We start from the raw sequence: 457,846 nt of genomic DNA, 5'->3' as shown, positions 1-457,846 counted from the left end.
TGCACTGAAGTTCGACTTCAACAGCCTCAACGCTGCGCCGAACAGCCTGCGAGTGGTCGGCAACCTGCCGTACAACATCTCCACGCCGCTGATTTTCCACCTGCTGAACAACGCCGCGATCATCCGCGACATGCACTTCATGCTGCAGAAGGAAGTGGTCGAGCGTCTGGCCGCAGGTCCCGGTGGCGGTGACTGGGGTCGTCTGTCGATCATGGTTCAGTACCATTGCCGGGTCGAGCATCTGTTCAACGTCGGCCCGGGTGCGTTCAATCCGCCGCCGAAGGTCGATTCGGCGATCGTGCGCCTGGTGCCGCATGCCGTGCTGCCGCACCCGGCCAAGGATCATCGCCTGCTGGAGCGCGTGGTGCGCGAAGCGTTCAACCAGCGACGCAAGACCCTGCGCAACACCCTCAAGCAATTGCTCAGCAGCGCCGAGATCGAAGCCGCCGGTGTCGACGGCAGCCTGCGTCCCGAGCAACTGGATCTGGCCGCCTTCGTGCGTCTGGCCGACAAGCTCGCCGAACAGCCTGCGAAAACGCCCGACGCCGACTGACCGGCCATGTACCGGGCAGGACACCACGCTGGTTTACTGCCCGATACTTGCCTAGACTGAATCCCAATCAGCTACGCCCCGCGCCCCGCTTCGTTTTTAAGGCCTCTTGCATGTCCGATCCTCGTTACCAGGTCGACGTCAGTGTCGTTACCCACTATCTGGCAGACCAATCGCAACCCGAGCACGAGCGTTTTGCCTTCGCCTATACGATCACCGTGCAAAACAATGGCGAACAGCCTGCCCGACTGATGTCACGGCATTGGGTCATCACCGATGGCGACGGGCATGTCGAGGAAGTGCGCGGTGCCGGCGTGGTCGGTCAGCAACCGCTGATCGATGCCGGCAAAAGCCACACCTACAGCAGCGGCACCGTGATGACCACCAAGGTCGGCACCATGCAGGGCAGCTACGAAATGGTCGCCGCCGACGGCAAGCATTTCGACGCGATCATCAAGCCTTTCCGCCTCGCCGTTCCCGGAGCCCTGCACTGATGGCGACGTATGCCGTCGGCGACCTGCAAGGCTGCCTCGAACCGCTCAAATGCCTGCTCAGGCAGGTCGCCTTCGACCCGGCGCTGGATCGTCTGTGGCTGGTCGGCGATCTGGTCAACCGTGGCCCGCAATCACTGGAAACCCTGCGCTTCCTTTATGGGATGCGCGAATCGCTGGTCTGCGTCCTCGGCAATCACGACCTGCACCTGCTGGCCGCCGCGAAGAACATCGAGCGCCTGAAAAAGTCCGACACCCTGCGGGAAATCCTCGAAGCCCCCGACAGCCCCGAGTTGCTGGAATGGCTGCGCCGGCAAAAACTCATGCACTACGACGAGCAGCGCGAAGTCGCCCTGGTGCATGCCGGCATCCCGCCCCAATGGTCGCTGCGCCGGGCCTTGAAGTGCGCTGGCGAAGTCGAGGCCGCGTTGCGTGACGACAATCTGTTTCCGGCCTACCTCGATGGCATGTACGGCAACGATCCGGCGAAATGGGATAACGACCTCAAGGGTGTGACACGCCTGCGGGTCATCACCAACTATTTCACCCGCATGCGCTTCTGCACCGCCGAGGGCAAGCTCGACCTCAAGAGCAAGGAAGGTCTGGATACCGCCCCCGCAGGCTACAAACCCTGGTTCCAGCATCAGGAGCGCAAGACCCGTGGCCTGCGGATCATCTTCGGCCACTGGGCGGCGCTGGAGGGCGATGTCCATGAACCGGGCATCTCGGCCCTCGATACCGGATGCGTCTGGGGCGGCAGCCTGACCCTGATGAACGTCGACAGCTTTGAACGGCTGTCGTGCAAATGCGACGAACACGGCGGTGTGCTGCCGCCAGTCGCGTCACCGATCACCGAACCCTCGCCAGCCAGCGCTCCGCGCTAGACTGCGTTTTCAGCCGAGCCACAGGAACCCGCCATGAGCGAATTCAAACGTATTCCCCCGGAACAGGCCCAGGCCCTGCGCGAGCAAGGTGCCGTGGTGGTTGATATCCGCGACCCGCAAACCTACGCCGCACTGCACATCGCCGGATCGAAGCATGTGGACAACCACTCCATCGCCGACTTCATCCGCAGTGCCGACCTCGACGCACCGCTGGTGGTGGTCTGCTATCACGGCAATTCCAGCCAGAGCGCGGCCGCCTACCTCATCAGCCAAGGCTTCTCGGACGTCTACAGCATGGACGGCGGCTTCGAACTGTGGCGCACGACTTTTCCTTCGGAAACAGCGCAAGGCTCTTCCGAATAATTTTTTTGTAACGTGCAAGCCCCGGCTCCCGTGGGCTCGCGCGGTGGCAGACGAACGGTCTGCCACAACTAATTACGTATCTCGCCTTTACCTCCCGAATTCCCAACTATCCTTAAGCCCAGGCCATCCAAAACAGGGGAGAGCCGGTACACCGGCGCACGGGTCATCGGGAGTGGCTTTCGCGGTTGTCGATCGCGGAAGCGTTCTGGGGGGTAAACAAGAGCTGCCTGAGCAGCTGCTTGCCAGCATCGACTGAGTGATCCGGCGTCGGCTCCACGTATCGAGCGAGGTGACGTCATGAGTATCTTTAGCCACTTCCAACAACGCTTCGAGTCCACACGCCAGGAAGAATTCTCGCTGCAGGAGTACCTGGAACTGTGCAAAAAGGACCGCAGCGCCTACGTTTCCGCCGCCGAGCGTCTATTGATGGCAATTGGCGAACCCGAGCTGCTCGACACGTCGACCAACTCGCGGCTGTCGCGGATCTTCTCCAACAAGGTGATCCGCCGCTATCCGGCCTTTGAAGACTTCCACGGGATGGAAGAATGCATCGACCAGATCGTGTCGTATTTCCGCCATGCCGCTCAGGGCCTGGAAGAGAAGAAACAGATCCTTTACCTCCTCGGTCCCGTGGGTGGCGGTAAATCGTCCCTGGCCGAGAAGCTGAAACAACTGATGGAAAAAGTGCCCTTCTATGCCATCAAGGGTTCTCCGGTGTTCGAATCGCCTCTAGGTCTGTTCAACGCCACCGAAGATGGCGCGATCCTCGAGGAAGACTTCGGCATTCCACGCCGCTACCTGAACACCATCATGTCGCCATGGGCGACCAAGCGCCTGGCCGAATTCGGCGGTGACATCAGCCAGTTCAGGGTGGTCAAGCTGTATCCGTCGATCCTCAACCAGATCGCTGTGGCCAAGACCGAACCGGGTGACGAGAACAACCAGGACATCTCGGCGCTGGTCGGCAAGGTCGATATCCGCAAACTGGAAGAATTCCCGCAGAACGACGCCGACGCCTACAGCTACTCCGGGGCGCTGTGCCGGGCCAACCAGGGCCTGATGGAATTCGTCGAAATGTTCAAGGCACCGATCAAGGTGCTGCACCCGTTGCTGACCGCAACCCAGGAAGGCAACTACAACAGTACCGAAGGCCTGGGCGCGATTCCGTTCACCGGGATCTTGCTGGCGCACTCCAACGAATCGGAGTGGCACACCTTCCGCAACAACAAGAACAACGAAGCCTTCATCGACCGGATCTACATCGTCAAAGTGCCGTACTGCCTGCGGGTCAGCGACGAAGTGAAGATCTACGACAAACTGCTGATCAACAGCTCCCTGGCCAAGGCCCATTGCGCGCCGGACACCCTGAAGATGCTGGCGCAGTTCTCCGTGCTGTCGCGCCTCAAGGAGCCGGAAAACTCCAATATCTATTCGAAGATGCGCGTGTACGACGGTGAAAACCTCAAGGACACCGATCCGAAGGCCAAGTCGATCCAGGAATACCGCGACTCGGCGGGCGTCGACGAAGGCATGAACGGTCTGTCGACCCGCTTCGCGTTCAAGATCCTGTCCAAGGTCTTCAACTTCGACCCGCATGAAATCGCCGCCAACCCGGTACATCTGCTCTATGTGCTGGAACAGCAGATCGAACAGGAACAGTTCCAGGCCGAGACCCGCGAACGCTACCTGCGCTACCTCAAGGAATACCTGGCACCGCGTTATATCGAATTCATCGGCAAGGAGATCCAGACCGCCTACCTCGAGTCTTACAGCGAGTACGGGCAGAACATCTTCGACCGCTACGTGCTGTATGCGGACTTCTGGATTCAGGATCAGGAATACCGCGATCCGGAAACCGGCGAGATCCTCAACCGCGTCGCGCTCAACGAGGAACTGGAAAAAATCGAGAAACCGGCCGGTATCAGCAATCCGAAGGATTTCCGCAACGAAATCGTCAACTTCGTATTGCGTGCCCGTGCCAATAACAACGGCAAGAATCCGACCTGGCTCAGCTACGAAAAACTGCGGGTGGTCATCGAGAAGAAGATGTTCTCGAACACCGAGGACCTGCTGCCAGTCATCAGTTTCAACGCCAAGGCCAGCAAAGAGGACCAACAGAAACACAACGACTTCGTTACGCGAATGGTCGAACGCGGCTACACCGACAAACAGGTACGACTGCTGTCCGAGTGGTATCTGCGGGTCAGAAAATCACAGTAAACCGCGGCCGGTCAGACCGGTTGTCGTCAGCCCGAGGCCTGTGGGCGCTTTTTCTGCTACACAGGCCTCTGGAAGGTGTTCGAAAGGCGGTAGCGAGGTTCAGGCAGCACCCAAAGCGCTTGGGGGAGCGTGTACGTCCCTTGGCATTCGGTTCAATGCTGCATGACCGCTCGCCCCTTTGCAGGACAGCTTCTAAGGAGCAGTCATGAGCTATGTGATCGACCGACGTCTCAATGGCAAGAACAAGAGCACGGTGAACCGTCAGCGCTTCCTGCGGCGTTACCGTGACCATATCAAGAAGGCTGTCGAAGAGGCGGTCAGCCGGCGCTCCATCACCGACATGGAACACGGCGAACAGATCAGCATTCCCGGTCGCGACATCGACGAACCGGTGCTTCACCATGGACGCGGCGGCAAGCAGACCGTGGTTCACCCCGGCAACAAGGAATTCACCGCTGGCGAGCACATCGCCCGCCCGCCGGGAGGCGGTGGTGGCCGTGGCCCGGGCAAGGCCGGCAACTCCGGCGAAGGCATGGATGAGTTCGTCTTCCAGATCACCCAGGAAGAATTCCTCGAGTTCATGTTCGAGGATCTCGAACTGCCCAACCTGGTCAAGCGCAACCTGACCGGCACCGACACCTTCAAGACCGTGCGCGCCGGGATCAGCAACGAGGGCAACCCGTCGCGGATCAACATCATCCGCACCCTGCGTTCGGCCCATGCGCGGCGTATCGCCCTGTCGGGCAGCAGCCGCGCCAAACTGCGCGAAGTCAAAGAGGAACTGGCGCGACTCAAGCGCGAAGAGCCAGACAACTTCGGCGATATTCAGGAACTGGAGGCGGAAATCGAGAAACTCAGTGCGCGCATTCACCGCGTACCGTTCCTCGACACCTTCGACCTCAAATACAACCTGCTGATCAAGCAGCCCAACCCCAGCTCCAAGGCGGTGATGTTCTGTCTGATGGACGTTTCCGGCTCCATGACCCAGGCCACCAAGGACATCGCCAAGCGCTTCTTCATCCTGCTGTACCTGTTTCTCAAGCGGAACTACGACAAGATCGACGTGGTGTTCATCCGCCACCACACCAGCGCCCGGGAAGTGGACGAAGAGGAGTTTTTCTATTCGCGCGAAACCGGCGGGACCATCGTCTCCAGCGCCCTGAAACTGATGCAGGAGATCATGGCTGAGCGTTATCCGAGCAACGAGTGGAACATCTACGCCGCCCAGGCCTCGGACGGCGACAACTGGAACGACGACTCGCCGATCTGCCGCGACATCCTCATCAACCAGATCATGCCGTTTGTGCAGTACTACACTTACGTAGAGATCACCCCACGCGAACATCAGGCCCTGTGGTACGAATACGAACGTATAGCCGAAGCCTTTTCCGACACTTTTGCCCAGCAGCAACTGGTCTCGGCCGGGGATATCTATCCGGTCTTCCGTGAACTCTTCCAGCGCAGGTTAGTGACATGACCGCCAAAGAGCAGAAGCGCCAACCCATTTCCACCGGCTCCGAATGGACGTTCGAGCTGATCCAGGCCTACGACCGCGAAATCGCCCGTATTGCGGCCGGTTACGCCCTGGATACCTACCCCAACCAGATCGAAGTGATCACCGCCGAGCAGATGATGGATGCCTATGCCTCGGTCGGCATGCCGCTGGGTTACCACCACTGGTCCTACGGCAAACACTTCCTCAGCACAGAAAAGTCCTACAGCCGTGGGCAGATGGGCCTCGCCTACGAAATCGTGATCAACTCCGACCCGTGCATCGCCTACCTGATGGAGGAAAACACCATCTGCATGCAGGCGCTGGTGGTGGCTCACGCCTGCTACGGCCATAACAGCTTCTTCAAGGGCAATTACCTGTTCCGCACCTGGACCGATGCCAGTTCGATCATCGATTACCTGGTGTTCGCCAAGCAGTACATCATGCAGTGCGAGGAGCGCCACGGTATCGATGCCGTTGAAGACCTGCTCGACTCCTGCCACGCCCTGATGAACTACGGCGTCGACCGCTACAAGCGCCCCTATCCGATTTCCGCCGAAGAAGAACGGCGGCGGCAGAAGGATCGCGAAGAACATATGCAGAAGCAGATCAACGATCTGTGGCGCACCATTCCAAAAGGCGCGGACAAATACAGCGACAAGGACAACGCCCGGTTCCCGGCCGAGCCGCAGGAAAACATTCTGTATTTCATCGAAAAACACGCGCCACTGCTTGAGCCGTGGCAGCGCGAGATCGTGCGGATCGTGCGCAAGATCGCCCAGTATTTCTACCCACAGCGCCAGACGCAGGTGATGAACGAAGGCTGGGCGACGTTCTGGCACTACACACTGATGAACGATCTGTACGACGAGGGCCTGGTCACCGACGGCTTCATGATGGAATTCCTCACCTCGCACACCAGCGTGGTGTTCCAGCCTGGCTTCGACAGCCCTTATTACAGCGGCATCAACCCGTATGCACTGGGCTTCGCCATGTATCGCGATATCCGGCGCATGTGCGAGGAACCGACCGAGGAGGACCGCCGCTGGTTCCCGGAAATCGCCGGCTCCGACTGGCTGTCGACCCTCAAGTTCGCCATGAGCAGCTTCAAGGACGAGAGTTTCATCCTGCAATACCTGTCACCGAAGGTGATTCGCGACCTGAAACTGTTCAGCATTCTCGATGACGACCAGCGGGACGACCTGCTGGTGCCCGCCATCCACGACGAGGGCGGCTACCGGATCATTCGTGAAACCCTGGCGGCGCAATACAACCTCGGCAACCGCGAACCGAACGTGCAGATCTACAGCATCGACCGTCGCGGCGACCGCTCGCTGACCCTGCGTCACCAGCAGCACGACCGCAAACCGCTGGGAGACTCCACCGACGAGGTACTGAAACATCTGCACCGGTTGTGGGGCTTCGACATTCATCTGGAAACCCTGCAGGGCGACCAGATCATGAAGACTCATCACGTTCCGCCACGCAGCGAACATGCCGAGGGCGATTACGGCCGGCTCGACCTGGCCGTCATTCACCTTTGATCCCGTTCTTGCCTCCGAAAGCCCGGCGCAAAGGTTATCCTGTCGGGCCAACGGAGGTTTTTTATGCAGATTTATAAGGTCGGCGGCGCGGTGCGCGATCGCCTGCTGGGTATCCCCGTCACCGATATCGATCGAGTGGTGGTCGGCGCGACCACCGAGGAAATGCTCGCCCAGGGATTTCGCCCGGTAGGCGCGGACTTCCCGGTGTTTCTTCATCCGAAAACCGGCGAGGAATACGCCCTCGCCCGCACCGAGCGCAAAAGCGGTCGCGGTTATGGCGGTTTCACGTTTCACGCCAGCCCCGAAGTGACCCTTGAAGAAGACCTGATCCGCCGCGACCTGACCATCAATGCCATGGCCGAGGACGACCAGCAGAACCTGACCGACCCTTATCACGGACAGCGCGATCTTGAAGCGCGGATTCTGCGTCACGTTTCCCCCGCGTTCGCCGAAGATCCCCTGCGAGTACTGCGTGTTGCACGCTTCGCCGCCCGCTATGCCGGGCTGGGTTTCAGCGTCGCCGCCGAGACCCTGGAGCTGATGCGCCAGCTCAGCGAGTCCGGTGAACTTGAAGCCTTGACCGCCGAGCGCAGCTGGAAGGAAATCTCCCGCGCACTGATGGAAGACCAGCCACAGGTGTTTATTCAGGTGCTGCGTGATTGTGGCGCGCTGAAAGTGCTGATGCCGGAGGTCGATGCGTTGTTCGGCGTGCCGCAACCGGAAGTCCATCACCCTGAAATCGACAGCGGCATTCATACGCTGAGCGTGCTGGAACAATCGGCTCTGCATAAACAGCCGCTGACCGTGCGCTGGGCCTGCCTGCTGCATGATCTTGGCAAAGGCCTGACCCCGGAAGAGGAGTGGCCCCGGCATATCGCCCATGAGCACAAGGGCCTGAAGCTGATCAAGGCCGTCAACGAGCGCTTCAAGGCGCCGAAGGATTGCCAGGAGCTGGCGCTGCTGGTCGGCCAGTACCACACCCACGGCCATCGTGCGCTTGAACTGAAAGCCTCGACCTTGCTGGAGCTGTTGCAGAGTTTCGATGTTTATCGCCGCCCGCAACGCTTTGAGGAATTCATCATTGCGTGCGAAATGGACGCCCGAGGACGCAAAGGTCTGGAGCAGCGCAGTTATCCACAGGCGGATTACTTGCGTGGCGCGGCCAGTGTGGCGCGGGGCGTGGCTGTTCAGCCATTGCTGGAGAAGGGTTTCAAAGGCCCAGAACTGGGCGAGGCGCTCAAGCGCGAACGGCTCAAGGCGTTGAAGGCCTACAAGGACTCGGCGTCAACCTGAAAAGCTTCGCGGGCCAGCCTGCTCCCACAGGACAAGTGGAAGCGAGCTTGCCCGCAAGGACACTCGTCAGTTCACCGCAGCGCCTCAGGGGTCAGTTGCTGGCCGCGCCACTCGAATCGCACCGGCGCCAGCACCTGATCGATCTGCGCGTCAGCCCACAATGCAGCGAAGCTTTTTCCCACACCCGGATGCACTCGATCCGGCGCAATCAGCGACAACGGCCACAACACAAAGGCGTTTTTCAGGATTTCCGCTCGCGGCAGGATCAATCCGTCGAAATTGCCCACCAGGTCGCCATACAGCAGCACGTCGATGTCCAGCGGCAAGCCCTTGCGATCCGGCGCATAACGGCCGTTATCCGCTTCGATGAATTTCAGGCGGCGATCCAGCTCCATCAAGGGCAGGTCGGTATACGCCGACACCACGAAATTGAAGAACGGACCGCTCTTGATGCCCACCGGCTGGCTTTCGAACACTGCCGAGCAGCGGATATCCACCAGAAACGCGGCCAGGGCATCCAGACCGGCATGCAAATGGGTTTCGCGCTCGATATTGCTACCGAGGCCGAGGTAGACCTGAGTCAGCGACATCCGCGCTCGATCTCCACGCCGACACCGCCCCTGGCGGCCGGAACCGCGCCTGGCTTGGTCAGCTTCAGGCGTACCCAGGTGATCTTGAATTCATTCATCAGCACTTCGACCAGACGCTCGGCGAAGGTCTCGACCAGTTGATACTGGGCCTGCTCGGCAAAGGCCTGGATCCGCGTGGACACGCTGGCGTAGTCGAGCGCCAGGGTCAGATCGTCACCGGCGGCGGCCGGGCGATTGTCCCAGGCGAAGCTCAGATCAAGACGCAGGCACTGTCGGATGCCGCGCTCCCAGTCGTAGGCACCGATCACGGTGTCGACTTCCAGGCCCTCGATAAACACTCTGTCCAAGCACTTTTCTCCGCTGCACGACAAGGGCGCAATGCGCCGTTAGAATCAGGGCGTCCTCGCCCGGAATAGTTAGCATGTTTTGGTTACTGGCGATCCTCGCCTACCTGCTCGGCTCGCTGTCCTTCGCCATTTTGCTCAGCCGCCTGACCGGAAACCCGGATCCGCGAATGAGTGGCTCGGGTAATGCCGGCGCCACCAACATGCTGCGCCTGGCTGGTCGCAAACTGGCGATCCTGACCCTGCTGGGTGATCTGTGCAAAGGCCTGCTGCCGGTACTGATCGCCTCGGCAATGGGCCTTTCGCTGCAGGATCAGGCGTGGATCGGCGTGTGCGCCGTGATCGGTCACCTGTTCCCGCTGTATTTCCGTTTTCGCGGCGGCAAGGGTGTCGCCACCGCCGCCGGCATGCTGCTGGGTCTGTATCCGCCCGCCGCACTGCTGGCGGTCTGCGCCTGGCTGCTGACGTTCTACCTGACCCGCACCAGCTCGCTGGCGGCGCTGATCGCCACGCCGCTGACCCTGCCGTTACTGGCCTGGCAGGAACCGGCGGCGCTGTTACCGATGAGCACCTTGACGCTGCTGATCGTGTGGCGCCACCGGGGCAATCTACGCGACCTGTTTGCCGGGCGCGAACGGCATTTTTAAATACCGCCCATGAGCGCCGCTCATCCCAATGCCGACAGTTGCTCCATCGGCCAGCGCGCCTGCACGCTGATCGCCAGGCTTTCCTGCTGGCCGGCCTGCAAGCGCTGACAACCGGCAAACGCGATCATCGCGCCGTTGTCGGTGCAGAATTCAGGCCGGGCATAAAACACATCGCCTTTCATGTCACCGAGCATTTTTTCCAGTGAAATACGCAACGCCTTGTTGGCGCTGACACCACCGGCGATCACCAGACGCTTCATGCCAGCCTGCTTCAGAGCACGCTTGCACTTGATGGTCAAAGTCTCTACCACGGCCTGCTGGAACGCCAGCGCGATGTCGCAACGGGCTTGTTCACCGTCGTCCCCGGCGCTGACGCATTGCTGCCAGGTGTTGAGGGCGAAGGTTTTCAAGCCGCTGAAGCTGAAATCCAGCCCCGGTCGGTCGCACATCGGACGCGGGAAGGTAAAACGTCCTGCGACACCCTTCTGCGCCAGCTTGGCGATTTCCGGTCCGCCGGGGTAATTCAGGCCCATCATCTTCGCGGTCTTGTCGAACGCTTCGCCAGCCGCGTCGTCAAGCGTCTCGCCGAGCAGGCTGTATTGACCGATACCATCGACCTGAACCAGTTGCGTATGGCCACCCGAGACCAACAAAGCGACGAACGGAAACTGCGGCGGTTTCGGCTCTAGCATCGGCGCCAGCAAGTGGCCTTCCATGTGATGTACGCCGAGTGCGGGAATCCCCCAGGCAAACGCCAGTGCCTGGGCACAGGAAGCCCCCACCAGCAGCGCGCCGACCAGGCCCGGGCCTGCGGTATAGGCGATGGCGTCGATCTCGGTCGGCACACAGTCGGCCTCGGCCAACACCTGACGAATCAAGGGCAGCATGCGCTTGACGTGATCGCGGGAGGCCAGCTCCGGCACCACGCCACCATAGACGCGATGCAAGTCGATCTGGCTGAACAGCGCGTCGGCCAGCAGACCGCGTTCACTGTCGTATAAAGCGACGCCGGTTTCGTCGCAGGACGTTTCTAATCCCAGTACTAGCATGGGTTTGCGCCTTGTTTAGGCTGAATTCGAAGGCGCGCATAATAGTCGCCGCGTGATGCTCCGACCAGCGGTTTTCGATCAGAGGCTTTGCATTCCGAGCGATGAGGGGTTAACATCCGCAACCCTTAAAAACTGACGTCTTCAAGTGCTCTTTTGCCGCGAGGATGTTAACCCCGGTAATGAATGAAGGTAGCTCTGGATGCCAGCCGTCAAAGTTAAAGAGAACGAACCCTTCGACGTAGCTCTGCGTCGTTTCAAGCGCTCCTGCGAAAAAGCCGGTGTACTGGCTGAAGTTCGTAGCCGCGAATTTTACGAGAAGCCAACTTCTGAGCGTAAGCGCAAGGCAGCAGCTGCTGTTAAGCGTCACGCCAAGAAAGTTCAGCGCGAACAGCGCCGCGCCGTTCGTCTGTACTAATACACAGACGTTCGAAGCAAGCTTCTGCCCAAGCCCGGCCTTCCGCCGGGCTTATGGCATTTGCGTAAAACGCTTGATGCTTCACCGTCGAAGCCGCAGATGCGACCGAGACAAACCTGCTTCACCGCGTCAGGCCTGGCTCTTTTGCCAGCGGTGCACGTCTTTTCTGACGAGCCTTTTCAAGGCTGTTGACGAGCACACCCCACTGATTCCTCTTGCGAGATCAGCCCAAGGCACCTGCTTGCGTGCCCGCTTCACAAGCATTCCCAAGGCCCTCGACAGGTCGTAGCGGATTCAGCGCAATATTTTCAAATGGTCGAAGACTGATTGACACTAACGTCACTGGATTTTCGGCAGATACACTTCCCGACAGCGATTACGCAGACAACCCAGGTCGAGCCGCCCTTTGTGCGCGCATCCATCAACGACCCGTGCCCGCCCTTCGCATCGGATTTATAACAGTAGCAACGCAGACCACGAGAACGCCATGGCCGGGTTGATCCCCCAGAGCTTCATTGACGACCTTCTGAACCGCACCGACATCGTCGATGTGGTCAGCTCGCGCGTGCAATTGAAGAAGGCCGGCAAGAACTACACCGCCTGCTGCCCGTTCCACAAAGAGAAAACCCCGTCGTTCAGCGTGAGCCCCGACAAGCAGTTCTATTACTGCTTCGGTTGCGGTGCCGGCGGCAACGCGCTCGGTTTTCTCATGGATCACGACAACCTGGACTTCCCCCAGGCCGTCGAGGATCTGGCCAAAGCGGCCGGCATGGAAGTCCCCCGCGAAGAAAGCGGTCGCTCGCACAAGCCGCGTCAACCGACCGATTCGCCGCTGTACCCGCTGCTCACTGCCGCCGCTGACTTTTACCGCCAGGCACTCAAGAGCCACCCGGCACGCAAAGCTGCCGTGGATTACCTCAAGGGCCGCGGCCTGACCGGCGAAATTGCCCGGGACTTCGGCCTAGGTTTCGCCCCGCCGGGCTGGGACAATCTGTTCAGGCACCTGAGCAGCGACACCCTGCAGCAGAAAGCCATGATCGACGCCGGGTTGCTGATCGAGAACGCCGAAACCGGCAAACGCTATGACCGCTTCCGCGATCGCGTGATGTTCCCGATCCGCGACACCCGTGGGCGCATCATCGCCTTCGGTGGGCGAGTACTCGGGGACGACAAACCCAAGTACCTGAACTCACCGGAAACCCCGGTCTTCCACAAGGGCCAGGAACTCTACGGCCTCTATGAAGCCCGCAAGAACAACCGCAACCTCGACGAAATCATCGTCGTCGAGGGCTACATGGACGTCATCGCTCTGGCCCAACAGGGCTTGCGCAATGCCGTCGCAACACTGGGCACCGCCACCAGCGAAGAACACCTCAAGCGCCTGTTTCGCGTAGTGCCGAACGTATTGTTCTGCTTCGACGGTGACCAGGCCGGCCGCAACGCCGCGTGGCGCGCCCTGGAAGCCACCCTGAGCAGCCTGCAGGACGGGCGCCGGGCACGCTTTCTGTTCCTGCCCGAAGGCGAGGATCCGGACACCTTGATCCGCGCGGAAGGCACCGATGCCTTCCGCGCCCGCATCAATCAGCATGCCCAGCCACTGGCGGATTATTTCTTCCAGCAGTTGACCGAGGAAGCCGACCCACGCTCACTCGAAGGCAAGGCGCACATGGCAACGCTCGCTGCACCGCTGATCGACAAGGTGCCCGGTGCCAACCTGCGCATCCTGATGCGCCAGCGCCTGACCGAAATCACCGGCCTGAGCAGCGAAACCGTCAGCCAACTGGCCCAGAGCGCTCCGCAGGAAGCGCCACCCGCCTATGATCCAGGCATCGATTACGACGCCATGCCGGATTACAGCGACTATCATCAGCCGCAGGCACAGGACATGTATGTGCCGCAGCAGGAGTGGACGCCGAAGAAGCCCGGCACCGGCGGCAAGAAATGGGACAAAAAACCCTGGGACAAGAACGGCAAGCGCGGCGGCGATCGCGACCAGCCACGTGCCCCGCGAGTGCCGGCGGCCGTCGAACCACCCACACTGGCAGCCCTGCGCACCTTGCTGCATCACCCGCAACTGGCGGAAAAAGTCGAGGATGCCGGGCACTTTGCCGACGAAAACCAGACCAACGCACAGCTGTTGGTGGCACTGCTCGAAGCCGTACAGAAGAATCCCAAGCTAAACTCATTTCAGTTGATCGCGCGATGGCACGGAACCGAACAGGGACGCCTGCTCAAGGCACTGGCGGAAAAGGAATGGCTGATCGACGGAGACAACCTTGAACAACAGTTTTTCGACACCATTACTAGCTTGTCAGCCCGCCAACGCGAGCGAAACCTGGAACAACTACTCAGAAAAGCCCGTCAAAGCGAATTGAGTACCGAAGAGAAAAACCAACTGCGCGACCTATTGAGTCGCAATGTTTCCGCATCAAACCCGACCTCAACTGGCGCGTGAGGTCATAGCTCAGGTATAATCCTCGGCTTGTTTTTTGCCCGCCAAGACCTTCAGTGGATAGGGTGTTATGTCCGGAAAAGCGCAACAGCAGTCTCGTATTATTGAGTTGATCAAACTGGGTCGTGAGCAGAAGTATCTGACTTACGCCGAGGTCAACGACCACCTGCCCGAGGATATTTCAGATCCGGAGCAGGTGGAAGACATCATCCGCATGATCAACGACATGGGGATCCCCGTACACGAGAGTGCTCCGGATGCGGACGCCCTTATGCTGGGCGACGCCGATACCGACGAGGCCGCTGCGGAAGAAGCAGCCGCTGCGTTGGCGGCGGTGGAGACCGATATCGGTCGCACCACTGACCCGGTGCGCATGTACATGCGTGAAATGGGTACGGTCGAACTTCTGACTCGTGAAGGCGAAATCGAAATCGCCAAGCGTATCGAAGAGGGCATCCGTGAAGTGATGAGCGCCATCGCGCACTTCCCCGGCACGGTTGACCACATTCTCTCCGAATACGATCGCGTCACCTCCGAAGGTGGTCGCCTGTCCGACGTCCTGAGCGGCTATATCGACCCGGACGATGGCACTACGCCGCCGGCCGCCGAAGTACCGCCACCGGTCGACGAGAAAGCGGCCAAGGCCGATGACGACTCCGAAGACGATGACGGCGAATCTTCCGATGACGAAGAAGAAGCCGAAAGCGGTCCGGATCCGGTAATCGCCGCCCAGCGCTTCGGTGCTGTCGCCGATCAGATGGAAATCACCCGCAAGGCCCTGAAAAAGCACGGTCGCAACAACAAGGCAGCGATTGCCGAACTGTTGGTTCTGGCCGAGCTGTTCATGCCGATCAAACTGGTTCCGAAGCAATTCGAAGGCCTGGTCGAGCGTGTTCGCAGCGCCCTGGATCGCCTGCGTCAGCAAGAGCGCGCGATCATGCAACTGTGCGTACGTGATGCACGCATGCCACGCGCCGATTTCCTGCGTCAGTTCCCGGGCAATGAAGTCGACGAAAGCTGGGCCGACGCTCTGGCCAAAGGCAAGGGCAAGTACGCAGAGGCCATCGGCCGCCTGCTGCCGGACATCGCTCGCTGCCAGCAAAAACTGATCGCACTGGAGACCGAAACCGGTCTGACCATCGCCGAGATCAAGGACATCAACCGTCGCATGTCGATCGGTGAGGCCAAGGCCCGCCGTGCGAAGAAAGAGATGGTTGAGGCGAACCTGCGTCTGGTGATCTCCATCGCCAAGAAGTACACCAACCGTGGCCTGCAATTCCTCGATCTGATCCAGGAAGGCAACATCGGTCTGATGAAAGCGGTGGACAAGTTCGAATACCGTCGCGGCTACAAGTTCTCGACCTATGCCACCTGGTGGATCCGTCAGGCGATCACTCGCTCGATCGCCGACCAGGCCCGCACCATCCGTATTCCGGTGCACATGATCGAGACGATCAACAAGCTCAACCGTATTTCCCGCCAGATGCTGCAGGAAATGGGTCGCGAACCGACCCCGGAAGAGCTGGGTGAGCGCATGGAAATGCCTGAGGACAAGATCCGCAAGGTATTGAAGATCGCCAAAGAGCCGATCTCCATGGAAACCCCGATCGGTGATGACGAAGACTCCCATCTGGGTGACTTCATCGAAGACTCGACCATGCAGTCGCCAATCGATGTCGCCACTGTTGAGAGCCTGAAAGAAGCGACCCGCGAAGTGCTGTCCGGCCTCACTGCCCGTGAAGCCAAGGTTCTGCGCATGCGTTTCGGTATCGACATGAACACCGACCATACGCTCGAAGAAGTCGGCAAGCAGTTTGACGTGACCCGTGAGCGGATCCGTCAGATTGAAGCCAAGGCGCTGCGCAAGCTGCGCCACCCGACGCGAAGCGAGCATCTGCGCTCCTTCCTCGACGAGTAATACCAGAACCCCCGGCCCAGGCCGGGGGTTTTGTTTATGCAGATTAAATACTTCGCAGCCCCCTCCCCACGCATACCCCGTCTACACTCGAAACATTCCCCGAGCCATAACGAGACCGTTATGCCCAGACTGCCGACCGTGCTTTTTTTGCTGTCGCTGATGACCTGGACCGCAACGGCTGGCGCGCTGACTCTTTCCGACGAAGAACGTAGCTGGTTGGCGGCCCACCCGGACTTGCGCCTGGGTGTCGATGCGTCGTGGCCCCCCTTCGAGTTTCGCGACGATCAGGGTCGCTATCAGGGTCTGGCGGCCGATTACATCGACGTGATTCGCCAGCGCCTGGCGATCAAACTCACGCCCATCGAGCCGGTGAACTGGTCGGTGGTGCTGGAACAGGCCAAACAAGGCTCCCTCGATCTGCTGCCCGGCATCATGTCCACCCCCGAACGCCAGACGTATCTGTCGTTCACCCGTCCCTACCTGGACTTCCCGATTGTCATCCTCGCCCACGTCGGCGGGCCACAGCCGCGCAAACTGGAAGACTTGTATGGCCTGAAAATCGCCGTGGTGGAAAACTATGCCCCCCACGAACTGCTGCGCACCCACCATCCCGACCTGAATCTGGTGGCAATGCCCAATGTCAGCTCGGCCTTGCAGGCCCTGGCGACCGACGAAGTCGACGCAGTAGTCGGCGATCTCGCCTCCAGTGTCTGGAGCCTGCGCCAGCTCAAACTCGACGGCCTGTACGTCAGCGGCGAAACGCCGTATCGCTATCAACTGGCGATGGGCGTGCCCCGTGACAACAAAATGCTGGTGGGCATTCTGGACAAGGTCCTGGCGGACATGAGCCCGGAGGAAATCAGTTCCATCCAGGAGCATTGGGTGGGCAATGTCCTCGATCATCGGACATTCTGGTCAGATCTGCTGGTTTACGGCCTGCCCGGCCTGACGCTGCTGGTGATCGTGCTGGCGGTGGTGATTCGCATCAACCGCCGGCTGAGTTCGGAAATCTCCCGGCGTATCGACCTCGAACAGGAGTTGCGCAGTAGCGAGTACCACTATCGCGGACTGGTGGAGAGTCTGTCGGCGATTGCCTGGGAAGCACGGATCAGCGACTTCACCTACAGCTACGTGTCGCCCCATGCTGAAGACCTGCTCGGTTATCCACTGTCCCACTGGCTGATCCCGGGCTTCTGGCGCAACATCATCCATCCGGCGGACCTGACCCGCGCGCAGAGTTTCTGCGATCACGAAGTCCTCGCCGGACGCGACCACAGCCTCGATTACCGCGTGATCACCGCCGATGGCCGCTGCCTGTGGGTGCGCGATATCGTCAGCCTGATCGAACACGGCCACGAGCCGGTGATGCGCGGACTAATGATCGACATCAGCGAAGCCAAGCGCACCGAGGATGCGCTGCGCCAGTCGGAGCAGAAGTTCGCCTCGGTTTTCCAGCAATGCCCGGACATTCTGGTGATAGCACGGCTGTCGGATGGTTGCCTGCTGGAAGTCAACGAAGCCTTCGAGGAACAGATCGGGCTCAAGGCCGAAGATGTGGTCGGCCAGACCGCCACCGAGCTCAATATCTGGGGTATTCCCGGCGTCGGCCCCGGGCTGTTGCAGCGGCTGCAGGCCGGCAGTATCCGCAACCTGGAGATGCCCTTTCGCCGCAATAATGGCCAGGTGTTCACCGGCCTGATTTCCGCCGAGCCATTCGACCTCGACACCACCCCGGCGCTGGTGGTCGTGGTACGTGACATCACCCAGCTCAAGGAAACCCAGCAGCAGTTGCAAACCTCCGAAGAGAAGTTCGCCAAGGCCTTCCACGCCTCGCCGGACGGCTTGCTGCTGTCGCGCCAGAGCGATGGCCTGCTGATGGAAGTCAATGAAGGTTTCAGCCGCATCACCGGGTTCAACAGCGCCATGTCGGTGGATCGCTCGGCGCTGGATCTGGGGATCTGGGTCAATCTCAACGAGCGCAAGCAGATGCTCGACCTGCTGCACCGTGACGGTTTCGTCCGTGATTTCACCTGCCACATCCGCCGCAGCGACGGGCAGATCCGTCTCTGCGAAGTGTCCAGCCGTCCCCTGCCGATCGGCGACGACAACTGCATGTTGACCATCGCCCGGGACATCACCGAGCGACACCTGATGCAGGAAAAGCTGCAACAAGCGGCGACCGTGTTCGAAAGCACCGCCGAGGGCGTGTTGATCACCGACACCCAGCAACACATCAGCGCGGTCAATCGCGCCTTTACCGAAATCACCGGTTACAGCGAAAGCGAAGCCCTCGGCCACACCCCGCGCCTGCTGGCCTCGGGACTGCATGACAGCGCCTTCTATGCGGCGATGTGGCATCAGTTGACCGCCGAAGGTCACTGGCAGGGCGAGATTTCCAACCGGCGCAAGAATGGCGAGTTGTATCCGAGCTGGCTGACGATCAGCGCCGTGCGCAATCGCGACAAGTTCATCACCCACTTTGTTGCCGTGTTCGCCGACATTTCCAGCCTCAAGCACGCTCAGGCCAGACTCGATTACCAGGCCCACCATGACCCGCTCACCGGCCTGCCGAACCGCACGCTGTTCGAAAGCCGCCTGCTCATGGCGCTGAACAACCAACAAGAAAACGGTGGTCAGGGCGCGGTCCTGTTTCTCGATCTGGATCGCTTCAAGCACATCAATGACAGCCTGGGTCACCCGGTTGGCGACCTGCTGCTCAAAGGCATCGCCGTGCGCCTCAAGGAACAGCTGCGTGACATCGATACCGTGGCGCGCCTGGGTGGCGACGAATTCATCATCCTGCTGCCCGGCCTGCAACAGGCCAGCGACGCCGACAACATCGCCACCAAGCTGCTCAATTGCTTCAGCGCACCGTTCCAGGCCGGGGAACATGAGTTCTTCATCAGCGCCAGCATCGGCACCAGCCTGTACCCGCGCGACGGCTGTGATGTGGCAACGCTGGTGAAAAACGCCGACGCGGCGATGTACCGCTCCAAGGCCAAGGGCCGCAACCGCGTCGAAAGCTACACCCGCGACCTGACCGCCCAGGCCAGCGAGCGAATCGCTCTGGAACACGAACTGCGCCGCGCCATCGAGCGCGACGAGTTGTATCTCTACTACCAGCCGAAAATCAGCCTCGATGACCACAGCCTCGTCGGCGCCGAAGCCCTGATCCGCTGGCGTCACCCAACCTTCGGCGATGTGCCGCCGGAGCATTTCATTCCGCTGGCCGAAGAAAACGGCATGATCCTGCAGATCGGTGACTGGGTGCTGGAAACCGCGTGCCGGCAGATGTTCGAGTGGAACCAGATCTACGACTGCCTCGGCCCGCTCTCGGTCAACCTCGCCGGTGCGCAGCTGCGTCAGCCCAACCTGCTGGGACGGATCGAGCAACTGCTCAAGGACAACCTTCTCAACCCGGATTTACTGCAACTGGAAATTACCGAAAACTTCATCATGAGCCAGGCCGAAGAGGCACTGGCGGTACTCCATCAGCTCAAACACCTCGGCGTTCAACTGGCCATCGACGACTTCGGCACCGGTTATTCCTCGCTGAGTTACCTCAAGCGTCTGCCCCTGGACATCCTCAAGATCGACCAGTCTTTCGTTCGCGGCCTGCCCGACGACCCCCACGACGCGGCGATTGTCCGCGCCATCATCGCCCTGGGCCGCAGCATGCAATTCACTGTGATCGCCGAAGGTGTGGAAACCCAGGCCCAACAACAATTCCTCGCCGCCGAAGGCTGCGAACAGATCCAGGGCTACATCGTCAGCCTGCCCTTGCCACCAGAGGAATTCGCCGCGACGTTTCTTCGCATAGCCGTAACCAATTATTCGGATAGCACAGCCGAGAAACCGTCGCTATAATCCGCGACCTACTGAGGGCCTATAGCTCAGTTGGTTAGAGCAGAGGACTCATAATCCTTTGGTCCACGGTTCAAGTCCGTGTGGGCCCACCAAATTGAAAGCCGCGCAAATGCGCGGCTTTCGTGTTTCTGGCCTCCCCTTTTTATCCAGTCGCCCACCCTCAAAATCCGGAAAGTGTCCACGTACACCGGGCCGCTCCGATAATGGTCCACAAGCGTCGCACAGACCGAATCTGTAACATGCACAAGCCACCGTCCCGTGCTCATGGAGTCCCCTTGCCAGAAACTCGCCCCCCCGTGCTTGATGAAATCGATCGCCAATTGATCGCGGCCCTGCAAATCAACGCCCGCGAGAGCGTGGCGATGCTGGCCCGGCAACTCGGGATCGCTCGTACGACCGTGACGTCACGCCTGGCGCGGCTGGAAAAGGCCAAAGTGATCACCGGTTATGGCGTACGCCTTGGCCAGCGGGTAGTCGATGGCGGGTTGCAGGCGTATGTCGGGATCAAGGTTCAACCGCGCTCCGGCAAAGAAGTGTTGCGGCGGCTGAGTGCGATGGCGCAGGTACAGCAGTTGTGTGCCGTGAGTGGCGAATTTGATTACGTGGCGTGGCTGCGTACCGATTCGCCGGAGCAACTGGATCAGTTGCTGGATCAGATCGGCAGTGTGGACGGGGTGGAAAAAACCACGACGTCGATCATTCTGAGCAGCAAGATTGACCGGGGGCATCCGGTTTGAGTTTTTCGGTCGCCTGATCACCTCGTTCGCAGGCTAGTCCGCTTCGACAGTAGTCGATATGCGCATCAACATCGTCACATTGATCATCAATCTGGCAAAACGACGACACTTTGCGTCTTATTAACGTGTTCTCCGCTCCCTAGAATGGCTGGCATCTTTTCCTATACTCAGACGCGCATCCCGCGTCGGGTCGCCAGCAAGGTCAGCCATGAACAAGAACAATCGCCATCCTGCAGACGGTAAAAAGCCGATCACCATTTTCGGCCCGGACTTTCCTTTCGCTTTCGACGACTGGATCGAGCACCCGGCTGGTCTCGGCAGCATTCCAGAGCACAATCACGGCGCCGAAGTGGCGATCGTCGGCGCTGGCATCGCCGGTCTGGTGGCTGCTTATGAACTGATGAAGCTCGGCCTGAAACCGGTGGTCTACGAGGCTTCCAAGCTCGGCGGGCGTCTGCGTTCGCAGGCGTTCAACGGCACCGACGGCATCGTTGCCGAGCTTGGCGGCATGCGCTTCCCGGTGTCGTCCACCGCGTTCTACCACTACGTCGACAAACTCGGCCTGCAGACCAAACCCTTCCCCAACCCGCTGACGCCGGCCTCCGGCAGCACCGTGATCGATCTGGAAGGCAAAACCCATTACGCACAGAAACTGGCGGATCTTCCTGCACTGTTCCAGGAAGTGGCTGACGCCTGGGCGGATGCTCTGGAAGCCGGCTCGCAGTTCTCCGACATTCAACAAGCGATTCGCGACCGCGACGTGCCACGCCTCAAGGAGCTGTGGAACACCCTCGTGCCGCTGTGGGACGACCGCACGTTTTACGACTTCGTCGCCACCTCCAAGGCCTTCGCCAAGCTGTCGTTCCATCACCGCGAAGTGTTTGGTCAGGTGGGTTTCGGCACCGGCGGCTGGGACTCGGACTTCCCCAACTCGATGCTGGAAATCTTCCGCGTGGTGATGACCAACTGCGACGATCATCAGCATCTGGTGGTCGGCGGTGTGGAACAGGTGCCGCAAGGCATCTGGCGTCATGTGCCGGAGCGCTGCGTACACTGGCCTGAAGGCACCAGCCTCAAGTCGCTGCACCACGGCGCCCCGCGTTCCGGCGTGAAAAAAATCGCCCATGCCCCGGATGGCCGTTTCGCGGTCACCGACAACAATGGCGACACCCGCGAGTACGCCGCCGTGCTGACCACTTGCCAGAGCTGGCTGCTGACCACCCAGATCGAATGCGAGGAAACCCTGTTTTCGCAAAAGATGTGGATGGCCCTCGACCGCACCCGCTACATGCAGTCGTCGAAGACTTTCGTGATGGTCGACCGGCCGTTCTGGAAAGACAAAGACCCGGAAACCGGCCGCGACCTGATGAGCATGACCCTCACCGATCGCCTGACCCGTGGCACCTATCTGTTCGACAACGGTGACGACAAGCCCGGCGTGATCTGCCTGTCGTATTCGTGGATGAGTGACGCGTTGAAAATGCTTCCACATCCGGTGGAAAAACGCGTGAAACTGGCACTGGATGCGTTGAAAAAAATCTACCCGAAGGTCGACATCGCTGCGCGGATCATCGGCGATCCGATCACCGTGTCGTGGGAGGCGGATCCGCACTTCCTCGGCGCGTTCAAGGGCGCCCTGCCCGGCCACTATCGCTACAACCAGCGGATGTACGCGCACTTCATGCAGGACGACATGCCGGCCGAGCAGCGCGGGATTTTCATCGCCGGCGACGACGTGTCGTGGACGCCGGCGTGGGTCGAAGGCGCGGTGCAGACCTCGCTCAACGCCGTGTGGGGGATCATGAAACATTTCGGCGGAGCCACACATAAAGAGAACCCTGGCCCGGGTGATGTGTTCAAAGACATCGGCCCTATCGCCCTGCCCGAGTAAGAGGAATCCCCGATGCGTGTAGCCCTTTACCAATGTCCACCGCTGCCTCTGGAACCCGCCGCCAACCTGCAGCGCCTGCATCGACTGGCGATGGAGGCCAAGGGTGCCGACCTGCTGGTGCTGCCGGAAATGTTTCTGAGCGGCTACAACATCGGCAAAGAGGCGGTCAGCACTTTGGCCGAGGTCCACAACGGTGAATGGGCGCAGCAGATCGGCCGGATCGCCAAGGCTGCCGGCCTGGCGATCCTCTACGGTTACCCTGAGCGAACTGCGGACGGCCAGATCTACAACGCGGTGCAGTTGATCGACGCCCAGGGCGAACGCCTGTGCAATTACCGCAAGACGCACCTGTTTGGTGATCTCGACCGCTCGATGTTCAGCCCAGGCGAAGGCGATTTTCCAATCGTCGAGCTCAACGGCTGGAAGCTCGGTTTCCTGATCTGCTACGACCTGGAGTTCCCGGAAAACGCCCGGCGCCTGGCCCTTGCGGGCGCCGAACTGATTCTGGCACCGACGGCGAACATGATTCCTTTTGATTTCGTCGCCGACGTCACCGTCCGCTCCCGAGCCTTCGAAAACCAATGTTACGTGGCTTACGCCAACTACTGCGGTCACGAGGGCGATATCCATTACTGCGGGCAAAGCAGCATCGCCGCCCCGGATGGCAGCCGCATCGCCCAGGCCGGACTGGATGAAGCCCTGATCGTCGGCGAGCTGGATCGCCAGTTGATGGTCGATTCCCGCGCCGCCAACCGCTACCTCCACGACCGTCGCCCGGAACTTTACGACGCGCTGAACAAACGCTAATCCGCTAGCATGGGCACTTCTCTGTTCTGGAAGTGCCCATGTCTGCGCCGACTCACCCCCGCCCTCACACCGAAACCCTGGCCAACGGCTTGCGCGTGACACTGCGTCATGTGCCCGGCCTGAAGCGCAGCGCCGCTGCGTTGCGAGTGGCAGCCGGTAGCCACGATGTCCCGTTGGCGTGGCCGGGGCTGGCGCATTTTCTTGAGCATTTACTGTTTCTCGGCACCGAGCGTTTTCCGGCAGATCAGGGGCTGATGACCTACGTGCAGACCCACGGCGGGCAAGTGAATGCCAGCACCCGTGAGCGCACGACCGATTTCTTCTTTGAACTCCCGCCGACGTCCTTCAGTGCGGGGCTTGAGCGTCTGTCAGACATGCTCGCTTACCCGCGTATGAATCCGGACGATCAACTGCGTGAACGGGAAGTGCTGCACGCCGAATTCATCGCCTGGTCCCAGGATGCCGTGGCTCAGCAGCAATTCGCGTTGTCCGACGGGTTGTCGGCAATCCATCCGCTGCGTGGTTTTCATGCCGGCAACCGCGACAGCCTGCCCGTTTCGCAAGCGGATTTTCAGCAGGCACTGAGGGATTTCCATCAACAGTTCTATCGCACCGGGCAGATGACCTTGAGCCTGGTCGGGCCGCAGAGCCTTGAACAGTTGCGGGCGCTGGCGGAGCAGTTCGCAGCCGTCCTGCCGGCTGGGGATAAAGTGGCGCAGTCGGCCCCACCGTCATTGATGGAGGGCGAAACGACAAGTTATCAACAGGTCGCCGAGCGACGGCTTGACCTGTTGCATGCGTTCGAGGCCTTGCCTGAGTCATCCGCCGAAGCGCTGGCGTTTCTCTGTCATTGGCTGAACAGCGCAAAGCCTGGCGGGTTGCTCGCGCATTTGCGCAAACATGGCTTGGCGGACCGTTTGGAAGCCACGGTGCTGTACCAATTTGCCGGGCAGACGCTGCTGCATCTGGCGTTCACGGCGCCCGCCGAGACACCGGACGCCCTCCGTGAACAACTGCGCGATTGGCTGGGCTTCTTCGCCGCCCAACAGGATTGGCCTGCCCTGCGTGAGGAATATGCAGCCCTGCTTCAGCGCCAGCAGCAGGTCAGCAGCGCGCTGCAACTGGCGCGACTGGACAGCGAACAGCGCGACAGCGGTTTATCCGAATCCGGTGTGGCCGCCCTCAAGCAGATCCTGCAAAAAATCGGCGCTGTGGATAACTTCAGCAGCCATTGGCAGCTGCCCGCCGCCAACCCGTTTTTGCGCGCAGCAGAACCACTCGCCAACGCCGGACTGATTCGCGGACAAACCAGCGCCCACCGAGGGTTGCGCACCTTTGCCCAGGATCGTTCGCGCAGCCGTCGCGAACGCTCGCCGATGCAGTTCAGCCAGGCTTTGCCGGACAACAGCGCTGAGGGGGCGATGTTCCTGCGCTGGCAAATGGAAGCGACGGCCACTGCCGATCTGCAAGCGAGGCTGCAACGCAGTCTGCGGGATGTGACTGACGACGCGCGTCAGGCAGGGGTTGAGTTGTCATTCACGCCAACCGGCAATCAATGGTTGCTGAAGCTGATCGGCCTGCAAGATCCGCTGCCCGTTGTCCTCGAGCATGCGCTGAAAAATCTGACGCAGATTGATGCCGATTCCGCGCTGTCCGAGCAGGAACAGCCGTTGATGCCGATCCGCCAGCTACTCAAAGCCTTGCCCGAGCGATGCCTGCAACCACTGCCGCCATCCGATGACATCGGCCACCTGTGGACAACTTCCCGTTGGGACGGCCTGGCCCTGGGCCTCAACGCGCAGACTCAAGCGGCCATGGGCCTGGCCCTGAGTCGTATTCCCGGTACACCGGACAATCAATTGCCGATCCTGCCTGCACCGGTCGCTGAACATCGCTGGAGTCATGTCGAAACGGACTCCAGCGAACACGCATTGCTGCTGTTTTGCCCAACGGCCACCCGCGAAATCGCTGACGAGGCTGCATGGCGTTTGCTGGCGCACCTTTGCCAGGCACCGTTCTATCAGCGCCTGCGGGTCGAATTGCAGTTGGGGTATGCGGTGTTCAGCGCCCTGCGCCAGATTCAGGGCCGGACGGGATTGTTGTTCGGCGTGCAATCGCCAACGGCCCCCGCCGGGGAATTGCTCGGTCACATTCAGCGTTTCCTCGAAGCCCTGCCAGCGCTGATCGAACAACACGATGACGCCAGCCTCATCGAACAGCGCCAGTTGCTCGCCGGGCAACTGGACGCCAGCGTGCTGTCCAGCAAGGATGCCGCTGAGTGGCTGTGGCAGTCGAAGCTGGCCGGCCATTCGTCGGATTATCTGGCACGACTGACCGCGGCGCTGGGTCAACTGGATCGTCCGGCGCTGCTGACGGCGGCTCAACGTCTGATCCGCGCCGACGGTGGCTGGCTGTGCTTGGCGAACAGTGTCGGGCCGGGTGCGCCCTGGCAAGCGACAAAGTGATCATTACCGGGGCTGCAAGGAGCTTTCTCAAAGATTCATGGGCCAAGCCGTTGAAATTTTGAGTAACATAGCAGCCTAACTATTTGGAACATCCCTGCGCTGCCGTGGACTATAACTATGGACAGCGCTGTCCCACTCACTAGAAGGAGTCACCTTATGTCCTGGACCAAACCCGCCTACACCGACCTGCGTATCGGCTTCGAAGTCACCATGTACTTCGCCAGTCGCTGAGTTCTGCCTCGCAGAGCTTGCAGTGCAACGCCTCGGCTCGCCGGGGCGTTTTATTTTCAGCGTTGAAATGATGGAGCCTTCATGTTCGTCCAGATTCTGGGTTCGGCCGCCGGTGGCGGTTTTCCGCAGTGGAATTGCAACTGCGTCAACTGCGCCGGGTTTCGCGACGGCAGCCTGAATGCCCAGGCCCGTACCCAATCGTCCATCGCGATTTCCGATGACGGCGTGAACTGGGTGCTGTGCAACGCTTCGCCGGACATCCGCGCCCAGCTCCAGAGCTTCGCCCCGATGCAGCCGGGCCGTGCCCTGCGGGACACCGGCATCAGCGCGATCATCCTGATGGACAGCCAGATCGACCACACCACAGGCCTGCTCAGCCTGCGCGAAGGCTGCCCGCATCAAGTCTGGTGTACCGACATGGTTCACGAAGACCTGAGCACCGGTTTTCCGCTGTTCACCATGCTCAAGCACTGGAACGGCGGGCTGGACTGGAACCGCATCGAACTCGACCAGAGCTTTACCGTCGCCGCCTGCCCGAACCTGCGTTTCACCCCGCTGCCACTACGCAGCGCCGCGCCGCCCTACTCGCCGCACCGCTTCGACCCGCATCCGGGCGACAACATCGGCCTGATCGTCGAGGACCTCAACACCGGCGGCAAACTGTTCTACGCCCCAGGTCTGGGCAAGGTCGACGCCCCGTTGCTGGAAATCATGGCGGGCAGCGATTGTCTGTTGGTGGACGGCACGCTGTGGGACGACGATGAAATGCAGCGCCGTGGCGTCGGCACCCGCACCGGGCGCGAGATGGGTCACCTGGCGCAGAACGGCCCCGGCGGCATGCTGGAGGTGCTTGAGCAGTTGCCCGAGCAGCGCAAGGTGCTTATCCACATCAACAACACCAACCCGATTCTCGACGAAGACTCGCCGGAGCGTGCCGAACTGGCGCGACGCAATGTTGAAGTGGCTTATGACGGCATGAGTATCGTGCTCTAGCGGCCGGTCCGCGAAAGCGTCCGACCAGACAACAAAGAATCCAACCGGTTGTTCCCGGAGAACCGCAATGACCGACACCCCGCTGTCCCCCGCCGAATTCGAAGCGGCCCTGCGCGCCAAAGGCGCCTACTACCACATTCATCACCCGTATCACGTGGCGATGTACGAAGGCCGGGCCACCCGCGAACAGATTCAGGGCTGGGTGGCCAACCGCTTCTACTATCAGGTGAACATTCCCCTGAAGGATGCGGCCATCCTGGCCAACTGCCCGGATCGCGAAATCCGTCGCGAGTGGATTCAGCGTCTGCTCGACCACGACGGCGCCCCCGGTGAGGACGGCGGTATCGAAGCGTGGCTGCGCCTGGGCCAGGCGGTTGGCCTCGATCCGGATCAACTACGCTCCCAGGAGCTGGTGCTGCCCGGCGTGCGCTTCGCCGTCGACGCCTACGTCAACTTCGCCCGCCGCGCCAGTTGGCAGGAAGCCGCCAGCAGCTCGCTGACCGAGCTGTTCGCGCCGCAGATCCACCAGTCGCGCCTCGACAGTTGGCCACAGCATTACCCGTGGATCGACCCGGCCGGCTACGAGTATTTCCGCACCCGCCTCGGTCAGGCGCGGCGCGATGTCGAGCATGGTCTGGCGATCACGCTCGAGCACTACAAGACCCGCGAGGGCCAGGAGCGCATGCTGGAAATTCTCCAGTTCAAACTGGACATCCTTTGGAGCATGCTCGATGCCATGAGCATGGCCTACGAACTGAACCGCCCGCCGTATCACAGCGTCACCGGACAACGGGTCTGGCATAAAGGAATCACCCTATGAGTTTCGACCGCAGCAAGACGCCGAACTGGCGCCCCGGCTACCGTTTCCAGTACGAGCCGGCGCAAAAAGGCCATGTGCTGCTGTACCCCGAGGGCATGATCAAGCTCAATGAAAGCGCCGCGCTGATTGGCGGCCTGATTGACGGCCAGCGGGATGTCGCGGCGATCATCGCCGAACTCGACCAGCAGTTCCCCGGCGTGCCCGAACTCGGTGACGACATCGAGCAATTCATGGAGGTTGCCCGTGCAGAGCACTGGATCACCCTTGATTGATCTGCCGCCCAAGCCTGAGGTCGGCCTGCCGCTGTGGCTGCTCGCCGAGTTGACTTACCGCTGCCCGCTGCAATGCCCGTACTGCTCCAATCCGCTGGATTTCGCCGAACAGGGCAAGGAGCTGAGCACCGAACAGTGGAAAAAAGTGTTCCGCGAGGCGCGGGAGATGGGCGCGGCGCAACTGGGCTTTTCCGGTGGCGAGCCGCTGGTGCGCCAGGATCTCGCCGAGCTGATTTTCGAAGCGCGTCAGTTAGGTTTCTATACCAACCTGATCACCTCCGGCATCGGCCTGACCGAGCAGAAAATCAGCGACTTCAAGAAGGCCGGGCTCGATCACATCCAGATCAGTTTCCAGGCGAGCGACGAGCAAGTGAACAACCTGCTCGCCGGCTCGAAAAAAGCCTTCGCGCAAAAACTCGAAATGGCCCGCGCGGTGAAGGCCCATGGCTATCCGATGGTGCTGAACTTCGTCACCCATCGGCACAACATCGACAAGATCGACCGCATCATCGAGCTGTGCATCGCCCTCGAAGCGGACTTCGTGGAGCTCGCCACCTGCCAGTTCTACGGCTGGGCGCAGCTCAACCGCGTCGGACTGCTGCCGACCAAAGAGCAACTGGTGCGCGCCGAGCGGATCACCAATGAATATCGCGCGAAACTGGAAGCCGAAGGGCATCCGTGCAAGCTGATATTCGTCACCCCGGATTACTACGAAGAGCGCCCGAAAGCCTGCATGAACGGCTGGGGCAGCCTGTTTCTGACGGTCACCCCGGACGGCACGGCCCTGCCCTGTCACGGTGCCCGACAGCTGCCGGTACTGTTTCCCAACGTCCGTGACCACAGCATGCAGCACATCTGGTACGACTCGTTCGGCTTCAACCGCTTCCGGGGTTATGACTGGATGCCCGAGCCGTGCCGCTCCTGCGACGAGAAAGAACAGGACTTCGGCGGCTGCCGCTGCCAGGCATTCATGCTCACGGGCGACGCCAGCAATGCCGACCCGGTGTGCAGCAAGTCCGACCATCACGGCGTCATCCTCAAGGCCCGCGAAGAAGCCTTGAGCGCCACCCAGACCATCGAACAACTGGCCTTTCGCAATGAACGAAACTCGCGCCTCATCGCCAAAGGCTGAGCCTTTCAGCGCCACCGCCGCCGTCGCCGCCGGGGTGGATTTCGCCGAACTGCAGCTCGGCGCCAACGGCTTGTTCTGGAATGAATACCGCCCCGCCGATGCCGCGTGCCGTATCTGGCATTGGCGCGACGGTGTGGCGAAATGTCTGACGCCACCGGGTTTCAGCGTACGCAGTCGCGTGTACGAATATGGCGGTGGCGCGTTTTGTCTGACGCCGGACGGGGTGGTTTTCGTCAACGAAACGGATCAGCAGTTGTATCGCCAATCACTGGAAGGCGAGCCCGAGGCGCTGACTTCGGGTGATTGCCGTTTTGGCGATCTGCACTTCACCGAAGGGCAAGTGTTGGCGGTCGAAGAAAACCATGACCAGCATCGTCTGGTGGCAATTGATCTGGCTGACGGCAGGCGCCATCTGCTGGTTGAGGGCGCAGACTTTTATGCCTCGCCGACCCTCAGCCCGGATGGCCAGCATCTGGCGTGGATCGAGTGGAGCCGCCCGCACCAGCCGTGGACGTCCACCCGGTTGATGCTCGCCGAACGTTCGGCCGACGGTTTTTCCGCCCCCCGTTGCGTGGCGGGCGAAGCGCTTGAAGAGTCGATCCAGCAACCGCGATTCGATGCTGACGGCCGCCTCGGTTGCCTGACCGATCGCGCCGGGTTTTGGCAGCCGTGGGTCGAGTCGGCGCAAGGTCTGCAACCCTTGCCTGGCGCCGAAGCCGATCACGCCCCGGCGCCGTGGCAACTGGGCGGCTGCACCTGGTTGCCCGTCGCGGACGGCTACTTGTCGAGCTGGAGCGAAGGCGGTTTTGGTCGCCTGACCCTGAACGGCGAAGACTTCACCGGTGAATACAGCCGCTTCCGGCATCTGGCGCTGGATCAACGGTTCATCTATTGCATCGCCGCTTCGCCGGTCAGCCCTTCGGCGGTGATCGCTATCGATCGTCGCTCGCGGCATTTGCAGGTACTGGCGGGCGGCGTGGCTCCGTTACCGGCCGAGCGGATCAGCCGTCCGCAAACCCTGCGTTATCCCAGCGGTGCGGGCGAAGCCCACGGCTTCTTTTATCCGGCCGGCAATGGCGAAACAAAACCGCCGCTGGTGGTGTTCATCCACGGAGGCCCGACATCGGCGTGCTACCCGATGCTCGACCCGCGTATCCAGTACTGGACGCAACGCGGCTTCGCCGTCGCTGACCTCAATTACCGTGGCAGCAGCGGTTATGGCCGCGACTATCGACAGGCGCTGCACCTGAGCTGGGGCGCGGTGGATGTCGAGGATGCCTGCGCGGTGGTCACTTACCTGGCCGGGCGCGGCCTGATCGACGGTAGCCGCGCCTTCATTCGCGGCGGCAGCGCAGGAGGCTATACGACACTCTGCGCTCTGGCGTTCCATCAGGTATTCCGCGCCGGCGCCAGCCTGTACGGCGTCAGCGACCCGGTGGCGTTGGGCCGGGCGACACACAAGTTCGAGGGTGACTACCTGGACTGGCTGATCGGCGACCCCGAAAAAGACGCCGAACGCTACGCCGCTCGCACTCCGTTGCTGCACGCGAGCCAGATCCGCGTGCCGGTGATTTTCTTTCAGGGCGAACTGGATGCCGTGGTCGTGCCACAGCAGACCCGCGACATGGTCACCGCCCTGGAGAACAACGGCATTCCGGTGGAGGCGCACTACTACCCCGACGAACGCCACGGCTTCCGCCGGGCCGCCAATCAGGCCCATGCGCTGGAGCAGGAATGGCGGTTCTATCGGCGGGTGATGGGGTTGGTGGACTGACGTCCGAGTCCTGTCTTCGAAACCGCGGCGCCTCTTTCGCGAGCAAGCCCGCTCCCACAATGGGCGCTTGCTCGCGACAGTAATCTGTCAGACCCCGGCAGACTCAACGCTTGGCAATGATGTACACCGCATGCACGATCCCGGGAATGTAACCGCACAACGTCAGCAGAATATTCAGCCAGAACGCCCCGCCGAACCCGACCTGCAGAAACACACCCAGCGGCGGCAACAGAATGGCGATGATGATGCGGATAAAGTCCATGGGGCAGCTCCTGATTGGGGGTTGGCTCGACTGAGCCATACAAGCTGATTGACCAGTGCCGTTTGTCAGGGTTCAGTGCATTTGTTTGCCCGTCTCCAACACAAAAAAACGCCCCACGCCAAAAGAATCAGGCGTGGGGCGTGCGTTATACCGCGAGACGGTTCTTGAATTCGGGTAGGAAACTTCGGATCAGACGGCAATCCCTTTGCGGCATTGCAGTTGTGCGGTGCGCACTCGGGAGAAGGCGCGGGCCAGGCGCAGGAGCATTTCGTCGATGTTGGCCTTGCTGACGGTGAGTGCCGGGGTGAAGCGCAGGCAGTCGGCTTGTGGCGCGTTGAGCAGCAGGCGTTCGTGCAACGCGGCATTGACGACGGCGTCGGCGGAATCGTCCGACAGCGTCAATCCCCAGAACAGCCCCTGGCCGCGCAGTTCGCCGTGACCGTAACGATGGGCCAGGCGTGACAGACCTTCGCGCAGGTGCTGGCCGTTTTCCCGCACTTGCTCAAGGAAGGCGCGATCCTGCACGGAGTCGAGCACCACCAGGCCGGCGGCGGTCATCAAGGCATTGCCATGGTGTGTACCACCGAGTTCGCCGGGCACGAAGCAGCAGGCTTTGCCCCGCGCCAGCAGCGCCGCCAGCGGGACGCCACCGCCCAGCCCCTTGCCGAGTACGACGATATCGGCCCGTACGCCGTAGGACTGTTCGGCGAGCAGGTTGCCGCAGCGGCCAATGCCGGTCTGCACTTCATCGAGTATCAGCAGAATCCCCAACTCACGGCACAGATGCTCAACACCTTTGAGGTAACGCTCGGTTGCAGGAATCACCCCGGCGTCGCTCTGGATCGGTTCGAGCATGATTGCCACAGTCTGCGCATCCACGGCGGCATGCAGCGCCGGCAGATCATTGAAGGGCACCAGATCGAAACCCGGCAGCAGCGGCGCGAAGCGATTGTGCAGGTTGGAACTGTCCGACGCCGAGATCGTCGCCAGACTACGGCCGTGACAGCCTTGTCTGGCAACGATGATCCGCGACGCACCGCCGCGATGCAGTTGGCCCCATTTGCGCGCCAGTTTGATCGCCGCTTCGCAGGCTTCGCTGCCGCTGTTGAGCAGATAGGCTTGATCGCTGGCGGTGCTGGCGCACAGGCGCTCGGCCAGACTGAGCATGCCGCGATTGTGCAGATTGAAACCGGGATTGATCAGGGCCTGGGCCTGACTGGCGATCGCCTTGACCAGCGCCGAGGGGCTGTGGCCGAGGCTGTTGGCACCGCCCGCCTGGGAAAAGTCCAGATAGGCGCGGTCATTGCTGTCCCACAGCCAGGAGCCCTGGCCGCGGACGAAAACCTGTTGCGGACGTTCGACACTCGGCATCAGACGCTCAGCACTCAGGCTGTCGCCGCTATCCGCTTCGACGGTTTCAAACGCCAGATCATCGAGGCTCGGCGCAGGACGCCGCAGACTGAACAGATTCATTGAAAAACACCTCGTTCGAGATGTTTTGAACTGCCTATGTAAACGCTTTCGAAACAAACGCTGGTCATCGCCCTTTCCGGCCCTGTAAGCCTCGTGAATGCGGTTAGACTAGGCCTCATCACGGCCTCGGGCCATTTCGATTTATCAGCATTTTCGATAAGCATTACTTATGGATTTCAAACAACTGCGTTATTTCGTCGCGGTCTACGAAGAAGGTCATGTCGGGCGCGCCGCCGAACGCCTGTCGATCTCTCAGCCGGCGCTGTCCCAGCAGATCCGCCAACTCGAGCAAAACCTCGACGTCACCCTGTTCGAACGCAGCAGCAAACGCCTGCTGCCGACCCTCGCCGCTCATACTTTGTACAACCACGCGCTGCCATTGCTCGATGGCATGCAACGGGCGCGGGAAGCCCTGGGCAACTTCAAGGGCCAGGCTCTGCGCACGCTGGCGATCGGGGTGCTGCAAACGGTCCACACCAGCCTGGTGCCGCAGATGCTCGAACGGGTGCGCAAGGCGCAACCGCATCTGGTGGTGCAGATCTACGAGTTGACGGGGCTGGAAATCGAACGGCGCCTGCTCAACGGCTCGCTGGATATCGGCATCAGTTATCTGCCACCGCGCCAACCGGGGCTGCACGGCGTGATGCTGTACGAAGATGAACTGACGCTGGTCATCCCGGCGGATCATCCATTGCGCGAATTCAAGAAAGTCTCGATGAGCCAGGCTGCCGAACTGCCGATGTTGTTGCTGGGCGAGGAGTTTCAGATCCGACAGATCTGGCAGGCGCAACTCGCCAACCTCGGCCGTCGCCCACAAGTACAGGCCGAGCTGAACAATATGGTGGGGATTCTCGACAGCCTGCCGCACACGCGCCTGGCGACGGTGCTGCCCGGTCGCTCGCAAAAGGAGTACGACGATCAGGAATTGCTCTGGAAACCGCTGAGCGAACCCCGGGTGCCGCTGAAAGTCGGGCTGGTATGTCGCGATGTACAACGCCAGCAGGCGTCTCTGGCCCTGCTGCGAACCTTGCTGGAAGAGGTGATGCAGCGTGAGGAAAAACCGCTGAAAGGCGCGCCGCCGCTGGATGCCTTGAGCTGAACACTTTTCTGCAGGCATAAGAAAACCCCGCCGAAGCGGGGTTTTGCAGACTGTTTCCCTGACATCCATTTCACTCCGCCACCCTGGCAGAATCCCTACGTGTCCGTGTTGTTGCTTTGCGCTTCCTGCGCGACGTCCATGGAAAGTAGATTAGCTCTGGATCCAATCTGCGCCTATGGGAGAACAGCAGCACGTCATGTAAGAGATTGCTTACATGACGTTACATTCTCAAAACTGCGCGGCATCCAGCAGGAACAGCGATTCGCTACCGGCCTTGACCGACGCGCTCAGCGAGTGGATTCGTGGCAGCAGACGGGCGAAATAGAACCTCGCGGTGCCGAGTTTGCTCGCGTAGAAATCGTCCTGCGCTTCCTTGCCCAGCGAAGCCTTGGCCATCAGCGCCCACATGTAGGCGTAAGCGGTATAGCCGAACGCTTGCAGGTACTCGACCGACGCCGCGCCGATCTCGTTCGGGTTGGCTTTCGCCCGATCCAGCAGCCATGCGGTCAGCTCGTCGAGGGTGTCGACGGCAGCATTCAGCGGCTGAGTGAACTCGCCCAGATCGGCACTGGCGGTCGCGGTGAAGTGGCGGATCTCGTCGGCGAACAGTTTGTAGAACGCGCCGCCGCTGCCGACGATCTTGCGGCCCACCAGGTCCAGCGCCTGAATGCCATTGGTGCCTTCGTAGATCTGGGTGATGCGTACATCGCGCACCAGTTGTTCCTGGCCCCACTCACGAATGTAGCCGTGGCCGCCGAAAATCTGCTGGCCGTGGACGGTGGTTTCCAGACCGAGGTCGGTCAGGAACGCCTTGGCCACCGGGGTCAGCAGCGCAACCAGGTCCTCGGCACGCTTGCGAGTCGCCGCGTCTTCGCTGAACTTGGCGGTGTCGAGTTGCATCGCCACGTAAGTGGAGAACGCACGGCCACCTTCGTTGGAGGCTTTCATGGTCAGCAACATCCGGCGCACGTCCGGGTGAACGATGATCGGATCGGCGACCTTGTCCTTGTTCTGCGCCCCCGTCGGCGAACGGCTCTGCAGACGGTCGCGGGCGTATTCAACAGCGTTCTGATAGGAGCGCTCGCCGGTCGCCAGCCCCTGGATACCGACGCCCAGACGCTCGTAGTTCATCATGGTGAACATCGCCGCCAGGCCTTTGTTCGGCTCGCCGACCAGATAACCTTCGGCCTCGTCGAAGTTCATCACGCAGGTGGCGGACGCCTGGATACCCATTTTGTGTTCGATCGAACCGCAGTTCGCCGGGTTACGCGCGCCCAGGCTGCCATCGGCATTGACCAGGAACTTCGGCACCAGGAACAGTGAAATGCCTTTCGGCCCCGCCGGTGCGTCCGGCAGTTTTGCCAGGACCAGGTGGATGATGTTTTCGGTCAGGTCGTGTTCGCCGCCGGTGATGAAGATCTTGGTGCCGCTGACCTTGTAGGAGCCGTCGGCCTGAGGTTCGGCCTTGGTGCGAATGATCCCCAGGTCGGTGCCGGCGTGCGGCTCGGTCAGGCACATCGAGCCGGCCCAGATCCCGGCATACATGTTCGGCAGGTACGCGGCTTTCAGCTCTTCGCTGGCGTGGGCATTGATCGACAGGCAGGCACCGGCGGTCAGCATCGGGTACAGACCGAAGGCCAGGCTGGCGGAGTTGACCATTTCCTCGACCTGGGCCGACACCGCCTTGGGCATGCCCATGCCACCGTAGGCCGGATCACCGCCAACGCCGACCCAGCCGCCTTCGGCATAAGTCTGATAGGCCTGTGGGAAACCGGCCGGCGTGGTGACGGCACCTTCGGCCCAGTGGCAACCTTCTTCGTCAGCCGCACGGCTCAGGGGCGCGATGCTTTTGCTGGTGACCTTGCCGGCCTCTTCGAGAATGGCTTCGACGGTTTCGGCATCGACGGTCTCTGCCAGAGCGGGCAACTCGGCCCAGAGTTTGGCGACTTCGAATACTTCGTTGAGGACGAAGCGCATATCGCGCAGCGGCGCTTTGTAGTCAGCCATGGCAAACCTCGCAAGATCTAAACAGGTGATTCGTGAAGGGTGATTTCGTTGAGCCGGAGTGTAACCCAACAACTTTTGCGACACATAGGGTCAACCAGTGACTGTTTTGTTATTTTTGGTCACTAGAAAAAGATCGCAGCCAGCACCGGCGCCTGCGAAGGAATTCATGTTCCTGCAGGCACCCGTACTGGCTGCGATCTTTTACTTTTTCCTAAACCGCGAACAGTTCGGCGGGCAACTTCATCAGGCAATCACTCCCCGCCTCGATCGCAGACCGATGCGCCGCCGTCCTCGGCAGCAGCCGCTTGAAGTAGAACTCGCAAGTCACCAGTTTGCCCCGGCAGAAATCGGCGTCGCCCTCATCCGTTTCCAACTTGGCCTGCGCCACCAGCGCCATGCGCAGCCACAGATAACCAAGAACGATATAGCCGCTGTACATCAGGTAATCCACTGACGCGGCGCCGACCTCATCCGGATTTTTCATCGCCGCCATGCCGACCTTCATGGTCAGCTCGCCCCATTGCTGGTTGAGGCCATCGAGTTGCGTCACGAACGCGCCCAACTGTGGGTGCCCGGCGTTGGCCGCGCAGAACTTGTGGACGATTTTGGTGAAGTTGCGCAGCAGCTTGCCCTGGCTGCCGAGCACTTTGCGCCCGAGCAGGTCCAGCGCCTGAATGCCGTTGGTGCCCTCGTAGATCGGTGCGATCCGGCAATCGCGCACCAGTTGTTCCATGCCCCACTCGCGGATGAAACCATGGCCGCCGAACACCTGCATGCCGTGGTTGGTCACCTCCAGCCCGGTGTCGGTCATGAAGGCCTTGCAGATCGGCGTGAGGAACGCCAACAGGTCTTCGGCCTCCTGACGCGCCTCGGCATCCGCGCTCAGGTGGGCGACATCGAGCATCTGCGCGGTGAAGTACGTCAGCGCGCGGTTGCCTTCGTTGAAGGCTTTCATGGTCAGCAGCATCCGGCGCACGTCCGGGTGGACGATGATCGGGTCAGCCGGTTTGTCCGCAGCCTTGGCGCCGGTCAGGGCGCGCATCTGCAAGCGGTCGTTGGCGTACTTGATAGCGCCCTGGAAACTCGCTTCGCCCAGACACAGCCCCTGCATGCCGGTGCCGAGGCGCGCGTGGTTCATCATGGTGAACATGCAGTTCAGGCCCTTGTTCGGCTCCCCGATCAGGAAGCCAGTGGCGCCATCGAAGTTGAGCACGCAGGTGGCCGACGCCTTGATGCCCATCTTGTGCTCGATCGAGCCGCAGGAAACGCCGTTGCGTTCACCCGCCTCACCTGCTGCATCGGGCAGGAATTTCGGCACGATGAACAGGGAAATGCCCTTGGTCCCGGCCGGCGCGTCCGGCAGTTTCGCCAACACCAAGTGGATGATGTTGTCGCTCATGTCGTGCTCGCCGGCCGAGATGAAAATCTTGCTGCCGGTCACCGCATAGCTGCCATCGGCCCGGGGCACGGCGCGGGTCTTGATGATGCCCAGATCGGTGCCGCAGTGGGCTTCGGTCAGGCACATGGTGCCGGTCCACTGGCCGGCGGTGAGTTTGCTCAGATAGGTGTTTTTCTGTTCTTCGGTGCCATGGGCGTGAATCGCCGACATCGCACCGTGGGTCAGGCCCGGATACATGCCCCAGGACGTGTTGCTGGAGCCGACCATCTCACTGATCACCAGCCCCAGCGAACTCGGCAAGCCCTGGCCGCCGTATGCCGGATCCGCCGCCAGACCGTGCCAGCCGCCCTCGACGTATTGTGCGAAGGCTTGCTTGAAGCCCGCAGGCGTTGTCACCACACCGTTGTCGAAATGGCAGCCCTCTTCGTCACCGCTGCGATTGAGCGGCGCCAGAACGTTCTCACAGAACTTCGCGCCCTCGTCGAGGATCGCGCTGATCATGTCCGGGCTGGCGTCATGGGCGCCAAGGGCGGCGTAGCTGGTGTGGAAGTCGAAGACGTGGTCGATCAGAAAGCGCATGTCGCGCAGGGGGGCTTTGTACTCGGGCATGGTGCTTCTCCGTCAGCAGATGTCTGAAACCTACTGCCGGCCACCACGCCCCCACAATCACTGTCCAGACGCTGAATGCGCCGTCATCACTCAACCCGCAGCGCCGTCCATGCGCACCGCGCCACGCCGGTTCTGCCCGAACGCCATCACACAGTTACGCCCCGCGCCCTTGGCACTGTAGAGCGCCTGGTCAGCCGACTTGAGCACTTCTTCGGGGGTGCGCTGCTCCAGTCGTTCGGCGACGCCGATACTGACCGTGACCGACACGCTTGAAGCACCGGAACCGCCTCGGCGCTGACGCCCCTGCTGATCGTCCTGGGGGCGATTTTCCTGGTTGCGCAGTTGAATGTTGTAGGAGGCAATCGACTCGCGGATCACTTCCAGGTGCGGCATACACTCCTCGAGGGTTTTGCCTGCAAACACCAGGGCGAATTCCTCACCACCGTAGCGATATGCCCTACCGCCGCCGCTGATTTTCGAGAGTTTGCTGGCGACCAGACGCAGCACTTGGTCGCCCACATCGTGGCCGTGGGTGTCGTTGAATTTCTTGAAGTGATCGACGTCACTCATGGCCAGCACATAGTTGCGGCCCAGCCGCTGCATGCGTTCGTTGAGTGCGCGACGCCCCGGCAGGCCGGTGAGTTCGTCGCGGAAGGCCATTTGATAAGCCTCATGTGCCACGGCGGCGGCGATCATCAGCATCACCTGGCTGCACATGATGTTCAGGGTAAACGGCAGGATGAAGGTTTTCGGCAGCATCCAGAACACCCCGAGCAAGCCCACCAGTTGCGCCGCATGCAGCGGACGCGGGTTGCGCCAATATTGCCAGGCCAGCAACACAAACGCCGAGAGGAACACCGGGTAGGACAACTGGATCAGACTCATCCACGCGCCGTGCAGCGCCGGCCAACGGATTTCCGAGAGCCACATCAACAGCGCCTGCGGGTAACTTTGCTCAAGCCCCAGCGCCACGCTGCCGAAGGCCAGCAGCACGGCGAAGCGCGCCACCATGTCCTGAAACAGATGCGTGCGTTCCTGCCACGCGGCGAACAGGCCGAACAATAACGGCAGCAGCAGACAGACCAGATGGAACACCACTGCCGCGTCTTCGCGCACCTTGCCGTTGTCGCGGTAATAGTCGGTCTGGGTATCGAGCAGAAAGTAGGCGATGTACACCGTCAGCATCAGAAACAGTTCGCGCTGACGCCGGTAAACCGCACAGTAGGCACCGCCCAGCAACAGCACCAGAGTCGGCAGTACGTTAAACAGAGAAGTGAAGAACACGTTGAGGTCTTTGACGTACGCAGCCGCCAACCCCGCGAGCAACAACAGCAGTGAAGGTAGGAAATGGCTGAAACGTACAGCAGAAGAACGCGGCAAGGGTAAAGCTCCGACCCGTCATATCAAAGAGATGGCATTGTGCCTGCAATGCGGCCAGTTAAGCACACACAATGTGATCCAGATCACAGGCAGTCTCTTTAACGGCAGAAAACCCGAGTTTCTGAGGCACGAAACAAGGTTTTTTGCCCTCGCGAAGATGAAACTTTCACCCTGGCCACCACAAATAGTGGCCAGGGTCGCTTTTTCCCTCAGAGATCGTTGTAGAACGGCAGCAAAGGCCCCTCTTCCGGACGCCTTCCTTCGGCACCGTAAGGCTTGAGATTGAGCGAAGCATCCATCGCCTGGCGAGTGGTGACTTTCGGACTGGCCGGGCGCTGGGTCACCGCGTTCTCGTCACCGATGTGCCCCTGCGGGATCACCAGCGACGGATGATCGAACGGCGCCCGTTCCCAGGCCACGCGCGGATCGGTCAGGCCGACCTCCATGAATTTCACCAGCGCGTCGATCTCCTCGGGGGTCAGGTTCAGCGCGGTCATGTCCGGATCGAGGTTGGAGGTGTTGTGCTGGTTCACCGCCGGATGTTCGAAGCCGCTGGTGTTGTTGGCGTCCTCGCCGCGCCGGTCGCCGCCACGGTTGTAAAACTCCATGACCTGCTTGAGCGTGGCGCGGCTGCCGTTGTGGAAGTACGGGCCGGTCAGCGCGATGTTGCGCAGGGTCGGGGTCTTGAACGCACCGTCGACCGAATCGCGGAAGTCGACATTCGGCTTGAGTGTCGCGTCGCAGGGAATCGCCGCGCTCAAGGGCGCTTCGAAGGTGCAGACATCGACATCCAGCGGGTCGGGAATATTGCCGCCCTGCAACACTTTGTTGAATTGACGGGTAAACGACCACGGATTGCCCCAGGCATCGTTGCCGCCAAGCGCCAGGTCTTCCGAGGTCGGACGCACGCCAGTGTTGTAGAAGCCGTTGTCGTAGAGGGTGGTCAGGTTGTCCGCCATGACCATCCGCTCAATGCGCTCACGCGGATGCATCAGCAAGCGGCTGGCGGCGTTGGTCAGCTCCGGCCCGCCATGGCAGTTCACGCATTTGCCCTTGTTGAGGAACAGGTCCATGCCCTGCACCTGCTGGGCGTTCATGGCCGTGTGATCGCCTTGCAGATAGGCATCGATCGGCGCCTGATCGGACACCAGCGTGGATTCGTACATCTGAATCGCCAGGCCGAAGAACAACGGGAAGTTGGCTTCCATCTGGGTGTACGGCGCGCCGCCCACCAGGACGTTTTGCGTGGCGTTCCACAGGCGTGGCTGGAAGGCGTTCTTGATCAGCTCGCGGTAAGTCGGACGCCGCGCGCCGGACACCGAAGCGAGCACCGAGTCGGTGGAGGAGATGCGCTGTTGCTTGAGCATCAGTTGATCGAGCATGCGCCGGCCGATGTCAGCGAACGTGCGACCACCGCAGGACATTTCCACCGCGCTGCCGGGCGGGCCTACGGCCTGGGATGCGGCGGAAGCATCGTTGAGCGCCAGCCGGACTTTGGAGGCGACGGTGCTGCGCTCACTGGTCACGTAGATCCCGGCGTCCGGGTCGCGATTGCCGAACGGCGAGAAGCCGTTGAACACGTTGTTGGCCCGTCCGTCCCAGAAGTTGCGCACATTGAACGCCGCGTTTATCACTGACGGCGCATTGCGCCCGGTGCTGCGCCGGACGTTGATGCCGCCCACCTGGAAAATCCCGTCCGGTTGCTGGGTGCACTTGTCGAATCGTGGCTGATTGGGTTTGACGAAGTTAGCGTCGAACACGCCCTGGGAACCGACCACGTCGTCGGTCGAATAGACGATGGGCGAGTTGCGCTCCAGCGGATTGCTCAGCACATGGGTCGGGAAGTCGGTTTTCTTCAGCGTGTAGTTCGGGCCGCCCTTGCCACCGGACAGCGTTGCGTACGTCGCGACATCGCCAGGGATGTCCGATGCCACAAACGGCTTGTTGAAGATCGAAGCGACGTTGGCATTGGTGTGGGCCTGGCCGGGATTGAGCTGGTTGGTGATGCGGTGGTCGACGCCGGCGTGGTAATGGCAGGATGCGCAAGCGGTGGCGCCATCACTGCCGACCTCCATGTCCCAGAACAGCGCCTTGCCCAGCAGGATCGCGGCGGAGCGGTTGAGTACGTAGTCGGTCATCAGATCGACCTTGCGTCCGCCCTCGGTGCCCGACGGATCGGGCGGAACCATGCCGCGCAACGATTGCAGGCTGGGGATCTCCGGCACCGGAGGATCCACTTCGCCGGGAGTGGCGGCCATCGCACTGTGGGCAGATAACGCGATGGGTAACCAGAAGGTCAAACGAACGAGTCGATTGATGTTCATGAGCTTCACCCTGACTGTTGTTGTTAAGTAGCCGGGCGTGATGCTTCTTTGAGCAGGACAGTTTTCGTCAGCGCCGGTTAACGGGCGCGGTGCAATTAATTTGCCATCCCATTTCGAAACATTTGGAATCAATAAATGCGGCATCCCGCAGTAAGACGCGTCCCCGAAGTGCGGGGAACCGTCCCCGATATCGGGGAAAAACGCGCAAAAAAAAACCGCTGCCCCCGAAGGAGCAGCGGTTTTCATGAGACTGCGTTAAGGCTTAGTAGCCCAGCGCGAAGTCTTCTTCCTTGATGTCCATCAGGTTGTTGGCACCCGACAGCATGGTGGCCACGTGAGTACGGGTACGCGGCAGGATGCGCTGGAAGTAGAAGCGCGCGGTTTGCAGCTTGGCGGTGTAGAACGCCGCTTCGCTGGTGCCTTCTGCCAGCTTCTCGGCAGCCAGGCGCGCCATGTCAGCCCAGAAGTAGGCCAGGCAGGCGTAACCGGAGTACATCAGGTAATCCACGGACGCCGCGCCGACTTCTTCGCGATCCTTCATGGCAGCCATACCGACCTTCATGGTCAGCTCGCCCCACTCTTTGTTCAGTGCAGCCAGCGGGCCGACGAACTCTTTGACCGCTTCGTTGCCTTCGTTGCTCTGGCAGAACTTGTGGACGATCTTGGTGAAGCCTTTCAGGGCCTCGCCTTGAGTCATCAGCACTTTACGGCCCAGCAGGTCGAGTGCCTGGATACCGGTGGTGCCTTCGTACAGCATCGAAATGCGGCTGTCGCGAACGTTCTGCTCCATGCCCCACTCGGCGATGAAGCCGTGGCCGCCATAGATCTGCACGCCGTGGTTGGCGGATTCGAAACCGACTTCGGTCATGAAGGCCTTGGCGATCGGCGTCATGAACGCCAGCAGTGCGTCGGCTTTCTTTTTCTCTTCTTCGTCCACGCCGTATTTGACGATGTCGACCTGCTTGGCGGTGAAGTACACCATCGCACGGTTGCCTTCGGCGAATGCCTTCATGGTCAACAGCATGCGGCGTACGTCAGGGTGAACGATGATCGGGTCGGCAGCCTTGTCCGGCGCTTTCGGGCCAGTCAGGGAACGCATTTGCAGACGCTCGCGAGCGTATTTCAGGCCGCCCTGGAAGCCGATTTCAGCGTGGGCCAGACCTTGCAGCGCAGTACCCAGGCGTGCGGTGTTCATGAAGGTGAACATGCAGTTCAGGCCTTTGTTCGCCGGGCCGATCAGGAAACCGGTGGCGCCGTCGAAGTTCATCACGCAGGTGGCGTTGCCGTGGATGCCCATCTTGTGTTCGATCGAACCGCAGGACACGGCGTTGCGAGCGCCAACAGTGCCATCAGCGTTCGGCATGAACTTCGGAACGATGAACAGCGAGATGCCTTTGGTGCCGGCAGGTGCGTCCGGCAGGCGGGCCAGTACGATGTGGACGATGTTGTCGGCCATGTCGTGCTCACCGGCCGAGATGAAGATCTTGGTGCCGGAAACTTTGTAGGAACCGTCGGCCTGAGGTTCGGCCTTGGTGCGCAGCATGCCCAAGTCGGTGCCGCAGTGCGGTTCGGTCAGGCACATGGTGCCGGTCCATTCACCGGAGACCAGTTTGGTCAGATAGGCTTCCTGCTGCTCTGGAGTGCCGTGCTCGGAGATGGTGTTCATCGCGCCGTGCGACAGGCCCGGGTACATGCCCCACGACCAGTTGGACTCGCCAACCATTTCGCTGACAGCCAGACCCAGCGACTCCGGCAGACCCTGGCCGCCGTGCTCGACGTCATGGGCCAGGCTTGGCCAGCCGCCTTCGACGAATTGCTTGTAAGCCTCTTTGAAGCCCGTCGGGGTTTTCACGCCGGACTCGCTCCAGGTGCAGCCTTCGGTGTCACCCACGCGGTTCAGCGGAGCCAGTACCTGTTCACAAAACTTGGCGCCCTCTTCGAGAATGGCGTTAACCATGTCCGGAGTGGCGTCCTCACAACCTGGAAGGCTCTGATAGTGAGCTTCGTAGCCGAGCAGTTCGTCACGAACGAAGCGAATATCACGCAAGGGGGCCTTGTAGTCAGGCATAGCGATAAACCTCTGCTGATGTAACCGGGAATGAACGACCGCGTTGATTTGTTGTGACGGTCAAACAGTTGTTTGAAACATACGTTTACGCCGAAATCTTGTCAAGCGCCGATCTTTTGCCGTTCGTCATCGTACTTTGCGAACGCCGGACACGGTGTCGCGACATGCCTCCGGGCGGATCATGGGGAATGAAAAAAGATTAGTTGAGGAAGAAGGACTTACAACGAAAAACGCCGCGAACAATCGCGGCGTCTGGCAATACGGAGCAACAGAAAATCAGGCGTAGGTGTCGATCAACGTACCCAGCACTTCATCGGACGCCTTGGCGACTTTCACGCCCAGTTCGACCTGGAACTTGCCCTGAGACATCTCGACCACGCTGCTCGCCAGATCCGATTGCTGGCTGCGATCCACGCTGCGCAGGCGATCGACCTGAACCTCGGACGACTGGCTGGTGACCGAACGCTCGATGGTGCTGCTGGCGATCTGGCTGGCTGCCTGATCGACGCGGTTCTGCCCGGTCTGAATGGTGCTCAGGCCCGCGTAAAACGCTGTGTTTCCGGAGATTTCCATGGGAGCTCTCGTCCTTGGGAAGGATCAATGGCTGCCATTGAACCAGAGGCGCCAGAAAAACACCCGTCAAAAACACTAATGGCACAGTGCCTGTTCATAGGCAAAAGCTGTTTCGAAGGCATCAGTCGAGCAGATCCAGTTGCAGATGACCGGCGACAGCTTCGGCACTGATGGACTTGAGTTTCGGCACCCGCCCCAGGCACGGTGCGGGAATCCGCTCGGCCAGCGTCGCAAGGTTTTCCTCCAGCCGCGAAGTCTTCGGATCGATGATGTTCGCCACCCAGCCGGCCAGTTGCAGACCATCACGGGCAATCGCCTCGGCCGTCAGCAGTGCATGACTGATGCAACCCAGCCGCACGCCGACCACCAGAATCACCGGCAGCTTCAACGCAATCGCCAGATCCGACAGATTGTCCTGATCGGCCAACGGCACCCGCCAGCCACCCGCGCCTTCGATCAGGGTGAAATCGGCATTCATCGCCAGAATCTCGCGCATCGGCGCCAGCAGCGATTGCACCGTCAGCGCCACGCCCGCCTCGCGCGCCGCCAGATGCGGGGCGATGGCCGGTTCGAACGCCACGGGATTGACCTGTTGATAAGTCAGCGGCAATGAACACTCGGCCTGCAGCGCCAGCGCATCGGCGTTGCGCAGGCCCTTGGTGGTGACGACGCATCCGGAAGCTACGGGCTTGCCGGCCGCCGTGCTCAGACCGGCCAATCGCGCCGCGTGCAACAGGCCAGCGGCAACCGTGGTTTTGCCGACATCAGTGTCCGTCCCGGTAATGAAATAGGCTGCGCTCATAAGGGCTTCTCCAACACGGCATAGACCACCTGATAAGTCGCCGGCAATCCTGCCGTCTGACGAAACTGCTCGTAAGCCTCGACCAGCCCGAGAATCCGCGCCCGTCCGGTCAACCCACCCGGCCGGCCGGGGTTGAGATTGTGCGCACCCAACGCCTTCAATTCGTGAGTCAGGCTGCGCACATCCGGGTAATGCAGCACATGCGGCAGATTTTCCAGGACAACCGGGCGCAGGCCGCTGTCCGCACACAGTTGCTCGTAACGCGCGAATTCGCGGAAACGGTTGACGTGAACCAGGCCATCAACCTGACGCCAGCTGTCGCGCAATTCATACAACGTCCCTACACAAAGACTAGCAAACGCAAAGACTCCACCCGGTTTCAGCACGCGAAACGCTTCGCTGAGCACCGATTCGAAATCCGCGCACCACTGCACCGCAAGGCTGGAGAAAATCAGGTCGCAGGTCGCCTCCTGCAACGGCAGACGCTCGGCGTCCCCGGCAATGAAGTGCATCGCGCCACCCAACGGCCGCGCGTGATTGAGCATGCCTTCGGCGATATCCAGCGCCAGCCCCTGCCCGCCAGTAAAACGCTCAGCCAGCGCCCGGGTGAAGTACCCGGTGCCGCACCCCAGATCCAGCCAGCGGGTCGGACGAAAATCCGCTGGCAGACGCTGCAGCAATTGCTCGCCGACATCGCGCTGCAACTCGGCGACGCTGTCGTAACTGGCCGCCGCGCGGGAGAAAGAAGCGGCCACCTGGCGCTTGTCAGGCAAGCCGCCGGGCAGCGCGACAAGAGACAAATCAGTCATCACCGCACTCATGTAGAAAAGCCTGGATCGCCCCCGCCACACCATGGGGGTCTTCCAGAAGAAACGCATGGCTGGCCTGTTCGATCAGGCCCACCTCGACATCCGCCAACAACGCGAACACTTCGCCCGCCGCCTCGGCCGGCACCAGGCCATCCAGCCCGGCGAACAGGTGCAACTGCGGCCCACCAAAGCCCTGCAACGCCTCGCGCGTGTCGATCTGTGCAAGCAGCTCAAGCCCGGCCATAAGCGCGGCTGGCGAAGTATTCGGGGCACCGCCGAGCAACAGTCGCGACAAACCGCGTGCGTCTTGCGCGCCCTGGGCACACAGCAGCGAGAAACGTTTGAGGGTGGCACGCGGATCGGCACTGCAGCCGGCCAGAAACGCATCGAAGGTTTCGCCCGGCATCGCACTCGGCCATTGCTCATGAGCGACAAAGGAAGGGTTGCTCGCCAGGGTCAGCAAACCACAGCAGCGCTCGCCGCGACGGGCCGCGAGTTCGCTCGCCAGCAGGCCGCCCAACGACCAGCCAGCGAGCCAGACGTCCTGGGGAATGCGCTCGTCGAGTTCATCGAGCCAATCCTGCAAGTCGCCGGACGCCAGTTCCGGCAACGGCTCGATGTCGACATACAAATGCTCGTCGAGCCCGCGCAGCGCGGCGGCCAACGGTTCCAGCGGCGACACTCCGAGGCCCCAGCCGGGCAACAGAATCAGGCGATCACGCATGGCTTGGCTCCGACGACAGTTGGGCAAAGCAATCGGCCAGTCCATTTAACAATAGCTGTACCTGCGCCTCGCTGTGGGCGGCGGTCAGGGTCACGCGCAAACGGGCACTGCCGGCGGGCACGGTCGGTGGACGGATCGCGGTGACCATCAATCCACGCTCGCGCAGCATCTGCGACAGACGCACGGCGCGCCCGGCATCGCCGATCAGGATCGGCTGGATCGGCGTAAAGCTGTCCATCAGTTGCAGGCCAATCTGTTCGGCACCATGGCGGAACTGGCGAATCAGCACCTGCAAATGCTCGCGTCGCCAGTGCTCGCTGCGCAGCAGTTCGAGGCTTTTCAGGGTCGCACAGGCCAGCGCCGGTGGCTGGCTGGTGGTGTAGATGTACGGGCGGGCGAACTGAACCAGACTTTCGATCAACTCTTCACTGCCCGCGACAAACGCACCTGCCGTGCCGAACGCCTTGCCGAGGGTGCCGACCAGTACCGGCACATCGTCCTGGCTCAGGCCGAAATGCTCGACGATGCCGCCGCCATTAGCACCCAACGGGCCGAAACCGTGGGCGTCGTCGACCATCAGCCACGCGCCTTTGGCCCTGGTTTCACGGGCCAGCGCCGGCAGGTCGGCGAGATTGCCGTCCATGCTGAACACACCGTCGGTGACCACCAGGGTATTGCCGGTAGCCTTCTCCAGGCGTTTCGCGAGACTCTCGGCGTCATTGTGCAGATAGCGGTTGAAACGCGCCCCGGACAACAGTCCCGCATCCAGCAACGACGCGTGATTGAGACGGTCTTCCAGCACCGTGTCGCCCTGCCCGACCAACGCCGTGACCGCGCCGAGGTTCGCCATGTAACCGGTAGTGAACAACAATGCGCGCGGCCGGCCAGTGAGGTCGGCCAAGGCTTCTTCCAGCGCGTGGTGCGGGCCGCTGTGGCCGATCACCAGATGCGACGCACCGCCACCGACGCCCCAGCGCTCGGCACCGGCGCGCCAGGCTTCGATCACTTGCGGGTGATTGGCCAGGCCCAGGTAATCGTTGTTGCAGAACGCGAGCAATGGCTGACCGTCGACCACCACCTGCGGCCCCTGTGGGGACTCGAGCAGCGGGCGCTGACGATAGAGGTTTTCGGCACGACGGGCAGCAAGGCGTGCGGCGAGATCGAAAGACATGCAGGCCTCGACTTTCAAGGGACACGATTCCCTCCGAGGACGGGCGCTTGCGAAGGCGTCGTGTCAGTCGGCATGAGCTTCACTGACAGACCGCCTTCGCGGGCAAGCCCGCTCCCACATGAGGGGTTACATTCCTTCAGGGGAATGCGCGCAAGCGTCAGACGGCGGCGTTGTAGAACTGCTCGCTGCTCTTCTGTTCCACCAGCGCCTGCTCGATCGCGGCCTGATGTACTTCGTCCGAATGCTCTTCGCGGGCTTCAGGCTGGATGCCCAGGCGTGCGAACAGCTGCATGTCCTTGTCGGCCTGCGGGTTGGCAGTGGTCAGCAGTTTTTCGCCGTAGAAAATCGAGTTGGCGCCCGCGAAGAACGCCAGGGCCTGCATCTGCTCGTTCATCGCTTCGCGGCCGGCGGACAGGCGCACGTGGGATTGCGGCATGAGGATTCGCGCCACGGCGAGCATGCGGATGAAGTCGAACGGGTCGACGTCCTCGGCGTTTTCCAGCGGCGTGCCGGCGACTTTCACCAGCATGTTGATCGGCACCGATTCCGGATGCTCCGGCAGGTTGGCCAACTGGATCAGCAGATTGGCGCGGTCGTCGAGGGACTCGCCCATGCCGAGGATGCCGCCGGAGCAGATTTTCATTCCCGCATCACGCACGTACGCCAGCGTTTGCAAGCGCTCGCTGTAGGTGCGGGTGGTGATGATGCTGCCGTAGAACTCCGGCGAAGTATCAAGGTTGTGGTTGTAGTAATCGAGGCCGGCCTTGGCCAGCGCTTCGGTCTGCTCCTGATCGAGACGACCGAGGGTCATGCAGGTTTCCAGGCCCATGGCCTTCACGCCTTCAACCATTTTCAGCACGTAAGGCATGTCTTTGGCCGACGGATGTTTCCATGCCGCGCCCATGCAGAAACGGGTCGAACCGATGGCCTTGGCGCGGGCAGCCTCTTCGAGGACCTTCTGCACTTCCATCAGCTTTTCTTTTTCCAGACCGGTGTTGTAGTGGCCGGACTGCGGACAGTATTTGCAATCTTCCGGGCAGGCACCGGTCTTGATCGACAGCAGCGTGGAAACCTGGACGCGGTTGGCGTCGAAATGCGCGCGGTGCACGGTCTGCGCCTGGAACAGCAAATCGTTGAAAGGCTGTACGAACAGGGCTTTGACTTCGGCCAAAGACCAGTCGTGACGCAGGGTGGCAGAGGTGCTGGCGCTCATGGGCGTTTCCTTGGTTATGCTTGGCTTGCGACTGGGGGAACGGAATACCCATAGGCGCGACACGGATGTTCGGCATATTTAAGGAAGAGCCATGCGCTGTCAACCACAGTACAAAGGTCAGGTTTACATCTGTTTAAAAAACGCACAACACTGCTTGCTCTGCGATGAACCGGCAGACGCCGAAATCCCCCTCTGCACAGCCTGCGAAACCGATCTGCCATGGCTTGGCGAGCAATGTATGACCTGCGCCTTGCCACTGCCAGCGGCGGGCCTGACCTGCGGCGAGTGCCTGCTGGAGCCGCCGGCGTTCGAGCAGGTCGCGGTGCCTTGGCTTTACGGCTTTCCGCTCGACAGTCTGATTACACGTTTTAAACACAATGCCAAATGGCCGTTTGGCCACCTGCTCGCCGACGTTTTCGGCCAATACCTGCAACATCGCTTCGACGAAGACTTGCCCCGTCCGGATGCCTTGCTGCCAGTCCCGCTGGCGAGCAAACGGCTGCGCCAGCGCGGCTTCAACCAGGCGGCGATGCTGGCCCGCTGGCTGGGCAAACGCCTGGATCTGCCTTGCGAAGAAGATCAGCTGCGGCGAGTCCAGGACACCAGCGCCCAGCAGGAACTGAATGCCAGGGCGCGCAAACGCAATCTCAAGAACGCCTTCGCCCTCACGCCCGAAGCAACGGTACGCGGCCGGCATCTGGCGCTGGTCGACGACGTGCTGACGACCGGCGCCACGGCCCATGCCCTGGCGAAACTGCTGCGCGATGCAGGCGCGGCGCGAGTCGATGTGTATTGCCTGGCGCGCACGCCAAAAACGGGCAACACAAGCTGATTGAAAACCCGCACCCCGCCTGGTGGCTGCGTACGGCTTGACTCTCGCCCTGCAAGCCGCCAACTTCACTCCATCGTCACAGCCAAAGCGTCCATCCATGTCCCTGCCCAGCCTGTTGTCCCAGCACATCGTCCGCCGCCCGCAACGCATCGCCTTGCTGCAACACATTGCCGAACAGGGTTCGATCACCCGTGCTGCAAAGAGCGCTGGGCTGAGCTACAAGGCGGCGTGGGATGCCATCGATGAGCTGAACAACCTGGCGCAGAAACCGCTGGTCGAGCGCGCAGTCGGCGGCAAGGGCGGCGGCGGTGCCAGGTTGTCCAGCGAAGGCGAACGCGTGCTGCGTCTGTATCAGAAGCTGCAAGCCTTGCAGGCGCAGGTGCTGGAGGCCGCCGAGGACGCCAGCGATCTGGATCTGCTCGGCCGGCTGATGCTCAGGACCAGCGCGCGCAACCAGTTGCACGGCACCGTCGTGGCGATCGAGGCCCAGGGCCGCAACGATCTGATCCGCCTGGAACTGGCCGAAGGCCTGTGCATCGACGCGCAGATTACCCACGACAGTACCGTGCATCTGGAACTGCAGCCGGGCACGGAAGTGATGGCACTGATCAAGGCCGGCTGGCTTGAGTTGCTGGGCGCCGAGCAGCCTGCAACATCCGGTCACAATCTTCTGAGCGGTACGATCGAGGCGATTCTCGACGCCGAGGATGGCCCCAGCGAAGTGCGCATCGCCCTGCCCAATGGCCAGATACTCTGCGCCCTGGCCGAGCCCCTGCACTTGCGCAGCCATGGGCTGGGCCTCGAGCAACCGGTGCAGGTGCAGTTCTCGCCCTCCAATGTGCTGATCGGCACCCCGCTTTAACCCGGCGACCTGCAACAAAAACTTCATCGCCCCTCATTAAGGTGACTGCCAAAACCAAGCAGGGAGCCTGATGTGAGCCTATTAGAAGAAAACCAATCCACTGACCTGGAAAAAATGGTCGGCCTGAGCCGTCGCGGTTTCATCAGTGCCGGCGCACTGTGCGGCGCGGCGATGTTCCTCGGCGGCAACCTGTTGAGCCGCAGCGTGCTGGCCGCCAGCGTCAGCGCCGGCAACAGCCGCTTGCTGGGTTTCGACAGCATTCCCGCCGCGACCACCGATGTCATCAGCCTGCCCAAGGGCTACAAGTCTTCGGTGCTGATCAGTTGGGGCCAGCCGCTGCACAAGAACGGCCCGGCGTTCGATCCGAGCGGCAACGGCACCGCCGCCGCACAGGAAGTGCAGTTCGGTGACAACAACGACGGCATGAGCCTGTTCGAATTCCCCGGCGAGAAAAACCGCGCGCTGATGGCGATCAACAACGAATACACCAACTATCGCTACCTCTATCCCCACGGCGGCATGCCGCAATCGGCGGAAGACGTGCGCAAGGCCCTGGCCTGCGAAGGCGTGTCGGTGATCGAAGTGCAGCGCAAGAATGGCCAGTGGCAGTTCGTCCAGGGCTCGCGCTACAACCGCCGCATCCACGGCAACTCGCCGCTGCGCATCAGCGGTCCGGCCGCCGGCCATGAGCTGATGAAAACCAGCGCCGACAAGCACGGCAGGAAAGTCCTCGGCACCTTCCAGAACTGCGCCAACGGCAAGACGCCGTGGGGCACCTATCTGACCTGCGAAGAGAACTTCACCGACTGCTTCGGCAGCAGCAACGCCCAGCAGCAATTCGATGCCGCGCAGAAACGCTACGGCGCATCGGTCGCCAGCCGTGAAATCAACTGGCATCCATACGACCCGCGCTTCGACATGGCGAAGAACCCCAACGAACTCAACCGCCACGGCTGGGTGGTGGAAATCGATCCGTTCGACCCGCAATCGACCCCGGTCAAGCGCACCGCCCTGGGTCGCTTCAAGCATGAAAACGCTGCACTGGCCGAGACCGATGACGGACGTGCCGTGGTGTACATGGGCGACGACGAGCGCGGCGAGTTCATCTACAAGTTCGTCAGCCGTGATCGCATCAACCATCGCAACGCCAAGGCCAACCGCGATCTGCTCGATCACGGCACCCTGTACGTGGCGAAGTTCGATGCCGGTGACGGCAACCCCGATCACCCGAAAGGCCAGGGCCAGTGGATCGAACTGAGCCACGGCAAGAACGGCATCGACGCCAGCAGCGGCTTCGCCGATCAGGCCGAAGTGCTGATCCATGCGCGCCTGGCGGCCAGTGTGGTGGGCGCCACGCGCATGGACCGTCCGGAGTGGATCGTGGTCAGCCCGAAAGATGGCCAGGTCTATTGCACCCTGACCAACAACTCCAAGCGCGGCGAAGACGGCCAGCCCGTGGGCGGCCCGAACCCACGCGAGAAAAACGTCTACGGACAGATTCTGCGCTGGCGCACCGACCGAGACGATCACGGGGCGAAAACCTTCGCCTGGGACCTGTTCGTGGTCGCCGGCAACCCAGGCGTACACGCCGGTACGCCAAAGGGCGGCTCGTCCAACATCACCCCGCAGAACATGTTCAACAGCCCTGACGGCCTGGGCTTCGACAAGGCCGGACGCTTGTGGATTCTCACCGACGGCGATTCGAGCAACACCGGTGACTTCGCCGGAATGGGCAATAACCAGATGCTCTGCGCCGATCCGGCGACCGGTGAGATTCGCCGGTTCATGGTCGGGCCGATTGGTTGCGAGGTCACCGGGATCAGCTTCTCCCCGGATCAGAAGACCCTGTTCGTCGGCATTCAGCATCCGGGGGAAAACGGCGGGTCAACCTTCCCCGAGCATCTGCCGAACGGCAAGCCACGGTCGTCGGTGATGGCGATTACCCGTGAGGATGGCGGGATCGTCGGCGCCTGATCCAACGCCTTCGCGGGCGAGCCCGCTCCCACAAGTGTTGTGAACACCACAAACCCTGTGGGAGCGGGCTTGCCCGCGAAAGCGCCAGCACAGACACCATCCGCCTCCTGCGCTACCATGCTGGGCCGGACGCGGCAGCCTGCCGCGCGCAGGAGTCAGCATGGCCCACCCGTTTGAAACCCTCACCCCAGACCTCGTGCTCGATGCCGTCGAAAGCATCGGCTTCCTCAGCGACGCGCGCATCCTGGCGCTCAACAGCTACGAGAACCGCGTCTATCAGGTCGGCATTGAAGGCTCCGAACCGCTGATCGCCAAGTTCTACCGCCCCCAGCGCTGGACCGACGAAGCCATTCTGGAAGAGCACCACTTCACCTTCGAACTGGCCGGGTGCGAGATTCCGGTGGTGGCGCCACTGGTTCACAACGACCAGACCCTGCACGAGCACGCCGGTTTCCGTTTCACCCTGTTTCCCCGTCGCGGTGGCCGGGCGCCGGAGCCGGGCAATCTCGACCAGCTTTATCGCCTCGGCCAATTGCTCGGGCGTCTGCACGCGGTCGGCGCGACCCGGCCGTTCGAACATCGCGAAGCGCTGGGGGTGAAGAACTTCGGACATGATTCGCTGACCACGTTGCTCGAAGGCAATTTCATTCCGAAAAGCCTGCTGCCGGCCTATGAGTCCGTCGCCCGCGATTTGCTCAAGCGCGTGGAAGATGTCTACGCCGCGACGCCGCACCAGAACATCCGCATGCATGGCGACTGCCACCCCGGCAACATGATGTGTCGCGATGAAATGTTCCACATCGTCGACCTCGATGACTGCCGCATGGGGCCGGCGGTGCAGGACATCTGGATGATGCTCGCCGGCGATCGCCAGGATTGCCTGGGGCAGTTGTCGGAGTTGATGGACGGCTACAACGAATTCCACGATTTCGACCCTCGGGAACTGGCGCTGATCGAACCGCTGCGCGCCTTGCGTCTGATGCACTACAGCGCGTGGCTGGCGCGACGCTGGGATGACCCGGCGTTTCCGCACAGCTTTCCGTGGTTCGGCAGCGAGCGCTACTGGGGCGATCAGGTACTGGCCCTGCGCGAGCAACTGGCGGCATTGAGTGAAGAACCGCTGAAACTCTTTTGATCCCCCGAACCCCGGGATGGGGAGCGGGCCTGCCTTCGCGGGTAAGCCTGGCTCCCACAGATGTCTCGTGTTCACACATTCCTGACCCATCAGCTACGACATTCGTCCACAAATCTCCTTACAATCCCTCCTTTGTTAGCTGCCTAAGCAAGGATTCTGCATGCAAGCCGCCAACCCCCGTCACGGGTACATTCTGGGCCTGAGCGCCTACATCATCTGGGGCCTGTTCCCGCTCTACTTCAAAGCCATCGCCGAAGTGCCGGCCGTCGAAATCATCATCCACCGGGTGCTGTGGTCGGCGCTGTTCGGTGCGCTGTTGCTGCTGGTGTGGAAACACCCGGGCTGGTGGAGCGAGCTGCGTCAGAACCCTAAACGCCTGGCGATTCTGGCGCTCAGCGGCACCCTGATCGCGGCCAACTGGCTGACGTACGTCTGGTCGGTGAACAACGGGCGGATGCTCGAAGCGAGCCTGGGTTACTACATCAACCCGCTGGTCAACGTACTGCTGGGCATGCTGATCCTCGGCGAACGCCTGCGACGCATGCAGTGGCTGGCGGTGGCGCTGGCGACCATCGGCGTGGCGCAGCAGGTGTGGCAGGTCGGCAGCCTGCCGTGGGTGTCGCTGGTGCTGGCGCTGACCTTCGGTTTCTACGGTTTGATCCGCAAACAGGCGCCGGTCAAGGCGCTGCCGGGGCTGGTGGTGGAAACCTGGATGCTGGTGCCTATCGCCCTTGCATGGCTGCTGCTCAATCCGGCCGCGACCAGCGCCCAGGCTGCGTTCTGGACCACCTCCGAAGCCTGGTGGCTGGTCGCCGCCGGCCCGGTCACGCTGATCCCGTTGGTGTGCTTCAACGCTGCCGCGCGGCACCTGCCCTACACCACCCTGGGCTTCCTGCAATACCTGGCCCCGACGCTGGTGCTGTTGCAGGCGGTGCTGCTGTTCGATGAACACCTGTCCTCCAGCACCCTGATCGCCTTCATGTTTATCTGGGCCGGTCTGGCGGTGTACAGCGTCGATGCCTGGATGAGCTTGCGTCGGCGCAGCTGATCAAAAAACGCACAAACCTCTACAGGCCACGGTTCGCGTGGTCTGCACACTTCCTTCCCAAGGTTATCCACAGCCTGATCCCCGCCGATTGTGTGCAAGTCACTGAATGTTGGCGGTTTTTTGATCAATTCCGGCAAAGCCATGCCTGACGTGGCCTCGCGGGCTGTCTCTACAGGTTATCCACAGGCGGATGCACGTTAAAACTGAATAACCCGTGCGTCATTCAAACCTCTGTGCGCAGCACCAATTCCACCATCAGGTCGTCGGCCAGGGTTTCCAGACGCGATTGCAGCACATCCAGCGACAGGGTCAGCGGTACAGCCAGGATCGCTTCGGCGTGAAACAGCGGTTCGCTGCTCATCGGCGCCGGGCGCACTTCGGTCACCAGCCGTTCGAGGTTGACGCCCTGCTCGCTGAGCAATCGGGTGATGTCGCGCACAATTCCCGGACGGTCGTTGCCCACCAGTTCCATGGCGATCGGCTTCCAGGTGCAGGCTTGTTCGATGCCGCTTTCGGCAATCAGTACGCGGATGCCATGAACCGACAACCCCTGTAAGGCATCGACCAATTCGTCGTAAGCCTCCGCCGGCACGCCCACCCGGAGAATCCCGGCGAACTGCCCGGCCATTCGCGACATCCGGCTCTCCAGCCAGTTGCCGCCATGTTCGGCAATGCATTGGGCGATGCGCTCAACCTGTCCCGGCTTGTCGGGGGCGAAAGCGGTGAGTACGAGGTGATTCATGGCGCAGCCCTCTTGTCATGACTTTTGTTGTAGAAGGGCAAGTATAGGCAAGGGGCATGATTGTGCGGTGCGGGGCCAAACGCTGCCCGGGCGAACGCGTTCTCAACGGTTATTCGCCAATGATGGCACCGCCGATCCGGATGAATGCACAAATCGTGTACAACTTTTTATATTTAGCTGGAACAATCCAATGGTTTTTTGAGAACATCCCGTTCCGCACCGTGACCGCAATGCGTCATGGGGTCGCAGAACGACGTAATTAGTCTGATTTTCACAACCGCAACTCATCATGTAGTATGCCGCAGCGCGCACTACATAACGTTGGACTGATGTCTGCCAAGGCACGTTCGCAACCCTGAAAGCCCCGTCAGCAAGGCCCCCAAGCCGTTGATTGGTCCCAGCCCAGCCGCCAGCGATGGCATGTACTGGTCGAGGGGTTTGTGGTTTAAATGGCCAGAGGCTTCATTGTCAAAATTGAAGAGCTGATAAAGCGAAATAGCTGAGCAGAGTGAGGCAAGCAATGACTGAACACGTTCAAGTCGGTGGCCTTCAGGTCGCCAAAGTCCTGTTCGACTTCGTGAACAACGAAGCCATTCCCGGAACCGGCCTCACCGCCGACCAATTCTGGGAAGGTGCCGACAAGGTCATTCACGACCTGGCGCCAAAGAACAAAGCCCTACTCGCCAAACGCGATGACTTCCAGGTGCGCATCGATTCCTGGCACCAGGAACGCGCCGGCCAGGCACACGATGCCGTGGCCTACAAAGCCTTCCTGCAAGAGATCGGTTATCTGCTGCCAGAAGCGGCTGATTTCCAGGCAACGACGCAAAACGTCGATGATGAAATCGCCCGTACCGCCGGCCCGCAACTCGTTGTGCCGGTGATGAACGCCCGCTTCGCCCTCAATGCTTCCAACGCCCGTTGGGGTTCGCTGTACGACGCCCTGTACGGCACCGACGCCATCAGCGAAGCCGGCGGCGCGGAAAAAGGCAAAGGCTACAACAAGGTGCGTGGCGACAAGGTCATCGCCTTCGCTCGCGCCTTCCTCGACGAAGCCGCGCCATTGGCAAGCGGCTCCCACGTCGACTCCACGGCCTACAAAATCGTCGACGGCAAGCTGGTGGTGTCGCTGAAGAACGGTAACGAAACCGGCCTGCGCGACAACGCAAAACTCATCGGTTTCCAGGGCGATACCAACGCCCCGATCGCGATCCTGCTGAAAAACAACGGCCTGCATTTCGAAATCCAGATCGACGCCAGCACCCCGGTCGGCCAGACCGATGCCGCCGGCGTCAAAGACATTCTGATGGAAGCCGCGCTGACCACCATCATGGACTGCGAAGACTCCGTGGCCGCCGTCGATGCCGACGACAAAGTGGTGATCTATCGCAACTGGCTCGGCCTGATGAAGGGCGATCTGTCCGAAGAAGTCGCCAAGGGTGGCCAGACTTTCACCCGCACCATGAACCCGGATCGCACCTACACCAAGGTCGACGGCAGCGAACTGACCCTGCACGGTCGCTCGCTGTTGTTCGTGCGTAACGTCGGCCACCTGATGACCATCGACGCCATCCTCGACAAACATGGCAACGAAGTGCCGGAAGGCATCCTCGACGGTCTGGTGACGTGCCTGGCGGCGCTGCACAACCTGAACGGCAACACCTCGCGCAAGAACACCCGCACCGGTTCGATCTACATCGTCAAACCGAAGATGCACGGCCCGGAAGAAGCGGCGTTCACCAACGAATTGTTCGGCCGCATCGAAGACGTGCTGGGCCTTGCGCGCAACACCCTGAAAGTCGGGATCATGGACGAGGAGCGCCGCACCACGGTCAACCTCAAGGCCTGCATCCAGGCAGCCAGCGCGCGCGTGGTGTTCATCAACACCGGTTTCCTCGACCGCACCGGCGACGAAATCCACACCTCCATGGAAGCCGGCCCGATGGTGCGCAAGGCCGACATGAAGGCGGAGAAATGGATCGGCGCCTACGAGAACTGGAACGTCGACATCGGCCTGAGCACCGGCCTGCAAGGTCGCGCGCAGATCGGTAAAGGCATGTGGGCCATGCCGGACCTGATGGCCGCGATGCTCGAGCAGAAAATCGCTCACCCGCTGGCCGGCGCCAACACCGCCTGGGTGCCATCGCCGACCGCCGCCGCGCTGCACGCGCTGCATTACCACAAGGTCGACGTGTTCGCCCGTCAGGCCGAACTGGCCAAGCGTGCCCGCGCTTCGGTGGACGACATCCTGAGCATCCCGCTGGCGGTCAACCCGAGCTGGACGCCAGAGCAGATCCGGAACGAACTGGACAACAACGCCCAGGGCATTCTCGGTTACGTGGTGCGCTGGATCGACCAGGGCGTGGGTTGCTCGAAAGTACCGGACATCAATGACGTCGGCCTGATGGAAGACCGTGCGACGCTGCGCATCTCCAGCCAGCACATCGCCAACTGGCTGCGCCATGGTGTCGTCACCCAGGCGCAAGTGATGGAAAGCCTCAAGCGCATGGCGCCGGTGGTGGATCGTCAGAACGCCAACGACCCGTTGTATCGCCCCCTGGCCCCGAACTTCGACAGCAATATCGCCTTCCAGGCAGCGGTCGAACTGGTGGTCGAAGGCACCAAGCAGCCGAACGGTTATACCGAGCCGGTCCTGCACCGTCGCCGTCGTGAGTTCAAGGCTGCCAACGGCCTGTAATTTGCGCTGATGCCGGATCTGAAAAAGCCCTGATCACTGGATCAGGGCTTTTTTGTGCGTTCGGCTCGGGTTTCGTGGTGTGCCTTCGATCCAGCCCTCTCCCTCGGGAAAGCGCCGGTGAGAGGGGTTTTCAGGGTTCGATGCCGAGTTCGCGCTTGACCAACCCCAGCAACTTCTTCGTATCAATCGGCTTGAGCAGAAAATCCACCACGCTCAAATGCATCGCCGCGATGGCGTCCTTCACCGAGGCGTCCCCGGACACAATAATGATCGGCAATGCGGCGCGCTCAGACTCACGCACCCGCCGAATCAGCTCCAGCCCCCCCACATGGCCCATTCGCAAATCGGTAATCACCAGCCCGATCCGTCGCTTGTTGTCCGTATCGGGCATCAACATCCTTAACGCCTCTTCACCACTGGCGGCCGTCACGCAGTCGATTTCATCCAGCCCCAGAATCTCCGCCAGCAACTCCCGAGCGTCCTTGTCGTCATCGACGATCAATACGCGCTGCGGAGGCAACTCGGGCTCAAACATGATGTCCCGAAGTGCCTCCTGTTCGGCATCGCTCAAAATATCGTGGTCGGACATGGCGTTCTCTACGTTTTCAAAATCAATCCCCTGGCACAGTGGTCAGACATCGTTGGGCAGAGCTTCAATGTGCACTTCGTCGGATTTTTTTCCAAGGGGGCGAACCGAGGAAATTCCGAGTATTTGCGTAGGGCATCTCCGAAAACGCCCGACGGTCGTGAAAATCTAGACTTACGTCCAATGGGCACTCTGCGCGCGGGAGCCGACCATGGCTGCAACGACCCGACAACAACAATTCGAACAAGACTGCGGTAATGGTTATGAGTAAAGCGGACGCCTTCATCCAGGCAGGGAAAACCGCGGTGTTGCAGAACATTCAGGGCACCTTGCAATTCCTCCAGCGTTTCCCGCCCTTCAATCAGATGGAGCATGCCCACCTGGCCTATCTGGTGGAGCAATGCCAACTGCGCTTCTACGGCCAGGGCGAGAGCATCATCAAACCCGCCGACGGGCCGGTCGAACACTTCTACATCGTCAAGCAGGGCCGGGTGGTCGGCGAGCGTCCGCACACGGCCAAGGGCGGCACCGAAACCACTTTCGAGATCACCACCGGCGAATGCTTTCCCCTCGCCGCACTGCTCGGTGAACGGGCGACCCGCACCGAACATCTGGCCGGCGAAGACACCTTCTGCCTGCAATTGAACAAACTGGCGTTCATCAAGTTGTTCGCCCTCTCCGGCACGTTCCGCGACTTTGCCCTGCGCGGGGTCAGCAGCCTGCTCGATCAGGTCAATCAGCAAGTCCAGCAGAAAGCCGTGGAAACCCTCGGCACCCAGTACTCGCTCAATACCCGCCTGGGCGAACTGGCCATGCGTCATCCGGTGACGTGCAGCCCCGCCACCCCGCTGCGCGAAGCGGTGAAGCTGATGCACGAACAGCAGGTCGGCAGCATCGTCGCGGTAGACGAACACAAGGCGCCGCTGGGGATCTTCACCTTGCGCGACCTGCGCCATGTGGTCGCCGAAGGGGTCGGCGATTTCAGCGAGCCCCTCGAACGCCACATGACCCATTCGCCGTTCTACCTGTCACCGGATCACAGCGCCTTCGACGCGGCGATTGCGATGACCGAGCGGCACATCGCCCACGTCTGCCTGGTCAAGGATCAGCGCCTGTGTGGCGTGGTGTCCGAGCGCGATCTGTTCTCGCTGCAACGGGTCGACTTGGTGCATCTGGCGCGGACCATCCGCAGCGCGCAGCGGGTCGAGCAACTGGTGAACCTGCGCGGCGAAATCGGCCAACTGGTGGAACGGATGCTCGCCCACGGTGCGTCCTCGACCCAGATCACCCACATCATCACCCTGCTCAACGACCACACCGTGTGCCGGGTGATCGAGCTGACCCTGGCCGAAAAAGGCGACCCCGGCGTGCCGTTCAGCTGGTTGTGTTTCGGCAGCGAGGGCCGGCGCGAGCAGACCCTGCACACCGATCAGGACAACGGCATTCTGTTCGACGCGCGGGACGCGGCCCATGCGGCGGAGATTCGCGGCAAGCTGCTGCCGATCGCCCAGCAGATCAACCACAGCCTGGCGCTCTGCGGTTTTACCCTGTGCAAGGGCAACATCATGGCCGGCAATCCGCAACTGTGTCTGTCCCGCGCTGAATGGGCCAGGCGTTTTGCCGCGTTCATCCGCGAGGCGACGCCGGAAAACCTGCTGGGCTCGAGCATCTATTTCGACCTGCGCGTGGTCTGGGGCGACGAACAGAGCTGCGAGCAACTGCGGCGCGGGATTCTCGATCAGGTCGGCGACAACCGGCTGTTCCAGCGCATGATGGCCGAGAACGCCTTGCGCAACCGCCCGCCCGTGGGGCGCTTCCGCGAATTCGTGCTGGCGCGCAAGAACGGCGAGAAAGCCACTCTGGACCTCAAGACCCAGGGCCTGACCCCCTTCGTCGACGGCGCGCGCCTGCTGGCCCTGGCCAATGGCATCGACGCCAACAACACCCTGGAACGCTTCCGGCAACTGGTGGACAAAGAAGTCATCGAACGGCTGGATGGCGCGGCCTATGAAGAGGCCTACCACTTCATCCAGCAGACCCGCATGCAGCAGCATCAGATCCAGACCCGGGAAAACCTGCCGTATTCGAACCGGGTCGATCCCGACAGCCTCAATCATCTGGATCGGCGCATCCTGCGCGAATCCCTGCGCCAGGCCCAACGCCTGCAAAGCAGCCTGACCTTGCGGTATCAGCTATGAGCCTGTTCTCGTGGCTGCGCCCGGCCGGCCCGGCGCTGTCGAGTGAGCAGCAACAACGGCTGGCGAACCTGCCGGCCATCCCCGAACTGAGCGAATGCAGCCTGCGCGAACAGCGCTGGGTAGTGCTGGACCTGGAGACAACCGGGCTGAACCTGAACAAGGATCGGGTGCTGTCGATCGGCGCGGTGGTGATCGAGGACGGGGCAATCGATTTCAGCCAGCAGTTCGAACGCACCCTGCAATGCCGTGAGCTGAAACTCAGCCCCAGTGTGTTGCTTCACGGCCTGGGGCCGAGTGCGATTGCCGCCGGCAGTGAACCCGCCGAAGCGTTGCTGGACTTCATGGAGTTTGTCGGCGACAGCCCGGTGCTGGCGTTTCATGCGCCGTTCGATCAACACATGCTCGGCCGCGCCTTGAAGGAACACCTGGGGTACAAGTTGCAGCAGGTGTTCCTTGATGTGGCGGACATCGCGCCGCTGGTCTGCCCGCAGGCGCATATCCGAGAGGCCGGTCTGGATGACTGGATCGACTGGTTCAGGCTCGAAGTCTTCGAGCGCCACAACGCAAGCGCCGATGCACTGGCAACGGCGGAGCTGGCGTTGATTCTGTTCAGCAAGGCGCGGGGCCAGCAGATTCATAGCCCACTGAACCTTCAGCAACGGTTGAGCCAATGGAAGCGGCGGCAGCAGGCGCCTTCGTTCTGATCACTCGCCCGGCTTGAGACCCACCCCAGCCCTCTCCCCCAAGGGGGCGAGGGGGAGCCTATCTTCATACCGCTTAAAACTGCATTCGACTCGGAATTGCAGGTCGGCGTATTTGCAGAATCCCCCGGTCAGTCCCCTCTCCCTCCGGGAGAGGGCTAGGGTGAGGGGCCTTTCCTGAATCACCACCTGACCAGTGGCCAATTGCTAACCATTCCCACCTCTGCCAGAATCGCGAACAATTCTCGTTGGTTAACTCTTCCCAATCGGTGATGTCCGGTGTCGTCAGTCCCAAGCCCCCAGAGTGAGCTCGTCGGTGCGTTGTATCGCGACCATCGCGGTTGGCTGCTGGCCTGGCTGCGGCGCAATGTGGCCTGCCCGCAACGCGCCGAAGACCTGAGCCAGGACACCTTCGTGCGCCTGCTCGGCCGCGACGAGTTGCCCGCTCCCCGCGAGCCCCGGGCCTTTCTGGTGGCCATCGCCAAAGGTCTGCTGTTCGACTATTTCCGTCGCGCGGCGCTGGAGCAGGCCTACCTCACCGAACTGATGCTGATTCCCGAAGGCGAGCAACCGTCGCTGGAAGAGCAGCAACTGATCATCGAAGACCTCAAGGCCATCGACCGGATGCTCGGCCAATTGTCAACCAAGGCCCGCGCCGCGTTCCTCTATAACCGTCTCGACGGTCTCAGCCATGCCGAGATCGCCGAGAAACTTGGCGTATCGGTGCCACGGGTACGGCAATACCTGGCCCAGGGCATTCGCCAGTGCTACATCGCCCTCTACGGCGAGCCGACATGAGTCCGGCCAGCTCCAGACCGGTGCCGGCCCATGTGCTGGACGCGGCGATTGCCTGGCAACTGACCCTGGACTCCAGCAGCCCGCTGGAGCGCGAGGAGTTCGCCAAGTGGCATGCCGCCAGCGAGGAACACGCTCGCGCCTGGCGTCAGCTGGGCATGCTCGACCAGCGCTTCAGCGTCGCCAACGGCCCGGCGCGCACCGCGCTGCTGCAATCGCGCGAGGGCATTCGTCGCCGGGTGCGCAAGATCGGCAGTGGTCTGGCCAGCGTGGTGGCGGTGATCGCATTGGGGTTGTTCGTCAGTGAACGTTATCTGCCGCTGGATTACTGGCTGGCCGACCAGCGCACCGCCACCGGCGAACAGCGCACCGTGCGTCTGGCCGACGGCACCCTGCTCAACCTCAACACCCACAGCGCGGTGGATGTGCGCTTCGATGACAAGCAGCGACTGATCGTGTTGCAGGAAGGCGAAATTCTCGTCGAGACCGGCCACGGCGATGCGCGGCCGTTCATTGTCGAAACCCGCGAAGGCAGCATGCGCGCGCTGGGTACGCGGTTCCTGGTCAAGCGCGAGGAACAGGGCACGCGGCTCAGCGTGTTGCAGTCGGCGGTGGCGGCGCATCCACAAGCCGATCCGCAGGAGCAGATCCTGCGCGAAGGCCAGCAGGTGTTGATCCGCAACACCGGCCTGGAACCGGTGGTCGCGCTCAACCCCGGCGCCGACGCCTGGACCCGTGGAATGCTGGTGGTGGACAACGCGCGACTGGAAGATCTGGTCCATGAACTCGGGCGCTATCGTCGCGGCCACCTTGGCGTGGCGCCGGACGTGGCGGATCTGCGCATCACCGGCAGTTTCCCGCTGCACGATACCGACAAGGCCCTGAGCGCCCTGCTGCCGACCCTGCCGGTGCAGATCGAGCAGCACACGCCGTGGTGGGTCACCGTGGCGAAGGCCGATGCCAAACCCTGAGGCACCCGGCGCCTGATCGACCGCCCTCGCCGGCAAACCCGCTCTCACAGGATTGTGTTGTTTTTTGTGGGAGCGGGCTTGCCCGTGAAAGGGCCGTCTGTCGCACCGCAGACGGCCGGTCGACCTGATAAAAAAAATTTTCATCCCGCCCTATCACTTTTCGATTCTCGTCCGGCACACAGGCAATTGAGAAATATTTCCATTCAGGAGCCGCCGTATGTCCCGTTCGCTAGACACCTTGTTGCGCCCCAGTTTGCTGGCAGTCGCCATTGCCCTTTGCACTCCGCTGGCCAGCAGCCAACTGATCGCCGCTGAGCAGGCGTCCAGCGTGCGCGCCTACAACCTGCCGGCCGCGCCGCTGTCCAGCACCCTGAACCAGATCGCCAGCCAGGGCGGCCTCGCGCTGTCGCTGAATCCGTCGCTGGCGGCGGGCAAGACTTCGGCCCCGGTCAACGGTCAGTACGACGCCGTCGGCGCCCTGCGCGCGGCCCTGCAAGGCACCGGTCTGCAACTGGAGCAAAGCAGCACCGGCACCTACACCCTGGTGGCCGTGCCGGAAGGCGTGGTGGCGCTGCCGGAAACGTCGGTGATCGGCGTGGAAAACACGGAAAGCGCCTGGGGTCCGGTGGAAGGCTACACCGCCACCCGTACCGCCGCCGGCACCAAGACCGACACCGCGCTGGTTGAAGCTCCGCGCTCGATCTCCGTGGCGACCCGCCAGCAAATGGACGACCGCAGCGTGCACAGCCTCGATGACGCCGTGCGCTACATGCCGGGCATCACCGCCAGCAGCTATGGCAGCGACACCCGTATCGACTGGTTGCGCGTGCGCGGGTTCGAACCGACCCAGTTCCTCGATGGCCTGCCGCTGCCACGCGGTATCTACGCCAACCCGAAACCGGAAACCTGGAACCTTGATCGTCTCGCCCTGCTGCGCGGCCCGGCTTCTTCGGTGTACGGCCAGACCCCGCCGGGTGGCCTGCTAGACATGGTCAGCCGTCGTCCAAGCGCCGAAGCCAGCAGCGAAATCCAGTTGCAATACGGCAGCGACAATCACCGTCAGATCAACTTCGCCAGCACCGGCAAGATCGATGACGCCGGCCAGTTCCTCTACGGCATCAGCGGTGTGGTGCGCGACAGCGACACGCAGATCGACCACATCGAAAACAAGCGCTACAACATCGCGCCGAGCCTGACCTGGAATATCGACGACGACACCAGGCTGACCTTGCTCACGCAATTCACCCGCGACGATACCGGGGTCACCAGCCAGTTCTACCCGATCCAGGGCACCAAGATCGACATGCCGTTCGGCAAGATTTCCCACCACAAAAACCTGGGCGATCCTGACTATGACTTCTACGACCGCACCTACTACGCGCTCGGGTATGCCTTCGAGCATCGCCTCAACGACGTCTGGCAGTTCAAGCAGAACCTGCGTTACACCAAGTCGGACCTGTCGTTCCAGACCGTCACCGTCAACAGCTACAACCCGTCGTTCGCCGGTTTCACCGTAGACGACCAGGGCAATGTCGGGCGTGGCACCACCAACGTCGACGAAGACATCAGCCAGTTCGCCGTGGACAACAACTTCCAGGCCGACTTCGCCACCGGCGATATCCGCCACACCCTGTTGCTGGGTCTCGACCATCAGCGCAGCAACGACAATTACACCTCGATCTTCGGCAGCGCACCGGACATCAACGTCAACAACCCGATCTACGGCCAGACCATCGTGCGTCCACCGCGCTCCAGCGCGTTCTACGATTACGACCAGAAAACCTACCAGACCGGTCTCTACGTGCAGGACCAGATGGCCCTCGACCAGTGGCGCCTGACCCTCGGTGGTCGTGAAGACTGGGTACACACCAGCACCAAATTCTTCAACAAGGGCGATGCCACCAACACCCAGCGTGACAAGGCATTCAGCGGTAACGCGGCGATCAGCTACGTGTTCGACTCCGGTTTCGTGCCGTACCTGTCGTATGCCGAATCCTTCCAGCCCACCAGCGGCGCCGATGCCACGGCCACCGACTCGTTCAAGCCGACCGAAGGCAAGCAGTGGGAAATGGGCATCAAGTATCAGCCACCGGGCAGCAAGACCCTGCTCAGCGCAGCGGTGTATGACCTGACCCAGAAGAACGTCTCGGTCAACACCATCGTCAACAACGTGACCATCACCAGCCAGACCGGCGAAGTGAAAGTCAAAGGCCTGGAGCTGGAAGCGGTCTCGGACGTCACCGACAACCTGAAAGTCATCGCCGCCTACACCCTGGCCAAGTCCGAAGTGCAGAAAGGCGTCGACAAGGGCAACCGTCTGCAACTGATGCCGAACCAGCAAGCCTCGCTGTGGACCGATTACACCTGGCACACCGGCGTGCTCGACGGCTTCGGCATCGGCGGTGGCGTGCGCTACACCGGCAACACCTATGGCGACAAGGGCAACACCTGGCTGGGCAAGGCGAATGCCTACACCGTGTTCGACGCGGCGGTGCATTACGACCTCGGCCGTCTGGACAACAGCCTCAAGGGCGCATCGGTGGCACTTAACGCGACCAACCTGTTCGACAAGGACTACATTTCCACCTGCGATGGCTTCTACTGCTACTACGGCGACCAGCGCAGCGTCGTCGCCAGTGCCACTTACAAGTGGTAAGCAACTGAGCTGAAACAGACCCTGTAACCAGGCCGTCCTTCGTGGACGGCTTTGGTGTTTTTGAAGGTCCTGAAATGAAAAGTAAAACAATCCGGCGCTGGTCGTTCATCCACACCTGGACCAGCCTGATCTGCACCGTGTTTTTGCTGCTGCTGGCCCTGACCGGCCTGCCGCTGATTTTCCACCACGAGATCGAGCATCTGCTCGGCGACGCACCCGAGTTGCGCGAGATGCCGGCGGACACGCCGCACCTGAATCTGGCGCAACTGGTGCAAGCGGCGGAAAACCACCGACCGGGCGAGGTCGTGCAGTATTTCGGTTTCGACGATGACGAGCCCGACGCCGTGCTGACGATCATGGCGAAAACCGCCGGCACCGAGCCGAACTCCTCGCACACCTTCATGCTTGATGCGCGGACTGGCGAAGCGCTGGAAACGCCCCAGGCCAACGGAGGCCTGATGCTGTTCATCCTGCGCCTGCACGTCGACATGTTCGCCGGGTTGCCGGGCAAGTTGCTGCTGGCGTTCATGGGTTTGCTGTTCGTGGTCGCGATCATTTCCGGGACGGTGCTGTACCTGCCGTTCATGCGCCGCCTGAAATTCGGCACGGTGCGCCAGGACAAATCCACCCGCCTGCGCTGGCTCGACCTGCACAACCTGATCGGCGTGGTGACTCTGACCTGGGCGCTGGTGGTCGGCGTGACCGGCGTCATCAGTGCCTGCGCCGACCTGCTGATCGCGGCATGGCGCAACGACGCACTCACCACGCTGATCGCGCCGTATCGCGATGCGCCACCGCTGACGCAACTGGCCCCGGCCACTCGCCTGCTGGACATCGCCGCAGACGTTGCACCGGGGATGAAACCGGACTTCATCGCCTTCCCCGGCACGCGTTTTTCCAGCGAGCACCATTATTCGGTGTTCATGAAGGGCGGCACTCACCTGACCTCGCATCTGCTGACCCCGGTGCTGATCGACGCCAGCACCCTGCAAGTCACGGCAGTGGCCGAGCGACCGTGGTACATGGACGCCATGGGCATGTCGCAACCGCTGCACTTCGGCGACTACGGCGGCATGCCGATGAAAATCCTCTGGGCCACCCTCGACGTGCTGACCATCATCGTGCTCGGCAGCGGAGTCTATCTATGGGTGGTGCGGCGCAAAGCGGCGAAGCCGGTGCTGGAAACCACGGAGGCTCGCGCATGAAGCCGCGTCAGTCGAATTTCTGGAAGGTGTTCAGCACGCCGCTGGTGATTGCCCTGCTCAGTGCGGCGGGGCTGTTCGCGGCGTTGCTGGGGGACGGGATCTGGGATGCGTTGAGCTGGGTCGGCCTGGGTGTTCCGGCTTACCTGGCAATCAAGGGCCTGCTGTGGCGAAGCTGAATTCGGCGGTGCCGCTTCTGACCCCACATCAAGCCCTCGCCAGCCGCGCCGGAACTCACTAGGCTAGGCCCACTTGATGACTGCCGAGGAATGCCCATGTCCGCCCCCAGCATGACCCTGTATCACAACTCCCTGTCGCCGTTCGTGCGCAAAGTCATGGTGCTGCTGCACGAGACCGGCCAACAGGATCGTGTCGCCCTGCAGAACTGCGTGTTGACCCCGGTCAGCCCCGACGCCGCGCTGATCGACGACAACCCGTTGAGCAAAGTCCCGGCCCTGCGCCTCGCCGATGGCAACGTCATCCATGACAGCCGGGTGATCCTCGATTACCTCGACCAGCAGCATGTCGGCAATCCGCTGATCCCCCGCGACGGCTCGGCCCGCTGGCGGCGCCTGACCCTGGCCTCGATGGCCGACGGGATCATGGACGCCTCGGTGATCGTGCGTTACGAGCAGGTTCTGCGCGCCCCGGAAAAACACTGGGACGAATGGCTCGATGCGCAACTCGACAAGATCCGCCGCACCCTCGCGCTGCTGGAGCGTGATGCGATCGCCGAGCTGACCTGCCATTTCGATGTGGCGTCGATCAGCGTGGCGTGTGCGCTGGGCTACCTCGACCTGCGCTTCCCGGATCTGGGCTGGCGCGAGGCCAATCCGCAGTTGGCGAACTGGTTCTTCGAGGTCAGCCAGCGGCCTTCGATGATTGCCACGATGCCCAAGGTTTAATTCGCCAGGCCCGGCCCCCTCACCGGCAAGCCCACTCCCACCGTTGATCCAGATTCTTTGTGGGAGCGGACTTGCTCGCGAATGCACCACCTCGGTTCCACTGGCAGGAATCCGATAATCCGCGTCACCAGTTCATCACTCCAGCGCTGATCTTCGCGCAGCCCCAGCGAGCGGCTCATTGCACCGCTCCCAGATCAAACTCCAGCGGCTCCACACGCTTCTGCGCGATCCCGTACCAGTCCAGTTTGCGGGTCAGCACCATGAACACGCCCAGCAGCCCGAACAGCAGCAGCGAACCCATCAGCAACGCGTAGTCTTCGGCGCTGAGCAAGCCGTAAAGCAGTCCGTACAGCGCCGCCAGCCCCGCCGAAAAACTCAAGCCGTGGCGCACACTGTGCAGCACATGGCAGACGTAGAAACCAATCAACAACACACAACCACTGGCCGACAGCAGATACGCCAGGGCAAACCCGATGTGCTCCGACACCGACAACAGCAACAGGTAGAAGAACGCCAGCGCCACACCGACCAGCGCGTATTGCACGGGATGCACCGCCAGGCTTTTCAGCACCTCGAACAGGAAGAAACCGGCAAACGTCAGGACAATGAACAGCAGCGCGTACTTGATTGCCCGGTCGCTCTTCAAATACTGATCCACCGGATCGATGAAGCTCACGCCGAAGCTGCGCCCGTTGAAACCCTCGCAGTCCCCCGTCACGCAACGGTTCATCGCCTCTTGCAGGTTGGTGGAGAAAAACGAGGTCTGCCAATCGGCGTTGAAGCCTGCTTCGGTGACCTCGCGCTTGGCCGGCAGGAAGTTGCCGATAAAACTCGGATGCGGCCAGTTGGCAGCGAGGGTGACGCTGCTGGTCTTGCCCACCGGCAGCACCTGCAACGAACCGGTGCCTTGCAACCGCAGGTCGAAACCGAAGGCCAGCTCCGTGGCTTTGCTGGTGTCCAGCAGCGGCAGCGTGACCCGCACACCCTCGCCGAGCCAGCCCACCTGAGTGCCGGGCACGAAGTCCAGGCGCTGACCGCCCAGTTCGAGTTTCAGTGCGTTTTCGATCCCGCGAATGTCGCTGATGCCGACCGCAAGAAACGGCGCTTCGAACTGGTAGTCGGCGAAATCTTCCTTGATCCCCAACTGCGCCGGCAGCGAGAAATGCCCGTTGATGCGGTTGTCGGCATGAAACAACCGCGCCTCGTAGATGCCCCGGGCACGCAGTTCGGTCTGCACCTGACCATCGAGCTCGAAGCGCTCGGGCAGGAAATACAGACGCCCACGGGTTTCGCTGAGCTCTTCGTAGCGCTTGTTGGTTTTTTCGTTGGTTTTCCAGATATGGATCGTCTTGCGATACGGCACCACCATCACCGGGCCGCTCACCTGCTGGCTGTAGCTGGAGCTACGGGCGATGTCTTCAAGCACGCCGTCGCGCAGTTGCTGACGCTCGTCGATCATGCCATCGATCATCAGCAACGGCACCAGCAACACCAGGATCAGCAGGGCAATCGCCCCGAGTTTTATGGTCAGACTCTTGTTCATGGGACTCTCCCTGTTTCGATGGGCAGAGTCTGGTCGGGCTGTGTGGGGGGAATGTGAGGGCTGTGTGGAAATTGTGTGGAGACTCTCCGAACACAATCAAACCCCGTGGAAGCGGGCTTGCTCGCGAGGGCCACGACTCGCTCTCAAGGCAGGCGCAACTTCACTTCAACCCCGCCCTCGACATTGCTGACCGCCAGCGTGCCGCCATGCAACTTGACCACTTCTTCGACGAAGTTAAGCCCAAGTCCCGTGCTTTTGCGCCCGTTGTCCGGGCGCGGCAACGAGTAGAAGCGCTCGGTCAGCCGGGGCAGGGCGTAATCGGGAATCGGCGCGGTTTCATTGAACAGCCGCAACTCGACCAGCGCCCCTACCCGTTCGGCATTGAAGTGCAGCAGCCCTTGAGCAGGCGTGAAGTCCAGCGCGTTCTCCAGCAGATTGCCCAACGCCTGACGCAGCAGAAACGGCTCGCCAGTCAGTGAGATCTCCGGCGCAATCGTCTGTTCGATCCGCAACTGCCGGCTCTCGATCCGCGCCGTCTGCGCCTGTAGCAGTTCATCGACCAACGCCCCCAGCGGCACCGCGACACGCTCTTCCAGGCCCTGGCGCTGCTCGACCTGCGCCAGGTTCAGCAAGCGCTCGATCAACTGCTGCATGCGCGTGCTTTCGCTGTCGATGTTGCCGACGAAACGCTGCCGCTGAGCCGGCGGCATCTCGCCTTGCAACAGCTCCGCCGCACCGCGAATCGCCGCCAGCGGACTTTTCAGTTCATGGGTCAGCGTGTGCACGTAACGCTCGACGTAGGCCTTGCCCTCGAGCTGGGTGCGCATCTGCTCCACCGCTGTCGCCAGTTGCTCCAGTTCGCCACCGCGATAATGCGGCACCTCCACCCGCCGCCCCTCGCTGACCGCCTGGGCGTAGCCGGTCAGGCGATGCAGCGCCCGGCTCAGCCACCACGACAGCAGCGCGCCGAACAGCAGGCCGAGGCCGATCAGCCCGGCGCCATAAACCAGCAGGCGACGCTCGGTGCGATCGACATAGGGTTGCAGCGAACTGTTGGGCTTCGCCACCGTCACCACGCCGATAATCTGCCCGTTATCGCGGATCGGCGCGCCGACGTGCATGACCGAAGAGGCCGGATCGTTCGGGTCGCTGCGGGTGGAACGGGCACCATATTGGCCGCGCAGGGTCAGGTAGACGTCGTTCCAGCGCGAGTAGTCCTGGCCGACCGCGACACCGCTGGAGTCCAGCACCACGATGCCCTTGGCGTCGGTGACGTAGATGCGATGGTTGACCTGGTTTTTCGGCAGGCCCCAGATTGTCGCCTTCGGCTGGCGTTCGCCGTAGGAACGCAGCAATTCAGGCCAGCGATTCTGGCTGAGGGTGCCGGCCTTGAAGTCGTCGCGCAGGATTTCCGCCATCAGATTGGCGGTATCGACCAAGGTTTCCTCGGTGGACTGACGCACGCCGGGGCGGATTTCTTCCATGACCGTGTTGAGTACGAAATACCCGGTCAGGCCGATGAACAGCACATACACCAGGAAAATCCGCAGCCCCAGGGACATCAGCTGTGCCCCGGACTGTAGCTGTAGCCAAGGCCGCGATGGGTCTGGATCGGCTCGGCCTCGGCGCGCACCAGGCGCAGTTTGGCCCGTACGCTCTTGATGTGGCTGTCGATGCTGCGTTCGTAACCGGCGTCGGCCGCCACGCCCAGCGCGTCGAGCAATTGCTCGCGGCTGAACACCCGCTCCGGTTGTTCGAGCAGGCATTGCAACAGACGGAACTCATGGCGGGTCAGGCTCAGGAGCTGGCCGCGATAGCAGATCTGCACGCGCTCCGGATCGACGCGGAACAACGCCGTCGAGGCTTCGATCGGCGGGCGCGGTGTCATGCGTTTGAGGATCGCCCGGACCCGCGCCGCCACTTCCCGGGGGCTGAACGGCTTGACCACGTAATCGTCGGCGCCGATCTCCAGGCCCACGACACGGTCGATCTCGGCATCCCGGGCGCTGAGGAACAGCACCGGCACTTCGCTGAAGCGCCGCAGTTGCTTGCAGGTTTCGAAACCGCTGATGTCCGGCAGGCCGATGTCGAGAATGATCAGGTCCGCCGGAGTCTGGCGCTGATGCTCCAGCGCCGCCGCGCCGAGGCTCAGCCAGGTGGTGGTGAACCCCTCGCCCTGCAAGGCAAAAATCAGCGTGTCGGCAATCGCCGCTTCGTCTTCGACAATCAGGATATGGGGCATGGCGTCCGAGCCTGTGGTTGAGTGCGCGAACGGTGCCCCAAGCCTGACGTTACGTCAATCAGACCACTTGCATCAGCAGTCAGGCTTGTCGGCCGTAAAGCGCCGGGCCGGGTTTACCGCCGCGCCGAACTCGCGCAGGGCCTTGGCGCCGATCAGCAGCGGATAGTTGAAGTTGCTGCGGTCGGTCAGGTTGACCTCCACGGTACGCTTGACGTCGCCCAGGCACAGCTCCAGATCGACCACTGGCCGCTTGGTCACCTCGCTCGCATCGCGATCTTCGTCTTCCTCGTCGGAGCGGCTCTTGATCTTGCTGATCCGCGCGATCTTGTGTTCATAGACTTTGTTGCTGGCGTCCTTGGTGCCCAGGCGGAACCGCACCCAGTCCTCGCCATCGCGGGTGAAGGTCTCGATGTCTCTGGCCGAGAGCGAGGCGGTCAGGGCGCCGGTGTCCATCTTGGCCTTGAGCACCTGGCCGCCGATTTCCGGCAGCGCGATGTATTCGTAACGCCCGTACAGGGTCGGCTCGGCGGCCATGACCGGCAGGGCCAGCAGGGAAAGCAATGCAAGGAGGGATTTCACGGAGAGGGCTTCCTTGGAGAATGTGGGCGTCTGACGCGGGATTTTAGACAGTCTGCGGGGCATTGGTTCGCTCTTGAAACGCTTTCTCGGACAAGCCCGCCGCCACAGGTACGGCGCTGTCCTTGTGTGGCGCCAGTGCGCAAAGAGGAGTCAGCTTAAACAGCCAAAGGTGAAACATTTGTAACCCACGGTTTGGCCTGTCGCCCGAAGCTGCTTATCATGGCCCGCCCATCCGCCTTGATAGAGTCGTCTATGCGCCGCCTGCTCACCGGCTGTTTCGTCACCCTGCTGCTGTTGCTCAACACCCTGGTGCTGTTCGGCCCGCTGATGGTGTTCGCCCTGCTCAAGCTGATCCTGCCGGGACGCTTTCGCGATTACGCCTCGGCAGCGGTGATGTGGATCGCCGAGAGCTGGGCGGAAATCGACAAGCTGATCTTCCGCCTGTGCATCCCGACGCAGTGGGACATTCGCGGCGGCGACAACCTGCGGGGCGACACCTCCTATCTGGTGATCAGCAACCATCAGTCGTGGGTCGACATCCCGGCCCTGATCCAGACCCTCAACCGGCGTACGCCGTTCTTCAAGTTCTTCCTCAAAAAGGAACTGATCTGGGTGCCGTTCCTCGGCCTGGCCTGGTGGGCGCTGGATTACCCGTTCATGAAGCGCTACACCAAGGCCTTCCTGGCGAAGAACCCGGAGCTGGCGGGCAAGGATCTGGAAATCACCAAAGCCGCCTGCGAGCTGTTCAAGCGCCAGCCGGTGACGGTGGTCAACTACCTGGAAGGCACGCGCTACACCGCTGCCAAAAGCACTCAGCAGCAATCGCCGTTCGGCCATCTGCTCAAGCCCAAGGCCGGCGGCGTGGCGTTCGTGCTGGCGGCGATGGGTGAACAGCTGGACGCCATTCTCGACGTGACCGTGGTGTATCCACAGCAGAGGATTCCGGGATTCTGGGACTTGATCAGCGGTAACGTGCCGCGCGTGATCATCGATATCCAGACCCGTGAACTGGACCCGGCCCTGTGGCAGGGTGATTACGAAAACGATCCGGCGTTTCGTGAAAAGATCCAGAACTGGGTCAACCAGCTCTGGACCTTGAAAGATCAGCGCATCGCCGAACTGAAGGGCGAACAGCGCTGAATCAACTGCCGGCGCCGGTGCCCCAGATATTGCCCAGGCTGCTCAGCAGCGAGCCGCCGACGCCCTGCTGACCGAGGTATTGCAGGATCACCGGGGCAAACTGGCCGACCATGCCGCTGTCCATGCCCAGCGCGCCGAACGCGTTGTTCAGGTCGTTGGTGTCCTTGACGTTGCCCAGGGCGTTTTCCAGCCCGGCGGATTTACCCGAAGACCCCAGCAACCCGCTCAACGCAGCCAGATTGCCGGCACCGCCCGACAACTTGTCGATCCCCGGCACGTCCTTGGCCAGTTGCGAGTAATCGGTGCTGCTCAACTGATTCTTCGCCAGCCCGAGCATCGCACTGGTGCCACCGACGGCTTGCTGCGGCGTCACGTTCAGCGCACTCAGGGCGCTGAGCAGACCGGCGGTTTCCGAGGTCGGCGCAGCGGCCGCTGCCTTGTCGCCACCCTGCATGCCCGACACCGCGCCAGCCACGTCGCTCAGGCTGAACTGGGCGAATACCGGACTCGCCGCCAGGGTCATGAGCGATGCCAGGGCAAAACCGCGTGAAATCTTCATTCGAACATCCTCTTGTGGCATGAAAACCGCCCGATCGAAGGGCGGTCAAACTGCCGGTTTGACCGGGTTAGCGCCGGCATGTTCCGGTGTCCTCAAAGCATTTTCCATGTGCCCGTGTGGATAAATCGTGAAAGCGGCGGGCTTATTCCCAAACCTGATAACCAGCCTTTGGCTCAATCCGAATCGGTCAAAAAAACTGTCAGATCTGACAGTAGGAAACGCCCGACAACTTGCAGACCATAGCCATTCCTCACTTGAAAGCCCCGTAACGGAGTACACATCATGTTGAACAAACTGGCTGCCTGCTGCCTGACCTCGCTGTTCCTTGCAAGCACCGCCTATGCCGACACTTGCCCGTCTCCCCAGTCCTTTACCCAGGATGCCAGCGGACAAATCATGGCCGGAAAGAGTGTGGTTGAAGTAGACCCAGCGACCACGACGCTGGCCGAAGCGAAGAAGCTCGTGTTCACCGCAGCCCGCATCAAGGATCGAAACAACAATAACGCGAGAGTCATCTGCCAGTACGAAGACGGGAAACCGAAGCCGGATATCGGGGCGATTCTGACCGTGGTCGTCGGCAAGCCAATTACAGCGACCTCCGGCAATTGGAGCGGCGATGACTGCGCAACCAAAGATGGCGATGAGAAAAAGTGCTCATACAGTCATTGAGCGCCGCTTCGACCAATAAAAAAGGGCGACCTCACGGTCGCCCTTTTTTATTGCCGGTGACTTACGCCGCACTGAACAACTTGTGCGGGTCGATCACAAATTTCTTCGGCACACCGGCATCGAACTCGCCGTAGCCTTCCGGCGCCTGGTCGAGGCTGATGACTTGCACGCCCACCACTTCGGCAATGTTGATGCGGTCCCACATGATCGCCTGCATCAGTTGGCGGTTGTACTTCATCACCGGGGTCTGGCCGGTGTGGAAGCTGTGGGATTTGGCCCAGCCCAGGCCGAAGCGGATGCTCAGGCTGCCCATTTTCGCGGCGGCGTCCACGGCACCCGGATCTTCGGTCACGTACAGGCCCGGGATACCGATCTTGCCCGCCACGCGCACCACGCCCATCAGCGAGTTGAGGACGGTGGCCGGCGCTTCGTGTTTCACGCCGTCGTGGCCGTGACCACGGGCTTCGAAGCCTACGCAGTCCACAGCGCAATCGACTTCCGGCTCGCCCAGCAGCGCGGCGATCTGCTCGTGCAGCGGGGTGTCCTTGGACAGGTCGGCGATTTCAAAACCCTGGGCCTTGGCGTGGGCCAGACGGATCGGGTTGACGTCACCGACGATCACCACCGCCGCGCCCAGCAGACGTGCCGAAGCCGCAGCGGCCAGACCGACCGGGCCGGCACCGGCGATGTACACGCTGCTGCCAGGGCCGACACCGGCCGTGACGGCGCCGTGGTAACCGGTCGGCAGAATGTCGGAGAGGCAGGTCAGGTCACGGATCTTTTCCATGGCCTTGTCGCGATCCGGCAGTTTCAGCAGGTTGAAGTCGGCGTACGGCACCAGCACGTACTCGGCCTGACCGCCGGTCCAGTCGCCCATGTCGACGTAACCGTAGGCACCACCGGCACGGGCCGGGTTGACGGTCAGGCAGACGCCGGTGTGTTGCTCCTTGCAGGATCGGCAGCGCCCGCATGCCACGTTGAACGGCACGGACACCAGATCACCGATTTTCAGATTCTCGACGTCGCTGCCCTTCTCGATCACTTCGCCAGTGATTTCATGGCCCAGTACCAGCCCGACCTGGGCGGTGGTGCGACCGCGCACCATGTGCTGGTCGGAGCCGCAGATGTTGGTGGAAACCACACGCAGGATGACACCGTGCTCGATCTTCCTGCCGCGCGGATCCTGCATTTTCGGATAGTCGATTTTCTGTACTTCGACCTTGCCACTGCCGAGATACACCACACCACGATTGCCAGACATGCTTTCACCTCGCTGTTGTTTTTATGGAACCGCGTTGCCCAGGCAGGCAGCGCGTTGAGTGCTCGGGTACAGATGCTGAATATTGTGTTGCCTGTTGCGGCTCTTCGCGGGCAAGCCCGCGAAGGCGATCTAGAGAACGACCGTGCGATTGGCGTTCAAAAACACCCTTCTTTCGATGTGATACCCCACCGCCCGTGCCAGGGTCAGGCCTTCGATATCCCGCCCCTTGGCGATCAGGTCTTCGGGGTAATGGCTGTGATCCACCGCCTCGACGCCCTGGGCGATGATCGGGCCTTCGTCCAGGTCGTTGTTGATGTAGTGCGCGGTGGCGCCGACCAGTTTCACGCCCTTGTTGTAGGCCTGGTGATACGGTTTGGCGCCCTTGAACCCCGGCAGCAGCGAGTGATGGATGTTGATCGCCTTGCCATCGAGCTTGCGACACAACTCCGGCGACAACACCTGCATGTAGCGGGCGAGAATCACCAGTTCGGCACCGGCGTCTTCGATCACCTGCCACACCTGGCGCTCCTGGGCCGGTTTGTCGTTGGGGTCGAGCGGGAAATGGTAGTAGGGAATCTGGTGCCAGTCGGCCAGCGGCTTCAAATCCGGATGGTTGGACACCACTGCCGCCACGTCCATCGACAACTGGCCGATGCGCTGGCGGTAGAGCAAGTCGTTGAGGCAGTGATCTGCCTTGGACACCATGATCACCACTTTCGGCCGGTAGTTCGGCGCAGTCAGCTCGAAGATCATCCCGAACGCCTGACCGCGCTCGGCGAGGCCGGCGCGGAAGGACTGCTCGTCGAAACCGTCGGGCTGACGGAATTCCACACGAATGAAGAAACGCCCCGAGAGCCGGTCATCGAACGAGTGGTGCTCGGTGACGTAGCACCCCTGCTCGAACAGAAAACGCGTCACCGCATCCACGGTGCCGAGGACGCTCGGGCAGTCGGCGGTGAGAATCCATGTATCCGGGGCGCGGCTCATTGTGCGGTGACTCCTGTTCGTTGTGCGGGGTGTCAGGGGGACTTTTTCCCCTCACCCTAGCCCTCTCCCGGAGGGAGAGGGGACTGACCGAGGTGGTCTTGGATCTACACCGACCTGAATCACCGAGTCGAACTCAGGTTCGAAAACAACACAGATCTGCTCCCTTTCCCCTCGCCCCCTTGGGGGAGAGGGCTGGGGTGAGGGGGTGGTTTTTGATCCTTCAGGCCTGGACGCTAAGGCCGTACTCGGCGGACGCATCCTGCAACCACAACCACCAGTAATCCGAGAAGCTGCGACGAATCAGCAGTTCCCAGGTGTCTTCGGCGGTGTGGCGAATCATCAGCTGCGACTTGGCGAACACCGTGCCCACGGCCTTGCCGACCGGGAAGTTGTTCGGGTGGACGTCATAGCTGGTGGACTTCATCAGCACCTGGCGCACGTTCGGGCCGCTCAGTTCAAGCACCTGCTGGCCGCCGCTGACGTTGACGATCGCGATGTGCAGATCGCCCAGCGCCGCGCGCAGTTTCTGCTCGGCCGCGAACTCTTCGCCGCTCGGCACGATCAGCAGCCACTCATCCGGCCCCATCCATTGCAGGCTGGTGTCACCCTTGACGATCACGCTCAGGGCGCCCGGCAGTTCTATGCCCAGGGCCTTGTGGACGCCAGCGGCGAACGCGGCATCGTGGCCGTCGCCACGCAGGGTCAGGTGGCCGAGGAGTTTCTTCTCACGCACGATCACGCCGGCGTTCTTGCGACCCTTGCCGACCAGGCTGGCGAGGTCAGCATGATGCAGCGACGACTCACCCTTGGCCCCGGTGGTCGGGCGTTGTTGGTACACATTGGCTGCGGTCATAAATCACCCTTTCTGAATTCTGTATTGATCGCTCCCACGCCGCGCGTGGGAGCGAACAGTGCTAGATGTTCTGGCGATCGCCTTTAGGATCGAAGAACACCGAAGAAACGATTTCCGCCTCGATCACGCTGCCGTCGGCCAGCGGTGCGAACACCCGCTCGCCCAAACGTTTCAGACCGCCCTTGACCACGCCCATGGCAAACGAATAACCGAGGGAGTTGTGCGCGTAGCTGGAAGTCACGTGGCCGACCATGGTCATCGGGATCGCCTGCTTGGTGTTGAACACCAGTTGCGCGCCTTCCGGCAGCCATACATTCGGATCGATCGGTTTCAGGCCCACCAACTGTTTACGCTGGTCACGCACACAGTCTTCACGGTTCATCCCACGCTGGCCGATCCACGAGAACGGTTTGGTGCGACCGACGCACCAGCCCATGTTCAGGTCGTCCGGGGTCATCGAGCCGTCGGTGTCTTGCCCGACGATGATGAAGCCCTTCTCGGCGCGCAGGACGTGCATGGTTTCGGTGCCATACGGCGTCAGGTTGTACTGCTTGCCGGCCTCGACGATTTTTTCCAGCACACCCATGGCGTAGTCGGCCTGGACGTTGACTTCGTAAGACAGCTCACCGGTGAACGAGATGCGGAACACCCGCGCCGGCACGCCACCGACCAGACCTTCTTTCCAGGTCATGAACGGGAACGCTTCGTTGCTCAGATCGATGTCAGTGACGGCGCTGAGCAGCTTGCGGCTGTTCGGCCCCGACAGGGTCATGGTCGCCCAGTGGTCGGTGACCGAGGTGAAGTAGACCTTCATCTCCGGCCATTCGGTCTGGTGGTACAGCTCCAGCCATTGCAGCACGCGTGCGGCGCCGCCAGTGGTGGTGGTCATGACGAAATGGTTGTCGGCCAGACACGCCGTCACGCCGTCGTCGAAGACCATGCCGTCTTCCTTGCACATCAGGCCGTAGCGGGCCTTGCCCACATCGAGCTTGGTCCAGGCGTTGGTGTACACGCGGTTGAGGAACTCGCGGGCGTCCGGCCCCTGGATGTCGATCTTGCCCAGGGTCGAGGCGTCCAGCAGGCCAACGCTGTCGCGCACGGCCTTGCATTCGCGCTTCACGGCGGCGTGCATGTCTTCACCGTTTTTCGGGAAGTACCACGGACGCTTCCACTGGCCGACGTCTTCGAACTCGGCGCCTTGTTTCAGGTGCCATTGATGCAGCGCGGTGTAACGCACCGGTTCGAAGATGTGCCCGCAATGACGACCGGCCACTGCGCCGAAGGTGATCGGCGTGTAGTTCGGACGGAACATCGTAGTGCCCATCTGCGGAATGGTCACGTTCAGCGAACGGGCGGCGATGGCCAGGCCGTTGACGTTGCCGAGCTTGCCCTGATCGGTGCCGAAGCCCAGCGCGGTGTAGCGTTTGACGTGCTCGACCGACTCGAAACCTTCGCGGGTCGCCAGTTCAATGGCGGCGGCAGTCACATCGTTCTGCAGGTCGACGAATTGCTTCGGCGCCCGTGCGGTGGCTTTCTCGTGCGGCACCTGGAACAGCGCCAGGGTCGGCTCTTCGAGACGGCTCAAGGCTTTCGGCAGCACCGCTTCGACGGTCTGGAAGCCAGCCTCGGAAGCGGCGCGCACGCCCCCTTCAAAACCGTCGGCCAGGGAATCGCCGAGGCTGTAGACGCCGTTGATACCACCCACGCAAACACGCTTCTGCGGTGCTTCGCCCGGTACGAAACCGAGGATGTCTTCACGCCAGATCGGCTTGCCACCCAGGTGCGACGCCAGGTGAACCACCGGGCTGTAGCCGCCGGAGCTGGCGATCAGGTCGCAGTCGAGCCATTCGCCCGGGCTGGTGACCTTGTGACCTTTGACATCAATCGCGGCCACACGGGCAGCGGTGACGTGCTTGCTGCCACGGGCCTCGATCACCGCGCTGCCGGTGAGGATGCGGATGCCCTTGGCGCGCGCTTCTTCCACCAGTGCACCGCGTGGATTGCTGCGGGCGTCGGCGATAGCCACCACTTGCAGGCTGGCGTCGAGCCAGTCCAGCGCCACGCGATAGGCGTGATCGTTGTTGGTCGACAGCACCAGTTTCTTGCCCGGCGCCACGCCGTAACGGCGTACGTAAGTCGACACCGCACCGGCGAGCATGTTGCCCGGCACGTCGTTGTTGCCGTAGACCAGCGGACGCTCATGCGCACCGGTCGCCAGCACCACACGCTTGGCGCGAACCCGGTGGATGCGCTGGCGCACCTGGCCGATCGGCGCACGGTCACCGAGGTGATCGGTGAGGCGTTCGTGAATGGTCAGGAAGTTGTGGTCGTGGTAACCGTTGACCGTGGCGCGCGGCAACAGCAGCACGTCCGGGGTGTTCTTCAATTCGGCAACGACGCTTGCCACCCACTCCACCGCAGGCTTGCCGTCGAGGCTTTCGCGGGAGTCGAGCAGGCTGCCGCCGAACTCTTCCTGCTCATCGGCCAGGATCACCCGGGCGCCGCTGCGTGCAGCCGCCAGGGCAGCGGCCAGACCCGCAGGGCCGGCGCCGACGATCAGCACGTCGCAGTGCTGGTTCATGTAGTCGTAGGTGTCCGGATCGTTCTCGGTCGGCGAACGGCCCAGGCCTGCCGCCTTGCGGATGTACTTCTCGTAAGTCATCCAGAACGATTGCGGATACATGAAGGTTTTGTAGTAGAAACCCGGCGGCATCAGCTTGCCGCCAACCTTGCCGAGAATCCCCATCATGTCGTTGTTGACGCTCGGCCAGCCGTTGGTGCTGGTGGCGACCAGGCCTTGATACAGCGCCTGTTGCGTGGCCCGCACGTTAGGAATCTGGGTGGCTTCGGTGGCGCCGATCTGCAGCACCGCGTTCGGCTCTTCGGCACCGGCGGCGAAGATCCCGCGCGGACGGGAGTACTTGAAGCTGCGACCGATGATGTCGACGCCGTTGGCCAGCAGTGCAGCGGCCAGCGAGTCGCCTTCGAAGCCCTTGTAGCTCTGGCCGTTGAAGGTAAAGCTCAGCACTTTGTTGCGGTCGATCCGTCCACCGTTGGACAGGCGATTGGTCTGGCTCATACCTTCTCTCCCAGCGCCGTCGTGGCTGTTTTCGCCGTGTCAGCCTTGTCGGTGAATTGCGGCTTGGTGCCGATCTTGTAGGTTTCGAGAATCTCGTAGGTCACGGTGTCGCGGGTGACGTTGAAGTACTGGCGGCAACCGGCGACGTGATCCCACAACTCGTGGTGCAGACCGCGCGGGTTGTCGCGGAAGAACATGTAGTCGCCCCACTCCTCATCGGTGCAGCTTGCAGGATCCAGCGGACGCGGGATGTGCGCCTGGCCAGATGCATGGAATTCCTCTTCGGAGCGCAGTTCGCCGCAGTGAGGACAGAAGATATGCAACATGGGGATTTCTCCTGTTAGTGGGCGACAGCCGCAGCGCCGTGTTCGTCGATGAGGGCGCCGTTGTGGAAACGGTCGATGGAAAAAGGTGCGGCCAGCGGGTGCATTTCACCCTTGGCCAGGCTGGCGGCAAACACGTTGCCCGAGCCGGGGGTGGCCTTGAAGCCGCCGGTGCCCCAACCGCAGTTGAAGAACATGTTCGGCACCGGGGTTTTCGAAATGATCGGGCAGGCGTCCGGCGTGGTGTCGACGATGCCGCCCCACTGACGGTTCATGCGTACACGCGACAGCACCGGGAACATTTCGACGATGGCCTGGATGGTGTGCTCGATCACCGGGTACGAACCCCGCTGGCCGTAGCCGTTGTAGCCGTCGATACCGGCGCCGATCACCAGGTCGCCCTTGTCGGACTGGCTGATGTAGCCGTGCACGGCGTTGGACATGATCACGCTGTCGATGATCGGTTTGATCGGCTCGGACACCAGCGCTTGCAGCGGGTGGGATTCGACCGGCAGACGGAAACCGGCAAGTTTCGCCATGTGTCCGGAGTTGCCGGCGGTGACCACACCGACGCGCTTGGCGCCGATGAAGCCCTTGTTGGTTTCAACGCCGATGCACACGCCGTTTTCCTTGCGGAAACCGATCACTTCGGTCTGCTGGATCAAGTCCACGCCGAGGGCGTCGGCGGCACGGGCAAAGCCCCAGGCCACGGCATCGTGACGGGCCACGCCGCCGCGACGCTGGACGGTCGCGCCCATCACCGGGTAGCGGGTGTTCTTGGAGCAATCGAGGTACGGGATTTCGTCCGCGACTTGCTTGGCATTGAGCAGCTCGCCGTCGACGCCGTTGAGGCGGTTGGCGCTGACCCGACGCTCGGAATCACGGATGTCCTGCAGGGTGTGGCACAGGTTGTAGACGCCGCGCTGGGAGAACATCACGTTGTAGTTCAGATCCTGCGACAGACCTTCCCAGAGTTTCATCGCGTGTTCGTACAGGTGCGCCGACTCGTCCCACAGGTAGTTGGAGCGAACGATGGTGGTGTTGCGCGCGGTGTTACCGCCGCCCAGCCAGCCCTTCTCGACCACGGCCACATTGGTGATGCCGTGCTCCTTGGCCAGGTAGTAGGCGGTCGCCAGACCGTGCCCGCCACCGCCGACGATGACCACGTCGTAGACCTTTTTCGGGGTCGGCGTGCGCCACATGCGCTGCCAGTTTTCGTGGTGGCTGAGGGAGTGTTTGAAGAGGCCGAAGCCCGAATAGCGTTGCATAGTCATTTACTCCAGAACGCTCAGCGATAAACCGGGAAGTCTGCGCACAGGGCCGAAACCTGCTGGGCGACGTTGGCCTCGACATCGGCATCGCCGAGGTTGTCGAGGATGTCGCAGATCCAGCCGGCCAGGGTCACGCACTGCGCTACCTTGAAGCCGCGCGTGGTCACCGCCGGGGTGCCGATACGCAGGCCGGAGGTGACGAACGGCGACTGTGGATCGTTCGGCACCGCGTTCTTGTTCACGGTGATGTGGGCACGGCCGAGGGCGGCGTCCGCATCCTTGCCGGTCAGGCCCTGACGGATCAGGCTGACCAGGAACAGGTGGTTGTCGGTGCCGCCGGACACTACATCGTAGCCACGTTTGACAAATACGCTCGCCATCGCCTGAGCGTTGTCGATCACTTGTTGCTGATAGGCCTTGAAGCCAGGCTCCAGCGCTTCCTTGAAGCACACCGCTTTACCGGCGATGACGTGCATCAGCGGGCCGCCCTGGGCGCCGGGGAACACCGCAGCGTTGAGCTTCTTCTCGATTTCTTCGTTGGACTTGGCCAGGATCAGGCCACCACGCGGACCGCGCAGGGTTTTGTGGGTGGTGGTGGTGACCACGTCGGCAAACGGAATCGGGTTCGGGTACAGACCGGCGGCGACCAGACCGGCGACGTGGGCCATGTCGACGAACAGCAGCGCACCAACCTTGTCGGCGATCTGGCGGAAGCGCGGGAAGTCGAGGGTCTTGGAGTAGGCGGAGAAACCGGCCACGATCATTTTCGGCTTGCACTCGACGGCCAGACGCTCGACTTCGTCGTAATCGATCAGCCCGGTGCTGGTGTCGATGCCGTACTGCACGGCGTTGTACAGCTTGCCCGAGGACGACACCTTGGCGCCGTGGGTCAGGTGACCGCCGTGGGCCAGGCTCATGCCGAGAATGGTGTCGCCCGCTTGCAGCAGCGCCAGATAAACAGCGCTGTTGGCGGAAGAGCCGGAGTGCGGCTGGACGTTGGCGTAATCAGCACCGAACAGTTGCTTGGCGCGTTCGATGGCCAGGGCTTCAACCTTGTCGACGTGCTCGCAGCCACCGTAGTAGCGCTTGCCCGGATAGCCTTCGGCGTACTTGTTGGTCAGGCCACTGCCCTGCGCCTGCATCACGCGCTTGCTGGTGTAGTTCTCCGACGCGATCAGCTCGATGTGATCTTCCTGACGTTGCTCCTCGGCGTTCATCGCCGCCAGCAGTGCATCGTCGTAACCCTGGATCTGGTCTTGCTTGCTGAACATCGCGTCTCTCCCAGCGGCATCTGTGCGCCATTCGTCTCGGTAAGGCACCGGCAATTCGGCGGTGCCCTTTTGATGCGATGGTATGACCGGCTTCAAGAGGTCAAATGCCTACGGACGCCACGCAAAGGTGCGTTTACGACATGGCCTGAAAGCGACAGTCTCTTCAGCGTCAGGCAATTGCCTGGCGAAGGGCGAGCAACAGGAGGAAATGCGCCGGATACAGCGCGTACGCCCAGCGACGCATGGGCGGTACTGAAAGCGACCTGGCGTGTCGCAACAGGAACATTCCCAGCCCTGGCGCGACCAGGCATGCACCAAGGCCAAAGATCGCCACGCCGTTGCCGAACTGTGCCGACTCGAGCAGCACCCGCCACTGATTCGCCGCCAGACACACCAGCCCCGGCAGCAGGCTGAAATACCAGGGCCGACCCATCACCAGCAGCAACGCCAGCGGCAGCAGCACGCCGAACAGACCGAACATCAGTCGCTCGGCAAACAGCACTGCCAGCAACAAGGCAACTGCGGCCAGCAGTCGCGAACCCGGCGCCCGGTCCTGCCAGCCCAGCGCCACCAGCAAGCCCAGCGCCAGGGTCGGCATGACGTTCAGGGTGTCAGGCTCGGGAATGTACAAACGGTAGGGTATTTCACTCACGGCGCTGAACAGCAGCAGCCAGCCCGGATACCGCCACCCGGTCTTGCGCGCGCCGCTTCGCGCCAGGTTCGCCGCCATCGCCAGGCAGAACCACGGGAACGCCAGCCGCCCCGGCACATACAGCCAATCGGCGCTGATCCCGACATATCGCAGGTGATCGAGCAGCATGCTCAGCAACGCCAGCCACTTGAGCAGATCCAGCGCGCCGTCGCGTCGGCTCAGGTGCATAATCGGCCAGCGTCCATGTAAAGTTCTGCCAGCGACATCCCGTGTGCTCCCCGGATGATCTTCGGTAAAGTGCGCACCATCATTGACCAACGCAGCGCCACAAGCGCCGCGATCACGGAAGCCGGCCATGACCGACAAGAGCCAACAATTCGCCAGCGACAACTACTCCGGTATCTGCCCCGAAGCCTGGGCTGCCATGGAACAGGCCAACCACGGCCACCAGCGCGCCTACGGCGACGATGAATGGACAGCGCGGGCCTCTGATTATTTCCGCAAATTGTTCGAAACCGACTGCGAAGTGTTCTTCGCCTTCAATGGCACCGCCGCCAACTCGCTGGCGCTGTCGTCGCTGTGCCAGAGTTACCACAGCGTGATCTGCTCGGAAACCGCCCATGTCGAAACCGACGAATGCGGCGCCCCGGAATTCTTCTCCAACGGCTCGAAACTGCTGATCGCCGGCACCGAGAACGGCAAGATCACCCCGGCCTCGATCCGCGAAGTCGCGCTCAAGCGCCAGGACATCCACTACCCGAAACCCCGTGTGGTCACCCTGACCCAGGCCACCGAAGTCGGCAGCGTCTACACCCCGGAAGAAGTTCGTGCCATCAGCGACACCTGCAAGGAACTGGGCCTGAACCTGCACATGGACGGCGCGCGATTCTCCAACGCCTGCGCCTTCCTCGGCTGCTCGCCGGCGGACCTGACCTGGAAGGCCGGCGTCGACGTGCTGTGCTTCGGCGGCACGAAAAACGGCATGGCGGTGGGTGAAGCGATCCTGTTCTTCAACCACAAACTGGCGGAAGACTTCGATTACCGCTGCAAACAGGCCGGGCAACTGGCCTCGAAGATGCGCTTCCTGTCGGCGCCGTGGGTCGGCATCCTGGAAAACGACGCCTGGCTCAAATACGCCCGCCACGCCAACCACTGCGCACAACTGCTGGCGGAGCTGGTCAGCGACATTCCGGGTGTGGAACTGATGTTCCCGGTGCAGGCCAACGGTGTGTTCCTGCAACTCTCGGAACCGGCCATCGCCGCCCTGACGGCACGCGGCTGGCGCTTCTACACCTTCATCGGCAAGGGCGGCGCACGCTTCATGTGCTCCTGGGACACCGAGGAAGAGCGCGTACGCGAACTGGCCCGCGACATCCGCGAAGTCATGTCGGCCTGACGCACCGCACGGATCGTTCCCACTCACAGGGAACGATCCCCCCGCTTCGTTTGCCCTGGTCTACATTGTCTGTCGAGCCTCCGCTCACATAACAATAAGCAGGAGCATCCGCATGTCGCTACAAGGCAAAACCCTGTTCATCACCGGCGCCAGCCGTGGCATCGGCCGTGAGATTGCGCTGCGCGCCGCCAGGGACGGGGCCAATATCGTCATCGCCGCCAAGAGCGCCGAAGCGCATCCCAAGCTGCCCGGCACCATTCATAGCGTCGCCAAGGAAGTCGAGGCGGCCGGCGGCAAAGCGTTGGCGTTGCAAGTGGATGTGCGCGATGAAGACGCGGTACGTCAGGCGCTGGCCCAGGCCAATGAACATTTCGGCGCCATCGATGCGCTGGTGAACAACGCCGGGGCGATCAAGCTCACCGGGGTGGCACACATCGAACTCAAGCGCTTCGACCTGATGCACCAGATCAACACCCGCGCGGTGTTGCTGTGCAGCCAGGCGGCCCTGCCCTACCTGAAAAAGTCCGCCGGGCACATTCTCAACCTGTCGCCGCCACTGAACCTGGCAACCAAATGGTTCGCCCAGTACAGCCCCTACACCGTGACCAAATACGGCATGAGCATGCTGACCCTGGGCATGAGCGAGGAATTCGCCAATTACGGGATCAGCGTCAATTCATTGTGGCCGCAGACCATGATAGCCACGGCGGCCATCGAGTTTCAGCTGGGCAACCGGGAGTCGTTCAGGCATGCACGGACGCCGGCGATCATGGCGGATGCGGCGCAGGTGATTCTGGACAGCAGCGGGCGGGCGATTACCGGGCGGTTGTTGATTGATGAGGAGATTTTGCGGGAGAGCGGCGTGACCGGGTTTGATCATTACCGCTTTGAGCCAGAGAGTGATGCGAAGTTGATGACGGATTTGTTTGTCGATTGATCAGTGTGCCTGTGAGCCCCTCCCCTCACCCTAGCCCTCTCCCAAAGGGAGAGGGAACTGACCCAGGTGTTTATCCGGGGTACGCCGACGTGAAATACCGAGTCGAACTCAGGATCTGAAAAGCTTACAAATCGGCTCCCTCTCCCTGGGGAGAGGGGTAAACCTAGCTCAGGGGCCGCCCCATCGCCGATCAGTATTCGATCCGCACATCCCCTTTAGGCACGCTGCAGCACGACAGAATGTACCCTTCGGCCTCGTCGTCCTCGGTGATCCCGCCGTTGTGATCCATCTCCACCTCACCACCCAGCTTGAGCACCTTGCACGTTCCGCAGATTCCCATGCCGCAGGCTTTCGGGATCATCAGGCCGACCTTGGCCGCCGCCGCATGCACGGTTTCGCCCGGGGCCACGCGGATGCTCTTGTCCGAGGAGGTGAACTCCACCAGATGCAGGTCCGCCGCATCGACTTCCGGTGCTTCCGCCGCCTGCTCGGCCTGCTCCACCGCATCGGCACGGGCCTCCGGTGGCGTGGCGCCGAAGGATTCCTCGTGGTAGCGCTTCATGTCGTAGCCGGCGTTTTCCAGCAGGCGCTTGACCGCGTTCATGTACGGCGTCGGGCCACAGCAGAACACTTCGCGCTCAAGGAAGTCCGGCACCATCAGTTCCAGCATCTTGTGGTTGAGGTAGCCGCGATACCCGGCCCACGGCTCGCCCAGGCCATGCTTTTCACAGATCAGGTGCAGGCTGAAGTTGTCGATCCGCGACGCCATGTGTTCCAGCTCGCGGTGATAAATGATGTCTTTCGGCGAACGGGCGCTGTGGATGAACGTCATGTCGACGTTGCCGTTGGTGTCGTAGAACCAGCGTGCCATCGACATGCACGGCGTAATGCCCACGCCACCGCTCAGGTACAGCACTTTCGGGCTCGGGAAGTCGATGGCGTTGAACAGCCCGACCGGACCGTGCACCGCCAGCTCCTGGCCTTCGTGCAGAGTGTCGTGCAACCAGTTGGAGACCTTGCCTCCCGGCACGCGCTTGATGGTCACCGAAAAGCTGTACGGCACCGACGGCGAGCTGGAAATGGTGTACGAACGCATGATCGGCTGGCCTTCGATTTCCAGCTCCAGGGTCACGAACTGCCCCGGCTTGAAGAAGAACAGGATCGGCTGGTCGGCCATAAAGCAGAAAGTGCGCACATCCCAGGTTTCCTGGATGACTTTGACGCAACGGACAATGTGTCGGCCATTGGCCCAGGTCTGGGTGGTGACCGGATTCAGGAAGTTGTTGGACATGCTGTTCTCCACGGCCGACTGCCGGCCTCATGTCGGCGATTTTGCGTATAGCGCAGACCGTCCGTTTACCTATCCGCGACATTGACATACTTATCGCGACCAGCCGCCAACCACCGGGGGTTGCGCGTCGGGAACAGATTGCACCATGTCGCCCATGGATAAGGTTCCGCCCGGCGCCGGCCCCACACTCGCCCCAACACAAAACGCTTTCCTTACACCTTGCGTAGCAACCCTGATCAGCCACTTTCGCGGCCACGCAGATGGCCTTGAGGAATACATCGATGGACGTCACCGCAAAAATCAGCCTGGGCGATCCGCTGGAACCCGCACGCAAGGCCACCGCACAAATGCTGCAAGAGCGCGAGCGCACCTTCTCGCTGCCGCAACCGTTCTACAGTGACGAGCGGCTGTTCGATATCGACATGCAGGAGATCTTTCAGAAAGAGTGGTTGATCGCCGGCATGACCTGCGAAATCCCGGCCAAGGGCAACTACCTGACCCTGCAGATCGGCAAGAACCCGATCATTGTCATTCGCGGCGCCGAAGGCGTGGTGCATGCGTTCCACAACGTCTGCCGCCACCGTGGCTCGCGTCTGTGTACCAGCGACAAGGGCAAGGTCGCCAAACTGGTCTGCCACTACCACCAGTGGACCTATGAACTGGACGGTCGCCTGCTGTTCGCCGGCACCGAAATGGGCGCCGACTTCGACATGAACCAGTACGGCCTCAAACCGGTGAACGTGAAGACCGCCGGTGGCTACATCTTCATCAGCCTGGCGGAGAACCCACCGGCCATCGATGACTTCCTGTCGACCCTGAACCATTACATGGAACCTTACGACATGGAGAACACCAAGGTGGCGATCACCACCACCTTGATGGAAAAGGCCAACTGGAAACTGGTGCTGGAAAACAACCGCGAGTGCTACCACTGCAACGGTTCGCACCCGGAACTGCTGAAAACCCTGCTGGAATGGGACGACGTCACCGACCCGCGCGCCGACCAGGCGTTCAAGGATCACGTCGCCGCCTCCGCCGCTGCCTGGGACGCCGAGAAAATCCCTTACGCCCACGCCAGCTTCGGCCTGCGTAACCGCATCGTGCGCATGCCGCTGCTCAAGGGCACCGTGTCGATGACCATGGACGGCAAACAGGGCTGCGCCAAACTGATGGGCCGGATCAAGAACCCGGACCTGGGTTCGATGCGCATCCTGCACCTGCCGCACTCGTGGAACCACTGCATGGGCGACCACATCATCGTCTTCACCGTGTGGCCGATCAGCGCTCAGGAAACCATGGTCACCACCAAATGGCTGGTCCACAAGGACGCGGTCGAGGGCGTGGACTACGACGTCGAGCGCATGCGCAAGGTATGGGACGCGACCAACGACCAGGACCGTCGTCTGGCCGAAGAGAACCAGCGCGGCATCAACTCCACCGCTTACCAGCCAGGGCCGTATTCCAAGACTTATGAGTTCGGCGTGGTCAACTTCGTCGACTGGTACAGCGAGCGGATGCTGAACAACCTCGGGGCCGAGCCGGCGCCTTATCTCAAAGGCGTGCCGGTGCAAGGCTAAAAGCAACAGCTTCGCGGGCAAGCCCGCTCCCACAGGGTACGGTGTACACCACCGACCACTGTGGGAGCGGGCTTGCCCGCGTATAGGCCCCTCACATTCACTGCATCATCTGGATGACCAGCGCACGCTGCCATCCTCGCCGATGAACTCCTCGAAAATCTCCTCCCCCACCAGCCTGATTTTCGCGTAGCCGTTCAGCACCCGATCCGGATACGACGGATCCTGCGCATTCTTCGTTTCCGAAAACAGCACCCGCGAATGCCCGTTCAACTGGCTGGTGGTGCCGTAGGGAATGGCACCATGCCCGGCACACCGCGCATGCAACCCGCCCTGCGTCGCGTAGACGATGCCGTTGTGCAGATGCCCCCAGTACCAGTAATCCGGCTCGCGGCCGAGGGCGTCGCACACCGGTTGATACAGCGCGGTCTTGTTGTGCCCGGTGATATCGAAGCCCTGGTGATGGCTGAGCACCATGAGCTTCTTGCGTTTGGGCAGCGCCTTCATCCACTCGATCTGCGGTTTGTTCAGGGTGCCGTCCATGTACAGGTTCATCACGTCCGAGGCGTACGCCGTGTCCAGCCCGACGATCAGCCAGTCGTCATTGACCATCGCGAAATAACTGGTGCCCTGCTGCCCCGGAAACCGGTGCGCCAGTTCCTTGAAGTAACCATGGGCGCCGCTGTACATCTCGTGGTTGGAATTGAGCGTGAACGAGCCGTGGGTGCCCATCGGCCAACCGGCCATGTCGGTGTCTTCCTGGGAATGGGTGCCGGCGTAATACACATCACCCAGGTGGATGGTGAAGTCGGCATTGGCCAGTTGCATCTGGTTGGCCACCGCCACCGCCGGGGCGTGACTGTTGAACGGTCCGGTGCCCCAGTCACCGGCAATCGCCAGGGTCACGTCGCGCGCCATCGTCACCATCGCCGGGTCGGTGCCGAAGGTCGCGTGATGGCGCAGGTTCTCGATCCACTTGAGCAGGGCCTCGCTCCACAAAAGATCCAGCAGCTCCCATTTGCGACAACCGAGCAACGTGCCGTCCTTCAACACCCGGGTCTGCAACTGATCGGTGGACTGCGGCAGCGGCGTGGCATTGCCGATGCGCAGGATCGACAGGCCGTGGGCCAGCTCCCACGGCACGCCCGGTTCGTCGTCCGGCAGATCGCCGTGCTTGAGCACGTACTGCGCCTGATCGTGCCCGCGCTGCAGCAACTTGATGATCGCTTCGAACTCCTTGGGCTCCAGATCGCTGATGAGCTTCATCCAGGCCATTTCCACCCGCGTGAGCAAGCCGTGCAGACGTACTTTGACCTTGTCGTATTCGTGTTTCAGATGACCGACCGCTGACATGGCGTAATCCTCTATCCGTAAGGGCTCACAGGGTTTTCATGAACTCGATCAGGGCGCGTTTATCGACGTCGGAGAGCGTCGTGCCGTACAGGTGACCGCTGTTGTGATTGCCCTCCAGGCGCGTGTCGTACTTGAAGTCGGCGGAGGCTTTGGCCTGGGCGCCGCTGGTGACGAAACCGACGTTGACCGGGTCGTAGATGTCGGAGCCGGTGATGAACACCTGCGGACGTTTTTCCGACGGTTGCAGCAAGTCCCACAGGGTCGGCACCGAACCGTTGTGCAGGTACGGCGCACGCAGCCAGACGCCATCGGTGGGGGTGTTGCTGTAGCTCTGGGTCTTGCGGTAGGCACCGAAGTCGAACGGCGGTTTCTTGAAGGTGTGGAACGCCGCCACCAGCCCGGTGGTGAACGAATCCAGCCGGTGCTGATCGGTGCCTAACTGGTCGATTTGGGTGGTCACCTGACCGGTGTCGCTGCGACCGAAGTCATGGCAACCGGCGCAGTTGGCTTCCCAGATCGGTTTGCCCTGCGCGACTTTCGCCTGATCCAGCGCCCACGGCCAGGCCGGTGCCTTGTGGCCGAGCAGCCAGTTGGTCACGCGATTGAAGCTTGGCGGCAGCACCGACTCCGGCGTCGCGCCCACGGCCATCGCGGCGGCGTAGTTGCGTTCGTGGATCTTGTTGTTATTGCCGTCCCAGTGCAGGTACATCGATTCCCGGGGTTTCTGGTTCCACACTTGCGGCAGGTCGACGGTGCCGATGGTCGAGTCATCCGGGAAGCCGAACACCACCATTTTCGTCGGGTTGAAGGTGTCGGTACGCCCCGGCCCCTGTGGCGGCCGCAGTTTCTGCCAGGCGTAGGCCTGTTTCTGCTTGAGCAGCGCAGTCTTGGCCATCGGCATGATCAGGTAGCGGTTGTAGATGCGTTCGAAGAAGCCCAGCTGAAACTTGGCATTGATCGCCGTCATCAGCGCATCGGTGGTGAATTTCGGATCACTGGCGCAATCGTAGGCGAACCACTGGAAGGCTTGCAGTTGCAGGGTATTGGCCGGGGCGCTCGGCACGTTGGTCGCCACGTCGCTGGCATTGGCCCGGTAGGAACCGGTGTGGCACAGCGCGCAGTTCGGCTCGACGGTCGGGTAACCGATCTGCCGCTTGGCCATGCCGATCGGCAGGTCGTTGCCGTTCTCGAACAGGAAACCGAAGACTTCCCAGCCTCCGGGCTTGGGCATTTTTTCCGGGCACATCTGCGGCAGCACGGAGAACAGGTAATACGGAATCCGCGCCTCGATGCCCAGGCCGATGGCGGCGTATTTGTAGTGATCTTCGTCGGAGGCGTATTGCTGCTCCGGCACCACCCGCAGCATCTGATACCAGGTCTCGTAACCGATGAACCCCAGCACCGCCACCACGACCAATGTGCCGACCTTGAACCCGTGGCTCTGCCAGCGTCGCGCCCAACCGGCCTTCCACTCGCGCCAGCCCTTGCACAGCAACGCCAGCGGCCGGTTTTCCGGGGTGTTGCCCAGGTACAGGAGGATGCCGAGGATCAGGAAAAAGCTCAGGTCACCCATGAGCATCGGCACGAACACCGAACCCTGGATGCTGGTGTTGATCAGGTAGATCCAGAACACCACGGCGATCAGCCGCGTCAGGACGCAGAGCCAGGAATGCACCACGTAGCGCGGCGCGTTGAAACCCGACGGCATGTAGAACACGCTGATGCCCACCAGCAGCATCCCGGCGTTTTCCAGCCACGGATCGGAGAGTTGCGGCGGCAGGCCGACCACCGATGTCAGCAACCCCGGCGCAAACAGCGCCGGGATCGCAAACACCATGTTCATGGCAATGCCGAGCCAGATGAAGCGTTGAAACCAGCGGATATAGCTGTCCATATCATCCATTTCCTTGTGCAGACCACAGAGATGCAGCGCCAGACCTGTCGCTTTCGCGAGCAAGCCCGCTCCCACATTGGAATGCGGTGCTCTTGTGGGAGCGAACTTGCTCGCGAAGCAGTCGACTCGGTCTGAAGTCAGCCGTTGGCCGTTTTCTCCAGGTGTTCAAGGATCAGTGGATACACATCGACCACCGCGTTCTTGCCGAACATGCAATCGATGTGGCCATAGCCCGGCACCACATGCCGGCTGTAGCGCTCCGGCCCGTGTTTTTCACAGACCCGCTGGTAGGTCTTGAGGGTACTTTCCGGCAGGTAGCACTGGTTTTCCGCGCCGCTGATGAAGCAGATCGGCATGGTCAACCGGTCGAAGTGCGGCATGTACACGTCGTTGCCCTTGAAATCCACCAGATGCCCTTTGCGCACGATCAGCGCCAGGTGCTCGAAGGTTTCGATGTTCGACTCGCCGAACAGCTCGTGCAGGTTGTCGTGCAGGGTTTCGTTGAGGGTGTCGTGGCGGTACAGCGAGGCGTACATGAAGGTGATGCGGTGGCACACCGGGTTGGTGCAGTAGCCCTGGGCCTCGATCCGCGCATAGCCATTGAGGGCCTTGTCGTAGAGCCGGTTGAACCAGTTTTCCTTGCTGTCGGCGTAAGCGGTCATCGATTTGATGCCGATGGCGTCGAGCATGCCCGGCAGGTGCAGGCCGGCCTTCAGACCGGTCGCGGTGGCAACCACCGTGTCGGCGGCAATCTGCGAGCAGACCACCGAACGCACCCCTTGCAGCCCCGCCAGCAGCGACATGAAGAACGTCGTCGCGCCGTAGCAATGCACCACGCATTGCACGTCTTTGGCGCCGGTCTGTTGCTGGATCTGCCCGATGGCAGCCTTGAAGTCGTACTGGGCGATCTGATCGCCGTTCCACTCCTTCTTGCTTGCCGGCAGCAGGATGCTCACCCGGAAATCCAGCAGCCATACGTCGTACTCATGCTTGCAGAGGAATTCCAGCAGGTTGGTATGGATGGTGTCGGTGGAAAAGATGTTCGAACCCACGCCCAGGCCATGGACCAGCATCACCGGCCCTTTGCTGCCGGCCTGATAGCGGGTCAGACGCAGTTCGACGCCATCCTCGGTGGGGAAGAAATGCACATTCGGCGGCGGCGCATCCAGCGGCCGTTTCAACCGTGGCGGCGCGTCCGGGTTGAAGTAAATGTCGCCGGCAAACACCCCGCCGTAGCTTTCCCAGAGAATCCCGGCGAAGAACTTGCCGAAACGCGCCAGGCCTTCAATGCGCTCACGCTCGTTGCGCGCGTTGAGCACTTTCATGGTGGTCATCTGCTTGGCGAAATCGGCGGGCAGGATGTGCATCACCCCGGAGCCGATCACCTCGCCGGTCTTGTCCGGCCCGCGATACAGCGTCACGTAGAGGGTGCTGGTGTCGTGCCAGATATTCAGCACGCCGTTGTCTTCCGGCACGGTCTTGAAGGCACTGAAGTAGTAGTCGTTGCCGTCCTCGGCGGTCAGTTTCATGTCGTATTTCATGTGCCGCGTATCGACTTGCTGCTCGTACTGCTCGAACAGGTTGAACACGCCATTGCTGGCGGTCAGCGGCTGCGGCGAGAGCATCGGTGCGTTGACCGTGCCGACAATCGTCGCGGCATGTTCCGGCTCCTTGATCATCCGGTTGAGGTCATTGGCGGTGATGGTCAGGGTGAAGTCGATCGGCGAATTGTCCGCCTCGCCGCGTTTGGCGGCGGCCTCGTAGACCTTCAGATCGTCACTTTGCGCAGCGGTGAAGGCCCGGGAGAAATAGCCCTTCATGGTCTCGGTGAACTGCACGCCGAGGGTCGGCGGCGCCACCGGTTTGCGCGGTGCCGACGGCAGGCTGTAGTCGATGTGCCAGCCCCGGTCGGCGGCCAGCAGGCCCATGTTGCGCTCGCTCACGGCGGAGATGGTCAACAGCGGATTGACTGCCAGCGACGTTGGAATCACTGCGCCGTCGGTCACATACAGACCGGTGTACACCTCGGTGCCGCTGGCTCCGCTGAACACCTGCCCCTTGTGGTTGACCACGCCTTGCGCGGCGTCCTCGCCCATCACGCAACCGCCCAGTGGATGCACCGAGACGATGCTGTGCTTGAGCAGTTTGGTCCAGATCGGGTTTTCCACCCAGACGCCGCCCAGGGCCTTGGTGCTCTGGTACAGCCGCTCGTTGCCGAGTTTGAAGTTCTCCTGCTCGCCGACGCCCGGCCAGTCGATGCGCAACTGATCCTTGCTGTCGAGCAGCATGCGCCCGTTGCCGCTGTCGTGGCTCATGATCAGGTAGGTCTGCATGCCGTGCAGCGCACCGTGATACGGGCCGCGCAGGAAGCTTTCGACTTCACGCTCCTTGTATTTGATCTTGCCGCCGAGGCTGGTGTCGGTGGCCTTGCCGATCAGTTCGGCAAACCCGGCCATTGCCGGCACCATCGGCCGGCCGAGGGCGCCGGGAATCGAGCCTTCTTCGATGACCATGCGGCTGCGCCAGTCGCCTTCGGTGCGCATGTCGATGATCGAGGTGATGCACGGGCCGACCGGACTCAGTTCCTTGGCCGAATGCGCACCAAAACCGATGCCGTTGATGGTCTGTTCGCAGTTGTGGCCGAAGCCGAGGATGTCGCCGTTGCCGCTCATGTTCTCGCCGAGCTGGCCGGACATCGCCAGGCCTTTGTCCCGCGAGCGCAGGAGGATTTCAGTAGAGCCGAGGGTGCCGGCAGACACCACGACGATGTCGGCCTTCACGAACAGGGTCGGCGCCGAGAACTTCTCGCGGCCGCTGTCCAGGTATTGGAAATGCACGATCCAGCCATCGCCACTGCGCTCCAGATGCCGCACCTCGGCCTGGCAGAAAATCTCTGCGCCGTGGTTCCAGGCGTCCGGCAGGTAGTTCATCAGGGTGGTGTTCTTGGCCTTGTTGTTACAGCCCGAGACGCAGTCGCCGCAGTGGTTGCACGGCAGTTGCTCGACGCCGACATGGTTGAGGTTGTTCGGCAGTTTGTCGAAGGTGACATTGATCGGCGGCCTGTAGAAATGCGCGCCTTGCTTGAGGAAATCCGCAGATTTTTTGTTGGCGTCGAGTTTGGGCAGGTTCGGTGCGCTGCTCGGGTAAGGATTGGGCTTGAGCATCTCCCGCGCCCGTTCGTAGCCATCCCTGAGCAGCGTGTCGCGATGCTCGCGCACTTCCAGCGGCCAGCGCGGGTCGTCGAAGACACCGGGTTCCGGCTCCAGCGAAACGTTGGCATTGATCAACGAGGTGCCGCCGAGGCCGCAGCCGACCACCACGTTCTGCTGGGCATTGACGTGCAGGTCGAACAGCCCGGTGCGTGAACCGATATGGCCGTCCGGGTCATGCACCTGCAATTCCTCGGTGGCGGCGATCATGGTGTTGGGGTATTCGCCGGGCTGGATCTCCCGGCCCCGCTCCAGCAGGCACACCCGTCGCCCGGCCCGGGACAACCGCGACGCGGCAATACCACCGCCGTACCCGGAGCCGATGACGATCACGTCGTAGTGTTCTTTGATCTCGCTGATAGGCGTTGATATCCGTGTCATGAGGGGGTTCCTCTCTCAGGCTGATGGGGCAACTCTGCGGTTGCCTGCAATCAATGGGCGAACGAGCACCTGGCCTCCGGTGTGAACCGGCGGCAGCAAACGGTTTGGGCGGAAATCCGGCGCTACAGACGAGCGCGCTGATTGGTGGCGCGACGTAACGTGCGCTTGCGCGGCGAGGGGCGATGGCGGTGCGGGCGGCTATCCATCATGCGTTCTCCCAGAACCTGATGTGGATAAGTGACGGCTGTCCTTGTGCCATTGCAGTGAAGACAGCGCAGGATTCGAAGTCAAGGCACGCTCTTAGAACTGTACGAAATGTGAGCAATCGCCATTTTGACTATGACGGACGGGGCTTGCCGGGTTTGGCGAACAAGTTATCCACACGTCCATCCACCGCTTATGGGGATAAATTGAAAATGACGCCGCTGCATCCCGCAAAAAAACCGATGCCCTGCGCAACCGGGCATCGGTCTTTAGCACTCCTGAATCGTTGGTTCACCAGTTCCACGAGCTAATAATGCTCTGCGCCAGCGAATAAATGCGGTTTATGTCGGAAGAGTCGGGCGGCCGCTTATAGTCGGGGTCAACTTTTATCAATAACTCATCGTATAAACGATCGATCCGTTCTTCGGTTCTTTTCTTATCGCGCTGACGAAGAACATCCAGTTTCGCTTTATTATCTACAAGCGCTCTGTTTTCTTCGAGATTGAATGCGCGACACCACTCACCTTCAATAGGATTAATGAACGGTGGCGGCCCTACTGGCTTATTCATCAGGAGAACCAGCCGGTAATCCAGCTGACCACCGAATTGAAGGTACTGGTAATTTTTTCCCAGACATTTTTCAGCCAATTAAGGATATTTTTTCCTACTTCGACAAAGAAGTCGGTGATCTTGTCCAGAACGGCATTGAACAAACCACCAAACGTTTCCATGAAGCCGACCACCGCATCGCCGCTTTGCGGAAACTTGTCTATTTGCGCAATGGCCTCATCGTACATTTTGTCGATACGCTTATTGGCCGCTTCCTGATCCCGCTTGCGCAGTTCTTCAAGCTTTTTCTTGTAATCCGAAGTGTCCGTCGAACCTGAATTCTCAAAGGCCTCCGTGGCCTTGGTCAGTTCAGTCTCGGACTGATCCGCCTGCCCTTCCCCGGCCTCCCGCGCCTTTGGCTCCAGATACCTCACCGCCGGATCATTGGAACTGTTGGTGCTGACGTAAAGACTGCGCAAATGAATCTGCTGCAAATGCGGGGACGCCATCAGCACACCACGCGCGGAGCCCGCGGAACGATGTTTGGCGTGAGTGCGCATTTCATTCAACAGTTCAACATACGCACCTTTGGACGGTGCGACCGCTGCGGCGGCAACGGACTTTACTTCGGACTTGGCTGCTTTAGACATTTCCATAACTCCTTGTAAATTGGGTGTTACCAGTTCGCCATATAATCGAGCATGCACCAACATCCTGGACAGGCTCGCCATTGCTTCCCGACATTTCACTCATCGGCAGCTGATATAAACTTCCAGATACGCGATATCGCGCCATTCAATCAGCGGCCATCAAGCGGAAAGCGTTTTATGGACAACGTTATTAGTTGATTCGCGTGAAACAATCCATTGCATGACTCCTGCACAGAGGCATGAGAAAAACGTGTTGAACAACCTTGTTCACTTCATCGCGAGGGAGATTAAAGTCGGCAAACAAAGTAATGTCAAACCGCCAGATATACGCAAAGGAACCTGAAGTTATTTGTATTTGCTATATATCCGGATACGCTGCCGCGCGCCGTTCAACAACGGCTGTGCGGGAAGCGCCTGGCGCCAGATATGAGCAAAGAACCCGGTCAGCGGGCGCGCTCCTCAGGCTGAATGTGATCCTGTTCAAGTTATCCACATTTAGATCCGCAGCAATGCTGAACAACCCGATTCTGCGTCCAGGTTTTACTGAGTCAGCCTCAAAAAATCCTCGACTTATCAAGAATCAAGGTTTTCCCCACGGATTGACTATTTTTTGATCTTTCCCCTAAACACCACGTTTTATAAGGGCTGTAGAGGATGGCGAACACCTTATCCACAGAAGCGCCAACAGAGATCGGGGGTAAGTTTCGCGGCGCTGTGGAAAAGCACCGCCGGCTGGGGAAAATCGAGGGCTCTGGGAAGGTTATCGAGCCTCGCAGCGGAATTTGATCGTTTTTTGAACAAACACCTGTAGGCCACGGACTGTATGGGTTACAGCCGATAGCGAACATCTTATCCACAAAAGCGCCAACAGAGATTGGGGGCAACTTGGATCGTCGCTGTGAAGAAAATATGTGGAAAAACCGCGAGTTAGCCTGGTTGTTTTTTGATCGCAGGGCTGGAGGGCTTGATTGGCGCGGGGTCGGGGGATAGGCGAACATGTTATCCACAGAGTCGCCAACAGGGATTGTGGGTAAGGTCCGGATTCGGGCCTGACAACAGACCGCTGCCCTCACCTCAGTCCTCTCCCCGAGGGCTGAGGTGAGGCACTTTGTCAGCGGACGACGCCTTCTTCAATCAGCAACTTGAGAATCGCCTCGGCCCCCGCCTGCGCCGTCACGCCCTTGAGCACCTGACCACCGCCGCCACTGGCCTTGGCCGTCGCCGCTTTCATCCGGTCGGCGCCGCTCTTGGCCTTGATCACCTTCAAGCGCTTCGGCCGTGGCTTGGCCGGTTGCAGACTCGCCACCGCCAGCAATTCATCGTCCACCACTTGCACATCCTGCGCCTGCAACACCCCGCGCCGGGCCGGGCCGTAGGCGCTTTGCCGAGGCTTGGGCGCGGCGTTATCCACAGTCGCCAGAAACGGCAGACGCACCTTCAGCCGGCGACGTTGCCCACGAGGCAACGCTTGCAGCACCAGCGCCGAACCGTCGCCGATCGACTCGACCTGCGCCAGCCCGACCACCAGCGGCCAGCCCAGCCCTTCGGCCAGCAGAAACGGCAACATGCCCGAACCTTCGCCGGTCTCCGCCTGGCTGCCGGTCAGCACCACCTGGGCGCCGGCATCGCGCAAATAAGCGGTCAACGCCGGCAACGCATCGGCGCCGGCCGGTTGCTCCAGCACATGCATCTGTTCCAGGCCCATGCCCAGATAGGCGCGTAGCGCCGGTTCGGCGATATCCCCGGCATGCAGCACTTGCAGGTTATCCCCGGCCAGTTGCAGGCCCAGTTCCACGGCACGCGCATCCTGTTCGGCGCGACGCGGCCGACCGGAGGTCGGGTGAGCGCCGATGGAGACGAGGCTGATGACATTGGTATTCATGACTGTGTCCTTCCCTTAAGCCGCATCGCGCTTGGCTTCATTGCGGTAAGCCGCCACCGCCGCGATCAAGGCTTGCAGAATCTCCGCGCTCTCGCCGATCACCGACAAATCAGCGCGCTTGATCATGTCGCAACCGGCATCGAGGTTGATCGCCACCACCTTGTCGCAGGCGCCGATGCCTTGCAGGTGCTGGATCGCCCCGGAGATGCCCACCGCCACGTACACCCGCGCGGTGACCCAGGTTCCGGACGCACCGACCTGGCGATCGCGAGCCATGAAGCCATCGTCCACTGCCACCCGCGAGGCGCCTTCGGTGGCGCCGAGTGCGGCAGCAGTCTCGTGGAACAGCGCCCAGTCCTTGACCCCATTGCCGCCGGAGAAGATGAACTCCGCCTCAGCCATCGGAATCGCCGCCGGGTCCACCGCCACCGCGCCCAGATCCTCGATCCGCGACAGGCTTCGCGCGACACTTGTGGACAACTCCACCGGCAGCGCTTCGTGGCGGGTTTCGCTGACCGGTTCCGCACATTCCGCCGAGGCCAGGATCAAGCGACCCAACGGCCGGGCCAGGTCTTGCAACCCGGCGCCAGCACGGCCGATGCATTCCTGATCCTTGACCTGCCAGACCCGCGTCGCCGGACGCTCGCCCAGCGCAGCGGCAAAGCGTCGGCCCAACTCACCGCCACCGCTGCGGCTGTCCGGCAGCAGCCAGTGACGCGGATTGAACTGGTTATCCACAGCCCGCAGGCCCTGCACCCGTTGTTCCGGGACATAACCGCTGAATTCATCACCTTCGAGCACCAGCAGACGGTCAACACCCGCCGTGGCGAAAGCGCTTTCCTTGTGCTCGCCGAACACCACCGCCAACACCGCGCCGTCGTTGCCGGCCAGTTGATGGGCAAGACCGAGCAGGTCGCGGTCGTGGCTGCTCAGGCGGCCGCCGACCATGTCCGGCACCACGCTGATGTAGAACGCCGGCGCCGACACCTGATGCAGCGGCAATTGCACTTCCACTGCCGCCGAGCGTTTGACCGCCCCACCCTGCTGGGCGCCGCTGCGGTCGATACGCTTGATGCCGTTGGGGCCGATGAAGCCGATCCCGTGCAGATTCTTGCGGACGATGCCGTTAGGCCCCATCCAGCTGTGTTGCGCCGGTTGCATGGCCGCGTGCAGCGGATGCAGACGGTTACGGGCGATCCATTCGGCGCGTGGGTCGCGGCGGATAATGTCACTCATCAATGCACCTCCGCAGGTTCACGTTTGGTCGCCGAGGCGGACTTCGGCGTTTCGTCTTCAAGCAACGCATCAGCCACCAGTTCGGCGATGTCCTTGATCAGCGGACGCGGCTCGACCACGCCTTCGAGCATCGCCGTGCATTGTGGACAACCCACCGCCACCAGTTCGGCACCGGTCTCGCGGATGTCGTCCATGCGCATGTCGGGGATCCGCTGCTTGCCCGGAATGTCGGTAATCGGCGCCCCGCCACCACCGCCGCAGCAGCGCGAGCGGAAGCCGGAGCGTTGCATTTCCTTGACCTCGATGCCGAGGGCGCGCAGTACCTGACGCGGCGCCTCGTACTCGCCGTTGTAGCGGCCGAGGTAGCACGGATCGTGATAAGTGACGCTGTCGCCTTTGTGCTGCCCGAGGTTCAGCGCGCCGGCCTGAATGATCTCCGCCATGTAGGTGCTGTGGTGTTGCACGAGGTAGTTGCCGTCGAAGGCGCCGTACTCGTTTTTCAGCACATGGAAGCTGTGCGGGTCGCAGGTGACGATGCGGTTGAAGCTGTATTTGGCCAGGGTCTGGATATTGCGCCTGGCGAGCAACTGGAACGTCGCCTCATCGCCGAGCCGGCGAGCCACGTCGCCGCTGTCGCGTTCTTCGAGGCCGAGCACGGCGAAGTCGATTTTTGCCGCTTTCAGCACTTTGACGAAGGCGCGCAGGGTGCGCTGGTTGCGCATGTCGAAGGCGCCGTCGCCGACCCAGAACAGCACGTCGGTGGACTTCTTGTCGCTGAGCAGATTGAGGTTCAGATCCGCCGCCCAGTTCATCCGCCCGCCCGGTGCGAAACCACCAGGGTTGTCGGTAGCGATCAGGTTTTCCAGGACTTCGGCGCCCTTGTTCGGGGTCGCACCCTTTTCCAGCGTCAGATGGCGGCGCATGTCGACGATGGCGTCGACGTGCTCGATCATCATCGGGCATTCCTCGACGCAGGCGCGGCAAGTGGTGCACGACCACAGGGTTTCGGCGTCGACCAGACCGTTGACGATCGGCTGATGCGGATTGCCCGAGTGCTCACCGATTGGCTTGCCGGGATACGGGCTGCCGGCAAATTTGGCATCGCTGCCGCCAGCCAGGCCGACGACCATGTCCTGAATGAGTTTTTTCGGGTTCAGCGGCTGGCCGGCGGCGAACGCCGGGCACGCTGCTTCGCACTTGCCGCACTGCACGCAGGCGTCGAAGCCGAGCAACTGGTTCCAAGTGAAGTCCTTGGGTTTTTCCACCCCCAGCGGCGCAGCCGGATCATTGAGATCCAGCGGTTTCAAACCGGTGGAGCGTCCGCCGCCGAAGCGCTCGGCGCGACGGTGCCAGGCCAGGTGCAGGGCACCGGCGAAGGCGTGTTTCATCGGCCCGCCCCAGGTCATGCCGAAGAACAGCTCCGACACGCCCCACAGCACACCGATCCCGAGAATCACCGCCAGCACCCAGCCGCCGAAGTTCTCCGGCAGGATCCCGGCCACCGGCAGGGTCACCAGGAAGAACGACGCGGAAAACGCCAGCAGGCTTTTCGGCAGGCGCATCCACGGGCCTTTCGACAGCCGCGACGGCGGGTTGCGCCGACGCAGGTAAACGAAGATGGCGCCGAAGAACATCACCGCCGACATCAGCAGCAGCGCATAGCCGAGAATGCGGTTATGCAGGCCGAAACCGTGTACCAGAATCGCCAGCACAATCGACGCCACCGCCCCGCCCGCCGTGGCGACGTGGGTGTTGGCGATGTATTTGTCCCGCGCCACGACATGGTGCAGGTCGACCATGTAGCGCTTGGGCATGGCGAACAGACCGCCGATCAGATCGACCTTCGAGGCCCGGCCCCGACGCCACATGGCCACCCGCCGCAACGCGCCGAGGACACCCAGGCCCAGGGCGGCAAACAACAGGATTGGAAGAAGGGTGTTCAACATAGGTGAAGCTCCCAAAGACCGCAGGGTCTTGCAGGTCGAGATGCCTTGTCCGGTCCCGTGGGAGCGGGCTTGCCCGCGAATGCATGCTGTCAGTCACATCTGCCTTGACTGACCCGCCGCTTTCGCAAACAAGCCCGCGCCCACAGGGTCATGTGCAAGCCTTTAGAAGTCTTTGCACAACCGCAGCGCGTCGTAGATCGCCGCGTGGACGTTACGCTGGGCCACGCAGTCGCCGATGCGGAACAGCAGGTAGCCGTCGCCGCTCTGCTCCAGGCATGGCTGCGGCTTGATCGCGAACAGGGCTTCGACGTCGATCTGGCCCTTGTTGCGCGAACCTTCCTTCATCGCGTAGTAGATCGCTTCGTCCGGGCGCACGCCGTTCTCGATCACCACCTGATCCACCACCCGCTCCTCTTTGGCGCCGGTGTATTCGTTTTCCAGCACCGCCACCAGCTTGTCGCCTTCGCGGTAGACCTTCTCCAGCATCATGTCGCCGGTCATGATCACTTCTTTGGGGTACATGCTGCGGTAGTAGGTCGGGAACGACGTACCGCCGATCGCCACGCCCGGTTTGATGTCGTCGGTGACGATCTCGACCTGGCTGCCCTTGTCGGCAATGAAGTCAGCGGTGGACATGCCGGTGAATTCGCAGATGGTGTCGTAGACCAGCACGTTCTTGCCCGGCGCGACCTTGCCGTCGAGCACGTCCCAACTGCTGACCACCAGCCCTTCGGCGGCGCCCCAGTGTTCGTTCTGCTCGATGAACGGATGACCGCCGACCGCCAGCACCACCACGTCCGGACGCAGGTCCAGAATGGTCGGCGCGTCGGCGGCGGTGCCCAGGCGCAGGTCGACTTTCAGGCGCGCCAGTTCCAGTTGATACCAGCGGGTGATACCGGCGATCTGATCACGCTGCGGCGCTTTCGATGCCGTGGTGATCTGCCCGCCAATGAACTCTTTCTTCTCGAACAGGGTCACGTCGTGGCCCCGCTCGGCAGCCACGCGGGCGGCCTCCATCCCGGCAGGACCGGCACCGACCACCACCACTTTGCGTTTGACCCCGGTGGTTTTCTCGATGATGTGCGGCAGCCCCATGTATTCACGGGAGGTCGCGGCGTTCTGGATGCACAGCACGTCCAGACCCTGGTACTGACGGTCGATGCAGTAGTTGGCGCCGACGCACTGTTTGATCTGGTCGACCTGGCCCATCTTGATCTTGGCGATCAGGTGCGGGTCGGCGATGTGCGCACGGGTCATGCCGACCATGTCGACGTAACCACCTTCAAGAATACGGGTGGCCTGGTTCGGGTCCTTGATGTTCTGCGCGTGCAGCACCGGGACCTTGACCACTTCCTTGATCCCGGCTGCCAGGTGCAGGAACGGCTCCGGCGGATAACTCATGTTCGGGATCACGTTGGCCAGGGTGTTGTGGGTGTCGCAACCCGAACCCACGACGCCGATGAAATCGAGCATGCCGGTGTCGTCGTAATACTTGGCGATCTGCTTCATGTCCTCGTGGGACAGGCCATCAGGGTGGAACTCGTCACCGCAGATGCGCATGCCCACGCAGAAATCGTCACCGACTTCGGCGCGCACGGCTTTCAACACTTCCAGACCGAACTTCATCCGGCCTTCGAAGGTGCCGCCCCATTCGTCGGTCCGCTTGTTGACGCGCGGGCTCCAGAATTGGTCGATCATGTGCTGGTGCACGGCCGACAGTTCAACACCGTCCAGACCGCCGGCCTTGGCACGACGGGCCGCTTGCGCGTAGTTGCCGATCACCCGCCAGATTTCTTCCGGCTCGATGGTCTTGCAGGTGGCACGGTGCACCGGCTCACGCACGCCGGACGGCGACATCAGGGTCGGCCAGTTGAAACCGTCCCAGCGCGAGCGGCGGCCCATGTGGGTAATCTGGATCATGATCTTGGCGCCGTGCTTGTGCATGGCGTCGGCCAGATTCTGGAAATGCGGAATGATGCGGTCGGTGGACAGGTTCACCGAGCTCCACCATTCCTGCGGGCTGTCGATGGCGACCACGGACGAACCGCCGCAAATCGCCAGGCCGATCCCGCCCTTGGCCTTCTCTTCGTAATACTTGACGTACCGGTCGGTGGTCATGCCGCCGTCGGTCGCATAGACCTCGGCGTGCGCGGTGCTGAGCACGCGATTGCGGATGGTCAGTTTGCCGATCTGGATCGGCTGGAACATTGCTTCGAAAGCCATGGCGGGTTCCTCGACTTACAACGGCTTGACGGTGAACAGGCCGTCGTCGTGGCCTTCTTCGGAGCCACCGTAGACCTGCTCGGCCACGGTGCGGATCTTGCTGCCGCGTGCGGCGAGGATCTGATCCATGGCACCGGCAAACCAGCCGGTGAACATGTAGTCGACCTTGCGCCCGACCTTGCCGTAGACGTAGACGAATGCGGAGTGTTCGAGCTTGACGCTGGCGGTGCCTTTGTCGAGGTCGATGTCCTGGATCTTGAACAGGCCCCAGCCGCGTTGCGACAGGCGCTTCATGTAGTGTTCGAACACCGCGACGCCTTCCAGGCCGTGGCATTCGGCTTCCTTTTCACACCAGTGCCAGGCGGACTTGTAGCCGGCCTTGTAGAGGATTTCGGCATAGGCTTCGGCGCCCAGCACTTCCTCGATGCCGATGTGGTTGTTGACGAAAAAATGCCGTGGCACGTACAGCATCGGCAGGGCATCGGACGTCCAGATACCGGTCTCGCTGTCGACTTCGATTGGCAATTGCGGGGCGATCTTGGCCATGGAAACTCAACTCCAGAAAATTTGTTGTGTTGCCCCCGGCGCGGACGGCCGGGGGAAAGGATTCAGAAGTGCGGTGGCTTATTCGCCCCAAACATCTTTCAAGACGTTGACCCAGTTCTCGCCCATGATCTTGCGTACCACGCGCTCGGAATGGCCGCGCTTGAGCAGGGTTTCGGTCAGGTTCGGGAACTCGCCGACGGTGCGGATGCCCAGCGGGTTGATGATCTTGCCGAAACTGGTCAGACGGCGGGCGTAGCCCTTGTCGTGGGTCAGGTATTCGAAGAAGTCCTGACCGTGACCCTGGGTGAAGTCGGTGCCGATGCCGATGGCGTCTTCGCCGACGATGTTCATGGTGTACTCGATGGCTTCGGCGTAATCGTCGATGGTCGAGTCGATGCCCTTGGCGAGGAACGGCGCAAACATGGTCACGCCGACGAAGCCGCCGTGGTCGGCGATGAACTTCAGTTCTTCATCGGACTTGTTGCGCGGGTGCTCCTTGAGTCCCGACGGCAGGCAGTGGGAATAGCAGACCGGTTTTTTCGATTCGAGGATGACTTCCTCGGAGGTCTTGGAACCGACGTGGGACAGGTCGCACATGACCCCGACGCGGTTCATTTCGGCAACGATTTCGCGACCGAAGCCCGACAGGCCGCCGTCACGCTCGTAGCAACCGGTGCCCACCAGGTTCTGGGTGTTGTAGCACATCTGCACGATGCCGACGCCGAGCTGCTTGAACACCTCGACATAGCCGATCTGGTCTTCGAAGGCGTGGGCGTTCTGGAAGCCGAAGAGGATGCCGGTCTTGCCCTGCTCCTTGGCGCGACGGATGTCGGCGGTGGTGCGCACCGGCATCACCAGATCGCTGTTTTCACGGATCAGTTTCTGACTGGCGGCAATGTTGTTGACCGTGGCCTGAAAGCCCTCCCACACCGACACGGTGCAGTTGGCTGCCGTCAGACCGCCCTTGCGCATGTCTTCGAACAGCTCGCGGTTCCATTTGGCAATGATCAGACCGTCGATAACGATGCTGTCGGCGTGTAATTCGGCTGGGCTCATCAGGCGTCCCCTTATTGTCGATTCATGCGCCGAATCGTCTGCCGGCGCTTTGGGGCCAGCATATGCCTCGGTGCAGGGGCAGCCGGGTGCAAAAACGACAGGGGAATTGCCGAAAGCGTCAATCCGCGACAAAGGGTCGCCAACCGTCCCGACCAGCCACCTGTTCAAGCCCGCAAGCTTGAGCCAGAATCCTCCGCATCTTGGAAACACCACTGGATTAGAGCGGCGACAACAATGAAATCGATCTTCCTGGCCCTGGCCCTGATTGCGACCGGCGTACACGCCGCCGAAGAATCCGACAACAACCCGTGCGACGCGGTCGAAAACGACGTCCAGACTCTGGAATGCTCGACCTACAGCCGCACCACCGCCGAAGACCTGCTCAAGGACAACTACAAAAGCCTGGCCGACCGCATGCAGACGGCCTACGGCAAAAACCCGTCGCAACTGAACGACATCACCACCAAACTCAAGACCGCCCAGCAACAATGGCTGAAAACCCGCGACGCCGACTGCGCCGTAGAAGCCTTCCCCGCGACCGAAGGCAGCAAGGCCTTCAAGATCGCGCAGAACGACTGCGTGGCGCGGATGAGTGACGAGCGGTCGGAGTTTCTGGAGTCAATTGGGCAGGAATGACCCCGGCTTCCGTTGAAAGCTGGAGCCATCTCCAGCTTTCAAGCGTTTTGACCTGACCTGTAAATCCTGCCGGAAGCCGCTGCTCTCGCGGTTTCACGCAACATGCCGTCAAATGTTGTTTATTGGACAGATGAAAAATATAAGTAAAGATTCGCGAATCTTATAAAAGACTTATATCCTTTCATGAACAGCATCCACTGGACTCGCAAGGCCGTTAAGCAACTCCTGAAATTGCACTCCACTCATCAGTGCCAGGTTCGTGATGCCATCACGACGCTCGCTGACATGCCCGACGTGGGCAACGTCAAAGCACTCGTGAGCCATGACTACGCTTATCGACTGCGCGTTGGTAACTATCGGGTCATGTTCGACTGGGATGGCGCAATCAAAGTGGTCAGTATTCAAGAGGTAAAAAAACGCGATGAACGCACCTACTGACATCCAAATCATCAACGATGCCGAGGGCAAACCCGCCTTCGTTGTCATTCCCTACGCGCAGTACGCTGCGCAGAAAATGCAACCCGACCTGATCCCGCATGAGGTGGTCAGCCGGATGGTCGACGGCGCGACACCGATCCGCGCCTGGCGCGAACACCTCAACCTGACTCAGGACGAAGTGGCCCGTCGCATGGGTATTTCCCAACCGGCGTTCGCCCAGCAGGAAACCGTCGCCAGGCCACGCAAGGCCACCCGCGAGAAAATTGCAGCGGCATTTGGCATCACCGCCAATCAACTTGAGCTGTAAGCTGCACGCATTCAGCCAATCAAGGGATTCTCATGAACATCTGCGGCATTGAAATCAAAGGCAGCGAAGCGATCATCGCCGTGGCGTCCCTCGACGGTGCGAGCCTGAGCCACGTTGCGCTCAACACCAAGAAGATCGCCCTGGACGATGACGACGAGACGGCCAACGTCAAACTGTTCGCGGCTCAGGTGGCGTCATTCGTGCGCGAGAACTCCATTGATCGGATTGCGATCAAGAAGCGCAGCAAGAAAGGCGAGTTTGCCGGCGGGCCGACCACGTTCAAGATCGAGGGTGTGTTTCAGTTGCTGGACGGGTGCGAGGTGACGCTGGTGTCGCCGCAGACGATCAACGCCCAGATCAAGAAACACAATGTCGAGCTGCCGGGGACGCTGAACAAGTATCAGCATGAGGCTTACAAAGCGGCCTGCTCGGCCTTGCTCAAGAAGTAACGCCATCCAATGTGGGAGCGGGGCTTGCTCCCACATTGACTTTAAGCCTGAGCGGTACGCCGGTCTTCCCGTGGACACCTCGCAAACCGTGCCCGGTAGCTGCGGGTGAAATACGACGGCGATTCAAACCCGCAGGCGATGCTCACCTCCAGAACGCTCATATCGGTCTGGCGCAGCAACTGCCGCGCCTTCTCCAGCCTCAACCGCAGGTAGAAATTGCTCGGTGTGTCATTCAGGTGCAGGCGAAACAAGCGCTCCAGTTGTCGTCGCGTCACCTTGATCGACTCCGCCAGTTCCAGGGTGGTCAGCGGCGGTTCGCTGTGCTGCTCCATTTCACCAATCACATGAACCAGTTTCTTGTTGCTGATGCCGTAACGCGTGGCGACTTCCATGCGCTGGTGGTCCTTGCGCGGGCGGATGCGGCCGAGCACGAATTGTTCGCTGACCTGGATCGCCAGTTGCGGGCCGTGGGCCTGGGCGATCAGGTCGAGCATCAGATCGATGGAGGCGGTGCCGCCGGCCGAGGTGATGCGGCGGCGGTCGATTTCGAACAGCTCCTGAGTGACGCTGAGCTGTGGATAAGATTCCTTGAAGGCGTCGATCGCCTCCCAGTGCAGGGTCAGGCGATGGCCGTCGAGCAGGCCGGCTTCGGCGAGAACGAAGCTGCCGGTGTCGATGGCGCCGAGGGTCACGCCCTCCTTGTCCAGTCGTCGCAGCCAATGTTCCAGCGCCGGGGTGGCGAACTTCAGTGGTTCGAAACCGGCGATCACCAGCAGCGTCGCGCCTTTTTTCAGCGGTTCCAGCGCAGCGTCGGCGTTGACCGACATGCCATTGCTCGCCAGCACCGCGCCGCCATCGGCGCTCAGCACATGCCAGCGGTACAGCTCGCCGCGAAAGCGGTTGGCCACCCGCAGCGGCTCGATCGCCGAGATAAAACCGATCGCCGAGAAACCCGGCAGCAACAGAAAGTAGAAATCCTGGGACATGGCGCGCACTCGGTTGGCGGGTAGCGTGGCTCGTTGATACGCCGTTTGTCGTCACGGTTCAAGAGCACAGGTCGCTGCAGTGCAAGAGCTGGTCGCCGCAGTGCGTTTTCACAGGCTGGCAGCTGCGTAACTTGGCACCACCGGCGCATCAGATGACCGGAACCACAATAACGACCTGCCGAGGAACCCCGACATGAAACGACTGATCAGCAGCTGTGTTCTTGCACTCAGTGGTACCGCCTTGTTGAGCACCAGCGTCATGGCGGCCGAGCCCGCGTCGTGCCAGAACGTGCGCATGGGCGTCGTCAACTGGACGGACGTGATCGCCACCAGTGCCATGGCCCAGGTACTGCTCGACGGCCTCGGCTACAGCACCAAACAGACCAGCGCCTCCCAGCAAATCGTCTTCGCCGGGATCCGCGACCAGCGTCTGGATCTGTTCCTCGGCTACTGGAACCCGCTGATGACCCAGACCATCACCCCGTTCGTCGACGCCAACCAGCTCAAGGTCCTCGAAGCCCCAAGCCTGAAGGACGCCCGCGCCACCCTCGCCGTACCGACCTACCTGGCCGACAAGGGCCTGAAAACCTTCGCCGACATCGCCAAGTTCGAGAAGGAACTGGGCGGCAAGATCTACGGCATCGAGCCGGGGTCCGGCGCCAACACCCAGATCAAGGCAATGATCGCCAAGAACCAGTTCGGCCTCGGCAAGTTCCAGCTGGTCGAGTCCAGCGAAGCCGGCATGCTCGCCGCCGTCGATCGCGCCGTGCGTCGCAAGGAAGCCGTGGTGTTCTTCGGCTGGGCACCGCACCCGATGAACGTCAACGTGCAGATGACTTATCTGACCGGCAGCGACGACGCCCTCGGCCCGAACGAAGGCATGGCCACCGTCTGGACGGTCACCGCGCCGAAATACGCCGATCAGTGCCCGAACGTCAGTCGCCTGCTGAGCAACCTGACGTTCACCGCCGAAGACGAGAGCCGGATGATGCAGCCGCTGCTCGATCACAAGGACGCCTTCGAGTCGGCCAAACAGTGGCTCAAGGATCACCCGCAGGACAAGCAGCGCTGGCTCGAAGGCGTAACGACCTTTGATGGCAAGCCGGCAGCGGAAAACCTCCAGCTCACCAGCAAATAAACCGCAACCAATGAACCACTTCGCAGCCCGCACGGGGCTGCGAACAGACCCATCACGCCTGAAGGAAACCGCCTCATGAACCACGACGTCATCATCACCTGCGCACTCACCGGTGCTGGCGACACGACCGCCAAGAGCCCCCACGTGCCGGTCACGCCAAAGCAGATCGCCGCCGCTGCGGTGGAAGCCGCCAAGGCCGGCGCCACGGTCGTGCATTGCCACGTCCGCGACCCGCAGACCGGCAAGTTCAGTCGGGACGTGGCGCTGTATCGCGAGGTGATGGAGCGCATCCGCGAGGCTGACGTCGACATCATCGTCAACCTCACCGCCGGCATGGGTGGCGACCTGGAAATCGGCCCGGGCGAGCGGCCGATGGAGTTCGGCCCGAACACCGACCTGGTCGGCCCGCTGACCCGGCTGGCCCATGTCGAGGAGCTGCTGCCGGAAATCTGCACCCTCGATTGCGGCACCCTGAACTTCGGCGACGGCGACACCATTTACGTCTCCACCCCGGCGCAGCTGCGGGCCGGCGCCAAGCGCATCACCGAGCTGGGCGTGAAAGCCGAGCTGGAGATTTTCGACACCGGTCACCTGTGGTTCGCCAAGCAGATGATCAAGGAAGGCCTGCTCGACAACCCGCTGTTCCAGTTGTGCCTGGGCATCCCGTGGGGCGCTCCGGCGGACACCACCACCATGAAAGCCATGGTCGACAACCTGCCGGCCGAGGCGGTGTGGGCCGGTTTCGGCATCGGCCGCATGCAAATGCCGATGGCCGCGCAAGCGGTGCTGCTGGGCGGCAACGTGCGGGTCGGGCTGGAAGACAACCTGTGGCTCGACAAGGGCGTGCTGGCGACCAACGGTCAACTGGTCGAACGCGCCAGCGAGATCCTCAGCCGCCTCGGCGCCCGCGTGCTGACCCCGGCCGAGGGCCGCAAGAAAATGGGCCTGACCCAGCGCGGCTGAAATCCTCCTTTCCCCCGGTGGGAGGGCAATTGGCTCCCACCGTTTTTTTGCCTTATTCCAGGAAGTGACCATGAGCTTTATCACCGAAATCAAAACCTTCGCCGCGCTGGGCAGCGGTGTCATCGGCAGCGGCTGGGTCGCGCGCGCCCTCGCCCATGGCCTCGACGTAGTGGCCTGGGACCCCGCGCCGGGTGCCGAGGCGGCGCTGCGCAAACGCGTGGCCAACGCCTGGGGCGCATTAGAGAAAAACGGCCTGGCGCCGGGTGCCTCGCAGGATCGCCTGCGCTTTGTCGCAACGATCGAAGAATGCGTACGCGACGCGGATTTCATCCAGGAAAGCGCACCGGAACGCCTGGAACTGAAACTCGATCTGCACAGCAAAATCAGCGCCGCCGCCAAGCCCGACGCACTGATCGGCTCCAGCACCTCGGGCCTGTTGCCCAGCGAGTTCTACGAGAGTTCGACCCACCCGGAACGCTGCGTGGTCGGCCATCCGTTCAACCCGGTTTACCTGTTGCCGCTGGTGGAAGTGGTCGGCGGCAAGAACACCGCGCCGGAGGCGGTGCAAGCCGCGATGAACGTCTACGAATCCCTCGGCATGCGCCCGCTGCATGTGCGCAAGGAAGTCCCGGGGTTCATCGCCGACCGCCTGCTCGAAGCGCTGTGGCGCGAGGCGCTGCACCTGGTCAACGACGGCGTGGCAACCACCGGTGAAATCGACGATGCGATCCGCTTTGGCGCAGGCCTGCGCTGGTCGTTCATGGGCACGTTCCTGACCTACACCCTGGCCGGTGGCGATGCCGGCATGCGCCACTTCATGTCGCAGTTCGGCCCGGCGTTGCAGTTGCCGTGGACGTATCTGCCGGCGCCGGAACTGACCGACAAGCTGATCGACGACGTGGTGGACGGCACCGGCGAACAGTTGGGTCGCCACAGCATTTCGGCGCTGGAGCGCTATCGTGACGACTGCCTGCTGGCGGTGCTGGAAGCGGTGAAGACCACCAAAGAAAAGCACGGGATGAGTTTCAGCGAGTGATGTGTCTGGCTTGAAAACCGCTGCCCTCACCCTACAGAGGGGACTGATCGTGCTGTTCTTCCGAACGACGCCGACCTCAAGCACCAAGCCGAACACAGGCTTTGAAAAGCCCCCGATCGGCTCCCTTTCCCCCCTGGGGGGAGAGGGCTGGGGTGAGGGGGTAAATCCTGCAGCCACTCAACAACTATCTGGCGGAACCCGACCATGCCCACCCTCACCACCTACCAAACCCGCATCATCCCCGACTGGGTCGACTACAACGGCCACCTGCGCGACGCCTTCTACCTGCTGATCTTCAGTTACGCCACCGACGCGCTGATGGATCGCCTCGGCATGGACAGCAACAACCGCGAAGCCAGCGGCAACTCGCTGTTCACCCTCGAACTGCACCTCAACTACCTGCATGAAGTGAAGCTCGACGCCGAGGTCGAAGTGCGCACGCAGGTCATCGGCCACGACCAGAAACGCCTGCACCTCTACCACAGCCTGCACCTGGCCGGCGGCGACAAGGAACTGGCGGGCAACGAACAGATGCTGCTCCACGTCGACCTCGCCGGGCCGCGTTCGGCGCCGTTCAGCCCCGACACTCTGGAGCGCCTGCAAGCCATCGTCGCCGAGCAGGCCGACCTGCCCGCTCCCGCTTATATCGGCCGGGTCATCGCCCTGCCGCCAGCACGGTAATCTCATCCATCGCAAGGAGCCGCCATGAACACCGCTGCCGCTGTTGCCGATTTCCGTACTTATCCGTTGATCAGCGCGCTGAGCGGCGTGCAGACCCTGGCGGACCGTGTGTTGATCAAATGGGCCGATGGTCGCATCAGCCCGTTCCACCATGTCTGGCTGCGGGACAACTGCCCGTGCCCGCAATGCGTCTACAACGTCACCCGCGAGCAGGTGTTCGAGATCGTCGATGCCGCGCCGGAGCTGCATCCCGATGCGGCGCACATCGACACCGACGGCTGCCTGCGCATCGACTGGCAGGACGGCCATCTCAGCCGCTTCGATGCCGGTTGGCTGCGCGCCCATGCCTACGACGACGAGTCGCGCAATGAACGGTTGGCGGCCAAGCCCAAGGCGTATCTGTGGCGCAGCGATTTGCAGCTGCCGGTGTTCGACTACACGGCACTGATGAACGACAACACCGCCCTGCTGCAATGGCTCCTGGCGGTGCGCGATATCGGCCTGACCCAGGTGCGTGGCGTGCCTGCCGAGCCCGGATCGCTGAAAACCGTCGCCCAGCGCATTTCCTTCATTCGCGAGAGCAATTTCGGTGTGCTGTTCAACGTGCAATCCAAGGCCGACGCCGACAGCAATGCCTACACCGCATTCAACCTGCCGCTGCACACCGACCTGCCGACCCGCGAGCTGCAACCGGGACTGCAATTCCTGCATTGCCTGGTGAATGACGCCGAGGGTGGCGAGAGTATTTTTGTCGACGGTTTTGCGATAGCCGAGGCCTTGCGCCACGAGGACCCGGCGTCGTTCCAGGCGCTGTGCGAAATCCCCGTGGAGTTTCGCAACAAGGATCGCCACAGCGACTATCGCTGCCTGGCGCCGATCATTGCCATGGATGCGCTGGGGCGAGTCACGGAGATCCGCATGGCCAACTTCCTGCGCGGAGCGTTCGAGACATCGGTGGAGCAAATGCCACGGCTGTACCAAGCGTACCGGCGCTTCATCGCGATGACCCGCGAACCACGCTTTCGCCTGATGCAACGGCTCAATCCGGGCGAACTCTGGTGCTTCGACAACCGCCGCACACTGCACGCGCGCAATGCCTTCGACCCCGCCACCGGGGCACGGCACTTCCAGGGCTGCTACATCGACCGGGACGAGTTGTTGTCGCGGATTCTGGTACTGCAACGCTAAGCCCGTGGGAGCGGGCTTGCTCGCAAAGAGGCCCGCCCCCCACCCAGTCCCCTCGATTCACAGGCAAAAAAAGCCCCGATGCAAGCCGTGACAGGATCGGGGCAGAGGGTACTGTTGAGGAGCTGCCAAGCGAGGGTGACCAAACCTTCGTGAAGCGAGCTGGGGTCAGTGTGCCCACTCCCCCACACGGCAAGTTAGCCGAAAACGACATGCTCATAGTCAATGTGGACACTGCGACAAAACACCCTTGCCGCCACTTCCCGTGCCTACCAGAATCGAGCCACGACCTCCGTTGCCAAACAAGGATTCGCCAAATGATGTATGCCGATTTGATCGATCAGGAAGATTTGCTGGGACAGCTCAAGGCATTGGGTTTCGAGGTGCCTTACGGCTCAACCGCCGAGCAGGCCTGCGAATATGCCGTGCGCGGCCTGGATGATGTTCGGGCCAACGACCTGCGCAGAATGGTCAAGGACATGTACACCAGCAGCGCAACCATCCTGCCCGCCGTGCGCGAGGCTTTCGACAAGCAGTTGCTGCCGGCCCTGGCGCAATATCAGCAAAGCCGCAGCGCCTGATAACCCGCCTTCGCGAGCAAGTCCGCTCCCACACTCTTTCAGTTGTGGGAGCGGGCTTGCTCGCGAAGAACGCGCCCCGGTTTCAGAGCCTTACACTGGCAAACGTCGACTCGTTGCGCGCCTGGCTCAACGCCGACATCGGACCCGACAGCGGCGACAGAACGATCGCCTGCGGCAGCGGCATCATCGCCACCTGCTGGGTGGTATTGGAGCCCACGCGCTCGTCACGCGGCGGAATGCCGAAGTACTCGCGGTAGCACTTGGAGAAGTGCGGCGTCGACACGAAACCACAGACCGAAGCCACCTCGATGATCGACATCGGCGTCTGCTTGAGCAGTTGCCGGGCGCGGATCAGGCGCAGCTTGAGGTAGTAGCGCGACGGCGAGCAGTGCAGGTACTTCTGGAACAGCCGCTCCAGCTGTCGACGGGACACGGAGACGTACACCGCCAGTTCGTCGAGGTCGATCGGCTCTTCGAGGTTGGCTTCCATCAGCGCGACGATTTCCTGCAACTTCGGCTGGTTGGTGCCGAGCATGTGCTTGAGCGGCACACGCTGGTGATCCTGCTCGTTGCGGATGCGTTCGTAGACGAACATTTCCGAGATCGCGGCGGACAATTCGCGGCCGTGATCGCGGCTGATCAGGTGCAGCATCATGTCCAGCGGCGCGGTGCCGCCGGAGCTGGTGAAACGGTTACGGTCGAGGGTGAACAGACGCGTGCTCATGGCCACGCGCGGGAAAGCTTCCTGCATGGCCGCCAGACATTCCCAATGGACGCTGCAGTCAAAACCGTCGAGCAGGCCGGCGCAGGCCAGCGCCCAACTGCCGGTGCACACGGCGCCAAGGCGACGGGACTGGCGCGCCTGGCTTTGCAGCCAGGAAACGTGTTCACGGGTAACGGTGCGTTGAATGCCGATCCCGCCGCAGACAATCACGGTATCGAGGGGCGGTGCTTTGTGCATGGAGGCATCGGGCGTGATCTGCAAACCGTCACTGGCCCAGACCTGACCGCCATCGACGGTGAGGGTGCTCCAGCGATACAACTCGCGACCGGACAACTGGTTGGCCATGCGCAGCGGTTCGACTGCGGAAGCCAGGGAAATCAGCGTGAAATTGTCCAGCAGCAGAAAGCCGATGGATTGAGGCGCACGGTTCTGGGGTTGAGCCCCGGAGTTGAACGACGTCATCGCGGTATCTCCTCACACAAAGCAGGTGATGGCCTCAGGCGGAGGCTCTTGTTATTGCCATCGTTCTCTTGCGTGAGACGGGGCTTTGTTATGACAGAGCAATTGCCATGCCTAAAATTGAATACGTGTTCAATAACTCCTGAAAACGACGTCGCGATGCGTCTATACAAGTCGCTGGAAGAAAGCTGTCTCGAAGTGCCATCGATGGCGCTGAAAGCCCTGCCCCGTTGCGTGTGAGCAAATCGGTAGCACTTGTGGGAACTGGCCTGCGCGCAGATGGCGGGGAGTGTCACCGCTGGCACAGGGGACGGACGGTAGCCGCCGTGTAAAAGTCCCTGAAGGTGGGAAGGACTCTTATCTGATTGCGACGCGCTAAAAGGTGGCGCGATTTATCACGGGTGTTCACTTTACGCGCAGTTTTGACCGGGTTGGCGCCTTCGCGAGCAGGCCCGCCCCACATGGACAACACATTCCAATGCGGGAGCGGGCCGGCTAGCGAAGCATTCAACCGGGTCTTGGCGACTCAACACTCAACCGCACTCACCGCCAAGCCGCCGCGCGACGTTTCTTTGTATTTGTCATGCATGTCCGCGCCGGTATCGCGCATGGTGCGGATCACCCGGTCAAGCGAGATGAAGTGCTGGCCATCGCCACGCAAAGCCATCTGCGCCGCGTTGATCGCTTTCACCGCCGCAATCGCGTTGCGCTCGATGCACGGCACCTGGACCAGGCCGCCCACCGGGTCGCAGGTCAGGCCGAGGTTGTGCTCCAGGCCGATTTCCGCCGCGTTGCACAATTGTTCCGGCGTCGCGCCAAGAATCTCCGCCAGCCCCGCCGCCGCCATCGCGCACGCCGAACCGACCTCGCCCTGGCAGCCGACTTCGGCGCCGGAGATCGAGGCGTTTTTCTTGCACAGGATGCCCACCGCCGCCGCCCCGAGGAAATAGTCGACGACGTTGGCGTCAGTCACCGCCTCGCTGAACTTCATAAAGTAGTGCAACACCGCCGGAATGATCCCGGCCGCGCCATTGGTCGGTGCCGTGACCATGCGCCCGCCCGCCGCGTTCTCTTCGTTCACGGCGAGGGCGAACAGGTTGACCCACTCCATGGCGCTGAGGGTCGAGCCGATCACGTTGGGCTTGTTCAACTCCTGCAGGCTGCGGTGCAACTTCGCCGCGCGGCGCCGCACATTCAGGCCGCCGGGCAGAATCCCTTCGTGCTTGAGGCCGTGCTCCACGCAATCCTGCATCGCCCGCCAGAGCTTCATCAGCCCCGCGCGGATTTCTTCCTCGCTGCGCCAGACCTTTTCGTTGGCCATCATCAGTTCGGCGACCCGCAGGTTGTTTTTCCTGCACAGTTCCAGCAGCTCGACCGCGCTGGAAAAGTCGTACGGCAATTCCGTGCGATCCAGATCCACCACGCCGCTGGAGGCTTGCGCCTCGTCCACCACAAAACCGCCGCCGACCGAATAGTAGGTGTCGCGATGCAGTTCACCGTGATCGCTTTCGGCGACCAGGGTCATGGCGTTGGGGTGGAACGGCAGGTTCTCGTCAATCAGGCGCATGTCCCGGGACCAGACAAAAGGCACCGACAGGCGACCATCGAGCATCAATGTGTGGGTTTCGCGCAGGGCCTGGATCCGTGGGCCGATCTGCGACGGGTCGATCGCGTCGGGCCACTCGCCCATCAGCCCCATGATCACCGCGTTGTCGCTGCCGTGACCGACACCGGTGGCCGACAGCGAACCGTACAGTTGCACCTCGACCCGACGCACATGTTCGAGCAAGTGCCGCTCGCGCAGCGACTCGACGAACAGCGCGGCGGCGCGCATCGGGCCGACGGTGTGGGAACTGGACGGGCCGATGCCGATCTTGAACAGGTCGAAAACGCTGATAGCCATTGCTGCAGAGCTCCTGAGGATGCCGGTTCAGGGCGTCGGGCGCCCGCTGGCGGAGCTGCTACGCTCAAGCTGCAACCCGCCGGAATGCCCGCATCATCAGGCTTTTGCCGAGGCGTCCGGCGTCTGACACCGACGCACTCATGCCCACTAACGCCGTAGCGGTTTTCGCCCGTGTTTGCGCCGTTTTTTATGCGGCTCAGATGGCCGAAAAGGGCGGAAAAAATCTGTAAACGACGTCACTGACACTGGATGCGACCATCCCTGTACTGGATACGACGCACCCTGTAGGCGACAGATTTTCACTGGTACATGATCGTTATGACTCGATTGCAGGCGCCGTGGTTGAGCTGTCTCCAGAACGCCATCCAACCGCAACCTATAAGTGCGGTGGTCCAATCGGAACACTGCCAAAAAAAACACCAAGGAGTCCATCCATGAAAGGTTCCCCGTCGTTGTTGTTGGCCGCCATGCTGAGTCTGCCGTTACTGGCTCAAGCCGCAGAACCGGCGCAGTGCAGTACCGTGAACTTCTCCGATGTCGGCTGGACCGACATCACCGCCACCACCGCCACCACCTCCGTCGTACTCCAGGCCCTCGGCTACAAGACCAAGACCACCATGATTTCCGTGCCCGTGACCTACAAGTCCCTGGCCGACGGCAAGAACATGGACGTGTTCCTCGGCAACTGGATGCCGACCATGGAAAACGACATCAAGGCCTACCGCGACGCCGGCACCGTGGAAACCGTGCGCACCAATCTCAAGGGTGCCAAGTACACCCTCGCCGTGCCGCAGGCACTGTATGACAAAGGTCTGCACGACTTCGCCGACATCGCCAAATTCAAGAAAGAACTCGACGGCAAGATCTACGGCATCGAGCCTGGCAACGACGGCAACCGCCTGATCCAGAGCATGATCGACAAGAACGCCTTCGGCCTGAAAGACGCCGGCTTCAAGGTCGTCGAGTCCAGCGAAGCGGGCATGCTCTCGCAGGTCGATCGTGCGCAGAAGCGCGACACCGCCGTGGTCTTCCTCGGCTGGGCGCCGCACCCGATGAACAAGCGCTTCAAGATTCAATACCTGACCGGCGGCGACGACTTCTTCGGCCCGGATTTCGGCGCGGCTACCGTCCTCACCAACACCCGCAAGGGTTACGCCGAGGAATGCAGCAACGTCGGTCAGTTGCTGAAGAACCTGGAGTTCACCGTCGACATGGAAAGTACCCTGATGGGCAACATCCTGGACGACAAGATGAAGCCTGAAGCGGCCGCCAAGGCCTGGCTGCAAAAGAATCCACAAGTGCTCGATACCTGGCTCGCTGGCGTGACCACCATTGACGGTAAACCTGGCCTGGAGGCCGTGAAAGCGAAGCTCCAGTAATCGCTTATGCCGGGCGGCTCCGGCCGCCCGGGCTGTTTATTACCTTGCATGCGGACGTTCACTACCATGCTGATTGATCAGAAAATCCCTTTAGGCCAGTACATCGCGGGCTTCGTTGAATGGTTGACGCAACATGGCGCCAGCACCTTCGACGCAATCGCCGTGACCCTGGAAACGATGATCCACGGCGTGACGTTTGCGCTGACCTGGTTCAACCCGCTGGTGCTGATCGGCCTCATCGCCCTGCTGGCCCACTTCATCCAGCGCAAATGGGGCCTGACCGCGTTCGTGGTCGCCTCCTTCCTGCTGATCCTCAACCTGGGGTACTGGCAGGAAACCATGGAAACCCTCGCCCAGGTCATGTTCGCGACCCTGGTCTGCGTGGTCATCGGCGTGCCGCTGGGCATCGTCGCGGCGCACAAGCCGGTGTTCTACACTTTAATGCGTCCGGTACTCGATCTGATGCAGACCGTACCGACCTTCGTTTACCTCATTCCTACCCTGACCCTCTTCGGGCTGGGTGTGGTGCCGGGCCTGATCTCCACGGTGGTGTTCGCCATCGCCGCGCCGATCCGCCTGACCTACCTGGGCATCCGCGATGTCCCGGAAGAACTGATGGACGCCGGCAAGGCCTTCGGCTGCTCGCGTCGCCAACTGCTTTCACGGATCGAACTGCCCCACGCCATGCCGAGCATCGCGGCCGGCATCACCCAGTGCATCATGCTGTCGCTGTCGATGGTGGTGATCGCGGCACTGGTAGGCGCCGACGGACTCGGCAAACCGGTGGTCAACGCACTGAACACTGCTGATATCGCCCTGGGCTTCGAAGCAGGCCTGGCGATCGTACTGCTGGCGATCATGCTCGACCGTATCTGCAAACAACCCGACGCCAAAGTAGGGGGTGACGCATGAGCATTATTCGCTTCGATAACGTTGACGTTATCTTCGCCAAGGATCCGCGCGAGGCGCTCAAGCTGCTGGATCAGGGCATGACCCGTAACGAGATCCTGAAAAAGACCGGGCAGATTGTCGGCGTTGAAAAAGCCAGCCTGGATATCGAAAAAGGTGAAATCTGCGTACTGATGGGTTTGTCCGGCTCCGGCAAATCCAGCCTGCTGCGCTGCATCAACGGCCTCAACACCGTGAGCCGTGGCAAGCTGTTCGTCGAGCACGAAGGCAAGCAGATCGACATCGCTTCCTGCAGCCCGGCCGAACTGAAAATGATGCGCACCAAGCGCATTGCGATGGTGTTCCAGAAATTCGCCCTGATGCCCTGGCTGACCGTTCGCGAGAACATCAGCTTCGGTCTGGAAATGCAGGGCCGTCCCGAGAAAGAACGCCGCAAACTGGTGGACGACAAGCTTGAACTGGTGGGCCTGACCCAGTGGCGTAACAAGAAACCCAACGAGCTGTCCGGCGGCATGCAGCAGCGCGTCGGCCTGGCTCGCGCACTGGCGATGGACGCCGACATTCTGCTGATGGACGAACCGTTCTCGGCACTCGACCCGCTGATCCGTCAGGGTCTTCAGGACGAGCTGCTGGAGCTGCAACGCAAGCTGAGCAAGACCATCGTGTTCGTCAGCCACGACCTCGATGAAGCCCTGAAACTGGGCAGCCGCATCGCGATCATGAAGGATGGCCGGATCATCCAGTACAGCGTGCCGGAAGAGATCGTGCTGAACCCGGCGGACGACTACGTGCGTACCTTCGTTGCGCACACCAACCCGCTGAACGTGCTGTGCGGCCGCAGCCTGATGCGCACCCTGGACAACTGCAAGCGCATCAACGGTTCGGTGTGCCTGGATCCGGGCGGCGATTCGTGGCTGGACCTGGCCGAAGGCAACACCATCAAGGGCGCGCGGCAGAACGGTTCGGTGCTGAACCTGCAGAACTGGGCACCGGGCCAGGCCGTCGAAGGACTGGAACGCAAACCGACGCTGGTGGATTCGAATATCGGCATGCGCGATGCGTTGCAGATCCGTTATCAGACCGGCAACAAACTGGTGCTGCACGACAACAATCATGTGGTGGGGATTCTTGGCGACAGCGAGTTGTATCACGCGCTGCTGGGCAAGAACCTGGGGTAAGGCGGGATGAAAAAAAGGGATCGCGATGAGCGATCCCTTTTTTATTGGGTCAGGGAAAGTCCCCTCATCGGAACGCCGCCCGCCTAGCCCTCTCCCGGAGGGAGAGGGAACTGATTGGGGCGATGCTGCAGATATACGTCGACCTGATCTTGCTTCACCGAATCCATAATCGACTCGATCTTTCAGGTCGATGCGCAACACCAGACACCTCGATCGGCTCCCTCTCCCCCCCGGAGAGGGATGGGGTGAGGGGGCTTTTGACTTTAGCTATAGACCCGGCCAAGGAGCTGCCGATGGCTTTCGAACTGATCGAGCACATCCCGCGTGATCTGATCCTGCGTGAAGCCCATCAGGTCGTAATCCTGGCTGCCGTTGTGCAGATACACCTCGGCGCGGTAGTAACGCTGGCGCGCTTCATCGGACTGTGCCGATTCGGTCGGAGTCGCCAGATAGCCGTCCAGGCTCACTTCGTAGACGAACGGGTTGCCCTCCTCCATCTCCACCCGCACCCCCATGCAGCGCTTGGACTTGCCCAGCAATGTCTGCACTTGCAGCCCCTGCGCACGCATCTGCGCCGCCGCGTCATCCAGTGCCGGCGTCACATGCTTGTCCATGAAACGCTGAACCACCGACTGGCTCGGTTGCAGATCCAGTTGCGTCAGACGCTCGCTGAAACCACGACGACCGCGTTCCGCCAGTTGCGCCTGCTCCTGTTCGATCTGCACGTCCTGGCGCATCGCCTTGTGCAGGCCGAACATGAAGCACACCAGCACCACCGAGAACGGCAGACCGGCCAGCACGACCATGGTCTGCATGGCTTCGAAGTTACCGGCGAACAACAGACCGATGGTCACCAGGGTGATTACCACCGACCAGAAGATCCGCAGCCAGTGCGGGGCGTCTTCGTCGACGTTGCCGCCCTTGCACGAAAGGTTGGCCATCATCACCGCGCCGGAGTCGGCCGGGGTCAGGAACAGCACGAAACCGACGAAGATCGAAACACCGATCACCACCTTCGACGCCGGGTAATGCTCAAGCAACTGGTAGATCGCCATCGACGGCTGTTCCAGCGCGGTCTTGCCCAGCTCCACCGCGCCCTGGTTCATCACCAGGTCCAGCGCCGAGTTACCGAAGATCGACAGCCACGCCAGGGTGAAGCCCAGCGGAATCAGCAGCACGCCGGCCACCAGTTCACGCACGGTACGACCACGGGAAATCCGCGCGATGAACATGCCTACGAAAGGTGCCCAGGAAATCCACCAGGCCCAGTAGAACAGGGTCCACAGGCCCAGCCAGCGGTCGGACTTGGCGTTGTCGCCTTCATACACGTACAGGTCGAACGTCTTCAGCACCACGCCGTTGAGGTAGTCGCCGATGTTCTGCACGAAGCCGTTGAGCAGGTGCAGGGTCGGGCCGAACAGCAGGACGAAAATCAGCAGGCCGCTGAACAGAATGATGTTCAGGTTGGACAGACGGCGGATGCCGTTTTCCACGCCGGACACGGCAGCGATGGTCGCCACGGTGCTCATCACGATGATCACGATCAGCAGGTTGGTGTTGCTGTGCTCCATGCCGAACAGGTTTTCCAGACCCGACGACACTTGCAGCGAGCCGATCCCCAGGTTGGTCACCAGACCCAGCAGGGTCACGAACATGCCGAAGCCGTCCACCGCGTGACCGGCACCGCCCTTGACCCAACGCTCGCCGACCAGCGGATACAGCGCCGAACGCAGCGCCAGCGGCTGGTTGTGACGGTAAGCGAAGTAAGCCACGGCCAGACCGACCAGAGCATAGATCGCCCAGCCGTGCAGACCCCAGTGCAGGAAAGTCAGTTGCACCGCCTGACGTGCCGCCAGGTTAGTGGCCGACGCGCCTTCCGGCGGGTTGAAGTAGTGGTCCAGCGGCTCGGAAGCGCCGAAGTACAGCAGCGAAATGCCGATACCCGACGAGAACAGCATCCCCGCCCAGGCGCCGTAGCTGAAATCCGGGGTGTCATCCTTGCTGCCCAGTTTGAGCTTGCCGTAGGAAGAAAACGCCAGGCCCACGACGAACACCAGGTAAGCGGCGATCACCACCATGTAGTACCAGCCGAAGCTGCGGGACAACCAGGCCTGGGCCACTCCCAGCATTCTGCCGGCCTCTTGCGGGGCGATGATCAGAATGGCGGTCAACAACAGAATCAGCGCGGTCGAGGTGTAAAACACCCAACCGTTGACCGTCACCTTCTCGGGCGGGGTCTTTATTAGCGAGGCAGAACTCATGGCACAAATGCTCCAGGCAGTGCGAGAGAAGAACACAAGGCAACACGGAACCCGACCAATCGGTTAGTTGGCAGCCGACCGGCGGGTGATATAAAGACACCCCGAAAAAAGCCCGAACCTGCAGAGATGGCGTCGCGAATCGTCGTCGTGGCCGAGGTCGGGACGTTCATCCGAAACCTGGCCGCGAGCGTCTTGCCCTTTCAACACGTCCATCGAACGTCGAACCGCGCCTTGCCCCGCGCAGGTTTCGAGCATTTTCGGATGTCGGTTTATCGCCATCTACAAGTGGGAAAAATCTGTAGGCAGCGACGATTTGTCGCAGATCTTATTCTTTGTTGATTGAACGTTCAATCAAAACAAAATAGACTGGCCCTCAATCCGGTAGCCGTTTTTCGTCTGCCGGAAGGCCTAAGGAGATGTGCAAGATGCCCAAGGTCGGTATGCAACCCATCCGCCGCCAACAACTGATCGAAGCCACTTTGCTGGCCGTCGATCAGGTCGGAATGGGGGACGCCAGCATTGCGCTGATCGCCCGTCTGGCCGGTGTCTCGAATGGCATCATCAGTCACTATTTTCAGGACAAAAATGGCCTGATCGCCGCCACGATGCGGTATCTGATGAGCGTCCTCAGCGAGAACGTCACCGCGCGCCGTCAGGCGCTGGCAGACAACAGCCCCCGGGCTCATCTGCAGGTGATCATCGAAGGCAACTTCGACGCCAGCCAGGTCAATGGCCCGGCAATGAAAACCTGGCTGGCCTTCTGGGCCACCAGCATGCACCAGCCGTCTTTGCACAGGTTGCAGCGGATCAACGATCACCGTCTGTATTCCAACCTGTGCTGCGAGTTCCGCCGTGTGTTGCCGCTCGAAGAGGCGCGCAGCGCCGCCCGCGGACTGGCAGCTTTGATCGATGGCTTGTGGTTGCGCGGCGCGTTGTCGGGAGACGCTTTCGACACGGTGCAGGCGCAACAGATCGCTTACGAATACATGGATTTCCAATTGGCCAAGAAGGTGAGCTAGAGCACACAGAAAACGCTCGGCCCCTGAACCGCCACCGACCGGTGAAGCCATCGCTGCAACGGCCTCACCCTCAGTGGTAAACGCCAACCACTTATGCACTTGCGAGGACTTTATGGCCCGTTTCGAACTGCAAAAACTCTACATCGATGGCGCGTACTCCGACGCTGGCAGCGATGCCACCTTCGAAGCCATCAACCCGGCTAACGGTGAAGTCCTCGCACAAGTGCAGCGTGCGACCAAGGAAGACGTCGAGCGCGCGGTGGTCAGCGCCGAAAAGGGCCAGAAAATCTGGGCATCGATGACCGCCATGGAGCGTTCGCGCATCCTGCGTCGCGCCGTCGACATCCTGCGCGAGCGCAACGATGAGCTGGCCGCCCTGGAAACCCTGGACACCGGCAAGGCCTACTCCGAAACCAAATACGTCGACATCGTCACCGGCGCCGACGTGCTGGAATACTACGCAGGCCTGGTGCCCGCCATCGAAGGCGAGCAGATCCCGCTGCGTGACACCGCATTCGTCTACACCCGTCGCGAGCCGCTGGGCGTGGTGGCCGGTATCGGCGCGTGGAACTACCCGATCCAGATCGCCCTGTGGAAATCCGCACCGGCCCTGGCCGCCGGTAACGCGATGATCTTCAAGCCAAGCGAAGTCACCTCGCTGACCACCCTGAAACTGGCCGAGATTTACACCGAAGCCGGCCTGCCGAACGGCGTGTTCAACGTCCTGACCGGCAGCGGCCGTGAAGTCGGCACCTGGCTGACCGAGCACCCGCGCATCGAGAAAGTCTCGTTCACCGGCGGCACCGACACCGGCAAGAAAGTCATGGCCAGCGCTTCGGCGTCCTCGCTCAAAGACGTGACCATGGAACTGGGCGGCAAGTCGCCGCTGATCATCTGCGATGACGCCGACCTGGATCGCGCCGCCGACACCGCGATGATGGCCAACTTCTACAGCTCCGGTCAGGTCTGCACCAACGGCACCCGCGTGTTCGTGCCGAGCCACCTGAAAGCCGCTTTCGAAGCCAAGATCGTCGAGCGCGTTGCACGCATCCGCATCGGCAACCCGGAAGACGAAAACACCAACTTCGGCCCGCTGGTCAGCTTCGCGCACATGGAAAGCGTGCTGGGCTACATCGCCAAGGGTAAAGAAGAAGGCGCCCGCGTCCTGTGCGGCGGCGAACGTCTGACCGACGGCGAATTCGCCAAGGGCGCGTTCGTGGCGCCGACCGTGTTCACCGACTGCACCGACGACATGACCATCGTGCGTGAAGAAATCTTCGGCCCGGTCATGGCGATCCTGACCTACGAAACCGAAGAAGAAGTGATCCGTCGCGCCAACGACACCGACTTCGGCCTCGCCGCCGGTATCGTCACCCGCGACCTGAACCGCGCCCACCGCGTGATTCATCAACTGGAAGCCGGTATCTGCTGGATCAACGCCTGGGGCGAATCCGACGCGAAAATGCCGGTCGGCGGTTACAAGCAGTCGGGCGTCGGTCGTGAGAACGGCATCAGCTCGCTGACCAACTACACACGCATCAAATCGGTACAGGTCGAACTGGGCGATTACGTCTCGGTGTTCTAAGACCCGCCATCGTGCGCTGCCCGCGAAGCCGCCTTCGCGGGCATGTCTGATCGCCGCTCCCGCTCGGGAAGCGCTGGCTGTCTGACCTGACCAACTTTCAAAGAGGGTGCATTCAATGTCCCAAGAATTCGATTACATCATCGTCGGTGCCGGCTCGGCCGGTAACACCCTGGCGACCCGTCTGACCGAAGACGCAGGCGTCACCGTCCTGCTGCTCGAAGCCGGTGGCCCGGACTACCGCATGGACTTCCGCACGCAAATGCCGGCCGCCCTGGCATTCCCGCTGCAGGGCCGTCGCTACAACTGGGCCTACGAAACCGATGCCGAGCCGCACATGGACGGTCGCCGGATGGAATGCGGTCGCGGCAAGGGCCTGGGTGGTTCCTCGCTGATCAACGGCATGTGCTACATCCGTGGCAACGCGATGGACTACGACGGCTGGGCGAAACTGCCAGGCCTGGAAGACTGGACCTACCTCGACTGCCTGCCGTACTTCCGCAAGGCGGAAACCCGCGACATCGGCCCGAACGACTACCACGGCGGCGAAGGCCCGGTCAGCGTGACCACGCCGAAAGCCGGCAACAACCCGCTGTTCCACGCCATGGTCGAAGCCGGCGTGCAGGCCGGTTACCCGCGTACCGAAGACTTGAACGGCTACCAGCAGGAAGGCTTCGGCCCGATGGACCGCACCGTGACGCCGAAGGGCCGTCGTGCTTCCACCGCCCGGGGTTACCTGGACACCGCCAAAAAGCGTTCGACCCTGACCATCGTCACCCACGCCCTGACCGACAAGGTTCTGTTCGAAGGCAAGCGTGCGGTCGGCGTGCGTTATCTGGTGGGCGCGGCCGAAGAGCGTGTCGAAGTCAAGGCACGCAAGGAAGTCATCGTCTGCTCCGGCGCCATCGCTTCGCCGCAACTGCTGCAACGCTCCGGCGTCGGCCCAGCGAAACTGCTGGAAAGCCTCGATATTCCGGTGGTTCACGACCTGCCGGGCGTCGGCGAAAACCTGCAGGATCACCTTGAGCTGTACCTGCAATACGCCTGCACCCAACCGGTCTCGCTGTACCCGTCGCTGCTCTGGTACAACCAGCCGGCCATCGGTGCCGAATGGCTGTTCAACGGCACCGGCATCGGCGCCAGCAACCAGTTCGAAGCCGGCGGTTTCATCCGCACTCGTGAAGAGTTCGAATGGCCGAACATCCAGTACCACTTCCTGCCGGTGGCGATTAACTACAACGGCAGCAACGGCGTGCAGGAACACGGTTTCCAGGCGCACATGGGTTCCATGCGTTCGCCGAGCCGTGGGCGCATCCAGGTCAAGTCGAAGGATCCGCGCCAGCACCCGAGCATCCTGTTCAACTACATGGCCACCGAGCAGGACTGGCAGGAATTCCGCGACGGCATCCGCCTGACCCGGGAAATCATGCAGCAGCCGGCACTGGACGCTTTCCGTGGCCGCGAAATCAGCCCGGGCATCGAAGTGCAAACCGATGAGCAACTGGACAAGTTCATCCGCGAGCACGCCGAAACCGCGTTCCACCCGTCCTGCTCGTGCAAGATGGGCACCGACAACATGGCCGTGGTCGATGGTCAGGGCCGCGTGCATGGCATGCAGGGTCTGCGGGTGGTCGATGCTTCGATCATGCCGATCATCACCACCGGTAACCTGAACGCGCCGACGATCATGATGGCCGAGAAAATCGCCGACAAGATCCGTGGTCGCCAGCCACTGCCGCGCAGCAAGGCCGCCTACTACGTGGCCGGCGATGCACCGGTCAAAGGCAAGGCGTTGCGTGATGTGAGCGCTGTTGCTCAGTAAGTCGTAACACCGAGGCGCAGCCTTCGCGAGCAAGCCCGCTCCCACATTTGATTCGTGAACGACACGAACCTCTTGGGGGAGCGGGCTTGCTCGTGAACGGGCCAGCGAAATCAGCCACCTCTTCCCGCCCTCAGCAGTAAACCTTCCTACACCGCCTCTTCACTTGATCCTACCCCTACGCAGGCCTACTCTAGTCCTCGCGCAATCGCTCCACCTCTCCCCGCTGTCGCTCTGCCGCCACTCCATTACAAGGAGGTTCTCCCGAATGTTCGATTTTCACCCCCAGCTCAAGCAGCGCTTCGCTGCCTTGCGCACGGGCGCCGAGTTTTTTTCCCTGCGGTATGTGCGCGAGTCCGGGCAGTATCTGTCGGTGCGCAAGAACGTCGCCGAACCTCCAAGCCTGAGCCGCGACGAAGGTGCAATGCTTACGGTGCGGGTCAACGGCGTCGAAGCCTACGCCGCCACCAATGACCTGTCGCAGCAAGGCCTGCAGGCCGCCCTCGAGCGTGCCGAACAGCAGGCCCGGCGGATCAAGCCCCACGCCTTGCTCGACCTGCGCGATCAGCCCGTCTCCAGCGACCGCGCCGATTATTTTTCACCGAACGTCGAACAACCTTTCCCGTCCCTGAGCGAATGCTTCGAGCTGCTCGGCGCGGAGTCCGCCTCGGTGCCCAAGGATGAGCGCTTGGTGAACTGGGAAGTGAGCATCGGCATCACCCACGTCGAGCAGATCTACCTGAGCAGCGCCGGGGCCGAATTGCGCCAGGCCCAGCGCTTTGTCTATCCGGGCCTGGACGTCACCGCCTACGACGGCAATGACAGCCAGACCCGCAGCCTCGGCCGCGAGAACTTCGGCCAGCAGGGCGGCGCCGACGTGATCAGCCGCTGCGGCCTGATTGGCGCCGGCCCGCAAGTCGCCGATCAGGCGCTGCAACTGCTGCTCGCCCCCAACACCCCGCAAGGCCCGCGTGACCTGCTGCTGATGCCCGATCAGATGATGCTGCAGATCCACGAGTCCATCGGCCACCCGCTGGAACTCGACCGGATTCTCGGCGATGAGCGTAACTACGCCGGCACCAGTTTCGTCAAAACCAGCGACTTCGGCAGCCTGCAATACGGCTCGAAACTGCTCAACGTGACCTTCGATCCGGGCATTCCCGAAGAGCTCGCCAGTTATGGCCATGACGACGACGGCAGCGCCGCCAGCAAACAATTCCTGATCCGCGAAGGCCTGCTGCTGCGCCCGCTCGGCGGCGCGCTGTCGCAGTTCCGCGCCGGCCTCGACGGCGTCGCCAACAGTCGCGCCTCGAGCTGGAACCGCGCGCCGATCGACCGCATGGCCAACCTCAACATCGAGCCGGGCGACCAGCCGCTGGAGCAACTGATCCAGGGCATCGAAAACGGCATTCTGATGAGCACCAACCGCTCATGGTCGATCGACGACGCGCGCAACAAATTCCAGTTCGGCTGCGAATGGGGCCAGTTGATCGAAAACGGTGAACTCAAGGGCGTGGTGAAAAATCCCAACTACCGGGGCATCTCCGCGCACTTCTGGAAGAGCCTGCGCGCGGTCGGCAACGCCGGCACCACCCGGGTGCTGGGCACGCCGAACTGCGGTAAGGGCGAACCGAATCAGGTGATCCGCGTCGGCCACGCTTCGCCGGCCTGCGTGTTCAGTCATGTTGATGTATTTGGGGGAGACGCCTGATGGCTAGCGTGAAGAGTCAGAGCGACGCATTCAAGGTTCTGGTCAACTGGCTGCGCGACAGCATCCGCGAGCCGGAACAGTTCACCGTCAGCTATGCCGGCGAGTCTTCGGCATTCGTGCGTTTCAATCACGCCAAGGTGCGTCAGGCCGGGCAAGTGCAGCAGGCCGGCATCAGCCTGAAGCTGATCGACGACGGTCGCCATGCCGACCTGCAAATCACCCTGTCCGGCGAGCCGGAAACCGATCTGCAGCGCCTCGCCGAAGGCCTGCAGCAACTGCGGGAAACCCTGCCGCTGCTGCCGCAGGACCCATATCTGCTGCTCAACCACAGCGGCTGGCAGAGCAAGGATGTGCAGACCCATCCGCTGCCGGACACCGAAGCCGTGGTCGCCGAGATCGCCCAGGCAGCGGAAGGTCTCGATCTGGTCGGCATCTACGCGGCCGGCCCGATCGCCCGGGGTTTCGCCAGTTCTTCGGGGGCGTTCGGCTGGCATCAGGCCAACAGCTTCAATTTCGATTTCAGCCTGTTCCACGAAAACGGCGAAGCGGTTAAGGCCAGCTACGCCGGGCACGACTGGAGCAGCGAGGGTTTCGCCGAGCGCTTCCGTCAGGCGCGCGAACAACTGGCGTTCCTCGGCCGACCGTTGCGCACCTTGCCGCCGGGACAATACCGCGCCTATCTGGCACCGGCTGCGCTGGAAGAAATCATGGGCATGTTGTGCTGGGGCGGATTCTCCGCGCAGTCGATTGCCAGCAAGAGCAGTCCGCTGCAAAAACTCTATGCCGGCGATCAGGCGTTCAGCCCGCTGGTGTCCCTCGATGAGAAAGTCAGCGACTCCCTGAGCCCGACATTTTCCGGCGAAGGTTATCCGCGCAGCGACCTGCAACTGATCATTGAAGGCAAGGCCGGCGAGCAACTGGTCGGCTCGCGCAGCGCCGCCGAGTACGGCCTGACGGCCAACGGCGCCAGCGGCGGTGAAGCGCCGAGCGCGCTGAACATGGCCGCCGGGGAGTTACCGCAGGCGGACATTCTCAAGCAACTGGGCACCGGGCTGTACATCAGCAACCTGTGGTATCTGAACTTCTCGGATCAACCGGCGGCGCGCCTGACCGGCATGACCCGCTTCGCCACGTTCTGGGTCGAGAACGGTGAGATCCAGGCACCGGTCAGCACCATGCGCTTCGACGACAGCGCCTACAGCCTGCTCGGCTCGCAACTGGAAGCCCTGACCGCCGAGCGTGAGTTGCTGCTGTCGGCCAGCACCTACGGCCAGCGCAACACTTCATCGGCGCTGTTACCGGGGGCATTGGTCAGCCGCTTGACCCTGACCCTGTAAACACAAGACCCGGAGGGAGCAGGCTTGCTCACTCCGGGTTCGGTTTTCTGATTACCGCCAGAGGTTCCATGCCCAACCGCCCGCCGCTCGATGCCATCACCGCCCGCTGGTTGCCGTGGGTCGTGGCCATCGCGTTCTTCATGCAATCCCTCGACGGGACCATCCTCAATACCGCCCTGCCGGCCATGGCCCGGGATCTGGCCGAAGACCCGTTGCGCATGCAGGGCGTGATCATCGCCTACATGCTCACCGTGGCCCTGCTGATTCCCGCCTCGGGCTGGATCGCCGACCGCTTCGGCACCAAGAAAATCTTCTTCGGCGCGATCCTGCTGTTCAGCCTCGGCTCACTGCTCTGCGCCTTGTCGAGCACTCTGACCATGCTCATCGGGGCGCGAATCATCCAGGGCCTGGGCGGCGCGCTGATGCTGCCGGTCGGGCGACTGGTGGTGCTGCGCGCCTACCCGCGCTCGGAACTGGTACGGATCATGGGCTTCATCACCATCCCCGGCCTGCTCGGCCCGCTGATCGGCCCGACCATGGGCGGCTGGATGGTGCAATTTCTGACCTGGCACTGGATCTTCCTGATCAACCTGCCGGTGGGTGTCATCGGTTGCTATGCGGTGTGGAAGTTCATTCCCGACCTGCGCGGCACCGAGCGCACGCGCTTCGATAGCCTGGGTTTCCTGCTGTTCGGCGCGGCGATGATCCTGATCACCATCGCCATGGAAGGCCTCGGCGAACTGCACCTGCCGCACCTGCGGGTAATGTTGTTGCTGTTCGGCGGCATGGCGTGCCTGGCGGCGTACTGGCTGCGCGCCGGGCACATCGAAAACCCGTTGTTTTCACCTTCGCTGTTCAAGACCCGCACGTTCGCCGTCGGCATCCTCGGCAATCTGTTCGCCCGCCTGGGCAGCGGCGCCCTGCCGTTCCTCGTGCCGTTGCTGCTGCAAGTGGCGCTGGGCTATTCACCGGCGCAGGCCGGGATGAGCATGTTGCCCCTGGCGGCAGCGGCGATGATCGCCAAGTGGGTGGCGCGACCGCTGATCGAACGCTTGGGCTATCGCATCGTCCTCACCGGCAACACCCTGGCGCTGGGGATCATGCTGGCGAGCATGGGCCTGGTCAGCGAGCAGACACCGTACTGGCTGCTGCTGTGCCTGCTGGCGATTCTCGGGGCGATCAACTCGCTGCAATTCACCGCGATGAACACCGTGACCCTGATCGACCTCGACGACGCCAGCGCCAGCAGCGGCAACAGCCTGCTGTCGGTGGTGGCGCAGTTGTCGCTGAGCCTCGGGGTGGCGTGCGCCGGTGCGTTGCTCGGCGGGTTCACGGCGGAGATCGGCAACGACGGGGTCGAAACCGTCCTCGGCGCCTTCCAGCTGACCTTTGTCACGGTGGGGATCATGGCGATGCTGGCGGCGACGATCTTCTCGCAACTGTCGAAGAATGACGGACGCCGCGTCAGGAGCCCGGAGCAACATATCGAGCACTGACCCACGGGGTCGAACCACACTTCGTCCAGAACTTTCGAGGAAAGTGGCACGGGGCTGCTACACTGCGCGACATTTTGTTTTGCAGGCCAGTCCCGTGACCACCATCGCCACCGCTTTTAATACTTTGCCGCTGTCTGCCGCCATGCTGGCTAACCTCGACTCCCTCGGTTATGCCCAGATGACGCCGATCCAGGCGCAAAGCTTGCCGGTGATCCTCAAGGGGATGGACCTGATCGCCCAGGCCAAGACCGGCAGCGGCAAGACCGCCGCGTTCGGCATCGGTTTGCTGAACCCGATCAACCCGCGCTACTTCGGTTGCCAGGCCCTGGTGATCTGCCCGACCCGTGAGCTGGCCGATCAGGTCGCCAAGGAAATCCGTCGTCTGGCCCGCGCCGAAGACAACATCAAAGTCCTGACCCTGTGCGGCGGCGTGTCGTTCGGTCCGCAGATCGGGTCGCTGGAACACGGCGCGCACATCATCGTCGGCACGCCGGGGCGCATCCAGCAGCACCTGCGCAAGGGTTCGCTGGTTCTCGACGGCCTCAACACGCTGATCCTCGACGAAGCCGACCGCATGCTCGACATGGGTTTCTACGACGCCATCGAAGACATCATCCAGCAGACCCCGGAACGTCGTCAGACCTTGCTGTTCTCTGCCACTTACCCGGTGGGCATCAAGCAACTGGCCTCCAAGTTCATGCGCGATCCGCAGCAAGTGAAGGTCGAGACCTTCCACGACGACACGCAGATCGAGCAGCGTTTCTACGAGATTTCTCCGGAAGAACGCATGGGTGCCGTGACCAAAGTCCTGCACCATTTCCGTCCGGCCTCCTGCGTGGCGTTCTGCTTCACCAAGCAGCAAGTCCAGGAAACCGTCGATCACCTGACCGCCAAGGGCATTTCCGCCGTCGGCCTGCACGGCGATCTGGAACAGCGTGATCGCGATCAGGTGCTGGCGATGTTCGCCAACCGCAGCACCTCGGTACTGGTCGCCACCGACGTCGCCGCCCGTGGTCTGGACATCGATGCACTGGACATGGTGATCAACGTCGAACTGGCCCGGGACTCGGAAATCCACATTCACCGCGTCGGCCGTACCGGTCGTGCGGGCGAGAAAGGCATCGCGATCAGCCTGGTCGCGCCGTCCGAAGCGCACCGCGCGCAAGCGATCGAACAACTGCAAAAAGCGCCGCTGAACTGGGATCAGGTGGAAAACCTCAAGTCCCAGGGCGGCGCCCCCCTGCAGCCACCGATGAGTACGCTGTGCATCGCTGGCGGGCGTAAAGACAAGGTGCGTCCGGGCGACATTCTCGGCGCACTGACCGGCGACGCCGGCATCCCCGGCGCCCAGGTCGGCAAGATTGCGATCTTCGACTTCCAGTCGTACGTGGCGGTTGAACGCACCGTGGTCATGCAGGCCCTGCAGCGTTTGAACAACGGCAAGATCAAGGGGCGCTCGCTGCGCGTCCGTGTTTTGTAACTGATCTGCTGCCCGACAGGGATCACATGTGGGAGCGGGTTTGCTCGCGAAGGCAATCTGCCAGTCGACAGCAATGTCGAATGACGTACCGCCTTCGCGAGCGAGCCCGCTCCCACAATCCGTTTTGTGGCGAGTCACCAAGAGGACACCGTTTTGCGCTCTACCGAAGTCGTGATCATTGGCGCTGGCGCCGCAGGTTTGATGTGCGCACTGACTGCCGCCGGGCGTGGACGTCAGGTGTTGCTGCTCGACCATGCGAACAAGGCCGGCAAGAAAATCCTCATGTCCGGCGGTGGTCGCTGCAATTTCACCAACATCTACACCGAACCGGGCAATTTCCTCTCGCAGAACCCGCACTTCTGCAAATCCGCACTGGCGCGTTATACCCAGTGGGATTTCATCGGCATGGTCGCCAAGCACGGCGTGCCGTATCACGAGAAAAAACTCGGCCAGTTGTTCTGCGATAACAAATCCAGCGACATTCTCGGCATGCTCCTCGACGAGTGCGATCAGGTTGGCGTCAACCTGCACCTGGACACCTCGATCCAGACCATCGAGAAAGTCGAAAACGGATACCTGCTCGATACCACCCTCGGCCAGATCCAGTGCCAGTCGCTGGTGATCGCCACCGGCGGTCTGTCGATCCCGACCCTGGGCGCCACCGGTTTCGGTTATCAGGTCGCCAGACAGTTCGGCCACGAACTGCTGCCGACCCGCGCCGGACTGGTGCCATTCACCATCACCGACCAGCTCAAAGACTTGTGCGCCGAGATGTCCGGAACCTCGGTGGATTGCCTGGTCAGCTGCAACGACCAGAGTTTCCGCGAGAACATTCTGTTCACTCACCGTGGCCTCAGCGGCCCGGCGATTTTGCAGATTTCCTCGTTCTGGGAATCCGGCGACACGGTGGAGATCAACCTGCTGCCGGATCACGACGCGGCGAGCTGGCTGCAACAGCAGCAGGCCGAACGCCCGAACAGCGAACTGAAAACCCTGCTCGGGGAAATCTTCACCAAGAAGATGGCCAACCTGCTGGCGGACAACTGGTTCGTCTCCAAGCCGATGAAGCAGTACACCCACGCCGAACTGGCAGAGATCGCCGACAAGCTCGGCTGCTGGAAAGTCGTCCCCGCCGGCACCGAAGGCTATCGCACCGCCGAAGTCACCCTGGGGGGCGTCGATACCCGGGAAGTGTCGTCCAAGACCATGGAATCGCTGAAAAGCCCGGGGCTGTATTTTGTCGGCGAAGTGCTCGATGTCACCGGGCATCTGGGCGGTTTCAACTTCCAGTGGGCCTGGGCCTCGGGCTACGCGGCGGCGCAGTACGTCTGATTCCTTGGCCGCAGCCGATCACCACTGGCTCGCGAAAGCGGTGTGTCAGCCGACACCCGTGTTGAATGCCCTGCCGCTTTCGCGAGCAAGCCCGCTCCCACAGAAACTTGCTGTCGATCTCAGGATTTGTGGTGAGTGCGAAGCCTCAAGGAACACTTTTTGCTGTCAGATGTGATCGGCGCCATTGCGTCGGCGTCATTACTGGCTCAATTTAGCGGCATCGCCTCGGAAGGCCTTCGCACTTCATGTCCTCGACCTCGTTTCGTCAGTCTTTGCGGCGCCTGTGGGCGCTGGATAAATTCAGCTACAGCGTGCGGGTGTTCATCGCCCTGACCGGCAGCATGGCGCTGTGCTGGTATCAGGATGAAATGGGGCTGCTGATCCCGCTGTTCCTCGGGATCATCGCCAGCGCCCTGGCGGAAACCGACGACAGCTGGCAGGGCCGCCTCAACGCCCTGGCGGTGACGCTGGCATGTTTCAGCGTGGCGGCGCTGTCGGTGGAACTGCTGTTCCCCTATCCCATCGTCTTCGTGATCGCCCTCGCTCTGGCGAGCTTCGGCCTCACCATGCTCGGTGCGCTGGGCGAACGTTACGGGGCGATTGCTTCGGCGACGCTGATTCTCTCGGTCTACACCATGATCGGCGTGGACCAGCGCGGTGGCGCGGTCACCGACTTCTGGCACGAGCCGATGCTGCTGGTCGCCGGTGCCGCGTGGTACGGCTTGCTGTCGGTGTTGTGGCAGGCGATGTTTTCCAACCAGCCGGTGCAACAGAGTCTGGCGCGGCTGTTCCGTGAGCTGGGCTATTACCTGAAGCTGAAAGCCTCGCTGTTCGAGCCGATCCGTCAATTGGATGTCGAAGCCCGGCGCCTGGAACTGGCGCAGCAGAATGGCCGAGTGGTGGCGGCACTGAACAGCGCCAAGGAAATCATCCTGCATCGGGTCGGCAATGGTCGCCCCGGCTCGAAAGTCAGCCGCTACCTGAAGCTGTACTTCCTCGCGCAGGACATCCACGAACGCGCCAGCTCTTCGCACTATCCGTACAACGCCCTGGCCGAAGCGTTTTTCCACAGCGACGTGCTGTTCCGCTGCCAACGCCTGCTGCGCCAGCAAGGCAAGGCCTGCCGCGCGCTGGCCGAATCGATCCAGATGCGCCAGCCGTTCGTCTACGACGCGAGCTTCGCCGAAGCCCTGAGCGACCTGCACGCCTCCCTCGAACACCTGCGCATCCAGAGCAACCCGGCCTGGCGCGGTCTGTTGCGTTCGCTGCGGGCACTGGCGGCCAACCTCGGCACCCTGGATCGTCTGCTCAGCGACGCCAGCAACCCCGACGCCCTGGCGGACGCCACCGACAGCAGCCTGCTCGACCGCTCGCCGCGCAACTTCAAGGATGTGCTGGTGCGCCTGCGCACCCAACTGACGCCGACCTCGCTGCTGTTCCGCCATGCTCTGCGCTTGCCGCTGGCCTTAAGCATCGGCTACGGCATGGTGCACCTGATTCACCCGTCGCAAGGCTACTGGATCATTCTCACCACGTTGTTCGTCTGCCAGCCGAACTACGGCGCGACCCGACGCAAACTCGGTCAGCGGATCTTCGGCACCGCCATCGGCCTGACCATCGCCTGGGCACTGTTCGACCTGTTCCCCAATCCGCTGGTGCAATCGTGCTTCGCCATCGCCGCCGGGGTCGTGTTCTTCACCAACCGCACCACCCGCTACACGGTAGCGACGGCGGCGATCACGATCATGGTGCTGTTCTGCTTCAACCAGGTCGGTGACGGCTACGGGCTGTTCGCCCCGCGCCTGCTCGATACCTTGCTCGGCAGTCTGATTGCGGGCCTGGCGGTGTTCCTGTTCCTGCCGGACTGGCAGGGCCGGCGCCTGAACAAGGTGCTGGCCAATACCCTGGCCTGCAACAGCATTTACCTGCGCCAGATCATGCAGCAATACGCTGCCGGCAAGAGCGACGACCTCGCCTATCGCCTCGCCCGGCGCAACGCGCACAACGCCGACGCGGCACTCTCGACCACGCTCGCCAACATGCTGATGGAGCCGGGGCATTTCCGGAAGGAAGCAGATGTCGGCTTCCGCTTCCTGGTGCTCTCGCACACCTTGCTCAGCTACCTCTCGGGCCTCGGCGCGCACCGGGAAACCCAGTTGCCGGCCGACGTGCGTGAACACCTGATCGACGACGCCGGGGTGAAACTGGCGACGAGCATCGACGAAATCGCCCAGGGCCTGGCGAACAAACAGCCGATTGCGATTCAGAGTGACGAGGAAGAGGCGCTGGCCAACGATCTGGAGCAGATGCCCGACGAAATCGATGAAGGCCAGCGACTGGTGCAGACCCAACTGGCGCTGATCTGCCGGCAGTTGGGGCCACTGCGGACGTTGGCGGCGCACCTGATCAAGGACACCAGCGAAGATTGAGATGGGTGAGTCGGCCCCCGAAAGGGCCGGCAGCAGCAAAGTCGTTTCCGGATCAGCCCTTACATCCCGTGCTGCCTCAACAACTTCTCGTAACTGCCGTCGGCCTTCATTTCCGAAATCGCCTTATCGAACCCCGCCACGATCTGCTCGTGCTGTGGGTTCTTCAGGCTCACCAGAATGTGCAGGCTGTTTTCACTCAACGGCTTGGGCAGAAATTCCACCGCATTGCGCACCTTGGGTGATTCCCGGGCCAGGTAATAGCGGGCGACGAATTCGTCTTCCAGCGTCAGCTTGACCCGATCCGCCGCCAGCATGCGCACGGCCATGGCGAAGTTGTGCACAGGGACTTTCTGCAACGCGGTGTCGGCATCGAACGGCGCCGAGTAGGCGTAGCCACGCACCACCGCGATCGGGTAGGTGTGCAGTTCCTGAAGGTTGTTGTATTCGATGGGCGTGTCTTTGCGTTTGATGAAGCGCACGCGGTTAAGCAGGTACTCGCCGGAGAACTGCCCCAACCGGGTTCGCTCGTCGTTGTACCAGGCATTGACCAGCACGTCGTAGCGGCCCTCGCCGATCCCCAGCAGGGCGCGTGCCCAAGGCACCTGTTCGTAACCGCTGGCATAGCCGGCCCGGGCCAGTGCCGTGCTGACGATGTCCGTGGCGAGGCCACCGTTGACCAGTGTCTCATCGGTAAAGGGTGGCCAGATGTCGAAGACCAGACGCAACTTTTCCGCAGCAGCGCTTTGACTCAGCAACAGCAAACCGATCAAAGCAAAGGCTCGATGCAATCGCGGCATGCTTGAAAATCCTTAGCGGGCGAGCCGCCCGGCGTGTTTTCAGTCAAAACCCCAGGCCCCTTACCGGCGAATCCCAGGCCTTAACAGTAGCTCATTGAAGCCCGTGCACAGCGCTTATCAGCAGATTACACAAAGACGACAGCGGCGCCAGAAAGGAATGATGGCATTTTGGCCTTTGTCACAGATTTCTTTGCCATACAGACTTATTTTCGTCATGCGCTTAGTATCGGACGACGTTGTTCAAGGAATCGGAAGATGACAATCGAGTGGGTCTGCAAACATCACAGCGATCTGGGCAAAGAGCAGCTGTACGCCATTTTGAAACTGCGCTCGGAAGTGTTCGTCGTCGAACAGAGATGCGCCTACCTGGACCCCGACGGCCAGGATCTGGATGGCGACACCTGCCATTTGATGGGTTGGGAGGACGATCAGTTGCTGGCGTACCTGCGCCTGCTGGATCCGCAATCCCAGGGTGGCGACGTGGTGATCGGCCGGGTGCTGACCGCGCCGGCAGGACGGGGCAAGGGGCTGGGCCATGAAATGATGGAGCAGGCGCTGAAGCAGGCCGGGAAGCATTGGCCGCAGGTGCCGATCTATCTGTCGGCGCAGGCGCATTTGCAGGGGTATTACGGGCGATACGGGTTTGTCGTGGCGGGTGAGGAATATCTGGAGGACGACATTCCGCACATTGGCATGCGGCGGTCTTGAGTTGCGGGTCTGACTGAAGAACCGGCCCTCACCCTGGCCCTCTCCCGGAGGGAGAGGGCACCGAACGGGGGGTTGCTCAAGAGCTACGCCGACCTGAACGTGCAGCACCGAATCCAGAAACGACTCGGTCAGTTCCCTCTCCCTCCGGGCGGTCTGACGCTTCGAGAGGGTGGGGTGACGGGTTCTCAGGGATACTCCAGAACCCCTTTGATCTGCCGCAGGTTCCGCTCGATCCACCCCCGGTCAATCGCCCCCCATTCGCGAATCCGGTAGCGCCCGGCATGGTTGCGCGCGCCCTCTTCCTGCTCGAATTCACAAACGATATCCAGATCCGCCAGCGCGGCGATCGTGTCCTGCGCCGTGCGCCGGGGCATGCCGGTGGCTTCGGTCAGCGCCGGCACGCTGGCGGCCAGGCCGCTGTCGATCAGGTAGGCCACGTACAGGCGCCGGTAGAAACTGCTTTTGGTCTTGCTCACGTCCATGCACGCACCCTGTACTGGTTGATCACTGCATCTCGCGCCACGTCAGGTACACCCGCAGATCGAACTCGATCTGGTGATACCCCGGCAGCATGTGCTCACATAATTTATAGAACGCTTTGTTGTGGTCCGACTCTTTGAAGTGCGCCAGTTCATGCACCACGATCATCTTCAAAAAGTCCGGCGCCGCGTCCTTGAACAATGACGCGATACGGATTTCCTTCTTCGCCTTGAGCTTGCCACCCTGTACCCGCGACACCGTGGTGTGCAGGCCGAGGGCGCGGTGGGTCAGGTCGAGGCGGTTGTCGAACAGCACTTTGTCGATGGCCGGGGCGTTGCGCAGGTATTCCTGCTTCAGGTCCAGCGCGTAGCTGTACAACGCCTTGTCGCTCTGCACATCGTGGCGGCCCGGATAGCGTTGAGTCAGATAATCCCCGAGTCGCCCCTCGGCGATCAGTCGGCGCACCTGATCCTGCAATTGCGCGGGATAGGCCTGGAGGTATTTCAACGCGGTCATGGGACGGGCAGCACGGGTCATGGAAAGGCCGCCAGTGTAGCGAATTCAACCGGTCAGCGCGCCCCAGTCGAACGGCTGGGCAAAGCGTCCGGCATCGTCGGCGACCATCGGTCGTGCCACCAGGAACCCCTGCACATACTCGCAGCCATGGGCTTGCAGCCACTGGTACTGCGCGACGGTTTCCACGCCTTCGGCAATCACCAGCAAGCCGTATTCCTTGCACAGGCTGATCACGCTGCGCACCAGCGAGGCGTCCCGGGTCGAGTCCGGCAATCGGGCGATCAAATGCCGATCGAGCTTGAGCGTGTCCAGTTCCAGATCCCGCAGATGCGCCAGCGAGCAATCGCCGGAGCCGAAGTCATCGAGCGCCACCCGTACCCCGAGATTACGCAGCAGCCGCAGCTGCTTGCGGGTTTCGTCGGCATTCAGGGTCAGCGCTTCCTCTGTCACCTCGACTTCCAGTTGACGCGGCTTCAGCCCGTAGCGTTCCAGCACCTGCCGCAACTCGGTGACCAGGTTCGGCATGCCGAACTGGGTGTTGCTCAGGCTCACCCCCAGCACCAGGTCTTCGGCGAACTGCCCTTCCCACGCCTTCCGCTGCCCGGCGCTGCGATGGTAGATCCAGCTGCCGAGCCGACTGATCAGTGTCGCCTCTTCCAGCAACGGCAAAAACAGCCCCGGCGGTACATCGCCGACACTCGGATGCTGCCAGCGCAACAATGCTTCGAAACCACGAACACGGCCGTCGTCGATTGCCACTTGCGGCTGATAGACCAGATTGAAATCGCGGTTCTCGATGGCCGTGCGCACGCTCTCTTCGAGCATCAATCGCGAGCGCGCGCGGCCGTTCATTTCATGATCGTAAAAGCGATATTGCTGACGCCCGGCCCGCTTGGATTCGTACATGGCGATGTCCGAAGCGCGCATCAGACCGTCCAGGTTGTTGCCGCAATCCGGGTAGGTGGCGATGCCGATACTGGCGCCGAGGGCGATGTCGAGGCCCTCGATCTGCTGACACACCGACACCCGCTCGATGAGCTTCTCGGCAATCTTTGCCGCCTGCTCGGGAAACTCCAGGTCCAGCAGCGCGGTGAACTCGTCGCCGCCCATCCGCGCCAGAATGTCGAACGGCCGCAGGCACGCCTTCAACTGCTCGGACACCCAGCGCAACACCCGGTCGCCGGCATCGTGGCCGAGGGAATCGTTGACCCGTTTGAAGCCGTCCAGATCCAGGTACATCAGCACCCAGGTGCTGTCCGTGCGGTCACCGCGCAGCAGCAGGTTTTCTACGGTCTGATAAAAGCCGCGTCGATTGAGCAACCCGGTCAGCGGATCGGTGACCGCCTGAAATTCCAGTTGCTGATGCAGGTGATGCACCACTGACATGTCCAGCACCGTCACCACCATCGCGTGCTGTTCGCTCGGCAACGCGGCGCAAGACAACGCCACCGGCACCTGTTGTCCCGGCGCAGTCCGCAGCAGGGCATCGTGCAGGCGCAGCGTCTCGCCACGTTTGTAACTGGTGTAGAACTCGGAATCGGCCCACAACGGAATGTGCGGTCGTTGCAGGAAATCGAGAAACTCCTGGCCCTCCAGATCCTTGACCGGGGCGTTGAGCAGCCGCGAAATCGCCGGGTTGGCGAAGCGGATCAAACCGTCCTCGGCCAGCACCAGAATGCCCTCGGCGGCGTTATCCAGCACCGACGCATTAAACGCGCGGGCCACTTCCAGATCATGACTCAGACGCTGCAAGGCCCGGCGATTGCGCTGATGTTCCAGCAGCGCCTGCACTTTGGGTTTGAGAATTTGCGGATCGAACGGCTTGAACAGGTAATCCACCGCGCCACTGGCATAACCCTTGATCACGGCATCCTGGGACTGTTCGTTGGCGGTGAGGAAAATGATCGGGGTCAGCCGCGTTCGCTGACTGCCGCGCATCAGCCGCGCGACTTCAAAACCGTCCATGCCCGGCATCTGCACATCCAGCAGCACCAGATCGATTTCGTGTTCCAGCAGCAGGCTCAGCGCTTCGAACCCCGAAGCGGCGGTCATCACCTGCCAATCCTGACGCTGCAACAACGCACGCATGCTGATCAGGTTTTCAGGGTAATCATCAACAATCAAAAGGACTGAGCTGCCTTCACCTGGCTGTGGTTGCGCGCATTCCATGCTGCTTCTCTTATGGGGACGTCAGGCCGGCTTCTCGTGAAAACCGTACAGTTGCTGAGCCTTCACTCTAGTCGGGGTTCTGCAAAAGCTGTAGCTGTCATCAGGCCATCATTTAAACAAAGAGTTAAGAAGCCGACTAACGGTCATCGCTACAGCCCCCGAAAACCGGGAAAGATGGCATTTCGACAGGATGTTGACGCCAATCATCCGCCGGACGGGCGTTAACAAAGACTTCCTCTGCGCTTATAAAGACCGCCCCAAAGGTGCGGGCTAGAGCTTCTGGCACGTGCGTGCAGCAAAAGACCGAGTGGAAGAACCGACATGATCGACCTCGCAACCTGGAACCTCAGCGTTCCCGTTGGCAGCCCGCCGTACACCGTTGAAACCTCCAGACTGGTGAACGGCTTCAAGGATCAATACTTCCATTCCGACACCGGCACGCTGTTTTTCTGGTCCCCGGTCACCGGCTCAAAAACCGAGAACGCCATCTACCCGCGCACCGAACTGCGCGAAACCTACAGCAACGGCACCCTGCGCAACTGGTACTACCCCGACGCCGACAACCTGCTGCGCGCCACCCTCGCCGTCAACAAAGTCCCCAGCTCCGGCAAAATCGTCATCGGCCAGATCCACGCCTACGAAAGCCAGAAACCGATGCTCAAGCTCGAATACCAATACAAAAGCAAAACCGAGACCGGCAACCTGGTGATCAAACTCCGCACCCATCCGGATCAGGACGAAAGCCGCGTGATCACCCTGGCCACCGGGATCAAACTGGATCGCGAGTTCAACTACCTGATCCACCTCAGCCCCGGCGGCGCATTGGGTGTCAGTGCGGCCGGCTATCAGTGGGACTCACAGATCAGCGCGACATGGCGCAACAAGCCGTTGTACTTCAAGGCGGGCGTGTATGTGCAGGACAACACGGGGTACACGAGTGAGGGCGGGCAGGTGACGTTTTCGAAGCTGGATATTGATCATGACAAGTAGCGACCCGTCTTATGCGGGTTTCCTGCACTTTTTGTGCTTCGAACTTACTCAGGACAGTTGATCTCCGAACAGCAGAATCAGTGAGCCCCTTTAGTAACGGGCTTGCGCTTGATCCCTGAAGCAACGGAGTCATGCAGCGTCGAAACCCGCCCTGCATCCCACTCCCGCTGCATCCCGGCTAACAGCTCTGCGTTTACCCGTCCCCGGTTGCTCTCCAGCGTCTGGGTCATGGCCTCTGCGATACGCTCGATGATCAACGCTGGTTTCTCTACCGCACAATGCTTTCGGCCAAACTCCAACAATTGCTGACGATCCGGGTAATTCTTGGTCTTGTTCATTTTGATCGCCAGCGTCCTGTCCACTAGCGAACGACCGGATTTTGGGTTGTAGTTTTCATAGACCGTTGTGGTCGTTACGTCAAAGACCGGTGCCAGTCGCACCGTTTCTGGCGCACCTGGATGGGTGTAGATCACCCCGAAATTTTTCAGGTGGGCATCGCCATTACGCACCATCACCGAAAGGCAAACCGAAGCGAAGTAGCGCTCCAGCTCCTGCAACGGATCACCATGCCGACAAACCTGACGTATGACCGCCGCCAGCGTTTCATAACTTTGGGAGTATTTGTAGTTGTCGTGGGGATCCTTGTTCAATCCAAGAAGAACAGCCATGTCCTCAAACCCGAGCCGCCCGGCATCCGTGAGATCGAAACGCTCCATCACAAACAGCTCGCCATTTTCAGATAGCCAGAATGGCGGTGTATCCAGCCCGGCGACGCGGGCTGCCTCCAGGCATAGAAACTCGTTTTGAGCCAGGTGTGGGTATTCGTCCGCCCCCGACTTGACGATCAAATCGGAACTGAGCAGGGTCTTGCGATTGCCAATGAGTTTGTCCAGATCAGGCACCAATACCTTGGGCTGCACACCCGAGATACCCGACTCGAAGTAAGTGTCTACCAGAAACTCGAAAACACTCTGTGACGCCCCCGCCGAAAGAATTTCCTGCAACCCGACCTGCGCCCGGACGGATACGTGAGTCTCAATCGGATTCTGATAAGTGAGGCGTCCGATCTGGTTGCCACCAATGATCGACAGCAGGCGCATTTCGTCCACCTGCATATGCTTGGCCATGCGCCGCTTGATCTGATCGGCGAGAAATCCTTCCGGCACGTTCATATCGAAAATGGGATGCAGCACATTGCTGACCGAAGGTGTCGGGTCATAAGGCATGACCAGCGAGACTTCCCGCTCTGCCTGCGCCGTGTCATAGGCGAATGCAAACTGCGAACCTTTGGACAACTCACCGCAGAAGCCTTGCGGCGCAATGACATTGAGGAGCTTGATCTTACTCATCGTGCTCCACCAGATCGGCAAGGGATTTGAGATCAATTCGGTTGTCGACGATCTCGAGTGCCATCCCCAACGCAGTCAACACCCGGAAAGACGTGTAGAGGGAAACGTTCTCACCGGCTTCAAGATCAATGATTGTCTTTCGACTGCATTTGGCTCGGTGCGCCAGGATAGCCTGGCTGTAACCCTTGGCCCGCCGCAGCTCTCGGACCCTTTCACCGAACATCAGTGGATTGGCTAGCAGCATGGAATGTCACCCATAACGGACTTTTTTTGAAGTTAATTAAATTATGTCCACTATGGGTGACATTTCAAGGGCCATACGTCCGTGACTTTTGTCGGAAGATTCCCAATCTTCAGCAGAGCACCCAGCTTCGATTCGACATCGATCAGGTGACGCCTCACGACTTTCCCTTCTTAAAACATCAAAACTAAACAACAGCGTTTAAAGGTGACTCTCGTCACTTCCCGAAGCCTACAACGGCTTGCGTCGTTACCTACCGGTGCGCCAGAATCCGCCGGCTTGTGCGCCTGGAGGGCCGTCGGTAACTTGATTCGGGTCACTGATTCGCAGTGATCGGGTTTAGTAGCCCGGTAATTCCACCTACGTACAAGCGTCATTCAGTCAGACACTTTGTCTGCATCTGATGGTGGCTGTGCGCATGGCGCCTTCGGGTGCGCCGGGATTTGGTGGGTTTCGCCCGGTCTACTAACTTGCGTACAGCCGCCTCCCTTTTGTGTAGTAGCGAAATGGTCGTGGCCCTTATGGGAAAACCACCAAATGATCAAACCTACGCCGAATCCGCCGGACACCGACCCCGCCTCCCCCTACGAATCCCCCGACTCAAAGAAATTCCACGACGCCGCCGAGCGCGCTCTGGATCACTACCTCTCTCCAGCCGCACGGATCATGTCGTCCTGCAACGAACCCGAAGCCATGTACCTCGCCAATCCGAAGTACAACACCGAATCCCTGCTCGCCAACGCCAGCGAAAACCTGGGCTCCGTCACCGAGATGCTCAGCAACTTCGCCGCCACCCTCGACCACGCCCACCGCAAGACGGCGCTGGGGATTGCCCAAGTGGTCATGGTTGCGGAACTGGCGGTGAATCAGGCGCTGGACCATGTTGAACTGACGCCGTAGCCAGACTCCTGAATAAAAGAAGCCCGCCATACGGCGGGCTTCTTTTACGGTTCGGAATAACAATCCCCATTTTTTAATCTGCGCAGACTTACACGAATTTATATGTACTCAGAAAACTGACCGCTGTATTCGTCGTGGGTTGAAATGTGATTTGAGGAAGCGGAGAAGGCGGAGTCGGGATCGCTCCACCATATTGAACCACCTCGCAGTCATAGTCGTCGGGTGTAATACCATTTGAAGTCAGAACATCCACACTCAACTCACTGATGGTGTATATGCCTCGTTTTCTTCGCAGCGCCAAAAAAATAGAATAGTCATCGAGTGTTCTGGTAAGAATCAAAACTGGAAAAGGAACAGTCAAACTGATCAGGTAAACCTCCACCACATCACCGACCCTCGTAGAAACAGGCAACAGATAATCAATCTGAAAATGATTCGGCCCAATGGGCTGGGTTATCCTGGGCGCGACACTTCTCATTCGAGGCGGAGGAAAAGGCGTTGGATCAAACGCTGCCACCATCGTTGTTGCCGGACCTGGAAGCGGCGGTAGCGGTGCAACAGGAGTAATGATCATTTTTATGCCTTTTATTCCAATGACGACTCATCCTTTGTCGATTAAGGCTCCTGACTTTAAAACTAACAAGAACTTGCACGACTTCCACCTGTTAGAAATAACAGTCTTTTATATAAATTCGCTATAAAAAACCTAAAACCACAACGCGATTCCTCAACGCCTGCGTTTCACTGTTCAATCGACTATCTTTACTCAACCGACCTGTCGAAAACCCGGAACTGCGAACGGTAGCGAGCCAAATTCAGGCAATAAAAAACCCGCCTTTCGGCGGGTTTTCTGTGCGCAATAAACGCTAAGGCTTAGTTAACCTTGGCGTTCAACTCACCCTTCAGATAACGCTGATACATGCTTTCCAGCGAGATCGGCTTGATCTTCGAAGCATTGCCGGCAGTACCGAACGCTTCATAACGCGCGATGCACACGTCACGCATGGCCTTCACGGTTTCGCCGAAGAATTTGCGTGGGTCGAACTCGCTCGGGTTGGTGGCCATCAGGCGGCGCATGGCACCGGTGGACGCCAGGCGCAGGTCGGTGTCGATGTTGACCTTGCGCACGCCGTGCTTGATGCCTTCGACGATTTCTTCAACCGGCACGCCGTAGGTTTCTTTGATGTCGCCGCCGTACTGGTTGATGATCGCCAGCCACTCTTGTGGCACCGAGGACGAACCGTGCATCACCAGGTGGGTGTTCGGGATGCGCTTGTGGATTTCCTTGATGCGGTCGATGGCCAGCACGTCGCCGGTTGGTGGCTTGGTGAACTTGTAGGCGCCGTGGCTGGTGCCGATGGCGATGGCCAGGGCGTCGACCTGGGTCTTCTTGACGAAGTCGGCGGCCTCTTCCGGGTCGGTCAGCATCTGGCTGTGATCCAGAACGCCTTCGGCGCCGATGCCGTCTTCTTCGCCGGCCATGCCGGTTTCCAGGGAGCCCAGGCAGCCCAGCTCGCCTTCAACCGAAACGCCGCAGGCGTGCGCCATGGCAACGGTCTGTTGGGTGACGCGCACGTTGTATTCGTAGTCGGTCGGGGTCTTGCCGTCTTCACCAAGGGAGCCGTCCATCATCACCGAGCTGAAGCCCAGCTGGATCGAGCGCTGGCAGACGTCAGGGCTGGTGCCGTGATCCTGGTGCATGCACACCGGGATATGCGGGAATTCTTCGATCGCGGCCAGGATCAGGTGACGCAGGAACGGCGCACCTGCGTATTTGCGAGCGCCGGCCGAAGCCTGGACGATCACCGGAGAGTCAGTCTTGTCAGCGGCTTCCATGATGGCGCGCATCTGCTCAAGGTTGTTGACGTTGAAGGCTGGAACGCCGTAGCCGAACTCGGCTGCGTGGTCCAGCATCTGGCGCATGCTGATAAGTGCCATTGTGTGTCTCTCTCCCGGTTGAGGGTCGTTAATCGTGCCAGCCTGCCGGAGCGGCGGCGGCTATTCAAGTGATTGCAGATCGGGGGTCGAGGCCCGGTCTGATGATTCGGTAAAGCAAAATCGATTACTGCGCCTTGCACCCACGGCCGATCAGGTCATTGGTGGCGACCCAGTAGACCAGGCCTTCGTCACCCTTGACGTGAAACGCCAGCATGCCATCGCTGTACAGCGAACCCGAGGCGCCCGGCTCTTCTTTCAGGCGGTAGACCTGATCACCGCCGCCGAGGCGAACATCGACTTCCTTGCGGCCGGCGTCGGTGTAGCGCCACAGCACTTTGGCCTGGCTGTCGCAGGTCCAGGTGGTCCAGTTGTCCACAGGCTCGGACGACTGAAACAGGTTCAACTGCGCGCAACCGCCCAACAATGCCAACGCCGCAATGGCGATCAAGCCTTTCATCCGTGTTCCTCTGCCGACGGCACACGCCGCCGGCCCTGAGTTAAAGAGTCAGACCCGTCAAGGACAACCATGTTCCTTGGCCGGGGTTTGTGTCTCGTACTTGTCCAGCCCTTCCGGCCCCGAACGCTTGTTCAGCACCGGGTTGGTTTCCGCCTGCCAGTCGGCCTGATAGCAGCCTTTATCGGCCTTGCCGGGCGCCGGCTCCGCGTCGGCCTTCGGGTTACTCCCGCAGGCCGCCAGGGTGCCGGTCAGCAGCAACAGCGCTAACGACTTGACCATGTGAACACTCCTTTGCCTGGCCAAACGGGTGGCCTCAGGCCTTGGCCCGGCTTTCCAGAACTTCAACGGCTGGCAGCACCTTGCCTTCGACGAATTCGAGGAACGCGCCGCCACCGGTGGAAATGTAGGAGATCTGCTCGGCCACGCCATATTTATCGATGGCCGCCAGGGTGTCGCCGCCGCCCGCGATGGAGAACGCGGCGCTGTCGGCAATGGCCTGGGCCAGCACTTTGGTGCCGTTGCCGAACTGGTCGAATTCGAACACGCCGACCGGGCCGTTCCACAGGATGGTTTTCGACGATTTCAGCAGTTCGGCGAAGTTGGCTGCGGTCTGTGGGCCGATGTCGAGGATCATGTCGTCGGCAGCGACGTCAGCGATCAGCTTGACGGTGGCCTCGGCGCTCTCGGCGAATTCCTTGGCAACCACCACGTCCACCGGCAGCGGCACGCTGACCTTGGCGGCAATGGCGCGAGCGGTGTCCAGCAGATCCGGCTCGTACAGCGACTTGCCGACCGGGTGACCGGCAGCGGCGAGGAAGGTGTTGGCGATGCCGCCGCCGACGATCAGTTGATCGCAGATCTGGCTCAGGCTGTTCAGCACGTCGAGTTTGGTCGACACCTTGGAACCGGCAACGATGGCAGCCATTGGCTTGGCCGGGGCGCCCAGGGCCTTGCCCAGTGCATCCAGCTCAGCGGCCAGCAACGGGCCGGCAGCCGCAACCTTGGCGAACTTGGCAACGCCATGGGTCGAACCCTCGGCGCGGTGGGCGGTGCCGAAGGCATCCATCACGAACACGTCGCACAGGGCGGCGTATTGCTGGGCCAGTTCGTCGGCGTTCTTTTTCTCGCCTTTGTTGAAGCGCACGTTTTCGAACAGCACGATGTCGCCGGCCTTGACGTCAACGCCGCCCAGGTAATCGGCCACCAGCGGCACTTCACGGCCCAGGGCCTTGCTCAGGTAGTCAGCGACTGGCTTGAGGCTGTTCTCGGCGGAGAACTCGCCTTCGGTCGGACGGCCCAGGTGCGAGCAAACCATCACGGCCGCGCCTTTTTCCAGGGCCAGCTTGATGGTCGGCAGCGAAGCCAGGATACGCGCATCGCTGGTGACAACACCGTCCTTGACTGGGACGTTGAGGTCTTCGCGGATCAATACGCGCTTACCTTGCAGATCGAGGTCGGACATCTTCAACACGGTCATGGGTCGCACTTCCTACGGTTTTTTTGAAGTCGCTGTCTGCAGATAGTGTTCTGCAACATCCAGCATTCGGTTGGCAAAACCCCATTCGTTGTCGAACCAGGCCAGGACGTTCACCAGCCGTGGGCCGGAAACGCGGGTCTGACTGGCATCGACGATGGCCGAATGTGGGTCATGGTTGAAATCACAGCTTGCATGGGGAAGCTCGGTGTAGGCCAACAGGCCTTTGAGCGGGCCGCTGGTGGCGGCTTCACGCAAGATCCGGTTGACCTCGGTGGCGTCGGTGTCGCTCGCGGTCTGCATCGTGATGTCGAGGCAGGACACGTTGACCGTCGGCACACGCACGGCTTTGGCCTGGATTCGCCCGGCAAGTTCCGGCAGCAGGCGCTCGATACCGCGCGCCAGACCAGTGGACACCGGGATCACCGACTGGAACGCCGAACGGGTGCGGCGCAGGTCTTCGTGGTGATAAGCGTCGATCACCGGCTGGTCGTTCATCGCCGAGTGAATCGTGGTGATCGACACATATTCCAGGCCGATCGCCTGATCCAGCAGACGCAACAGCGGCACGCCGCAGTTGGTGGTGCAGGAGGCGTTGGACACCAGCAGTTCGTCACCGCTCAGGCAATCCTGATTGACGCCGTAAACGATGGTGGCGTCGACATCCGCCTCGCTGGCCATCGGCTGCGAGAACAGCACCCGTGGCGCGCCGGCATCGAGGAAACGCTGGCCGTCTTCGCGGGTGTGGTAGGCGCCGGAACATTCGAGCACCAGATCGACGCCCAGGGACGCCCAATCGATGCCTTCGGGGGTGGCGTTGCGCAGCACCTTCACGCAGTCGCCATTAATATGCAGACAATCGCCGTCGACCTTCACTTCGCCGGGAAACCGGCCGTGGGTGGAGTCGAAGCGTGTCAGGTATTCGATGCTGGCCATGTCGGCCAGATCGTTGATCGCGACAATTTCAAACCCGGCCTTCGCTCCTCGTTCAAACAACGCACGCAAGACGCAACGACCGATACGGCCGTAGCCGTTGAGTGCAACTTTGTAGGGACGCGGTTGAGGCATGGGGTTCTCGATTACCGTATGGATCGGTCTGTGCGATGTCGCCTGACCGATCGCCTTCGCGGACAAGCCCGCGAAGGCGTCAGTCCAGACGACACCTTTCTGGATCAGTCTTCCAGCAGTTCTTCAGCCTGACCCAGGATGTTTTCCAGGGTGAAACCGAACTCTTCGAACAATGCCGAAGCCGGCGCCGACTCACCGTAGGTGGTCATGCCGATCACGCGACCTTCCAGGCCCACGTACTTGAACCAGAAGTCGGCGTGGGCCGCTTCGATGGCGATACGCGCACCCACCTGCAACGGCAGGACCGATTGCTTGTAGCTGGCGTCCTGAGCGTCGAACACGCTGGTGCAAGGCATGGAAACCACACGCACCTTGCGGCCCTGCTCGGTCAGTTTGTCGAAGGCCTGAACGGCCAGGCCGACTTCCGAACCGGTAGCGATCAGGATCAGCTCTGGCTCGCCTGCGCAGTCTTTCAGCACGTAGCCACCACGGCTGATGTCGGCGATCTGGCCGGCGTCACGGGTCTGGTGCTGCAGGTTCTGACGCGAGAAGATCAGCGCCGAAGGGCCGTCCTTGCGCTCCAGGGCGTTTTTCCAGGCCACGGCCGATTCCACGGCATCGGCTGGACGCCAGGTGTCGAGGTTCGGCGTGCTGCGCAGGCTGGTCAGTTGCTCGATCGGCTGGTGCGTCGGGCCGTCTTCGCCCAGACCGATGGAGTCGTGGGTGTAGACGTGGATCACGCGCTGCTTCATCAGGGCCGACATGCGCACGGCGTTGCGGGCGTATTCCATGAACATCAGGAAGGTCGCGCCGTAAGGCACCAGGCCACCGTGCAGGGCGACGCCGTTCATGATCGCGGTCATGCCGAATTCGCGCACGCCGTAGTACATGTAGTTGCCGCTGGCGTCTTCGGCGCTGACGCCTTTGCAGCCTTTCCACAGGGTCAGGTTGGAACCGGCCAGGTCAGCCGAACCGCCGAGCATTTCCGGCAGCAGCGGACCGAACGCGTTCAGGGCGTTCTGGCTGGCTTTGCGGCTGGCGATGGTTTCGCCCTTGGCAGCCACGTCGGCGATGTAGGCCGAGGCTTTTTCCGCGAAGTCGGCCGGCAGCTCGCCGCTCAGACGACGGATCAGTTCGTTGGCTTCGGTCGGGAACGCGGCGGAGTAGGCAGCGAAACGCTGATCCCACTCGGCTTCGACGGCGCGGCCGGCTTCCTTGGCATCCCACTCGGCATAGATGTCGGCCGGGATTTCGAACGGGCCGTAAGTCCACTTCAGCGCTTCACGGGTCAGGGCGATTTCCGCGTCACCCAGCGGGGCGCCGTGGCAGTCTTCCTTGCCTTGCTTGTTCGGCGAACCGAAGCCGATGGTGGTCTTGCAGCAGATCAGGGTCGGCAGCGGGCTCTTGCGCGCAGTCTCGATGGCGGTCTTGATCTCTTCCGGATCGTGACCGTCGACGTTGCGGATCACCTGCCAGTTGTACGATTCGAAACGCTTCGGCGTGTCGTCGGTGAACCAGCCCTCGACTTCGCCGTCGATGGAGATGCCGTTGTCATCGTAGAAAGCGATCAGCTTGCCCAGGCCCAGGGTGCCGGCCAGGGAGGCGACTTCGTGGGAAATGCCTTCCATCATGCAGCCATCACCCAGGAACACGTAGGTGTGGTGGTCGACGATGTTGTGGCCAGGACGGTTGAACTGCGCGCCCAGGACTTTTTCCGCCAGGGCGAAGCCTACAGCGTTGGCCAGACCCTGGCCCAGCGGACCGGTGGTGGTCTCGACGCCTGGGGTGTAGCCGAATTCCGGGTGGCCCGGGGTGCGGCTGTGCAGTTGACGGAATTGCTTGAGGTCGTCGATCGACAGGTCGTAACCGGTCAGGTGCAGCAGCGAGTAGATCAACATCGAACCGTGGCCGTTGGACAGCACGAAGCGGTCACGGTCGGCGAACGATGGATTGCTCGGGTTGTGCTTGAGGTAGTCGCGCCAAAGCACTTCGGCGATATCTGCCATACCCATCGGGGCACCGGGATGGCCGCTGTTGGCTTTTTGCACGGCATCCATGCTGAGGGCACGAATGGCGTTGGCACGCTCACGACGGCTAGGCATCGCTGATCTCCTGGGGTTCTGTTAAATCGAAACGGAAAAAAGGCGAGCATTTTCCCTCACCCGGACGCCTCGGGGCAATGACAGATAGTCATCTGAAGGCGTTTTTCCCATGGATAACATCGGTTTCGGCTGGTGAAACCTTTCCGCTGTTCGTTTGTAGAGCTGACCGACTCGTGAGAAGTGCCATCTATCGAGCAATATCAAAACTTTTTGATATTGACCTTGCGGTGATTTCCCGCCGTCACTAGACTGCCTGCCCTATGAACTTACGCGTGCCTTCCATTCGCCATGACGATTGCGACGAGCTGGCGGCCCTGTGCAAGGCCGGCGGCGATCCGCTGCGGCTGAATGTCTTGCGCGCACTGGCCAACGATTCGTTCGGCGTATTGGAGCTGGCACAGATTTTCGGTATCGGTCAGTCCGGCATGAGCCACCACCTCAAGGTGCTGGCCCAGGCCGATCTGGTGGCGACACGCCGTGAAGGCAACGCGATTTTTTATCGCCGCGCCCTGCCCCACACCGAGCTTCTGGGTGGCAAGCTGCACGCGGCACTGTTAGAAGAAGTCGACAATCTGGCGCTGCCGGCGGACGTCGAGGCGCGGATTGCTCAGGTACACAGCCAGCGTGCGGCGGCCAGCCAGGACTTTTTCTCGCGGGTGGCGGAGAAATTCCGCGCCCAGCAGGATTTGATCGCCGGCCTGCCGCAGTACCGCGACAGCGTGCTGGCCCTGCTCGACAAGTTGAACTTCAATGGTGCCGCCACGGCCATCGAAGTCGGCCCCGGTGACGGCGCTTTCCTGCCGGAACTGGCGCGCCGCTTCAGTGCCGTGACCGCGCTGGACAACAGCCCGGCGATGCTCGAACTGGCGCGCCAGGTCTGTGAACGTGAACGGCTGGCTAACGTCAGCCTGCAATTGGCCGATGCATTGAATGGCGTGAGCCTTCAGGCCGATTGCGTGGTGTTGAACATGGTGTTGCACCACTTCGCTGCGCCGGCCGATGCGCTCAGGCACATGGCCGGCCTGCTGCAACCGGGCGGTAGCCTGCTCGTGACAGAGTTATGTAGCCACAACCAGAGTTGGGCCAGGGAGGCCTGCGGTGATCTGTGGTTGGGGTTTGAACAGGACGATCTGGCCCGTTGGGCCACCGCTGCGGGACTCGTTCCCGGGGAAAGCCTCTATGTAGGCTTACGTAATGGTTTCCAGATCCAGGTCCGCCACTTTCAGCGGCCGGCTGGCGACACTCACCATCGGTAAATTCAGGAAAACATCGAGATGAGCGAATACTCCCTCTTCACCTCCGAGTCCGTGTCTGAAGGGCATCCGGACAAAATCGCCGACCAGATTTCCGATGCAGTGCTGGACGCCATCATCGCCCAGGACAAGCACGCACGCGTTGCGGTGGAAACCCTGGTCAAGACTGGCGTGGCCATCGTTGCCGGTGAAGTGACCACCAGCGCCTGGGTCGACCTGGAGCAGATCGTTCGTGACGTAATCTGCGACATCGGCTACACCAGCTCCGACGTCGGTTTCGACGGCGCCACCTGCGGCGTGATGAACATCATCGGCAAGCAGTCCCCTGACATCAATCAGGGCGTCGACCGTGCCAAGCCTGAAGATCAGGGCGCCGGCGACCAAGGCCTGATGTTCGGCTACGCCAGCAACGAAACCGACGTGCTGATGCCAGCACCGATCACCTTCTCGCACCAGCTCGTGCAGCGCCAGGCCGAAGCCCGTAAATCCGGCCTGCTGCCTTGGCTGCGTCCGGACGCCAAGTCGCAAGTGACTTGCCGTTACGAAGGCGGCAAGGTTGTCGGTATCGATGCGGTAGTTCTGTCGACCCAGCACAACCCTGAAGTGTCGTACAACGACCTGCGCGAAGGCGTGATGGAGCTGATCGTCAAGCACGTACTGCCTGCCGAACTGCTGAGCAAGGACACCCAGTTCCACATCAACCCGACCGGCCAGTTCATCATCGGCGGCCCGGTGGGTGACTGCGGTCTGACCGGTCGCAAGATCATCGTCGACAGCTACGGCGGCATGGCCCGTCACGGCGGCGGCGCATTCTCCGGTAAAGATCCATCGAAGGTTGACCGTTCGGCTGCCTACGCTGGCCGTTACGTTGCCAAGAACATCGTTGCTGCCGGCCTGGCCGAGCGCTGCGAGATCCAGGTTTCCTACGCGATCGGTGTGGCCCAGCCTACTTCGATCTCGCTGAACACCTTCGGCACCGGCAAGATCAGCGATGACAAGATCATCAAACTGGTCCGCGAAGTGTTCGACCTGCGTCCATACGCGATCACCACCATGCTCGACCTGCTGCACCCGATGTACCAGGAAACTGCAGCCTACGGCCACTTCGGTCGCGCGCCGCAGACCAAGACTGTTGGCGAAGACACCTTCAGCACCTTCACCTGGGAAAAAACCGACCGCGCCGACGCTCTGCGTTCTGCTGCCGGCCTGTAATTTCACGGGTTGTACAAAAGCCCCGCACGGTTTGCGCCGTGCGGGGCTTTTTATTTCAGGCGCGTTTTGTCGGGCGGTATTGAGGACAGCGCTTCGAAACACCACGAAAAACACCCGCCCGACCCGCCAGAAAATCCTCACCTACCCTTCAAGCGTTCCCCTTGAGCAAGGACGCTCACCATGCTTTCCACGCTGCGCCTGTTGTTTGTTTTGCTGTTGCCAACCTCGCTTGCCCACGCCGCCGATTGCCCCGGCTGGCCACCCGCCCAGGCCCGACAGGAAATCGTCAGCCTGCAAAAACAGATCGACCAGTGGGACGATGCTTACCACCGCGACGGCCAATCGCTGATCGCCGACGAACTCTACGATCAGTCCCGCTCGCGCCTGACCACCTGGCGTCAGTGCTTCAAACTCTCGCTGCCGCCCGAACCGTTGCGCACCGCAGCGGGCCCGGTCGCCCACCCCATCGCCCACACCGGCCTGGAAAAACGCCACACCGCCGCCGACATCAAGGCCTGGCTGCACGAACGCAAGAATGTCTGGGTGCAACCAAAGGTCGATGGCGTGGCGGTCACCCTGATTTATCGCCAGGGTTTGCTGCAACAGGCGATCAGTCGCGGTGACGGCATTCGCGGGCGGGACTGGACGGCAGCGGCGCGCAAGATCGCCGCAATCCCGCAACGACTGACCCAACCGCTGGATCTGCTGGTGCAAGGCGAATTGTATTGGCGCCTGACCGACCACGTTCAAGCTCGCTCCGGCAGCCTCAATGCCCGCGCCACCGTGGCCGGACTGATGGGACGCAAGGACCTGAGTGCCGAGCAGGCGGCAGGCATCGGCCTGTTTGCCTGGGACTGGCCACAAGGGCCGCAGCATTGGCCCGAACGGGTTTCAATGCTGGCGACGCTGGGTTTCGCCACGACCGAGCCTTTCAGTCATGGAATCGAGAGCTTCGCCGACGCCCAGAAGTGGCGCGATCACTGGTATCGCTCGCCGTTGCCGTTCGCCAGCGACGGCGTTGTGCTGCGACAGAACCAGCGCCCGCCGGCCGAACGCTGGCAGGCACGTCCGCCCTACTGGAGCGTCGCCTGGAAGTACCCGTTCGTCCAGGCGCTGGCCGAGGTGCGCAAGGTCAATTTCAGGATCGGCCGCACCGGGCGCATCACGCCGGTGCTGGATCTGGTGCCGGTGATGCTCGATGACCGGCAGATCAAACGGGTCAGCGTTAGCTCATTGAAGCGCTGGCAGGAACTGGACATCCGCCCCGGCGATCAAGTGGCGATCAGCCTGGCCGGACTGACAATTCCGCGCCTTGATGGCGTCGTCCTGCGCAGCGTCGCAAGAATGGAAATGAGTATCCCGAGCGCCGATGATTTTCATGCCTTGAGTTGCTGGCAACCGACGCCAGGCTGCGAAAGTCAGTTCCTCGCCCGCCTGACCTGGCTCAGCGGCAAACAAGGACTGGCCCTGCCCCATCTGGGCCAGGGCACCTGGGAGAAACTTCTCGAAACAGGCCATCTCGACAACCTGCTGGATTGGTTGACCCTCGCCCCGTCAGAGCTTGCTAACATTGACGGCTTCGGCGAACGCAGCAGCGTGCGCCTGATGCACAGTTTTCACAGCGCCCGCCAGCGACCTTTCCAGCAGTGGCTCAAAGCCTTGGGGCTGCCGCCGACCGGACAAGCCCGACTGGTTGACTCATGGCAGGCACTGGCACAACGCAATACCGAACAATGGCAGGCAGAACCCGGCATCGGCCCCGGCCGCGCGGCGCAATTGAGCGCGTTTTTCCGCGACCCGCAAGTGCTGGCCTTGAGTGAAACCCTACGGGCCGCCGGAGTCGACGGTTTCTGAATGCGCTACTCCCGGCACCAATCCCGGTACACCGGGAACCCAACCGTCACCGGCGCGCTCCAACAGCGCAGCGCCCCACCGACCCGAATGCCTTTGCACATGGAGCTTTTATGAAATTTCTTGCACCGCTCGCCATGCTGACTCTCTGCGGCGTGATGGCCGCTCCCGCGATGGCCGACGAAGACGCTCCGGGACTGACCGGTTGCGCTGCCAAGAAGCAGGGCATCATGAATCAGATCGAGCAAGCCAAATCCCGTGGCAATGCCGATCAACAAGCCGGACTGGAAACCGCCCTGCGCGAAGTCACTGAACATTGCACCGACGCGGGCCTGAAGAAAGAACGCGAAAACAAGGTGCTCGACGCCAAGCACGAAGTCAGCAAGCGTCAGGCCGATCTCGACAAGGCAATGAAGAAGGGCGATCCGGAAAAGATCAACAAGCGCAAGGACAAGCTCGCCGAGTCGCGCAAGGAGTTGCAGGATGCGCTGGATGAAATCGACAAGTAAGGCCGTGGTTTTGCAGTGAACCCGAGGACGCCGTCGCGTCCCCACAGATTCACTGCAAGCCGTGGGAGCGGGCTTGCCCGCGAAGGCGTCAGATCAGACACCGCGAATCAATGATCCCGAAACTCTTTATGGCAGGCACTGCAGGCATCTTCGACCTTCTGCACCGCCGGCCCCAGATTGCTGGCCGAGTAAGGTTGAACCTTGCTGGCGATCACCAGTTCACCGGTGGCCGCTTCAAGCGTGCGGGCCATTTCCTGGAAACGGGCCTGACGCAGCCAGACATCGTCCTTGGCGCTGGTGTGATCTTCTTCGCGCACCTGGGGAAAGTGTTTCCACGGTTCATGGGACAACGTATCGAGCTTCACCGCGCCGTCGGCGAATTTCGCCCCGTCGAAGGCAATGCGCCCACGCAGCATGCCGCCCAGGTCTTCGCCGGTCTTGAGCATCTGCTTGAAGATCGCCTTGCGCTGACCCAACGGGGAATTGGGATCGACTCCGCCACAGGCGGACAAGGTCAGACAGGCCAGCAATACAACAGAAATTCTTTTAAGAGTCATGGTGGCTTCGGTCACGGAAAACGGCGGCCAGTATCCTCGCGCCGCCGGAAAACACCAATAGCCCTATTAAAAATAAGGGTTGCATGAGCGCATGGAGCGCTCGCGCAACCGGTACAGGAAACTCTCCATGAACAGCCGTTTCAAGGCCTGGCGTCATCCGCTCTTCGCAACCCTGCCGCTGCTGGCGATTCTCGCCGGCTGCACCGGCGGCGACACGGCCAAACCGAAAACCCACGCCCTGGCCACCTACTCCAGCGCCACCTGGGAAGCGCTGCCGAGCGTGTCCGACAACGATCTGGTGGCCGGTTTCGGTTCATGGCGCAGCGCTTGCACCCGACTCAAGGCTGACCCGGTCTGGGGCGCAACCTGTGCCTCGGCAAGCAACGTGCCGCAAAGCGCCGGCGAGATCCGCGCGTTCCTCAAGCAGAACCTCGACGTCTATGGCCTGCGCGCCGAGAACGACAACCCCAATGGCCTGATCACCGGCTACTACGAACCGGTCTACCCCGGCAGCCTGACGCAGACCGAAACCGCCAACGTGCCGGTGTACGGCGTGCCCGAAGACATGATCATCGTCTCGCTGGACAGCATTTACCCGGAACTCAAGGGCAAGCGTCTGCGCGGGCGTCTCGAAGGTCGCGTGCTCAAGCCTTACGACGACGCGGCAACCATCGAAAGCAAAGGGGTCAAGGCACCGGTGGTGGCGTGGCTGACCGATCCGATGAACCTGCAATTTCTGCAAATCCAGGGTTCGGGGCGGATCCAGACCCGTGACGGACGCCAGCTGCGCATCGCCTACGCCGATCAGAACGGCCACCCCTACCGGCCCATCGGCCGCTGGCTGGTGGAACAGGGCGAACTGAAGAAAGAAGACGTGACCATGGGTGCGATCAGCAACTGGGCCAAGGCCAATCCGTCGCGCATCCCCGAATTGCTGGGCAGTAACCCGAGCTATGTGTTCTTCACGCGCAACCCGGACAGCAACGAAGGCCCGCGCGGTTCGCTGAACGTGCCGCTGACCGCTGGCTACAGCGCGGCGGTGGATCGCAAGGTGATTCCGCTGGGCAGCCTGCTGTGGCTCTCGACCACTCGTCCGGACGGCAGCGCGCTGGTGCGCCCGGTGGCGGCGCAGGACACCGGCGGCGCGATTGCCGGCGAAGTGCGTGCGGACCTGTTCTGGGGCACGGGCGATGCGGCCGGGCAACTGGCCGGGGACATGAAGCAGCAAGGGCAGATCTGGATGCTCTGGCCCAAAGGCGCGGCATTGCCGCAAGTGCCGCAGGTGCCTGACGCGGAAAAGGCCAAGCCTTGAGATAGAGGTCGGCGGTCAGATCGCTTTCGCGGGCAAGCCCGCTCCCAAGGGGATCAAAGGTGGGGTCAAGCGTTGTGTCCACCAATCTCCCTGTGGGAGTGGGCAAGCCCGCGAAGGGGCCGGCACCGACAGCTGAAAATCACACCGACACAATGAAGAAACTGACAATCAGCCCCATCCCGACAAACCACACCAACGACCGCAGGATCGCCCAGTCCGCCAGGTAGCAAATGATGTACAGCAGGCGACTGGTGATGAACAGCACCGCCAGCACGTTCACCGTCACCAGCTCAGCCGTGCCCACCAGATGCGCGACCAGCACCGCCGCGACAAACGCCGGGGTGACTTCGAAGCCGTTGAGCTGCGCGGCATGCGCGCGGCGGGCCAGACCGTTGAGGCTTTCGAGAAAGTCCCGGGGGTCGTGATTGTCACTGAGTCTGTAACCACCCGCGACCTTCGCCACCACCGTACACAGGTAAGGCAAAAAGATCGCGATCAAAACGCACCATAGAGCCACCGTCATAACACAGTCCCTTTTCAGTCATTGGAATGAGGGCGGTCAGAACTTCATCACCAGCATGCCGATCAGTACCAGCCCACAGGCTAAGAGCCGTGGCCGGCCGAAAGGTTCTTTCAGGTAACGCATGCCGAACAGCACCACCAGAATCACACTGATTTCCCGCAACGCCGCCGCTTCGGCAATCGAGCCCAACTGCATCGCCCACAGCACCAGAGCGTAGCTGAACAACACGCAGAACCCGACCGCCAGCCCCAGTTTCCACTGCTCGCGCCAGAACTGCATGAACGCCGGGCGCTTCGCCACCCACGCCAGCAGCGGAAACGGCCAGGCACTGAGCAGCGTGACCCACATCAGGTAATCCAGCGGATGCGACCAGCGCCGCAACGCCTGACCATCGATGTAGGTGTAGCAGCCGATGCACAGCCCGATCAGCGCCACCACCGGCAGCATCGACCACGGCAACCGCGCTCCGCCACCGCCCTGCCAGAGCAGGCAGACCATGCCGAACGGGATCAGCAGGATGCCGAAGATCTGCTGCGGGCTCAGCACCTCTCCGGCGAAAATCAGGGTCAGCGCCAGCACCACTAAAGGCGACAATCCGCGCATCAACGGATAGACCAGCCCGAGGTCGCCAACCCGGTAGGCCTGGATCAGCAGGTAGCGATAGAGCAGCTCGAACGCCGCCGAGGCGAGAATCCACGGCCAGATATCCAGCGGCGGCAGCTTCACGAAGGGCAATGCCACGGCGACGAACAACAGCGCCACGGTGTCCATGCAGGCCACGACCAGCAAGCGTTCGGCGCTGAATTTGATCAGGGTATTCCATGCAGCGTGCAGCAGCGCCGCCACCAACACCAGAACCGTCGCCAGCACCCCAGCACTCCTTATTTGTTCTGCAGTCGAGCCAATTAGTCAGATTATTGATTCGCGATGTGTCAGCAGCTGTTTATACTGCAAACGACCACGCCGCACTCAGTTGCGCACAGACTAATTCCAATAATTCCTGCCTGCCCCGTTCTCGTCCGAGACCGGTCGTCGGCCTGCGTATGCCTGATCACAGCGTCAAGACCAAAACGACAGAGACCTTGCGCATGCCCCTCGCCTTGCTTGCACTGGCCGTTGCCGCCTTCGGTATCGGCACCACTGAATTCGTCATCATGGGCCTGTTGCCCGATGTCGCCCGCGACCTCGCCGTGAGCATTCCCCACGCCGGCCTGCTGATCACTGGCTACGCCCTGGGTGTGGTGTTCGGTGCGCCGATCCTGGCGATCGGCACCGCGAACATGCCACGCAAGGCCACGCTGCTGGGAATGACGCTGATGTTCATCCTCGGCAATGTGCTCTGCGCACTGGCGCCGAACTACGCGACGCTGATGGCCGCACGAGTGGTCACCGCGCTGTGCCACGGGGCGTTTTTCGGGATTGGCTCGGTGGTCGCCGCCGGTCTGGTCGCACCGAACAAACGGGCGCAGGCGATCGCCATGATGTTCACCGGCCTGACCCTGGCCAACGTCCTCGGCGTACCGCTGGGCACCGCACTCGGTCAGTACGCCGGCTGGCGCTCGACGTTCTGGGCAGTGTCGGTGATCGGCGTGATCGCAGCCCTCGCCCAATGGCTGTGGCTGCCCCGGCACATCCCGATGGACAGGGCCAACCTCGCCAGCGAATTCAAGGTGCTGGGCAAGGTCAACGTGTTGCTGGCGCTGGGCATGAGCGTGCTGGCATCCACCAGTCTGTTCAGCGTGTTCACTTACATCGCACCGATCCTGCAAGACATCACCGGCGTCAGCCCCCACGGCGTGACCGTGATGCTGCTGTTGTTCGGGGTCGGCCTGACCGGCGGCAGCATGCTCGGCGGTCGCCTGGCGGACAGCCGCCTGCTGCCGTCGCTGGTCGGCGTGGCGTTGGCGGTGGTGGTGATTCTGGCGGCATTCAGCCAGACCAGCCGCTCGGTGGTTCCGGCGGCGATCACTCTGGTGCTGTGGGGGATCTTCGCCTTCGCGCTGTGCCCGATCCTGCAACTGCTGATCATCGATCAGGCCCACGAAGCGCCGAACCTCGGCTCGACCCTGAACCAAAGCGCCTTCAACCTGGGCAACGCAACCGGAGCGTGGCTCGGCGGGCTGGTGGTCGCCAGCGGCACCGACCTGGCGAACCTGCCATGGACCGGGGCGCTGGTTGGCGTGCTGACCGTGTTGGCGGCGCTGTTCTTTATTTATCTGCAACGTCGGAGCGTGGCTGCGGTCAATGTGTCTGGCTGATTGCGGGGTGCCTGTGAGCGCCGCCCTCACCCACCCCATCAAACCCCACTTTCCATCCCTCATCCAAAGGACCCCGGATGCTTGAGCTTGTCGCCGCTTTCATCTGCCTCACCACCCTCCTCACCTTCGTCAACTTCCGCTTCATCGGCCTGCCCCCGACCATCGGCGTGATGGTCACCGCGCTGATGTTCTCCCTGGCACTGCAAGGCCTGAGCCTGCTGGGTTACCCCGGCCTGGAAGAACGCGTCCAGCAACTGATCGGCCAGATCGACTTCGGTGATCTGCTGATGAACTGGATGCTGTCGTTCCTGCTGTTCGCCGGCGCCCTGCACGTCAATCTGAATGACCTGCGCAGCTATCGCTGGCCCATCGGCCTGTTGGCGACCTTCGGCGTGTTGATCGCCACCGCCGTGATCGGCAGCCTCGCCTACTACATCTTTGCCCTGTTCGGCTGGCACGTGAGTTTCCTCTACTGCCTGCTGTTCGGTGCGCTGATTTCGCCGACCGACCCGATCGCAGTACTGGGTGTGCTGCGTACCGCCAATGCCTCGAAGCCACTGAAAACCACCATCGTCGGCGAATCGCTGTTCAACGATGGCACCGCCGTGGTGGTGTTCACCGTGCTGCTGGGCATCGCGCAGCTGGGTGAGACGCCGACGCTCGGCGCCACGGCCATGCTGTTCGCCCACGAAGCCATTGGCGGCGTGCTGTTCGGCGGGCTGATCGGTTATCTGGTGTACCTGATGATCAAGAGCATCGAGCAGCACCAGATCGAAGTGATGCTGACCCTGGCGCTGGTGATCGGCGGCTCGGCGATGGCCACCGAGCTGCACGTTTCGGCGCCGATCGCGATGGTGGTGGCCGGGCTGATCATCGGCAACCTGGGCCGCAACCTGGCGATGAACGACATGACCCGCAAATACCTCGACGGCTTCTGGGAATTACTCGACGACATGCTCAACGCCCTGCTGTTCGCGCTGATCGGCATGGAGCTGTTGCTGCTGCCGTTCAACTGGCTGCATGTGGCGGCGGCGAGTCTGCTGGCCCTGGCGATCCTGCTCTCGCGCCTGCTCACCGTAGCCCCGGCCATCGTCCTGCTGCGGCGCTGGCGCACGGTGCCGAGCGGCACCATTCGCATCCTCACCTGGGGCGGGTTGCGTGGTGGTGTTTCAGTGGCGCTGGCCCTGGCCCTGCCGCTGGGGCCGGAGCGCGATCTGTTGCTGAGCATCACCTACATCGTGGTGTTGTCGTCGATCCTGTTGCAGGGCCTGACCATTGGCAAACTGGTCAAGCACGCAACGCGCAACGAGCCGGCGACCGTGGCCGAGCCGGCGCATCACTGATCATTTTTTGATCGACTGCGGATCGGGATTTTTCCCGGCCCGATCCGCACCTTCCTTCGGCGCGCCGCTTTCGCTGCGAATCTGCGCATGGCTGATCAGGGCAAAGATAAAACTGCCGCCGATGATGTTCCCCGCCAGCGTCGGCCCGGCAAACACCGCCCAGAAATCACTCCACGGCAGCTCGCCGGCAAACACCAGATACGACACCTCCGCCGAGCCCACGACAATGTGGGTGAAATCGCCGAGGGCCATGAAGTAGGTGATGAGGATGATGATCCACATCTTCGCGCTCTCCATGGACGGAATCATCCAGACCATGGTGGCGATCATCCAGCCGGAAACGATGCCTTTGGCGAACATCTGACTGGCGCTGTGTTCCATGACCTTGCGACCGATTTCGAGGAAGGCGACGTCGGTCTTGCTGTCGAAGATCGGCAACTCCAGCATTACGAACGCCACCAGCAGCGTGCCGCACAGGTTGCCGAACAGCACCACCGTCCACAGCCGCAGCAGTCGGCCGAAATTGCCGAGTGTCGGCTTGGTCATCACCGGCAGCACGGCGGTCAGGGTGTTTTCGGTGAACAGTTGCTGACGGGCGAGGATCACCGCGAGAAAACCGGCGCAATAGCCGAAACTGGCGATCACCTTGAACCCCTCGCCGTCGGGCAGGCGCGAGTTGAGCAGGCCCATGCCCATCAGCGACAGGCCCATGGTCAGCCCCGCCGCCAGCGCCGACCACCATAAGGCGGCGATGCTGCGCTCCAGTTCCTGGTCGCCCTGGGTGCGGATGATTTCATGCAGAACCGCCGCGCGGGGCGGCTGGTTTTTCTCGACTTCGTGCTGTTCCTTGGCGGAGAGGTCGGGGGTCTTGCCGGAGGTCGGAGTGGTCATGGCGTGCGAACCGTGGGGGTGTCATTTAGCTACGACACGCGCGGTTCGCGACTGTTCATTGGCCACGAGAATCTCTGCGCCTGCTGAAATCGCCTTCGCGGACAAGCCCGCGCTCACAGCGGATCAAGCGATCCTTGTGGGAGCAGGCTTGCTCGCGAATGGCGCGCCGCGATTTTACTGGTCGACTTCCTCATCCTTGAACTGATCCTTGACGTACTTGATCTCGGTCCGCCCGTGCGGCGCCGGCAAGCCATCTTCGCCAAGGTTGACGAAAACCATTTTCTCGACGGTCAGGATGCTCTTGCGGGTGATCTTGTTGCGCACTTCGCAAGTCAGGGTGATCGAGGTGCGGCCGAACTCGGTGGCGGTGATGCCCAGTTCGATGATGTCGCCCTGGCGCGAGGCGCTGACGAAGTTGATTTCGGAGATGTACTTGGTCACCACGCGCTGATTGCCCAACTGGACAATGGCGTAGATCGCCGCCTCTTCGTCGATCCAGCGCAGCAGACTGCCGCCGAACAGGGTGCCGTTGGGGTTGAGATCTTCGGGTTTTACCCATTTGCGGGTGTGGAAATTCATGCTCGCTCCTGACGTCTTGCCCAATGATGGTCGCCATCATGTCAGACCCAGCGGTCACGCTCCATGAGCCATCCGCTATGGCCATCATTGGCAATCTTCATCTGGCCGACAGAAACCCTTTGGAAGATCAGTCTAGACGGCTATAATCGCCGGCGTTTCAAAACGGTAACCTTCACTTGCTACCGTTTTCCCGCCACCTGTCCGAGGGGCGCTGCAGCAGGTTCAACCTGTCAGGCTCGGATGGGGCGTTGACTGGCCGAGGCCGGACACTAAACGCACAACGGCGCCCATTCGCATACTTTACGAATGGAGGCTCTTCATGAGCGCTGTAATCACGCCTGCAGATTTTACCGACTACAAAGTCGCCGACATGTCCCTGGCTGCCTGGGGCCGTCGCGAAACCATCATCGCCGAGTCGGAAATGCCAGCCCTGATGGGTCTGCGCCGCAAGTACGCTTCCGAGCAGCCGCTCAAGGGCGCGAAAATCCTCGGTTGCATCCACATGACCATTCAGACTGCCGTGCTGATCGAAACCCTGGTTGCCCTGGGTGCCGAAGTACGCTGGTCGTCCTGCAACATCTTCTCGACTCAGGATCAGGCCGCCGCGTCCATCGCCGCTGCCGGCATCCCGGTTTTCGCCTGGAAAGGCGAGACTGAAGAAGAGTACGAGTGGTGCCTGGAGCAGACCATCCTCAAGGATGGCCAGCCATGGGACGCCAACATGATCCTCGACGACGGCGGCGATCTGACCCAGCTGCTGCACGACAAGTACCCACAGGTTCTGGATCGCGTTCACGGCGTGACCGAAGAGACCACCACCGGCGTTCACCGTCTGCTGGACATGCTGGCCAAGGGCGAGCTGAAGATCCCGGCCATCAACGTCAACGACTCGGTGACCAAGTCCAAGAACGACAACAAGTACGGCTGCCGTCACAGCCTGAACGACGCGATCAAGCGCGGCACCGACCACCTGCTGTCCGGCAAGCAAGCGCTGGTCATCGGCTACGGTGACGTGGGCAAGGGTTCGGCCCAGTCCCTGCGTCAGGAAGGCATGATCGTCAAGGTTTCCGAAGTTGACCCGATCTGCGCCATGCAAGCCTGCATGGACGGTTTCGAACTGGTTTCGCCGTTCATCGACGGTATCAACGACGGCACCGAAGCAAGCATCGACAAAGCGCTGCTGGGCAAGATCGACCTGATCGTGACCACCACCGGTAACGTCAACGTTTGCGACGCAAACATGCTCAAAGCCCTGAAGAAGCGCGCCGTTGTCTGCAACATCGGTCACTTCGACAACGAAATCGACACCGCTTTCATGCGCAAGAACTGGGCATGGGAAGAAGTGAAGCCACAGGTACACAAGATCCACCGTACCGGCCCGGGCGCTTTCGACGCTCAGAACGACGACTACCTGATCCTGCTGGCCGAAGGCCGTCTGGTGAACCTGGGCAACGCCACCGGTCACCCGAGCCGCATCATGGACGGTTCGTTCGCCAACCAGGTTCTGGCACAGATCTTCCTGTTCGGCCAGAAGTACGCCGACCTGTCGCCAGCCCAGAAAGCCGAGCGCCTGACCGTTGAAGTACTGCCGAAGAAACTCGACGAAGAAGTGGCCCTGGAAATGGTTCGCGGCTTCGGCGGCGTGGTCACTCAACTGACCAAGCAGCAGGCTGACTACATCGGCGTGACCGTCGAAGGCCCGTTCAAGCCGCACGCTTACCGCTACTGATCGACGCGGCCGCCCGCTCTCCCTGTGGGGGCGGGCTTGCCCGCGAAAGCGGTGTGTCAGACGACATCGATGCCGGATGTGCTGACGCCTTCGCGGGCAAGCCCGCTCCCACATGGGTTATGCCTGCGCTCCCGGCTTACGAGTTTCCAAGGGTATGACCATGTCCCAAGAACGTCGCTACAGCTTCGAGTTCTTCCCGACCAAGACCGATGCTGGGCAAGAAAAACTGCTCGCCACTGCCCGTCAGTTGGCTACTTACAATCCCGACTTCTTTTCCTGCACCTATGGCGCTGGTGGTTCGACCCGTGATCGCACCCTCAACACCGTGCTGCAGCTGGAAAACGAAGTGAAAATCCCCGCCGCGCCGCACCTGTCGTGCGTCGGCGACAGCAAGGACGACCTGCGCGGCCTGCTGAGCGAATACAAGGCCGCCGGCATCAAGCGCATCGTTGCCCTGCGTGGCGACCTGCCATCCGGCATGGGCATGACCAGCGGTGAGCTGCGTCACGCCAATGAGCTGGTTGAATTCATTCGTGAAGAAACCGGCGGGCATTTCCACATTGAAGTCGCCGCTTACCCGGAAATGCATCCGCAAGCGCGCAACTTCGAAGACGATATCGCCAACTTCGTACGCAAGGCCAAGGCCGGCGCCGACAGCGCGATCACCCAGTACTTCTTCAACGCCGACAGCTATTTCTACTTCGTCGACCGTTTGCAGGCCGCGGGCGTGGACATTCCAGTCGTGCCGGGGATCATGCCGATCACCAACTACAGCAAACTCGCGCGCTTCTCCGATGCCTGCGGTGCGGAAATCCCGCGCTGGATCCGCAAGCAGCTGGAAGCCTACGGCGACGACACCCAAAGCATTCAGCGCTTCGGCGAGCAGGTCGTCACCGACATGTGCGAGCGTCTGTTGCAGGGCGGCGCGCCAGGGCTGCACTTCTATTCCATGAACCAGGCAGAACCCAGCCTGGCGATCTGGAATAACCTGAAGCTGCCGCGTTGAAACAGCCACACGCTGAACGCTGACAGATTCACGCAAGATCAAAAGATCGCCGCCTGCCGCAGGCGGCGATCTTTTGCTTTTAAATCCCCGAATTAGAGCTTGTGCAGGCACTTTCTGGCTCTTTCCGGTTTCTCGTCGTAATCTCAAGCCATGCCTTTGATCACGCAATTATTCGCCGTGCTGGTTTTTGCTTGCCTGAGCTTTGCAGCCCGGGGCGAGAAGTTGCGTATTGTCACCGAGCCGTGGGCACCTTACGTGTATGAGGAGAACGGCAAAAACCTCGGTCTGGACTACGAAACCACCGCCATTGTGTTCAAGCGCCTGGGAATCGAAGTCGAGTGGCAGTTCCTGCCGTGGAAGCGCTGCCTGTCGATGCTCGAAACCGGCCAGGCCGACGGCGCGCTCGACATCTTCCACAGCGACGAACGCGACGCCACCCTGCTCTACCCCAGCGAACCGCTGTCGGACGTGGAGTTCGTGCTGTTCTACGCCAACGAACGTCCCCATCCATTTCGCTCCCTCGATGAGCTCAAGGGCCTGACCATCGGCACCTCGCCGGGTTATCTGTACAGCCCGGACTTCCGCGAATCTCCGCTCTTTACCCGCGAGCCCGCGCCGACCCACGAGGCCAATTTCGGCAAACTGGTGCGCGGACGCATCGACCTGCTGATTACCGACCGCCGGGTCGGCCAGCATTTGCTCGATGAGCTGGACATCCGCGACAAAATCACTGAAAACCCCACGGTCATCAGCCGCCAGAGCCAGTTTCTCGCGGTGCGACGCAATGCAGGAATGGATTTGCTGGTGCAGCGTTTCGGTGCCGAACTCAAGCGTTTCAAGCGTGAACCGGCCTATGCCGAACTGAGCGCCCGCTATGGCGCAGACCCTTCCCTGGGCGTTCCGCCGGGCACCGCCACCGCCAGCGGCAAAACCGTTGAGCAGCAGGAACGCGGCGCACAGTGATTGCTCTGTTATACTCCGGCCTCCCGCCAGGCTCACGCCCGGACGCGCGGAACCGTAACAGGCCTCTCGACCCGCTACAGCGCAGCTTTTCAGCCCGCGCGAGCGCTCCAGACGTGCCTTCGGGACCGTAGCAGGACCGGACGGGATTGCGTCCTCTTAAACGCCATTCGCGCCAGGCAAGACTCCCATTGGGCCAAGCCCTAACTAAAACAGGATTACTCATGTCCTTTGCTTCCCTCGGTCTCTCCGAGGCTTTGGTCCGCGCTATCGAAGACGCGGGCTATACCGAGCCTACTCCGGTGCAACAGCGGGCCATCCCCGCCGTGTTGCAAGGTCGCGACCTGATGGTCGCGGCACAGACAGGTACTGGTAAAACCGGCGGTTTCGCCCTCCCGATCCTGGAGCGGTTGTTCCCCAACGGTCACCCGGACAAATCCCAGCGTCACGGCCCGCGCCAACCCCGCGTACTGGTCCTGACCCCGACCCGCGAACTCGCGGCCCAGGTTCACGACAGCTTCAAGATCTACGCCCGTGACCTGAAATTCGTCAGCGCCTGCATCTTCGGTGGCGTCGGCATGAACCCGCAGGTCCAGGCCATGGCCCGTGGCGTCGATGTGCTGGTGGCGTGCCCCGGCCGTCTGCTCGACCTTGCCGGACAAGGCAGCATCGATCTGTCCCACGTCGAAATCCTCGTGCTCGACGAAGCCGACCGCATGCTCGACATGGGCTTCGTCCATGACGTGAAGAAAGTCCTCGCGCGTCTGCCGGCCAAGCGCCAGAACCTGCTGTTCTCGGCGACGTTCTCCAAAGACATCACCGACCTCGCCGGCAAGCTGCTGCACAACCCGGAACGCATCGAAGTGACGCCGCCGAACACCACGGTCGAGCGCATCGAGCAACGCGTCTTCCGTCTGCCGGCCAGCCACAAGCGTGCGCTGCTGGCGCACCTGATCACCGCTGGCGCGTGGGAACAGGTACTGGTGTTCACCCGTACCAAGCACGGCGCCAACCGTCTGGCCGAATACCTGGACAAACATGGCCTGCCGGCCGTGGCGATCCACGGTAACAAGAGCCAGAACGCGCGGACCAAGGCCCTGGCCGACTTCAAGGCCAACGAAGTGCGCATTCTGGTCGCCACCGACATCGCCGCCCGTGGCCTGGACATCGACCAGTTGCCACACGTGGTCAACTTCGAACTGCCGAACGTCGATGAAGACTACGTACACCGCATCGGTCGTACCGGTCGTGCCGGTCGTTCGGGCGAGGCGATCTCGCTGGTCGCGCCGGACGAAGAAAAACTGCTGAAAAGCATCGAACGCATGACCAAGCAGAAAATCGCCGACGGCGACCTGATGGGCTTCGACGCCAGCACCATCGAAGCCGAGAAACCGGAAGCCCGTGAACGTCCGGACATGCGCAACCCGCGCAATGCCCGTGGCCCGCGCGGCGACGGCCCGAATGGCGGTGGCGGCGGTCGTAAAGACAAAGGCAAGGACAAGGGCAAGGAAAAACCGGCCGGCGAGCGCGGTGAGCGTAGCGAACGGGGTGAACGCGGCGAGCGTCCTGCCCGTCAGCAGAAGCCACGCGAAGGCACCCCGGCCCGCGAGCAGCGCCAGCCAAGTCAGCCGCCACGCGCCGCTGCCGATCGGGCGCCGGATGAATTCCTCGACGACGATATCGATAACTTCGGTAACCGCGTCGACTACGTGCCGAAGCAGGCTCCGGCCGGCGGGCGTGGTCGTCGTCCTGGCGGTGGCCAGGGTCAGGGCGCAGGCTCGGGCGCACCGCGCAACGGTCAGTCGCAAGGTCGCCAGAACGGCCCACGCAGCAATGGCGGCGGCTCGAGCAGCGGCACCGGCACCGGCACACCGCAGGGCAAACGCAACGGTCCGCGCAACGGCGCACCGCGTGACGGCCAGGGTCGTCGCGACGAGTCCTCGCGCAACCGCCGCCCGGCCCGTGACGATCAGCAGCGCGCCGAACCAGCCGTGCAGAACCCGCGCAGCAGCGGGCCGAAGATCATGCACAAGGAATCGAAAGCCGACCGCTTCCCGACGCCAGAGCAACTCGATCAACTGCCAAGCCGTCCGCGCGGCGAAAAACCGGCCTTGCTGACCCGCAATCGCTGAGTTTTTCCCTGCACTGAAAAATGCCCCTGACGGGGCATTTTTTATGGGCGACACCTTCCGCCACGGGAACCCGGCGACGCTGGCGAAATATGTCAGGCAATAAAAAACGCCCCCGGCCACAAGACCGGGGGCGTTTTTGTGTGTCGGGCGAAAATTACTTCGCTTTCACACCTTCGAACGAGATGTACAGGTCGACGTTGTTCGACGCCGGGCCCAGATCCATCATCTTGCCGAAATCCTGGCGATTGACGCTGGTGGTGCCTTCGAAGCCGGCACGGTAGCCGCCCCATGGATCCTTGCCTTCGCCCAGGAACACAGCCTTGACCACGATCGGCTTGGTCACGCCGTGCAGGGTCAGGTCGCCGGTCACGTCGGCAGTGTCTTTGCCGGCGGCGTTCTTGCCGGTGGATTTGACGCTGGTGGAGACGAACTTGGCGTCAGCGAATTTGCCCACGTCCAGGAAGTCTTTGCTGGCGATGTGCTTGTCGCGCTCGGCGTGGTTGGTGAACACGCTGGCGGTGCGCACGTTGAATTCGATCTTGCTGTCTTCAGGCTTGGCGGCGTCGAAGCTGAACTTGCCGTCGATGTCCTTGAAAGTACCGGTGATGTAGCTGTAGCCCAGGTGGCTGATCTTGAAGTCGACAAAGGCGTGCTGGCCTTCCTTGTCAACGGTGTAATCGGCGGCCATTACGTTGGCGGACAGTACGGCGGAGCCGATTGCCAGAGCGGCCAGAGTCTTTTTCAACATGCTTTCTTTTCCTTTGGAGTCGAGGTTGAACATCAGGCTTTGCGGCCGAGCATTCGAGTCAGGGTCGCATCACGATCAATAAAGTGGTGCTTCAATGCTGCCAACGCATGGAGGCCGGAAAAAATTACCAGCGCCCAGGCCAGGTACAGATGAATCACCCCAGCGGTATCTGCCTGATCCGGTAGTCCGGAAATCAATGCAGGGACTTCAAACAGGCCAAACACCGGAATCCCGACACCGTCTGCGGTGGAAATCAGGTAACCGGCAAGCATCACAGCGAACAGACCGAAATACAGAAACGCGTGGCCGAACTTTGCACCGATGCGCGTCATGCGGCTGTAGCTATCCAGCGTCGATGGCGGCGGGCTGACAAAGCGCCACAGCACCCGTAACAGCATCACGCCCAGCAGCACCAGACCGATGCTCTTGTGCAGATCCGGCGCGTCTTTGCGCCAGGTGCTGTAGTAATCCAGCCCTACCATCCACAGGCCGAGCGCGAACAGTCCGAAGACCGCCAGCGCCACACCCCAGTGCATAAAGATGCTGACCCAACCGTAGCGCGAAGAAGAGTTACGTAGCTGCATTGCCCAAATCCTGTGAGAACTGCGAACCAAGACTAGCGAGTTATCTATCGAATTAAAGCGGAAAATTTCGCTTTGAAATATCGAGAAATACGATCAAGAGTCTGTAAGTGGTGAGTTAAGGAAAGATTAAAGGCCAACGCGTGGCGAGAGATTAGTGCGTAGATCGCAGATTTTCTTTGCCTGATCCGCCCTCTTTGCGGGCAAGCCGTATTCCACGGCATACCGTACTCACCGGCATGACTTGGTCAAAAGTGTGAGCAGATTTTCGCGAGATGATCTTGCAGGCAAAAAAAAGCGCGGCCTCAGAGCCGCGCTTTTCTGTTTACCGCAAGGCTTACTGCGCCTTGGTCTCGGTGCTTGCCGCCGATTTTGCCGCTGGCTTCTTGGCTGGCTCGGCCTTTTTCGCCGGGGCCTTGGCCGGAGCTTTTTTCGCGTCGGACTTGGCTGCAGGCTTCTTCGCCGTCGATTTGGCCGGGGCCTTTTTCGCCGGTTCGGCTTTTACCGGAGCGGCTGGCTTCGGCGCTTCCACCGGGGCGGGTGCTGGGGCCGGCGTCGGTGCAGGCGCTGGCGCTGGCGCAACCGGAGCTGGCGCCGGCGCCGGGGCCTTGGCCGGCTCTGGCTTCTTGTCGTCGTCCGAACCACCGAACAGGTTGCTGAAGAAGTTGCCCTTCTTCGCCGCCACCGCACCACCGGCCGCACCTGCTGCCACAGCGGCAGCCGCGGCTGTCGGGCCGACCTTGACCGGCTCGAACGACTTGCCGGCCGCCAGGTCCTCAACCTGACCGGCCGCGCGCTGACCAGTGCGCAGCGCACCTTCCAGGGTGCCCGGATACAGGGTGTCGGTGTGTTCGCCGGCAAACGCTACACGCTGCAACGGACGCTCCCACAGGCGCCAGTATTTGCTGATCTGGCCAGGACCGAACGCCAGGTAGGAACCGCCCGTGGACGGGTCGGTGCTGTAGCGACGGATTTCATAACCGGTGAACGAGCCACGGGCCTGTGGATAGAAGGTGTGCAGACGAATCAGTACCTGATCGGCCATCTGCTTGTCGCCGAAGGCCTGCATCACTCGCGCGTTATCGCCGGACAGGTTGATCACCACGTTGGCGCCGCCCTTGAGCGCCGGTTCGATCCACAACATGCCAAGGCCGGTGTTGCTGAAGATCTCGCCGGACATCCGCGCCTTGCTTTCCCAGACCGGTGTCTTGAACTTCAACATGATCTGGTCGCGCCAGCCGTAGTTGGTGCCCTTGATCGCAGCCAGGTGCTGAGCGTCCAGTGCCGGGATCATCTGAATATTGTTCAGCGCACGCAGCGGCACGGCCAGCACCACGTAATCGGCCTGGTAACCCACGCCGCCGACCTTGACGGTCACGCCGTCCTTGTCCTGGGTGATGGCGGAAACCGGCGAGCTGGTCTTGATGGTCTTGATCTGCTTGACGAAGGCCTGGGCCAGCACCGCGCTGCCGCCGACCAGGCGCGAAGCCCGCAGGTCGCGGTCGGACACGCCACGGTAAACCCGGCTCTGCTGCGCGAAGTACAGCAGCGACAGGCGCGACGGCTCGTCGTAGCGGGTGCGGATCTGCTGGTTGATCAACTGGCGCGCGGTGGCCGGCAGGTTCTGCTTGTCGAGCCAGCTCGACACGTTGATCTGATCCAGCGCGTGCAGGGTGTTGGTGGACGCCGGGTTCTGCGGGTCGTCGATCGAACGCGCCAGGTCGTCGAGGGTTTTCTCGTAGCGTTTCAGCGCCTCGGAGGTGGCCGGCTGCTTGGTCGCCAGATCGGCGGCGGAGAAGTAATCGCCATCGATCAGGTAACCCGGCGTTCGCACGAACTCAGGCGCCGGCGTGGTGCTCAGCTTGAACGTCGAGACGTATTTGTTCAGCACCGGCTGGGTCTTGTCGTTGCCGATCCACTCGCTGGTGGCCATGCCGGAACGACCGCCCAGGCTCGGCTTGGCTTCCAGCAAGGTCACCTGCCAGCCCTTGTTCTGCAGCTCGTAAGCCGCCGTCAGGCCCGACAGGCCGCCGCCGATCACGATCGCGGTTTTATCCTTGGCCAGCGCCGTAACGCTGAACAGCCCCAACACCACCAGCGCACAGGCGCGCAGCCAACCGACAGACATTCAGCGAACTCCGGAAATACACGGGAAAAAAGCAGTTTTGCGGGCCAGTCGACCCAAAGAACCGCGAAGAATACGTCAGCCATCAAAACGCCGCCAGCGACGTCTATCGACCTATGGAAAGTAGCTCAATCGACACAATGGGTTGTCCCCGGCCGACGCATTGCATAGGCTTGCGCGATTGTTTGCCCGCGCCCGACGCGAGCCGCCTCGAGGAGACTGTAAATGGGCCTGAATAATCAGTGGATGCAACGCGATCTCGCGGTTCTGTGGCATCCCTGCACCCAGATGAAAGACCACGAACAGCTGCCGCTGATCCCGATCAAGCGCGGTGAAGGCGTCTGGCTGGAAGACTTCGAAGGCAAGCGCTACCTGGATGCCGTCAGCTCCTGGTGGGTCAACGTGTTCGGCCACGCCAACCCGCGCATCAACCAGCGCATCAAGGATCAGGTCGATCAGCTGGAACATGTGATTCTGGCCGGCTTCAGCCATCAACCGGTGATCGAGTTGTCCGAACGCCTGGTGCAGATGACGCCGGCAGGCCTGAACCGGGTTTTCTACGCCGATAATGGTTCGTCGTGCATCGAAGTCGCGCTGAAAATGAGCTTTCACTACTGGCTCAATCGCGGCCAGCCGAACAAGAAACGCTTCGTCACCCTGACCAACAGCTACCACGGCGAAACCATGGCGGCGATGGCGGTCGGTGACGTGCCGCTGTTCACCGAGACCTACAAAGCGCTGCTGATGGACACCATCAAGGTGCCAAGCCCCGATTGCTACCTGCGCCCGCAGGGCATGAGCTGGGAAGAGCACTCACGCAACATGTTCGCCGCCATGGAACAGACCCTCGCCGAAAACCACGACAGCGTCGCGGCGGTGATTGTCGAGCCGCTGATCCAGGGTGCCGGCGGCATGCGCATGTATCACCCGGTCTACCTCAAGCTGCTGCGCGAGGCCTGCGACCGTTATGGCGTACACCTGATCCACGACGAAATCGCCGTCGGCTTCGGCCGCACCGGGACGATGTTCGCCTGTGAGCAGGCCGGCATCCGTCCGGATTTCCTCTGTCTGTCGAAAGCCCTGACCGGCGGTTACCTGCCGCTGGCGGCGTGCCTGACCACCGATGAGGTCTACAGCGCGTTCTACGACGACTACCCGACCCTGCGCGCGTTCCTCCACTCCCACAGCTACACCGGCAACCCGCTGGCCTGTGCGGCGGCGCTGGCGACGCTGGACATCTTCGAACAGGACAACGTCATCGAGAACAACCAGGCCCTGGCACAACGCATGGCCTCGGCCACGGCGCATCTGGTCGATCACCCGAACGTGTCCGAGGTGCGCCAGACCGGCATGGTGCTGGCGATCGAGATGGTCAAGGACAAGGCCACCCGCGAGGCCTACCCGTGGCAGGAGCGGCGCGGCCTGAAAGTGTTCCAGCATGCGCTGGAGCGTGGCGCGCTGCTGCGTCCGCTGGGCAGCGTGGTGTATTTCCTGCCACCGTACGTGATCACCCCGGAGCAGATCGACTTCCTTGCCGAAGTCGCCAGCGAGGGCATCGACATCGCCACCCGCGACAGCGTCAGCGTGGCGGTGCCGAAAGACTTCCATCCCGGCTTCCGCGATCCGGGTTGAGTCCGTTCGCGGGCAAGCCCGCTCCCACATGGGAATGCTTTTCCTTGTGGGAGCGGGCTTGCCCGCGAATGAGGCCGACACCGATTCAACTGATTCGCTTTTTCACAGAGATCCGAAATGAGACTGTCCCGCTTCTTTATCGACGCCCCCCTGAGCCTCGGCGAACACGAATTGCCGGAGGCCCAGGCGCATTACATCAGCCGCGTGCTGCGCATGGTCGAGGGTGATGCGGTGCAGATGTTCGACGGCTCCGGCCATGAATTTCTTGGCGCATTGGCAGAAGTCGGCAAGAAACGTGTGGTGGTCCGCATCGATGAGCAATTTGCCGGTCAGATCGAATCGCCGTTGCAGATCCACCTCGGCCAGGGCCTGTCCCGGGGCGAGCGGATGGACTGGGCGATCCAGAAAGCCACCGAACTGGGCGTGACTGAAATCACCCCGATCTTCAGCGAACGCTGCGAAGTCCGGCTCAAGGACGAACGCGCCGACAAGCGCCTGCTGCACTGGCGTCAGGTGGCGATCAGCGCTTGCGAGCAATGCGGTCGTTCGCGGGTGCCGGTGATTCATCCGCCGGTGCTGCTGGCCGACTGGCTCAAGCAGACCGAGGCGGATCTGAAACTGGTTTTGCATCCGGTGGCCGAACCGCTGGTCAGCCATGCCAAACCGGCGACCCTGGCGTTTCTGATCGGGCCGGAGGGCGGTTTGTCCGACGCCGAAGTCGAACAGGCCAAGGCCAACGGTTTCCACGCCGCCCGCCTCGGGCCACGAGTGCTACGCACCGAAACCGCGCCGGTGGTGGCGCTGGCGGTGGCCCAGCAGCTTTGGGGGGACTTCTAACCGCCAGAGCTGTGGGAACGGGGATTACAGAACGTAAAACCAGATCGCGACAAAGTGCAGCAGGCTCCCGGCAATCACGAACAGATGCCAGATCCCGTGGGCATGCCGCAGGCGATGGTCGAGGGCGAAGAAGATGATGCCCACGGTGTACAGCACACCACCCGACGCCAGCCAGGCAAACCCCGCCGTCCCCAGCGCGGCGATCAGCGGTTTGACCGCCACCAGCACGATCCAGCCCATCACCGCGTAGATCACGATCGACAGAACCCGCGCTTCAGAGCGCGGCTTGATCTCTTGCAGGATGCCGATCAACGCCAGTCCCCAGACGATCCCGAACAGCGTCCAGCCCCACGGCCCACGCAGCGTCACCAGGCAGAACGGGGTGTAGCTGCCGGCGATCAGCAGGTAGATCGAAAAGTGATCGACCTTCTTCATGATCGCTTTCTTGCGCCCGCGCACGCTGTGGTAAACGGTCGAAGCGCTGTAGAGCACCAGCAAGGTAAAAGCGTAGATCGCCACACTGACGATCTTCCACGCACTGCCGTCGAGGCTGGCGATCACCACCAGCCAGATCCCGCCGACAAACGCCGCCACCGCCCCGACCAGATGCGTCCAGGCGTTGAGTTTTTCCCCGTGATACATGTGTCGCCCACCTCCCATTCATGACCGCAACGCGCAAGGCTCGGGCCTTGAGCGTAAAAGCGCAATGTTTCCGTTCAACATGTGCGCAAAAGGCGGGCACAATCGGCCGATACCAAAAAGAGTCCGCGCCATGCTGATCGACGAAGAATTGACCCTGAAGAAACTCGAGGTGTTCCTCGCGTTCATGCGCACCGGCAACCTCGCCCGCGCCGCCGCAGAATTGCAGACCAGCAACGTCAGCGTGCATCGCGCCATCCACTCACTGGAAAGCGCCCTGCGCTGCCCGCTGTTCAAACACGAGGGTCGCAACCTGACGCCGCTGGAAAGCGCCTACGTGCTCGAAGAACGGGCGCAGAAGCTGATCCAGGACGTGGTCGAAAGCGTGCGCCTGACCCGTGAGGCCGCCGGGTTCTCCGCCGAACGCTTCAAACTCGGTTCGCTGTATTCGCTGACGGTGAAGACCGTGCCGCAGCTGATCATGGGCCTGAAAATCCGCCGCAGCGAACTCAACATCGACCTGATCCTGGGCTCGAACATCGACCTGTTGTACAAGCTGAAGAACATGGAAGTCGACGCGATCCTGGTGTCGCTGGACGACAGCATCAACGACCCCGACTGCGAGCAGATCCCGCTGTTCTCCGACGACATCTTCCTCGCCACCCCGGCGGATTCACGTTTTGCCCAGCGTCGTGAAGTGGATTTGGCTGAGGTGCGCGACGAAACCTTCATCACCCTCACCCAAGGCTTCGCCACCCATCAGGACGGCATTCGGGTGTTCCGCCAGGCGGGGTTCGAGCCGAAGGTGGCGATGCAGGTCAACGACATCTTCACCCTACTGAGCATGGTCAGTTCCGGGGTGGGTTATGCGTTGCTGCCGGGGAGGATTGCGGCGGTGTACGAGAACCGGGTGAAGCTGATTCCGTTGCAGGAGAAGTACCGGTTGCAGCAGCACATCGGGGTGGTTTTTTTGAAGGCCAAGGAGCGCGATCCGAACTTGCTGGCGTTGCTGGCGGAGTGTCGGATGTATGCCAATCGCCAGTCGGCGGTGTGATCAATAGCAGATAAGCCTACCCCCAGCCATCTCCCCCAAGGGGGCGAGGGCTGGGGTGAGGGGCTTTTGATCTTCAGCCCACAATCCCGCGAACAATGAAGAACAACAGCGAAGGCCCAAGCAGACAGCCAAGCCCGGTATGGAACGTGGCCGTCAGCGCGCCGTAAGGCACCAGCCGCCGGTCCGTCGCCGCCAGCCCGGCGGTCACGCCGCTGACCGTGCCGGCCAACCCGCCGAACACCATCGCCGAGCGTGGGTTGTCCAGGCCCATCCAGCGCGCCGCCACCGGCGTGCCGACCATCACCAGAATCGCCTTGATCAACCCGGTGGCAATCGACAGCGCCATCACATCAGAAGTCGCGCCAATCGCCGCGCCCGTCACCGGTCCGACGATGTAGGTCACCGCACCGGCGCCGATGGTGGTCATGCTCACCGCATCGCGATAACCGAAGGCCCAGGCCATGCACGCGCCGACAATGAACGGCAGCACCGTGCCCAGCAGCAAGGCGATCACGCCGATCAGCCCGGCCTTCTTCGCCTCGGTGGCCTGCACTTCAAATGCGGTCGCCACGATCGCAAAATCCCGCAGCATCGCCCCGCCCATCAGGCCGATGCCGGAGAACAACGTCAGATCCGCCAGGCCCTTCTGCCCGCCGGTCATGGTGCCGCCGACCCAGGCCAGCACCAGACCGATGACGATGGCAATCGCCGAGCCGTGAATCCGTCCGAACGTCAGGCGTCTGGAAAGAATCACCGAGACCCACATGATGACGCCGACGAAGGCGAAAGCGGTGATCAGACCGTTGTGTTCCAGACCTTTTTCGATGAGATCCCACATATCAGCGACCTCCTGCCGGGGCGACGGTCGGCGCGGTTTCTACCGGTTCGTCGGGCAACGGTTCACCTTTGTGGGTCCGGCTGATCAGGGCAATGGTGCAGCCGCAGACCAGCACCGAACCGATCGCCGCCAGCACCGCCACCGGCCCGCCGTGCAGCGCGGTGACGACGTTCTGTTGCGCGGCCATCGCCACCACCACCGGGATGTACATGGCGCCCCAGAAGCCGACGCCCATCTCGCAGTCCTTGGTCATGCCGCCGCGCTTTTGCATCCACAACCGCGCGCAGATCAGCAGGATCATGGCAATGCCGACCCCGCCCACGTTGGATTTGACCCCCAGCAGCACGCCAAGCAGGTCACCCATGATCACTCCCGCCAGCGTACAGATCGCCAGCAGCGCCACACCGTAAATAATCATTGTTGTAGTCCTCAAAGTGCATCGTCGAATGTTGTTTTTGTTGTTCGAAGCTTGAGTCGGCGGTCTAGGGTCGGCGGCCATCCTCCTCACGCAACAGCGCTTGCAGGGTGTCGAGCCGGGCACTGTCGAAGGCAGTGACCGTGCCCTGTTCGAACACCCGGCGCGCCAGCCCGGTCAGCACCGCACCGGGCGGCAGTTCGATTTGTAATCGCACGCCGCGCTCGTAGGCGCTTTGCACGGTGCCGCGCCAATCCACCACGCGGCACATGTTGAAGGCGAGGTCATCGCGCAGGGCGTCGACCTTGATCAGCGGACGCGCGCGGCTGCCGCTCAGGTAAGCGATGTTCGGCGACTGCATCGGCACCCTGGCGAACGCTTCGGCAAGGGCCTGCGCGGGTTCATCGAGCAGCGGACAATGGGACGGCACACTCACCGCCAACCGTTTCGCCAACCCCGCGCCGCAACTGCGCGCCAGTTCGGCGACCGCGTGCATGGCCGGGTCGCTGCCAGCGATCACCACCTGGTTATCGGCGTTGATGTTCGCCAGGTAAACCGGTGATTCGCTGCCGTGGACTTGCGCGACCAACGCTTCCACCGTCGCCAGTGGCAGACCGGTGATGGCGGTCATGCCGAAGCCTTGTGGACAAGCCTGCTGCATCAGTTCACCGCGCAGGCTGACCAGATGCAGCGCATCGCCGAATCCCAAAGCCCCGGCCACTACCGCCGCCGGATAGGCGCCGATGGACAGGCCGGCCACGTAATCCACGGTTGCCCCGTCTTGCAACAACTGGCGCGATGCAGCCACACCCGCAATCAGTAAACACAACTGCACGGCGCGGGTGCTGCGCAACGCTTCAGACGAATCCAGCAAACCGACGTCTTCACCGAGCACATCACTGGCCTCGACCAGCGTTTCCCGCGCCAAACGCCGGAGCATGCCCGGCTGCTGCGCGCCCTGACCGGGGAACACCAGCAGGCTGCTCACGCGGCCTGCTCCTGCGGATTCCACGGATCGCTGACCAGGCAGGCCTGCCGGGCATTTTTCAGCAGCACCCGCGAGGAAGCGCCAGCCCACTCACGCAGCGCCACCGCACCGAACGGTGTCTGCAATTGCAGGTCGACCCGGCATTCAGCCTGATCGAAAAACGCCACCAGCTCGCGCGCCTGATTGCGCGCCAGCCATTGTGGCGTGCGCAGGATCAGATCCAGATCGCTGGCCGCGTGCATCGCGGCAAACCCGCTCGCCAGCTCGAACCCGACACTGCCGCTGACACCCCACACCCAACCGCAGTCATCGAGCATCGGCCGCAGTTGCTTGAGGGCACGCAGGACCGGCAGATCACGCGCGCTGTCGACATGACACAGCGCCTCAGGACTGAGCCGGTGCGCAATCGAATCGATCGCCATGAACCCCGCCAGGCGCTGCTCGCGCGATACCCCGCGCAGGCCCACGGCAATCTGCCCATTGATGCTCAACGCCCGGCGCACCACCACCGGTTGCCTGGCGCGCAGCGCGTCGATGGCCCACTGCGGCGCATCCGCCGGCAACTGCGCCGGGGTCATGCCCCAGAGCAGGTCGTGGGCCAGTGGCAGGCTCACCACTGCGCCCTCAGCAATTCGCGCACCCGGCTGGAAGCTGCGCGATTGGTGGCGCCGAGACGATTGCTCAGATCACCGCTGGAGACATCGCCGATGGCTTGCTTCAGGCACTCGGTCACCCGCGCCAGATCCTCCGCCGTCGGTTGCTCGATCTGCTGCACCGACAGGGTTTCCCACAGCAGCCCGAGGCTGGCGTAGCTGTCGATGTCATAGGCCATGGGCGGCACGCTGGACGCCAGGGCTTCGAGTTCCTCGACACTGCGCAAGGTCACTCGTGCCGCCGAAGCCTTGCCCATCGCATGCACCATCACCCCCGGATCGCGCAGGGCAATCAGCCGGTTGGCCTGATAGCCATGGGCGAGAAACGCCCCGGACATCGCCTTGCCCACCAGCAGCGCGATCACCGGATGCCCGGCCAGTCGCGCACGGGCATAGGCATCCGCCGCGCCGGCCAGGGCCTGATGAATGCCGAGGGCTTCTTCGCGACGCCCGTAGGCCTGACTCGGTACATCGACGATGGCGATCAGCGGACGCTTGTGCGTCTGCTCACGGTCGGCGCTGATGGCGTCATCCACGGCCTTCGCCAGTCCCCAGCCTTCCAGCAGCCCCACCTCGCCGTTGCGGGCACGGGGGAAACGGTTGTCCGGATCGGCCACCACCGCCAGCAAACGCCCGAGCGCCACGTCGGCCACCCGCAGCGACGGCGGCAGGCCATCCAGCGCTTTTGCGCCGGCGCTCAAGGCGTTAAACCAGTTCAAGCCCCGCAGGGAATAGCCACTCATGAGCGCTCTCCTTGATACAGATCGCGAACCATCGACGGTTCGATTTGCGGCCCGGTTTCCAGGCCCGCCAGACGTTGCAGGAACCATTCGGCACGCTGGCTGCGCGGTTGCGGCGGCAAGCCTTGTTGCAGCAGTTCGCCGACCTGATCGCGAATCTGCGCCACGTCATCGGCGACGTAACGATCCACCAGGCCACTGGCGAAACGCTGCTCGCCACCGGTCAGGCTCCAGATGAACGGGCGGTCGCGAGAGTCGTATTCCTCGATTCCGGCTTCCTGTTCGATGACCTGCGGGCCGTTGAGGCCGAGGCGTGCTTCCTGGGTCACCAGCAGATAACTGCACAGCCCGGCGGCAATCGACATGCCGCCAAAACACCCGACGCTGCCCGCCACCACGCCGACCACCGGCTGGTATTGCTGCAAGTCGACAATCGCCGCGTGGATGTCGGCAATCGCCGCCAGTCCGAGGTTGGCTTCCTGCAAGCGCACGCCGCCGGTTTCCAGCAGCAGGATCGCGCGGGTCGCAATGCCCTTGCGGTTGTCCTCGGCGGCCAGTTCCAGCGCACCGGCAATCTTCGCCCCGCCGACTTCGCCGAGGCTGCCGCCCTGGAACGCGCCTTCGATGGCGGCGATCACCACCGGCAAACCGTCGAGGCTGCCCTTGGCGATCACCACGCCATCATCGGCCTGGGGCACCACGCCCTGGCGCTCCAGCCACGGCGACATGACCCGTTGAAACGGATCGAGCAATTCGCGAAAGCTGCCGGCATCGAGCAAGGCTTTCGCCCGTTGCCGCGCGCCGAGTTCGACGAAGCTGTGCTTGTTCAGAAGCGCTGCGCTGTCAGTCATGGCCGATCTCCTCGAAGCCCTGTTCCAGACGCAGGCGTACCACGCCGGGGGTCGCGCCGAAGTCGTGGATATCGATGCTCATGGCCGGCGGCGTGGTGCCATCGAACATCCGCGCGAACAGGTGCTGCCAGCGCTGTTCGCTGCCATTGACCGAGGTCTGCACGTTGATGGTCAGGCGCCCGGCCAGACCCGGTTCGATCAGCACTTCCAGGTCGCCCGAGCCGACACAGCCCACCAGCGCCCGACCGCGTGGCGGCTGCCCGGCGGGGAATTCAAAGGATAAGGTTTCCATCAAAACGCTCCCTGAAGGATGCCGTCGCGCTCGATTCGGTCGAGCAGCAGCGTGGCGGCGAGCAAGTCGGCGGCGCCACCGGGCGAGGCATTCAATGCGATGAGTTGTTGATCCAGTTCGTGCAGGCGACGGCGACCACCGAGGCTGGCGCTGCCACCGGCGTCGAGTACCGACCGGGCACCGTGCTGCATGGCGTGCAGGCCTGGTTCACCGGCGCGGTACAGCACGCAGGTGTCAGCCAGTTCGGTCATGATCGCCAGTAACGCGTCGAGCCGGGCGTTCTGTTCGCCATGACCGGCGATGCGGCTGCGTTTGAGTTGCGGCAGGCCGCGTTGCATCACCGAGGGAAAGCCGAGTTGTGCTTCTTCGCGGGCGCCCCGGGCACCGTAGCGTTGCGCGACTTGTGCGCCGTGGCTCATTGGACGCGGCGCATCGCGATCCTCCAGCAACGCCAGGCGGGCGGCGCGCAACGTGACCGCGCCGGCACCGCTGGCCTGTGGCGCCAGCGCGGCGGCGCTGACCAACAGACCCAGCGCCCAGATCGCGCCGCGATGGGTATTCACGCCGTGGGTGGTGGCGAGCATGGCTTGCTCGCCTTCACGACCGATTCGACCGATCGCCTCACGCAGCGGCATACCGACTTCGCCGATCTCAATGGCCGCTTCGGCCATCTCCTTGAACGCCGGCCACAAGGCCAGCGCCGAGGCGTGCATCAGTCCCAGGTGCAGATCGCTGTGGGCACCGTTGCCACGACGGTCGACCAGCGCCGGTTTCGGTGACAGGTCGGCCTCGTCGATCAACGCGTCCACCGCCAGATCCGCCAGACGCTCGGCCAGGCTGAGGCTTCTCGCTTGCAGGTTGAGTGCGTGCATTACCAGCTCCTGAACTTGGCGGGCGGGTTGTAGAGGCCGCCGGACCACTCGACCAGATCGGCCACGCTTTTCGCCGCCAGCAGTTCGCGGGTGGCGTCGGTGCGGCGGATGCCGAGGTCTTCGGGCAAGGCGATCAAGCCTTCGCGGCGCATGCGTTCGGTGTCTTTCGGGTTGTGCCGCAGACCGATGGCGGTGACCCCGGCCACGGCGGCGATCATTGCCTGGCGCTCTTCCAGCGAGCGGGCCTTGTACAGGTAGGCGATGCCTTCTTCGGTGAGCAGGTGGGTGACGTCGTCGCCGTAGATCATGATCGGCGCCAGCGGCATGCCGCTTTTCTTCGCCACCTCCACGGCGTCGAGGGTTTCGACGAAGGTCGGTTTGCCGCCCTCCTGGAACGTCTCGACCATTTGCACCACCAGCTTCTTGCCGCGTTCGAGCATCGGTTGCTGCGAATCGTCGTGGCGCATGTCGAGCCACGCCGGGGTGCCGTGACGACGTCCGCGCGGGTCATGGCCCATGTTCGGCGCACCACCGAAACCGGCAAGACGGCCACGGGTGACCGTCGAGGAATGACCGTCGCCATCGACCTGCAAAGTGGCGCCGATAAACAGATCCACCGCGTATTGCCCGGCCAGTTGGCAGACCATCCGGTTCGAACGCAACGAGCCGTCGCGGCCGGTGAAGAACACGTCGGGGCGCGCGGCAATGTACTTTTCCATGCCCAGTTCGGTGCCGAAGCAATGCACGCTCTCGACCCAACCGCTTTCGATGGCGGGGATCAGGGTCGGGTGCGGGTTGAGCGTCCAGTTGCGACAGATCTTGCCCTTGAGGCCGAGGGATTCGCCATAGGTCGGCAGGATCAGCTCGATGGCGGCGGTGTTGAAACCGATGCCGTGGTTGAGCGACTGCACGTTATGTTTTTCGTAGATGCCCCGGATCGCCATCATCGCCATCAGCACATGCACAGGCTTGATGTGCCGAGGGTCGCGGGTGAACAGCGGTTCGATGTAGAACGGCTTGTCCGCCACCACCACGAAATCCACCCACGATGCCGGGATATCCACCCGTGGCAGTTCGCTGACGTCGTCGACCAACTGGTTGACCTGGACGATGACGATGCCGTCGCTGAATGCCGCCGGTTCGATCAGCGCCGGCGTGTCTTCGGTGCTCGGGCCGGTGTAGATGTTGCCGGCGCGGTCGGCCATGAACCCGGCCGAGAGTACGACGTTGGGGATCAGGTCCACCACCAGTCGGGCGTAGAGTTCGATGTAGGTGTGGATCGCGCCGATTTCCAGCAGGCCGTCTTCGAGCAACTGGCTGATGCGCAGGCTCTGGGTGCCGGCAAAGGAGAAATCGAGCTTGCGGGCGATACCCCGTTCGAACAGGTCGAGGTGCTCGGAGCGGCCGACGCTGGGCATGATCATGTGCAGGTCGTGGAGCTTCTGCGGATCAGCCTTGGCAAGGGCACGGGAGAGGAAATCCGCCTGCTTCTGGTTGTTGCCTTCCAGCACCACGCGGTCGCCGGGCAGGATCAGCGCTTCGAGCGCCGCGACGATCCTGTCGGTTGGCAACACCGCACCGTCGGCCAGACCACGCACCCGGTCGAGGCGACGCTGTTTCTCGTCACGCCGCCGCGTCCAGCGCGAGTCGGGGGAAATTGTTGTTGTCATGCTCACTCCACGGGGTTCGCTGTCGTGGAGCTACCTTAGGAGCGTGGGGTGGGGGCATCAATCAAGCGCGGCGGTGAATCATTACGCTGAGCGTAACGATCAAAAGCGCCCTCACCCTAGCCCTCTCCCGGAGGGAGAGGGGACTGATCGGGGATGTTCGAAAGCTGCAACGACCTGAACGATTTGCTCTGAATCCATAATCAACTCGGTGGCTCAGGTCGATGGATAGCGCAACACCTCGGTCGGCCCCCTCTCCCTCCGGGAGAGGGCTGGGGTGAGGGGAATGGGGGCGACACAAAACTCAAGTGGACTCAAACCAGTCCGGCATCCACCAATAACTTCTCCAGCGCCAACAAATCCGGCACCTTCGCCACCTGCTCCCCCACCTGCACCGCCGCCTGCTCCAGGGCACACAACGGCACATCCACATAACTCAACTGACTGTCGAGCTTGTAGGAACGGGGAATCCCCTGCACCAGCAAGGCAATGAACTTCAGCTCCGGCAACCCACCCAGGGCATTGAGGATGACGATCCGCGCCCGCTCGCCGATGACGATTTTGTTGCCGCACGCCGACTCGAAACTCAGCAATGGAATCTGCCGTTCACGCCAGGTCACGCGGCCCAGATACCACGGCGGCGTATCGAGGTCGAAGGCGCTGGCCTGGTAGTCGATCAGTTCGGCGACGGCGACGTTGGGCAGGATCAGGTTGCGGTCGGACAGCGGCAGCAGCAGCCCGGTGAGCTGACTGCTGCGGGCGTTATGGCGCCGCTCATGCATGTTTCTTGCTCCATTGCGCGATGCTTTCGAGCAGCACCGATTCCTGGTACGGCTTGCCGAGGTAGTCGTTGACGCCGATGGCCATGGCGCGGTCGCGGTGTTTTTGCCCGGTGCGCGAGGTGATCATGATGATCGGCAGGTGTTGCAGGCGCTCGTCGTGGCGCACCTGGGTCGCCACTTCGAAACCGTCCATGCGCGGCATCTCGATGTCCAGCAGCATGACGTCGGGCATGTGCTCTTCGAGCAGCAGCATGGCGTCGACGCCGTCCTTGGCGGTCAGCACGTTCATGCCGTGACGCTCGAGCAGGCGACTGGTGACCTTGCGCACGGTAACCGAATCGTCGACCACCAGCACCAGCAGCGGCTTCTTCTGCTCGCTGCTGACTTCCTGGCCGGCCGGACGTTGCGGCATGCGCACCTGCATCGCGCGGATCGGTGCCAGCAGATCGAGAATCAGCACCACCCGGCCATCGCCCAGAATCGTCGCCCCGGACACGCCCTGCACCGCCGCGAACTGCGGGCCGAGGCTCTTGACCACGATCTCGCGGGTGCCGGCCATGGCATCGACCTGCACCGCGATGTGACGCTCGTTGCATTGCACCAGCAACACCGGCACCGGCAGGCTCTGGCCGATCAACTTGGGGCGCGGCGCGGTCTTCAGCAATTCGCCCAGATAGCACAGCTCGTAACGCTGGCCGCCGTACTCGTAGACCGGTGGATCGAGATGGAAAAACCCTTCCAGTTCATTCGGCAGCACGCGGACGATACCGTCGATGGTGTTCAACGGAATCGCGTACTGATCCTCGCCACTCTGCACCATCAGCGCGCGGTTGACCGACACGGTGAACGGCAGGCGAATGCGAAAATGCACGCCCTGCCCCGGCACCGAATCGATGCTCATGCTGCCGCCGAGCTGGCGCACCTCTTCATGGACCACGTCCATGCCCACGCCGCGCCCGGATATCTGGGTGATTTTTTCGGCGGTGGAAAAGCCCGGCTGGAGGATGAACTGCAACACGTCGCGGTCGCTGATGTCCGCGTCCGGCGCCAGCAAGCCGCGCTTGACCGCCTTGCGCCGCACCGCGTCCAGCGGCACGCCGGCACCGTCATCGCGGATGTCGAAGACGATGTCGCCGCCCTCGCGGGACAGGTCGAGCGTGATCTGCCCCTGCGCCGGTTTGCCCGCCGCCAGCCGCACCTCGGCGGACTCCAGGCCATGGTCGACGGCGTTGCGCAGCATGTGTTCCAGCGGCGCGGCCATGCGTTCGAGGACATTGCGATCCATCTCGCCTTCGGCATTGCCGACGACGAACGCCACGTCCTTGTTCAGCTCTTCGGCCACCTGGCGGACGATGCGCTTGAGGCGCGGCAGCATGCGCTCGAACGGCACCATGCGCGTGCGCATCAGGCCTTCCTGCAACTCGGTGTTGATCCGTCCCTGTTGTTGCAGCAGGTTCTCCGCGTCGTGGGTGCGGCGATCGAGGGTTTCCTTCAGATCGAGCAGGTCGGAAGCCGACTCGAACAGCGCCCGGGACAGTTGCTGCAACTGCGAGTGGCGATCCATTTCCAGCGGATCGAACTCTTCGTAGCCGAGGCGTTCAGCGTCCACTTGCTGACGGCTGAGAATCCGCCCCTGGGTTTCCGTATCGAGACGGCGCAACTGGTCACGCATCCGCTCGATGGTGGTTTCCATCTCGTTCAGGGCGACTTGTGCATCGTTGACCTGTTGCTCGATCCGACCACGGAAAATCGAGGTTTCCCCAGCCAGGTTGACCAGTTCGTCGAGCAGTTCGGCGGAGACCTTGACCATATCCGCGCCCGGCTCGGCGGGTGCGGCGACCGGCTCGCTTTTCAGCGCCACCGGCAGTACCGGCGCCGGGATTTGCGGTGTGGTCGGGTGACTGAAATTCTGGATCGCGCTGATCAGCCGATCCGCTGGCGGACACGGCTGCCCGGCGCGCACCCCATCGAGCATTTGCGCCAGCCGGTCGTGGCTGCGCTGCACCAGCGCAAACAGCTCGGCACTCGGATGCAGCACGCCGCTGGAGAGGCTTTCGTAGAGGTATTCCAACTCATGGGCGAGGTCGCCGATGGGGCCGATTTCCACCATCCGCGCACCGCCCTTGAGGGTGTGCAGGTCGCGCAACAGGGTTTCCACTTCCTGGCGATTGCCCGGCTCGGCTTGCCAGCGCGAGAGCGCCGCGCCGGAGTTTTCGATGATGTCGAAACCTTCTTCGAGGAAGATCTCCAACAGCTCCGGATCGTGCCCGGCACCTTCATGCCCCACGGCTGATTCAGCCGCTGGCGGCGTGCCGGCGGCGCTGTGCCGCAAGCGCTGAATGGCCTCGATCAGATCCTGCGCATCGTCCAGTGGCTGATGGTTGTGCAAGTGTTCGAGGAACAGCGCCAGCCGTTCATGGCTGTGGCGCAACAGTTTTTCCAATGCCGCACTGTGGCTGTAACGACGGTCCGCCAGACCGCCATAAAGCCCCTCCAGCTCATGGGCCAGATCGCCCACCGCATCGACCTCGGCCATCCGCGCGCCACCCTTGAGGGTGTGCATGTCCCGTTGCAGCGACGACAGCGGCGCGGCATTTTCCGGATCGCTCAGCCAGCGCTGCAAGGCCTGGTCGGCGCTGTCGATGATGTCCACCGCTTCTTCGAGGAAGATCTCGACGATTTCGTCATCCGGCGCGAGGTCGCTGGCGCGCTGATGCAATTGGGCGGTGGCGCTGCCCAGCTCATGGATGCTCAGGGTGCGGCTGCCGTCGCTGCGGATCAGGCCCATGGCCGATGGGTCGAGGCTTTCGTCGAGCAGTTCGTGCAAGGCGCGAATGCGTTGTGGCTGCGGCGTGACTTCCTGGCCCGCGGCCAGTTCGTCGAGCATGTTGATCAGCGCTTCGTGGGCCTGCTGCGCCTCGGCGAAGAACCGCTCGCTGACCGCCAGGCTGCTTTCTTCCACCGCGCCATACAGGTCGAGCAAGGCTTCGCACAACACGTCCACCGGCAGCAGGTCCGCCAGGTGCGCGCCCTCGCCGAGGGTGGTCAGTTCATCCAGCAGCGCGCTGAGCTCCTGACGTTCGCCGGGGTGCTGCTGCCAGCGCTGCAAAAGGTTTTCGGCGTCGAGCAGGATGTCCATGCCCTGAGCCAGGAAGTTGTTGATCAATTGCGGATCGCGCTTGATCCGCGAGCCGCGATCCGGCGCGTTGAGCACCGCGTCCAGACGCTCGCCGAGCAAGGCCTCCGTGCGTTTGATCAACGAATGCGCGCCGACGATCGGTGCCAGCGGATCGTGTCGAAACTGGCGCAGGCCGATGCGAAACAGGCCTTCGGCCTCCAGCAGCAGTTCGACTTCGTCCAGATCCAGCGGCAGTTGATGGGCCTTGAACTCCCGGGCCAGTTTGTCCAGCGGCGCCGCCAGTTCGGCAATCGGCAACACGCCGGCCATCGACGCGCTGCCCTTGAGGGTATGCAGCGCCCGCTGCAGCTCGTCGCTGGCCTGCAACGGCACATGCTCGGCGGCTTGATCGAGGAAACGGTTGAGGCTGGCGAGATGGGTTTCGGCCTCGTTGCGGAAGATCTCCAGCAACAACGGGTCGAGCGCCGCGACGTCCGCCACATCTTCGGCGGGCAGCGGCTTGTCGCCCTTGGCAAGCGCATGGGCGCGCGCCGCCAGTTGATCGACATCGTGACGCTGGCGCTGGGCGTTGATGGCGAATTCGGCAATCAGATCGGGCAACAGCAGCACGGTGTCATCGAGCAACTGCTGCACCGCCGAATCGGGCTCGACGCTGCTTTCCAGCACTCGGTTGAGCAGGTTTTCCAGCGCCCACGCCAGCTCGCCAAGGATCAGCGCGCGCACCATGCGACCGCTGCCTTTCAAGGTGTGGAAGGCGCGACGCAGTTCGCTCAGCGCCTCGCGATCGTCGGGCGCGGCGGTCCAGCGCGGCAGGTATTCACGCAGCACCGCAAGCACTTCCTCGGTCTCTTCGAGAAACACTTCACGCAACTCGTCATCCACCGGTTCTTCACCGGCCGGCGGCGGCATCAGGCTGCCCGGCGTGGTCTGCGCCGGCGGGTTGACCGCCGACACCGGACTGGCCAGCACATCGGCCAGCGACTGGGCGACCTGCGGATCATCCAGTGCCTGCAAGTCTTGCATCACCAGCGCCTCGCCGGGGCTGAGCCGGTCATCCAGCAGCGGCACATGCTGCTCGCTGGGGAAGTAGCCGAGGCGCGCCAGGCTCTTTTGCGCCACATCCAGCAGTTGCTCGCTCGGCGCCTGCGGGTCGTCGCTCAGGCGTTCGAGGTAATACTCCAGGCTGCTGATGGCGTCGGCGAGGTGGTCCAGTTGCTGCCAGCCGGGCTCATGCGGATCAAGCAGCAAGTGTTCGCGGATAAAACCGTTGCAGGCTTCGAGCAGGCTCGCCGCGCGACTCAGCGGAATCATCGCCAGTGCGCCACGCACCTGGGTCAACAGCGCCGGCAAGCCTTGCAGTTGCTGCCGGTCCCAATCGGCGTCGATGTAGTCGACGATCATGTCCTTGGCCTGTTGCAGGCCGATGCGCGCTTCCTTGATCACGATCTGATGGATCTGCGTCAGATCGGTGGTCGGCAGGCGACTGTCGTCCTGGCTCTCCGGCTCGACGGTGCCGACCATTCCGGCCAACGTCGCCTCGACGTAGAGCAAGGCCCCGGCGACGTCCATCAGGATCGCGTCATTCGGTTCGCGATGGCCCTGGGCGAGGCTGAGCACCACCGCCAGTTGATCGATGATGACCTTGCGCGGCTGGCCGAAACCGAGCACTGCCAGGGTGTCGGCGATCTGCCGCAACGGCGCCAGCAGACTGTCCAGATCCGAGGCGTGCTGACGGTCGCTGCGCACGAACAGGTCGAGGCGTTCCTTGACCCGCACCAGCTCTTCGCACAACGCCACGAGCACCGAGCGCATCGCATCGCGGTCGGGGCCGGCCAAGCGCGCGCGTTCTTCGTCGACCATCGCGCTGTCGGGCAACGCGTCGTCCAGGGAGTAGCGATCTTTCATGGTCAGCATCTGCCCGGTGGGATGTTCGGCTTTGGCAATATAGAACAGCAGGCTTTTGAGCAGCTCCGGCGGTGGCGGCTGATTGAGGCCGGCCATGCCCTGGTCGAGCAGGCGCTTGAGTTCCTTGTCGGCGTCCTTGAACAAACTGCGCAGCGCCGGGCTGTTGGCGATCCGCCCCTCGCGCATGCCCTCGACCAGCGCCGAGGCGACCTGCCACAACGGGCTCAACGGCGCGTTGCCGCTCAGCGCTTCGAGGCGGGTAAAGAGTTTCGCCAAATAGCCCAGATGGGTCTGATCGTCCTGCTCGCGCAATAGACCGACCAGGGCCATTTGCAGCATCTGGCGCAATTTGCGCAGCACGCCGGGCAGCTCCGCCGGCTCCAGCAGCGCCAGTGCTTCCTGGCTCAGGGGTGGCAGTTGTGGCAGTTGCGGGCTGAACAGGCTGGTTTCCGACAACAGGCTTTCGCCGCGCGCGCTGCGCAAGTCGTTTATCAGCGGCAACACCACCAGCGGCAGATCGCGGCGGGCGCCCTGTACGCGGTCAAGGTAAGTCGGCAATTGGCTGAGGGCCTGCATCAGCAGATGCAGGGCTTCGTCGCGATGACTGACGCGCTCATGTTGCAACGCGTCGACCAGATGCTCCATCTCTTCGGCCAGCAACGCCGCGCCGTAGAACTCGACCATCTGCAAACTGCCGTGCACCTGATGGATGCACGTCAGGCACTCGTCCAGGCCAGCGGAGGCCTGTGGATCGTCCAGCACGATTTCGATCGCCTGATGCGCCTGCTTCAGCGTTTCGGCAATTTCGCCCTTGACCCATTCGAGGGCCACGTAGTCGTGCCGATCACCCATAACCACTCCGCTCAACATTGATCCGCCGCAGACTTCACGCCTTGCTCGCCACAGGTTCGGGCACAGGCGTGGTCGGCAAGGTGAAACCGGACACCGAGCGACGCAACTGGCTGGCCATCTTCGCCAGGTTGCCGATGCTCTCGGCGGTGGCCGTGGAACCGGACGAGGTCTGCGACGTGATCTGCTGGATCACGTTCATCGTCAGGGAAATCTGCCCGGCCGAAGACGTCTGCTGCTGCGCCGCATTGGAGATGCTCTGAATCAGCGCCGCAAGGGTCTTGGACACGCCTTCGATTTCTTCCAGGGCCACTCCCGCATCCTGCGCCAGCCGTGCGCCGCGCACCACTTCGGTGGTGGTCTGCTCCATGGAAATCACCGCTTCGTTGGTGTCGGTCTGGATCGCCCGCACCAGGGTTTCGATCTGCCGGGTCGCGGCGGAAGAACGCTCGGCGAGACGCTGCACTTCGTCGGCGACCACCGCGAAACCACGCCCGGCATCACCGGCCATGGACGCCTGGATCGCCGCGTTGAGGGCGAGGATGTTGGTCTGGTCGGCAATGTCGTCGATCAGGCTGACGATGTCGCCGATTTCCTGAGACGACTCACCCAGGCGCTTGATGCGCTTGGCGGTGTCCTGGATCTGTTCGCGAATGTTGTCCATGCCGTGGATGGTGTTGTGCACCACCTCGTTGCCCTTGTTGGCGATTTCCACCGAGCGCTCGGCCACCGCCGAGGATTCGGCGGCGTTGGCCGACACCTGATCGATGGATTCGGCCATGTCGCTGATCGCCGTCGAGGCTTCGGAAATCTGCTGCGCCTGATGCTCCGAGGCCTGGGCCAGGTGCATCGCGGTGGCCTGGGTTTCCTGAACCGCCGCCGCGACCTGCCCCGCCGTCAGGTTGATGGTCGCCACCAGATCGCGCAGCTGATCGACGGAATAGTTGATCGAATCGGCGATGGTGCCGGTGAAGTCTTCGGTCACCGAGGCGGTCACCGTCAGGTCGCCGTCGGCGAGGTCTTCGATTTCGTCGAGCAGGCGCATGATCGCGTTCTGGTTGCGCTCGTTCTTCTCGGCGGTCTCACGCAACTGACGGTTGGTTTCGCGCACCATGACCATGCCGATCAGAATGATCGAGGCCAGCGCCAGCAGACCCAGCACATAGCCGCCGATGGTATCGGTGCTGCGCCCGCCAGCCAGGTTCTCGAAACGGCTGGCCAGGTGCGAGGCTTCATCGAGCAACGTTTGCGACAGGCTGAAAATATTGGTGGCCGACTCGCGGACCTTGAACAGCTCCGGCGAGGTTTCGAGGATTTCATCCACGGAGCCGGAGACAAACTGGAACAGTTCGGAAATCTCGCTCAGACGTGCCCGGGCGTCGCGGTCTTCGACCTGGCTGACTTTCAGCGCCGGATTGCCTTGCAGCATGCCGTTGAGCACCTGGCCGAAGCGGGTCGCGTCGCGGCCGAACGCGTCGGCGGCCTGTTGCGAGTTCTCGTCACCGGAAAGCACGGTGTTGACCGCGCCGAGAATCCGTTCGGCCAGCAGCGACTGACGCTGGGCCATCGCCACCTGCGCCGCCGGAGCGCCGCGTTGCAGAAGGATCTCCACGACTTTTTCGTATTCGATCTGCAACTGCGGCACGGTTTCGGCCAGGGTCGCGGCGACCTGATGCAGCGACAGCACGGTCTGCTCGCTGGAGAGGATGGCGTCGGTGTTTTTCAGCAGGCGTTCCCAGTCCAGTTGCACGGCGCGCATTTCCGGGCGCACGGTGGCCGGCGCAGGCGGCAGGCCGGTGGCCGGGTCGCCTTTTTTCAGGTAACCCCAGCGCTGGGCGAAATCGTTGCGCGCATCGCTCAGCAGCTTGAACGCGGCAGCCTTGCCGGCGGCGGCTTCGGTGGCGTTCTTGGCGATCCGCTGCGACAGCACTCGCAGCTCACCGGCGTGACCGATGTACTGCTTGTCGTAGTTGGCCTGGGTGTTGAGGTACGCAAAGTTGGCGAACAGCAGCATGATGAACACGATCAGCGCGATAAACAGCACGATGATCTGCGAGCGGCTGCGCGAGCCTTCTGCGGGCTTGCCTGTTTTTGCTTTTATCATCCGCACCTTCCAAGACTTGCCGAAGAACCGTGGGAGCGGGCTTGCTCGCGAATGCGGTGAGGCAGCCAGCATGAGTGTTGAACGGAACACCGCTTTCGCGAGCAAGCCCGCTCCCACATGAGTTCTCTGTTGTTGCGACTATATTGCGACGTTCATGAAGCCCGGCGACTGCGCCAGCGCAAACAGACTGAACACCCGCCAGTCCTGCTCGCGGCGAAAGTGCCCTTTGACGAACTCGGCCTTCGCGCCGAAGCGCTCGCTGATCGGCAGCGGCTCGAAACTGTCCTGCTCGAAATGCTGCAGGCCGAACACCTCGTCGACCATCAGCCCGGCGAACACGTCCTGATGCTCCACCACCAGCACCCGGCGCTGTTTGCGCAACGGCGACAGGTCATGGCCGAAGAAGCCGCACAGGTCCATGATCGGCAACAGCCGTCCGCGCAGGTTGGCCACCCCCTTGACCCAGGACTTGACCCCCGGCAACTGGGTGAAGCGCGGTTCGGGCAGCACTTCACTGACTTCGCCCATCGGTGTGACGTACCAGTGCTCGCCCAGGCGAAAACCGATGCCGCTCCAGCGATCCTGGCGCGCCGCCTGCGACGGCAGGTCCGCCGCCAGCAGGCGGCAGCGCTGGTCGATCTGCCACAACAGTTCGAACGCGGTCAGCGACTCGCTCATGGCGGCGCGATCAACCGGCCAGCACGTTGTTGAGGGTCTTGATCAGGGTTTCTTCGTCGACCGGTTTGGTCAGGTAATCCCTGGCGCCCTGGCGGGTGCCCCAGACCTTGTCGGTTTCCTGATCCTTGGTGGTGATGATGATCACCGGGATGTGGCTGGTTTCGCTGTCCTTGGTCAACTGGCGGGTGGCCTGAAAGCCGTTGAGGCCGGGCATGACAATGTCCATCAGCACCGCGTCGGGTTTTTCCTGGCGGGCCAGGGCCACGCCGTCCGCGCCGTTTTCGGCCTTCAACACCTCATGGCCGTGCTTTTCCAGCATGCCGGTCAGTTTGTACATTTCGGTCGGCGAATCATCGACGATCAGAATACGTGCCATGGTCTTCCCCATTTTTTCTTGTCGACACCCGGCCCGCTGGCCGCGCGTCTCTGTACGTGTCTTACTGCGGCAAAACAGCAGCGAAGCCCGGAACATGGGCCGCAATCGCGTCGAGCAGTTCTTCCTTGCTGAAAGGCTTGGTCAAAAATTGATCAGAACCGACAATCCGCCCCTTGGCCTTGTCGAACAGCCCGTCCCGCGACGACAGCATGATCACCGGCGTGGCCTTGAACGCACTGTTGTTCTTGATTAAAGCGCAGGTCTGATAACCATCCAGACGGGGCATCATGATGTCGACAAAAATGATTCCGGGGTGGTTGTCGGCGATCTTCGCCAGGGCATCGAAACCGTCGATGGCCGTGATGACTTCGCACCCCGCGTTCTTCAACAACGTTTCGGCGGTGCGACGAATCGTTTTCGAGTCGTCGATCACCATGACCTTCAAGGCGCTGGACTGCTGTTCCATAAGAGGGCTCTACCGTCGCCTTTGCGAATCAATTTGTCCGTTTTGCGATGAGTGATGGCTGAAAACCCTTGTTCTTCAAGGGCCAGCGCGCTATGCCAGCCTTTTTAGCACAGTCTCCAGATGCAATCTATCGACGGGTTTTTCCTTGACCGAAAACCCGCCCGGAGCCACTCTGACGCCACTTTTTCAATACCGATCCGGTAGCCAATTTTCGAGGAAACCCCAATGAGCGTTCGCGTCGGGATTGTCATGGACCCTATCGCCAGCATTTCCTATAAAAAGGATAGCTCGCTGGCCATGCTGCTGGCCGCGCAGAAGCGCGGCTGGGAGCTGTTCTATATGGAACAGCAAGACCTGTATCAGGCCGAAGGCCAGGCCCGGGCGCGGATGCGTCCGCTGAAGGTCTTCGCCAACCCGGAAAAATGGTTCGAACTGGAAGCCGAGCAGGACAACCTGTTGAGCGACCTGGACGTGATCCTGATGCGCAAGGACCCGCCGTTCGACATGGAGTTCGTCTACTCCACCTACCTGCTCGAACAGGCCGAAACCGCCGGCGTGCTGGTGGTCAACAAGCCGCAGAGCCTGCGCGACTGCAACGAAAAGCTGTTCGCCACGCTGTTCCCGCAGTGCACGCCGCCGACCATCGTCAGCCGTCGCCCGGACGTGCTGCGCGAATTCGCCGACCATCATGGCGACGTCATCCTCAAGCCGCTGGACGGCATGGGCGGCTCGTCGATCTTCCGCCACACCGCCGGTCACCCGAACCTGTCGGTGATCCTCGAAACCCTGACCCTGCACGGCAAGCAGCAGATCATGATCCAGGGTTACCTGCCGGCCATCGTCGACGGTGACAAACGCATCCTGATGATCGACGGCGAACCGGTGGATTACTGCCTGGCGCGGATCCCGGCCAAGGGCGAAACCCGTGGCAACCTCGCAGCCGGCGGTCGTGGCGAAGCCCGCCCGCTGACCGACAAGGATCGCTGGATCGCCGCCCAGGTCGGCCCGACCTTGCGCGAGAAGGGCCTGCTGTTTGTCGGCCTGGACGTGATCGGCGAGCACCTGACCGAAATCAACGTCACCAGCCCGACCTGCATCCGCGAAATCGACAATGCCTTCGGCACCGATATCGGCGGAATGTTGATGGAGGCGATCGACAAGAAGCTGCAAGCTGCTGGCAAAAAGCCGCGAGTTTGACGTGCGTCACATGCAGCCTGTCGCTTGAAGCGTGAAGCCCAAGGCGCGAAACCAACATTGCGTTATCATGCGCAGCCTTTGAAAAACGCGATGTTGGTTTTCTTGTCATGACTCTCCCGTCCGATCTGCCTGCTGAACTCGCCCATCGCGGCGTGCGCCCGGCCGATCGCCTCGGATTTACCCTTTTTCTCGCGGCGCTGATTCATTTGGCGCTGCTGCTCGGCGTGGGTTTCACCATGGTCGAGCCGAAACAGATCAGCAAAACCCTGGAAATCACCCTCGCCACGTTCAAGAGCGAGAAGAAACCCGCGAAGGCCGACTTCCTCGCCCAGGAAAACCAGGAAGGCAGCGGCACCCTCGACAAGAAGGCGATTCCCAAGACCACCGAGGTCGCGCCGTTCCAGGACAATCAGGTCAAGAAGGTCACTCCGCCGCCGGCCGCCAAGCCGGAAGTGCAGGAAGCCGCGCCCAAGGCAGCGGTGACCACCATCGCGCCGAAGCCGAAAAAGGCCCCGACCAAGAAAGAAGAAACCAAGACCGAGGTCAAACCGACGGTCGACGCGCCGACGTTCGACAGCTCGCAGCTGTCCAGCGACATCGCCAGCCTCGAAGCCGAACTGGCCAACGAACAACAGCTGTATGCCAAGCGCCCGCGCATCCACCGCCTGAGCGCCGCGTCGACCATGCGCGACAAGGGCGCCTGGTATAAAGACGAATGGCGCAAGAAGGTCGAGCGCATCGGCAACCTCAATTACCCCGAAGAAGCCCGGCGCAAGCAGATCTACGGCAACCTGCGGCTGATGGTGTCGATCAACCGCGACGGCTCGCTGTACGAAGTGCTGGTGCTGGAGTCCTCCGGCCAGCCACTGCTGGATCAGGCGGCGCAGCGCATCGTCCGACTGGCGGCACCCTTCGCACCGTTTACCGGTGATCTGTCGGACATCGACCGCCTGGAAATCATCCGCACCTGGAAATTCGCCCGGGGCGACAAGCTTTCCAGCAACTGAGCCGGGTATTTCCAGACATCCCCGGCTTGTCAGTTCGGCCCTTGACCGCCACACTAGCGCACATGAAAAACGTCAGCCCAAGCTACCTCAAGCATCACTTCCTGATCGCCATGCCCCACATGGCCGACCCGAATTTTGCCCACACCTTGACCTACATCGTCGAGCACACGGCCAATGGCGCCATGGGGCTGGTGGTCAACCGACCGCAAGAGCTGAATCTGGCTGACATTCTCGAGCAACTTCGCCCGGACATCGATCCGCCAGCACTGTGCCAGCATGTGCCGATCTTCATTGGCGGCCCGGTGCAGACCGATCGCGGTTTTGTCCTGCATCCGGCGGGCCAGACATTCCAGGCCACCGTCGAGCTGGACGGCGAGCTGGCGCTGTCCACCTCCCAGGACGTGCTGTTTGCCATCGCCGATGGCGTCGGCCCGGCGAAAAGCCTGATTACCCTCGGGTATGCCGGCTGGGAAGCCGGGCAACTGGAAGCCGAACTGGCCGACAACGCCTGGCTGACCTGCCCGTACGACGCCGATATCCTGTTCAACACCAGCAGCGAGCTGCGTCTGGAAGCGGCGGCCAGGCACCTGGGGATCAACCTCAGCCTGCTGACCAGCCAGGCAGGTCACGCCTGATGGCCCTGCGCCTGATCCTCGGCTTCGACTACGGCACCAAACAGATCGGCGTGGCGGTCGGCCAGGTGATTACCGGCCAGGCCCGCGAACTCTGCACCCTGAAAGCGCAGAACGGGGTGCCCGACTGGAATCAGGTCGAGGCCCTTATAAAGGAATGGAAACCCGACGCCGTGGTGGTCGGCCTGCCGCTGAACATGGACGGCACGCCGAGCGAGATGTGCGTCCGCGCGGAAAAATTCGCCCGACGCCTCAACGGCCGCTTCAACCTGCCCTTCTATACCCACGACGAGCGCCTGACGACATTCGAGGCCAAGGGCGAACGGCTGCAGCGCGGCGGACAAAAGGGCAGCTACCGCGACAACCCGGTGGACGCCATCGCCGCCGCCCTGCTATTGCAGGGCTGGCTCGACGAAAACACCGCATTATTCGAATCCTGAAAAGCGCTACGGCGCTTTTCTTTTGGTTACAACCCGAGCCACCAGCTTCAAGCACCGGCTCGACCCCAAGAAGGAGCAACCATGAGCCTGCCCAATCCCGCCGATCTGATCAGCCAGATGGCGACCCGCCTCAAGACGCACCTCGCCCAGCGTGACATCAGCGAACCGCGTTACATCGGCATTCGCACCGGCGGCGTCTGGGTCGCCCAGGCACTGCTCGAGGAACTGGGCAGCGACGCGCCACTCGGCACCCTGGATGTCTCCTTCTATCGCGACGACTTCAGCCAGAACGGCCTGCACCCGCAAGTGCGCCCGTCTGCCCTGCCCTTCGAGATCGAAGGCCAGCATCTGGTGCTGATCGACGACGTCCTGATGAGCGGCCGCACCATCCGCGCCGCCATGAACGAACTGTTCGACTACGGCCGTCCGGCCAGCGTGACCCTGGTCTGCCTGCTGGACCTGGACGCCGCCGAACTGCCGATCCGCCCGAACGTGGTGGGCGCGACCCTGTCGCTGGCCGCCCACGAGCGGGTCAAGCTGTCCGGCCCGGAGCTGAACCTCGAACTGCAAGACCTTGCCCTTTAATCCGCCCTATTGAGAGTCCCCTTCGCGATGACGCCTCTAGATACCAAGCGCCCGCTGCAGCTCAATGATCAGGGCCAGCTGCGCCACTTCCTCTCGCTCGACGGCCTGCGCCGCGAGTTGTTGACGGAAATCCTCGACACCGCCGACTCGTTCCTCGAAGTCGGCGCCCGGGCGGTGAAGAAAGTCCCGTTGCTGCGCGGCAAGACCGTGTGCAACGTGTTCTTCGAGAACTCCACCCGTACCCGTACCACCTTCGAACTGGCGGCCCAGCGGCTGTCGGCGGACGTGATCACCCTGAACGTGTCGACTTCGTCGGCCAGCAAGGGCGAAACCCTGCTCGACACCCTGCGCAACCTGGAAGCCATGGCCGCCGACATGTTCGTCGTGCGCCACGGTGACTCCGGCGCCGCGCACTTCATCGCCGAACATGTCTGCCCGCAAGTGGCGATCATCAACGGCGGTGACGGCCGGCACGCCCACCCGACCCAGGGCATGCTCGACATGCTCACCATCCGTCGGCACAAGGGCAGCTTCGAAAACCTCTCGGTGGCCATCGTCGGCGACATCCTGCACTCGCGGGTCGCGCGCTCGAACATGCTCGCGCTGAAAACCCTCGGCTGCCAGGACATCCGCGTGATCGCGCCGAAAACCCTGCTGCCGATCGGTATCGAGCAATACGGCGTGAAGGTCTACACCGACATGACCGAAGGCCTCAAAGACGTCGACGTGGTGATCATGCTGCGCCTGCAACGCGAACGCATGACCGGCGGCCTGCTGCCGAGCGAAGGCGAGTTCTATCGCCTGTTCGGCCTCACCACCGCGCGCCTGGCCGGGGCCAAGCCCGACTGCATCGTCATGCACCCGGGGCCGATCAACCGTGGCGTGGAAATCGAATCGGCGGTGGCCGACGGCCCGCATTCGGTGATCCTCAACCAGGTGACCTACGGCATCGCGATTCGTATGGCCGTGCTGTCCATGGCCATGAGCGGGCAGACCGCCCAGCGTCAATTCGAGCAGGAGAACGCCCAGTGAAGCTCAGCATTCTCGGCGCCCGCGTCATCGATCCAAGCAGCGGCCTGGATCAAATCACCGATATTCACGTTGAAGCCTGCAAGATCGTCGCCCTCGGCGCCGCGCCCGCCGGTTTCACCGCTGTCGACACCATCGACGCCCAGGGCCTGGTGGCCGCTCCGGGGCTGGTCGATCTGAACGTTGCCCTGCGCGAGCCGGGCTACAGCCGCAAAGGCAGCATCACCAGCGAAACCCGCGCCGCCGCCGCCGGTGGCGTGACCAGCCTGTGCTGCCCGCCGAAGACCAAACCGGTGCTCGACACCTCCGCCGTGGCCGAACTGATCCTCGACCGCGCCCGCGAGGCCGGCAACACCAAGGTGTTCCCGATCGGCGCCCTGAGCAAAGGCCTGGACGGCGAACAACTGGCCGAGCTGGTGGCCTTGCGTGACGCCGGCTGCGTGGCCTTCGGCAACGGCCTGGAGAGTTTCCGCAACACCCGTACCCTGTGCCGGGCGCTGGACTACGCCGCGACCTTCGACCTGACGGTGATCTTCAACTCGCAGGATCACGACCTGGCCGATGGCGGCCTGGCCCATGAAGGCCCGACCGCCAGTTTCCTCGGTCTGCCGGGCATTCCGGAAACCGCCGAAACCGTGGCCCTGGCCCGGGATCTGCTGCTGGTGGAACAGACGGGCGTGCGCGCGCACTTCAGCCAGTTGACCAGCGCTCGCGGTGTCGCGCTGATCGCCCAGGCCCAGGCGCGCGGCCTGAAAGTCACGGCGGATGTGGCGCTGTATCAGCTAATTCTCACCGATGAAGCGCTGATCGATTTCAGCAGCCTCTACCATGTGCAACCGCCACTGCGCACCCGCGCCGACCGCGATGGCCTGCGCGCAGCGGTGAAGTCCGGGGTGGTTTCAGCCATTTCCAGCCATCACCAGCCCCACGAACGCGACGCCAAACTGGCGCCGTTCGGCGCGACCGAGCCGGGCATCAGCAGCGTCGAACTGCTGCTGCCGCTGGCGATGACGCTGGTGGAAGACGGCCTGCTCGACCTGCCAACCCTGCTGGCCCGCCTGAGCGCCGGCCCGGCCGACGCCCTGCGCCTGCCGGCGGGCAAACTGACGGTGGGCGGCGCGGCGGATATCGTGCTGTTCGATCCGAAGGCCTCGACCGTTGCCGGCGAAACCTGGCTGTCGAAGGGCGAGAACTGCCCGTTCCTCGGCCATAGCCTGCCGGGTGTGGTGCGTTACACCCTGGTGGATGGCCGGATCACTCACCAGGCATAAGAAAATGGCGAGGGAGCGTGCTCCCTCGCCATCACTTACTGGAACGCACCGCGATTCTGCGAGTTGCGCAGCGACACCTGATCGTTCAGCGTCCAGAAGTCATACAGCACGCCAATAAAGAACAACCCGCCGGTCAACAGATACAGCAGGCCGCTGATCCACTTGCCCTGATACATCCGGTGTACGCCGAATACCCCGAGGAAGGTCAGCAGAATCCACGCCACGTTGTACTCGATAGGGCCCGCGGTGAAACGCAGGTCTGCTTCCCGGTCCATCGCCGGAATCAGGAACACGTCGATCAGCCAGCCGATCCCCAGCAACCCGAAGGTGAAAAACCAGATCGTGCCGGTCACCGGTTTGCCGTAATAGAAGCGGTGCGACCCGGTGAAACCGAAAATCCACAGCAGATAACCGATCACTTTGCTGTGGGTGTCCTGCTGTGCAACAGGGGTTTGATAGCGGTTCATGAAGACCTCGATTCACACGATAGATAAATATTCTTGAATTCTTTGTGACTTTTTTACAGGTAGCCGACGTACGGCAAATGCTACCTTGTGGTCCGTCAAAGCCTTATAGCGCCTGACTTCTGTCCGACAATTGCGTCCATTTGCCGCTTGTTTGGTTCCGTTGCCACCAGATGGAATCGACCAACGGCCTCGGAAGGGACAAAAAAGCTGTTATAAAGTTGCGCGCTAACACACAAGAGCCCTGCCTAATGCGTCCATTTTTCAAGACATGGCTAACCATTTGCCTATTAATGCCACTGGCCGCCCACGCCACCAATCGTGAGCAACGTCTTCCCAACGTTAACGGTTTCACCCCCAAATCCCATGCTTCTGCTCCATCGAGCAAAAGCAAGCAAGGCAAGACCACCACGCTGAGCAGCAAAAGCCACGGCAAGCTGGTGCCACCGATGGCGACCAAGGAAAGCAGCAACGTCCTGAGCCGCGCGGTAAACGTCCTCGGTACTCCCTATCGTTGGGGCGGCAGCAGCCCGAGTAAAGGCTTCGATTGCAGCGGCCTGGTGAAATACGCGTTCAACGACGCCACGTTCGACCTGCCCCGCACCTCGAACGCCATGGCCAGTGGCCACGGCGAGAAAGTCGAGCGCAAGGATCTGAAACCGGGTGACCTGATTTTCTTCAACATCAAGAGCCGTCGGGTCAATCACGTCGCCATCTACCTGGGCAACGACCGCTTCATCCATGCGCCGCGTCGCGGCAAAGCGGTGAGCATTGATACGCTGAACAAGCCGTATTGGGAACAGCACTACGTGGTTGCCAAGCGGGTGCTGCCGAAAGAGCCGGCCAGCAAGCAGATGCGCGTGGTTCAGCGCTGATTCTTCAGGCAAAACCACAAAAAACGCAGCCCTCGGGCTGCGTTTTTTTTCGCCACTAGAAATTATCCGGTGTCCGCGCCTTCTCCCGCGCATGCTCGCGACTGATCAGGCCCTTGGTCACCAGATCCTTCAGGCACATGTCCAGGGTCTGCATCCCCAGCGACCCACCGGTCTGAATCGCCGAATACATCTGCGCCACCTTGTCCTCGCGAATCAGGTTACGGATCGCCGATGTTCCGAGCATGATTTCGTGCGCCGCCACCCGGCCGCCACCGATTTTCTTGATCAGGGTCTGCGACACCACCGCCAGCAAAGACTCAGACAGCATCGAACGCACCATCGACTTCTCGTCGCCAGGGAACACGTCCACGACCCGGTCGATGGTCTTTGCCGCCGACGTGGTGTGCAGCGTGCCGAACACCAGATGCCCGGTTTCGGCGGCGGTCAGGGCCAGGCGAATGGTTTCCAGGTCGCGCATCTCGCCCACCAGAATGACGTCCGGGTCCTCACGTAGCGCCGAACGCAGAGCCGTGGCGAAACTGCGGGTATCGCGATGGACTTCACGCTGATTGATCAGGCATTTGCGCGACTCGTGGACAAATTCGATCGGGTCTTCGATGGTCAGGATGTGATGATGGCGATGGGTGTTGAGGTAATCGATCATTGCCGCCAGGGTGGTGGACTTGCCGGAGCCGGTCGGCCCGGTCACCAGCACCAGCCCGCGCGGGGCGTCGGTGATCTTGCGGAAGACGTCGCCCATGGCGAGATCCTCCATGGTCAGCACTTTCGACGGGATCGTCCGGAACACCGCACCGGCGCCGCGATTCTGGTTGAACGCGTTGACCCGAAATCGCGCCACACCCGGCACATCGAAGGAAAAATCCGTTTCCAGGTGTTTCTCGAACTCCACGCGCTGGTGATCGTTCATGATGTCGTAGATCAGCTCATGCACCTGCTTGTGATCCAGCGCCGGCAGATTGATCCGCCGCACATCGCCATCCACGCGGATCATCGGCGGCAGTCCGGCCGACAGATGCAGGTCGGAAGCGCCCTGTTTGGCGCTGAAGGCCAGCAGTTCAGTGATATCCATAGCGTCCCTCAATTCCAGTAGAATGCCGCGAACCTTCAGACCGCTGGCGCCAAATCCTGCCTGAAAAGTAGCCGAACGAAGATCAGGCAAGGCAAAAGTCAGCGAAGAAGCGGAGTTGACGTCAGTCAATGAGCATCTGAGGTGACTTTTAACGCCGCATGATCGAGTGCAGGCACTTTTCAGGCAGGATTTGATGTCCACGATAGCAGACAACATCCAACTGGTTAGTTCGCGAATCCGTAACGCCACCCAAGCCGCCGGACGCGATGAAAACAGCGTCCAGCTGCTGGCCGTGAGCAAAACCAAACCGGCCGAAGCCCTGCGCGAAGCGTACGCCGCCGGCCTGCGCGATTTCGGCGAGAACTACCTGCAAGAGGCGTTGGGCAAACAGCTCGAACTGGCCGACCTGCCCTTGATCTGGCACTTCATCGGCCCCATTCAGTCGAACAAGACCCGCTCGATTGCCGAGCATTTCGCCTGGGTACACTCCGTGGATCGTCTGAAAATCGCCCAACGTCTGTCCGAGCAACGCCCCGCGGATCTGCCGCCACTGAACATCTGCATTCAGGTCAACGTCAGCGGCGAGGCCAGCAAGTCCGGCTGCACGCCGCAAGACCTGCCAGCCCTGGCCCAGGCCATCAGCGCCCTGCCGCGCCTGAAGCTGCGCGGGCTGATGGCAATCCCCGAGCCGACCGAAGATCGCGCCGAGCAGGACGCGGCATTCGCCGCCGTTCAGAAGTTGCAGGCCAGCCTCGATCTGCCCCTCGACACACTTTCCATGGGCATGAGCCACGACCTCGAGTCGGCCATCGCCCAGGGCGCCACCTGGGTGCGTATCGGTACGGCCCTGTTCGGTGCCCGCGACTACTCGAACCCTTCCAGATAAGGATCTGACATGAGCAACACACGTATTGCCTTCATCGGCGCCGGCAACATGGCCGCCAGTCTGATCGGCGGCTTGCGCGCCAAGGGTCTGGAAGCCGCGCAGATCCGCGCCAGCGATCCGGGCGAAGAGACCCGTGGCCGGGTCAGTGCCGAACACGGCATCGAAACCTTTGCCGACAACGCCCAGGCCGTCGACGGCGCCGACGTGGTGGTGCTGGCGGTCAAGCCCCAGGCGATGAAAGCGGTCTGCGAGGCGATTCGCCCAAGCCTGAAACCGAATCAACTGGTGGTTTCGATTGCCGCCGGCATCACTTGCGCCAGCATGAACGCCTGGCTCGGCGCCCTGCCGATCGTGCGCTGCATGCCCAATACCCCGGCGCTGCTGCGCCAAGGCGTCAGCGGCTTGTACGCCACCGCACAAGTGACCGCCGAACAACGCCAGCAGGCCGAAGAACTGCTGTCCGCCGTGGGCATCGCCCTGTGGCTGAACGAAGAGCAACAGCTGGATGCGGTCACCGCCGTTTCCGGCTCCGGCCCGGCGTACTTCTTCCTGCTGATCGAAGCAATGACCGCCGCCGGGGTCAAACTCGGCCTGCCGAAAGAAACAGCCGAGCAACTGACCCTGCAAACCGCCCTGGGCGCCGCGCACATGGCCGTTTCCAGTGACGTCGACGCCGCCGAACTGCGCCGTCGCGTGACCTCGCCGGCCGGCACCACCGAAGCGGCCATCAAGTCGTTCCAGGCTGACGGTTTCGAAGCAGTGGTGGAAAAAGCACTCGGCGCCGCCGCGCACCGCTCGGCCGAGATGGCCGAACAACTGGGCAAATAAGGAGCCTTACATGATTGGTTTGAACACCGCAGCGGTCTACGTGCTGCAAACCCTCGGCAGCCTGTACCTGCTGATCGTGCTGCTGCGCTTCGTCCTGCAACTGGTGCGGGCGAACTTCTACAACCCGCTGTGCCAGTTCGTGGTCAAGGCCACCCAACCCCTGCTCAAGCCGCTGCGCCGGGTCATCCCGAGCCTGTTCGGCCTGGACATGTCGTCGCTGGTACTGGCGATTCTCGTGCAACTGGCGCTGATGGCGCTGACCCTGCTGCTGACCTACGGCACCACCGGCAATCCACTGCAACTGTTTATCTGGTCGATCATCGGCGTGACCGCGCTGTTCCTGAAGATCTTCTTCTTCGCCCTGATCATCAGCGTGATCCTGTCCTGGGTCGCGCCGGGCAGCCATAACCCGGGCGCCGAACTGGTGAACCAGATCTGCGAGCCGGCCCTGGCGCCGTTCCGTCGCTTCCTGCCGAGCATGGGCGGCCTGGACCTGTCGCCGATCTTCGCCTTCCTGGCGCTGAAGCTGCTGGACATGCTGGTGATCAACAACCTTGCGGCGATGACGATGATGCCGGAAATCCTGCGCCTGCTGATGTGAGCTGGTTCCGTTGGGACGGTGACGACCTGATCCTCGATTGTCACCTGCAACCGGCAGCCCGCAGCGATGATTTCTGCGGGCTGCACGGCGACCGCCTGAAGATCCGCCTGAGCGCGCCGCCGGTCGAGGGCAAGGCCAATGCGTACCTGATGGGGTTTCTGGCCAAGGCTTTTGGGGTTTCCAAGAGTCAGGTCAGCCTGATCAGCGGTGAGTTGAACCGGCAGAAACGTGTGCGGATCTGCTCGCCGAAGAAGCTGCCGGCGTTGCCGGGGCTGGTTGCGCGCGCTTCCTGAAATCGAGTCGCCCCTGCCCCTCACCCCAACCCTCTCCCGAGGGAGAGGGGGCCGCACTTTGTTGTTTTCGGGACTTGAGTTCACCTCAAAAATGCCAGGTCGGCGCAGCTCGCAAGAACGCCTCGGTCAGTCCCCTCTCCCTCCGGGAGAGGGTTAGGGTGAGGGCTGCTTGCCGCTAACCCCCCCGGTCTTTAGACTTACGCCTCATTTCAACGAGAGCAGGGTCGATGCCAGCTGCCTTTCCCCCCGATTCTGTTGGTCTGGTGACGCCGCAAACGGCGCACTTCAGCGAACCGCTGGCCCTGGCCTGCGGCCGTTCGCTGGCCGCTTATGACCTGATCTACGAAACCTACGGCACGCTGAACGCGCAAGCGAGCAACGCCGTGCTGATCTGTCACGCCCTGTCCGGTCACCACCACGCCGCCGGCTATCACAGCCCCGACGACCGCAAACCCGGTTGGTGGGACAGCTGCATCGGCCCCGGTAAACCGATCGACACCCACAAGTTCTTCGTGGTCAGCCTGAACAACCTCGGCGGCTGCAACGGCTCCACCGGCCCGAGCAGCACCAACCCGGACACCGGCAAGCCGTTCGGCGCCGACTTCCCGGTGCTGACCGTGGAAGACTGGGTACACAGCCAGGCGCGCCTGGCCGATCTGCTCGGCATCGGCCAGTGGGCGGCGGTGATCGGCGGCAGCCTCGGCGGCATGCAGGCGCTGCAATGGACCATCACCTACCCGGATCGCGTGCGTCACTGCCTCGCCATCGCCTCGGCCCCCAAGTTGTCGGCGCAGAACATCGCCTTCAACGAAGTGGCGCGCCAGGCGATCCTCACCGACCCGGAGTTCCATGGCGGCTCGTTCCAGGAACACAGCGTCATTCCCAAGCGCGGCCTGATGCTGGCGCGGATGGTCGGCCACATCACCTACCTGTCCGACGACTCCATGGGCGAGAAATTCGGCCGTGGCCTGAAGAGCGAGAAGCTCAACTACGACTTCCACAGCGTCGAGTTCCAGGTCGAAAGCTACCTGCGCTATCAGGGCGAAGAGTTTTCCGGACGCTTCGACGCCAACACCTATCTGTTGATGACCAAGGCCCTGGACTACTTCGATCCGGCGGCGAACTTCGACGATAACCTGGCGAAAACCTTCGAAGGCGCCAAAGCCAGATTCTGCGTGATGTCGTTCACCACCGACTGGCGTTTCTCCCCGGCCCGCTCGCGGGAACTGGTAGACGCGCTGATGGCCGCGCGCAAGGACGTCAGTTACCTGGAAATCGATGCGCCCCAGGGCCACGACGCCTTCCTGATTCCGATCCCGCGCTACTTGCAGGCGTTCGGCAATTACATGAACCGCATTACGTTGTGAGAAAGCCATGAGAGCTGATCTGGAAATCATCCAGGAATGGATCCCCGCCGGCAGCCGCGTGCTCGACCTCGGCTGCGGTGATGGCGAGTTGCTGACCTGGCTGCGCGACCATAAACAGGTCACCGGCTACGGCCTGGAAAACGACCCGGACAACATCGCCGAGTGCGTCGCCAAGGGCATCAACGTCATCGAGCAGGACCTGGACAAGGGCCTGGGCAACTTTGCCAGCAACAGCTTCGACGTCGTGGTGATGACCCAGGCTCTGCAGGCCGTGCATTATCCGGACAAGATCCTCGACGAAATGCTGCGGGTCGGTCGCCAGTGCATCATCACCTTCCCCAACTTCGGCCACTGGCGCTGCCGCTGGTATCTGGCGAGCAAGGGCCGGATGCCGGTGTCCGAGTTCCTGCCGTACACCTGGTACAACACGCCGAACATTCACTTTTGCACTTTCGAAGACTTTGAAGAGTTGTGTCGCGAACGTGCGGCGAAGGTCATTGATCGGCTTGCCGTGGATCAACAGCACCGGCATGGGTGGGCCAGTAAGCTATGGCCTAATCTATTAGGTGAGATCGGTATCTACCGCGTCAGCAGCCCCGGGCTTGCGGATCACAAAATCGCGGTTTGAACCACGACATTCGAGGAGAACGATCATGGGTCGTCTAGCGCTGTTGCTGTTAACTGCCTGCCTGAGCGTCACCGCCATGGCCGCCGACGTCATCAAGGGCGAGCGCAAGGAAGTCTTCGGTGATGTGACGGTTCACTACAACACCTTCAACTCGACGTATCTGCAACCGGACATCGCCAAGGCTGTGGAGCTGATCCGCAGCAAGAACCAGGGCGTGATCAACGTCTCGGTGCTCAAGGACGGCAAGCCGCTGACTGCCACTGTCACTGGCACGGTCAAAGACCTGACCAGCCAGAGCGTGACCCTGAATTTCCGCCAGGTCACCGAACAGGGCGCGGTGTATTACATCGCCCAGTTCCCGGTGGAACAGCAGGAAACCCGCACCTTTGAGATCAAGGTGCAGACCGGCGACAAGGTCAACACCATCAACTTCAACCAAGACATTTTCCCCGGCGAATGATGAACCTCAAGCAACTCGTACTGGCCAGCCACAACGCCGGCAAACTCAAGGAACTCCAGGCCATGCTCGGCGAATCGGTGCAACTGCGCTCGATTGGCGAGTTCAGCAGCGTGGAGCCGGAAGAAACCGGCCTGTCGTTCGTCGAGAACGCGATCCTCAAGGCGCGTAATGCCGCGCGGATTTCCGGCCTGCCGGCGCTGGCCGACGACTCGGGCCTGGCGGTGGATTTCCTCGGCGGCGCGCCGGGCATCTACTCGGCGCGTTACGCCGACGGCAAGGGCGATGCGGCGAACAACGCCAAACTGCTCGACGCTCTGAAGGACGTGCCCGAAGCCGAGCGCGGCGCGCAATTCGTCTGCGTGCTGGCCCTGGTGCGTCACGCCGACGACCCGTTGCCGATCCTCTGCGAAGGCCTGTGGCACGGACGCATTCTGACCGCCGCCAGCGGCGAACACGGTTTCGGTTATGACCCGCTGTTCTGGGTGCCGGAGCGTAACGTCTCCAGCGCCGAACTGAGCCCGGCGGACAAGAACCAGATCAGCCACCGCGCCCGTGCAATGGATCTGCTGCGCCAGCGTCTGGGCCTGAAATGATCGACAGTTCCCCCGCGTCGTCGCTGATCGTCGGCGGCGCCGCGTCCTCGCCTCGGGCACCGTTGCCGACGCTGCCGCCCCTGGCGCTGTACATCCACATCCCGTGGTGTGTGCGCAAATGCCCGTATTGTGATTTCAACTCGCACACCGCCAGCCCCGAGCTGCCGGAACAGGAATACGTCGACGCGTTGCTGGCCGATCTCGATCAGGACCTGCACGCGGTGTATGGCCGTGAGTTGAGTTCGATCTTCTTTGGTGGCGGCACGCCAAGCCTGTTCAGCGCCGAAGCCCTGGGGCGCTTGCTTGAGGGCGTCGAGCAGCGCATCCCGTTTGCCCACGACATCGAAATCACCCTGGAAGCCAACCCCGGCACCTTCGAGCAAGAGAAGTTCGTCGCCTACCGCAAGCTGGGGATCAATCGTCTGTCGATCGGCATCCAGAGCTTCCAGCAGGAAAAACTCAAGGCCCTCGGCCGCATCCACAACGGCGACGAAGCCGTGCGTGCCGCCGGCATGGCGCGCCAGGCCGGGTTCGATAACTTCAACCTCGACCTGATGCACGGTTTGCCCGACCAGTCGCTGGACGACGCCCTGAGCGATCTGCGCCAGGCCATCGAGCTGAAGCCGACGCACATTTCCTGGTATCAACTGACCCTGGAACCGAACACGGTGTTCTGGAACCAGCCGCCCGTGCTGCCGGAAGACGACACCCTGTGGGACATTCAGGAGGCCGGGCAAGCGCTGCTGGCCGAGCACGGTTACGCGCAGTACGAAGTGTCGGCCTACGCTCAACCCGGCCGGCCGGCACGGCACAACCTGAATTACTGGAGTTTCGGCGACTTCATCGGCATCGGCGCCGGTGCCCACGGCAAGCTCAGTCATCCGGACGGGCGTATCGTGCGCACCTGGAAGACGCGCCTGCCGAAGGACTACCTCAACCCGGCGAAGAATTTCCAGGCCGGCGAGAAAGCCCTGACCAACGACGAGATGCCGTTCGAGTTCCTGATGAACGCCCTGCGCCTGACCGCCGGGGTCGAATCGCGGCTGTATCCGGAGCGCACCGGGATGCCCCTGGAGAGCCTCGAAGAACAGCGCCGCGAAGCCGAACAAAGCGGTCTGTTGCAGGTCGAACCGTCACGTCTGGCGGCCACCGAGCGCGGACAACTGTTCCTCAACGACTTGCTGCAGAATTTTCTGAGCTGACAGCCCCAAGGAAACCCCAATGGATTTGATACTCGACCTGCTCGCCACCGTGTCGCGCTGGAGCCGCAGCAACCTCTCGGAAATCGCCTTGGCACTGGTGGGTTGCCTGCTGGTGCTGTTCGGCGCCGATTTCAAAGGCTGGGTCGAGCAACGCCTGGGCAGCATCGCCGGCGCTTTGCGCGTGCCGCTGATGGCCCTGCTGTGCATGATCGGCAGCGGCGCCGCGCTGATCTACGCCACGCCCTGGGTGGTCAAGGGTTTGAGCCAGTTCAACAACTACAGCCTGGCGCCGGTGTTGCTGGTGGTGCTGGTACTGATTGGCGTGGTCGCCGACCGCCGCTGACTTCAGCGATACCGCAAAAACAACAGTGGGAGCGGGCTTGCCCGCGAAGGCAGTGGATCATTCAACACGGATGTTGTCTGACACACGGCTTTCGCGAGCAAGCCCGCTCCCACAGTGTTTTGGGCGATGCTTAGGACTGCTTTTCGAACTTCAGATCCCACACGCCATGCCCAAGACGTTCGCCACGGCGCTCGAACTTGGTGATCGGGCGTTCGGCCGGACGCGGTACGCACTTGCCGTCTTCGGCGAGGTTGCGATAGCCGGGCGCGACGTTCATCACTTCCAGCATGTACTCGGCATAGGGTTCCCAGTCGGTCGCCATGTGCAGGATGCCGCCGACCTTCAGCTTGCTGCGCACCAGCTCGGCGAACGACGCCTGAACGATACGACGCTTGTGGTGACGGCTCTTGTGCCACGGGTCCGGGAAGAACAGCATCAGGCGATCGAGGCTGTTGTCGGCGATGCAGCGGTTGAGCACTTCGATCGCGTCGCAATCGTAGACCCGCAGGTTGGTCAGACCCTGCGTCAGCACGCCGTTGAGCAGCGCGCCGACACCCGGACGGTGAACTTCGACACCGATGAAGTCCTGATCCGGCGCCGCTGCCGCCATTTCCAGCAGCGAGTGACCCATGCCGAAGCCGATTTCCAGCGAACGCGGCGCCGAACGGCCGAACACCTGATCGTAATCCACCGGCGCATCGGCCAGCGGCAGCACGTACAGCGGCGCGCCCTGGTCGAGGCCGCGTTGCTGGCCTTCGGTCATGCGCCCGGCACGCATCACGAAACTCTTGATGCGGCGGTGTTGGCGCTCTTCGCCTTCGTCCGGCAGGACAGGCGTGTCGTTCGATTCAGTCATCAATGGCTCTTACTTGATCAGACCATCCAGCGGCGAAGAGGCGCTGGCATAGAGTTTTTTCGGCATGCGCCCGGCGAGGTAGGCCAGACGGCCTGCGACGATCGCATGTTTCATGGCTTCGGCCATCATGACCGGCTGCTGGGCGTGGGCGATGGCCGAGTTCATCAGCACCGCATCGCAACCCAGTTCCATGGAGATGGTGGCGTCGGAAGCGGTGCCGACACCGGCATCCACCAGCACCGGGATTTTCGCCTCTTCCAGGATGATCTGCAGGTTGTACGGGTTGCAGATCCCCAGGCCCGAACCGATCAGACCGGCCAGCGGCATCACCGCGATGCAGCCGATTTCCGCCAGTTGCCGGGCAATGATCGGGTCGTCGCTGGTGTAGACCATCACGTCGAAACCTTCCTTGACCAGCACTTCGGCGGCCTTGAGGGTTTCGATCACGTTGGGGAACAGGGTTTTCTGGTCCGCCAGCACTTCCAGCTTCACCAGGTTGTGGCCGTCGAGCAGCTCACGGGCCAGGCGACAGGTACGCACGGCCTCGACCGCGTCGTAGCAGCCGGCGGTGTTCGGCAGGAAGGTGTAGCGATCCGGCGACAGTACGTCGAGCAGGTTCGGCTCGCCTTCGATCTGGCCGAGGTTGGTACGGCGCACGGCGAAGGTGACGATCTCGGCGCCCGAGGCCTCGATGGCCTGACGGGTTTCTTCCATGTCACGGTACTTGCCGGTACCGACCAGCAAACGCGACTGGTAAGTACGACCGGCCAGGACGAAAGGCTTGTCGCTACGAACGATGCTCATGGGGAATCCTCTTGAGGGGTGAGGGTCTTGCACAATGCTGTACCCGTGCGGGCGGGCCGACTAGCCGCCGCCGATGGCGTGAACGACTTCGACGTTGTCGCCGTCGTTGAGCGTGGTGTCGGCATGCTGGCTGCGCGGGACGATATCCAGATTGAGTTCCACCGCCACCCGGCGTCCGGTCAGTTCCAGACGGGTCAGCAGGGCCGCAACGGTTTCGCCGTCGGGCAGTTCAAGGGATTCACCGTTCAACTGAATGCGCATGCGCAACGCCGCCATCATTTTTAGGGGCTGGCATTCTAGCCCGATCGTGACCTAAAGGTCAGCAATAAGCGTCAGGCGGTCAGCGGCAAGCGCCAGGCGGCGAGCCCCAGGCAGAGCCAGCCGATCAGAAACGCCAGGCCACCGAACGGGGTAATGATGCCAAGCTTGCCGATGCCGACGGTGGTGAGCAGATAGAGGCTCCCGGAGAACAGCAGGATGCCGACGGTGAACGAGATACCGGCCCAGGCCACCAGGCGCCCTTGAAGCTGTGTCGCCAGCAACGCCACGCCGAACAGCGCCAGGGCGTGTACCAATTGATAGGTGACGCCGGTGTGGAAAATCGCCAGGTACTCCGGCGTGAGGCGGTTTTTCAGGCCGTGGGCGGCAAAGGCACCGAGGCCGACACCGGTGAAACCGAAAAAAGCGGCCAGCATCAGAAAACCACGCAGCATGTGCAACTCCAGACGCGATCGGCAGGGTCTGTATAATGGCCCGCTCAAACGGTTCGGCCAAGCCATCTCTATGCTGCGTTTATTTTTCCGTCGTCTCACGAAGGCCCTGCTCTGGTTTGCGGGCGGCAGCGTCTTGCTGGTGTTGCTGTTCCGTTTCGTGCCGCCGCCGGGGACGGCGCTGATGGTCGAGCGCAAGATCGAATCCTGGGTCGACGGCGAGCCCATCGACCTGCAACGGACCTGGAAACCCTGGGATGAAATCTCCGATGACCTGAAAGTCGCGGTGATTGCCGGCGAAGACCAGAAATTCCCCGAGCACTGGGGTTTTGACCTGAGCGCGATCAAGGCCGCACTGGCGCACAACGAACTCGGCGGCTCGATTCGCGGTGCCAGCACCCTGAGCCAGCAAGTCTCGAAGAATCTGTTTCTGTGGTCCGGACGCAGCTATCTGCGCAAAGGTCTGGAGGCCTGGTTTACCGGGCTGATTGAGGTGTTCTGGCCCAAGCAGCGGATTCTTGAGGTGTACCTGAACAGCGTCGAGTGGGACGACGGCGTGTTTGGCGCCGAAGCGGCGGCGCGGCACCACTTTGGCGTGAGCGCCCGCTCATTGTCCCGACAGCAGGCCAGTTATCTGGCGGCGGTACTGCCCAACCCCCGGGTCTGGAGCGCGAGCCATCCGACGGCTTATGTTTCACGCCGGGCCGGATGGATTCGCCAGCAGATGAGCCAGCTGGGTGGAGATAGCTATTTGCTGACGCTCAATGATTCGCGCCGCGCACCGTGGGCTCAGTAACTTCGCCCTGCTCCCACAAGGCAAGCGCCAAACAAAAACGCCCCGATCATCGCTGATCGGGGCGTTTTTATTTGTTGCGGTTACCGGTCAGGCGGCAATCGACAACTTGAGCTTGTTCATCGCGCTCTTCTCAAGCTGACGGATCCGCTCGGCCGACACATTGTACTTCTGCGCCAGGTCGTGCAGCGTGGCCTTCTCTTCTGCCAGCCAGCGCTGGTAGAGGATGTCACGGCTGCGGTCGTCCAGCACTTCCAGCGCTTCGTGCAGGTTGTGGTTGGAGTTGTCGCTCCAGTCGGCATCTTCCAGTTGACGGGCCGGGTCGTACCGGTGGTCTTCCAGATAGTTGGCCGGCGACTGGAAGGCGCTGTCGTCGTCCGCTTCTGCGGCCGGGTCGAAGGCCATGTCATGGCCGGTCAGGCGACTTTCCATCTCGCGCACTTCCCGTGGCTCCACACCGAGGCTTTCTGCCACGCGGTGGACTTCCTCGTTGTTCAGCCAGGCCAGACGTTTCTTCTGGCTGCGCAGGTTGAAGAACAGCTTGCGCTGGGCCTTGGTGGTCGCGACTTTCACGATCCGCCAGTTACGCAGGATGAACTCGTGAATCTCGGCCTTGATCCAGTGCACCGCGAAGGACACCAGACGCACGCCCATTTCCGGGTTGAAACGCTTCACGGCCTTCATCAGGCCGACGTTGCCTTCCTGGATCAGGTCAGCCTGAGCCAGACCGTAGCCGGAATAGCTACGGGCGATGTGTACGACAAAACGCAGGTGGGCGAGCACCATCTGCCGAGCCGCCCCCAAATCCTGCTCATAGTAGAGACTCTCGGCCAGTTCACGCTCCTGCTCCGGCGTCAGCAATGGAATGCTGTTGACGGTGTGCACATAGGCTTCCAGGTTTGCGCCTGGAACCAATGCATACGCAGGTTGCAAAGAATTGGACATACGGAAAAACCTCCGACTTACAGACTCATGCTTTTCAGCATTGCGAAAAATTGACCGGAAACTCAAATGAAAGTTTCCTTAAACACCGCAAGGTCAATCACGCGCAAAAAAGATTCTACTTCGGCGCCAGCTCCCTGAGATGGCGTGCGACTGCAATCCATGCACCGATATAACCCAACAGCACCGCGCCAAGCAAGAGCGACAGACCGTCGGCAACTGGCACTCCCGCCAGCGCGAAATCACTGCCGTACAAGCCGGCCAGCCCCACCACCGCATCGTTCAGCCAGTTCAGACCGAACGCCAGAACACCCCAGGACAGGATCCCCGCACCGAAGCCATACAACGCGCCCATATAAAGGAAGGGACGCCGCACATAGCTGTCAGTGCCGCCGACCAGTTTAATCACTTCGATCTCTGTGCGGCGGTTTTCAATATGAAGACGAATGGTATTGCCTATCACCAAAAGTAATGCGGAAACCAGCAGCACCGTCAGACCGAAGACAAAACGGTCACCGAGCTTGAGGATGGCGGCCAGACGCTCGACCCAGACTAGATCAAGTTGTGCCTGTTGTACCTTGGGCAGCTCGGATAGTTTTTGTCTTAATGCTTCCAGAGTCGACTTGTCGACTTCCTTCGGCGTCACCAGCACTACGCCGGGCAGGGGGTTTTCCGGCAGCTCACGCAGGGCCTCGCCGAGACCGGACTGTTGCTGGAACTCTTCCAGCGCCTGGTCGCGACCGACATATTCGGCATCCGCCACACCCGGCATGCCCTTGATCTGCTCGCGCAACGCCTCGCCCTGCTGCGGGCTGGCATCGAGGTCCAGATACAGGGAAATCTGCGCCGCGCGCTGCCACGAACCGCCCAGACGCTCGACGTTGTTCAGCAACAACGACAAGCCCATTGGCAGGCTCAGCGCCACCGCCATCACCATGCAGGTGAAAAAGCTGCCGATCGGCTGCTTGCCGAGGCGACGCAGACTGTCGAGCAGGCTCGCGCGATGGCTTTCGATCCAGGCACGGAACAACGTGGCGAAATCCGGGCCATCGTCATCGTCGTGTTTTTTCTTCTTCGGCGGTTGCGGATCGGCGGCCTTCGGGGCCACCCGCTCGGAAACCTTCGGACTGCGTGTCGCACTCATACACCGGCCTCCCCGTCGCCGATCAATCGGCCGCGTTGCAGGGTCAGCATGCGATGGCGCATCCGCGCAATCAGGGCCAGGTCGTGACTGGCGATCAGCACGCTGGTGCCCAGGCGGTTGATGTCTTCGAACACCCCCATGATCTCGGCCGCCAGACGCGGATCGAGGTTACCGGTCGGTTCGTCCGCCAGCAGCAGGGCCGGCCGGTGAACGATGGCGCGGGCGATGCCGACGCGCTGTTGCTGACCGGTGGACAGGTCACCGGGGTACAGATCGGCCTTGTCCGACAGCGCCACGCGATCCAGCGCCGAATCGACGCGTTTGGCGATTTCCACCTTGGACAACCCGAGAATCTGCAACGGCAAGGCGACGTTGTTGAACACCGTGCGGTCGAACAGCAACTGGTGATTCTGGAACACCACGCCGATCTGCCGGCGCAGGAACGGAATCTGCGCGTTACTGATGGTGCTCAGGTCTTGACCGGCCAGCAGCAGCTTGCCGCTGGTCGGACGCTCCATCGCCAGCAGCAGGCGCAACAGCGTGGACTTGCCGGCGCCGGAGTGGCCGGTGACAAACAGGAACTCACCACGACGGACTCGAAAGCTCAGCTCATGCAAGCCGACGTGACCGTTCGGGTAGCGCTTACCGACCTGTTCGAAACGAATCATGAACGCTCCCGCTCGGCAAACAGTGCCTGGACAAAGGGTTCGGCTTCAAAGGTACGCAGGTCGTCGATGCCTTCACCGACGCCGATGTAGCGGATCGGCAGGCCGAACTGCTTGGCCAGGGCGAAAATCACCCCGCCCTTGGCGGTGCCGTCGAGCTTGGTCAGCGCCAGGCCGGTCAGTTCGACGGTCTGGTTGAATTGCTTGGCCTGATTGATGGCGTTCTGGCCGGTGCCGGCGTCGAGCACCAGCAGCACTTCGTGCGGCGCATCGGCGTCGAGCTTGCCGATCACCCGGCGGACCTTTTTCAGCTCTTCCATCAGGTTGTCTTTGGTGTGCAGACGACCGGCGGTATCGGCGATCAGCACGTCGATGCCACGGGCCTTGGCGGCCTGCACGGCGTCGAAGATCACCGAGGCGGAGTCGGCACCGGTGTGCTGGGCGATCACCGGGATCTTGTTGCGCTCGCCCCAGACCTGCAATTGCTCCACCGCCGCCGCGCGGAAGGTGTCACCGGCGGCGAGCATGACTTTCTTGCCTTCCAGTTGCAGCTTCTTCGCCAGTTTGCCGATGGTGGTGGTCTTGCCGGCGCCGTTGACGCCCACCACCAGGATCACGAAAGGCTTGCTCTGCGAGACAATTTTCAGCGGCTGCTCGACCGGCTTGAGCATCGTGGCCAGTTCGGCTTGCAGGGATTTGTACAGGGCATCCGAGTCGGTCAGTTCCTTGCGCGCGACCTTCTGGGTCAGGCGCTGAATGATCAGCGACGTGGCTTCGACACCGACGTCGGCGGTCAGCAGACGGGTTTCGAGTTCATCGAGCAGATCGTCATCGATGGCTTTCTTGCCGAGGAACAGGCTGGCCATGCCCTCGCCGATGCTGGCGCTGGTCTTGGACAGGCCTTGCTTGAGGCGGGCGAAGAAACCGGCTTTGGCTTCCTCGGTACGCGGCGGTTCTGCGGGCGTTTCGAGCGCAACGACTGGCGCCGCGACAACCGGTGCAGGTGCAGGTGCAGGTGCAGGTGCAGGTGCAGGCTCGGCGATTTCGACAACCGGGGCAACCGCTACGACAGCGGCAGGTTCGGCGATGACGGGCGCAGGTTCAGCAACTGCAGCAACTGCAGCGACTGGAGCAACCGGCGCAATCTCGACGGCTTCGGCAACAAACGCAGCCGGGGCCGGAATCGGCGGGGTCACATGCGGCGCGGCCTCTGCGACCAGCGCCACCGGTTCTTCCGCCACCGGCAAGGTCAGCCAGGGCTCGGCAACCGGGGTCAGCGGCAGTTCGGCGGCATGAGTGTTTTCAGGTTCAGCCTCGGCCACCGGTTGCAGCACCGGTTCGGCAATCGGCAGGACAACCGGCGCCGGCGCTTCTTCTATTACGGGAGCGGACGCCGGGGCGGGCTCAGGAATCGCGGCCGGCTGTTCGACGACGGGCTCCTGCGGTTTTTTGCGCAGCCATCCGAACAGGCCTTTCTTCTCGCCAGCCGCAGCTGGGGTCTTCTTGTCGTCGTTGGAACCAAACATGGAGGACGGCTATCTCACGGTAGCGACGCGCCATCAGGCGCCCCGGCAAATAAATATTCGATGCAGAACAGACTGTGTTTCACCCAGCTTGTTCACGCGCAACATTTTGTCGAGGCACCAGCGGCACCTCAAAGGAATCGTTTCAATGAAGGACAAACCGGCAAATTCGGCGAAAAAGCGAAGTTTAGTCGATAAACCTCAGCTTTCTGCCGCGAACCCATACAGCCTGATCAAGTCTTGAAACCTGATAGGCGTGGTCGCCGGTAAAACGGATCAGTATCCTAGCACCCTCTCGCCCGCCGACGCTAAGACCAAGCGGGCAGCCCAACAGGTTTAAAAACGAATGAATGCTCTAGCCCGCCGCGCTGCCGGCCTGCTGCTCGGCACAGTCTGTCTGCCCCTTTCGGCCCTGGCGGCCGACCCGCAACCGACCCATGAATTCACCCTCGTCAACGGCCTGAAGGTCGTCGTGCGCGAGGACCATCGCGCGCCGGTGGTGGTGTCGCAGGTCTGGTACAAGGTCGGCTCCAGCTACGAAACCCCGGGCCAGACCGGTCTGTCTCACGCCCTCGAACACATGATGTTCAAGGGCAGCGAGAAAGTCGGCCCCGGCGAAGCCTCGCTGATCCTGCGTGATCTCGGCGCCGAAGAAAACGCATTCACCAGCGACGACTTCACCGCCTACTACCAGGTGCTGGCCCGCGATCGCCTGGGCGTGGCCTTCGAACTGGAAGCCGACCGCATGGCCAGCCTGCGCCTGCCGGCCGACGAGTTCGCCAAGGAAATCGAGGTCATCAAGGAAGAACGCCGCCTGCGCACCGACGACAAGCCGATGTCCAAGGCCTACGAGCGCTTCAAGGCGATGGCCTACCCGGCCAGTGGCTACCACACGCCGACCATCGGCTGGATGGCCGACCTCGACCGGATGAAGGTCGAGGAGCTGCGTCACTGGTATCAGTCCTGGTATGTACCGAACAACGCCACGCTGGTGGTGGTCGGCGACGTCACCCCGGACGAAGTGAAGACCCTCGCCCAGCGCTATTTCGGGCCGATCGCCAGACGCGACGTGCCACCGGCGAAAAAGCCGCTGGAACTGGCCGAACCCGGCGAGCGCCAGATCACCCTGCATGTGCAGACGCAACTGCCGAGCCTGATGCTCGGCTTCAACGTCCCGAGTCTCGCCACCGCCGAAGACAAACGCTCGGTCAATGCCCTGCGGCTGATCTCGGCGCTGCTGGACGGCGGCTACAGCGGTCGCATCCCGACCCAACTGGAGCGCGGCGAAGAACTGGTGTCCGGCGGCGCGTCGAGTTACGACGCCTATACGCGCGGCGATAGCCTGTTCACCCTGTCCGCCACCCCGAACACGCAGAAGAAGAAAACCATGGCCCAGGCTGAAGCCGGCCTGTGGAAACTGCTGGAACAGCTGAAAACCACCGCGCCGTCCGCCGAAGAACTGGAACGGGTGCGCGCGCAAGTGATCGCCGGTCTGGTCTTCGAGCGCGACTCGATCACCAGCCAGGCCACCGCCATCGGCCAACTGGAGACGGTAGGCCTGTCGTGGAAGCTGATGGACACCGAACTGGCCGATCTGGAAAGCGTCACCCCGCAGGACATCCAGAACGCCGCCAAGCTGTATTTCACCCGCGAACGTCTCAGCGTCGCCCATGTTCTGCCACAGGAGACGACTCATGAGTGAGCGCAAAACCCCACGTCTGTTGCTGCTCGGCCTGATTGCCGTGGCGGTGATCGGCGCCGCCGCGTTCTACCTGGCGCCAAGCGACAACACCAAGGCCAGTGAAGCGCTGGATAACGCCAAGTCCAGCCAGAAACTGCAATCCCTGGCCGAGCTCGACGGCAAGACACCGAGCAGCCGCAAGCTCGACGTGCAGACCTGGAACACTGCCGAAGGCGCCAAGGTGCTGTTCGTCGAGGCGCGCGAGCTGCCGATGTTCGACATGCGCCTGATCTTTTCCGCCGGCAGCAGCCAGGACGGCAACGCGCCGGGCCTGGCCCTGCTGACCAACGCCATGCTCAACGAAGGCGTGGCCGGCAAAGACGTCAGCGCCATCGCCCAGGGCTTCGAAAGCCTCGGTGCGGACTTCGGCAACGGCGCCTACAAGGACATGGCCATCGCTTCGCTGCGCAGCCTGAGCGCCGCCGAGCAGCGCGAGCCGGCACTGAAACTGTTCTCGGAAGTGGTGGGCAAACCGACCTTCCCCGCCGACTCCTTCGCGCGCATCAAAAACCAGATGCTTGCCGGGTTCGAATACCAGAAACAGAACCCCGGCAAACTCGCCAGCCTCGAGCTGATGAAGCGTCTGTATGGCGAGCACCCGTATGCCCATTCCAGCGATGGCAGCGCGCAAAGCGTGCCGAAGATCACCCTGGCGCAACTGCGTGAGTTCCATGCCAGGGCTTACGCCGCCGGCAACGCGGTGATTGCACTGGTGGGTGATTTGTCCCGCGCCGAAGCCGAGGCGATTGCCAACCAGGTCTCCGCCGCCCTGCCGAAAGGCCCGGCGCTGGTGAAGATCGCCCAGCCGCAGGAGCCGAAGGCCAGCGTCGGCCATATCGAGTTCCCGTCGAAGCAGACCAACCTGATGATCGCGCAACTGGGCATCGACCGTGACGACCCGGACTACGCCGCCCTGTCGATGGGCAACCAGATCCTCGGCGGTGGCGGTTTCGGCACCCGTCTGATGAGCGAAGTGCGCGAGAAGCGTGGCCTGGCCTACGGCGTGTATTCGGCGTTCAGCCCGATGCAGGTGCGCGGGCCGTTCATGATCAACCTGCAGACCCGCGCGGAAATGAGCGAGGGCACCCTGAAACTGGTGCAGGACGTACTCGCCGATTACCTGAAGACCGGCCCGACCCAGAAAGAACTCGACGACGCCAAACGCGAACTGGCCGGCAGCTTCCCGCTGTCCACGGCGAGCAACGCCGACATCGTCGGCCAGCTCGGCGCCATGGGCTTCTACAATCTGCCGCTGAGCTACCTGGATGACTTCATGCGTCAGTCCCAGAGCCTGACCGTCGAGCAGGTCAAGGATGCCCTGAACAAACACTTGAGCACGGACAAACTGGTCATCGTCAGCGCTGGCCCGACCGTGCCGCAAAAGCCGTTACCGGCCCCATCTGATAAACCTGCCGAGCAGCCGCTCGGGGTTCCGGAGCATTAATGGCCAGTCCAAGAAAGCCTGCACCCAAACAACACAACGGCGTGAACCAGCTGCGCATCATCGGCGGCGAATGGCGCAGTCGCAAACTGAGCTTCCCGGACGTCCAGGGCCTGCGCCCGACGCCGGATCGCGTGCGCGAAACCCTGTTCAACTGGCTCGCGCCGTACGTGGCCGGGGCCAAGGTGCTCGATCCGTTCGCCGGCAGCGGGGCGATCTTCCTCGAAGCGCTGTCCCGTGGCGCGGCCATGGGCGTGGCGCTGGATGCCAGTCACGTCGCCGTGTCGAGCCTCAAAGAACACCTCGGCACCCTGCGCTGCACCACCGGCCAGGTGCAGACCGCCGATGCACTGCGTTATCTGGAAACCCAGGAAGCCACCGCGTTCGACCTGGTGTTCCTCGACCCGCCGTTCAACCAGAACCTGCTGCCCGCCGCCTGCACGCTGCTGGAAGAGCGCCAATGGCTGGCCGCTGACGCATGGATCTACACCGAAAGCGAAACCGCGCCATCGACCCTCGGCCTGCCGGGCAACTGGCGTCTGCACCGCGAGCAGAAATCCGGGCAGGTGTTCTACGCACTGTGGCAGCGCGGCGCGTAATCCGTCCCGATGGGCAACAACGGCTGTGTGGTAGATAACTACCGCACATCCGCGTCGGGCAATCGTCACAGTGGCTTGCGAATTTCCGTAACCCACTGAGGACGAATCCCCCATGGATACCTTGTGCAGCAGGATGCTGCTAGTTCTGGCGCTGACCCCGCTGTTGGCGCTGGCGACCCCCACCCCTCCCACCCACGACTTTATGCTGGACAACGGCCTGAAGGTCATCGTGCGCGAAGATCACCGCGCGCCGCTGGTGACCACGCAGCTCTGGTTCAAGGTCGGTTCGAGCGACGAATCCCCCGGCCACACCGGCCTGTCCCATGCCCTGGAACACATGCTTTACAAAGGCAGCAGCAAGCTGTGTTCAGGAGAGGCCGCGGCCATTCTTGAATCACTGGGCGCTGCGGAAAATGCCTTCACCGGCCAGCATGTGACCGCGTATCACCAGACGCTGGCGACGCAGTATCTGGGGGTCGCCTTCGAATTGATGGCCGACCTGATGTCGACCGCGCACCTGCGCACCGAAGAGCTGATCCCCGAAATGGCGGTGATCCGTGAAGAGCGCCGCCTGCGGGTGGACGACGACCCGATGGAAACCGCCCTCGAACGCCTCTCGACCCTGGCCTTCCCCTCCAGCGGCCTGCGCACGCCGGTCATCGGCTGGATGAACGACCTGTACCGCCTGACCGCCAGCGATCTGCGCGACTGGTATCAATCGCGCTACGCCCCCGGCAACGCGGTGCTGGTGATCGTCGGTGACGTGACCCTCGAGCAGGTCAAACCGTTGGCCAGGCGCTGGTTCGGCGCAATCGCCAGTCGACCCTTTCCGGCAATGCAGCCGATGCGCGAGTTGCCCGAGCCGGGCGAACGCCAGGTGACACTTCACCTCCCCGTCCACGCGCCCGAGTTGATCATGGCCTTCAATGTGCCGGGGCAGGTCACCGCTACGGCAAGCCGCACGGTATACGCCCTGCGTCTGATCGAGATGCTGCTGGCGGGTTCGCCCAGCGCGCGCCTGCAAAAGCGTCTGCAATTCCAGGAAGGCCTGTTCAGCAAAGTCGAGGCCGACTACACCCCGCACACCCGAGGCGACAGCCTGCTGACACTCACCGCCCGACTCACTGACTCGAATACCGCCAGCCTGGATGCGGCGCAAACGCGAATCTGGCAAATGCTCGACGAACTGCGCGCCACCGCGCCTGGCGCAGACGAACTGGAGCGCGCCCGAACCCAATTGATCGCGCGGCAGATTTATACCCGGGACTTCATCGAACACACCGCCCATCAACTGGCCTTGCTGGAAAGCAGCGGCCTGCCCTGGCAACTGCTGGACCAGGACATCGAGGAGCTGAAGAAAGTGACACCCGCCGACATTCGTCGGACCGCCGAGACGTATCTGACCCGTGAGCGCCTGAGCACGGCCCATGTTCTGGTGAAGGAGGCCGGCCATGAATAAATGCCTCCATGACCCGCGAATCGCCTTGTTCTCGCTGGTGCTGATTACCTGCCTGAGCGCCGAACCGGCGACGGCCGATCACGCGCTTACCGCGCCAGCCGGATTCCCCGCACCACGCCTGCAATCGCTGCGGGAAGCGCAAGGCATTCGCCCCACGCCACGGCCATTGACCATCAAGGGCTGGAAAACCCGCAGCGGCACCAAGATCCTGTTCATCCGCACCACGCAAGCGCCGATGTTCGATGTCCATGTTAGCTTCGCCGCCGGCAGCACCCGCGACGTCACCTCGCCCAGCCTGGCCGGCGTGACATTCAGCCTGCTCAACGAAGGCGTGGCCGGCAAGGCCGATTACACGGCCATCAGTGAAACCTTCGATGGCGTCGGCGCCAGGTTGGGCATGAAACTGGATCAGGAGCGCGCGAGTTACTCCCTGCGCAGCCTCAGCGACCCTGAGAAAAGCGCACCGGCCCTGCAACTTTTCACCCGGATTCTCGGCCAGCCGTCACTGTCCGCAGACGGTTTGATTCGGGTCAAGAACGAACTGCGTGGCCGCCTGCTGACCACGGCCCGACAACCGGAGATCATTGCCGCCCTGCGCCTCCAGGCGCTTCTGGTTCCCGAAACGCCGTTCGCCCATTCGATCTATGGAACCCAAGCGAGCCTGGATCTGATCACCCGCCAGGCCGTGCAAGACTTCCACCGCCAAGCCTACTCGGCGCGCCATGCGCAAATCACCCTGGTGGGCGACCTGACGCTGGAGCAGGCTCAGGCCATCAGCCGGCAGATTGCCGACGCACTGCCCGACACCCCCGCGAGTCCAGCCCTCGCATCAGCCAAACCGACCGGCACGGTCAAAGAAAGTCATGTCGAGCGCGAACAGGAACAGACGTACCTGCTGCTCGGGCAACCCGCCGTCTCGCGCCAGCATCAGGATTACCCCGCGCTGTATGCGGCGACACTGATGTTCGGCAACGGCAACAACTCGCGCCTGATCAACGAACTGCGGCAAAAACGTGGCCTGGTGTACGGCGCCAAAGCCCGTACGGAAGACTGGGCGCAAAGCGGAATGACCACGATCAGCCTGCACACCAGCCCGCAGTTCACCCGCGAGACGGCGGCGTTAGTGCGGTCGATGTTCAGCGACTATTTACGCGATGGCCCGACCCAGGCAGAACTCGACCACCTCAAGCGACGCCTGGCCAATACCAGTGTCGTGGACAGCGCCAGCAATCAGCAGATTCTCGAACGTCTGGTGCAGATCAATCGCCATGAGCTGCCCCTTGATCTGGATTACTTCATGGAGCAGGTGCAGCGACTGACGCTCAAGCAAATCAAAGCCGCGCTGGACCGGCATTGGTCCGATGAGCAATGGCGAGTGATCAGCGTCGGCCCGACGGTCGAGCAACTGCCGCTGCCACAGCCAGTGGATGCTCCAGTCATCAACCCGTCCGGGCAGACGTGTCGCGCGGATACCGGGTTTGTGGCAAGTTAGGCTTTCCTTGACCGTCGCAGCCGCCACTTCGCGTTGCCGCTGCCTGCATAACCCTTTTCGAGATTGACCGTGCGCGCACCTTTGCCTTCCACCGAATCCGGCTTTCGTTTCACCCCCGCCTTCGGCCTCGGCAATCCTCACCTGCAAACCTTGTGGGGGCCTCTGTGGCGCAAGACCGTGCATCTGGAGCGCGAGCGCGAACGCCTGTGGCTCGACGATGGCGATTTCCTCGATCTCGACTGGCATGGCCCGCACAGCGCCGACGCACCTCTGGTGCTGGTGCTGCACGGGCTGACCGGTTCCTCCAATTCGCCTTATGTCGCCGGCATCCAGGCCGCGCTGGCGGCGCAAGGCTGGGCCAGTGTCGCGTTGAACTGGCGCGGCTGCTCGGGCGAGCCGAACCTGTTGCCACGCAGCTACCACTCCGGCGCCAGCGAAGACCTCGCCGAAACCATCAAGCACCTGCGCGCCAAGCGGCCACTGGCGCCGCTGTATGCGGTCGGCTACTCCCTCGGCGGCAACGTGCTGCTCAAGCATCTGGGGGAAACCGGCAGCACCAGCGGTGTGCTCGGCGCGGTGGCGGTCTCGGTGCCGTTTCGTCTGGATCAGTGCGCCGACCGCATCGGCCAGGGATTTTCCAGGGTCTATCAGGCGCACTTCATGCGCGAGATGCTGGCCTACATCAAGAACAAACAACGTCAGTTCCAGCATGACGGACGCGAGGATGGCCTGGCGGCGCTGGCAGCCCTCGGCTCGCTGGAAAACATGCGCACCTTCTGGGACTTCGATGGCCGGGTGACCGCGCCGCTGAATGGTTTCGTCGATGCCGAGGATTACTATCGCCGCGCCTCGAGCCGTTACTTTCTCGGCGAAATACGCACCCCGACCCTGATCATTCAGGCGGCGGACGATCCGTTTGTGTTCCCCCACAGTCTGCCGCAAGCCAGCGAGCTGTCGACCTCGACCGAGTTCGAATTGCAGGCCCGGGGCGGGCATGTCGGCTTCGTCGACGGCTCGTTCCGCACGCCGGGTTACTACCTGGAGCGGCGCATTCCGCAATGGCTCGCCAGCGCCGGGCGTGGGTGAGTCGATGAACGAACAGGGCGAATCGATCCGTTTCTGGCAGGCCGCGCCGCTGGCCGGGGTCGAGTTATTGACCGCGCGCTACATCGAGCATCGCTTTGCCCCGCATGTCCATGACGGCTACGTGATCGGCATGATCATGGCCGGCGCCCAGCGCTACCGCTATCGCGGCGCCGAACACCTGGCCGGCAGCGGCACGCTGGTGCTGATCAATCCGGACGAAGTGCACAACGGCCACAAAGGCACCGAAGACGGCTGGCTGTACCGGGCGTTTTATCCCGACACCGGGCAAATCGTCGGCCTGTTGGAAGAACTGGACCTGCCCACGGCGCCCATGCCGGCCTTCGGCGCGACGCTGTATCGCGATCCGGATCTGGTCAATGGTTTCTGTCAGTTGCATCGTTTGCTGGAAAGTCCGGCCACCGCGTTACAGCAGCAGACGGTCTGGCGCGAAATGATGATGCTGCTGTTGCAGCGTCACGCGGCGGTGGAGATCGCTGGCCAACCGGGCAAGGAGCATCGGGCGGTGGCCATGGCCAAGGAATTGCTGAATGCGCAACTGGCGGCGCCACCGTCGCTGGAGGAACTGGCGGCGGCGGTGAACCTGTCGCCGTTCCACTTCGCCCGGGTGTTCCGCCGCGCCACCGGCATGCCGCCGCACACCTGGCTGATGCAGCAACGCATCGCCTGCGCTCGCGGGCTGTTGCAGAGCGGTTGCCTGCCGGTGGAAGTCGCCACGCAATTGGGATTTGCCGACCAGAGCCATTTGAGCCGGCAGTTCAAGCAGGTCTACGGCGTGGGGCCGGCGGCGTATCGCAGCGCCCGGCAATTGCCCGAAGCCCGAGAGCGCTGAAAGCTCGTTGCGGGAGGAAGCCAGCTCCCTCCCGCAGAAGAGCAATGGCGAGGATTATTCGCCGGTGGCGATGCCTCGGCCAGGCTCGTTGATCCACTCGCTCCATGACCCGGCATACAACGCCGCCAGCGGATAACCCGCCAGGCACAGGGCGAACAGGTTGTGACAGGCCGTCACCCCGGAGCCGCAATACGCCACCAGGTCCGTCGGCAAACGCCCGTCGAGTTTCGCGGCAAAGCGCTGCTTGAGCTGATCGGCCGTCAGGAAACGACCGTCGCTGCCCAGGTTGTCGGTGAACGCTGCGCATTGCGCGCCGGGGATGTGCCCGGCGATCGGGTCGATCGGTTCCACTTCACCCTTGAAGCGCGGCAAGGCGCGGGCATCGAGCAGGGTCAGGGTTGGCTGGCCGAGACGTTTTTGCAGTTGCTCGGCGCTGAGCAACAGGCGCATGTCCGGCTGACCGTTGAAGTTGCCGCGATGGGCGACCGGCGGGTCCAGGCTCAGTGGCAGGCCCGCCGCGTGCCAGGCCTTGAGCCCGCCATCGAGAATGAACACGCCGTCACGCTTGCCCAGCCACGCCAGCAACCACCAGGCCCGCGCCGCGTAGGCACCGGGACCGTCGTCATACAGCACCACCTCGCTGTCGTCATTGATGCCAAAGGCTTGCAGGCGCTCGATCAGTGCCGCCGGCTCCGGCAGTGGATGACGCCCGGTCACGCCCTTGATCACCGGGCCGCTGAGGTCACGCTCCAGATCCGCGAAGCTCGCCCCGGCGATATGACCCTCGGCGTAGCTGCGCTGACCGTAGTCCGGATCTTCGAGGGCAAAACGGCAATCGAGAATCACCAGCCCCGGTTGTTCCTGGCGGGCATGCAGCGCCTGCGGGCTGATCAGTTGCGCAATCGGCATAACGGACGACTCCTGAGAGGGAAAGGGATTACGGCTTTTCTTCGAGCGCCTGGGCCAGCGGTACGTAGAACTCCTCGAACAATGCGTTGACCGCATCGCGGGCCTCGTCGGTGACGAATCCCGCCTCCAGCACCAGCACCTGATACACGCCACGCTTGATGGCTTGCTCGCTGAGGTGGTTGGAGTTTTCCCGGGTCGTGCACAGAAAGCGCACCCAGGAGGTGAGGATGATCCACGCGTTGAGAGTCAGGGACTCGATCTGCACCCGGTCCATCTTCAGGATCCCGGCCGCGACGAAGCCATCGTAGATCGCCGCGCCCTGGATCACGCAGCGCTGGGAAAAGCGCCGGTAGCGCCCGGCCAGATCCGGATCGCTGTCGAGCAGGTGTTCGAGGTCGCGGTGCAGAAAGCGGTAGCGCCACATCGCCGACAGCAGTTCCTTGAGATAGAAACGCTTGTCCTCGACCGTCGCGGCGCGACCCTGGGGCGGACGCAGGAAGCTGTCGACCAGGCTTTCGTACTCACTGAACAGCACGGCGATGATCGCCTGCTTGTTGGGGAAGTGGTAGTACAGATTGCCCGGAGAAATCTCCATATGGGCGGCGATGTGATTGGTGCTGATGCTGCGCTCGCCCTGCTGATTGAACAGCTCAAGGCTGTTCTGCACGATGCGCTCGCTGGTTTTTATTCGTGGGGCCATGGCTTGAGCTTTAATTCAGAGTGCGTTGACGGGCATCTTACGACCTATCCGGAACGGGATAAAACCATCACGCACAAGGAAGTCATTTGACTTTATAGAGCATAGACTCTAAAAAGTTCCTCACAACAACAAATCCGGAGCCGACGATGACCGCCGATATTGCCTACCTGCAAACGCTGCAACAGCCGCTGGAAGAGCTCAACCGGCTGTTCGAAGCGCAGCGGGCCGCTTACGCCGCCAACCCGATGCCGCCCGCCGCCCAGCGTCAGCAATGGCTCAAGGCCCTGCGCGATGTGCTGAGCAACGAACGGCAGGCCCTGATCGACGCCATCAGCTCCGATTTCAGCCACCGCAGCGCCGATGAAACGCTGCTCGCCGAACTGATGCCGAGCCTGCACGGCATTCACTACGCCAGCCGCCACATCAAGCAATGGATGAAGCCGTCGCGGCGCAAAGTCGGCATCGCCTTTCAGCCGGCGTCGGCAAAAGTGGTGTACCAACCGCTGGGCGTGGTCGGGGTCATCGTGCCGTGGAACTACCCGCTGTTTCTGGCGATCGGCCCGCTGGTGGGCGCGCTCTCGGCGGGCAACCGGGTGATGCTCAAGCTCAGCGAATCGACCCCGGCCACCGGCTTGCTGCTCAAGGAATTGCTCGCACGGATCTTCCCTGAGGACCTGGTCTGCGTGGTGCTTGGCGAAGCGGATATCGGCGTGGCGTTTTCCCGCCTGCGCTTCGATCACCTGCTGTTCACCGGCGCCACCAGCATCGGCAAGCACGTGATGCGCGCCGCAGCGGAAAACCTCACGCCGGTGACTCTGGAGCTGGGCGGCAAATCCCCGGCCATCGTCTCCCGCGACGTGCCGCTGAAGGACGCCGCCGAACGCATCGCCTTCGGCAAAACCCTCAATGCCGGGCAGACCTGCGTCGCCCCCGACTACGTGCTGGTGCCGGAAGACCGGGTCGGCGGTTTCGTCGAAGCCTATCGCCAGGCGGTGCGCGGCTTTTATCCGACACTCGCCGACAACCCGGACTACACCGCGATCATCAACGAACGTCAGCTCGCGCGGCTCAACGATTACCTCAGCGACGCCACCCTCAAGGGCGCGCTGCTGATCCCGCTGTTCGATCAAGGCCAGGGCCGACGCATGCCCCACAGCCTGCTGTTGAATGTCAGCGATGAGATGACGGTGATGCAGGACGAGATCTTCGGCCCGTTGCTGCCGATCGTGCCGTATCAGGACCTGGACCAGGCATTTGCTTACATCAATCAGCGGCCACGTCCTCTGGCTCTTTACTACTTTGGCTACGACAAACGCGAACAGAACCGCGTGCTGCACGAAACCCATTCCGGCGGTGTATGCCTCAACGACACCCTGTTGCACGTCGCCCAGGATGATATGCCGTTTGGCGGCGTCGGCCCTTCGGGCATGGGCCACTACCACGGCCACGAGGGCTTCCTGACGTTCAGCAAGGCCAAAGGCGTACTGGTGAAACAGCGCTTCAACGCGGCCCGGCTGATTTATCCGCCGTACGGAAAATCCATCCAGAAACTGATCCAGAAGCTGTTCATTCGCTAACGTCACCGCCGGGTAATAACAACAATGCACCCAAGCCTGACCGAAACACCCGCCCTGTCGCGTCGGGGCCTGCTGAAATTCAGCCTCGGCGCCACGGCATTCCTTGCCACCGCCGGCGTTGGCGCCAGCCTCAGTGGCTGTTCGTCGAGCGTTCCGGCGAATGGTTTTGCCGCGCTGCGCAACGGTGACCTGCTGTTTCTGCGCGCACTGATTCCGGTGATGCTCGACGGCGCCGTGGCCGTCGAGACGATGCCCGCCGCCATCGACGGCACGCTCAAATCGCTGGATGCCAGCCTCGATCATCTGTCGCCGGAAATGCTCAAGCTCACCCGACAATTGTTCGACGTGCTGGGCCTGGCCGTGACGCGCGGGCCGCTGACGGGGATCTGGGGCAGTTGGGAAAACGCCAGTCCCGAAGCGATGCGCCACTTCCTCGAACGTTGGGAAAACAGCTCGCTGAGTTTGTTGCGCATGGGCCACAGCTCCCTGCAACAAATGGTGATGATGGCCTGGTACACCCGCGCCGAATCCTGGGCGCACTGCGGTTACCCCGGTCCGCCCACTGTCTGAAACCCAATGTGGGAGCGGGCTTGCCCACGCAGGCCGCAGCCGCCGCACCACCGCATCCAGAATAATAAAGAGAACCTGATAGATGCCCGTACCCGACCCGTTCCGCGAAGGCCTCGCCCGTGGCTGGAAAACCTACAACGGCGCGCAACTGACCGATGACCTGACCTTGGAAGCCGATGTCGCGATCATCGGCAGCGGCGCCGGTGGCGGCACCACGGCGGAAATCCTCAGCGCCGCCGGCTACAAAGTGCTGCTGATCGAAGAAGGCCCGCTCAAGACCAGCAGCGATTTCAAACTGCTCGAAGACCAGGCCTACAGCAGCCTTTACCAGGAAGGCATCGGCCGCATGAGCAAGGACGGCGCGATCACCATCCTGCAGGGCCGGGCGGTCGGCGGCACCACGCTGGTCAACTGGACATCGAGTTTCCGCACACCGCAGCCAACCCTCGAACACTGGGCCAAAGAGCACAACGTCAAGGGCCACAGCCCGGCGGAGATGGCGCCGTGGTTCGAAAAAATGGAGCAGCGCCTGGGCATTGCACCGTGGAGGGTGCCGCCCAACGCCAACAATGACGTGATCCGCAAAGGCTGCGAACAGCTCGGCTACAGCTGGCACGTGATTCCGCGCAACGTGCGCGGCTGCTGGAACCTGGGCTATTGCGGCATGGGCTGCCCGACCAATGCCAAGCAATCGATGATGGTCACCACCATTCCGGCCACACTGGAGAAGGGCGGCGAGCTGTTGTACCTGGCCCGCGCGGAAAAACTCACCATCAATGGCGACAAGGTCACCGGCCTGCAATGCGTGGCGATGGACGAACGCTGCGTCGAACCGACCGGCCGCACCATCACGGTCAAGGCCCGGCATTACGTATTGGCGGGTGGCGGCATCAACAGCCCGGCGCTGCTGTTGCGCTCGGACGCACCGGATCCGCACCAGCGGCTCGGCAAACGCACCTTCCTGCATCCGGTGAACATGTCCGCCGGGCGTTTCGACGAGGTCATCAACCCGTTTTACGGGGCGCCGCAGTCGATCTACTCCGACCATTTCCAATGGAAGGACGGCACCACCGGGCCGATGGCGTTCAAACTCGAAGTGCCGCCGCTGCATCCGGCGCTGGCCGCCACGCTGCTCGGCGGTTTTGGTCAGGAGAACGCCCGACACATGGCGGACTTGCCGCGTACCCACGCGATGCTGGCGTTGCTGCGTGACGGTTTTCATCAGGACAGCCAGGGCGGCAGCGTCGAGTTGCGCGGCGATGGCTCGCCGGTGCTCGACTATCAAGTGTCGCCTTATGCCTGGGACGGATTGCGCCGGGCCTTCCACGTCATGGCAGAAATCCAGTTCGCCGGCGGCGCCAAAGCGGTGATGCCGATGCACGCCGACGCACGCTACGTAAACAGCCTGGCCGAGGCGCGCACATTGATCGATGGCCTGAGCCTGGAGTTGTATCGCACGCGGCTGGGCAGCGCCCATGTCATGGGCGGTTGCGCCATGGGCGAAGACCCGAAAAGCGCGGTCACCGACAGCCTTGGCCGGCATCATCAGTTGCGCAACCTGTCGATTCACGATGGCTCGCTGTTCCCCACCAGCATCGGCGCCAACCCGCAGTTGTCGGTGTATGGTCTGACGGCGCAACTGGCGACATCTCTCGGCGAACGGTTGAGAAACCCGTGAAAAAACCGAATATTCCTATCGTCTATAGTGCTTTCTTACCCAACAGGCGACTTGGCCGACCGGGACGGCTGCGATACCATCCGACTCCCCAACGGACTCCCGCCAGGACGACGCGATGAACCGAGTGTTGTACCCAGGTACATTCGACCCTATTACCAAGGGCCATGGCGATCTGGTCGAACGCGCCTCGCGGCTGTTCGACCATGTGATCATCGCCGTCGCCGCCAGCCCCAAGAAAAACCCGCTGTTCCCGCTGGAGCAACGGGTCGAGCTGGCACGCGAAGTCACCAAACACCTGCCGAACGTGGAAGTGGTCGGTTTCTCGACGCTGCTGGCGCATTTCGCCAAAGAGCAGAACGCCAATGTATTCCTGCGTGGCCTGCGCGCGGTGTCGGACTTCGAGTATGAATTCCAGCTGGCCAACATGAACCGCCAACTGGCGCCGGATGTGGAGAGCCTGTTTCTCACGCCGTCCGAGCGTTACTCGTTCATTTCCTCGACCCTGGTGCGGGAAATCGCGGCCCTGGGCGGCGATATCAGCAAGTTCGTCCACCCAGTCGTGGCCGAGGCGCTGACCCAGCGTTTCAAGAAGTAAAGACCGTTCAAACGGCGCCCGCGTGCACTGCGGGCGCCAATGCGGCACAATTGCGCGCATTGATTTATAGCGCCCGGGCCTGCTGCCCCGGCTGGAGTTAGCATGTCCCTGATCATCACCGACGATTGCATCAACTGCGACGTCTGCGAACCCGAGTGCCCGAACGCCGCCATTTCCCAAGGCGAAGAGATCTACGTGATCGACCCGAACCTGTGTACCCAGTGCGTCGGCCACTACGACGAGCCGCAGTGCCAGCAGGTCTGCCCGGTGGATTGCATTCCGCTGGACGAAGCCCATCCGGAGACTGAAGAACAGTTGATGGAGAAGTACCGCAAGATTACCGGCAAGGCCTGAGTCTTCGGCGCCTGTCCGGACGCCTTCGCGGGCAAGCCCGCTGCCACAGGAGTTCTCGGGTGCTCACAAGGTTTGTGTTCACCTCAGGCAGTGTGGGGCGGGCCTGCCCGCGAAGAGGCCATCAGCCACACCCTGCCATTCGGCTCAGCTCACTCGCGCTGCTCAAACCCCTCTCCCGTACACCCCAGGCACCGCACGAACGCGGCCTTCGCCGGTTCGACCACCAACGCCTGCCCCGCATCGCCAATCCCGCCGCCCAGTGCGGTAAACGGCAACGACACGACAAACGCCCCCGCCCCGATCACTGTTGCCACCACCAGCAATGGCCGGGCAATCAGCAGATCGCCAAGCATGGCGTAGGCCGGTGGATTCTGGATGGCGTAGCGCGGATCACCGCTGCCGCCTTCCGTGGCCTGGACGGCCAGGCTGGAACACAGCAGCAGCGTGACAAAGAGGATTTGCAGGGATTTCATGGCACGATCCTTCGGGCTGAACAGTGAGACAACTCACTATAGACCGTAGGACTTTTTCAGCTTTTTGCTCAGGTCTGGCAGCGCGGGCACCACACACTGGCACGCTGCCCGAGTTTGACTTCCCGCAGCCCCGTGCCGCAGACCTTGCAGTGTTCCCCACCACGGCCGTAGACAAACAGCTCCTGCTGGAAATACCCCGGCTGCCCGTCGCCGCCAATGAAGTCGCGCAACGTGGTGCCGCCGCGCTCGATGGCCGCCGCGAGGATGCGTTTGATCTCGATCGCCAGCTTCAGATACCGCGCCCGGGAAATGCCCTTGGCCTCGCGGCGCGGATCGATGCCGGCGGCGAACAGCGCTTCGGTCGCATAAATATTGCCGACGCCCACCACCACCGCGTTGTCCATGATGAACGGTTTGACCGCCATCGACCGTCCACGGGACAGCTGGAACAGCCGCTCGCCGTCGAACAGGTCGGTCAGCGGTTCCGGCCCGAGGCGGATCAGCAATTCGTGATTGAGCGGATCGTTGCTCCACAGCATCGCGCCGAAACGCCGGGGATCGGTGTAGCGCAGGGCCAGGCCGGATTCCAGCTCGATGTCCACATGCTCATGCTTGAGCGCCGGCAGCCCGACCTCCACCAGGCGCAAATTGCCCGACATGCCCAAGTGGCTGATCAGCGTGCCGGCCTCGGCATTGATCAGCAGGTACTTGGCCCGCCGCTCGACCAGCACGATGCGCTGCCCGGACAGGCGCACATCGAGGTCTTCGGGGATCGGCCAGCGCAAACGCCGGTCACGCACGATCACCCGACTGACGCGCTGGCCCTCCAGATGCGGGGCGATACCGCGACGGGTGGTTTCGACTTCCGGCAATTCAGGCATGAGTTTCTCGAATCAATGGGCTTGTTGAATCAGTGTGCGCCGAGTTCGCGGATCGTTTGCTTGAGGGTTTCGAAGTCGTACTCCGAGAGGCCGATGTACTCGAGCACCAGCGGCCCGACCGCCTGCCATTCGAAGTCTTCGGTCTGATTGCCCAGTACCCGGTACGACGCACAGATATGTTCGGCCATCTTGAGGATCGCCAGCAGGTTTTTCATCTGAGTGTTGCGCGAGGTGTCGTCGCTGAAGATCGCCAAGGCATTATGGTGGTTGGCGATGGCCGCGCTGACATGCTCCGGCAGACGCCAGGATTTGGCGGTGTAGTAACCGACCACCGAATGGTTGGTGTTGTACACACGGTTTTCTGTGTCCACCACCCGGCATTCGGCACTGGCACTGCCATAGGCTTCTTCGAGCGTGGTCATGTAGTCAGGGAAACGCTGCAGCATCAGCGGCACGCCGCAGTCGTGGAACAGGCCCAGTGCGTAGGCCTCGTCGCTCGCCTCGGTGCCGACGCGCTTGGCCAGGGTCAGGCAGGTCATCGCGACATCCTGGGCGGTATCCCAGAAGCGGTTGAGGGTGACGATGGTGTCGTCGTTCATCTCGCCCTTGATCGACATCGCATTGATCAAATTGACGATCGAACGGCTGCCCAACAGGTTCACCGCGCGCTTGATCGAGGTGATCTTGTTGCTCAGGCCGTAATACGGCGAATTGACGATTTTCAGCAGCGAGCCGGACAGGCCGGGGTCCTGGGAGATCAGCTTGGCGATCGTCTCCAGATCCGGGTCAGGCATGTACTGCTCCATCTGCAGATCCACCATGATCTGCGGCTGCGCCGGCACGCTGATGCCTTGCAGGGACTGTTGAATCTGTTCGGTGGTCAGCTCTTGGGACATAAGTACACACTCTGGGACAGGCGGCGATTCTAACCCTTAAAAACCGACGGACGACACTTCGAGGGGCAGATCGGGAAGATTTCATTCAAGACCAGCCCATGGATTTCGCCTGATTCACTTGTATCCAATTGTGCACGCGAGCCTGCTCCGGGCGGTGTTCCGACGATGGCGCCGTCAGCGTTTCATCGCTCACCCGGCCCGACGCCAGCCGCAACACGGTATACTCCCGCTCTTTTTTCCGGAGCGACGTCATGTCCCTGCCTAGCTTGCGCCTAAAAGCCAACGCCGACCGTCGCCTGCGCGCCGGTCACCTGTGGGTCTACAGCAACGAAATCGACGTGGCCGCCACGCCGCTGCACGGCTTCCAGGCCGGTGACCAGGCCATCCTCGAAGCCGCCGGTGGCAAGCCGCTGGGCATCGTCGCCATGAGCCCGAACAACCTGATCTGCGCCCGCCTGCTGTCGCGCGACATCAAGCTGTCGCTGGACAAATCGCTGCTGGTACATCGCCTGAACGTCGCCCTGTCGCTGCGCGAGCGCCTGTTCGACAAGCCTTTCTATCGTCTGGTCTACGGCGATTCCGACCTGCTGCCGGGTCTGGTGGTCGACCGTTTCGGCGATATCGTCGTGGTACAGATCGCCTCGGCAACCATGGAAGCGCATAAAGATGACGTGATCGCCGCGCTGACTCAGGTGCTCAAGCCAAGCGGCATTCTGTTCAAGAACGACTCCGCCGCCCGCGATGCCGAAGGCCTGAACCGCTACGTCGAAACCGTGTTCGGCCTGGTGCCGGAATGGGTCGCGCTGGAAGAGAACGGCGTGAAATTCGAAGCCCCGGTGATCCAGGGCCAGAAAACCGGCTGGTTCTACGATCACCGCATGAACCGCGCGCGCCTGGCGCCTTACGTCAACGGCAAACGCGTGCTGGACCTGTACAGCTACATCGGTGGCTGGGGCGTGCAGGCCGGTGCGTTCGGTGCCAGCGAAGTGTTCTGCGTCGACGCGTCGGGCTTCGCCCTCGATGGCGTGGAGCGCAACGCCGCCCTGAACGGTTTCGCCGACAAGATGACCTGCATCGAAGGCGACGTCTTCGAGGCGCTGAAAGAACTCAAGGCTGCCGAAGAGCGCTTCGACGTGATCGTTGCCGACCCGCCGGCGTTCATCAAGCGCAAGAAAGACATGAAGAACGGCGAAGGCGCCTACCGCCGCCTCAACGAGCAAGCCATGCGCCTGCTCACCAAGGACGGCATCCTGGTCAGCGCATCCTGCTCGATGCACCTGCCGGAAGACGACCTGCAGAACATCCTGCTGACCAGCGCCCGCCACCTGGATCGCAACATCCAGTTGCTGGAGCGTGGCGGTCAGGGTCCGGATCATCCGGTCCACCCGGCCATCGCCGAAACCCGCTACATCAAGAGCATCACCTGCCGCCTGCTGCCAAACAGCTGATCGGCGAAAACGGGGAGCCCACGGGCTCCCCGTTTGCCTTGCACGACGGCACAACGCCCGGCTGCGGATTTGCCCTTCATATTTATAACCTTCCTACTCTTGCGCCCTACAAGCGACGAGGATATTTCCCTGTATCTTGCAAACAAGGAAATAAACCCTACAAGTTAGTCTCAAGACACAAGATTGCTCCGACAAAATTACTGGAATATTCCTACTCAATATTTGTTTGCCAACAATCCATTACAAACTATTATTAAGTTGTCACCACGAGGTGGCACTCATCATCAAATCAACAATGAACAAGGAGTTCACTCATGAAAACCATTACTCTCGAATCCAGCAAAATCGCCAACCTGGCTTTTCTGGTTGCCCCTAAAGCGACCCGTTAAGTAAATCAGGACGCAGGGGAGTGCCGGCCCCCCGGCGTCTTTTTGATTTCATCCAGAGCGAACCCGCGAAAATGCACATCAATCCCTACCTGTTCATACTTCCGCGCCCCCCTGGGCAGGTGGTCTGGAACTACAAGGATCATGTTCAACATGAACTTGACCTTGAATATTCCAGTCGACTTGCACAACTTATCAACGAGCCGAATACTTTCGATAAACAAAACACGATAGACACTCAACTATTGAATGCCGGAATAATAAGTACAACATTCATTGAAAGTCCCGCATGGGGCTGGGATGAACTATCAAAGATATTTCATATCGGCACGCAAAACATACCCAGTTCACACACACCACAGAACATCAAGGAATGGTCCAGACAATATCTGGAGCATTGCACGGAAGTACTCGCCACACCCGCGCCGAAAACCGATCGGCCGCAATATCCCGGAAGTTCGCGCATCGCGCTCCCGACACCTGGCGCAGTCGCTCGCGACAGCCTGTCCGCGGCCCTGACCCGACGTAAAACCTGTCGCAGTTTCAGCGATGGCGCAATTTCCCTGAATGACCTCAGCACGTTGCTTTATCTGTCCCTGGGCTACTTGCACGAACGCGAACATGACAGCGACGACGGCGTCGCCCCTGGCCTCGGCGCACGCCGCAGCAGCCCTTCCGGGGGTGGGCTGAATGCCTGCGAAGGTTTTCTGCTGGTGCAGAACGTCGAAGGCCTGGAACCCGGCGTCTACGCCTACTGCCCGGTCGCACACGCCTTGACACAGGTGAGCCCCCTGCCCGATAGCGCCCTGGGCCAACTGCTCGGCGGCCAGCACTTCATCAACAATCTGCCACTGGGCCTGTTCATCACCGCCCGGTTCGACCGGCTCTGGTGGAAATACCTGCATTCACGGGCCTATCGCATGGCCTTCGTGGAGGCCGGCCACCTCTCGCAGACGTTCCAGCTGGTCGCCACCGCCCTGGGCCTGAACACCTGGCTGACCGGGGCCTTCACCGACGAACAGGTCCAGGCTTTGCTGAAACTCGAGGACGCCGAGCAACCGCTGTTCTTCGTCGGCTGCGGCAAAAGCGACGGGCAGGCGATGTGCCAGGAAATGCGCGATCTGTTGCGGGAAACACAGCCATGAGCACCCTCAAGACCTCCGTACATGACACCGCCGGATTCACGCTGGGCGACTGGAACCGCCGCGCCTCGGTGCGCAGCAGCACCCACGACTATCAGTTGCCGGAAGACGTGCAGCAGCAACTGCAAACCCGCCACTGGTTTCCCCCCGCCCTCCTGCCCTATCTGGCCCATCCGGCCATTGAAGCCGCCGGGCGCGACGTGCTGCATCGGCTGACGGCCAATCACCTGGTGCATTTTCTCGACTACACCACCCTCCTCGAACACCGCATCGTCAATCGCGCGGTGGAAGTCATCATCCACGCAGAGCTGCCGGCCGAAGTCCCGCCACCGATGAAGACCGCCGCGCTCCAGCTCTATACCGACGAGGGGTATCACGCGCTGTTCTCCAGTCAGTTGGCGGAACAGATTGCCGCCCTGTACGGAATCGCCGAGCGCCCGCAGATGCCACGGCGCATCACCTGCATGAACGCACTGGTTGCCCGAACGCCGGAAATGGACCGCCCACTGGCGTGGTTTCTCCTCGGCTTCGTCTCGGAAACCATCATCGCCCGGGAACTGCTCGACGTCTGTCGCGACAGCCTGGTGTCCAGTGTGAATGACATGCTGCGCGACCACCTGGCCGACGAGGCCCGTCACAGCCGCTACTTCGCCGAAGTGTTCCATTACCTGTGGCTGACCCTGAGCAGCCGCCAGCAGCTCTTTGCCAGCGCAATGCTGCTGGACATCATCGAGATTTTCTTCGAGGTCGACGAACACTGGTTGCGACAGAGCCTGCGCGGCGCAGGCATCGCCGAACAGGCCGTGACGCAGATTGTCTGCGAGACGGCGGCGACGCCGCTCAGCCGGCAGCGCGCCCGCTCAGGCGCCACCGCGACGCTGGACGCGCTGCGCAAGGCCGGTTTTTTCGAATCCCCCCGTAACCGCGCACTGTTCGCCCAGGCAGGACTGATCGATGGATAGCGCAAACCCCGTGGCAACCACCCGACAGCGGCGCGGAGCCGTCAGCCTGTTGCTGGCGATGGTGTTGCTCGGTGTTTTCCCGCTGGATGTCCTGCTGCCCTCGTTTCCGGAGCTGGCCGAACATTTCCGCAACACGCCGGCGGCCATTGCCCTCTCGGTCAGTCTGTTCGCCGTCGGGATCGCGGTGGCTCAGGTATTGATCGGGCCGCTGTCCGACGTGATCGGGCGCAAAGGCCTGTTGCTCAGCGGCATGGCCGTGTCGATGCTGGGCGCCCTGGGTTGCGTGATCACCAGTGACTACACGCTGTTCCTGATATTCCGCATCGTCCAGGCATTGGGCTGCGGCTGCTTCGTCCTGTCCCAGGCGCTGGTGCAGGACCTGTTCGACGGTGAGGAGCGCGATCGCCTGCGCATCCTGATGGTCACCGCCAGCGGGATTTTCATCTCGGTATCGCCCCTGGCCGGCACCTTCCTGCAAGCCACCCTGGGCTGGCGCGGCAGCTTCTGGGTATTCACCGCGCTGGCGGGCGTGGTGATGTTCAAGGCCTGGCTGTTTCTGGAGAGCAGCCGCCCCGCCGCCAGCGGCACACCCTTCGGCTTCCATGAGGCCTATCGACGGGTGCTGGGGAATTTCGACTTCGTCGGTTACTGGCTGATTTCGGCGTTCGCGTTTGCCTGCCACTTCTCGTTCATCGTCATTTCACCGCTGATCTTCATGGATCGCCTGCAACTGTCGGCCTACGACTTCTCGTTGATCCTGCTGGTATATGGCGCCGCTTATGTGGTCGGCGGCATCGTCGCCACGCTGCTGAGCCAAAGAGTCAGCACCGGCCGGCAAATCGTCGTAGGCCTGAGCCTGATCCTGCTGTCGGGGCTAGTGATGCTGTACCTGGCCGCGAATCATGCACTGGCCCCGGCCACGGTGCTGATCCCGATGCTGATCTGCACCGCCGGCACCACCATTACCCGACCGGCCGCCACATCCCGGGCCATGAGCCTGTTTCCCGAGAATGCCGGAACCTCGGCTTCGGCCGGCAGCACGATCATCTTCATCTGCGGCGGCCTCATCAGCGCCTTGATCAGCCTGAGTCCGGCCAACCTGCAAACCACGCTGGGTTACAGTTTTGTCTCGCTTGCCGGCGTGGCGCTGGCCTTGAACAGCCGGATCAGCCATCGCACCAGAGTGCTTCAAGCCACCGCCACGGTAGAGCCGGAGAGTGACTGATCCTGCCGGTCGTCATTTCGCACGCTTCGTCAGCACTGGAACAACGCTTTGCGCCATTCCCTCCAGACGCCAGCGGTGTAGAATCGCCAGATTCATCGCCATTCATCCCCCGGCGGGTTTATGAGCTCGGGCTGAGGCTAGCGGCGATCCCGCAACGTCATCGGCAACTGACGGACACACGGCCATTTTTCCGCGTGTTCCGGACGTCAATAGAAGCTCACTCCCCTTTAGTACCTGATTAGCCGCCCGGAGTGCTCCATGCCAGATTACCGCTCGAAAACATCCACCCACGGCCGCAACATGGCCGGCGCCCGCGCACTGTGGCGCGCCACCGGGATGAAAGATGACGACTTCAAGAAGCCGATCATCGCGATTGCCAACTCCTTCACCCAGTTCGTACCGGGCCATGTGCACCTGAAGGATCTGGGCCAACTGGTTGCCCGCGAAATCGAACGCGCCGGTGGCGTCGCGAAAGAATTCAACACCATCGCCGTGGATGACGGCATCGCCATGGGCCATGACGGCATGCTGTATTCGCTGCCGAGCCGCGAGATCATCGCCGACTCCGTCGAGTACATGGTCAACGCCCACTGCGCCGACGCCATCGTGTGTATCTCCAACTGCGACAAGATCACCCCGGGCATGCTCATGGCCGCCCTGCGCCTGAACATTCCAGTGATCTTCGTGTCCGGCGGCCCGATGGAAGCCGGCAAGACCAAACTGGCCAGCCACGGTCTCGACCTCGTCGACGCCATGGTGATCGCCGCCGACTCCAGCGCTTCTGACGAGAAGGTTGCCGAGTACGAGCGCAGCGCCTGCCCGACCTGCGGTTCGTGCTCCGGCATGTTCACCGCCAACTCGATGAACTGCCTGACCGAAGCCCTGGGCCTCGCGCTGCCGGGCAACGGTTCGACCCTCGCCACCCACAGCGACCGCGAGCAACTGTTCCTGCAGGCCGGCCGCACCATCGTCGAGCTGTGCAAGCGTTACTACGGCGAGAACGACGAGTCGGTACTGCCGCGCAACATCGCCAACTTCAAGGCGTTCGAGAACGCGATGATGCTCGACATCGCCATGGGCGGTTCGACCAACACCATCCTGCACCTGCTGGCCGCTGCCCAGGAAGCCGAAATCGCTTTCGACCTGCGTGACATCGATCGCCTGTCGCGCCAGGTGCCGCAACTGTGCAAGGTCGCGCCGAACATCCAGAAGTACCACATGGAAGACGTGCACCGCGCCGGTGGCATTTTCAGCATCCTCGGTTCGCTGGCCCGTGGCGGCCTGCTGCACACCGACCTGCCGACCGTACACAGCCGCAGCATGGAAGAAGCCATCGCCAAGTGGGACATCACCCAGACCAGCGATGAAGCCGTGCACCACTTCTTCAAGGCCGGCCCGGCGGGCATTCCGACCCAGACCGCGTTCAGCCAGTCGACCCGTTGGGAAACCCTGGACGACGACCGTGAAAACGGCTGCATCCGCAGTTTCGAACACGCCTACTCGAAAGAGGGTGGCCTGGCCGTGCTGTACGGCAACATCGCCCTCGATGGCTGCGTGGTGAAAACCGCCGGTGTCGACGAGTCGATCCATGTGTTCGAAGGCAACGCGAAGATCTTCGAAAGCCAGGACAGCGCCGTGCGCGGCATCCTCGCCGATGAAGTGAAGGAAGGCGACATCGTCATCATTCGCTACGAAGGCCCGAAAGGCGGCCCGGGCATGCAGGAAATGCTCTACCCGACCTCGTACCTGAAATCCAAAGGCCTGGGCAAAGCCTGTGCCCTGCTCACCGACGGCCGTTTCTCCGGCGGTACTTCCGGTCTGTCCATCGGCCACGCTTCGCCAGAAGCCGCAGCCGGCGGTGCGATTGGTCTGGTGCAGGACGGTGACAAGGTGTTGATCGACATCCCGAACCGCTCGATCAACCTGTTGATCAGCGACGAAGAACTGGCCGCGCGCCGGGTCGAGCAGGACAAGAAAGGCTGGAAACCGGTCGAGAAGCGTCCACGCAAAGTCACCACCGCCCTCAAGGCCTACGCCCTGCTGGCGACCAGCGCCGACAAGGGTGCCGTGCGTAACAAGGCGATGCTCGACGGGCTGTGATGCTTAACCGTTGAACACAAAAATGCCCCGCCAAGTGCGGGGCATTTTTGTGTCTGACCCAAATCCCTCAGACGGAAATCAAAACTGCGGGAGCGGGATTGCTCACGAAAGCGGAGGGTCAGCCAACCTGTCTGCAGACTGGTACGACCCCTTCGCGAGCAAGCCCGCTCCCACAGAATTCAGGGTGCTTACTGAATCTCTTCCGGCTTGACGATCACCCAGTTCTTGTCCGCCGTGACCGGCAACCCTTCCTTGGCCTGGGCCGCCGCGTGCTTGGCCATCATGCCGTTGAGCTGGGTCATGTACTTGTCCTTGCGGTTGACCCACAAGTGGATGCCGCCCTTGGCCACGTCGACATCGTGGAACAGCATGTAGCCGTCGCTGCTCGGGGTGTCGCCGCCCACCAGCACCGGTTTTTTCCACTCGTCGATGTAGGTCAGGATCGCCGCGTGCTTGCCGGCCATCCAGGTGGCCGGCGTCCACAGGTACGGGGTCAGTTCGAGGCCGAGGTTGGCCTTCTCGTCATACTTGCCGGCGGTGATCTGCTTGCGCGCCGTGGTCAGTTCGCCGGTCTCGCGGTTTTTCAGCAGGGTGGTCACGCCGATGACGTTCTGCGGTTTGACGTTGTAGCCATACTTCGGATCGGCCGCGACCATCCGCACCAGCTCTTCGGAAGCGGCAGTCATCACGTAGACCTCGATGCCGTTCTCCATCAGCTTGTTGTACAGCTCTTTTTGCCCGGTGAAGATTTTCGGCGGCTGAACATCGAGGTTCTTCACCACATCGCCTTCGTAATAGGTCGCCGGCACCGGTTTGCCCGAGGCCATCAGCTCATCGACGTAGCCCTTGAGTTCCTTGAGGGTGAAGCCGGAGAACACCTGCGCCACCCACGGGTAGCAGACCATGTCGTCAACTTCGCAGAGGCGGTAGTAGTAACTGAACAGGCTTTCCTTGTGGTCGGCGGTGTCCTTGAACGGCATCAGTTTCAGGGAAGGGTCGAGTTTGTCGCGGGTGATCAGGCCCTTGTTCTCCATGAACGGCAGCAACGACTCTTCAAGATCGTAGCGATAGCTGGTGTTGTCCATGTCGAACACCGCGTAGTTACCTTTGTTGGCGTTGGCCGCGATCATCGCGTCCAGTGCCTTGGCCTGATCCGCCGGCCAGTGTTTCAGGTCGGTGGCAAAAGCCTGGCCGGCCAGGCTCAGGCAGAGTGCGACAGCCAGAAATTTCGGTGCGAACTTCATCGGCATTCCCCTTGTTGAAAGAGACAGGTTCAAAGAGATCGACGCTAACAAATCCGTGTGACAGTTCTCGTCTGTCAGCGACCGCCCACGTCCCTTTCACGCCAGTTGCATCCCCGACAGCGACACGCGCTTATTCCAAAAACGACGGACGCCCTGCGATTTCGGTATTAATTCATTGCAAATCAAACTGTTAGGCTTGCCGGTTCGCAACAGCCCCGGAAGGCTGTTGGCAAAGTCTTTCCTGGAGATCCCATGAATCTGCCGCTGATCCTCAATCTGCTGGTGTTCCTCGCCCTGCTCTTCGGTCTGGCGCAAACCCGCCATACCTCTTGGAGCCTGGCGAAAAAAGTCTTGCTCGCGCTGGTGCTGGGCGTGTTGTTCGGTGTGGTGCTGCACACCATTTACGGCGCCGGCAACCCAGTGCTGAAAGCCTCGATCGGCTGGTTCGATCTGGTCGGCAACGGTTACGTGCAACTGCTGCAAATGATCGTGATCCCGCTGGTGTTCGCCTCGATCCTCAGCGCCGTGGCCCGTCTGCACAATGCCTCGTCGCTGGGCAAGATCAGCTTCCTGACCATCGGCACGCTGCTGTTCACCACGGCCATCGCGGCGCTGATCGGTATCGGCCTGACCAACCTGTTCGGCCTCACCGCCGAAGGCCTGGTGGCCGGCACCCAGGAAATGGCGCGCCTGCAAACCATCCAGACCGATTACGCCGGCAAGGTCGCCGACCTGAATGTGCCGCAACTGCTGTTGTCGTTCATCCCGCAGAACCCGTTCGCCGATCTGGCGCGGGCCAAGCCGACCTCGATCATCAGCGTGGTGATCTTCGCCGCGTTCATGGGCGTTGCCGCGCTGCAACTGCTCAAGGATGACGTCGAGAAAGGTCAGAAAGTGATCAACGCCATCGACACCCTGCAAGCCTGGGTGATGCGCCTGGTACGTCTGGTGATGAAACTGACCCCGTACGGCGTACTGGCGCTGATGACCAAAGTCGTCGCCGGTTCCAACCTGCAAGACATCATCAAGCTCGGCAGTTTTGTGGTGGTGTCGTACCTCGGCCTGGGCCTGATGTTCGTGGTACACGGCGTGCTGGTCTCGGCCGCCGGGATCAATCCGCTGCGTTTCTTCCGCAAGATCTGGCCGGTGCTGACCTTCGCGTTCACCAGCCGCTCCAGCGCCGCGAGCATTCCGCTGAGCATCGAAGCGCAGACCCGTCGCCTGGGGATTCCGCAATCGGTGGCGAGTTTCGCCGCCTCGTTCGGTGCGACCATCGGCCAGAACGGTTGCGCCGGTCTGTACCCGGCCATGCTGGCGGTGATGGTTGCACCGACGGTCGGCATCAACCCGCTGGACCCACTGTGGATCGCGACGCTGGTGGCGATTGTGACCCTGAGTTCGGCCGGTGTGGCGGGCGTGGGTGGCGGTGCGACGTTCGCCGCGCTGATCGTGCTGCCGGCAATGGGCTTGCCGGTATCGCTGGTGGCGTTGCTGATTTCGGTCGAGCCGTTGATCGACATGGGTCGTACGGCGTTGAACGTGAGCGGTTCGATCACCGCCGGGGCGATCACCAGCCAGGTGATGCAGCAGACCGACAAGGCGCTGCTGGAGGCCGATGAGCATGCGGAACTGGCGCAGGCTTAAGTTTTTCAGCGTCTGAGCGGGTCTTTTCGCGAGCAGGCCCGCTCCCACAGGGAAAGGCATTCCAATGTGGGAGCGGGTTTGCTCATGAAGCTGTCAGGCTTTTTCCCATACTTCAAAGTTGTAAGCCGGTTTGTCGCCCTCAGGCGGATTCTCGACGTTGGAAACCAGTTTCCACTGCGCCGGATCAAACTCCGGAAACCACGCATCCCCTTCCGGGCTCAGCGCCACACGGGTCAGATACAGACGATCGGCCTGCGCCAGCCCCTGCGCATACAACTGCGCGCCGCCAATCAGCATCAGCTCATCGACGCCTTGTTCTTTGGCCCAGGCTTCGGCGCGAACCACCGCAGCTTCCAGCGACGAATAGACTTCTGCGCCCTCCAGCACCAGACCGGCCTGACGGCTGACCACGATGTTCAAACGGCCCGGCAGCGGCCGGCCGAGGGAATCCCAGGTCTTGCGGCCCATGATGATCGGCTTGCCGAGGGTCGTCGCCTTGAAGTATTTGAAGTCCCCCGGCAGGTGCCAGGGCATGCTGTTGTCGACGCCGATCACGCGGTTTTCACCGAGGGCTGCGATCAGGCTGAGGGGGAGTGATTTAGTCATGCCGGCGAGGATACCAGAGCCTCGCTTGACCCGATAAGCGCCACAGCGGTTATGCTCACGGCTCGATTAAGCGACGGGAAGCCGCGTGACTGAACTGACTCCACTGCAAAACCTCTGGCTCACCGAAACCATCCGCCTGCGCGAGGAACACGCCGGGCCGCTGGAGGATCTGGAAGCCAATCGCCTGGCCCGCGCGGCCGGTGGTGATCTGCCGGGCCGCATCCAGCGCCGGGCGGTGTGGCTGGCCGAGCGCGACGGCCTCGGCACCGCGTTGCGGCACTGGCTGCAAGGCGCGCGGCTGGCACTGGTGCTGCTGACGATCCTGGCAGTGTTGAGCGGCGCCGGTCTGGCGTTCGCGGCCCTGGGCCAGACACCGGTCAATGTGTTCTGGGCCTTGGGCAGCCTGCTCGGGTTGAATCTGATCCTGCTGATCAGTTGGGCATTCGGACTGCTGTTTGCCGGCGAACACGGCGCGACGCTCGGCCGTTTGTGGCTGTGGCTCAGCGAAAAACTCGCCCGCGATGCCAAGGCCGCGCAACTGGCACCGGCGCTGTTACTCCTGCTGCAAAGACAAAAACTCAACCGCTGGGCGCTCGGCACGCTGGTCAACGGCCTGTGGCTGCTGGCGATGCTCAGCGCCCTCGTGCTGCTGCTGACGCTGATGGCGACCCGGCGCTATGGCTTCGTCTGGGAAACCACGATTCTCAGCGGCGACACCTTTATCAGCATGACCCAGGCCTTAGGCGCCCTGCCGGCGCTGCTCGGTTTCAACGTGCCGACCGAGGCGATGATCCGCGCCAGCGGCGACAGCGCGTTGAACATCGAAAGCGCCCGTCAGGCCTGGGCCACCTGGCTGGTGGGGGTGCTGGTGGTCTACGGCGTGCTGCCGCGCCTGCTGTTGGCGTTATTGTGCTTCTGGCGCTGGAACAGCGGCAAAGCCGCGCTGCGCCTGGACTTGAATCTGCCCGGCTATGCGCAATTGCGCGAACGCCTGATGCCGACCAGCGAACGCTTGGGCATCAACGATGCGGCGCCCGAACAATTGCATCGGGTCGAAAGCGGCGTCAGCGAACTCACCAGCGAGGGCGCGCTGCTGGTCGCCATCGAACTCGACGATCAGCGCCCATGGCCGCCGACCCTGGCGAAAAATGTCAGTGACGCCGGCATCCTCGACAGCCGCGAATCCCGGCACAAACTGCTCGAACAACTGAGCAGCTTCCCGCCGGCGCGCCTGGCAATCGCCTGTGATCCCCGACGCTCGCCGGATCGCGGCAGCCTGGCGCTGATCGCCGAGCTGGCGCGCAATGCCGCCGCCACCCGCGTCTGGCTGCTGCAGGCGCCGCCGGGGCAGGCACTGGATGCCGAACGGCTGGGTGACTGGCATGTGGCGCTGCAGCAACTGGAGCTGCCGTTCGCCGATTGCGCGCCGTTGAACTGGCTGGAGAGCGGTCATGACTGATGCCTGGAAAGCGCCGCTGAAACTGGCGGTGGTCGGCCACACCAACGTCGGCAAGACGTCGCTGCTGCGAACCCTCACTCGCGATGTCGGCTTCGGTGAAGTCTCCCACCGGCCGAGCACCACCCGGCACGTCGAAGGCGCGCGGCTGTCGGTGGATGGCGAGCCGCTGCTCGACCTCTACGACACCCCCGGCCTGGAAGACGCCATCGCCCTGCTGGATTTTCTCGAACGCCTGGAGCGTCCCGGTGAGCGCCTCGATGGCCCGGCGCGGCTGGCGCGGTTTCTCGATGGCAGCGAAGCCCGCCAGCGTTTCGAACAGGAAGCCAAGGTGCTGCGCCAACTGCTCGACTCCGATGCCGGCCTGTATGTGATCGACGCCCGCGAACCGGTGCTCGCCAAGTACCGCGATGAGCTGCAAGTGCTCGCCAGTTGCGGCAAGCCGCTGCTGCCGGTGCTGAACTTTGTCAGCAGCGCCAATCACCGCGAACCGGACTGGCGTGAAGCCCTGGCCCGTCTCGGTCTGCATGCGCTGGTGCGCTTCGACAGCGTCGCCCCGCCGGAGGATGGCGAACGGCGGCTGTACGAAAGCCTCGCGTTGCTGCTGGAAAATGCCCGCCCGCAACTGGAGCGCCTGATCGCCGATCAACTGGCGCAACGCGAGGCCCGCCAGCAAAGCGCAGCGCGGTTGATTGCCGAGCTGCTGATCGATTGCGCGGCGTGCCGACGCAGCGTGGTCAGTGCCGCCGAACAGGAACAGCACGCCATCAGCGAGCTGCGCAAAGCCGTGCGTCAGCGTGAACAGCGTTGCGTCGAAGCGCTGCTCAAGCTCTACGCCTTCCGTCCGCAGGACGCCGCCGCCAGTGACCTGCCGTTGCTCGACGGCCGTTGGGGCGATGACCTGTTCAACCCGGAAACCCTCAAGCAACTCGGCGTGCGGGTCGGCGGTGGCATCGCTGCCGGCGCGGCGGCCGGAGCCGGGGTGGATCTGCTGGTGGGCGGTATCACCCTTGGCGCGGCAGCACTGGCCGGGGCGATTGCCGGAGGGGCGCTGCAAACCGCTCGCAGCTATGGCAATCGCCTGCTCGGCAAACTCAAGGGCCAGCGCGAACTCACCGTCGACGACAATGTGTTGCGCCTGCTCGCTTTGCGACAACGGCAACTGCTGCAAGCGTTGAACGCCCGCGGGCACGCGGCGCTGGACAGCATTCAGCTCGCCACCCCGCAGGACAAGACCTGGCGCGAAGGCAAGCTGCCCGAAGCGCTGAACATCGCCCGGGCGCATCCGCAATGGTCGTCGCTCAACCCGCATCCGAAACTGAGCCAGGCCCAGCGCCAGGAACAGATCGACGGTCTGGTGGACAAGGTGCTCGAAGCCTAAAACCAGCCAAGCTTGAGAAACTGTTTGACCAGTGCAGTCACGCGACTGCGATCCGTGCGGTTGGCGCGGCCATCGTTGTCGACATCGGAACAGAGCACCACCTCGAAGCCGCCATCATTGTCCAGGTCATGGACGGCGGCTTTGTAGGCGATGGTTTCACCTTGATGAAAGTGCAGCCTGACCGACTCCGGTGTGCCATCGCCCCGTGGGTTCAGGGCGAAAATCCGCAGGTGCCGCGCCTGCCCCTCACCTTCGTTGAACCAGGCACATTTGAGGTAGGTCCTGACGAAGCTGCGCAATTGCACCTGCTCGCGCTCGGTGGGTTCGCGCAACCCGCGCTCGCCTTCATGAAATCGCAGTTGAACCGTGTTTCCGCCCCCCGTGCCCCATCGATCCTGAGCAATCACTTGTAGATAACGCATCCGTGCGCTCCTTCGGCAAAAGCCCAGTCTGGCGTTCTACCGGGAGCGCACGCCATGCGCCCTTTCGCGGTTTGCCGTAAGAAGCGTCAGCAGACTTGGCCGGATAGCACGCCGAAGGCCTTGCGCCTGAGCAACTGCAGATCGATCAGCGGCACGGCCGTTTCCTTCGCCAATTCATCCCACTGGCGCATGCGCAGGCTCACCGTACACAACGGATCCTGCTCGAAGGCTTGCGCTTCAGCCGCCGTCATCACCCCGCCCTGATACGCCAGCGTCCGCCGACTGGCTTCACTCAAGCGCTCGTAGTAGCCAGGCTCCTTCAGGGTCAGATAACGCTTGGCCTGTACGTGATACTCCACCAGCCGCGCCATGCGCTCGCTGAATCCGGCCTCGCGCAGATAGTCCGCGCCGAGACGCTCATGACTGACCACGCCATAGCCGCCCATGTTCTCGGCACCCTCGGCGCACAGATGGCCGATGTCGTGGAAAAACGCCGCCAGCACCACTTCATCGTCGAAGCCTTCGGCCATCGCCCGTTCCGCTGCCTGGGACATGTGCTCGATCTGCGACACCGGCTCGCCGATGTAGTCGCTGGCGCCAAAGCGCTCGTACAGCCCGAACACCCGGTCGATGATTTGCTCGTGACTCACCGTCAAATCTCCCCGAGCAATTGCGCGATATTGCGCTCGGCCATGGCCGGACCGACGCTCATGCCGACCCCGGTGTGCATCAGCGCCACACCCAGCCCCGGTGCCGGTTGCAGGAACGAAAACGGCCCCGGCCCACGGGAGCCGTAGACGCCTTGCCAGCGCTCGATCACATCCACTTTGCAATCGAGGGTCTGCTCGGCCAGTTCGATCATCCAGTTGTCCACCTGCTCGGCATTAAACGGCGACGGGTCGCTGCCGTAGTGATGCGAATCGCCAATGATCAGCTCGCCATAGGGCGTCGGGCTGATGAGCAGGTGAATGCCGTGCTCCTGCAAGTGCGGCTCGTCGCGCCGGATCCGCGCCTGCACCGCCGCCGCTTCCGGCAGATCGGCGAACGCGCCGTAGTGAACGCAACTGAGGCCGGTGAGCACCGCGTGTTGCAGATCGAGGTCGATCTGCGGCCGGACGCGGAGCATTTGCAGGCGGCAGACTTGCGGATCGAGCGCGGCAATCGGCTCGGCCAGCAGGGTCTGATAATCATGGCCGGAACAGACGATGATCTGCCCGGCGGTGAACGTGCCGGCGGTGCTGTGCAGGCGCCCCGGTTCGACATCGCGGACCAGGGTCGAGAAGTGAAACTCGACGTTCAGTTCGCGACGCAGGTAATCGATCAGCGCCGGGATCGCTTCCCGGGAATACAGCTGCTGGTCGTCCATCCCGTGCAACGCCGCGCGGTGATGGCTGAACTGACCGCGATACAGATCCCGCAACGCCGCGCCGCGCAGCAGTTCCACGCGATAGCCGTGCTCCACGGCACGCCCTGCGCAGAAGGCTTCGAGCAGGTGTTCTTCGGCATCGTTGCGGGCGAACAGGTACGAGCCGTTGCGCTTGAGTTGCAGGCCGGCGAGCTGCGCCCACTGCCCCCAGATCTCACGGCTGGCCTTGGCCAGTTCGAGCATCGGCCCCGGCGGCTGGCCGGTGACCAGCGCCTGGCCGAAGTTGCGCACCGAGGCGCCGAGCGGCGTGGCGGTACGTTCGAAAACCGTGACCTTGAGACCGCGCCGCGCGGCGGCATAGGCATGGGACAGGCCGAGAATGCCGGCGCCGACGATCAGCAGGTCGTTGTGTTGTGTCATCTGAATGATGTCCTGAATGAAAGCCCGCTCTCACATGGGTCTGGTGTACACCACCCAACCTGTGGGAGCGGGCTTGCCCGCGTAGAGGCCCTGTCAGCCGATAAAGGTCTTACTTGGCCGCGACTTTCTCGGACTTGCCGTCATAGCGCTTACGCCATTCGGTCAGGATCTCGTCGCGATTCTTCGAGGCCCAGGCAAAGTCGTTCTTGATCAGGCGCTGCTCGTAGTCCGCCGGCAATTCGGTCTGCGGCTTGGCGATGCCCGGTTGGGCGAGGACGGCGAAGTTTTCCTTGTACAGGTCCATCGCCTCGGCGCTGGCGGAGAAGTCGGCAAGTTTCTTCGCCGCGTCTTCATGCGGGGTGCCCTTGATCACGGCGGTCGCTTCGATCTCCCAGCCCAGGCCTTCCTTCGGCAGGATGATGTCCAGCGGCGCGCCCTGGCGTTTGAGTTGCACGGCCGGGTATTCGAAGGAGATGCCGATCGGGAACTCGCCCGCCGCCGCCAGCTTGCATGGCTTGGAACCGGAGTGAACGTACTGGCCGATGTTCTGGTGCAGACCGTCCATGTAGGCCCAGCCCTGTTTCTCGCCGAAGGTTTGCAGCCAGGCGCTGACATCGAGGAAACCGGTGCCGGACGACGCCGGGTTGGGCATGACAATCTTGCCCTTGTACTCAGGCTTGGTCAGGTCCTGCCAGCTCACCGGTTTGCTCAGGCCCTGCTTCTCGGCCTCGACGGTGTTGAAGCAAATGGTCGCGGCCCACACGTCCATGCCGACCCAGGCTGGCGGGTTGGCAGCGTCGCGGTAGTTCGCGCCGATCTTGCCCAGGTCCTTCGGCGCGTAGCTTTGCAGCATGCCTTGCTGGTCGAGAATCGCCAGGCTCGACGCCGCCAGGCCCCACACCGCGTCAGCCTGCGGGCGGGCCTTTTCGGCCAGCAACTTGGCGGTGATGATCCCGGTGGAATCGCGCACCCACTTGATCTCGACGTCCGGGTTGGCTTTTTCGAACGCAGCCTTGTAGGCAGTCAGCTGTTCGGCTTCGAGGGCGGTGTACACCGTCAACTCGGTTTTTGCCGCAAAGGCGTTCAGGCTGAAAGTAGCGAGCACCGCAGCGGCCAGGGCCATAGGCTTGAACATGATCGTTTTCCTATCTCGGATTGAGGGGTTGGGTCGAGGGTGAAATCAATGGCCGGGCGCGGTCTGCCGCCAGGCCTGGGAACGGCGCAGCAAGCCACGCGAAGCCCCGGCCAGCAGCAGGGACACGCCCGCCGAGGTGAACAGAATCAGAGTCGACATCGCCGCCGCGCCGCCGACGTTGCCGGCGTCATCCATGTTCAGCACCGCCACCGCCGCGAGGATGGTGTCGGGGCTGTAGAGGAAGATCGCCGCCGAGACAGTGGTCATCGCCGAGACGAACAGGTAGCGCACGATGTCCAGCAACGCCGGCAGGCAGATCGGCACCGTGACGCGCAGGTAATGCCGGTACAGCGGCGCCTTCAGCGACAGCGCGGCGGCTTCGAACTCGGCGTCGAGCTGACGCAGCGCGGTGGTGGCGGTCATCTGCGCGGTGGTCAGGTAGTGGGCGATGGTGCAGACGATCAGCAGGGTCATCGTCCCGTACAGCACATGCAGCGGGTTGCCGGCCAGGTTGAAGAAGAAGACGTAACCCAGGCCGAGCACCAGCCCCGGCACCGCCATCGGTACGAAACTGAGCATGCGCAGGGTCAGATTGAGTCCGCGCTGGGTGCGGGTCTTTTCCATCAGGTAGGCGCCGGTGAAGATCAGCACGCTGCCGATCAGCGCGGTGCCCAGGGCCATCTTCAGGCTGTTGCCGTAGGCCAGCCAGCCGCCGCCGGCGGTTTCGTTGAACTGATAATGGTTGAGCGACAGCGACAGGTTGTACGGCCAGAACTTCACCAGCGACGAGAACACCGCCATGCCGAACACCAGCAGCAGCGCGGCGCTGATCAACAGCACGATCGCCAGGTAACAGCCATCACGGCGCTTCGACGCTGTCGGTTTGAACACTTGGGCGCGGCCACTCATGGAATCGCCATGACGCCGACGCAACCAGGCATCGACGCCGAAACTGAACAGTGCCGGCAGCAACAGCACCATGCCGATCAACGCGCCGCGACCGAACTGTTGCTGGCCGACCACCGCTTTGTAGGCTTCCAGCGCCAGCACCTGATAATCGCCACCGACCACCACCGGCACGCCGAAATCGGTGATGGTGAGGGTGAACACCAGACAGAACGCGGCGAACACCGCCTGCCGCGTCGCCGGCCAGGTGATGCTGCGAAACGCTTTGGCCGGACTGGCGCCCATGCTCGACGCCGCATCGAACAATCGCGCATCCGCCAGGGAAAGGGCTGACAGCAGAATCATCAGGGCGTGTGGGAAGGTGTAGATCACCTCGCCCAGCACAATCCCCCAGAAACCATAGATGTTGTCCGACAGCAGGCCGCGCAACATGCCCTGATTACCGAACAGATACACCAGGGCAATCCCCGGCAGCATCGACGGCGCCATCAATGGCAGCAGCGAAATCCCCCGCCACAGGCCCTTGGCCGGAATCAACGTGCGCTGCAAGCCGTAGGCAAACAGGTAGGCCAGCGGTACGACGATGGCCGCGACGCTGAGGGAAACCTTCAGGCTGTTGCCGAGCAACCAGTGGAAGTTGTCGCTGGTCACCAGATCCTTCGCCGCGAGCCAGCCACCGCCCTGCCCGGCCTCGCTGCTGAAGCCGCGCCAGAAGATCGCCAGCAACGGCAACAGCACCGCGACCCCGAGCAAGACCAGCAGCAGGAGTTTGCCGCCGAGAACGAAGATCCGGTCGCCGAATTCGGCCCCGGACACCCGCCGCGCCTGCTTTTGCGCCAGCGGCAGGGCAAGGTTGCGGTTCATCAGGCGAACACCTGCAGACTGCGCGGTGGCAGGGCGACCATGATCTGTTGGGCGCCGAGGCGCGGCATGGCTTCCGGGGCCAGTTCGGCGAGCAAGGCATGGCCGGGCAGTTGATCGAGTTCGAAACTCATGCGGCAGCGATTGCCGAGGAAAGTGATCTCGCGGACCTTGGCCGGGAACAGGTTTTCCTCATGCACCAGCGGGTTGACGTTGATCGCTTCCGGGCGGCAGAACAACCGGCCCGAAGGGCTTTGCACACTGCCATCGGCCAGGCGCAGGTTCATCCCGCCGACCTGCGCATGGCTGTCGCTGCTGCGCTGGAATGGCAGCCAGTTGCCCTGACCGACGAATTCGGCAACGAACGGTGTGGCCGGGCGGTTGTAGATTTCCTGCGGAGTGGCGTACTGCTCGACCCGGCCGTTGTTCATCACGGCGATGCGGTCGGCCATCAACATGGCTTCGTCCTGATTGTGAGTGACCATCAGGGTGGTGATGCCGAGGTTGCGTTGCAGTTGGCGCAGCTCGGTACACAGATGCTCGCGCACCCGGGCGTCGAGGGCCGACATCGGTTCGTCGAGCAGCAACAGCGAAGGTGCCGGTGCCAGGGCGCGAGCCAGGGCGACCCGCTGCTGTTGGCCGCCGGACAACTGGCCGGGGTACTTTTTCTCACTGCCGCCGAGGCCGACCAGCTCCAGCATCTGACCGACCCGACGGCGCACTTCGTCGCGACCGCTGCCGGCAAGGCCGTAGGCAATGTTCGCTTCCACGGTCAGATTGGGAAACAGTGCGTAGGACTGGAACAGAATCCCGTAATCCCGCGCCTGCGGTGCGAGGTGGGACACGTCGCGCTCGCCCAGGTACAACTCGCCGCTGTCCTGCTTTTCCAGCCCGGCGATGCAGCGCAACAGCGTGGTCTTGCCGCAACCCGACGGGCCGAGCAGGCACACCAGCTCACCGGCCGCGACGTCGAGGGAGACGTTATCCAGCGCGGTGAAGGCGCCGAAGCGCTTCTGCACGTTGCGCACCTTCATTGGCGCGCCGGGGTTGGTCAGGGCAGTTGCGATTGCGGGATTCATGGACAGACCTCATCAAGCAGATGAGGGCCATCCTAGGACTGTAATGCGTCCGTCATATGGCAACGAGGCAAAAACGGCCGATAGTGGTATTCGGGGATTTTGGTTCGGTTTTCATGTCATGTGTGACCTGATCTGACGCCGAGGGCTTCAGGCCGGAGACATTTCCTGCGCCAGCCCAAGAAACGCCGCTGGCAACCGGGCGCTCTTGCGCTCCTTGAGGCAGTACAGGTACTCGGGAATCTGCGGCGCATTCTCCAGGGTCAGCACCCGCAACTGCGGATCGTGGGGCACTTCCTGGCGGGCAATGATGCTGATGCCGATATTGCGCAGCACCGCCTCGCGGATCGACTCGCGGCTGCCGATCTCCAGCAACGGGCCGAAGCTCACGCCGGCGCTCGCCAGCAGCTCTTCGGTCAGGCGCCGAGTGGTCGAACCGGACTCGCGCATCAGCAGGGTATGCCCGGCCAGCGCGCTCAACGCCACATGCTCATGCGTCGCCAGCGGGTGATTGCGATGCACCGCCAGCACCAGCGGATCGCTGCCCAGCACCCGGCGAATCAACCGCGCATCCTCGAGCAACTGCGACGACGCGGCGACATCCACCCGGTAATCCTCCAGCGCTTCGAGCACTTGCTGCGAGTTGCCGATCTCCACCGAAACCTCCACCTGGGGCAGACGCTCGCGAAAGGTCTTCACCAGATCGAGGATGTAATACGGCGCAGTGGCAGCGATGCGCAACGTGCCCTGGACCTGGCCGCTGTTACGCAGGAAGAACTCGATATCGGCCTCCTGCTGCAACAGCGTCTTGACCATCGGCAGCAGTCGCGCGCCCTCCTCGCTGACGCTCAGGCGCCGGCCGCCCCGGTAGAACAGCTCCACCGAATACTGGCTTTCCAGGTTGCGGATCTGGGTGGTCACGGTCGGTTGGCTGAGGCCGAGCTTCTTCGCCGCCAGGGTGATGCTGCCCAGGCGGGCCACCATATAAAACGCCTTCAGCTCGGCACTCAGCACAACCGCCCCTCATATTATTTGCGCAGCAGGCGCAAGCCGTTGAACACCACCAACAGGCTCACGCCCATGTCGGCGAACACCGCCATCCACATGGTGGCGAGACCGGCGAAGGTTATCCCAAGAAAGATAGCCTTGATCACCAATGCCAGCGCGATGTTCTGTTTCAGGATGCTGGCGGTGTTGCGCGACAGACTGATGAAGGCCGGAATCTTGCGCAGATCGTCGTCCATCAGGGCGACATCGGCGGTTTCGATGGCGGTATCGGTGCCGGCGGCGGCCATCGCGAAACCGATCTCCGCTCGCGCCAGCGCCGGTGCGTCGTTGATCCCGTCACCGACCATGCCGACCCGGCGTCCCTGGGCATACAAGTCTTCGATGGCTTGCAGCTTGTCGGTCGGCAGCAAATCGCCCTTGGCCTGATCGATCCCGACCTGCGCCGCGATCGCCTGCGCGGTATGCACGTTGTCGCCCGTGAGCATCAGGGTTTTCACCCCCAGCTCATGCAACTGACGGATCGCTTCGCGGCTGCTGTCCTTGACGGTGTCGGCCACGGCGAACAGCGCCAGCGGACCGGACTTGTCGAGCAGCAGTACCACGGACTTGCCTTGTTTCTCCAGGGCGAACAGCTTTTCTTCCAGCGCCGGGGAACACAGGCCCAGCTCTTCGACCAACCGATGGTTGCCCAAGTGATAGGTCTGACCGTCGATTTCACCTTTTACGCCACGACCGCCCAGCGCTTCGAAGTTATCCACAATCAGTGCCGGAAAGTTTTTATCCACAGCGGCATTGGCGATAGCCAGCGAAACCGGGTGGTCGGAGCGCCCGGCCAGGGCTGCGGCAATCGCTGGCGCGCTGGCGTCGGCGGTCGGGTCGAGTGACAGGTAATCGGTCTGTACCGGTTTGCCGTGGGTGAGGGTGCCGGTCTTGTCCAGCGCTAGATAGTCGAGCTTGAAACCACCCTCCAGGTACACGCCTCCCTTGACCAGAATGCCTTTGCGCGCCGCTGCGGCAAGACCGCTGACGATGGTCACGGGGGTGGAAATCACCAGTGCGCACGGGCAGGCGACCACCAGCAGCACCAAGGCGCGGTAGATCCAGTCGAACCACGCCGCGCCCATGAACAGCGGCGGAATCAGCGCCACACCCAAGGCAAAGATGAACACCACCGGGGTGTAGATTTTCGAGAATTGATCGACGAAGCGCTGGGTCGGTGCCCGCGCGCCTTGCGCCTGTTCCACGGCGTGGATGATCCGCGCCAGGGTCGAGTTGTTCGCCGCTGCCGTTACCGCGTATTCCAGCGAACCGGCTTGGTTGATGGTGCCGGCGAAAACCTTGTCGCCAACGGTTTTCTCCACCGGCAGACTTTCACCGGTGATCGGCGCCTGATCGATGGTCGAACTGCCGCTGACGACTTCACCGTCCAGTGCGATGCGCTCGCCGGGTCTGACCCGCACACGAGCGCCGAGATCGATGCTTTTCACGTCCAGTTCGACCCAGTTGCCGTCAGCCTGCAACACCGTCGCCTGCTCCGGCGTCATCTGCATCAAACCGCTGATGGCGTTGCGTGCGCGATCCAGCGAGCGCGCTTCAATCAGCTCGGCCACGGTGAACAGGAACATCACCATCGCCGCTTCCGGCCACTGGCCGATCAGCACGGCGCCGGTCACGGCGATGCTCATCAGCGCGTTGATGTTGAGGTTGCGGTTCTTCAGGGCGATCCAGCCCTTTTTGTAAGTGCCGAGGCCGCCGCTGAGGATCGAGATCAGCGCGATGATCGCCACCACCCAGGTCGGCGCGGCGCTGGTGAAATGGATGACTTCAGCGGCCAGCGCGCCGACACCGGACACCGCCAGCGGCCACCAGTGTTTTTTCACCGGCGCTGGCGTTGGTGCTTCGACGCCCGCCTCCAGCGGCTCGGCCTGCATGCCCAGGGACTTGATCGCGTCGATGATCGGCGCGGTGTCCGCCAGGTTGTGGGTCACCCCGAGCACGCGGTTGATCAGGTTGAATTCCAGCTGCTGGATGCCGGCCAGTTTGCCGAGTTTGTTCTGGATCAGCGTCTGTTCGGTCGGGCAGTCCATCGCTTCGATGCGGAAACTGCTCAGCCGCGCGTCGGCGCTCGGCGCTGCGCTCAACTGGATCAGCGAAGGCGCGGCGGCTTTCGACGAACAGCAGGCATCGCCGCCGTGGGAATGCTTGTGGACAGGCTGCAATTTGGCGCTGTGATCATGACTGTGATCGTGGCCATGCGGGTGATCGTGCCCGTCGCCGGGCTTGTGGGTGTGCAGGGAGTCGCTCATTGGTCGCGTCCATGAAGGTGCCTGTTGCCAAGTAAAGACCCTGTAGCCACTATAGGGTCAAGCACCCTTTTGGAGATTGCCGTCATGAAGATCGGAGAACTGGCGAAACAGACCGATTGCGCCGTGGAAACCATCCGCTACTACGAACGCGAAAACCTGCTGCCGGAGCCGGCCCGCAGCGACGGCAACTACCGCGTCTACACCCAGGTCCACGCCGAGCGCCTGACCTTCATTCGCAACTGCCGCACCCTCGACATGACCCTGGAGGAAATCCGCGCCCTGCTGACCCTGCGCGACAGCCCGCAGGACCAGTGCGAAAGCGTCAACGCGCTGATCGACGAACATATCCTGCACGTCAAGGCGCGGATCGACGGGCTGCTGGCGCTGCAGACGCAACTGCTCGACCTGCGACAGCGGTGTGGCGAGGGACCGGAAGTGGATCAGTGCGGGATCTTGCAGCGCCTGGAAGTCAGTGGCGGGGTGGTGGCGGCGGAGGTTGAGCATTCGCACGTGGGCCGTAGTCACGGCCATTGAGTTCGCCACGACTTGTCGGGCTAGACCAGCTGAAACTCGAGAGTGCCCCGGTATCCCATGCCGTACTTGGTCACCGAAGACATTCCTGCGCCGAGGAAATAACTGCAGAAGACCTTGACCCATTCCCCACGAAAGTCCTGGTAGACCGAGGGCTGGATGTGAAATTGAAAAGGTTCGCCAGGGGTAACCGCCAACACGCGTTGAAAGTCTCTCCAGTAAAGCGGGTTGGGGCCAGGCTGAGTATCACTGTGCCAGGTAACCTCCATGGCGTTATTGGTCCGCATATTGATGATTCTTGGAATCTGCAGCGCCACACCATCTGGAAACCTATCGATCTCCAACTGGCCATTCACGACACCCGGGATCACTATCGGCCCCGTTTGTTCCAGTGCCGGTGCAACCGTCAGCATCAATGAGGCCGAAGGAATGACGCTCCCGCCTCTGTTGATGACCGCGATGACTTCGACCTTGCTCCCTACAAACCTCAATGCTTCAGCATCTGAAATGGAAAATCGCAGGCGCGTGCTCAGATCGGTAAGCGTTTGAGGCGGTAACTGAAAGCCACCTCCCCCACCCTCGATGGCCTGCCCTTGCACGCGTATTTCATCGCCGATCTCATGATCAACAGCGTTGACTATGACTTCGAAAAAAACCGAGTCCCTGAAGTTAGGCGCGCCATTGAGCACTTCAGCCGCCAACACACTCCCCCAAGGCCAAAATGATCCGAAATGATCAATCACTCCAGAGCTCGCTCGGCAGCCGGCAAGCGGCGCGTAGGGAATCGCGTGGGGGGTCTGAGCCGCATAGCCAATGACCTGCTCCGAGAATCCGTTGGCTGGATCAACTGTATTCACTGACATAGCGGGCTCCGCAAATAAGAAAAGGGTGTTTGACTGACCTCGGCCGAATGGCTCTTGGTCAGTCAAACACCCTTTCATTCACCCGCCACCTGTCAGAGTTGACAGTCTGTTAGATCGTTTCGCAATCAAACAACGCTCGCAGAACCGGCTGGATCAAACCGCCATCGGCGCGGTCATCGGCGCATGGTGCTCGTAGCCTTCCAGCGAGAAATCGCCTGGCTCTACAAGCTCCAGCCATTCCGGCTGGTACACGCCGGTCTTGGCGAATTCCGGTACGCGGTCGGAGATTTTCAGTTTCGGCATGGCGAATGGCTCGCGCTTGAGCTGTTCGTTGAGCATGTCCAGGTGGTTTTCATAGACGTGCGCGTCGCCGATGAAATAGGTGAACCAACGCGGCGTGTAACCGGTCAGGCGGCCGATCAGGCTGAGCAGCGCGGCGCCTTCGGTGAGGTTGAACGGCGTGCCGAGGCCCAGGTCGTTGGAGCGGATGTAGAGGGTCAAAGAGATCTCTCTGGTCTCGACATTCGGGTGGAACTGGTACAGCAGATGGCACGGCGGCAAGGCCATTTCATCGAGCTGGGCGCAGTTCCAGCCGTGGAACAGGATACGGCGGCTGCCCGGATCCTTGATGATCGTGTCGACACACTGGCGGACCTGGTCGATGGCCTTGTACAGCACCACGTAGGCCTGGCCGTCCTCTTCGCCCTGGGCAATCTGCTTGTAGCCGTTGCTCAAGGTTTGCTCGATGGCCGCGGTGTTGCTCAGCGGAATCTGCTTGTACGCCGGCCATTTGCGCCATTGCACGCCATAGATTTCGCCGAGGTCGTCGTCGCCCTGACGGAACGGGTTGGCCAGCCACTGGGCGTTTTCATTGGCGTTCTGATCCCAGACCTTGCAGCCCAGCGCCCGGAATTCAGCGGCGTTGTTCACACCCCGCAGAAAGCCGCACATCTCGCCGATGGCGGATTTGAAAGCCATCTTGCGGGTGGTGATCGCCGGGAAACCTTCCTGCAGATCGAAGCGCAACATGGCGCCCGGAAAACTGATGGTGTTCACGCCGGTACGGTTGGCCTGCTTGGTGCCGTTGGTGATGACGTGCGACACCAGATCGAGATATTGCTTCATGAGTTACCTGTGTCCTTGAGCCCCGGCCAACCGCGCCGGGGTTCGAATATTTAAGCCGTCGGTGCAACCGGTGCCGTCGGGGCACGGCGGTAGGCCAGCCAGATCAGGAACAGCCCGCCGATGATCATCGGTACGCAGAGTACCTGACCCATGGTCAGCCAGTTCCAGGCCAGATAGCCCAGTTGCGCGTCCGGCACGCGGACGAATTCGACGATGAAACGGAAGATGCCATAGAACAGCGCGAACATGCCCGAGACCGCCATGGTCGGACGCGGCTTGCGCGAGAAAATCCAGAGGATCAGGAACAATGCCACACCTTCGAGCGCGAACTGATACAGCTGCGACGGATGACGCGGCAACTGCGCCGGATCGCTGAACGGCGGGAAGACCATGGCCCACGGCACGTCGGTCGCCTTGCCCCACAACTCGGCGTTGATGAAGTTGCCGATGCGCCCGGCGCCCAGGCCGATCGGCACCATCGGCGCCACAAAGTCCATCAGCTGGAAGAACGACTTGTTGTTGCGCTTGCCGAACCACACCGCCGCTAGCATCACGCCGATGAAACCACCGTGGAACGACATGCCGCCCTTCCACACTTCGAAAATCAGCGTCGGGTTGGCCAGGTAGGCGCTCAGATCGTAGAACAGCACGTAACCCAGGCGCCCGCCGACAATCACCCCCATCGACAGCCAGAACACCAGGTCGGAGAGTTTTTCCTTGGTCCAGGTCGGGTCGAAACGGTTGAGCCGGCGCGATGCCAGCAGCCATGCGCCGCCGATGCCGACGAGGTACATCAGGCCGTACCAGTGGATTTTCAGCGGACCGATGGCCAAAGCCACCGGGTCGATCTGCGGGTAAGGCAGCATTGCGACTCCTCGTTAGAGTTGAAAGCGAAATTCCCGGGGGACGCTGCCACCTCAGGATTAAGCCAGGATTGCGGACTGCCCGGAACCAAAGTCAGAGCAGAAAATTCAGGCCGACGCAGAACAGCAAAGCGGCAAACAGCCGTTTCAGCAACTTCGGCGACAACGTGTGGGCCAATCGCGCGCCGAGACGGGCGAAGACCATGCTGGTCAGGGCAATGCCCAACAGCGCCGGCAAATACACAAAACCGAGACTATGGGCCGGCAGCAACGGATCATGCCAGCCCAGAATCATGAAACTTAATGCACTTGCCAAAGCGATCGGCAAGCCGCAGGCCGACGACGTCGCTACCGCCTGCTGCATCGGCACGCTGCGCCAGGTCAGGAACGGTACGGTCAGCGAACCGCCACCGATGCCGAAAATCGCCGAGGCCCAGCCGATCACGCTGCCGGCCACGGTCAGACCGAGTTTTCCCGGCACCGTTCGGCTGGCCTTGGGTTTGAAGTCCAGCGCCAGTTGCACGGCGATCACCAGGGCAAACACGCCAATGATTTTTTGCAGGTTGGGACCGGAAATCGCTTCGGCCGTCAGCGCGCCGAAACCCGCGCCGATCAGGATGCCAACGGTCATCCAGACAAAGATCGGCCAACGCACCGCGCCTCGCCGATGGTGTTCGCGCACGGCGTTGACCGAAGTGAAGATGATCGTCGCCAGCGACGTGCCGACCGCCAGGTGGGTCAGGATCGACGGATCGAAGCCCTGCAAGGTGAAACTGAACACCAGCACCGGGACGATGATAATCCCGCCGCCAACCCCGAACAGCCCGGCCAGCACGCCCGCACAGGCACCCAGCGCCAGATAGAGCAGAAATTCCATGACCGCCTCCCAAGGCGCATCCCCCAAACCGGAGCGGCATGGTAACGGATGCATGGCCTTCGGCTCCACTGGCGATGGATGCGTGGCCGATGTCTGCGTAGAGTGGGCAAAAAACACACAAGGACCACCTTATGTGCCTGATCGTTTTCGCCTGGCGACCGGGGCATGCCCAGCCGCTGATCGTCGCGGCCAACCGTGACGAGTTCTACGCCCGGCCCAGCCTGCCGCTGGCCCAGTGGCCGGAAGCACCGCATGTGCATGCAGGCCGTGATCTGGAGGCGGGCGGCACCTGGCTTGGCCTCGGCGCCAACGGGCGCTTCGCCGCGCTGACCAACATCCGCGATCCCGGGCAACCGGCGTCGCGACGCTCCCGAGGCGAGTTGGTGGCGGGGTTTCTTACCGCAAATCTGTCGATTGACGATTACTTGTCCGACGTTGTCGACCGAGCGCCGGAATATGCCGGGTTCAACCTGTTGCTGGGTAACGCCAACGAGTTGTGGCATTTCAACGCTCGGGCGTCAGAGCCGGTGATGTTGCAGGCGGGGATCTACGGGGTATCCAACGCCGGGCTGGATACCCCGTGGCCGAAACTGCTCAAGGCCAAGGCGGCGCTGAGCGCGGTACTGGATGATCCGCAGCCCGAGCGCTTGCTGGAATTGTTGAGTGATGCGCAGGCGGCGCCGGATGCCGAACTGCCGGATACCGGGGTGGGGCGAACGACCGAGTCGTTGCTGTCGAGCGTGTTCATCGCCAGCCAGAGCTACGGAACGCGGGCGAGTACGGCGCTGATTGTCCAGGCGGACGGGACGCGGCGGATGGTGGAGCGCAGTTTCGGGCCTTACGGGGGGCATCTCGGGGAAGTGGATATTTGCATTTAACCCTCCCCTCACACCCCGCCCTCTCCCGGTGGGAGAGGAAGCCGACCGAGTTGTTTTACGCTATGCGTCGACCTGAAAGACCGAGTCGAACTCAGGTTTGAAAACTACGAAGATCGGCTCCCTTTCCCCCTCTTCCCTCTGGGGAGAGGGTTGGGGTGAGGGGTGACTTTCGAAACCGCTGAAAATCTAGGCAGGCTTGACCGACGCCGGATTGACCATCCGCGCCAACCCGAGGTTCTTCAGCGCCAGTTGCAGCGAGCTGTGGATTACCTGCGGGTTGTCGATACCCATCAATTCCGCCAGCAGATCCTTGGCCTTGCTCAGGTTGATCTGACGCAGCATCCATTTCACCTTCGGCAGGTTGGTGGCGTTCATCGACAGGCTGTCGAAACCCATCGCCATCAACAGCACCGCCGCCGCCGGATCGCCGGCCATTTCTCCGCAGATGCTCACCGGCTTGCCTTCGGCATGGGCGTCGCGCACCACGGTTTGCAGGGCTTGCAGCACCGCCGGGTGCAGGTAGTCATAGAGGTCGGCCACACGCGGGTTGTTGCGATCCACCGCCAGCAGGTACTGGGTCAGGTCGTTGGAGCCGACCGACAGAAAGTCGACCTGCCGCGCCAGTTCTTTGGTCTGGTACACCGCCGCCGGAATCTCGATCATCACCCCGACCGGTGGCATCGGCACGTCGGTGCCTTCGTCGCGCACTTCGCCCCACGCACGGTGGATCAGGTGCAGCGCTTCTTCGAGTTCATGGATGCCGGAAATCATCGGCAGCAGAATCCGCAGGTTGTTCAGGCCTTCGCTGGCCTTGAGCATCGCGCGGGTCTGCACCAGGAAGATTTCCGGGTGATCGAGGGTGACGCGAATCCCGCGCCAGCCGAGGAACGGGTTGTCTTCCTTGATCGGGAAGTACGACAACGCCTTGTCACCGCCGATGTCCAGGGTACGCATGGTCACCGGTTGCGGGTGGAACGCGGCGAGCTGTTCGCGGTAGATCGCCAGTTGTTCCTTCTCGCTCGGGAAACGCTCGTTGATCATGAACGGCACTTCGGTGCGGTACAGACCCACACCTTCGGCACCGCGCTTCTGCGCCCGCGCCACGTCCGCCAGCAGGCCGGTGTTGACCCACAGCGGCATGCGGTGACCATCGAGGGTCACGCAAGGCAGGTCGCGCAGGGAATCGAGGCCCAGCGCCAGTTGTTTCTCTTCTTCGACCACCTCGGCGTACTGCTTGCGCAACACTTCGCTGGGGTTGGTAATCACCTCGCCACGATTACCGTCGACGATCAGCTCGATGCCGTCGACCTTGGCATACGGCAGATCGACCAGGCCCATCACCGTCGGGATGCCCATGGCCCGGGCCAGGATCGCAACGTGGGAGTTGCCCGAGCCGAGGACCGACACCAGACCGACCAGGGTGCCTTCCGGCACCTCGCCGAGCATTCCCGGCGTCAGCTCCTCGCTGACCAGAATGGTTTTTTCCGGATAGACCAGGTTCTGCTTGCGCTCTTCCTGCAGGTAAGCGAGCAGACGCCGGCCCAGATCCTTGACGTCCGATGCCCGCTCACGCAGATACGCATCGTCCATCAGTTCAAAACGGTTGACGTGTTCGGTGACCACTTGGCGCAACGCGCCCTGCGCCCATTGGCCGGTCTTGATCACGTCGGTGATTTCGCTGCCCAGCGAGGCATCGTCGAGCATCATCAGGTAGACATCGAACAGCGCGCGCTCTTCCGGGCGCAACTGGGTCGCCAGCTTGGCGGACAAGGTACGCATGTCGGCGCGCACGCCTTCGATGGCGGTCTTGAACAGCGCCAGTTCGGCGTCGATGTCGATGATGGTCTTGTCCGGCACCACGTCCAGATCCGCCGGCGGCAGCATGACCACCGCCGTACCGACCGCCGCGCCCGGCGAACCCGGCACACCGACGAACTTGGCTTCCTGGATGCCCTTGCCCTGCCGGCCCAGACCACGGATCGAACCGGTGGCCTCGGCGTGGGCAATAACGCCGGCGAGCTGCGCGCTCATGGTCACGAGGAAGGCTTCTTCGCCTTCGTCGAACTGACGGCGTTCTTTCTGCTGGATGACCAGCACGCCGACGACGCGGCGGTGGTGAATGATCGGCGCGCCGAGGAACGAGGCGTAGCGCTCCTCGCCGGTTTCGGCGAAGTAGCGATAGCGCGGGTGATCCGCGGCGTTTTCGAGGTTCAGGGGTTCTTCACGCGTGCCGACCAGGCCGACCAGACCTTCGTTGGGTGCCATGCTGACCTTGCCGATCGAGCGCTTGTTCAAGCCCTCGGTGGCCATCAGCACGAAGCGATTGGTCTCGGGATCAAGCAGATAGACCGAGCAGACCTGGCTGCCCATGGCCTCTTTGACGCGCAACACAATAATCCCCAACGCCGCCTTGAGATCCTTGGCGGAGTTAACTTCCTGGACGATCTTGCGCAGCGTATTGAGCATGGCTCGGGGTCGAACTCCGTCGTCAGTCGCGCGCTAAAAGGCGCGGGGCAAGCTCTTTGAGAGCGCGGCGATACACTTCGCGCTTGAATGTCACCACCTGGCCCAACGGATACCAATAGCTGACCCAGCGCCAGCCATCGAACTCCGGTTTACCGGTCAAATCCATCCGCACCCGCTGCTCGTTGGAGATCAGGCGCAGGAGAAACCATTTCTGTTTCTGGCCGATGCACAGCGGTTGGCTGTGGGTACGCACCAGACGTTGCGGCAAACGATAGCGCAACCAGCCCCGGGTACAGGCGAGAATTTCAACATCTTCGCGTTCCAGGCCCACTTCTTCGTTCAGCTCGCGGTACAAGGCGTCTTCCGGGGTCTCTTCGGGGTTGATTCCCCCCTGCGGAAACTGCCAGGCATCCTGATTGATACGGCGAGCCCATAGCACCTGGCCGGCGTCATTCGTCAGAATGATCCCGACATTAGGGCGGAAACCATCGGGGTCGATCACGGCAACAACCTCGCAAACGCATGTCGCCGCATTGTTCCACAAAGATTGCGAAGGCAGCAACGCGGTTCCTAGCTTATGTGCACTCTTGTGAAAAGACCGTATTCTTGTCGCCTTTTTACAGACTTATCAGCGGGTAACTGCAATGCGCCTGGCTCTATTCGATTTGGACAACACCCTTCTGGGCGGCGACAGCGATCACGCCTGGGGCGACTACCTGTGCGAACGCGGCTTCCTCGACCCGGTCGCCTACAAGGCGCGCAACGACGAGTTCTACCAGGACTACCTGGCCGGCAAACTGGATAACGCCGCGTACCTGAACTTCTGTCTGGAGATCCTGGGTCGCACCGAAATGGCCGTGCTCGAGCAATGGCACAACGATTACATGCGCGACTGCATCGAGCCGATCATGCTGCCCAAGGCGCTTGAACTGCTGAAAAAGCATCGTGATGCCGGCGACAAACTGGTGATCATCACCGCCACCAACCGCTTCGTCACCGCGCCGATCGCCGTGCGCCTGGGTGTCGAGACGCTGATCGCCACCGAATGCGAGATGGTCGACGGGCGCTACACCGGGCGCAGCACCGACGTGCCGTGCTTCCGTGAGGGCAAGGTGACGCGGCTGAATCGCTGGCTGGAAGAAACCGGGTATTCGCTGGACGACAGCTATTTCTACAGCGACTCGATGAATGATCTGCCACTGCTGGAGCAGGTGGCGAACCCGGTGGCGGTGGACCCTGATCCGAACCTGCTGGCCGAGGCCGAAAAACGCGGCTGGCCGGTGATCAGCTTGCGCGGCTGAGATAACCCTCGCGGGCAAGCCCGCTCCCACCGTGGAATGCATTCTCCTGTGGGAGCGCTTGCCCGCGAAGCGGTCGACCCGGTTTCAAGCCTTATACAGGCTTGGCCCCCATCAACCCGGCAATCGCCACAAAGCAGACCAGGCCGAACAGCGCCAGGGTCAGGCTGAACCGACCCACGCCACCCGGCGCCTTGCGCAACCGGTTCAAGCGCACCAGCAACCAGAACCACGCCAGCGCCGCCACGGTGTAAAGCACGCTGGAGGCGAGAATCCACGTCTGCCCCAACGGCCAGCCCACCAGATGCACCATCCACCAGCCGGTGAACGGCATGCTCAGCAGTGCCAGCGCCATCAGCAGCCAGACGAACACCCGTGGCCGTTGCAAGGTGCGGCTGCCCGCCGTGGCATCACCGTTGCGCCTCGCGCGCCAGACCCAGAATCCCAGGCCCAGCGCACCGACCAGCAACACCACGGTTGCCACCACATGCGCCACTTTCAGGGCAGTTAACGTTTCCATCGCGCGTCTTCCTTAGGGCCTGCCCATCAGCGTAGCCGCTCAGCCGAGAAACAGCTGATAGGCCGGGTTGTCGCTTTCGTCCCAGTACGGGTAGCCGATTTCCTCAAGCGCCGCCGGCACCAGATGGCGCTCGTCGTGAGGCACTTGCAGGCCCGCCACGACCCGGCCATCCGCCGCGCCATGGTTGCGGTAATGAAACATCGAGATGTTCCAGCGTCCGCCGAGCTTGTTGAGGAAGTTGAACAGCGCGCCCGGCCGCTCCGGGAACTCGAAGCGCAGCACCACTTCATCGACCACCTGCGCCGCGCGCCCGCCCACCATATGGCGGATGTGCAGCTTGGCCAGTTCGTTGTCGGTCAGGTCGAGCACCGGGAAACCCTGCTCGGTCAGGCTCGCCAACAGCGCGCTGCGCGGGTCGTTGTCCGGGTGAGTCTGTACGCCAACGAAGATGTGCGCTTCGCTGCCGGTGTTGTAGCGGTAGTTGAATTCGGTGATCTGACGCTTGCCGATGGCCTCGCAGAACGCCTTGAAGCTGCCGGCCTGCTCGGGGATGGTCACGGCGATGATCGCCTCGCGGCCCTCGCCCAGCTCGGCGCGTTCGGCGACGTGGCGCAAGCGATCGAAGTTGACGTTGGCCCCGGAGTCGATGGCGACCAAGGTCTGGCCGCTGACGCCGCGCTGCTCGACGTACTTCTTGATCCCGGCCACGCCGAGGGCGCCAGCAGGTTCGGTGATCGAGCGAGTATCGTCGTAGATGTCCTTGATCGCCGCGCAGATTTCATCGGTGCTGACGGTGATCACCTCGTCGACGTAATCCTTACAGATGTCGAAGGTGTGCTGGCCGATCTGCGCCACGGCCACGCCGTCGGCGAAGATGCCCACGGTCGGCAGCACCACGCGCTCGCCCGCCGCCATCGCCGCTTGCAGACAGTTGGAGTCGTCCGGCTCGACGCCGATGACCTTGATGTCCGGGCGCAGGTATTTGACGTAGGCCGCGATGCCGGCGATCAAACCGCCGCCGCCGACCGGAACGAAGATCGCGTCCAGCGGCTGCGGGTGCTGGCGCAGAATCTCCATTGCCACCGTGCCCTGCCCGGCAATGGTGTGCGGATCATCGTAAGGGTGAATGTAGACGTAGCCCTTTTCGTCGACCAGTTTCAGCGAATAAGCCAGCGCCTCGGGGAACGAATCGCCGTGCAGCACCACTTTGCCGCCACGGGAGCGCACGCCTTCGACCTTGATCTCCGGGGTAGTCTTGGGCATCACGATGGTCGCTTTCACGCCCAGCACTTTCGCCGCCAGGGCCAGGCCCTGCGCATGGTTGCCCGCCGACGCGGTGACCACGCCACGGGCGCGCTCTTCGTCGCTCAACTGGGTCAGCTTGTTGTAGGCGCCGCGAATCTTGAACGAGAACACCGGCTGCAAGTCTTCGCGCTTGAGCCAAATATCGTTGCCCAGCCGCTCGGAGAGCTGGCGAGCGTTCTGCAACGGGGTTTCTACGGCAACGTCATAAACGCGCGAGGTGAGGATCTTCTTGACGTACTGTTCGAGCATCGGAAAGCATCACTGAGCGGGTTGGGCAGGGCCAAGGAGTCTAACCCGGCTTTTGTCCGGACGACCACACGATTACAGAGGTTTTAGCGACGCTTGAGGCTATAATGCCGGCCTTTCCGTTCTCACCTTGCCCGCTTCCGGAGCCCGCATGACCCAGGATCAACTCAAACAGGCCGTGGCCCAGGCCGCCGTGGACTTCATCCTGCCGAAACTCGACGACAAGAGCATCGTCGGTGTCGGCACCGGCTCCACCGCCAACTGTTTCATCGACGCCCTGGCCCAGCACAAGGGCGCATTCGACGGCGCGGTCGCCAGTTCCGAAGCCACGGCCGCGCGCCTCAAGGGCCACGGCATTCCGGTTTACGAGCTGAACACCGTGAGCAACCTGGAGTTCTACGTCGACGGCGCCGATGAAAGCGACGACCACCTGAACCTGATCAAGGGCGGCGGCGCGGCCCTGACACGCGAGAAGATCGTGGCGGCCGTGGCCGAAACCTTCATCTGCATCGCCGACGCCAGCAAACTGGTGCCGGTGCTGGGCGCGTTCCCGCTGCCGGTGGAAGTGATCCCGATGGCCCGCAGCCATGTCGCCCGCCAACTGGTCAAACTCGGCGGCGACCCGGTCTACCGCGAAGGCGTGCTGACCGACAACGGCAACATCATCCTCGACGTACACAACCTGCAGATCACCAACCCGGTGGAACTGGAAGCGCAGATCAACGCCATCGTCGGCGTGGTCACCAACGGCCTGTTCGCCGCGCGCCCGGCGGATCTGCTGCTGCTCGGCACCCCTGAAGGCGTGAAGACCCTGACTGCCGAATAAGCGCAACGACCGGTGGGAGCGGGCAAGCCCGCTCCCACCCAGGTTTTAGTGGTGTTGGTCAGTTCTGCACTGGCTTGCGGAAGACGTAGAACAGGTTCGGCTCGCTCACCAGATACAGCGCGCCCTCGTCATCCATCGCAATGCCCTCCGCCTGCGGCACGGTTTTCTTCAGGCCCTGCCGGCCACCGCTCAGGGACATGGTGCTCAACGGGCGCCCGTCCACATCCAGCTCCAGAATCAGCCGTGACTCGTCGGACAGCGCCAGCAGGTGGCCGCTGCGCTCGTCGTATTGCAGGCTCGACAGATCACGCACGAACATCCCGGCGTCGCGCTTGGGATTGTTGATCACATGCACCGCGTAGGACTTTTCCGGATTGAAGTGCGGAAATCCATGCACCTCGTAGATCAGCATCGGGTCACGCTCCTTGGCGACAAACAGACGCTTGCCCACCGAGTCATACGCCAGCCCCTCGAAACCCTTGTTGCCGCTCATGTGTACACCGAGGGTCATTTGCTCGGCATCCGCCGCATCGAGGAAAGTGGTGTCGGCCTCCACATGGATTTTGATCAAGCGTTGCTGGCGCTCGTCGGTGATCACGTAGGTGTCGGCGCTGATGAACTCCACCGCCTCCGGATCACCGAAGCCGATCAGCGCGATCCGGCGCAGGATCTTGCCTTCAAGAGAAAGCTCAATCAGCTCGGCATTCTTGTTGGTCACGGTGAACAGGCTTTTGCGCACCGGATCGTAGGTCAGCGCCGAAACATCATCGTCCAGCCCGTCGATCACATGCGCCTCGATCTCCACCCGATACTGGTCCAGGCCAATGGCCTCGCTGCTCAACGGCTGCCACAGGGTATGCAGATTGAACCAGGCGCGCTCGAACAGGCGCAGGTATTGGCCGATCGCGATCAACACGATCAGGGCAATCACCGAAAGGATGACAAACAAGGGTTTGGGGCGGGTAAATCGGCGCATTCAGGCAGGCTCGGCATCAAAACAGGCGGATGAAATATCACGCCTGTCTGAACTGAAGCTTAATGGCCACTTGCCGCGATCTACAACTGCACAATTGCGTAAGGGTTGCAGGAGCGATCAGCGCTGCTTTTCGAAGCGGTAGAACAGGTTCGGCTCACTGACCATGTACAGCGTGCCGGCTTCATCCATGGTCACGCCTTCGGCACGGGGGATGGTGTTCTTCAGGCCGTTGAAACCGCCGAGCAGGGTCATGAAGCTGACTTGCTCGCCCTTCTCGTCCAGCTCCAGCAACAGGTGGGAATCGGCGGAAAGCACCAGGGTGTGGCCGGTGCGCGGATCGATCGCCAGGGCCGAGAGGTTGCGGATGTCCAGTTCGTCGCTGTCGAGTTTGCGCTTGTCGCCGGTGAGGGTCTGGCTGCCATCGCTTTTCCAGGTGAACAGCGCGGGCGGACGCTCCTCACCCAACAGCAGTTGCTGATTGCGCTTGTCCCAGGCGACCGCCTCAAAGGCCTTGTTCTGGTTTTTCGACGGGCCGAGGTCGTATTTCGGGAAGTCGGCGACGTTCAGTTCACGGGTATTGGCGTCAACCTTGACGATCGTCAGCAGGTGTTCACGCTCATCGACGATCGCCATCAGGCCGTTTTCCATCACCGTCACGCCTTCCGGATTGCTCCAGCCCACCAGCGGCATCTTGCGCAGCACATCGCCCTGCAGGGTCAGTTCGACCAGGAACGGATTCTTGCCCATCACCGAGAACAGGGTTTTGGTCTGCGGGTTATAGGACAGGTCCGAGGCCTCGTCCTTTTCCATGCCCGGCAGCAGCTTGGCGTCGATCACGGCCCGATAATCCGGCAGCCAGACACTTTCGCTGCGCTCGGCGGGGCTTTCGAAGCGCTCCAGCACCCACAGCACGCCACGGTCATCCCAATGCATGACGAACGCCAGGCCATACACAGCAGCGGCCACCAGCAACAGCCAGGAATACCAGCGCATGGCGAAGCGCGAACGACGGGAGGTTTTGAGCTGAGTTTGAGATGACATCAAGGGACGCGTTCCGAAAATTCAGGCTATGGGTAATAGCACAAAGAGGCCGGCTCAGACGCCAGAATTGCGGAAATTATCCAGACAGGATGTGAAAAAAACGGCAAATGGCGGGATTGCCGTGTGTTGCCAACAACCAAATTGGGAGCGAGCAAGCCCGCTCCCACAGTTTGCCGTGCTGCGCTTAGCGCACGCTGCTGGTGAAGCGGCTGGCGCCCGGCAGTTCCAGCACGATGTCATCGCCGACATTCAGCGGACCGACGCCCACCGGCGTGCCGGTGAGGATCACATCGCCGGCCTGCAGCGAGAAGCAGCCGGCCATGTGCTGGATCATCGGCACGATCGGGTTGAGCATCGCGCTGCTGTTGCCGTCCTGGCGCACTTCGCCGTTGATGGTCAGGCGAATGCCAATGTCAGTCAGGTCGGCAAAGGTGCTGGCGGCCACGAACGGTGCAATGACCGCTGCGCCGTCGAAGGACTTGGCGATTTCCCACGGCAAGCCCTTGGACTTGAGCTCGGCCTGTTTGTCGCGAAGGGTCAGGTCCAGCGCCGGGGCGAAACCGGAGATGGCGTCCAGCACTTCTTCGACGCTTGGCCTGGTCGACAGCGGCTTGCCGATCAACACGGCGATTTCCGCCTCGTAATGCACCGAGCCACGCTCGGTCGGAATGCTGAAACCGCCTTCCAGCGGCACCACACAACTGCCGGGCTTGATGAACAGCAGCGGCTCGGTAGGGACCGGGTTGTCCAGTTCCTTCGCGTGTTCGGCGTAATTGCGCCCGATGCACACCACTTTCCCCAGCGGAAAGTGAATTCGCGTGCCGTCGACATACTGGTGCTGATAGCTCATTTACCGACTCCTGCCTTCATTGATTCATCAGGGATTGCAGATCAAACCGCGAAGATTTTGCCCGGGTTCATGATGCCGTTCGGGTCGAACACCGCCTTTACGGCTTTCATGTACTCGATTTCCACCGGCGAGCGGCTGTAGGTCAAGTAATCGCGCTTGGTCATGCCCACGCCATGTTCGGCGGAGATCGAACCGTTGTACTTCTCGACGGTTTCGAACACCCACTTGTTGACGGTGGCGCACTTGGCGAAAAACTCGTCCTTGCTCAGGTTGTCCGGCTTGAGGATGTTCAGGTGCAGGTTGCCGTCGCCGATGTGGCCGAACCAGACAATTTCGAAATCCGGGTAGTGTTTGCCGACGATCGCGTCGATTTCCTGGAGGAACGCCGGGACTTTCGAGATGGTGACCGAAATGTCGTTCTTGTACGGCGTCCAGTGGGAGATGGTTTCGGAGATGTATTCGCGCAGCTTCCACAGGTTCTGCAACTGGGTTTCGCTCTGGCTCATCACGCCGTCCAGCACCCAGCCCTGCTCGACACAATGCTCGAACGTCTCGAGGGCGCTGTTGGCCACCTCTTCGGTGGTCGCTTCGAACTCCAGCAACGCGTAGAACGGGCAATCGGTTTCGAATGGCGCCGGCACGTCACCACGACCCAGCACCTTGGCCAGGGCCTTGTCGGAGAAGAATTCAAACGCGGTCAGGTCGAGCCGGCCCTGGAAGGCGTGCAGCACCGGCATGATCGAGTCGAAATCCTGGGTGCCGAGCACCATCGCCGTAAGGTTTTTCGGCGCGCGGTCCAGGCGCATGGTGGCCTCGACCACAAAACCCAGGGTGCCCTCGGCGCCGATGAACAGCTGGCGCAGGTCATAACCGGTGGCGTTCTTGATCAGGTCCTTGTTCAGCTCCAGCACATCACCCTTGCCGGTGACGACCTTCATGCCCGCGACCCAGTTGCGGGTCATGCCGTAGCGAATGACCTTGATCCCGCCGGCATTGGTGCCGATATTGCCGCCAATCTGACTGGAACCGGCCGAAGCGAAGTCCACCGGATAGTAGAGGTCATGTTCTTCGGCGGCATTCTGCAATTGTTCGGTGACCACGCCCGGCTGACAGACGGCGGTGCGGTCGGTGAGGTTCACGTCGAGAATCTGGTTCATGTAGTCGAACGACACCACCACTTCACCATTGGCCGCCACCGCGGCGGCGGACAACCCGGTGCGCCCGCCGGACGGCACCAGCGCGACCTTGTGCGTGTTGGCCCAGCGCACAATGGCCTGCACCTGCTCGATGCTCTTGGGGAACACGATGGCGCTCGGCGCCGGGGCGAAGTGCTTGGTCCAGTCCTTGCCGTACGCATTCAGGGAGTCGGCATCGGTCAATACTTTGCCAGGCTCAACCAGGGTCTTCAGTTCATCAATCAGGGCAGGACTGGTCATCGACAGAACTCTCGAACAATTCATGGTCATCCTGAAGACGCTTCACGTCGCAGGAATGAGTGTTTAGCGGGGTGGCTATGCTAGCATACCGACCCCGCAGGACAGTGCCCAAGGCCTGATCTGCGGCGACGGCTTTCCTGCCGTGCGGGTCAGCTCCGGGCTGCGCCCTTCCCTGCCATTTTTCTCCGGGATACAGGTTTACGCAGATGAGCAAGACTTCTCTCGATAAGAGCAAGATCAAGTTCCTTCTTCTCGAAGGCGTCCACCAATCGGCTGTCGACGTCCTCAAGGCGGCGGGCTACACCAGCATCGAGTACCTCACAGGTTCCCTGCCGGAAGCCCAGCTCAAGGAAAAGATCGCTGACGCTCACTTCATCGGCATTCGTTCGCGCACCCAACTGACCGAAGAGATCTTCGATCACGCGAAGAAGCTGGTAGCTGTCGGCTGTTTCTGCATCGGCACCAACCAGGTTGACCTGGAAGCGGCCCGCGAGCGCGGCATCGCCGTGTTCAACGCGCCGTACTCCAACACCCGCTCCGTGGCGGAACTGGTACTGGCCGAAGCGATCCTGCTGCTGCGCGGCATCCCCGAGAAAAACGCTTCCTGCCACCGTGGCGGCTGGATCAAGAGCGCGGCGAACTCCTTCGAGATCCGTGGCAAGAAGCTGGGCATCGTCGGCTACGGCTCGATCGGCACCCAACTGTCGGTCCTGGCCGAAGGCCTGGGCATGCAGGTGTTCTTCTACGACACCGTGACCAAGCTGCCGCTGGGCAACGCGACCCAGGTCGGCAACCTGCACGAACTGCTGGGCATGTCCGACATCGTCACCCTGCACGTTCCTGAAACCGCCGCGACCCAGTGGATGATCGGCGAGAAGGAAATCCGCGCCATCAAGAAGGGCGGTATCCTGATCAACGCCGCGCGCGGCACCGTGGTCGAGCTGGATCACCTGGCCGCCGCGATCAAGGACAAGCACCTGATCGGCGCCGCCATCGACGTGTTCCCGGTGGAGCCACGCTCCAACGACGAAGAGTTCGAAAGCCCGCTGCGTGGCCTGGACAACGTCATCCTGACCCCGCACATCGGTGGCTCGACCGCCGAAGCGCAAGCCAACATCGGTCTGGAAGTGGCGGAAAAACTGGTCAAGTACAGCGACAACGGTACATCGGTATCGTCCGTGAACTTCCCCGAAGTGGCCCTGCCAGCTCACCCTGGCAAGCACCGCCTGCTGCACATCCACGAGAACATCCCGGGTGTGATGAGCGAGATCAACAAGGTCTTCGCCGAAAACGGCATCAACATTTCCGGTCAGTTCCTGCAGACCAACGACAAAGTCGGCTACGTCGTGATCGACGTCGACGCCGAATACTCGGAGCTGGCGCAAGAGAAGCTGCAACACGTCAACGGCACCATCCGTAGCCGCGTGCTGTTCTGATCGCGTCCTGAGCTGCAAAAAAAGGGAGCCTTCGGGCTCCCTTTTTCATGCCTGTGGAAAAGTCATTCCACGTTGACGGTGATCTTCTTCGAAACGATCGGCGGATCGAACGCCATGTGGCCGCTGTCACCCAGTTCCAGTTGCAGGGTGTGCTTGCCCGGGGCCAGTTTGATCTCAGCCTGGGTCTGCGCCTTGCCGAAGTGCATGTGGTTGGCGTCGGTCGGGACGACCGAGCCGGCCGGGACGATGTCCTTGGCATCGATCAGCAGGTGATGGTGACCGGTGTTCTTGGTGACATCACCGGCCGGGGCCAGCGCGATGTCCTTGACACCGAACTTGACGGTGAACGTCTGCGAAACGGTCGCCCCGTCCTCGGGAGAAACGATGAACACTTCTGCACCTTTCGGCGCCGGGGTTGCCGCACTCGCCAGCACCGAAACACCCATCAGCACACCAGCCAACGCTGCACGTGACATAAAGCTTTTCATTTTCTTCTCCAGTTTTTCCGTAAAATCCGCACGGTCATGACAACTTCATGACCATTCGTTGTCGAAGGCACTCGACAACCATAGCAAAGCGAGCCTGAACAGCAGGCCGCGACAATGATTTCAAAGGAGTGACCATGCGTTTTCTGCCTGGCCTGATCTGCCTGCTTCCCCTTCTGAGCCCGCTGGCTCATGCCGAACTGATTGATGACGTCAACGACCGTGGCGAGTTGCGCATAGCCCTTGAGGCTAATACACCGCCCTTCAATTTCAAGGAAGGCGACACGCTCACGGGGTTCGAGGTCGAGCTGGGTCAGCTGTTGGCCCAGGAGCTGGATGTGCGCGCCGACTTTATCGTCACCGACGCCAGTGATCTGCTCCAGGGCGTTGAAAGCGGCAAGTACGACGTCGCGCTCAACCACATAGCACTGACACCGGAACTCAAGGATCGTTTCGACTTCAGCGAGCCCTACAGCCACGTCGATGCGCAATGGCTGGCAAAAAAGGATGAGCAGCCACGGCCGCTGGTGCTGGTACAGGCGCTGACCGAAGAAAAACCCAAGGAGGGGCCGCCGGTGGAGCTGGCGATTCCGTTCCAGAAGGGCAATCCGGCGTTTCACGCCAGCCTGGAGAACGCGCTGCAGCGGATCAAGGCGGATGGGCGATTGGAGGCGTTGTCGAAGAAGTGGTTGAAACCTTAGAAGCCCCCTTTCCCTTCGGGAGAGGGCTGGAGTGAGGGCGAAGATTCCGGATCAGTGCAACATTTCCAGAGCCACCGCAGCCTCAGCCAATTCAAGCTCGCTGAAAACCTGCACGCCATGGCGCTTGAGCAACGCGGCGGTAACGCCCTCGCCACTCACCTTCACCCCACTGAACGTCCCGTCATAGGTCAACAGATTCCCGCACGAAGGGCTGTTGGCCTTGAGCACCGCCACCCGAATCCCGTGCTTTTGCACCAGCGCCAGCGCCTGCCGCGCACCGTCCAGAAACTGCGCACTGACATCTTCGCCCTCGGTGGTCATCACCGACGCCAGGCCATCAAGCACTTCCCCGCCCTGCCCGCCGGGAATCTCTGCTGCCGCCCGTGGCGTCGGCAGACCGCCGGCAACCTCCGGACACAGCGGCACTACCCGGCCTTCGCTGATCCACTGTTCCAGCCGATCGAACGGCCCGCTGGCGCCACCGTCGTAACGCACGCGATGGCCCAGCAGGCAGCGGCTGACGAGGATTTTTTCCATCTCAGAATGGCTCGTTGCCACGACGGCGGAACCAGCCGGTCAGCGACAGGCGCTCACGATTGGCCGGCAGGACTTCGTGAGGCACTTCGCCGGAGAGGAACACCACCAGACAACCGCCGGTAGGCTGCACGTCATAGGCCCGATCCTCGTCGAGGTACATGCGCAACTGACCGCCATCCTCCGGCAACCAGCCGTCGTTGAGGTAGATCACCGCCGACACCATGCGCCGGTCATCGTCGCGGAAACGGTCGACGTGCCGCCGATAGAACGCCCCCGGCGGGTACAGGGCGAAATGGCATTCGAAGTCTTCCAGCCCGAGAAACAACCCGCGATTGAGGGCCTCGCGCAAGCCGTCCATCAGGCCCAGGTAGCGGTCACTGGCTGCGGATTCGCCCGGTTCGATCCACTGGATATGGTCACCCCGAATCCCCTCGCGAATCTCCGAGGCCGGCCCGCGCCCGACCGCCGCCGGTGCCAGTTCGCCTTCGGCCGAACGCTTGCGGCACTCGGCCGCCAGCGCGCGGGTCAAATCCGCAGGCAGGAAAATGTTCTGCTGCGACCAGCCGCGCTCGGCCAGGTCGTCGACGATACGTAACAGCAGCGGGTGATCTGAGGATATTTGCATGGCGCGCATAGTATGCCTGCGGCAAGAAATCCGACAGAGCCACGCGGCGGCTTGATACGAATTCTCGACAAGTCCTGGCACCGCACGGAGAATAGTCCGCTGCTGACAGGAGTCCCTATGCGCCGTTTGCTTTTTTCACTGCTGATGTTCTGCGTTTTGCCCGCCTGGGCGGACAACCACGACCAGTTGTACAAGGTCGCCGGTTGGCCAGAACAACGCGCGCATTTCAACGACGCCCTGACCGCCGCTCAGCAGCGCTACCAGAGCAGTCTGCCGCCAGCGGTGTTCCAGGCCCTGGTGAGCAACAGCAACCAGCGCTTCGCCCCACAGGCCATGGACCAGCGCGCCGAAGCGCAACTGCGCAAGAACCTCGCCGACCCGAAACCGGCCCTGTCCTTTTTCCAGACCCCGCTGGGCAAGAAAATCGTCGCCGCCGAATTGCTGGCGACCCGTCGCGATCAGTTGGCGAAAAACGCCAAGGGCCTGCCGAAGATGCCGGCCAGCGACAGTCGCCTGCTGATTATCGGTCACCTCGCCCAGGCCCTGCCCGCCCGCGAAGCCGGCGCCGAGGTCAGCCTGGCGATTGCCGGAGTGGCGGCGGACAGCCTGAGCTCGATGATCCCCGGCCTGCTCGGCGGCGGTCAGGCCCAGGGCATGTTGAATGGGCAACGCCAGCGCCTGATGGATCAGATCGGCGCCGACCTGAACAACACGCTGCTCTACGTCTATCGCGATCTGTCGGATGAAGAGCTGGAAGAGTTCGCAACCTTCGCCGAGTCCACCGAAGGCAAGGCCTACTATCAAGCCGCCTTGGCGGCGATCCGGGCGGGACTGGCGGTGGGGCAAAGCACCTCGAACCTCAGCCGGTAATGGCTTGGGCCGGCCCGCAAAACCCTACACATTCCGCCCTTTGATCCGCTTGGTCAGAAACTCGAAATACTCCCGGCGCATATCCGCCGTCTCATTCGCCAGATGATGCCGCGCGTCCGCCAACAACAGGATTTGCGGTCGGTCGAACTTCCACTTCAACACCTGCAGGTTGTGCTGCCAGTCCACCGTCATGTCCGCCTGCCCCTGAATCACCAAGGGCCGGCGCGAACTTTTTTTCGCGTGTTCCACCCGGATGATCCAGCGACTCAACGCGCCGACCCAGCGCGTCGGCAAACGCTGCGGCTGCAACGGATCGGCCTGCAGGAACGGCAGGAAGTCCGGGTCATTGGAGTTTTCGCTGAAGCGCCGGGCGATGCCCCGGACGAAGGGTCGCAGCAGGTAATAGCTCAACTGCGACCAGCCCCAGGCGCGCGGACGCACCAGCGGCGCGAAGAGGATCAGTTGCCCCTGGGCCGGACTGTTCTCGCCATGGTTGAGCACATGATCGACCACGATCGCCCCGCCCGTGCTTTGCCCGCACAGATGCCACGGTTGTGGCAGGGCAATCGAGCGCGCTTCGGCGAACAACGCCTGCAGGGTGTCCTGGTATTCGGAGAAGTCGCGGATGCTCGCCCGCTCGCCACTCGACAGACCATGCCCCGGCAAGTCACAGGCAATCACCGCAAACCCCTGATCCAGCGCCCACTCGATCACATGCCGATAGAGCCCGGTGTGGTCATAGAAACCATGCAACAGAAACAGCGTCGCCTTGACCGTTTCCGGCCACCAGCAGTGGCTGACCAGCTCATAACCGTCGACCTCGAAACGGCCCATGCCACGCCACATGTCCCGACCGGGAAAGTCGGTCTGGTAAAAGCGCTGATACGCCTTCGCCTCGTCCGACAACGGCTGCCACTCGGCCAAAGGCTTGAGGCTGGCGCGTAAATGATCGGGATCGAAAGTGGCGGACATGGGCATTTCCAGAACGGTGAACAGACTTTATCGGCCTGCGATATTCATCTGTCGCGGCAAGCATGGCAAGCTAGCGCGCTCTCGAGGATCGAAAACCATGCGTCCGCCCTACCGCACCGCGCTGTTCGCCAGCCTGCTCGCCATCGTGTGCGTCGGCGTGCTGTGGGCGGCATACGACTGGTTCCAGGGCCGTTATCTGCGGGCGTTCAGCGAACACACGGCGGTGTTTTCCGGCGATCCGTTGCGCCTGCCCGACGACCTCGCCGGCCCCGGCAACATCCGTCTGGTGCATTTCTGGGACCCGGCCTGTCCGTGCAACGTCGGCAATCAACAGCACCTGAGCGAAATGGTCGAGCAGTTCGGCCCCAAAGGGGTGGAGTTCTTCGCCGTACAGAAACCCGGCAGCCACGGCCAACTCCCCGCCACCCTCGGCACGCTCAAGACCATCGCGATCCTGCCCGGTGCCGAACAAGTCCCCGCCAGCCCCGCTGTGGCAATCTGGGACCGCAGCGGCAAACTCGCGTACTTCGGCCCCTACAGCGAAGGCCTGACCTGCAATTCCAGCAACAGTTTTATCGAACCGATCCTGCATGCATTGAGTGAGGATCGGCCGGTGAATGCCACGCATACGCTGGCGGTGGGTTGCTATTGCCCTTGGCCCGTGGACACGAAGTAAGGCATTCCGGACATTTCGAGGACGGCGATGCGCGGCACACAGGGTCTGTGCTAATTGTTTGCAGCCCGCACGGGCGGCATCCCGCATGTACAAGGAGTCAACATGAAGCGCGTGTTCACCGTTCTGGCCTTGCTCATCGTTGTCCTGCTGGCCGCAGGCGGCTGGTACGTGTACAGCAAGCAACCCACGCGTCAGGGTCAAGTGGAGCTGCGCAATCTGCAAGGTTCGGTGATCGTGCGCTACGACGAGCGCGGGGTGCCGCATATCCGCGCCGAGAATGAGGCCGATCTGTATCGCGCCCTCGGTTATGTGCATGCCCAGGATCGGCTGTTCCAGATGGAAGCCATGCGCCGTCTGGCCCGTGGCGAACTGGCCGAAGTGCTCGGGCCGAAGCTGCTCGACACCGACAAACTGTTCCGCAGCCTGCGCATCCGCGAGCGCGCCGCCAGTTATGTCGCCAGCCTCGACAAGCAGTCGCCCGCGTGGAAGGCCCTGCAAGCCTATCTGGATGGCATCAACCAGTATCAGGACAGTCACCCCGCGCCCGTGGAGTTCGACGTGCTGGGCATCCCCAAGCGACCGTTCACTGCCGAGGACAGCATCAGCGTCGCCGGGTACATGGCCTACAGCTTCGCCGCTGCGTTTCGCACCGAGCCGCTGCTGACCTACGTGCGCGATCAACTGGGTGCCGATTACCTCAACGTCTTCGACCTCGACTGGCAGCCCAAGGGCGTGCTCGCGAAAAAATCGAACAGCTCGACGCTGGCGCTCGCCGCCAGCGACTGGAAAGACCTCACCGCCCTCGCCCGCCTCAGTGAACAGGCGCTGATCGAAAACGGCCTGCCGCAGTTCGAAGGCAGCAACGCCTGGGTGATTGCCGGCAACCGCAGCCAGAGCGGCAAACCGCTGCTGGCCGGTGACCCGCACATCCGCTTCTCGGTGCCGTCGGTATGGTACGAGGCGCAGCTGTCGGCGCCGGGATTCGAGTTGTACGGCCATCATCAGGCGCTGGTGCCGTTCGCGTTCCTTGGCCACAACCTGGATTTCGGCTGGAGCCTGACGATGTTCCAGAACGATGACCTGGACCTGATCGCCGAGAAGGTCAATCCGGACAACCCGAATCAGGTCTGGTATCGCGGCCAGTGGACCGACCTGATCAGCACCCAGCAGCAGATCGCGGTGAAGGGCCAGGCGCCGGTGACCATCACCCTGCGTCAGTCGCCCCACGGGCCGATCGTCAACGCTGCCCTCGGCAGCGCCGCCGGCAAAACGCCGATTGCGATGTGGTGGGCGTTCCTCGAAACGCCGAACCCGATCCTCGACGGCTTCTACCAGCTCAACCGCGCCGACACCCTGGCCAAGGCCCGCGCCGCAGCGGCCAAGGTGCAGGCACCGGGGCTGAACATTGTCTACGCCAACGCCAAGGGTGATATCGCCTGGTGGGCTTCGGCGCTGCTGCCCAAACGCCCGGCCGGGGTGAAGCCGGGTTTCATTCTCGACGGCAGCGGCAATCAGGCGGACAAGGACGGCTACTTCCCGTTCAGCGCCAACCCGCAGGAAGAAAACCCGGCGCGCGGCTATATCGTCTCGGCCAACTTCCAGCCGGTGTCGCCGACCGGCATGGAGATTCCCGGCTACTACAACCTCGCCGACCGTGGTCAGCAGCTCAATCGCCAGCTCTCGGACAAAAGCGTGAAGTGGACCAACGAGGCCAACCAAAAGCTGCAACTGGGCACCACCACCGCGTACGGCCCGCGCCTGCTGGCGCCGCTGCTGCCGGTGCTGCGTGAAGTGGTCGGTAATCCGGCGGAGCAAAAACTGGTCGAACAACTGGCGCAATGGCAAGGCGACTACCCGCTGGATTCGGTCAGCGCAACGCTGTTCAACCAGTTCCTCTACGACCTGGCCGACGCCGCGATGCGCGACGAGCTGGGCAATGATTTCTTCGACACGCTGCTGTCGACCCGAGTGATCGATGCGGCCCTGCCGCGCCTGGCCGCCAACGCTGACTCACCGTGGTGGGACAACCGCAACACGCCGGCCAAAGAGACCCGCGCCGACACCGTGCGCGCCGCGTGGCAGGCGAGCATGGCGCACCTGAAACAGACCCTCGGCGACGACGTCTCCGGCTGGCAGTGGGGCAAGGCGCACACCCTGACCCACGGTCATCCGCTGGGCCAGCAGAAGCCGCTGGATCGCATTTTCAACGTCGGTCCTTTCGCGGCGCCCGGTTCCCATGAAGTGCCGAACAACCTCTCGGCGAAGATCGGCCCGGCGCCGTGGCCGGTGACTTATGGTCCTTCGACCCGACGCCTGATCGACTTCGCCGACCCCGCCCACAGCCTGACCATCAACCCGGTCGGCCAGAGCGGCGTGCCGTTCGACAGCCACTATGACGATCAGGCCGAAGCGTATGTGGACGGGATCTATGTGCAGGCGCATTTCAACGATGAAGAGGTGACGGCGAATACGCGCAGTACCCTGAAATTGCTGCCAAAGCGGACCGAGCCTTGAAAACTCCTCGCCCTCGGGGAGAGAGCCAGGGTGAGGGTCAAACCATCACCGCGAAATTCGTCCGGAACTGCTGCGGCGTCACCCCCAACCGACGGTTGAACACACTGCGCATATGTTGCGCATCACGAAACCCGCACTGATACGCCACGGTCTTCAACGGCGCCGTGGTGCTTTCCAGCATCACCCGTGCCGCGTCCACCCGCGCCCGCTCGACGAACTCCGCCGGAGTGACTTTGGCCTCGCGGGCGAACACCCGGGAGAAATTGCGCGCACTCATGTTGGCGGCTTTCGCCAGGTCGGCAATGGTCAGATCGCCCGTGAGATTGGCCAGCACGTACAACTGCACCATCGCCACTGCCGAGGTGGGTTCGGCATGGGGTGTGAGGAACGGGCTGAATTGCGACTGCCCGCCGGAGCGCTGGGTGAACACCACCAGCCGCTTGGCCACGCTCAGCGCTACTTCGGCGCCGTGATCGCGGGCCAGCAGGTACAGCGACAGATCGATCCCCGCCGTCACCCCCGCCGAGGTGTAGAGCGCGCCATCCTCGACGTACAAGCGATCCGCATCGACCCGGCTCGACGGGCACAACTGCGCCAGCGCATCGGCATCGTTCCAGTGAGTGGTGACCGTGCGCCCGTCCAGCAGCCCGGCGCGGGCGAGCATGAAGGCGCCGTTGCAGATCGACCCAAAGCGTTGCGCCGCCGTGCAGGCATCCCGCAGCCAACGATTGAACGCCTGACCGAAGTCCATGAACGGCAACTGCGGGCCGCCCGCCACCAAGAGCAAGTCATAGGCCTCCAGCGCTGCGCTGAAATGCCGATGGGCGTTCAGCGTCAGGCCGTTGGAGCAAGGCATCGGCCCGTGTTCGACCCCGATCACTTCGAGCCGGTAATGATCCTCTGGCGCGAGGAAGCGATTGGCCTCGGCGAACACATCCAGAGGGCCGCTGACATCCAGCGATTGCACGCCGGGAAACACCACGATCGCGACGGTTCTGTGCATGGCGGTTAAGGTCTCCTGGGCACCTGTGGCGATCAACCCTAGCGAAACACACGGCCAGAAGCCAACTGGCACGATTTGCAGGCTGATTGGCAAGGATCGCAGCCATGGCCCGATTGTCCGGTTCAACCCTCGGGAACAGACTTTCCCCAGCAGCGCCACGACGGCGCTTTCGACGAGGAAAGCCCCCATGAGCACCACCATTGCCGGCATCAAAATCCCCGACAGCGCGCTGGCCCGGGCCACCACCGAGTACATCCGCGACATCGAGTCCGACCTGCTCTACCACCACTCGCGCCGGGTATTCCTGTTTGGTGCGCTGAGCGGTGAACGCCAGCAACTGACCTACGACCCGGAGTTGCTGTACGTCGGCGCGATGTTCCACGACCTCGGTCTGGTCGAAGGTCACCGCAGCGCCGACGAACGTTTCGAAGTGGATGGCGCCAACGCAGCGGCAGCGTTTCTCAAGCCTTATGGTCTGAGCGATGACGACATCGAACAGGTCTGGCTGTCGATTGCCCTGCACACCACGCCGGGGGTGCCGAAGCATTTGCGTCCGACCGTGGCGCTGGTGACGGCGGGCGTCGAGATGGATGTGCTGGGCATGGATTACGCGGCGTTCAGCACCGTGCAGCGCGAAGCGGTGGTGCATGCGCATCCACGGGGCGAGGGATTCAAGGAGTGCATCATCTGCGCGTTCGCCGACGGTTTGCGCCATCGCCCGCAGACGACCTTCGGCAATGTGAAGACCGATGTGCTGAAAGATCAGGAGCCGGGATTCAAGCCGATGAACTTCGTCGAGGTCATCCGCCAATCGCCGTGGGTTTCCTGATCGGGCATAAAAAAACCTCGCGGCCGTAACCGGTCGCGAGGTTTTTTGTAGCGGGAGGCTTAAGCCGCTTCCGGCGTCGGCGCCCGGCGCACGTCCGGTTGCTTCCACGAGTCGGCAGCGCTTTCTTCGATGGCCTGCTGGATCGCCTTGCGGCGTGCTTCTTCGGCGCGACGGCTGAAGAACCAGACCAGGAACGTCACCAGCGACACCGCCAGCAGAATCAGACTCGCCACGGCGTTGATCTCAGGCTTCACGCCCAGGCGCACCGCCGAGAACACTTCCATCGGCAGGGTCGTCGACCCCGGCCCGGAAACGAAACTCGCCAGTACCAGATCATCCAGCGACAGGGCGAACGACATCATGCCGCCTGCCGCCAGCGACGGCGCGATCATCGGAATGGTGATCAGGATGAACACCTTCCACGGCCGCGCACCCAGATCCATCGCCGCTTCTTCGATCGACAGGTCCAGCTCACGCAGGCGCGCCGACACCACCACCGCCACATACGCGGCACAGAACGTGGTGTGGGCGATCCAGATGGTGACGATGCCACGCTCCTGCGGCCAGCCGATCATCTGCGCCATGGCCACGAACAGCAGCAACAGCGACAGACCGGTGATCACTTCCGGCATCACCAGCGGCGCAGTGACCAGGCCACCGAACAGCGTGCGGCCCTTGAAGCGGGTGATGCGGGTCAGCACGAACGCCGCCAGCGTACCCAGCGCCACCGCCGCGACGGCGGTGTAGCAGGCGATCTCCAGCGAACGCACCACCGAGCCCATCAGTTGCGTGTTGTCGAGCAGGCCGACGTACCACTTCACCGACCAGCCGCCCCACACCGTCACCAGTTTCGAGGCGTTGAACGAGTAGATCACCAGGATCAGCATCGGCAGGTAGATGAACAACAGGCCGAGCACCAGCATCAGGCTGGAGAAACGGAAGCGCTTCATTCTTTACCCTCCATTTCCTTGGCCTGACTGCGGTTGAACAGGATGATCGGCACGATCAGGATCGCCAGCATCACCACCGCCAGGGCGGACGCCACCGGCCAGTCACGGTTGTTGAAGAACTCTTGCCAGAGCACTTTACCGATCATCAGGGTTTCCGGGCCGCCGAGCAGTTCCGGAATCACGAACTCGCCCACCACCGGAATGAACACCAGCATGCAGCCGGCGATGATGCCGTTCTTGGACAGCGGAATGGTGATTTTCCAGAAGCTGTTGAAGGTACTCGAACCCAGGTCCGAAGCCGCCTCCAGCAGACTGTGGTCGTGCTTAACGAGGTTGGCGTACAGCGGCAGGATCATGAACGGCAGGTACGAATAGACGACGCCGATGTACACCGCCAGGTTGGTGTTGAGGATCTGCAGCGGCTCATCGATCAAGCCCATGCTCATCAGGAAACCGTTGAGCAGACCGTTGTTGCTGAGGATACCCATCCACGCATAGACGCGGATCAGGATCGCGGTCCAGGTCGGCATCATGATCAGCAGCACCAGCACCGTCTGCACTTCCTTGCGGGCGCTGGCGATGGCGTAGGCCATCGGATAGCCGATCAGCAGGCAGAGGATGGTGCTGAACAACGCCATCTTCAACGAGCCGAGATACGCGGCGATGTAGAGCTCGTCGTCGCCGAGCATCGCGTAGTTGCCCAGGTTCAGCAGCAGTTGCAGCTTCTGCTCGGCGTAGCTGTAGATCTCGGTGTACGGCGGGATGGCCACGTCGGCTTCGGCGAAGCTGATCTTCAGCACGATGAAGAACGGCAACATGAAGAACAGGAACAGCCAGATGAACGGAACCCCGATGACCAGTTGGCGGCCACCGGGAATTATTCGATTGAGGCGGCGTTTGAATTTGCGCATGTTCATGAGCGAAGTACCACGCCGCTGTCGTCTTCCCACCACACGTAGACCTGATCGCCCCAGGTCGGGCGTGCGCCACGGCGTTCGGCGTTGGCCACGAAGGACTGCACCAGTTTGCCGCTCGGCAATTCGACGTAGAACACCGAATGGCCGCCGAGGTAGGCGATGTCATGCACCTTGCCGCTCGACCAGTTGTATTCGCAGGTCGGCATGTCGGCGGTGACCAGCAATTTTTCCGGACGGATCGCGTAGGTCACGGACTTGTCCTGCACCGAAGTGCTGATGCCGTGGCCGACGTAGATCTGCCGGTCGAGGTCCTTGCAGGTGATGGTCGCGTGACCTTCGGCGTCGTCGATCACTTCGCCTTCGAAGATGTTCACGTTGCCGATGAACTCGCAGACCAGGCGGCTGGTCGGGGTTTCGTAGATATCGATCGGGCTGCCGATCTGGGCGATCCAGCCCAGGTGCATGATCGCGATGCGCTCGGCCATGGTCATGGCCTCTTCCTGGTCGTGGGTCACCATCACGCAGGTCACGCCGACGCGTTCGATGATTTCCACCAGCTCAAGCTGCATCTGCGAACGCAGTTTCTTGTCCAGTGCGCCCATCGGCTCGTCGAGCAGCAACAGCTTCGGCCGCTTGGCCAGCGAGCGCGCCAGCGCCACACGCTGACGCTGGCCGCCGGACAGTTGATGCGGCTTGCGCTTGGCGTACTGGCTCATCTGCACCAGCTTGAGCATCTCGGCCACGCGGGCGTCGATCTCGGCCTTGGGAATCTTGTCCTGTTGCAGGCCGAAGGCGATGTTCTGCGCCACGGTCATGTGCGGGAACAAGGCGTAGGACTGGAACATCATGTTGATCGGTCGCTCGTACGGCGGCATGTCGGTGATGTCGACGCCGTCGAGGAAAATGCGCCCCTCCGTGGGCCGTTCGAACCCGGCGAGCATACGCAGCAGGGTGGATTTGCCCGATCCCGAACCGCCGAGCAGGGCGAAGATTTCGCCTTTCTTGATTTCCAGGGACACATCGTCCACGGCAACCGTCTCGTCGAACTTCTTCGTGACCCGGTCGATTTTGACCAGCACCTGCTTAGGTGTCTGGTCGCCCTCGAGGGCTTTCTTATAGGCGCCGGAGGCAACTGCCATTTGCGAAACTCCCAGAAAAAAAGAGTGCAGTTCGCCCTACGCGGACGAACCCAGGATAGTTTGTGCCTTATTTGCCCGACTTGACCTTGGTCCAGCTGCGGGTCATCAAACGCTGAATGTTCGGTGGCAACTCGATCGACACATAGGTCTTGTCGAGTACGGCCTGCGGTGGGTAAACCGCCTCGTCGGTGCGGATGGACTGTTCCATCAGCTTGTCCGACCCAGGGTTAGGGTTGGCGTAACCGACGTAATCACTGACCTGGGCGATCACCTCAGGTTTCAGCAAATAGTTGATGAAGGCGTGGGCTTCCTTGACGTTGGCCGAGTCCTTGGGAATCGCCAGCATGTCGAACCACAGCGCGCCGCCCTCTTTCGGGATCGAGTAGGCGATGTTCACGCCTTTCTTGGCTTCCTCGGCGCGGTGCTTGGCCTGGAACATGTCGCCGGAGAAACCGATCGCCACGCAAATATCACCGTTGGCCAGGTCGCCGATGTATTTGGAGGAGTGGAAGTACGTCACGTAGGGACGCACCGCCAGCAACTTGTCAGTCGCTTTGGCGTAGTCCTTCGGATCGGTGCTGTTGGCGTTCAGGCCCATGTAGTTGAGCACGGTCGGCATCATTTCATCGGCCGAATCGAGGAACGCCACGCCGCAGCTGTGCAGCTTCTTGATGTTCTCCGGTTCGAACAGCACGCTCCAGGAGTCGATCTTGTCGATGCCCAGCACCGCCTTGACCTTGTCGACGTTGTAACCGATGCCGTTGGTGCCCCACAGATACGGCACGGCGTACAGGTTGCCCGGGTCGTTCTGCTCCAGGCGCTTGAGCAGCACCGGATCGAGATTCGAATAGTTGGTCAGCTGCGCCTTGTCCAGTTTCTGGAACGCGCCGGCCTTGATCTGCTTGCCGAGGAAGTGGTTCGACGGCACGACCACGTCGTAGCCGGTGCGCCCGGCCAGCAGCTTGCCTTCCAGGGTTTCGTTGGAGTCGAAGACGTCGTAGACCGGTTTGATGCCGGTCTCTTTCTGGAAATCGGCCAGGGTGGTCTCGCCGATGTAGTCCGACCAGTTATAAATATGCACAGTACCGGCGGCTTGGGCACCGACAGCGAACGTCAGGCCGGCGGCGGCCAGCAGGGCATTGCGCAAAGAAGAAAAAGTAGGCAAGTGGAGGTCCTCTAATTTAGTTGGGCCCAAGTTGCCCCGCGCTGCATGACAGCCATGGCTGCCCGGCAACAAAACCGGCGCGCAACTTACCCTCGAAAAACCGTTCCAGCAAAACTTTCTGTCATTTAATTGTCCCGCTGGCCGCCCTCGCGGTGACGATGGCCAGCGGTTGTTGCTTCAAACCGGCTTATTTACCGGATTTGATCTTGGTCCAGCTGCGAGTCAACTCACGCTGGGTCGCCGCCGGCAGATCGGCGATGGCATACAACTTGGCCTGCACGTCGGCTGGCGGGTAGATGCCTGGATCGCTGGTGATGTCTTTTTCCACCAGTGGCGTTGCAGCGGCGTTACCGTTCGGGAAACGCACGGCGTTGGTGATGCCGGCCATCACTTCAGGCTTCTGCAGGAAGGTCATGAACTTGTAGGCGCCTTCGACGTTCTCGGCATCCTTCGGAATGGCGACCATGTCAAAGAAGCTGCCCGCGCCTTCCTTCGGAATGGCGTAGCTGACTTTCACCTTGTCACCGGCCTCGGCGGCACGGGACTTGGCCTGCTGCACGTCACCCGAGTAGCCGACCGCTACGCAGATGTTGCCGTTGGCCAGGTCCGAGATGTACTTGGAGGAGTGGAAGTAGGTGATCGAAGGACGAATCTTGAGGAACAGTTCCTCGGCTTTCTTGATGTCGTCTTTCTTCTGGCTGTCGGTAGGCAGACCCAGGTAATGCAGGGCGACCGGGAGCATTTCGGTCGGCGAATCGAGGAAGCTCACGCCGCAGCCCTTGAGCTTGGCGATGTTTTCCGGCTTGAGCAGCACGTCCCAGGAATCGATGGTGTCGACGCCCAGCGCAGCCTTGACCTTCTCCGGGTTGTAGCCGATGCCGATCGAGCCCCACATGTACGGGAAGGCGTGCTTGTTGCCCGGGTCGCTGACCGATACGGCCTTGAGCAGGTCCTGGTTGAGGTTTTTCCAGTTAGGCAGCTTGGAGGTGTCCAGCTCCTGGTACACACCAGCCTTGATCTGCTTGGCCAGGAAGTTGTTCGACGGTACGACCACGTCGTAGCCGGACTTGCCTGCCAGCAGTTTGGCTTCCAGGGTTTCGTTGCTGTCGAATACGTCGTAGACGACCCTGATCCCGGACTCCTTCTCGAAGTTCGCGATGGTGTCCGGAGCGATGTAGTCGGACCAGTTGTAGACGTGCAATACCTTGTCGTCCGCGTGAACCGCACCCGCCATCATGCCCGCCACGGACAGGGCGAGAAGAGTCTTGCCAGCAAGTTTTTTACCTAATGCCTTCATGCGTCATGCTCCAAATTTTTCTTTTTTGAACCACTTTGTTCAGCGGCCGAACCCGGACAACTGGAACCGCGGCTAGTCTGGCAAGATCCGAGGCGGTCTTTCAACAAAAGGCCAACCTTTCTGACGGCTCCGAGCGACAGCGCTACAACGCCGTCGCTCAGAGCCTAGCACTTAGCCTTGCAATGCACTGAGGGTCAGATCCAGACACTTGCGTGCCTTTGTAACCAGCTCATCGATCTCCGCCTTGCTGATCACCAGCGGCGGCGCAATGATCATGGTGTCGCCCACGGCGCGCATGATCAGGCCGTTGTCGAAGCAGAACTGACGGCAGATCATGCCGACACCCTTGCCTTCGTAACGCTTGCGCGTGGCCTTGTCCTGCACCAGTTCGATGGCCCCCAGCAGACCGACGCCGCGCACTTCCCCCACCAACGGGTGATCGTTGAGTTCGCGCAGACGCTTCTGCAAATACGGTGCCGTTTCGTTGTGAGCGTGCTCGATAACTTTTTCTTCACGCAGGATGCGGATGTTTTCCAGCCCCACCGCCGCCGCCACCGGATGCCCGGAGTAGGTGAAGCCGTGGTTGAAATCACCGCCCTCGTTGAGCACCGCCACCACTTCGTCACGGACGATCAGGCCACCCATCGGGATGTAGCCGGAGGTCAGGCCCTTGGCGATGGTCATCATGTGCGGCTTGAGGTCGTAGAAATCGCTGCCGAACCACTCGCCGGTACGGCCGAAACCGCAGATCACTTCATCGGCGACGAACAGGATGTCGTACTTGGCGAGGATTTCCTTGATGCGCGGCCAGTAGGTATCGGGCGGAATGATCACGCCGCCGGCGCCCTGGATCGGCTCGGCAATGAACGCACCGACATTGTCGACGCCGACTTCGAGAATCTTCTCTTCCAGCTGGTTGGCCGCCCAGATCCCGAACTCGTCCGGGGTCATGTCGCCGCCCTCGGCGAACCAGTACGGCTGGGCAATGTGGACGATGCCCGGAATCGGCAAGTCGCCCTGCTCGTGCATGTAGGTCATGCCGCCCAGGCTCGCGCCGGCCACGGTGGAGCCGTGGTAGCCGTTCTTGCGGCTGATGATGACTTTCTTGTTCGGCTGGCCCTTGATCGCCCAGTAGTGGCGAACCATGCGCAGCATGGTGTCGTTGCCTTCGGAGCCGGAGCCGGTGAAGAACACATGGTTCATGCCTTGCGGCGCCACGTCGGCGATGGCCTTGGCCAGTTCCAGCGCCGGCGGGTGGGCGGTCTGGAAGAACAGGTTGTAATAAGGCAGCTCGCGCATCTGTTTCGCGGCGGCATCGGCCAGTTCATCGCGACCGTAACCGATCGCCACGCACCACAGGCCGGCCATGCCGTCGAGGATCTTGTTGCCTTCGCTGTCCCAGAGGTACACGCCCTTGGCATTGGTGATGATCCGTGGACCCTTCTCCTTCAGCTGCTTGAAATCGCTGAACGGGGCCAGGTGGTGCTCGCTGCTGAGCGCTTGCCACTCACGGGTTTGCGGGTTGTTGCTGGTCATGCCAATTCTCCTTGTTATCGGTGAAGGCGCGGCGTGTGACGGCCGCGCCGGGCGTATCAGACGGCGAACAGCAGGTATTCGCGCTCCCACGAACTGATGACGCGCTTGAAGTTCTCATGCTCGGCCCGCTTGACCGCGACGTAGCCGGTGATGAAGTTCTTGCCCAGGTACTTCTCGATGGTCGCGCTCTTTTCCATGCGCTCCAGGGCGTCCTCGATGGTCAGCGGCAGGCGCAGGTTGCGTCGCTCATAACCACGGCCAACGACGGGCGCGCTCGGGTTGATGCCTTCGACCATGCCGATGTAGCCGCAGAGCAGGCTCGCGGCGATCGCCAGGTATGGGTTGGCGTCGGCACCCGGCAGGCGGTTTTCCACCCGGCGGTTCTGCGGCCCGGCATCCGGTACGCGCAGGCCCACGGTGCGGTTTTCTTCGCCCCACTCCACGTTCACCGGCGCCGAGGTGTCCGGCAGGAAGCGGCGGAACGAGTTGACGTTCGGGGCAAACAGCGGCAACGCCTCGGGGATCAGTTTCTGCAGGCCACCGATGTGGTGCAGGAACAACTGGCTCATGGTCCCGTCTTCGTTGGAGAAGATGTTCTTGCCGGTCTCGATGTCGATGATGCTCTGGTGCAGGTGCATGGCACTGCCCGGCTCGCCGGTCATCGGCTTGGCCATGAACGTCGCGGCCACGTCATGCTTGAGCGCGGCTTCGCGCATGGTGCGCTTGAACACCAGGATCTGGTCAGCCAGGGACAACGCATCGCCGTGACGGAAGTTGATTTCCATCTGCGCGGTGCCGTCCTCGTGGATCAGCGTGTCGAGATCCAGGTCCTGCAATTCGCACCAGTCGTAGACGTCTTCGAACAGCGGGTCGAATTCGTTGGCCGCTTCGATGGAGAACGACTGACGACCGATTTCCGGACGCCCGGAGCGGCCGATCGGCGGCTGCAGCGGATAGTCGGGGTCGTCGCTGCGCTTGGTCAGGTAGAACTCCATTTCCGGCGCCACGATCGGCTGCCAGCCCTTGTCGGCGTAGAGTTTCAGGACTTTCTTGAGCACGTTGCGCGGCGACAGCTCGATCGGGTTGCCTTGCTTGTCGTAGGTGTCGTGGATCACCTGGGCGGTCGGCTCGATGGCCCACGGCACCAGGTACACCGCGTTCTGGTCGGGACGGCAGACCATGTCGATGTCGGCCGGGTCGAGCAGTTCATAATAGATGTCGTCTTCGACGTAGTCGCCGGTCACGGTCTGCAACAGAACGCTTTCCGGCAGGCGCATGCCTTTCTCGGCGATGAACTTGTTGGTCGGCGAAATCTTGCCCCGGGTGATGCCGGTCAAGTCGCTGATCATGCATTCGACTTCTGTGATCTTGCGGTCTTTCAACCAATCGGTGAGCTGGTCGAGGTTGGTGCTCATAAATGCCTCTGGGCTGAGTCTCCTGACGCGTGTCAGGCAATGTTTGACGCACTGGGCGTCGCGTTAGGGGGGCTTGCTCGCGCGCAGTGCCGGCTTACGCCTGGCACCGCGCATAGACAATGAAGGAGGAGCTTACCTGCCCTTTACGCTGGCGTTGCATTTCCTGTGCAAATCCCGGGCGTGCAGAATCGTGAGCAACGCACTGGACACGACGTCCGGCACGGCACAGGCTGGAGGAATGAAAGCGATCTATATTGGAAGGAGAAACAGTAAAGAGGGTGCCATCTCGTGCGTCCAGAATATCGGACGCTGACGTTTTCCCCGCCATGGACAGGCGTCCACTCGACAGGCCGCGAGTCTTGCGGGCTGTGGTATTGACGGACGTGTCGCCACTGATGTGATGAGCATGCAGGCCGGACTGTTGCGAGCAGTCGGTGACGCCGATTATCGGCAGGCGATACATGAAGCACCCCGGTATTATTGCTGTTATGGGTTTGACCCGAGCTTAGCCTTGTTCATTTTTTTACACAACACCCCCGTAAAAAATACAACACGGCCTGCTCAAGCCTGCGGGTGGCGTAAGTCCCGTGGACAAAAAAATGCCAAAAATTGCCCCATTAATGCCCCCACGGCGCTTTTTTAGGGCAAAAAAGGCCTCGCTTGACTTCGGCAGGCCGTTCGGGTTGACTGAAACCTGAAAAGATCAATGATTGATATTTTTAACAAAAAAGGTGTTGCATCATGTCGGTACCCCCGCGTGCCGTTCAGCTTAACGAAGCGAACGCGTTCCTTAAGGAACATCCTGAGGTTCTGTACGTTGACCTTCTGATTGCGGATATGAATGGTGTGGTGCGCGGCAAGCGCATCGAACGCACCAGCCTCCACAAGGTTTACGAGAAAGGCATCAACCTGCCGGCCTCTCTATTTGCTCTGGATATCAACGGCTCCACGGTGGAAAGCACCGGCCTGGGCCTGGACATCGGCGACGCCGATCGTATCTGCTATCCAATCCCCGATACCCTGTGCAACGAGCCATGGCAGAAGCGCCCGACCGCGCAACTGTTGATGACCATGCACGAACTCGAAGGTGACCCTTTCTTCGCCGATCCGCGCGAAGTGCTCCGTCAAGTTGTTGCAAAGTTTGACGAGCTCGGCCTGACCATCTGTGCCGCGTTCGAACTGGAGTTCTACCTGATCGACCAGGAAAACGTGAACGGCCGTCCGCAGCCGCCACGCTCGCCGATCTCCGGCAAACGCCCGCATTCGACGCAGGTCTACCTGATCGACGACCTCGACGAATACGTCGATTGCCTCCAGGACATCCTGGAAGGTGCCAAAGAGCAAGGCATCCCGGCCGACGCCATCGTCAAGGAAAGTGCCCCGGCGCAGTTCGAAGTGAACCTGCACCACGTCGCCGACCCGATCAAGGCGTGCGACTACGCGGTCCTGCTCAAGCGTCTGATCAAGAACATCGCCTACGACCATGAAATGGACACCACCTTCATGGCCAAGCCTTACCCAGGCCAGGCGGGCAACGGTCTGCACGTCCACATTTCGGTACTCGACAAAGATGGCAAAAACATTTTTGCCAGCGAGGATCCCGAGCAGAACGCCGCGCTGCGTCACGCGATCGGCGGTGTGCTCGAGACCCTGCCGGCGCAGATGGCTTTCCTCTGCCCGAACGTCAACTCCTACCGCCGTTTCGGCGCACAGTTCTACGTGCCGAACTCGCCGAGCTGGGGCCTGGACAACCGCACCGTGGCGCTGCGCGTTCCAACCGGCGCCGCCGACGCGGTACGTCTGGAGCACCGCGTGGCGGGCGCCGATGCCAACCCGTACCTGCTGATGGCTTCGGTGCTGGCGGGTGTGCATCACGGTCTGACCAACAAGATCGAGCCGCCGGCCCCGACCGAAGGCAACTCTTACGAGCAGAACGAGCAAAGCCTGCCGAACAACTTGCGCGATGCCCTGCGCGAGCTGGACGACAGCGAGGTGATGGCCAAGTACATCGATCCGAAATACATCGATATCTTCGTCGCCTGCAAAGAGAGCGAGCTGGAGGAGTTCGAACACTCCATCTCCGACCTCGAGTACAACTGGTATCTGCATACCGTTTAAGTAAGCGGATTGCAGTGATGAAAAACGCCGTTGGCTGAATCAGCCGGCGGCGTTTTTTTTATGGCCGCCTGCGGCGGTTCGCAGGCAAGTCCGGCTCCCACAGGAGCAATCCATTCCAGAGAGCGGCGGCCTGTTCCCGAAGGCCTTCGGGCAGACAACATCGAACCCGCCTCGTACAATGCCCGCTGCCCCGCAGGAGACTTCCATGACGCGCCCCGCCCCCGTCCGTAAACCCCGTGCCCGCAGCCAGGCGCGAATCGATTCGATACTCGACGCCGCGCGCACGCTGCTGGCCGCCGAGGGTGTGGCGAGCCTGTCGATCTACAGCGTCGCCGAGCGCGCGCAGATCCCGCCCTCCTCGGTCTACCATTTCTTCGCCAGCGTCCCGGCGCTGCTCGAAGCGCTGACGGCGGATGTGCATGCCGCGTTCCGTGCCTGCCTGCAGGCGCCGATCGATCATGATGCCCTGCAAGGCTGGCGCGATCTGTCGCGGCTGGTCGAGCAACGCATGCTGGAGATCTACGACGAGGATGCGGCCGCCCGCCAGCTCATTCTGGCCCAGCACGGTCTCACCGAAGTCACCCAGGCTGACCGTCAGCATGACCTCGAACTCGGCGACCTGATGCACAAGCTGTTCGACCATCACTTCGAACTGCCGAAGCTGCCGGACGATGTCGATGTGTTTGCGCTGGCGATGGAGCTGGGCGACCGGGTCTACGCCCGCTCGGTGCAACAGCACGGGCAGATCACCCCGCGCATGGCCGAGGAAGGGATGCGGGTGTTCGATGCTTACATCGGGTTGTATCTGCCGCCGTATCTGCCCAAGCGAGCACTCTAGCGCCGTCGGCAGCCTCTTCGTGGGCAAGCCCGCATCGCCGGTTTCAAGACAGGCATAAAAAACCCCGAAGGGCTCACACCCTTCGGGGTTGTTTTTGTGCCACGCCCTTACAACTTGGCGATCGACACCTCGGTGGATTTCACGAAGGCAATCACTTCACTGCCGACCTCCAGCTCCAGCTCCTTGACCGAGCGTGTGGTGATCACCGAAGTGACGATGCCGGAAGCGGTCTGCACGTCGATTTCCGACAGCACGTCGCCGAGTACGATTTCCTTGATCGAGCCTTTGAACTGGTTGCGCACGTTGATGGCTTTGATAGTCATGGCATTGATTCCTGTCGTTTGTGAACTTGCGTTATTGAGCCCAGCGCAATTGCGCAGGCAGTGGTGAAACGGGTTCCGGCGCCGGCGGCTCGCCGGGCAGGGACAACACACGGTTGAGCACTTCGGTTTCCAGCGCCGCCAGTCGATGCGAACCGCGTACTCGCGGACGCGGCAGCTCCACTTGCAGGTCGAGGCCGACTTCGCCGTCCTCGATCAGAATCACACGGTCGGCAATGGCCACCGCTTCGCTGACGTCATGGGTCACCAGCAGCACGGTGAAGCCGTGTTGCTGCCAGAGACGCTCGATCAGTTGCTGCATCTCGATCCGGGTCAGGGCATCCAGCGCGCCCAGCGGCTCGTCGAGCAGCAACAGACGCGGTTGATGGATCAGCGCCCGGGCCAGGGCCACGCGCTGCTTTTGCCCACCGGACAAGGCGGCCGGCCACTCGTTGGCGCGATCCGCCAGCCCGACCGCTTCCAGCGCCTGCAACGCTTGCGGGCGCCAGTTGCCCTTGAGGCCAAGACCGACGTTGTCGATGATCCGTTTCCACGGCAGCAGCCGTGCTTCCTGGAACATCAGCCGGGTGTCCTCGCGGGCATCGCTGAGGGGTGCAGAGCCGGCCAGCAACTCGCCGCCGGTGGGTTGATCGAGGCCGGCGAGCAAACGCAGCAATGTGCTTTTGCCGCAGCCGCTGCGCCCGACCACCGCGACGAATTGCCCGGCCGGAATATGCAGGTCGATGTCACGCAGCACCTGCCGCGCGCCGAAGGTCTTTTGCAGATTGCGCAGCGCCAGCGGAATCCCGCGCAGCAGGCGTGGAGGTTGTTGTGCGGTCATGCTGCACCTCCCTTCGTCACCTGATACGCCGGATGCCAGCGCAGCCACACACGCTCAAGGCCACGGGCCGCGAGGTCGGCCAGTTTGCCGAGCACCGCGTACAACAGAATCGCCAGCACCACCACGTCAGTCTGCAAGAACTCCCGGGCATTCATCGCCAAGTAACCGATGCCGGAGCTGGCGGAAATGGTTTCCGCGACGATCAGCGTCAGCCACATGAAGCCCAGCGCAAACCGCACGCCGACCAGAATCGAAGGTAGCGCGCCCGGCAGAATCACCTGCCAGAACAGGCCGATACCGGACAGGCCATAACTGCGCGACATCTCCACCAACGCCGGGTCGACGTTGCGGATGCCGTGATAAGTGTTGAGGTAGATCGGGAACAACGTGCCCAGCGCCACCAGAAAAATCTTCGCCGACTCGTCGATGCCGAACCACAGGATCACCAGCGGAATCAGCGCCAGGTGCGGCACATTGCGGATCATCTGCACCGAGCTGTCGAGCAAGCGTTCGCCCCACTTCGACAGACCGGTAATGAAACCCAGCACCAGGCCGATGCTGCCGCCGATGGTGAAGCCCAGCGCGGCGCGCCAGCCGCTGATCGCCAGGTGCGTCCAGATTTCGCCGCTGCGTACCAGGCTGACGCCGGCTTCGATCACCGCCACCGGTGCCGGCAGAATCCGCGTCGACAACCAGCCCGCCGACACCGACAACTGCCACACCGCCAGCAGTAACACCGGCAACGCCCAGGGCGCGAGGCTGTGGATAAATTTCTTCATGGCGGCGCCTCAGCTCTGGGACGCGGCTTTGGGAAGGATATCGTTGGCCACCATCTCGCCGAACGGACTGACGTAACCAGCGCTTTTCGGCAGTTCCGGACGCTCGATGTCGAGGTGCGGGAACAGCAGCTCGGCGACGCGATACGACTCTTCGAGGTGTGGATAACCGGAGAAGATGAAGGTGTCGATGCCCAGATCGGCGTACTCCTTCACCCGTGCCGCCACGGTCGGCCCGTCACCCACCAGCGCCGTACCGGCACCGCCGCGCACCAGGCCGACGCCGGCCCACAGGTTCGGGCTGACTTCGAGATTGTCACGGCTGCCACCGTGCAGCGCCGCCATGCGTTGCTGGCCGACCGAATCAAAGCGCGCCAACGAAGCCTGCGCGCGTTTGATGGTGTCGTCGTCCAGGTGCGAGATCAGTCGATCCGCCGCTTGCCAGGCTTCGGCATTGGTTTCGCGGACGATCACATGCAGGCGAATGCCGAAACGCACGGTACGTCCGAGCTTCGCCGCCTTGGCGCGGACCTGTTCGATTTTCTCGGCCACAGCGGCCGGCGGTTCGCCCCAGGTCAGGACCATCTCGACTTGTTCGGCGGCCAGATCCTGCGCCGCTTCCGAAGAGCCGCCGAAGTACAGCGGCGGACGCGGTTGCTGCAGCGGCGGATAGAGCAGTTTGGCGCCCTTCACACTGATGTGTTCGCCGTCGTAGTCGACGGTCTCGCCTTCCAGCACCCGACGCCAGATCCGGGTGAACTCCACCGAGGCCTGATAGCGCTCTTCATGACTGAGAAACAGACCGTCACCGGCCAGTTCTTCCGGATCGCCACCGGTCACCAGATTGAACAGCGCACGACCGCCGGACAGACGATCCAGGGTCGCCGCCTGCCGCGCCGCGACCGTCGGGGAAATGATCCCGGGGCGCAGGGCGACGAGGAATTTCAGACGCTGGGTCACCGGGATCAGCGACGCCGCCACCAGCCACGAATCCTCGCAGGAGCGCCCGGTGGGAATCAGCACGCCGCCGAAACCCAGTCGGTCCGCCGCTTGCGCGACCTGTTGCAGATAGCCGTGGTCGACGGCGCGGGCGCCTTCGGCGGTGCCAAGGTAATGGCCGTCGCCGTGGGTAGGCAGGAACCAGAAGATATTGAGGCTCATGGAGTGGTCTCCTTGGGGATTCGAATTACTGCGCCTTGGCCACAGCGGCCGGTGGGGTCCAGATCACATCCTTGATGCTCAACGGCTTGGGAATCAGCTTGAGCTGGTAGAAGGTGTCAGCGATTTTCTGTTGCGCGGCGACCACTTCCGGGGTCAGGAACAGCGCGCCGTAGCCCTGGCGTTTCACCGAGGTCAGGGTGATGTCTGCCGGCAGACCGAGCAGCGGCGCCACCTGTTGGGTCACGTCCTGCGGGTTGGCCCTGGACCACTCGCCGACCGCGCGCACTTCTTCCACCAGGGTCTTGATCACCTCAGGGTTTTTCTGCGCGTAAGGTTTGGTCGCCAGGTAGAACTGATGGTTGTCGACGATGCCTTTGCCGTCGCGCAGGGTGTGCGCTTGCAGCTGTTGCTCGGCAGCAGCCTGGTACGGGTCCCAGATCACCCAGGCATCGACGCTGCCACGCTCGAACGCCGCGCGGGCATCGGCCGGTGGCAGGAATACGGTTTGAATATCGGTGTACTTGAGTCCGGCGTCTTCCAGCGCCCGTACCAGCAGGTAGTGAACGTTGGAGCCTTTGTTCAGGGCGACTTTCTTGCCCTTGAGGTCAGCGACGGATTTGATCGGCGAGTCTTTCGGCACCAGGATCGCTTCGCTGTTCGGTGCTGGCGGCTCATAGGCCACGTAGAGCAGATCGGCACCGGCGGCCTGGGCAAACACGGGCGGGGTTTCGCCGGTGACGCCAAAGTCGATCGAGCCGACGTTCAGGCCTTCCAGCAGTTGCGGACCACCGGGGAATTCAGTCCATTGCACGTCCACGCCTTGGGCGGCCAGACGTTTCTCCAAAGTGCCTTTGGCCTTGAGCAGCACCAGGGTGCCGTACTTCTGATAACCGATACGCAGGGTCTCGGCCTGAGCTTGAGTGATGGCGCCGAAGGACACAGCCGCAGCAAACAGAGCGACCAGACCGCGACGCAAAAATACAGTGCGCATAGCGCTCTCCTTTTTGCTGTTGGGTTTTGGCTGCACCTGCTTGCCCGTTGGCGGGCGAGTAAGGCCAGTACTTCAAATTTCGATGAGGCTTAAATGCTCCAGCGAGCACTCAACAAACGTTCGTTCAACAGACCTGGCGCCAGCGGCTTCGGCCGACGGGCCATGGCCCCGACAAACTCTTCCAGCGCCGCATGCAGACGCTGCTCCAGTGCCGGTGCCAACTGCGCCTGGGCACTGCCTTCGCCGTAGGCGATCAGGCTGTCCTCGGCAAAAATCCCTTGCAGCATTTCCTGCGCTTTCAATGCCGCCAGCACCGGTTTGAGGGCGTAATCGACCACCAGCATGTGGGCGATGCTGCCGCCGGTTGCCATCGGCAAGACAATCTTGTGGCTCAACGCACGCTCCGGCAGCAGGTCCAGCACGGTCTTCAGCGCACCGGAAAACGATGCCTTGTACACCGGCGTGGCGATCAGCAGGCCATCGGCGTTTTCGATCTGTTGCAGCAGGTCGAGCACTTTCGGGCTGTCGAAACGGGCGTGGAGCAAATCTTCGGCAGGAAAGTCCCGCACCTGATAACTCACCACTTCCACCCCTTGCTGCTGCAACCAGCGTTGCGAGCGCTCCAGCAACACTCCGGAACGGGAGCGTTGGCTGGGACTGCCACCGAGCGAGACCACCAGCATTCAGACGATTCCTTGCGCGTTACAGGCGATTCGCGGGCTGCGATCTCGCTTCGATGGGAATGACCTTACCAGCTGATTCATATATCCATAAATCATATTTATTTATTTGGTTATTCCTTATGGAGATATACGAATCACTTTCTTCCGGGCAAAAAAACAGGCCGTCGAAACGGCCTGAAATCCCCTGCTTTGTGGATTTGCAACGCTGAATGCTGTGCTGCCCGGACGGACGCCGGGTTACTTGTTCGGCTGCGGCGTCAGGCGCAGGTACGGTTTCACCGCACGGTAACCCTTCGGAAAGCGCTGTCTGATTTCATCTTCATCCTTGAGCGACGGCACGATCACCACCTCTTCACCGTCCTGCCAGTTGGCCGGCGTGGCCACCTTGTAGTTGTCGGTGAGCTGCAGGGAATCGATGACCCGCAGGATTTCGTGGAAGTTGCGCCCGGTGCTCGCCGGGTAAGTGATGGTCAGGCGAATCTTCTTGTTCGGATCAATCACGAACAGCGAACGCACGGTCAGGGTGTCGCTGGCGTTCGGATGGATCAGGTCGTACAGGTCGGAAACCTTGCGATCGGCGTCGGCCAGGATCGGGAAGTTGACGACGGTGTTCTGGGTTTCGTTGATGTCTTCGATCCACTTGTGGTGCGAATCCACCGGGTCGACCGACAGTGCGATGGCTTTCACGCCGCGCCGGGTGAATTCATCCTTGAGCTTGGCGGTGAAGCCCAGCTCGGTGGTGCACACCGGGGTGAAGTCCGCCGGGTGGGAAAACAGCACGCCCCAGCTACCACCCAGCCACTCGTGGAAACGGATCTTGCCGGCGCTGGAATCCTGTTCGAAATCGGGGGCGATATCGCCGAGTCTGAGGCTCATGGTGCTGCTCCTGATGAGTTGTTGGAGACCTCAACTGTAGCTCGGGATTTGAGATTCTGAAAAAGAATAAATAATCAGATATTTATATCAGTAAAGAATATTAAAGATCTGTTCACTGGACGCTTGCCGCCAGCGCGCCGAATATCGCTTGCAAGGTTCGAGAAGGCCTTGAGTTGCTGTAAAGAGGGGAATTTCGGGACAGGTCTACGGGGGTGGGCCTGACCCGAAACGCAAAAGCCCCGTCCGGCGCGATGCCGGACGGGGCTTTTTTTATCAGCGGATCGAGTCGCGCTATTACAGCAGCGGGATCGAGTAGCTGACGATCAGGCGGTTTTCATCCTGGTCACGCTGACCTGGGATGTCGTTGCGCCAGGTAGCGTTTTTCCACATGAAGCCCAGGTTCTTGGCCGGGCCTTCAGGAATCACGTAACCAACGGTGAAGTCGCGTTCCCACTCGGAGTTGCCGTTGCCGTTTTCACGACCGTTGGCACCCACGGTGTCGATGTTGTCGCCACGCAGGTAAACCACACCGGCGGTCAGGCCTGGCAGGCCGACTTTGGCGAAGTCATACGAGTAGCGAGCTTGCCAGGTTTTCTCGCCGGCACGACCGAACTTCTGGATCTGCATGTCGGTGATGGTGTAGTTCGACGAACCGTCGCCCTGGTTCAGCCAAGGGAAGTCGCTGCTGCCGTTGGAAACCTGGTAGCCGCCACCGAAGGTGTGACCGGCAACGGTGTACAGGAACAGGCCGCTGTACAGGTTGTTGTCGACTTTACCGCGACCGCTGGCGGAACCAGTGTAGTTACCGCTGCTGAAGTAAGCAGGGGTATTGCTGTTGGCGCCGTCATCGGAGCTGTTGAAGTAACGGAAGTCGGACTTCAATACGCCCGGGCCGATTGCCCAGTTGTGAACCAGACCCAGGAAGTGCTGCTTGTAGAAGTCTTCCAGGTTGCCGTAGTAGTACTGGGCAGTCAGGTCTTTGGTGATTTTGTAGTCACCACCGGCGTAGATGAACTTGTTGCTGTCGCGACCGCTGATGGTCGGGCTGTTGGCGCCGCCGATCGACAGTTGCTCGTTGTTGCTGGAGTTACGACCTTTCACGGCTTCGATCTGACCACCGACCAGGGTCAGGTCCTTGATGTCGCCGGAAGTGATCTGGCCACCCTGCCAGGTTTGTGGCAGCAGACGACCGTCGTTGGTCACGATAACCGGCAGTTTTGGCTGCAGGGTGCCCAATTTCAGTTCGGTCTGGGAGATCTTGGCCTTGGCGGTCAGGCCCAGGCTGGAGAAGTTATCAACAGCTTCGCCGTTGGACTTGCTCGGGAACACAGTACCGCCGTACGAGGTGGCAGTGGCGCCGTTGGTGCCGCCGCCCGAATCCAGACGCACGCCCAGCAGGCCGATGGCGTCGATACCGAAGCCTACGGTGCCTTGGGTGTAACCGGAGATGAAACGCAGATCGAAGCCTTGGCCCCACTCTTCGTTCTTGCTCTGTACGCCGGAAGCGGTACGAGCAGCGCTGTCGCGGTTGTCGGTGTTGATGTAGAAGTTACGCAGCCCCAAGGTGGCCTTGCTGTCTTCGATGAAACCGGCGGCGCCTGCCTGCTGCGCCAAAACCCCTACGGCCACGGCCAGGGCCAAGGTGGACTTGTTCATGTATCGCTCCTCTCGTTTCTAATTCTTGTGTTCCTGGTCCGGGGTCTGATGCCCCTGGATCCTGAGATGCGCGATTAGCGCCAGACCGTGACTGACAAGTCAATCGTAACCTTGTGCGTCTACGACCAAGGTCTAATCGCAGTTATTTGGTCCCTGCAGGGTAAAGACTTCCAGATAAACCCAAAAAGAATTTATTCATTCTTTTTCATATCATTCAGGAATATGGCCATCTAATGGCCATCTGCACCGGAACACAGCGTATCGGCGCCTAAGCTCATTCCTAAATGGTATTTGTTAGCCTTTTTTTAGATCGATTAGCTTTGGCGTAACCCCAAAACGTCAAACCCTATCGAAAAGGCGACGCCATCATGGCCAAACGCGCACTATCTAGTCAATTTGTTACAGTTTGTGTGTCAGCACTGATTTCTTTTTCGGCCCATGCCGCCACCCTCACTGTCGGCTACCAGACCGGCATCGACCCGAGCAAAGTGCCCCAGGCCGATGGCCTCTACGAGAAGGCCATCGGCGAGAAAATCGACTGGCGTCGTTTCAACAGCGGCCCGGAAGTTGTGACAGCCATCGCCTCTGGCGACGTGCAGATCGGCAACCTCGGTTCCAGTCCCCTGGCTGCCGCCGCTTCGCGCAACCTGCCGATCGTGGCGTTCATCGTTTCCGCACAGATCAATGCCGCCGAAGCCTTGGTGGTGCGCAATGGCAGCGGCATCGACAAACCTCAGGATCTGATCGGCAAGACCATCGCCACCCCCTTCGTTTCCACCTCGCACTACAGCCTGCTCGGCGCCCTGAAGCACTGGGGCCTGGACACCTCGAAAGTCAAAGTAGTGAACCTGCAACCGGCGGAAATCGCGGCGGCATGGAAACGGGGCGACATTGATGGCGCGTTTGTCTGGTCGCCGGCGCTGGGTGAAATCCGCAAGACCGGCAAGACCCTGACCGATGCCGCGCAGGTCGGCCAATGGGGCGCGCCAACCTTCGAAGTCTGGGTGGCGCGCAAGGACTTCGCCGAGAAGCATCCCGACGTAGTAGCCAGGTTCGCCAAGGTCACCCTGGATTCGTTCGCCGATTACGCCAGCCATAAAGACAGCTGGACGGCGGACTCCGTACCGGTACAGAAAATCGCCAAATTGACCGGTGCCAATGCCGCCGACGTTCCGGAATTGCTCGCCGGTTCAGCCTTCCCGGATGCCAAGGCGCAGCAGACCACAGCGCTGCTGGACGGCGGCACGGCGAAGGCAATTGGCGAGACGGCGAAATTTCTGAAGGAACAGGGCAAGGTTGAAACGGTACTGCCGGATTACTCGCCGTATGTCAGCGCGAAGTTCATCACTGAATAAAATCCGCCTCGACGACGATCGTTCCCACGCGACGTGGGAACGATCAGCTCGTAACGTTTTTCAGAGGCTCTTTTCGAAAATCTTCGAATTACGCTGATAGTTGTACAGCGAAGCCCGAGCCGCCGGCAGGCGTTCGACGCTGCTGGGCTCGAAGCCACGCTCGCGGAACCAGTGCGCGGTACGGGTGGTGAGGACGAACAGGGTCTTCAGGCCCTGTGCCCGGGCGCGGGTTTCGATGCGCTCCAGCAACTCGTCGCCACGCCCGCCATGACGGTACTCCGGATTCACCGCCAGGCACGCCAGCTCGCCGGCGTCCGAATCGGCGATCTGATACAGCGCCGCACAGGCAATGATCATCCCCTCACGCTCGACCACGCTGAACTGCTCGATCTCACGCTCCAGCACCTCGCGGGAACGACGCACCAGAATCCCCTGCTCTTCCAGCGGACTGATCAGGTCGAGCAAGCCGCCGACATCCTCGATCGCCGCCTCACGCACCAATTCGAATTGCTCCTGGGCCACCAGCGTGCCGCCACCGTCACGGGTGAACAGCTCGGTCAGCAGCGCGCCGTCTTCGGCGTAACTGACGATATGACTGCGCGCCACGCCGCCACGGCAGGCTTCGGCGGCGGCATCGAGCAATTCCGCCTGATAGTTGCTGCCCAGACGCTGCAAATGCGCCGGCACCTGTTGCGGACGCAGTTCACGCACCAGTTTGCCGTTCTCGTCGATCAGGCCGAGGTCGGCGCCGAACAGCAGCAGTTTGTCGGCACCCAGATCGATGGCGGCGCGGGTGGCGACGTCTTCGCAAGCCAGGTTGAAGATTTCCCCGGTCGGCGAGTAACCCAACGGCGACAGCAGCACGATCGAGCGCTCGTCGAGCAAGCGGTTGATACCCTTGCGGTCGACCCGGCGCACTTCGCCGGTGTGGTGATAGTCGACACCTTCAAGCACGCCGATCGGCCGCGCAGTGACCAGGTTGCCGCTGGCGACCCGCAGACGCGAGCCCTGCATCGGCGACGACGCCATGTCCATGGACAGGCGTGCCTCGATGGCGATACGCAACTGGCCGACCGCATCGATCACACACTCAAGGGTCGCGGCATCGGTGATGCGCATGCCGTGGTGGTAATGCGGGGTCAGGCCGCGAGCGGCGAGGCGCGTTTCAATCTGCGGGCGCGAACCGTGGACCAGCACAAGGCGTACACCGAGGCTGTGCAGCAGCACGATGTCGTGGACGATGTTGCCGAAGTTCGGATGCTCCACGCCGTCGCCGGGCAGCATGACGACGAAGGTGCAATCGCGGTGGGCATTGATGTAGGGAGACGCGTGGCGAAGCCAATTGACGTATTCGGGCATGAACCTGGGCCTGTAATAAATAGCAGCCGGAAAAAGGGGCGGAACGGAAAACGCACAGCAGGCTGATGGTTATCGTCGGAACAGGCTTGGCGACACGCGCGCTCTCCTCATGAATACGGGTTGGATTGGCGGCAATTTACCGCGTTTGGTCCGGTAAGACACAACCTTTGTGGGGCGAGAACTTCAACGGGCCGATATCAGGTTTTGTCCGGAGTCAGGCAGTAATGTTCAATCAGTTGTCGCAATAGATGCACGGTAGGCTGCAAACGTGACATTTCAAGGTACTCGCCCGGTTGATGCGCACAGGCAATGTCGCCGGGACCAAGCACAATGGTTTCGCAGCCCAGGCGCTGAAGGTACGGCGCCTCGGTGCCGAACGCCACGGCTTCGGCGCTGTGACCGGTGAGTTTTTCGGCGATCCGCACCAGCTCCGCGTCTTCGGCCTGTTCGAACGGCGGCACTTCGGGGAACAGTGGCGCGTAGTCAATCTTGACCTTGTGCCGCTCGGCCACCGGATTGAGCTTTTGCAGGATTTCCGCGCGCAAGACTTTCGGGTTCATGCCCGGCAGCGGCCGCAGGTCGAACTCCAGCGAACATTGGCCGCAGATGCGGTTGGGGTTGTCGCCGCCATGGATGCAGCCGAAGTTCATCGTCGGCTGCGGCACGCTGAATTGCGGATTGTTGAATTCACGCTGCCACAACAGGCGCAGGCCACGCAGTTCGCCGATCGCATCATGCATCGCTTCGAGGGCGCTGTGGCCCAGGCGCGGGTCCGAGGAGTGGCCGCTCTGCCCGAGGATGTCGATGCGCTCCATCATGATGCCTTTGTGCATGCGGATCGGCTTGAGCCCGGTCGGCTCGCCGATCACCGCCGCGCGGCCCAGCGGCCGCCCCGCCTCGGCCAGCGCCCGGGCGCCGGACATCGAACTTTCTTCATCACAGGTGGCGAGGATCAGCAGCGGTTGCCTGAACGGCTGGTCGAGCAGCGGTATCACCGCCTCGATGATCAGGGCGAAAAAGCCCTTCATGTCACAACTGCCCAGACCCACCCAGCGACCGTCGACTTCGGTAAGCTTCAGCGGATCGGTCTGCCACAGCGCATCGTCGTAGGGCACCGTGTCGCTGTGCCCGGCCAGCACCAGCCCGCCAGGGCCGCTGCCGAAACTGGCGAGCAGGTTGAATTTGCCGGGGCTGATCTGCTGGATATCGCAGCTGAAGCCCAGATCGCCGAGCCATGCCGCGAGCAAATCGATCACCGGACGGTTGGACTGATCCAGGCTCGGCTGGGTGCAACTGACCGATGGCAAGGCGATCAGTGCAGCGAACTGGTCTTTCATGGACGGCAAAGGCATCGCTGACTCCAACTCCCGGATTGAGGTTCATCATAGAACCATCCGGCGCCGAGAATAAACCGCCGCAAGGCGTAGGAAGGTTCAGTCCTGTACACTGCACGACCTTGGCAGCCACACATTCCCCCGGCTGCGCTCCCGATCCTGGATTTTCCGGCCATGCAGAAAGAAACCGAAATCAAACTCCGCGTCAGCCGCGAAACCCTCGCCGCCCTGCGCGAGCACCCGCTCCTGAAAAAACGCAACAAAAATGGCTGGGAACGCCGTGAGTTGATGAACCAGTACTTCGACACCCCCGAGCGCGACCTGGCCCAGGCCAAAGTCGCCTTGCGCCTGCGCAAGGATGGCGACGAAGTGATTCAGACCCTCAAGACCCGCGGCCAGAGCGTCGCCGGTCTGTCCGAGCGTAACGAGTACGACTGGCACCTGGCCAAAGCCAAGCTCGACGTGAAAAAACTCGACGGCGAATGCTGGCCAGCGTCCCTCGCCGAACTGGACAAGAAAACCCTGAAGCCGATCTTCACCACCGATTTCGTCCGCGAGCGCGCGGAAATCGCCTGGGGTCGCGGCAAGGCCAAAGTGGTCATCGAGGCCGCGCTGGACCTGGGCCATGTGGTCGTCGGCAAGCAGAAAGAAGAAATCTGCGAACTGGAACTGGAATTGCGCGAAGGCGAACCTGCCGCGCTGCTGGAACTGGCCGCCGAACTCGCCGAAACCCTGGCCCTGATGCCGTGCGACATCAGCAAGGCCGAACGCGGCTATCGCCTGTACGACGCCAACAGCTACTCGCTGAGCCTGCCGGCGCCGCAACTGACCAGCGAAACCCAACTGGACGACGCCTTCGCCGCGCTGAGCTGGCATCTGCTCGGCAGCAGCCAGCGTCTGGCCGAACAGTATCGCTTCAACGGCCACTGGCGCCTGTTGCAGGACTGGGTCGAAAGCCTCGCTGAACTGCGTGCCCTGCTCAGCAGCCTCGGCCAGGCCGCGCCGCGTCAATCGACCCACGACCTGCGTGTGGCACTGGATGCCTTGCTCGAAGACTGGCGTCCACTGGTGCAGGCCGGTCTCGAAGATGAAGACGTGCGCAAGGCTGCGCCGGAGCAGTTCCTCGAAGAGCTGGAAGACCCGCGCTGGGGCCTGTTCTCGCTGAACGCCTCGCGCTGGCTGCTGGCCCGTACCTGGACCGCCGACCGCAACACCCGTGGCAATCGCCAGGGCGCCGCGCAGTTGCACAGCTGGCTGCCGCGTCTGTTGGGTGAAGAAGCCAATTCGCTGCAATTGCAGCGTTATCAGCAACAGCCGGAAGACCTGGCTGAGCAACTGCCGCGTATCGAGCGCATTCAGGTCTGGCTGCACCACGCGCGCAACGTGCTGGAGATCCCGGAAATGGATCGCCTGTACGGTGAGTTGAAGCAACTGGCACAACTGGCCAACGAATCGATCACCGACGAAGTGCTCGATGCGCGCAAGCATCAGGCGATCGCGGTTTATCAGAATCGTGCCTGGAAGATGCTGCTGCGCATGTAACAACCTGTCGCGAGGGGATTTATCCCCTCGCCACGACAGTATTCAGCGCACTACCGGCAAACTGGTGGTGGACTTGATCTCCGACAACGCGACGATCGAGTTCACTTCCTGAATCCCCGGCACCAGCGACAGCTTCTCGAAGAAGAACCGCTCATACGCCTCGATGTCCGCTGCCACGATGCGCAGCAGGAAATCCACCGCCCCCATCAGCACGTAGCACTCCAGCACTTCGGGAAAGCCGCGAATCGCCTCGGTGAATTCGGTGAAATTTGAACGGCCGTGGGCGTTGAGTTTGATTTCGGCGAAGATCTGCGTGTTCAGGCCGATTTTCTTGCGATCGAGCAAGGTTACCTGCCCGCGAATGATCCCCTCCTCCTTCATCCGCTGAATCCGCCGCCAGCATGGCGATTGCGACAACCCCACCTGCTCGGCGATCTGTGCGCTGGACAGGGAAGCGTCCTCTTGCAGCAAGGCGAGAATGCGGCGGTCGTAGCTGTCCAGCTCGCTGTGCATAAATAATCCTCAGAAATAGCTTTTATCGAATTGATCTGTTCGATCAACCGCCAAAGTCGCTCATTTTAGATAAGAAATACCCGGCATCGAATGTAAAAATTTCTCCACTGATCCTGGAGCCGCGCCATGCCCCACCTCGAAGCCGTGAACACCCCCTCGCCCCGCGCCGATGTGTGGAACGTCAGCAATGCCCATTGCCGCGCGCAATACCGGATTCTCGCCGAGGCCGAGCCGGATCTGTTGGTGCGAGTGCTGAACCTGTTCGCCTTGCAGTTCCTCACGCCCGAGCAGGTCAGCGTGCAGCGGCTGGACGATCTGCTGTCGGTCGACATGATCATCGACGGCCTGAGCTGGCACCGCGCCCAGGTGATCGGGGAAAAACTTCGTAACCTGATCAGCGTCTGCTCGGTCGATCTGCAAAACGCCGACGCGGCGTGGGTTGCATCGGCGCAAGTGGCTGGCTGACAAATCCCGAAACGGCTTCCGTCGGGTAGTGGCCCAACGGTCTGCGAGGCCACGACTATCCTTTGCGCAATGTCGCTAAAAAGGAGCCCGCATGTCCGTTCAATTCGCCACTCAGGACCGCTGGCTGGATCTCAATGATGTACTGCGTGAACTGGTCGCCCAGGGCTTTATCTGCCAGGACTCGGCGGAGCAGGCGCTGAATGCCCGTCGCCGGCATGCCGGCCACGGGCAGCTGCATCCGCTGGAGTTCATCGCCAGTCAGCAACTGGATGACCTCAGCCGGCCGGGCAAACACCTCGATCTGGAAAGCCTGACCCTGTGGCTGGCGCAACAGGCCGGGCAGCCGTACCTGCGGATCGACCCGCTGAAGATCAACGTCGCCGCCATCACCCCGCTGATGTCCTATGCCTTCGCCCAGCGCCACAGGATTCTGGCGGTGGCCGTCGACCGCGACTCGGTGACCGTTGCCAGCGCCCAGCCCTACGTCAGCGGCTGGGAGGCCGATCTGACCCACGTGCTCAAGCTGCCGATCAAACGGGTGGTGGCCAACCCGGCGGACATCCAGCGTTTCAGTGTCGAGTTCTTCCGCCTCGCCAAATCGGTCAGCGGCGCCAGCAACGCCGACCAGCAGGGCGGCAACCTCGGCAACTTCGAACAGTTGCTCAACCTCGGCGCCAGCGATCAGGAGCCGGACGCCAACGACGCGCACATCGTCAACATTGTCGACTGGCTGTTCCAGTACGCCTTCCAGCAGCGCGCCAGCGATATCCACATCGAACCCCGGCGCGAACAAGGCACGGTGCGCTTTCGCATCGACGGCGTGCTGCACAACGTCTATCAATTCCCGCCGCAAGTGACCATGGCCATCGTCAGTCGCCTGAAAAGCCTCGGCCGGATGAACGTCGCCGAGAAACGCAAACCCCAGGACGGCCGGGTCAAGACCAAGACCCCGGACGGCGGCGAGGTCGAACTGCGGCTGTCGACCCTGCCCACCGCGTTCGGCGAAAAAATGGTCATGCGGATCTTCGACCCGGAAGTGCTGCTCAAGGACTTCGATCAACTGGGCTTCTCCGCCGACGACCTGCGCCGCTGGCAGGACATGACCCGCCAACCCAACGGCATCATCCTGGTCACCGGGCCGACCGGGTCGGGCAAGACCACCACGCTCTACACCACGCTGAAAAAACTGGCGACCCCGGAAATCAACCTTTGCACCATCGAAGACCCGATCGAAATGGTCGAGCCGGCGTTCAACCAGATGCAGGTCCAGCACAACATCGACCTGACCTTCGCCGCCGGGGTACGGGCGCTGATGCGGCAGGACCCGGACATCATCATGATCGGCGAGATCCGCGACCTCGAAACCGCCGAAATGGCGATCCAGGCCGCGCTCACCGGGCACCTGGTGCTGTCGACCCTGCACACCAACGATGCGCCGAGCGCGATCAGCCGTCTGCTGGAGCTCGGCGTGCCGCATTACCTGATCAAGGCCACGGTGCTCGGCGTCATGGCCCAGCGTCTGGTACGCACGTTATGCCCGCACTGCAAGGCGCCACTGACCCTCGCCGAAGAAGACTGGCAAACCCTGACCCGTCCCTGGCAGGCCCCGCTGCCGGGCAACGCCCAACGGGCCATCGGCTGCCTGGAATGCCGCGATACCGGTTATCGCGGACGCGCCGGGGTCTACGAAATCATGCAACTGACCGACAGCCTCAAGGCATTGATCAGCCCCGACACCGAACTCACCGCGATCCGCCGCCAGGCCTTCAAGGAAGGCATGCGCAGCCTGCGCCTGTCCGGCGCGCAAAAAGTGGCGGCGGGGCTGACGACCATTGAGGAAGTGCTGCGGGTGACGCCGCAGAGCGAGCAGAAATAACCGCTACCAGTCGGACGCCTTCAGTTCGGCATCGGGCTTGATCCACAGCACGATGCCATCGGTCATCCGTTGCTGGATCGAATGCTCGACCTCAAGCGTCTCGCCGGTGCGCACGTTTCGCCCGGCGTAGTAACGATCCGAACGGAACACCAGAGTGTGCGGCGTGCTCTGACCGACCCGCATGCCCGCAGGGTATTGCCATTCGCCCAGGGTCATCGGTTGCGTCAACTGCGCCTTCCAGTTCAAGAGCTGGCGCTGGACATTCAACCTGACCTCCACATTCTTCAACGCCAAGCCATTGATGGACATCGCCTCTGCCTGCCCCCAATGACTCAAAACATAGCCGGTGTCCAACCTGTAAACCTGGCTGTCGGCGGGCCAGACAACCCCGGCAACCTGTGTACCGGCCACCAACTCACAACGGTTGAATTGCCAAAGATCCGGTTGCAGTCGAGCCGGCACCTCGAAGTTCATGGTCAAGCGGCTGCCCGCCTTGCACGACCAACCCTGCACAAGCTGATCCCCGGCAAGTTTCATCTCCACCTCGGAACCGCGAAACCGCAGAGTCGTGACGGACAGGCCCGCCACTGTATGTGGCGCAACAAATTCCGCCTCGGTGAGACTGGCGGCGGCATGAGCCGAAAGCCGGCCACGCTCGTCCAGCGGTTCGGGAGTTTCCAGATGCAACGTGGCGCCAGCGGGCAGTGCCAGCCCCTCGACTTGAAAGGCATGAGCGAGTTTCGGATGACGCCGCTGATTATCGTGATAGCTGGTAATGACCTGATACAGGGTCACACCGACAACGCTGATACAGACCAGCGAGAGCACACTTGTCTTGCGCGGATGACGCAGCAACGCGCCACGCCAGCCCGGCACGCAGAACATGATCAAAAGCATCGGCAGGCCAATGAATCCGACCAGCAGTAGTGTCCATCCGACGATGTAGACGAGAGCAATGATGGCCAAGGTTGCATCCATGCGAGAAAAAACATGCCCCATGGTGCCAAACCTGGCGCCGTGTCTCTAGCGTTGGCGTGTCCCTCAGCCTCAAGACCGGGCAGTCACGGAACTCGATTGGGGAAATGACGATCCAACGCCGTAGTTAACCCAGCGGAGTCACCCCATCATGCGTCTCAAACTTGCTGTCGCCACCCTGGCATTGTTGTCCCTGCCCGTCGGTTCGGCCATGGCCGACAGCTTTTGGCGTAACGTCATCTCGTCCGGTGCGACCACCGGTTCGACTTACCTGACCTTCAAGGATCACAAACTGATCGTCGCCGCACAGGACGATGCCGGCAGTTTCGTCGCCAGCGACGGCGGCATCCGTGGCCCGTACCTGGAGGCCGCGATGCAGAAAGTCCGCGCCGACAATCCGGGCCTGCAGGCGACGGACATGGAACTGGCGAACGCGATCCTGGCGAAGAACGCCGTGGCTTCCGAGTAAGCGTTTCCCGCCGTATAAAAAATGCCGCTCAATCGAGCGGCATTTTTTTGCTCGCCTAACGGTAATCGTCCACCGGCACACAGGCGCAAAACAGGTTGCGGTCACCGTAGACGTTGTCCACGCGATTCACCGCCGGCCAATATTTATGCGCCTTGGTGTGCGCATCCGGGGTCACGCCCTGTTCGATGCTGTAGGGCCGTTCCCACACCCCGGTGATGTCCGCCAGGGTATGCGGCGCACGCTTGAGCGGATTGTCTTCGGCCGGCCAGTTACCGTTCTGCACTTCGGTGATTTCCGCACGGATGCTCAGCATCGCGCCGATGAAGCGGTCCAGTTCCGCCTTCGATTCGCTCTCGGTCGGCTCGACCATCAAGGTGCCCGGCACCGGGAATGACATGGTTGGCGCATGGAAGCCGTAATCCATCAGGCGTTTGGCGACATCTTCCTCGCTGATCCCGGTCAGTGCCTTGAGCGGACGCAGATCGAGAATGCATTCGTGAGCCACCCGCTCGTTGCGCCCGGTGTAGAGCACGGGAAAGGCGCCGGACAGATGCTGCGCCAGGTAATTCGCCGCAAGGATCGCCACTTCGCTGGCGTCCGCCAGTTGCGGCCCCATCATGGCGATGTACATCCAGCTGATCGGTAAAATGCTCGCGCTGCCCCAGGGCGCGGCGCTGACGGCACCGTTCTGCGGTTGCGGGCCGTCGATCGGCACCACCGGATGATTGGCGACGAACGGTGCCAGATGCGCCCGCACCCCGATCGGCCCCATCCCCGGCCCGCCTCCGCCGTGGGGAATGCAGAAGGTCTTGTGCAGGTTCATGTGCGACACGTCCGCGCCGATGTCCGCCGGCCGGGCCAGGCCGACCTGAGCATTGAGGTTGGCGCCATCCATGTACACCTGACCGCCGTGCTTGTGGATAACTTCGCAGATTTCGCTGATGCCCTCCTCGTACACCCCATGGGTCGACGGATAGGTCGCCATCAGACAGGACAGCTTGTCGCCCGCGTGCGAAGCCTTGGTCTTCAGATCCTCCAGATCGACGTTGCCGGCCTCGTCGCATTCGACGATCACCACGCGCATCCCGGCCATCTGCGCCGAAGCCGGGTTGGTGCCGTGGGCCGAGGACGGAATCAGGCAGATGTCGCGCCCGCCCTGCTGACGGCTTTCGTGATATCTGCGGATCGCCAGCAACCCGGCATATTCGCCCTGAGCCCCGGAGTTGGGCTGCATGCAGATCGCATCGAAGCCGGTGATCGCGCACAGCCAGCGCTCCAGTTCCTCGATCATCAAGGTGTAACCGACAGCCTGTTCCCTCGGCACGAATGGGTGCAGGTTGGCGAAGGCCGGCCAGGTGATCGGGATCATCTCGCTGGTGGCATTGAGCTTCATGGTGCAGGAGCCGAGCGGGATCATCGACTGGTTGAGCGCCAGATCCTTGTTCTCCAGTTGCTTGAGGTAACGCAGCATCTCGGTTTCGCTGTGATGGGCGTTGAACACCGGATGGCGCAGATACGGCGTGCTCCTTTGCAGATTGGCCGGAATCCCGGAAACCAGCGCCTCGGCATCGAGTTCGTCGACGTTCAGCCCATGATCGGCTCCCAACAGCACATCGAACAGTCGCCCGACAGTGTGTTCGTCGCAGGTTTCATCAAGACTCAGGCCGAGGCGACCGCGCCCGAGAATGCGCAGGTTGATCTGCGCAGCTTTCGCGCTTTCGATGATCGCGGTTTGCGCCCCACCGACCTCCAGGGTGAGGGTGTCGAAGAACTGCCGGTTGATCCGCTGGATGCCATGCCGCTCAAGGCCCGTCGCAAGAATGCAGGTCAGCCGATGCACCCGCTGGGCGATCCGCTTCAGGCCTTCCGGCCCGTGGTAGACCGCGTAGAAACTGGCGATATTCGCCAGCAACACCTGCGCGGTGCAGATGTTCGAATTGGCCTTCTCCCGGCGGATGTGCTGCTCGCGGGTTTGCAGGGCCATGCGCAGCGCCACGTTGCCACGGGCATCTTTCGAGACACCGATGATCCGCCCCGGTATCGCCCGTTTGTATTCCTCGCGACTGGCGAAAAACGCCGCGTGCGGGCCGCCATAACCCATCGGCACGCCAAAGCGCTGGGACGACCCGAATACCACGTCCGCCCCCAACTCGCCCGGCGGGGTCAGCAACAGCAGGCTCAGCAGGTCGCTGGCAACGCAGGCCAGCGCCTGTTGCGCATGCAGGTGATCAATCAGCGGCTTGAGGTCGTGGACCTCGCCATGGGTGTCGGGATATTGCAGGAGCGCGCCGAACACCTGATGGTGCTTCAGCTTGTCCAGCGCATCGACGATCAGCTCGAAGCCAAAGCCTTCGGCGCGGGTCCGTACCACGGAAATGGTCTGCGGATGGCAGTTTTCGTCGACGAAGAACAGATTGCTTTTCGACTTCGCCACGCGCTTGGCCAGAGCCATGGCTTCTGCCGCTGCCGTGGCTTCGTCGAGCAATGAGGCGTTGGCCAGTTCGAGGCCGGTGAGGTCAATGGTCAGTTGCTGGAAGTTGAGCAGCGCTTCGAGCCGGCCCTGGGCGATTTCCGGTTGATAAGGCGTGTAGGCGGTGTACCAGCCGGGATTTTCCAGCACGTTGCGCAAAATCACGGTCGGCGTGAGGGTGCCGTGGTAGCCCATGCCGATCAGGCTGGTCCAGAGCTGGTTCTGCTCGGCATAACCGCGCAACTTCGCCAACGCAGCCTGCTCGTCGAGGGCCGGTGGCAGGTCCAGTTCGCGGTTGAGGCGAATGCCCGGCGGCACCGTCTGCTCGATCAATTCGACCCGGCTGCCCAGCCCGAGGCTGTCGAGCATCGCCTGTTGCTCGGCGGCGTCAGGGCCAAGGTGACGGCGCAGGAAGGCATGGGGATCGCGTAACTGGCTCAGGGACGGCAACTGGGACATGACGGGCTCTCTCTTGGCTGGCGCTCGGCGTCAATGCAACACGGTCAAACCAGCATAGCAGCCGATATCGGCGCGCACGGCTTGGCGCTCGACGCATTCCGGGCCATGCTGTGACGCCTGCCTCGGGCGTCCAACCAGCGGATGATCACGTTTTCATGAGCCAACAGCCCTTTCTGCCGTTTTCCAAACCCGTTATCGATGAAGCCACGATTGCTGCCGTGGGCGATGTGCTGCGCTCCGGCTGGATCACCAGTGGTCCCAAGGTCCAGGCCTTTGAAGCGCAGCTCTCGGCGTATTTCGGCGGGCGTCCGGTGCGCACGTTCAACTCCGGCACCTGCACCATGGAAATCGCCCTGCGCATCGCCGGCATCGGCCCGGGCGACGAGGTGATCACCACGCCGATTTCGTGGGTCGCCACGGCCAACGTGATTCTTGAAGTCGGCGCCACGCCGGTGTTCGCCGACATCGACCCGGTGACCCGCAACATCGACCTGGATCGCCTGGAAGCGGCGATCACTCCCCGCACCCGCGCCGTGATCCCGGTGTACCTCGCCGGGCTGCCGGTGGACATGGATCGGCTGTACGCCATCGCCCGCCGCCACAACCTGCGGATCATCGAAGATGCGGCACAGGCGCTGGGGTCGAGCTGGAACGGCCAGCGCATCGGTGCCACCGGCGACTTCGTGTCCTTCAGTTTCCAGGCCAACAAGAACGTGACCTGCTCCGAGGGCGGTTGTCTGGTGCTGAACACGCCGGAGGAAGCGCGACTGGCGGAGAAGTACCGCTTGCAGGGCGTTACCCGCAGCGGTTTCGATGGCCTGGACGTCGACGTGCTGGGCGGCAAGTTCAACATGACCGACGTCGCGGCGACCATCGGCCTGGGGCAGTTTGCCGACATCGAGCGCCTCACCGCCCATCGCCAGGAGCTGGCCCGTCACTACTTCAAGTGTTTTGGCGACGATTTCGAAGCGATTTACGGCGCACAACTGCCGCCGCCAGACTTCACCCAGAGCAACTGGCATCTGTTTCAACTGGTGCTGCCGGAGCGCGCGGACGGCTTGCCGGCACGGGCGACGTTCATGGAGCAGATGCAGGCCCGGGGCATCGGTATCGGCTATCACTACCCGCCGATTCATTTGCTCAGCCTGTACCGCGAACGCGGTTTCAAGGAAGGCATGTTGCCGGTGGCGGAACGGGTCGGGCGGCTGATTGTGTCGCTGCCGATGTTCACCACCATGAGCAAGGAAGATGTCGAGCGCTCGGTGGCGGCGGTCAAAGCGGTCTTGCGCGACGCCTGACAGCGCCCACAAAAAAGCCCCGACGGATCGGGGCTTTGCGGTCTGACGCGCAGCTTACTCGCCGATTTCAGCCTTGTAGCCGGCCGCGTCGAGCAGCTTGTCCAGCTCGGCCTTGTCGCTTGGCTTGAGTTTGAAGATCCACGACTCATACGGTTCGGAGTTCAGCAACTCAGGCTCGGCGCTCAGGTCCTCGTTGACCGCGATCACTTCGCCGCTGATCGGCGAGTAGATATCGGAAGCGGCCTTGACCGACTCGACCACGCCAGCCTGGTCGCCAGCGCCAAAAACGTTGCCCACTTCAGTCAGCTCGACGAACACCACGTCACCCAGCGCTTCCTGCGCGTGGTCGCTGATGCCCACGGTGACGGTGCCGTCGGCTTCCAGACGTGCCCATTCATGACTTGTGGCATAACGCAGTTCGGCTGGGATATCGCTCATGTTCGGTGTCCTCGAGAAATTGTCAGCGGTCGTACCCGCCGGAATAGGTTAGATCAACGTTTTGCCGTGACGGACGAAGGTCGGTTTGACCACCCGCACCGGGTACCACTTGCCACGGATTTCCACTTCGGCGCGGTCGGCAGTCGCCATCGGTACACGCGCCAGGGCAATCGACTTGCTAAGCGTAGGAGAGAAACTACCACTGGTGATCTCCCCTTCGCCAACATCGGCGATCCGGACCACCTGATGAGCGCGCAAAACCCCGCGTTCCTCAAGCACCAGACCGACCAGTTTGTGCTGCACACCCGCCGCCTGTTCCGCCTCCAGCGCGCTACGCCCGATGAACTGGCGCGAGGCCGGCTCCCAGGCGATGCTCCAGGCCATGTTCGAGGCCAGCGGCGAAACGTCTTGATGAATGTCCTGGCCATAGAGGTTCATGCCGGCTTCGACCCGCAGGGTATCGCGGGCGCCGAGGCCGATGGGGGAAATACCCGCGCCCACCAGATCGTTGTAGAAACCGGGAGCCTGGCTGGCCGGCAGGACAATTTCCAGACCGTCCTCGCCGGTGTAACCGGTGCGGGCAATGAACCAGTCGCCGTCGGCCTGACCTTCGAAGGGTTTGAGGAACTGGATCAGGGCGGCGCGGGACTGAGTCACCAGTTCGGCCACCTTCTGGCGTGCGTGCGGGCCTTGAATGGCGAGCATCGCCAGTTCGGAGCGCTCCTGAATCTGCACCTCGAAACCGCCGCGATGGGCTTCGATCCAGGCCAGATCCTGATCGCGGGTGGAGGCGTTGACCACCAGTCGGTAACCGTCATCGAGACGGTAGACGATCATGTCGTCGACGATGCCGCCGCGCTCGTTGAGCATCGTGCTGTACAACGCACGGCCGGGGCGGTGCAGGCGCTCGACGTCGTTGGCCAGCAAGTGCTGGAGCCAGGCCTTGGCCTGGTTGCCGGTGACATCGATCACGGTCATGTGGGAAACATCGAACACCCCGCAATCGCGGCGCACCTCATGGTGTTCCTCGACCTGCGAGCCGTAATGCAGTGGCATGTCCCAACCGCCAAAATCGACCATCTTCGCGCCGAGGGCGAGATGCAGGTCATACAGAGGCGTACGCTGTCCCATGGGTTTCTCCTTCCGGGCGTGGCGAAGGCGCGGACAGTCGCTGCAGGGATGAAAGCCGTGAAATAGAAGGCTCTCAGCCGATCTCAGCGAACGGGTCTGTCAGACGATCCGCACCGAATGCCGCGCATTGTAGCCGCATGATTCAGGACTGACGACTAAGTGTTTCGGTGCGCTGAGCGACGGATCAGGCCGATGACCGGAAGCAGTCCGACCAGAACCAGCGTCAGCGCCGGCAGCGACGCCCTCGCCCATTCGCCTTCGCTGGTCATTTCAAAGATCCGCACCGCCAGTGTGTCCCAGCCAAACGGGCGCATCAGCAGGGTTGCGGGCATTTCCTTGAGCACATCGACGAACACCAGCAACGCCGCACTGAGCGTGCCGGGCAACAACAACGGCAGATACACTTTGAAAAACAGTCGCGGCCCACTGACACCCAGACTACGTGCCGCTTCAGGCAAAGATGGCCGTATACGCGCCAGACTGCTTTCCAGAGGCCCATAGGCGACCGCAACGAAACGCACCAGATACGCCATCAACAGTGCCGCCAGACTGCCCAGCAGCAGCGGTTTGCCCGCACCGCCCAGCCAGCCCGAGAGCGGGATCACCAGCTGCCGGTCGAGATAACTGAAGGCCAGCATGATCGACACCGCCAGCACCGAACCCGGCAACGCATAACCGAGATTGGCCAGACCGACGCCGGAGTTGATTGTCGGTGTCGGCGCCAGGCGCCGGGCAAATGCCAGCAGCAAGGCAACGCTGACGGTAATCAACGCCGCCATCGCGCCCAGGTACAAGGTGTGCAGGATCAGCCCGGCGTAGCGCTCATCCAGATCGAAACGCCCGCGTTGCCAGAACCACACCACCAGTTGCAGCAGCGGAATCAAAAAGGCGCAGGCGAACACCAGACCACACCAACTCATGGCCGCCAACGCCTTGAGCCCGCGCAGGTGATACAGCGCCTTGACCCGTGGCCGCTCGTTGCTCGCCCGGTTCGCTCCACGCGCCCGGCGCTCGCCGTACAGCACCAGCATCACCACCAGCAGCAACAGGCTCGCCAGTTGCGCCGCGCTCGACAGGCTGAAGAAGCCATACCAGGTCTTGTAGATCGCGGTGGTGAAGGTGTCGAAGTTGAACACCGACACCGCGCCGAAATCCGCCAGGGTTTCCATCAGCGCCAGCGCCACGCCAGCCCCGATGGCCGGACGCGCCATTGGCAGCGCCACCCGCCAGAACGCCTGCCACGGCGACTGGCCGAGAACGCGCGCGGCTTCCATCAGGCCCTTGCCCTGGGCGAGGAACGCGGTGCGCGCCAGCAGGTAAACGTAGGGATAGAACACCAGCACCAGAACCACAATCACCCCGCCGGTGGAACGCACCCGTGGCAGCCTCAAGCCGCTGCCGAACCATTCGCGCAACAGGGTTTGCACCGGGCCGGCGAAGTCCAGCAGGCCGACGAACACGAATGCCAGCACATAGGCCGGAATCGCGAATGGCAGCATCAGCGCCCAATCGAGCCAGCGCCGTCCGGGGAATTCGCAGAGGCTGGTGAGCCACGCGAGGCTCACGCCGAGCAGGGTCACCCCGACTCCGACGCCGAGCACCAGGGTCAGGGTGTTGCCCAGCAGGCGCGGCATCTGGGTTTCCCACAGGTGCGACCAGATCTGCTGATCGATGGTTTGCCAGGACAGCAGCAGAACGCTGAGGGGGAGCAGCACCAATGCGGCGATGGCGAAGACGATGGGATACCAGCGGCGCTGGGCGGGGTGGGCCACTTTTAGAACTCTGGAGGGATGTAGGTGTTCTTGGTTTTTTGTTTCAGGTCAGGATTGTCGCCCTCTCCCGGAGGAAGAGGGGCTGACCGAAGTGTTCTTGCGGACTACGCCGACCTGCTACATCGAGCCGAACTCAAGTCTCGACCCAAATCGGCGCCCTCTCCCCCCGGGAGAGGGCTGGGGTGAGGGCTACGATCTCAAGCGAACACCGCAAGCGAAAAATACTCAGTTCCACCCCGCCCGATCCATCATCCGGATCGCCTCGGCCTGGCGCTTGCCCGCCACTTCCACCGGCAGGGTATCGGCCACGAACTCACCCCACGCCGCCACTTCCGCCGAAGGCTTCACCGCCGGATTGGCCGGGAACTCCTGGTTCACGTCGGCGAAGATTTTCTGCGCCTCAGGCGTGGTCATCCACTCCACCAACGCCTTGGCCGCTTGCGGGTGCGGTGCATGCCTGGTCAGGCCGATACCCGACAGGTTGACGTGGACCCCGCGATCCGCCTGGTTCGGCCAGAACAGTTTGACCGGCAGATCCGGCTTCTGCTGGTGCAGGCGGCCGTAGTAGTAAGTGTTGACGATACCGACGTCGCACTGGCCGGCGTTGATCGCTTCCAGCACCGCGACATCATCGGAGAACACGTCAGTGGACAGGTTATTGACCCAGCCCTTGAGGATCTTCTCGGTTTTCTCGGCGCCGTGGGTTTCGATCATGGTGGCGGTCAGCGACTGGTTGTAGACCTTCTTCGCCGTGCGCAGGCACAGGCGACCTTCCCAGTTCTTGTCGGCCAGTGCTTCGTAGGTGGTCAACTCGCCCGGTTTCACCCGTTCGGTGGAGTAGGCGATGGTCCGCGCGCGCAGGCTCAGGCCGGTCCAGGCGTGAGTGGACGAGCGATATTGCAGGGGAATGTTGGCGTCGATGGTCTTGGAGGTGAACGGCTGCAGAATGCCCATCTGCTCGGCCTGCCAGAGGTTGCCGGCATCGACGGTCAGCAGCAGGTCGGCGGTGGCGTTTTCGCCTTCGGCCTTGATGCGCTGCATCAGCGGCGCTTCCTTGTCGGTGATGAACTTGATCTTCACCCCGGTTTTCGCGGTGTAGGCATCGAACACCGGTTTGATCAGTTCATCGATGCGCGAGGAGTAAACCACCACCTCGTCGGCGGCCTGGGCGACGGTGCTGCCAATCAGGGTCAGGGCCAGTGCGGTCAGAAGACGCTGGGGTGCCAACATGGGAGTGATCTCTCGGTCGGGAAATGTGGCCCAAATGATAAGGACTCACATTTACCAGCTCAATCGAACACTTTTCGAAGGCGTTACCAGATGTTGCATGACCGGAAAAACGCTCAGGCCCTGGCAAGCGCCGGCAGGTCACCGGTCAATCCCAGCGCCTCGCGCACGAACAGCGCCTTGGCCTCGGGCATCTGCTCGACCATCTTCAGCCCGGCATTGCGCAACCAGCGCAGCGGCAGCGGATCGGCCTGGAACAACCGCTCGAAGCCCTCCATCGCCGCCATCAGCGCCAGGTTGTGCGGCATGCGCCGACGTTCGTAGCGGCTCAGCACTTTCACCTCGGCCAGGCGTTCGCCGCGCTCGGCGGCTTGCAGCAGTACTTCGGCCAGCACGGCGGCATCGAGGAAACCGAGGTTCACCCCCTGCCCGGCCAACGGGTGAATGGTGTGCGCGGCATCGCCGATCAACGCCAGGCCTTCGGCCACGTAGCGCTTGGCGTGACGCTGGCGCAGCGGCACGCAGAGTCGCGGATCGGCGCTGACGACGTCGCCCAGGCACCCTTCGAACGCCCGCTCCAGCTCACGGCAGAACGCCGCCTCGTCCAGCGCCATCAGGCGCTCGGCTTCGCCCGGCGTGGTCGACCAGACGATCGAACACCAATCCTGCTGGCCGTCGCGCTCCAGCGGCAGAAACGCCAGCGGCCCGTGATCGGTGAAACGCTGCCACGCCGTCATCCGGTGCGCCTTGCTGCTGCGCACGCTGGTGACGATGGCGTGATGCAGATAATCCCATTCACGGGTGGCCACGCCGGTCAGGCGGCGCACCGCCGAATTGGCGCCGTCCGCCGCGATCACCAGCGGCGCGCGCAGCTTGCGACCGTCGGCGAGGGTCAGCAGCCAGTCATCACCGGAGCGGCGCATCTGCTCCAGTCGCGCATTCGGCAGCAGGCCCATGTCGCAGTCGTGCAGACGTTCGAGCAAGGCGTCCTGCACCACGCGGTTTTCGACGATATGGCCGAGCACGTCGGCATGCACGCTGCTCGCCGAAAAGTGAATCTGGCCGGTGCCGCTGCCGTCCCAGACATGCATGTCGGTGTACGGACTGCTGCGACGTTTGGCGATGCCGTCCCATACACCGAGGCGCTCGAGAATCCGCTGGCTTGCCGCCGACAGGGCACTGACCCGAGGCTCGAACGGTGCCTGGGCATCGAATGGCTTGACGCTCAACGGGCTGCCGTCGAGCAGCAGGACTTCCAGCCCGCTGCCCTGCAACGCCAACGCCAGGGCACTGCCCACCATGCCGGCTCCGACAATCAGCACATCTGCGCGCATTTCCATGCTTTAAGCCTGTCTCGCTTGCGGCTTGAGCCGCACGTAAAGGGTTTTGCCGACGCGCGCCACCAGGTTGCCGGCGCCATCATGAATGTCGACCTGCAACTGCGGCAGGTACTTCTCGCCATTGGCGGTCTGCCGGCGGATCTCGTCGAGCAGGGTGTCGTCGATGTTGAACCGGGCGAACACCGGGCCTTTGCCCGGCGCAATGAAATCGATGTCGGCGGCCTTGTCCCAGACGATGTAGCGCGACCCGAGGTTCTCCATCAGCATCAGCATGTAGAACGGATCGACCATCGAATACAGACTGCCACCAAACTGAGTGCCGACGTAGTTGCGGTTGTACCAGCCCAGCCCCATCGACACGCGGATGTCGCGAAAGTCATCACTGATGTGCCGCACCCGCACACCGGCACCGAAGTATGGCGGGTAGAACGTCATCACCCAGCGCATCAGCTGCGCCTTGCCGAAGGTGCGGATCAACCACTTATACATCCGACCGCGTCCCCAGTCCCATGGCCTGGCGGGCGAACCAGCGTTTGGCCGGTGGTAACAGGTCGAGGCCGAGCAGACCGATATTGCGCCCCAGCGATACCAGCGGCTGGGTGCTGCCAAACAGCCGGGTGACCTGATCGGAGAAACCCACGGTCAGGTTCTGGTCCAGGCGCTGGCGCTCGCGATACGCCTGCAATGTGGCGAAGTCGCCCAAGGGTTTGTCGCTGGCCAGCAACGCCGCCGCCAGCGCATCGGCATCGCGCAGGGACAGGTTGAAGCCCTGCCCGGCAATCGGATGCAGGCTGTGCGCGGCGTTGCCGAGTACCGCCAGATGCGAGCGCACCTGCTCCTCGGCTTCCACCAGCGACAGCGGATACAGATGCCGCGCGCCAACCTGTTTCAGCGTGCCGAGGCGATAACCGAATACCCCCTGCAACTCACTGAGGAAGTCGCGCTCGCTCAGATCCGCCAGCCTCTGCGCGTCCATCCCCAGGCGGGTCCAGACCAGGGCGCAGCGGTTTTCCGGCAACGGCAGCAACGCCATCGGACCTTCATCGGTGAAACGCTCGAAGGCCATGCCGTTGTGCGCTTCGCTCGGGGTGATGTTGGCGATCAGCGCACTCTGGTTGTACGGACGCTTGCGCACGTTGATGCCCAGTTGCTCGCGCAGACCGGAGCGCCCGCCATCGGCGAGCACCGCGAGGTCGCACTCGACCGTGGTTTCATCGTTGAGGATCAGGCGATAGCCGTCGGGCAGCGGCTCCATGCGCGTAACTTCCGCCGGGCAGCGCCAGCTGATCACGTCCTTGTCGATGTGCTGCCACAGGCACTGGCCGAGCCAGGCGTTTTCCACCACGTAGCCGAGGGCCGGCACGCCCTCTTCCATCGCCGACAATCGGGCGGTGGAGAAGCGTCCACGGTCGGACACGTGAATCTGTTTGATCGGCTCGGCGCGGCGGGAGATTTCCTGCCACACGCCGAGGCGCTGATAAATCTGTCGCGAGCCGAAGGACAGCGCCGAAGAGCGCGCGTCGTAGCTCGGTTGCCAGCTGTTGCCGGGGGCGAACGGCTCGATCAGCACGATCTTCCAGCCGCGCGCCTTGGCCCCGGCCTGCAAGGCCAGCGCCAGACTGGCACCGACCAGGCCGCCACCGATGATTGCCAGATTGACCCGACTCATGCCGCGTGTGTCCGTGCCTGCGCCATCAGCGCCTCGATCTCGGCGACGGTTTTCGGCACACCGCCGGTCAGGATTTCACAACCGCTCTTGGTCACTACCACGTCGTCCTCGATGCGCACGCCAATGCCGCGCCATTTCTTCGCTACGTTCTGATTGTCCGGGGCGATGTAGATGCCCGGCTCCACGGTCAGCGCCATGCCGACTTCCAGCACCCGCCATTCGCCGCCGACCCTGTACTCGCCGACATCGTGTACATCCATGCCCAGCCAGTGGCCGGCGCGGTGCATATAAAAAGCCTTGTAGGCTTCGCTGGCGATCAACTCGTCGACGTCGCCCTGCAACAGGCCCAGCTTCACCAGCCCGCCGGTAATCACCCGAACCGTGGCTTCGTGCGCCTGGTTCCAGTGCTTGTTCGGCGCGATCTCGGTGAACGCGGCTTCCTGGGAGGCCAGCACCAATTCGTAGATCGCTTTCTGCTCGGGCGAAAACGTGCCGTTGACCGGCCAGGTGCGGGTGATGTCGCTGGCGTAGCAGTCGATCTCGCAACCGGCATCGATCAGCACCAGGTCGCCGTCCTTGAGCAGCGCGTCATTCTGCTGGTAATGCAGGATGCAGCTGTTGCGCCCGGCGGCAACGATCGAACCGTAGGCCGGCATCTTCGCCCCGCCCTTGCGGAATTCGTAGTCCAGCTCGGCTTCGAGGCTGTACTCGTAGAGCCCGGCGCGACTGGCCTGCATCGCCCGGATATGGGCCTGGGCCGAAATCCGCGCGGCTTCGCGCATCACCTTCACTTCCGCCGCCGATTTATACAGGCGCATGTCGTGCAGCAGATGATCCAGGGCAACGAATTCGTTCGGCGGCTGGGCGCCGAGGTGCGCCTTGGAGCGGATCACGTTGATCCAGTCCATCAGGTGGCGGTCGAATTCCGGGTTGCTGCCCATCGCCGAATACACCCGGTCGCGGCCTTCGATCAGGCCCGGCAGGATGTCGTCGATGTCGGTAATCGGGAAGGCGTCGTCGGCGCCGTACTCACGGATCGCGCCTTCCTGTCCGGCACGCAGGCCATCCCACAGTTCGCGCTCGGCGTTGCGCTCACGGCAGAACAACACGTATTCGCCATGTTCGCGGCCGGGCATCAGGACGATGACGGCCTGCGGCTCGGGGAAACCGCTCAGGTACTGGAAATCACTGTCCTGGCGGTAAACATGCTCGACGTCACGATTGCGGATCGCAACGGCGGCGGCGGGCAGGATGGCGATGCTGTTGGGTTCCATCTGCGCCATCAGGGCCTTGCGGCGACGGCTGTATTCCGCTTTCGGGATATGAATCATGGGCAGATGGCGTTCCCTGGCATCGATCAGTGCAGCGACGGTTTGGCCGGCGCTTCGTCGGTCTTCTTGGTTTCGGTGAACAGCAGCAGCGGCGCGACGCGCAGGTATTCCATGACTTCCATGTAGTCGTTTTCACCGTCGTCGGACTCTTCGAGCGCGTCCTGAACCTGGGAAATGGCCGCCAGATCCTGCAGCACTTCGTTCGCCTCGTCGCTCAGCGCGTAGGAGCGGCGGGTCAGGCCGAAACCGGTGAGGAAGCCCTGGCACCACTGGCCCAGCGCGGCAGCACGCTCGGTGAGCGGCGCATCGTCGGTCGGCAGCAGCAGAACCACGGCCATGTCATCGCCGGTCAGCTCACCCTTGACCATTTCTTGCAGGCCGATCAGGGCGTTGCGTACGTTGTCCGACGGTTCGCCTTCGAGCAGCTCGGCGGCATCAACCAGCCAGCTGTCGTGTTCAAAACCGGCGCCGGCGCAGCTGCGGCCGAGCAACAGGCCGTGCAGTTCGGCAGGCGAGACAGGATGGCCGCTGGAAGTCAGCAGGGTGGCGAAGGCTTGGTATGGAGAATTCTGAATGGGCATGGGCAGCTAGGCGCCAGACGGCGCTATGTCTAGAATGAAGGCCTTGTATCCTACATCGACAGACTCGCCAAGACTATTAAAGGCTGTCCGCCCGCCGGGCGCCTGCCGCCCATCAGACGAATTCAGTGGACACAATGGAAGACACCGACCTGCAAGCGCTGATGGCCAGACTCGAAAAGCTGATTACCCGAGTCGAGCAACTAAAGAGTCAAAACGCACTCTTACAAGCTCAGGAAAAGACCTGGCGCGAGGAACGCGCTCACCTCATTGAAAAAAACGAAATCGCCCGGCGTAAGGTCGAATCGATGATTTCGCGCCTCAAGGCCCTGGAGCAAGACTCATGAGTTCAAGCAATAGCGTTACCGTGCAGATCCTCGATAAAGAATATTCGATCATCTGCCCCCAGGAAGAACGCAGCAATCTGGTCAGCGCCGCCCGTTACCTGGACGGCAAGATGCGCGAGATCCGCAGCAGCGGCAAAGTCATCGGTGCCGACCGCATTGCCGTGATGGCCGCGCTGAACATCACCCATGACTTCTTGCACAAAGCTGACAGCCCGGATATCCAGGCCAGCAGTTCGACCCGCGAACAGGTGCGAGACTTGCTCGATCGTGTCGATCTGGCCCTGGCCGACGACACGGATGTCAGCAAAGGCTGATTCGCCGGGCCGCTTGAGGTATACTCGCCGCACTCCCTGGGGTGCTTGCCAGTTGACGATGTCCCTGAGCCGATTTGCACTACCCTGGGGGTTGCACGTTGGGCTGGTGTGCATGTCCGCCAGACGGAAAGCCTTAAAGCCTACTGCATCCTCCACCTTGAACTCTCGGGTTCAAGGGCTAAGTCGACAGCGGCTCATCCGGGGAGCCTGATTCGAATCCGATGCCGGTGCATGCCGGCATCGGATTTTTTATGCGTACGTTTTCGCACCCATCCTGCCGAAGCCGAACCATGACCGAACCTGCGTTGCTGCCCCGCCCTCAACTGCGCCGCCTGCTGCGCAAGGCCCGCCGTTCGCTGACCCCGAGCGAGCAACGCCAAGCCGCCCAAGGCCTGTACAAACAACTGGCGCAACACCCGCAGTTCCGCCGGGCGAAACACATTTCCCTGTACCTGCCCACCGACGGTGAAATCGACCCGCGCCTGTTGCTGCGCGCCGCCCAGCGTCGGGGCAAGGCCACTTACCTGCCGGTTCTCAGCGCCTGGCCGCGAACCAAAATGGTCTTCCAGCGCATCCGGCCAGGGGAAAAGCTAAAACCCAACCGCTTCCGGATTCTCGAACCGCGAGTCAATCTGGCCCGGCAGCGCAAGATCTGGGCACTGGATCTGGTGTTGTTGCCATTGGTGGGGTTTGACGACGTCGGTGGTCGTCTGGGAATGGGCGGCGGGTTCTACGACCGCAGCCTGGCGTACCTCGCCCGCCGCCAGAACTGGCGCAAGCCGACGCTGTTGGGCCTGGCCCATGAATGTCAGAAGGTCGAACGTCTGGCGCAGGCCAGTTGGGATGTACCGTTGCAAGGCACGGTCACCGACAGGGCATGGTATTTCGCGGGATAGGCTTACGGGACAAGGCGTCACTCGAACGGCGACGCCGGGAGGGCAGTGTTCAGCGCTTGAAGGCTGTCGACTGTTGTACTTGTTGCGCCACTTCAATCGGAGCATCGGCCTTGTTCGCCCACAGGCTTTGCGCATAACCGGTGGTCACGACGCCCAGGCCAAACAAAATAACCAAAGTCCACAGCAAATCCGGTTTGCGTTTCATCGATTGCCCCCCTCAAGGCACATCATCACGATGACAGCAGCGGTTTCCATTCGTAGGCCGTGCAGCAGCGTCAAGCAATAAAGGCCGGCATTTTGCGGCAACGTGACCCAACGCGCAAATGCTGGCGCCAACCGACCGTCGGTTTGTCATAAAATTGCCCGACAACTTGCCCAACCACCCCGCGAGGAGCAAAAACCATGGCCTACTGGCTGATGAAATCCGAGCCCGACGAACTCTCGATCAAAGGCCTGGAAAAGCTCGGCAAGGCGCGCTGGGACGGCGTGCGCAACTATCAGGCGCGCAATTTCCTGCGGGCGATGGCGGTGGGGGACGAATTCTTTTTCTATCACTCCAGTTGCCCGGAGCCAGGAATCGCCGGCATCGGCCGGATCGTCGAAGCGGCGTATCCGGATCCGACGGCACTGGAGCCGGAGAATCATTACTTCGACCCCAAGGCCACGGCGGAGAAAAACGCCTGGAGCGCCATCGATGTCGGCCACGTCGAGACGTTTGCGCGGGTTTTGAAGCTTGATTACCTGAAACAGCAGACCGCACTGGCCGAGATGCCCCTGGTGCAGAAGGGTTCGCGGCTGTCGGTGATGCCGGTGACACCGGAGCAATGGGCAACGGTGATTGCCCTCAAACCCTGAGCCATGGTCTGGGCGAAAGAAGGCTTTCGCGAGCAAGCCCGCTCCCACAACAACCGGTGAGAGCGGGCTTGCTCGCAAATGGGCTCGCCCGGACAGCAGAAGCCTTACTGAATGATCAGGTTGTTGAACAACAGATCCTCGACCACCGGTTTGCCGGTTTCGTCATTCATCACTTGCTGGGTCTGCTTCAAGGCTTCCTGACGCAGTTTTTCCTTGGCTTCGACACTGTTCATGGTCTCGGTGGTCTGCTGGGCGAACAGCGCCACCAGTTGATTGCGAATCAGCGGCTCGTTGGCCTTGACCAGTTTGGTCGCCTCGTCGCCCGTCACGCGCAACGCCACGTCGGCCTTGTAGACCTTGAGTTTCGGTGTGCCGTCCAACCCGTAGTTGCCCACGAACGGCGGGCTCAGAGAGATGTAGTTGACCTTCGGCGCCTCGCCTTCTTTGGCTTCTTCGGCCAGCGCTGCCACAGGCAGAGACAGGGCCAGCAACAACATGATCCACGCTTTCACAATTCGCTCCTTATCCGGTTTGCGGCCTAGCATAACGACCCGCCGCGCAAGCACAAGCTTATGGCTGACTATCAGGCCCGGGCATGCTCGTTGACCGGTCGACCGCCACACCTACACTTATCGGCCATCACTCCCAAAGGAATAGCCCTGATGAAAGCCGTGCTGTGCAAAGCCTTCGGCCCTGCCGAATCGCTGGTGCTGGAAGACGTCGCCAGTCCTGTCGCGAAGAAGAACGAAATCCTGCTGGAGGTTCACGCTGCCGGGGTCAACTTTCCCGACACGCTGATCATCGAGGGCAAATACCAGTTCAAGCCACCCTTCCCGTTTTCCCCGGGTGGTGAAGCGGCCGGCGTGGTCGGCGCGGTGGGCGAAAAGATCAGCCATCTGAAAGTCGGCGACCGGGTCATGGCCCTGACGGGCTGGGGCAGCTTCGCCGAGCAGGTCGCGGTGCCGGGCTACAACGTGCTGCCGATTCCACCATCGATGGATTTCAACACCGCCGCCGCGTTCAGCATGACCTACGGCACGTCGATGCACGCCCTCAAACAACGCGGCAACCTGCAGCCGGGTGAAACCCTGCTGGTATTGGGTGCGTCCGGCGGCGTTGGCCTGGCGGCGGTGGAAATCGGCAAAGCCATGGGCGCCCGGGTGATCGCCGCCGCCAGCAGCGCGGAAAAACTCGCGGTAGCCAAGGCGGCCGGCGCCGACGAACTGATCAACTACAGCGAAACCAGCCTCAAGGACGAAATCAAACGCCTCACCGACGGCCAGGGCGCCGATGTGATCTACGACCCGGTCGGCGGCGACCTGTTCGACCAGGCCATCCGTGCCATCGCCTGGAACGGCCGCCTGCTGGTGGTCGGTTTCGCCAGCGGGCGGATTCCCGAGCTGCCGGTCAACCTCGCCCTGCTCAAGGGGGCGGCGGTCCTCGGCGTATTCTGGGGTTCGTTCGCCCAGCGTCAGCCTCAGGACAACGCGGCGAACTTCCAGCAACTGTTCGGCTGGTTCGCCGAGGGCAAGCTGAAACCGCTGGTGTCGCAGGTGTATCCGCTGAGCAACGCAGCCCAGGCGATCAACGATCTCGGACAGCGCAAGGCTGTGGGCAAGGTGGTGGTGCAGGTGCGCTGAATCGGACGGGCGATCCGGACTCCTGCACAAGGGTCCGGATCGCGCTCCTGCTCCTTTCCACGCAGATATGTAATGTTTCCCACAACGTCCTGCTCTTACATCTGAGCGACATGTTCATAAAGGAACGCTCGACTTCCAACATTTCCGCTGTTTTGCCGATGGGAAGCGGTGCTATTTTCGGTAACGAAACTGTAACATTCGCATCCGCAGTCAAAACAAGAAATCTGGAGCTCTTGAATGTTTGCTTTCTTTCGACCTGCCGCACATCAGGCTCCCCTGCCTGAAGAAAAAATAGACAGCACCTACCGACGCCTGCGCTGGCAGATCTTCGCCGGTATCTTCTTTGGTTATGCGGGTTACTACCTGCTGCGCAAGAACTTCTCCCTGGCCATGCCGTACCTGATCGACGAGGGCTACAGCCGTGGCGACCTGGGTCTGGCGATGTCGGCCATCGCCATCGCCTACGGTCTGTCCAAGTTCCTGATGGGCCTGGTGTCCGACCGTTCCAACCCGCGTTACTTCCTGCCATTCGGTCTGCTGGTATCGGCCGGGGTGATGTTCATTTTCGGTTTCGCGCCATGGGCCACGTCCAGTGTGACCATGATGTTCATCCTGCTGTTCATCAACGGCTGGGCCCAGGGCATGGGCTGGCCGCCGAGCGGTCGCACCATGGTCCACTGGTGGTCGCAGAAAGAACGTGGCGGCGTGGTGTCGGTGTGGAACGTGGCGCATAACGTCGGCGGCGGTCTGATCGGCCCGCTGTTCCTGCTCGGCATGGGCCTGTTCAACGACTGGCACGCGGCGTTCTACGTGCCGGCGGCGGTCGCCCTGGCGGTGGCGGCGTTTGCCTTCATCACCATGCGCGACACCCCACAATCGGTCGGCCTGCCGCCGATCGAGAAGTACAAGGACGACTACCCGGAAGGCTACGACGCCAGCCACGAAGACGAATTCAGCGCCAAGGAAATCTTCGTCAAATACGTGCTGCGCAACAAAATGCTCTGGTACATCGCCTTGGCCAACGTCTTCGTCTACCTGCTGCGCTACGGCGTGCTGGACTGGGCGCCGACCTACCTCAAGGAAGCCAAGCACTTCGACGTCGACAAGACTTCGTGGGCCTATTTCTTCTATGAGTGGGCAGGCATTCCGGGCACGCTGCTGTGCGGCTGGATGTCGGACAAGATCTTCCGTGGCAACCGTGGCCTGACCGGCATGGTGTTCATGGCGCTGGTGACCGTGGCGACCCTGGTCTACTGGCTGAACCCGGCCGGCAACCCGACCGTCGACATGATCGCGCTGTTCTCCATCGGCTTCCTGATCTACGGCCCGGTGATGCTGATCGGCCTGCAGGCGCTGGAACTGGCACCGAAGAAAGCTGCCGGCACTGCGGCGGGTTTCACCGGCCTGTTCGGGTATCTGGGTGGTTCAGTCGCGGCGAGCGCGGCGATGGGTTACACCGTCGACCACTTCGGCTGGGACGGCGGTTTCGTGCTGTTGGTAGGCGCTTGCCTGCTGTCGATGGCCTTCCTGGCCCCGACCCTGATGCACAAGCAAGCTGCCAGTCAGAGCCGCGAAGCGATCGCCTGATCGGCTTTTGATTTACAGCGCTTGAGCCGCGCCTCCAGATTCCGGTCTGGCATGGCGTGGCTGCGCAGGGCGTGGGCGGTCTGCTCGACATAGTCGCGCGTCGTGCCGTAACGCCCGCAAGCGCTTTCGAACACCTGGCTCAGCACATGATCCGGCAAGTTGCCGGCATAGCTGGGCAGGTGCCGCTCCAGGACAAATCCCAAAGCCTGAACCTGGCTGCCATCTTCGAGACGGCAGTTGAGCCAGTGTGGCCGATAGGACGGCACTGGCATTTCGCGCTTCCACAAGGCGTACAGCGCGCTGTCGAGATTGTCTTCCGGCAGGCGGTAGGCGAACCCGCTGCATGAACCGCCACGATCCAGACCGAACACCAGCCCCGGCATTTCCGGCGTACCCCGGTGCTCGTGGGACCACAGGTACAAGCCGCGATGATAGCCATGCACCCGACCGCGCACCCGCTCCACCGCCGTGCATTCCGGGCGCCAGATCAACGATCCGTAGGCGAACAGCCACACCGGCCCGCCCTTGTGGCGCGCCATGGTCGATTGCATGGAAGCGAGAAGTTGTTCGTGGGTCAGCTGCGCCCCGAGATCAAGCCTTGGAGGGTAAGCCAGGTTCAGAAAAGTGTTTTCGATGGCACTCATGGCGAATAGCGTTCAGCTCCCCGCGGGTGAAGAATTACTTAATAGAACGCACCGCTGTAACAATAAGGCACATATCTTTTAAGGCATTTTAAATGCCGTGGCACGCTTCTTAATAATTGCCTGATTGATATATAACCTACCGATATTTATGCAATTACATAAATACCGATCGGCTATATAGAGAGTTATAACGACTCAAGAGCGCGGCTCAAGAGCGCGGCGCGTACGCGAACACATCGGCGCGCATCTGATGCGCATCCATGCCCGCTTCCACCAGCGCATCCAGGGTGCCATAGACCATGGCCGGCGAGCCGCTGGCGTAGACGTGCAGGGGCTTGAGATCGGGGAAATCCTCGCACACCGCTTCGTGCAACATCCCGCAGCGCCCTTCCCAGCCGCACTGATCGCTGACCACTTTGTGCAGGTACAGATTGGGCAACTTCAGCCATTCGTCCCAATGTTCGATCTGGTAGAAATCTTCCGGCCGCCGCACGCCCCAGTACAGATGCACCGGATGTTTGAAGCCGGCTGCACGGCAATGCTCGATCAGACTGTGAATCTGCCCCATGCCGGTGCCGGCCGCGATCAACACCAGCGGCCCGTCCGGCAGTTCCGCAAGATGGGTGTCGCCGAATGGCAGCTCGACCCGCACCAGCGGGTTGCGCTGCAATTGCCGGATCAGGTTCAGCGCACTGGATTCGCGCGCCAGCACATGGATTTCCAGGTCACGCCCGCCGTGCGGCGCCGAGGCCATGGAGAACGCCGATTTCTCACCGCTCTCGCGCTCGATCATCAAGTACTGACCGGCGTGATAACGCGGCGGCTTGCCCGCCGGCGCCCGCAGACGCACGCGCCAGGTATCGCCGCCGACGTCCCGGCATTCGATGACCTGACACGACAGGCTGCGCACCGGCAGTTCTCCCAGCGCGAGCACGCCATCCCACAGCACGATGCAGTCTTCCAGCGGCTCGGCTATGCAAGTGTAGAACTCGCCGTGGTCATGCACCTTGCCGGACTGTTCGACCCGGCCTTCCACCAGCAGCGCCGCACACACATGGCAATTGCCATTGCGGCAGCTTTGCGGGCATTCGTAGCCCAGGCGCCGCGCACCATCGAGAATCCGCTCTCCGGGCCGTATCTCAAGCACCGCTCCGGAGGGCTGCAGGGTTACACGCATCAATCTATTCCTAACTGATTCCAGATGGCATCGATCCGCTGGGTGACGGCGTCGTCCTTGACGATCACGCGGCCCCATTCGCGAGTGGTTTCGCCCGGCCACTTGTGGGTGGCATCCAGGCCCATTTTCGAGCCAAGTCCGGAAACCGGCGAAGCGAAGTCGAGGTAGTCGATCGGCGTGTTGTCGATCATCACCGTGTCGCGCTTGGGGTCCATGCGCGTGGTGATGGCCCAGATCACGTCGTTCCAGTCCCGGGCGTTGATATCGTCGTCGGTGACGATAACGAACTTGGTGTACATGAACTGTCGCAAAAACGACCAGACACCGAGCATCACGCGCTTGGCATGCCCCGGATACGACTTCTTCATCGTCACCACGGCCATGCGGTACGAGCAGCCTTCCGGCGGCAAGTAGAAGTCGGTGATTTCCGGGAACTGCTTCTGCAGGATCGGCACGAACACTTCGTTCAGCGCCACGCCGAGGATCGCCGGCTCATCCGGCGGACGCCCGGTGTAGGTGCTGTGGTAGATCGGTTTGATCCGGTGGGTGATGCGCTCGACGGTGAACACCGGGAAGCTGTCGACTTCGTTGTAGTAACCGGTGTGGTCGCCGTACGGACCTTCGTCGGCCATCTCGCCCGGATGGATCACGCCTTCGAGGATGATTTCGGCGGTGGCCGGCACTTGCAGGTCGTTGCCACGGCACTTCACCAGCTCCGTGCGGCTATCGCGCAGCAGCCCGGCAAAAGCGTATTCGGAGAGGCTGTCCGGCACCGGCGTGACCGCGCCGAGAATGGTTGCCGGATCGGCGCCAAGGGCCACCGACACCGGGAATGGCTGGCCCGGATGCTTTTCGCACCACTCGCGAAAATCCAGTGCGCCACCACGGTGGCTAAGCCAGCGCATGATGACCTTGTTGCGGCCGATCACTTGCTGACGGTAGATGCCGAGGTTCTGGCGATCCTTGTTCGGGCCTTTGGTGACGGTCAGGCCCCAGGTGATCAGCGGGGCAACATCGCCCGGCCAGCAGGTCTGCACCGGCAGCATGGCCAGATCGACGTCATCGCCTTCGATGACCACTTCCTGGCACGGGGCGTCTTTGACCACTTTCGGTGCCATCGCGATGATCTTGCGGAAGATCGGCAGCTTCGACCACGCGTCCTTCAAGCCCTTCGGTGGCTCCGGCTCCTTGAGGAAGGCCAGCAGTTTGCCGATCTCGCGCAGCTCGCTGACCGACTCGGCGCCCATGCCCATGGCGACACGCTCAGGGGTGCCGAACAGGTTGCCGAGCACCGGAATGTCGTAGCCGGTCGGCTTCTCGAACAGCAGTGCCGGGCCTTTGGCCCGTAGCGTGCGGTCGCACACCTCGGTCATTTCCAGCACCGGCGAAACGGGAATCTGGATGCGTTTCAACTCTCCGCGCTGCTCAAGCTGCTGCACGAAATCCCGAAGATCCTTGAATTTCATTGACGATGGCACCCTCAAAATAGGCGTACATCCTACCTGCTATGCCGGCTGCTGGCAGCCCGTCAGCGCTTACTTGGCTGCATTCACCCGACCTTTTTCAAGCTTCACCCCGGCCTGCAGGCCAACAAACAGCGGCTCGAGGATCGGAGCCACGAACCGCGCGCCGACTTCCGAGAGATGGTTGTCATCGGTGTACAGCGAGTAGCCATTGAGTTCGGCGCGGCACAGACCGCTTTCATCGCACAGCCGTGGCGCCGGATCGATCACCCGCACCGCCGGGTCCTGTGCCAGTTGCGCGAACAACTGGCTGATGAAAGCCTGACGCTTGTGATGCTCGGCGACCGCCAGACCGACGTCATCCACCGGACGATCGAGCATCGCCAGCCGCGTGAGGCGATACGGCGGGCTGAAGGCCTGCAGCGGCGCCTCCTTGACCAGCCAGACCCGATGCCCGCCCGCGCGCAATTGCGCGATCCGTGCCCGCAGGCCATCGGCCAGACGCTGCTCGGCGGCGGCGCGCTCGTAATGCCCGTCGGGTTTTCTCAGCGCGTGGCCCAGATCACCCTTGGCGTCGCCATAGAGATACAGACTCCAGCGCGCCACCAGCACCACGTCACTGACGGCTTGCGGCTTGAGCGCCTGTTCGACGCGCTGGTTGAACCGCGCGCAACGGGCATCGTGCTCAAGGCCCTCCAGCGGCAGGCAACCGGGAGAACTGGCCAGAATCACGCTGACCCCATGGGCCTTGGCGCCGTCATCGAATACCGGAATCAGCGCCGTGGCGTGGCTGTCACCCCAGACCAGCGCCCGGGACGGCCGGTTGTCGGCGCCGTAGTGGCAGAACAGTTTGTCGTCGGGGGTCTTGTCGTCGGCCAGGCAGGCCATCAGCTCCGGCCGCCAGTCGCGCCCCTTGGCGTATTGCAGGGCCTGATCGGACAGGCGCCATGGCAGGCCGTCGGTCCAGCGCAGGGTCTGCCCGGCCAGGCCGAGCACCAGCACACCGCATGCACCGGCGAGAAGGATCTGCCGCCGTCCGGCGAACACGCGCCGCTCGCGAAACGGCGTCTCGACGAACTTCCACGACAGGTAACCCAGCACCAGGGTCAGCAGAATCAGCCCTGCGCTGTCGAGCAGGCCGGGTTCATCGACGCTCGCGTAACTGGAAAACACGAACACCGGCCAGTGCCACAAATACCAGGAATAGGAAATCAGACCGAGACCGACCATCAGCCGACTGCTCAAGCACTGCCCCACCCAGGTCTGGCGATGACCGTTGGCCAGAATCAGCGCCACCACGCCCAGTACCGGCAGCAACGCCGCCGCGCCGGGGAACGGCGTGCTCTTGTCATAACCGAACACCGCCAGCAGGATCAGCCCCATGCCGAGCAGGCTCAGCCATTGCGCCGCCATTGGCTTGAGTCGCCAGCCGTGCTTGGGCGCAATCGCCAGCATCGCACCGGCCAGCAGCTCCCAGGCGCGCATCGGCAGCAGGAAGAAGGCCTTTTCCGGATGCTGACCGACCGCCCATACACTCAGGCCGAACGACAGCAGCAACACGCCAAACAGCGCCAGCCGCCAGTGTTTCAAGCGGCTCGACAGCAGGGTCAGCAACAACGGGAAAATGATGTAGAACTGCTCTTCCACCGCCAGCGACCATGTGTGCAGCAGCGGTTTGAGATCCGAGGCGACATCGAAATAGCCGTCCTGGCGCATGAACAGGATGTTCGAGACGAACATCACCTGATAGCGCACCGAACGCCCCAGCTCTTCGTAATCCTTGGGCGCCAGCAGGAACCAGCCCACCGCCAGCACAGCGACGATCATCGCGAACAGCGCCGGCAGAATCCGTCGCGCCCGGCGCGCCCAGAACTCGACGAAACTGAAACGACCAGCCTGGCGCTGGTTCCAGATGATCGAGGTGATCAGATAACCGGAAATCACGAAAAACACGTCCACGCCGACAAACCCGCCGGTAAACCCAGGGACGCCAAAGTGGAACAGCACCACGGCAATCACTGCGACTGCGCGCAAGCCGTCGATATCCCTTCGATAAGCGAGTGTGCTCATAAAACCTTAATGCCAATCAGATGGTTGTTTTTTGTACAGACGCCATACCTCTCGAAGAGGCTCGCGGACGCTGCTTTTTGTTGTGCCAACAAATGACCTTAGACGACTCAAAACCTCCCATCTACCGGACGGAAAACCGGCAAAAAAAATGGCGCCCCACCAGGGGCGCCATTTTTGGACTCAACCGACGCGGTTACTTGCGCTTCATCGACAGGAAGAACTCGTCGTTGGTCTTGGTCGTTTTCAGCTTGTCGACCAGGAACTCGATGGCGGCAACTTCGTCCATCGGGTGCAGCAGCTTGCGCAGGATCCACATGCGCTGCAGTTCGTCGTCGGCGGTCAGCAACTCTTCGCGGCGGGTGCCGGAACGGTTGATGTTGATCGCCGGGAACACGCGCTTCTCGGCGATCTTGCGATCCAGAGGCAGTTCCATGTTGCCGGTACCCTTGAACTCTTCGTAGATCACTTCGTCCATCTTCGAGCCGGTTTCAACCAGCGCGGTGGCGATAATGGTCAGCGAGCCGCCTTCTTCGATGTTGCGCGCGGCGCCGAAGAAACGCTTCGGTTTCTCCAGGGCGTGGGCATCGACACCACCGGTCAGCACCTTGCCGGAGCTCGGGATCACGGTGTTGTAGGCGCGGGCCAGACGGGTGATGGAGTCGAGCAGGATCACCACGTCTTTCTTGTGTTCCACCAGGCGCTTGGCCTTCTCGATCACCATTTCAGCTACCTGTACGTGACGGGTCGGCGGCTCGTCGAAGGTCGAGGCAACCACTTCGCCGCGCACGGTGCGCTGCATTTCGGTCACTTCTTCCGGACGCTCGTCGATCAACAGCACGATCAGGTGAACTTCAGGATTGTTACGCGCGATATTCGCGGCGATGTTTTGCAGCATGATCGTTTTACCGGCCTTCGGCGGTGCGACGATCAGGCCACGCTGGCCCTTGCCGATCGGCGCGCACAGATCGATCACACGACCGGTCAGGTCTTCGGTGGAACCGTTGCCGGCTTCCATCTTCATGCGCACGTTCGGGAACAGCGGGGTCAGGTTCTCGAAGAGAATCTTGTTCTTCGCGTTCTCCGGACGATCGAAGTTGATCGTGTCGACCTTGAGCAGGGCGAAGTACCGCTCGCCTTCCTTCGGAGGGCGGATCTTGCCAACGATGGTGTCACCGGTGCGCAAGTTGAAACGGCGGATCTGGCTCGGCGAGACGTAGATGTCATCAGGGCCGGCGAGATAGGAAGCGTCAGCGGAGCGCAGGAAGCCGAAGCCGTCCTGGAGAATCTCCAGCACGCCATCACCGGAGATTTCCTCGCCGCTTTTAGCGTGCTTTTTCAGCAGGGAGAAAATCACGTCCTGCTTGCGCGAACGGGCCATATTTTCTATGCCCATCTGTTCGGCCAATTCGAGCAGTTCGGTAATCGGCTTTTGCTTGAGTTCAGTCAGATTCATATAGGAATGACGTAATCATTTATGGAGGGGGGGAAATTAAGCTTTTGGCTTAATGAGGCCGCGCCGCGGAGAAGGCGACAGGATCGCGTACTTGTTCGAAAGGAGTGCGTCGGCGACGGCTTGCAGGGGGCAGTGGAGAAACCAGTGCGGGGCCGAATGTACCACCTGGATTTCGGAGCGTCTAGCCCTGAATACGCAAAAAGCCCCGCGATTTGCGGGGCTTTTTTCAGCACACTTTACAGCGACGCTCAGATGTTGGCGTCGAGGAAAGCAGCCAGTTGCGACTTCGACAGAGCGCCGACCTTGGTCGCTTCAACGTTGCCGTTCTTGAACAGCATCAGGGTCGGGATACCACGTACGCCGTGCTTGGCCGGGGTTTCCTGGTTCTCGTCGATGTTCAGCTTGGCAACGGTCAGCTTGCCTTTGTAAGTCTCGGCAATCTCGTCCAGAACCGGAGCGATCATTTTGCAAGGGCCGCACCATTCAGCCCAGTAGTCGACCAGGACAGCGCCTTCGGCCTTGAGTACGTCAGCTTCGAAGCTAGCGTCGCTAACGTGTTTGATCAGATCGCTGCTCATGGAATTCTCCAGGTTGTAAGCAAAAAAACGTGGCCCATCATAGCCGCCCTTCCCCTGTTCAGGAAGCCGCAGATGATTGAGTCTTGCTATGGCGCCCCATGAGTCTGGGTATAGCTCAAGTCACGCGCCGGCGGGGGCGATGAAGGCGATTCCAGTGCGCAGGGCGGCGTTGCGCACGTGTTCCTGCATGGCTTTCTGTGCTGCCGCCGAGGCCCGGCGAGCCAGGGCGCGGAGGATCTTGCGATGTTCCTGCCAGGTTTCCATCGCCCGCTCGGCGCGGATGAACGGTAGTTTCTGGCTTTCCAGAAAGATGTCGGCGCTGGCGGTGAGGATGCTCAACATCGCCTGATTGCCGCTGGCGAGCAGGATCCGCCGGTGGAATTCGAAATCCAGTTTCGCCGCTGCCTCGAAGTCGCCGCCGCGCAACTGCTCGCGCATGGCGGCGACGTTGTCTTCCAGTTCATCCAGATCGTTGGTGCTCAGCGTCAACGCCGCCAACCCGGCCGCGAACCCTTCCAGCGCGTAGCGCAACTGGAAGATTTCCAGCGGCGAGGCCTGGGTCGCAAACGGCCAGGCTGGCGCGCTGTCGCCTGGCGGCAAGTCCACCGGCGACTGCACGAACACACCCTTGCCCGGCTGAATGCTGACCACGCCCAGCGCACTCAGCGATGACAAGGCTTCGCGCAGCGATGCCCGGCTGACCCCCAGTTGCAGCGCCAGATCCCGCTGCGAAGGCAGCGCATCACCCGGACCGAAACCCTGCTCGGTAATCAGTTTGCGGATCGCTTGCAGCGCCACTTCGGGTACGGCGCGGGAGATCGAGTTCATGGTTTTCCAGACGAGCCAGGCCAATGTGCGGCTAGTTGTAAAGCTATTCGCCACGCCCGGCAAGTCGTGCCCCACGGGGGATCGGCAACGGCGGCAGATGCGCTATCGGAGTGCGAAAACCGGATGGACTGTTCAGACCAGTAAGACCGAACAAACCCGCCAAACCCGTGGCCTGCCGCTGAGAAAGGCGCCTGTTGGCATGGCCCATGCTCTGTCCGATCGCAGAAATCACTTCCGCCGATCCGGAGATTTGCCATGACCCAGCGTTACCGCGCCCTCCTCGCCGCCCTGTTTGCCGGCCTGATGCTCAGCCAGGTTCCCGCCCACGCCGACAGCCTGGATGACGTCATCAAGCGCGGCACCCTGAAAGTCGCGGTGCCGCAGGACTTCCCGCCGTTCGGCTCGGTCGGCCCGGACATGCAGCCTCGCGGCCTGGACATCGACACCGCGAAACTGCTGGCCGAGCAACTCAAGGTCAAACTCGAGCTGACCCCGGTCAACAGCACCAACCGCATCCCGTTCCTGACCACCGGCAAGGTCGATCTGGTGATTTCCAGCCTCGGCAAGAATCCGGAACGCGAGAAAGTCATCGACTTCTCCCGCGCCTACGCGCCGTTCTACCTCGCCGTGTTCGGCCCGCCGGACGCGGCGGTCGCCACTCTGGACGATCTGAAAGGCAAGACCATCAGCGTCACCCGTGGCGCCATCGAAGACATCGAACTCACCAAAGTCGCCCCCGAAGGCGTGACCATCAAGCGCTTCGAGGACAACAACTCGACCATCGCCGCCTACCTTGCAGGACAAGTCGACCTGATCGCCAGCGGCAACGTGGTGATGGTGGCAATCAGCGAGAAGAACCCGAAACGCGTTCCGGCGCTGAAAGTGAAGCTCAAGGACTCCCCGGTCTACGTCGGAGTGAACAAGAACGAGCCGGCGCTGCTGGGCAAGGTGAACGACATCCTGACCACAGCCAGGGCTGACGGCGCGCTGGAGAAAAACGCCCGGACCTGGCTGAAAGAACCGCTGCCGGCCGATCTCTGAACGGGCGCACGGGAGGCATCGCATGGCTTATCAGTTTGATTTTTCGCCAGTGCTGGACAACACCGGCCTGCTGCTGCACGGGGCGCTGTTCACCCTGGAGCTGACGGCCATCGGCGCGCTGCTCGGGGTGGGCCTGGGCATCGTCGGGGCACTGGTGCGGGCGTGGAACATCCGCCCGTTCTCGGCGATCTTCGGGGTCTACGTCGAATTGATCCGCAACACGCCGTTTCTGGTGCAGCTGTTTTTCATCTTTTTCGGCTTGCCTTCCCTCGGCGTGCAGATTTCCGAGTGGCAGGCGGCCGTGCTGGCGATGGTGGTCAACCTCGGCGCGTACTCGACCGAAATCATCCGCGCCGGCATCCAGGCGATTCCGCGTGGACAACTGGAAGCCGCAGCGGCGCTGGCGATGAGCCGTTTCGAAGCGTTTCGCCATGTGGTTTTGCTGCCGGCGCTGGGCAAGGTCTGGCCGGCCCTGAGCAGCCAGATCATCATCGTCATGCTCGGCTCGGCGGTGTGTTCGCAGATCGCCACCGAAGAGTTGAGCTTCGCCGCCAACTTCATTCAGTCGCGCAATTTCCGCGCCTTTGAAACCTACGCCCTGACCACCCTCCTTTATTTGTGCATGGCGCTGCTGATCCGCCAGTTGCTGAACTGGTTCGGTCAACGCTTCATCGCCAGGAACAACCAATGAGCGACTTCACCTTCTGGGACATCCTGCGCAACCTGCTGACCGGCCTGCAATGGACGCTGGCGTTGTCGCTGGTGGCGTTCATCGGCGGCGGGCTCGTCGGCTTGCTGATTCTGATCATGCGCATCTCGAAAAATCCCGCGAGCCGCTACCTGGCCCGCACCTGGATCGAACTGTTCCAGGGCACGCCGTTGCTGATGCAACTGTTTCTAGTGTTCTTCGGTGTGGCGCTGGCCGGGGTGGAGATTTCACCGTGGATGGCGGCGGCGATTGCCCTGACGCTGTTCACCAGCGCGTATCTCGCGGAGATCTGGCGCGGTTGCGTCGAGGCGATTCCCAACGGTCAGTGGGAGGCCTCGTCGAGCCTGGCGATGTATCCGCTGGAGCAACTGCGCTACGTGATCCTGCCGCAAGCCCTGCGCATCGCCGTGGCGCCGACCGTGGGCTTCTCGGTGCAAGTGGTCAAAGGCACGGCGGTGACCTCGATCATCGGCTTCACCGAACTGACCAAGACCGGCGGCATGCTCGCCAACGCCACCTTCGAACCGTTCATGGTCTACGGCCTCGTCGCCCTCGGCTATTTCCTGCTCTGCTACCCCTTGTCCCTCAGTGCGCGCTACCTGGAAAGGAGACTGCATGCCCCTGCTTAGAATTTCCGCCCTGCATAAATATTACGGCGACCACCATGTCCTCAAAGGCATCGACCTGAGCGTGGAGGAAGGCCAGGTGGTGGCGATCATCGGCCGCAGCGGCTCGGGCAAATCCACCCTGCTGCGCACCCTCAATGGCCTGGAGTCGATCAACGACGGAGTGATCGAAGTCGACGGCGAATACCTCGACGCGGCCCGCGCCGACCTGCGCAGCCTGCGGCAGAAAGTCGGCATGGTGTTCCAGCAGTTCAACCTGTTCCCGCACCTGACCGTCGGCGAAAACGTGATGCTCGCCCCGCAAGTGGTGCAGAAAGTGCCGAAAACCAAGGCAGCCGAGCTGGCGCGACAGATGCTCGAACGGGTCGGGCTGGGGGAGAAGTTCGACGCCTTCCCGGATCGGCTCTCCGGCGGCCAGCAGCAGCGGGTGGCGATCGCCCGGGCGTTGGCGATGTCGCCCAAGGTGTTGCTGTGCGACGAGATCACTTCGGCGCTCGACCCGGAGCTGGTCAATGAAGTGCTCAGCGTGGTGCGGCAACTGGCGAAGGAAGGCATGACGCTGATCATGGTCACCCACGAAATGCGCTTTGCCCGGGAGGTGGGCGACAAACTGGTGTTCATGCATCACGGCAAAGTGCATGAAGTGGGCGATCCGAAGGTGTTGTTTGCCCGTCCGCAGACAGCGGAGCTGGCGAATTTTATTGGCACGGTGGAGGCGACAGCCTGAGGGGTTTTCGTTGCCTGTGATGGCCTCTTCGCGGGCACGCCCGCTGCCACACGGGCGCTGTGTGCATCAGCGACCGGGCTTGCTCGGGAGTGAGCGCGCAACGGGCGCAGGCTTTCCTGCGCAAGATCAAGGGTTTGAACCGTGCGCGTTGGCGGCGGCGTTTGATCGTGGCACGATGTCGGGGTTATCGACCGAGACCCCCTGACCATGCCGCAATCCCAAGCCAAGAATCTGTCCCTGATCGCCGCAATCGACCTGGGCTCCAACAGCTTCCATATGGTCGTGGCCAAGGCCCAGAACGGCGAAATCCGTATTCTCGAGCGTCTCGGGGAGAAGGTTCAGCTGGCCGCCGGCATCGACGATGAGCGTCATCTCAACGAAGAATCCATGCAACGCGGGCTCGACTGCCTCAAGCGTTTTGCCCAGCTGATCAACGGCATGCCTCTGGGCGCCGTGCGGATCGTCGGCACCAACGCCCTGCGTGAAGCCCGCAACCGCCTGGAGTTCATCCACCGCGCCGAAGAAATCCTCGGCCATCCGGTGGAGGTCATCTCCGGCCGTGAAGAGGCGCGCCTGATCTACCTTGGCGTGTCCCACACCCTCGCCGACACCCCCGGCAAACGCCTGGTCGCCGACATCGGCGGCGGCAGTACCGAATTCATCATCGGCCAGCGCTTCGAGCCGCTGCTGCGCGAAAGCCTGCAAATGGGCTGCGTCAGCTTCACCCAGCGCTACTTCAAGGACGGCAAGATCACCCCGGCCCGCTACGCCCAGGCATATACGGCGGCGCGGCTGGAGATCATGAGCATCGAGCATGCCCTGCACCGCCTGACCTGGGATGAAGCCATCGGCTCCTCGGGCACCATTCGCGCCATCGGCCTGGCGCTGAAGGCCGGCGGCCATGGCAGCGGCGAAGTGAACGCCGAAGGCCTGGCCTGGCTCAAGCGCCGGCTGTTCAAGCTGGGCGATGTCGACAAGATCGATTTCGAAGGCATCAAGCCGGACCGCCGGGCGATTTTCCCGGCGGGCCTGGCGATTCTCGAAGCGATCTTCGACGCCCTCGAACTGCAACGCATGGATCACTGCGAAGGTGCACTGCGCGAAGGCGTGCTCTATGACCTGCTCGGCCGCCATCATCACGAAGACGTGCGCGAACGCACCCTGACCTCGTTGACGGAGCGTTATCACGTCGATCAGGAGCAGGCGATCCGGGTCGAGCGCAAGGCGCTGCATGCCTTCGATCAGGTCGCCGTGGATTGGGAGCTGGATGACGGCATCTGGCGCGAACTGCTGGGCTGGGCGGCGAAAGTGCACGAGGTCGGCCTCGACATCGCGCACTATCACTACCACAAGCACGGCGCCTACCTGATCGAGCACTCCGACCTGGCCGGTTTCTCCCGCGAAGACCAGCAGATGCTCGCATTGCTGGTACGCGGCCACCGCCGCAACATTCCCAAGGACAAATTCGCCGAGTTCGGCGACGACGGCATCAAGCTGATCCGTCTGTGCGTGCTGCTGCGCTTTGCCATTCTGTTCCACCACATCCGGGGCACCCAGGCGATGCCGCAGGTGGCGCTGCATGCCAAGGGCGACAACCTTGATGTGGAGTTTCCAGAGAAGTGGCTGGATGAGAATCAACTGACCCAGGCCGATTTTGCGCTGGAGGCCGAGTGGCTGACGCGGGTGGGGATCATCCTGACGGTTCACTGAGTCGGGCCGGGAATGAAAAAGGCGATCCGTCGGGATCGCCTTTTTTATTGGGTTCGACTTGAGGACGGAGGTGAACTTTCCCCTCACCCCAGCCCTCTCCCGAGGGAGAGGGAGCCGATCTTGGTGCTCTTCAAACCTGAGCTCGACTCAGGTTCTCAGGTCGATGTGGCGTCAGCCCCCTCTCCCACTGGGAGAGGGTTAGGGTGAGGGGCTTTTGGCTTTGAGGCCTTAGCTGCTCACCGGCAGAATCGGACTCCCCAACCGCTCCAGCAACGTCGCCTGCGCGCTACGCGGGTTCTGGTTGCCGGTCGGCGTGTTGCGGATGTAGCGGCCGTCCGATTGCAGGCTCCAGCTGTGGGTGTTGTCGGTCAGGTACAGCTCCAGCTCTTTCTTGACCCGGGTCAGCAGCTTCTTGCCCTCGACCGGGAAGCAAGTCTCGACGCGCTTGTCGAGGTTGCGCTCCATCCAGTCGGCGCTGGAGAGGAACATCTGCTCCTCGCCGCCGTTGAGGAAGTAGAACACGCGGGTGTGTTCGAGGAAGCGGCCGATGATCGAGCGCACATGAATGTTGTGCGACACCCCGGCGATGCCCGGACGCAGGCAGCACATGCCGCGCACCACCAGATCGATGCGCACGCCGGACTGGCTGGCCTTGTACAGCGCGCGGATGATCTTCGGATCGGTCAGCGAGTTGAACTTGGCGATGATGTGCGCCGGTTTGCCGTCGAGGGCAAACTGCGTCTCGCGGGTGATCATGTCGAGCATGCCCTTTTTCAGGGTGAACGGCGCATGCAGCAGCTTCTTCATGCGCAGCGTCTTGCCCATGCCGATCAACTGGCTGAACAGTTTGCCGACGTCTTCGCACAAGGCGTCGTCGGAGGTCAGCAGGCTGTAGTCGGTGTACAGGCGGGCGTTGCCGGCGTGGTAGTTACCGGTGCCGAGGTGCGCGTAACGGACGATTTCGCCCTGCTCGCGACGCAGGATCAGCATCATCTTGGCGTGGGTCTTGAAGCCGACCACGCCGTAGATCACCACCGCGCCCGCCGCTTGCAGGCGGCTGGCCAGTTGCAGGTTGGACTCTTCGTCGAACCGCGCGCGCAGTTCGATGACCGCCGTGACTTCCTTGCCGTTACGCGCGGCATCCACCAGCGCATCGACGATTTCCGAGTTGGCGCCGGAACGGTACAGGGTCTGGCGCACGGCCAGGACATGCGGGTCTTTCGCTGCCTGACGCAGCAGGTCGACCACCGGCGTGAACGACTCGAACGGGTGCAGCAGGAGGATGTCCTGCTTGCTGACCACGCTGAAAATGTTCTCGCTGTTTTGCAGCAGTTTCGGGATCTGCGGGGTGAACGGCGCGTGTTGCAGCTCCGGGTGGCTGTCCAGGCCGGTGATGCTGAACAGGCGGGTCAGGTTGACCGGGCCATTGACCTGATACAGCTCGGTCTCGCTCAGGTTGAACTGCTTGAGCAGGTAATCCGAGAGGTGTTTCGGGCAGGTGTCGGCGACTTCCAGACGCACCGCGTCACCGTAACGACGCGAAAACAGCTCGCCACGCAGGGCGCGGGCCAGGTCTTCGACGTCTTCGGAGTCGAGCGCCAGGTCGGCGTTCCGGGTCAGGCGGAACTGGTAGCAGCCCTTGACCTTCATGCCCTGGAACAGGTCATCGGCGTGGGCGTGGATCATCGACGACAGGAATACATAGTTGGCGCCCGGGCCGCCGACTTCTTCCGGCACCTTGATGATCCGAGGCAACAGACGCGGCGCCGGGATGATCGCCAGACCGGAGTCGCGACCGAAGGCGTCGATGCCCTCGAGCTCGACGATGAAGTTCAGGCTCTTGTTCACCAGCAACGGGAACGGGTGCGTCGGGTCGAGGCCGATCGGGGTGATGATCGGCGCGATCTCGTCGCGGAAATAGCGGCGTACCCAGGTCTTGAGCTTGGTTGTCCAGTAGCGGCGACGGATGAAGCGGATCTGATGCTTTTCCAGTTCCGGCAGCAGGATGTCGTTGAGGATCGCGTACTGGCGGTCGACATGACCGTGTACCAGCTCGCTGATCCGCGCCAGCGCCTGATGCGGTTGCAGGCCATCGGCGCCAGCCTGTTCACGGGCGAAGGTGATCTGCTTCTTCAGGCCGGCGACGCGGATTTCGAAGAATTCGTCGAGGTTGCTGGAGAAGATCAGCAGGAACTTCAACCGCTCCAGCAACGGGTAGGACTCGTCCAGCGCCTGTTCCAGCACGCGGATGTTGAACTGCAGTTGCGACAATTCCCGATGGATATACAGACTGCTGTCATCCAGGCCGGGAATCGCGATCGCCGGGGCGGCCGCCGCAGGCTCCGTGACCGGCGCGGGTGGCGCCGGCTCCAGCTCCGGTGGCGTCTCGGTAATCTGCTCGACCACGGGTTGAGCTTCTTTTACGGCAACTTCAGTGAGTCCTTCGGTATTCATCGAATGTTCCTGGGAGGGCTATTTCTGCTCTCGTAACAATTGAGCGGCACGGACAGCAAAGTAAGTCAGGATGCCATCAGCACCGGCACGTTTAAAGGCGGTAAGGGATTCGAGGATCACGCCTTCGCTCAACCAGCCATTCTGGATCGCCGCCATATGCATGGCGTATTCGCCGCTGACCTGATAGACGAAGGTCGGCACTTTGAAGGCATCTTTGACCCGGAACAGAATGTCCAGGTACGGCATGCCCGGTTTGACCATCACCATGTCCGCGCCTTCAGACAGATCCGCGCCCACTTCGTGCAGCGCTTCATCACTGTTGGCCGGATCCATCTGATAAGAAGCCTTGTTCGCCTTGCCCAGGTTCGCCGCCGACCCCACCGCATCGCGGAACGGGCCGTAATAGGCGCTGGCGTACTTGGCCGAGTAAGCCATGATCCGCACGTTGACGTGACCGGCCAGTTCGAGGGCTTCGCGGATCGCCTGGATCCGTCCGTCCATCATGTCCGACGGTGCCACGACCTGGGCGCCGGCGGCGGCATGGGACAGCGCCTGGCGAACCAGTGCATCGACAGTAATGTCGTTCTGGACGTAGCCGCTCTCGTCGAGGATGCCGTCCTGACCATGGGTGGTGAACGGGTCGAGGGCGACGTCGGTGATCACGCCCAGTTCCGGGAAGCGCTCACGCAGCGCGCGGGTGGCGCGCTGGGCGATGCCTTCGGGGTTCCAGGCTTCAGCGGCGTCGAGGGATTTGAGTTCAGCAGGCGTGACCGGGAACAGCGCCAGCGCCGGAATCCCCAATGCGACCCATTTCGCCGCTTCTTCGAGCAGCAGGTCGATGGTCAGACGCTCCACGCCCGGCATCGAGGCGACGGCTTCGCGGCGGTTTTCACCGTCGAGCACGAACACCGGCAGGATCAGGTCATCGACCGTCAGCACGTTTTCCCGCACCAGCCGACGCGAAAAATCATCACGGCGGTTGCGACGCAGGCGGGTGGCAGGGAACAGACGATTGGCAGGGGTAAAGCTCACGGCAGACTCCTGAGCCCGCGCAAACGGGCGAGCGTGACAGTTATAGACGGCCATTATGACGGTCGTGTGACAGAAATGTCTCAACCTGGCGCACCCCCGTGACACGTAGCCGCATTCCATTGTCCGTGTAGGAAATGTTCACGTCGAGACACATTTCGACACTTTCCTGAATGTGTCCGAAGGGTTAGGCTGCGCGTTCATTTCGCCAGCACCCAGACAATGCTCCAACAATTTCTGCATGACTTCGGCTACTTTGCCCTGTTTCTCGGCACATTCTTCGAAGGCGAAACCATCCTGGTGCTCGCGGGCTTCCTCGCGTTCCGTGGATACATGGACATCAATCTGGTGGTGGTCGTAGCGTTCTTCGGCAGCTACGCCGGCGACCAGCTGTGGTACTTCCTCGGCCGCAAGCACGGGCGCAAGTTGCTGGCGCGTAAACCGCGCTGGCAGATGATGGGCGACCGGGCGCTGGAACACATCCGCAAGCACCCGGACATCTGGGTACTGAGCTTCCGCTTCGTTTATGGCCTGCGCACGGTGATGCCGGTGGCGATCGGCCTCTCGGGCTATCCACCGGGACGCTATCTGTTGCTGAACGGGATCGGCGCGGCAATCTGGGCCGCCGCGCTGGCCGCCGCCGCTTACCACTTCGGCGCGGTGCTCGAAGGCATGCTCGGCAGCATCAAGAAGTACGAGCTGTGGGTACTCGGTGCGCTGCTGGTATTGGGCGTGGGCCTGTGGCTGCGCCGCCGGTTCAAGAATGCCCGGCTGGCGAAGAAGGTCTACGAAGAAGAACAGGCCGCGCAGGTCGCCAAGGCCGAACGGCATAAAGCCGAACTGGCCAAGGCTGCCGATCCTAAGACGCCAGCCGAGTCAGGCGCTGGCGACAGCAATACAGGCCAATCCCGCTGAGCAGGCTGTAACTGAGCAGGCCGACCCACGCCACCGCGCTGGCCGGCCATAGCCCGACCAGCGGCGCCAGCCACACCAGCGGCAGGTTCGACCCCAGCCGCAGCAGCTCCACCTTCAACGCCCACGGGCGATTCTCCAGGGCCACGCCCAGCACGAACAGACCAAGCGCCACCGCCCCCCAGCCGAGCACCAGCGCGGCGGTCGGCAGACTGTGTTCCAGATTCATCAGGTAGCTGCCCAGCGCGATATAGACGCCGAACTGCGCCGCCACATACCACTGCTGGCGGCTGTCCAGCGGCACTTCGAATTTGCGGAACTGAGTCAGGTCCGGCTTGCTCATCGGGTACTTCGCCGCGACATCCGCCGGGCGCCAGCCGGTGCGCATGAACCAGATGCGGATTTTGTCCCACTTGCTTTCGGCCCGGCGCGCGTCGGCCCACAACTGCGCATAGAACTGCAGGTTGGCCCACAGCGGATTCCAGCTCGCCAGCGGCGTGGTCACGCCGAAAATCACCGGCTCGTTGTCGTCCTCTTCCTGGAACGAACCGAACAGCCGATCCCAAATAATGAACACCCCGCCGTAGTTGCGATCCATGTAGAGAGCGTTCTGTGCATGGTGAGCCCGATGATTGGACGGCGTAACGAAGAACCACTCGAACCAGCCGAGCTTGGGAATGTGCCGGGTATGCACCCAGAACTGGTACAGCAGGTTCAGCGCCGCGACGCTGACGAACACCAGCAGCGGCACGCCGAACAGCGCCATCGGCAGGTAGAAGATCCAGCTCAGCAGGAACCCGGTGCTGGTCTGGCGCAGCGCCGTCGACAGGTTGTAATCCTCGCTCTGGTGATGCACCGAATGCGCGGCCCAGAGGATGTTGCGCTCATGGCCCATGCGGTGCAGCCAGTAATAGCAGAAGTCGTAGAAGACGAAGGCAAACACCCAGACCCAGACGCTGTCTGCCGGCAACCTGACCAGTGCCAGGTGCTCCAGGGCGAACGCATAGGTCACCAGCCCCACACCCTTGGTCAAAAGGCCGGTGGTGGTCGACAACACCCCCGTGCTGATGCTGTTCACCGCATCGGCCAGGCGATAGTTGCTCACCCCGCGCCAACGGTCGGCGATCAGCTCTACCGCGATCAATACAAAGAAGAACGGCACCGCATACAGAATGAAGTCCATGACGCGCCCTGATCGGAATCCTGGAGGACAGATCCTAGGTGTAGCCGCGAAATAACCCTATGGCAACGAGTGACAAATTAGTGGACATTTAACGCCATGAATCTGGAGAAAAGCTCATGAGCAAAAAAGTTGCAGTGATCCTGTCCGGCTGTGGCGTGTACGACGGCGCCGAGATCCACGAAAGCGTCATCACCCTGCTGCGCCTCGACCAGCGCGGCGCCCAGGTGCAGTGCTTCGCTCCGAACATCGCGCAATTGCACGTAATCGACCACCTGACCGGCAAGGAAATGCCCGAATCGCGCAACGTGCTGGTGGAGTCGGCGCGCATCGCCCGGGGGGACGTCAAGGACATCCGCGAAGCCGACGTCGAGGACTTCGACGCGCTGATCGTGCCCGGCGGTTTCGGCGCAGCGAAGAACCTCTCGAACTTCGCCATCGAAGGCGCCGGCTGCACCGTCCAGCCTGAAGTCCTGGCGTTGGCCGAAGCGTTTGCCGAAGCCGGCAAACCGGTGGGCCTGCTCTGTATCTCGCCAGCGCTGGCGGCGAAGATCTACGGCCCCGGCGTGACCTGCACCATCGGCAACGACAGCGACACTGCCGCCGCCATGAACAAGATGGGCGCCACCCACGAAGACTGTGCGGTGACCGACATCATCGAAGACAAGGCACGCAAACTGGTCACCACCCCGGCCTACATGCTGGCCAAGAGCATCAGCGAGGCGGCTTCGGGGATCAACAAACTGGTCGACCGGGTGCTTGAACTGACCCACGAAAACGACGCCTGATCTTCAAATAGAGCATTCCCGCACCCGGCGTGGGAACGATCAGCTAAGCATTGCGGGCCAGTCGAGTCAGAATCCGGTCCAGCGCATTGGCAAATGCCTGCTTCTCACGGTCGCCGAACGGCGCCGGGCCGCCACTGACCTGGCCCTGTTCACGCAGATCGGTGAACAGGTTGCGTACCGCCAGCCGTTCGCCCATGTTCTGCGCATCGAACTCCTTGCCCCGGGGATCGAGCGCGGTCACGCCCTTCTTCACCAGACGGTCGGCCAGCGGGACGTCGCTGCAAATCACCAGCTCGCCAGGCACCGCGTGTTCCACCAGGTAATCGTCCGCCGCATCCGGGCCGCTGGGCACCACGATCAGTTTGACGATGGCCAGCGCCGGCTTGCTCTGCGGCTGTCCCGCCACCAGCACCACCTCGAACCGGCGCTTGAGCGCGAACTTCACCACCAGTTCCTTCGCCATCTTCGGGCAGGCATCGGCATCGATCCAGACACGCATCTATTTTTCCTCTTCCAGAAAACGTCGCGGGCAAGCCCGCTCCCACAGATTATCGTTGAACCTGTGGGAACGGGCTTGCCCGCGAATGTGAACGCAGCGAATGCGGTTAAGCCGTCACCCGGCGCTTTTCCGCCACCCAGCTGCGACCGTACAGCACGATGATCGCAACAATCGCCACCGCCTGCGCCGACAGCGAGTAGGCATCGGCATGAATCCCCAGCCATTCGAAGTCGAAGAACGCCACCGGACGGGTGCCGAAGATCCCGGCCTCCTGCAGCGCCTTCACGCCGTGCCCGGCAAACACCACCGACAACGCACAGAGCAACGCCGCGTTGATGCTGAAGAACAGCGCCAGCGGCAGTTTCGCCGAGCCGCGCAGGATCACCCACGCCAGACCGATCAGCAGCACCAGCGCCGTCGCACCACCGGCCAGCACCGCGTTATGCCCGGCAGGACCGGCCTGCAGCCACAGGGTTTCGTAGAACAGGATCACTTCGAACAGCTCGCGGTACACCGAGAAGAACGCCAGGATCGCGAAGCCAAAGCGCCCGCCACCGCCGACCAGGCTCTTCTTGATGTAATCCTGCCAGGCCGCCGCGTGCCGCCGGTCGTGCATCCACACCCCGAGCCACAGCACCATGACGCTGGCGAACAGCGCCGTGGCGCCTTCGAGCAGTTCACGCTGGGAGCCGCTGACATCGATCACATACGCCGCCAGCGCCCAGGTGCCCAGGCCGGCCAACAGCGCCAGGCCCCAGCCGACGTTGACGCTGCGCACCGCCGATTGCTGGCCAGTGTTGCGCAGAAACGCGAGGATCGCCGCCAGCACCAGAATCGCTTCGAGGCCTTCGCGCAGCAGGATCAGCAGACCGGAGATGTAGCTCAGCGACCAGCTCAAGCCATCACTGCCCAACAGGCCTGCGGACTCTTTCAGCTTGGCCTTGGCCGCGTCCAGACGCTCTTCTGCCTGCGCCACCGACAGGCCGTCCTGCAACGACTGCCGGTAGGCCATCAGGGACTTTTCAGTGTCCTTGCGCACGTTGGCGTCGACGTTATCCAGCGAGCTTTCGACCAGTTCGAAGCCTTCCAGATACGCCGCCACCGACAGGTCATAGGCCTGATCACGGTCTCCGGCGCGGTACGCGGCGAGGCTCTTGTCGAGGGTCGCGGCGGTGTAGTCGAGCAACTGCGCCGGGCCACGCTTGACCTGCGGCGGCTGCGCCCGTTGCGCGCGAAAGAGCGCAGCGGCCTGCGGGCCTTCGGCGGCCTGCACTTCGGCCGGAGTCTGGCGGGCCAGGTCGGCGATGTTGTAGGTCTTGTCGGATTTCGGCGTGGCCGGATCGGCGCTGAACTGCGCGATGTAGGTCGCCAGGTCCCAGCGCTGACGATCGTCCAGTTGATCGGCGAAGGCCGGCATGTCGGTGCCTTCGACGCCTTGGCCGAGGGTGTTGTAGATCGCGTACAGGCTCAGGTGATCCAGGCGCGCGGCGTCACGCAGATTGGCTGGCGCCGGACTCATGCCGACACCCGCCGGACCATCGCCGGCGCCGCTGTCGCCGTGGCATACCGAGCAATGCTGGGCGTAGAGCGGTGCGCCACGAGTCGGGTCGGGCGTGATGATCGGGGCCTGGCTGACCTCGTAGGTCACCGCCAGCTTCGCCCCCAGTTGCCGGGCCTGACGGGCGACTTCGGCGCCGTCCTGTCTGGCGCTGATGGCCGCGTACAACGCCGCGACGCCCTGCTCCAGCCCGGCCTTCTCCGGTTTGGCCGGCATGCCGGCAATCAACCCTTGCAGCGCCTGGGTGAACTCCAGTTGCTCGCGGTATTCGGCATCGTCGATAACCTTGCCTGCGGCCACCGTTGGCGGGTAGTCAGCGCTGATGTAATCGAGCAGGTGCAGCGCTTGCGGCGCGCCTTCCACGGTGTCGGCCAGCAGATTGAAGCTGCTCAGGGCAAACAACGGGAACACCAGCCAGGCCAGGAATCGGGACGAGGCAGTCATGAATGAGTCTCAAGAGGAAATGCGAAGTTACATATTGTTCACGTCGAGCACGTTTCGCTCAAGCTTTCTTGGTGCTGCGGAGCACATCGCTATCATCGCCCCCTCTATAATGCGCCACCCTCTCGCTCAAGGATGATCCGGTCGTCATGCGCCACTGCCTGCTCTTCTCCCTGTTGCTCGGCACGATCCTGCAACTGAGTGGTTGCGCCGCCTACCGCAATTACGACCTGGAAATGCAGCAGACCAACGATCAGTTGATGACGGGCAACCTCGACAATGCGTTGTACCTGATCGAGCAGCACAATCCCTGGGAAAGCAAGGATCTGCTGTATTACTTCGAAAAAGGCGCCGTACTCAGCCTCGGCAATGCCCTGCCGGAGAGTCAGATGGCCTGGCGCAGCGCCGATCAGATGATTGTCCAGCGCGAAGAAGTGGTGCCCTCCGCACCGATGAAGTTGCTCAACCGCTTCAACCGGGAAATGGGCATCATGCTGGTCAACAACAAACTGCAGCGCTACGACGGCTACGACTACGAAAAGGTCATGCTGACCACACAGATGGCGCTCAACCAACTGGCAGTGAACGACTATGACGGCGCGCGGGCCGACATCAAGAAGACCCACGAGCGGGAAACGCTGATCGCCAGCCAGCGCGAGCGGCAGTACGAAGCAGTCGAAGAGCAGGCCAAGGCCCAAGGCAGCCGAATTCATTACAAGGATCTGCAAGGTTATCCGGTGACCACCCTGGACGCGCCCTCGGTGATTGAGCTGAAAAACGGCTATCAAAGTGCGTTCAGCCATTATCTGGCGGGGTTTTCCTATGAAGCGCTGGGCGAACGGGCGCTGGCCGCCGCAGGCTATCGACAGGCGATCGAACTGCGCCCCAACATGCCTTTTCTGGAACAACCGCTGCGTGAACTCGACAAACCGCCGGCCAAGGCTGACGAAAGCGATGTGCTGATTGTCGTGCAAAGCGGTCTGGCACCGGCGCGCGTTTCGGTCAAGGTGCCGATCCCGGTGCGACTCAATGATCAGTTGGTGATCGTTGCGCCGATTTCATTCCCGGTGCTGGTGCCCGACACCGTGACACCGCCGTTCGATCACCTCGTGCTGGACGGTCGCAAGCGCCCGTTGACCGCGATCAATAGCGTCGCCGACATGGCCATGCGCACCCTGCGCGACGATATGCCGGCGATCATTTCAGCTGCGATGTTCCGCGCCAACATGGCCGCCATCGGTCAGGCCGACGAAAACCAGCGCAATCCAGCCAAAGCCTCGCTGGTGGTCACCCGAGAAGATCCTTTCGAGGAAGCCGACACCCGCACATGGCGCACACTGCCCGACAGGACGCTGGTCGCGCGGCTGCGCCTGAAAAAGGGCCGGCACACCATCAGCGTACCCAACGCGGTGCGCACCGCAGCGATTACGGTGAACATTGACCATGATCATCAAGTGATCAACCTGAGGGCCTTTGCCGACCTGGCCTTCTACATTGGCAACGCCTATGTACCGCCCGCTGCGTCGGTATCCGCGTCGAAATAACTAATGGCACCTAACTAACCGGTGCAATTAAAAAGCTATTACATAGCCAGCACCGCCCGCTTATAATGCCGCGCCCTCGCTATCGCGAAGCGGCATTAAAGCTCCTCTGCTTATGAGGAATTGGCAGGAGGCCAAGCCACTGCCGATCGGTTCCAGCAGCCCGACCAGCACACGCGGCTGCATCACTCAGGGAAGAAGTACCCCCTATGGCATCCCGCGCTCCCACACTGATCGCGCTCAGCGCCGTCACTCTGCTGTCCGGTTGTTCGGCGTTTCGCAACTACGATTCCGAACTGGCCCAGACCAACCAGCAACTGGCCTCCGGCAACGTCGACGCCGCGCTGACCCTGCTGGAAAAGAACAACACCGGCCCGGACAAGGACCTGCTCTATTACTTCGAGAAAGGTGAGCTGCTGCGCGCCAAGGGCGATCTGTCAGGCAGCCAGAACGCCTGGGGCAGCGCCGACCAGGTGGTCGGTCAGTGGGAAGACGCGGTCAAGCTCGACAGCGCCAAGTACCTGGCCCAGTTCGGCAGTTTCCTGGTCAACGACAAGGTGCGTCGCTACGAAGGCTACGACTACGAAAAAGTCATGCTGACCACGCAGATGGCCCTCAACCTGCTGGCGGTCAACGACTTCGACGGCGCTCGCACCGCGATCAAGAAGACCCACGAGCGCGAAGCGGTGATCGCCGACCTGCGCGACAAGGAATACCTCAAGAGCGAAGAAGAAGCCGAGAAAGAAGGCATCAAGACCCAGTACAAGGACTTGCAGGGCTACCCGGTCGCCAGCCTTGATGCACCGGAAGTGGTCAGTCTGAAAAACAGCTACCAGAGTGCGTTCAGCCATTACCTGGCCGGTTTCGTCTATGAAGCCCTGGGCGAGAAAGACCTGGCCGCGCCGGGCTACCGCAAGGCTGCCGAACTGCGTCCGAACACCCCGCTGCTGGAGCAGGCGCTGGTCAACCTCGACAAGCCGGGCAAGAGCGACGACAGCGACATCCTGATCGTGGTGCAGAGCGGCCTGGCGCCGGCCCGCGACTCGATCCGCGTACCGCTGCCACTGCCGATTTCCAACAACGTGGTCATCACCCCGCTGTCGTTCCCGATCATCAAGCCGGACACCTCCACCGCACCGTTCGCGCAGATCGGTGTCGACGGCCAGCAAGTCGACCTGACTGCGCTCAACAGCACCACCGCCATGTCCCGCCGCGCCCTGCGCGATGACATGCCGGGGATCATCGTGCGCACCACCGTGCGCGCGATCACCAAAGGTGTGGCACAGAAGAAGATCAACGAAACCAACCCGCTGGCGGGCCTCGCGGTCGGTATTTCTTCAGCTGTGCTGGAAGGTGCCGATACCCGTACGTGGCGCACGCTGCCGGACAACACCCAAGTGGTGCGTCTGCGCTTGAAGAAAGGTGAACACCAGGTCAGTCTGCCGAGCGCCGTGGGCGGTTCGGTGGTCAAGGTCACCGTCGACCAGCGTTATCAAGTGATCAGCCTGCGCGCCGTGGGCAACCAGGTATACGCCGCTGGCGTCGCCGCCCACGTGATCCCGAGCGCCGGCCAGACCGCCGTGGCCAGCCTCAAACAACCTTAAGAACGGAGTCTTTGCATGCGCTTCAAACTCATCGCCGTCGCCGCCCTCGCCCTGTTGGCGAGCGGCTGCGCCACCCCGCCACCACCGGAGCCGGGCAGCGCCGCGAGCAAGGTCGTGGTCATGGGCCAGCAGAAACACATTGCTGTCGGCGCCATGCGCGTCGCCCGGGAAAACGGTTTCATGACCGTTAATGTGCAGTTGACCAACACCCTCAACAGCAACAAGACGTTCTACTACCGCTTCGCCTGGCTCGGCCCCGAGGGGTTCCCGGTCGCCGAAGAAGAAGTCTGGAAGAGCCAGATGATGTACGGCGCCCAGACCAGCTTCATCCAGGCCATCGCCCCGACGCCCAAGGCCGTGGATTTCCGCCTGGAACTCAAGACGCCTTAAGCCCGACACCCTATTCCTGTTTTAGAGAGCATTCCCATGTTTGCACGCTTTTCCTGCATCGCTGTCATCGCCCTGCTGGCCTCCGGTTGCGCCAACACTTCGCCGACCCTGGGCAGCAAGAACATCAGCTACGGCGACACCAAGGCCGTTGAAACCGTCACCAACGAATTCGGTTCCACCGACCTGCAAATGATCGCCGAGTCGATGACCCGTTCCCTGGCGCAGTCCGGCATCCTGCAAGGCCGTCCGGTGGTTCAGGTCTACGACGTGAAGAACAAGACCAGCGAATACATCGACACCCGCGAAATCACCACCAGCATCAAGACTCAGCTGATGAAGTCCGGCACCGCCCGCTTCGCCAGCGACAACAACGCGATGCAGAGCCAGGTTGACCAGCTCAAGCTGCAGAACCAGAGCGGCCTGTACAAGAAGAGCACCGTGGCCAAGACCGGCAACATGGTGGCTGCCAAGTACCGCATCGAAGGTTCGATCAGTTCGATCGTCAAGCGCAGCAGCGACTACAAGGACGTCTTCTACAAATTCAGCCTGCAATTGATCGACGTCGAAAGCGGTCTGGCCGAGTGGATGGACGAAAAAGAGATCCGCAAAACCACGGAGCGTTAATCGATGCGTGCATGGATTGGCATGATGGCCCTGGCTTGCGCGTTCGGCGCGCAGGCGGCCCCGAAAGTCGCGGTGACGGATCTGGCGTACCAGGAACGCGTGGAGCAATACATCCACATCGTTTCGGCGCAGAGCAATTACCGCGAGGGTTACTACAGCGCCAGCGGCTCTTCGAGCTACAACGAGCTGGAAGCGCGCACCAGTTACATCGAGCAGACCGAACTGCGCAAATTCACCGGCGACATCAAGGGTGAAATCCTCCGTACCGGCATGTTCCAGCTGGTGCAGGGCACGCCGTACACCGCCTCGTCCAAGGGTGACGTCTACGACGTGATCAAGCGGATCAAGGCCGGTAACTTCAAGGGCGCCGACTACGTGCTGTTCGGCACCGTGTCGGACATCGACTTCACCCAGGACATGAACGAGCTGGCCAATACCGACAGCTATTCGGCGGTGCTGGGCCTGACGTTGGTGGCGGACTTCAGCCTGATCAACACCAAGACCTTCGAAATCACCTCGGCCTTCACGGCGATGGGTGAAGCGCAGGACACCAAACTGGTGAATGGTCGCGACATCAAGATCTCGCTGAACCGCCCACGGGTGGTGCGTGACGTGTCGAAGGCGCTGGGCGAGGACGTGGCCGGGCAACTGAGCATGCAGCTCGGTGGCGGTGGTTACGAGCAGCCGCGCGAACCGCAGCAGCGCAACAATCTGCCGCGTGACACGGCGCCAGTGATTCTTAAATGATTGCTCGGTAATGCCGTGCGGGGCGCTCGGCGTCCCGGCCTGAAACGAAAAAGGCGACCTGAACAGGTCGCCTTTTTTGTGGCGGCGGGTTTAAACGGCCGCTTTGCGCAAGGTCGCCATGAACGCCGCCGCGCCGATGAACAGCCCGGCAAACGTGCGGTTCATGCGCTTCTGCTGAGTCGGTGTACGCAGCAGGCGCAAGACTTTCGAAGCCAGGCCGGTGTAGCCGGCCATGACGATCAGGTCGACCGCAATCATGGTCACGCCGATCACCACGTACTGGATCAACAGCGGCGCATGGGGATTGATGAACTGTGGCAGCACCGCCAGCATGAACACCAGAGCCTTGGGGTTGCTGATGTTCACCAGAAAGCCACGGAACACCAGGGCCAGCGGCTTGCCGATCGGCCTGACCGCCGCATCGTCACTCATGTCCATCGGCAATGCGCGCCATTGCTTGATCGCGAGGTAAACCAGGTAGGCGACACCGAACCATTTGATCGCGTGGAAGGCGGTGGCCGAGGCCGTGAGGATCGCGCCGACACCGGCACCCACGATAGCAATCTGCACAGCCAGACCGATCTGCAGGCCGAGGGCGTTCCAGTAGCCGCGCCAGAAACCGTATTGCAGGCCGCTGGACATCGACGCAATGGCGCCGGCACCCGGAGAAAGACTGATCACCCAGCAGGCGGCAAAAAACGCCAGCCATGTTTGAAGCTCCATCGCACACCTCGACTCGGACTCGTGACAATCCTCAAAGCTAATGCGGTTTTGGCTGGATGACTACCGATTTTTGCAGGATGTTGCAGGGACCCGTGGGAGCGGACGTGCCCGCAAAGGCCTACGCCCGGACACCGCAGGAGCCTACTTCTCGAAACCGCTCGACGGCAGCACATCGCTTCCGCGCCAGCGTCGCACCGAACGCTGGAAGAACAGGCTGTTCGGCACTTGCACCATGGCGCTGCCGGTGCCCAGTTCTTCGGCCTCGATCAGCGTGGTGTAGAGCAGATTGATCGCCACCACCCGGCCTTTGACGCCTGGCTTGTCGGTGGTATCCACCAACTCCACCACATCGCCCAGGCGAAACGGCCCGACGGTGAAGATCAGAATCGCGCAGAGCAGGTTCGACAGTACGCTCCACATGGCGAAAAACGCCACCGCCGCCACCGCGACGAACCCCGACAGCGCGGTCCACAGCACCGTGGCCGACACCCCGAGACGCTCGAGCACGAAGATCAGCGCGCTGCCCATGATCAGCCAACGCAGGATTCCGCGCAGCGGCATCAGCAGTTGCGGCGGAAACGGATAGCGTTCGCCCAGGCGGGTCAGGAACCGCGCAACGAAGCGCTGGGCGAAGTAACCGGCCAGCAGGATCAGCAGAATCTGCACGCCGAACCAGATCGGCTCGACCCACACCGCCGGCAACGGAAGCTTGAACGCTTCCATCACGACATCGCCTCCAGCTCCGCCTGCATGCTTTCCAGGGTTTCCAGAGCCTCCATCCACGCCTCTTCAAGCTCGGCTTCGCGGACTTTCAATTTGGCCTGCTCGGCCAGCAGGTCACGCAGTTCGTTCTTGCGCGCCGGCTCGTAGATGTCGCTATCGCCGAGGCTGGCGTCGACCTTGGCCAGTTTCTCGTGCAGCTTGCCCAACTCGGCTTCCAGCTTGTCGGCTTCGCGTTTGTGCGGCGCCAACTGCTGACGCAGCGCGGCGGCGGCCTGGCGCTGGGCCTTCTTGTCGGTTTTGTCCGGATTCACCGGGGTGCTGCTGACCGGCGCGTTGCGCTGGCGATAGTCGACCAGCCAGCGCGCGTAGTCTTCCAGATCGCCGTCGAACTCTTCGACCTTGCCGTTCGCGACCAGATAGAAGTTGTCGGTGGTGCTCTTGAGCAGGTGCCGGTCGTGGGAAACCACCAGTACCGCGCCACTGAATTCCTGCAACGCCATGGTCAGCGCCAGGCGCATTTCCAGGTCCAGGTGGTTGGTCGGTTCGTCGAGCAACAACAGGTTAGGGCGTTCCCAGGCGATCAGCGCCAGGGCCAGGCGGGCCTTTTCACCACCGGAGAAATTCAGCACCGGCTCGTCGATCCGCGCGCCCCGGAAGTCGAAACCGCCGAGGAAGTCACGCAGGGTCTGCTCACGCTCGGTCGGCGCCAGACGCTGCAAGTGCAGCAACGGGCTGGCCTTGGAGTCCAGCGAGTCGAGTTGATGCTGGGCGAAGTAACCGACCACGGTGTTCTCGCCACGGGTCATGCGCCCGGCCAGCGGTGAAAGCTCGCCGGCAAGGTTCTTGATCAGGGTCGACTTGCCCGCGCCGTTGGGGCCGAGCAGGCCGATCCGCGCACCCGGGGTCAGTTGCAGCTTGACCTTCTCCAGGATGGTTTTCTCGCCGTAGCCCAGACGTGCGTCGGACAGGTCGATCAGCGGGCTGGAAATCTTGGTCGACTCGCGGAACACGAAATCGAACGGCGAATCGACGTGGGCCGCCGACAGCTCTTCCATCCGTTCCAGGGCCTTGATCCGGCTCTGGGCCTGACGGGCCTTGGTGGCCTGGGCCTTGAACCGGGCAATGTAGCTTTCCATGTGCGCACGCTGCGCCTGCTGCTTCTCGTAGGCCTGTTGTTGCTGGGCCAGACGCTCGGCACGGGCACGTTCGAACGCGGTGTAGCCGCCCCGGTACAGGGTCAGTTTGCGCTGGTCGACGTGGGCCACGTGATCGACGACTTCATCGAGGAAGTCCCGGTCGTGGGAAATCAGCAGCAAGGTGCCCGGGTAACTTTTCAGCCACTCTTCGAGCCAGATGATGGCGTCGAGGTCCAGGTGGTTGGTCGGTTCGTCGAGCAGCAGCAGGTCTGACGGACACATCAAAGCCTGCGCAAGGTTCAGACGCATCCGCCAGCCACCGGAGAAATCTCCTACCTGACGATCCATCTGTTCATTGGTGAAACCGAGGCCGGCGAGCAATTTTCGCGCGCGCGCGTCGGCGGTGTAGCCGTCGGCGCTGTCGAGTTCGGCGTGCAAACGCGCCAGTGCGGTGCCGTCGTGGGCTTCTTCGGCGGCAGCAAGATCGCGCTGCACTTCACGCAGGCGCAGATCGCCGTCGAGCACATAGTCGACCGCCAGGCGCTCGAGGGTATCGACCTCCTGACGCATGTGGGCGATCCGCCAGTCGGCCGGCAACAGGCAGTCGCCCGAGTCCGGGTGCAACTCACCGCGCAGCAAGGCGAACAGGCTGGATTTGCCGGCGCCGTTGGCACCGATGAGGCCGGCTTTGTGGCCGGCGTGCAGGGTCAGCTCGGCGTCTTCTAGCAGACGTTGCGGGCCACGCTGTAAAGTCAGGTTCTGAAGTCGGATCATAATGGCGGCGGAGTCTACCAGCTTCGCTCACAACTGGCGCGAGTAGCACGATGTCCTCTGACCTGTGGAGCTTTGCCCTTGCCGTCTACGCCCGTCCGGGTGTGGAGGATGCTTGTCTGCACCTGCAATCGGCCGGGGCCAGCGTGTGCCTGATGCTCTGTGGTTTATGGCTGGAGCAGCGTGACGTGACCTGCGATGAGGCGCGCGTGCAACAGCTTCAGGAAGTGACCGCTCCCTGGGACAGGGAGGTGGTGCAACCGCTGCGTACGTTGCGCATGCAGTGGAAAACGACAGCCGAGGCTGACCCGGTGCTCAAGGGCATGCGCGATCAGATCAAGGGCCTGGAACTGGAGGCGGAGCGCGCTTTGCTGTCGCGACTGGAAGGCACGGCGCAGGGCTGGCCGCGCAACTCTAAGGAGTCAAGTGACTGGCTGGAAGCCTTGGCGGGCACTGCGGCCAACCTGAACCGCGACGCGCTGCGGGTGCTGCGCGTCGCGGCGACCGGCGCTTAGGAAGCGCTGGTCGGGTTGCTGGCGACGCTCGACGCAGGCGCGGCGGATGGCGCGGTGGTCGAGGTAGAGGCGGCTGGTGCGGATGCTGCGCTCGAAGCCGGGGTTGCCGGCGCGGCGGGTTTGGCAGCAGGAGCGGTAGCCGGTTTCGCAGCGGCTGGCTTGGCAGCAGCAGGTCTGGCGGTGGCTGGTTTTTTCGCGGCAGGTTTGGCTGCCGGTTTTGCAGCGGGCTTGGCGGCGGTGGTTGCAGGTTTCGCAGCGGCAGCTGGTTTCGCAGCCGGCTTGGCTGCAGGTTTTGCGGCCGCTTTTACAGCAGGTTTTGCCGCTGGTTTCGCAGCGGGTTTGGCTGCCACCGGTTTGGCGGCTGCCTTGGCTGCAGGTTTGGCAGCAGCCGTTCTAGCGGCTGGTTTTGCGGCAGGCTTGGCTGCCGGTTTTGCAGCAGGCTTCGCGGCAGCGGTTTTCGCCGGAGCGGCTTTTGCAGCGGCGGTTTTCGCTACGGGTTTTGCCGCTGGTTTTGCAGCAGCCGGTTTGGCGGCGGCAGGTTTGGCCGCAGGGGTTTTAGCAGCTGGTTTTGCAGCGCTCGCAGCAGCCGGTTTCGCCGCAGGTTTTGCAGCAGCTTTCACAGGAGCCTTGGCCGCAGCAGGCTTGGCAGCCGGTTTGGCCGCTGCTTTTGCAGCCGGTTTGGCGGCAGGTTTAGCAGCCGCTTTCTTCGCAGGAGCCGCTGCCGGTTTGGCGGCGCGGGCGGACAACGCCTTGCCCACGGCCTCTTGAACACGACCGACACCCTGGGCCAGTTTCAGGCTTTCCTGGGCATCGCGCTTGAGTTGCAGAATGTAGCTGCGGGTATCGGACTGACGATCCTTCAACGCGTCCAGCAAGTCTTCGAGTTCCTTCACGGCACCCTTGGCCTTGGTCTGCGCCTTGGCTTTGCCGGCCGCTGCTGCGTCTTGCAATTTGGTACGGGATTTGTGCAGTTTTTCTTGCGCCTTGCCGCGTTGCTTTTCCAGTTTGGCGAGCAGTTTTTCAGCATCAGCCAAGGCTTGGGAGCAAGCGTTTTCCAAATGTTCGAGCAAGCTGCCCGAGAGCTGTTGGAGTAAGTGCAACGGAGTATTTACAGGCTTCTTGGTGGCCGACATGGTTTACCTCCTGGCTGACGTGAGTGCGGCTCATACTAGACCTCTGCCGTAGCCGCCGCTAGGGCATCTTGACAGTATCGAAAGCCCCGCGTTGCAACGTTGCGAAAATCTTCTTCACATTGGCAAAAGCAGTTCACCGTTGCAGACGTTTGCGCTGGCATAATCTCGCCCATCTCAGGACGGAGAGTGCCCATGTCGCGCTACCTTTTTTTATCCCTCTGCATGGTTTTTTGCGCCGCCCAGGCTGACGAAAAAAACCCGCAGAACGAGGCTCATGATCTGGCCTACAGCCTAGGCGCGAGCCTCGGCGAACGGCTGCGCCAGGAGGTCCCGCAGTTGCAGATCCAGGCGCTGATCGAAGGCTTGCAGCAGGCTTATCAAGGCAAGCCGCTGGCACTGAGCGAGGCGCGGATCGAACAGATCCTGGCCGACCATGAATCGCAGACTGCCGAGCAGGCCGCGATGCCGTCGAGTGATGCGGCGATGGAAAACGAGCGACGTTTTCTGACGGCTGAAAAAGCCAGGCCGGGGGTCAAGGAACTCGCCGACGGCATCCTGCTGACCGAGCTGACACCGGGCAATGGCGCCAAGGCCGGGCCGGACGGAAAAGTGCAGGTGCTGTACATCGGTCGACTGCCGGATGGCACGGTGTTCGATCAGAACACTCAGCCACAATGGTTCAACCTCGACAGCGTGATCGCCGGATGGCGCACCGCGTTGCAGAACATGCCGGTGGGCGCGAAGTGGCGTCTGGTCATTCCATCGGATCAAGCCTATGGCGCCGATGGTGCCGGTGACCTGATCGCGCCGTTCACGCCACTGGTGTTTGAAGTGGAACTCAAGGGCGCCACCAGCTGATCGCCCAAACGAAAAACGGTGCGCCATGGCGCACCGTTTTCAGGTATTGCGGGAGTGGGTTTCAGGCCTGAGCCGGAGCCGCTTCCTTGTGTGCGGTGTGCAGCACTTCGATCAGGCAATCTTCCAGTTCGAAGCGTTCATGAAGCAGGCCACCGAGTTCCTTGAACTTCTCCGCGACGCATTTGCCTTCATCGCAAAGATCGTTGAAGGCGAGCAGTTTTTCGGTGATGACATCGATGCGCGGATAGATCGTCTCGGCGAGTTCCAGACCACGCTTGTCGTTGAACGCCTTGGCTTCGCCGGTCAGCTGTTCGTAGATCTCGAAATGGCCGGCGGACACATAGTCGACCAGGGTGCCGCAGAATTCCTGCAATGGTTTGCGGTTGGTGGCCAGGGCGGCGGGCTCTTCACCCAGATTGTCATAGGCGTCGATCAACTCCTTGCGCTCCTGCAACCAGCGGTCGATCAGCAGATGAACTCCACCCCAGCGTTCCTGAGCATTCTGACAACTTTCGAGCATGGCGATCTCTCTTCCCTTGTGGGTCATGCTGCTCCGTCCCCGCGCCCCCTTTTTGGCTTTTTATGGCTTGGGGCTGTCGAGCAGAACGTCATCGAGCAACATAAATCCAGCGACATGTGCGGGCCAGATTATGCCCGCACGCCTGTCGCTTCAAGGTACGCAGGAGAGAAAGTTCATACAAGTGTTTAATCCCCGATCAGCAGCCGGTGCGACGGTTCGCCGCTGAGCGGTCGCTGCAATGCACTCCAGATAACGCGCAGCAATTGGTAAACGGCAAGAATCGACATGGCGACGAAGAACAGCAGGCTCCACTCCGGAATGCTCAGGTCGAACAGCGTCCACGACAGCTCCGTGCAGTCGATGCGGTTGTCGAGCATCCGCATCAGCGCACAAATCCACGGCAGGCTGCTGAACAGCTCTTCAGTGTGCGGCACGCAATTCACCCATTGCCGCAGCGAGTCGCTCTGCAACAGCACCTGCCGCCAAGCGGCGGTCATGCCGCCAAGGCCGGCGAACAACGCCCACACCCAGTAAAGCGCCATGCCCACACGACGCGGCCCGTGCACGGCCGCCACCGCGCAGCCGACCGTGAGCAAGGCCAGGAACAGCCGTTGCACCAGACAGAGCGTGCACGGCGTCAGACCGACCGCATATTCGAAGTAATAGGAAGCTCCCAGAGCCAGGGCTCCCGCAGTGAAAGCCATGAAAAACAAGGAGCGTGAGCAGGCCAACGACATGGCTTATCCGTAACAGTAAAGACAGGCAGTTACGGTAGAGGAAAGCGCGTAAGCCTTTCAAGGCGGGCCACTGCCGACACTTCACCAGAGGTGTAGGGAAATCCCGACAGCATCGAGAGGAATACGTGTAGTCCGCTGTAGGACTTTGCCTGGGACTCAATCCGGCGGTAACTATTCAGGCATCGAATGACGAAAAAGGGGAGCAGCCTCCCCTGTTTTTCAGGCCTGTGCAACGGCCGGCAACGGCGCCGCCAGCAGACGCTCGTCGAGCAGGCCAAGGCCTTCCTGGAACAACTGGTTGCTGCGTTCGGTATCACCGAGTCGGGCGAGCAATCGCGCCAGTTCCGCACAGGCTTCCGGATTGCGCTGCACGCGCAGGCTGCTTTCCAGATAGTCCCGCGCCTTGCCCCACAAACTGGCTTGCAGGCACAGGCGACCCAGGGTCAGCAGCAGGCTGGGATCGGCTGGATGCTCCTTGAGCCAGCCCTCAGCGGTTTGCAACTGACGCGTCGGATCGCTGCCCCGCACCAGGCCGTACAAGCGCGCCAGGTGGCTGTCGTATTTGCGTTTGAGAGCGCCACGCAACACCTCCTCGGCCTGTACCTGAGCGCCCAACTGACGCAGTTGCTCGGCGTAGGCCAGCACCAGCGGCGCTTCCTGACGCTGGGCGGAAGTGAGCTGCTGCCAGGCACGTTCCAGCGACTGCAGCCCAACAGTGCCGTCGTCTTCGCGATGGGCCGCCAGCGACAGGTTCTCACCCCAGGCACGCCGCTCCAGCTCTGCCAATTCGGCAGGTGGCAAGACTTTGTCCTTGCGCAGCTCCGGCAACAGACGGATCACCGCCGACCAGTCGCCGCGCTGCTGATGCAAACGTTGCAACTGACGCAGGGTCTGAGCGTTGTGCGGATGGCGCTCGTGCATCGCCTGCAACGTCACCAGCGCACCGTCGGTGTCGCCACGATCGGTCTGCAACTGGGCATGGTTCAAGGCAATCGCCAGTTCCGCTTGCGGCTGACGCTCGAGGGCGCGCTCCAGCAGGTGATCGCATTCCTCGTAATTGCCCTGCTCGTTCGCCGCGCGGGCGGCGCCGAGGTAATACAACAGCGGCTGGCGTTCAGCTTCGGCGGCGCGATAGAGGTGACGCTGGGCACTGGCCCAGCGACCTTCGGCCAGATCCAGCTGGCCGTGCTCGATCGCCACCTGCACGCGGCGACTGCGGTTGCGCCGCGACCACGGATTGACCACGCCGCTGGAGGTCATCACCAGCTCGACCAGAGCCTTGATGCCCCAGATCAGCAGCCACAACACCGCGACCGCCGCCAGGGTGGCCCACAGGCTCGATTCGTAGCGAAAGCTCCGATAGGCGATCAGCACGTAACCGGAATGCTCGGCAATCGCCAGGCCCAGCGCCGCGGTCGCGGCGATCACCAGAAACACGATCACATACAGGCGTTTCATGGCGTGGCCTCCTGCGCGGTGCTGGCGGCAGGTTTGGCGAACGGTTTCACCGAGTCTTCAGCGTTGAGGTTGCGGCGCTCCAGATACGCCTGCACGGCGCTCAGGGTTCCGGCCAGATCCGGCGTGTTGACCGTCACCGGTTGCTTGCTCAGTTCGGCCACCTGCTCAAGCATGATCTTGCTCTGCGGGTTGTCCGGATTGAAATTGCCCTTGAGCACATCCCGCGCCTCGGCCAAGGCCTGGGTGTAGACCGGCGCCTGGCCGTTGAGGGCGGCCCATTGCGCCTGCTCGAGCGACAGGCTCAGGGCCAGACGCACCTGGCTCAGGCTCTGCCCGGCCAGCAACGGCCGCACATTCTTGTCGGCGTTGAAGTCGATGCGGATGTAGCGCGAGATCTGATCCCACCACTGCGACCAGCGACTGGCGCCGTCGCCATCGGCCGTCAGGCCCAGCAACGATTCGCCGCGATCCTTGTACTCCGGCGCCAGCTCGGTGAGTTCGATGACCTGGTCGCGCAACGCGCCCAGGCGCAGGAACAGTCCGGTGCGATCCGGCTGCTCGGTGCTGCGCAGGGCCACCAGGGTTTTCGCCACTTGCTCGCGGGCGGCGAAGGAGCCGGGATCATTCTGTTCGCGGAGGATTTCGTCGGCGCCCTGCACCAGCGCCTGGGCACTGCTGACGTCCTGCAAGGCCGACAGACGCAGACTGGCCAGACGCAACAGATGCTCGGCCTCGGCCAGGCGCCAGTCCTTGCGGCTCGCGCCCAGTACGGTTTCCAGACGTTGATTGAGGCGTTGCTGATCGCCCTGAAGCTGGGTGACCAGACGCTGGCGATCGGCGAGTTCGTCGGCACCGGGCAATTGCCCGAGACGCTCGGTCAGGCGTTGCTCGTTGAGCTTGAGGGTCTGCGCCTGATCGTTCAGCGCCTGCACCTGGCTCAACTGCCCCTGAGTATTGGCCTGCAGGTGGCGTACCTGCCAGACACCCCAGCCGCCCACGGCGACACCAGCGGCGCCGAGCAGCAGCGCGACGATGGCCAATCCATTGCCCCGGCGTGGTTGATCGACCGGCGGCCGATTTTCTACCGATGGCTCAACCGGAGCATCGATCACGGATTGAACATCATCTTTAGGCAAGGCTGTTTCGCTCACGTATCCATCCTTTGCATTAGAGAACGGGCACGGGATGCTCCCGTAACGCCGTCAGCAAAGCCGCGGCACTGGCGCCGCGGCAATCCACAACTGTTCCGGCCCCGGCGGCGCTGGCCTGCTCGGCGACCCTCGGGCTTGGAACAAACAACGGCAGTTGCGCGAGCGTCGGCCAGGCATCGCCGGCCAACTGGCGCAAGTGCTCAAAACCCTGTCCACTGCTGACCACCAGCCCGTTCAGGCGTTCCGCTGCGATCCGCCGCAACAGTTCCTGGGGCGGGTAGGCCGGCAGTTCACGGCGATACAATTCCAGATATTCGACACTAGCACCAAGCTCGCGCAGGCGCTCGGCCAGCAACTCGCGTCCACCTTCGCCGCGCAGGATCAATACCTGCGATCCCGACGTGACCACTTCACGCAGGCGCGGCAATTGCAGCAAGGCTTCGCTGTCATCGCCGTCCACCGGGAAATTCGCCTCCAACCCTCGCGCCTCAAGGATCTGCGCGGTCGCCGCGCCAACGCTGAACCACGGCATCGCGGGCAAGGGCATCCCATGGGCGTCGAGCAGCTCCAGCGCAATGCGCGCGGCCGGTTTGCTGACCACGATGACCGCGCTGTAGCGCGCCAGCCCGGTGACTACCCGACGCATTGTGGCAGAGACCGGCAGCGGGGAAATTTCCAGAAGCGGCAGACAGCTGCCGAAAATCCCCTGCCCGGCCAGCACCTCGGCGAGCGCCGCGCAGTCATCTGCGGGGCGCGTCAGCAGCAGGCGCCAGGTGGTCACTCGTGACCTGCCTCGCCGTAGACCGCTTTGAGGATGTCGTCGGCGCCCTGGCCGAGCAGGTCTTCGGCGACTTTCACGCCCAAGGCCTCGGCATCGCCACGTGGCGCCCGGGCTTCGGCACTGAGCAGCCGGCCACCACTGGGCTCACCGACCAGGCCGCGCAGCCACAGTTGCTCGCCTTCGAGCACGGCGTAGCAGGCGATCGGCACCTGGCAACCGCCATTCAGGTGTTTGTTCAGCGCGCGTTCGGCGGTGACGCGGGAGGCGGTATCGGCGTGATGCAGCGGCGCCAGCAAGGCGTGAATTTCAGCATCGGCGCTGCGGCATTCGATGCCGACTGCACCCTGGCCACCGGCCGGCAGGCTGTCGTCGACGCTGATAGCCGAGGTGATGCGATCTTCGAAACCGAGACGGATCAACCCGGCCGCCGCGAGGATGATCGCGTCGTACTCGCCGGCATCGAGCTTGGCCAGGCGAGTGTTGACGTTGCCGCGCAGGAAACGGATTTCCAGATCGGGACGGCGCGTCAGCAACTGGGCCTGGCGGCGCAGGCTGGAGGTGCCGACGATGCTCCCGGCAGGCAACGCATCCAGACTGGAAAAGGTATTGGAAACGAAGGCATCGCGCGGGTCTTCGCGCTCGCAGATGCAGAACAGGCCCAGGCCCAGGGGAAAGTCCATCGGCACGTCTTTCATCGAGTGAACGGCGATGTCGGCTTCGTTCTCCAGGAGCGCGGTTTCCAGCTCCTTGACGAACAGGCCCTTGCCGCCGATTTTCGACAGGGGCGAATCGAGCAGTTTGTCGCCGCGACTGACCATGGGCACCAGCGTCACCAGCAGACCCGGGTGGGCTGCTTCCAGACGCGCCTTGACGTATTCGGCCTGCCAGAGGGCCAATGCACTTTTGCGGGTGGCGATGCGGATTTCGCGAGAGGACATGGATCAATCCGTACTGAATAGATACGGCGGATGATAACAGCTCAGCCAAATCCACTTTGATCTGAATCAGAAACGGCACGGCCTCCCTGGCCTGCATGCCCGGTAAAAAGGAGGGTGATCCACCCGACGCCTGCGGATCAGAGCCCTTGCATCATCTTGCGTACGCCCGCCACATGCCGGCGACTGACAATCAGCGCGTCACCGTTCAGACCTTTGAGAAAGAGCTGGAAATGCCCCAGCGGCGTGCGTTGCAGACGCTCGATGCGGTCGCGGGCGACCAGGGCGTTGCGGTGGATACGCACGAAGCGTTCACCGAACTCGTCTTCCAGCGCCTTGAGCGGCTCGTCGAGCAGCACTTCGCCGCTCTCGTGGCGCAAGGTCACGTATTTGTGGTCGGCAATGAAGTACACCACCTGATCCAGCGGGATCAGTTCGATGCCTTTTCGGGTTCGGGCGCTGATATGACTGCGCGGGCCATTGCCGCTTTCGGCGGCGGGACGGGTCAGGGCCGAGAGTTGCGCCCGGTTCGGCCGCTCAGCCTTTTTCAGGGCGTCATGCAGATGTTCGGTTCGCACGGGTTTCACCACATAGCCCACGGCACCGGCCTTCAGGGCTTCCACGTCATAGTCTTCGGGGCTGGCGCAAAACACCACGGCGGGCGGCGTTTCTCGTTCGCACAAACGGGCAGCGACCTGCAGGCCATCGAGGCCTGGCATGCGGATATCGAGCAGCACGATTTCCGGCTTGAGGCTGTCAATCAGTGCCAACGCCTCTTCGCCATTCGTGGCGCTGGGCTCCAGGACTGTGTAGCCCTCGAGATCGCTCACCATTCGGCTGAGGCGCTCGCGGGCCAGTGGTTCGTCATCAACGATCAGGACATTCATATTGCGCTGGATTCCTGCGTGAGTCTCGCACAAGGATAGCGTAGACAGGTGGAGTGACGTCCGTCACCGCGATCCACGCTAAGACTAGTCCGAGCACCAAAAAGTGCCGTACGTCGGCCGGCAATATTTGCCGATATTCGGTACGCACGGCTCAAGGCCCGCCGTTGCCCGCGTTTTTCACCGGATCTGCCGATGGACAATACGCACACTCCTCTCTTCTGATAGTCGGTGCACGGCGCTTTGCCTGATGCGCATTCGCGCCGACCCTTCTGTCCAACTGTAGACGTTCGTCGGGCCGATATTGCTCAATCGGAAAATATCCTTGTGCAAATCCCCGCCAGACTGCGACGACTATGCAGCAGGGCATGAGAAAAAATCGTATCGACCAGTGTCAGCGACAGGATTGGCAACCCTGTTATCATCCGCGCCAGCGTTTCACGCCTTCCTTTTTCAAGCCGATACGAGCGAATTCATGAGCACTGACAAGACCAATCAGTCCTGGGGCGGCCGCTTCAGTGAACCCGTCGACGCCTTCGTCGCCCGCTTCACCGCCTCCGTCACTTTCGACCAGCGCCTGTATCGCCACGACATCATGGGCTCGATCGCCCACGCCACCATGCTGGCCAAGGTCGGCGTGCTGACGGATGCCGAGCGCGACAGCATCATCGATGGCCTGAAGACCATTCAGGGTGAAATCGAGGCCGGTCAGTTCGACTGGCGTGTCGACCTCGAAGACGTACACATGAACATCGAAGCGCGCCTGACCGACCGCATCGGCATCACCGGCAAGAAACTGCACACCGGGCGCAGCCGCAACGACCAGGTCGCCACCGACATCCGCCTGTGGCTGCGTGACGAAATCGACCTGATCCTGGCCGAGATCACCCGCCTGCAAAAAGGCCTGCTGGAGCAGGCCGAGCGCGAATCGGGCAGCATCATGCCGGGCTTCACCCACTTGCAGACCGCCCAGCCCGTGACCTTCGGTCACCACATGCTGGCCTGGTTCGAAATGCTCAGCCGCGACTACGAGCGTCTGGTCGACTGCCGCAAGCGCGCCAACCGCATGCCGCTGGGCAGCGCCGCGCTGGCCGGCACCACCTACCCGATCGACCGCGAGTACACCGCGCAGTTGCTGGGCTTCGAGGCCGTGGGCGGCAACTCGCTGGACAACGTGTCGGATCGCGACTTCGCCATCGAATTCTGCTCGGCCGCCGCCATCGCGATGATGCACCTGTCGCGCTTCTCCGAAGAGCTGGTGCTGTGGACCAGCGCGCAATTCCAGTTCATCGATCTGCCGGATCGTTTCTGCACCGGCAGCTCGATCATGCCGCAAAAGAAAAACCCCGACGTGCCGGAGCTGGTGCGTGGCAAGACCGGTCGTGTGTTCGGCGCGCTCATGGGCCTGCTGACCCTGATGAAAGGCCAGCCGCTGGCGTACAACAAGGACAACCAGGAAGACAAGGAACCGTTGTTCGACGCCGCCGACACCCTGCGCGACTCGCTGCGGGCCTTTGCCGACATGATCCCGGCGATCAAACCGAAGCACGCGATCATGCGCGAAGCAGCGCTGCGCGGTTTCTCCACCGCCACCGACCTGGCGGACTACCTGGTGCGCCGTGGCCTGCCGTTCCGTGACTGCCACGAAATCGTCGGTCATGCGGTGAAATACGGCGTCGACACCGGCAAGGACCTGGCGGAAATGAGCCTGGACGAACTGCGCCAGTTCAGCGACCAGATCGAACAGGACGTGTTCGCCGTACTGACCCTGGAAGGCTCGGTCAATGCCCGTGACCATATCGGCGGCACTGCGCCGGCGCAGGTCAAGGCAGCCGTGGTGCGTGGCCAGGCGCTGCTGGCGACTCGCTAAAGGCTGAAAGCTTCGCGAGCAAGCCCGCTCCCACACTAGATGTGTTTTGCTTTTGTGGGAGTGGGCTTGTCCGCGAAACCGATCAAAAAATACTGCAAAACCTACTTCTTGGCCGCGATCATCGCCAAAAACGCTGGCATCGCTGCTTCTTTGTCCGCAGCAATCTTCTGCACATTCGGATTTTCTTCCAGACGCTGCAACAGCGCCTTCGCCGCCGGTATCTCGGCCAGAAAATCCACCCCGAACAACTTGTGCCCGACCGCGCAGGCCAGCGGCACGCTGTAGAGAAAGTACGCGTCCGCCACGCTCAGGCTGTCACCCGCCACGTACGGGGCGAATTTGCCGTGCCGCCCCAACGCGGCGAATCCCAACAGCAACTCGGCCCTGGTTTTCTCCTTGATCGCTTCCGGAACCGTCGTACCGAAAAACGCCTCGCCGTAGCAGGCTCGTGCCGGCAGTTCGATGTACAACTCGATTTCCTTGGCCAGCGCCAGCACCTGGGCCCGCTCGAACGGATCGATCGGCAGCAGCGGTTTGCCGGTCTGGCTGCTCTCGATGTATTCGAGGATGACCATCGTTTCGTTGATATAGCCCTGATCCGTACCCAGCACCGGGACCTTGCCCCGCGGGCTGATGGCCTGGGACTCAGGGGTTGGCGTCGGGTAGAACGTGACCTCTTCGAACGGCAGGCCCTTTTCCAGCAGCGCCAGTTTGACCATGTTGTAGTAGTTGCTGACAGCGAATCCGTAGAGCTTGAGCATCATTAGCCTCCAGGCCGTATGGGGTGGGCAGTGCCTGTTTATAGATTGCACGGGGCAATCCTGCCAGCAGCATCACCCCGCTGAATGCGGGTAAACTGGCGCCTTTTCCACAGGAGCCTGCCATGAGCGAGCCAACCGACATCGACAACGACGAAGAAGAGTTCGCCGAGTCGACCCTGATCGAAGCCATCGAAAACCAGATCGAAAGCGAAAATCCGCCAGCGGCCAAGGCGACATTCAACAAGCTGACCCTGGTCGGTTATGAGCGTGAAGACATTCTCAACCTGATGGCCCATGTGCTGGCCTACGAGATCGACGCCATGCTGGACGAAGATCGCGGATTCGATACCGAGTGGTACGAAACAGCACTGCGCGCGCTGCCTGAACTGCCGCCGGAAAAGCAGTAAGCCCGAGATCCCGTGGGAGCAGACAGGTTCGCTCCCACACAATTTGTCACCCATCTTTACGGCCGTGTGCCGACGCCTGACTACACTGGATTGCGCCCCAGGGAGAAAAACCCGGTCGACGGCACTGGACAGGCCGCAACAGCAGGTTCACCTTAGGGGCGCTATCACCCAATTCCTAGAAAGTCTGGAGTCCTTATGTCGTTTAGCCCTGAGCTGGTTGCCGAACTGGAAGTCCTTTCCCTCTTCAACCTGGACAGTTCCCAGGAAGGTTTGAAAATTCATCAGACCGCCGCCCCGAAACATATCGCCGCCGCCAGGCGCCTCTTCGAAAAAAACCTCACCGACCAGGACGACGGTGGTTATCTGACCAGCCTGGGTCGTGACGCCGCACAAAATATCCAGACCGCGCTGACCATTCTCAACGCCAAAGAAACCGCCTGATTCTCATCTCCCTGCCCACGGGAACTCCTCGCCACGGGATTTCCGCGGGCCTGCTTCGGCTGCCTGCCGTCGCCGCGCGCTAAAAATCTGACGTCAAAAAACAAATTCAGCTTAAAAGTCCTACAGCTCTGAGGCTAAACTTCCGTCATCCAAATCCCTGTGCCTCCGAGCCCCGCGAGCCGGTTTGAGCTGACATGATCCGCACCCACGAAATTCGCCCGGACCTGGACGAGGGAGTCGACCGCAAGGTACTCAGCCAGCTACGCGCACGCTTTCTCAAACTCAATGACGGCCGCTTGAGCCGGGCGCTGGAAGGCTTGTCGACGCGCCAGCAAAGTGTGCTGACGCTGCTGCCGCTGTTTTTTCACGTCAATCACCCGCTGCTGCCCGGCTACGTGTCCGGCAGCACGCCGGCCGGGCTGTCGAATTACGAACCGGACGCCGACGCCCTCGCCGAAGCCCAGCGCCTGACCCGTTCGTTTTCCTACAAGCCGCGCCACGGCAGCAATCCGCCGCGACCGATTCACGGACTGTTCCTGATGGGCAGCCTCGGCACCCTGGCCCAGGCTGACCAGAGCGACATGGACGTGTGGGTCTGCCACGCCCCGGACCTGAGCGACAGCGAGCTCGCCGAGCTGCGCAAGAAATGCCAGTTGCTCGAAACCTGGGCCGCCAGCCAGGGCGCCGAGGCGCATTTTTTCCTGATCGATCCGGCGCGCTTCGTCAAAGGTGAACGCGACACCCAGCTCAGCTCCGAAGACTGCGGCACCACCCAGCATTACCTGCTGCTGGACGAGTTCTACCGCACCGCGATCTGGCTCGCCGGGCGCACGCCGATCTGGTGGCTGGTACCGGTCTATGAGGAAAGTGCCTACGACCAGTACACCCATACGCTGATTTCCAAGCGGTTCATCCGCAACGATGAAACCCTCGATCTCGGGCACCTGGCGCATATTCCGCCGGGCGAGTTCATCGGCGCGGGCCTGTGGCAGTTGTTCAAGGGCATCGAGTCGCCCTACAAGTCGGTGCTCAAACTGCTGCTGATCGAAGTCTACGCCAGCGAGCATCCGCAGGTGCAGTGCCTCAGCCTGCGCTACAAGCGGGCGGTGTTCGCCAATCAACTGGATCTGGATGAACTGGATCCGTACATGGTGGTTTACCGACGCATCGAGGAATACCTCACCGCCCGCAAGGAGCCGGAACGCCTGGAGCTGGTGCGGCGGGCGCTGTACCTGAAGGTCAACCGCAAGCTCACCGGCAACTCCCGCACCCAGAGCTGGCAGCGCTCGCTGCTGGAGCGGCTGGCTCAGGAATGGCACTGGGATCAACGGCAACTGGCACTGCTCGACAGCCGCAGCCAGTGGAAAGTCCGCCAGGTCAGCGCCGAACGGCGGGCGCTGGTCAATGAACTGAATTACAGCTATCGCTTCCTGACCCAGTTCGCCCGCACCGAACAGACCGTCAGCCTGATCAACAAACGTGACCTCAATGTCCTCGGACGGCGGCTGTACGCCGCGTTCGAGCGCAAGGCCGACAAGGTCGAGTTCATCAACCCCGGCATCGCCCCCGACCTGGCCGAAGACACCCTGACCCTGGTGCAGTCGCCGAACAAAAAGGAGCCGGGGCAAAGTCAGTGGGGCCTGTACAACGGCAGTCTGACCGCGCTGGAGTGGGAGCATTTCGCGCCGATCAAGCGCAGCCGCCAGTTGCTCGAACTGCTGACCTGGTGCCACCGCAACGGCGTGATCGACAGCAGCACCCGCCTGGCCCTGCACCCCGGCGCCAGCGATTTGAGCGAGTTCGAGTTGTTCAACCTGCTCGGCAGCCTGCAACAGAGCATCACCCTGCCCTTGCCCACGGTTGCCGAAGAACCGTTGCTGCGCGCCAGCGTGCCGAGCGAAGTGCTGATTCTGGTGAACGTCGGCGTCGACCCGCTCAAGCATCACCGCGACCTGAACATCCTGATGACCACCGAGCGCACCGACTCCCTGAGCTACGCCGGGGTCCGCGAAAACCTGGTGCTGACCCTCGATCAGGTCACGCTCAACAGCTGGAACGAAGTGCTGGTCAACCGTTTCGACGGCCCCCACGCGCTGCTCGACTGCCTGCGCGACTACCTCAACAACCTGCCGCGCGGCCCTCGACAGCCAACGCTGCGGGTGCGCTGTTTCTGCCACAACCGGGCGCAATTCATCGCCCGGCGCGTCGAGGAAGTCATCGATACCGCGCAAAACCTGCTGCTCAGCGAACTCAATCACCGCTACCTGATTCAGGTGCAGCAGCATTATCACGTACTGGAACTGGTGCCGGGACAGGTCAACCACGTCGCCCTCGCCACGCTGCCGGCGCTGCTCGATTACCTTGGCGAAGAACAACCGCGCTACAGCCCGCTGCACCTGGACCCGATGGCGCTGGAGGATCACGACCTCGCGCTGATCCTGCCGATGGGGCAGCCCGAATGCATTCAAGTGTTCTACCGGATCAGCGAGCAGCAGGCCGAGCTGTACGTGCTCGATGAATTCAACGCGCTGTGGCAGCAGCACTTGCCGTACCACGACGAACAGAGCCTGTTGGTGCCGTTGCAACGCTTCCTGCAATCGATCCAGTATCGTCGCGAAGCGTTGCTGCCGATGGACGCAGGTCAGTCGGCCAACCTCGAAATTTTGTATTACCAGCTGTTGCCATCAGGCCCGGGACGGGCACGGCGGGTCGAAGCGCGGCCAGCGCCGCAGACCCCGGTCAACAAACCGTTCTACGACGTGCAGGCGATCATCGGCAAAGCCGCGCCGGGGCAAGTGCAAGTCACCCTGTATTGCAATCAGCGGGAATTCAGCGAGCTGGAGCATGGCGACCAACTGTTCAGCGTGGTCGCCCGGGAAATCGTCGAGCAGCGCCGCGAGACCGAACGCTATCGCTGCTACATCACCGACCTGGACCTGTCGGGCCTGCTCGGTGATGGTCAGAGTTCAAGCAATCTGTATCTGCGCTACAAGACGGACCTGGAGCGCGCCCTGAACGAGGCGCTCGAACAGGTCTGAGACGCGGTCAGACCGGGTATTCGCCGCCGTCGGCCGGCTGCGATTCGACTTCCAGCAAGGTCAGTTTCAGGGTCTTGCCGCCCGGTGCCGGCCAGTCGATGTGTTGCCCGACCTTCAAGCCCAGCAGCGCACTGCCGACCGGCGCCAGGATCGAGACTTTGCCTTCGTCGGCATTGGCGTGCCTGGGATAGACCAGCGTCAGGTGATAGTCCTTGCCGCTGCCTTCCTCGCGGCAATGCACGCGGGAGTTCATCGTCACGACATCGGCGGGCACTTCATTGTGGCCGACCAGGGTATCGGCGCGATCCAGTTCGGTTTGCAGCTCATCAACGCCGCGCGTGCCTTCAGGCAATCTGTCGATCAGCTGCTCCAGACGTTGCACGTCCAGACGGGTAAGGGTGATGGAAGGTGCGGTCATGATCCGGGCAGACTCCTTTCTTCTGCACAAAAAAAGCAAAACCCCGCCAAAAAAAGACGGGGTTCTTACCTGGCCTCGATGGGTTGAGGCGTGCTCGGACACTATCACAGCTCAAAAAATATACAAGCGGCCGCCCGGCAGCCCGCAATCGCTAGCGGGCGGCCTCGCGACGCTCCGAGGCTTCGGCGCAGATCACCCGGCGGCGCGCATCGTCCGCCGAGCGCCATTCGCGAATATCCTCGACATGCCGCATACAGCCCAGGCAGACCTTCTGCTCGTCCAGCCGGCACACGCCGGTACACGGCGACGGCACGGCCGGGCTGACATTGCTGTAAAGCGGCTTCGGCGGGCGAACGGGAGCGGCCTGGGTCACGGAATCACAGGCCTTCGAAATCGAATTCGGCGCCGGCCTGCTGCCGGACGATACGTTCGAGCATCTCACCCAGTTGCTCCTCGCTCTTGTCGCACATCCAGCGTTCGCTTTCTTCGTCGTAGTCGAAGTGGAAACCGCCGGACACCGCCGCCAGCCACAGCTGACGCAGCGGTTCCTGGCGACTGAAGATCAGCTGGGTGCCGTTCTCGAACTTGACGGTCAGCACACCGGCGGAGTTCTCCATGTCGATGTCCAGGTCGCTTTCGTCGAAGATGTCTTCCAGTTTTTCCTGGGTTTCATCGACCAGATCGTGGAAACGGGCTTCGGACAAACTCATTGCGGCAACCTCAAAAATGTCTGATCGGGCTCAAGCGCCGCAAGATACGAGCGCTGGCGGCCGAATGCAAAGAATAACGACCAGACACCCGTCCCGATACCCGAAGGATTGATGCGGATCGGGGCAAGCCCCGCCAGACGGGAGTCCCGTCGCATAGGCAAGCTGCCGGGTGGCCGGTATACTCCGGCGCAATTAACGCATTTTCAAGGATTTCGCCATGAAGCGCCTGATCTCTTCCCTTGCTGCGCTCGTCGCGGTTGCCTGTCTCGTTTCGGCCTGCGGTCAGAAAGGCCCGCTGTACCTGCCCGATGAAGATCAGGACCCGGCCGAACAAGCCAAGTCGTCGCAACACCAGCCTGCCTCCAAAGCACACAAGCACGACGTCTACTAAGGGATCGCCATGGACGCTTTTAACTACCGTGGCGGGGAGCTGTTCGCGGAAGGTGTGGCGCTGTCCGCCATCGCCGATCGCTTCGGCACACCGACCTACGTCTACTCCCGCGCGCACATCGAAGCCCAGTACCTGGCCTACGCCGATGCGCTGGCCGGCATGCCGCACCTGGTCTGCTTCGCGGTCAAGGCCAACTCCAACCTCGGCGTTCTGAATGTCCTGGCCCGTCTCGGCGCCGGTTTCGACATCGTCTCCCGTGGTGAACTGGAGCGCGTTCTCGCCGCTGGCGGCAGCGCCGACAAGATCGTGTTCTCCGGCGTCGGCAAGACCCGTGACGACATGCGTCGTGCCCTGGAAGTCGGCGTGCATTGCTTCAACGTCGAATCCACCGACGAGCTGGAGCGCCTGCAAGTGGTGGCCGCCGAGCTGGGCGTTCGCGCGCCGGTCTCGCTGCGCGTCAACCCGGACGTCGATGCCGGCACCCACCCGTACATTTCCACCGGCCTGAAAGAAAACAAGTTCGGCATCGCCATTGCCGACGCCGAAGACGTGTACGTGCGCGCCGCGCATCTGCCGAACCTGGAAGTGGTCGGCGTCGACTGCCACATCGGTTCGCAGCTGACCACCCTGCCGCCGTTCCTCGATGCCCTCGACCGTCTGCTCGACCTGGTCGACCGCCTCGGCGATTGCGGCATCCACCTGCGCCACATCGACCTTGGTGGTGGCCTGGGCGTGCGTTATCGCGATGAAGAGCCGCCATTGGCCGCCGACTACATCAAAGCCGTGCGCGAGCGTCTGGCCGGTCGCGATCTGGCGCTGGTGTTCGAGCCGGGCCGCTTCATCGTCGCCAATGCCGGCGTGCTGTTGACCCAGGTCGAATACCTCAAGCACACCGAACACAAGGATTTCGCCATCGTCGACGCGGCGATGAACGACCTGATCCGCCCGGCGCTGTACCAGGCCTGGATGGACGTCACCGCCGTCAAGCCGCGCGACACCGCCGCACGCAAGTACGACATCGTCGGCCCCATCTGCGAAACCGGTGACTTCCTGGCCAAGGAACGTGAACTGGCCCTGGAAGAAGGCGACCTGCTGGCCGTGCATTCGGCCGGTGCCTACGGTTTCGTGATGAGCTCCAACTACAACACCCGTGGCCGTGCCGCCGAGGTGCTGGTAGACGGTGACCAGGTATTTGAAGTGCGCCGCCGCGAAACCGTGGCCGAGCTGTTTGCCGGCGAAAGCCTGCTGCCGGAGTAACCCCATGCTGCTGCGTTTTACCAAAATGCACGGCCTGGGCAACGACTTCATGGTCCTCGACCTGGTCAGCCAGCACGCGCACATTCAGCCCAAGCACGCCAAGCAATGGGGCGACCGGCACACCGGTATCGGTTTCGACCAGTTGCTGATCGTCGAGGCGCCGAGCAATCCGGACGTGGATTTCCGCTACCGGATCTTCAACTCCGATGGCTCGGAAGTGGAGCAGTGCGGCAACGGTGCCCGCTGCTTCGCCCGCTTCGTGCTCGACAAGCGCCTGACCGCCAAGCGCGTGATCCGCGTCGAGACCAAGGGCGGCATCATCGAACTGGACGTGCGTAACGACGGCCAGATCGGCGTGAACATGGGCGCCCCGCGCCTCGTGCCGGCGGACATTCCGTTCGAAGCACCGGCGCAGGCGACCAGCTATGCGCTGGACGTCGACGGCACGCATGTCGAGCTGGCGGCGGTATCGATGGGCAACCCCCACGCCGTGCTGCGGGTGGAAGACATCAACAACGCACCGGTGCATGAACTGGGGCCGAAGATCGAACACCATCCGCGCTTCCCGGCGCGGGTCAACGTCGGTTTCCTCCAGGTCATCGACCGCAACCGCGCGCAGTTGCGCGTCTGGGAGCGCGGTGCCGGAGAAACCCAGGCCTGCGGCACCGGCGCCTGCGCGGCGGCCGTCGCGGCGATCAGTCAGGGGTGGATGGATTCACCGCTGTTGATCGACCTGCCGGGCGGGCGCCTGTCCATCGAGTGGGCAGGCCCCGGCCAACCGGTCTTGATGACGGGTCCGGCAGTGCGCGTTTATGAAGGACAAGTGCGTCTTTGAGTGAGCAGAAGCCATGACCGATAAGCCTCAGGTACCCGCCCGACAGTCCGACGAATCAGCGTCCGAGAGCCTAGAGGCGGCAGCGGTTGCCGCGTACCTGGAGGCTCATCCGGACTTCTTCGTCGAGCACGAAGAACTGCTGCCGGCAATGCGCATTCCCCACCGACGCGGGGACACCGTGTCGCTGGTCGAACGCCAGATGACCATCCTGCGCGACCGCAATATCGAGATGCGTCACCGCCTCTCGCAATTGATGGACGTCGCCCGGGACAACGACCGCCTGTTCGACAAGACCCGCCGCCTGATCCTCGCGCTGATGGACGCCACCAGCCTCGAAGACGTGGTGATCGCCGTCGAAGACAGCCTGCGCCAGGATTTCCAGGTGCCCTTCGTCAGCCTGATCCTGCTGGGCGACAACCCGGCACCGGTCGGTCGCTGGGTCACCCACGCCGATGCACAAACCGCCATTGGCGGCCTGCTCACCGAAGGCAAGAGTGTCAGCGGCAGCCTGCGCGAACATGAGCTGGACTTCCTGTTCGGCGAAGAACAGCGCAAGCAGATCGGCTCCACCGCCGTGGTTGCGGTCAGCCATCAGGGCATCCACGGGATCCTCGCCATCGCCAGCCGCGACCCGCAGCATTACAAGAGCTCGGTCGGAACCCTGTTCCTCAGCTACATCGCCGAAGTCATGGGCCGCGTGCTGCCACGGGTCAACAGCTCCCTGCGCTCGGTACGCTGAGCATGGAACGGCAACTGGACGCTTACTGCGAACACCTGCGCAGTGAGCGGCAGGTGTCGCCGCATACGTTGTCGGCCTATCGCCGCGACTTGGATAAAGTCGTCGGCTGGTGCATCAAACAGAATATTGGCAGCTGGCAGGCCCTGGATATCCAGCGCCTGCGCAGCCTGGTGGCGCGCCTGCATGCCCAGGGCCAGTCTTCGCGCAGCCTCGCGCGCCTGCTCTCGGCGGTGCGCGGGCTCTATCACTACCTCAATCGCGAAGGCCTCTGCGACCACGATCCGGCCACTGGCCTGGCGCCGCCGAAAGGCGAACGCCGGCTGCCGAAAACCCTCGACACCGACCGCGCCATGCAACTGCTTGAAGGCGCTGTTGAGGACGACTTTCTCGCCCGCCGCGATCAGGCAATCCTCGAGCTGTTCTATTCCTCCGGCCTGCGCCTGTCGGAATTGACCGGGCTCAATCTCGATCAACTCGACCTCGCCGACGGCATGGTCCAGGTGCTCGGCAAGGGCAGCAAGACCCGCCTGCTGCCGGTCGGCACCAAGGCCCGCGAAGCACTGGAGCAATGGTTGCCGCTGCGCGCGCTGACCAACCCGGCGGACGACGCGGTGTTCGTCAGCCAGCAAGGCCGGCGCCTCGGCCCACGGGCCATTCAGGTGCGGGTGAAACTGGCCGGCGAGCGAGAGCTGGGGCAGAACCTGCACCCGCACATGCTGCGGCACTCCTTCGCCAGCCACTTGCTGGAATCCTCGCAGGACCTGCGTGCGGTGCAGGAACTGCTCGGCCACTCGGACATCAAGACCACCCAGATCTACACCCACCTGGACTTCCAGCACCTGGCGGCGGTCTACGACAGCGCCCATCCACGGGCCAAACGCACGAAAGGCGACGATTCATGAGCATCCAGTTGATCACCTTCGACCTCGACGACACCCTCTGGGACACAGCCCCGGTGATCGTCAGCGCCGAAGCCGTTTTGCGTGAATGGCTGGGCGAGCATGCGCCAAACCTGGGCGCGGTGCCGGTGGAACATTTGTGGGCCATCCGCGAACGGGTGCTGAGCAGCGAACCGGGGCTCAAGCACCGCATCAGTGCGCTGCGCCGACGGGTGTTGTTCCATGCGTTGGAGGAAGCGGGATACGCCCACGGCGAGGCGACGGACCTGGCGGACAAGAGTTTTGAAGTGTTCCTGCACGCACGGCATCAGATCGAGGTGTTTCCCGAGGTCGAACCGGTGCTGGAAATCCTCGCCAACCACTACGCCCTCGGCGTGGTCACCAACGGCAATGCCGATGTGCGCCGCCTGGGGCTGGCCGACTATTTCAAGTTTGCCCTGTGCGCCGAAGACATCGGCATCGCCAAACCGGACGCGCGGCTGTTCCACGAGGCCCTGCAGCGTGGCGGTGTGAGTGCCGAAGCGGCGGTGCATATCGGCGATCACCCAGGGGATGACATTGCCGGCGCGCAGCAGGCGGGATTGCGCGCAGTGTGGTTCAACCCGGCGGGCAAGGTCTGGGAGGCCGAGCGCCTGCCGGATGCGGAGATTCGCAGTCTGACCGAGTTGCCGGCCGTGCTCGCCCGCTGGAACGCCACCTCCGCCTGACAAAAATCGCCCCGGACCTTTTGTTTCAGGCATGAAAAAGCCCGCAGCGACGGCGGGCTTTTTCAGCAAGCAAGCGGCACGCCTCAGATAGGGCGGCTACCGTACTTGTTGTCCGGCTTCTTGGGCGGATCGGCGACCACGTTGGCCTCCACTTCCTGCACCTTGCCGCCACGCGAAAGGAAATCTTCCATGGCCTTGGCCAGGGCGTCACGCTCCTTCTGCTTGGCTTCCATGCTCGGCATTTCGTCTACCGATACCGCAGCCTTGGACTTGCCTTTGGCGGCCGGAGCCGGGGCATCGCTGTCGCTATCGCCGCCGTCATCTTCAGCGCCGTCGTCAGCTGCCGCTTCCAGGCCCTCATCACCCTCGTCTTCGTCGCCTACTTCGAGGTCGTCGTTTTCCAGATCATCGTCGCTCATGTTCTACCTCATGACTTGCGAAAAGCAGATTAGTTATAGACCAGCTTTGGCGACTATCGAAAGTCGCCGGAAAAAATCATTCGCCGCTGCTGACCAGCGGTGATGCCCCTTCACCGTGCAAGGTGGCGAGGACTTTACGGGCACCGCCATGATCACGGTGCTCGCCCAGGTAAACGCCTTGCCAGGTTCCCAGTGCCAGACGGCCTGCCGATACCGGCAAACTGATCTGGCAGCCAAGCACGCTGGCCTTGAAGTGCGCCGGGAGGTCGTCCAGGCCTTCGTCGTTATGCTCATAGCCGTCTGCTCCTTGTGGGATCAGACGATTGAAAAATCGTTCGAAGTCGCGACGTACCGCCGGATCGGCGTTCTCGTTGATGGTCAACGACGCCGAGGTGTGCTGCAGCCACAGATGCAACAGACCGACCCGGCATGCCTTGAGTTCAGGCAGGCCGGCGAGTAACTCGTCCGTTACCAGATGAAAGCCCCGGGGCCGTGCCCGCAGGGTTATCAGAGTCTGTTGCCACATACAGTTCTCCGCACGTTCGGGGCGCATTCTAGCGCGCTCAGGGAAAAAACAAAGGCCCTAATATTCCCGCAATCGCGTAAGCCATTGGCCGCAGAAAAACCCTCGTCGTAAACGCGACCAAAGCAGTACGAAAAATCCTTTCAGCCTCTCCCTGAATGACAAATCGCAGGCAAAAAAATGCCCGGCGTACCGGGCAAGTTTTTTCGGTGCGCGTACTTACAGGTTGTAGCCGCGCTCGTTGTGTTGTGCCAGGTCCAGGCCCACCGATTCTTCCTCGTCGGTCACCCGCAGACCCATCACGGCGTCCAGCACCTTGAGGATGATGAAGGTGGCGATCGCGGTGTAGATCACGGTGAAGCCGACACCCTTGATCTGAATCCAGACTTGCGCACCGATGTCGGTGACAGTGCCGAAGCCGCCCAGGGACGGTGCTGCGAACACACCGGTCAGGATCGCGCCGAGGATACCGCCGATACCGTGTACGCCGAAGGCGTCGAGGGAGTCGTCGTAACCCATTTTGCGCTTCAGGGTAGTGGCGCAGAAGAAGCACACCACGCCCGCCGCCAGACCGATCACCAGTGCGCCCATCGGGCCTACCGTGCCGGCAGCCGGAGTGATTGCCACAAGACCCGCCACCACACCCGAGGCGATGCCCAGTGCGCTTGGTTTGCCGTGGGTGATCCACTCGGCGAACATCCAGCCCAGCGCCGCCGCAGCGGTCGCGATCTGGGTCACCAGCATCGCCATGCCGGCGGTGCCGTTGGCCGCAGCAGCGGAACCGGCGTTGAAGCCGAACCAGCCGATCCACAGCATCGCGGCGCCCATCAGGGTGTAACCGAGGTTGTGCGGAGCCATCGGCGTGGTCGGGAAGCCTTTACGCTTGCCCAGCACCAGGCAGGCCACCAGACCGGCGATACCGGCGTTGATGTGCACCACGGTGCCGCCCGCGAAGTCGAGCACGCCCCAGTCCCACAGCAGGCCGCCGTTGCCGGACCAGACCATGTGCGCGATCGGCGCATAGACCACGGTGAACCAGATCCCCATGAAGACCAGCATCGCGGAGAACTTCATCCGCTCGGCGAACGCACCGACGATCAGCGCCGGGGTGATGATCGCGAAGGTCATCTGGAAGGTAATGAAGACTGCCTCGGGGAACAGCGCCGCCGGGCCGGTCAGACTCGCCGGAGTGACGCCGGCGAGGAACGCCTTGCCCATGCCGCCCACGAACGAGTTGAAGTTGACGACGCCCTGCTCCATGCCGGTGGTGTCGAACGCAATGCTGTAGCCATAAATGACCCACAGGACGCTGATCAGACCGGTAATGGCGAAGCACTGCATCATCACGGAAAGAATGTTTTTCGAACGGACCATGCCGCCGTAGAACAGCGCAAGGCCGGGAATGGTCATGAACAGTACGAGGGCTGTGGAGGTGAGCATCCAGGCAGTGTCGCCGGAGTTCAGGACTGGAGCAGCCACTTCGTCTGCCGCCATGGCCAGGCCGGGCATTACGATAGACAACAGGGCTCCAAGCCCTGCGAATTTACGCAGAGTCATTTTGTTTTCTCCTGGGGCGTTGGGTTTGTGGCGGCTTAAATCGCGTCGGTATCGGTTTCGCCGGTACGGATGCGAATCGCTTGTTCCAGATTCACCACGAAGATCTTGCCGTCACCGATCTTGCCGGTGTTGGCAGCCTTGGTTATCGCCTCGATAACCCGGTCCAGATCCTTGTCGTCGATGGCAACGTCGATCTTCACCTTGGGCAGAAAATCGACCACATATTCCGCGCCGCGATACAGCTCGGTGTGACCCTTCTGCCGACCGAAGCCTTTGACTTCAGTAACGGTAATGCCCTGCACGCCGATTTCGGACAGCGACTCGCGCACGTCGTCCAACTTGAACGGCTTGATGATGGCAGTGACTAGCTTCATGAAACTCTCTCCCGAATTGGTGGACTTGCCCCAGGAAAACAAACCCGACTCAAGTCTAAGCGCAGTGCCTGGCTTTGTAACGCTTCGTAGTGACGCCAGCTAACCGCATCCAGACGAAACTCCCCGCCCCGTCTGCCGCACTGCATCGTCACAGCGACTGCATCAGTGCATGGGTCACTTGGGTCTAAGCAGAAACCTTGCCATGTCGGGAAAACCCACTGATTTCAATCCCTTGGCCGTTACGGCTGATATCGTCGGGAAAACCGCGAACCAGATACGCACAACAACGGTGCGACCCTGTGCATTCCCTTGCGCGAAAAGCGTGCATCCGGGCCTGCGCAAATGACTATAGACAGCGCGTGATACACTGCCGGCCATTGTTTCCAGGACATTCCCCATGCTCGCGCCAAAAGACTTCCTCGACGCCCTGAGCGGCACCGCCTCCCGCCTGTTCAGCGGCGACACGCCATTGCCCAAAGCCGAAATCGAAAGCCAGTTCAAGATGCTGCTGCAAAGTGCCTTCAGCAAACTGGATCTGGTGAGCCGTGAAGAATTCGATAGTCAGATGGTGGTGTTGGCCCGTACACGCGCACGGCTTGAGAGCCTTGAGGCGAAAGTGGCTGAACTGGAAGCGAAGCTGAGCCCGCCAGCCGAATAACACCTGGTTTTTTTGTGAATGCGGCCCCCTGTGGGAGCGTGCTTGCCCGCGAATGAAGGTCGGAACGACCTTCCGCTTTACCCGTAGATGCTGTCGGGCGACGCGAGGCTGCGATCCTTTGATCTTCTGCCTCTCAACACTCCAGGCCCTTTCCTACAGACTTCACCCCCGCCGTCCGATTGCGCCGAAAAGTCCTCGTTTCTAAGCTCACCCAATGCCGAATGTTCGGCACTGGGTTTGGCGACCTGGAAATCCTCGACGCAACGTGACCGCATTCGAATGGAGGCTCTTTTCCATTTCGAGTTATGGCAGCTTTGCGTGGGAGACCTTCGGGTCTGCCGGATTTCGAGGTTACCGGTTCGCCAACCCGCGTACAGCTGCCACCCTTACCGTTTGGCGACGGTCAGAGGCAGTCTTCTCAATTGAACCTCGAGAACAGCTCCATGGCAGAAAACTACTTAACACCCAGCGTCTTTACCCGCCACAAACTCCCCGTCCACGCCCTCCTGATCCAGAACCAACCCTGGTTCTGCGCCCGCGACCTCGGCCGATTACTACGCATTCACCTCAACGACCGCCTCCTGCGCAAACTCGACCACGACCAACACCAGACCACCCGCACCCTCATCCATGGCGAAATCGAAAACACCCTGCTCATCAGCGAATCCGGCGTCTACGCCCTCCTCATCTACCACTACTGCCCCGAACACCGAGCCCTGCGCGAATGGCTCACCCACGAAGTCGTTCCCACCTTGCGTGACGCCCAACACCCCACCGCTCGCGAACGCCCACAACTGAGCCTGCTCGACTGGCCGCAAATGTCGTTGAGCTTGCTGCACTGGAATAACCAGCCGTGGATTCGGTTGCAGGATGTGCCGTTGATGGTGGTAGAACGGGAAGATCGAAAGCACCCAGTGACGGAGGGTTGGTGGAAAAAGGCTTCGCGGATGCTTCAATCGCTATAAGCCCGCATGCCTGACCTGAGCCCTGCGCAAATAGTAAGTCGACTGAAGATTCAGCCAGAACTCAGGCGTAGTGTTGAGATGAATGGCAAGTCTGATTGCCAGATCGGCGCAGATCCTGATCTGGCACTTCACAAGCTTTTCAATCTCACTTTCGGGCCATTTCGTGGGCATGGCCAGATCCATGACAGTCATGCCCAACGGCTCCATGAATTCCTTATTCAGAACCTCTCCCGGATGAATCGGGCGCATACCATTGCGGTTCAATTTTCGCCTCCAGAGGCTGCACCAAGCGGCCAAACTGGAGCATCCGACTCCGGGATACAAGACCGTCGAAACCCTTTCGCCGGCCTCCTACGACTATTAGGGCATATCCCTACAAAAACCGGCGCCTGCGCCTGATTACGCGACTTGTCCTCCTAATACTAAGGTGACCAACAAAACATCCACCACCACAAATCGAGGCCTTAATGAAAGACAAAAAGAGAAGGGCAAAGCTGCAGGAGATTGTTGGATATCATGTTGAAGCACTCCGGTTAACTGGACATCTATCCGCCAATCAGCGTCGTTTTATTGAGGTAGCGACCAAGTGCGGTAAAGAACTCGAACCGAATGGTTGGCTGGCAGGGGAAGGAAGTCGAGTGAAAAATCCCCAAGATGAAGTCTAGCGAGGCCCCTATAAAAACTTAGGGGGAAGCGCCTTGGCAACATCCAGTGAAGTTTTACCCCCGCACTGCTCCTTCAACATCCGCTCTCCCAACTATCCTTCAAAAACCCGCAGGAAGCGGCCCCCCGATTCAATTCAAGGAACGACCATGTCCCTCTCCATTGTCCACAGCCGCGCCCAGGTTGGCGTGGATGCCCCCGCCGTCACTGTCGAAGTCCATCTGGCCAATGGTCTGCCCTCGCTGACCATGGTCGGCCTGCCCGAGGCGGCGGTGAAGGAGAGCAAGGATCGGGTGCGCAGCGCGATCATCAATTCCGGGCTGCAGTTTCCCGCGCGGCGGATCACCTTGAATCTGGCGCCGGCGGATCTGCCCAAGGATGGCGGGCGGTTTGATCTGGCGATTGCGCTGGGGATTCTGTCGGCCAGTGTGCAGGTGCCATGTCTGACGCTGGATGAGGTGGAGTGCCTGGGTGAACTGGCGCTCTCCGGGGCGGTGCGGCCAGTGCGCGGGGTGTTGCCGGCGGCGCTGGCCGCGCGCAAGGCCGGGCGAACGCTGGTGGTGCCACGGGCGAATGCCGAGGAGGCCTGTCTGGCGTCGGGATTGAAGGTGATCGCGGTGGATCACCTGCTGCAAGCGGTGGCCCACTTCAACGGGCATACGCCGGTCGAGCCTTATGTCTCGGACGGCTTGATCCATGCCGCCAAACCTTACCCCGATCTCAACGAAGTACAGGGTCAACTGGCGGCCAAACGCGCGCTGCTGATCGCAGCAGCGGGTGCGCATAACCTGCTGTTCAGCGGGCCACCGGGAACGGGCAAGACATTGCTCGCCAGTCGCTTGCCGGGGTTGTTGCCGCCGCTGGCCGAGGGCGAAGCGCTGGAGGTGGCGGCAATTCAATCCGTCGCCAGCGGCGCGCCTCTGACCCATTGGCCGCAGCGGCCCTTCCGGCAACCGCACCACTCGGCATCGGGACCGGCGCTGGTCGGCGGCAGCGCGAAACCGCAACCCGGCGAAATCACCCTCGCCCACCATGGCGTGCTGTTCCTCGATGAGCTTCCGGAGTTTGATCGCAAGGTGCTGGAGGTTCTGCGCGAACCACTGGAGTCCGGGCATATCGTCATTTCCCGGGCCAAGGAGCGGGTGCGCTTTCCGGCAAGATTCCAACTGGTAGCCGCGATGAATCCCTGCCCCTGTGGATATCTTGGTGAGCCGACAGGGCGCTGCTCCTGCACGCCGGACATGGTGCAGCGCTACCGAAACAAACTGTCGGGACCACTGCTCGACCGGATCGATCTGCACCTGACGGTTGCACGGGAAACCACCGCATTGAATCCGACGGTCAAACCGGGAGAAGACAGCGCCAGCGCGGCAGCGCAAGTCGCCGAGGCCAGGGAATGCCAGCAGAAGCGTCAGGGTTGCGCCAACGCATTCCTCGACCTGCCGAAGCTGCGCAAGCATTGCAAGTTATCCACAGCCGATGAAGCCTGGCTGGAGTCAGCATGCGAGCGGCTGACCCTGTCGCTGCGTTCGGCGCATCGCTTGCTCAAGGTCGCCCGAACACTGGCCGATCTTGAACAAGTCGATGCGATCACGCGTGAGCATCTGGCCGAGGCCCTGCAATATCGGCCGGCGACGCAATAAATCGCACGCAAACCTCATTTGCCGGCGTGCTCACGGAGTGAAAATAAACACCCCGCGCACTGATAGCCATTCGCCAATGTGTGATATAACGACGGCGCTCTGCGTTGAGCATCAACATTTTAGTTACGGCTTAAATTTTAAAGTCATCAATGGAAGCGGCACATCATGGACAAGATCTCTTCACCCGGCCGGGTTCAGCATACTTAATACATTCCCGCCTTCATAAACAACCAACCCAATACAGTTGGCCATGAAGACTTTATTAATACTGCGCCCGGACATCATAAATTCTGTACTTACCCGCGCGCTTATTGTTTAAACATTGTTTTGCCACAGCAAACACTGGACGCACGCTCTTATAATGAAAAACGTTTATCTCATCAACAATGTAAAAAGCGGTGGCAAGACGTATCTCGAGTACCTGATCCCGGCACTCAACTCCCTGCGCAACACCTACAACTGCATCGTATTGCAAACAGACCAGACCGGCCTGAGCAGGCAGGAAGCTGAAGAAATACTGGATTACCCGGTCGAGCAGGTGGGCGTGGAGGTATTCTCGAACCTGGCATCTGAAATCGTTATCTCCAACGATGCCTGGGTGGGCCGCCTCCTCGACGATTCCAACTTCGGCATTTTCATTACCCACGGCAACGTCGGGATGCCCACCAAGGACGAGTATTACTACTCCGAACTGACGTCCTATTGGGACGTGGTCATTGCGTCATCCCGATCGGGTTTTGATCTGGTCAAAACCGGCCTGCAGCGCTACAGAGTCGACAGAAAGAAGCTGAAATGCCTGATTGCCGACGGCATCGCATTGCGCTCGGACATGCGCAAGACGACTCCGGTCGCAACCCTGCCCGTCAAGATTCCAGGGTTCTTTGATGTTGCCCCCGCGTCCAACAAAACATCCGGTGACTATGTTGTCGGGCTCCTGCCGACACAATTGGGCATCTGCCCCGGCGGCGCATCCCTGTACGAAAACCTGCAAGTCGTGATCAACGCCGTGAAGTCGCAGGTTGCCCATGCGAAATTCATCCTGCGCCCTTACATGACCGACCTTGCGCATCCGACTCTTAAAGACTTGTGCAGTCAGCTTGCCGCTTACGACTGGATCACCCTCGACAAGCCCGGCACCAGCAGCACCGCGTTCTACCAGCAGTGCGACACGATCATTACCGATGCATCCACCGGCGGTGTTTCGTTCATGCTCAACTCGGGCAAGCTGCCCATCTATTACGTTCCGACCACCGAACAGAACAATCCCACGGTCGATATCTGGCTCCAGCAAATGAACAATTTGCTGCCCATTGCCAAGAACAGCGAAGAACTTAAAGAGTTGGCCCTAGGATTCAGTCTGTTGACCCCTGCAGACAGTTATTTCATCTACAAGAAGTTCTACGAAACGCAGTACAGCAACTTGCCGTTACCGCAGGATGTGTTTCACGACCTGATCGAAAACCAGCATGAATCGATGTATTGCCAGTCAACTATCGACTCCTTTGGCAATATCACCGAGCGGGACTGAAAACAGATAAAGCGTGTTGATCCTGAGCAAGGTTCAACACGCCATGACTCACACTGAACCAAGTCAGACCAATATGAAATGTGACCCCGGCGGACAGGTAATTTGGATCACCGGCCTTTCAGGAGCGGGCAAGTCGACCCTCGCTCGCGAACTCGTTGCCAGACTGCGAAGCCACGGCCAATCGGTCGTGATGCTGGATGGCGACGAATTGCGCGAGGTATTCGGCGCGGCGGCAGCCAGCTCACAAAACCATGGCCGCGAAGGCCGATTGGCACTGGCGATGCAATACGCCCACCTCTGCCGAATGATCGCGGCACAGGGGCAAACGGTGGTTATCGCGACCATTTCGCTGTTTCGTGAAGTCCACGAATGGAACCGCAGCCATCTCCCCGGCTACTTCGAAATTTATTTGAGGGTGCCGGTGGAAGAGTTGCGCCGCCGGGATCCCAAGGGAATCTACCGTCGATTCGATGCGGGCGAACTGCAGAATGTCGCCGGGCTCGACCTGCCCGTCGACGAGCCACAAGCGGCGGATTGCCGGGTTGAATTCGACGCCCACCGCTCCGCACAAGAACTTGCAGAACATTTAGTCAATACACTGATTGAAAGGACTACCGCATGAAAACCGAATGGGATTACACCACCCTGGCCGATGCTTACTTGAAGCGTCCTGACTACGCCGACGCCGCCATCGACGCCATGCTTTCGATCGCAGGCGCCGAGCAGGGCGACAAATTCTGCGACGTCGGCGCCGGTGTCGCGCACCTGACGCTGATGCTGGCCGCGCGTGGCCTGGACGTGATCGCGGTCGAGCCCAACGACGCCATGCGCGCCAACGGCATCAAACGTACCGCCGACCTGGGCAACGTGAATTGGCACGAAGGCACCGGCGAAGTCACCGGGCAAGCCTCGCAAGCGTTCGATATGGTCACGTTCGGCAGTTCCTTCAACGTCTGCGACCGTCAGCAAGCGCTCAAGGAAACCGCGCGCATCCTCAAGCCACGCGGCTGGTTCGCCTGCATGTGGAACCACCGTCACCTGGACGACCCGATCCAGGCGCGGATCGAAGCCATCATCAAGGAGCGCGTAGCAGGTTACGGCTACGGCACCCGTCGTGAAGACCAGACGGCCGTGATCGACGCCAGCGAACTGTTCGGCCCGGTGGTGCATCTGGACGCGCGAGTCATCCATGAGCAGACGATTGCGGAGTGCCTGGAAGCCTGGCGTTCGCACGCGACCCTGGAGCGTCAGGCCGGTGCGAACTTCCATGAAGTGATCGACGCCATCGACGACTACCTGCAAAGCCTCGGCACGCCTTCGATCCAGATCCCGTATTCGACGAACATCTGGGTCGCGCAACTGAGATAACGTCCGATGGCGCTGCATTTCTCAACCAAGGCCGGCACGTTGTCGTCCCTGCAAGGGCGGCTCGCATCGGCCCGGATTGCTCCGCTGCTGGCGTTCACCGTGGCGGACTGGCAAGCGGATCGGCAAGCCTGTGCCGCACGCGTACAGGGGCAACTGCCCGCCGCGCCGTGGATCGTCCGCTCCAGTTGCGGACGCGAGGACAGCACCCAGGCGTCCTTCGCGGGCGCTTTCCTGTCGATTGCGAATGTCGATGAGGCAGGGCTGGAAGCGGCCATTGAACAGGTCATCGCCAGCTATGGCGAGGTGTACCCGGCCGACGAAATCCTGATCCAGCCGATGCTGTGCAACGTGGTTCGCGCAGGCGTTGCCTTCTCCCATGACCCGAACACCTGTGCGCCGTATCGGGTGGTGAACTGGTCAGAAGGCAGCGACACGGCATCGGTCACCGGCGGCATGGGTGGCCGACTCTGGCAGCAGGCGGCCCATAGCAGGGTTCCGGCACCCGCAGCGCTGGAACCCGTGGTTGTCTTGCTCGAAGAACTGCTGAGCTTGTTTGGCGCAGCGCCGGTCGACTGCGAGTTCGCGGTCACCCGCGAAGCCGAAGGCGAAACCTTGTGGCTGTTGCAGGCCCGCCCGCTGATTTTGCCTTTCGGCCCGGAGTCCGACGCAACCCAGCGTGCGCGCCTGGAAAACATCGAGCGCAAGGTGACTCGCGGTATGCGCCCGCACCCATTCCTGATCGGCCAGCGCACGGTCTATGGCGTGATGCCTGACTGGAACCCGGCGGAAATCATCGGCATTCGTCCCAAACCGTTGGCGCTTTCGCTGTATCGGGATCTGGTGACCGACTCTATCTGGGCTTACCAGCGCCACAACTACGGCTACCGCAACCTGCGCAGCTTTCCGCTGATGCCGCACTTTTTCGGATTGCCGTATATCGATGTGCGCCTGTCGTTCAACTCTTTCATTCCGGCGGACCTCGATGAAGGGCTGGCCGGGCGGCTGGTCGATTACTACATCGATCGCTTGCTGGCCGAGCCGACCCTGCACGACAAGGTGGAGTTCGAGATCGTTTTCTCCTGCTACACCCTGGACCTGTCGCAACAACTGGAGCGTTTGGCCAGCGCAGGCTTTTCCGGGCAGGAACTGGAGGCGATCAGCACCAGCCTGCGCAAGCTGACCAACCGGATCGTGCATCCAAAGGACGGGCTGTGGCGCAGCGATGCCAGCAAGCTCGATGTACTCAATGCCCGTCGCGAAGAGCTGCTGACGTCCGGCGCCGATCCCCTGGAACGTATTTACTGGCTGCTGGAAGATGCGAAACGCTACGGCACCCTGCCCTTCGCCGGCCTCGCCCGCGCGGGTTTCGTGGCGGTACAGATGCTCAGATCCCTGGTGAGCGTGGGGGTGTTTTCGCAAGCGGACTACGATGCGTTCATGGCCAGTGTTTCCACGGTCAGCGGCCAGTTGGCACGCGACCGGGCGAGCCTCGACAAGACGGCATTCCTGGCGCGCTACGGGCATTTGCGGCCGGGCACCTACGACATCCTGTCACCTCGTTACGATGAGGCGCCGCAGCTTTACTTCGACTGGGATCAACGCCCTGCCGCGCCGGAACCCCTTCGGCCGTTTTCGCTGACGCTGCCGCAGATGCGCGAGATCGTGAAATTGCTGGAGGCCCATGGCCTGGAGCCGGACCCGGTGGGTTTGCTGGATTTCCTGCAAAACGGCATCGAACTTCGGGAACTGGCCAAGTTTCATTTCACCCGCAACCTCTCCGATGCCCTGGCGTTGATCGCCCAGGTAGGCGCCGAGCACGGCATCGGCCGCGAAGACCTGGCCTACTGCGACATCAGCGCCTTTACCGAGCTGCAGGTGGCGGCGGCGGATCCGAAAGAGGTGCTGTTGCGCAGCATCGAGCAAGGCAAGGCGCGTTACGCCGAGACCCTCAAGGTGTCACTGCCGCCGGTGATTACCCGGCCCGAGGATATCTGGAGCTTCGAGTGGCCGGAGACCGCGCCGAATTTCATCACCCAGAAACGCGTCACCGCACCCGTGGTGCAATGCGATGACCGGGAAAAACTCGCCGGGGCCATTGTCTGCATTCCCAATGCGGACCCAGGCTTCGACTGGCTGTTCGCCTACCCGATCGCCGGGTTGATTACCGCCTGGGGCGGCGCCAACTCGCACATGGCGATCCGTGCGGGTGAACTCGGCCTGCCGGCGGTCATCGGCGCGGGCGAGGTGCTCTACCGACGCTGGTCGACAGCGGACTTCCTGCACCTGGATTGTCCGGGGCGCCGAGTGGAGATGATGGCATGAAGGTGATCGCGGTCAGCCAGCGCGTGGATCTGCACCCGGATCGCGGCGAACGCCGCGATGCACTGGACCAGCGCCTGGTCAGTTTTCTGTTGGCGGCCGGGTTCATGCCGGTGCCGGTGCCCAACGAGCCTCGGCTGCCCCTCGAGCAATGGCTCACGGCGGTAGCGCCACAGGCCCTGGTGCTTTCCGGGGGTAACGACATCGGTCAGTGCCCGGCCCGCGACGTCACCGAAGCCGGGCTGCTGGAGCATGCCTGCGCTCAAGCGTTGCCTGTTCTCGGTATCTGCCGGGGCATGCAGATGCTGGCGCACTGGTCAGGCGGCGGGCTGAAACCGGTAGCCGGCCATGTGCGAACTCGTCATCAACTGTCTGGGCAAATCGAAGCAGAAGTGAACAGCTATCACAGCCTCGCTCTGGATGGCTGCCCTCAGGACTTTGAAGTGCTGGCGCACAGCGAGGACGGGGAAATCGAAGCGATCCGGCATCTGCACCGGCCCTGGCAAGGCTGGATGTGGCACCCCGAGCGCGAGGCCGAATTTGCGGCGCACGACATTCAGCGAATACAGCGGCTGTTCAACGAGCCTCGCTCGAAAAACCATGGGATAGAAGTGAAGTGAAAGCCATTATTCTGGCTGCCGGACGTGGCAGTCGCATGAAAAGCCTCACGGATGAGCGCCCCAAGTGCCTGGTCGAGCTGCGCGGCAAACCGCTGCTGGAGTGGCAACTGGAATCGCTGCGCGCAGCGGGTATCCACGACATCGCGGTGGTAACCGGCTACAAGCGCGAACGGCTGGCGGATCGTGGTCTGAGCGAGTTTCATAACCCGCGCTGGGCAGACACCAACATGGTTTCGTCACTGGCGTGCGCCGAGGCCTGGCTACAGGACCAGCCGTGCATCGTCAGCTATTCGGATATTTTCTACAGCCCGACGGCCGTTCAGTCGCTGATGAACAGCACGGCCACGCTGGCCGTTACCTACGATCCGGATTGGCTGCAATTGTGGACTGACCGTTTCGGCGACCCCTTGCTGGATGCCGAGACATTCCGCCTGACCGACGCCAACACCCTGGCCGAGATCGGCAACAAGCCGCAGTCGGTGGAGGACGTTCAGGGCCAATACATGGGGCTTTTGCGTTTCACGCCCGAGGGCTGGGCGGAAGTCGTTCGGTTGCGTGCGCAACTGACCCCGGCGCAGCGCGACAGCATGCACATGACCAACACCCTGCAACGGGTCATCGATGCCGGGCGAGTGCCGATCGAAGCTGTTGCCTACGCGGGAGCATGGGGCGAGGTCGACTCCAGTGACGACCTCTCCCTCTATCAGTAAGCCACGCCCCCTCAGCGGAAGCGGTCAACCTCGGAGCGCAGATCCGCCGCCAGCTTCTCCAGCTCTTTGGCGGTGACCGCGAGGTTCGACACAACCTCGCGCTGCTCGCTGTTGGCCAGCGCAATGCTTTGCAGGTTGCTGCTGAGCAAGGTCGCGGTGCTGCTCTGCTCCTGAGTCGCGGTGGTGATCGCCGCGAACTGCTGACCCGCCGAACGGCTCTGCTCGTCGATACGCGCCAGCGCCGACGCCACGTTGGCGTTGCGCGACAGGCCTTCCTGCATCAGCACGTTGCCCTGTTCCATGGTGCTGATGGCATTGCCGGTTTCCTGCTGGATGCTGTGGATCATGCCGGAGATTTCGTCGGTCGCCTGACGCGTGCGCGACGCCAGACTACGCACTTCATCCGCCACCACGGCAAAACCACGGCCCTGCTCACCGGCGCGTGCGGCTTCAATCGCGGCGTTGAGCGCCAGCAGGTTGGTCTGCTCGGCGATCGAGGTGATCACGCCGACGATGCCACCGATTTCCTGGGAGCGCTGACCAAGGGTGTTGATCACCGTGGCCGTGCTGTTCAGGGCAGCAGCGATTTGTTCCAGCGACGACGACGCTTCGTCCATCGAGGTGCGGCCGATCTGGGTTTGCTGAGCGTTTTCCTGAGCCAGACGCTCGGTGTTGCCCATGTTGTCGGCGATGTTCAGCGACGTGGCGCTGAACTCTTCGACGGCGCCGGCCATGCTGGTGATTTCACCGGACTGCTGCTCCATGCCTTCGTAAGCGCCACCGGACAGACCGGACAGCGCCTGGGCACGGCGATTGACCTCTTCCGAAGAGCGGCGAATGTGCTCGACCATGGTCGACAGCGCCTGGCTCATCTGGTTGAAGGCGCGGGCCAACTGCCCGATTTCATCGTTGCTCGACACATTCAGACGCACGCTCAGGTCACCGGCGCCCAAGGCTTCGGCCTGACGCACCAGATCGCTCAGCGGGGCCAGTTTGCTGCGCAGCAGCCACACCACCGAACCCACCGCCAGCAACATCGCCAGCAGACTGCCGATCGCCAGTTGCGTGCCGACACTCCAGGTCACCTCGCGGATTTCGGCTTTCGGCATGCTCGCCACCACCGACCACGGCCCGCCTTCGAACGGCACGGCAACGCTGTAGAAGTCTTCGGACTTGTCGCTCCAGAACGAACCCTTGCCCGGCGTCTTCGCCAGACCGCCAATCACCGTCGCGGCCTGATCCAGCACCTGGACACCAGCCGGCGGCACCATCCATTTGTTCTGCTCGTCGAGCAATGCCAGAGAACCGGTCTTGCCGATACGGAAGCGCTGCAAGTTATCGAGCTGCGCTTTCTGTGCATCGGTGTAGTCGAACCCTACGTACAACACCGCGATCACTCGGCCGCTGCCATCGCGCACCGGGGTGTACTGCGACATGTAGAGACGCTCGAACAGCAGCGCCCGGCCGACATAGCTCTGTCCCGCCATCAGCCGTGCATAAGCCGGGTTGGCATGATCGAGCAACGTGCCGATGGCGCGGCTGCCATCCTGCTTGCTGACGTTGGTGCTGACCCGAATGAACTCGTCGCCGCTGCGTACGAAGATCGTCGCCACACCGGCCGTCATCTGCTTGAACTCATCAACTTCCTTGAAGTTGTTGTTCAGCACTTCGCTGCCACGGTGCAGGCCCGGCGTCTGAGTGCCGGCCACGGTCACCGGCTCATCCGGATGCACGCTCAGGCCGCTGCCGAAGCGTTTCTCGAACAGCCCGCTCAGGCGCAGGGTGCTCTCGCGCAGGGTGCCGTGGAAAGTGCTCAACTGGTCGGCGAGCAGACGCGCTTCGCTGGCGAGGTGCTCTTCACGAGTGGCGAGGTTGGCGTTGTCCAGCGAACGCAGGGCGAACACCGTACTGCCGCTGATGACAATCGCCAGAATCACAGCGAGCGCGAGGCCCAGCTGTGAGGCGATGCGGGCGCGAGGTTGAGACATGAACAGCTCCTGGCCGAGCGGCGGACCCTCCTTGATCGCGGCACTTGCTCGGAAATTTTCTAATAGTGGGGGTGAATCGCGGAGACCTGCACGACGGTTCCACTTGCACATAGTCGGCGGTAAAAGCGAATACTTGAGTCGCCAGCAGGGTGATGCGATGGCCGTAATTATGCGGGCTCGAACGTTTCAGCCCAGGCGCGCAACCACTGGCAGCGCCATGGCGCGGACTTCGCCCTGGAGGAAGTCGCTGAGGCGGCGCAAACGTTCACCTCCGGGGCGGGTTTTCGGCCACACCAGGTAATAATTCAGACCGCTGGCGACGGCGGTCGGCCACGGCAGGCTCAATCGTCCCTGCGCCACATCCTCGGCCACCATGAGCAAATCGCCCATCGACACGCCGTAACCGCGCGCCGCCGCGATCATCCCCAGTTCCAGGGTATCGAACACCTGCCCGCCCTTGAGCGACACCTGATCGGACAAGCCCATGTGCTCCAGCCAACTGCGCCAGTCGCGGCGATCCGGGGTCGGGTGCAGCAACTCGGCGGCCGCCAGCCGCGCCACGTCCCAGGGTTGATCGTTGAGCAGATTCGGCGCCCCCACCGGAATCAGCTCTTCGGGGAACAACAGGCTGGCCTCCCAGTCGGGCGGGAAATGGCCGTCGCTGAGCAACACGGCGCAATCGAACGGCTCATCGTTGAAGTCCACCGAGTCCACGTCCATCCAGGCGCTGGTCAGTTGCACCTCGTTGCCCGGTTGCAGGTGACGGAAGCGACTGAGTCGCGCCAGCAGCCAGCGCATGGTCAGGGTCGACGGGGCTTTCATGCGCAGGATGTCATCTTCGGCGCGCAAGGTATTGCAGGCCCGCTCAAGGGCACCGAAGCCCTCGCGGATGCCCGGCAACAGCAGACGCGCCGATTCGGTCAGTTGCAGGTTGCGCCCGCTGCGGTGGAACAGCCGACAGGCGAAATGATCTTCCAGGGTACGAATGTGCCGGCTGACTGCGCTCTGGGTGATCGACAGCTCTTCGGCGGCGCGGGTGAACGAACTGTGCCGCGCCGCCGCTTCGAATGCGCGCAGGGCATACAGGGGAGGAAGGCGGCGGGACATGGGCAAAGCTCCGATGGCGGGGTGCAGCCAACTTAACAGAATCCGCCAAGGATGAGTTTTAATCATGCCACCCATCCTTTTTATCCCTTTGTGCGAAGCCGGATGAACGCCGAGAATCGACGGTCTCTTGTTCCCTCTTTTTTGTGGGTGATGACCATGCAGCAACCTGTGCGTACCGAACTCTGGGCCATCCTGCGGCTGGCGGGGCCGCTGATCGCCTCGCAGTTGGCGCACATGCTGATGGTGCTGACCGACACCCTGATGATGGCGCGCCTGAGCCCCGAAGCGCTGGCGGGCGGCGGTCTGGGCGCGGCAACCTACTCGTTCGTGTCGATTTTCTGCATCGGTGTGATCGCGGCGGTCGGCACACTGGTGGCAATTCGTCACGGTGCCGGCGACATCCTCGGCGCCGCGCGCCTGACCCAGGCCGGCCTGTGGCTGGCCTGGCTGATGGCATTGGTCGCCGGGCTGCTGCTATGGAACCTCAAACCGGTGTTGCTGCTGTTCGGCCAGACCGAAACCAACGTCAACGCCGCCGGACAGTTTCTGATCGCCCTGCCGTTCGCCCTGCCCGGCTATCTGAGCTTCATGGCCCTGCGCGGTTTCACCAGCGCCATCGGCCGGGCGACACCGGTGATGGTCATCAGCCTGGCCGGCACCGTGGCCAACTTCCTGCTCAATTACGCGCTGATCACCGGCCTGTTCGGCCTGCCGAAACTGGGCCTGACCGGCATCGGTCTGGTCACGGCCATTGTCGCCAACTGCATGGCTCTGGCGCTGGCCTGGCACATTCGCCGGCATCCGGCTTACGACGCGTATCCATTGCGCCAGGGGCTGTCCCGGCCAAACCGGCAGTATCTGAAAGAGCTATGGCGCCTTGGTCTGCCGATCGGCGGCACCTACGCGGTGGAAGTCGGGCTGTTCGCCTTCGCGGCGCTGTGCATGGGCACCATGGGCAGCACGCAATTGGCGGCACACCAGATCGCCCTGCAAATCGTCTCGGTGGCGTTCATGGTGCCGGCAGGCCTGTCGTATGCGATCACCATGCGCATCGGTCAACACTACGGCGCCGGACAACTGGGCGACGCACGAATGTCCGGGCGAGTCGGCATCGCGTTCGGCGCGACGGTGATGCTGTGTTTTGCGATGGTGTTCTGGCTGCTGCCGAATCAGTTGATCGGTCTGTTCCTCGATCACCACGACCCGGCGTTTGCCGAGGTCATTCGGCTGGCGGTGAGCCTGTTGGCGGTGGCCGCGTGGTTCGAGCTGTTCGACGGAGTGCAGACGATCGCCATGGGCTGCATCCGTGGACTCAAGGATGCCAAGACCACGTTCCTGGTCGGCCTCGGTTGCTACTGGCTGATCGGCGCGCCGGCGGCATGGCTGATGGCGTTCCATCTGCACTGGGGGCCGACCGGGGTCTGGTGGGGGCTGGCGCTGGGCCTGGCCTGTGCGGCGGTGAGCCTGACACTGGCGTTCGAGTGGAAGATGAAGCGGATGATTCGGCTGGAGCCGCAATCACAGGGCTTCAACATCGCGCAGGCTGAATAAGATGACCGTTGGAAGCGGGCTTGCCCGCTCCCAACGGATTGTTCGTTACAGGGACCGGCTCAGCTCACGATTTCCAGCGCTGGCTGCTGACTGGAGCCAAACGTCAGATACTCCACCAGTTCCGCCAGCGGCAACGGCTTGCTGATCAGATAACCCTGCACCTGATCGCAGCCAAATCCGCGCAGCAGTTCCAGTTGCTCCGGGGTTTCCACCCCTTCGGCGACCACTTCCAGGTGCAGGTTGTGCGCGAGGTTGATCATCGCGTGCACCAGTTTGCGGTTCTCTTCGCGTTGCTCCATGCCGCCGACGAAGCTCTTGTCGATCTTCAGCAGGGTGATCGGCAGGCTGTTGAGGTGGACGAACGACGAGAACCCGGTGCCGAAATCATCCAGCGAGAAGCGCACGCCGAGGCGGCCGAGGGCGTCCATGGTCTGTTTGACCAGATCGCTGCGGCGCATCACGGCGGTTTCGGTGAGTTCGAACTCCAGCCATTGCGCCTCGACGCCGCGCTCGGCGATCAGACGGCTGAGGGTCGGCAGCAACTGGCTGTCCTGGAACTGGCGGAACGACAGGTTGATCGCCATGTGCAGCGCCGGCAGGCCGCGTTCGCGCAACGCCTGCATGTCGCGCAAGGCCCGGGAAATCACCCAGTAGCCCAGCGGCACGATCAACCCGCTCTGCTCCGCCAGCGGCACGAACTCACTGGGCGGCAGCAGGCCACGTTCGGCATGGCGCCAGCGCACCAGGGCTTCGAGGCCGACGATTTGCCCGTCCTCGAGATTCAGCCGGGGCTGGTAATGCAGCTCCAGCTCGTCGCGGCGCAAGGCCCGGCGCAGCTCGCTTTCGAGATCGGCCATGCTCCGCGCGTTGCGGTTGATCCGTTCGTTGAAGATATGAAAGGTGCAGCCCTGAGTGCTCTTGGCCTGCTGCATGGCGATGTGCGCGTGCCACATCAGCGGATCGGCGCCACCCTGGGCGCGGGCATGGGCAATACCGAGGCTGGAGCCGATCAACAGGCTTTCGCCGTCGACCCAGTAAGGCTCGGCCAGCGCTTCGGTGATGCGCTCGGCCATCCACTCGGCCCGTTGCGGGGCGCGGCGGGTGTCGATCAGCAGGGCGAATTCGTCGCTGCCCAGGCGTGCCAACTGGTCGCCGGCCTCCAGCTGGCTTTTCAGCCGCGAGACCACTTGCAGGATCAGCCGGTCACCGGCCTGGTGGCCGAGGGCGTCGTTGGCGTGGCGGAAGTTATCGAGGTCGAGATGACCGAGGGCCAGGCCGCGACCGTCGTTTTCGGCCAGCCGCGCCGTGAGCAAGGTCTGGAAACCCTGACGGTTGGCAATGCCGGTCAGCGGGTCCTGCTCGGCCAGGCGTTGCAGGGTGTTTTCCAGTACCCCGCGCTCCCGCACATGGCGCAGGCAGCGGCGCAGCATGCCGCTGTCGAGTACGTCGCGCACCAGCCAGTCGCTGACGCCATCGGGCGGAGTCGCCGGCTCCTGTTCCAGGAGCAGCACGGTCGGCAGGCTGCAACGGCCGGGCGCCGGTTGCAGGGCCGGAACGGTCAACAGCACCGCGTTGCGGTTGTCTTCGAACAGAGTGCTGACCGATTCCCAGCTCGGCGCGCTGATCAGCACCGCCGCGCTCCCCATGGGAGCCAGACACTCGCGCAACAACGCTGTCCACGCTGGCTCTTCGGCCAGTAGCAGCAAACGCAAGGGTTCGACAGGCGTAGACAAGCTAGCTCCCTAGACTCTGCAATGATGTGGGCGGCGGGCATTATGCCGTTGTGCAGACCAATGACCAAATGACAACAGTTATCAAAACCTGTGATTTTTTGTCATGAAAGAGAACATTAGCCGCAAAATCACCGCGCATCCTGCGTGAAAGTAACAAAACCGGCAAATTTGAATCGCGTGATGCGTCACAAGTCGGAGAGAGCAGCACAAATCGCTGAGCCTGTTAAAATGCCGGCCCATTTCGTCATCGACTCCCGAATTTTCGTATGTCCCGACTCAATCCCCGGCAGCAAGAAGCCGTGAACTACGTCGGCGGCCCTCTATTGGTGCTCGCCGGTGCTGGCTCCGGCAAGACCAGCGTGATCACGCGCAAAATCGCGCACCTGATCCAGAACTGCGGCATCCGCGCCCAGTACATCGTCGCCATGACCTTCACCAACAAGGCCGCGCGCGAGATGAAGGAGCGGGTCGGCACCCTGCTGCGCGCCGGCGAAGGTCGCGGCCTGACGGTCTGCACGTTCCACAACCTGGGCCTGAACATCATCCGCAAGGAACATGAACGGCTGGGCTACAAGCCCGGTTTCTCGATTTTCGACGAAACCGACGTCAAGTCCCTGATGACGGACATCATGCAGAAGGAATACGCGGGCGACGACGGCGTCGACGAGATCAAGAACATGATCGGCGCCTGGAAGAACGACCTGATCCTGCCGGCCGTGGCCCTGGAAAACGCCCGCAATCCCAAGGAGCAGACCGCCGCCATCGTCTACACCCACTACCAGCGCACGCTCAAGGCGTTCAACGCGGTGGACTTCGACGACCTGATCCTGCTGCCGGTGAAACTCTTCGAGGAACACGCCGACATCCTCGAAAAGTGGCAGAACAAGGTGCGTTACCTGCTGGTCGACGAATACCAGGACACCAACGCCAGCCAGTACCTGCTGGTGAAAATGCTCATCGGCAAGCGCAACCAGTTCACCGTGGTGGGCGACGACGACCAGTCGATCTATGCCTGGCGCGGCGCTCGGCCGGAAAACCTGATGCTGCTCAAAGAGGACTACCCGTCCCTGAAAGTGGTGATGCTCGAGCAGAACTATCGCTCCACCAGCCGTATCCTGCGCTGCGCCAACGTGCTGATTTCGAACAACCCCCACGAATTCGAAAAGCAGTTGTGGAGTGAAATGGGCCACGGCGACGAGATCCGCGTGATCCGCTGCCGCAACGAGGACGCCGAAGCCGAGCGCGTGGCCATGGAAATCCTCAGCCTGCACTTGCGCACCGACCGCCCGTACAGCGATTTCGCGATCCTCTATCGCGGCAACTACCAGGCCAAACTGATCGAGCTGAAATTGCAGCACCACCAGGTGCCGTACCGCCTGAGTGGCGGCAACAGTTTCTTCGGGCGCCAGGAAGTGAAGGACCTGATGGCCTACTTCCGCCTGATCGTGAACCCGGACGACGACAACGCCTTCCTGCGGGTGATCAACGTGCCGCGCCGGGAAATCGGCTCCACGACCCTGGAAAAACTCGGCAATTACGCCACCGAACGCAAGATCTCGATGTACGCCGCCACCGACGAAATCGGCCTGGGCGAACATCTGGACAGCCGCTTCACCGATCGCCTGTCGCGTTTCAAGCGCTTCATGGACAAAGTGCGCGAGCAGTGCGCCGGTGAAGACCCGATCTCGGCGTTGCGCAGCATGGTCATGGACATCGACTACGAGAACTGGCTGCGCACCAACAGTTCCAGCGACAAGGCGGCGGACTACCGGATGAGCAACGTCTGGTTCCTGATCGAAGCCTTGAAGAACACTCTGGAAAAGGACGAAGACGGCGAAATGACCGTCGAGGATGCCATCGGCAAACTGGTCCTGCGCGACATGCTGGAACGCCAGCAGGAAGAAGAGGACGGCGCCGAAGGCGTACAGATGATGACCCTGCATGCGTCCAAGGGCCTGGAATTCCCTTACGTGTTCATCATGGGCATGGAAGAGGAAATCCTTCCGCACCGTTCCAGCATCGAAGCCGACACCATCGAAGAAGAACGCCGCCTGGCCTACGTGGGCATCACCCGCGCCCGCCAGACCCTGGCGTTCACCTTCGCCGCCAAGCGCAAGCAGTACGGCGAGATCATCGACTGCGCGCCAAGCCGCTTCCTCGATGAACTGCCCCCGGACGATCTGGCCTGGGAAGGCAACGACGACACACCGACCGAAGTCAAAGCCGTGCGCGGCAACAACGCATTGGCCGATATACGCGCGATGTTAAAGCGCTAGAATTGACCACTTTTTACTAGACCTTCGGCGCACATGGCGCCAGTAGAGGAACGCTTCATGGAAGCACTGCACAAGAAAATCCGCGAAGAAGGCATCGTGCTTTCCGACCAGGTCCTGAAAGTCGACGCCTTTCTGAACCATCAGATCGACCCGGCCCTGATGAAGCTGATCGGCGACGAGTTCGCCACGCTGTTCAAGGACTCGGGCATCACCAAGATCGTCACCATCGAAGCCTCGGGCATCGCTCCGGCGATCATGACCGGCCTGAACCTCGGCGTACCGGTGATCTTCGCCCGCAAGCACCAGTCCCTGACCCTGACCGAAAACCTGCTGTCGGCGACCGTCTACTCGTTCACCAAGCAGACCGAAAGCACCGTGGCCATCTCCCCGCGTCACCTGACCAGCAGCGACCGCGTGCTGATCATCGATGACTTCCTGGCCAACGGCAAAGCGTCCCAGGCGCTGATCTCGATCATCAAACAGGCCGGCGCCACCGTCGCCGGCCTGGGCATCGTGATCGAGAAGTCGTTCCAGGGCGGCCGCGCCGAGCTGGACTCGCAGGGCTACCGCGTCGAATCGCTGGCGCGCGTGAAGTCCCTGAAGGATGGCGTCGTTACTTTCATCGAGTAACTGCAAAACCCGTGGGAGCGGGCTTGCTCCGCTCCCACACCGAACCTGGTTCCGGCCTCAAACCTTCGGCAGATCCATTCTGTACCCTGCCCCCGGTGCGCCCTCATGCATCGCGACCTGAATGTCTGCATACAAGGCATTCGCCTCGCCTGTAGTGATTGATCGCGAACAATCACGCAGCACTACATGTAAAAGCACATTCTCCTGGCCCGGCAGCAACCCAAGACGCTCAATCGCTTGCCCGGGTAAGTCCGAGTATTGCCAACGTCCCTTGATCTGCATCTCTTCGATCCAGTCAGAACACTCCCCGGCCGCCAACAACATCTTTTCGGTCAATACCTCCTCACTCAGACCTGGCGTTACCGCCAATGAAATATCGCGAGCAATCGACGGCAGACGAGAGACCGCTGTCCATGGGTTCAGATCATGCATTTGCGCCTGTACGCGCAGGTTCTGATCGCGCAGCAAGCGAATGTCGGGAATGCCTTTGCGTAACATCGTCAGGCGATCCAGCCCCATCCCGAGCGCCAGACCACCATGGCGCAGCGGGTCAATCTTCAAGCGTTCAAGCAGCGACATCGCAATACGACCGCACTCCAGCACCTCAACCGGCGCAGCATCGTTCAACACATTCACCTCAATCCCACCCTCTGTGTAGTGATGTGGACTCTCGCTGTAGACCCAAGACTTTTCGGGAACCGCTGATTCGAGAATATCGCCAACCAGACGCAACAAGTTTTCATGCGATGCCAGTTCCGGATCACCCAACACCCAGACATCCATCTGATGCGGTTCCGCACAATGCCATCGGTCCCGACTGTCGCGTCTGAACGTAATTCCCGGTGCGGCCAGCAAGACAGTCTGCCCCGGTTGCCGGACCTGGGCGGCCAGTTGAAGCGCCACGGGAATACGGCTGGTGGTCTGCGTCCGCAACAGCGAATACTCATCGACCCAACGTGTATGCGCGCTGCCGAGTGTGATCTCCGCCGGGTCGTAACCGAGCAATCCGTAATTTTCTTCAGAAGACACGATCCTCGGCCCCGTCTGTAACTGCGCCTGGGGCCAGCCCTTCTCGGCAAGTCCTTGAAGAATTTCGTTCATTAGTAATCGGACGGCATGATCGGGGTGATTTTTTTCGGTCAGATCAGTCAGTAGCAAGGCCTGTTGGACAGATGCATCTGTCAGATACTTCTTTGATATATGCACTAAGCGCCCCTCGATTAATGGTTTATATAGCGTTACAAAAATAACAGCCCCATAAATACACCTTAACTACAGAAAACCAGCTGCCACCAGAACAAAATCAAAACAATTAAAGTTTCAGAACCGGACTACAGAAATACCGGCACAAATAACTGAATCAGACACCCCAAAAGTACAGAAAGACAAATTCATTCTTAAAATTTAAAAATATCTATTTTGCCCATGAAAAAACCATGTATTAATTTCCACTCCCGGGATGTCCAGGGATAGAAAACAAAATCAAAAGAGGATGATCAGATGAAAAACAGAAAAGTAGTCAAAGAAAATCTTTCTCGAATCACTTCCGGCCCGGAGAACTTCGGCTGGGCGCCTTTGGCATGGGCTCACACTGAAGAATAACCAACGTTAACGCGCGGCAACAACCTTGCCGCGCACTTTTCAATCTGGAGAGTTAAATGTCACCTTCAAGAATGATATCGACCCTCTTCGGCGATGAAGAGCCATCAATCATTGCTGACTCGGACTCTTTCCTTCAGGAATGTAAGCTCTGGGGCTTCAAAACGGCCAATATCTCGGAACTGATGGAGCTGCCCAAAAGCAGCATTGTTTTTTCATTCAGCAATGCTGCTGCAAAAAGAACTTTTGAGATTGCAAAAAATACCAAAACCAAAAAAAGCATCTTTTGTGCGACCCAAGTGTTCGAGCCGACATTACCCACTGCGCTTTATAGCCTGAGGCTTCTGCTCAACAGCGATTTCGATCGTTCACTTCGCACGCAACGATCTGTACTGAACATGCTGAATTCAAACCACGACTTTTCCTTGTATGGTAACGAGGCAGATGCGACGGTTTCAATTCTTCCCCATGCACAGCCCTATGCACTTCTTTCCGAAGATATCTCTGAAAGTTTTGTTCAGTCCGTTGCGGAATTCTTTGAAGTCCATTACGCACACATGAACGCTCAGGAACCTTGTCCATTTTCTTTCACCGGCACATTAAAAGTGGCAGGAATTTTAACGGTACTCAGGAAACACAATTCAATATTGCCAGAGGGTTTGAGAGCCTCCCTGAAATGGCTGAGCGATCGAATATCCATAGAAGGTGCTTTTTTATCAATAAGTGACAACACAATCACTTCATTAAAATTAAACAACGAGGAGCAAATTAAACTTCTTGATCTCGCAGCAGGCTCTCGCGGACTTAAGCTGACAGAGTTCGCCATTGGGGTGAACGAAGAAATTTCATCGAGCATCGATTACAGGGTCAACTCGCAGATGAATGAAGGAATCAGTGGTGTCCATTTAGCTATCGGTGACGGATCCAGTGGATTCCACATCGACTTTCTTAGCCCCTCCGTCAGTGTCAGTCCAATCCACTAGCTGAATTGGAAGGTCCGCAGAAAACAGAAGCGAAAAATCATGTCGCGGCAGTATTCCGGCAATCCCTGTTTGGGAGCGAGCAAAACCCGCTCCCACAGTTTTATTGCGCGGTAGCCTTCAGGCCCGTGAGCAACAGCCGCTGAAACAGCTCTTCCTTCAATCCGTCCGGGTTGGTGAGTTGCATCCGCTCCAGGTGCTCCGGAAACAATGAAGCCTCTGGCGCGTCCAGCGCCGCCTTGCCCAGTTCCAGAATCTCGGTCAGCTTGAACTTGCTCTTGAGCCAGTTCAGCGCCCGCAGCAGATCGCGTTCCACCTCAGTGAAATCGCAGCCCAGCGGATACTCCGGAAACAGATTCGGATGTCGCGCGGCAATCGCCTGCAAGCGTTGTGGCGTGTTGTCGGCAAAGCGCGGATCGAGGCGGAAATCCTTCGGCAGCTTGCCGACCTTCTGCGCGCGCTCGATCAGCCCCGACTGGAAGCGTGAATCGCTGATGTTGAGCAGCGCCTCGATCACCGCCGCGTCGCACTTGCCGCGCAGATCGGCGATGCCGTACTCGGTGACCACGATGTCGCGCAGATGCCGTGGAATCGTGCAGTGGCCGTAGTCCCAGACGATGTTCGAACTGACTTCACCGCCGGATTCGCGCCAGCTGCGCAGCAGCAGAATCGAGCGTGCGCCCTCCAGCGCATGGCCCTGGGCAACGAAGTTGTACTGCCCGCCAACGCCGCTGAGCACCCGCCCGTCTTCCAGTTGATCGGCCACGCCGGCACCGAGCAGGGTCATGGTGAACACCGTGTTGATGAACCGTGCGTCGAGGCGCTGCAAACGCTTGAGTTCTTCCTGGCCGTACAGCTCGTTGATGTAGCTGATGCGGGTCATGTTGAATTCGAGGCGCTTGCTGTGCGGCAACTCGTTCAGGCGTTCGTAGAAACTGCGCGGCCCGAGAAAGAAGCCGCCATGCACCGAGATCCCGTCAGTTTGTGCCGCTTCATCCAGCGTGCCGGCATTGGCCTGTTGCTGGGTCGGCACGTCCGGGTAGACCTTGCGCCGGAGGATGCCCGCCTCCACCAGCACCAGCAGGCCGTTGACGAACATTTCGCTGCAACCGTACAGGCCCTTGGCGAACGGCCCGACACCGCCTTCGCGCTCGATCAGTTGCGCCCACTGGCTGAGGTTCACCTCGGCAAGCAAATCCTGATAACCCGCGTTATCCGCCTGCCGGGCCAGCAACGCGGCGGTCAGCGCATCCCCCATCGAGCCGATGCCGATCTGCAAAGTGCCACCGTCGCGTACCAGGGTGCTGGCGTGCAGGCCGATGAAATGATCCTGAAACCCCACCGGCATGTTCGGCGTGGAAAACAGGGTGCTGCTGTCCTTGTCGTCGATCAGCAGGTCGAAGGTGTCGATATCGACCTCGGCGTCGCCGGGCATGTACGGCAGATCGGTATGAACCTGACCGACCAGCAGAATGGTCTCCCCGGCCGCCCGGCGTTTGGCGATCATCGGGAACAGGTCGAGGGTGATGTCCGGGTTGCAGCTCAGGCTCAGGCGATCGGGGTGTTCGCTGCTGCTGGCGAGCAACTGCGCCACCAGGTTCAGGCCAGCGGCGTTGATGTCGCGGGCGGCGTGGCTGTAGTTGCTGCTGACGTAATCCTGCTGGGCCGGCGCGCTGTTGAGCAGGCTGCCGGGCTGCATGAAGAACTGCTCGATGCGGATGTTGGACGGCAGGCTGTCGCGGTGCAGATCAGCAAGGAATTCCAGTTCCGGGTAATCGCCAAAAACCCGCTCGACGAAGGGTTCGATGAAGCGCTTCTGCAAACCGTCGCCCAAGGCCGGACGACCGAGGCACAGGGCGGTGTAGATCGTCAGCTGCCGCTCGGGCAATCCGGCAATGCGCCGGTACAACGCGTTGACGAAGGGATTGGGTTTGCCCAGCCCCAGCGGCAGGCCCATATGGATATGCGCCGGTAGCCGCGCCAGTACGTCGTCCACTGCCTGCTCGATCGAACACAACTGCACCATCTGAAGCCTCCCGCCCGTTCCGTGAATAGAGGTACGACCGAGATTGCCGGTTGTTTGCTGCAATGAACAGCCTCAGGCCCGAATCGCGGGCACAAAAAAACCGTCCGAAGACGGTTTTTTTCGTCAGAAGCGCGGCTTATTTCAGGCCGGACATCTTCTCGATCGCGCCTTTGAGCTCGGCATCGGAGCAATCGGCGCAGGTGCCTTTTGGCGGCATGGAGTTGATGCCGGTGATGGCCTTGGCCAGGATGCCGTCGAGGCCGCCCTGGTGATCGGCGCGTTCTTTCCACGCCGCGGTGTCACCGATTTTCGGCGAACCCAGCAGGCCGGTGCCGTGGCAAGCGTTGCAATGTTTGGCAATCACTTCATCAGGCGTCTTGGCGCCACCACCGCCGCCGGCAGACGCGGCCACTTCCATCCCCTTGCACTCTTTGCCCTGAACACACACCTGGCCGACGGGCTCGAGGCGTTTGGCAATGTCGTCATTCGTCGCAGCTTGAGCGCTGACAGCCCAGAGGGCCAGTACGGTTGCTGGTGCAGCCAGCATTTTCATAATTAGGTTCACGCGTTCACCCTCAATGGTGGCTATTCACGCCTGCGGCCACGGTTCGCAGGCGGGCGCAAGTATAGCGGTAAGCCCGCCACACTGAAACAACCCCAAAGTTAAAGGGGTCTTGTTGCGCATCGGTCAAACAGTCTGGACACCTTCGCCGTAGTGGCCTGGCGCCTCTTGGTTTAGAAATTCGCCGGCGTGGCTGCGCTGATTAGTCGCGCAGGCAAGTCGAACGGATTGCGGAAACGATGCGGCTTGGTACTTTCAAAGTAGTAGCTGTCGCCGGCTTCGAGAATAAAAGTTTCAAGACCCACCACCAGTTCCAGCCGCCCTTCCACCAGAATCCCGGTTTCCTCGCCTTCGTGGGTGAGCATTTCCTCGCCGGTGTCAGCGCCCGGCGGGTAGATTTCATTGAGGAACGCGATGGCCCGGCTCGGGTGCGCGCGGCCGACCAGCTTCATGGTCACGGCGCCGTCGGAAATGTCGATCAGCTCGTTGGCCTTGTAGACGATCTGGGTCGGAACTGCCTGCAGGATCTCTTCGGAAAAGAACTCGACCATGGACATGGGAATCCCGCCCAGCACCTTGCGCAGCGAACTGATCGAAGGGCTGACGCTATTCTTTTCGATCATCGAAATGGTGCTGTTGGTGACGCCCGCGCGCTTGGCGAGTTCACGCTGGGAAAGCCCTTTGAGCTTGCGGATCGATTGCAGTCGTTCACCGACGTCCAAGGCGGGAGCCTCCTGATGTTGTAGAAATATTGAGCGTTATCATGGCGACAGCGTTCAGTATTTACAACACTTGGCCCCCGCAGCGGCTTCAGCCCTCGGAATAGAGCCTTGGCACCCGGCGCAGGTTGCAGAAAATCTGGTACGGAATGGTGTCCGCCCACTTCGCCACGTCGCTGGCGAGGATGTTTTTGCCCCACAGCTCGACGGTCGAACCGAGGCCGGCTTCCGGCACGTCGGTGAGGTCGATGCACAGCATGTCCATCGACACCCGGCCCAGCAGGCGGCTGCGTTTGCCGGCCACCAGCACTGGCGTGCCGGTCGGTGCCTGACGCGGATAACCATCGGCGTAACCCATGGCGACCACCCCGATGCGCATCGGTTTGTCGGTGATGAACCGCGCGCCGTAGCCGATCGGCTCACCGGCCGGCAGCTCGCGCACGCTGATGACTTTCGATTCGAGGGTCATCACCGGTTGCAGGCGCTCGGCCACAGCGTTGGCTTCTTCGAACGGCGTGGCACCGTAGAGCATGATCCCCGGGCGCACCCAGTCGCTCGGAATCTGCGGCCAGCCCAGCACGGCCGGCGAGTTGCGCAGGCTGACTTCGGCGGCCAGGCCCTGACGCGCCGCCTCGAACACTGCAACCTGATCGGCGCTGCTCTGCTCGTGCAGTTCGTCGGCGCGGGCGAAGTGGCTCATCAGGACAATCTTCGCCACCTTGCCGCTGGCCAGCAGCCGCTGATAACCCGACGGGTAATCCTTGGGGTGCAGACCCACGCGGTGCATGCCAGAGTCGAGCTTCAGCCAGACCGTGATCGGTTTGCTCAACGCAGCCTGTTCGATTGCCTCGAGCTGCCACAGCGAATGCACGACACACCAGAAATCGTGCTCAACGATCAGCGCCAGCTCATCGGCCTCGAAAAAGCCTTCGAGCAGCAGCACCGGCGCGCGAATGCCAGCGGCGCGCAGCTCCAGGGCTTCTTCGATGCAGGCCACGGCAAAACCGTCGGCCTCGGCCTCCAGCGCCTGGGCGCAACGCACCGCGCCATGGCCGTAGGCATCGGCCTTGATCACCGCCAGTGCCTTGGCACCGGTGACTTCACGGGCGATACGGTAGTTGTGACGCAGGGCTTGAAGATCGATCAGGGCACGGGCAGGACGCATGGCGGCAGACTTCTAGGCGGTCATGGGAATAAAAACCGGCGCTGGCTGACGGCGTGAACCACCAACAGCGCCGGGAGAGGATCTTGTGAAAACCGGTTATGGCAGCGTGGCGACCACGGACATTTCAACCAGGATGTCCGGCTTGGCCATCTTCGCTTCGACGGTAGCGCGGGCCGGGGCAGCGCCTTTGGGCAGCCACTGGTCCCACACCGAGTTCATTCCGGCAAAGTGCGCCTCGATGTCGTTCAGGTAGATGGTCACCGACAGCAGATGGCGCTTGTCGGTGCCGGCCAGATCCAGCAGCCGCTCGATATTGGCGAGCACATCGCGGGTCTGCTGTTCAATCCCGGCATTGAAGTCATCGCCGACCTGCCCGGCCAGATACACCGTGCCATTGTGGCTGACGATCTGACTCATGCGCTCATTGGTGAGCTGGCGCTGGATTGCCATGTTTCGCGGACTCCTGGGCTTTGTAGCCATAACGGGAAATATCGAGGCCTTCGGCACTGATCTGCGGTTTTTTCTTCGCCATCAGGTCAGCCAGCAGACGACCGGAGCCGCATGCCATGGTCCAGCCGAGCGTGCCGTGACCGGTGTTCAGGAACAGGTTCTTGAACGGGGTCGCGCCAACGATCGGGGTGCCGTCCGGGGTGGTCGGACGCAGGCCGGTCCAGAAGCTGGCCTCGGCCAGATTGCCGCCCTGAGGATAAAGGTCGTTGACGATCATCTCCAGGGTTTCGCGCCGACGCGGATTCAGCGACAGGTCAAAACCGGCGATCTCCGCCATGCCGCCGACGCGGATGCGGTTGTCGAAACGGGTGATCGCGACCTTGTAGGTCTCATCGAGAATGGTCGAAGTCGGGGCCATCGCCGGGTTGGTGATCGGCACGGTCAGCGAGTAACCCTTGAGCGGGTACACCGGCGCCTTGATGCCCAACGGCTTGAGCAGTTGCGGCGAGTAGCTGCCGAGCGCCAGCACGTAGCGGTCGGCGGTTTCCAGCTTGCCATCGATCCACACGCCGTTGATGCGGTCACCGGCGTAGTCGAGGCGCTGGATGTTCTGGTCGAAACGGAATTCCACACCCAGATTCGCAGCCATTTCGGCGAGACGAGTAGTGAAGATCTGGCAGTCGCCGGTCTGGTCGTTCGGCAGACGCAGGGCGCCAGCGAGGATATCGGTGACACTGGCCAGCGCCGGTTCAACGCGGGCGATGCCGGCGCGGTCGAGGACTTCGAACGGCACGCCGGATTCCTTCAGGACGGCGATGTCCTTGGCCGCGCCATCGAGCTGGGCCTGGGTGCGGAACAGCTGGGTGGTGCCCAGGCTGCGGCCTTCATAGGCGATGCCGGTTTCGGCGCGCAGTTCGTCGAGGCAGTCACGGCTGTACTCGGACAGACGCACCATGCGCTCCTTGTTCACCGCGTAACGGTTGGCGGTGCAGTTGCGCAGCATCTGCGCCATCCACAGGTATTGGTCGATGTCGGCAGTGGCCTTGATCGCCAGCGGCGCGTGGCGTTGCAGCAGCCACTTGATGGCCTTGAGCGGCACGCCCGGCGCGGCCCACGGCGAGGCATAACCCGGCGATACCTGGCCGGCGTTGGCGAAACTGGTCTCCATGGCGGCGGCCGGCTGCCGGTCGACCACCACCACTTCAAACCCGGCACGGGCCAGATAGTAAGCACTGGCGGTACCGATGACGCCGCTACCCAAGACCATAACGCGCATTTTTGTATCCCTCATCGCGGCGTGCCGCCGACGTGTGTTGTTAGAGCAATGATGCGCGCAGTGTAAGAAAGAATGACCAGTGCTTTTCACTGTATAAGCGCCTATATTTGGCGACAACTCTCGGCAAAAACCCTTTTCACGGAGGCGCATCCCCTATGCGTACCAACACTCAGACCAAACGTGAGCTGGACAAGATCGACCGCAACATCTTGCGGATCCTGCAGGCGGACGGGCGGATTTCCTTCACGGAGCTGGGGGAAAAGGTCGGCCTCTCCACCACGCCCTGCACCGAGCGGGTGCGCCGTCTGGAGCGTGAAGGGATCATCATGGGCTACAACGCCCGGCTGAATCCGCAGCACTTGAAGGGTAGTCTGCTGGTGTTCGTCGAGATCAGCCTCGACTACAAATCCGGCGACACTTTCGAAGAGTTCCGACGCGCAGTGCTGAAGTTGCCTCACGTGCTGGAGTGCCATCTGGTGTCAGGGGATTTCGACTATCTGGTGAAGGCGCGGATTTCCGAGATGGCCTCGTACCGCAAGCTGCTGGGCGATATCCTGCTCAAGCTGCCGCATGTGCGCGAATCCAAGAGCTACATCGTGATGGAAGAGGTGAAAGAGAGCCTGAATCTGCCGATTCCGGACTGACAGGAGATAGCGCCAACAGCGTCCCCTGACTAAACCAGTACCTGCCGATTCTCTGCCATGTACTCGAACACCTGCTTTTCCACCCGAGGATGAATCAGCTCCACCGGCCGCCGCCCATTGGGGCACGGCAAAGTCTGGGTGGTGCCGAACAGCCGGCAGATCAACGGGCGCTCGTCATACACCGTGCAGCCATTCGGCCCCAGATGCACACAGTTGAGTGCCTCCATGGCCGCGTCCTGCTCGGCACGGGTCTTGCGCGGCAGGCGCGCCATTTCTTCCGGCGACGTGGTGACCGGCCCGCAGCAGTCGTGACAGCCCGGCACGCATTCGAACGAGGGAATCTGCTGACGCAGGGTGCGGATTTTCTGGCTGTTGCAGCTCATTGCAGCGATAACCGACGGGGAACAGGTGGCGATTGTGCCGCAAAAGCCGCGATCCAGACACCACGGGCCGACCAATGTTGCCCACCTCCGGCCGTGCGGCTTATGCTCCGTCAAATTTTCTCGACACCCGCATCAGGATGACGCCCATGAATGCCCGCGCCCACGCCTCCGCGAGCCAACCCCACGTTGCCTCTTACTACGCCGCCAGCAGCCTGGCGCAGCCCGATCATCCGGCGCTGCAAGGCGAGCTGACGGCCGACGTGTGCGTGGTCGGGGGCGGTTTTTCCGGGCTGAACACCGCGCTGGAACTGGCCGAGCGCGGCCTCAGCGTGGTGCTGCTGGAGGCGCACAAAATCGGTTGGGGCGCCAGCGGTCGCAATGGCGGGCAACTGATTCGCGGGGTCGGTCATGGCCTCGATCAGTTCGCCAACGTGATCGGCACCGACGGCGTGCGTCAGATGAAACTCATGGGCCTGGAAGCGGTGGAAATCGTCCGACAGCGTGTCGAGCGTTTTCAGATCCCCTGCGACCTGACCTGGGGTTATTGCGACCTCGCCAACAAGCCCCGCGACCTCGAAGGCTTCGCCGAAGACGCCGAGGAACTGCGCAGCCTCGGCTACCGCTACGAAACCCGCCTGCTGCAAGCCAATGAGATGCATACGGTGGTCGGCTCCACGCGCTATGTCGGCGGCTTGATCGACATGGGCTCCGGGCATCTGCATCCACTGAACCTGGCCCTGGGCGAGGCAGCGGCGGCGCAACAGCTTGGGGTCAAACTGTTCGAACAGTCGGCGGTCACCCGCATCGATTACGGCCCGCAAGTCCGCGTCCACACGGCACGAGGTACGGTGCGGGCGAAGACCCTGGTGCTCGGTTGCAACGCCTACCTCAACGGCCTCAACCAGCAGCTCAGTGGCAAAGTGCTGCCCGCCGGCAGCTACATCATCGCCACCGAACCCTTGAGTGAAGAGCAGGCCCACAACCTGCTGCCGCAGAACATGGCGGTCTGCGACCAGCGGGTGGCGCTGGATTACTACCGGCTCTCGGCGGATCGGCGCCTGCTGTTCGGCGGGGCCTGTCATTACTCGGGGCGCGATCCACAGGACATCGCCGCGTACATGCGGCCGAAGATGCTTGAGGTGTTCCCGCAGCTCGCCTCAGCGAAGATCGATTATCAATGGGGCGGGATGATCGGCATCGGCGCCAACCGTCTGCCACAGATCGGTCGCCTCGCCGATCAACCGAATGTGTATTACGCCCAGGCCTACTCGGGTCACGGCGTGAACGCCACACACTTGGCGGGCAAGCTGCTGGCCGAAGCGATCAGCGGCCAGCACAGCGGCGGTTTCGATCTGTTCGCCAAGGTGCCCCATATCACTTTCCCCGGCGGCAAGCATCTGCGCTCGCCGTTGCTGGCGCTGGGAATGTTGTGGCATCGGCTCAAAGAGTGGGTCTGAAGTTCCTGCGTTGATCGTTCCCGCGCAGAGCGTGGGAACGATCAACGCCGGGATTCAGATCCTCCAGAACGGCGTCAACCCTTCTTCCAGCGCCTGCTCACGGGTCAGCCCGATATCCTTGAGCTGCTCCGGCGTCAGATTGCGCAACGCCCTGCGCGTGTGCAGACGATGCCAGAACAGGTCCCAGCGACTGAGGCCGGACCGTGGGTTGCGCATGACTTCATTGCGCGCACTGTCCTGTTGCCCCGCCTCCAGTTCCTGACTGTGTAACGTCAGCCGCACATCGCTCAAGCCGTTCATTTTCAATGCTCCTGTTTACTTGGGTAGCCAGAGATTCCATGATGCGCGGGCGAGCAAAAGCATTACAGATTCAACCAACCTGTATTAACTCCATACAGATTGCTTGACCGAAACTCTGAATTGCCGATTTTTGCCGCATCTGTACCGGTTTGCCGAATCATCCGTACCGAGGCAGTGTCATGACCCTTTATGTGAATCTCGCCGAATTGCTCGGCACCCGCATCGAACAAGGCTTCTATCGTCCCGGTGATCGCCTGCCGTCGGTGCGCGCCTTGAGCGTCGAGCACGGGGTCAGCCTGAGCACGGTGCAACAGGCTTACCGGATGCTGGAAGACAGCGGCCTGGCCACGCCCAAACCCAAATCCGGGTACTTCGTGCCAGTCGGTCGCGAACTGCCGGAACTGCCTGCGGTGGGCCGCCCGGCGCAGCGGCCGGTGGAGATTTCCCAGTGGGATCAGGTGCTGGAGTTGATTCGCGCGGTGCCGCGCAAAGACGTGGTGCAACTGGGGCGCGGCATGCCGGACATCAGTTCGCCGACCATGAAGCCGCTGCTGCGCGGGCTGGCGCGAATCAGTCGCCGTCAGGACATGCCCGGTCTGTATTACGACAACATCCACGGCACCCTCGAACTGCGCGAACAGATCGCCCGGCTGATGCTCGATTCCGGTTGCCAGTTGAGCGCCAGCGATCTGGTGGTCACCACCGGTTGCCATGAAGCGCTGTCCACCAGCATCCATGCGATCTGCGAACCCGGCGACATCGTCGCGGTGGACTCGCCCAGCTTTCACGGCGCCATGCAGACCCTCAAGGGCCTGGGCATGAAGGCGCTGGAAATCCCCACCGACCCGCTCACCGGCATCAGCCTCGAAGCCCTGGAACTGGCGCTCGAGCAATGGCCGATCAAGGTCATTCAGCTCACCCCCAACTGCAACAACCCGCTCGGCTACATCATGCCGGAGGCGCGCAAACGTGCGCTGCTCAACCTGGCACAGCGCTTCGACGTGGCAATCATCGAGGACGATGTGTATGGCGAACTGGCCTACACCTACCCGCGTCCGCGCACGATCAAGTCCTTCGACGAGGACGGCCGCGTGTTGCTATGCAGCTCGTTTTCCAAGACCCTCGCGCCGGGCCTGCGCATTGGCTGGGTGGCGCCGGGCCGGTATCTGGAACGGGTGCTGCACATGAAATACATCAGCACCGGCTCCACCGCACCGCAACCACAGATCGCCATTGCCGAATTTCTCAAGTCCGGCCATTTCGAACCGCATTTGCGGCGGATGCGCACGCAATACCAGCGCAATCGTGATGTGATGATCGACTGGGTGACCCGCTACTTCCCGGCCGGCACCCGCGCCAGCCGTCCCCAGGGCAGCTTCATGCTGTGGGTCGAACTGCCGGAAGGTTTCGATACCCTGAAACTGAATCGTGCGCTGCACGATCAGGGCGTACAGATTGCCGTCGGCAGCATTTTTTCCGCCTCGGGCAAGTACCGCAATTGCCTGCGAATGAACTACGCTGCCAAACCAACGCCGCAGATCGAAGACGCGGTGCGCAAGGTCGGCGCGACAGCGATCAGACTGCTGGCCGACAACGACTGACTTTTCTCGAGCAACCAGCGTCCATATGCCGACACCCGCCGACAATCGGAACGATCCCACGTGAGCTTCAGACAGCCCCTACTCGCTCTGCTGCTACTCGCCTCGTTCCTTGGCGGTTGCGCAACCCTCGACGCACCGCGCGAACCGAGCCAGGCGCTGCCCGCGTCCGGCTCCAGTTTCGGCCGCTCGATCCAGGCCCAGGCGGCGCCGTACAAGGGGCAGTCCGGATTTCGCCTGCTGTCCAACAGCACCGAAGCCTTCACCGCCCGCGCCGAACTGATTCGCAGCGCGCAAAGCAGCCTCGACTTGCAGTACTACATCGTCCACGACGGCATCAGCACCCGCATGCTGGTGGAAGAAGTGCTGAAAGCCGCCGACCGTGGCGTGCGGGTGCGAATCCTGCTGGATGACACCACCAGCGACGGCCTCGACCTGATCATCGCCACACTGGCGGCGCATCCGCAGATCCAGATTCGCCTGTTCAACCCGCTGCACCTGGGACGCAGCACGGGCGTGACCCGCGCCGCCGGGCGCCTGTTCAACCTGTCGCTGCAACATCGGCGCATGCACAACAAACTGTGGCTGGCGGACAACAGCGCGGCCATCGTCGGCGGACGCAATCTGGGTGACGAATACTTCGACGCCGAGCCCAATCTGAATTTCACCGACATCGACATGCTCAGCGTCGGGCCGGTGGCCGAACAGCTCGGGCACAGCTTCGACCAATACTGGAACAGCGCACTGAGCAAACCGATCGACGAATTCCTCTCCAGCAAACCCACCCAGAAGGACTTGCAGAACACCCGCACACGTCTGGAAGAATCCCTGGAGGAAACCCGCAAGCAGAACCACGCGCTGTACCAGCAGTTGATGACCTTCACCACCGAACCGCGCATGGACATCTGGCGCAAGGAGCTGATCTGGGCCTGGAACCAGGCGCTGTGGGATGCACCGAGCAAGGTGCTGGCCAAGGATGAACCCGATCCGCAATTGCTGCTGACCACGCAACTGGCGCCGGAGCTGAACGGTGTCAGTAAAGAGCTGATCATGATTTCGGCCTACTTCGTGCCGGGCCAGCCGGGGTTGGTGTACCTGACCGGACGCGCCGATGCCGGAGTCGCCGTGAGCCTGCTGACCAACTCGCTGGAGGCCACCGACGTACCGGCGGTGCATGGCGGCTATGCGCCGTATCGCAAGGCGTTGCTGGAGCACGGCGTAAAACTGTTCGAACTGCGGCGCCAGCCTGGGGATAACTTCGGCAGCGGCCCGCATGTGTTTTACAGCAAGTCCTTCCGTGGCTCGGATTCCAGCCTGCACAGCAAGGCGATGATCTTCGACCGGCAGAAATCGTTTATCGGCTCATTCAACTTCGACCCGCGCTCGGTGCTGTGGAACACCGAAGTCGGCGTGCTGGTGGACAGCCCGGAACTCGCCGCCCACGTCCGGGAACTGGCCCTGCAGGGTATGGCCCCGGCGCTGAGTTACGAGGCGAAACTGCAAGATGGGCGGATCGTCTGGGAAACCGAGGACAATGGCCAGAAACATATCCTGACCAAGGAACCCGGGAGCTGGTGGCGGCGCTTCAATGCGTGGTTCAGCACCACGGTGGGACTTGAGCGGATGCTCTAGCCGCCTCAGGCAGGTTCGGCGACAGTGCCAAACGCGCCCTGCCGCGACACCAGAATCACCAGCCCGAACGCCCCGATCGCCATCAGCAACGGCAGCGCATGCCCGGTGAGCCACTGGCTCCCCGCACCCGCCATCAACGGCCCGATCAGGCAGCCGACACCCCAAAGTTGCGCGATGTGCGCATTGGCCCGCACCAGCGCATCGTCACGGTAGCGCTCGCCGATCAGAATCAGCGACAGGGTGAACAACCCACCGGCACTGGCGCCGAACAGCACCCACAGCGGCCAGATCAGCAAGGTATCGATCAACAGCGGAATCGCCAGGCTCGACAGCAGCAACGCCAGCGCGCATCCGGTGAACAACGTGCGCCGCGACAGGTAATCGGCCAATGCCCCAATCGGCAGTTGCAGCAGCGCATCACCGACCACCACGGTACTGACCATCGCCAAGGCGATTTCTGCGGTGAAGCCCTGTTGCAGGCAGTACACCGGCAGCAACGTCAGGATCATCGCCTCGAACGCAGCAAACAACGACACCGCCCAGGCAATCGCCGGCAGCTCACGACTGAACCCCCACAAATCGCCGAAGGTCACGCTGCTGGCCTCGCTGCTCGGCGCACCGCTACGCCCCAGCAACAGCAACGGCGAAACCGTCAGCAGGCCGACGCCGACCCAGAAGCCGTAGTCGTGCTCAGTGCCCAGCACACCGAGCAGCAACGGCCCGGACAACTGGCTCAACGCATAACTGCTGCCGTACAGCGCCACCAGGCGCCCGCGCCATTGCTCGACCACCAATTGATTGATCCAGCTCTCGCCGAGGATGAACACGATGGTCAGGATCACCCCGATCATCAACCGCAGCACCAGCCAGATCGGATAGCTCGGCAGCAGCGCCAACAGACCGATGGACAGCGCCCCGGCCCACAGGCACAGGCGCATCAGATTGGCCGTGCCGAGCCGCGCCGCCAGATGACTGGAAATCTTCGCCCCCAGCAACACGCCAATCGCCGGCATCGCGGCCATCACGCCGATAGCGAACGAGCCATAGCCCCAGCTCTCCAGGCGCAACGACACCAGCGGCATGCTGACCCCCAGGGCCAGGCCGACACTCAAGACAGACGCCAACACGGCGAAATACGTCGCCCACCGCATGTTCCACGCTCCTGTGGATATTTATTTGCCACACATAACAAATGTGGGAGCAGGCTTGCCCGCGAATACGCCTGCACCTTCAGCCCATTGGCTGACTGATACACCGCATTCGCGGGCAAACCCGCTCCCACAAGGGATCTCTGGGTTGTGCGGGAGCCTGACCGGGCAGGCTCCCGTCAACGGATTACAGCTTGATCCAGGTCGCCTTCAGTTCGGTGTACTTGTCGAACGCATGCAACGACTTGTCACGACCGTTGCCCGACTGCTTGAAGCCGCCGAACGGTGCGGTCATGTCGCCGCCGTCGTACTGGTTGACCCACACGCTGCCGGCACGCAAGGCCTTGGCAGTCAGGTGCGCTTTGGAGATGTCAGCCGTCCACACCGCTGCCGCCAGACCGTACGGCGTGTCGTTGGCGATGTTGATCGCTTCCTCGGCGGTATCGAAGGTGATGACCGACAACACCGGGCCGAAGATTTCTTCCTGGGCAATTTTCATCGCGTTGCTTACGCCGTCGAAAATCGTCGGCTCGACGTAGGTGCCACCGGTTTCCTGCAGGATGCGCTTGCCACCGGCCACCAGTTTGGCGCCATCGGTGTGACCCGATTCGATGTAGGACAGCACGGTGTTCATCTGCTGGGTGTCCACCAGCGCACCGACGTTGGTGGCCGGATCCAGCGGATTGCCCGGTTTCCAGGCTTTCAGGGCCTCGATCACCAGCGGCAGGAATTTGTCCTTGATCGAACGCTCGACCAGCAGGCGCGAACCGGCGGTGCAGACCTCGCCCTGGTTGAAGGCGATGGCGCTGGCGGCGGATTCGGCGGCCGCTTGCAGATCCGGGGCATCGGCGAACACGATGTTCGGGCTCTTGCCACCGGCCTCCAGCCAGACGCGCTTCATGTTCGACTCGCCGGAATAGATCATCAGTTGCTTGGCGATCTTGGTCGAACCGGTGAACACCAGGGTGTCGACGTCGTTATGCAGGGCCAGCGCCTTGCCAACGGTGTGGCCGTAGCCCGGCAGCACGTTGAGCACGCCTTTCGGAATGCCGGCCTCGACCGCCAGGGCAGCGATACGAATGGCGGTCAGCGGGGATTTTTCCGACGGCTTGAGGATCACCGAGTTACCGGTCGACAGCGCCGGACCCAGCTTCCAGCAGGCCATCATCAGCGGGAAGTTCCACGGCACAATGGCACCGACCACGCCCACAGGTTCACGGGTCACCAGACCCAGTTGATCGTGCGGGGTCGCGGCGACTTCATCGTAGATCTTGTCGATCGCTTCACCGCTCCAGCTCAGCGCTTGCGCCGCACCCGGTACGTCGATGTACAGCGAATCGCTGATCGGCTTGCCCATGTCCAGGGTTTCGAGCAGGGCCAGTTCTTCGGCGTGCTGCTTGAGCAGGCCGGCGAAACGAATCATGGTGGCTTTGCGTTTGGTCGGCGCCAGGCGCGACCAGACGCCGGAATTGAAGGTGGCGCGGGCATTTTCCACGGCGCGCTGGGCGTCGGCGGCATCACAGCTGGCAATCTTGCCCAGCAGACGGCCGTCGACCGGGCTGATGCACTCGAAGGTTTCGCCGGAAACGGCGTTGGTGTACTCGCCATTGAGGTAAGCGCGGCCTTCGATCTTCAGGTCGCTGGCGCGTTGTTCCCAGTCGGCACGAGTCAGGGTGGTCATTCGAGAGTCCTCCTCTTGTTGAATACGAGCGCCGCGCGATCTTCGCCAGCGTCCTCGGGAATTCTGCCCGGCCAGCCTGCTTTTCGGCCCAAGGCACCCGCCACCCTAAACCAGCGGCCGGGTTTGTTTCAATATATTTGACATAAGGTCGCTATACAGCCTTGCGGTGTTCAATTTAATAAACATAGACTTTGGCCCTTTCCAGACAATCGCGCCGCATTCACAGGGGATAACAACAATGAACATCCAGAACGTCGTCGACATCAGCCTGACCACCAGCGAAGCCGAACGCTATCGGCCCGATCCGGCCAAGGTCCTCAAGGGCGATCCGGAACAAGCGGTGTTCAACCAGTACGACAGCCCTTGCGGACAGATGAACGTCGGCGTGTGGGAAGGTGCGATCGGGCAATGGACGGTGAATTACACCGAGCACGAATACTGCGAAATCCTTCAGGGTGTTTCGGTACTGCGCGACAACGACGGCAACGCCAAGACCCTGCGGGTCGGTGACCGCTTCGTGATCCCGGCCGGCTTCCGGGGTACGTGGGAGGTGCTGGAGGCCTGCCGCAAGATCTATGTGATCTTCGAACAGAAAGCCTGAGGATTTGCGGCGCCAGAACGGTCAACCCGAATCCGGGGCAACAAAAAAGGCCCGTATCGTTGAGATACGGGCCTTTTTCGTCAGTCGGGAAAAATCAATTACTTGATTTTGCCTTCCTTGTAGATCACGTGCTTGCGAACAACCGGATCATATTTCTTGATCTCGATTTTGTCCGGGGTAGTACGCTTGTTCTTGTCGGTAGTGTAGAAGTGACCAGTACCGGCGCTCGAGATCAAACGAATCAATTCACGCATGATTAGCTCCCTTAAACCTTGCCATCGCGACGAAGTTCGGCCAGCACGACGCTGATGCCGCGCTTGTCGATGATACGCATGCCTTTGGCGGATACGCGCAGGCGTACGAAACGTTTCTCTTCTTCAACCCAGAAGCGGTGATGCTGCAGGTTCGGCAGGAAACGACGACGGGTTTTGTTGTTTGCGTGGGAAATGTTATTCCCGGTTACCGGACCCTTACCGGTAACTTGACATACTCTAGACATGCCTCAGCCCTCTAAAACCACATGCCCAACCCGGCATGGGTTGGCCGCTTAATCTCTAGTCATTGTGGCGCCAGGCGCCGCGATTCTTTAGAGGTCTTACCGGCTACACCTACAGTGAAGGAACCGGGCCCCTAGAAAAGAGCGCTGCTTTATACCAGAAAGACCAGAGAGCAACAACAATCGGTGTGAAATCAATCGGCAAAAGGGTGCTTTTTTTGCCCGCGAGAGCCTTGGGCCAAGGCCATCGCCAACTTTGACCATTCGTCGCAGAAAATCCGCCAGCCCAGCGATAGCGACTTTTCCCGCCGCCATTTCCGACAAATCCTGCAGCCACGGCGGCGCAAAATACAAAAAGGGGATAGTCATTTGCAATCGCGACCACTAGGGTAGGCCTTTTCCAGACTGCACTTGCAGATGGGCCTTCGACTGTAAAGGAAGCCGACCATGCGCCTCGCTGCCCTCCCCCTGCTCTTCGCCCCGCTACTATTGAGCCCCCTGGCCTACGCCGCCGCCCTGAGCGTCTGCACCGAGGCCAGCCCGGAAGGGTTCGACGTGGTGCAGTACAACTCGCTGACCACCACCAACGCCTCCGCCGACGTGCTGATGAATCGCCTGGTGGATTTCGACACCGCCAGCGGCAAGGTCGTCCCGAGCCTGGCCGAGAGCTGGGAAGTCAGCACCGATGGCCTGACCTATGTGTTCAAGCTGCACCCGCAGGTGAAATTCCACACCACCGAATACTTCAAGCCGAGCCGCGAGTTGACCGCCGAAGACGTCAAGTTCAGCTTCGAGCGCATGCTCGATCCGGCCAACCCATGGCACAAAGTCGCCCAGAGCGGCTTCCCCCATGCCCAATCGATGCAGTTGCCGACACTGATCAAGAAGATCGACGCCCTGGACCCACTGACCGTGCGCTTTACCCTCGATCACCCGGACTCGACCTTCCTCGCCACCCTGAGCATGGGTTTCGCCTCGATCTATTCCGCCGAATACGCCGACAAACTGCTGAAAGCCAACGCGACGGACAAGCTCAACAGCCAGCCGATCGGCACCGGCCCGTTCGTCTTCACCCGTTTCCAGAAAGACGCCTCGGTTCGCTACAAAGCCAACCCGGATTACTTTGGCGGCAAGCCTTCAGTGGACCCGCTGATCTTCGCCATCACCCCGGACGCCAACGTGCGCCTGCAAAAACTGCGGCGTAACGAGTGCCAGATCGCCCTGTCGCCGAAACCGCTGGACGTACAGGCGGCCAAGGAAGAGCCGACACTGAAAGTGGAAAGGACTGACGCGTTCATGACCGCGTTCGTCGGCATCAACAGCCAGCATCCGCCGCTGGACAAGCCGGAAGTGCGGCAGGCGATCAACCTCGCCTTCGACAAGGACAACTACCTCAAGGCTGTATTCGAGGGCACCGCCGAAGCGGCCAACGGCCCCTATCCACCGAACACCTGGAGCTACGCCAAGAACCTGCCGGGTTACGCCCACGACGTCACCAAGGCCAAGGCACTGCTGGCCAAGGCCGGGCTGAAGGACGGCTTCCAGACCACCATCTGGACGCGCCCGTCCGGCAGCCTGCTCAACCCCAACCCGAGCCTCGGCGCACAACTGCTGCAATCGGATCTGGCGGAAATCGGCATTCAGGCGGAAATCCGCGTGATTGAGTGGGGCGAGCTGATTCGCCGCGCGAAGGCCGGCGAGCATGATTTGCTGTTCATGGGCTGGGCCGGCGACAACGGCGACCCGGACAACTTCCTCACCCCGCAGTTTTCCTGCGCGGCGGTGAAATCCGGCACCAACTTCGCCCGTTACTGCAATGCCGACCTGGACAAGCTGATCAGCGCCGGCAAGACCACCAGCGAGCAAGGCGTGCGCAGCAAACTGTACGAGCAGGCACAAGCGCAGATCCAGCAGCAGGCGTTGTGGCTGCCGCTGGCGCATCCGACGGCATATGCGCTGACGCGCAAGGACGTTCAGGGTTACGCGGTCTCCCCGTTCGGCCGCCAGGATTACTCCAAGGTCAGCATCAAGTAACCCGGCACCACACAAAACCTGTGGGAGCGAGCTTGCTCGCGAATGCAATCTGTCAGCAAAGATGATGCTGCCTGACACAACGCCTTCGCGAGCAAGCTCGCTCCCACAGTACTTTCCTTGCGCCTCAGATTTACATCCAGCCACACTCCGCCATCGACAACGGCTCGCCATCGCCGACGATGAAGTGATCGAGCACCCGCACGTCGATCAACTCCAGAGCCTTCTGCAATCGCTTGGTCAACAATCGATCGGCCTGGCTGGGATCCGTGTTACCCGACGGGTGGTTGTGGCACAGGATCACGGCCGCCGCATTGTTCGCCAGCGCACGCTTCACCACTTCCCGGGGATGGACGGCCGTGTTGTCGATCGAGCCACGAAATAGCGTCTCGAAGGTCAGCACCTGATGTTTGGAGTCCAGAAACAGGCAACCGAACACCTCATGCGGCTCATGACGCAGCATGGCTTTGAGGTAATCCCGAACCACCTGAGGATTTTCCAGCGCCGGTTTCTGTCGTGAGCGCTCGGCCAGATGCCGCTTGCTCATTTCTTGAGCAGCTTGCAGTTGGGCAAACTTCGCAGGACCCAGACCCAACTGCCTGCTGAATACCTCCTGGTCAGCCTCAAGCAGCAATCGCAGACTGCCAAACTGATTCAACAGATGCCGCGCCAGATCGACTGCACTTTTCCCCGGCACGCCGGTTCGCAAGAAAATCGCCAGCAGTTCAGCATCCGAAAGGCTCGCAGGGCCCTGTTCCAACAACCTTTCCCGCGGCCTTTCCGCCGCCGGCCAATCGCGAATACTCATACACATTCCTTGTCTGTGGGCGCCGCTGTTCCCTAGCGGTCGCTGTGATATCGTAGCCCATCTTGTGCGACACGATCCTCGTGTCTCCCTTCTTCGAGGTGTCAGGTCATCTTGAAGGGTTCTCTTAGAACCGAAGCATAGGTACCCAGCCCTGTGAAACAAAATCTGCCCGGAAGTCCACTGCCATCAAGGACTTAGCCGCTGCGGCGGTTTGGCAAACCCAGGGTCGAATCGCGCTCCTTAGCTCGACCTCAGTACCGGCGCCCCCGGTCCTGGAGTGCTTAACTTTCCCAGCCCCTCTAAGGGCGCAACCTTGCGGAAAATAATCCCCGCAGGGACTATTTTCTGCCTCAGCAATACGAGGCAACAATTCTCTAAGCATGCTGCATCGGCAGTTCCTGCTTCGCCAAAACTCTCGGAGACATGAGCAAACGCTCTGTCTGTCATTGTCCAACTATCTCTTTTTTGAGTTAGCAGCGGACTCGTTGTGCGACCAACGATAGCCTACGAAGACATGCGCTACTGGTAACGGTGGGGTGTGAAGCTCTTCCAACAATGTAGCCCCCGTCAGGGCATGCTCTCACCGCGAGGTGAGGGTGTGGATGCTCGGAGCAGTACCGGGTTGAGGCGCTAGGCTGGTTGGTACGGGTAAACATGATTGAACTGCTGATAAACGCCGTAACTACGAACGAGCCAAAACTGCTGTCAGGCTCGAGCCAAAAGGCACGGAGCCGGTTATTCCTGTGGGATGTGGGAATACGTCGCTACAAAGGCTCCCGGTGAAAAGGCAGACCCTAAACCAATCGTGTGACAGGCAGGGAACGTGGTAAGCCCGAACAGCTGCCTTAGGGCAGGTGAACCGCAAGGGGATCTGTTGGCTGTGCGGGTATGGGATCGCAGAGAAAGCGAAAGCCGGGCTGTAATGGTCTGGATAGGAGTTGAAACATTACTCCACGGGAAACCGGGCAGACTTCTGCGTGGTCTTGCGTCGCATGAACACTGACTGAACCTGTCTCAATGATCCAAGAGGCCAGCCGTAATGGCCTCCCATTAATCCAACCCTGACGGGAGCGTCCATCCCCGTCAGGGGATGCGTACGTCTTCAGCTCGGGGCATTTGAGAGGAAGGCTGCATGCTAGTACACAGCGCTATAGCCGTGTCTGCGCCATCCGACGTTCCGCAAAGTTGGCATGACATCGACTGGTGTCGCGTTCAGCGGAATGTTCGGGCAATACAGGTACGGATTGCGAAGGCTTGTCGAGAAGGCAACCAACGTCGGGTGAAAACCCTTCAGCGGATGCTGACCCGCTCTCGTTCGGCCAGATACTTGGCCGTTCGAAGAGTCACTGAAAACCAGGGCAAGCGCACGGCGGGAGTCGATCGCGTGCTCTGGGACACACCCGATGCCAAATGGAAAGCGGTAGATGGACTAAAGCGCCACGGATATAAACCACGGCCTCTACGGCGGGTTTTTATCCCGAAATCGAATGGGAAAGAACGCCCTCTGGGCATTCCAACCATGACTGACAGGGCCATGCAAGCGCTGTATTTGCTGGCCTTGGCGCCCATTGCAGAAACCACAGGTGATCCGAACAGCTATGGCTTTCGGATTGAACGTTCGACGGCGGATGCGATGGGACAGCTGTTCGTATGCTTATCCAAAAAGGTTTCGGCCCAATGGATATTGGAAGCGGACATCAAAGGCTGCTTTGACCACATCAACCATGACTGGCTGATCGCCAACGTCCCTACGGACAAAGCGATCCTTCGGAAATGGTTGAAAGCTGGAGTGATACATAAAGGCCAGCTTCAGGCAACGGATGCCGGTACGCCACAAGGCGGAATCATTTCGCCTACCTTGGCAAACATGGCGCTGGACGGTCTGGAAGCACAGCTCAAGCAACATCTGGGCGTGACGAAAGCCAAAAAGCTGAAAATCAATGTGGTGCGTTACGCGGACGATTTTGTGATTACCGGAGAATCGAAAGAGATGCTGGAAAATGAGATCAAACCTTGGGTTGAGCAGTTCCTCGCTGTGCGAGGACTGCAGTTGTCACCCGAGAAAACCCGTGTGGCACACATAGACGTAGGCTTTGACTTTCTGGGATGGAATTTCCGCAAGTACTCCGGGAAGCTCCTGATCAAGCCAAGCAAGAAAAACGTACAAACGTTCTATCGCAAGGTGAAGGAGGTCATCAGCACCAACAAGACGGTTAGGCAAGAGGATCTGATTCGATTGCTGAACCCGATACTGCGAGGCTGGGCGTTATATCACCAGCCAGTAGTCGCCAAGCAAGCGTACAGTCGAATGGACCATGTGATTAACTTCGCGCTTTGGCGCTGGGCCAAACGGCGACATCCCAACAAGGACGCAACCTGGGTGAAAGGAAAATATTTCCCCGCACAGGCGCAGAAAAGCTGGGTATTCGCCAAAACAGTAACAAACAGCAAGGGAGAGCAGATGCCTCTCAAGCTGTACTCGATAGCCGCTACACCCATTGAGCGTCACCGAAAAGTCAGCGGAGGATACAACCCCTTCGACCCTTCAATGGAAGGGATGGGCGAGAAACTGCGTATGGAGCGGATGCTGAAAAAGCTGAAATATCGTACGCAGATTCTCAGTTTGTTCCGAAGTCAGAATGGAAAGTGTGCTCTATGTGAGCAGTCGATTTCCAAAGTAACGGGATGGCATGATCATCACATTGTCTACCGTACACACGGCGGTAACGACTCTCTAAGCAATCGAGTATTATTGCACCCAGTTTGTCACCAGCGACTCCATGCATTGGGTTTGACAGTGAACAAACCGGCCTCTTGATGAGGTTTTGCAAGGCTTGAGCCGTATGCGCTGAAAGGCGCACGTACGGTTCTTAGGGGGCCTCATTCCAGCAATGGAATGGGGCTACCCGACTTTTGCGGGCGAATTCACCCTGGGGAGGGGGTTTCGCCATGCTTGTCACCAACGAAATGAAAGGCAGACCTATGCAGCGGCTGTATCGGAAACGCATCGTTCTGGGCGTCGGCGGCGGCATTGCTGCCTACAAGAGCGCCGATCTGGTTCGCCGCCTGATCGACCAGGGTGCCGAAGTGCGCGTGGTCATGACCCGTGGCGGCAGTGAGTTCATTACCCCGCTGACCATGCAGGCGCTGTCCGGCCACCCGGTTCACCTCGATCTGCTCGACCCGGCCGCCGAGGCTGCGATGGGTCACATCGAGCTGGCGAAATGGGCCGATCTGGTGCTGATCGCCCCGGCCACTGCCGACCTGCTCGCCCGTCTGGCACAGGGCATTGCCAATGATTTACTGACCACCCTGGTGCTGGCCACCGACGCCATCGTCGCCGTGGCCCCGGCGATGAACCAGGCCATGTGGCGCGACCCGGCGACCCAGGCCAACCTGCAACTCCTTGAAAGCCGTGGCCTGAAGACCTTCGGCCCGGCCTCCGGCAGCCAGGCCTGCGGCGACGTCGGCATGGGCCGGATGATGGAAGCCACCGACCTGGCGCAATGCGCGGCGGACTGCTTCCAGCGCCAGGCGCTGACCGGCAAGCATGTGGTGATTACCGCTGGCCCGACCCAGGAAAACATCGACCCGGTGCGCTACATCACCAACCACAGCTCCGGAAAAATGGGCTTCGCCCTGGCCGAAGCGGCGGTGGAAGCCGGCGCCCGCGTCACACTGATCAGCGGCCCGGTGCATCTGCCGACCCCGGATCGCGTCACACGCATCGACGTGGTCAGCGCCCGCGACATGCTCGCCGCGTGTGAAGCCGCGATCCCTTGCGACATCTTCATCGCCTCGGCGGCGGTCGCGGACTACCGTCCGGAAGTCGTCGCCCCACAAAAACTCAAGAAAGACCCTACGAGCGGTGACGGCTTCGTCCTGCAAATGGTGCGCAACCCGGACATCCTGGCGAGCATCGCCACCCGTCCCGACCGTCCGTTCAGTGTCGGCTTCGCCGCCGAGACCGAACACCTGCTCGACTACGCTGCACGCAAGCTGAAGGACAAGAACCTCGATCTGATCGTCGCCAACGACGTCGCCAATCCGAGCATCGGTTTCAACAGCGAGGAAAACGCCTGTAGCGTCATCGACCGTGCGCTTCACGCCACGGTTTTCGCCCAGACCAGCAAGAGCAAGATCGCTCGCCAACTGGTCACTTTTATCGCCGAACGTCTGAACCAGGTTTAACTTACATGCACGCTTTGCAAGCCAAGATCCTCGACCCACGCATTGGCACCGAATTCCCGCTGCCGCAATACGCCACGCCAGGCTCCGCCGGCCTCGACCTGCGCGCCATGCTGGAACAGGACATCGTGATCAAACCGGGTGAAACCGTGCTGATCCCCACGGGGCTGTCGGTGTACATCGGCGACCCGAACCTCGCCGCGCTGATCCTGCCGCGCTCCGGCATGGGCCATAAGCACGGCATCGTGCTGGGCAACCTGGTCGGCCTGATCGACTCCGACTACCAGGGCCCGCTGATGGTGTCCTGCTGGAACCGTGGCCAGAGCGAATTCACCATGCCGGTCGGCGAGCGTCTGGCGCAACTGGTGCTGGTGCCGGTGGTGCAGGCGCACTTCGAGATGGTTGAGGAATTCGTCGAAACCGAGCGCGGCGCCGGTGGTTTCGGTCATTCCGGCACCAAGTGATCCGTTGTGCCGAGGAGCTTGTTCCCCGGCACAAAATTCAAATTGTCATCTGTGAGTTTTACCGCCGCAAATCAAGGCATTGACCGGGCAAAGCCACGCCAGCCGTGGCGTCATGGCCCTTTCACACCACGAACTCTCTGTGGAAAACACCGTCATACCCTTCAGTTTGAGCCTGCCGTCGAATGAGTCGCCGGTGAGTCCAGTCACTTTCGAGATGGAGCATTTCCGCAGATGAGCACCCCAGCCAAGATTGCCCCAAAGCTGCCCGACAGCATCTTCCGCGCCTATGACATTCGCGGCACCGTGCCGGAATTCCTCAATGCCGAAACCGCCTACTGGATCGGCCGCGCCATCGGCTCGCAGAGCCTGGCCCAGGGTGAACCGAACGTTTCTGTGGGGCGCGACGGCCGTCTGTCCGGTCCGGAACTGGTTGCCGAGCTGATTCGCGGCATCGCCGAGAGCGGTTGCCACGTCAGCGATGTCGGCCTGGTGCCGACGCCAGCGTTGTACTACGCCGCCAACGTGCTGGCCGGCAAGTCCGGGGTGATGCTCACCGGCAGCCACAACCCGTCGAACTACAACGGTTTCAAGATCGTGATCGCCGGCGACACCCTCGCCAACGAACAGATCCAGGTGCTGCACGAGCGCATCAAGACCAACAACCTGAGCAGCGGCCAGGGCAGCGTGACCCAGGTCGAAATCCTCGACCGCTACACCACCGAAATCGTCCAGGACATCAAGCTCGCCCGGCGCCTGAAAGTGGTGGTCGACTGTGGCAACGGCGCGGCCGGCGTGATCGCCCCGCAACTGATCGAAGCGCTGAACTGCGAAGTCATCCCGCTGTTCTGTGAAGTGGACGGCAACTTTCCGAACCACCACCCGGACCCGGGCAAACCGGAAAACCTTGTCGACCTGATCGCCAAGGTCAAGGAAACCGGAGCCGACATCGGCCTGGCCTTCGACGGCGACGGTGACCGTGTCGGCGTGGTGACCGACACCGGCAGCATCGTGTTCCCGGATCGCCTGCTGATGCTGTTCGCCCGCGACGTGGTGGCGCGCAACCCGGACGCGGAAATCATCTTCGACGTCAAATGCACCCGTCGCCTGGTGCCGCTGATCAAGGAATACGGCGGTCGGCCGCTAATGTGGAAGACCGGTCACTCGTTGATCAAAAAGAAAATGAAACAATCCGGCGCGCTGTTGGCCGGCGAAATGAGCGGGCATATCTTCTTCAAGGAGCGCTGGTTCGGTTTCGATGATGGCATTTACAGCGCCGCACGGCTGCTGGAAATCCTCAGCAAGGAAAAATCCACGGCGGAAGCGCTGTTCGCGACCTTCCCGAATGATATTTCCACGCCGGAAATCAATATCCATGTGACCGAAGAGAGCAAATTCAGCATCATTGATGCACTGCACGACGCACAGTGGGGCGCAGGCGCCGACCTGACCACCATTGACGGCGTGCGGGTCGACTACGCCAAAGGCTGGGGCCTGGTGCGCGCCTCCAACACCACACCGGTGCTGGTGCTGCGCTTCGAGGCCGATGACGAGGCTGAACTGCAGCGCATCAAGGATGTGTTCCACGCCCAACTGAAACGCGTTGCACCTGATCTCCAACTACCGTTCTGATCCACCCGGAGCCCTGAATGACCCTCGAACGCGAAGCCGCCGCCCACACCGCCCAGGTCCTGTCCGAAGCGTTGCCTTACATCCGACGCTATGTCGGCAAGACCCTGGTGATCAAATACGGCGGCAACGCGATGGAAAGCGAGGAGCTGAAAACCGGCTTCGCCCGCGACATCGTGCTGATGAAGGCCGTGGGCATCAACCCGGTCGTGGTTCACGGCGGCGGCCCGCAGATCGGTGATCTGCTCAAGCGCCTGTCGATCGAAAGCCACTTCGTCGATGGCATGCGCGTTACAGACGCGGCGACCATGGACGTGGTGGAAATGGTCCTCGGCGGCCAGGTCAACAAAAGCATCGTCAACCTGATCAACAGCCATGGCGGCAGCGCCATCGGCCTGACCGGCAAGGACGCCGGGCTGATTCGCGCGAAGAAGCTCACCGTGACCCGCCAGACGCCGGAGATGACCCAGCCGGAGATCATCGACATCGGCCATGTCGGCGAAGTGGTCGGGATCAACACCGAACTGCTGAACCTGCTGGTCAAAGGCAACTTCATCCCGGTGATCGCGCCCATCGGCGTCGGCGAGAACGGCGAGTCGTACAACATCAACGCCGACCTGGTGGCGGGCAAGGTTGCCGAAGCGCTGAAAGCCGAGAAACTGATGCTGCTGACCAACATCGCCGGCCTGATGGACAAGTCGGGCAAGGTATTGACCGGCCTGAGCACCCAGCAGGTCGACGACCTGATCGCCGACGGCACCATCTACGGCGGCATGCTGCCGAAGATCCGCTGCGCACTGGAAGCGGTCCAGGGCGGCGTAGGCAGCTCGCTGATCATCGACGGCCGCGTGCCGAATGCGATCCTGCTGGAAATCTTCACCGATACCGGTGTGGGTACGCTGATCAGCAACCGCAAGCGGTAAGCGCCCGAGCAAACAAAAAGACCCCGCTCAGCCTGGCTGAGCGGGGTCTTTTTTTACCTGTTGCGCAATGCGTTATACGCCAAACTGCGCGCGATACGCTTCCACGGCTGGCAGGTGTTGCTTGAGCTGCGGGTCGTCCGCGAGGAATTCCAGGACCTGATTCAGCGACACGATGCTGATCACCGGGATGCCGAAATCACGCTCGACTTCCTGGATGGCCGACAGTTCGCCGTTGCCGCGCTCCTGACGGTTCAGGGCAATCAGCACGCCGGCGGCCTTGGCACCCTCCTGGGAAGCGATGATCTGCATCACTTCGCGGATCGCGGTGCCAGCAGTGATCACGTCGTCGATGATCAGCACCTCGCCGGTCAGCGGGGCGCCAACCAGGCTGCCGCCTTCGCCGTGGGCCTTGGCTTCCTTGCGGTTGAAGCACCATGGCAGGTCACGGTCGTGATGTTCGGCCAGTGCCACGGCGGTGGTCGCCGCCAACGGGATGCCTTTGTAGGCCGGGCCGAACAGGACGTCGAACGGAATACCGCTTTCAGCGATGGCGGCGGCGTAGAAACGCCCCAGCTGTGCCAGGGCCGAACCCGAGTTGAACAGGCCGGCGTTGAAGAAGTAAGGACTGGTGCGCCCGGACTTCAGGGTGAACTCACCGAAGCGCAAAACGCCGCGATCGATGGCAAAACGAATGAAATCGCGCTGATACGCTTGCATGAAAAAAACCCCAAATACCACGGATTTAGCTAATTAGCTTGACGCCGTGTATCATACACGCACGCGATTTTTGGGGCCATTTATGCGGATCATCAGTGTGAACGTCAATGGTATTCAGGCTGCAGTCGAGCGAGGTTTGCTCAGTTGGCTGCAAGCACAGAATGCCGACGTCATCTGCCTGCAGGACACCCGTGCCTCCGCCTTTGAACTGGATGACCCAGCCTTCCAACTGGACGGCTACTTCCTTTATGCCTGCGATGCTGAAGTCCCTGCCCAAGGTGGCGTGGCTTTGTATTCGCGGTTGCAACCGAAGGCTGTCATCAGCGGTCTCGGTTTCGAGACGGCCGACCGCTACGGGCGCTACCTGCAAGCAGATTTCGACAAAGTCAGTATTGCCACCTTGCTGCTTCCTTCGGGGATGAACGGCGATGAGGACTTGAACCAGAAGTTCAAGCTCATGGACGACTTCGGCAAGTACCTGGACAAACAGCGGCGCAAACGTCGCGAGTACATTTATTGTGGCTCGCTGTACGTGGCGCAGCAGAAGCTCGACATCAAAAACTGGCGCGACAGCCAGCAATCCCCGGGATTCCTCGCGCCTGAGCGCGCCTGGATGGACGAGATTGTCGGCAACATGGGTTATGTCGATGCCCTGCGCGAAGTCAGCCGCGAAGGCGATCAGTACAGCTGGTGGCCGGACAACGAACAGGCCGAGATGCTCAACCTTGGCTGGCGCTTCGACTACCAGATCCTGACCCCGGGCCTGCGGCGCTTCGTGCGCAGCGCACGCCTGCCGCGTCAGCCTCGGTTCTCGCAGCATGCGCCGCTGATCGTCGACTACGACTGGACGCTGACCATCTGAGGCGTCTTTTCGCAGATACAAAAAAACCGACAGCGATGTCGGTTTTTTTGTGCGCGGGAGTGAGCTACTTGATCAAGCGCCAGGTAAACGGATAGCGATACGGAAAACCGTCGTTAGCCTTCACCCCGGCAATGATCGTCAGCACCAGCGCACCAATCGCCACCAGGCCAAACAGCACGAAGCCGATAATCAGCACCATCAGCAGGAAGCAAATGAGCGAGGCAATCGCGACGGTGATCTGAAAGTTCAGCGCCTCTTTGCCCTGGGCGTCGATGAACGGGTCCATCTCGCGCTTCATCTGCCAGAGGACCAGCGGCCCGATCAGCGTGCCGAACGGAATCCAGATCCCCAGCAAGGCGGACAAGTGACAAAACATCGCCCATTGCCGAACCTCCTGGCTCGGTTTGGGCAGCAACTCTTGTTCATCACTCATCGCGTCCTCCTTGCGGTTGTGTGCCTGCTCAGTCGGCCAGCGCCGCCTTTTGCAGGTCGAAAATCTCGTTCATGCCTTTCTTCGCCAGCGCCAGCATCGCGGTCAGCTCTTCAGGCTGGAACGGCGCGCCTTCGGCGGTGCCCTGGACTTCGATGAAGCCGCCAGTGCTGGTCATCACTACGTTGAGGTCAGTCTCGGCGGCGGAGTCTTCAAGATAGTCCAGATCCAGCACGGCCTCGCCCTGATACATGCCCACCGACACGGCACCGATCATTTGCTTGAGCGGATCGCCACCTTTCAGGCCACCGCGCTTCTTGATCACTTTCAGCGCATCGACCAGCGCAACCATGGCGCCGGTGATCGACGCGGTGCGGGTGCCGCCGTCAGCCTGGATCACGTCGCAGTCGACGTACAGCGTGATATCACCCAGCTTGGACATGTCCAGCGCAGCGCGCAGGGAGCGACCGATCAGACGCTGGATTTCCAGGGTACGACCGCCCTGCTTGCCACGGCTCGCTTCACGCTGGTTACGCTCGCCGGTGGCGCGCGGCAGCATGCCGTACTCGGCGGTCAGCCAGCCCTGGCCCTGGCCCTTGAGGAAACGTGGCACGCCGTTCTCGACGCTGACGGTGCAGATGACTTTGGTATCACCGAATTCGACCAGTACCGATCCCTCGGCGTGCTTGGTGTAGTTGCGGGTAATGCGGATCGAGCGGAGCTGATCGGCAGCGCGACCACTTGGACGTTTCATAGGAGATACCTGTACTGGGGACGGAAAACTGCGGAGCATTATAGGGCCGCGCACCGCGCCTGGGCACTGCCTAAAAATTCCGACCGACGACTGAAGGCCCTGAAGCGTACATCGCCGACGGCCTGCAGCCCTTTGTCACACCGTGTGTTTGGGCGCATCCGCCGCACTGCGCTACAATCCTGCGCCTTTGCTGCCAGTCGGCTTAAATTCATTGATATCGGGCTTGCGGAGCACATGTTCCGCGCCGATCTGCATTGCGAGGTCACCGCCATGGTGCACAGCATGACCGCCTTCGCCCGCGTCGAGAAAGCCGGCGCCCAGGGCACCCTGAGCTGGGAGCTGCGCTCGGTCAACAGCCGCTATCTGGAACCCCATCTGCGCCTGCCGGAGTCGTTCCGCGACCTCGAAGGCGCCGTGCGCGAAGCGCTGCGTCAGGGCCTGTCGCGGGGCAAACTGGAATGCACCCTGCGCTTCACCGAGGAAAGCACCGGCAAACCGCTGCAAGTGGATCGCGAGCGCGCCGCGCAACTGGTCGCCGCCGCCGAAACCGTCGCCGGGCTGATCAAGAATCCCGCCGCACTGAACCCGCTGGAAGTGCTGGCCTGGCCTGGCGTGCTGGTGGCCGACGCGAGCGACCCGCAGGCGCTGAACGCCGAAGCCCTGGCGCTGTTCAATCAGGGCCTGAAAGAGCTCAAGGCCGGTCGCGAGCGCGAAGGCGCGGAGCTGGCACGGCTGATCAACGAACGCCTGACCTCCATTGAGGAAGACGTGACGACGCTGCGCGAACTGGTTCCGCAGATGCTCGCCACCCAGCGCCAGAAGGTGCTCGATCGCTTCGCCGACATGAAGGCCGAGCTCGATCCGCAGCGCCTGGAACAGGAAATGGTCATGCTCGCGCAAAAGAGCGACGTGGCCGAAGAACTGGATCGCCTGAGCACCCACATCATCGAAGTTCGCCGGGTTCTGAAGTCCGGCGGTGCCGCCGGACGGCGCCTGGACTTCCTGATGCAGGAGCTCAACCGCGAAGCCAACACACTGGGCTCCAAGGCCTTCGACCCGCGCAGCACCCAGGCGGCGGTCAACCTCAAGGTGTTGATCGAGCAGATGCGCGAACAAGTGCAGAATATTGAGTAAGGCTACCCCGACATGACCCACAGCACCGGCACCCTGTACATCATTTCCGCCCCATCGGGTGCGGGCAAGAGCAGCCTGGTCAAGGCCCTGACCGACGCCAATCCAGAGATCCGCGTCTCGATCTCCCACACCACCCGCGCCATGCGCCCAGGCGAAGTGGACGGCGTGAACTACCACTTCGTGAGCCGCGAAGAGTTCGTGAAGATGGGCGAGCACGGCGATTTCCTCGAACGCGCCGAAGTCTTCGGCAACTTCTACGGCACCTCGCAAAGCCGCCTGCAGCAGACTCTGGACGAAGGTCACGACCTGATTCTGGAAATCGACTGGCAGGGCGCCGAGCAGGTGCGCAAGCTGATGCCACAGGCACGTTCGATCTTCATTCTGCCGCCGTCGCTTCAGGCCCTGCACCAGCGCCTGACCAACCGTGGCCAGGACAGCGACGAAATCATCGACGGGCGGATGCGCGAAGCGGTCAGCGAGATGAGCCACTACGTAGAGTACGACTACCTGATCATCAACGACGATTTCGCCCACGCGCTGGACGATCTGAAAGCGATTTTCCGCGCCAACCAGCTGCAACAGAAACGCCAGCAAGTGCGTTTCGGCAAACTGCTGGCTGAATTGCTGGGTTAACCGACACTTCCCAAAACCGCTGCAAGGGCTTTACATTGGCACTTGTAGCGCGTTGGAAAGGTTGGTCAAAAAATCAGCGCTTCCCTAATCGCTGGTGTTTTTTTAAACTGCTGAGTCCGCTCGCCCATCCGGGCACCGCGCATATTGCATTTGCTACGAGGAAGACCATGGCCCGCGTAACCGTTGAAGACTGCCTAGAACACGTGGATAACCGCTTTGAGCTGGTCATGCTCTCTACCAAGCGTGCCCGTCAACTGGCGACCGGTGGCAAAGAGCCGCGAGTCGCATGGGAAAATGACAAGCCTACCGTTGTTGCCCTGCGTGAAATTGCTGAAGGCATCTGCACCCCCGAGTTCATCGCCGCCGAAGAAATCGTCACCGAAGACCCGGTCTTCGCTGCGTTCGAGGACGAGTCCAACGAGGCCGTTTAAGCCTATGCCTGGTCGACGTAGCACGGCGCGGGATCACAGCTTGCGGCAGGAGTCATCATGCCGAGCATAGACGCCCTCGCCGATCGCTTATCGACCTACCTCGGTCAGGACCAGGTCAATCTGGTCCGCCGAGCGTATTTCTACGCCGAACAGGCCCACGACGGCCAGCGCCGCCGCAGCGGCGAGGCGTATGTCACGCATCCTCTTGCCGTGGCCAATATTCTTGCCGACATGCACATGGACCATCAGAGCCTGATGGCCGCGATGCTGCATGACGTGATCGAAGACACCGGTATCGCCAAGGAAGCGCTGCAAGCGCAGTTCGGTGAAACCGTGGCCGAACTGGTCGACGGGGTCAGCAAACTGACCCAGATGAACTTCGAGACCAAGGCCGAAGCCCAGGCTGAAAACTTCCAGAAAATGGCCATGGCCATGGCGCGCGACATCCGCGTGATCCTGGTCAAGCTCGCCGACCGCCTGCACAACATGCGCACGCTGGAAGTGCTGTCCGGCGAGAAACGCCGGCGCATCGCCAAGGAAACCCTCGAAATCTACGCGCCCATCGCCAACCGCCTGGGCATGCATTCGGTGCGTATCGAATTCGAAGACCTCGGCTTCAAGGCCATGCACCCAATGCGTTCCGCGCGGATCTACCAGGCCGTCAAGCGCGCCCGGGGCAACCGCAAGGAAATCGTCAACAAGATCGAAGAGTCACTCGGGCACTGCCTGGCGATCGACGGCATCCAGGGCGAAGTCAGCGGCCGCCAGAAACACCTCTACGGCATCTACAAGAAAATGCGCGGCAAGCGTCGGGCCTTCAACGAGATCATGGACGTCTATGCGTTCCGGATCATCGTCGACAAGGTCGACACCTGCTACCGCGTGCTGGGCGCCGTACATAATTTGTACAAGCCGTTGCCGGGACGCTTCAAGGATTACATCGCGATTCCCAAAGCCAACGGCTATCAGTCGCTGCACACCACGCTGTTCGGCATGCACGGCGTACCGATCGAGATCCAGATCCGCACCCGCGAAATGGAAGAGATGGCCAACAACGGCATCGCCGCCCACTGGCTGTACAAATCCAGCGGTGACGAACAGCCGAAAGGCACCCACGCCCGCGCCCGCCAATGGGTCAAGGGTGTGCTGGAAATGCAGCAACGCGCCGGCAACTCGCTGGAATTCATCGAGAGCGTGAAGATCGACCTGTTCCCGGACGAGGTCTACGTGTTTACGCCCAAGGGCCGGATCATGGAGCTGCCGAAAGGCTCCACGGCGGTCGACTTCGCCTACGCGGTCCACACCGACGTCGGCAACAGCTGCATTGCCTGCCGGATCAACCGTCGTCTCGCACCGCTGTCCGAACCGCTGCAAAGCGGCTCCACGGTCGAGATCGTCAGCGCTCCCGGCGCGCGGCCGAATCCGGCGTGGCTCAATTTCGTGGTCACCGGCAAGGCCCGCACGCATATCCGCCACGCGCTGAAACTGCAACGCCGCTCCGAGTCCATCAGCCTCGGCGAGCGCCTGCTGAACAAGGTGCTCAACGGCTTCGACAGCTCGCTGGAACAGATTTCCGCCGAACGCGTCCAGGCGATGCTCACCGAGTACCGCCTCGAAGTGATCGAAGACTTGCTCGAAGACATCGGCCTGGGCAATCGCATGGCCTATGTCGTGGCGCGCCGCTTGCTCGGCGAAGGCGAGCAACTGCCAAGTCCGGAAGGCCCGCTGGCGATTCGCGGCACCGAAGGCCTGGTACTCAGCTACGCCAAGTGCTGCACGCCGATTCCGGGCGACCCGATTGTCGGGCACCTGTCGGCGGGCAAAGGCATGGTGGTGCACCTGGACAACTGCCGCAACATCAGCGAAATCCGCCACAACCCGGAAAAATGCATCCAGCTCTCGTGGGCCAAGGATGTCACCGGCGAATTCAACGTCGAACTGCGCGTCGAACTGGAACACCAGCGTGGCCTCATCGCCCTGCTGGCCAGCAGCGTCAACGCGGCCGACGGCAATATCGAGAAAATCAGCATGGACGAGCGCGATGGTCGCATCAGCGTCGTTCAACTGGTGGTCAGCGTCCACGACCGTGTACACCTGGCCCGCGTGATCAAGAAACTGCGCGCCCTGACCGGCGTGATCCGCATCACCCGCATGCGCGCGTAGCCCTCCAGCCATTACAAGGAGTCATACATGACCAAAACCGTCATCACCAGCGACAAGGCCCCGGCCGCCATCGGCACCTACTCCCAGGCGATCAAGGCCGGCAATACCGTGTACATGTCGGGTCAGATCCCGCTGGACCCGAAAACCATGGAACTGGTCGAAGGCTTCGAAGCCCAGACCGTCCAGGTGTTCGAGAACCTGAAAGCCGTGGCCGAAGCGGCCGGCGGTTCGTTCAAAGACATCGTCAAGCTGAACATCTTCCTCACCGACCTGAGCCACTTCGCCAAGGTCAACGAGATCATGGGCAAGTACTTCGACCAGCCGTACCCGGCTCGCGCCGCCATCGGCGTTGCTGCCCTGCCGAAGGGTTCGCAGGTTGAAATGGATGCCATCCTGGTCATCGAGTAATGCGTACGGCGCGGCCTTCAAACGCCGCGCCGACTGCTCTGCGGTAAAGAAAAGGTTTTGAAAGGACTCCACCATGCGCAAAGCGCTTGCTCTCTCGCTGCTCGCCATTTTCCTCGGTGGTTGCGCCAGCAACCCTGCCGACCGTGACATCAGCGGCACCTGGATCAATCAGGTCGCCATCGATGCCGCTGCCAAGGGCGGCCCCCTGCGCGAAGCGCTTCAGGCCTACGGCCCGAACCTGGAATGGGACGTCAACACCAAGGCCAGCCAGGCCCGCTACACCAATGGTTTCGAGAATGTTGAAGGACGGCTGCTGGGCGAACAGTCCGGCGCCTGGAAAGTCGACTTCTATGGCAGCTCCGCCAGCGAACTGAAACGCGACGGCCGCCAGTTGCAACAGGTCGCCAGCGAAAACGAGCCGGAACAGCTTTTCGACCGCGCACAGATTCCAGTGCCGGACGGCGCACCGATCGGCGCCAGCTTCGAGCGTGCGCTGTACGCGGCCTATCTGGGCGGCAACTGGACAATCGTCAACGGCCAGGGCGAAGGCAGCGCCGTGCAGTTTCAGGCCGACGGCCAAGTGTCCGGCCTGCCGGGTGCCGACCGCTATGCCCTGTGCCTGGCGGGTGATTGCGCATCGATGAGCGGCGGCAATGACAGCATGTGGCTGCAACAGAACGGCCAGGGCAACAACTGGATTTTCGTGCGCAAGGGCAAAGAGCTGGAAATCCTGCAGGCCGTCAACACGGCACTGGCGGACGAACAGCCGCAGTTCACCCCCGGCGAACGCAAATGGCTGCTCGAAAAGCAATAAAGCCGTAGAAATCCCTGTGGGAGCAGTCTTGCTCCCACAGTCGTTTTCAGCCTTTAAACGTCAGCAGCGCCCTTCAAGAATCGCCGCATAACCTTCGCGAAAACTCGCATACCTCGGCGTCCAGCCCAGCGCTTTCGCCCGCCCGTTGCTGCAACGCTTGCTGCCGGTGCGACGCACACTGGCGTCCTCCGCCCATTCGGTGACACCCAGATACTCGCGCAACCACGCCACCACGTCGGCCAGCGGTGCCGGCGCGTCGTCCACGCCGATATAGACGTCATCCAGCGCGACGCCACGTCGATCGGTTTCCAGTAGAAACGCCATCAACCCCGCCGCGTCATCGACGTGAATGCGATTGCCATAGAGCGGCGGATCGATCGCCACCCGATACCCGCGACGCACCTGGGTCAGCAACCATTCGCGGCCAGGGCCATAGATGCCGGTCAGGCGCACGATGCTCGCCGGGATGCCGCTGGTCAGCGCCACCTGCTCGGCTTCGAGCATCAAGCGGCCCGAGTAACCGGCCGCGACCGTCTCGGAGGACTCATCCACCCACTCGCCATTCTGCTGACCGTAAACGCTGCTGCTGGAGACAAACAGAATCCGTTTCGGCTGCTGCCCATGCTGCTTCAGCCAGCCCAGCACATGCTGCAAACCCTCGACGTAAGCGGCGCGGTAGCCCGCCTCGTCATGTTCGGTGGCGGCGGCGCTGTACACCAGATAATCCAGCGAACCCGACGGCCAGTCAGCCGGGCACTCGGCGTTGAACAGATCACCCGCCACACCGATCACCCCGGCCGGCAAACGCGAAATCGAGCGACGCAAACCATAAACCTGCCAGTTCCCGGCCAGCAATTGCGTAGCCAGACGACTGCCGACATCACCGCAGCCGGCGATCAAAACAGAAGGCGCGGACATCAAAAATCTCCCATCGGAAAGCCACAGACTAGCCTCGGCAAGGGACGAGCGGCTAGCAATGCAGGAAAAAAAGCTACTCTATTACTTTTGTTAACAAGAATTACTTGCAATAATGCACGCCACTTTTGTTCTCGGCCTCACGAGGCCTGGAAGAGCATCACCGTTTTTCTATCTCAGGTCCGGCCAGCATGACACGTAATCAAACCTCCGCTTCGCCAACCAAACGAGCCAGCGCCTGGAGCGCCGTGGTCGCCCTGCTGCTCAGCCTGACGCTGGCGCCGGTCGCCGCGTTCGCTGACGCACAAGCGCCAGCCACCCCGGCCGCGACCGAACATGCCGCCCCGGCTACCACGCCAGTCGCCACCGATCCGGTTCAGGCTGTCGATGCCTCGGCAGTCGACGCCGCACCGGAAGTCCTCGAAGCCGACAACACCCTGGGTATGGCCCACGACCTGTCGCCATGGGGCATGTACCAGAACGCCGACATCATCGTGAAAATCGTGATGATCGGTCTGGCCATCGCTTCGATCATCACCTGGACCATCTGGATCGCCAAAGGCTTCGAGCTGATGGGCGCCAAGCGTCGTCTGCGCGGTGAAATCGCCAACCTGAAGAAAGCCGTCACCCTTAAAGAAGCGAGCGCCACCGCCGGCAAGGAAGGCACCCTCGCCAACCTGTTGGTGCATGATGCCCTCGAAGAAATGCGCCTGTCGGCCAACGCCCGCGAGAAAGAAGGCATCAAGGAGCGCGTCAGCTTCCGCCTCGAGCGCCTGGTGGCCGCCTGTGGCCGCAACATGAGCAGCGGCACCGGCGTACTCGCCACCATCGGTTCCACCGCACCGTTCGTCGGCCTGTTCGGCACCGTGTGGGGCATCATGAACAGCTTCATCGGCATCGCCAAAACCCAGACCACCAACCTGGCCGTTGTCGCACCGGGCATCGCCGAGGCGTTGCTGGCCACCGCGCTGGGTCTGGTCGCGGCGATTCCTGCGGTAGTGATCTACAACGTGTTCGCCCGCTCCATCGCCGGTTACAAGGCGCAGGTGTCCGATGCTTCGGCACAGGTCCTGCTGCTGGTCAGCCGCGACCTCGACCACCAGCCTGAGCGCAGCTCGCAGCCGCACATGGTCAAAGTGGGGTAATCGGCCATGGGCCTGCATTTGAAAGAAGGCGCAGACGACGATCTGGCCGAGAACCACGAAATCAACGTCACACCGTTCATCGACGTGATGCTGGTGCTGTTGATCATCTTCATGGTGGCCGCTCCGTTGGCCACCGTGGACATCAAAGTCGACCTGCCTGCCTCGACCGCCAAACCGGCGCCACGGCCGGAGAAACCGGTGTTCCTCAGCGTGAAGGCTGACCAGCGCCTGTTCCTCGGTGAAGACGAAGTGAAGCCCGAAGCCCTCGGCGCGACCCTCGACGCCCGGACCAAAGGCAAGAAAGACACGACCATTTTCTTCCAGGCTGACAAAGGCGTGGATTACGGCGACCTGATGAGCGTGATGGACAACCTGCGCTCGGCCGGTTACCTGAAAGTCGGTCTGGTCGGACTCGAGACGGCAGCCAAGAAATGATCACGACGCGCCATAAGCTGACGCGTTACAGCGGTAGCCTGGTCGTGGTGCTGGGCGTTCACGCGCTGGCCATCGCGCTGGCGCTGAACTGGACCGCCCGCCCGCCCATCGAGCTGCCTCCCCAGGCCATGATGGTCGAGCTGGCGCCGGTTCCGGCCCCGCCACCGCCTGCTCCGCCGAAAGTCGTCACACCGCCGCAGCCACCGGCTCCGGTCGAAGAGTTGCCGCTGCCGAAACTGGCTGAGGCGCCGAAGGCCGAGATCGCCGTACCTCAGCCCAAACCCAAGCCGAAGCCGAAACCTCAGCCGCCCAAACCGGTGGAGAAGAAGCCGGAACCGGTGAAGGAAAAACCGTCCGAGGAAAAACCGGCGGAAACCCAGCCGACCCAGGCGCCGACGGAGAAATCCGCTCAACCTGCGCCAGGCCCGTCGCCTGCGCAAATGGCGGCCAAGGCCAGTTGGCAGGGCACCTTGCTTGCGCACCTGGGCAAGTACAAGAAGTACCCGGCCAGCGCTCAGGCGCGGGGCAAGGAAGGCTTGAACCGGCTGCGCTTCGTGGTCGATGCCGAAGGCAACGTGCTGTCGTTCGAACTGGTGGGCCGCTCCGGCAACGCCGATCTGGACCGGGCCACCCTGGAAATGATCCGCCGCGCCCAACCGCTGCCCAAGCCACCGGCCGACATGTTGACCAATGGCTCGATCGAAATTGTTGCGCCGTTTGTGTACTCGCTGGAAAAACGCCGCTGATCTTCCGCAGGCTGATGCACCAACCAATAGCTCCAGCCAAAAAAGGCACCGAAAGGTGCCTTTTGCTTATCTATCCCTGGCAAACCGGCATTGCCCGGTGTCGCACGCCTCACTCAGTCTGATAACGTGCGTCTATCGATTGCAGCCGGTATGCTTGGCCCGCATCTTCATGGACGCTTGCTATGACTCTCACAGAATTACGCTACATCGTTACCCTCGCCCAAGAGCAGCATTTCGGCCACGCGGCCGAGCGTTGCCACGTCAGCCAGCCGACCCTTTCGGTGGGCGTGAAAAAGCTTGAAGACGAACTCGGTGTGCTGATTTTCGAGCGCAGCAAAAGCGCCGTGCGCCTGACCCCGGTCGGCGAGAGCATCGTTGCCCAGGCGCAGAAGGTACTGGAACAGGCCCAGGGCATCCGCGAACTGGCCCAGGCTGGCAAGAACCAGTTGACCGCTCCGCTGAAAGTCGGCGCGATCTACACCGTCGGCCCGTACCTCTTTCCGCACCTGATCCCACAACTGCACCGGGTCGCCCCGCAGATGCCGTTGTACATCGAAGAAAACTTCACCCACGTGCTGCGCGACAAACTGCGCAACGGCGAGCTGGACGCGATCATCATCGCCCTGCCGTTCAACGAAGCCGACGTGCTGACCCTGCAACTCTACGACGAGCCGTTCTACGTCCTGATGCCGGCCCAGCACCCGTGGACACAAAAGGAATCCATCGACGCCGGCCTGCTCAACGACAAGAGCCTGCTGCTGCTCGGCGAAGGCCACTGCTTCCGTGATCAGGTACTCGAAGCCTGCCCGACCCTGACCAAGGGCAACGACGGCGCCAAGCACACCACGGTCGAGTCCAGCTCGCTGGAAACCATTCGCCACATGGTCGCTTCGGGCCTGGGCATTTCGATCCTGCCGCTGTCGGCGGTGGACAGCCATCACTACGCACCGGGCGTGATCGAAGTGCGGCCACTGTCGGCGCCCGTGCCGTTCCGCACCGTCGCCATTGCCTGGCGTGCGAGCTTCCCACGACCGAAAGCCATCGAGATCCTCGCCGACTCCATTCGCCTGTGCTCGGTCGCCAAGCCGGCGGCACCGGTCACGGCGGGTTAAGCGAGCGTCATGAGCGAGTTGTCGCAAGTGTCGGTGACGGCACTCAAGGGTGTCGGCGAAGCCATGGCCGAGAAACTCGCCAAGGTCGGCCTGGAGAACTTGCAGGACGTGCTGTTCCACCTGCCGCTGCGCTACCAGGATCGCACCCGTGTGGTGCCGATCGGCGCGTTGCGGCCGGGACAGGACGCCGTGGTCGAAGGCACCGTCAGCGGTGCCGACGTGGTCATGGGCCGGCGGCGCAGCCTGGTGGTGCGCTTGCAGGACGGCACCGGCGGCCTCAGCCTGCGTTTCTACCACTTCAGCAATGCGCAGAAGGAAGGCCTCAAGCGCGGCACGCGGATTCGCTGCTACGGCGAAGCCCGGCCCGGCGCCTCGGGACTTGAGATCTACCACCCGGAATACCGCGCGATCAACGGCGACGAACCGCCGCCGGTGGATGAAACGCTGACCCCGGTCTACCCGCTGACCGAAGGCCTGACCCAGCAGCGTCTGCGCCAGTTGTGCCTGCAGACCCTGACCCTGCTCAAGCCCGCCACCCTGCCCGACTGGCTGCCGACCGAACTGGCCCGCGACTATCAACTGGCGCCGCTGGCCGACGCGATCCGTTACCTGCACAACCCGCCCGCCGACGCCGACGTCGATGAACTGGCCCTCGGTCATCACTGGGCGCAACATCGTCTGGCCTTCGAAGAGTTGCTGACTCACCAACTCTCCCAGCAGCGCCTGCGCGAAAGCATGCGTTCCCTGCGCGCGCCAGCGATGCCCAAAGCCACGAAGCTGCCGGCCAAATACCTGGCCAACCTCGGCTTCAATCCGACTGGCGCCCAACAGCGCGTCGGCAACGAAATCGCCTACGACCTCAGCCAGCACGAACCGATGTTGCGCCTGATCCAGGGTGATGTCGGCGCCGGCAAGACCGTGGTCGCCGCCCTCGCCGCGCTGCAAGCGCTGGAGGCGGGTTATCAGGTCGCGCTGATGGCGCCGACCGAGATTCTTGCCGAGCAGCACTTCATCACCTTCAAGCGCTGGCTCGAACCGCTGGGCATCGAGGTGGCGTGGCTGGCCGGCAAGCTCAAGGGCAAGAACCGCGTGGCCGCGCTGGAGCAGATCGCCAGCGGCACGCCGATGGTGGTCGGCACCCACGCGCTGTTCCAGGACGAAGTGCAGTTCAAGAACCTCGCGCTAGTGATCATCGACGAACAGCACCGCTTCGGCGTGCAACAGCGTCTGGCGCTGCGGCAGAAAGGCGTTGGCGGGCGCATGTGTCCGCATCAACTGATCATGACCGCCACGCCGATTCCGCGAACCCTGGCGATGAGCGCCTACGCCGACCTCGACACCTCGATCCTCGACGAACTGCCGCCGGGCCGCACGCCAGTCAACACCGTACTCGTCACCGACACCCGCCGCGTCGAAGTCATCGAACGGGTGCGCAGCGCCTGCGCCGAAGGACGTCAGGCCTATTGGGTGTGTACGCTGATCGAAGAGTCCGAAGAGCTGACCTGCCAGGCCGCCGAAACCACTTTCGAAGACCTCACCGCCGCCCTCGGCGAGTTGAAGGTCGGGCTGATCCACGGCCGCATGAAGCCCGCCGAAAAAGCCGCCGTCATGGCGGAATTCAAGGCCGGCAACCTGCAACTGCTGGTTGCGACCACGGTGATCGAAGTCGGCGTCGACGTGCCCAACGCCAGCCTGATGATTATCGAAAACCCCGAACGCCTGGGCCTCGCGCAACTGCACCAGTTGCGCGGCCGGGTCGGCCGGGGCAGCGCGGTCAGCCATTGCGTGCTGCTCTATCACCCGCCGCTGTCACAGATCGGTCGTCAGCGCCTGGGCATCATGCGTGAAACCAACGATGGTTTCGTCATCGCCGAAAAAGACCTCGAACTGCGCGGCCCCGGCGAAATGCTCGGCACCCGCCAGACCGGCCTGCTGCAATTCAAGGTCGCCGACCTGATGCGCGACGCCGATCTGCTGCCCGCCGTGCGCGATGCCGCCCAAGCGTTGCTGGAACGCTGGCCGACCCACGTCAGCCCGTTGCTCGACCGCTGGCTGCGCCACGGGCAGCAATACGGCCAAGTGTGAGCACCGTCGCAGTTTCTGACAGCTCGTTCCGAGCAAGCTGGTTATACTCCGGTAATTGTTTCAAAAACGGATACAGACCATGACCGAAGCTGCTCTCGCCCCCGACACTCCGCACGCTCCGTCAGTCATTCGGCTGCTGCTCGACAAACTCGGCATTGCCTTCGAAGAAGTGCTCGACCACCACGGCCTCAATGCCTCGCGCAAGGTGCAGGCCGTGTTGCTGGACGACGCGGTCGGAGCGCTGATGGTGTTATTCCCGCAGAGCCAGTTGCTGGACCTCAACCGCCTCGCCGAACTGACGGGCCGCCGCCTCACCGCCGTGTCCACCGAGCGCCTGGAAAAGATGCTCGGCAAACATAGCCTGAGCCTGCTCCCAGGCCTGCCGGCGCTGACCAGCTCGCCGTGCCTCTACGAAGAAGGCCTGCTGCGCGAGCCGAAGTTGCTGATCAACTCCGGCGAGCCGGGCGTGCTGCTGGAAATCACCAGCGAAGCATTCAAGACCATGCTGACCAAGGCCAGCGCCGCCAACTTCGGCGAAGCCCTGAGCAGCATCCGGCCGAACCTCGACCGCCCGGACGATGACCGCGAGGAAATCACCCAGGCCGTGCAGGCGTTCACCGCACGACGCATCCAGCAACGCCTGGAAGCGACCATCGAGATTCCGCCGCTGGCCGAAACCGCACAGAAAATCATCAAGCTGCGCGTCGACCCCAACGCCACCATCGACGACATCACCGGCGTGGTCGAAACCGACCCGGCGCTGGCCGCGCAGGTTGTGAGCTGGGCGGCATCGCCGTACTACGCCTCGCCGGGCAAGATCCGCTCGGTGGAAGACGCCATCGTCCGCGTCCTCGGTTTCGATCTGGTGATCAACCTCGCGCTGGGCCTGGCCCTGGGCAAGACCCTGAGCCTGCCCAAGGACCACCCGCAACACACCACGCCGTATTGGCAGCAGTCGATCTACACCGCCGCCGTCATCGAAGGCCTGACCCGCGCCATGCCGCGCGCCCAGCGCCCGGAAGCCGGCCTGACCTACCTCGCCGGTCTGCTGCACAACTTCGGCTACCTGCTGCTGGCCCACGTGTTCCCGCCGCACTTCTCACTGATCTGCCGCCACCTGGAGGTCAATCCGCACCTGTGCCACAGCTATGTCGAGCAACACCTGCTGGGCATCAGCCGCGAACAGATCGGCTCCTGGTTGATGCGCTACTGGGACATGCCGGACGAACTGGCCACCGCCCTGCGCTTCCAGCATGACCCGAGCTACGACGGCGCCTACGCCGAGTACCCGAACCTCGTGTGCCTGGCCGTGCGCCTGCTGCGCAGTCGCGGCATTGGCTCGGGGCCGGATGAGGACATTCCGGATGCGTTGCTGGAGCGTGTGGGTCTGACTCGCGACAAGGCCAACGACGTGGTCAGCAAGGTGCTGGAAGCGGAAGTGCTGCTGCGCGAACTGGCTTCGCAGTTCAGCCAGGCCTGATACGCAACAGGCCCGCTCCCCAGGGTTTACGCAATCCCTGTGGGAGCGAGCCTGCTCGCGAAAAACCGTGACCCTGGCTTATCCAATGTTCATCGCAACAGATAACACAGAACAAATCCGCCAGTTACGCTGGGATATGGGTCTTGATCCTGCCAAAAAGAACCGCACATAAAGAGTCGTTCATCGCGCATCGCCATGCCAGCAGGTTCTTCAATGAACTCGCTCTCATTGAACACGCTGTAGCCTTTTCCGCCGAAAATCGGGTCCAGAGTGGCGTCCGGTAGAAAACGCGCGACCACCGTAGACAATTCGTCATCAATGACGCCGGCTCCGACGCTTCCACCCACAACGATCGCGCCGTCTTCTTGTGATACGCAGTAGCGCCAGTTGAGCCCTTGAGAAAGAAACCCTGAATACAGCGGCTTGCCTTTATTGAAAGGGAGGCTGTTAGAGCCGCTCTTGTTCAAAACCATGATCAACCCTTTCTGGCGCTCTTCCAGCGCCTCCCTGGACCTGCCGACTGCGACGATCCGGCCATCACTTTCCCTTAGCGATACCGAGTGCAAACGCATCGAAAAGCCACTGGTGAGCGTTACAGGGCGTCCTTCATTGAATTCATTGTCGCCCTTGCCGGCATAGGTAAGGCGCGTCACAAACACGCCGGATATGCCTCTCTCCTGATTGAAAAAATCGCCGCAAACCACAATGCATCCATCCGGCTGAAGGGCTACCCCCATGCCCGTACTCCAGTCATACATGACCCCCTCAAGCTCGACGAATGCAGAACCTTTTTCGTTCAAACTCGTGTCGCGGGAACCATTCGCATTACGTCGCAAGACGATGGCCTGGATCTTTCCGGATCGGTTGTAAGCATTGGAGACGATGACAATCTTGCCGTCAGCCTGCGCAATCACCGGAACTGCGCCGCCCTGGGAAAGCTGCCCGGCGCTGTTCGAGGTTTGAGCATCAATCCGACTGGAAGCGGTTACGGGTATGGCGTCATAACCGGAGTTACCGAAATTGCCGTAAGGAATGTTGAGAATCCCGTTGCCGTTCAACGTTAAATCCAGCTCACCGTCCTGGAGATGGCGAATCAATAGCAACGCGGTGTACTGCTCAAAGGTGCCCTGTGCGAAAACCAGCCACCCACCGTTCTCAGTGTGGGTGATGCTGAAAATCATCAGGTCAATGAGGCCTTTGATCCGTACCTCGACAATGCCCTGATTGTTTTCTCCAAACTGCGTATCCGCAGAACCATCCGCGTTCAATCGCGCCAGCACATACTTCTCGGGAGTTTCCCAGGATCGGGAAAGGATGATCGCCTTGCCCTCCGGCAACGCCAGGACCCCGTCCGCCGAAAGTTCGGAGCGTCCAGAAAAGGGCAGTCCGAGAAACTTTCCCTTGTTGAATGCTGGATCGAATGTACCAGGCTGCTTGATGCCGAGTGCTTGATTCATCGTCGTGCTCTCCATGAGTGTCAGAAGTCCTCCACTGCAGGACACCACGCTGATGGAACACCAATAACCCGGAGCTGGCACCTGTCAGATCTGACAGGTGTGTATCCATCCAGAGTGGAAAACCGGCTGTCGAGGGAGTTTCGCACGCATGAAAAAGGGGACCTTGGGTCCCCTTCCATCATTCGAATACTGGCCTTGTTCGAACTTGATTCAGGCCTTGGGCTTGGCCTTCTTCGGCTTCAAATACTTGGTCAGCCCCTGAAACCACATCACCAGCGCCGGGTTGCCCTTGATCTGGATCGTCTTGTCCTGAATCCCCTGCATGAACGCCAGTTGCTTGTTCTTCGCCTGCATCGTGGCAAAACCAAACGCTGCATCCTTGAAGGCAATGGCAAACGCCGGCTCGGGATACACGCCAGACTGGCTGGTAATCCGCTGATCCTTCACCCGGAAATGCCGCGCCACCTTGCCGTCCAGGGTCTGTAGCTGAAACACCAGCTCCTTGTCACCCAACTGCTGCTGGAACGCCGGATTGGTCCGACTGGCCTTGCCCATCAACAGACCCAGCATCCACAGAAGAAAACGAAATTTCATGCGCACAGCCTCAAAAGGAAAATGAACGGCTGGGGGAGTGTAAGGGATTCGGACGGATTCGCCACTATCTTGGGTTGATAGAAGACGATGCAGGTCTTTTCTCGCATGATGACCACCAAGTCACGCTTCCCAACCCTTGAGCCTGATCGTTCCCACGCTCGGCGTGGGAATGCATCCCGTGACGCTCCGCGTCACACCATCCCCCCGTCCTACACCTGAAGAAACACATTCCTGTAGGAGCTGCCGAAGGCTGCGATCTTTTGATCCTCTACCTCGCAAACCCTTGGGAAATGTCCTTCAAACTGCGGTGCTGTCCATGAACTAGGCGTGCTTGGGGTTCATCGATAACCTCTTTCCGTCACCGCAAAATCGGTGATACGGACGTGCAAGTCCGCATCGGCACACTATCGGTTATAGCTATTCACCAAGCGTTTTCTTATGCTCGCGAATCGTTATGGCGGCTGTGTGTGGGAGATCTTCGGATCTGCCGGTTTGCCGATTGCCGGTCTTGCACACCTATACACAGCTGCCACCTCATTCGAAGTGCGAGCGAATGGGTGTTAGCTCCTCAATCGGTGTATTCCAATGATCAAACCAACACCCAACCCTCCTGAAGTCCCAGAAACCTCCCCCTACGAATCCCCCGACTCGAAGAAATTCCACGACGCGGCCGAACGCGCCCTCGACCACCATTTCAAGCCCTACAACCAACCATCCCGCCCAAAACACAAAGGCGCCCTCTTCACCCTCTCCGCCGACCACGACGCCGAAGCCCTGATGTCCAACGCCTCCCAGGACCTGCTTTCCATCAGCGCCATCGCCGCCGACCTGGCCGACGACCTCGACGGCACCCGCCGCTCCGTCGCCCTGGCACTGAGCCGAATGGCCGACGGCGCGCGGTTGATGGTTGAAGGTGCGCTGGATTATCAGGAAGAGCGGGAGATGCGGCATATGCCGGGTTGATCGACGATAAAAAGAAGGGGACGTTGAGTCCCCTTTCCTGTTCCTCAGCAACAATTAGCGAAAGTCCTCTGCGTTTTTCGGGCGAGACTCCAACCCTTGGAGCGCCGCCCGGTTTATGGAGGAATAACT

Annotated in this window: 421 protein-coding genes, 1 tRNA gene, 1 other RNA gene, 1 pseudogene and 1 riboswitch (2 of these 425 only partly in view); of the genes and pseudogenes, 210 read left to right on the top strand and 214 right to left on the bottom strand. The window is 61.8% G+C overall.

What is annotated here, in order from left to right; translation table 11 throughout:
* The 8 genes from rsmA to KVQ74_RS03415 form a co-directional block, all read left to right on the top strand.
* On the top strand, window positions 1-553 hold the 3' portion of the coding sequence (gene rsmA / locus KVQ74_RS03450; RefSeq protein WP_217829588.1) for a 16S rRNA (adenine(1518)-N(6)/adenine(1519)-N(6))-dimethyltransferase RsmA. The gene continues 266 nt to the left of window position 1, outside the view; 553 of the gene's 819 nt are visible here — the last part of the coding sequence; its start codon lies beyond the left edge, outside the window; the stop codon is at window positions 551-553.
* 110 nt (window positions 554-663) lie between these two features.
* On the top strand, window positions 664-1,044 hold the full coding sequence (gene apaG, locus KVQ74_RS03445) for a Co2+/Mg2+ efflux protein ApaG (protein WP_217829587.1): 381 nt from the start codon (window positions 664-666) through the stop codon (window positions 1,042-1,044).
* Window positions 1,044-1,925, top strand: a complete 882-nt coding sequence (locus KVQ74_RS03440) for a symmetrical bis(5'-nucleosyl)-tetraphosphatase (protein WP_217829586.1) — start codon at window positions 1,044-1,046, stop codon at window positions 1,923-1,925. The genes apaG and KVQ74_RS03440 overlap by 1 nt, the downstream gene beginning before the upstream one ends.
* 33 nt (window positions 1,926-1,958) lie before the next feature.
* Window positions 1,959-2,288, top strand: a complete 330-nt coding sequence (glpE, locus tag KVQ74_RS03435) for a thiosulfate sulfurtransferase GlpE (RefSeq protein ID WP_217829585.1) — start codon at window positions 1,959-1,961, stop codon at window positions 2,286-2,288.
* Between the two features lie 297 nt (window positions 2,289-2,585).
* Window positions 2,586-4,508 (top strand): PrkA family serine protein kinase, encoded by a 1,923-nt coding sequence (locus tag KVQ74_RS03430; protein WP_217829584.1) that lies wholly within the window; start codon window positions 2,586-2,588, stop codon window positions 4,506-4,508.
* Window positions 4,509-4,713: 205 nt separating this feature from the next.
* Window positions 4,714-5,985 carry a YeaH/YhbH family protein gene (locus tag KVQ74_RS03425; protein WP_217829583.1) on the top strand — a complete coding sequence of 424 codons (1,272 nt, stop codon included), beginning with the start codon at window positions 4,714-4,716 and terminating at the stop codon, window positions 5,983-5,985.
* Complete coding sequence (locus KVQ74_RS03420; protein ID WP_217829582.1) at window positions 5,982-7,544, top strand: SpoVR family protein; 1,563 nt, start codon at window positions 5,982-5,984, stop codon at window positions 7,542-7,544. Before KVQ74_RS03425 ends, KVQ74_RS03420 begins: the two co-directional genes overlap by 4 nt.
* 63 nt (window positions 7,545-7,607) lie before the next feature.
* The gene (locus tag KVQ74_RS03415) at window positions 7,608-8,837 is read left to right on the top strand and encodes a multifunctional CCA addition/repair protein (RefSeq protein ID WP_217829581.1); all 1,230 of its coding nucleotides are present in this window, start codon (window positions 7,608-7,610) and stop codon (window positions 8,835-8,837) included.
* A gap of 71 nt (window positions 8,838-8,908) precedes the next feature.
* On the opposite strand, the gene folK is transcribed toward KVQ74_RS03415, so the two are convergent.
* Window positions 8,909-9,427, bottom strand: coding sequence for a 2-amino-4-hydroxy-6-hydroxymethyldihydropteridine diphosphokinase (gene folK / locus KVQ74_RS03410; RefSeq protein WP_217829580.1), 519 nt, complete (start codon window positions 9,425-9,427; stop codon window positions 8,909-8,911).
* Entirely contained in the window at window positions 9,418-9,774 is a 357-nt protein-coding gene (folB, locus tag KVQ74_RS03405) for a dihydroneopterin aldolase (RefSeq protein ID WP_217829579.1), read from the bottom strand. Before folB ends, folK begins: the two co-directional genes overlap by 10 nt.
* A gap of 74 nt (window positions 9,775-9,848) precedes the next feature.
* Between folB and plsY the strand changes: the two genes are divergently transcribed.
* The gene (plsY, locus tag KVQ74_RS03400) at window positions 9,849-10,418 is read left to right on the top strand and encodes a glycerol-3-phosphate 1-O-acyltransferase PlsY (RefSeq protein ID WP_007959895.1); all 570 of its coding nucleotides are present in this window, start codon (window positions 9,849-9,851) and stop codon (window positions 10,416-10,418) included.
* A gap of 20 nt (window positions 10,419-10,438) precedes the next feature.
* Here plsY and tsaD read toward each other — a convergent pair whose 3' ends face one another.
* A complete protein-coding gene (tsaD, locus tag KVQ74_RS03395; RefSeq protein WP_217829578.1) occupies window positions 10,439-11,467 on the bottom strand; it encodes a tRNA (adenosine(37)-N6)-threonylcarbamoyltransferase complex transferase subunit TsaD in 1,029 nt (342 codons plus the stop codon).
* Window positions 11,468-11,666: 199 nt separating this feature from the next.
* On the opposite strand from tsaD, the gene rpsU reads away from it, so the two are divergent.
* From rpsU to KVQ74_RS03320, 15 genes are all read left to right on the top strand, one after another.
* Entirely contained in the window at window positions 11,667-11,882 is a 216-nt protein-coding gene (rpsU, locus tag KVQ74_RS03390) for a 30S ribosomal protein S21 (protein ID WP_002551877.1), read from the top strand.
* A gap of 487 nt (window positions 11,883-12,369) precedes the next feature.
* Complete coding sequence (dnaG, locus tag KVQ74_RS03385) at window positions 12,370-14,337, top strand: DNA primase (RefSeq protein WP_217829577.1); 1,968 nt, start codon at window positions 12,370-12,372, stop codon at window positions 14,335-14,337.
* Between the two features lie 67 nt (window positions 14,338-14,404).
* Entirely contained in the window at window positions 14,405-16,252 is a 1,848-nt protein-coding gene (rpoD, locus tag KVQ74_RS03380) for an RNA polymerase sigma factor RpoD (protein WP_217829576.1), read from the top strand.
* Window positions 16,253-16,372: 120 nt separating this feature from the next.
* Window positions 16,373-20,119 (top strand): EAL domain-containing protein, encoded by a 3,747-nt coding sequence (locus tag KVQ74_RS03375; RefSeq protein WP_217829575.1) that lies wholly within the window; start codon window positions 16,373-16,375, stop codon window positions 20,117-20,119.
* A gap of 15 nt (window positions 20,120-20,134) precedes the next feature.
* A tRNA-Ile gene (locus KVQ74_RS03370) sits at window positions 20,135-20,211 on the top strand.
* 183 nt (window positions 20,212-20,394) lie between these two features.
* A complete protein-coding gene (locus KVQ74_RS03365) occupies window positions 20,395-20,856 on the top strand; it encodes an Lrp/AsnC family transcriptional regulator (protein ID WP_217829574.1) in 462 nt (153 codons plus the stop codon).
* A gap of 208 nt (window positions 20,857-21,064) precedes the next feature.
* Complete coding sequence (locus KVQ74_RS03360; RefSeq protein ID WP_217829573.1) at window positions 21,065-22,747, top strand: flavin monoamine oxidase family protein; 1,683 nt, start codon at window positions 21,065-21,067, stop codon at window positions 22,745-22,747.
* A gap of 12 nt (window positions 22,748-22,759) precedes the next feature.
* Window positions 22,760-23,554 carry a carbon-nitrogen hydrolase family protein gene (locus KVQ74_RS03355; RefSeq protein WP_217829572.1) on the top strand — a complete coding sequence of 265 codons (795 nt, stop codon included), beginning with the start codon at window positions 22,760-22,762 and terminating at the stop codon, window positions 23,552-23,554.
* A 38-nt stretch (window positions 23,555-23,592) separates the two neighbouring features.
* A complete protein-coding gene (gene pqqF / locus KVQ74_RS03350; RefSeq protein WP_217829571.1) occupies window positions 23,593-26,019 on the top strand; it encodes a pyrroloquinoline quinone biosynthesis protein PqqF in 2,427 nt (808 codons plus the stop codon).
* Between the two features lie 156 nt (window positions 26,020-26,175).
* Window positions 26,176-26,250, top strand: a complete 75-nt coding sequence (gene pqqA / locus KVQ74_RS03345; RefSeq protein WP_003422658.1) for a pyrroloquinoline quinone precursor peptide PqqA — start codon at window positions 26,176-26,178, stop codon at window positions 26,248-26,250.
* 81 nt (window positions 26,251-26,331) lie between these two features.
* Entirely contained in the window at window positions 26,332-27,243 is a 912-nt protein-coding gene (pqqB, locus tag KVQ74_RS03340; RefSeq protein ID WP_217829570.1) for a pyrroloquinoline quinone biosynthesis protein PqqB, read from the top strand.
* Between the two features lie 67 nt (window positions 27,244-27,310).
* Window positions 27,311-28,063 carry a pyrroloquinoline-quinone synthase PqqC gene (gene pqqC / locus KVQ74_RS03335; protein ID WP_217829569.1) on the top strand — a complete coding sequence of 251 codons (753 nt, stop codon included), beginning with the start codon at window positions 27,311-27,313 and terminating at the stop codon, window positions 28,061-28,063.
* Complete coding sequence (pqqD, locus tag KVQ74_RS03330) at window positions 28,060-28,335, top strand: pyrroloquinoline quinone biosynthesis peptide chaperone PqqD (protein WP_217829568.1); 276 nt, start codon at window positions 28,060-28,062, stop codon at window positions 28,333-28,335. The genes pqqC and pqqD overlap by 4 nt, the downstream gene beginning before the upstream one ends.
* A complete protein-coding gene (gene pqqE, locus KVQ74_RS03325) occupies window positions 28,328-29,467 on the top strand; it encodes a pyrroloquinoline quinone biosynthesis protein PqqE (protein WP_217829567.1) in 1,140 nt (379 codons plus the stop codon). The genes pqqD and pqqE overlap by 8 nt, the downstream gene beginning before the upstream one ends.
* Window positions 29,433-31,241, top strand: a complete 1,809-nt coding sequence (locus KVQ74_RS03320) for a S9 family peptidase (RefSeq protein ID WP_217829566.1) — start codon at window positions 29,433-29,435, stop codon at window positions 31,239-31,241. The genes pqqE and KVQ74_RS03320 overlap by 35 nt, the downstream gene beginning before the upstream one ends.
* Before the next feature lie 103 nt (window positions 31,242-31,344).
* On the opposite strand, the gene KVQ74_RS03315 is transcribed toward KVQ74_RS03320, so the two are convergent.
* Both KVQ74_RS03315 and KVQ74_RS03310 read right to left on the bottom strand, forming a co-directional pair.
* Complete coding sequence (locus tag KVQ74_RS03315) at window positions 31,345-31,503, bottom strand: YqaE/Pmp3 family membrane protein (protein WP_003228885.1); 159 nt, start codon at window positions 31,501-31,503, stop codon at window positions 31,345-31,347.
* A gap of 189 nt (window positions 31,504-31,692) precedes the next feature.
* Window positions 31,693-32,976, bottom strand: a complete 1,284-nt coding sequence (locus tag KVQ74_RS03310; protein ID WP_217829565.1) for an aspartate aminotransferase family protein — start codon at window positions 32,974-32,976, stop codon at window positions 31,693-31,695.
* A gap of 169 nt (window positions 32,977-33,145) precedes the next feature.
* Here KVQ74_RS03310 and KVQ74_RS03305 point away from each other — a divergent pair, with 169 nt between their 5' ends.
* Window positions 33,146-34,075, top strand: coding sequence for a LysR family transcriptional regulator (locus KVQ74_RS03305; protein ID WP_217829564.1), 930 nt, complete (start codon window positions 33,146-33,148; stop codon window positions 34,073-34,075).
* Between the two features lie 228 nt (window positions 34,076-34,303).
* On the opposite strand, the gene KVQ74_RS03300 is transcribed toward KVQ74_RS03305, so the two are convergent.
* From KVQ74_RS03300 to bioB, 11 genes are all read right to left on the bottom strand, one after another.
* Window positions 34,304-36,082: an acyl-CoA dehydrogenase C-terminal domain-containing protein gene (locus tag KVQ74_RS03300; protein ID WP_217829563.1), complete on the bottom strand. Its 1,779-nt coding sequence runs from the start codon at window positions 36,080-36,082 to the stop codon at window positions 34,304-34,306.
* Window positions 36,083-36,293: 211 nt separating this feature from the next.
* Window positions 36,294-38,090: an acyl-CoA dehydrogenase C-terminal domain-containing protein gene (locus KVQ74_RS03295; RefSeq protein ID WP_217829562.1), complete on the bottom strand. Its 1,797-nt coding sequence runs from the start codon at window positions 38,088-38,090 to the stop codon at window positions 36,294-36,296.
* Window positions 38,091-38,180: 90 nt separating this feature from the next.
* Window positions 38,181-39,470 carry a GGDEF domain-containing protein gene (locus tag KVQ74_RS03290; protein WP_217829561.1) on the bottom strand — a complete coding sequence of 430 codons (1,290 nt, stop codon included), beginning with the start codon at window positions 39,468-39,470 and terminating at the stop codon, window positions 38,181-38,183.
* A 209-nt stretch (window positions 39,471-39,679) separates the two neighbouring features.
* Window positions 39,680-41,794: a cytochrome-c peroxidase gene (locus KVQ74_RS03285; RefSeq protein WP_217829560.1), complete on the bottom strand. Its 2,115-nt coding sequence runs from the start codon at window positions 41,792-41,794 to the stop codon at window positions 39,680-39,682.
* 262 nt (window positions 41,795-42,056) lie between these two features.
* The gene (locus tag KVQ74_RS03280; RefSeq protein ID WP_217829559.1) at window positions 42,057-43,862 is read right to left on the bottom strand and encodes a phenylacyl-CoA dehydrogenase; all 1,806 of its coding nucleotides are present in this window, start codon (window positions 43,860-43,862) and stop codon (window positions 42,057-42,059) included.
* 276 nt (window positions 43,863-44,138) lie between these two features.
* Window positions 44,139-44,435, bottom strand: coding sequence for a pyrroloquinoline quinone biosynthesis protein PqqE (locus KVQ74_RS03275; protein WP_217829558.1), 297 nt, complete (start codon window positions 44,433-44,435; stop codon window positions 44,139-44,141).
* Between the two features lie 121 nt (window positions 44,436-44,556).
* The gene (bioD, locus tag KVQ74_RS03270; RefSeq protein ID WP_217829557.1) at window positions 44,557-45,237 is read right to left on the bottom strand and encodes a dethiobiotin synthase; all 681 of its coding nucleotides are present in this window, start codon (window positions 45,235-45,237) and stop codon (window positions 44,557-44,559) included.
* Complete coding sequence (bioC, locus tag KVQ74_RS03265) at window positions 45,234-46,046, bottom strand: malonyl-ACP O-methyltransferase BioC (protein WP_217829556.1); 813 nt, start codon at window positions 46,044-46,046, stop codon at window positions 45,234-45,236. The genes bioD and bioC overlap by 4 nt, the downstream gene beginning before the upstream one ends.
* Complete coding sequence (locus KVQ74_RS03260) at window positions 46,039-46,770, bottom strand: alpha/beta fold hydrolase (RefSeq protein WP_217829555.1); 732 nt, start codon at window positions 46,768-46,770, stop codon at window positions 46,039-46,041. Before KVQ74_RS03260 ends, bioC begins: the two co-directional genes overlap by 8 nt.
* The gene (bioF, locus tag KVQ74_RS03255) at window positions 46,763-47,941 is read right to left on the bottom strand and encodes an 8-amino-7-oxononanoate synthase (protein WP_217829554.1); all 1,179 of its coding nucleotides are present in this window, start codon (window positions 47,939-47,941) and stop codon (window positions 46,763-46,765) included. The genes KVQ74_RS03260 and bioF overlap by 8 nt, the downstream gene beginning before the upstream one ends.
* 157 nt (window positions 47,942-48,098) lie before the next feature.
* On the bottom strand, window positions 48,099-49,154 hold the full coding sequence (gene bioB / locus KVQ74_RS03250; protein WP_217829553.1) for a biotin synthase BioB: 1,056 nt from the start codon (window positions 49,152-49,154) through the stop codon (window positions 48,099-48,101).
* Between the two features lie 91 nt (window positions 49,155-49,245).
* Here bioB and KVQ74_RS03245 point away from each other — a divergent pair, with 91 nt between their 5' ends.
* From KVQ74_RS03245 to rarD, 5 genes are all read left to right on the top strand, one after another.
* On the top strand, window positions 49,246-49,986 hold the full coding sequence (locus KVQ74_RS03245) for a ComF family protein (protein ID WP_217829552.1): 741 nt from the start codon (window positions 49,246-49,248) through the stop codon (window positions 49,984-49,986).
* 97 nt (window positions 49,987-50,083) lie between these two features.
* Window positions 50,084-50,848 carry a TOBE domain-containing protein gene (locus KVQ74_RS03240; RefSeq protein ID WP_217829551.1) on the top strand — a complete coding sequence of 255 codons (765 nt, stop codon included), beginning with the start codon at window positions 50,084-50,086 and terminating at the stop codon, window positions 50,846-50,848.
* A 72-nt stretch (window positions 50,849-50,920) separates the two neighbouring features.
* Window positions 50,921-52,822: a PhoX family protein gene (locus KVQ74_RS03235; protein ID WP_217829550.1), complete on the top strand. Its 1,902-nt coding sequence runs from the start codon at window positions 50,921-50,923 to the stop codon at window positions 52,820-52,822.
* Window positions 52,823-52,982: 160 nt separating this feature from the next.
* Complete coding sequence (locus KVQ74_RS03230) at window positions 52,983-53,957, top strand: serine/threonine protein kinase (protein ID WP_217829549.1); 975 nt, start codon at window positions 52,983-52,985, stop codon at window positions 53,955-53,957.
* A 160-nt stretch (window positions 53,958-54,117) separates the two neighbouring features.
* Window positions 54,118-55,005: an EamA family transporter RarD gene (rarD, locus tag KVQ74_RS03225; protein WP_217829548.1), complete on the top strand. Its 888-nt coding sequence runs from the start codon at window positions 54,118-54,120 to the stop codon at window positions 55,003-55,005.
* A 223-nt stretch (window positions 55,006-55,228) separates the two neighbouring features.
* Here the strand turns inward: rarD and KVQ74_RS03220 are convergent, their stop codons facing one another.
* Window positions 55,229-55,747, bottom strand: coding sequence for a glycine cleavage system protein R (locus tag KVQ74_RS03220; protein ID WP_217829547.1), 519 nt, complete (start codon window positions 55,745-55,747; stop codon window positions 55,229-55,231).
* Window positions 55,748-56,267: 520 nt separating this feature from the next.
* Between KVQ74_RS03220 and KVQ74_RS03215 the strand changes: the two genes are divergently transcribed.
* Complete coding sequence (locus KVQ74_RS03215) at window positions 56,268-58,445, top strand: malate synthase G (RefSeq protein ID WP_217829546.1); 2,178 nt, start codon at window positions 56,268-56,270, stop codon at window positions 58,443-58,445.
* Between the two features lie 130 nt (window positions 58,446-58,575).
* Here the strand turns inward: KVQ74_RS03215 and KVQ74_RS03210 are convergent, their stop codons facing one another.
* Window positions 58,576-59,034, bottom strand: a complete 459-nt coding sequence (locus KVQ74_RS03210; RefSeq protein WP_217829545.1) for a response regulator — start codon at window positions 59,032-59,034, stop codon at window positions 58,576-58,578.
* A gap of 254 nt (window positions 59,035-59,288) precedes the next feature.
* On the opposite strand from KVQ74_RS03210, the gene KVQ74_RS03205 reads away from it, so the two are divergent.
* The 8 genes from KVQ74_RS03205 (at window position 59,289) to KVQ74_RS03170 (ending at window position 68,459) form a co-directional block, all read left to right on the top strand.
* Window positions 59,289-61,229, top strand: coding sequence for a putative nucleotidyltransferase substrate binding domain-containing protein (locus KVQ74_RS03205; RefSeq protein WP_217829544.1), 1,941 nt, complete (start codon window positions 59,289-59,291; stop codon window positions 61,227-61,229).
* Entirely contained in the window at window positions 61,226-61,933 is a 708-nt protein-coding gene (locus tag KVQ74_RS03200) for a 3'-5' exonuclease (RefSeq protein WP_217829543.1), read from the top strand. The genes KVQ74_RS03205 and KVQ74_RS03200 overlap by 4 nt, the downstream gene beginning before the upstream one ends.
* A gap of 276 nt (window positions 61,934-62,209) precedes the next feature.
* Window positions 62,210-62,728: an RNA polymerase sigma factor gene (locus KVQ74_RS03195; protein ID WP_217829542.1), complete on the top strand. Its 519-nt coding sequence runs from the start codon at window positions 62,210-62,212 to the stop codon at window positions 62,726-62,728.
* Window positions 62,725-63,696, top strand: coding sequence for a FecR domain-containing protein (locus tag KVQ74_RS03190; protein ID WP_217829541.1), 972 nt, complete (start codon window positions 62,725-62,727; stop codon window positions 63,694-63,696). Before KVQ74_RS03195 ends, KVQ74_RS03190 begins: the two co-directional genes overlap by 4 nt.
* Before the next feature lie 217 nt (window positions 63,697-63,913).
* Window positions 63,914-66,352, top strand: a complete 2,439-nt coding sequence (locus KVQ74_RS03185; RefSeq protein ID WP_217829540.1) for a TonB-dependent siderophore receptor — start codon at window positions 63,914-63,916, stop codon at window positions 66,350-66,352.
* 74 nt (window positions 66,353-66,426) lie between these two features.
* Complete coding sequence (locus tag KVQ74_RS03180; protein WP_217829539.1) at window positions 66,427-67,557, top strand: PepSY-associated TM helix domain-containing protein; 1,131 nt, start codon at window positions 66,427-66,429, stop codon at window positions 67,555-67,557.
* Complete coding sequence (locus KVQ74_RS03175; RefSeq protein WP_217829538.1) at window positions 67,554-67,733, top strand: DUF4175 domain-containing protein; 180 nt, start codon at window positions 67,554-67,556, stop codon at window positions 67,731-67,733. Before KVQ74_RS03180 ends, KVQ74_RS03175 begins: the two co-directional genes overlap by 4 nt.
* Window positions 67,734-67,829: 96 nt before the next feature.
* Window positions 67,830-68,459: a glutathione S-transferase gene (locus KVQ74_RS03170; RefSeq protein ID WP_217829537.1), complete on the top strand. Its 630-nt coding sequence runs from the start codon at window positions 67,830-67,832 to the stop codon at window positions 68,457-68,459.
* A 175-nt stretch (window positions 68,460-68,634) separates the two neighbouring features.
* Here the strand turns inward: KVQ74_RS03170 and creD are convergent, their stop codons facing one another.
* From creD to rloA2, 4 genes are all read right to left on the bottom strand, one after another.
* Window positions 68,635-70,002 (bottom strand): cell envelope integrity protein CreD, encoded by a 1,368-nt coding sequence (gene creD / locus KVQ74_RS03165; protein WP_217829536.1) that lies wholly within the window; start codon window positions 70,000-70,002, stop codon window positions 68,635-68,637.
* Window positions 70,003-70,145: 143 nt separating this feature from the next.
* Entirely contained in the window at window positions 70,146-71,564 is a 1,419-nt protein-coding gene (gene creC, locus KVQ74_RS03160; protein WP_217829535.1) for a two-component system sensor histidine kinase CreC, read from the bottom strand.
* Complete coding sequence (gene creB / locus KVQ74_RS03155) at window positions 71,564-72,244, bottom strand: two-component system response regulator CreB (protein ID WP_217829534.1); 681 nt, start codon at window positions 72,242-72,244, stop codon at window positions 71,564-71,566. The genes creC and creB overlap by 1 nt, the downstream gene beginning before the upstream one ends.
* A 72-nt stretch (window positions 72,245-72,316) precedes the next feature.
* Complete coding sequence (gene rloA2, locus KVQ74_RS03150) at window positions 72,317-72,823, bottom strand: retropepsin-like aspartic peptidase RloA2 (protein ID WP_217829533.1); 507 nt, start codon at window positions 72,821-72,823, stop codon at window positions 72,317-72,319.
* A 252-nt stretch (window positions 72,824-73,075) separates the two neighbouring features.
* Here rloA2 and KVQ74_RS03145 point away from each other — a divergent pair, with 252 nt between their 5' ends.
* Complete coding sequence (locus KVQ74_RS03145) at window positions 73,076-73,963, top strand: acyltransferase (protein WP_217829532.1); 888 nt, start codon at window positions 73,076-73,078, stop codon at window positions 73,961-73,963.
* Between the two features lies 1 nt (window position 73,964).
* Here KVQ74_RS03145 and KVQ74_RS03140 read toward each other — a convergent pair whose 3' ends face one another.
* Window positions 73,965-74,522 (bottom strand): DUF2780 domain-containing protein, encoded by a 558-nt coding sequence (locus KVQ74_RS03140; protein WP_217829531.1) that lies wholly within the window; start codon window positions 74,520-74,522, stop codon window positions 73,965-73,967.
* A gap of 282 nt (window positions 74,523-74,804) precedes the next feature.
* Between KVQ74_RS03140 and KVQ74_RS03135 the strand changes: the two genes are divergently transcribed.
* Window positions 74,805-75,191, top strand: coding sequence for a hypothetical protein (locus KVQ74_RS03135; RefSeq protein WP_217829530.1), 387 nt, complete (start codon window positions 74,805-74,807; stop codon window positions 75,189-75,191).
* Between the two features lie 61 nt (window positions 75,192-75,252).
* Here KVQ74_RS03135 and fdhA read toward each other — a convergent pair whose 3' ends face one another.
* The 8 genes from fdhA to KVQ74_RS03095 form a co-directional block, all read right to left on the bottom strand.
* Entirely contained in the window at window positions 75,253-76,452 is a 1,200-nt protein-coding gene (fdhA, locus tag KVQ74_RS03130) for a formaldehyde dehydrogenase, glutathione-independent (RefSeq protein ID WP_217829529.1), read from the bottom strand.
* A gap of 129 nt (window positions 76,453-76,581) precedes the next feature.
* Window positions 76,582-77,439, bottom strand: a complete 858-nt coding sequence (gene purU / locus KVQ74_RS03125; RefSeq protein ID WP_217829528.1) for a formyltetrahydrofolate deformylase — start codon at window positions 77,437-77,439, stop codon at window positions 76,582-76,584.
* 220 nt (window positions 77,440-77,659) lie between these two features.
* Window positions 77,660-78,292, bottom strand: coding sequence for a sarcosine oxidase subunit gamma (locus KVQ74_RS03120; protein WP_217829527.1), 633 nt, complete (start codon window positions 78,290-78,292; stop codon window positions 77,660-77,662).
* A 61-nt stretch (window positions 78,293-78,353) separates the two neighbouring features.
* Window positions 78,354-81,371 carry a sarcosine oxidase subunit alpha gene (locus tag KVQ74_RS03115; RefSeq protein ID WP_217829526.1) on the bottom strand — a complete coding sequence of 1,006 codons (3,018 nt, stop codon included), beginning with the start codon at window positions 81,369-81,371 and terminating at the stop codon, window positions 78,354-78,356.
* Entirely contained in the window at window positions 81,368-81,697 is a 330-nt protein-coding gene (locus KVQ74_RS03110; protein WP_007959805.1) for a sarcosine oxidase subunit delta, read from the bottom strand. Before KVQ74_RS03110 ends, KVQ74_RS03115 begins: the two co-directional genes overlap by 4 nt.
* A 14-nt stretch (window positions 81,698-81,711) precedes the next feature.
* On the bottom strand, window positions 81,712-82,962 hold the full coding sequence (locus tag KVQ74_RS03105; protein ID WP_030139293.1) for a sarcosine oxidase subunit beta: 1,251 nt from the start codon (window positions 82,960-82,962) through the stop codon (window positions 81,712-81,714).
* Window positions 82,963-82,982: 20 nt separating this feature from the next.
* Window positions 82,983-84,236, bottom strand: coding sequence for a serine hydroxymethyltransferase (locus tag KVQ74_RS03100; protein ID WP_217829525.1), 1,254 nt, complete (start codon window positions 84,234-84,236; stop codon window positions 82,983-82,985).
* 169 nt (window positions 84,237-84,405) lie between these two features.
* Entirely contained in the window at window positions 84,406-85,116 is a 711-nt protein-coding gene (locus tag KVQ74_RS03095; protein ID WP_217829524.1) for a TraX family protein, read from the bottom strand.
* A gap of 127 nt (window positions 85,117-85,243) precedes the next feature.
* On the opposite strand from KVQ74_RS03095, the gene KVQ74_RS03090 reads away from it, so the two are divergent.
* Window positions 85,244-86,284 (top strand): threonine aldolase family protein, encoded by a 1,041-nt coding sequence (locus KVQ74_RS03090; RefSeq protein ID WP_007959802.1) that lies wholly within the window; start codon window positions 85,244-85,246, stop codon window positions 86,282-86,284.
* Window positions 86,285-86,396: 112 nt separating this feature from the next.
* Window positions 86,397-87,221: an SDR family oxidoreductase gene (locus tag KVQ74_RS03085; protein ID WP_217829523.1), complete on the top strand. Its 825-nt coding sequence runs from the start codon at window positions 86,397-86,399 to the stop codon at window positions 87,219-87,221.
* Window positions 87,222-87,411: 190 nt separating this feature from the next.
* Here the strand turns inward: KVQ74_RS03085 and gbcB are convergent, their stop codons facing one another.
* A complete protein-coding gene (gbcB, locus tag KVQ74_RS03080) occupies window positions 87,412-88,512 on the bottom strand; it encodes a glycine-betaine demethylase subunit GbcB (RefSeq protein ID WP_217829522.1) in 1,101 nt (366 codons plus the stop codon).
* Window positions 88,513-88,793: 281 nt separating this feature from the next.
* Here gbcB and gbcA point away from each other — a divergent pair, with 281 nt between their 5' ends.
* Window positions 88,794-90,089, top strand: coding sequence for a glycine-betaine demethylase subunit GbcA (gene gbcA / locus KVQ74_RS03075; protein ID WP_217829521.1), 1,296 nt, complete (start codon window positions 88,794-88,796; stop codon window positions 90,087-90,089).
* Window positions 90,090-90,194: 105 nt separating this feature from the next.
* Here the strand turns inward: gbcA and KVQ74_RS03070 are convergent, their stop codons facing one another.
* The 11 genes from KVQ74_RS03070 to KVQ74_RS03020 all read right to left on the bottom strand — a co-directional run bounded on the left by KVQ74_RS03070 (window position 90,195) and on the right by KVQ74_RS03020 (window position 107,215).
* Complete coding sequence (locus KVQ74_RS03070) at window positions 90,195-91,439, bottom strand: metallophosphoesterase family protein (RefSeq protein WP_217829520.1); 1,245 nt, start codon at window positions 91,437-91,439, stop codon at window positions 90,195-90,197.
* A 25-nt stretch (window positions 91,440-91,464) separates the two neighbouring features.
* Window positions 91,465-93,333 carry a c-type cytochrome gene (locus tag KVQ74_RS03065; RefSeq protein WP_217829519.1) on the bottom strand — a complete coding sequence of 623 codons (1,869 nt, stop codon included), beginning with the start codon at window positions 93,331-93,333 and terminating at the stop codon, window positions 91,465-91,467.
* Between the two features lie 137 nt (window positions 93,334-93,470).
* Complete coding sequence (locus KVQ74_RS03060; RefSeq protein ID WP_217829518.1) at window positions 93,471-96,923, bottom strand: GMC oxidoreductase; 3,453 nt, start codon at window positions 96,921-96,923, stop codon at window positions 93,471-93,473.
* A gap of 495 nt (window positions 96,924-97,418) precedes the next feature.
* Window positions 97,419-97,697 (bottom strand): hypothetical protein, encoded by a 279-nt coding sequence (locus KVQ74_RS03055; RefSeq protein WP_217829517.1) that lies wholly within the window; start codon window positions 97,695-97,697, stop codon window positions 97,419-97,421.
* Complete coding sequence (locus KVQ74_RS03050; protein WP_217829516.1) at window positions 97,697-98,326, bottom strand: hypothetical protein; 630 nt, start codon at window positions 98,324-98,326, stop codon at window positions 97,697-97,699. The genes KVQ74_RS03055 and KVQ74_RS03050 overlap by 1 nt, the downstream gene beginning before the upstream one ends.
* A 1,111-nt stretch (window positions 98,327-99,437) precedes the next feature.
* On the bottom strand, window positions 99,438-100,208 hold the full coding sequence (etfB, locus tag KVQ74_RS03045; RefSeq protein ID WP_217829515.1) for an electron transfer flavoprotein subunit beta: 771 nt from the start codon (window positions 100,206-100,208) through the stop codon (window positions 99,438-99,440).
* Window positions 100,209-100,223: 15 nt separating this feature from the next.
* On the bottom strand, window positions 100,224-101,444 hold the full coding sequence (etfA, locus tag KVQ74_RS03040) for an electron transfer flavoprotein subunit alpha (protein ID WP_217829514.1): 1,221 nt from the start codon (window positions 101,442-101,444) through the stop codon (window positions 100,224-100,226).
* Entirely contained in the window at window positions 101,444-103,390 is a 1,947-nt protein-coding gene (gene dgcB / locus KVQ74_RS03035) for a dimethylglycine demethylation protein DgcB (protein WP_217829513.1), read from the bottom strand. Before dgcB ends, etfA begins: the two co-directional genes overlap by 1 nt.
* A 162-nt stretch (window positions 103,391-103,552) precedes the next feature.
* Window positions 103,553-105,613, bottom strand: a complete 2,061-nt coding sequence (dgcA, locus tag KVQ74_RS03030) for a dimethylglycine demethylation protein DgcA (protein WP_217829512.1) — start codon at window positions 105,611-105,613, stop codon at window positions 103,553-103,555.
* 15 nt (window positions 105,614-105,628) lie between these two features.
* Window positions 105,629-106,159: a DUF5943 domain-containing protein gene (locus KVQ74_RS03025; protein ID WP_217829511.1), complete on the bottom strand. Its 531-nt coding sequence runs from the start codon at window positions 106,157-106,159 to the stop codon at window positions 105,629-105,631.
* 78 nt (window positions 106,160-106,237) lie between these two features.
* Window positions 106,238-107,215 (bottom strand): dipeptidase, encoded by a 978-nt coding sequence (locus KVQ74_RS03020; protein WP_027610650.1) that lies wholly within the window; start codon window positions 107,213-107,215, stop codon window positions 106,238-106,240.
* 234 nt (window positions 107,216-107,449) lie between these two features.
* Here KVQ74_RS03020 and KVQ74_RS03015 point away from each other — a divergent pair, with 234 nt between their 5' ends.
* The 4 genes from KVQ74_RS03015 (at window position 107,450) to KVQ74_RS03000 (ending at window position 109,045) form a co-directional block, all read left to right on the top strand.
* Window positions 107,450-107,851 (top strand): lysozyme inhibitor LprI family protein, encoded by a 402-nt coding sequence (locus KVQ74_RS03015; RefSeq protein ID WP_217829510.1) that lies wholly within the window; start codon window positions 107,450-107,452, stop codon window positions 107,849-107,851.
* 183 nt (window positions 107,852-108,034) lie between these two features.
* On the top strand, window positions 108,035-108,289 hold the full coding sequence (locus KVQ74_RS03010) for a type II toxin-antitoxin system RelE family toxin (protein ID WP_217829509.1): 255 nt from the start codon (window positions 108,035-108,037) through the stop codon (window positions 108,287-108,289).
* Window positions 108,273-108,596, top strand: a complete 324-nt coding sequence (locus KVQ74_RS03005) for a helix-turn-helix domain-containing protein (RefSeq protein WP_217829508.1) — start codon at window positions 108,273-108,275, stop codon at window positions 108,594-108,596. The genes KVQ74_RS03010 and KVQ74_RS03005 overlap by 17 nt, the downstream gene beginning before the upstream one ends.
* A gap of 32 nt (window positions 108,597-108,628) precedes the next feature.
* Window positions 108,629-109,045, top strand: coding sequence for a DUF3010 family protein (locus tag KVQ74_RS03000; protein WP_217829507.1), 417 nt, complete (start codon window positions 108,629-108,631; stop codon window positions 109,043-109,045).
* A 41-nt stretch (window positions 109,046-109,086) separates the two neighbouring features.
* Here the strand turns inward: KVQ74_RS03000 and KVQ74_RS02995 are convergent, their stop codons facing one another.
* Complete coding sequence (locus KVQ74_RS02995) at window positions 109,087-110,031, bottom strand: GlxA family transcriptional regulator (RefSeq protein WP_217829506.1); 945 nt, start codon at window positions 110,029-110,031, stop codon at window positions 109,087-109,089.
* Between the two features lie 193 nt (window positions 110,032-110,224).
* On the opposite strand from KVQ74_RS02995, the gene choX reads away from it, so the two are divergent.
* From choX to KVQ74_RS02965, 6 genes are all read left to right on the top strand, one after another.
* Window positions 110,225-111,169, top strand: a complete 945-nt coding sequence (gene choX / locus KVQ74_RS02990) for a choline ABC transporter substrate-binding protein (protein WP_217829505.1) — start codon at window positions 110,225-110,227, stop codon at window positions 111,167-111,169.
* Window positions 111,170-111,244: 75 nt separating this feature from the next.
* A complete protein-coding gene (locus tag KVQ74_RS02985; protein ID WP_217829504.1) occupies window positions 111,245-112,132 on the top strand; it encodes a BKACE family enzyme in 888 nt (295 codons plus the stop codon).
* A gap of 70 nt (window positions 112,133-112,202) precedes the next feature.
* Complete coding sequence (locus tag KVQ74_RS02980) at window positions 112,203-113,168, top strand: L-carnitine dehydrogenase (RefSeq protein ID WP_217829503.1); 966 nt, start codon at window positions 112,203-112,205, stop codon at window positions 113,166-113,168.
* A 204-nt stretch (window positions 113,169-113,372) separates the two neighbouring features.
* A complete protein-coding gene (locus KVQ74_RS02975; protein ID WP_217829502.1) occupies window positions 113,373-113,849 on the top strand; it encodes a thioesterase family protein in 477 nt (158 codons plus the stop codon).
* Window positions 113,850-113,873: 24 nt separating this feature from the next.
* Window positions 113,874-115,037 (top strand): gamma-butyrobetaine dioxygenase, encoded by a 1,164-nt coding sequence (locus KVQ74_RS02970; RefSeq protein WP_217829501.1) that lies wholly within the window; start codon window positions 113,874-113,876, stop codon window positions 115,035-115,037.
* 314 nt (window positions 115,038-115,351) lie between these two features.
* Window positions 115,352-115,615, top strand: a complete 264-nt coding sequence (locus KVQ74_RS02965) for a hypothetical protein (RefSeq protein WP_217829500.1) — start codon at window positions 115,352-115,354, stop codon at window positions 115,613-115,615.
* 82 nt (window positions 115,616-115,697) lie between these two features.
* Here the strand turns inward: KVQ74_RS02965 and gbdR are convergent, their stop codons facing one another.
* Both gbdR and KVQ74_RS02955 read right to left on the bottom strand, forming a co-directional pair.
* Window positions 115,698-116,801, bottom strand: a complete 1,104-nt coding sequence (gene gbdR / locus KVQ74_RS02960; RefSeq protein WP_217829499.1) for a choline metabolism transcriptional regulator GbdR — start codon at window positions 116,799-116,801, stop codon at window positions 115,698-115,700.
* 523 nt (window positions 116,802-117,324) lie between these two features.
* Window positions 117,325-118,701 (bottom strand): L-serine ammonia-lyase, encoded by a 1,377-nt coding sequence (locus KVQ74_RS02955; protein ID WP_217829498.1) that lies wholly within the window; start codon window positions 118,699-118,701, stop codon window positions 117,325-117,327.
* Window positions 118,702-119,135: 434 nt separating this feature from the next.
* Between KVQ74_RS02955 and KVQ74_RS02950 the strand changes: the two genes are divergently transcribed.
* From KVQ74_RS02950 to choV, 3 genes are all read left to right on the top strand, one after another.
* Complete coding sequence (locus KVQ74_RS02950; RefSeq protein ID WP_217829497.1) at window positions 119,136-120,080, top strand: choline ABC transporter substrate-binding protein; 945 nt, start codon at window positions 119,136-119,138, stop codon at window positions 120,078-120,080.
* Window positions 120,081-120,146: 66 nt separating this feature from the next.
* Entirely contained in the window at window positions 120,147-120,992 is an 846-nt protein-coding gene (choW, locus tag KVQ74_RS02945) for a choline ABC transporter permease subunit (RefSeq protein ID WP_217829496.1), read from the top strand.
* Window positions 120,989-122,167 (top strand): choline ABC transporter ATP-binding protein, encoded by a 1,179-nt coding sequence (gene choV, locus KVQ74_RS02940; RefSeq protein ID WP_207863756.1) that lies wholly within the window; start codon window positions 120,989-120,991, stop codon window positions 122,165-122,167. The genes choW and choV overlap by 4 nt, the downstream gene beginning before the upstream one ends.
* Window positions 122,168-122,430: 263 nt before the next feature.
* Here choV and KVQ74_RS02935 read toward each other — a convergent pair whose 3' ends face one another.
* The gene (locus KVQ74_RS02935; protein ID WP_262146234.1) at window positions 122,431-124,371 is read right to left on the bottom strand and encodes a BCCT family transporter; all 1,941 of its coding nucleotides are present in this window, start codon (window positions 124,369-124,371) and stop codon (window positions 122,431-122,433) included.
* Between the two features lie 482 nt (window positions 124,372-124,853).
* Between KVQ74_RS02935 and betI the strand changes: the two genes are divergently transcribed.
* The 9 genes from betI to yccS all read left to right on the top strand — a co-directional run bounded on the left by betI (window position 124,854) and on the right by yccS (window position 138,633).
* Window positions 124,854-125,447, top strand: a complete 594-nt coding sequence (gene betI / locus KVQ74_RS02930) for a transcriptional regulator BetI (RefSeq protein WP_217829494.1) — start codon at window positions 124,854-124,856, stop codon at window positions 125,445-125,447.
* 112 nt (window positions 125,448-125,559) lie between these two features.
* Window positions 125,560-127,032, top strand: a complete 1,473-nt coding sequence (gene betB, locus KVQ74_RS02925) for a betaine-aldehyde dehydrogenase (RefSeq protein WP_217829493.1) — start codon at window positions 125,560-125,562, stop codon at window positions 127,030-127,032.
* Window positions 127,033-127,147: 115 nt separating this feature from the next.
* Window positions 127,148-128,851 carry a choline dehydrogenase gene (gene betA / locus KVQ74_RS02920; protein ID WP_217829492.1) on the top strand — a complete coding sequence of 568 codons (1,704 nt, stop codon included), beginning with the start codon at window positions 127,148-127,150 and terminating at the stop codon, window positions 128,849-128,851.
* 265 nt (window positions 128,852-129,116) lie between these two features.
* The gene (locus tag KVQ74_RS02915) at window positions 129,117-130,559 is read left to right on the top strand and encodes a TldD/PmbA family protein (protein WP_217829491.1); all 1,443 of its coding nucleotides are present in this window, start codon (window positions 129,117-129,119) and stop codon (window positions 130,557-130,559) included.
* Complete coding sequence (locus KVQ74_RS02910) at window positions 130,559-131,896, top strand: TldD/PmbA family protein (RefSeq protein WP_217829490.1); 1,338 nt, start codon at window positions 130,559-130,561, stop codon at window positions 131,894-131,896. Before KVQ74_RS02915 ends, KVQ74_RS02910 begins: the two co-directional genes overlap by 1 nt.
* Window positions 131,897-131,964: 68 nt before the next feature.
* Window positions 131,965-133,392, top strand: a complete 1,428-nt coding sequence (mdtD, locus tag KVQ74_RS02905) for a multidrug transporter subunit MdtD (protein ID WP_217829489.1) — start codon at window positions 131,965-131,967, stop codon at window positions 133,390-133,392.
* Window positions 133,393-133,534: 142 nt separating this feature from the next.
* A complete protein-coding gene (dbpA, locus tag KVQ74_RS02900) occupies window positions 133,535-134,872 on the top strand; it encodes an ATP-dependent RNA helicase DbpA (protein WP_262146235.1) in 1,338 nt (445 codons plus the stop codon).
* 153 nt (window positions 134,873-135,025) lie between these two features.
* Window positions 135,026-136,204, top strand: a complete 1,179-nt coding sequence (locus tag KVQ74_RS02895; protein WP_217829487.1) for a BaiN/RdsA family NAD(P)/FAD-dependent oxidoreductase — start codon at window positions 135,026-135,028, stop codon at window positions 136,202-136,204.
* A 245-nt stretch (window positions 136,205-136,449) separates the two neighbouring features.
* Window positions 136,450-138,633, top strand: a complete 2,184-nt coding sequence (gene yccS, locus KVQ74_RS02890; RefSeq protein ID WP_217829486.1) for a YccS family putative transporter — start codon at window positions 136,450-136,452, stop codon at window positions 138,631-138,633.
* A 59-nt stretch (window positions 138,634-138,692) separates the two neighbouring features.
* Here yccS and KVQ74_RS02885 read toward each other — a convergent pair whose 3' ends face one another.
* Window positions 138,693-139,430, bottom strand: coding sequence for a substrate-binding periplasmic protein (locus KVQ74_RS02885; RefSeq protein WP_217829485.1), 738 nt, complete (start codon window positions 139,428-139,430; stop codon window positions 138,693-138,695).
* 255 nt (window positions 139,431-139,685) lie between these two features.
* Here KVQ74_RS02885 and KVQ74_RS02880 point away from each other — a divergent pair, with 255 nt between their 5' ends.
* Complete coding sequence (locus KVQ74_RS02880; protein WP_217829484.1) at window positions 139,686-140,138, top strand: GNAT family N-acetyltransferase; 453 nt, start codon at window positions 139,686-139,688, stop codon at window positions 140,136-140,138.
* Window positions 140,139-140,323: 185 nt separating this feature from the next.
* On the opposite strand, the gene KVQ74_RS02875 is transcribed toward KVQ74_RS02880, so the two are convergent.
* From KVQ74_RS02875 to KVQ74_RS02865, 3 genes are read right to left on the bottom strand one after another with little or no spacing between them, the layout of a single operon-like run.
* On the bottom strand, window positions 140,324-140,620 hold the full coding sequence (locus KVQ74_RS02875; RefSeq protein WP_217829483.1) for a winged helix-turn-helix domain-containing protein: 297 nt from the start codon (window positions 140,618-140,620) through the stop codon (window positions 140,324-140,326).
* 22 nt (window positions 140,621-140,642) lie between these two features.
* Window positions 140,643-141,134 carry a M48 metallopeptidase family protein gene (locus KVQ74_RS02870; RefSeq protein WP_217829639.1) on the bottom strand — a complete coding sequence of 164 codons (492 nt, stop codon included), beginning with the start codon at window positions 141,132-141,134 and terminating at the stop codon, window positions 140,643-140,645.
* Between the two features lie 45 nt (window positions 141,135-141,179).
* Entirely contained in the window at window positions 141,180-143,303 is a 2,124-nt protein-coding gene (locus tag KVQ74_RS02865; protein WP_217829482.1) for a putative bifunctional diguanylate cyclase/phosphodiesterase, read from the bottom strand.
* A gap of 321 nt (window positions 143,304-143,624) precedes the next feature.
* On the opposite strand from KVQ74_RS02865, the gene KVQ74_RS02860 reads away from it, so the two are divergent.
* The gene (locus KVQ74_RS02860) at window positions 143,625-144,293 is read left to right on the top strand and encodes a polysaccharide lyase family 7 protein (RefSeq protein ID WP_217829481.1); all 669 of its coding nucleotides are present in this window, start codon (window positions 143,625-143,627) and stop codon (window positions 144,291-144,293) included.
* A 77-nt stretch (window positions 144,294-144,370) separates the two neighbouring features.
* Here the strand turns inward: KVQ74_RS02860 and KVQ74_RS02855 are convergent, their stop codons facing one another.
* Both KVQ74_RS02855 and KVQ74_RS02850 read right to left on the bottom strand, forming a co-directional pair.
* Complete coding sequence (locus tag KVQ74_RS02855; RefSeq protein ID WP_217829480.1) at window positions 144,371-145,642, bottom strand: type II toxin-antitoxin system HipA family toxin; 1,272 nt, start codon at window positions 145,640-145,642, stop codon at window positions 144,371-144,373.
* Window positions 145,635-145,886, bottom strand: a complete 252-nt coding sequence (locus KVQ74_RS02850) for a helix-turn-helix transcriptional regulator (RefSeq protein WP_217829479.1) — start codon at window positions 145,884-145,886, stop codon at window positions 145,635-145,637. Before KVQ74_RS02850 ends, KVQ74_RS02855 begins: the two co-directional genes overlap by 8 nt.
* A gap of 534 nt (window positions 145,887-146,420) precedes the next feature.
* On the opposite strand from KVQ74_RS02850, the gene KVQ74_RS02845 reads away from it, so the two are divergent.
* On the top strand, window positions 146,421-146,783 hold the full coding sequence (locus tag KVQ74_RS02845; RefSeq protein ID WP_217829478.1) for a DUF6124 family protein: 363 nt from the start codon (window positions 146,421-146,423) through the stop codon (window positions 146,781-146,783).
* An 88-nt stretch (window positions 146,784-146,871) separates the two neighbouring features.
* Here the strand turns inward: KVQ74_RS02845 and KVQ74_RS02840 are convergent, their stop codons facing one another.
* The 7 genes from KVQ74_RS02840 to tkt form a co-directional block, all read right to left on the bottom strand.
* Complete coding sequence (locus KVQ74_RS02840; RefSeq protein ID WP_217829477.1) at window positions 146,872-147,357, bottom strand: hypothetical protein; 486 nt, start codon at window positions 147,355-147,357, stop codon at window positions 146,872-146,874.
* A 299-nt stretch (window positions 147,358-147,656) separates the two neighbouring features.
* Entirely contained in the window at window positions 147,657-148,721 is a 1,065-nt protein-coding gene (gene fba, locus KVQ74_RS02835) for a class II fructose-bisphosphate aldolase (RefSeq protein ID WP_007959708.1), read from the bottom strand.
* 124 nt (window positions 148,722-148,845) lie between these two features.
* Window positions 148,846-149,178, bottom strand: coding sequence for an MliC family protein (locus KVQ74_RS02830; RefSeq protein ID WP_217829476.1), 333 nt, complete (start codon window positions 149,176-149,178; stop codon window positions 148,846-148,848).
* A gap of 57 nt (window positions 149,179-149,235) precedes the next feature.
* A complete protein-coding gene (locus tag KVQ74_RS02825; RefSeq protein ID WP_217829475.1) occupies window positions 149,236-149,457 on the bottom strand; it encodes a hypothetical protein in 222 nt (73 codons plus the stop codon).
* A 34-nt stretch (window positions 149,458-149,491) separates the two neighbouring features.
* The gene (locus KVQ74_RS02820; protein ID WP_007961877.1) at window positions 149,492-150,655 is read right to left on the bottom strand and encodes a phosphoglycerate kinase; all 1,164 of its coding nucleotides are present in this window, start codon (window positions 150,653-150,655) and stop codon (window positions 149,492-149,494) included.
* 12 nt (window positions 150,656-150,667) lie between these two features.
* Window positions 150,668-151,720: an erythrose-4-phosphate dehydrogenase gene (gene epd / locus KVQ74_RS02815; protein ID WP_217829474.1), complete on the bottom strand. Its 1,053-nt coding sequence runs from the start codon at window positions 151,718-151,720 to the stop codon at window positions 150,668-150,670.
* Window positions 151,721-151,824: 104 nt separating this feature from the next.
* The gene (gene tkt, locus KVQ74_RS02810) at window positions 151,825-153,822 is read right to left on the bottom strand and encodes a transketolase (protein ID WP_217829473.1); all 1,998 of its coding nucleotides are present in this window, start codon (window positions 153,820-153,822) and stop codon (window positions 151,825-151,827) included.
* A 260-nt stretch (window positions 153,823-154,082) separates the two neighbouring features.
* Between tkt and KVQ74_RS02805 the strand changes: the two genes are divergently transcribed.
* From KVQ74_RS02805 to KVQ74_RS02790, 4 genes are all read left to right on the top strand, one after another.
* Window positions 154,083-155,078 carry an ArsR/SmtB family transcription factor gene (locus KVQ74_RS02805; RefSeq protein ID WP_217829472.1) on the top strand — a complete coding sequence of 332 codons (996 nt, stop codon included), beginning with the start codon at window positions 154,083-154,085 and terminating at the stop codon, window positions 155,076-155,078.
* A gap of 18 nt (window positions 155,079-155,096) precedes the next feature.
* Window positions 155,097-156,287 carry a methionine adenosyltransferase gene (gene metK, locus KVQ74_RS02800; protein ID WP_011336330.1) on the top strand — a complete coding sequence of 397 codons (1,191 nt, stop codon included), beginning with the start codon at window positions 155,097-155,099 and terminating at the stop codon, window positions 156,285-156,287.
* 180 nt (window positions 156,288-156,467) lie between these two features.
* Window positions 156,468-158,141 (top strand): NAD-dependent DNA ligase LigB, encoded by a 1,674-nt coding sequence (gene ligB / locus KVQ74_RS02795; RefSeq protein ID WP_217829471.1) that lies wholly within the window; start codon window positions 156,468-156,470, stop codon window positions 158,139-158,141.
* A 110-nt stretch (window positions 158,142-158,251) separates the two neighbouring features.
* The gene (locus KVQ74_RS02790; RefSeq protein WP_217829470.1) at window positions 158,252-158,647 is read left to right on the top strand and encodes a DUF1090 domain-containing protein; all 396 of its coding nucleotides are present in this window, start codon (window positions 158,252-158,254) and stop codon (window positions 158,645-158,647) included.
* 107 nt (window positions 158,648-158,754) lie between these two features.
* Here KVQ74_RS02790 and KVQ74_RS02785 read toward each other — a convergent pair whose 3' ends face one another.
* Complete coding sequence (locus KVQ74_RS02785) at window positions 158,755-159,204, bottom strand: c-type cytochrome (RefSeq protein ID WP_217829469.1); 450 nt, start codon at window positions 159,202-159,204, stop codon at window positions 158,755-158,757.
* 127 nt (window positions 159,205-159,331) lie between these two features.
* On the opposite strand from KVQ74_RS02785, the gene mltA reads away from it, so the two are divergent.
* Window positions 159,332-160,516, top strand: coding sequence for a murein transglycosylase A (gene mltA / locus KVQ74_RS02780; protein WP_217829468.1), 1,185 nt, complete (start codon window positions 159,332-159,334; stop codon window positions 160,514-160,516).
* A 139-nt stretch (window positions 160,517-160,655) separates the two neighbouring features.
* Here the strand turns inward: mltA and KVQ74_RS02775 are convergent, their stop codons facing one another.
* Window positions 160,656-161,039 carry an MAPEG family protein gene (locus KVQ74_RS02775; RefSeq protein WP_217829467.1) on the bottom strand — a complete coding sequence of 128 codons (384 nt, stop codon included), beginning with the start codon at window positions 161,037-161,039 and terminating at the stop codon, window positions 160,656-160,658.
* Window positions 161,040-161,075: 36 nt separating this feature from the next.
* A complete protein-coding gene (locus KVQ74_RS02770) occupies window positions 161,076-161,909 on the bottom strand; it encodes an EamA family transporter (RefSeq protein WP_217829466.1) in 834 nt (277 codons plus the stop codon).
* Window positions 161,910-162,127: 218 nt separating this feature from the next.
* Between KVQ74_RS02770 and KVQ74_RS02765 the strand changes: the two genes are divergently transcribed.
* Window positions 162,128-163,297 carry an MFS transporter gene (locus KVQ74_RS02765; RefSeq protein ID WP_217829465.1) on the top strand — a complete coding sequence of 390 codons (1,170 nt, stop codon included), beginning with the start codon at window positions 162,128-162,130 and terminating at the stop codon, window positions 163,295-163,297.
* A gap of 77 nt (window positions 163,298-163,374) precedes the next feature.
* Window positions 163,375-164,640 carry a cation:proton antiporter gene (locus KVQ74_RS02760; protein ID WP_217829464.1) on the top strand — a complete coding sequence of 422 codons (1,266 nt, stop codon included), beginning with the start codon at window positions 163,375-163,377 and terminating at the stop codon, window positions 164,638-164,640.
* On the opposite strand, the gene KVQ74_RS02755 is transcribed toward KVQ74_RS02760, so the two are convergent.
* Both KVQ74_RS02755 and KVQ74_RS02750 read right to left on the bottom strand, forming a co-directional pair.
* Window positions 164,641-165,531, bottom strand: coding sequence for a formate/nitrite transporter family protein (locus tag KVQ74_RS02755; RefSeq protein WP_217829463.1), 891 nt, complete (start codon window positions 165,529-165,531; stop codon window positions 164,641-164,643). It lies immediately after the preceding gene.
* Window positions 165,532-165,705: 174 nt separating this feature from the next.
* Window positions 165,706-166,110 carry an acyl-CoA thioesterase gene (locus KVQ74_RS02750; protein ID WP_217829462.1) on the bottom strand — a complete coding sequence of 135 codons (405 nt, stop codon included), beginning with the start codon at window positions 166,108-166,110 and terminating at the stop codon, window positions 165,706-165,708.
* Window positions 166,111-166,307: 197 nt separating this feature from the next.
* Window positions 166,308-166,406: riboswitch (S-adenosyl-L-homocysteine riboswitch) on the top strand.
* A gap of 23 nt (window positions 166,407-166,429) precedes the next feature.
* Here KVQ74_RS02750 and ahcY point away from each other — a divergent pair.
* The 4 genes from ahcY (at window position 166,430) to KVQ74_RS02730 (ending at window position 171,937) form a co-directional block, all read left to right on the top strand.
* Window positions 166,430-167,839: an adenosylhomocysteinase gene (gene ahcY, locus KVQ74_RS02745; protein WP_217829461.1), complete on the top strand. Its 1,410-nt coding sequence runs from the start codon at window positions 166,430-166,432 to the stop codon at window positions 167,837-167,839.
* A gap of 160 nt (window positions 167,840-167,999) precedes the next feature.
* Complete coding sequence (metF, locus tag KVQ74_RS02740) at window positions 168,000-168,845, top strand: methylenetetrahydrofolate reductase [NAD(P)H] (protein ID WP_217829460.1); 846 nt, start codon at window positions 168,000-168,002, stop codon at window positions 168,843-168,845.
* Window positions 168,846-168,995: 150 nt separating this feature from the next.
* Complete coding sequence (locus KVQ74_RS02735; protein ID WP_217829459.1) at window positions 168,996-169,808, top strand: substrate-binding periplasmic protein; 813 nt, start codon at window positions 168,996-168,998, stop codon at window positions 169,806-169,808.
* A 221-nt stretch (window positions 169,809-170,029) separates the two neighbouring features.
* Window positions 170,030-171,937, top strand: coding sequence for a DEAD/DEAH box helicase (locus tag KVQ74_RS02730; protein WP_217829458.1), 1,908 nt, complete (start codon window positions 170,030-170,032; stop codon window positions 171,935-171,937).
* A gap of 154 nt (window positions 171,938-172,091) precedes the next feature.
* On the opposite strand, the gene KVQ74_RS02725 is transcribed toward KVQ74_RS02730, so the two are convergent.
* The 3 genes from KVQ74_RS02725 to KVQ74_RS02715 form a co-directional block, all read right to left on the bottom strand.
* A complete protein-coding gene (locus KVQ74_RS02725; protein WP_217829457.1) occupies window positions 172,092-172,685 on the bottom strand; it encodes a YceI family protein in 594 nt (197 codons plus the stop codon).
* Window positions 172,686-172,717: 32 nt separating this feature from the next.
* Complete coding sequence (locus tag KVQ74_RS02720) at window positions 172,718-173,269, bottom strand: cytochrome b (RefSeq protein ID WP_217829456.1); 552 nt, start codon at window positions 173,267-173,269, stop codon at window positions 172,718-172,720.
* Window positions 173,270-173,603: 334 nt separating this feature from the next.
* Window positions 173,604-175,394, bottom strand: coding sequence for a flavin monoamine oxidase family protein (locus KVQ74_RS02715; RefSeq protein WP_217829455.1), 1,791 nt, complete (start codon window positions 175,392-175,394; stop codon window positions 173,604-173,606).
* Window positions 175,395-175,616: 222 nt separating this feature from the next.
* Here KVQ74_RS02715 and KVQ74_RS02710 point away from each other — a divergent pair, with 222 nt between their 5' ends.
* Window positions 175,617-177,023: an adenosylmethionine--8-amino-7-oxononanoate transaminase gene (locus tag KVQ74_RS02710; RefSeq protein WP_217829454.1), complete on the top strand. Its 1,407-nt coding sequence runs from the start codon at window positions 175,617-175,619 to the stop codon at window positions 177,021-177,023.
* Between the two features lie 117 nt (window positions 177,024-177,140).
* Complete coding sequence (locus KVQ74_RS02705; protein ID WP_217829453.1) at window positions 177,141-177,860, top strand: 16S rRNA (uracil(1498)-N(3))-methyltransferase; 720 nt, start codon at window positions 177,141-177,143, stop codon at window positions 177,858-177,860.
* Window positions 177,861-177,884: 24 nt separating this feature from the next.
* Here the strand turns inward: KVQ74_RS02705 and trhA are convergent, their stop codons facing one another.
* Window positions 177,885-178,502: a PAQR family membrane homeostasis protein TrhA gene (gene trhA, locus KVQ74_RS02700; RefSeq protein ID WP_217829452.1), complete on the bottom strand. Its 618-nt coding sequence runs from the start codon at window positions 178,500-178,502 to the stop codon at window positions 177,885-177,887.
* A gap of 130 nt (window positions 178,503-178,632) precedes the next feature.
* Between trhA and KVQ74_RS02695 the strand changes: the two genes are divergently transcribed.
* Window positions 178,633-179,553 (top strand): LysR family transcriptional regulator, encoded by a 921-nt coding sequence (locus KVQ74_RS02695; RefSeq protein WP_217829451.1) that lies wholly within the window; start codon window positions 178,633-178,635, stop codon window positions 179,551-179,553.
* A 73-nt stretch (window positions 179,554-179,626) separates the two neighbouring features.
* On the opposite strand, the gene madM is transcribed toward KVQ74_RS02695, so the two are convergent.
* From madM to pilG, 15 genes are all read right to left on the bottom strand, one after another.
* Window positions 179,627-180,391, bottom strand: coding sequence for a malonate transporter subunit MadM (gene madM, locus KVQ74_RS02690; RefSeq protein ID WP_217829450.1), 765 nt, complete (start codon window positions 180,389-180,391; stop codon window positions 179,627-179,629).
* Window position 180,392: 1 nt separating this feature from the next.
* On the bottom strand, window positions 180,393-180,809 hold the full coding sequence (madL, locus tag KVQ74_RS02685) for a malonate transporter subunit MadL (RefSeq protein WP_217829449.1): 417 nt from the start codon (window positions 180,807-180,809) through the stop codon (window positions 180,393-180,395).
* A gap of 64 nt (window positions 180,810-180,873) precedes the next feature.
* Entirely contained in the window at window positions 180,874-181,794 is a 921-nt protein-coding gene (gene mdcH / locus KVQ74_RS02680) for a malonate decarboxylase subunit epsilon (RefSeq protein WP_217829448.1), read from the bottom strand.
* Window positions 181,791-182,411 (bottom strand): malonate decarboxylase holo-ACP synthase, encoded by a 621-nt coding sequence (locus tag KVQ74_RS02675; protein WP_217829447.1) that lies wholly within the window; start codon window positions 182,409-182,411, stop codon window positions 181,791-181,793. Before KVQ74_RS02675 ends, mdcH begins: the two co-directional genes overlap by 4 nt.
* Window positions 182,405-183,190, bottom strand: coding sequence for a biotin-independent malonate decarboxylase subunit gamma (gene mdcE / locus KVQ74_RS02670; RefSeq protein WP_217829446.1), 786 nt, complete (start codon window positions 183,188-183,190; stop codon window positions 182,405-182,407). The genes KVQ74_RS02675 and mdcE overlap by 7 nt, the downstream gene beginning before the upstream one ends.
* Complete coding sequence (locus KVQ74_RS02665) at window positions 183,187-184,038, bottom strand: biotin-independent malonate decarboxylase subunit beta (protein ID WP_217829445.1); 852 nt, start codon at window positions 184,036-184,038, stop codon at window positions 183,187-183,189. Before KVQ74_RS02665 ends, mdcE begins: the two co-directional genes overlap by 4 nt.
* Window positions 184,031-184,330, bottom strand: a complete 300-nt coding sequence (locus KVQ74_RS02660; RefSeq protein ID WP_217829444.1) for a malonate decarboxylase subunit delta — start codon at window positions 184,328-184,330, stop codon at window positions 184,031-184,033. Before KVQ74_RS02660 ends, KVQ74_RS02665 begins: the two co-directional genes overlap by 8 nt.
* Window positions 184,330-185,202, bottom strand: coding sequence for a triphosphoribosyl-dephospho-CoA synthase (locus tag KVQ74_RS02655; protein WP_217829443.1), 873 nt, complete (start codon window positions 185,200-185,202; stop codon window positions 184,330-184,332). Before KVQ74_RS02655 ends, KVQ74_RS02660 begins: the two co-directional genes overlap by 1 nt.
* Window positions 185,202-186,872, bottom strand: a complete 1,671-nt coding sequence (gene mdcA, locus KVQ74_RS02650; RefSeq protein WP_217829442.1) for a malonate decarboxylase subunit alpha — start codon at window positions 186,870-186,872, stop codon at window positions 185,202-185,204. Before mdcA ends, KVQ74_RS02655 begins: the two co-directional genes overlap by 1 nt.
* Window positions 186,873-187,183: 311 nt before the next feature.
* Window positions 187,184-187,651: a chemotaxis protein CheW gene (locus tag KVQ74_RS02645; RefSeq protein WP_217829441.1), complete on the bottom strand. Its 468-nt coding sequence runs from the start codon at window positions 187,649-187,651 to the stop codon at window positions 187,184-187,186.
* A complete protein-coding gene (locus KVQ74_RS02640; RefSeq protein ID WP_217829440.1) occupies window positions 187,644-193,547 on the bottom strand; it encodes an Hpt domain-containing protein in 5,904 nt (1,967 codons plus the stop codon). The genes KVQ74_RS02645 and KVQ74_RS02640 overlap by 8 nt, the downstream gene beginning before the upstream one ends.
* A gap of 34 nt (window positions 193,548-193,581) precedes the next feature.
* Window positions 193,582-195,648, bottom strand: a complete 2,067-nt coding sequence (locus KVQ74_RS02635; protein ID WP_217829439.1) for a methyl-accepting chemotaxis protein — start codon at window positions 195,646-195,648, stop codon at window positions 193,582-193,584.
* Between the two features lie 138 nt (window positions 195,649-195,786).
* Window positions 195,787-196,326, bottom strand: a complete 540-nt coding sequence (locus KVQ74_RS02630; RefSeq protein WP_217829438.1) for a chemotaxis protein CheW — start codon at window positions 196,324-196,326, stop codon at window positions 195,787-195,789.
* A gap of 10 nt (window positions 196,327-196,336) precedes the next feature.
* The gene (gene pilH, locus KVQ74_RS02625) at window positions 196,337-196,702 is read right to left on the bottom strand and encodes a twitching motility response regulator PilH (protein WP_217829437.1); all 366 of its coding nucleotides are present in this window, start codon (window positions 196,700-196,702) and stop codon (window positions 196,337-196,339) included.
* A 61-nt stretch (window positions 196,703-196,763) separates the two neighbouring features.
* On the bottom strand, window positions 196,764-197,168 hold the full coding sequence (pilG, locus tag KVQ74_RS02620) for a twitching motility response regulator PilG (protein ID WP_217829436.1): 405 nt from the start codon (window positions 197,166-197,168) through the stop codon (window positions 196,764-196,766).
* 225 nt (window positions 197,169-197,393) lie between these two features.
* Between pilG and gshB the strand changes: the two genes are divergently transcribed.
* From gshB to KVQ74_RS02585, 7 genes are all read left to right on the top strand, one after another.
* Window positions 197,394-198,365: a glutathione synthase gene (gene gshB, locus KVQ74_RS02615; RefSeq protein ID WP_217829435.1), complete on the top strand. Its 972-nt coding sequence runs from the start codon at window positions 197,394-197,396 to the stop codon at window positions 198,363-198,365.
* A gap of 107 nt (window positions 198,366-198,472) precedes the next feature.
* Window positions 198,473-199,372 carry an energy transducer TonB gene (locus tag KVQ74_RS02610; RefSeq protein ID WP_217829434.1) on the top strand — a complete coding sequence of 300 codons (900 nt, stop codon included), beginning with the start codon at window positions 198,473-198,475 and terminating at the stop codon, window positions 199,370-199,372.
* A gap of 62 nt (window positions 199,373-199,434) precedes the next feature.
* On the top strand, window positions 199,435-200,007 hold the full coding sequence (locus KVQ74_RS02605; RefSeq protein ID WP_217829433.1) for a YqgE/AlgH family protein: 573 nt from the start codon (window positions 199,435-199,437) through the stop codon (window positions 200,005-200,007).
* A complete protein-coding gene (ruvX, locus tag KVQ74_RS02600) occupies window positions 200,007-200,444 on the top strand; it encodes a Holliday junction resolvase RuvX (protein WP_217829432.1) in 438 nt (145 codons plus the stop codon). Before KVQ74_RS02605 ends, ruvX begins: the two co-directional genes overlap by 1 nt.
* Before the next feature lie 81 nt (window positions 200,445-200,525).
* On the top strand, window positions 200,526-201,029 hold the full coding sequence (gene pyrR, locus KVQ74_RS02595) for a bifunctional pyr operon transcriptional regulator/uracil phosphoribosyltransferase PyrR (RefSeq protein ID WP_217829431.1): 504 nt from the start codon (window positions 200,526-200,528) through the stop codon (window positions 201,027-201,029).
* A gap of 27 nt (window positions 201,030-201,056) precedes the next feature.
* The gene (locus tag KVQ74_RS02590) at window positions 201,057-202,061 is read left to right on the top strand and encodes an aspartate carbamoyltransferase catalytic subunit (RefSeq protein ID WP_025109148.1); all 1,005 of its coding nucleotides are present in this window, start codon (window positions 201,057-201,059) and stop codon (window positions 202,059-202,061) included.
* Window positions 202,058-203,329 carry a dihydroorotase gene (locus tag KVQ74_RS02585; protein WP_217829430.1) on the top strand — a complete coding sequence of 424 codons (1,272 nt, stop codon included), beginning with the start codon at window positions 202,058-202,060 and terminating at the stop codon, window positions 203,327-203,329. The genes KVQ74_RS02590 and KVQ74_RS02585 overlap by 4 nt, the downstream gene beginning before the upstream one ends.
* Before the next feature lie 35 nt (window positions 203,330-203,364).
* Here the strand turns inward: KVQ74_RS02585 and KVQ74_RS02580 are convergent, their stop codons facing one another.
* Window positions 203,365-203,796, bottom strand: coding sequence for an NINE protein (locus KVQ74_RS02580; protein ID WP_217829429.1), 432 nt, complete (start codon window positions 203,794-203,796; stop codon window positions 203,365-203,367).
* A 248-nt stretch (window positions 203,797-204,044) separates the two neighbouring features.
* Here KVQ74_RS02580 and KVQ74_RS02575 point away from each other — a divergent pair, with 248 nt between their 5' ends.
* Window positions 204,045-204,668 carry a C40 family peptidase gene (locus tag KVQ74_RS02575; RefSeq protein WP_217829428.1) on the top strand — a complete coding sequence of 208 codons (624 nt, stop codon included), beginning with the start codon at window positions 204,045-204,047 and terminating at the stop codon, window positions 204,666-204,668.
* 55 nt (window positions 204,669-204,723) lie between these two features.
* On the opposite strand, the gene KVQ74_RS02570 is transcribed toward KVQ74_RS02575, so the two are convergent.
* Window positions 204,724-205,758, bottom strand: coding sequence for a type IV pilus twitching motility protein PilT (locus KVQ74_RS02570; RefSeq protein WP_217829427.1), 1,035 nt, complete (start codon window positions 205,756-205,758; stop codon window positions 204,724-204,726).
* 193 nt (window positions 205,759-205,951) lie between these two features.
* Between KVQ74_RS02570 and KVQ74_RS02565 the strand changes: the two genes are divergently transcribed.
* The 10 genes from KVQ74_RS02565 to KVQ74_RS02520 all read left to right on the top strand — a co-directional run bounded on the left by KVQ74_RS02565 (window position 205,952) and on the right by KVQ74_RS02520 (window position 212,959).
* Complete coding sequence (locus tag KVQ74_RS02565) at window positions 205,952-206,644, top strand: YggS family pyridoxal phosphate-dependent enzyme (RefSeq protein ID WP_217829426.1); 693 nt, start codon at window positions 205,952-205,954, stop codon at window positions 206,642-206,644.
* 9 nt (window positions 206,645-206,653) lie between these two features.
* On the top strand, window positions 206,654-207,472 hold the full coding sequence (proC, locus tag KVQ74_RS02560) for a pyrroline-5-carboxylate reductase (protein ID WP_217829425.1): 819 nt from the start codon (window positions 206,654-206,656) through the stop codon (window positions 207,470-207,472).
* 10 nt (window positions 207,473-207,482) lie between these two features.
* On the top strand, window positions 207,483-208,073 hold the full coding sequence (locus KVQ74_RS02555) for a YggT family protein (protein WP_217829424.1): 591 nt from the start codon (window positions 207,483-207,485) through the stop codon (window positions 208,071-208,073).
* Window positions 208,070-208,366 (top strand): DUF167 domain-containing protein, encoded by a 297-nt coding sequence (locus KVQ74_RS02550; RefSeq protein ID WP_217829423.1) that lies wholly within the window; start codon window positions 208,070-208,072, stop codon window positions 208,364-208,366. Before KVQ74_RS02555 ends, KVQ74_RS02550 begins: the two co-directional genes overlap by 4 nt.
* Window positions 208,367-208,593: 227 nt before the next feature.
* The gene (metX, locus tag KVQ74_RS02545; RefSeq protein ID WP_217829422.1) at window positions 208,594-209,733 is read left to right on the top strand and encodes a homoserine O-succinyltransferase MetX; all 1,140 of its coding nucleotides are present in this window, start codon (window positions 208,594-208,596) and stop codon (window positions 209,731-209,733) included.
* A gap of 7 nt (window positions 209,734-209,740) precedes the next feature.
* A complete protein-coding gene (gene metW / locus KVQ74_RS02540; RefSeq protein WP_217829421.1) occupies window positions 209,741-210,361 on the top strand; it encodes a methionine biosynthesis protein MetW in 621 nt (206 codons plus the stop codon).
* 25 nt (window positions 210,362-210,386) lie between these two features.
* On the top strand, window positions 210,387-210,821 hold the full coding sequence (locus KVQ74_RS02535; protein ID WP_217829420.1) for a DUF4426 domain-containing protein: 435 nt from the start codon (window positions 210,387-210,389) through the stop codon (window positions 210,819-210,821).
* The gene (gene rdgB / locus KVQ74_RS02530; RefSeq protein ID WP_217829419.1) at window positions 210,818-211,414 is read left to right on the top strand and encodes an RdgB/HAM1 family non-canonical purine NTP pyrophosphatase; all 597 of its coding nucleotides are present in this window, start codon (window positions 210,818-210,820) and stop codon (window positions 211,412-211,414) included. Before KVQ74_RS02535 ends, rdgB begins: the two co-directional genes overlap by 4 nt.
* Window positions 211,411-212,616 carry a radical SAM family heme chaperone HemW gene (hemW, locus tag KVQ74_RS02525; protein ID WP_225929809.1) on the top strand — a complete coding sequence of 402 codons (1,206 nt, stop codon included), beginning with the start codon at window positions 211,411-211,413 and terminating at the stop codon, window positions 212,614-212,616. Before rdgB ends, hemW begins: the two co-directional genes overlap by 4 nt.
* Before the next feature lie 19 nt (window positions 212,617-212,635).
* On the top strand, window positions 212,636-212,959 hold the full coding sequence (locus KVQ74_RS02520; RefSeq protein ID WP_011336381.1) for a DUF3392 domain-containing protein: 324 nt from the start codon (window positions 212,636-212,638) through the stop codon (window positions 212,957-212,959).
* 130 nt (window positions 212,960-213,089) lie between these two features.
* On the opposite strand, the gene trmB is transcribed toward KVQ74_RS02520, so the two are convergent.
* The 4 genes from trmB to KVQ74_RS02500 all read right to left on the bottom strand — a co-directional run bounded on the left by trmB (window position 213,090) and on the right by KVQ74_RS02500 (window position 215,332).
* A complete protein-coding gene (gene trmB / locus KVQ74_RS02515) occupies window positions 213,090-213,815 on the bottom strand; it encodes a tRNA (guanosine(46)-N7)-methyltransferase TrmB (RefSeq protein WP_217829418.1) in 726 nt (241 codons plus the stop codon).
* 9 nt (window positions 213,816-213,824) lie between these two features.
* Complete coding sequence (locus KVQ74_RS02510; RefSeq protein WP_217829417.1) at window positions 213,825-214,619, bottom strand: thiazole synthase; 795 nt, start codon at window positions 214,617-214,619, stop codon at window positions 213,825-213,827.
* Between the two features lie 60 nt (window positions 214,620-214,679).
* On the bottom strand, window positions 214,680-214,880 hold the full coding sequence (thiS, locus tag KVQ74_RS02505; RefSeq protein ID WP_165557463.1) for a sulfur carrier protein ThiS: 201 nt from the start codon (window positions 214,878-214,880) through the stop codon (window positions 214,680-214,682).
* A 71-nt stretch (window positions 214,881-214,951) separates the two neighbouring features.
* Window positions 214,952-215,332, bottom strand: coding sequence for a DUF423 domain-containing protein (locus KVQ74_RS02500; RefSeq protein ID WP_217829416.1), 381 nt, complete (start codon window positions 215,330-215,332; stop codon window positions 214,952-214,954).
* A gap of 70 nt (window positions 215,333-215,402) precedes the next feature.
* On the opposite strand from KVQ74_RS02500, the gene mtgA reads away from it, so the two are divergent.
* Complete coding sequence (gene mtgA, locus KVQ74_RS02495) at window positions 215,403-216,125, top strand: monofunctional biosynthetic peptidoglycan transglycosylase (protein WP_217829415.1); 723 nt, start codon at window positions 215,403-215,405, stop codon at window positions 216,123-216,125.
* An 87-nt stretch (window positions 216,126-216,212) separates the two neighbouring features.
* On the opposite strand, the gene rpoH is transcribed toward mtgA, so the two are convergent.
* From rpoH to ftsY, 4 genes are all read right to left on the bottom strand, one after another.
* Window positions 216,213-217,067, bottom strand: a complete 855-nt coding sequence (rpoH, locus tag KVQ74_RS02490) for an RNA polymerase sigma factor RpoH (RefSeq protein ID WP_217829414.1) — start codon at window positions 217,065-217,067, stop codon at window positions 216,213-216,215.
* A 115-nt stretch (window positions 217,068-217,182) separates the two neighbouring features.
* On the bottom strand, window positions 217,183-218,208 hold the full coding sequence (gene ftsX, locus KVQ74_RS02485; protein WP_217829413.1) for a permease-like cell division protein FtsX: 1,026 nt from the start codon (window positions 218,206-218,208) through the stop codon (window positions 217,183-217,185).
* Window positions 218,205-218,876: a cell division ATP-binding protein FtsE gene (gene ftsE / locus KVQ74_RS02480; protein WP_217829412.1), complete on the bottom strand. Its 672-nt coding sequence runs from the start codon at window positions 218,874-218,876 to the stop codon at window positions 218,205-218,207. Before ftsE ends, ftsX begins: the two co-directional genes overlap by 4 nt.
* On the bottom strand, window positions 218,873-220,399 hold the full coding sequence (ftsY, locus tag KVQ74_RS02475; RefSeq protein WP_217829411.1) for a signal recognition particle-docking protein FtsY: 1,527 nt from the start codon (window positions 220,397-220,399) through the stop codon (window positions 218,873-218,875). The genes ftsE and ftsY overlap by 4 nt, the downstream gene beginning before the upstream one ends.
* A 343-nt stretch (window positions 220,400-220,742) precedes the next feature.
* On the opposite strand from ftsY, the gene KVQ74_RS02470 reads away from it, so the two are divergent.
* From KVQ74_RS02470 to KVQ74_RS02440, 7 genes are all read left to right on the top strand, one after another.
* Window positions 220,743-222,098, top strand: coding sequence for a M16 family metallopeptidase (locus KVQ74_RS02470; RefSeq protein ID WP_217829410.1), 1,356 nt, complete (start codon window positions 220,743-220,745; stop codon window positions 222,096-222,098).
* Window positions 222,091-223,581, top strand: a complete 1,491-nt coding sequence (locus KVQ74_RS02465; protein WP_217829409.1) for a M16 family metallopeptidase — start codon at window positions 222,091-222,093, stop codon at window positions 223,579-223,581. The genes KVQ74_RS02470 and KVQ74_RS02465 overlap by 8 nt, the downstream gene beginning before the upstream one ends.
* Window positions 223,581-224,177 (top strand): 16S rRNA (guanine(966)-N(2))-methyltransferase RsmD, encoded by a 597-nt coding sequence (rsmD, locus tag KVQ74_RS02460; RefSeq protein WP_217829408.1) that lies wholly within the window; start codon window positions 223,581-223,583, stop codon window positions 224,175-224,177. The genes KVQ74_RS02465 and rsmD overlap by 1 nt, the downstream gene beginning before the upstream one ends.
* Before the next feature lie 112 nt (window positions 224,178-224,289).
* On the top strand, window positions 224,290-225,636 hold the full coding sequence (locus KVQ74_RS02455; protein ID WP_217829407.1) for a M16 family metallopeptidase: 1,347 nt from the start codon (window positions 224,290-224,292) through the stop codon (window positions 225,634-225,636).
* On the top strand, window positions 225,629-227,128 hold the full coding sequence (locus KVQ74_RS02450; protein ID WP_217829406.1) for a M16 family metallopeptidase: 1,500 nt from the start codon (window positions 225,629-225,631) through the stop codon (window positions 227,126-227,128). Before KVQ74_RS02455 ends, KVQ74_RS02450 begins: the two co-directional genes overlap by 8 nt.
* A 69-nt stretch (window positions 227,129-227,197) precedes the next feature.
* Window positions 227,198-228,214, top strand: coding sequence for a hydrolase (locus tag KVQ74_RS02445; RefSeq protein WP_318837722.1), 1,017 nt, complete (start codon window positions 227,198-227,200; stop codon window positions 228,212-228,214).
* Window positions 228,215-228,218: 4 nt separating this feature from the next.
* Window positions 228,219-229,064: an AraC family transcriptional regulator gene (locus tag KVQ74_RS02440; RefSeq protein ID WP_217829405.1), complete on the top strand. Its 846-nt coding sequence runs from the start codon at window positions 228,219-228,221 to the stop codon at window positions 229,062-229,064.
* A gap of 54 nt (window positions 229,065-229,118) precedes the next feature.
* Here the strand turns inward: KVQ74_RS02440 and KVQ74_RS02435 are convergent, their stop codons facing one another.
* Window positions 229,119-229,973: a sulfurtransferase gene (locus KVQ74_RS02435; RefSeq protein ID WP_217829404.1), complete on the bottom strand. Its 855-nt coding sequence runs from the start codon at window positions 229,971-229,973 to the stop codon at window positions 229,119-229,121.
* A 28-nt stretch (window positions 229,974-230,001) separates the two neighbouring features.
* A complete protein-coding gene (locus KVQ74_RS02430) occupies window positions 230,002-230,673 on the bottom strand; it encodes a TetR/AcrR family transcriptional regulator (protein WP_217829403.1) in 672 nt (223 codons plus the stop codon).
* Between the two features lie 146 nt (window positions 230,674-230,819).
* On the opposite strand from KVQ74_RS02430, the gene KVQ74_RS02425 reads away from it, so the two are divergent.
* From KVQ74_RS02425 to KVQ74_RS02405, 5 genes are all read left to right on the top strand, one after another.
* Complete coding sequence (locus tag KVQ74_RS02425; RefSeq protein WP_217829402.1) at window positions 230,820-232,250, top strand: coniferyl aldehyde dehydrogenase; 1,431 nt, start codon at window positions 230,820-230,822, stop codon at window positions 232,248-232,250.
* Window positions 232,251-232,274: 24 nt separating this feature from the next.
* A complete protein-coding gene (locus KVQ74_RS02420) occupies window positions 232,275-232,820 on the top strand; it encodes a twin-arginine translocation pathway signal protein (RefSeq protein ID WP_217829401.1) in 546 nt (181 codons plus the stop codon).
* 82 nt (window positions 232,821-232,902) lie between these two features.
* Window positions 232,903-234,498, top strand: a complete 1,596-nt coding sequence (locus KVQ74_RS02415) for a GMC family oxidoreductase (RefSeq protein ID WP_217829400.1) — start codon at window positions 232,903-232,905, stop codon at window positions 234,496-234,498.
* Between the two features lie 115 nt (window positions 234,499-234,613).
* Entirely contained in the window at window positions 234,614-235,093 is a 480-nt protein-coding gene (gene coaD / locus KVQ74_RS02410; protein ID WP_217829399.1) for a pantetheine-phosphate adenylyltransferase, read from the top strand.
* Window positions 235,094-235,195: 102 nt separating this feature from the next.
* The gene (locus KVQ74_RS02405) at window positions 235,196-235,447 is read left to right on the top strand and encodes a YfhL family 4Fe-4S dicluster ferredoxin (RefSeq protein ID WP_003195146.1); all 252 of its coding nucleotides are present in this window, start codon (window positions 235,196-235,198) and stop codon (window positions 235,445-235,447) included.
* Window positions 235,448-235,596: 149 nt separating this feature from the next.
* On the opposite strand, the gene KVQ74_RS02400 is transcribed toward KVQ74_RS02405, so the two are convergent.
* The 3 genes from KVQ74_RS02400 to KVQ74_RS02390 all read right to left on the bottom strand — a co-directional run bounded on the left by KVQ74_RS02400 (window position 235,597) and on the right by KVQ74_RS02390 (window position 237,643).
* Window positions 235,597-235,920, bottom strand: coding sequence for a multidrug transporter (locus KVQ74_RS02400; RefSeq protein ID WP_217829398.1), 324 nt, complete (start codon window positions 235,918-235,920; stop codon window positions 235,597-235,599).
* Between the two features lie 68 nt (window positions 235,921-235,988).
* Entirely contained in the window at window positions 235,989-236,801 is an 813-nt protein-coding gene (mutM, locus tag KVQ74_RS02395) for a bifunctional DNA-formamidopyrimidine glycosylase/DNA-(apurinic or apyrimidinic site) lyase (protein ID WP_217829397.1), read from the bottom strand.
* A 29-nt stretch (window positions 236,802-236,830) separates the two neighbouring features.
* On the bottom strand, window positions 236,831-237,643 hold the full coding sequence (locus KVQ74_RS02390; protein ID WP_217829636.1) for an HDOD domain-containing protein: 813 nt from the start codon (window positions 237,641-237,643) through the stop codon (window positions 236,831-236,833).
* Between the two features lie 305 nt (window positions 237,644-237,948).
* Here KVQ74_RS02390 and KVQ74_RS02385 point away from each other — a divergent pair, with 305 nt between their 5' ends.
* From KVQ74_RS02385 to ilvD, 5 genes are all read left to right on the top strand, one after another.
* Complete coding sequence (locus KVQ74_RS02385) at window positions 237,949-239,145, top strand: class I SAM-dependent rRNA methyltransferase (RefSeq protein WP_217829396.1); 1,197 nt, start codon at window positions 237,949-237,951, stop codon at window positions 239,143-239,145.
* Between the two features lie 460 nt (window positions 239,146-239,605).
* Window positions 239,606-240,676, top strand: coding sequence for a SagB family peptide dehydrogenase (locus KVQ74_RS02380; RefSeq protein ID WP_217829395.1), 1,071 nt, complete (start codon window positions 239,606-239,608; stop codon window positions 240,674-240,676).
* The gene (locus KVQ74_RS02375) at window positions 240,673-241,635 is read left to right on the top strand and encodes a diiron oxygenase (protein WP_217829394.1); all 963 of its coding nucleotides are present in this window, start codon (window positions 240,673-240,675) and stop codon (window positions 241,633-241,635) included. Before KVQ74_RS02380 ends, KVQ74_RS02375 begins: the two co-directional genes overlap by 4 nt.
* Window positions 241,628-242,860, top strand: coding sequence for an MFS transporter (locus KVQ74_RS02370; protein ID WP_217829393.1), 1,233 nt, complete (start codon window positions 241,628-241,630; stop codon window positions 242,858-242,860). Before KVQ74_RS02375 ends, KVQ74_RS02370 begins: the two co-directional genes overlap by 8 nt.
* 258 nt (window positions 242,861-243,118) lie before the next feature.
* Entirely contained in the window at window positions 243,119-244,960 is a 1,842-nt protein-coding gene (ilvD, locus tag KVQ74_RS02365; RefSeq protein ID WP_217829392.1) for a dihydroxy-acid dehydratase, read from the top strand.
* Between the two features lie 188 nt (window positions 244,961-245,148).
* On the opposite strand, the gene KVQ74_RS02360 is transcribed toward ilvD, so the two are convergent.
* The gene (locus KVQ74_RS02360) at window positions 245,149-246,204 is read right to left on the bottom strand and encodes an HAD family hydrolase (protein ID WP_217829391.1); all 1,056 of its coding nucleotides are present in this window, start codon (window positions 246,202-246,204) and stop codon (window positions 245,149-245,151) included.
* A 252-nt stretch (window positions 246,205-246,456) separates the two neighbouring features.
* Here KVQ74_RS02360 and KVQ74_RS02355 point away from each other — a divergent pair, with 252 nt between their 5' ends.
* Window positions 246,457-247,848 (top strand): L-cystine transporter, encoded by a 1,392-nt coding sequence (locus tag KVQ74_RS02355; protein ID WP_217829390.1) that lies wholly within the window; start codon window positions 246,457-246,459, stop codon window positions 247,846-247,848.
* Window positions 247,849-247,941: 93 nt separating this feature from the next.
* Here KVQ74_RS02355 and KVQ74_RS02350 read toward each other — a convergent pair whose 3' ends face one another.
* Complete coding sequence (locus KVQ74_RS02350) at window positions 247,942-248,454, bottom strand: dihydrofolate reductase (protein ID WP_217829389.1); 513 nt, start codon at window positions 248,452-248,454, stop codon at window positions 247,942-247,944.
* 85 nt (window positions 248,455-248,539) lie between these two features.
* On the opposite strand from KVQ74_RS02350, the gene KVQ74_RS02345 reads away from it, so the two are divergent.
* Window positions 248,540-249,913 carry a DUF2868 domain-containing protein gene (locus tag KVQ74_RS02345; protein ID WP_217829388.1) on the top strand — a complete coding sequence of 458 codons (1,374 nt, stop codon included), beginning with the start codon at window positions 248,540-248,542 and terminating at the stop codon, window positions 249,911-249,913.
* Window positions 249,906-251,291, top strand: coding sequence for a GTPase/DUF3482 domain-containing protein (locus KVQ74_RS02340; RefSeq protein ID WP_217829387.1), 1,386 nt, complete (start codon window positions 249,906-249,908; stop codon window positions 251,289-251,291). The genes KVQ74_RS02345 and KVQ74_RS02340 overlap by 8 nt, the downstream gene beginning before the upstream one ends.
* On the opposite strand, the gene KVQ74_RS02335 is transcribed toward KVQ74_RS02340, so the two are convergent.
* From KVQ74_RS02335 to KVQ74_RS02300, 8 genes are all read right to left on the bottom strand, one after another.
* A complete protein-coding gene (locus KVQ74_RS02335) occupies window positions 251,288-251,713 on the bottom strand; it encodes a hypothetical protein (protein WP_217829386.1) in 426 nt (141 codons plus the stop codon). The genes KVQ74_RS02340 and KVQ74_RS02335 overlap by 4 nt on opposite strands.
* Before the next feature lie 86 nt (window positions 251,714-251,799).
* Window positions 251,800-252,363: a phosphonate degradation HD-domain oxygenase gene (locus KVQ74_RS02330; RefSeq protein WP_217829385.1), complete on the bottom strand. Its 564-nt coding sequence runs from the start codon at window positions 252,361-252,363 to the stop codon at window positions 251,800-251,802.
* A gap of 2 nt (window positions 252,364-252,365) precedes the next feature.
* Complete coding sequence (locus KVQ74_RS02325) at window positions 252,366-253,499, bottom strand: TIGR03364 family FAD-dependent oxidoreductase (protein ID WP_217829384.1); 1,134 nt, start codon at window positions 253,497-253,499, stop codon at window positions 252,366-252,368.
* 109 nt (window positions 253,500-253,608) lie between these two features.
* Window positions 253,609-254,634 carry a putative 2-aminoethylphosphonate ABC transporter substrate-binding protein gene (locus tag KVQ74_RS02320; protein WP_041063660.1) on the bottom strand — a complete coding sequence of 342 codons (1,026 nt, stop codon included), beginning with the start codon at window positions 254,632-254,634 and terminating at the stop codon, window positions 253,609-253,611.
* Window positions 254,635-254,679: 45 nt separating this feature from the next.
* Complete coding sequence (locus KVQ74_RS02315; RefSeq protein ID WP_217829383.1) at window positions 254,680-256,404, bottom strand: putative 2-aminoethylphosphonate ABC transporter permease subunit; 1,725 nt, start codon at window positions 256,402-256,404, stop codon at window positions 254,680-254,682.
* Window positions 256,404-257,480: a putative 2-aminoethylphosphonate ABC transporter ATP-binding protein gene (locus tag KVQ74_RS02310; protein WP_217829382.1), complete on the bottom strand. Its 1,077-nt coding sequence runs from the start codon at window positions 257,478-257,480 to the stop codon at window positions 256,404-256,406. Before KVQ74_RS02310 ends, KVQ74_RS02315 begins: the two co-directional genes overlap by 1 nt.
* Before the next feature lie 147 nt (window positions 257,481-257,627).
* On the bottom strand, window positions 257,628-258,491 hold the full coding sequence (locus KVQ74_RS02305; protein ID WP_217829381.1) for a LysR family transcriptional regulator: 864 nt from the start codon (window positions 258,489-258,491) through the stop codon (window positions 257,628-257,630).
* A 14-nt stretch (window positions 258,492-258,505) separates the two neighbouring features.
* The gene (locus KVQ74_RS02300; RefSeq protein WP_217829380.1) at window positions 258,506-260,791 is read right to left on the bottom strand and encodes a heavy metal translocating P-type ATPase; all 2,286 of its coding nucleotides are present in this window, start codon (window positions 260,789-260,791) and stop codon (window positions 258,506-258,508) included.
* Window positions 260,792-260,875: 84 nt separating this feature from the next.
* Here KVQ74_RS02300 and cadR point away from each other — a divergent pair, with 84 nt between their 5' ends.
* Window positions 260,876-261,325, top strand: a complete 450-nt coding sequence (gene cadR / locus KVQ74_RS02295) for a Cd(II)/Pb(II)-responsive transcriptional regulator (protein WP_217829379.1) — start codon at window positions 260,876-260,878, stop codon at window positions 261,323-261,325.
* Window positions 261,326-261,345: 20 nt separating this feature from the next.
* Here the strand turns inward: cadR and KVQ74_RS02290 are convergent, their stop codons facing one another.
* The 4 genes from KVQ74_RS02290 to KVQ74_RS02275 form a co-directional block, all read right to left on the bottom strand.
* Entirely contained in the window at window positions 261,346-262,185 is an 840-nt protein-coding gene (locus tag KVQ74_RS02290; RefSeq protein ID WP_217829378.1) for a hypothetical protein, read from the bottom strand.
* 153 nt (window positions 262,186-262,338) lie between these two features.
* Window positions 262,339-263,310, bottom strand: a complete 972-nt coding sequence (locus KVQ74_RS02285; RefSeq protein ID WP_217829377.1) for a thymidylate synthase — start codon at window positions 263,308-263,310, stop codon at window positions 262,339-262,341.
* Between the two features lie 50 nt (window positions 263,311-263,360).
* Window positions 263,361-264,176 carry a prolipoprotein diacylglyceryl transferase gene (gene lgt, locus KVQ74_RS02280; protein ID WP_217829376.1) on the bottom strand — a complete coding sequence of 272 codons (816 nt, stop codon included), beginning with the start codon at window positions 264,174-264,176 and terminating at the stop codon, window positions 263,361-263,363.
* A 91-nt stretch (window positions 264,177-264,267) separates the two neighbouring features.
* Window positions 264,268-265,050, bottom strand: coding sequence for a sulfite exporter TauE/SafE family protein (locus KVQ74_RS02275; protein ID WP_217829375.1), 783 nt, complete (start codon window positions 265,048-265,050; stop codon window positions 264,268-264,270).
* A gap of 131 nt (window positions 265,051-265,181) precedes the next feature.
* Between KVQ74_RS02275 and KVQ74_RS02270 the strand changes: the two genes are divergently transcribed.
* Window positions 265,182-265,928 carry an NRDE family protein gene (locus KVQ74_RS02270; RefSeq protein WP_217829374.1) on the top strand — a complete coding sequence of 249 codons (747 nt, stop codon included), beginning with the start codon at window positions 265,182-265,184 and terminating at the stop codon, window positions 265,926-265,928.
* A gap of 186 nt (window positions 265,929-266,114) precedes the next feature.
* Here KVQ74_RS02270 and ptsP read toward each other — a convergent pair whose 3' ends face one another.
* Complete coding sequence (gene ptsP / locus KVQ74_RS02265) at window positions 266,115-268,394, bottom strand: phosphoenolpyruvate--protein phosphotransferase (RefSeq protein WP_217829373.1); 2,280 nt, start codon at window positions 268,392-268,394, stop codon at window positions 266,115-266,117.
* 22 nt (window positions 268,395-268,416) lie between these two features.
* Window positions 268,417-268,896 (bottom strand): RNA pyrophosphohydrolase, encoded by a 480-nt coding sequence (locus tag KVQ74_RS02260; RefSeq protein ID WP_003229203.1) that lies wholly within the window; start codon window positions 268,894-268,896, stop codon window positions 268,417-268,419.
* A gap of 142 nt (window positions 268,897-269,038) precedes the next feature.
* Here KVQ74_RS02260 and KVQ74_RS02255 point away from each other — a divergent pair, with 142 nt between their 5' ends.
* Window positions 269,039-269,695: a histidinol-phosphatase gene (locus tag KVQ74_RS02255; RefSeq protein ID WP_217829372.1), complete on the top strand. Its 657-nt coding sequence runs from the start codon at window positions 269,039-269,041 to the stop codon at window positions 269,693-269,695.
* Window positions 269,696-269,786: 91 nt separating this feature from the next.
* Here KVQ74_RS02255 and KVQ74_RS02250 read toward each other — a convergent pair whose 3' ends face one another.
* A complete protein-coding gene (locus tag KVQ74_RS02250) occupies window positions 269,787-270,212 on the bottom strand; it encodes a DUF2269 domain-containing protein (protein WP_217829371.1) in 426 nt (141 codons plus the stop codon).
* A 39-nt stretch (window positions 270,213-270,251) separates the two neighbouring features.
* Window positions 270,252-271,766, bottom strand: a complete 1,515-nt coding sequence (gene ilvA / locus KVQ74_RS02245; protein ID WP_217829370.1) for a threonine ammonia-lyase, biosynthetic — start codon at window positions 271,764-271,766, stop codon at window positions 270,252-270,254.
* A 148-nt stretch (window positions 271,767-271,914) separates the two neighbouring features.
* On the opposite strand from ilvA, the gene rpiA reads away from it, so the two are divergent.
* Window positions 271,915-272,589, top strand: a complete 675-nt coding sequence (gene rpiA, locus KVQ74_RS02240; protein ID WP_217829369.1) for a ribose-5-phosphate isomerase RpiA — start codon at window positions 271,915-271,917, stop codon at window positions 272,587-272,589.
* A gap of 58 nt (window positions 272,590-272,647) precedes the next feature.
* Here rpiA and KVQ74_RS02235 read toward each other — a convergent pair whose 3' ends face one another.
* From KVQ74_RS02235 to KVQ74_RS02220, 4 genes are all read right to left on the bottom strand, one after another.
* Complete coding sequence (locus KVQ74_RS02235; RefSeq protein WP_217829368.1) at window positions 272,648-273,565, bottom strand: SdiA-regulated domain-containing protein; 918 nt, start codon at window positions 273,563-273,565, stop codon at window positions 272,648-272,650.
* 117 nt (window positions 273,566-273,682) lie between these two features.
* Complete coding sequence (locus tag KVQ74_RS02230; protein WP_217829367.1) at window positions 273,683-274,606, bottom strand: SdiA-regulated domain-containing protein; 924 nt, start codon at window positions 274,604-274,606, stop codon at window positions 273,683-273,685.
* A gap of 184 nt (window positions 274,607-274,790) precedes the next feature.
* The gene (locus KVQ74_RS02225) at window positions 274,791-275,456 is read right to left on the bottom strand and encodes a fumarylacetoacetate hydrolase family protein (protein ID WP_217829366.1); all 666 of its coding nucleotides are present in this window, start codon (window positions 275,454-275,456) and stop codon (window positions 274,791-274,793) included.
* Window positions 275,457-275,497: 41 nt separating this feature from the next.
* Window positions 275,498-276,892: an FAD-binding oxidoreductase gene (locus KVQ74_RS02220; RefSeq protein ID WP_217829365.1), complete on the bottom strand. Its 1,395-nt coding sequence runs from the start codon at window positions 276,890-276,892 to the stop codon at window positions 275,498-275,500.
* A 206-nt stretch (window positions 276,893-277,098) separates the two neighbouring features.
* Here KVQ74_RS02220 and serA point away from each other — a divergent pair, with 206 nt between their 5' ends.
* Window positions 277,099-278,328, top strand: coding sequence for a phosphoglycerate dehydrogenase (serA, locus tag KVQ74_RS02215; protein WP_217829364.1), 1,230 nt, complete (start codon window positions 277,099-277,101; stop codon window positions 278,326-278,328).
* Window positions 278,329-278,390: 62 nt separating this feature from the next.
* Here the strand turns inward: serA and KVQ74_RS02210 are convergent, their stop codons facing one another.
* Window positions 278,391-278,816, bottom strand: coding sequence for a DUF4399 domain-containing protein (locus KVQ74_RS02210; protein WP_217829363.1), 426 nt, complete (start codon window positions 278,814-278,816; stop codon window positions 278,391-278,393).
* Window positions 278,817-278,950: 134 nt separating this feature from the next.
* Here KVQ74_RS02210 and KVQ74_RS02205 point away from each other — a divergent pair, with 134 nt between their 5' ends.
* Entirely contained in the window at window positions 278,951-279,514 is a 564-nt protein-coding gene (locus KVQ74_RS02205) for a transporter substrate-binding domain-containing protein (protein ID WP_217829362.1), read from the top strand.
* Between the two features lie 51 nt (window positions 279,515-279,565).
* Here KVQ74_RS02205 and KVQ74_RS02200 read toward each other — a convergent pair whose 3' ends face one another.
* Window positions 279,566-280,051 carry a DUF523 domain-containing protein gene (locus KVQ74_RS02200; protein WP_217829361.1) on the bottom strand — a complete coding sequence of 162 codons (486 nt, stop codon included), beginning with the start codon at window positions 280,049-280,051 and terminating at the stop codon, window positions 279,566-279,568.
* Between the two features lies 1 nt (window position 280,052).
* On the bottom strand, window positions 280,053-280,685 hold the full coding sequence (locus tag KVQ74_RS02195; protein WP_217829360.1) for a 2OG-Fe(II) oxygenase: 633 nt from the start codon (window positions 280,683-280,685) through the stop codon (window positions 280,053-280,055).
* Between the two features lie 108 nt (window positions 280,686-280,793).
* On the opposite strand from KVQ74_RS02195, the gene KVQ74_RS02190 reads away from it, so the two are divergent.
* A complete protein-coding gene (locus KVQ74_RS02190; RefSeq protein ID WP_217829359.1) occupies window positions 280,794-281,546 on the top strand; it encodes a DUF2059 domain-containing protein in 753 nt (250 codons plus the stop codon).
* 24 nt (window positions 281,547-281,570) lie between these two features.
* On the opposite strand, the gene KVQ74_RS02185 is transcribed toward KVQ74_RS02190, so the two are convergent.
* Window positions 281,571-282,518 carry an alpha/beta hydrolase gene (locus KVQ74_RS02185; protein WP_217829358.1) on the bottom strand — a complete coding sequence of 316 codons (948 nt, stop codon included), beginning with the start codon at window positions 282,516-282,518 and terminating at the stop codon, window positions 281,571-281,573.
* A gap of 97 nt (window positions 282,519-282,615) precedes the next feature.
* On the opposite strand from KVQ74_RS02185, the gene KVQ74_RS02180 reads away from it, so the two are divergent.
* Together KVQ74_RS02180 and KVQ74_RS02175 are read left to right on the top strand one after the other, a co-directional pair.
* Window positions 282,616-283,194, top strand: coding sequence for a DUF6436 domain-containing protein (locus KVQ74_RS02180; protein WP_217829357.1), 579 nt, complete (start codon window positions 282,616-282,618; stop codon window positions 283,192-283,194).
* 102 nt (window positions 283,195-283,296) lie between these two features.
* Entirely contained in the window at window positions 283,297-285,708 is a 2,412-nt protein-coding gene (locus KVQ74_RS02175) for a penicillin acylase family protein (RefSeq protein ID WP_217829356.1), read from the top strand.
* A gap of 37 nt (window positions 285,709-285,745) precedes the next feature.
* On the opposite strand, the gene KVQ74_RS02170 is transcribed toward KVQ74_RS02175, so the two are convergent.
* Entirely contained in the window at window positions 285,746-286,711 is a 966-nt protein-coding gene (locus KVQ74_RS02170) for a GlxA family transcriptional regulator (protein WP_217829355.1), read from the bottom strand.
* A gap of 187 nt (window positions 286,712-286,898) precedes the next feature.
* Here KVQ74_RS02170 and KVQ74_RS02165 point away from each other — a divergent pair, with 187 nt between their 5' ends.
* Window positions 286,899-287,540 (top strand): HD domain-containing protein, encoded by a 642-nt coding sequence (locus tag KVQ74_RS02165; protein WP_217829354.1) that lies wholly within the window; start codon window positions 286,899-286,901, stop codon window positions 287,538-287,540.
* A gap of 59 nt (window positions 287,541-287,599) precedes the next feature.
* On the opposite strand, the gene KVQ74_RS02160 is transcribed toward KVQ74_RS02165, so the two are convergent.
* The 8 genes from KVQ74_RS02160 to KVQ74_RS02125 all read right to left on the bottom strand — a co-directional run bounded on the left by KVQ74_RS02160 (window position 287,600) and on the right by KVQ74_RS02125 (window position 296,422).
* Window positions 287,600-288,490, bottom strand: a complete 891-nt coding sequence (locus KVQ74_RS02160) for an ABC transporter permease subunit (protein ID WP_217829353.1) — start codon at window positions 288,488-288,490, stop codon at window positions 287,600-287,602.
* Entirely contained in the window at window positions 288,487-289,368 is an 882-nt protein-coding gene (locus tag KVQ74_RS02155) for an ABC transporter permease subunit (protein WP_217829635.1), read from the bottom strand. Before KVQ74_RS02155 ends, KVQ74_RS02160 begins: the two co-directional genes overlap by 4 nt.
* A 35-nt stretch (window positions 289,369-289,403) precedes the next feature.
* A complete protein-coding gene (locus tag KVQ74_RS02150; protein ID WP_217829352.1) occupies window positions 289,404-290,546 on the bottom strand; it encodes an ABC transporter ATP-binding protein in 1,143 nt (380 codons plus the stop codon).
* A gap of 67 nt (window positions 290,547-290,613) precedes the next feature.
* Complete coding sequence (locus KVQ74_RS02145) at window positions 290,614-291,711, bottom strand: polyamine ABC transporter substrate-binding protein (RefSeq protein ID WP_217829351.1); 1,098 nt, start codon at window positions 291,709-291,711, stop codon at window positions 290,614-290,616.
* A 187-nt stretch (window positions 291,712-291,898) separates the two neighbouring features.
* Window positions 291,899-293,008, bottom strand: coding sequence for a polyamine ABC transporter substrate-binding protein (locus KVQ74_RS02140; RefSeq protein ID WP_217829350.1), 1,110 nt, complete (start codon window positions 293,006-293,008; stop codon window positions 291,899-291,901).
* Window positions 293,009-293,179: 171 nt separating this feature from the next.
* Window positions 293,180-294,544: an aspartate aminotransferase family protein gene (locus KVQ74_RS02135; protein WP_217829349.1), complete on the bottom strand. Its 1,365-nt coding sequence runs from the start codon at window positions 294,542-294,544 to the stop codon at window positions 293,180-293,182.
* Window positions 294,545-294,600: 56 nt separating this feature from the next.
* On the bottom strand, window positions 294,601-295,959 hold the full coding sequence (locus tag KVQ74_RS02130; RefSeq protein WP_217829348.1) for a glutamine synthetase family protein: 1,359 nt from the start codon (window positions 295,957-295,959) through the stop codon (window positions 294,601-294,603).
* A gap of 94 nt (window positions 295,960-296,053) precedes the next feature.
* The gene (locus tag KVQ74_RS02125; RefSeq protein WP_217829347.1) at window positions 296,054-296,422 is read right to left on the bottom strand and encodes a glutamine amidotransferase; all 369 of its coding nucleotides are present in this window, start codon (window positions 296,420-296,422) and stop codon (window positions 296,054-296,056) included.
* A gap of 278 nt (window positions 296,423-296,700) precedes the next feature.
* On the opposite strand from KVQ74_RS02125, the gene KVQ74_RS02120 reads away from it, so the two are divergent.
* Both KVQ74_RS02120 and KVQ74_RS02115 read left to right on the top strand, forming a co-directional pair.
* Window positions 296,701-298,077, top strand: coding sequence for a glutamine synthetase family protein (locus tag KVQ74_RS02120; RefSeq protein ID WP_217829346.1), 1,377 nt, complete (start codon window positions 296,701-296,703; stop codon window positions 298,075-298,077).
* 205 nt (window positions 298,078-298,282) lie between these two features.
* Window positions 298,283-298,915 carry a TetR/AcrR family transcriptional regulator gene (locus tag KVQ74_RS02115; protein ID WP_217829345.1) on the top strand — a complete coding sequence of 211 codons (633 nt, stop codon included), beginning with the start codon at window positions 298,283-298,285 and terminating at the stop codon, window positions 298,913-298,915.
* A 107-nt stretch (window positions 298,916-299,022) separates the two neighbouring features.
* Here the strand turns inward: KVQ74_RS02115 and KVQ74_RS02110 are convergent, their stop codons facing one another.
* From KVQ74_RS02110 to KVQ74_RS02075, 8 genes are all read right to left on the bottom strand, one after another.
* Complete coding sequence (locus KVQ74_RS02110) at window positions 299,023-299,238, bottom strand: TOBE domain-containing protein (RefSeq protein WP_065259896.1); 216 nt, start codon at window positions 299,236-299,238, stop codon at window positions 299,023-299,025.
* Window positions 299,239-299,269: 31 nt separating this feature from the next.
* Window positions 299,270-300,076, bottom strand: a complete 807-nt coding sequence (ssuB, locus tag KVQ74_RS02105; protein ID WP_217829344.1) for an aliphatic sulfonates ABC transporter ATP-binding protein — start codon at window positions 300,074-300,076, stop codon at window positions 299,270-299,272.
* Window positions 300,073-300,855: an aliphatic sulfonate ABC transporter permease SsuC gene (gene ssuC, locus KVQ74_RS02100; protein WP_217829343.1), complete on the bottom strand. Its 783-nt coding sequence runs from the start codon at window positions 300,853-300,855 to the stop codon at window positions 300,073-300,075. Before ssuC ends, ssuB begins: the two co-directional genes overlap by 4 nt.
* A gap of 9 nt (window positions 300,856-300,864) precedes the next feature.
* Window positions 300,865-302,013 carry an FMNH2-dependent alkanesulfonate monooxygenase gene (gene ssuD, locus KVQ74_RS02095; protein ID WP_217829342.1) on the bottom strand — a complete coding sequence of 383 codons (1,149 nt, stop codon included), beginning with the start codon at window positions 302,011-302,013 and terminating at the stop codon, window positions 300,865-300,867.
* Between the two features lie 25 nt (window positions 302,014-302,038).
* Window positions 302,039-303,004 (bottom strand): sulfonate ABC transporter substrate-binding protein, encoded by a 966-nt coding sequence (locus tag KVQ74_RS02090; RefSeq protein ID WP_217829341.1) that lies wholly within the window; start codon window positions 303,002-303,004, stop codon window positions 302,039-302,041.
* Window positions 303,005-303,093: 89 nt separating this feature from the next.
* Window positions 303,094-303,687: an NADPH-dependent FMN reductase gene (gene ssuE, locus KVQ74_RS02085; RefSeq protein WP_217829340.1), complete on the bottom strand. Its 594-nt coding sequence runs from the start codon at window positions 303,685-303,687 to the stop codon at window positions 303,094-303,096.
* A gap of 237 nt (window positions 303,688-303,924) precedes the next feature.
* Entirely contained in the window at window positions 303,925-304,563 is a 639-nt protein-coding gene (locus tag KVQ74_RS02080; protein WP_217829339.1) for a peroxiredoxin, read from the bottom strand.
* A 294-nt stretch (window positions 304,564-304,857) separates the two neighbouring features.
* The gene (locus tag KVQ74_RS02075; RefSeq protein ID WP_217829338.1) at window positions 304,858-306,219 is read right to left on the bottom strand and encodes an OprD family porin; all 1,362 of its coding nucleotides are present in this window, start codon (window positions 306,217-306,219) and stop codon (window positions 304,858-304,860) included.
* 365 nt (window positions 306,220-306,584) lie between these two features.
* Between KVQ74_RS02075 and tauA the strand changes: the two genes are divergently transcribed.
* Window positions 306,585-307,574 (top strand): taurine ABC transporter substrate-binding protein, encoded by a 990-nt coding sequence (tauA, locus tag KVQ74_RS02070; protein WP_404822645.1) that lies wholly within the window; start codon window positions 306,585-306,587, stop codon window positions 307,572-307,574.
* A gap of 60 nt (window positions 307,575-307,634) precedes the next feature.
* Here the strand turns inward: tauA and argA are convergent, their stop codons facing one another.
* The gene (gene argA, locus KVQ74_RS02065; protein WP_007951778.1) at window positions 307,635-308,933 is read right to left on the bottom strand and encodes an amino-acid N-acetyltransferase; all 1,299 of its coding nucleotides are present in this window, start codon (window positions 308,931-308,933) and stop codon (window positions 307,635-307,637) included.
* Window positions 308,934-309,130: 197 nt separating this feature from the next.
* On the bottom strand, window positions 309,131-310,285 hold the full coding sequence (gene argE / locus KVQ74_RS02060; RefSeq protein ID WP_217829336.1) for an acetylornithine deacetylase: 1,155 nt from the start codon (window positions 310,283-310,285) through the stop codon (window positions 309,131-309,133).
* Between the two features lie 156 nt (window positions 310,286-310,441).
* Here argE and KVQ74_RS02055 point away from each other — a divergent pair, with 156 nt between their 5' ends.
* Complete coding sequence (locus KVQ74_RS02055; RefSeq protein ID WP_217829335.1) at window positions 310,442-311,809, top strand: CYTH domain-containing protein; 1,368 nt, start codon at window positions 310,442-310,444, stop codon at window positions 311,807-311,809.
* Between the two features lie 42 nt (window positions 311,810-311,851).
* On the opposite strand, the gene KVQ74_RS02050 is transcribed toward KVQ74_RS02055, so the two are convergent.
* Window positions 311,852-312,322: an Lrp/AsnC family transcriptional regulator gene (locus KVQ74_RS02050; RefSeq protein ID WP_217829334.1), complete on the bottom strand. Its 471-nt coding sequence runs from the start codon at window positions 312,320-312,322 to the stop codon at window positions 311,852-311,854.
* 126 nt (window positions 312,323-312,448) lie between these two features.
* Between KVQ74_RS02050 and KVQ74_RS02045 the strand changes: the two genes are divergently transcribed.
* A complete protein-coding gene (locus KVQ74_RS02045) occupies window positions 312,449-312,787 on the top strand; it encodes a hypothetical protein (RefSeq protein WP_217829333.1) in 339 nt (112 codons plus the stop codon).
* Between the two features lie 91 nt (window positions 312,788-312,878).
* Window positions 312,879-314,663: a GspE/PulE family protein gene (locus KVQ74_RS02040; RefSeq protein WP_217829332.1), complete on the top strand. Its 1,785-nt coding sequence runs from the start codon at window positions 312,879-312,881 to the stop codon at window positions 314,661-314,663.
* A 3-nt stretch (window positions 314,664-314,666) separates the two neighbouring features.
* Here the strand turns inward: KVQ74_RS02040 and KVQ74_RS02035 are convergent, their stop codons facing one another.
* A complete protein-coding gene (locus KVQ74_RS02035; protein WP_217829331.1) occupies window positions 314,667-315,629 on the bottom strand; it encodes a hypothetical protein in 963 nt (320 codons plus the stop codon).
* A 157-nt stretch (window positions 315,630-315,786) separates the two neighbouring features.
* Between KVQ74_RS02035 and KVQ74_RS02030 the strand changes: the two genes are divergently transcribed.
* Entirely contained in the window at window positions 315,787-316,107 is a 321-nt protein-coding gene (locus KVQ74_RS02030) for a DUF2388 domain-containing protein (protein ID WP_169843014.1), read from the top strand.
* 55 nt (window positions 316,108-316,162) lie between these two features.
* Here KVQ74_RS02030 and gcvP read toward each other — a convergent pair whose 3' ends face one another.
* Window positions 316,163-319,036 carry an aminomethyl-transferring glycine dehydrogenase gene (gcvP, locus tag KVQ74_RS02025; RefSeq protein ID WP_217829330.1) on the bottom strand — a complete coding sequence of 958 codons (2,874 nt, stop codon included), beginning with the start codon at window positions 319,034-319,036 and terminating at the stop codon, window positions 316,163-316,165.
* A 155-nt stretch (window positions 319,037-319,191) separates the two neighbouring features.
* Here gcvP and KVQ74_RS02020 point away from each other — a divergent pair, with 155 nt between their 5' ends.
* Window positions 319,192-320,334 carry a DegT/DnrJ/EryC1/StrS family aminotransferase gene (locus KVQ74_RS02020; RefSeq protein WP_217829329.1) on the top strand — a complete coding sequence of 381 codons (1,143 nt, stop codon included), beginning with the start codon at window positions 319,192-319,194 and terminating at the stop codon, window positions 320,332-320,334.
* Between the two features lie 54 nt (window positions 320,335-320,388).
* Here the strand turns inward: KVQ74_RS02020 and gcvH are convergent, their stop codons facing one another.
* From gcvH to KVQ74_RS01975, 9 genes are all read right to left on the bottom strand, one after another.
* Window positions 320,389-320,772 carry a glycine cleavage system protein GcvH gene (gene gcvH / locus KVQ74_RS02015; RefSeq protein ID WP_217829328.1) on the bottom strand — a complete coding sequence of 128 codons (384 nt, stop codon included), beginning with the start codon at window positions 320,770-320,772 and terminating at the stop codon, window positions 320,389-320,391.
* A gap of 48 nt (window positions 320,773-320,820) precedes the next feature.
* Window positions 320,821-321,903, bottom strand: a complete 1,083-nt coding sequence (gene gcvT / locus KVQ74_RS02010) for a glycine cleavage system aminomethyltransferase GcvT (RefSeq protein ID WP_217829327.1) — start codon at window positions 321,901-321,903, stop codon at window positions 320,821-320,823.
* 155 nt (window positions 321,904-322,058) lie between these two features.
* Complete coding sequence (locus KVQ74_RS02005; RefSeq protein ID WP_217829326.1) at window positions 322,059-323,675, bottom strand: ABC transporter permease; 1,617 nt, start codon at window positions 323,673-323,675, stop codon at window positions 322,059-322,061.
* 225 nt (window positions 323,676-323,900) lie between these two features.
* A complete protein-coding gene (locus KVQ74_RS02000) occupies window positions 323,901-324,905 on the bottom strand; it encodes an extracellular solute-binding protein (protein WP_217829325.1) in 1,005 nt (334 codons plus the stop codon).
* 113 nt (window positions 324,906-325,018) lie between these two features.
* Window positions 325,019-326,236, bottom strand: coding sequence for a 2-octaprenyl-3-methyl-6-methoxy-1,4-benzoquinol hydroxylase (locus KVQ74_RS01995; protein WP_217829634.1), 1,218 nt, complete (start codon window positions 326,234-326,236; stop codon window positions 325,019-325,021).
* Window positions 326,237-326,245: 9 nt separating this feature from the next.
* Window positions 326,246-326,731: a DUF4442 domain-containing protein gene (locus tag KVQ74_RS01990; RefSeq protein ID WP_217829324.1), complete on the bottom strand. Its 486-nt coding sequence runs from the start codon at window positions 326,729-326,731 to the stop codon at window positions 326,246-326,248.
* Window positions 326,724-327,911 (bottom strand): 2-octaprenyl-6-methoxyphenyl hydroxylase, encoded by a 1,188-nt coding sequence (gene ubiH / locus KVQ74_RS01985; RefSeq protein ID WP_217829323.1) that lies wholly within the window; start codon window positions 327,909-327,911, stop codon window positions 326,724-326,726. The genes KVQ74_RS01990 and ubiH overlap by 8 nt, the downstream gene beginning before the upstream one ends.
* Window positions 327,908-329,242, bottom strand: a complete 1,335-nt coding sequence (gene pepP, locus KVQ74_RS01980) for a Xaa-Pro aminopeptidase (RefSeq protein ID WP_217829322.1) — start codon at window positions 329,240-329,242, stop codon at window positions 327,908-327,910. Before pepP ends, ubiH begins: the two co-directional genes overlap by 4 nt.
* Window positions 329,243-329,268: 26 nt before the next feature.
* Window positions 329,269-329,823: a YecA/YgfB family protein gene (locus tag KVQ74_RS01975; protein ID WP_217829321.1), complete on the bottom strand. Its 555-nt coding sequence runs from the start codon at window positions 329,821-329,823 to the stop codon at window positions 329,269-329,271.
* A 134-nt stretch (window positions 329,824-329,957) separates the two neighbouring features.
* On the opposite strand from KVQ74_RS01975, the gene KVQ74_RS01970 reads away from it, so the two are divergent.
* From KVQ74_RS01970 to KVQ74_RS01955, 4 genes are all read left to right on the top strand, one after another.
* A complete protein-coding gene (locus tag KVQ74_RS01970) occupies window positions 329,958-330,167 on the top strand; it encodes a TIGR02449 family protein (RefSeq protein WP_217829320.1) in 210 nt (69 codons plus the stop codon).
* The gene (locus tag KVQ74_RS01965) at window positions 330,164-330,481 is read left to right on the top strand and encodes a cell division protein ZapA (RefSeq protein WP_217829319.1); all 318 of its coding nucleotides are present in this window, start codon (window positions 330,164-330,166) and stop codon (window positions 330,479-330,481) included. The genes KVQ74_RS01970 and KVQ74_RS01965 overlap by 4 nt, the downstream gene beginning before the upstream one ends.
* Before the next feature lie 30 nt (window positions 330,482-330,511).
* Window positions 330,512-330,690: non-coding RNA, 6S RNA (gene ssrS / locus KVQ74_RS01960), on the top strand.
* Window positions 330,691-330,771: 81 nt separating this feature from the next.
* Window positions 330,772-331,377, top strand: a complete 606-nt coding sequence (locus KVQ74_RS01955; protein WP_217829318.1) for a 5-formyltetrahydrofolate cyclo-ligase — start codon at window positions 330,772-330,774, stop codon at window positions 331,375-331,377.
* Between the two features lie 49 nt (window positions 331,378-331,426).
* On the opposite strand, the gene KVQ74_RS01950 is transcribed toward KVQ74_RS01955, so the two are convergent.
* Entirely contained in the window at window positions 331,427-331,582 is a 156-nt protein-coding gene (locus tag KVQ74_RS01950) for a hypothetical protein (protein WP_007911192.1), read from the bottom strand.
* Between the two features lie 197 nt (window positions 331,583-331,779).
* Between KVQ74_RS01950 and KVQ74_RS01945 the strand changes: the two genes are divergently transcribed.
* On the top strand, window positions 331,780-332,232 hold the full coding sequence (locus tag KVQ74_RS01945; protein ID WP_217829317.1) for an EVE domain-containing protein: 453 nt from the start codon (window positions 331,780-331,782) through the stop codon (window positions 332,230-332,232).
* Between the two features lie 104 nt (window positions 332,233-332,336).
* On the opposite strand, the gene KVQ74_RS01940 is transcribed toward KVQ74_RS01945, so the two are convergent.
* Complete coding sequence (locus KVQ74_RS01940) at window positions 332,337-332,744, bottom strand: flagellar basal body-associated protein FliL (protein ID WP_217829316.1); 408 nt, start codon at window positions 332,742-332,744, stop codon at window positions 332,337-332,339.
* A gap of 150 nt (window positions 332,745-332,894) precedes the next feature.
* Between KVQ74_RS01940 and KVQ74_RS01935 the strand changes: the two genes are divergently transcribed.
* Both KVQ74_RS01935 and glpT read left to right on the top strand, forming a co-directional pair.
* The gene (locus KVQ74_RS01935; protein WP_217829315.1) at window positions 332,895-333,872 is read left to right on the top strand and encodes an NADPH:quinone oxidoreductase family protein; all 978 of its coding nucleotides are present in this window, start codon (window positions 332,895-332,897) and stop codon (window positions 333,870-333,872) included.
* A 237-nt stretch (window positions 333,873-334,109) separates the two neighbouring features.
* Window positions 334,110-335,459 carry a glycerol-3-phosphate transporter gene (glpT, locus tag KVQ74_RS01930; RefSeq protein ID WP_217829314.1) on the top strand — a complete coding sequence of 450 codons (1,350 nt, stop codon included), beginning with the start codon at window positions 334,110-334,112 and terminating at the stop codon, window positions 335,457-335,459.
* Here the strand turns inward: glpT and KVQ74_RS01925 are convergent.
* The 7 genes from KVQ74_RS01925 to KVQ74_RS01895 all read right to left on the bottom strand — a co-directional run bounded on the left by KVQ74_RS01925 (window position 335,435) and on the right by KVQ74_RS01895 (window position 343,672).
* Window positions 335,435-336,103 carry a gamma-glutamylcyclotransferase gene (locus KVQ74_RS01925; RefSeq protein ID WP_217829313.1) on the bottom strand — a complete coding sequence of 223 codons (669 nt, stop codon included), beginning with the start codon at window positions 336,101-336,103 and terminating at the stop codon, window positions 335,435-335,437. The two genes, glpT and KVQ74_RS01925, sit on opposite strands and share 25 nt — an antisense overlap.
* Before the next feature lie 208 nt (window positions 336,104-336,311).
* Entirely contained in the window at window positions 336,312-337,280 is a 969-nt protein-coding gene (locus KVQ74_RS01920; RefSeq protein ID WP_217829312.1) for a CDP-6-deoxy-delta-3,4-glucoseen reductase, read from the bottom strand.
* Complete coding sequence (ubiD, locus tag KVQ74_RS01915) at window positions 337,280-338,746, bottom strand: 4-hydroxy-3-polyprenylbenzoate decarboxylase (RefSeq protein WP_007951823.1); 1,467 nt, start codon at window positions 338,744-338,746, stop codon at window positions 337,280-337,282. The genes KVQ74_RS01920 and ubiD overlap by 1 nt, the downstream gene beginning before the upstream one ends.
* A gap of 69 nt (window positions 338,747-338,815) precedes the next feature.
* Window positions 338,816-340,813 (bottom strand): acyltransferase family protein, encoded by a 1,998-nt coding sequence (locus KVQ74_RS01910; protein ID WP_217829311.1) that lies wholly within the window; start codon window positions 340,811-340,813, stop codon window positions 338,816-338,818.
* Between the two features lie 193 nt (window positions 340,814-341,006).
* Window positions 341,007-342,266: a transcription termination factor Rho gene (gene rho, locus KVQ74_RS01905; RefSeq protein ID WP_217829310.1), complete on the bottom strand. Its 1,260-nt coding sequence runs from the start codon at window positions 342,264-342,266 to the stop codon at window positions 341,007-341,009.
* A 248-nt stretch (window positions 342,267-342,514) separates the two neighbouring features.
* Window positions 342,515-342,844 carry a thioredoxin TrxA gene (gene trxA, locus KVQ74_RS01900; protein WP_003206727.1) on the bottom strand — a complete coding sequence of 110 codons (330 nt, stop codon included), beginning with the start codon at window positions 342,842-342,844 and terminating at the stop codon, window positions 342,515-342,517.
* 120 nt (window positions 342,845-342,964) lie between these two features.
* Window positions 342,965-343,672 carry a FadR/GntR family transcriptional regulator gene (locus tag KVQ74_RS01895; RefSeq protein WP_217829309.1) on the bottom strand — a complete coding sequence of 236 codons (708 nt, stop codon included), beginning with the start codon at window positions 343,670-343,672 and terminating at the stop codon, window positions 342,965-342,967.
* Window positions 343,673-343,927: 255 nt separating this feature from the next.
* Between KVQ74_RS01895 and KVQ74_RS01890 the strand changes: the two genes are divergently transcribed.
* The 5 genes from KVQ74_RS01890 (at window position 343,928) to ppx (ending at window position 348,485) form a co-directional block, all read left to right on the top strand.
* On the top strand, window positions 343,928-344,713 hold the full coding sequence (locus tag KVQ74_RS01890; protein ID WP_217829308.1) for a transporter substrate-binding domain-containing protein: 786 nt from the start codon (window positions 343,928-343,930) through the stop codon (window positions 344,711-344,713).
* Between the two features lie 22 nt (window positions 344,714-344,735).
* The gene (locus KVQ74_RS01885; protein WP_217829307.1) at window positions 344,736-345,404 is read left to right on the top strand and encodes an amino acid ABC transporter permease; all 669 of its coding nucleotides are present in this window, start codon (window positions 344,736-344,738) and stop codon (window positions 345,402-345,404) included.
* Complete coding sequence (locus tag KVQ74_RS01880) at window positions 345,401-346,051, top strand: amino acid ABC transporter permease (RefSeq protein ID WP_217829306.1); 651 nt, start codon at window positions 345,401-345,403, stop codon at window positions 346,049-346,051. Before KVQ74_RS01885 ends, KVQ74_RS01880 begins: the two co-directional genes overlap by 4 nt.
* Window positions 346,038-346,775 (top strand): amino acid ABC transporter ATP-binding protein, encoded by a 738-nt coding sequence (locus tag KVQ74_RS01875; RefSeq protein ID WP_217829305.1) that lies wholly within the window; start codon window positions 346,038-346,040, stop codon window positions 346,773-346,775. Before KVQ74_RS01880 ends, KVQ74_RS01875 begins: the two co-directional genes overlap by 14 nt.
* Window positions 346,776-346,982: 207 nt before the next feature.
* A complete protein-coding gene (gene ppx, locus KVQ74_RS01870) occupies window positions 346,983-348,485 on the top strand; it encodes an exopolyphosphatase (RefSeq protein WP_217829304.1) in 1,503 nt (500 codons plus the stop codon).
* A gap of 228 nt (window positions 348,486-348,713) precedes the next feature.
* Here ppx and ppk1 read toward each other — a convergent pair whose 3' ends face one another.
* Both ppk1 and hemB read right to left on the bottom strand, forming a co-directional pair.
* A complete protein-coding gene (gene ppk1 / locus KVQ74_RS01865; protein ID WP_217829303.1) occupies window positions 348,714-350,939 on the bottom strand; it encodes a polyphosphate kinase 1 in 2,226 nt (741 codons plus the stop codon).
* Between the two features lie 18 nt (window positions 350,940-350,957).
* Window positions 350,958-351,971, bottom strand: coding sequence for a porphobilinogen synthase (hemB, locus tag KVQ74_RS01860; RefSeq protein ID WP_217829302.1), 1,014 nt, complete (start codon window positions 351,969-351,971; stop codon window positions 350,958-350,960).
* A gap of 219 nt (window positions 351,972-352,190) precedes the next feature.
* On the opposite strand from hemB, the gene KVQ74_RS01855 reads away from it, so the two are divergent.
* Window positions 352,191-352,883, top strand: coding sequence for a DedA family protein (locus tag KVQ74_RS01855; RefSeq protein ID WP_217829301.1), 693 nt, complete (start codon window positions 352,191-352,193; stop codon window positions 352,881-352,883).
* Here the strand turns inward: KVQ74_RS01855 and KVQ74_RS01850 are convergent.
* A complete protein-coding gene (locus KVQ74_RS01850) occupies window positions 352,828-354,063 on the bottom strand; it encodes a sterol desaturase family protein (protein WP_217829300.1) in 1,236 nt (411 codons plus the stop codon). The two genes, KVQ74_RS01855 and KVQ74_RS01850, sit on opposite strands and share 56 nt — an antisense overlap.
* 116 nt (window positions 354,064-354,179) lie before the next feature.
* On the opposite strand from KVQ74_RS01850, the gene elbB reads away from it, so the two are divergent.
* Window positions 354,180-354,848 carry an isoprenoid biosynthesis glyoxalase ElbB gene (gene elbB, locus KVQ74_RS01845; RefSeq protein ID WP_217829299.1) on the top strand — a complete coding sequence of 223 codons (669 nt, stop codon included), beginning with the start codon at window positions 354,180-354,182 and terminating at the stop codon, window positions 354,846-354,848.
* 43 nt (window positions 354,849-354,891) lie between these two features.
* On the opposite strand, the gene KVQ74_RS01840 is transcribed toward elbB, so the two are convergent.
* Window positions 354,892-355,347, bottom strand: coding sequence for a YaiI/YqxD family protein (locus KVQ74_RS01840; protein ID WP_217829298.1), 456 nt, complete (start codon window positions 355,345-355,347; stop codon window positions 354,892-354,894).
* 106 nt (window positions 355,348-355,453) lie between these two features.
* Window positions 355,454-357,349 carry an FTR1 family protein gene (locus KVQ74_RS01835; protein ID WP_217829297.1) on the bottom strand — a complete coding sequence of 632 codons (1,896 nt, stop codon included), beginning with the start codon at window positions 357,347-357,349 and terminating at the stop codon, window positions 355,454-355,456.
* A 146-nt stretch (window positions 357,350-357,495) separates the two neighbouring features.
* Here KVQ74_RS01835 and KVQ74_RS01830 point away from each other — a divergent pair, with 146 nt between their 5' ends.
* From KVQ74_RS01830 to KVQ74_RS01810, 5 genes are all read left to right on the top strand, one after another.
* Window positions 357,496-358,890: a COG3014 family protein gene (locus KVQ74_RS01830; protein ID WP_217829296.1), complete on the top strand. Its 1,395-nt coding sequence runs from the start codon at window positions 357,496-357,498 to the stop codon at window positions 358,888-358,890.
* Between the two features lie 206 nt (window positions 358,891-359,096).
* A complete protein-coding gene (locus KVQ74_RS01825) occupies window positions 359,097-360,491 on the top strand; it encodes a COG3014 family protein (protein ID WP_217829295.1) in 1,395 nt (464 codons plus the stop codon).
* Between the two features lie 15 nt (window positions 360,492-360,506).
* Window positions 360,507-360,881, top strand: coding sequence for a YcfL family protein (locus KVQ74_RS01820; RefSeq protein ID WP_217829294.1), 375 nt, complete (start codon window positions 360,507-360,509; stop codon window positions 360,879-360,881).
* Window positions 360,882-360,917: 36 nt separating this feature from the next.
* Window positions 360,918-361,505: a penicillin-binding protein activator LpoB gene (lpoB, locus tag KVQ74_RS01815; RefSeq protein ID WP_217829293.1), complete on the top strand. Its 588-nt coding sequence runs from the start codon at window positions 360,918-360,920 to the stop codon at window positions 361,503-361,505.
* A gap of 3 nt (window positions 361,506-361,508) precedes the next feature.
* Complete coding sequence (locus KVQ74_RS01810; RefSeq protein ID WP_217829292.1) at window positions 361,509-362,252, top strand: penicillin-binding protein activator LpoB; 744 nt, start codon at window positions 361,509-361,511, stop codon at window positions 362,250-362,252.
* A gap of 90 nt (window positions 362,253-362,342) precedes the next feature.
* On the opposite strand, the gene KVQ74_RS01805 is transcribed toward KVQ74_RS01810, so the two are convergent.
* The 3 genes from KVQ74_RS01805 to abc-f form a co-directional block, all read right to left on the bottom strand.
* Entirely contained in the window at window positions 362,343-362,975 is a 633-nt protein-coding gene (locus tag KVQ74_RS01805; protein ID WP_217829291.1) for a LysE family transporter, read from the bottom strand.
* A gap of 141 nt (window positions 362,976-363,116) precedes the next feature.
* The gene (locus tag KVQ74_RS01800) at window positions 363,117-363,698 is read right to left on the bottom strand and encodes a mechanosensitive ion channel family protein (RefSeq protein ID WP_217829290.1); all 582 of its coding nucleotides are present in this window, start codon (window positions 363,696-363,698) and stop codon (window positions 363,117-363,119) included.
* Window positions 363,698-365,608, bottom strand: a complete 1,911-nt coding sequence (abc-f, locus tag KVQ74_RS01795) for a ribosomal protection-like ABC-F family protein (protein ID WP_217829289.1) — start codon at window positions 365,606-365,608, stop codon at window positions 363,698-363,700. The genes KVQ74_RS01800 and abc-f overlap by 1 nt, the downstream gene beginning before the upstream one ends.
* A 50-nt stretch (window positions 365,609-365,658) precedes the next feature.
* Here abc-f and KVQ74_RS01790 point away from each other — a divergent pair, with 50 nt between their 5' ends.
* The gene (locus tag KVQ74_RS01790) at window positions 365,659-366,120 is read left to right on the top strand and encodes a TIGR02444 family protein (protein ID WP_217829288.1); all 462 of its coding nucleotides are present in this window, start codon (window positions 365,659-365,661) and stop codon (window positions 366,118-366,120) included.
* Here the strand turns inward: KVQ74_RS01790 and KVQ74_RS01785 are convergent.
* Window positions 366,117-367,253 carry an AlgP family protein gene (locus tag KVQ74_RS01785; RefSeq protein WP_217829287.1) on the bottom strand — a complete coding sequence of 379 codons (1,137 nt, stop codon included), beginning with the start codon at window positions 367,251-367,253 and terminating at the stop codon, window positions 366,117-366,119. The genes KVQ74_RS01790 and KVQ74_RS01785 overlap by 4 nt on opposite strands.
* 192 nt (window positions 367,254-367,445) lie before the next feature.
* Here KVQ74_RS01785 and KVQ74_RS01780 point away from each other — a divergent pair, with 192 nt between their 5' ends.
* A complete protein-coding gene (locus KVQ74_RS01780) occupies window positions 367,446-368,111 on the top strand; it encodes an FKBP-type peptidyl-prolyl cis-trans isomerase (RefSeq protein ID WP_217829286.1) in 666 nt (221 codons plus the stop codon).
* A gap of 61 nt (window positions 368,112-368,172) precedes the next feature.
* On the opposite strand, the gene rsd is transcribed toward KVQ74_RS01780, so the two are convergent.
* The 7 genes from rsd to KVQ74_RS01745 all read right to left on the bottom strand — a co-directional run bounded on the left by rsd (window position 368,173) and on the right by KVQ74_RS01745 (window position 374,580).
* The gene (gene rsd / locus KVQ74_RS01775) at window positions 368,173-368,631 is read right to left on the bottom strand and encodes a sigma D regulator (RefSeq protein WP_217829633.1); all 459 of its coding nucleotides are present in this window, start codon (window positions 368,629-368,631) and stop codon (window positions 368,173-368,175) included.
* A gap of 185 nt (window positions 368,632-368,816) precedes the next feature.
* Window positions 368,817-369,368 carry a disulfide bond formation protein B gene (locus KVQ74_RS01770; protein WP_217829285.1) on the bottom strand — a complete coding sequence of 184 codons (552 nt, stop codon included), beginning with the start codon at window positions 369,366-369,368 and terminating at the stop codon, window positions 368,817-368,819.
* 219 nt (window positions 369,369-369,587) lie between these two features.
* On the bottom strand, window positions 369,588-370,826 hold the full coding sequence (locus KVQ74_RS01765; protein WP_217829284.1) for a heme biosynthesis protein HemY: 1,239 nt from the start codon (window positions 370,824-370,826) through the stop codon (window positions 369,588-369,590).
* On the bottom strand, window positions 370,823-371,977 hold the full coding sequence (locus KVQ74_RS01760) for a uroporphyrinogen-III C-methyltransferase (RefSeq protein ID WP_217829283.1): 1,155 nt from the start codon (window positions 371,975-371,977) through the stop codon (window positions 370,823-370,825). The genes KVQ74_RS01765 and KVQ74_RS01760 overlap by 4 nt, the downstream gene beginning before the upstream one ends.
* Window positions 371,978-371,993: 16 nt before the next feature.
* Window positions 371,994-372,758: a uroporphyrinogen-III synthase gene (locus KVQ74_RS01755; protein ID WP_217829282.1), complete on the bottom strand. Its 765-nt coding sequence runs from the start codon at window positions 372,756-372,758 to the stop codon at window positions 371,994-371,996.
* Window positions 372,755-373,696, bottom strand: coding sequence for a hydroxymethylbilane synthase (gene hemC / locus KVQ74_RS01750; RefSeq protein WP_217829281.1), 942 nt, complete (start codon window positions 373,694-373,696; stop codon window positions 372,755-372,757). Before hemC ends, KVQ74_RS01755 begins: the two co-directional genes overlap by 4 nt.
* A gap of 137 nt (window positions 373,697-373,833) precedes the next feature.
* Window positions 373,834-374,580, bottom strand: coding sequence for a LytR/AlgR family response regulator transcription factor (locus tag KVQ74_RS01745; RefSeq protein ID WP_217829280.1), 747 nt, complete (start codon window positions 374,578-374,580; stop codon window positions 373,834-373,836).
* Window positions 374,581-375,052: 472 nt separating this feature from the next.
* Between KVQ74_RS01745 and argH the strand changes: the two genes are divergently transcribed.
* A complete protein-coding gene (gene argH, locus KVQ74_RS01735; RefSeq protein ID WP_217829279.1) occupies window positions 375,053-376,447 on the top strand; it encodes an argininosuccinate lyase in 1,395 nt (464 codons plus the stop codon).
* Between the two features lie 101 nt (window positions 376,448-376,548).
* Here argH and KVQ74_RS01730 read toward each other — a convergent pair whose 3' ends face one another.
* Window positions 376,549-377,208 (bottom strand): glutathione S-transferase family protein, encoded by a 660-nt coding sequence (locus KVQ74_RS01730; RefSeq protein WP_217829278.1) that lies wholly within the window; start codon window positions 377,206-377,208, stop codon window positions 376,549-376,551.
* A gap of 122 nt (window positions 377,209-377,330) precedes the next feature.
* Here KVQ74_RS01730 and KVQ74_RS01725 point away from each other — a divergent pair, with 122 nt between their 5' ends.
* The 3 genes from KVQ74_RS01725 to KVQ74_RS01715 all read left to right on the top strand — a co-directional run bounded on the left by KVQ74_RS01725 (window position 377,331) and on the right by KVQ74_RS01715 (window position 381,094).
* Window positions 377,331-377,615 (top strand): hypothetical protein, encoded by a 285-nt coding sequence (locus KVQ74_RS01725; protein WP_217829277.1) that lies wholly within the window; start codon window positions 377,331-377,333, stop codon window positions 377,613-377,615.
* A 195-nt stretch (window positions 377,616-377,810) separates the two neighbouring features.
* Complete coding sequence (locus tag KVQ74_RS01720; protein ID WP_217829276.1) at window positions 377,811-378,056, top strand: TIGR02647 family protein; 246 nt, start codon at window positions 377,811-377,813, stop codon at window positions 378,054-378,056.
* 194 nt (window positions 378,057-378,250) lie between these two features.
* A complete protein-coding gene (locus KVQ74_RS01715) occupies window positions 378,251-381,094 on the top strand; it encodes a class I adenylate cyclase (RefSeq protein ID WP_217829275.1) in 2,844 nt (947 codons plus the stop codon).
* Between the two features lie 7 nt (window positions 381,095-381,101).
* On the opposite strand, the gene rnk is transcribed toward KVQ74_RS01715, so the two are convergent.
* The 3 genes from rnk to cyaY all read right to left on the bottom strand — a co-directional run bounded on the left by rnk (window position 381,102) and on the right by cyaY (window position 382,222).
* Window positions 381,102-381,512 carry a nucleoside diphosphate kinase regulator gene (gene rnk / locus KVQ74_RS01710; RefSeq protein WP_217829274.1) on the bottom strand — a complete coding sequence of 137 codons (411 nt, stop codon included), beginning with the start codon at window positions 381,510-381,512 and terminating at the stop codon, window positions 381,102-381,104.
* A gap of 151 nt (window positions 381,513-381,663) precedes the next feature.
* Window positions 381,664-381,885: a DUF1289 domain-containing protein gene (locus tag KVQ74_RS01705; RefSeq protein ID WP_217829273.1), complete on the bottom strand. Its 222-nt coding sequence runs from the start codon at window positions 381,883-381,885 to the stop codon at window positions 381,664-381,666.
* A gap of 4 nt (window positions 381,886-381,889) precedes the next feature.
* Window positions 381,890-382,222 carry an iron donor protein CyaY gene (gene cyaY, locus KVQ74_RS01700; protein ID WP_217829272.1) on the bottom strand — a complete coding sequence of 111 codons (333 nt, stop codon included), beginning with the start codon at window positions 382,220-382,222 and terminating at the stop codon, window positions 381,890-381,892.
* Window positions 382,223-382,439: 217 nt separating this feature from the next.
* Between cyaY and lptM the strand changes: the two genes are divergently transcribed.
* Genes lptM through KVQ74_RS01670 form a run of 6 tightly spaced genes read left to right on the top strand, consistent with a single transcriptional unit; the run spans window position 382,440 to window position 387,050 of the window.
* Window positions 382,440-382,613: an LPS translocon maturation chaperone LptM gene (gene lptM, locus KVQ74_RS01695; protein WP_217829271.1), complete on the top strand. Its 174-nt coding sequence runs from the start codon at window positions 382,440-382,442 to the stop codon at window positions 382,611-382,613.
* Between the two features lie 9 nt (window positions 382,614-382,622).
* Window positions 382,623-383,870, top strand: a complete 1,248-nt coding sequence (gene lysA, locus KVQ74_RS01690; RefSeq protein WP_217829270.1) for a diaminopimelate decarboxylase — start codon at window positions 382,623-382,625, stop codon at window positions 383,868-383,870.
* 4 nt (window positions 383,871-383,874) lie between these two features.
* A complete protein-coding gene (gene dapF, locus KVQ74_RS01685; protein WP_217829269.1) occupies window positions 383,875-384,705 on the top strand; it encodes a diaminopimelate epimerase in 831 nt (276 codons plus the stop codon).
* 13 nt (window positions 384,706-384,718) lie between these two features.
* The gene (locus KVQ74_RS01680; RefSeq protein WP_217829268.1) at window positions 384,719-385,444 is read left to right on the top strand and encodes a DUF484 family protein; all 726 of its coding nucleotides are present in this window, start codon (window positions 384,719-384,721) and stop codon (window positions 385,442-385,444) included.
* Window positions 385,445-385,446: 2 nt separating this feature from the next.
* Complete coding sequence (xerC, locus tag KVQ74_RS01675) at window positions 385,447-386,346, top strand: tyrosine recombinase XerC (protein WP_217829267.1); 900 nt, start codon at window positions 385,447-385,449, stop codon at window positions 386,344-386,346.
* Entirely contained in the window at window positions 386,343-387,050 is a 708-nt protein-coding gene (locus KVQ74_RS01670; RefSeq protein WP_217829266.1) for an HAD family hydrolase, read from the top strand. The genes xerC and KVQ74_RS01670 overlap by 4 nt, the downstream gene beginning before the upstream one ends.
* 83 nt (window positions 387,051-387,133) lie before the next feature.
* Here KVQ74_RS01670 and sutA read toward each other — a convergent pair whose 3' ends face one another.
* The 4 genes from sutA to glnK all read right to left on the bottom strand — a co-directional run bounded on the left by sutA (window position 387,134) and on the right by glnK (window position 389,923).
* A complete protein-coding gene (sutA, locus tag KVQ74_RS01665) occupies window positions 387,134-387,469 on the bottom strand; it encodes a transcriptional regulator SutA (RefSeq protein WP_217829265.1) in 336 nt (111 codons plus the stop codon).
* A 76-nt stretch (window positions 387,470-387,545) separates the two neighbouring features.
* Window positions 387,546-387,995, bottom strand: coding sequence for a secondary thiamine-phosphate synthase enzyme YjbQ (locus KVQ74_RS01660; RefSeq protein WP_217829264.1), 450 nt, complete (start codon window positions 387,993-387,995; stop codon window positions 387,546-387,548).
* A gap of 216 nt (window positions 387,996-388,211) precedes the next feature.
* On the bottom strand, window positions 388,212-389,549 hold the full coding sequence (locus KVQ74_RS01655; RefSeq protein ID WP_217829263.1) for an ammonium transporter: 1,338 nt from the start codon (window positions 389,547-389,549) through the stop codon (window positions 388,212-388,214).
* Window positions 389,550-389,584: 35 nt separating this feature from the next.
* A complete protein-coding gene (gene glnK, locus KVQ74_RS01650; RefSeq protein WP_002555808.1) occupies window positions 389,585-389,923 on the bottom strand; it encodes a P-II family nitrogen regulator in 339 nt (112 codons plus the stop codon).
* 397 nt (window positions 389,924-390,320) lie between these two features.
* Between glnK and KVQ74_RS01645 the strand changes: the two genes are divergently transcribed.
* Both KVQ74_RS01645 and KVQ74_RS01640 read left to right on the top strand, forming a co-directional pair.
* Window positions 390,321-390,581 (top strand): accessory factor UbiK family protein, encoded by a 261-nt coding sequence (locus KVQ74_RS01645; protein ID WP_217829262.1) that lies wholly within the window; start codon window positions 390,321-390,323, stop codon window positions 390,579-390,581.
* Window positions 390,582-391,024: 443 nt separating this feature from the next.
* Window positions 391,025-391,546 carry a BRO-N domain-containing protein gene (locus tag KVQ74_RS01640; RefSeq protein ID WP_217829261.1) on the top strand — a complete coding sequence of 174 codons (522 nt, stop codon included), beginning with the start codon at window positions 391,025-391,027 and terminating at the stop codon, window positions 391,544-391,546.
* Here KVQ74_RS01640 and KVQ74_RS01635 read toward each other — a convergent pair.
* A complete protein-coding gene (locus tag KVQ74_RS01635) occupies window positions 391,541-391,810 on the bottom strand; it encodes a HigA family addiction module antitoxin (protein ID WP_217829260.1) in 270 nt (89 codons plus the stop codon). The genes KVQ74_RS01640 and KVQ74_RS01635 overlap by 6 nt on opposite strands.
* 203 nt (window positions 391,811-392,013) lie before the next feature.
* Here KVQ74_RS01635 and KVQ74_RS01630 point away from each other — a divergent pair, with 203 nt between their 5' ends.
* From KVQ74_RS01630 to KVQ74_RS01595, 8 genes are all read left to right on the top strand, one after another.
* A complete protein-coding gene (locus KVQ74_RS01630; RefSeq protein ID WP_217829259.1) occupies window positions 392,014-392,211 on the top strand; it encodes a hypothetical protein in 198 nt (65 codons plus the stop codon).
* Window positions 392,212-392,358: 147 nt separating this feature from the next.
* A complete protein-coding gene (locus KVQ74_RS01625) occupies window positions 392,359-393,852 on the top strand; it encodes a YifB family Mg chelatase-like AAA ATPase (RefSeq protein ID WP_217829258.1) in 1,494 nt (497 codons plus the stop codon).
* A gap of 361 nt (window positions 393,853-394,213) precedes the next feature.
* The gene (locus tag KVQ74_RS01620) at window positions 394,214-395,380 is read left to right on the top strand and encodes a hypothetical protein (RefSeq protein WP_217829257.1); all 1,167 of its coding nucleotides are present in this window, start codon (window positions 394,214-394,216) and stop codon (window positions 395,378-395,380) included.
* A gap of 43 nt (window positions 395,381-395,423) precedes the next feature.
* On the top strand, window positions 395,424-396,002 hold the full coding sequence (locus tag KVQ74_RS01615; protein ID WP_225929804.1) for an adenylyl-sulfate kinase: 579 nt from the start codon (window positions 395,424-395,426) through the stop codon (window positions 396,000-396,002).
* On the top strand, window positions 395,999-396,748 hold the full coding sequence (locus KVQ74_RS01610) for a class I SAM-dependent methyltransferase (RefSeq protein ID WP_217829256.1): 750 nt from the start codon (window positions 395,999-396,001) through the stop codon (window positions 396,746-396,748). The genes KVQ74_RS01615 and KVQ74_RS01610 overlap by 4 nt, the downstream gene beginning before the upstream one ends.
* Before the next feature lie 6 nt (window positions 396,749-396,754).
* Entirely contained in the window at window positions 396,755-399,070 is a 2,316-nt protein-coding gene (locus KVQ74_RS01605; protein WP_217829255.1) for a PEP-utilizing enzyme, read from the top strand.
* A complete protein-coding gene (locus KVQ74_RS01600) occupies window positions 399,067-399,687 on the top strand; it encodes a gamma-glutamyl-gamma-aminobutyrate hydrolase family protein (RefSeq protein WP_217829254.1) in 621 nt (206 codons plus the stop codon). Before KVQ74_RS01605 ends, KVQ74_RS01600 begins: the two co-directional genes overlap by 4 nt.
* Window positions 399,684-400,397: a phosphocholine cytidylyltransferase family protein gene (locus KVQ74_RS01595; RefSeq protein WP_217829253.1), complete on the top strand. Its 714-nt coding sequence runs from the start codon at window positions 399,684-399,686 to the stop codon at window positions 400,395-400,397. Before KVQ74_RS01600 ends, KVQ74_RS01595 begins: the two co-directional genes overlap by 4 nt.
* An 11-nt stretch (window positions 400,398-400,408) precedes the next feature.
* Here the strand turns inward: KVQ74_RS01595 and KVQ74_RS01590 are convergent, their stop codons facing one another.
* Window positions 400,409-402,385, bottom strand: a complete 1,977-nt coding sequence (locus tag KVQ74_RS01590; RefSeq protein WP_217829252.1) for a methyl-accepting chemotaxis protein — start codon at window positions 402,383-402,385, stop codon at window positions 400,409-400,411.
* A 186-nt stretch (window positions 402,386-402,571) separates the two neighbouring features.
* Window positions 402,572-403,492: a LysR substrate-binding domain-containing protein gene (locus KVQ74_RS01585; RefSeq protein WP_217829251.1), complete on the bottom strand. Its 921-nt coding sequence runs from the start codon at window positions 403,490-403,492 to the stop codon at window positions 402,572-402,574.
* 156 nt (window positions 403,493-403,648) lie between these two features.
* On the opposite strand from KVQ74_RS01585, the gene KVQ74_RS01580 reads away from it, so the two are divergent.
* Window positions 403,649-405,043: a NorM family multidrug efflux MATE transporter gene (locus KVQ74_RS01580; RefSeq protein ID WP_217829250.1), complete on the top strand. Its 1,395-nt coding sequence runs from the start codon at window positions 403,649-403,651 to the stop codon at window positions 405,041-405,043.
* A 59-nt stretch (window positions 405,044-405,102) separates the two neighbouring features.
* Here the strand turns inward: KVQ74_RS01580 and KVQ74_RS01575 are convergent, their stop codons facing one another.
* Window positions 405,103-406,776, bottom strand: a complete 1,674-nt coding sequence (locus KVQ74_RS01575) for a putative bifunctional diguanylate cyclase/phosphodiesterase (protein WP_217829249.1) — start codon at window positions 406,774-406,776, stop codon at window positions 405,103-405,105.
* A 266-nt stretch (window positions 406,777-407,042) separates the two neighbouring features.
* Between KVQ74_RS01575 and rep the strand changes: the two genes are divergently transcribed.
* A complete protein-coding gene (rep, locus tag KVQ74_RS01570) occupies window positions 407,043-409,052 on the top strand; it encodes a DNA helicase Rep (RefSeq protein WP_217829248.1) in 2,010 nt (669 codons plus the stop codon).
* A gap of 57 nt (window positions 409,053-409,109) precedes the next feature.
* Window positions 409,110-409,682 carry a xanthine phosphoribosyltransferase gene (locus tag KVQ74_RS01565; protein ID WP_217829247.1) on the top strand — a complete coding sequence of 191 codons (573 nt, stop codon included), beginning with the start codon at window positions 409,110-409,112 and terminating at the stop codon, window positions 409,680-409,682.
* A 57-nt stretch (window positions 409,683-409,739) separates the two neighbouring features.
* Here the strand turns inward: KVQ74_RS01565 and srmL are convergent, their stop codons facing one another.
* On the bottom strand, window positions 409,740-410,888 hold the full coding sequence (srmL, locus tag KVQ74_RS01560) for a PheS-related mystery ligase SrmL (RefSeq protein ID WP_217829246.1): 1,149 nt from the start codon (window positions 410,886-410,888) through the stop codon (window positions 409,740-409,742).
* Window positions 410,889-411,340: 452 nt separating this feature from the next.
* Here srmL and KVQ74_RS01555 point away from each other — a divergent pair, with 452 nt between their 5' ends.
* Entirely contained in the window at window positions 411,341-412,264 is a 924-nt protein-coding gene (locus tag KVQ74_RS01555) for a M29 family metallopeptidase (RefSeq protein ID WP_217829245.1), read from the top strand.
* 100 nt (window positions 412,265-412,364) lie between these two features.
* On the opposite strand, the gene KVQ74_RS01550 is transcribed toward KVQ74_RS01555, so the two are convergent.
* The 6 genes from KVQ74_RS01550 to dadA form a co-directional block, all read right to left on the bottom strand.
* On the bottom strand, window positions 412,365-414,287 hold the full coding sequence (locus tag KVQ74_RS01550; RefSeq protein WP_217829244.1) for an acetyl-CoA hydrolase/transferase C-terminal domain-containing protein: 1,923 nt from the start codon (window positions 414,285-414,287) through the stop codon (window positions 412,365-412,367).
* 136 nt (window positions 414,288-414,423) lie between these two features.
* Window positions 414,424-414,840: a c-type cytochrome gene (locus tag KVQ74_RS01545; RefSeq protein ID WP_217829631.1), complete on the bottom strand. Its 417-nt coding sequence runs from the start codon at window positions 414,838-414,840 to the stop codon at window positions 414,424-414,426.
* Between the two features lie 182 nt (window positions 414,841-415,022).
* Entirely contained in the window at window positions 415,023-415,571 is a 549-nt protein-coding gene (locus KVQ74_RS01540; RefSeq protein ID WP_217829243.1) for a cupin domain-containing protein, read from the bottom strand.
* 88 nt (window positions 415,572-415,659) lie between these two features.
* Window positions 415,660-416,733 (bottom strand): alanine racemase, encoded by a 1,074-nt coding sequence (alr, locus tag KVQ74_RS01535; protein WP_217829242.1) that lies wholly within the window; start codon window positions 416,731-416,733, stop codon window positions 415,660-415,662.
* A 96-nt stretch (window positions 416,734-416,829) separates the two neighbouring features.
* Complete coding sequence (locus KVQ74_RS01530) at window positions 416,830-417,183, bottom strand: RidA family protein (RefSeq protein ID WP_217829241.1); 354 nt, start codon at window positions 417,181-417,183, stop codon at window positions 416,830-416,832.
* Window positions 417,155-418,459, bottom strand: a complete 1,305-nt coding sequence (gene dadA / locus KVQ74_RS01525; protein WP_217829240.1) for a D-amino acid dehydrogenase — start codon at window positions 418,457-418,459, stop codon at window positions 417,155-417,157. Before dadA ends, KVQ74_RS01530 begins: the two co-directional genes overlap by 29 nt.
* A 155-nt stretch (window positions 418,460-418,614) precedes the next feature.
* Here dadA and KVQ74_RS01520 point away from each other — a divergent pair, with 155 nt between their 5' ends.
* On the top strand, window positions 418,615-419,103 hold the full coding sequence (locus tag KVQ74_RS01520) for an Lrp/AsnC ligand binding domain-containing protein (RefSeq protein WP_003206849.1): 489 nt from the start codon (window positions 418,615-418,617) through the stop codon (window positions 419,101-419,103).
* A gap of 29 nt (window positions 419,104-419,132) precedes the next feature.
* Here KVQ74_RS01520 and KVQ74_RS01515 read toward each other — a convergent pair whose 3' ends face one another.
* Window positions 419,133-419,486: a YkgJ family cysteine cluster protein gene (locus tag KVQ74_RS01515; RefSeq protein ID WP_217829239.1), complete on the bottom strand. Its 354-nt coding sequence runs from the start codon at window positions 419,484-419,486 to the stop codon at window positions 419,133-419,135.
* 146 nt (window positions 419,487-419,632) lie between these two features.
* On the opposite strand from KVQ74_RS01515, the gene KVQ74_RS01510 reads away from it, so the two are divergent.
* The gene (locus KVQ74_RS01510; RefSeq protein WP_217829238.1) at window positions 419,633-420,943 is read left to right on the top strand and encodes an NAD(P)/FAD-dependent oxidoreductase; all 1,311 of its coding nucleotides are present in this window, start codon (window positions 419,633-419,635) and stop codon (window positions 420,941-420,943) included.
* Between the two features lie 54 nt (window positions 420,944-420,997).
* On the opposite strand, the gene KVQ74_RS01505 is transcribed toward KVQ74_RS01510, so the two are convergent.
* Window positions 420,998-421,243: a DUF1127 domain-containing protein gene (locus KVQ74_RS01505; RefSeq protein WP_217829237.1), complete on the bottom strand. Its 246-nt coding sequence runs from the start codon at window positions 421,241-421,243 to the stop codon at window positions 420,998-421,000.
* A gap of 179 nt (window positions 421,244-421,422) precedes the next feature.
* On the opposite strand from KVQ74_RS01505, the gene KVQ74_RS01500 reads away from it, so the two are divergent.
* On the top strand, window positions 421,423-422,844 hold the full coding sequence (locus tag KVQ74_RS01500) for an aminotransferase-like domain-containing protein (RefSeq protein ID WP_217829236.1): 1,422 nt from the start codon (window positions 421,423-421,425) through the stop codon (window positions 422,842-422,844).
* Window positions 422,845-422,904: 60 nt separating this feature from the next.
* Window positions 422,905-424,473, top strand: coding sequence for a phospholipase D family protein (locus KVQ74_RS01495; protein WP_217829235.1), 1,569 nt, complete (start codon window positions 422,905-422,907; stop codon window positions 424,471-424,473).
* 5 nt (window positions 424,474-424,478) lie between these two features.
* Here KVQ74_RS01495 and KVQ74_RS01490 read toward each other — a convergent pair whose 3' ends face one another.
* Together KVQ74_RS01490 and KVQ74_RS01485 are read right to left on the bottom strand one after the other, a co-directional pair.
* Entirely contained in the window at window positions 424,479-425,624 is a 1,146-nt protein-coding gene (locus KVQ74_RS01490) for an MFS transporter (protein WP_217829234.1), read from the bottom strand.
* A gap of 184 nt (window positions 425,625-425,808) precedes the next feature.
* Window positions 425,809-427,302 (bottom strand): aldehyde dehydrogenase, encoded by a 1,494-nt coding sequence (locus tag KVQ74_RS01485; protein WP_217829233.1) that lies wholly within the window; start codon window positions 427,300-427,302, stop codon window positions 425,809-425,811.
* 238 nt (window positions 427,303-427,540) lie between these two features.
* On the opposite strand from KVQ74_RS01485, the gene KVQ74_RS01480 reads away from it, so the two are divergent.
* Window positions 427,541-427,903, top strand: a complete 363-nt coding sequence (locus KVQ74_RS01480; protein WP_217829232.1) for a cupin domain-containing protein — start codon at window positions 427,541-427,543, stop codon at window positions 427,901-427,903.
* Between the two features lie 98 nt (window positions 427,904-428,001).
* Here the strand turns inward: KVQ74_RS01480 and rpmG are convergent, their stop codons facing one another.
* Both rpmG and rpmB read right to left on the bottom strand, forming a co-directional pair.
* On the bottom strand, window positions 428,002-428,157 hold the full coding sequence (gene rpmG, locus KVQ74_RS01475) for a 50S ribosomal protein L33 (protein ID WP_003177274.1): 156 nt from the start codon (window positions 428,155-428,157) through the stop codon (window positions 428,002-428,004).
* A gap of 11 nt (window positions 428,158-428,168) precedes the next feature.
* On the bottom strand, window positions 428,169-428,402 hold the full coding sequence (rpmB, locus tag KVQ74_RS01470) for a 50S ribosomal protein L28 (protein ID WP_003177273.1): 234 nt from the start codon (window positions 428,400-428,402) through the stop codon (window positions 428,169-428,171).
* Between the two features lie 444 nt (window positions 428,403-428,846).
* Here rpmB and KVQ74_RS01465 point away from each other — a divergent pair, with 444 nt between their 5' ends.
* Window positions 428,847-430,433 carry an ABC transporter substrate-binding protein gene (locus tag KVQ74_RS01465; RefSeq protein WP_217829231.1) on the top strand — a complete coding sequence of 529 codons (1,587 nt, stop codon included), beginning with the start codon at window positions 428,847-428,849 and terminating at the stop codon, window positions 430,431-430,433.
* A 130-nt stretch (window positions 430,434-430,563) separates the two neighbouring features.
* Here the strand turns inward: KVQ74_RS01465 and radC are convergent, their stop codons facing one another.
* Window positions 430,564-431,238, bottom strand: a complete 675-nt coding sequence (gene radC / locus KVQ74_RS01460; RefSeq protein ID WP_217829230.1) for a RadC family protein — start codon at window positions 431,236-431,238, stop codon at window positions 430,564-430,566.
* A gap of 1,132 nt (window positions 431,239-432,370) precedes the next feature.
* On the opposite strand from radC, the gene ltrA reads away from it, so the two are divergent.
* From ltrA to argB, 5 genes and pseudogenes are all read left to right on the top strand, one after another.
* Window positions 432,371-434,056, top strand: a complete 1,686-nt coding sequence (gene ltrA / locus KVQ74_RS01455) for a group II intron reverse transcriptase/maturase (protein WP_217829229.1) — start codon at window positions 432,371-432,373, stop codon at window positions 434,054-434,056.
* Window positions 434,057-434,220: 164 nt separating this feature from the next.
* Complete coding sequence (gene coaBC, locus KVQ74_RS01450; protein WP_217829630.1) at window positions 434,221-435,429, top strand: bifunctional phosphopantothenoylcysteine decarboxylase/phosphopantothenate--cysteine ligase CoaBC; 1,209 nt, start codon at window positions 434,221-434,223, stop codon at window positions 435,427-435,429.
* A 5-nt stretch (window positions 435,430-435,434) separates the two neighbouring features.
* Window positions 435,435-435,890 (top strand): dUTP diphosphatase, encoded by a 456-nt coding sequence (gene dut, locus KVQ74_RS01445; protein ID WP_217829228.1) that lies wholly within the window; start codon window positions 435,435-435,437, stop codon window positions 435,888-435,890.
* A 225-nt stretch (window positions 435,891-436,115) separates the two neighbouring features.
* Window positions 436,116-437,519 (top strand): annotated as a pseudogene (locus KVQ74_RS01440) (phosphomannomutase/phosphoglucomutase); the annotation flags it as partial.
* A gap of 17 nt (window positions 437,520-437,536) precedes the next feature.
* Entirely contained in the window at window positions 437,537-438,439 is a 903-nt protein-coding gene (gene argB / locus KVQ74_RS01435) for an acetylglutamate kinase (RefSeq protein ID WP_217829226.1), read from the top strand.
* Between the two features lie 72 nt (window positions 438,440-438,511).
* Here argB and pyrE read toward each other — a convergent pair whose 3' ends face one another.
* Window positions 438,512-439,156 (bottom strand): orotate phosphoribosyltransferase, encoded by a 645-nt coding sequence (gene pyrE / locus KVQ74_RS01430; protein WP_202369197.1) that lies wholly within the window; start codon window positions 439,154-439,156, stop codon window positions 438,512-438,514.
* A gap of 82 nt (window positions 439,157-439,238) precedes the next feature.
* Between pyrE and KVQ74_RS01425 the strand changes: the two genes are divergently transcribed.
* Window positions 439,239-440,018, top strand: coding sequence for an exodeoxyribonuclease III (locus tag KVQ74_RS01425; protein ID WP_007920349.1), 780 nt, complete (start codon window positions 439,239-439,241; stop codon window positions 440,016-440,018).
* A gap of 64 nt (window positions 440,019-440,082) precedes the next feature.
* On the opposite strand, the gene KVQ74_RS01420 is transcribed toward KVQ74_RS01425, so the two are convergent.
* Entirely contained in the window at window positions 440,083-440,451 is a 369-nt protein-coding gene (locus tag KVQ74_RS01420) for a DUF4870 domain-containing protein (protein ID WP_217829225.1), read from the bottom strand.
* Between the two features lie 28 nt (window positions 440,452-440,479).
* Window positions 440,480-441,202, bottom strand: a complete 723-nt coding sequence (gene rph / locus KVQ74_RS01415) for a ribonuclease PH (protein ID WP_217829224.1) — start codon at window positions 441,200-441,202, stop codon at window positions 440,480-440,482.
* 270 nt (window positions 441,203-441,472) lie between these two features.
* On the opposite strand from rph, the gene KVQ74_RS01410 reads away from it, so the two are divergent.
* From KVQ74_RS01410 to KVQ74_RS01385, 6 genes are all read left to right on the top strand, one after another.
* On the top strand, window positions 441,473-442,336 hold the full coding sequence (locus KVQ74_RS01410) for a YicC/YloC family endoribonuclease (RefSeq protein ID WP_217829629.1): 864 nt from the start codon (window positions 441,473-441,475) through the stop codon (window positions 442,334-442,336).
* A 12-nt stretch (window positions 442,337-442,348) separates the two neighbouring features.
* Window positions 442,349-442,969: a guanylate kinase gene (gene gmk / locus KVQ74_RS01405; protein WP_025112706.1), complete on the top strand. Its 621-nt coding sequence runs from the start codon at window positions 442,349-442,351 to the stop codon at window positions 442,967-442,969.
* A gap of 167 nt (window positions 442,970-443,136) precedes the next feature.
* Window positions 443,137-443,400 (top strand): DNA-directed RNA polymerase subunit omega, encoded by a 264-nt coding sequence (rpoZ, locus tag KVQ74_RS01400; RefSeq protein WP_217829223.1) that lies wholly within the window; start codon window positions 443,137-443,139, stop codon window positions 443,398-443,400.
* A 57-nt stretch (window positions 443,401-443,457) separates the two neighbouring features.
* Complete coding sequence (gene spoT, locus KVQ74_RS01395) at window positions 443,458-445,563, top strand: bifunctional GTP diphosphokinase/guanosine-3',5'-bis pyrophosphate 3'-pyrophosphohydrolase (RefSeq protein WP_217829222.1); 2,106 nt, start codon at window positions 443,458-443,460, stop codon at window positions 445,561-445,563.
* Window positions 445,564-445,590: 27 nt separating this feature from the next.
* Entirely contained in the window at window positions 445,591-445,971 is a 381-nt protein-coding gene (locus KVQ74_RS01390) for a RidA family protein (RefSeq protein WP_003229509.1), read from the top strand.
* A gap of 73 nt (window positions 445,972-446,044) precedes the next feature.
* Window positions 446,045-446,785 carry a putative periplasmic lipoprotein gene (locus tag KVQ74_RS01385; protein ID WP_217829221.1) on the top strand — a complete coding sequence of 247 codons (741 nt, stop codon included), beginning with the start codon at window positions 446,045-446,047 and terminating at the stop codon, window positions 446,783-446,785.
* Window positions 446,786-446,845: 60 nt separating this feature from the next.
* Here KVQ74_RS01385 and KVQ74_RS01380 read toward each other — a convergent pair whose 3' ends face one another.
* Entirely contained in the window at window positions 446,846-447,703 is an 858-nt protein-coding gene (locus tag KVQ74_RS01380) for an SDR family oxidoreductase (RefSeq protein ID WP_217829220.1), read from the bottom strand.
* Between the two features lie 188 nt (window positions 447,704-447,891).
* Between KVQ74_RS01380 and exbB the strand changes: the two genes are divergently transcribed.
* The 6 genes from exbB to KVQ74_RS01350 all read left to right on the top strand — a co-directional run bounded on the left by exbB (window position 447,892) and on the right by KVQ74_RS01350 (window position 454,703).
* On the top strand, window positions 447,892-448,845 hold the full coding sequence (exbB, locus tag KVQ74_RS01375; protein WP_217829219.1) for a tonB-system energizer ExbB: 954 nt from the start codon (window positions 447,892-447,894) through the stop codon (window positions 448,843-448,845).
* Between the two features lie 6 nt (window positions 448,846-448,851).
* Window positions 448,852-449,280, top strand: a complete 429-nt coding sequence (exbD, locus tag KVQ74_RS01370) for a TonB system transport protein ExbD (protein ID WP_053125060.1) — start codon at window positions 448,852-448,854, stop codon at window positions 449,278-449,280.
* A complete protein-coding gene (locus KVQ74_RS01365; RefSeq protein ID WP_217829218.1) occupies window positions 449,277-450,026 on the top strand; it encodes an energy transducer TonB family protein in 750 nt (249 codons plus the stop codon). The genes exbD and KVQ74_RS01365 overlap by 4 nt, the downstream gene beginning before the upstream one ends.
* A gap of 182 nt (window positions 450,027-450,208) precedes the next feature.
* Window positions 450,209-451,138 carry a hydrogen peroxide-inducible genes activator gene (locus KVQ74_RS01360; RefSeq protein ID WP_217829217.1) on the top strand — a complete coding sequence of 310 codons (930 nt, stop codon included), beginning with the start codon at window positions 450,209-450,211 and terminating at the stop codon, window positions 451,136-451,138.
* Between the two features lie 9 nt (window positions 451,139-451,147).
* The gene (gene recG, locus KVQ74_RS01355) at window positions 451,148-453,223 is read left to right on the top strand and encodes an ATP-dependent DNA helicase RecG (RefSeq protein WP_217829216.1); all 2,076 of its coding nucleotides are present in this window, start codon (window positions 451,148-451,150) and stop codon (window positions 453,221-453,223) included.
* Between the two features lie 79 nt (window positions 453,224-453,302).
* Window positions 453,303-454,703: an aminoacyl-tRNA deacylase and HDOD domain-containing protein gene (locus KVQ74_RS01350; protein ID WP_217829215.1), complete on the top strand. Its 1,401-nt coding sequence runs from the start codon at window positions 453,303-453,305 to the stop codon at window positions 454,701-454,703.
* 89 nt (window positions 454,704-454,792) lie between these two features.
* On the opposite strand, the gene KVQ74_RS01345 is transcribed toward KVQ74_RS01350, so the two are convergent.
* Window positions 454,793-456,160: an NHL repeat-containing protein gene (locus KVQ74_RS01345; RefSeq protein WP_217829214.1), complete on the bottom strand. Its 1,368-nt coding sequence runs from the start codon at window positions 456,158-456,160 to the stop codon at window positions 454,793-454,795.
* A gap of 210 nt (window positions 456,161-456,370) precedes the next feature.
* Window positions 456,371-456,754: an SCP2 sterol-binding domain-containing protein gene (locus KVQ74_RS01340; RefSeq protein ID WP_217829213.1), complete on the bottom strand. Its 384-nt coding sequence runs from the start codon at window positions 456,752-456,754 to the stop codon at window positions 456,371-456,373.
* Window positions 456,755-457,339: 585 nt separating this feature from the next.
* On the opposite strand from KVQ74_RS01340, the gene KVQ74_RS01335 reads away from it, so the two are divergent.
* Window positions 457,340-457,717, top strand: a complete 378-nt coding sequence (locus tag KVQ74_RS01335) for a DUF6124 family protein (protein WP_217829212.1) — start codon at window positions 457,340-457,342, stop codon at window positions 457,715-457,717.
* Between the two features lie 54 nt (window positions 457,718-457,771).
* On the opposite strand, the gene KVQ74_RS01330 is transcribed toward KVQ74_RS01335, so the two are convergent.
* Window positions 457,772-457,846, bottom strand: partial view of a hypothetical protein gene (locus tag KVQ74_RS01330; RefSeq protein ID WP_225929803.1) — the final stretch only. 1,011 nt of this gene lie beyond the right edge of the window; 75 of the gene's 1,086 nt are visible here — the last part of the coding sequence; its start codon lies off the right edge, out of view; its stop codon occupies window positions 457,772-457,774.

This window comes from Pseudomonas botevensis, from assembly GCF_019145475.1.
In the GTDB taxonomy this organism is placed as follows: domain Bacteria; phylum Pseudomonadota; class Gammaproteobacteria; order Pseudomonadales; family Pseudomonadaceae; genus Aquipseudomonas; species Aquipseudomonas botevensis.
This window is presented reverse-complemented; position numbering and strand designations above follow the sequence as displayed.

Bases quoted from the DNA above. Each gene is read 5' to 3' on its own strand.
- apaG (WP_217829587.1), top strand. From the start codon at position 664: ATGTCCGATCCTCGTTACCAGGTCGACGTCAGTGTCGTTACCCACTAT.
- KVQ74_RS03440 (WP_217829586.1), top strand. From the start codon at position 1,044: ATGGCGACGTATGCCGTCGGCGACCTGCAAGGCTGCCTCGAACCGCTC.
- glpE (WP_217829585.1), top strand. From the start codon at position 1,959: ATGAGCGAATTCAAACGTATTCCCCCGGAACAGGCCCAGGCCCTGCGC.
- KVQ74_RS03430 (WP_217829584.1), top strand. From the start codon at position 2,586: ATGAGTATCTTTAGCCACTTCCAACAACGCTTCGAGTCCACACGCCAG.
- KVQ74_RS03425 (WP_217829583.1), top strand. From the start codon at position 4,714: ATGAGCTATGTGATCGACCGACGTCTCAATGGCAAGAACAAGAGCACG.
- KVQ74_RS03420 (WP_217829582.1), top strand. From the start codon at position 5,982: ATGACCGCCAAAGAGCAGAAGCGCCAACCCATTTCCACCGGCTCCGAA.
- KVQ74_RS03415 (WP_217829581.1), top strand. From the start codon at position 7,608: ATGCAGATTTATAAGGTCGGCGGCGCGGTGCGCGATCGCCTGCTGGGT.
- folK (WP_217829580.1), bottom strand. From the start codon at position 9,427: ATGTCGCTGACTCAGGTCTACCTCGGCCTCGGTAGCAATATCGAGCGC.
- plsY (WP_007959895.1), top strand. From the start codon at position 9,849: ATGTTTTGGTTACTGGCGATCCTCGCCTACCTGCTCGGCTCGCTGTCC.
- tsaD (WP_217829578.1), bottom strand. From the start codon at position 11,467: ATGCTAGTACTGGGATTAGAAACGTCCTGCGACGAAACCGGCGTCGCT.
- rpsU (WP_002551877.1), top strand. From the start codon at position 11,667: ATGCCAGCCGTCAAAGTTAAAGAGAACGAACCCTTCGACGTAGCTCTG.
- dnaG (WP_217829577.1), top strand. From the start codon at position 12,370: ATGGCCGGGTTGATCCCCCAGAGCTTCATTGACGACCTTCTGAACCGC.
- rpoD (WP_217829576.1), top strand. From the start codon at position 14,405: ATGTCCGGAAAAGCGCAACAGCAGTCTCGTATTATTGAGTTGATCAAA.
- KVQ74_RS03375 (WP_217829575.1), top strand. From the start codon at position 16,373: ATGCCCAGACTGCCGACCGTGCTTTTTTTGCTGTCGCTGATGACCTGG.
- KVQ74_RS03360 (WP_217829573.1), top strand. From the start codon at position 21,065: ATGAACAAGAACAATCGCCATCCTGCAGACGGTAAAAAGCCGATCACC.
- KVQ74_RS03355 (WP_217829572.1), top strand. From the start codon at position 22,760: ATGCGTGTAGCCCTTTACCAATGTCCACCGCTGCCTCTGGAACCCGCC.
- pqqF (WP_217829571.1), top strand. From the start codon at position 23,593: ATGTCTGCGCCGACTCACCCCCGCCCTCACACCGAAACCCTGGCCAAC.
- pqqB (WP_217829570.1), top strand. From the start codon at position 26,332: ATGTTCGTCCAGATTCTGGGTTCGGCCGCCGGTGGCGGTTTTCCGCAG.
- pqqC (WP_217829569.1), top strand. From the start codon at position 27,311: ATGACCGACACCCCGCTGTCCCCCGCCGAATTCGAAGCGGCCCTGCGC.
- pqqD (WP_217829568.1), top strand. From the start codon at position 28,060: ATGAGTTTCGACCGCAGCAAGACGCCGAACTGGCGCCCCGGCTACCGT.
- KVQ74_RS03320 (WP_217829566.1), top strand. From the start codon at position 29,433: ATGAACGAAACTCGCGCCTCATCGCCAAAGGCTGAGCCTTTCAGCGCC.
- KVQ74_RS03315 (WP_003228885.1), bottom strand. From the start codon at position 31,503: ATGGACTTTATCCGCATCATCATCGCCATTCTGTTGCCGCCGCTGGGT.
- KVQ74_RS03310 (WP_217829565.1), bottom strand. From the start codon at position 32,976: ATGAATCTGTTCAGTCTGCGGCGTCCTGCGCCGAGCCTCGATGATCTG.
- KVQ74_RS03305 (WP_217829564.1), top strand. From the start codon at position 33,146: ATGGATTTCAAACAACTGCGTTATTTCGTCGCGGTCTACGAAGAAGGT.
- KVQ74_RS03300 (WP_217829563.1), bottom strand. From the start codon at position 36,082: ATGGCTGACTACAAAGCGCCGCTGCGCGATATGCGCTTCGTCCTCAAC.
- KVQ74_RS03295 (WP_217829562.1), bottom strand. From the start codon at position 38,090: ATGCCCGAGTACAAAGCCCCCCTGCGCGACATGCGCTTTCTGATCGAC.
- KVQ74_RS03285 (WP_217829560.1), bottom strand. From the start codon at position 41,794: ATGAACATCAATCGACTCGTTCGTTTGACCTTCTGGTTACCCATCGCG.
- KVQ74_RS03280 (WP_217829559.1), bottom strand. From the start codon at position 43,862: ATGCCTGACTACAAGGCCCCCTTGCGTGATATTCGCTTCGTTCGTGAC.
- KVQ74_RS03275 (WP_217829558.1), bottom strand. From the start codon at position 44,435: ATGGAAATCTCCGGAAACACAGCGTTTTACGCGGGCCTGAGCACCATT.
- bioD (WP_217829557.1), bottom strand. From the start codon at position 45,237: ATGAGCGCAGCCTATTTCATTACCGGGACGGACACTGATGTCGGCAAA.
- bioC (WP_217829556.1), bottom strand. From the start codon at position 46,046: ATGACTGATTTGTCTCTTGTCGCGCTGCCCGGCGGCTTGCCTGACAAG.
- KVQ74_RS03260 (WP_217829555.1), bottom strand. From the start codon at position 46,770: ATGCGTGATCGCCTGATTCTGTTGCCCGGCTGGGGCCTCGGAGTGTCG.
- bioF (WP_217829554.1), bottom strand. From the start codon at position 47,941: ATGTCTTTCGATCTCGCCGCACGCCTTGCTGCCCGTCGTGCCGAAAAC.
- bioB (WP_217829553.1), bottom strand. From the start codon at position 49,154: ATGAGCGCCAGCACCTCTGCCACCCTGCGTCACGACTGGTCTTTGGCC.
- KVQ74_RS03245 (WP_217829552.1), top strand. From the start codon at position 49,246: ATGCGCTGTCAACCACAGTACAAAGGTCAGGTTTACATCTGTTTAAAA.
- KVQ74_RS03240 (WP_217829551.1), top strand. From the start codon at position 50,084: ATGTCCCTGCCCAGCCTGTTGTCCCAGCACATCGTCCGCCGCCCGCAA.
- KVQ74_RS03230 (WP_217829549.1), top strand. From the start codon at position 52,983: ATGGCCCACCCGTTTGAAACCCTCACCCCAGACCTCGTGCTCGATGCC.
- rarD (WP_217829548.1), top strand. From the start codon at position 54,118: ATGCAAGCCGCCAACCCCCGTCACGGGTACATTCTGGGCCTGAGCGCC.
- KVQ74_RS03220 (WP_217829547.1), bottom strand. From the start codon at position 55,747: ATGAATCACCTCGTACTCACCGCTTTCGCCCCCGACAAGCCGGGACAG.
- KVQ74_RS03215 (WP_217829546.1), top strand. From the start codon at position 56,268: ATGACTGAACACGTTCAAGTCGGTGGCCTTCAGGTCGCCAAAGTCCTG.
- KVQ74_RS03210 (WP_217829545.1), bottom strand. From the start codon at position 59,034: ATGTCCGACCACGATATTTTGAGCGATGCCGAACAGGAGGCACTTCGG.
- KVQ74_RS03205 (WP_217829544.1), top strand. From the start codon at position 59,289: ATGGTTATGAGTAAAGCGGACGCCTTCATCCAGGCAGGGAAAACCGCG.
- KVQ74_RS03200 (WP_217829543.1), top strand. From the start codon at position 61,226: ATGAGCCTGTTCTCGTGGCTGCGCCCGGCCGGCCCGGCGCTGTCGAGT.
- KVQ74_RS03190 (WP_217829541.1), top strand. From the start codon at position 62,725: ATGAGTCCGGCCAGCTCCAGACCGGTGCCGGCCCATGTGCTGGACGCG.
- KVQ74_RS03185 (WP_217829540.1), top strand. From the start codon at position 63,914: ATGTCCCGTTCGCTAGACACCTTGTTGCGCCCCAGTTTGCTGGCAGTC.
- KVQ74_RS03180 (WP_217829539.1), top strand. From the start codon at position 66,427: ATGAAAAGTAAAACAATCCGGCGCTGGTCGTTCATCCACACCTGGACC.
- KVQ74_RS03175 (WP_217829538.1), top strand. From the start codon at position 67,554: ATGAAGCCGCGTCAGTCGAATTTCTGGAAGGTGTTCAGCACGCCGCTG.
- KVQ74_RS03170 (WP_217829537.1), top strand. From the start codon at position 67,830: ATGTCCGCCCCCAGCATGACCCTGTATCACAACTCCCTGTCGCCGTTC.
- creD (WP_217829536.1), bottom strand. From the start codon at position 70,002: ATGAACAAGAGTCTGACCATAAAACTCGGGGCGATTGCCCTGCTGATC.
- creC (WP_217829535.1), bottom strand. From the start codon at position 71,564: ATGTCCCTGGGGCTGCGGATTTTCCTGGTGTATGTGCTGTTCATCGGC.
- creB (WP_217829534.1), bottom strand. From the start codon at position 72,244: ATGCCCCATATCCTGATTGTCGAAGACGAAGCGGCGATTGCCGACACG.
- KVQ74_RS03145 (WP_217829532.1), top strand. From the start codon at position 73,076: ATGCGCCGCCTGCTCACCGGCTGTTTCGTCACCCTGCTGCTGTTGCTC.
- KVQ74_RS03140 (WP_217829531.1), bottom strand. From the start codon at position 74,522: ATGAAGATTTCACGCGGTTTTGCCCTGGCATCGCTCATGACCCTGGCG.
- KVQ74_RS03135 (WP_217829530.1), top strand. From the start codon at position 74,805: ATGTTGAACAAACTGGCTGCCTGCTGCCTGACCTCGCTGTTCCTTGCA.
- fdhA (WP_217829529.1), bottom strand. From the start codon at position 76,452: ATGTCTGGCAATCGTGGTGTGGTGTATCTCGGCAGTGGCAAGGTCGAA.
- purU (WP_217829528.1), bottom strand. From the start codon at position 77,439: ATGAGCCGCGCCCCGGATACATGGATTCTCACCGCCGACTGCCCGAGC.
- KVQ74_RS03120 (WP_217829527.1), bottom strand. From the start codon at position 78,292: ATGACCGCAGCCAATGTGTACCAACAACGCCCGACCACCGGGGCCAAG.
- KVQ74_RS03115 (WP_217829526.1), bottom strand. From the start codon at position 81,371: ATGAGCCAGACCAATCGCCTGTCCAACGGTGGACGGATCGACCGCAAC.
- KVQ74_RS03110 (WP_007959805.1), bottom strand. From the start codon at position 81,697: ATGTTGCATATCTTCTGTCCTCACTGCGGCGAACTGCGCTCCGAAGAG.
- KVQ74_RS03105 (WP_030139293.1), bottom strand. From the start codon at position 82,962: ATGCAACGCTATTCGGGCTTCGGCCTCTTCAAACACTCCCTCAGCCAC.
- KVQ74_RS03100 (WP_217829525.1), bottom strand. From the start codon at position 84,236: ATGTTCAGCAAGCAAGACCAGATCCAGGGTTACGACGATGCACTGCTG.
- KVQ74_RS03095 (WP_217829524.1), bottom strand. From the start codon at position 85,116: ATGCACCTGAGCCGACGCGACGGCGCGCTGGATCTGCTCAAGTGGCTG.
- KVQ74_RS03090 (WP_007959802.1), top strand. From the start codon at position 85,244: ATGACCGACAAGAGCCAACAATTCGCCAGCGACAACTACTCCGGTATC.
- KVQ74_RS03085 (WP_217829523.1), top strand. From the start codon at position 86,397: ATGTCGCTACAAGGCAAAACCCTGTTCATCACCGGCGCCAGCCGTGGC.
- gbcB (WP_217829522.1), bottom strand. From the start codon at position 88,512: ATGTCCAACAACTTCCTGAATCCGGTCACCACCCAGACCTGGGCCAAT.
- gbcA (WP_217829521.1), top strand. From the start codon at position 88,794: ATGGACGTCACCGCAAAAATCAGCCTGGGCGATCCGCTGGAACCCGCA.
- KVQ74_RS03070 (WP_217829520.1), bottom strand. From the start codon at position 91,439: ATGTCAGCGGTCGGTCATCTGAAACACGAATACGACAAGGTCAAAGTA.
- KVQ74_RS03065 (WP_217829519.1), bottom strand. From the start codon at position 93,333: ATGGACAGCTATATCCGCTGGTTTCAACGCTTCATCTGGCTCGGCATT.
- KVQ74_RS03060 (WP_217829518.1), bottom strand. From the start codon at position 96,923: ATGACACGGATATCAACGCCTATCAGCGAGATCAAAGAACACTACGAC.
- KVQ74_RS03055 (WP_217829517.1), bottom strand. From the start codon at position 97,697: ATGAATAAGCCAGTAGGGCCGCCACCGTTCATTAATCCTATTGAAGGT.
- KVQ74_RS03050 (WP_217829516.1), bottom strand. From the start codon at position 98,326: ATGTCTAAAGCAGCCAAGTCCGAAGTAAAGTCCGTTGCCGCCGCAGCG.
- etfB (WP_217829515.1), bottom strand. From the start codon at position 100,208: ATGAATACCAATGTCATCAGCCTCGTCTCCATCGGCGCTCACCCGACC.
- etfA (WP_217829514.1), bottom strand. From the start codon at position 101,444: ATGAGTGACATTATCCGCCGCGACCCACGCGCCGAATGGATCGCCCGT.
- dgcB (WP_217829513.1), bottom strand. From the start codon at position 103,390: ATGTTGAACACCCTTCTTCCAATCCTGTTGTTTGCCGCCCTGGGCCTG.
- dgcA (WP_217829512.1), bottom strand. From the start codon at position 105,613: ATGGCTTTCGAAGCAATGTTCCAGCCGATCCAGATCGGCAAACTGACC.
- KVQ74_RS03025 (WP_217829511.1), bottom strand. From the start codon at position 106,159: ATGGCCAAGATCGCCCCGCAATTGCCAATCGAAGTCGACAGCGAGACC.
- KVQ74_RS03020 (WP_027610650.1), bottom strand. From the start codon at position 107,215: ATGAGCCCAGCCGAATTACACGCCGACAGCATCGTTATCGACGGTCTG.
- KVQ74_RS03015 (WP_217829510.1), top strand. From the start codon at position 107,450: ATGAAATCGATCTTCCTGGCCCTGGCCCTGATTGCGACCGGCGTACAC.
- KVQ74_RS03010 (WP_217829509.1), top strand. From the start codon at position 108,035: ATGAACAGCATCCACTGGACTCGCAAGGCCGTTAAGCAACTCCTGAAA.
- KVQ74_RS03005 (WP_217829508.1), top strand. From the start codon at position 108,273: ATGAACGCACCTACTGACATCCAAATCATCAACGATGCCGAGGGCAAA.
- KVQ74_RS03000 (WP_217829507.1), top strand. From the start codon at position 108,629: ATGAACATCTGCGGCATTGAAATCAAAGGCAGCGAAGCGATCATCGCC.
- KVQ74_RS02995 (WP_217829506.1), bottom strand. From the start codon at position 110,031: ATGTCCCAGGATTTCTACTTTCTGTTGCTGCCGGGTTTCTCGGCGATC.
- choX (WP_217829505.1), top strand. From the start codon at position 110,225: ATGAAACGACTGATCAGCAGCTGTGTTCTTGCACTCAGTGGTACCGCC.
- KVQ74_RS02985 (WP_217829504.1), top strand. From the start codon at position 111,245: ATGAACCACGACGTCATCATCACCTGCGCACTCACCGGTGCTGGCGAC.
- KVQ74_RS02980 (WP_217829503.1), top strand. From the start codon at position 112,203: ATGAGCTTTATCACCGAAATCAAAACCTTCGCCGCGCTGGGCAGCGGT.
- KVQ74_RS02975 (WP_217829502.1), top strand. From the start codon at position 113,373: ATGCCCACCCTCACCACCTACCAAACCCGCATCATCCCCGACTGGGTC.
- KVQ74_RS02970 (WP_217829501.1), top strand. From the start codon at position 113,874: ATGAACACCGCTGCCGCTGTTGCCGATTTCCGTACTTATCCGTTGATC.
- KVQ74_RS02965 (WP_217829500.1), top strand. From the start codon at position 115,352: ATGATGTATGCCGATTTGATCGATCAGGAAGATTTGCTGGGACAGCTC.
- gbdR (WP_217829499.1), bottom strand. From the start codon at position 116,801: ATGACGTCGTTCAACTCCGGGGCTCAACCCCAGAACCGTGCGCCTCAA.
- KVQ74_RS02955 (WP_217829498.1), bottom strand. From the start codon at position 118,701: ATGGCTATCAGCGTTTTCGACCTGTTCAAGATCGGCATCGGCCCGTCC.
- KVQ74_RS02950 (WP_217829497.1), top strand. From the start codon at position 119,136: ATGAAAGGTTCCCCGTCGTTGTTGTTGGCCGCCATGCTGAGTCTGCCG.
- choW (WP_217829496.1), top strand. From the start codon at position 120,147: ATGCTGATTGATCAGAAAATCCCTTTAGGCCAGTACATCGCGGGCTTC.
- choV (WP_207863756.1), top strand. From the start codon at position 120,989: ATGAGCATTATTCGCTTCGATAACGTTGACGTTATCTTCGCCAAGGAT.
- betI (WP_217829494.1), top strand. From the start codon at position 124,854: ATGCCCAAGGTCGGTATGCAACCCATCCGCCGCCAACAACTGATCGAA.
- betB (WP_217829493.1), top strand. From the start codon at position 125,560: ATGGCCCGTTTCGAACTGCAAAAACTCTACATCGATGGCGCGTACTCC.
- betA (WP_217829492.1), top strand. From the start codon at position 127,148: ATGTCCCAAGAATTCGATTACATCATCGTCGGTGCCGGCTCGGCCGGT.
- KVQ74_RS02915 (WP_217829491.1), top strand. From the start codon at position 129,117: ATGTTCGATTTTCACCCCCAGCTCAAGCAGCGCTTCGCTGCCTTGCGC.
- KVQ74_RS02910 (WP_217829490.1), top strand. From the start codon at position 130,559: ATGGCTAGCGTGAAGAGTCAGAGCGACGCATTCAAGGTTCTGGTCAAC.
- mdtD (WP_217829489.1), top strand. From the start codon at position 131,965: ATGCCCAACCGCCCGCCGCTCGATGCCATCACCGCCCGCTGGTTGCCG.
- dbpA (WP_262146235.1), top strand. From the start codon at position 133,535: ATGCTGGCTAACCTCGACTCCCTCGGTTATGCCCAGATGACGCCGATC.
- yccS (WP_217829486.1), top strand. From the start codon at position 136,450: ATGTCCTCGACCTCGTTTCGTCAGTCTTTGCGGCGCCTGTGGGCGCTG.
- KVQ74_RS02885 (WP_217829485.1), bottom strand. From the start codon at position 139,430: ATGCCGCGATTGCATCGAGCCTTTGCTTTGATCGGTTTGCTGTTGCTG.
- KVQ74_RS02880 (WP_217829484.1), top strand. From the start codon at position 139,686: ATGACAATCGAGTGGGTCTGCAAACATCACAGCGATCTGGGCAAAGAG.
- KVQ74_RS02875 (WP_217829483.1), bottom strand. From the start codon at position 140,620: ATGGACGTGAGCAAGACCAAAAGCAGTTTCTACCGGCGCCTGTACGTG.
- KVQ74_RS02870 (WP_217829639.1), bottom strand. From the start codon at position 141,134: ATGACCGCGTTGAAATACCTCCAGGCCTATCCCGCGCAATTGCAGGAT.
- KVQ74_RS02865 (WP_217829482.1), bottom strand. From the start codon at position 143,303: ATGGAATGCGCGCAACCACAGCCAGGTGAAGGCAGCTCAGTCCTTTTG.
- KVQ74_RS02860 (WP_217829481.1), top strand. From the start codon at position 143,625: ATGATCGACCTCGCAACCTGGAACCTCAGCGTTCCCGTTGGCAGCCCG.
- KVQ74_RS02855 (WP_217829480.1), bottom strand. From the start codon at position 145,642: ATGAGTAAGATCAAGCTCCTCAATGTCATTGCGCCGCAAGGCTTCTGC.
- KVQ74_RS02850 (WP_217829479.1), bottom strand. From the start codon at position 145,886: ATGCTGCTAGCCAATCCACTGATGTTCGGTGAAAGGGTCCGAGAGCTG.
- KVQ74_RS02845 (WP_217829478.1), top strand. From the start codon at position 146,421: ATGATCAAACCTACGCCGAATCCGCCGGACACCGACCCCGCCTCCCCC.
- KVQ74_RS02840 (WP_217829477.1), bottom strand. From the start codon at position 147,357: ATGATCATTACTCCTGTTGCACCGCTACCGCCGCTTCCAGGTCCGGCA.
- fba (WP_007959708.1), bottom strand. From the start codon at position 148,721: ATGGCACTTATCAGCATGCGCCAGATGCTGGACCACGCAGCCGAGTTC.
- KVQ74_RS02830 (WP_217829476.1), bottom strand. From the start codon at position 149,178: ATGAAAGGCTTGATCGCCATTGCGGCGTTGGCATTGTTGGGCGGTTGC.
- KVQ74_RS02825 (WP_217829475.1), bottom strand. From the start codon at position 149,457: ATGGTCAAGTCGTTAGCGCTGTTGCTGCTGACCGGCACCCTGGCGGCC.
- KVQ74_RS02820 (WP_007961877.1), bottom strand. From the start codon at position 150,655: ATGACCGTGTTGAAGATGTCCGACCTCGATCTGCAAGGTAAGCGCGTA.
- epd (WP_217829474.1), bottom strand. From the start codon at position 151,720: ATGCCTCAACCGCGTCCCTACAAAGTTGCACTCAACGGCTACGGCCGT.
- tkt (WP_217829473.1), bottom strand. From the start codon at position 153,822: ATGCCTAGCCGTCGTGAGCGTGCCAACGCCATTCGTGCCCTCAGCATG.
- KVQ74_RS02805 (WP_217829472.1), top strand. From the start codon at position 154,083: ATGAACTTACGCGTGCCTTCCATTCGCCATGACGATTGCGACGAGCTG.
- metK (WP_011336330.1), top strand. From the start codon at position 155,097: ATGAGCGAATACTCCCTCTTCACCTCCGAGTCCGTGTCTGAAGGGCAT.
- ligB (WP_217829471.1), top strand. From the start codon at position 156,468: ATGCTTTCCACGCTGCGCCTGTTGTTTGTTTTGCTGTTGCCAACCTCG.
- KVQ74_RS02790 (WP_217829470.1), top strand. From the start codon at position 158,252: ATGAAATTTCTTGCACCGCTCGCCATGCTGACTCTCTGCGGCGTGATG.
- KVQ74_RS02785 (WP_217829469.1), bottom strand. From the start codon at position 159,204: ATGACTCTTAAAAGAATTTCTGTTGTATTGCTGGCCTGTCTGACCTTG.
- mltA (WP_217829468.1), top strand. From the start codon at position 159,332: ATGAACAGCCGTTTCAAGGCCTGGCGTCATCCGCTCTTCGCAACCCTG.
- KVQ74_RS02775 (WP_217829467.1), bottom strand. From the start codon at position 161,039: ATGACGGTGGCTCTATGGTGCGTTTTGATCGCGATCTTTTTGCCTTAC.
- KVQ74_RS02765 (WP_217829465.1), top strand. From the start codon at position 162,128: ATGCCCCTCGCCTTGCTTGCACTGGCCGTTGCCGCCTTCGGTATCGGC.
- KVQ74_RS02760 (WP_217829464.1), top strand. From the start codon at position 163,375: ATGCTTGAGCTTGTCGCCGCTTTCATCTGCCTCACCACCCTCCTCACC.
- KVQ74_RS02755 (WP_217829463.1), bottom strand. From the start codon at position 165,531: ATGACCACTCCGACCTCCGGCAAGACCCCCGACCTCTCCGCCAAGGAA.
- KVQ74_RS02750 (WP_217829462.1), bottom strand. From the start codon at position 166,110: ATGAATTTCCACACCCGCAAATGGGTAAAACCCGAAGATCTCAACCCC.
- ahcY (WP_217829461.1), top strand. From the start codon at position 166,430: ATGAGCGCTGTAATCACGCCTGCAGATTTTACCGACTACAAAGTCGCC.
- metF (WP_217829460.1), top strand. From the start codon at position 168,000: ATGTCCCAAGAACGTCGCTACAGCTTCGAGTTCTTCCCGACCAAGACC.
- KVQ74_RS02735 (WP_217829459.1), top strand. From the start codon at position 168,996: ATGCCTTTGATCACGCAATTATTCGCCGTGCTGGTTTTTGCTTGCCTG.
- KVQ74_RS02730 (WP_217829458.1), top strand. From the start codon at position 170,030: ATGTCCTTTGCTTCCCTCGGTCTCTCCGAGGCTTTGGTCCGCGCTATC.
- KVQ74_RS02725 (WP_217829457.1), bottom strand. From the start codon at position 172,685: ATGTTGAAAAAGACTCTGGCCGCTCTGGCAATCGGCTCCGCCGTACTG.
- KVQ74_RS02720 (WP_217829456.1), bottom strand. From the start codon at position 173,269: ATGCAGCTACGTAACTCTTCTTCGCGCTACGGTTGGGTCAGCATCTTT.
- KVQ74_RS02715 (WP_217829455.1), bottom strand. From the start codon at position 175,394: ATGTCTGTCGGTTGGCTGCGCGCCTGTGCGCTGGTGGTGTTGGGGCTG.
- KVQ74_RS02710 (WP_217829454.1), top strand. From the start codon at position 175,617: ATGGGCCTGAATAATCAGTGGATGCAACGCGATCTCGCGGTTCTGTGG.
- KVQ74_RS02705 (WP_217829453.1), top strand. From the start codon at position 177,141: ATGAGACTGTCCCGCTTCTTTATCGACGCCCCCCTGAGCCTCGGCGAA.
- trhA (WP_217829452.1), bottom strand. From the start codon at position 178,502: ATGTATCACGGGGAAAAACTCAACGCCTGGACGCATCTGGTCGGGGCG.
- KVQ74_RS02695 (WP_217829451.1), top strand. From the start codon at position 178,633: ATGCTGATCGACGAAGAATTGACCCTGAAGAAACTCGAGGTGTTCCTC.
- madM (WP_217829450.1), bottom strand. From the start codon at position 180,391: ATGTGGGATCTCATCGAAAAAGGTCTGGAACACAACGGTCTGATCACC.
- madL (WP_217829449.1), bottom strand. From the start codon at position 180,809: ATGATTATTTACGGTGTGGCGCTGCTGGCGATCTGTACGCTGGCGGGA.
- mdcE (WP_217829446.1), bottom strand. From the start codon at position 183,190: ATGAGTGGCTATTCCCTGCGGGGCTTGAACTGGTTTAACGCCTTGAGC.
- KVQ74_RS02665 (WP_217829445.1), bottom strand. From the start codon at position 184,038: ATGACTGACAGCGCAGCGCTTCTGAACAAGCACAGCTTCGTCGAACTC.
- KVQ74_RS02660 (WP_217829444.1), bottom strand. From the start codon at position 184,330: ATGGAAACCTTATCCTTTGAATTCCCCGCCGGGCAGCCGCCACGCGGT.
- KVQ74_RS02655 (WP_217829443.1), bottom strand. From the start codon at position 185,202: ATGCACGCACTCAACCTGCAAGCGAGAAGCCTCAGCCTGGCCGAGCGT.
- mdcA (WP_217829442.1), bottom strand. From the start codon at position 186,872: ATGACAACAACAATTTCCCCCGACTCGCGCTGGACGCGGCGGCGTGAC.
- KVQ74_RS02645 (WP_217829441.1), bottom strand. From the start codon at position 187,651: ATGCATGAGCGGCGCCATAACGCCCGCAGCAGTCAGCTCACCGGGCTG.
- KVQ74_RS02640 (WP_217829440.1), bottom strand. From the start codon at position 193,547: ATGGGTGATCGGCACGACTACGTGGCCCTCGAATGGGTCAAGGGCGAA.
- KVQ74_RS02635 (WP_217829439.1), bottom strand. From the start codon at position 195,648: ATGATAAAAGCAAAAACAGGCAAGCCCGCAGAAGGCTCGCGCAGCCGC.
- KVQ74_RS02630 (WP_217829438.1), bottom strand. From the start codon at position 196,326: ATGAGCGAGTCGCTGACCGCGTTCGAACTGTTGTGGCAGATCGACCAG.
- pilH (WP_217829437.1), bottom strand. From the start codon at position 196,702: ATGGCACGTATTCTGATCGTCGATGATTCGCCGACCGAAATGTACAAA.
- pilG (WP_217829436.1), bottom strand. From the start codon at position 197,168: ATGGAACAGCAGTCCAGCGCCTTGAAGGTCATGGTGATCGACGACTCG.
- gshB (WP_217829435.1), top strand. From the start codon at position 197,394: ATGAGCGTTCGCGTCGGGATTGTCATGGACCCTATCGCCAGCATTTCC.
- KVQ74_RS02610 (WP_217829434.1), top strand. From the start codon at position 198,473: ATGACTCTCCCGTCCGATCTGCCTGCTGAACTCGCCCATCGCGGCGTG.
- KVQ74_RS02605 (WP_217829433.1), top strand. From the start codon at position 199,435: ATGAAAAACGTCAGCCCAAGCTACCTCAAGCATCACTTCCTGATCGCC.
- ruvX (WP_217829432.1), top strand. From the start codon at position 200,007: ATGGCCCTGCGCCTGATCCTCGGCTTCGACTACGGCACCAAACAGATC.
- pyrR (WP_217829431.1), top strand. From the start codon at position 200,526: ATGAGCCTGCCCAATCCCGCCGATCTGATCAGCCAGATGGCGACCCGC.
- KVQ74_RS02590 (WP_025109148.1), top strand. From the start codon at position 201,057: ATGACGCCTCTAGATACCAAGCGCCCGCTGCAGCTCAATGATCAGGGC.
- KVQ74_RS02580 (WP_217829429.1), bottom strand. From the start codon at position 203,796: ATGAACCGCTATCAAACCCCTGTTGCACAGCAGGACACCCACAGCAAA.
- KVQ74_RS02575 (WP_217829428.1), top strand. From the start codon at position 204,045: ATGCGTCCATTTTTCAAGACATGGCTAACCATTTGCCTATTAATGCCA.
- KVQ74_RS02570 (WP_217829427.1), bottom strand. From the start codon at position 205,758: ATGGATATCACTGAACTGCTGGCCTTCAGCGCCAAACAGGGCGCTTCC.
- KVQ74_RS02565 (WP_217829426.1), top strand. From the start codon at position 205,952: ATGTCCACGATAGCAGACAACATCCAACTGGTTAGTTCGCGAATCCGT.
- proC (WP_217829425.1), top strand. From the start codon at position 206,654: ATGAGCAACACACGTATTGCCTTCATCGGCGCCGGCAACATGGCCGCC.
- KVQ74_RS02555 (WP_217829424.1), top strand. From the start codon at position 207,483: ATGATTGGTTTGAACACCGCAGCGGTCTACGTGCTGCAAACCCTCGGC.
- metX (WP_217829422.1), top strand. From the start codon at position 208,594: ATGCCAGCTGCCTTTCCCCCCGATTCTGTTGGTCTGGTGACGCCGCAA.
- metW (WP_217829421.1), top strand. From the start codon at position 209,741: ATGAGAGCTGATCTGGAAATCATCCAGGAATGGATCCCCGCCGGCAGC.
- KVQ74_RS02535 (WP_217829420.1), top strand. From the start codon at position 210,387: ATGGGTCGTCTAGCGCTGTTGCTGTTAACTGCCTGCCTGAGCGTCACC.
- rdgB (WP_217829419.1), top strand. From the start codon at position 210,818: ATGATGAACCTCAAGCAACTCGTACTGGCCAGCCACAACGCCGGCAAA.
- hemW (WP_225929809.1), top strand. From the start codon at position 211,411: ATGATCGACAGTTCCCCCGCGTCGTCGCTGATCGTCGGCGGCGCCGCG.
- KVQ74_RS02520 (WP_011336381.1), top strand. From the start codon at position 212,636: ATGGATTTGATACTCGACCTGCTCGCCACCGTGTCGCGCTGGAGCCGC.
- trmB (WP_217829418.1), bottom strand. From the start codon at position 213,815: ATGACTGAATCGAACGACACGCCTGTCCTGCCGGACGAAGGCGAAGAG.
- KVQ74_RS02510 (WP_217829417.1), bottom strand. From the start codon at position 214,619: ATGAGCATCGTTCGTAGCGACAAGCCTTTCGTCCTGGCCGGTCGTACT.
- thiS (WP_165557463.1), bottom strand. From the start codon at position 214,880: ATGCGCATTCAGTTGAACGGTGAATCCCTTGAACTGCCCGACGGCGAA.
- KVQ74_RS02500 (WP_217829416.1), bottom strand. From the start codon at position 215,332: ATGCTGCGTGGTTTTCTGATGCTGGCCGCTTTTTTCGGTTTCACCGGT.
- mtgA (WP_217829415.1), top strand. From the start codon at position 215,403: ATGCTGCGTTTATTTTTCCGTCGTCTCACGAAGGCCCTGCTCTGGTTT.
- rpoH (WP_217829414.1), bottom strand. From the start codon at position 217,067: ATGTCCAATTCTTTGCAACCTGCGTATGCATTGGTTCCAGGCGCAAAC.
- ftsX (WP_217829413.1), bottom strand. From the start codon at position 218,208: ATGAGTGCGACACGCAGTCCGAAGGTTTCCGAGCGGGTGGCCCCGAAG.
- ftsE (WP_217829412.1), bottom strand. From the start codon at position 218,876: ATGATTCGTTTCGAACAGGTCGGTAAGCGCTACCCGAACGGTCACGTC.
- ftsY (WP_217829411.1), bottom strand. From the start codon at position 220,399: ATGTTTGGTTCCAACGACGACAAGAAGACCCCAGCTGCGGCTGGCGAG.
- KVQ74_RS02470 (WP_217829410.1), top strand. From the start codon at position 220,743: ATGAATGCTCTAGCCCGCCGCGCTGCCGGCCTGCTGCTCGGCACAGTC.
- KVQ74_RS02465 (WP_217829409.1), top strand. From the start codon at position 222,091: ATGAGTGAGCGCAAAACCCCACGTCTGTTGCTGCTCGGCCTGATTGCC.
- rsmD (WP_217829408.1), top strand. From the start codon at position 223,581: ATGGCCAGTCCAAGAAAGCCTGCACCCAAACAACACAACGGCGTGAAC.
- KVQ74_RS02455 (WP_217829407.1), top strand. From the start codon at position 224,290: ATGGATACCTTGTGCAGCAGGATGCTGCTAGTTCTGGCGCTGACCCCG.
- KVQ74_RS02450 (WP_217829406.1), top strand. From the start codon at position 225,629: ATGAATAAATGCCTCCATGACCCGCGAATCGCCTTGTTCTCGCTGGTG.
- KVQ74_RS02440 (WP_217829405.1), top strand. From the start codon at position 228,219: ATGAACGAACAGGGCGAATCGATCCGTTTCTGGCAGGCCGCGCCGCTG.
- KVQ74_RS02435 (WP_217829404.1), bottom strand. From the start codon at position 229,973: ATGCCGATTGCGCAACTGATCAGCCCGCAGGCGCTGCATGCCCGCCAG.
- KVQ74_RS02430 (WP_217829403.1), bottom strand. From the start codon at position 230,673: ATGGCCCCACGAATAAAAACCAGCGAGCGCATCGTGCAGAACAGCCTT.
- KVQ74_RS02425 (WP_217829402.1), top strand. From the start codon at position 230,820: ATGACCGCCGATATTGCCTACCTGCAAACGCTGCAACAGCCGCTGGAA.
- KVQ74_RS02420 (WP_217829401.1), top strand. From the start codon at position 232,275: ATGCACCCAAGCCTGACCGAAACACCCGCCCTGTCGCGTCGGGGCCTG.
- KVQ74_RS02415 (WP_217829400.1), top strand. From the start codon at position 232,903: ATGCCCGTACCCGACCCGTTCCGCGAAGGCCTCGCCCGTGGCTGGAAA.
- coaD (WP_217829399.1), top strand. From the start codon at position 234,614: ATGAACCGAGTGTTGTACCCAGGTACATTCGACCCTATTACCAAGGGC.
- KVQ74_RS02405 (WP_003195146.1), top strand. From the start codon at position 235,196: ATGTCCCTGATCATCACCGACGATTGCATCAACTGCGACGTCTGCGAA.
- KVQ74_RS02400 (WP_217829398.1), bottom strand. From the start codon at position 235,920: ATGAAATCCCTGCAAATCCTCTTTGTCACGCTGCTGCTGTGTTCCAGC.
- mutM (WP_217829397.1), bottom strand. From the start codon at position 236,801: ATGCCTGAATTGCCGGAAGTCGAAACCACCCGTCGCGGTATCGCCCCG.
- KVQ74_RS02385 (WP_217829396.1), top strand. From the start codon at position 237,949: ATGTCCCTGCCTAGCTTGCGCCTAAAAGCCAACGCCGACCGTCGCCTG.
- KVQ74_RS02380 (WP_217829395.1), top strand. From the start codon at position 239,606: ATGCACATCAATCCCTACCTGTTCATACTTCCGCGCCCCCCTGGGCAG.
- KVQ74_RS02375 (WP_217829394.1), top strand. From the start codon at position 240,673: ATGAGCACCCTCAAGACCTCCGTACATGACACCGCCGGATTCACGCTG.
- KVQ74_RS02370 (WP_217829393.1), top strand. From the start codon at position 241,628: ATGGATAGCGCAAACCCCGTGGCAACCACCCGACAGCGGCGCGGAGCC.
- ilvD (WP_217829392.1), top strand. From the start codon at position 243,119: ATGCCAGATTACCGCTCGAAAACATCCACCCACGGCCGCAACATGGCC.
- KVQ74_RS02360 (WP_217829391.1), bottom strand. From the start codon at position 246,204: ATGAAGTTCGCACCGAAATTTCTGGCTGTCGCACTCTGCCTGAGCCTG.
- KVQ74_RS02355 (WP_217829390.1), top strand. From the start codon at position 246,457: ATGAATCTGCCGCTGATCCTCAATCTGCTGGTGTTCCTCGCCCTGCTC.
- KVQ74_RS02350 (WP_217829389.1), bottom strand. From the start codon at position 248,454: ATGACTAAATCACTCCCCCTCAGCCTGATCGCAGCCCTCGGTGAAAAC.
- KVQ74_RS02340 (WP_217829387.1), top strand. From the start codon at position 249,906: ATGACTGATGCCTGGAAAGCGCCGCTGAAACTGGCGGTGGTCGGCCAC.
- KVQ74_RS02335 (WP_217829386.1), bottom strand. From the start codon at position 251,713: ATGCGTTATCTACAAGTGATTGCTCAGGATCGATGGGGCACGGGGGGC.
- KVQ74_RS02325 (WP_217829384.1), bottom strand. From the start codon at position 253,499: ATGACACAACACAACGACCTGCTGATCGTCGGCGCCGGCATTCTCGGC.
- KVQ74_RS02320 (WP_041063660.1), bottom strand. From the start codon at position 254,634: ATGTTCAAGCCTATGGCCCTGGCCGCTGCGGTGCTCGCTACTTTCAGC.
- KVQ74_RS02315 (WP_217829383.1), bottom strand. From the start codon at position 256,404: ATGAACCGCAACCTTGCCCTGCCGCTGGCGCAAAAGCAGGCGCGGCGG.
- KVQ74_RS02310 (WP_217829382.1), bottom strand. From the start codon at position 257,480: ATGAATCCCGCAATCGCAACTGCCCTGACCAACCCCGGCGCGCCAATG.
- KVQ74_RS02300 (WP_217829380.1), bottom strand. From the start codon at position 260,791: ATGAGCGACTCCCTGCACACCCACAAGCCCGGCGACGGGCACGATCAC.
- cadR (WP_217829379.1), top strand. From the start codon at position 260,876: ATGAAGATCGGAGAACTGGCGAAACAGACCGATTGCGCCGTGGAAACC.
- KVQ74_RS02290 (WP_217829378.1), bottom strand. From the start codon at position 262,185: ATGTCAGTGAATACAGTTGATCCAGCCAACGGATTCTCGGAGCAGGTC.
- KVQ74_RS02285 (WP_217829377.1), bottom strand. From the start codon at position 263,310: ATGAAGCAATATCTCGATCTGGTGTCGCACGTCATCACCAACGGCACC.
- lgt (WP_217829376.1), bottom strand. From the start codon at position 264,176: ATGCTGCCTTACCCGCAGATCGACCCGGTGGCTTTGGCCATCGGTCCG.
- KVQ74_RS02275 (WP_217829375.1), bottom strand. From the start codon at position 265,050: ATGGAATTTCTGCTCTATCTGGCGCTGGGTGCCTGTGCGGGCGTGCTG.
- KVQ74_RS02270 (WP_217829374.1), top strand. From the start codon at position 265,182: ATGTGCCTGATCGTTTTCGCCTGGCGACCGGGGCATGCCCAGCCGCTG.
- ptsP (WP_217829373.1), bottom strand. From the start codon at position 268,394: ATGCTCAATACGCTGCGCAAGATCGTCCAGGAAGTTAACTCCGCCAAG.
- KVQ74_RS02255 (WP_217829372.1), top strand. From the start codon at position 269,039: ATGCGCCTGGCTCTATTCGATTTGGACAACACCCTTCTGGGCGGCGAC.
- KVQ74_RS02250 (WP_217829371.1), bottom strand. From the start codon at position 270,212: ATGGAAACGTTAACTGCCCTGAAAGTGGCGCATGTGGTGGCAACCGTG.
- ilvA (WP_217829370.1), bottom strand. From the start codon at position 271,766: ATGCTCGAACAGTACGTCAAGAAGATCCTCACCTCGCGCGTTTATGAC.
- rpiA (WP_217829369.1), top strand. From the start codon at position 271,915: ATGACCCAGGATCAACTCAAACAGGCCGTGGCCCAGGCCGCCGTGGAC.
- KVQ74_RS02235 (WP_217829368.1), bottom strand. From the start codon at position 273,565: ATGCGCCGATTTACCCGCCCCAAACCCTTGTTTGTCATCCTTTCGGTG.
- KVQ74_RS02230 (WP_217829367.1), bottom strand. From the start codon at position 274,606: ATGTCATCTCAAACTCAGCTCAAAACCTCCCGTCGTTCGCGCTTCGCC.
- KVQ74_RS02225 (WP_217829366.1), bottom strand. From the start codon at position 275,456: ATGAGCTATCAGCACCAGTATGTCGACGGCACGCGAATTCACTTTCCG.
- KVQ74_RS02220 (WP_217829365.1), bottom strand. From the start codon at position 276,892: ATGACCAGTCCTGCCCTGATTGATGAACTGAAGACCCTGGTTGAGCCT.
- serA (WP_217829364.1), top strand. From the start codon at position 277,099: ATGAGCAAGACTTCTCTCGATAAGAGCAAGATCAAGTTCCTTCTTCTC.
- KVQ74_RS02210 (WP_217829363.1), bottom strand. From the start codon at position 278,816: ATGAAAAGCTTTATGTCACGTGCAGCGTTGGCTGGTGTGCTGATGGGT.
- KVQ74_RS02205 (WP_217829362.1), top strand. From the start codon at position 278,951: ATGCGTTTTCTGCCTGGCCTGATCTGCCTGCTTCCCCTTCTGAGCCCG.
- KVQ74_RS02200 (WP_217829361.1), bottom strand. From the start codon at position 280,051: ATGGAAAAAATCCTCGTCAGCCGCTGCCTGCTGGGCCATCGCGTGCGT.
- KVQ74_RS02195 (WP_217829360.1), bottom strand. From the start codon at position 280,685: ATGCGCGCCATGCAAATATCCTCAGATCACCCGCTGCTGTTACGTATC.
- KVQ74_RS02190 (WP_217829359.1), top strand. From the start codon at position 280,794: ATGCGCCGTTTGCTTTTTTCACTGCTGATGTTCTGCGTTTTGCCCGCC.
- KVQ74_RS02185 (WP_217829358.1), bottom strand. From the start codon at position 282,518: ATGTCCGCCACTTTCGATCCCGATCATTTACGCGCCAGCCTCAAGCCT.
- KVQ74_RS02180 (WP_217829357.1), top strand. From the start codon at position 282,616: ATGCGTCCGCCCTACCGCACCGCGCTGTTCGCCAGCCTGCTCGCCATC.
- KVQ74_RS02175 (WP_217829356.1), top strand. From the start codon at position 283,297: ATGAAGCGCGTGTTCACCGTTCTGGCCTTGCTCATCGTTGTCCTGCTG.
- KVQ74_RS02170 (WP_217829355.1), bottom strand. From the start codon at position 286,711: ATGCACAGAACCGTCGCGATCGTGGTGTTTCCCGGCGTGCAATCGCTG.
- KVQ74_RS02165 (WP_217829354.1), top strand. From the start codon at position 286,899: ATGAGCACCACCATTGCCGGCATCAAAATCCCCGACAGCGCGCTGGCC.
- KVQ74_RS02160 (WP_217829353.1), bottom strand. From the start codon at position 288,490: ATGAAGCGCTTCCGTTTCTCCAGCCTGATGCTGGTGCTCGGCCTGTTG.
- KVQ74_RS02150 (WP_217829352.1), bottom strand. From the start codon at position 290,546: ATGGCAGTTGCCTCCGGCGCCTATAAGAAAGCCCTCGAGGGCGACCAG.
- KVQ74_RS02140 (WP_217829350.1), bottom strand. From the start codon at position 293,008: ATGAAGGCATTAGGTAAAAAACTTGCTGGCAAGACTCTTCTCGCCCTG.
- KVQ74_RS02135 (WP_217829349.1), bottom strand. From the start codon at position 294,544: ATGACCAGCAACAACCCGCAAACCCGTGAGTGGCAAGCGCTCAGCAGC.
- KVQ74_RS02130 (WP_217829348.1), bottom strand. From the start codon at position 295,959: ATGAGCACCAACCTCGACCAGCTCACCGATTGGTTGAAAGACCGCAAG.
- KVQ74_RS02125 (WP_217829347.1), bottom strand. From the start codon at position 296,422: ATGTATCGCCTGCCGATAATCGGCGTCACCGACTGCTCGCAACAGTCC.
- KVQ74_RS02120 (WP_217829346.1), top strand. From the start codon at position 296,701: ATGTCGGTACCCCCGCGTGCCGTTCAGCTTAACGAAGCGAACGCGTTC.
- KVQ74_RS02115 (WP_217829345.1), top strand. From the start codon at position 298,283: ATGACGCGCCCCGCCCCCGTCCGTAAACCCCGTGCCCGCAGCCAGGCG.
- KVQ74_RS02110 (WP_065259896.1), bottom strand. From the start codon at position 299,238: ATGACTATCAAAGCCATCAACGTGCGCAACCAGTTCAAAGGCTCGATC.
- ssuB (WP_217829344.1), bottom strand. From the start codon at position 300,076: ATGACCGCACAACAACCTCCACGCCTGCTGCGCGGGATTCCGCTGGCG.
- ssuC (WP_217829343.1), bottom strand. From the start codon at position 300,855: ATGAAGAAATTTATCCACAGCCTCGCGCCCTGGGCGTTGCCGGTGTTA.
- ssuD (WP_217829342.1), bottom strand. From the start codon at position 302,013: ATGAGCCTCAATATCTTCTGGTTCCTGCCTACCCACGGCGACGGCCAT.
- KVQ74_RS02090 (WP_217829341.1), bottom strand. From the start codon at position 303,004: ATGCGCACTGTATTTTTGCGTCGCGGTCTGGTCGCTCTGTTTGCTGCG.
- ssuE (WP_217829340.1), bottom strand. From the start codon at position 303,687: ATGCTGGTGGTCTCGCTCGGTGGCAGTCCCAGCCAACGCTCCCGTTCC.
- KVQ74_RS02080 (WP_217829339.1), bottom strand. From the start codon at position 304,563: ATGAGCCTCAGACTCGGCGATATCGCCCCCGATTTCGAACAGGATTCC.
- KVQ74_RS02075 (WP_217829338.1), bottom strand. From the start codon at position 306,219: ATGAACAAGTCCACCTTGGCCCTGGCCGTGGCCGTAGGGGTTTTGGCG.
- argA (WP_007951778.1), bottom strand. From the start codon at position 308,933: ATGCCCGAATACGTCAATTGGCTTCGCCACGCGTCTCCCTACATCAAT.
- argE (WP_217829336.1), bottom strand. From the start codon at position 310,285: ATGCCTTTGCCGTCCATGAAAGACCAGTTCGCTGCACTGATCGCCTTG.
- KVQ74_RS02055 (WP_217829335.1), top strand. From the start codon at position 310,442: ATGCAGAAAGAAACCGAAATCAAACTCCGCGTCAGCCGCGAAACCCTC.
- KVQ74_RS02050 (WP_217829334.1), bottom strand. From the start codon at position 312,322: ATGCACAGCGAGCTGGACAGCTACGACCGCCGCATTCTCGCCTTGCTG.
- KVQ74_RS02045 (WP_217829333.1), top strand. From the start codon at position 312,449: ATGCCCCACCTCGAAGCCGTGAACACCCCCTCGCCCCGCGCCGATGTG.
- KVQ74_RS02040 (WP_217829332.1), top strand. From the start codon at position 312,879: ATGTCCGTTCAATTCGCCACTCAGGACCGCTGGCTGGATCTCAATGAT.
- gcvP (WP_217829330.1), bottom strand. From the start codon at position 319,036: ATGTCCCAGTTGCCGTCCCTGAGCCAGTTACGCGATCCCCATGCCTTC.
- KVQ74_RS02020 (WP_217829329.1), top strand. From the start codon at position 319,192: ATGAGCCAACAGCCCTTTCTGCCGTTTTCCAAACCCGTTATCGATGAA.
- gcvH (WP_217829328.1), bottom strand. From the start codon at position 320,772: ATGAGCGATATCCCAGCCGAACTGCGTTATGCCACAAGTCATGAATGG.
- gcvT (WP_217829327.1), bottom strand. From the start codon at position 321,903: ATGGGACAGCGTACGCCTCTGTATGACCTGCATCTCGCCCTCGGCGCG.
- KVQ74_RS02000 (WP_217829325.1), bottom strand. From the start codon at position 324,905: ATGTTGGCACCCCAGCGTCTTCTGACCGCACTGGCCCTGACCCTGATT.
- KVQ74_RS01995 (WP_217829634.1), bottom strand. From the start codon at position 326,236: ATGCGCGCAGATGTGCTGATTGTCGGAGCCGGCATGGTGGGCAGTGCC.
- KVQ74_RS01990 (WP_217829324.1), bottom strand. From the start codon at position 326,731: ATGTATAAGTGGTTGATCCGCACCTTCGGCAAGGCGCAGCTGATGCGC.
- ubiH (WP_217829323.1), bottom strand. From the start codon at position 327,911: ATGAGTCGGGTCAATCTGGCAATCATCGGTGGCGGCCTGGTCGGTGCC.
- pepP (WP_217829322.1), bottom strand. From the start codon at position 329,242: ATGATTCATATCCCGAAAGCGGAATACAGCCGTCGCCGCAAGGCCCTG.
- KVQ74_RS01975 (WP_217829321.1), bottom strand. From the start codon at position 329,823: ATGCCCATTCAGAATTCTCCATACCAAGCCTTCGCCACCCTGCTGACT.
- KVQ74_RS01970 (WP_217829320.1), top strand. From the start codon at position 329,958: ATGGAAGACACCGACCTGCAAGCGCTGATGGCCAGACTCGAAAAGCTG.
- KVQ74_RS01965 (WP_217829319.1), top strand. From the start codon at position 330,164: ATGAGTTCAAGCAATAGCGTTACCGTGCAGATCCTCGATAAAGAATAT.
- KVQ74_RS01955 (WP_217829318.1), top strand. From the start codon at position 330,772: ATGACCGAACCTGCGTTGCTGCCCCGCCCTCAACTGCGCCGCCTGCTG.
- KVQ74_RS01950 (WP_007911192.1), bottom strand. From the start codon at position 331,582: ATGAAACGCAAACCGGATTTGCTGTGGACTTTGGTTATTTTGTTTGGC.
- KVQ74_RS01945 (WP_217829317.1), top strand. From the start codon at position 331,780: ATGGCCTACTGGCTGATGAAATCCGAGCCCGACGAACTCTCGATCAAA.
- KVQ74_RS01935 (WP_217829315.1), top strand. From the start codon at position 332,895: ATGAAAGCCGTGCTGTGCAAAGCCTTCGGCCCTGCCGAATCGCTGGTG.
- glpT (WP_217829314.1), top strand. From the start codon at position 334,110: ATGTTTGCTTTCTTTCGACCTGCCGCACATCAGGCTCCCCTGCCTGAA.
- KVQ74_RS01925 (WP_217829313.1), bottom strand. From the start codon at position 336,103: ATGAGTGCCATCGAAAACACTTTTCTGAACCTGGCTTACCCTCCAAGG.
- KVQ74_RS01920 (WP_217829312.1), bottom strand. From the start codon at position 337,280: ATGCGTGTAACCCTGCAGCCCTCCGGAGCGGTGCTTGAGATACGGCCC.
- ubiD (WP_007951823.1), bottom strand. From the start codon at position 338,746: ATGAAATTCAAGGATCTTCGGGATTTCGTGCAGCAGCTTGAGCAGCGC.
- KVQ74_RS01910 (WP_217829311.1), bottom strand. From the start codon at position 340,813: ATGAGCACACTCGCTTATCGAAGGGATATCGACGGCTTGCGCGCAGTC.
- rho (WP_217829310.1), bottom strand. From the start codon at position 342,266: ATGAATCTGACTGAACTCAAGCAAAAGCCGATTACCGAACTGCTCGAA.
- trxA (WP_003206727.1), bottom strand. From the start codon at position 342,844: ATGAGCAGCGATCTGATCAAACACGTTAGCGACGCTAGCTTCGAAGCT.
- KVQ74_RS01895 (WP_217829309.1), bottom strand. From the start codon at position 343,672: ATGAACTCGATCTCCCGCGCCGTACCCGAAGTGGCGCTGCAAGCGATC.
- KVQ74_RS01890 (WP_217829308.1), top strand. From the start codon at position 343,928: ATGACCCAGCGTTACCGCGCCCTCCTCGCCGCCCTGTTTGCCGGCCTG.
- KVQ74_RS01885 (WP_217829307.1), top strand. From the start codon at position 344,736: ATGGCTTATCAGTTTGATTTTTCGCCAGTGCTGGACAACACCGGCCTG.
- KVQ74_RS01880 (WP_217829306.1), top strand. From the start codon at position 345,401: ATGAGCGACTTCACCTTCTGGGACATCCTGCGCAACCTGCTGACCGGC.
- KVQ74_RS01875 (WP_217829305.1), top strand. From the start codon at position 346,038: ATGCCCCTGCTTAGAATTTCCGCCCTGCATAAATATTACGGCGACCAC.
- ppx (WP_217829304.1), top strand. From the start codon at position 346,983: ATGCCGCAATCCCAAGCCAAGAATCTGTCCCTGATCGCCGCAATCGAC.
- ppk1 (WP_217829303.1), bottom strand. From the start codon at position 350,939: ATGAATACCGAAGGACTCACTGAAGTTGCCGTAAAAGAAGCTCAACCC.
- KVQ74_RS01855 (WP_217829301.1), top strand. From the start codon at position 352,191: ATGCTCCAACAATTTCTGCATGACTTCGGCTACTTTGCCCTGTTTCTC.
- KVQ74_RS01850 (WP_217829300.1), bottom strand. From the start codon at position 354,063: ATGGACTTCATTCTGTATGCGGTGCCGTTCTTCTTTGTATTGATCGCG.
- elbB (WP_217829299.1), top strand. From the start codon at position 354,180: ATGAGCAAAAAAGTTGCAGTGATCCTGTCCGGCTGTGGCGTGTACGAC.
- KVQ74_RS01840 (WP_217829298.1), bottom strand. From the start codon at position 355,347: ATGCGTGTCTGGATCGATGCCGATGCCTGCCCGAAGATGGCGAAGGAA.
- KVQ74_RS01835 (WP_217829297.1), bottom strand. From the start codon at position 357,349: ATGACTGCCTCGTCCCGATTCCTGGCCTGGCTGGTGTTCCCGTTGTTT.
- KVQ74_RS01830 (WP_217829296.1), top strand. From the start codon at position 357,496: ATGCGCCACTGCCTGCTCTTCTCCCTGTTGCTCGGCACGATCCTGCAA.
- KVQ74_RS01825 (WP_217829295.1), top strand. From the start codon at position 359,097: ATGGCATCCCGCGCTCCCACACTGATCGCGCTCAGCGCCGTCACTCTG.
- KVQ74_RS01820 (WP_217829294.1), top strand. From the start codon at position 360,507: ATGCGCTTCAAACTCATCGCCGTCGCCGCCCTCGCCCTGTTGGCGAGC.
- lpoB (WP_217829293.1), top strand. From the start codon at position 360,918: ATGTTTGCACGCTTTTCCTGCATCGCTGTCATCGCCCTGCTGGCCTCC.
- KVQ74_RS01810 (WP_217829292.1), top strand. From the start codon at position 361,509: ATGCGTGCATGGATTGGCATGATGGCCCTGGCTTGCGCGTTCGGCGCG.
- KVQ74_RS01805 (WP_217829291.1), bottom strand. From the start codon at position 362,975: ATGGAGCTTCAAACATGGCTGGCGTTTTTTGCCGCCTGCTGGGTGATC.
- KVQ74_RS01800 (WP_217829290.1), bottom strand. From the start codon at position 363,698: ATGGAAGCGTTCAAGCTTCCGTTGCCGGCGGTGTGGGTCGAGCCGATC.
- abc-f (WP_217829289.1), bottom strand. From the start codon at position 365,608: ATGATCCGACTTCAGAACCTGACTTTACAGCGTGGCCCGCAACGTCTG.
- KVQ74_RS01790 (WP_217829288.1), top strand. From the start codon at position 365,659: ATGTCCTCTGACCTGTGGAGCTTTGCCCTTGCCGTCTACGCCCGTCCG.
- KVQ74_RS01785 (WP_217829287.1), bottom strand. From the start codon at position 367,253: ATGTCGGCCACCAAGAAGCCTGTAAATACTCCGTTGCACTTACTCCAA.
- KVQ74_RS01780 (WP_217829286.1), top strand. From the start codon at position 367,446: ATGTCGCGCTACCTTTTTTTATCCCTCTGCATGGTTTTTTGCGCCGCC.
- rsd (WP_217829633.1), bottom strand. From the start codon at position 368,631: ATGCTCGAAAGTTGTCAGAATGCTCAGGAACGCTGGGGTGGAGTTCAT.
- KVQ74_RS01770 (WP_217829285.1), bottom strand. From the start codon at position 369,368: ATGTCGTTGGCCTGCTCACGCTCCTTGTTTTTCATGGCTTTCACTGCG.
- KVQ74_RS01765 (WP_217829284.1), bottom strand. From the start codon at position 370,826: ATGAAACGCCTGTATGTGATCGTGTTTCTGGTGATCGCCGCGACCGCG.
- hemC (WP_217829281.1), bottom strand. From the start codon at position 373,696: ATGTCCTCTCGCGAAATCCGCATCGCCACCCGCAAAAGTGCATTGGCC.
- KVQ74_RS01745 (WP_217829280.1), bottom strand. From the start codon at position 374,580: ATGAATGTCCTGATCGTTGATGACGAACCACTGGCCCGCGAGCGCCTC.
- argH (WP_217829279.1), top strand. From the start codon at position 375,053: ATGAGCACTGACAAGACCAATCAGTCCTGGGGCGGCCGCTTCAGTGAA.
- KVQ74_RS01730 (WP_217829278.1), bottom strand. From the start codon at position 377,208: ATGCTCAAGCTCTACGGATTCGCTGTCAGCAACTACTACAACATGGTC.
- KVQ74_RS01725 (WP_217829277.1), top strand. From the start codon at position 377,331: ATGAGCGAGCCAACCGACATCGACAACGACGAAGAAGAGTTCGCCGAG.
- KVQ74_RS01720 (WP_217829276.1), top strand. From the start codon at position 377,811: ATGTCGTTTAGCCCTGAGCTGGTTGCCGAACTGGAAGTCCTTTCCCTC.
- KVQ74_RS01715 (WP_217829275.1), top strand. From the start codon at position 378,251: ATGATCCGCACCCACGAAATTCGCCCGGACCTGGACGAGGGAGTCGAC.
- rnk (WP_217829274.1), bottom strand. From the start codon at position 381,512: ATGACCGCACCTTCCATCACCCTTACCCGTCTGGACGTGCAACGTCTG.
- cyaY (WP_217829272.1), bottom strand. From the start codon at position 382,222: ATGAGTTTGTCCGAAGCCCGTTTCCACGATCTGGTCGATGAAACCCAG.
- lptM (WP_217829271.1), top strand. From the start codon at position 382,440: ATGAAGCGCCTGATCTCTTCCCTTGCTGCGCTCGTCGCGGTTGCCTGT.
- lysA (WP_217829270.1), top strand. From the start codon at position 382,623: ATGGACGCTTTTAACTACCGTGGCGGGGAGCTGTTCGCGGAAGGTGTG.
- dapF (WP_217829269.1), top strand. From the start codon at position 383,875: ATGCTGCTGCGTTTTACCAAAATGCACGGCCTGGGCAACGACTTCATG.
- KVQ74_RS01680 (WP_217829268.1), top strand. From the start codon at position 384,719: ATGACCGATAAGCCTCAGGTACCCGCCCGACAGTCCGACGAATCAGCG.
- xerC (WP_217829267.1), top strand. From the start codon at position 385,447: ATGGAACGGCAACTGGACGCTTACTGCGAACACCTGCGCAGTGAGCGG.
- KVQ74_RS01670 (WP_217829266.1), top strand. From the start codon at position 386,343: ATGAGCATCCAGTTGATCACCTTCGACCTCGACGACACCCTCTGGGAC.
- sutA (WP_217829265.1), bottom strand. From the start codon at position 387,469: ATGAGCGACGATGATCTGGAAAACGACGACCTCGAAGTAGGCGACGAA.
- KVQ74_RS01660 (WP_217829264.1), bottom strand. From the start codon at position 387,995: ATGTGGCAACAGACTCTGATAACCCTGCGGGCACGGCCCCGGGGCTTT.
- KVQ74_RS01655 (WP_217829263.1), bottom strand. From the start codon at position 389,549: ATGACTCTGCGTAAATTCGCAGGGCTTGGAGCCCTGTTGTCTATCGTA.
- glnK (WP_002555808.1), bottom strand. From the start codon at position 389,923: ATGAAGCTAGTCACTGCCATCATCAAGCCGTTCAAGTTGGACGACGTG.
- KVQ74_RS01645 (WP_217829262.1), top strand. From the start codon at position 390,321: ATGCTCGCGCCAAAAGACTTCCTCGACGCCCTGAGCGGCACCGCCTCC.
- KVQ74_RS01640 (WP_217829261.1), top strand. From the start codon at position 391,025: ATGGCAGAAAACTACTTAACACCCAGCGTCTTTACCCGCCACAAACTC.
- KVQ74_RS01630 (WP_217829259.1), top strand. From the start codon at position 392,014: ATGAAAGACAAAAAGAGAAGGGCAAAGCTGCAGGAGATTGTTGGATAT.
- KVQ74_RS01625 (WP_217829258.1), top strand. From the start codon at position 392,359: ATGTCCCTCTCCATTGTCCACAGCCGCGCCCAGGTTGGCGTGGATGCC.
- KVQ74_RS01620 (WP_217829257.1), top strand. From the start codon at position 394,214: ATGAAAAACGTTTATCTCATCAACAATGTAAAAAGCGGTGGCAAGACG.
- KVQ74_RS01615 (WP_225929804.1), top strand. From the start codon at position 395,424: ATGACTCACACTGAACCAAGTCAGACCAATATGAAATGTGACCCCGGC.
- KVQ74_RS01610 (WP_217829256.1), top strand. From the start codon at position 395,999: ATGAAAACCGAATGGGATTACACCACCCTGGCCGATGCTTACTTGAAG.
- KVQ74_RS01605 (WP_217829255.1), top strand. From the start codon at position 396,755: ATGGCGCTGCATTTCTCAACCAAGGCCGGCACGTTGTCGTCCCTGCAA.
- KVQ74_RS01600 (WP_217829254.1), top strand. From the start codon at position 399,067: ATGAAGGTGATCGCGGTCAGCCAGCGCGTGGATCTGCACCCGGATCGC.
- KVQ74_RS01590 (WP_217829252.1), bottom strand. From the start codon at position 402,385: ATGTCTCAACCTCGCGCCCGCATCGCCTCACAGCTGGGCCTCGCGCTC.
- KVQ74_RS01585 (WP_217829251.1), bottom strand. From the start codon at position 403,492: ATGTCCCGCCGCCTTCCTCCCCTGTATGCCCTGCGCGCATTCGAAGCG.
- KVQ74_RS01580 (WP_217829250.1), top strand. From the start codon at position 403,649: ATGCAGCAACCTGTGCGTACCGAACTCTGGGCCATCCTGCGGCTGGCG.
- rep (WP_217829248.1), top strand. From the start codon at position 407,043: ATGTCCCGACTCAATCCCCGGCAGCAAGAAGCCGTGAACTACGTCGGC.
- KVQ74_RS01565 (WP_217829247.1), top strand. From the start codon at position 409,110: ATGGAAGCACTGCACAAGAAAATCCGCGAAGAAGGCATCGTGCTTTCC.
- KVQ74_RS01555 (WP_217829245.1), top strand. From the start codon at position 411,341: ATGTCACCTTCAAGAATGATATCGACCCTCTTCGGCGATGAAGAGCCA.
- KVQ74_RS01550 (WP_217829244.1), bottom strand. From the start codon at position 414,287: ATGGTGCAGTTGTGTTCGATCGAGCAGGCAGTGGACGACGTACTGGCG.
- KVQ74_RS01545 (WP_217829631.1), bottom strand. From the start codon at position 414,840: ATGAAAATGCTGGCTGCACCAGCAACCGTACTGGCCCTCTGGGCTGTC.
- alr (WP_217829242.1), bottom strand. From the start codon at position 416,733: ATGCGTCCTGCCCGTGCCCTGATCGATCTTCAAGCCCTGCGTCACAAC.
- KVQ74_RS01530 (WP_217829241.1), bottom strand. From the start codon at position 417,183: ATGGCAATCCAGCGCCAGCTCACCAATGAGCGCATGAGTCAGATCGTC.
- dadA (WP_217829240.1), bottom strand. From the start codon at position 418,459: ATGCGCGTTATGGTCTTGGGTAGCGGCGTCATCGGTACCGCCAGTGCT.
- KVQ74_RS01520 (WP_003206849.1), top strand. From the start codon at position 418,615: ATGCGTACCAACACTCAGACCAAACGTGAGCTGGACAAGATCGACCGC.
- KVQ74_RS01515 (WP_217829239.1), bottom strand. From the start codon at position 419,486: ATGAGCTGCAACAGCCAGAAAATCCGCACCCTGCGTCAGCAGATTCCC.
- KVQ74_RS01510 (WP_217829238.1), top strand. From the start codon at position 419,633: ATGAATGCCCGCGCCCACGCCTCCGCGAGCCAACCCCACGTTGCCTCT.
- KVQ74_RS01505 (WP_217829237.1), bottom strand. From the start codon at position 421,243: ATGAACGGCTTGAGCGATGTGCGGCTGACGTTACACAGTCAGGAACTG.
- KVQ74_RS01500 (WP_217829236.1), top strand. From the start codon at position 421,423: ATGACCCTTTATGTGAATCTCGCCGAATTGCTCGGCACCCGCATCGAA.
- KVQ74_RS01490 (WP_217829234.1), bottom strand. From the start codon at position 425,624: ATGCGGTGGGCGACGTATTTCGCCGTGTTGGCGTCTGTCTTGAGTGTC.
- KVQ74_RS01485 (WP_217829233.1), bottom strand. From the start codon at position 427,302: ATGACCACCCTGACTCGTGCCGACTGGGAACAACGCGCCAGCGACCTG.
- KVQ74_RS01480 (WP_217829232.1), top strand. From the start codon at position 427,541: ATGAACATCCAGAACGTCGTCGACATCAGCCTGACCACCAGCGAAGCC.
- rpmG (WP_003177274.1), bottom strand. From the start codon at position 428,157: ATGCGTGAATTGATTCGTTTGATCTCGAGCGCCGGTACTGGTCACTTC.
- rpmB (WP_003177273.1), bottom strand. From the start codon at position 428,402: ATGTCTAGAGTATGTCAAGTTACCGGTAAGGGTCCGGTAACCGGGAAT.
- KVQ74_RS01465 (WP_217829231.1), top strand. From the start codon at position 428,847: ATGCGCCTCGCTGCCCTCCCCCTGCTCTTCGCCCCGCTACTATTGAGC.
- radC (WP_217829230.1), bottom strand. From the start codon at position 431,238: ATGAGTATTCGCGATTGGCCGGCGGCGGAAAGGCCGCGGGAAAGGTTG.
- ltrA (WP_217829229.1), top strand. From the start codon at position 432,371: ATGCTAGTACACAGCGCTATAGCCGTGTCTGCGCCATCCGACGTTCCG.
- coaBC (WP_217829630.1), top strand. From the start codon at position 434,221: ATGCAGCGGCTGTATCGGAAACGCATCGTTCTGGGCGTCGGCGGCGGC.
- dut (WP_217829228.1), top strand. From the start codon at position 435,435: ATGCACGCTTTGCAAGCCAAGATCCTCGACCCACGCATTGGCACCGAA.
- argB (WP_217829226.1), top strand. From the start codon at position 437,537: ATGACCCTCGAACGCGAAGCCGCCGCCCACACCGCCCAGGTCCTGTCC.
- pyrE (WP_202369197.1), bottom strand. From the start codon at position 439,156: ATGCAAGCGTATCAGCGCGATTTCATTCGTTTTGCCATCGATCGCGGC.
- KVQ74_RS01425 (WP_007920349.1), top strand. From the start codon at position 439,239: ATGCGGATCATCAGTGTGAACGTCAATGGTATTCAGGCTGCAGTCGAG.
- KVQ74_RS01420 (WP_217829225.1), bottom strand. From the start codon at position 440,451: ATGAGTGATGAACAAGAGTTGCTGCCCAAACCGAGCCAGGAGGTTCGG.
- rph (WP_217829224.1), bottom strand. From the start codon at position 441,202: ATGAAACGTCCAAGTGGTCGCGCTGCCGATCAGCTCCGCTCGATCCGC.
- KVQ74_RS01410 (WP_217829629.1), top strand. From the start codon at position 441,473: ATGGTGCACAGCATGACCGCCTTCGCCCGCGTCGAGAAAGCCGGCGCC.
- gmk (WP_025112706.1), top strand. From the start codon at position 442,349: ATGACCCACAGCACCGGCACCCTGTACATCATTTCCGCCCCATCGGGT.
- rpoZ (WP_217829223.1), top strand. From the start codon at position 443,137: ATGGCCCGCGTAACCGTTGAAGACTGCCTAGAACACGTGGATAACCGC.
- spoT (WP_217829222.1), top strand. From the start codon at position 443,458: ATGCCGAGCATAGACGCCCTCGCCGATCGCTTATCGACCTACCTCGGT.
- KVQ74_RS01390 (WP_003229509.1), top strand. From the start codon at position 445,591: ATGACCAAAACCGTCATCACCAGCGACAAGGCCCCGGCCGCCATCGGC.
- KVQ74_RS01385 (WP_217829221.1), top strand. From the start codon at position 446,045: ATGCGCAAAGCGCTTGCTCTCTCGCTGCTCGCCATTTTCCTCGGTGGT.
- KVQ74_RS01380 (WP_217829220.1), bottom strand. From the start codon at position 447,703: ATGTCCGCGCCTTCTGTTTTGATCGCCGGCTGCGGTGATGTCGGCAGT.
- exbB (WP_217829219.1), top strand. From the start codon at position 447,892: ATGACACGTAATCAAACCTCCGCTTCGCCAACCAAACGAGCCAGCGCC.
- exbD (WP_053125060.1), top strand. From the start codon at position 448,852: ATGGGCCTGCATTTGAAAGAAGGCGCAGACGACGATCTGGCCGAGAAC.
- KVQ74_RS01365 (WP_217829218.1), top strand. From the start codon at position 449,277: ATGATCACGACGCGCCATAAGCTGACGCGTTACAGCGGTAGCCTGGTC.
- KVQ74_RS01360 (WP_217829217.1), top strand. From the start codon at position 450,209: ATGACTCTCACAGAATTACGCTACATCGTTACCCTCGCCCAAGAGCAG.
- recG (WP_217829216.1), top strand. From the start codon at position 451,148: ATGAGCGAGTTGTCGCAAGTGTCGGTGACGGCACTCAAGGGTGTCGGC.
- KVQ74_RS01350 (WP_217829215.1), top strand. From the start codon at position 453,303: ATGACCGAAGCTGCTCTCGCCCCCGACACTCCGCACGCTCCGTCAGTC.
- KVQ74_RS01345 (WP_217829214.1), bottom strand. From the start codon at position 456,160: ATGAATCAAGCACTCGGCATCAAGCAGCCTGGTACATTCGATCCAGCA.
- KVQ74_RS01340 (WP_217829213.1), bottom strand. From the start codon at position 456,754: ATGAAATTTCGTTTTCTTCTGTGGATGCTGGGTCTGTTGATGGGCAAG.
- KVQ74_RS01335 (WP_217829212.1), top strand. From the start codon at position 457,340: ATGATCAAACCAACACCCAACCCTCCTGAAGTCCCAGAAACCTCCCCC.